Source organism: Stenotrophomonas sp. AC248 (genome assembly GCF_979258185.1).
The window spans coordinates 2,663,760-3,118,278 of record NZ_OZ409840.1; the positions used below are offsets into that span (position 1 = coordinate 2,663,760).

The 454,519-nt window shown below is 67.3% G+C and carries 394 protein-coding genes, 9 tRNA genes and 8 pseudogenes (2 of these 411 only partly in view); 171 read left to right on the forward strand and 240 right to left on the reverse strand.

What is annotated here, in order from left to right; genetic code table 11:
• Positions 1-403: the start of a multicopper oxidase family protein gene (locus ACZ0AE_RS12165; protein ID WP_463601252.1), read on the reverse strand. The gene continues 1,187 nt to the left of window position 1, outside the view; the window shows 403 of its 1,590 coding nt (coding positions 1-403); its start codon is at positions 401-403; its stop codon lies off the left edge, out of view.
• Between the two features lie 45 nt (positions 404-448).
• The gene (locus ACZ0AE_RS12170; RefSeq protein ID WP_463601253.1) at positions 449-817 is read right to left on the reverse strand and encodes a hypothetical protein; all 369 of its coding nucleotides are present in this window, start codon (positions 815-817) and stop codon (positions 449-451) included.
• 212 nt (positions 818-1,029) lie between these two features.
• Between ACZ0AE_RS12170 and ACZ0AE_RS12175 the strand changes: the two genes are divergently transcribed.
• The 3 genes from ACZ0AE_RS12175 to ACZ0AE_RS12185 all read left to right on the forward strand — a co-directional run bounded on the left by ACZ0AE_RS12175 (position 1,030) and on the right by ACZ0AE_RS12185 (position 3,820).
• Positions 1,030-1,707: a MarC family protein gene (locus ACZ0AE_RS12175; protein WP_463601254.1), complete on the forward strand. Its 678-nt coding sequence runs from the start codon at positions 1,030-1,032 to the stop codon at positions 1,705-1,707.
• A 33-nt stretch (positions 1,708-1,740) separates the two neighbouring features.
• Positions 1,741-2,922 carry an FAD-dependent monooxygenase gene (locus ACZ0AE_RS12180; protein WP_463601255.1) on the forward strand — a complete coding sequence of 394 codons (1,182 nt, stop codon included), beginning with the start codon at positions 1,741-1,743 and terminating at the stop codon, positions 2,920-2,922.
• An 82-nt stretch (positions 2,923-3,004) separates the two neighbouring features.
• Entirely contained in the window at positions 3,005-3,820 is an 816-nt protein-coding gene (locus ACZ0AE_RS12185) for an alpha/beta fold hydrolase (protein ID WP_463601256.1), read from the forward strand.
• Here the strand turns inward: ACZ0AE_RS12185 and ACZ0AE_RS12190 are convergent.
• Positions 3,771-4,409 carry a TetR/AcrR family transcriptional regulator gene (locus tag ACZ0AE_RS12190; protein WP_463601257.1) on the reverse strand — a complete coding sequence of 213 codons (639 nt, stop codon included), beginning with the start codon at positions 4,407-4,409 and terminating at the stop codon, positions 3,771-3,773. The two genes, ACZ0AE_RS12185 and ACZ0AE_RS12190, sit on opposite strands and share 50 nt — an antisense overlap.
• Before the next feature lie 70 nt (positions 4,410-4,479).
• Between ACZ0AE_RS12190 and ACZ0AE_RS12195 the strand changes: the two genes are divergently transcribed.
• Positions 4,480-5,022: a thioesterase family protein gene (locus ACZ0AE_RS12195; RefSeq protein WP_137189815.1), complete on the forward strand. Its 543-nt coding sequence runs from the start codon at positions 4,480-4,482 to the stop codon at positions 5,020-5,022.
• Between the two features lie 9 nt (positions 5,023-5,031).
• Here the strand turns inward: ACZ0AE_RS12195 and ACZ0AE_RS12200 are convergent, their stop codons facing one another.
• The 7 genes from ACZ0AE_RS12200 to ACZ0AE_RS12230 all read right to left on the reverse strand — a co-directional run bounded on the left by ACZ0AE_RS12200 (position 5,032) and on the right by ACZ0AE_RS12230 (position 12,418).
• Positions 5,032-5,811: an SGNH/GDSL hydrolase family protein gene (locus tag ACZ0AE_RS12200; protein ID WP_463601258.1), complete on the reverse strand. Its 780-nt coding sequence runs from the start codon at positions 5,809-5,811 to the stop codon at positions 5,032-5,034.
• 90 nt (positions 5,812-5,901) lie between these two features.
• Positions 5,902-6,579 carry an HAD family hydrolase gene (locus tag ACZ0AE_RS12205; protein WP_463601259.1) on the reverse strand — a complete coding sequence of 226 codons (678 nt, stop codon included), beginning with the start codon at positions 6,577-6,579 and terminating at the stop codon, positions 5,902-5,904.
• A gap of 71 nt (positions 6,580-6,650) precedes the next feature.
• On the reverse strand, positions 6,651-8,108 hold the full coding sequence (locus tag ACZ0AE_RS12210) for a BamA/TamA family outer membrane protein (RefSeq protein WP_463601260.1): 1,458 nt from the start codon (positions 8,106-8,108) through the stop codon (positions 6,651-6,653).
• Positions 8,036-8,932, reverse strand: a complete 897-nt coding sequence (locus tag ACZ0AE_RS12215; RefSeq protein ID WP_463601261.1) for a patatin-like phospholipase family protein — start codon at positions 8,930-8,932, stop codon at positions 8,036-8,038. Before ACZ0AE_RS12215 ends, ACZ0AE_RS12210 begins: the two co-directional genes overlap by 73 nt.
• Before the next feature lie 110 nt (positions 8,933-9,042).
• Positions 9,043-9,366, reverse strand: coding sequence for a hypothetical protein (locus ACZ0AE_RS12220; RefSeq protein ID WP_463601262.1), 324 nt, complete (start codon positions 9,364-9,366; stop codon positions 9,043-9,045).
• Between the two features lie 86 nt (positions 9,367-9,452).
• On the reverse strand, positions 9,453-11,915 hold the full coding sequence (locus tag ACZ0AE_RS12225; RefSeq protein WP_463601263.1) for a S9 family peptidase: 2,463 nt from the start codon (positions 11,913-11,915) through the stop codon (positions 9,453-9,455).
• Between the two features lie 134 nt (positions 11,916-12,049).
• The gene (locus tag ACZ0AE_RS12230) at positions 12,050-12,418 is read right to left on the reverse strand and encodes a hypothetical protein (protein WP_185753481.1); all 369 of its coding nucleotides are present in this window, start codon (positions 12,416-12,418) and stop codon (positions 12,050-12,052) included.
• Between the two features lie 91 nt (positions 12,419-12,509).
• Between ACZ0AE_RS12230 and ACZ0AE_RS12235 the strand changes: the two genes are divergently transcribed.
• Together ACZ0AE_RS12235 and ACZ0AE_RS12240 are read left to right on the forward strand one after the other, a co-directional pair.
• Positions 12,510-13,286, forward strand: coding sequence for a HipA family kinase (locus ACZ0AE_RS12235; protein WP_038687686.1), 777 nt, complete (start codon positions 12,510-12,512; stop codon positions 13,284-13,286).
• On the forward strand, positions 13,264-13,653 hold the full coding sequence (locus ACZ0AE_RS12240; protein WP_463601264.1) for a DUF3037 domain-containing protein: 390 nt from the start codon (positions 13,264-13,266) through the stop codon (positions 13,651-13,653). Before ACZ0AE_RS12235 ends, ACZ0AE_RS12240 begins: the two co-directional genes overlap by 23 nt.
• A 189-nt stretch (positions 13,654-13,842) precedes the next feature.
• Here ACZ0AE_RS12240 and ACZ0AE_RS12245 read toward each other — a convergent pair whose 3' ends face one another.
• The 11 genes and pseudogenes from ACZ0AE_RS12245 to ligA all read right to left on the reverse strand — a co-directional run bounded on the left by ACZ0AE_RS12245 (position 13,843) and on the right by ligA (position 28,244).
• Positions 13,843-14,112, reverse strand: a complete 270-nt coding sequence (locus ACZ0AE_RS12245; RefSeq protein WP_038687682.1) for a hypothetical protein — start codon at positions 14,110-14,112, stop codon at positions 13,843-13,845.
• A gap of 729 nt (positions 14,113-14,841) precedes the next feature.
• Positions 14,842-15,294 carry an REP-associated tyrosine transposase gene (locus ACZ0AE_RS12250; protein ID WP_463601265.1) on the reverse strand — a complete coding sequence of 151 codons (453 nt, stop codon included), beginning with the start codon at positions 15,292-15,294 and terminating at the stop codon, positions 14,842-14,844.
• A 217-nt stretch (positions 15,295-15,511) separates the two neighbouring features.
• Complete coding sequence (locus tag ACZ0AE_RS12255) at positions 15,512-16,018, reverse strand: DUF4952 domain-containing protein (protein WP_463601266.1); 507 nt, start codon at positions 16,016-16,018, stop codon at positions 15,512-15,514.
• Between the two features lie 20 nt (positions 16,019-16,038).
• Positions 16,039-16,422 (reverse strand): energy transducer TonB, encoded by a 384-nt coding sequence (locus ACZ0AE_RS12260; RefSeq protein ID WP_463601267.1) that lies wholly within the window; start codon positions 16,420-16,422, stop codon positions 16,039-16,041.
• A 99-nt stretch (positions 16,423-16,521) separates the two neighbouring features.
• A pseudogene (locus ACZ0AE_RS12265) lies at positions 16,522-19,042 on the reverse strand (membrane-bound PQQ-dependent dehydrogenase, glucose/quinate/shikimate family).
• 225 nt (positions 19,043-19,267) lie between these two features.
• Positions 19,268-21,982 carry a DNA gyrase subunit A gene (gene gyrA / locus ACZ0AE_RS12270; RefSeq protein ID WP_463601268.1) on the reverse strand — a complete coding sequence of 905 codons (2,715 nt, stop codon included), beginning with the start codon at positions 21,980-21,982 and terminating at the stop codon, positions 19,268-19,270.
• 346 nt (positions 21,983-22,328) lie between these two features.
• On the reverse strand, positions 22,329-23,390 hold the full coding sequence (gene mtnA, locus ACZ0AE_RS12275; protein ID WP_038687670.1) for an S-methyl-5-thioribose-1-phosphate isomerase: 1,062 nt from the start codon (positions 23,388-23,390) through the stop codon (positions 22,329-22,331).
• A gap of 43 nt (positions 23,391-23,433) precedes the next feature.
• Positions 23,434-24,084, reverse strand: a complete 651-nt coding sequence (locus ACZ0AE_RS12280; RefSeq protein WP_463602093.1) for a DUF3011 domain-containing protein — start codon at positions 24,082-24,084, stop codon at positions 23,434-23,436.
• Between the two features lie 219 nt (positions 24,085-24,303).
• A complete protein-coding gene (epmA, locus tag ACZ0AE_RS12285) occupies positions 24,304-25,248 on the reverse strand; it encodes an EF-P lysine aminoacylase EpmA (protein ID WP_463601269.1) in 945 nt (314 codons plus the stop codon).
• The gene (locus tag ACZ0AE_RS12290; RefSeq protein ID WP_463601270.1) at positions 25,245-25,730 is read right to left on the reverse strand and encodes a GNAT family N-acetyltransferase; all 486 of its coding nucleotides are present in this window, start codon (positions 25,728-25,730) and stop codon (positions 25,245-25,247) included. Before ACZ0AE_RS12290 ends, epmA begins: the two co-directional genes overlap by 4 nt.
• Before the next feature lie 51 nt (positions 25,731-25,781).
• Positions 25,782-28,244, reverse strand: coding sequence for an NAD-dependent DNA ligase LigA (gene ligA / locus ACZ0AE_RS12295; RefSeq protein ID WP_463601271.1), 2,463 nt, complete (start codon positions 28,242-28,244; stop codon positions 25,782-25,784).
• A gap of 137 nt (positions 28,245-28,381) precedes the next feature.
• On the opposite strand from ligA, the gene ACZ0AE_RS12300 reads away from it, so the two are divergent.
• Positions 28,382-29,488, forward strand: coding sequence for a pyridoxal phosphate-dependent aminotransferase (locus tag ACZ0AE_RS12300; protein ID WP_463601272.1), 1,107 nt, complete (start codon positions 28,382-28,384; stop codon positions 29,486-29,488).
• A gap of 298 nt (positions 29,489-29,786) precedes the next feature.
• Here ACZ0AE_RS12300 and zipA read toward each other — a convergent pair whose 3' ends face one another.
• The 6 genes from zipA to ACZ0AE_RS12330 form a co-directional block, all read right to left on the reverse strand.
• Complete coding sequence (zipA, locus tag ACZ0AE_RS12305; protein ID WP_038687661.1) at positions 29,787-30,518, reverse strand: cell division protein ZipA; 732 nt, start codon at positions 30,516-30,518, stop codon at positions 29,787-29,789.
• Between the two features lie 48 nt (positions 30,519-30,566).
• Complete coding sequence (gene smc / locus ACZ0AE_RS12310; RefSeq protein ID WP_463601273.1) at positions 30,567-34,070, reverse strand: chromosome segregation protein SMC; 3,504 nt, start codon at positions 34,068-34,070, stop codon at positions 30,567-30,569.
• Positions 34,071-35,048: 978 nt separating this feature from the next.
• A complete protein-coding gene (rplI, locus tag ACZ0AE_RS12315) occupies positions 35,049-35,501 on the reverse strand; it encodes a 50S ribosomal protein L9 (RefSeq protein WP_038687658.1) in 453 nt (150 codons plus the stop codon).
• Positions 35,502-35,652: 151 nt separating this feature from the next.
• Positions 35,653-35,883, reverse strand: a complete 231-nt coding sequence (rpsR, locus tag ACZ0AE_RS12320; protein ID WP_002804494.1) for a 30S ribosomal protein S18 — start codon at positions 35,881-35,883, stop codon at positions 35,653-35,655.
• Positions 35,884-35,894: 11 nt separating this feature from the next.
• Complete coding sequence (gene rpsF / locus ACZ0AE_RS12325) at positions 35,895-36,332, reverse strand: 30S ribosomal protein S6 (protein ID WP_038687655.1); 438 nt, start codon at positions 36,330-36,332, stop codon at positions 35,895-35,897.
• Between the two features lie 166 nt (positions 36,333-36,498).
• Positions 36,499-36,837, reverse strand: a complete 339-nt coding sequence (locus ACZ0AE_RS12330; protein ID WP_038687654.1) for a HesB/IscA family protein — start codon at positions 36,835-36,837, stop codon at positions 36,499-36,501.
• A gap of 129 nt (positions 36,838-36,966) precedes the next feature.
• On the opposite strand from ACZ0AE_RS12330, the gene asnS reads away from it, so the two are divergent.
• From asnS to ACZ0AE_RS12390, 12 genes are all read left to right on the forward strand, one after another.
• Entirely contained in the window at positions 36,967-38,361 is a 1,395-nt protein-coding gene (gene asnS, locus ACZ0AE_RS12335; protein ID WP_038687652.1) for an asparagine--tRNA ligase, read from the forward strand.
• A gap of 23 nt (positions 38,362-38,384) precedes the next feature.
• Entirely contained in the window at positions 38,385-38,690 is a 306-nt protein-coding gene (locus tag ACZ0AE_RS12340) for a hypothetical protein (RefSeq protein ID WP_463601274.1), read from the forward strand.
• Entirely contained in the window at positions 38,687-39,001 is a 315-nt protein-coding gene (locus ACZ0AE_RS12345) for a hypothetical protein (RefSeq protein ID WP_038687649.1), read from the forward strand. Before ACZ0AE_RS12340 ends, ACZ0AE_RS12345 begins: the two co-directional genes overlap by 4 nt.
• Before the next feature lie 6 nt (positions 39,002-39,007).
• A complete protein-coding gene (locus tag ACZ0AE_RS12350) occupies positions 39,008-39,643 on the forward strand; it encodes an FMN-binding negative transcriptional regulator (protein ID WP_038687647.1) in 636 nt (211 codons plus the stop codon).
• Between the two features lie 76 nt (positions 39,644-39,719).
• The gene (gene can, locus ACZ0AE_RS12355; protein ID WP_038687645.1) at positions 39,720-40,382 is read left to right on the forward strand and encodes a carbonate dehydratase; all 663 of its coding nucleotides are present in this window, start codon (positions 39,720-39,722) and stop codon (positions 40,380-40,382) included.
• Positions 40,383-40,408: 26 nt separating this feature from the next.
• On the forward strand, positions 40,409-40,936 hold the full coding sequence (locus tag ACZ0AE_RS12360) for a 3-hydroxyanthranilate 3,4-dioxygenase (protein ID WP_137189839.1): 528 nt from the start codon (positions 40,409-40,411) through the stop codon (positions 40,934-40,936).
• Positions 40,937-41,766: 830 nt separating this feature from the next.
• Complete coding sequence (gene kynU, locus ACZ0AE_RS12365; RefSeq protein ID WP_141056876.1) at positions 41,767-43,044, forward strand: kynureninase; 1,278 nt, start codon at positions 41,767-41,769, stop codon at positions 43,042-43,044.
• A gap of 38 nt (positions 43,045-43,082) precedes the next feature.
• Positions 43,083-44,447 carry an FAD-dependent oxidoreductase gene (locus tag ACZ0AE_RS12370; protein ID WP_185753533.1) on the forward strand — a complete coding sequence of 455 codons (1,365 nt, stop codon included), beginning with the start codon at positions 43,083-43,085 and terminating at the stop codon, positions 44,445-44,447.
• Entirely contained in the window at positions 44,447-45,886 is a 1,440-nt protein-coding gene (sbcB, locus tag ACZ0AE_RS12375) for an exodeoxyribonuclease I (RefSeq protein ID WP_463601275.1), read from the forward strand. Before ACZ0AE_RS12370 ends, sbcB begins: the two co-directional genes overlap by 1 nt.
• Positions 45,883-46,569, forward strand: coding sequence for a DUF2461 domain-containing protein (locus tag ACZ0AE_RS12380; protein ID WP_463601276.1), 687 nt, complete (start codon positions 45,883-45,885; stop codon positions 46,567-46,569). Before sbcB ends, ACZ0AE_RS12380 begins: the two co-directional genes overlap by 4 nt.
• Positions 46,570-46,574: 5 nt before the next feature.
• Positions 46,575-47,561, forward strand: a complete 987-nt coding sequence (locus ACZ0AE_RS12385) for an aldo/keto reductase (RefSeq protein WP_463601277.1) — start codon at positions 46,575-46,577, stop codon at positions 47,559-47,561.
• 63 nt (positions 47,562-47,624) lie between these two features.
• Positions 47,625-48,197: a DUF2939 domain-containing protein gene (locus ACZ0AE_RS12390; protein ID WP_038687633.1), complete on the forward strand. Its 573-nt coding sequence runs from the start codon at positions 47,625-47,627 to the stop codon at positions 48,195-48,197.
• A gap of 39 nt (positions 48,198-48,236) precedes the next feature.
• Here the strand turns inward: ACZ0AE_RS12390 and ACZ0AE_RS12395 are convergent, their stop codons facing one another.
• The 3 genes and pseudogenes from ACZ0AE_RS12395 to ACZ0AE_RS12405 all read right to left on the reverse strand — a co-directional run.
• Positions 48,237-49,184, reverse strand: a complete 948-nt coding sequence (locus tag ACZ0AE_RS12395) for a 5'-nucleotidase (RefSeq protein WP_038687632.1) — start codon at positions 49,182-49,184, stop codon at positions 48,237-48,239.
• A gap of 79 nt (positions 49,185-49,263) precedes the next feature.
• A complete protein-coding gene (locus ACZ0AE_RS12400) occupies positions 49,264-50,070 on the reverse strand; it encodes an NAD kinase (RefSeq protein WP_463601278.1) in 807 nt (268 codons plus the stop codon).
• A 398-nt stretch (positions 50,071-50,468) separates the two neighbouring features.
• A pseudogene (locus ACZ0AE_RS12405) lies at positions 50,469-55,364 on the reverse strand (NAD-glutamate dehydrogenase); the annotation flags it as partial.
• A gap of 344 nt (positions 55,365-55,708) precedes the next feature.
• On the opposite strand from ACZ0AE_RS12405, the gene ACZ0AE_RS12410 reads away from it, so the two are divergent.
• Genes ACZ0AE_RS12410 through ACZ0AE_RS12420 form a run of 3 tightly spaced genes read left to right on the forward strand, consistent with a single transcriptional unit; the run spans position 55,709 to position 60,831 of the window.
• Positions 55,709-56,368, forward strand: a complete 660-nt coding sequence (locus tag ACZ0AE_RS12410; protein ID WP_038687626.1) for a TetR/AcrR family transcriptional regulator — start codon at positions 55,709-55,711, stop codon at positions 56,366-56,368.
• On the forward strand, positions 56,368-57,642 hold the full coding sequence (locus ACZ0AE_RS12415; RefSeq protein ID WP_137189848.1) for an efflux RND transporter periplasmic adaptor subunit: 1,275 nt from the start codon (positions 56,368-56,370) through the stop codon (positions 57,640-57,642). The genes ACZ0AE_RS12410 and ACZ0AE_RS12415 overlap by 1 nt, the downstream gene beginning before the upstream one ends.
• 15 nt (positions 57,643-57,657) lie before the next feature.
• Complete coding sequence (locus ACZ0AE_RS12420; protein ID WP_463601279.1) at positions 57,658-60,831, forward strand: multidrug efflux RND transporter permease subunit; 3,174 nt, start codon at positions 57,658-57,660, stop codon at positions 60,829-60,831.
• Positions 60,832-61,321: 490 nt separating this feature from the next.
• Here ACZ0AE_RS12420 and ACZ0AE_RS12425 read toward each other — a convergent pair whose 3' ends face one another.
• Both ACZ0AE_RS12425 and ACZ0AE_RS12430 read right to left on the reverse strand, forming a co-directional pair.
• Positions 61,322-61,615 carry a hypothetical protein gene (locus tag ACZ0AE_RS12425; RefSeq protein WP_038687620.1) on the reverse strand — a complete coding sequence of 98 codons (294 nt, stop codon included), beginning with the start codon at positions 61,613-61,615 and terminating at the stop codon, positions 61,322-61,324.
• A 106-nt stretch (positions 61,616-61,721) separates the two neighbouring features.
• Positions 61,722-62,870, reverse strand: a complete 1,149-nt coding sequence (locus ACZ0AE_RS12430) for an acyl-CoA dehydrogenase family protein (RefSeq protein ID WP_038687618.1) — start codon at positions 62,868-62,870, stop codon at positions 61,722-61,724.
• Positions 62,871-63,018: 148 nt separating this feature from the next.
• Here ACZ0AE_RS12430 and ACZ0AE_RS12435 point away from each other — a divergent pair, with 148 nt between their 5' ends.
• The 6 genes and pseudogenes from ACZ0AE_RS12435 to ACZ0AE_RS12460 all read left to right on the forward strand — a co-directional run.
• Positions 63,019-63,948, forward strand: coding sequence for an ArsR/SmtB family transcription factor (locus ACZ0AE_RS12435; protein WP_038687616.1), 930 nt, complete (start codon positions 63,019-63,021; stop codon positions 63,946-63,948).
• Positions 63,949-63,956: 8 nt separating this feature from the next.
• The gene (locus ACZ0AE_RS12440; RefSeq protein WP_463601280.1) at positions 63,957-65,066 is read left to right on the forward strand and encodes a homocysteine S-methyltransferase family protein; all 1,110 of its coding nucleotides are present in this window, start codon (positions 63,957-63,959) and stop codon (positions 65,064-65,066) included.
• A gap of 57 nt (positions 65,067-65,123) precedes the next feature.
• On the forward strand, positions 65,124-67,808 hold the full coding sequence (metH, locus tag ACZ0AE_RS12445) for a methionine synthase (RefSeq protein ID WP_463601281.1): 2,685 nt from the start codon (positions 65,124-65,126) through the stop codon (positions 67,806-67,808).
• A 142-nt stretch (positions 67,809-67,950) separates the two neighbouring features.
• Complete coding sequence (locus tag ACZ0AE_RS12450; RefSeq protein WP_448133999.1) at positions 67,951-69,150, forward strand: MFS transporter; 1,200 nt, start codon at positions 67,951-67,953, stop codon at positions 69,148-69,150.
• Between the two features lie 94 nt (positions 69,151-69,244).
• Positions 69,245-70,579: an amidohydrolase family protein gene (locus tag ACZ0AE_RS12455; protein ID WP_463601282.1), complete on the forward strand. Its 1,335-nt coding sequence runs from the start codon at positions 69,245-69,247 to the stop codon at positions 70,577-70,579.
• Positions 70,580-71,106: 527 nt separating this feature from the next.
• Positions 71,107-71,283: pseudogene (locus ACZ0AE_RS12460) on the forward strand (IS110 family transposase); the annotation flags it as partial.
• 173 nt (positions 71,284-71,456) lie between these two features.
• On the opposite strand, the gene ACZ0AE_RS12465 reads toward ACZ0AE_RS12460, so the two are convergent.
• From ACZ0AE_RS12465 to ACZ0AE_RS12490, 6 genes are all read right to left on the reverse strand, one after another.
• Positions 71,457-72,691 (reverse strand): IS3 family transposase gene (locus ACZ0AE_RS12465; RefSeq protein ID WP_463601283.1). Its coding sequence is split into 2 segments (ribosomal slippage): positions 71,457-72,340 and positions 72,340-72,691, totalling 1,236 coding nucleotides; the frame shifts between segments, so codons are not numbered across the junction.
• Between the two features lie 107 nt (positions 72,692-72,798).
• Complete coding sequence (locus ACZ0AE_RS12470) at positions 72,799-73,512, reverse strand: DUF2058 domain-containing protein (protein ID WP_038687609.1); 714 nt, start codon at positions 73,510-73,512, stop codon at positions 72,799-72,801.
• Positions 73,513-73,525: 13 nt separating this feature from the next.
• Positions 73,526-73,765, reverse strand: a complete 240-nt coding sequence (locus tag ACZ0AE_RS12475; RefSeq protein WP_038687608.1) for a SlyX family protein — start codon at positions 73,763-73,765, stop codon at positions 73,526-73,528.
• The gene (locus tag ACZ0AE_RS12480; RefSeq protein ID WP_463601284.1) at positions 73,758-75,107 is read right to left on the reverse strand and encodes a UDP-glucose dehydrogenase family protein; all 1,350 of its coding nucleotides are present in this window, start codon (positions 75,105-75,107) and stop codon (positions 73,758-73,760) included. The genes ACZ0AE_RS12475 and ACZ0AE_RS12480 overlap by 8 nt, the downstream gene beginning before the upstream one ends.
• A gap of 23 nt (positions 75,108-75,130) precedes the next feature.
• Positions 75,131-76,111, reverse strand: a complete 981-nt coding sequence (locus tag ACZ0AE_RS12485) for an FKBP-type peptidyl-prolyl cis-trans isomerase (protein WP_038687603.1) — start codon at positions 76,109-76,111, stop codon at positions 75,131-75,133.
• 84 nt (positions 76,112-76,195) lie between these two features.
• Positions 76,196-76,804, reverse strand: a complete 609-nt coding sequence (locus tag ACZ0AE_RS12490; protein WP_463601285.1) for a glutathione peroxidase — start codon at positions 76,802-76,804, stop codon at positions 76,196-76,198.
• A 411-nt stretch (positions 76,805-77,215) separates the two neighbouring features.
• Between ACZ0AE_RS12490 and ACZ0AE_RS12495 the strand changes: the two genes are divergently transcribed.
• The 7 genes from ACZ0AE_RS12495 to ACZ0AE_RS12525 all read left to right on the forward strand — a co-directional run bounded on the left by ACZ0AE_RS12495 (position 77,216) and on the right by ACZ0AE_RS12525 (position 81,785).
• On the forward strand, positions 77,216-77,470 hold the full coding sequence (locus tag ACZ0AE_RS12495; protein WP_038687600.1) for a hypothetical protein: 255 nt from the start codon (positions 77,216-77,218) through the stop codon (positions 77,468-77,470).
• A 2-nt stretch (positions 77,471-77,472) separates the two neighbouring features.
• Positions 77,473-77,835 carry a GntR family transcriptional regulator gene (locus ACZ0AE_RS12500; RefSeq protein ID WP_019185943.1) on the forward strand — a complete coding sequence of 121 codons (363 nt, stop codon included), beginning with the start codon at positions 77,473-77,475 and terminating at the stop codon, positions 77,833-77,835.
• Positions 77,832-78,707 (forward strand): ABC transporter ATP-binding protein, encoded by an 876-nt coding sequence (locus tag ACZ0AE_RS12505; RefSeq protein WP_038687597.1) that lies wholly within the window; start codon positions 77,832-77,834, stop codon positions 78,705-78,707. Before ACZ0AE_RS12500 ends, ACZ0AE_RS12505 begins: the two co-directional genes overlap by 4 nt.
• Positions 78,704-79,735 carry an ABC-2 transporter permease gene (locus ACZ0AE_RS12510; protein ID WP_463601286.1) on the forward strand — a complete coding sequence of 344 codons (1,032 nt, stop codon included), beginning with the start codon at positions 78,704-78,706 and terminating at the stop codon, positions 79,733-79,735. Before ACZ0AE_RS12505 ends, ACZ0AE_RS12510 begins: the two co-directional genes overlap by 4 nt.
• Positions 79,736-79,758: 23 nt before the next feature.
• Positions 79,759-80,646 carry a DUF4097 family beta strand repeat-containing protein gene (locus tag ACZ0AE_RS12515; RefSeq protein ID WP_447594615.1) on the forward strand — a complete coding sequence of 296 codons (888 nt, stop codon included), beginning with the start codon at positions 79,759-79,761 and terminating at the stop codon, positions 80,644-80,646.
• A gap of 25 nt (positions 80,647-80,671) precedes the next feature.
• Complete coding sequence (locus ACZ0AE_RS12520; RefSeq protein ID WP_463601287.1) at positions 80,672-81,268, forward strand: DUF2884 family protein; 597 nt, start codon at positions 80,672-80,674, stop codon at positions 81,266-81,268.
• 91 nt (positions 81,269-81,359) lie between these two features.
• Complete coding sequence (locus tag ACZ0AE_RS12525; protein WP_137190089.1) at positions 81,360-81,785, forward strand: hypothetical protein; 426 nt, start codon at positions 81,360-81,362, stop codon at positions 81,783-81,785.
• 229 nt (positions 81,786-82,014) lie between these two features.
• Here the strand turns inward: ACZ0AE_RS12525 and ACZ0AE_RS12530 are convergent, their stop codons facing one another.
• Entirely contained in the window at positions 82,015-83,427 is a 1,413-nt protein-coding gene (locus ACZ0AE_RS12530; protein WP_428712742.1) for a class II fumarate hydratase, read from the reverse strand.
• Positions 83,428-83,712: 285 nt separating this feature from the next.
• Here ACZ0AE_RS12530 and ACZ0AE_RS12535 point away from each other — a divergent pair, with 285 nt between their 5' ends.
• The 7 genes from ACZ0AE_RS12535 (at position 83,713) to lpdA (ending at position 95,761) form a co-directional block, all read left to right on the forward strand.
• Positions 83,713-85,035: a hemolysin family protein gene (locus ACZ0AE_RS12535; RefSeq protein ID WP_463601288.1), complete on the forward strand. Its 1,323-nt coding sequence runs from the start codon at positions 83,713-83,715 to the stop codon at positions 85,033-85,035.
• 36 nt (positions 85,036-85,071) lie between these two features.
• Positions 85,072-86,439: an adenylosuccinate lyase gene (purB, locus tag ACZ0AE_RS12540; protein WP_038687585.1), complete on the forward strand. Its 1,368-nt coding sequence runs from the start codon at positions 85,072-85,074 to the stop codon at positions 86,437-86,439.
• Between the two features lie 1,159 nt (positions 86,440-87,598).
• Positions 87,599-89,020 (forward strand): ribosomal protein uL16 3-hydroxylase, encoded by a 1,422-nt coding sequence (locus tag ACZ0AE_RS12545; protein ID WP_463601289.1) that lies wholly within the window; start codon positions 87,599-87,601, stop codon positions 89,018-89,020.
• 2 nt (positions 89,021-89,022) lie between these two features.
• Entirely contained in the window at positions 89,023-89,928 is a 906-nt protein-coding gene (locus tag ACZ0AE_RS12550; RefSeq protein ID WP_463601290.1) for a GNAT family N-acetyltransferase, read from the forward strand.
• Positions 89,929-90,113: 185 nt separating this feature from the next.
• Positions 90,114-92,945: a 2-oxoglutarate dehydrogenase E1 component gene (locus tag ACZ0AE_RS12555; RefSeq protein WP_463601291.1), complete on the forward strand. Its 2,832-nt coding sequence runs from the start codon at positions 90,114-90,116 to the stop codon at positions 92,943-92,945.
• Between the two features lie 44 nt (positions 92,946-92,989).
• Positions 92,990-94,189 carry a dihydrolipoyllysine-residue succinyltransferase gene (gene sucB, locus ACZ0AE_RS12560; protein ID WP_463601292.1) on the forward strand — a complete coding sequence of 400 codons (1,200 nt, stop codon included), beginning with the start codon at positions 92,990-92,992 and terminating at the stop codon, positions 94,187-94,189.
• Positions 94,190-94,324: 135 nt separating this feature from the next.
• Positions 94,325-95,761 carry a dihydrolipoyl dehydrogenase gene (gene lpdA / locus ACZ0AE_RS12565; protein WP_128097262.1) on the forward strand — a complete coding sequence of 479 codons (1,437 nt, stop codon included), beginning with the start codon at positions 94,325-94,327 and terminating at the stop codon, positions 95,759-95,761.
• Positions 95,762-96,023: 262 nt separating this feature from the next.
• Here lpdA and ACZ0AE_RS12570 read toward each other — a convergent pair whose 3' ends face one another.
• From ACZ0AE_RS12570 to ACZ0AE_RS12605, 8 genes are all read right to left on the reverse strand, one after another.
• Positions 96,024-96,899: a YwqG family protein gene (locus ACZ0AE_RS12570; RefSeq protein ID WP_463601293.1), complete on the reverse strand. Its 876-nt coding sequence runs from the start codon at positions 96,897-96,899 to the stop codon at positions 96,024-96,026.
• 202 nt (positions 96,900-97,101) lie between these two features.
• Positions 97,102-97,320, reverse strand: a complete 219-nt coding sequence (locus ACZ0AE_RS12575) for a hypothetical protein (RefSeq protein ID WP_038687576.1) — start codon at positions 97,318-97,320, stop codon at positions 97,102-97,104.
• Positions 97,321-97,849: 529 nt separating this feature from the next.
• Positions 97,850-99,274 carry a replicative DNA helicase gene (locus tag ACZ0AE_RS12580; RefSeq protein WP_038687575.1) on the reverse strand — a complete coding sequence of 475 codons (1,425 nt, stop codon included), beginning with the start codon at positions 99,272-99,274 and terminating at the stop codon, positions 97,850-97,852.
• 194 nt (positions 99,275-99,468) lie between these two features.
• Positions 99,469-100,029 carry an NADPH-dependent FMN reductase gene (locus ACZ0AE_RS12585; protein WP_137189874.1) on the reverse strand — a complete coding sequence of 187 codons (561 nt, stop codon included), beginning with the start codon at positions 100,027-100,029 and terminating at the stop codon, positions 99,469-99,471.
• 192 nt (positions 100,030-100,221) lie between these two features.
• Entirely contained in the window at positions 100,222-102,165 is a 1,944-nt protein-coding gene (gene asnB, locus ACZ0AE_RS12590; RefSeq protein ID WP_463601294.1) for an asparagine synthase (glutamine-hydrolyzing), read from the reverse strand.
• 3 nt (positions 102,166-102,168) lie between these two features.
• Complete coding sequence (locus tag ACZ0AE_RS12595) at positions 102,169-104,448, reverse strand: thiamine pyrophosphate-dependent enzyme (protein WP_463601295.1); 2,280 nt, start codon at positions 104,446-104,448, stop codon at positions 102,169-102,171.
• A gap of 93 nt (positions 104,449-104,541) precedes the next feature.
• Entirely contained in the window at positions 104,542-105,087 is a 546-nt protein-coding gene (locus tag ACZ0AE_RS12600; protein WP_038687566.1) for a GNAT family N-acetyltransferase, read from the reverse strand.
• A 128-nt stretch (positions 105,088-105,215) separates the two neighbouring features.
• A complete protein-coding gene (locus tag ACZ0AE_RS12605; protein WP_038687564.1) occupies positions 105,216-106,046 on the reverse strand; it encodes a glycine zipper 2TM domain-containing protein in 831 nt (276 codons plus the stop codon).
• A 161-nt stretch (positions 106,047-106,207) separates the two neighbouring features.
• Here ACZ0AE_RS12605 and ACZ0AE_RS12610 point away from each other — a divergent pair, with 161 nt between their 5' ends.
• Both ACZ0AE_RS12610 and ACZ0AE_RS12615 read left to right on the forward strand, forming a co-directional pair.
• Entirely contained in the window at positions 106,208-106,432 is a 225-nt protein-coding gene (locus ACZ0AE_RS12610) for a DUF6116 family protein (RefSeq protein WP_463601296.1), read from the forward strand.
• Entirely contained in the window at positions 106,429-107,193 is a 765-nt protein-coding gene (locus ACZ0AE_RS12615; RefSeq protein WP_463601297.1) for a TatD family hydrolase, read from the forward strand. The genes ACZ0AE_RS12610 and ACZ0AE_RS12615 overlap by 4 nt, the downstream gene beginning before the upstream one ends.
• A gap of 288 nt (positions 107,194-107,481) precedes the next feature.
• Here the strand turns inward: ACZ0AE_RS12615 and ACZ0AE_RS12620 are convergent, their stop codons facing one another.
• On the reverse strand, positions 107,482-108,288 hold the full coding sequence (locus ACZ0AE_RS12620; RefSeq protein WP_463601298.1) for a tRNA threonylcarbamoyladenosine dehydratase: 807 nt from the start codon (positions 108,286-108,288) through the stop codon (positions 107,482-107,484).
• A gap of 94 nt (positions 108,289-108,382) precedes the next feature.
• Here ACZ0AE_RS12620 and ACZ0AE_RS12625 point away from each other — a divergent pair, with 94 nt between their 5' ends.
• Both ACZ0AE_RS12625 and ACZ0AE_RS12630 read left to right on the forward strand, forming a co-directional pair.
• Complete coding sequence (locus ACZ0AE_RS12625) at positions 108,383-108,820, forward strand: cytochrome c (RefSeq protein WP_137189880.1); 438 nt, start codon at positions 108,383-108,385, stop codon at positions 108,818-108,820.
• A 118-nt stretch (positions 108,821-108,938) separates the two neighbouring features.
• Complete coding sequence (locus tag ACZ0AE_RS12630) at positions 108,939-109,430, forward strand: glycine zipper 2TM domain-containing protein (protein ID WP_038687556.1); 492 nt, start codon at positions 108,939-108,941, stop codon at positions 109,428-109,430.
• 86 nt (positions 109,431-109,516) lie between these two features.
• On the opposite strand, the gene ACZ0AE_RS12635 is transcribed toward ACZ0AE_RS12630, so the two are convergent.
• On the reverse strand, positions 109,517-109,720 hold the full coding sequence (locus ACZ0AE_RS12635; protein ID WP_019185917.1) for a cold-shock protein: 204 nt from the start codon (positions 109,718-109,720) through the stop codon (positions 109,517-109,519).
• 235 nt (positions 109,721-109,955) lie between these two features.
• Here ACZ0AE_RS12635 and ACZ0AE_RS12640 point away from each other — a divergent pair, with 235 nt between their 5' ends.
• From ACZ0AE_RS12640 to arsC, 3 genes are all read left to right on the forward strand, one after another.
• On the forward strand, positions 109,956-110,441 hold the full coding sequence (locus ACZ0AE_RS12640; RefSeq protein ID WP_038687553.1) for a DUF456 domain-containing protein: 486 nt from the start codon (positions 109,956-109,958) through the stop codon (positions 110,439-110,441).
• 142 nt (positions 110,442-110,583) lie between these two features.
• Positions 110,584-111,750, forward strand: a complete 1,167-nt coding sequence (locus ACZ0AE_RS12645) for a phospholipase A (protein WP_463601299.1) — start codon at positions 110,584-110,586, stop codon at positions 111,748-111,750.
• A complete protein-coding gene (gene arsC, locus ACZ0AE_RS12650) occupies positions 111,750-112,103 on the forward strand; it encodes an arsenate reductase (glutaredoxin) (RefSeq protein ID WP_463601300.1) in 354 nt (117 codons plus the stop codon). The genes ACZ0AE_RS12645 and arsC overlap by 1 nt, the downstream gene beginning before the upstream one ends.
• Positions 112,104-112,120: 17 nt before the next feature.
• On the opposite strand, the gene ACZ0AE_RS12655 is transcribed toward arsC, so the two are convergent.
• Both ACZ0AE_RS12655 and ACZ0AE_RS12660 read right to left on the reverse strand, forming a co-directional pair.
• A complete protein-coding gene (locus ACZ0AE_RS12655; RefSeq protein ID WP_463601301.1) occupies positions 112,121-112,468 on the reverse strand; it encodes a hypothetical protein in 348 nt (115 codons plus the stop codon).
• A 69-nt stretch (positions 112,469-112,537) separates the two neighbouring features.
• The gene (locus tag ACZ0AE_RS12660) at positions 112,538-113,173 is read right to left on the reverse strand and encodes a glutathione S-transferase family protein (RefSeq protein ID WP_038687548.1); all 636 of its coding nucleotides are present in this window, start codon (positions 113,171-113,173) and stop codon (positions 112,538-112,540) included.
• A gap of 151 nt (positions 113,174-113,324) precedes the next feature.
• On the opposite strand from ACZ0AE_RS12660, the gene ACZ0AE_RS12665 reads away from it, so the two are divergent.
• On the forward strand, positions 113,325-113,960 hold the full coding sequence (locus ACZ0AE_RS12665) for a LysE family translocator (protein ID WP_038687546.1): 636 nt from the start codon (positions 113,325-113,327) through the stop codon (positions 113,958-113,960).
• Positions 113,961-114,073: 113 nt separating this feature from the next.
• On the opposite strand, the gene ACZ0AE_RS12670 is transcribed toward ACZ0AE_RS12665, so the two are convergent.
• Complete coding sequence (locus tag ACZ0AE_RS12670; protein ID WP_038687545.1) at positions 114,074-115,591, reverse strand: fumarate hydratase; 1,518 nt, start codon at positions 115,589-115,591, stop codon at positions 114,074-114,076.
• Between the two features lie 171 nt (positions 115,592-115,762).
• Here ACZ0AE_RS12670 and sigJ point away from each other — a divergent pair, with 171 nt between their 5' ends.
• The 5 genes from sigJ to ACZ0AE_RS12695 all read left to right on the forward strand — a co-directional run bounded on the left by sigJ (position 115,763) and on the right by ACZ0AE_RS12695 (position 121,023).
• Positions 115,763-116,659, forward strand: a complete 897-nt coding sequence (sigJ, locus tag ACZ0AE_RS12675; RefSeq protein WP_463601302.1) for an RNA polymerase sigma factor SigJ — start codon at positions 115,763-115,765, stop codon at positions 116,657-116,659.
• 35 nt (positions 116,660-116,694) lie between these two features.
• Positions 116,695-117,138: a carboxymuconolactone decarboxylase family protein gene (locus tag ACZ0AE_RS12680; RefSeq protein ID WP_137189891.1), complete on the forward strand. Its 444-nt coding sequence runs from the start codon at positions 116,695-116,697 to the stop codon at positions 117,136-117,138.
• Positions 117,139-117,437: 299 nt separating this feature from the next.
• On the forward strand, positions 117,438-119,309 hold the full coding sequence (locus ACZ0AE_RS12685) for an ABC transporter ATP-binding protein (protein ID WP_463601303.1): 1,872 nt from the start codon (positions 117,438-117,440) through the stop codon (positions 119,307-119,309).
• A gap of 94 nt (positions 119,310-119,403) precedes the next feature.
• On the forward strand, positions 119,404-120,183 hold the full coding sequence (locus tag ACZ0AE_RS12690) for a ferredoxin--NADP reductase (protein WP_137189893.1): 780 nt from the start codon (positions 119,404-119,406) through the stop codon (positions 120,181-120,183).
• Between the two features lie 294 nt (positions 120,184-120,477).
• The gene (locus ACZ0AE_RS12695; RefSeq protein WP_463601304.1) at positions 120,478-121,023 is read left to right on the forward strand and encodes a TlpA disulfide reductase family protein; all 546 of its coding nucleotides are present in this window, start codon (positions 120,478-120,480) and stop codon (positions 121,021-121,023) included.
• A gap of 201 nt (positions 121,024-121,224) precedes the next feature.
• On the opposite strand, the gene ACZ0AE_RS12700 is transcribed toward ACZ0AE_RS12695, so the two are convergent.
• A complete protein-coding gene (locus ACZ0AE_RS12700) occupies positions 121,225-121,707 on the reverse strand; it encodes a glutathione peroxidase (protein ID WP_038687537.1) in 483 nt (160 codons plus the stop codon).
• 280 nt (positions 121,708-121,987) lie between these two features.
• Here ACZ0AE_RS12700 and ACZ0AE_RS12705 point away from each other — a divergent pair, with 280 nt between their 5' ends.
• Complete coding sequence (locus ACZ0AE_RS12705; protein ID WP_038687534.1) at positions 121,988-124,159, forward strand: M3 family metallopeptidase; 2,172 nt, start codon at positions 121,988-121,990, stop codon at positions 124,157-124,159.
• Positions 124,160-124,282: 123 nt separating this feature from the next.
• On the opposite strand, the gene ACZ0AE_RS12710 is transcribed toward ACZ0AE_RS12705, so the two are convergent.
• The 5 genes from ACZ0AE_RS12710 to ACZ0AE_RS12730 form a co-directional block, all read right to left on the reverse strand.
• The gene (locus tag ACZ0AE_RS12710) at positions 124,283-124,678 is read right to left on the reverse strand and encodes a UDP-N-acetylglucosamine-peptide N-acetylglucosaminyltransferase (RefSeq protein ID WP_448134019.1); all 396 of its coding nucleotides are present in this window, start codon (positions 124,676-124,678) and stop codon (positions 124,283-124,285) included.
• Positions 124,679-124,771: 93 nt separating this feature from the next.
• Entirely contained in the window at positions 124,772-125,239 is a 468-nt protein-coding gene (locus ACZ0AE_RS12715) for a hypothetical protein (protein ID WP_448134020.1), read from the reverse strand.
• Between the two features lie 295 nt (positions 125,240-125,534).
• On the reverse strand, positions 125,535-126,653 hold the full coding sequence (gene cfa, locus ACZ0AE_RS12720) for a cyclopropane fatty acyl phospholipid synthase (protein WP_463601305.1): 1,119 nt from the start codon (positions 126,651-126,653) through the stop codon (positions 125,535-125,537).
• A 14-nt stretch (positions 126,654-126,667) separates the two neighbouring features.
• Positions 126,668-127,558, reverse strand: a complete 891-nt coding sequence (locus ACZ0AE_RS12725; RefSeq protein WP_394343846.1) for a DUF3298 and DUF4163 domain-containing protein — start codon at positions 127,556-127,558, stop codon at positions 126,668-126,670.
• 36 nt (positions 127,559-127,594) lie between these two features.
• Positions 127,595-127,909 carry a GNAT family N-acetyltransferase gene (locus ACZ0AE_RS12730; protein ID WP_038687526.1) on the reverse strand — a complete coding sequence of 105 codons (315 nt, stop codon included), beginning with the start codon at positions 127,907-127,909 and terminating at the stop codon, positions 127,595-127,597.
• A 213-nt stretch (positions 127,910-128,122) separates the two neighbouring features.
• On the opposite strand from ACZ0AE_RS12730, the gene ACZ0AE_RS12735 reads away from it, so the two are divergent.
• On the forward strand, positions 128,123-128,299 hold the full coding sequence (locus ACZ0AE_RS12735; RefSeq protein WP_181394068.1) for a hypothetical protein: 177 nt from the start codon (positions 128,123-128,125) through the stop codon (positions 128,297-128,299).
• A gap of 263 nt (positions 128,300-128,562) precedes the next feature.
• On the opposite strand, the gene ACZ0AE_RS12740 is transcribed toward ACZ0AE_RS12735, so the two are convergent.
• Both ACZ0AE_RS12740 and ACZ0AE_RS12745 read right to left on the reverse strand, forming a co-directional pair.
• Positions 128,563-129,177: a rhomboid family intramembrane serine protease gene (locus ACZ0AE_RS12740; protein ID WP_463601306.1), complete on the reverse strand. Its 615-nt coding sequence runs from the start codon at positions 129,175-129,177 to the stop codon at positions 128,563-128,565.
• Positions 129,178-129,185: 8 nt separating this feature from the next.
• Positions 129,186-130,748, reverse strand: a complete 1,563-nt coding sequence (locus tag ACZ0AE_RS12745) for a POT-type proton-dependent oligopeptide transporter (RefSeq protein WP_038687523.1) — start codon at positions 130,746-130,748, stop codon at positions 129,186-129,188.
• 173 nt (positions 130,749-130,921) lie between these two features.
• Between ACZ0AE_RS12745 and ACZ0AE_RS12750 the strand changes: the two genes are divergently transcribed.
• Positions 130,922-131,773, forward strand: coding sequence for an endonuclease/exonuclease/phosphatase family protein (locus tag ACZ0AE_RS12750; protein ID WP_425598305.1), 852 nt, complete (start codon positions 130,922-130,924; stop codon positions 131,771-131,773).
• Between the two features lie 79 nt (positions 131,774-131,852).
• Here the strand turns inward: ACZ0AE_RS12750 and ACZ0AE_RS12755 are convergent, their stop codons facing one another.
• A complete protein-coding gene (locus tag ACZ0AE_RS12755) occupies positions 131,853-132,464 on the reverse strand; it encodes a superoxide dismutase (protein ID WP_038692027.1) in 612 nt (203 codons plus the stop codon).
• 247 nt (positions 132,465-132,711) lie between these two features.
• On the opposite strand from ACZ0AE_RS12755, the gene ACZ0AE_RS12760 reads away from it, so the two are divergent.
• Positions 132,712-133,170: a guanyl-specific ribonuclease gene (locus ACZ0AE_RS12760; RefSeq protein WP_447594678.1), complete on the forward strand. Its 459-nt coding sequence runs from the start codon at positions 132,712-132,714 to the stop codon at positions 133,168-133,170.
• The gene (locus ACZ0AE_RS12765; RefSeq protein ID WP_038687516.1) at positions 133,167-133,613 is read left to right on the forward strand and encodes a barstar family protein; all 447 of its coding nucleotides are present in this window, start codon (positions 133,167-133,169) and stop codon (positions 133,611-133,613) included. The genes ACZ0AE_RS12760 and ACZ0AE_RS12765 overlap by 4 nt, the downstream gene beginning before the upstream one ends.
• A 199-nt stretch (positions 133,614-133,812) precedes the next feature.
• On the opposite strand, the gene ACZ0AE_RS12770 is transcribed toward ACZ0AE_RS12765, so the two are convergent.
• Together ACZ0AE_RS12770 and ACZ0AE_RS12775 are read right to left on the reverse strand one after the other, a co-directional pair.
• On the reverse strand, positions 133,813-135,564 hold the full coding sequence (locus tag ACZ0AE_RS12770) for a hypothetical protein (RefSeq protein WP_463601307.1): 1,752 nt from the start codon (positions 135,562-135,564) through the stop codon (positions 133,813-133,815).
• 9 nt (positions 135,565-135,573) lie between these two features.
• The gene (locus tag ACZ0AE_RS12775) at positions 135,574-136,173 is read right to left on the reverse strand and encodes an NfuA family Fe-S biogenesis protein (protein ID WP_038687513.1); all 600 of its coding nucleotides are present in this window, start codon (positions 136,171-136,173) and stop codon (positions 135,574-135,576) included.
• Positions 136,174-136,275: 102 nt separating this feature from the next.
• On the opposite strand from ACZ0AE_RS12775, the gene ACZ0AE_RS12780 reads away from it, so the two are divergent.
• From ACZ0AE_RS12780 to zupT, 3 genes are all read left to right on the forward strand, one after another.
• Complete coding sequence (locus ACZ0AE_RS12780) at positions 136,276-136,617, forward strand: 4a-hydroxytetrahydrobiopterin dehydratase (protein WP_463601308.1); 342 nt, start codon at positions 136,276-136,278, stop codon at positions 136,615-136,617.
• Positions 136,618-136,621: 4 nt separating this feature from the next.
• Positions 136,622-137,038, forward strand: a complete 417-nt coding sequence (locus ACZ0AE_RS12785; protein WP_038687508.1) for an energy transducer TonB — start codon at positions 136,622-136,624, stop codon at positions 137,036-137,038.
• 100 nt (positions 137,039-137,138) lie between these two features.
• The gene (gene zupT, locus ACZ0AE_RS12790; protein WP_038687506.1) at positions 137,139-137,948 is read left to right on the forward strand and encodes a zinc transporter ZupT; all 810 of its coding nucleotides are present in this window, start codon (positions 137,139-137,141) and stop codon (positions 137,946-137,948) included.
• Between the two features lie 240 nt (positions 137,949-138,188).
• On the opposite strand, the gene ACZ0AE_RS12795 is transcribed toward zupT, so the two are convergent.
• Complete coding sequence (locus tag ACZ0AE_RS12795) at positions 138,189-139,166, reverse strand: RluA family pseudouridine synthase (protein ID WP_038687505.1); 978 nt, start codon at positions 139,164-139,166, stop codon at positions 138,189-138,191.
• Positions 139,167-139,571: 405 nt separating this feature from the next.
• On the opposite strand from ACZ0AE_RS12795, the gene ACZ0AE_RS12800 reads away from it, so the two are divergent.
• Positions 139,572-143,150 carry an Rne/Rng family ribonuclease gene (locus ACZ0AE_RS12800; protein ID WP_463601309.1) on the forward strand — a complete coding sequence of 1,193 codons (3,579 nt, stop codon included), beginning with the start codon at positions 139,572-139,574 and terminating at the stop codon, positions 143,148-143,150.
• A 91-nt stretch (positions 143,151-143,241) separates the two neighbouring features.
• Complete coding sequence (locus ACZ0AE_RS12805; protein ID WP_463601310.1) at positions 143,242-143,667, forward strand: hypothetical protein; 426 nt, start codon at positions 143,242-143,244, stop codon at positions 143,665-143,667.
• Between the two features lie 81 nt (positions 143,668-143,748).
• Here ACZ0AE_RS12805 and ACZ0AE_RS12810 read toward each other — a convergent pair whose 3' ends face one another.
• The 10 genes from ACZ0AE_RS12810 to ACZ0AE_RS12855 all read right to left on the reverse strand — a co-directional run bounded on the left by ACZ0AE_RS12810 (position 143,749) and on the right by ACZ0AE_RS12855 (position 157,693).
• Positions 143,749-144,663: an endonuclease/exonuclease/phosphatase family protein gene (locus ACZ0AE_RS12810; protein WP_463602094.1), complete on the reverse strand. Its 915-nt coding sequence runs from the start codon at positions 144,661-144,663 to the stop codon at positions 143,749-143,751.
• 5 nt (positions 144,664-144,668) lie between these two features.
• A complete protein-coding gene (locus ACZ0AE_RS12815; RefSeq protein WP_463602095.1) occupies positions 144,669-147,803 on the reverse strand; it encodes a discoidin domain-containing protein in 3,135 nt (1,044 codons plus the stop codon).
• Positions 147,804-147,850: 47 nt separating this feature from the next.
• On the reverse strand, positions 147,851-148,687 hold the full coding sequence (locus ACZ0AE_RS12820) for a carbohydrate ABC transporter permease (protein WP_038687499.1): 837 nt from the start codon (positions 148,685-148,687) through the stop codon (positions 147,851-147,853).
• Complete coding sequence (locus ACZ0AE_RS12825) at positions 148,684-149,565, reverse strand: carbohydrate ABC transporter permease (protein WP_038687498.1); 882 nt, start codon at positions 149,563-149,565, stop codon at positions 148,684-148,686. Before ACZ0AE_RS12825 ends, ACZ0AE_RS12820 begins: the two co-directional genes overlap by 4 nt.
• Complete coding sequence (locus tag ACZ0AE_RS12830; RefSeq protein ID WP_241658956.1) at positions 149,562-150,875, reverse strand: sugar ABC transporter substrate-binding protein; 1,314 nt, start codon at positions 150,873-150,875, stop codon at positions 149,562-149,564. Before ACZ0AE_RS12830 ends, ACZ0AE_RS12825 begins: the two co-directional genes overlap by 4 nt.
• A 34-nt stretch (positions 150,876-150,909) precedes the next feature.
• A complete protein-coding gene (locus tag ACZ0AE_RS12835) occupies positions 150,910-152,523 on the reverse strand; it encodes a glucoamylase family protein (RefSeq protein ID WP_051598772.1) in 1,614 nt (537 codons plus the stop codon).
• A 252-nt stretch (positions 152,524-152,775) separates the two neighbouring features.
• The gene (locus ACZ0AE_RS12840; RefSeq protein WP_038687494.1) at positions 152,776-155,835 is read right to left on the reverse strand and encodes a TonB-dependent receptor domain-containing protein; all 3,060 of its coding nucleotides are present in this window, start codon (positions 155,833-155,835) and stop codon (positions 152,776-152,778) included.
• Positions 155,836-155,925: 90 nt separating this feature from the next.
• Entirely contained in the window at positions 155,926-156,978 is a 1,053-nt protein-coding gene (locus ACZ0AE_RS12845; RefSeq protein ID WP_038687492.1) for a LacI family DNA-binding transcriptional regulator, read from the reverse strand.
• Positions 156,979-157,127: 149 nt separating this feature from the next.
• Positions 157,128-157,397: a BolA family protein gene (locus ACZ0AE_RS12850; protein ID WP_038687490.1), complete on the reverse strand. Its 270-nt coding sequence runs from the start codon at positions 157,395-157,397 to the stop codon at positions 157,128-157,130.
• The gene (locus tag ACZ0AE_RS12855; RefSeq protein ID WP_038687488.1) at positions 157,394-157,693 is read right to left on the reverse strand and encodes a YciI family protein; all 300 of its coding nucleotides are present in this window, start codon (positions 157,691-157,693) and stop codon (positions 157,394-157,396) included. The genes ACZ0AE_RS12850 and ACZ0AE_RS12855 overlap by 4 nt, the downstream gene beginning before the upstream one ends.
• A 345-nt stretch (positions 157,694-158,038) precedes the next feature.
• Between ACZ0AE_RS12855 and ACZ0AE_RS12860 the strand changes: the two genes are divergently transcribed.
• The 4 genes from ACZ0AE_RS12860 (at position 158,039) to ACZ0AE_RS12875 (ending at position 162,354) form a co-directional block, all read left to right on the forward strand.
• On the forward strand, positions 158,039-158,944 hold the full coding sequence (locus tag ACZ0AE_RS12860) for a segregation and condensation protein A (protein WP_038687485.1): 906 nt from the start codon (positions 158,039-158,041) through the stop codon (positions 158,942-158,944).
• A 15-nt stretch (positions 158,945-158,959) separates the two neighbouring features.
• Positions 158,960-159,895: an SMC-Scp complex subunit ScpB gene (gene scpB, locus ACZ0AE_RS12865; protein WP_463601311.1), complete on the forward strand. Its 936-nt coding sequence runs from the start codon at positions 158,960-158,962 to the stop codon at positions 159,893-159,895.
• Positions 159,888-161,717: a pseudouridine synthase gene (locus ACZ0AE_RS12870; protein WP_447594697.1), complete on the forward strand. Its 1,830-nt coding sequence runs from the start codon at positions 159,888-159,890 to the stop codon at positions 161,715-161,717. Before scpB ends, ACZ0AE_RS12870 begins: the two co-directional genes overlap by 8 nt.
• Before the next feature lie 298 nt (positions 161,718-162,015).
• Complete coding sequence (locus ACZ0AE_RS12875; RefSeq protein ID WP_463601312.1) at positions 162,016-162,354, forward strand: hypothetical protein; 339 nt, start codon at positions 162,016-162,018, stop codon at positions 162,352-162,354.
• Between the two features lie 101 nt (positions 162,355-162,455).
• Here ACZ0AE_RS12875 and ACZ0AE_RS12880 read toward each other — a convergent pair whose 3' ends face one another.
• From ACZ0AE_RS12880 to ACZ0AE_RS12890, 3 genes are all read right to left on the reverse strand, one after another.
• Positions 162,456-162,890, reverse strand: coding sequence for a hypothetical protein (locus ACZ0AE_RS12880; RefSeq protein ID WP_038687479.1), 435 nt, complete (start codon positions 162,888-162,890; stop codon positions 162,456-162,458).
• Positions 162,891-162,982: 92 nt separating this feature from the next.
• Positions 162,983-163,816, reverse strand: coding sequence for an amidohydrolase (locus tag ACZ0AE_RS12885; RefSeq protein WP_463601313.1), 834 nt, complete (start codon positions 163,814-163,816; stop codon positions 162,983-162,985).
• The gene (locus ACZ0AE_RS12890; protein WP_463601314.1) at positions 163,816-164,964 is read right to left on the reverse strand and encodes a pyridoxal phosphate-dependent aminotransferase; all 1,149 of its coding nucleotides are present in this window, start codon (positions 164,962-164,964) and stop codon (positions 163,816-163,818) included. The genes ACZ0AE_RS12885 and ACZ0AE_RS12890 overlap by 1 nt, the downstream gene beginning before the upstream one ends.
• A gap of 86 nt (positions 164,965-165,050) precedes the next feature.
• On the opposite strand from ACZ0AE_RS12890, the gene ccmA reads away from it, so the two are divergent.
• The 11 genes from ccmA to ACZ0AE_RS12945 all read left to right on the forward strand — a co-directional run bounded on the left by ccmA (position 165,051) and on the right by ACZ0AE_RS12945 (position 173,739).
• Entirely contained in the window at positions 165,051-165,731 is a 681-nt protein-coding gene (ccmA, locus tag ACZ0AE_RS12895; RefSeq protein WP_463601315.1) for a heme ABC exporter ATP-binding protein CcmA, read from the forward strand.
• Complete coding sequence (gene ccmB / locus ACZ0AE_RS12900) at positions 165,728-166,423, forward strand: heme exporter protein CcmB (RefSeq protein WP_038687473.1); 696 nt, start codon at positions 165,728-165,730, stop codon at positions 166,421-166,423. The genes ccmA and ccmB overlap by 4 nt, the downstream gene beginning before the upstream one ends.
• Before the next feature lie 96 nt (positions 166,424-166,519).
• Complete coding sequence (gene ccmC / locus ACZ0AE_RS12905) at positions 166,520-167,296, forward strand: heme ABC transporter permease CcmC (protein ID WP_038687471.1); 777 nt, start codon at positions 166,520-166,522, stop codon at positions 167,294-167,296.
• A complete protein-coding gene (locus tag ACZ0AE_RS12910) occupies positions 167,293-167,478 on the forward strand; it encodes a heme exporter protein CcmD (RefSeq protein ID WP_447594708.1) in 186 nt (61 codons plus the stop codon). Before ccmC ends, ACZ0AE_RS12910 begins: the two co-directional genes overlap by 4 nt.
• Complete coding sequence (ccmE, locus tag ACZ0AE_RS12915; protein WP_038687467.1) at positions 167,475-167,936, forward strand: cytochrome c maturation protein CcmE; 462 nt, start codon at positions 167,475-167,477, stop codon at positions 167,934-167,936. The genes ACZ0AE_RS12910 and ccmE overlap by 4 nt, the downstream gene beginning before the upstream one ends.
• Positions 167,937-169,850, forward strand: coding sequence for a heme lyase CcmF/NrfE family subunit (locus tag ACZ0AE_RS12920; protein ID WP_314403132.1), 1,914 nt, complete (start codon positions 167,937-167,939; stop codon positions 169,848-169,850).
• A gap of 55 nt (positions 169,851-169,905) precedes the next feature.
• Positions 169,906-170,478: a DsbE family thiol:disulfide interchange protein gene (locus tag ACZ0AE_RS12925; RefSeq protein WP_463602096.1), complete on the forward strand. Its 573-nt coding sequence runs from the start codon at positions 169,906-169,908 to the stop codon at positions 170,476-170,478.
• Positions 170,447-170,926: a cytochrome c-type biogenesis protein gene (locus ACZ0AE_RS12930; RefSeq protein WP_463602097.1), complete on the forward strand. Its 480-nt coding sequence runs from the start codon at positions 170,447-170,449 to the stop codon at positions 170,924-170,926. The genes ACZ0AE_RS12925 and ACZ0AE_RS12930 overlap by 32 nt, the downstream gene beginning before the upstream one ends.
• Before the next feature lie 29 nt (positions 170,927-170,955).
• Complete coding sequence (locus ACZ0AE_RS12935) at positions 170,956-171,945, forward strand: tetratricopeptide repeat protein (protein ID WP_463601316.1); 990 nt, start codon at positions 170,956-170,958, stop codon at positions 171,943-171,945.
• A 70-nt stretch (positions 171,946-172,015) separates the two neighbouring features.
• Positions 172,016-173,128: a homoserine O-acetyltransferase MetX gene (gene metX / locus ACZ0AE_RS12940; protein ID WP_463601317.1), complete on the forward strand. Its 1,113-nt coding sequence runs from the start codon at positions 172,016-172,018 to the stop codon at positions 173,126-173,128.
• An 8-nt stretch (positions 173,129-173,136) separates the two neighbouring features.
• Positions 173,137-173,739 carry a DUF1294 domain-containing protein gene (locus ACZ0AE_RS12945; protein WP_463601318.1) on the forward strand — a complete coding sequence of 201 codons (603 nt, stop codon included), beginning with the start codon at positions 173,137-173,139 and terminating at the stop codon, positions 173,737-173,739.
• 82 nt (positions 173,740-173,821) lie between these two features.
• On the opposite strand, the gene ACZ0AE_RS12950 is transcribed toward ACZ0AE_RS12945, so the two are convergent.
• From ACZ0AE_RS12950 to ACZ0AE_RS12970, 5 genes are all read right to left on the reverse strand, one after another.
• On the reverse strand, positions 173,822-174,046 hold the full coding sequence (locus ACZ0AE_RS12950) for a hypothetical protein (RefSeq protein WP_448134038.1): 225 nt from the start codon (positions 174,044-174,046) through the stop codon (positions 173,822-173,824).
• A complete protein-coding gene (locus tag ACZ0AE_RS12955; RefSeq protein ID WP_463601319.1) occupies positions 174,043-174,303 on the reverse strand; it encodes a SymE family type I addiction module toxin in 261 nt (86 codons plus the stop codon). The genes ACZ0AE_RS12950 and ACZ0AE_RS12955 overlap by 4 nt, the downstream gene beginning before the upstream one ends.
• Before the next feature lie 464 nt (positions 174,304-174,767).
• Complete coding sequence (locus ACZ0AE_RS12960; RefSeq protein ID WP_448134039.1) at positions 174,768-175,400, reverse strand: hypothetical protein; 633 nt, start codon at positions 175,398-175,400, stop codon at positions 174,768-174,770.
• Between the two features lie 210 nt (positions 175,401-175,610).
• Positions 175,611-176,045 (reverse strand): hypothetical protein, encoded by a 435-nt coding sequence (locus ACZ0AE_RS12965; RefSeq protein WP_448134040.1) that lies wholly within the window; start codon positions 176,043-176,045, stop codon positions 175,611-175,613.
• Between the two features lie 1,006 nt (positions 176,046-177,051).
• Positions 177,052-177,963, reverse strand: coding sequence for a CPBP family intramembrane glutamic endopeptidase (locus ACZ0AE_RS12970; protein ID WP_448134041.1), 912 nt, complete (start codon positions 177,961-177,963; stop codon positions 177,052-177,054).
• A 133-nt stretch (positions 177,964-178,096) separates the two neighbouring features.
• Here ACZ0AE_RS12970 and ACZ0AE_RS12975 point away from each other — a divergent pair.
• Positions 178,097-178,234 (forward strand): annotated as a pseudogene (locus ACZ0AE_RS12975) (IS30 family transposase); the annotation flags it as partial.
• 130 nt (positions 178,235-178,364) lie between these two features.
• Here ACZ0AE_RS12975 and ACZ0AE_RS12980 read toward each other — a convergent pair.
• The gene (locus tag ACZ0AE_RS12980; RefSeq protein WP_128097762.1) at positions 178,365-179,357 is read right to left on the reverse strand and encodes an aldo/keto reductase; all 993 of its coding nucleotides are present in this window, start codon (positions 179,355-179,357) and stop codon (positions 178,365-178,367) included.
• Between the two features lie 10 nt (positions 179,358-179,367).
• A complete protein-coding gene (locus ACZ0AE_RS12985) occupies positions 179,368-179,964 on the reverse strand; it encodes a flavodoxin (protein ID WP_448134042.1) in 597 nt (198 codons plus the stop codon).
• A gap of 74 nt (positions 179,965-180,038) precedes the next feature.
• On the opposite strand from ACZ0AE_RS12985, the gene ACZ0AE_RS12990 reads away from it, so the two are divergent.
• A complete protein-coding gene (locus ACZ0AE_RS12990) occupies positions 180,039-180,932 on the forward strand; it encodes a LysR family transcriptional regulator (protein ID WP_463601320.1) in 894 nt (297 codons plus the stop codon).
• A 3-nt stretch (positions 180,933-180,935) separates the two neighbouring features.
• Here the strand turns inward: ACZ0AE_RS12990 and ACZ0AE_RS12995 are convergent, their stop codons facing one another.
• The 9 genes and pseudogenes from ACZ0AE_RS12995 to cydD form a co-directional block, all read right to left on the reverse strand.
• Complete coding sequence (locus ACZ0AE_RS12995; protein ID WP_463602098.1) at positions 180,936-181,946, reverse strand: aldo/keto reductase; 1,011 nt, start codon at positions 181,944-181,946, stop codon at positions 180,936-180,938.
• Positions 181,947-182,101: 155 nt separating this feature from the next.
• The gene (locus ACZ0AE_RS13000) at positions 182,102-182,800 is read right to left on the reverse strand and encodes a carboxymuconolactone decarboxylase family protein (protein ID WP_448134859.1); all 699 of its coding nucleotides are present in this window, start codon (positions 182,798-182,800) and stop codon (positions 182,102-182,104) included.
• Positions 182,774-183,256: pseudogene (locus tag ACZ0AE_RS13005) on the reverse strand ((R)-mandelonitrile lyase); the annotation flags it as partial. The pseudogene ACZ0AE_RS13005 and the gene ACZ0AE_RS13000, both read right to left, overlap by 27 nt.
• A complete protein-coding gene (locus ACZ0AE_RS13010; protein WP_463601321.1) occupies positions 183,253-184,311 on the reverse strand; it encodes an alpha/beta hydrolase in 1,059 nt (352 codons plus the stop codon). The gene ACZ0AE_RS13010 and the pseudogene ACZ0AE_RS13005, both read right to left, overlap by 4 nt.
• A gap of 218 nt (positions 184,312-184,529) precedes the next feature.
• Positions 184,530-185,624 (reverse strand): alpha/beta hydrolase, encoded by a 1,095-nt coding sequence (locus tag ACZ0AE_RS13015; protein WP_463601322.1) that lies wholly within the window; start codon positions 185,622-185,624, stop codon positions 184,530-184,532.
• 104 nt (positions 185,625-185,728) lie between these two features.
• Entirely contained in the window at positions 185,729-186,064 is a 336-nt protein-coding gene (locus ACZ0AE_RS13020) for a hypothetical protein (RefSeq protein ID WP_463601323.1), read from the reverse strand.
• Positions 186,065-186,197: 133 nt separating this feature from the next.
• Entirely contained in the window at positions 186,198-186,842 is a 645-nt protein-coding gene (locus ACZ0AE_RS13025; protein WP_463601324.1) for a hypothetical protein, read from the reverse strand.
• Between the two features lie 607 nt (positions 186,843-187,449).
• Positions 187,450-189,120 (reverse strand): thiol reductant ABC exporter subunit CydC, encoded by a 1,671-nt coding sequence (gene cydC / locus ACZ0AE_RS13030; RefSeq protein ID WP_463601325.1) that lies wholly within the window; start codon positions 189,118-189,120, stop codon positions 187,450-187,452.
• Positions 189,117-190,847 (reverse strand): thiol reductant ABC exporter subunit CydD, encoded by a 1,731-nt coding sequence (gene cydD, locus ACZ0AE_RS13035; RefSeq protein ID WP_463601326.1) that lies wholly within the window; start codon positions 190,845-190,847, stop codon positions 189,117-189,119. Before cydD ends, cydC begins: the two co-directional genes overlap by 4 nt.
• Before the next feature lie 229 nt (positions 190,848-191,076).
• On the opposite strand from cydD, the gene ACZ0AE_RS13040 reads away from it, so the two are divergent.
• The 10 genes and pseudogenes from ACZ0AE_RS13040 to pgaD all read left to right on the forward strand — a co-directional run bounded on the left by ACZ0AE_RS13040 (position 191,077) and on the right by pgaD (position 202,193).
• Positions 191,077-192,660, forward strand: coding sequence for a cytochrome ubiquinol oxidase subunit I (locus ACZ0AE_RS13040; RefSeq protein ID WP_038687452.1), 1,584 nt, complete (start codon positions 191,077-191,079; stop codon positions 192,658-192,660).
• Between the two features lie 15 nt (positions 192,661-192,675).
• Positions 192,676-193,830, forward strand: a complete 1,155-nt coding sequence (cydB, locus tag ACZ0AE_RS13045; protein ID WP_463601327.1) for a cytochrome d ubiquinol oxidase subunit II — start codon at positions 192,676-192,678, stop codon at positions 193,828-193,830.
• Positions 193,831-193,888: 58 nt separating this feature from the next.
• The gene (gene cydX, locus ACZ0AE_RS13050; RefSeq protein ID WP_038687448.1) at positions 193,889-194,002 is read left to right on the forward strand and encodes a cytochrome bd-I oxidase subunit CydX; all 114 of its coding nucleotides are present in this window, start codon (positions 193,889-193,891) and stop codon (positions 194,000-194,002) included.
• A gap of 56 nt (positions 194,003-194,058) precedes the next feature.
• Positions 194,059-194,135, forward strand: a tRNA-Pro gene (locus ACZ0AE_RS13055).
• A 138-nt stretch (positions 194,136-194,273) separates the two neighbouring features.
• Positions 194,274-194,350, forward strand: a tRNA-Pro gene (locus ACZ0AE_RS13060).
• A 632-nt stretch (positions 194,351-194,982) separates the two neighbouring features.
• Positions 194,983-196,194 (forward strand): CynX/NimT family MFS transporter, encoded by a 1,212-nt coding sequence (locus tag ACZ0AE_RS13065; RefSeq protein ID WP_463601328.1) that lies wholly within the window; start codon positions 194,983-194,985, stop codon positions 196,192-196,194.
• Positions 196,195-196,527: 333 nt separating this feature from the next.
• A pseudogene (gene pgaA, locus ACZ0AE_RS13070) lies at positions 196,528-198,562 on the forward strand (poly-beta-1,6 N-acetyl-D-glucosamine export porin PgaA).
• Positions 198,563-198,572: 10 nt separating this feature from the next.
• Complete coding sequence (pgaB, locus tag ACZ0AE_RS13075) at positions 198,573-200,471, forward strand: poly-beta-1,6-N-acetyl-D-glucosamine N-deacetylase PgaB (protein WP_463602099.1); 1,899 nt, start codon at positions 198,573-198,575, stop codon at positions 200,469-200,471.
• 7 nt (positions 200,472-200,478) lie between these two features.
• The gene (gene pgaC, locus ACZ0AE_RS13080; RefSeq protein ID WP_463601329.1) at positions 200,479-201,726 is read left to right on the forward strand and encodes a poly-beta-1,6-N-acetyl-D-glucosamine synthase; all 1,248 of its coding nucleotides are present in this window, start codon (positions 200,479-200,481) and stop codon (positions 201,724-201,726) included.
• Complete coding sequence (gene pgaD, locus ACZ0AE_RS13085; protein ID WP_448134050.1) at positions 201,723-202,193, forward strand: poly-beta-1,6-N-acetyl-D-glucosamine biosynthesis protein PgaD; 471 nt, start codon at positions 201,723-201,725, stop codon at positions 202,191-202,193. Before pgaC ends, pgaD begins: the two co-directional genes overlap by 4 nt.
• Positions 202,194-202,751: 558 nt before the next feature.
• Here pgaD and ACZ0AE_RS13090 read toward each other — a convergent pair.
• The 11 genes from ACZ0AE_RS13090 to ACZ0AE_RS13140 form a co-directional block, all read right to left on the reverse strand.
• On the reverse strand, positions 202,752-204,050 hold the full coding sequence (locus ACZ0AE_RS13090) for a glutamate-5-semialdehyde dehydrogenase (RefSeq protein ID WP_463601330.1): 1,299 nt from the start codon (positions 204,048-204,050) through the stop codon (positions 202,752-202,754).
• A 78-nt stretch (positions 204,051-204,128) separates the two neighbouring features.
• Positions 204,129-205,277, reverse strand: a complete 1,149-nt coding sequence (gene proB, locus ACZ0AE_RS13095) for a glutamate 5-kinase (RefSeq protein ID WP_463601331.1) — start codon at positions 205,275-205,277, stop codon at positions 204,129-204,131.
• A 14-nt stretch (positions 205,278-205,291) separates the two neighbouring features.
• On the reverse strand, positions 205,292-205,552 hold the full coding sequence (locus ACZ0AE_RS13100; RefSeq protein ID WP_038687434.1) for a YciI family protein: 261 nt from the start codon (positions 205,550-205,552) through the stop codon (positions 205,292-205,294).
• 77 nt (positions 205,553-205,629) lie between these two features.
• On the reverse strand, positions 205,630-206,925 hold the full coding sequence (gene argH, locus ACZ0AE_RS13105; RefSeq protein ID WP_463601332.1) for an argininosuccinate lyase: 1,296 nt from the start codon (positions 206,923-206,925) through the stop codon (positions 205,630-205,632).
• Between the two features lie 70 nt (positions 206,926-206,995).
• Positions 206,996-207,958, reverse strand: a complete 963-nt coding sequence (argC, locus tag ACZ0AE_RS13110) for an N-acetyl-gamma-glutamyl-phosphate reductase (RefSeq protein WP_463601333.1) — start codon at positions 207,956-207,958, stop codon at positions 206,996-206,998.
• The gene (locus tag ACZ0AE_RS13115) at positions 207,955-208,554 is read right to left on the reverse strand and encodes a GNAT family N-acetyltransferase (RefSeq protein ID WP_038687428.1); all 600 of its coding nucleotides are present in this window, start codon (positions 208,552-208,554) and stop codon (positions 207,955-207,957) included. The genes argC and ACZ0AE_RS13115 overlap by 4 nt, the downstream gene beginning before the upstream one ends.
• 5 nt (positions 208,555-208,559) lie before the next feature.
• Positions 208,560-209,885, reverse strand: coding sequence for an acetylglutamate kinase (locus ACZ0AE_RS13120; RefSeq protein WP_038687426.1), 1,326 nt, complete (start codon positions 209,883-209,885; stop codon positions 208,560-208,562).
• Between the two features lie 73 nt (positions 209,886-209,958).
• Entirely contained in the window at positions 209,959-211,047 is a 1,089-nt protein-coding gene (locus tag ACZ0AE_RS13125; RefSeq protein WP_137189949.1) for an acetylornithine deacetylase, read from the reverse strand.
• Between the two features lie 155 nt (positions 211,048-211,202).
• On the reverse strand, positions 211,203-212,396 hold the full coding sequence (locus tag ACZ0AE_RS13130) for an argininosuccinate synthase (RefSeq protein WP_038687422.1): 1,194 nt from the start codon (positions 212,394-212,396) through the stop codon (positions 211,203-211,205).
• A 176-nt stretch (positions 212,397-212,572) separates the two neighbouring features.
• Positions 212,573-213,583: an N-acetylornithine carbamoyltransferase gene (locus ACZ0AE_RS13135; RefSeq protein WP_038687420.1), complete on the reverse strand. Its 1,011-nt coding sequence runs from the start codon at positions 213,581-213,583 to the stop codon at positions 212,573-212,575.
• A gap of 394 nt (positions 213,584-213,977) precedes the next feature.
• Positions 213,978-214,541: a hypothetical protein gene (locus ACZ0AE_RS13140; protein WP_038687418.1), complete on the reverse strand. Its 564-nt coding sequence runs from the start codon at positions 214,539-214,541 to the stop codon at positions 213,978-213,980.
• 190 nt (positions 214,542-214,731) lie between these two features.
• On the opposite strand from ACZ0AE_RS13140, the gene cysS reads away from it, so the two are divergent.
• The 3 genes from cysS (at position 214,732) to ACZ0AE_RS13155 (ending at position 217,920) form a co-directional block, all read left to right on the forward strand.
• Positions 214,732-216,102: a cysteine--tRNA ligase gene (gene cysS / locus ACZ0AE_RS13145; protein ID WP_463601334.1), complete on the forward strand. Its 1,371-nt coding sequence runs from the start codon at positions 214,732-214,734 to the stop codon at positions 216,100-216,102.
• A gap of 121 nt (positions 216,103-216,223) precedes the next feature.
• A complete protein-coding gene (locus ACZ0AE_RS13150; RefSeq protein WP_448134054.1) occupies positions 216,224-216,670 on the forward strand; it encodes a SufE family protein in 447 nt (148 codons plus the stop codon).
• The gene (locus tag ACZ0AE_RS13155; RefSeq protein WP_038687413.1) at positions 216,667-217,920 is read left to right on the forward strand and encodes an MFS transporter; all 1,254 of its coding nucleotides are present in this window, start codon (positions 216,667-216,669) and stop codon (positions 217,918-217,920) included. Before ACZ0AE_RS13150 ends, ACZ0AE_RS13155 begins: the two co-directional genes overlap by 4 nt.
• Before the next feature lie 326 nt (positions 217,921-218,246).
• Here ACZ0AE_RS13155 and dksA read toward each other — a convergent pair whose 3' ends face one another.
• The gene (gene dksA / locus ACZ0AE_RS13160) at positions 218,247-219,485 is read right to left on the reverse strand and encodes an RNA polymerase-binding protein DksA (RefSeq protein ID WP_463601335.1); all 1,239 of its coding nucleotides are present in this window, start codon (positions 219,483-219,485) and stop codon (positions 218,247-218,249) included.
• A 271-nt stretch (positions 219,486-219,756) separates the two neighbouring features.
• Here dksA and yidD point away from each other — a divergent pair, with 271 nt between their 5' ends.
• Genes yidD through ACZ0AE_RS13175 form a run of 3 tightly spaced genes read left to right on the forward strand, consistent with a single transcriptional unit; the run spans position 219,757 to position 222,207 of the window.
• Positions 219,757-220,014, forward strand: a complete 258-nt coding sequence (gene yidD, locus ACZ0AE_RS13165) for a membrane protein insertion efficiency factor YidD (RefSeq protein ID WP_463601336.1) — start codon at positions 219,757-219,759, stop codon at positions 220,012-220,014.
• Between the two features lies 1 nt (position 220,015).
• Positions 220,016-221,362, forward strand: coding sequence for a dihydroorotase (locus ACZ0AE_RS13170; RefSeq protein WP_137189955.1), 1,347 nt, complete (start codon positions 220,016-220,018; stop codon positions 221,360-221,362).
• Positions 221,362-222,207 (forward strand): M23 family metallopeptidase, encoded by an 846-nt coding sequence (locus tag ACZ0AE_RS13175; RefSeq protein ID WP_448134055.1) that lies wholly within the window; start codon positions 221,362-221,364, stop codon positions 222,205-222,207. The genes ACZ0AE_RS13170 and ACZ0AE_RS13175 overlap by 1 nt, the downstream gene beginning before the upstream one ends.
• A 336-nt stretch (positions 222,208-222,543) precedes the next feature.
• Here ACZ0AE_RS13175 and ACZ0AE_RS13180 read toward each other — a convergent pair whose 3' ends face one another.
• The 5 genes from ACZ0AE_RS13180 to efp form a co-directional block, all read right to left on the reverse strand.
• A complete protein-coding gene (locus tag ACZ0AE_RS13180; protein ID WP_038687406.1) occupies positions 222,544-223,251 on the reverse strand; it encodes a squalene/phytoene synthase family protein in 708 nt (235 codons plus the stop codon).
• A 136-nt stretch (positions 223,252-223,387) separates the two neighbouring features.
• Positions 223,388-224,077 (reverse strand): phosphoglycolate phosphatase, encoded by a 690-nt coding sequence (locus tag ACZ0AE_RS13185; RefSeq protein ID WP_447594764.1) that lies wholly within the window; start codon positions 224,075-224,077, stop codon positions 223,388-223,390.
• Positions 224,061-224,792 (reverse strand): bifunctional 2-polyprenyl-6-hydroxyphenol methylase/3-demethylubiquinol 3-O-methyltransferase UbiG, encoded by a 732-nt coding sequence (gene ubiG / locus ACZ0AE_RS13190; RefSeq protein ID WP_038687402.1) that lies wholly within the window; start codon positions 224,790-224,792, stop codon positions 224,061-224,063. The genes ACZ0AE_RS13185 and ubiG overlap by 17 nt, the downstream gene beginning before the upstream one ends.
• Before the next feature lie 16 nt (positions 224,793-224,808).
• Positions 224,809-226,152, reverse strand: coding sequence for a TRZ/ATZ family hydrolase (locus ACZ0AE_RS13195; protein WP_038687400.1), 1,344 nt, complete (start codon positions 226,150-226,152; stop codon positions 224,809-224,811).
• Positions 226,153-226,357: 205 nt separating this feature from the next.
• Positions 226,358-226,927, reverse strand: coding sequence for an elongation factor P (gene efp, locus ACZ0AE_RS13200; RefSeq protein WP_038687396.1), 570 nt, complete (start codon positions 226,925-226,927; stop codon positions 226,358-226,360).
• Between the two features lie 100 nt (positions 226,928-227,027).
• Between efp and epmB the strand changes: the two genes are divergently transcribed.
• Positions 227,028-228,056, forward strand: a complete 1,029-nt coding sequence (epmB, locus tag ACZ0AE_RS13205) for an EF-P beta-lysylation protein EpmB (RefSeq protein ID WP_463601337.1) — start codon at positions 227,028-227,030, stop codon at positions 228,054-228,056.
• Between the two features lie 203 nt (positions 228,057-228,259).
• Here epmB and ACZ0AE_RS13210 read toward each other — a convergent pair whose 3' ends face one another.
• The 3 genes from ACZ0AE_RS13210 to ACZ0AE_RS13220 all read right to left on the reverse strand — a co-directional run bounded on the left by ACZ0AE_RS13210 (position 228,260) and on the right by ACZ0AE_RS13220 (position 232,135).
• Positions 228,260-230,386, reverse strand: coding sequence for a putative bifunctional diguanylate cyclase/phosphodiesterase (locus tag ACZ0AE_RS13210; RefSeq protein ID WP_448134059.1), 2,127 nt, complete (start codon positions 230,384-230,386; stop codon positions 228,260-228,262).
• A complete protein-coding gene (locus ACZ0AE_RS13215; RefSeq protein ID WP_463601338.1) occupies positions 230,383-231,306 on the reverse strand; it encodes a phosphate/phosphite/phosphonate ABC transporter substrate-binding protein in 924 nt (307 codons plus the stop codon). Before ACZ0AE_RS13215 ends, ACZ0AE_RS13210 begins: the two co-directional genes overlap by 4 nt.
• A gap of 61 nt (positions 231,307-231,367) precedes the next feature.
• Positions 231,368-232,135 carry an RNA methyltransferase gene (locus tag ACZ0AE_RS13220; protein ID WP_038691999.1) on the reverse strand — a complete coding sequence of 256 codons (768 nt, stop codon included), beginning with the start codon at positions 232,133-232,135 and terminating at the stop codon, positions 231,368-231,370.
• A 122-nt stretch (positions 232,136-232,257) separates the two neighbouring features.
• Here ACZ0AE_RS13220 and ACZ0AE_RS13225 point away from each other — a divergent pair, with 122 nt between their 5' ends.
• Positions 232,258-233,085: an inositol monophosphatase family protein gene (locus ACZ0AE_RS13225; RefSeq protein WP_038687391.1), complete on the forward strand. Its 828-nt coding sequence runs from the start codon at positions 232,258-232,260 to the stop codon at positions 233,083-233,085.
• A 163-nt stretch (positions 233,086-233,248) separates the two neighbouring features.
• Positions 233,249-233,635 (forward strand): hypothetical protein, encoded by a 387-nt coding sequence (locus ACZ0AE_RS13230; protein WP_447594776.1) that lies wholly within the window; start codon positions 233,249-233,251, stop codon positions 233,633-233,635.
• 557 nt (positions 233,636-234,192) lie between these two features.
• On the opposite strand, the gene htpX is transcribed toward ACZ0AE_RS13230, so the two are convergent.
• Positions 234,193-235,059, reverse strand: a complete 867-nt coding sequence (gene htpX, locus ACZ0AE_RS13235; RefSeq protein WP_463601339.1) for a protease HtpX — start codon at positions 235,057-235,059, stop codon at positions 234,193-234,195.
• 93 nt (positions 235,060-235,152) lie between these two features.
• Here htpX and gluQRS point away from each other — a divergent pair, with 93 nt between their 5' ends.
• From gluQRS to phaR, 3 genes are all read left to right on the forward strand, one after another.
• Positions 235,153-236,037, forward strand: coding sequence for a tRNA glutamyl-Q(34) synthetase GluQRS (gluQRS, locus tag ACZ0AE_RS13240; protein ID WP_463601340.1), 885 nt, complete (start codon positions 235,153-235,155; stop codon positions 236,035-236,037).
• A gap of 73 nt (positions 236,038-236,110) precedes the next feature.
• On the forward strand, positions 236,111-236,851 hold the full coding sequence (gene phbB / locus ACZ0AE_RS13245; protein ID WP_447594782.1) for an acetoacetyl-CoA reductase: 741 nt from the start codon (positions 236,111-236,113) through the stop codon (positions 236,849-236,851).
• A 420-nt stretch (positions 236,852-237,271) separates the two neighbouring features.
• Positions 237,272-237,796, forward strand: a complete 525-nt coding sequence (gene phaR, locus ACZ0AE_RS13250) for a polyhydroxyalkanoate synthesis repressor PhaR (RefSeq protein ID WP_038691997.1) — start codon at positions 237,272-237,274, stop codon at positions 237,794-237,796.
• A 76-nt stretch (positions 237,797-237,872) separates the two neighbouring features.
• Here the strand turns inward: phaR and ACZ0AE_RS13255 are convergent, their stop codons facing one another.
• The 6 genes from ACZ0AE_RS13255 to ACZ0AE_RS13280 form a co-directional block, all read right to left on the reverse strand.
• Positions 237,873-238,784: a TraB/GumN family protein gene (locus tag ACZ0AE_RS13255; RefSeq protein WP_447596266.1), complete on the reverse strand. Its 912-nt coding sequence runs from the start codon at positions 238,782-238,784 to the stop codon at positions 237,873-237,875.
• A 39-nt stretch (positions 238,785-238,823) separates the two neighbouring features.
• A complete protein-coding gene (locus tag ACZ0AE_RS13260; RefSeq protein ID WP_463601341.1) occupies positions 238,824-239,762 on the reverse strand; it encodes a DUF1684 domain-containing protein in 939 nt (312 codons plus the stop codon).
• Between the two features lie 11 nt (positions 239,763-239,773).
• The gene (mutL, locus tag ACZ0AE_RS13265; protein WP_463601342.1) at positions 239,774-241,642 is read right to left on the reverse strand and encodes a DNA mismatch repair endonuclease MutL; all 1,869 of its coding nucleotides are present in this window, start codon (positions 241,640-241,642) and stop codon (positions 239,774-239,776) included.
• Between the two features lie 409 nt (positions 241,643-242,051).
• Positions 242,052-243,620, reverse strand: coding sequence for an N-acetylmuramoyl-L-alanine amidase (locus ACZ0AE_RS13270; RefSeq protein ID WP_448134066.1), 1,569 nt, complete (start codon positions 243,618-243,620; stop codon positions 242,052-242,054).
• Between the two features lie 88 nt (positions 243,621-243,708).
• Positions 243,709-244,191: a tRNA (adenosine(37)-N6)-threonylcarbamoyltransferase complex ATPase subunit type 1 TsaE gene (gene tsaE / locus ACZ0AE_RS13275; protein WP_128096676.1), complete on the reverse strand. Its 483-nt coding sequence runs from the start codon at positions 244,189-244,191 to the stop codon at positions 243,709-243,711.
• Positions 244,188-245,675, reverse strand: coding sequence for an NAD(P)H-hydrate dehydratase (locus tag ACZ0AE_RS13280; RefSeq protein WP_463601343.1), 1,488 nt, complete (start codon positions 245,673-245,675; stop codon positions 244,188-244,190). The genes tsaE and ACZ0AE_RS13280 overlap by 4 nt, the downstream gene beginning before the upstream one ends.
• A gap of 22 nt (positions 245,676-245,697) precedes the next feature.
• Between ACZ0AE_RS13280 and queG the strand changes: the two genes are divergently transcribed.
• The gene (gene queG / locus ACZ0AE_RS13285) at positions 245,698-246,786 is read left to right on the forward strand and encodes a tRNA epoxyqueuosine(34) reductase QueG (protein ID WP_137189971.1); all 1,089 of its coding nucleotides are present in this window, start codon (positions 245,698-245,700) and stop codon (positions 246,784-246,786) included.
• Between the two features lie 45 nt (positions 246,787-246,831).
• Entirely contained in the window at positions 246,832-248,160 is a 1,329-nt protein-coding gene (xseA, locus tag ACZ0AE_RS13290; protein WP_141059279.1) for an exodeoxyribonuclease VII large subunit, read from the forward strand.
• A 131-nt stretch (positions 248,161-248,291) separates the two neighbouring features.
• On the opposite strand, the gene ACZ0AE_RS13295 is transcribed toward xseA, so the two are convergent.
• The gene (locus ACZ0AE_RS13295; RefSeq protein WP_038687367.1) at positions 248,292-249,194 is read right to left on the reverse strand and encodes a M48 family metallopeptidase; all 903 of its coding nucleotides are present in this window, start codon (positions 249,192-249,194) and stop codon (positions 248,292-248,294) included.
• Positions 249,195-249,297: 103 nt separating this feature from the next.
• Entirely contained in the window at positions 249,298-251,169 is a 1,872-nt protein-coding gene (locus tag ACZ0AE_RS13300; protein WP_448134070.1) for a formylglycine-generating enzyme family protein, read from the reverse strand.
• A gap of 163 nt (positions 251,170-251,332) precedes the next feature.
• On the opposite strand from ACZ0AE_RS13300, the gene rnd reads away from it, so the two are divergent.
• The 3 genes from rnd to ACZ0AE_RS13315 all read left to right on the forward strand — a co-directional run bounded on the left by rnd (position 251,333) and on the right by ACZ0AE_RS13315 (position 256,102).
• A complete protein-coding gene (gene rnd, locus ACZ0AE_RS13305; protein ID WP_463601344.1) occupies positions 251,333-252,412 on the forward strand; it encodes a ribonuclease D in 1,080 nt (359 codons plus the stop codon).
• 316 nt (positions 252,413-252,728) lie between these two features.
• The gene (locus tag ACZ0AE_RS13310; protein WP_463601345.1) at positions 252,729-253,904 is read left to right on the forward strand and encodes a serine hydrolase domain-containing protein; all 1,176 of its coding nucleotides are present in this window, start codon (positions 252,729-252,731) and stop codon (positions 253,902-253,904) included.
• A 131-nt stretch (positions 253,905-254,035) separates the two neighbouring features.
• Positions 254,036-256,102 (forward strand): DUF4034 domain-containing protein, encoded by a 2,067-nt coding sequence (locus ACZ0AE_RS13315; RefSeq protein WP_463601346.1) that lies wholly within the window; start codon positions 254,036-254,038, stop codon positions 256,100-256,102.
• Between the two features lie 45 nt (positions 256,103-256,147).
• Here the strand turns inward: ACZ0AE_RS13315 and ACZ0AE_RS13320 are convergent, their stop codons facing one another.
• From ACZ0AE_RS13320 to ACZ0AE_RS13330, 3 genes are all read right to left on the reverse strand, one after another.
• On the reverse strand, positions 256,148-257,281 hold the full coding sequence (locus ACZ0AE_RS13320) for a hypothetical protein (RefSeq protein ID WP_463601347.1): 1,134 nt from the start codon (positions 257,279-257,281) through the stop codon (positions 256,148-256,150).
• Positions 257,282-257,443: 162 nt separating this feature from the next.
• Complete coding sequence (locus ACZ0AE_RS13325; RefSeq protein ID WP_447594807.1) at positions 257,444-259,771, reverse strand: TonB-dependent receptor; 2,328 nt, start codon at positions 259,769-259,771, stop codon at positions 257,444-257,446.
• A 287-nt stretch (positions 259,772-260,058) separates the two neighbouring features.
• A complete protein-coding gene (locus ACZ0AE_RS13330; protein ID WP_463601348.1) occupies positions 260,059-262,608 on the reverse strand; it encodes a Cache 3/Cache 2 fusion domain-containing protein in 2,550 nt (849 codons plus the stop codon).
• Positions 262,609-262,978: 370 nt separating this feature from the next.
• Here ACZ0AE_RS13330 and ACZ0AE_RS13335 point away from each other — a divergent pair.
• A tRNA-Ala gene (locus ACZ0AE_RS13335) sits at positions 262,979-263,054 on the forward strand.
• Here ACZ0AE_RS13335 and ACZ0AE_RS13340 read toward each other — a convergent pair.
• A complete protein-coding gene (locus tag ACZ0AE_RS13340) occupies positions 263,025-263,825 on the reverse strand; it encodes a hypothetical protein (RefSeq protein ID WP_448134076.1) in 801 nt (266 codons plus the stop codon). The genes ACZ0AE_RS13335 and ACZ0AE_RS13340 overlap by 30 nt on opposite strands.
• On the opposite strand from ACZ0AE_RS13340, the gene ACZ0AE_RS13345 reads away from it, so the two are divergent.
• The 3 genes from ACZ0AE_RS13345 (at position 263,824) to ACZ0AE_RS13355 (ending at position 265,047) form a co-directional block, all read left to right on the forward strand.
• On the forward strand, positions 263,824-264,045 hold the full coding sequence (locus ACZ0AE_RS13345; RefSeq protein ID WP_081797169.1) for an N-acetylmuramoyl-L-alanine amidase: 222 nt from the start codon (positions 263,824-263,826) through the stop codon (positions 264,043-264,045). The two genes, ACZ0AE_RS13340 and ACZ0AE_RS13345, sit on opposite strands and share 2 nt — an antisense overlap.
• Entirely contained in the window at positions 264,014-264,286 is a 273-nt protein-coding gene (locus ACZ0AE_RS13350; RefSeq protein WP_185753473.1) for an N-acetylmuramoyl-L-alanine amidase, read from the forward strand. Before ACZ0AE_RS13345 ends, ACZ0AE_RS13350 begins: the two co-directional genes overlap by 32 nt.
• Before the next feature lie 140 nt (positions 264,287-264,426).
• On the forward strand, positions 264,427-265,047 hold the full coding sequence (locus ACZ0AE_RS13355) for a hypothetical protein (protein ID WP_463601349.1): 621 nt from the start codon (positions 264,427-264,429) through the stop codon (positions 265,045-265,047).
• Between the two features lie 48 nt (positions 265,048-265,095).
• On the opposite strand, the gene ACZ0AE_RS13360 is transcribed toward ACZ0AE_RS13355, so the two are convergent.
• Both ACZ0AE_RS13360 and ACZ0AE_RS13365 read right to left on the reverse strand, forming a co-directional pair.
• The gene (locus ACZ0AE_RS13360; RefSeq protein ID WP_463601350.1) at positions 265,096-265,260 is read right to left on the reverse strand and encodes a hypothetical protein; all 165 of its coding nucleotides are present in this window, start codon (positions 265,258-265,260) and stop codon (positions 265,096-265,098) included.
• 136 nt (positions 265,261-265,396) lie between these two features.
• Positions 265,397-266,419, reverse strand: coding sequence for an NADP-dependent oxidoreductase (locus ACZ0AE_RS13365; RefSeq protein ID WP_463601351.1), 1,023 nt, complete (start codon positions 266,417-266,419; stop codon positions 265,397-265,399).
• A gap of 217 nt (positions 266,420-266,636) precedes the next feature.
• On the opposite strand from ACZ0AE_RS13365, the gene ACZ0AE_RS13370 reads away from it, so the two are divergent.
• A complete protein-coding gene (locus ACZ0AE_RS13370; protein WP_463601352.1) occupies positions 266,637-267,032 on the forward strand; it encodes a hypothetical protein in 396 nt (131 codons plus the stop codon).
• A gap of 25 nt (positions 267,033-267,057) precedes the next feature.
• On the opposite strand, the gene ACZ0AE_RS13375 is transcribed toward ACZ0AE_RS13370, so the two are convergent.
• Complete coding sequence (locus ACZ0AE_RS13375; protein ID WP_463601353.1) at positions 267,058-267,789, reverse strand: hypothetical protein; 732 nt, start codon at positions 267,787-267,789, stop codon at positions 267,058-267,060.
• A 46-nt stretch (positions 267,790-267,835) separates the two neighbouring features.
• On the reverse strand, positions 267,836-268,648 hold the full coding sequence (locus tag ACZ0AE_RS13380; RefSeq protein WP_463601354.1) for an AraC family transcriptional regulator: 813 nt from the start codon (positions 268,646-268,648) through the stop codon (positions 267,836-267,838).
• A gap of 73 nt (positions 268,649-268,721) precedes the next feature.
• Between ACZ0AE_RS13380 and ACZ0AE_RS13385 the strand changes: the two genes are divergently transcribed.
• From ACZ0AE_RS13385 to ACZ0AE_RS13400, 4 genes are all read left to right on the forward strand, one after another.
• Complete coding sequence (locus ACZ0AE_RS13385) at positions 268,722-269,897, forward strand: YbfB/YjiJ family MFS transporter (protein ID WP_463601355.1); 1,176 nt, start codon at positions 268,722-268,724, stop codon at positions 269,895-269,897.
• A gap of 195 nt (positions 269,898-270,092) precedes the next feature.
• A tRNA-Phe gene (locus ACZ0AE_RS13390) sits at positions 270,093-270,168 on the forward strand.
• 90 nt (positions 270,169-270,258) lie between these two features.
• Positions 270,259-270,558, forward strand: a complete 300-nt coding sequence (locus ACZ0AE_RS13395) for a hypothetical protein (RefSeq protein WP_463601356.1) — start codon at positions 270,259-270,261, stop codon at positions 270,556-270,558.
• A gap of 204 nt (positions 270,559-270,762) precedes the next feature.
• A complete protein-coding gene (locus ACZ0AE_RS13400; protein WP_463601357.1) occupies positions 270,763-271,302 on the forward strand; it encodes a lipocalin family protein in 540 nt (179 codons plus the stop codon).
• Here ACZ0AE_RS13400 and ACZ0AE_RS13405 read toward each other — a convergent pair.
• From ACZ0AE_RS13405 to ACZ0AE_RS13425, 5 genes are all read right to left on the reverse strand, one after another.
• Positions 271,253-272,791, reverse strand: coding sequence for an amidohydrolase (locus ACZ0AE_RS13405; protein ID WP_463601358.1), 1,539 nt, complete (start codon positions 272,789-272,791; stop codon positions 271,253-271,255). The two genes, ACZ0AE_RS13400 and ACZ0AE_RS13405, sit on opposite strands and share 50 nt — an antisense overlap.
• Entirely contained in the window at positions 272,775-274,583 is a 1,809-nt protein-coding gene (locus ACZ0AE_RS13410) for an amidohydrolase family protein (RefSeq protein WP_463601359.1), read from the reverse strand. Before ACZ0AE_RS13410 ends, ACZ0AE_RS13405 begins: the two co-directional genes overlap by 17 nt.
• Positions 274,584-274,597: 14 nt before the next feature.
• Positions 274,598-275,599 carry a FecR family protein gene (locus tag ACZ0AE_RS13415; protein WP_447594837.1) on the reverse strand — a complete coding sequence of 334 codons (1,002 nt, stop codon included), beginning with the start codon at positions 275,597-275,599 and terminating at the stop codon, positions 274,598-274,600.
• Entirely contained in the window at positions 275,583-276,167 is a 585-nt protein-coding gene (locus tag ACZ0AE_RS13420) for an RNA polymerase sigma factor (RefSeq protein ID WP_137189991.1), read from the reverse strand. The genes ACZ0AE_RS13415 and ACZ0AE_RS13420 overlap by 17 nt, the downstream gene beginning before the upstream one ends.
• 61 nt (positions 276,168-276,228) lie before the next feature.
• Positions 276,229-279,582, reverse strand: coding sequence for a TonB-dependent receptor (locus ACZ0AE_RS13425; RefSeq protein WP_463601360.1), 3,354 nt, complete (start codon positions 279,580-279,582; stop codon positions 276,229-276,231).
• An 893-nt stretch (positions 279,583-280,475) separates the two neighbouring features.
• Here ACZ0AE_RS13425 and ACZ0AE_RS13430 point away from each other — a divergent pair.
• The 4 genes from ACZ0AE_RS13430 (at position 280,476) to dxs (ending at position 285,835) form a co-directional block, all read left to right on the forward strand.
• Positions 280,476-280,964 carry an LEA/WHy family protein gene (locus ACZ0AE_RS13430; RefSeq protein ID WP_038687337.1) on the forward strand — a complete coding sequence of 163 codons (489 nt, stop codon included), beginning with the start codon at positions 280,476-280,478 and terminating at the stop codon, positions 280,962-280,964.
• Between the two features lie 45 nt (positions 280,965-281,009).
• Positions 281,010-282,803: an acyl-CoA dehydrogenase C-terminal domain-containing protein gene (locus ACZ0AE_RS13435; protein ID WP_463601361.1), complete on the forward strand. Its 1,794-nt coding sequence runs from the start codon at positions 281,010-281,012 to the stop codon at positions 282,801-282,803.
• A 350-nt stretch (positions 282,804-283,153) separates the two neighbouring features.
• Positions 283,154-283,813 (forward strand): HNH endonuclease, encoded by a 660-nt coding sequence (locus ACZ0AE_RS13440; protein WP_038687333.1) that lies wholly within the window; start codon positions 283,154-283,156, stop codon positions 283,811-283,813.
• A gap of 111 nt (positions 283,814-283,924) precedes the next feature.
• Positions 283,925-285,835 carry a 1-deoxy-D-xylulose-5-phosphate synthase gene (gene dxs, locus ACZ0AE_RS13445; RefSeq protein ID WP_038687331.1) on the forward strand — a complete coding sequence of 637 codons (1,911 nt, stop codon included), beginning with the start codon at positions 283,925-283,927 and terminating at the stop codon, positions 285,833-285,835.
• 228 nt (positions 285,836-286,063) lie between these two features.
• On the opposite strand, the gene ACZ0AE_RS13450 is transcribed toward dxs, so the two are convergent.
• From ACZ0AE_RS13450 to ACZ0AE_RS13460, 3 genes are all read right to left on the reverse strand, one after another.
• A complete protein-coding gene (locus tag ACZ0AE_RS13450) occupies positions 286,064-286,267 on the reverse strand; it encodes a hypothetical protein (protein WP_038687329.1) in 204 nt (67 codons plus the stop codon).
• A gap of 168 nt (positions 286,268-286,435) precedes the next feature.
• Positions 286,436-286,981: a DUF3011 domain-containing protein gene (locus ACZ0AE_RS13455; RefSeq protein WP_463601362.1), complete on the reverse strand. Its 546-nt coding sequence runs from the start codon at positions 286,979-286,981 to the stop codon at positions 286,436-286,438.
• A 151-nt stretch (positions 286,982-287,132) separates the two neighbouring features.
• Positions 287,133-288,248 carry an FAD-dependent oxidoreductase gene (locus tag ACZ0AE_RS13460; RefSeq protein ID WP_463601363.1) on the reverse strand — a complete coding sequence of 372 codons (1,116 nt, stop codon included), beginning with the start codon at positions 288,246-288,248 and terminating at the stop codon, positions 287,133-287,135.
• A gap of 55 nt (positions 288,249-288,303) precedes the next feature.
• On the opposite strand from ACZ0AE_RS13460, the gene ACZ0AE_RS13465 reads away from it, so the two are divergent.
• Complete coding sequence (locus ACZ0AE_RS13465) at positions 288,304-288,747, forward strand: MarR family winged helix-turn-helix transcriptional regulator (protein ID WP_463601364.1); 444 nt, start codon at positions 288,304-288,306, stop codon at positions 288,745-288,747.
• A gap of 23 nt (positions 288,748-288,770) precedes the next feature.
• On the opposite strand, the gene ACZ0AE_RS13470 is transcribed toward ACZ0AE_RS13465, so the two are convergent.
• From ACZ0AE_RS13470 to ACZ0AE_RS13485, 4 genes are all read right to left on the reverse strand, one after another.
• A complete protein-coding gene (locus ACZ0AE_RS13470; RefSeq protein ID WP_038687322.1) occupies positions 288,771-288,974 on the reverse strand; it encodes a hypothetical protein in 204 nt (67 codons plus the stop codon).
• A 200-nt stretch (positions 288,975-289,174) separates the two neighbouring features.
• Positions 289,175-290,227, reverse strand: a complete 1,053-nt coding sequence (locus ACZ0AE_RS13475) for a linear amide C-N hydrolase (RefSeq protein ID WP_463601365.1) — start codon at positions 290,225-290,227, stop codon at positions 289,175-289,177.
• Between the two features lie 113 nt (positions 290,228-290,340).
• Positions 290,341-291,696: a sensor histidine kinase gene (locus ACZ0AE_RS13480; protein WP_463601366.1), complete on the reverse strand. Its 1,356-nt coding sequence runs from the start codon at positions 291,694-291,696 to the stop codon at positions 290,341-290,343.
• Positions 291,693-292,367: a response regulator transcription factor gene (locus ACZ0AE_RS13485; protein ID WP_141059524.1), complete on the reverse strand. Its 675-nt coding sequence runs from the start codon at positions 292,365-292,367 to the stop codon at positions 291,693-291,695. The genes ACZ0AE_RS13480 and ACZ0AE_RS13485 overlap by 4 nt, the downstream gene beginning before the upstream one ends.
• A 113-nt stretch (positions 292,368-292,480) precedes the next feature.
• Here ACZ0AE_RS13485 and ACZ0AE_RS13490 point away from each other — a divergent pair, with 113 nt between their 5' ends.
• The 4 genes from ACZ0AE_RS13490 to ACZ0AE_RS13505 all read left to right on the forward strand — a co-directional run bounded on the left by ACZ0AE_RS13490 (position 292,481) and on the right by ACZ0AE_RS13505 (position 294,875).
• Positions 292,481-293,323: a MipA/OmpV family protein gene (locus ACZ0AE_RS13490; RefSeq protein ID WP_102100611.1), complete on the forward strand. Its 843-nt coding sequence runs from the start codon at positions 292,481-292,483 to the stop codon at positions 293,321-293,323.
• A gap of 2 nt (positions 293,324-293,325) precedes the next feature.
• Positions 293,326-293,559 (forward strand): antitoxin Xre/MbcA/ParS toxin-binding domain-containing protein, encoded by a 234-nt coding sequence (locus ACZ0AE_RS13495; RefSeq protein WP_038687314.1) that lies wholly within the window; start codon positions 293,326-293,328, stop codon positions 293,557-293,559.
• 43 nt (positions 293,560-293,602) lie between these two features.
• Complete coding sequence (locus ACZ0AE_RS13500; protein ID WP_137191688.1) at positions 293,603-294,028, forward strand: hypothetical protein; 426 nt, start codon at positions 293,603-293,605, stop codon at positions 294,026-294,028.
• Positions 294,029-294,107: 79 nt separating this feature from the next.
• Complete coding sequence (locus ACZ0AE_RS13505; RefSeq protein ID WP_463601367.1) at positions 294,108-294,875, forward strand: transporter; 768 nt, start codon at positions 294,108-294,110, stop codon at positions 294,873-294,875.
• A gap of 249 nt (positions 294,876-295,124) precedes the next feature.
• Here ACZ0AE_RS13505 and ACZ0AE_RS13510 read toward each other — a convergent pair whose 3' ends face one another.
• Both ACZ0AE_RS13510 and ACZ0AE_RS13515 read right to left on the reverse strand, forming a co-directional pair.
• Entirely contained in the window at positions 295,125-295,298 is a 174-nt protein-coding gene (locus tag ACZ0AE_RS13510; protein WP_038687308.1) for a DUF1328 domain-containing protein, read from the reverse strand.
• Between the two features lie 112 nt (positions 295,299-295,410).
• Positions 295,411-295,884 (reverse strand): GNAT family N-acetyltransferase, encoded by a 474-nt coding sequence (locus ACZ0AE_RS13515; protein ID WP_463601368.1) that lies wholly within the window; start codon positions 295,882-295,884, stop codon positions 295,411-295,413.
• 124 nt (positions 295,885-296,008) lie between these two features.
• Here ACZ0AE_RS13515 and ACZ0AE_RS13520 point away from each other — a divergent pair, with 124 nt between their 5' ends.
• Positions 296,009-296,479 carry a hypothetical protein gene (locus tag ACZ0AE_RS13520; RefSeq protein ID WP_463601369.1) on the forward strand — a complete coding sequence of 157 codons (471 nt, stop codon included), beginning with the start codon at positions 296,009-296,011 and terminating at the stop codon, positions 296,477-296,479.
• A 368-nt stretch (positions 296,480-296,847) separates the two neighbouring features.
• On the opposite strand, the gene panB is transcribed toward ACZ0AE_RS13520, so the two are convergent.
• The gene (panB, locus tag ACZ0AE_RS13525) at positions 296,848-297,699 is read right to left on the reverse strand and encodes a 3-methyl-2-oxobutanoate hydroxymethyltransferase (RefSeq protein WP_038687304.1); all 852 of its coding nucleotides are present in this window, start codon (positions 297,697-297,699) and stop codon (positions 296,848-296,850) included.
• A 26-nt stretch (positions 297,700-297,725) separates the two neighbouring features.
• Positions 297,726-298,343 (reverse strand): LysE family translocator, encoded by a 618-nt coding sequence (locus ACZ0AE_RS13530; RefSeq protein WP_463601370.1) that lies wholly within the window; start codon positions 298,341-298,343, stop codon positions 297,726-297,728.
• Between the two features lie 116 nt (positions 298,344-298,459).
• Here ACZ0AE_RS13530 and ACZ0AE_RS13535 point away from each other — a divergent pair, with 116 nt between their 5' ends.
• Positions 298,460-298,921, forward strand: coding sequence for an Lrp/AsnC family transcriptional regulator (locus ACZ0AE_RS13535; protein ID WP_463601371.1), 462 nt, complete (start codon positions 298,460-298,462; stop codon positions 298,919-298,921).
• Positions 298,922-298,948: 27 nt separating this feature from the next.
• Here ACZ0AE_RS13535 and ACZ0AE_RS13540 read toward each other — a convergent pair whose 3' ends face one another.
• Entirely contained in the window at positions 298,949-299,260 is a 312-nt protein-coding gene (locus tag ACZ0AE_RS13540; protein WP_038687297.1) for a hypothetical protein, read from the reverse strand.
• Positions 299,261-299,424: 164 nt separating this feature from the next.
• On the opposite strand from ACZ0AE_RS13540, the gene ACZ0AE_RS13545 reads away from it, so the two are divergent.
• Entirely contained in the window at positions 299,425-299,769 is a 345-nt protein-coding gene (locus ACZ0AE_RS13545; RefSeq protein ID WP_038687295.1) for a DMT family transporter, read from the forward strand.
• Positions 299,769-300,353 carry a TetR/AcrR family transcriptional regulator gene (locus ACZ0AE_RS13550; RefSeq protein ID WP_463601372.1) on the forward strand — a complete coding sequence of 195 codons (585 nt, stop codon included), beginning with the start codon at positions 299,769-299,771 and terminating at the stop codon, positions 300,351-300,353. The genes ACZ0AE_RS13545 and ACZ0AE_RS13550 overlap by 1 nt, the downstream gene beginning before the upstream one ends.
• Before the next feature lie 18 nt (positions 300,354-300,371).
• Here ACZ0AE_RS13550 and ACZ0AE_RS13555 read toward each other — a convergent pair whose 3' ends face one another.
• A complete protein-coding gene (locus ACZ0AE_RS13555; RefSeq protein ID WP_038687291.1) occupies positions 300,372-300,713 on the reverse strand; it encodes a low molecular weight protein tyrosine phosphatase family protein in 342 nt (113 codons plus the stop codon).
• Positions 300,710-300,910 (reverse strand): hypothetical protein, encoded by a 201-nt coding sequence (locus tag ACZ0AE_RS13560; RefSeq protein ID WP_038687289.1) that lies wholly within the window; start codon positions 300,908-300,910, stop codon positions 300,710-300,712. Before ACZ0AE_RS13560 ends, ACZ0AE_RS13555 begins: the two co-directional genes overlap by 4 nt.
• A gap of 499 nt (positions 300,911-301,409) precedes the next feature.
• Here ACZ0AE_RS13560 and ACZ0AE_RS13565 point away from each other — a divergent pair, with 499 nt between their 5' ends.
• On the forward strand, positions 301,410-302,306 hold the full coding sequence (locus ACZ0AE_RS13565) for a hypothetical protein (RefSeq protein WP_038687285.1): 897 nt from the start codon (positions 301,410-301,412) through the stop codon (positions 302,304-302,306).
• 173 nt (positions 302,307-302,479) lie between these two features.
• Here the strand turns inward: ACZ0AE_RS13565 and ACZ0AE_RS13570 are convergent.
• The 9 genes from ACZ0AE_RS13570 to thrS form a co-directional block, all read right to left on the reverse strand.
• Positions 302,480-302,556: transfer RNA gene (locus tag ACZ0AE_RS13570), tRNA-Pro, on the reverse strand.
• Positions 302,557-302,623: 67 nt separating this feature from the next.
• A complete protein-coding gene (locus tag ACZ0AE_RS13575; protein ID WP_038687283.1) occupies positions 302,624-302,980 on the reverse strand; it encodes a MerR family transcriptional regulator in 357 nt (118 codons plus the stop codon).
• Positions 302,961-303,260 (reverse strand): integration host factor subunit alpha, encoded by a 300-nt coding sequence (locus ACZ0AE_RS13580; protein WP_005410432.1) that lies wholly within the window; start codon positions 303,258-303,260, stop codon positions 302,961-302,963. Before ACZ0AE_RS13580 ends, ACZ0AE_RS13575 begins: the two co-directional genes overlap by 20 nt.
• Before the next feature lie 25 nt (positions 303,261-303,285).
• A complete protein-coding gene (gene pheT / locus ACZ0AE_RS13585; protein ID WP_463601373.1) occupies positions 303,286-305,667 on the reverse strand; it encodes a phenylalanine--tRNA ligase subunit beta in 2,382 nt (793 codons plus the stop codon).
• 107 nt (positions 305,668-305,774) lie between these two features.
• The gene (gene pheS, locus ACZ0AE_RS13590; protein ID WP_038687280.1) at positions 305,775-306,770 is read right to left on the reverse strand and encodes a phenylalanine--tRNA ligase subunit alpha; all 996 of its coding nucleotides are present in this window, start codon (positions 306,768-306,770) and stop codon (positions 305,775-305,777) included.
• 195 nt (positions 306,771-306,965) lie between these two features.
• Complete coding sequence (gene rplT, locus ACZ0AE_RS13595; RefSeq protein WP_017355264.1) at positions 306,966-307,325, reverse strand: 50S ribosomal protein L20; 360 nt, start codon at positions 307,323-307,325, stop codon at positions 306,966-306,968.
• A gap of 10 nt (positions 307,326-307,335) precedes the next feature.
• Positions 307,336-307,533: a 50S ribosomal protein L35 gene (gene rpmI / locus ACZ0AE_RS13600; protein WP_017355265.1), complete on the reverse strand. Its 198-nt coding sequence runs from the start codon at positions 307,531-307,533 to the stop codon at positions 307,336-307,338.
• 466 nt (positions 307,534-307,999) lie between these two features.
• Positions 308,000-308,539, reverse strand: coding sequence for a translation initiation factor IF-3 (gene infC / locus ACZ0AE_RS13605; RefSeq protein ID WP_172407481.1), 540 nt, complete (start codon positions 308,537-308,539; stop codon positions 308,000-308,002).
• Positions 308,540-308,587: 48 nt separating this feature from the next.
• A complete protein-coding gene (thrS, locus tag ACZ0AE_RS13610) occupies positions 308,588-310,492 on the reverse strand; it encodes a threonine--tRNA ligase (protein WP_038687276.1) in 1,905 nt (634 codons plus the stop codon).
• 386 nt (positions 310,493-310,878) lie between these two features.
• Between thrS and ACZ0AE_RS13615 the strand changes: the two genes are divergently transcribed.
• The 4 genes from ACZ0AE_RS13615 (at position 310,879) to ACZ0AE_RS13630 (ending at position 314,265) form a co-directional block, all read left to right on the forward strand.
• Complete coding sequence (locus ACZ0AE_RS13615) at positions 310,879-311,187, forward strand: hypothetical protein (protein WP_463601374.1); 309 nt, start codon at positions 310,879-310,881, stop codon at positions 311,185-311,187.
• Positions 311,187-311,450, forward strand: a complete 264-nt coding sequence (locus ACZ0AE_RS13620) for a hypothetical protein (RefSeq protein ID WP_137191699.1) — start codon at positions 311,187-311,189, stop codon at positions 311,448-311,450. The genes ACZ0AE_RS13615 and ACZ0AE_RS13620 overlap by 1 nt, the downstream gene beginning before the upstream one ends.
• Positions 311,451-311,460: 10 nt before the next feature.
• Complete coding sequence (locus ACZ0AE_RS13625) at positions 311,461-313,047, forward strand: PepSY-associated TM helix domain-containing protein (protein ID WP_463601375.1); 1,587 nt, start codon at positions 311,461-311,463, stop codon at positions 313,045-313,047.
• Positions 313,048-313,188: 141 nt separating this feature from the next.
• Entirely contained in the window at positions 313,189-314,265 is a 1,077-nt protein-coding gene (locus ACZ0AE_RS13630) for a serine hydrolase domain-containing protein (protein ID WP_463601376.1), read from the forward strand.
• On the opposite strand, the gene ACZ0AE_RS13635 is transcribed toward ACZ0AE_RS13630, so the two are convergent.
• Positions 314,234-315,817, reverse strand: coding sequence for a tetratricopeptide repeat protein (locus ACZ0AE_RS13635; RefSeq protein WP_463601377.1), 1,584 nt, complete (start codon positions 315,815-315,817; stop codon positions 314,234-314,236). The genes ACZ0AE_RS13630 and ACZ0AE_RS13635 overlap by 32 nt on opposite strands.
• Positions 315,818-315,959: 142 nt before the next feature.
• Between ACZ0AE_RS13635 and ACZ0AE_RS13640 the strand changes: the two genes are divergently transcribed.
• Positions 315,960-316,343 (forward strand): VOC family protein, encoded by a 384-nt coding sequence (locus ACZ0AE_RS13640; protein WP_463602100.1) that lies wholly within the window; start codon positions 315,960-315,962, stop codon positions 316,341-316,343.
• Here the strand turns inward: ACZ0AE_RS13640 and ACZ0AE_RS13645 are convergent.
• Positions 316,340-317,515 carry a glycoside hydrolase family 18 protein gene (locus ACZ0AE_RS13645; RefSeq protein WP_463601378.1) on the reverse strand — a complete coding sequence of 392 codons (1,176 nt, stop codon included), beginning with the start codon at positions 317,513-317,515 and terminating at the stop codon, positions 316,340-316,342. The genes ACZ0AE_RS13640 and ACZ0AE_RS13645 overlap by 4 nt on opposite strands.
• Positions 317,516-317,769: 254 nt before the next feature.
• Here ACZ0AE_RS13645 and ACZ0AE_RS13650 point away from each other — a divergent pair, with 254 nt between their 5' ends.
• A complete protein-coding gene (locus ACZ0AE_RS13650; RefSeq protein ID WP_463601379.1) occupies positions 317,770-318,771 on the forward strand; it encodes a tetratricopeptide repeat protein in 1,002 nt (333 codons plus the stop codon).
• A 147-nt stretch (positions 318,772-318,918) separates the two neighbouring features.
• Here the strand turns inward: ACZ0AE_RS13650 and pnp are convergent, their stop codons facing one another.
• The 27 genes from pnp to ACZ0AE_RS13785 all read right to left on the reverse strand — a co-directional run bounded on the left by pnp (position 318,919) and on the right by ACZ0AE_RS13785 (position 347,874).
• On the reverse strand, positions 318,919-321,027 hold the full coding sequence (pnp, locus tag ACZ0AE_RS13655; RefSeq protein ID WP_038687262.1) for a polyribonucleotide nucleotidyltransferase: 2,109 nt from the start codon (positions 321,025-321,027) through the stop codon (positions 318,919-318,921).
• 150 nt (positions 321,028-321,177) lie between these two features.
• Complete coding sequence (gene rpsO, locus ACZ0AE_RS13660; RefSeq protein ID WP_038687260.1) at positions 321,178-321,438, reverse strand: 30S ribosomal protein S15; 261 nt, start codon at positions 321,436-321,438, stop codon at positions 321,178-321,180.
• Between the two features lie 162 nt (positions 321,439-321,600).
• Positions 321,601-322,524, reverse strand: a complete 924-nt coding sequence (truB, locus tag ACZ0AE_RS13665; protein WP_447594895.1) for a tRNA pseudouridine(55) synthase TruB — start codon at positions 322,522-322,524, stop codon at positions 321,601-321,603.
• A 118-nt stretch (positions 322,525-322,642) separates the two neighbouring features.
• Positions 322,643-323,068, reverse strand: a complete 426-nt coding sequence (rbfA, locus tag ACZ0AE_RS13670; protein ID WP_038687256.1) for a 30S ribosome-binding factor RbfA — start codon at positions 323,066-323,068, stop codon at positions 322,643-322,645.
• 75 nt (positions 323,069-323,143) lie between these two features.
• Positions 323,144-325,792: a translation initiation factor IF-2 gene (infB, locus tag ACZ0AE_RS13675; protein WP_463601380.1), complete on the reverse strand. Its 2,649-nt coding sequence runs from the start codon at positions 325,790-325,792 to the stop codon at positions 323,144-323,146.
• A gap of 95 nt (positions 325,793-325,887) precedes the next feature.
• Positions 325,888-327,399: a transcription termination factor NusA gene (gene nusA, locus ACZ0AE_RS13680; RefSeq protein WP_038687252.1), complete on the reverse strand. Its 1,512-nt coding sequence runs from the start codon at positions 327,397-327,399 to the stop codon at positions 325,888-325,890.
• A 4-nt stretch (positions 327,400-327,403) separates the two neighbouring features.
• Complete coding sequence (gene rimP, locus ACZ0AE_RS13685; RefSeq protein WP_038687250.1) at positions 327,404-327,994, reverse strand: ribosome maturation factor RimP; 591 nt, start codon at positions 327,992-327,994, stop codon at positions 327,404-327,406.
• 1,006 nt (positions 327,995-329,000) lie between these two features.
• A tRNA-Met gene (locus ACZ0AE_RS13690) sits at positions 329,001-329,077 on the reverse strand.
• Positions 329,078-329,535: 458 nt separating this feature from the next.
• Positions 329,536-329,612: transfer RNA gene (locus ACZ0AE_RS13695), tRNA-Met, on the reverse strand.
• 125 nt (positions 329,613-329,737) lie between these two features.
• Positions 329,738-331,198 (reverse strand): NADH-quinone oxidoreductase subunit NuoN, encoded by a 1,461-nt coding sequence (nuoN, locus tag ACZ0AE_RS13700; RefSeq protein ID WP_463601381.1) that lies wholly within the window; start codon positions 331,196-331,198, stop codon positions 329,738-329,740.
• Between the two features lie 36 nt (positions 331,199-331,234).
• Entirely contained in the window at positions 331,235-332,743 is a 1,509-nt protein-coding gene (locus ACZ0AE_RS13705) for an NADH-quinone oxidoreductase subunit M (protein ID WP_038687248.1), read from the reverse strand.
• Between the two features lie 23 nt (positions 332,744-332,766).
• Positions 332,767-334,971: an NADH-quinone oxidoreductase subunit L gene (gene nuoL, locus ACZ0AE_RS13710; RefSeq protein WP_463601382.1), complete on the reverse strand. Its 2,205-nt coding sequence runs from the start codon at positions 334,969-334,971 to the stop codon at positions 332,767-332,769.
• A gap of 7 nt (positions 334,972-334,978) precedes the next feature.
• The gene (nuoK, locus tag ACZ0AE_RS13715) at positions 334,979-335,284 is read right to left on the reverse strand and encodes an NADH-quinone oxidoreductase subunit NuoK (protein ID WP_017355932.1); all 306 of its coding nucleotides are present in this window, start codon (positions 335,282-335,284) and stop codon (positions 334,979-334,981) included.
• A complete protein-coding gene (locus ACZ0AE_RS13720; RefSeq protein ID WP_181406245.1) occupies positions 335,281-335,940 on the reverse strand; it encodes an NADH-quinone oxidoreductase subunit J in 660 nt (219 codons plus the stop codon). The genes nuoK and ACZ0AE_RS13720 overlap by 4 nt, the downstream gene beginning before the upstream one ends.
• A gap of 6 nt (positions 335,941-335,946) precedes the next feature.
• The gene (gene nuoI, locus ACZ0AE_RS13725; protein ID WP_038687244.1) at positions 335,947-336,435 is read right to left on the reverse strand and encodes an NADH-quinone oxidoreductase subunit NuoI; all 489 of its coding nucleotides are present in this window, start codon (positions 336,433-336,435) and stop codon (positions 335,947-335,949) included.
• A gap of 3 nt (positions 336,436-336,438) precedes the next feature.
• Positions 336,439-337,530, reverse strand: a complete 1,092-nt coding sequence (gene nuoH / locus ACZ0AE_RS13730; RefSeq protein ID WP_038687242.1) for an NADH-quinone oxidoreductase subunit NuoH — start codon at positions 337,528-337,530, stop codon at positions 336,439-336,441.
• Positions 337,527-339,779, reverse strand: coding sequence for an NADH-quinone oxidoreductase subunit NuoG (gene nuoG / locus ACZ0AE_RS13735; protein WP_463601383.1), 2,253 nt, complete (start codon positions 339,777-339,779; stop codon positions 337,527-337,529). Before nuoG ends, nuoH begins: the two co-directional genes overlap by 4 nt.
• Positions 339,776-341,116: an NADH-quinone oxidoreductase subunit NuoF gene (gene nuoF, locus ACZ0AE_RS13740; RefSeq protein WP_038687238.1), complete on the reverse strand. Its 1,341-nt coding sequence runs from the start codon at positions 341,114-341,116 to the stop codon at positions 339,776-339,778. The genes nuoG and nuoF overlap by 4 nt, the downstream gene beginning before the upstream one ends.
• 3 nt (positions 341,117-341,119) lie before the next feature.
• Positions 341,120-341,647 carry an NADH-quinone oxidoreductase subunit NuoE gene (gene nuoE / locus ACZ0AE_RS13745; protein WP_038687236.1) on the reverse strand — a complete coding sequence of 176 codons (528 nt, stop codon included), beginning with the start codon at positions 341,645-341,647 and terminating at the stop codon, positions 341,120-341,122.
• A 94-nt stretch (positions 341,648-341,741) separates the two neighbouring features.
• Positions 341,742-342,971, reverse strand: a complete 1,230-nt coding sequence (locus ACZ0AE_RS13750; RefSeq protein ID WP_244880231.1) for an NADH-quinone oxidoreductase subunit D — start codon at positions 342,969-342,971, stop codon at positions 341,742-341,744.
• 89 nt (positions 342,972-343,060) lie between these two features.
• Complete coding sequence (locus ACZ0AE_RS13755; RefSeq protein WP_038687235.1) at positions 343,061-343,813, reverse strand: NADH-quinone oxidoreductase subunit C; 753 nt, start codon at positions 343,811-343,813, stop codon at positions 343,061-343,063.
• Positions 343,814-343,845: 32 nt separating this feature from the next.
• Positions 343,846-344,400, reverse strand: coding sequence for a NuoB/complex I 20 kDa subunit family protein (locus tag ACZ0AE_RS13760; RefSeq protein WP_038687233.1), 555 nt, complete (start codon positions 344,398-344,400; stop codon positions 343,846-343,848).
• A complete protein-coding gene (locus tag ACZ0AE_RS13765) occupies positions 344,391-344,747 on the reverse strand; it encodes an NADH-quinone oxidoreductase subunit A (protein WP_038691968.1) in 357 nt (118 codons plus the stop codon). The genes ACZ0AE_RS13760 and ACZ0AE_RS13765 overlap by 10 nt, the downstream gene beginning before the upstream one ends.
• A 113-nt stretch (positions 344,748-344,860) precedes the next feature.
• Positions 344,861-344,945 (reverse strand) — tRNA-Leu (locus tag ACZ0AE_RS13770).
• 64 nt (positions 344,946-345,009) lie between these two features.
• Positions 345,010-345,450 carry a preprotein translocase subunit SecG gene (gene secG, locus ACZ0AE_RS13775; RefSeq protein WP_038691966.1) on the reverse strand — a complete coding sequence of 147 codons (441 nt, stop codon included), beginning with the start codon at positions 345,448-345,450 and terminating at the stop codon, positions 345,010-345,012.
• Between the two features lie 55 nt (positions 345,451-345,505).
• Positions 345,506-346,261: a triose-phosphate isomerase gene (gene tpiA / locus ACZ0AE_RS13780; protein ID WP_038687231.1), complete on the reverse strand. Its 756-nt coding sequence runs from the start codon at positions 346,259-346,261 to the stop codon at positions 345,506-345,508.
• 677 nt (positions 346,262-346,938) lie between these two features.
• The gene (locus tag ACZ0AE_RS13785; RefSeq protein WP_038687229.1) at positions 346,939-347,874 is read right to left on the reverse strand and encodes an isopenicillin N synthase family dioxygenase; all 936 of its coding nucleotides are present in this window, start codon (positions 347,872-347,874) and stop codon (positions 346,939-346,941) included.
• A 198-nt stretch (positions 347,875-348,072) separates the two neighbouring features.
• On the opposite strand from ACZ0AE_RS13785, the gene ACZ0AE_RS13790 reads away from it, so the two are divergent.
• The 3 genes from ACZ0AE_RS13790 to ACZ0AE_RS13800 are packed head-to-tail and all read left to right on the forward strand — an operon-like array spanning position 348,073 to position 351,975.
• Positions 348,073-349,938 (forward strand): sulfatase-like hydrolase/transferase, encoded by a 1,866-nt coding sequence (locus ACZ0AE_RS13790; protein ID WP_463601384.1) that lies wholly within the window; start codon positions 348,073-348,075, stop codon positions 349,936-349,938.
• Positions 349,939-349,967: 29 nt separating this feature from the next.
• Positions 349,968-351,134, forward strand: a complete 1,167-nt coding sequence (locus ACZ0AE_RS13795) for a glycosyltransferase family 4 protein (RefSeq protein WP_448134116.1) — start codon at positions 349,968-349,970, stop codon at positions 351,132-351,134.
• Positions 351,121-351,975 (forward strand): polysaccharide deacetylase family protein, encoded by an 855-nt coding sequence (locus ACZ0AE_RS13800; RefSeq protein ID WP_463601385.1) that lies wholly within the window; start codon positions 351,121-351,123, stop codon positions 351,973-351,975. The genes ACZ0AE_RS13795 and ACZ0AE_RS13800 overlap by 14 nt, the downstream gene beginning before the upstream one ends.
• A gap of 218 nt (positions 351,976-352,193) precedes the next feature.
• On the opposite strand, the gene glmM is transcribed toward ACZ0AE_RS13800, so the two are convergent.
• The 5 genes from glmM to trpB all read right to left on the reverse strand — a co-directional run bounded on the left by glmM (position 352,194) and on the right by trpB (position 357,523).
• Positions 352,194-353,558, reverse strand: coding sequence for a phosphoglucosamine mutase (gene glmM / locus ACZ0AE_RS13805; protein WP_038687224.1), 1,365 nt, complete (start codon positions 353,556-353,558; stop codon positions 352,194-352,196).
• Positions 353,558-354,442 carry an acetyl-CoA carboxylase, carboxyltransferase subunit beta gene (accD, locus tag ACZ0AE_RS13810; protein ID WP_038687222.1) on the reverse strand — a complete coding sequence of 295 codons (885 nt, stop codon included), beginning with the start codon at positions 354,440-354,442 and terminating at the stop codon, positions 353,558-353,560. The genes glmM and accD overlap by 1 nt, the downstream gene beginning before the upstream one ends.
• Before the next feature lie 363 nt (positions 354,443-354,805).
• On the reverse strand, positions 354,806-355,612 hold the full coding sequence (gene trpA, locus ACZ0AE_RS13815; RefSeq protein WP_463602101.1) for a tryptophan synthase subunit alpha: 807 nt from the start codon (positions 355,610-355,612) through the stop codon (positions 354,806-354,808).
• 7 nt (positions 355,613-355,619) lie between these two features.
• The gene (locus ACZ0AE_RS13820) at positions 355,620-356,309 is read right to left on the reverse strand and encodes a hypothetical protein (RefSeq protein ID WP_038687220.1); all 690 of its coding nucleotides are present in this window, start codon (positions 356,307-356,309) and stop codon (positions 355,620-355,622) included.
• Positions 356,306-357,523 carry a tryptophan synthase subunit beta gene (gene trpB / locus ACZ0AE_RS13825; protein WP_038687218.1) on the reverse strand — a complete coding sequence of 406 codons (1,218 nt, stop codon included), beginning with the start codon at positions 357,521-357,523 and terminating at the stop codon, positions 356,306-356,308. Before trpB ends, ACZ0AE_RS13820 begins: the two co-directional genes overlap by 4 nt.
• Before the next feature lie 95 nt (positions 357,524-357,618).
• On the opposite strand from trpB, the gene ACZ0AE_RS13830 reads away from it, so the two are divergent.
• Positions 357,619-358,512 carry a LysR family transcriptional regulator gene (locus ACZ0AE_RS13830; RefSeq protein WP_463601386.1) on the forward strand — a complete coding sequence of 298 codons (894 nt, stop codon included), beginning with the start codon at positions 357,619-357,621 and terminating at the stop codon, positions 358,510-358,512.
• A 41-nt stretch (positions 358,513-358,553) separates the two neighbouring features.
• Here the strand turns inward: ACZ0AE_RS13830 and ACZ0AE_RS13835 are convergent, their stop codons facing one another.
• The 13 genes from ACZ0AE_RS13835 to prmB form a co-directional block, all read right to left on the reverse strand.
• Positions 358,554-359,660, reverse strand: coding sequence for a toxic anion resistance protein (locus ACZ0AE_RS13835; RefSeq protein WP_448134118.1), 1,107 nt, complete (start codon positions 359,658-359,660; stop codon positions 358,554-358,556).
• A gap of 53 nt (positions 359,661-359,713) precedes the next feature.
• Positions 359,714-360,436, reverse strand: a complete 723-nt coding sequence (locus ACZ0AE_RS13840; RefSeq protein WP_463601387.1) for a hypothetical protein — start codon at positions 360,434-360,436, stop codon at positions 359,714-359,716.
• Complete coding sequence (locus ACZ0AE_RS13845) at positions 360,433-365,796, reverse strand: DNA repair ATPase (protein WP_463601388.1); 5,364 nt, start codon at positions 365,794-365,796, stop codon at positions 360,433-360,435. The genes ACZ0AE_RS13840 and ACZ0AE_RS13845 overlap by 4 nt, the downstream gene beginning before the upstream one ends.
• Before the next feature lie 125 nt (positions 365,797-365,921).
• Positions 365,922-367,940: a flotillin family protein gene (locus ACZ0AE_RS13850; protein ID WP_038687208.1), complete on the reverse strand. Its 2,019-nt coding sequence runs from the start codon at positions 367,938-367,940 to the stop codon at positions 365,922-365,924.
• Positions 367,937-368,617: a hypothetical protein gene (locus ACZ0AE_RS13855; protein ID WP_038687206.1), complete on the reverse strand. Its 681-nt coding sequence runs from the start codon at positions 368,615-368,617 to the stop codon at positions 367,937-367,939. The genes ACZ0AE_RS13850 and ACZ0AE_RS13855 overlap by 4 nt, the downstream gene beginning before the upstream one ends.
• A gap of 282 nt (positions 368,618-368,899) precedes the next feature.
• Entirely contained in the window at positions 368,900-369,556 is a 657-nt protein-coding gene (locus ACZ0AE_RS13860) for a phosphoribosylanthranilate isomerase (protein WP_038687203.1), read from the reverse strand.
• The gene (truA, locus tag ACZ0AE_RS13865) at positions 369,553-370,326 is read right to left on the reverse strand and encodes a tRNA pseudouridine(38-40) synthase TruA (RefSeq protein ID WP_038687201.1); all 774 of its coding nucleotides are present in this window, start codon (positions 370,324-370,326) and stop codon (positions 369,553-369,555) included. The genes ACZ0AE_RS13860 and truA overlap by 4 nt, the downstream gene beginning before the upstream one ends.
• 48 nt (positions 370,327-370,374) lie before the next feature.
• Entirely contained in the window at positions 370,375-370,755 is a 381-nt protein-coding gene (locus ACZ0AE_RS13870; protein ID WP_463601389.1) for a VOC family protein, read from the reverse strand.
• A complete protein-coding gene (locus ACZ0AE_RS13875; RefSeq protein ID WP_463601390.1) occupies positions 370,752-372,770 on the reverse strand; it encodes a motility hub landmark protein FimV in 2,019 nt (672 codons plus the stop codon). The genes ACZ0AE_RS13870 and ACZ0AE_RS13875 overlap by 4 nt, the downstream gene beginning before the upstream one ends.
• An 87-nt stretch (positions 372,771-372,857) precedes the next feature.
• Positions 372,858-373,883, reverse strand: coding sequence for an aspartate-semialdehyde dehydrogenase (locus ACZ0AE_RS13880; RefSeq protein WP_038687198.1), 1,026 nt, complete (start codon positions 373,881-373,883; stop codon positions 372,858-372,860).
• A gap of 166 nt (positions 373,884-374,049) precedes the next feature.
• Entirely contained in the window at positions 374,050-375,105 is a 1,056-nt protein-coding gene (locus ACZ0AE_RS13885) for a 2-hydroxyacid dehydrogenase (protein ID WP_463601391.1), read from the reverse strand.
• Positions 375,098-376,201 (reverse strand): chorismate synthase, encoded by a 1,104-nt coding sequence (aroC, locus tag ACZ0AE_RS13890; RefSeq protein WP_428712027.1) that lies wholly within the window; start codon positions 376,199-376,201, stop codon positions 375,098-375,100. The genes ACZ0AE_RS13885 and aroC overlap by 8 nt, the downstream gene beginning before the upstream one ends.
• Positions 376,198-377,127 carry a 50S ribosomal protein L3 N(5)-glutamine methyltransferase gene (gene prmB / locus ACZ0AE_RS13895; protein ID WP_038687192.1) on the reverse strand — a complete coding sequence of 310 codons (930 nt, stop codon included), beginning with the start codon at positions 377,125-377,127 and terminating at the stop codon, positions 376,198-376,200. The genes aroC and prmB overlap by 4 nt, the downstream gene beginning before the upstream one ends.
• A gap of 89 nt (positions 377,128-377,216) precedes the next feature.
• On the opposite strand from prmB, the gene ACZ0AE_RS13900 reads away from it, so the two are divergent.
• From ACZ0AE_RS13900 to asd, 3 genes are all read left to right on the forward strand, one after another.
• Positions 377,217-377,369 carry a hypothetical protein gene (locus tag ACZ0AE_RS13900; RefSeq protein ID WP_463601392.1) on the forward strand — a complete coding sequence of 51 codons (153 nt, stop codon included), beginning with the start codon at positions 377,217-377,219 and terminating at the stop codon, positions 377,367-377,369.
• 626 nt (positions 377,370-377,995) lie between these two features.
• Positions 377,996-378,646 (forward strand): SCO family protein, encoded by a 651-nt coding sequence (locus ACZ0AE_RS13905; protein ID WP_137191730.1) that lies wholly within the window; start codon positions 377,996-377,998, stop codon positions 378,644-378,646.
• A complete protein-coding gene (gene asd, locus ACZ0AE_RS13910; RefSeq protein ID WP_463601393.1) occupies positions 378,643-379,485 on the forward strand; it encodes an archaetidylserine decarboxylase in 843 nt (280 codons plus the stop codon). The genes ACZ0AE_RS13905 and asd overlap by 4 nt, the downstream gene beginning before the upstream one ends.
• 173 nt (positions 379,486-379,658) lie before the next feature.
• Here asd and ACZ0AE_RS13915 read toward each other — a convergent pair whose 3' ends face one another.
• Both ACZ0AE_RS13915 and ACZ0AE_RS13920 read right to left on the reverse strand, forming a co-directional pair.
• Entirely contained in the window at positions 379,659-380,000 is a 342-nt protein-coding gene (locus ACZ0AE_RS13915; protein WP_141058945.1) for a ribonuclease E inhibitor RraB, read from the reverse strand.
• Positions 380,001-380,085: 85 nt separating this feature from the next.
• A complete protein-coding gene (locus ACZ0AE_RS13920; RefSeq protein WP_038687186.1) occupies positions 380,086-381,690 on the reverse strand; it encodes a transglycosylase SLT domain-containing protein in 1,605 nt (534 codons plus the stop codon).
• A gap of 134 nt (positions 381,691-381,824) precedes the next feature.
• Here ACZ0AE_RS13920 and ACZ0AE_RS13925 point away from each other — a divergent pair, with 134 nt between their 5' ends.
• Together ACZ0AE_RS13925 and greB are read left to right on the forward strand one after the other, a co-directional pair.
• On the forward strand, positions 381,825-383,330 hold the full coding sequence (locus ACZ0AE_RS13925; RefSeq protein ID WP_463601394.1) for a helicase HerA-like domain-containing protein: 1,506 nt from the start codon (positions 381,825-381,827) through the stop codon (positions 383,328-383,330).
• A 9-nt stretch (positions 383,331-383,339) separates the two neighbouring features.
• Positions 383,340-383,846: a transcription elongation factor GreB gene (gene greB, locus ACZ0AE_RS13930; protein WP_038687182.1), complete on the forward strand. Its 507-nt coding sequence runs from the start codon at positions 383,340-383,342 to the stop codon at positions 383,844-383,846.
• Between the two features lie 325 nt (positions 383,847-384,171).
• On the opposite strand, the gene ACZ0AE_RS13935 is transcribed toward greB, so the two are convergent.
• Both ACZ0AE_RS13935 and rimO read right to left on the reverse strand, forming a co-directional pair.
• Positions 384,172-385,002, reverse strand: coding sequence for a DUF3025 domain-containing protein (locus tag ACZ0AE_RS13935; protein WP_463601395.1), 831 nt, complete (start codon positions 385,000-385,002; stop codon positions 384,172-384,174).
• The gene (rimO, locus tag ACZ0AE_RS13940; RefSeq protein WP_038687178.1) at positions 384,999-386,363 is read right to left on the reverse strand and encodes a 30S ribosomal protein S12 methylthiotransferase RimO; all 1,365 of its coding nucleotides are present in this window, start codon (positions 386,361-386,363) and stop codon (positions 384,999-385,001) included. The genes ACZ0AE_RS13935 and rimO overlap by 4 nt, the downstream gene beginning before the upstream one ends.
• 204 nt (positions 386,364-386,567) lie before the next feature.
• On the opposite strand from rimO, the gene ACZ0AE_RS13945 reads away from it, so the two are divergent.
• From ACZ0AE_RS13945 to ACZ0AE_RS13955, 3 genes are read left to right on the forward strand one after another with little or no spacing between them, the layout of a single operon-like run.
• The gene (locus ACZ0AE_RS13945) at positions 386,568-387,239 is read left to right on the forward strand and encodes a dienelactone hydrolase family protein (protein ID WP_463601396.1); all 672 of its coding nucleotides are present in this window, start codon (positions 386,568-386,570) and stop codon (positions 387,237-387,239) included.
• Positions 387,236-387,658 carry an HIT domain-containing protein gene (locus tag ACZ0AE_RS13950; RefSeq protein ID WP_038687173.1) on the forward strand — a complete coding sequence of 141 codons (423 nt, stop codon included), beginning with the start codon at positions 387,236-387,238 and terminating at the stop codon, positions 387,656-387,658. Before ACZ0AE_RS13945 ends, ACZ0AE_RS13950 begins: the two co-directional genes overlap by 4 nt.
• Positions 387,659-387,673: 15 nt before the next feature.
• The gene (locus tag ACZ0AE_RS13955) at positions 387,674-387,841 is read left to right on the forward strand and encodes a LiaI-LiaF-like domain-containing protein (protein WP_019182647.1); all 168 of its coding nucleotides are present in this window, start codon (positions 387,674-387,676) and stop codon (positions 387,839-387,841) included.
• 247 nt (positions 387,842-388,088) lie between these two features.
• Here ACZ0AE_RS13955 and dcd read toward each other — a convergent pair whose 3' ends face one another.
• Complete coding sequence (gene dcd / locus ACZ0AE_RS13960) at positions 388,089-388,661, reverse strand: dCTP deaminase (protein ID WP_463601397.1); 573 nt, start codon at positions 388,659-388,661, stop codon at positions 388,089-388,091.
• 171 nt (positions 388,662-388,832) lie between these two features.
• Positions 388,833-389,690, reverse strand: a complete 858-nt coding sequence (apbC, locus tag ACZ0AE_RS13965) for an iron-sulfur cluster carrier protein ApbC (protein ID WP_038687168.1) — start codon at positions 389,688-389,690, stop codon at positions 388,833-388,835.
• Positions 389,691-390,095: 405 nt separating this feature from the next.
• On the opposite strand from apbC, the gene ACZ0AE_RS13970 reads away from it, so the two are divergent.
• The 4 genes from ACZ0AE_RS13970 (at position 390,096) to ACZ0AE_RS13985 (ending at position 399,799) form a co-directional block, all read left to right on the forward strand.
• Complete coding sequence (locus ACZ0AE_RS13970) at positions 390,096-392,900, forward strand: TonB-dependent receptor domain-containing protein (RefSeq protein WP_038687166.1); 2,805 nt, start codon at positions 390,096-390,098, stop codon at positions 392,898-392,900.
• 917 nt (positions 392,901-393,817) lie between these two features.
• The gene (locus ACZ0AE_RS13975) at positions 393,818-396,718 is read left to right on the forward strand and encodes a TonB-dependent receptor domain-containing protein (protein WP_463601398.1); all 2,901 of its coding nucleotides are present in this window, start codon (positions 393,818-393,820) and stop codon (positions 396,716-396,718) included.
• Positions 396,719-396,829: 111 nt separating this feature from the next.
• Positions 396,830-398,830, forward strand: coding sequence for an alpha/beta hydrolase family protein (locus tag ACZ0AE_RS13980; protein ID WP_448134128.1), 2,001 nt, complete (start codon positions 396,830-396,832; stop codon positions 398,828-398,830).
• Between the two features lie 138 nt (positions 398,831-398,968).
• Positions 398,969-399,799, forward strand: coding sequence for an SEL1-like repeat protein (locus ACZ0AE_RS13985; RefSeq protein WP_463601399.1), 831 nt, complete (start codon positions 398,969-398,971; stop codon positions 399,797-399,799).
• Positions 399,800-399,814: 15 nt separating this feature from the next.
• On the opposite strand, the gene ACZ0AE_RS13990 is transcribed toward ACZ0AE_RS13985, so the two are convergent.
• Entirely contained in the window at positions 399,815-401,413 is a 1,599-nt protein-coding gene (locus tag ACZ0AE_RS13990) for a phytoene desaturase family protein (protein ID WP_463601400.1), read from the reverse strand.
• Between the two features lie 231 nt (positions 401,414-401,644).
• Between ACZ0AE_RS13990 and ACZ0AE_RS13995 the strand changes: the two genes are divergently transcribed.
• Both ACZ0AE_RS13995 and ACZ0AE_RS14000 read left to right on the forward strand, forming a co-directional pair.
• Positions 401,645-403,759, forward strand: a complete 2,115-nt coding sequence (locus ACZ0AE_RS13995) for a M13 family metallopeptidase (protein ID WP_185753530.1) — start codon at positions 401,645-401,647, stop codon at positions 403,757-403,759.
• 541 nt (positions 403,760-404,300) lie between these two features.
• Positions 404,301-406,310, forward strand: a complete 2,010-nt coding sequence (locus ACZ0AE_RS14000) for a M13 family metallopeptidase (RefSeq protein WP_463601401.1) — start codon at positions 404,301-404,303, stop codon at positions 406,308-406,310.
• Between the two features lie 120 nt (positions 406,311-406,430).
• Here ACZ0AE_RS14000 and ACZ0AE_RS14005 read toward each other — a convergent pair whose 3' ends face one another.
• The 7 genes and pseudogenes from ACZ0AE_RS14005 to ACZ0AE_RS14035 all read right to left on the reverse strand — a co-directional run bounded on the left by ACZ0AE_RS14005 (position 406,431) and on the right by ACZ0AE_RS14035 (position 413,641).
• Complete coding sequence (locus tag ACZ0AE_RS14005; RefSeq protein WP_463601402.1) at positions 406,431-408,092, reverse strand: DUF4166 domain-containing protein; 1,662 nt, start codon at positions 408,090-408,092, stop codon at positions 406,431-406,433.
• 97 nt (positions 408,093-408,189) lie between these two features.
• Positions 408,190-408,861, reverse strand: a complete 672-nt coding sequence (locus tag ACZ0AE_RS14010) for a rhomboid family intramembrane serine protease (protein WP_038687159.1) — start codon at positions 408,859-408,861, stop codon at positions 408,190-408,192.
• Between the two features lie 99 nt (positions 408,862-408,960).
• Positions 408,961-409,419 (reverse strand): MGMT family protein, encoded by a 459-nt coding sequence (locus ACZ0AE_RS14015; protein WP_448134132.1) that lies wholly within the window; start codon positions 409,417-409,419, stop codon positions 408,961-408,963.
• Complete coding sequence (locus ACZ0AE_RS14020) at positions 409,326-410,246, reverse strand: DMT family transporter (protein ID WP_463601403.1); 921 nt, start codon at positions 410,244-410,246, stop codon at positions 409,326-409,328. The genes ACZ0AE_RS14015 and ACZ0AE_RS14020 overlap by 94 nt, the downstream gene beginning before the upstream one ends.
• Before the next feature lie 88 nt (positions 410,247-410,334).
• Positions 410,335-411,690, reverse strand: a complete 1,356-nt coding sequence (gorA, locus tag ACZ0AE_RS14025; RefSeq protein ID WP_038687154.1) for a glutathione-disulfide reductase — start codon at positions 411,688-411,690, stop codon at positions 410,335-410,337.
• Positions 411,691-411,804: 114 nt separating this feature from the next.
• A pseudogene (locus ACZ0AE_RS14030) lies at positions 411,805-413,063 on the reverse strand (DUF418 domain-containing protein).
• Positions 413,064-413,161: 98 nt separating this feature from the next.
• Complete coding sequence (locus ACZ0AE_RS14035) at positions 413,162-413,641, reverse strand: FKBP-type peptidyl-prolyl cis-trans isomerase (protein WP_038691951.1); 480 nt, start codon at positions 413,639-413,641, stop codon at positions 413,162-413,164.
• A gap of 110 nt (positions 413,642-413,751) precedes the next feature.
• Here ACZ0AE_RS14035 and ACZ0AE_RS14040 point away from each other — a divergent pair, with 110 nt between their 5' ends.
• The 3 genes from ACZ0AE_RS14040 (at position 413,752) to ACZ0AE_RS14050 (ending at position 417,207) form a co-directional block, all read left to right on the forward strand.
• Entirely contained in the window at positions 413,752-414,279 is a 528-nt protein-coding gene (locus tag ACZ0AE_RS14040; protein WP_425598310.1) for a C40 family peptidase, read from the forward strand.
• 131 nt (positions 414,280-414,410) lie between these two features.
• The gene (locus ACZ0AE_RS14045; protein ID WP_038687151.1) at positions 414,411-415,187 is read left to right on the forward strand and encodes a C40 family peptidase; all 777 of its coding nucleotides are present in this window, start codon (positions 414,411-414,413) and stop codon (positions 415,185-415,187) included.
• A gap of 682 nt (positions 415,188-415,869) precedes the next feature.
• A complete protein-coding gene (locus ACZ0AE_RS14050) occupies positions 415,870-417,207 on the forward strand; it encodes a sigma-54 interaction domain-containing protein (protein ID WP_463601404.1) in 1,338 nt (445 codons plus the stop codon).
• 235 nt (positions 417,208-417,442) lie between these two features.
• On the opposite strand, the gene ACZ0AE_RS14055 is transcribed toward ACZ0AE_RS14050, so the two are convergent.
• The 7 genes from ACZ0AE_RS14055 to ACZ0AE_RS14085 all read right to left on the reverse strand — a co-directional run bounded on the left by ACZ0AE_RS14055 (position 417,443) and on the right by ACZ0AE_RS14085 (position 425,050).
• Positions 417,443-418,747 carry a hypothetical protein gene (locus ACZ0AE_RS14055; protein WP_038687148.1) on the reverse strand — a complete coding sequence of 435 codons (1,305 nt, stop codon included), beginning with the start codon at positions 418,745-418,747 and terminating at the stop codon, positions 417,443-417,445.
• A gap of 48 nt (positions 418,748-418,795) precedes the next feature.
• The gene (locus tag ACZ0AE_RS14060; RefSeq protein ID WP_038687146.1) at positions 418,796-419,554 is read right to left on the reverse strand and encodes a hypothetical protein; all 759 of its coding nucleotides are present in this window, start codon (positions 419,552-419,554) and stop codon (positions 418,796-418,798) included.
• 8 nt (positions 419,555-419,562) lie between these two features.
• Positions 419,563-420,261: a C39 family peptidase gene (locus ACZ0AE_RS14065; protein WP_038687144.1), complete on the reverse strand. Its 699-nt coding sequence runs from the start codon at positions 420,259-420,261 to the stop codon at positions 419,563-419,565.
• A 135-nt stretch (positions 420,262-420,396) separates the two neighbouring features.
• A complete protein-coding gene (locus ACZ0AE_RS14070; RefSeq protein WP_038687142.1) occupies positions 420,397-421,806 on the reverse strand; it encodes a hypothetical protein in 1,410 nt (469 codons plus the stop codon).
• Between the two features lie 44 nt (positions 421,807-421,850).
• On the reverse strand, positions 421,851-422,489 hold the full coding sequence (locus ACZ0AE_RS14075) for a hypothetical protein (protein WP_038687140.1): 639 nt from the start codon (positions 422,487-422,489) through the stop codon (positions 421,851-421,853).
• A complete protein-coding gene (locus tag ACZ0AE_RS14080; RefSeq protein WP_447594974.1) occupies positions 422,486-423,019 on the reverse strand; it encodes a hypothetical protein in 534 nt (177 codons plus the stop codon). The genes ACZ0AE_RS14075 and ACZ0AE_RS14080 overlap by 4 nt, the downstream gene beginning before the upstream one ends.
• Before the next feature lie 702 nt (positions 423,020-423,721).
• Positions 423,722-425,050 (reverse strand): dicarboxylate/amino acid:cation symporter, encoded by a 1,329-nt coding sequence (locus ACZ0AE_RS14085; protein ID WP_038687136.1) that lies wholly within the window; start codon positions 425,048-425,050, stop codon positions 423,722-423,724.
• A 149-nt stretch (positions 425,051-425,199) separates the two neighbouring features.
• Between ACZ0AE_RS14085 and ACZ0AE_RS14090 the strand changes: the two genes are divergently transcribed.
• The 5 genes from ACZ0AE_RS14090 to ACZ0AE_RS14110 all read left to right on the forward strand — a co-directional run bounded on the left by ACZ0AE_RS14090 (position 425,200) and on the right by ACZ0AE_RS14110 (position 429,988).
• Positions 425,200-426,909: an alkaline phosphatase gene (locus ACZ0AE_RS14090; RefSeq protein WP_447594978.1), complete on the forward strand. Its 1,710-nt coding sequence runs from the start codon at positions 425,200-425,202 to the stop codon at positions 426,907-426,909.
• The gene (locus ACZ0AE_RS14095; protein WP_463601405.1) at positions 426,909-427,469 is read left to right on the forward strand and encodes a WG repeat-containing protein; all 561 of its coding nucleotides are present in this window, start codon (positions 426,909-426,911) and stop codon (positions 427,467-427,469) included. Before ACZ0AE_RS14090 ends, ACZ0AE_RS14095 begins: the two co-directional genes overlap by 1 nt.
• A 67-nt stretch (positions 427,470-427,536) precedes the next feature.
• Positions 427,537-428,823 carry a tRNA lysidine(34) synthetase TilS gene (gene tilS, locus ACZ0AE_RS14100; protein WP_038687130.1) on the forward strand — a complete coding sequence of 429 codons (1,287 nt, stop codon included), beginning with the start codon at positions 427,537-427,539 and terminating at the stop codon, positions 428,821-428,823.
• A gap of 36 nt (positions 428,824-428,859) precedes the next feature.
• The gene (locus tag ACZ0AE_RS14105) at positions 428,860-429,120 is read left to right on the forward strand and encodes an exodeoxyribonuclease VII small subunit (RefSeq protein ID WP_038687128.1); all 261 of its coding nucleotides are present in this window, start codon (positions 428,860-428,862) and stop codon (positions 429,118-429,120) included.
• Positions 429,110-429,988 (forward strand): polyprenyl synthetase family protein, encoded by an 879-nt coding sequence (locus ACZ0AE_RS14110; protein ID WP_463601406.1) that lies wholly within the window; start codon positions 429,110-429,112, stop codon positions 429,986-429,988. Before ACZ0AE_RS14105 ends, ACZ0AE_RS14110 begins: the two co-directional genes overlap by 11 nt.
• Before the next feature lie 450 nt (positions 429,989-430,438).
• Here the strand turns inward: ACZ0AE_RS14110 and ACZ0AE_RS14115 are convergent, their stop codons facing one another.
• Together ACZ0AE_RS14115 and pmbA are read right to left on the reverse strand one after the other, a co-directional pair.
• Positions 430,439-430,816, reverse strand: a complete 378-nt coding sequence (locus ACZ0AE_RS14115) for a DUF4870 domain-containing protein (RefSeq protein WP_038687123.1) — start codon at positions 430,814-430,816, stop codon at positions 430,439-430,441.
• 78 nt (positions 430,817-430,894) lie between these two features.
• Positions 430,895-432,263, reverse strand: a pseudogene (pmbA, locus tag ACZ0AE_RS14120) (metalloprotease PmbA).
• Between the two features lie 69 nt (positions 432,264-432,332).
• Here pmbA and yjgA point away from each other — a divergent pair.
• Entirely contained in the window at positions 432,333-432,950 is a 618-nt protein-coding gene (gene yjgA, locus ACZ0AE_RS14125; RefSeq protein ID WP_038687119.1) for a ribosome biogenesis factor YjgA, read from the forward strand.
• Positions 432,951-433,033: 83 nt separating this feature from the next.
• Here the strand turns inward: yjgA and tldD are convergent, their stop codons facing one another.
• Genes tldD through ACZ0AE_RS14145 form a run of 4 tightly spaced genes read right to left on the reverse strand, consistent with a single transcriptional unit; the run spans position 433,034 to position 440,546 of the window.
• Positions 433,034-434,479, reverse strand: a complete 1,446-nt coding sequence (gene tldD, locus ACZ0AE_RS14130; protein WP_038687117.1) for a metalloprotease TldD — start codon at positions 434,477-434,479, stop codon at positions 433,034-433,036.
• Between the two features lie 54 nt (positions 434,480-434,533).
• Entirely contained in the window at positions 434,534-438,412 is a 3,879-nt protein-coding gene (locus ACZ0AE_RS14135) for a YhdP family protein (RefSeq protein ID WP_463601407.1), read from the reverse strand.
• A gap of 45 nt (positions 438,413-438,457) precedes the next feature.
• Positions 438,458-439,945: a ribonuclease G gene (gene rng / locus ACZ0AE_RS14140; protein WP_038687114.1), complete on the reverse strand. Its 1,488-nt coding sequence runs from the start codon at positions 439,943-439,945 to the stop codon at positions 438,458-438,460.
• Positions 439,938-440,546, reverse strand: a complete 609-nt coding sequence (locus ACZ0AE_RS14145; protein ID WP_038687112.1) for a Maf-like protein — start codon at positions 440,544-440,546, stop codon at positions 439,938-439,940. The genes rng and ACZ0AE_RS14145 overlap by 8 nt, the downstream gene beginning before the upstream one ends.
• A 131-nt stretch (positions 440,547-440,677) precedes the next feature.
• On the opposite strand from ACZ0AE_RS14145, the gene ACZ0AE_RS14150 reads away from it, so the two are divergent.
• The 3 genes from ACZ0AE_RS14150 to ACZ0AE_RS14160 all read left to right on the forward strand — a co-directional run bounded on the left by ACZ0AE_RS14150 (position 440,678) and on the right by ACZ0AE_RS14160 (position 445,285).
• Complete coding sequence (locus ACZ0AE_RS14150; protein ID WP_038691947.1) at positions 440,678-441,412, forward strand: SIMPL domain-containing protein; 735 nt, start codon at positions 440,678-440,680, stop codon at positions 441,410-441,412.
• A 220-nt stretch (positions 441,413-441,632) separates the two neighbouring features.
• Positions 441,633-442,292 (forward strand): energy transducer TonB, encoded by a 660-nt coding sequence (locus tag ACZ0AE_RS14155; protein WP_463601408.1) that lies wholly within the window; start codon positions 441,633-441,635, stop codon positions 442,290-442,292.
• 194 nt (positions 442,293-442,486) lie between these two features.
• Positions 442,487-445,285, forward strand: a complete 2,799-nt coding sequence (locus ACZ0AE_RS14160) for a TonB-dependent receptor (protein ID WP_038687108.1) — start codon at positions 442,487-442,489, stop codon at positions 445,283-445,285.
• A 156-nt stretch (positions 445,286-445,441) separates the two neighbouring features.
• On the opposite strand, the gene ACZ0AE_RS14165 is transcribed toward ACZ0AE_RS14160, so the two are convergent.
• From ACZ0AE_RS14165 to leuS, 7 genes are all read right to left on the reverse strand, one after another.
• A tRNA-Asn gene (locus ACZ0AE_RS14165) sits at positions 445,442-445,518 on the reverse strand.
• Between the two features lie 69 nt (positions 445,519-445,587).
• Positions 445,588-446,058, reverse strand: a complete 471-nt coding sequence (gene rlmH, locus ACZ0AE_RS14170) for a 23S rRNA (pseudouridine(1915)-N(3))-methyltransferase RlmH (RefSeq protein WP_038687106.1) — start codon at positions 446,056-446,058, stop codon at positions 445,588-445,590.
• Positions 446,059-446,142: 84 nt separating this feature from the next.
• Entirely contained in the window at positions 446,143-446,547 is a 405-nt protein-coding gene (gene rsfS, locus ACZ0AE_RS14175; RefSeq protein WP_051598970.1) for a ribosome silencing factor, read from the reverse strand.
• A 97-nt stretch (positions 446,548-446,644) separates the two neighbouring features.
• Positions 446,645-447,310: a nicotinate-nucleotide adenylyltransferase gene (gene nadD / locus ACZ0AE_RS14180; RefSeq protein ID WP_038687102.1), complete on the reverse strand. Its 666-nt coding sequence runs from the start codon at positions 447,308-447,310 to the stop codon at positions 446,645-446,647.
• 5 nt (positions 447,311-447,315) lie between these two features.
• Complete coding sequence (gene holA / locus ACZ0AE_RS14185) at positions 447,316-448,353, reverse strand: DNA polymerase III subunit delta (protein WP_463601409.1); 1,038 nt, start codon at positions 448,351-448,353, stop codon at positions 447,316-447,318.
• A gap of 25 nt (positions 448,354-448,378) precedes the next feature.
• Positions 448,379-448,978 (reverse strand): LPS-assembly lipoprotein LptE, encoded by a 600-nt coding sequence (locus ACZ0AE_RS14190; protein WP_447595001.1) that lies wholly within the window; start codon positions 448,976-448,978, stop codon positions 448,379-448,381.
• 186 nt (positions 448,979-449,164) lie between these two features.
• Positions 449,165-451,804, reverse strand: coding sequence for a leucine--tRNA ligase (leuS, locus tag ACZ0AE_RS14195; RefSeq protein WP_463601410.1), 2,640 nt, complete (start codon positions 451,802-451,804; stop codon positions 449,165-449,167).
• Positions 451,805-452,134: 330 nt separating this feature from the next.
• On the opposite strand from leuS, the gene ACZ0AE_RS14200 reads away from it, so the two are divergent.
• Entirely contained in the window at positions 452,135-452,359 is a 225-nt protein-coding gene (locus tag ACZ0AE_RS14200; RefSeq protein WP_463601411.1) for a hypothetical protein, read from the forward strand.
• A gap of 13 nt (positions 452,360-452,372) precedes the next feature.
• Here the strand turns inward: ACZ0AE_RS14200 and ACZ0AE_RS14205 are convergent, their stop codons facing one another.
• Positions 452,373-452,990, reverse strand: coding sequence for a DUF998 domain-containing protein (locus ACZ0AE_RS14205; RefSeq protein ID WP_463601412.1), 618 nt, complete (start codon positions 452,988-452,990; stop codon positions 452,373-452,375).
• 130 nt (positions 452,991-453,120) lie between these two features.
• Between ACZ0AE_RS14205 and trxA the strand changes: the two genes are divergently transcribed.
• Positions 453,121-453,978, forward strand: coding sequence for a thioredoxin (gene trxA, locus ACZ0AE_RS14210; protein ID WP_313426412.1), 858 nt, complete (start codon positions 453,121-453,123; stop codon positions 453,976-453,978).
• A 205-nt stretch (positions 453,979-454,183) separates the two neighbouring features.
• Positions 454,184-454,519 carry the 5' end (the start) of a FecR domain-containing protein gene (locus ACZ0AE_RS14215; protein WP_463601413.1) on the forward strand. 1,329 nt of this gene lie beyond the right edge of the window, so only the first 336 of its 1,665 coding nucleotides appear in the window; it begins with the start codon at positions 454,184-454,186; its stop codon lies off the right edge, out of view.

A 454,519-nucleotide genomic window follows, 5' to 3' on the forward strand; every position in this document is an offset into this window, starting at 1 on the left:
TGTCGCCCGAATCCAACGGGGTAACGGTCATGCCGTGGAAATGCAGGTTGGTCTTCTCGTCCATCTGGTTGTCCAGCGTGATCGCCACGGTTCCACCGGGGCGGGTGCGGATCAGCGGCGCGTCGTAGTCGCCGTTGAACACCAGCGCGCGGTACGGCTGCCCACCCACCGACACGGCCGACATCGCCGGGCGCAGGGTGCCCTTGCTGATGCCGTCGGCGCCGTAGCGGATCTCCACTGGCGACTGCAGCGGCGCGCCCGGCGCGCTGTTGTCGGCCGGGGCCTGCGCCACGCTGGCGCCCGTCCAGGCCAGCACGCCGACCAGCGCTGCTGCGTAGAGGTCATGCAGCCTGCGGCGTCGGTGGGTGCCGGCGATGATCGGGGCGGTGCAGTGACGATCCATGGGAACTCCGGGTGCACAGAGGGGCTGGGGAGCCGGCGCTTGGGGTCAGGTGCCGGCAATCGCCCAGGTGATGAAGCCGGTGGCGATGGCGCTGATCACCAGGCCGATCAGGAACAGCCAGTCGGCCAGCCCTTCCAGGAACTGGTTGCGCTTGCGCCGGCGCGTGCGCAGCGCCCAGTAGGCGCTCAGGCAGGACGCCAGGTAGACCACCGAATTGATGCTGAGCAGGTCGTCGCCCAACGTGTCCACGTTGCGCAGCACGGTCACCACGTGCAGCACGCCCACCACGGTCATGCACACGCCCAGCATCGCCGCCGACGTGGTGAAGATATGGACGCAGATGTCCTCGTCCAGATGGGTGGCACGCGCAGGCGGCTTGTCGGCCGCGGGCGCGCTGGAAGCGGTGGAGCGCATGGCGGTCTCGCGGCTGACGGTGCGGACCGGAAGCGGCCGCAGCGCACGCCAACGGTAGCCATGGCAACGGGGCCCACACATGACCTAGGTCAAGTGAACGCGCATGCCGCGGGCGAGCGTGCCCCGGCTTGACCGGGATCAAGCGCCCTTCACGGCGCCGGCCGCATCGTGGGCCTCCCTGCCCCCGCACCCGGGCGCCCCTGCGGCCTGCCATGTGGAATGACTTCAGCCATGCGTTCCTGGTGATCTTCACCAGCCTGCTGCCGGTGATCAATCCACCGGGCGCGGCGCTGATGGTGCTGGGCATCCTGCCCGACGCCAGCCCCGCCCAGCGCAGCCGGGTGGCGCGCGCGGTGGCGCTCAACAGCCTGGTGCTGCTGGCGGCCTCGATCGGGATCGGCGCCTACGTGCTGTCCTTCTTCGGCATCTCCATCCCGGTGCTGCGGCTGGCCGGCGGGCTGGTCATCGCCGCCACCGGGTGGCGCCTGCTGCAGGCACCGGCGCAGAGCGAGCACGGCTCACTGGCCGGCGCGGCGCAGGAAGAGGCCCGCGACGACGTGGACGCCTCGGTGACGTCGCAGTTGTTCTATCCGTTCACTCTGCCGCTCACGGTGGGGCCGGGGTCGATCGCGGTGGCCATCGCGGTGGGCACCACGTCGCCGGTCGAGGGGCCGGCCGCCGTGCACCTGGCCGCCGCTGCCAGCGCGCTGCTGGCCCTGTGCGTGCTCATCTACCTGTGCATGCGCTACGCGTGCCGCCTGCAGTCGCTGCTGGGGCGCACCGGCACCCAGGTGGTGGTACGCCTGCTGGCGTTCGTGATCCTGTGCATCGGCGTGCAGATCGGCTGGCTGGGCTTGTCCGACCTGCTGGCGACGCTGCCGGCGCGTTGATCGGTCGCGCGCTTGACCCAGGTCAAGACGGGCATGCGATCCGCGCCCGACCATGTGTGCACCGCTCCCACGCCCAGCCTGCCGATGCAGCCGCAACCCACCGCCCTTGTTTCCGGCGCCGGTGTCGCCGGCCTCGCCACCGCCTGGTGGCTGCGCTATTTCGGCTTCGACGTCACGGTGGTCGAAACGGCCCCGGCGCTGCGCGGCGGCGGCCATGCCGTGGACATCCGGGGTGCGGCGCTGGAGGTCGTCAAGGCGATGGGGCTGCACGCAGCACTGCAGGCCCAGCGCACGCGCCTGCGCGGGATGACCCTGCTCGACCGCGATGGCCATGCGGTGGGCCACGACGATACCCGCACCTTCAGCGCAGGCCGCCTGGACAGCCCGGATATCGAGATCTTCCGTGACACGCTGTGCCGGATCGTGTCCGACGCCGCGGGCACCCCAGCCAGCACGCTGTTCGACGAACGCATCACCGGCATCGACGACACTCCCAGCGGGGTGATGGTCGCGCTTGCCGGCCGGCCATCGCGCCGTGTCGACCTGGTGGTGGGGGCCGACGGGGTCTACTCCGCGCTGCGCCAGCAGGCCTTCGCCGCGGCGCCGACCTGCCTGCATCCGTTGGGAGGTGCGCTGGCGTTCTACAGCGCCCCCAACCACCTGGCGCTTACCGACCGCGAATGGATGTACCGCGACGCCGACCTGGGCGTGGTGGTCTACCCCGATGCCAGCGGACGCGAACTGCGCATCGGGGCCGGGTTCGGCGCCGAGGTGGACCACGCCCTGCGCCACGACATCACCGCGCAGAAGGCACTGGCACGCAGCAAGCTGGCGGGACTGGGCGGACGCTGGCGACCGCTGGTCGAGGCGATCCCGCACGCCGACGCGTTCTACTTCGGGGAACTGGTCCAGGTGAAACTTCCCGTGTGGCACACCGGGCGCGTGGTGCTGGTGGGCGATGCCGCGCACTGTGCTTCGCCCTTCTCCGGCCAGGGCACCAGCCTGGCCCTGGTAGGCGCCTACGTGCTGGCGCGCGAACTGTCGCGCAGCCCGCACGCGCCCGGGCAGGCGTTCGCCCGCTACCAGACCCGCATGCAGCCCTACGTGGACCTCAACCAGAGGCTGGTCGACCTGACCCGGCAAGGCCCGGTGCCCGAGCCGCAGATGCGCGCGGCGGCCAACGGCATCGCCCTGGACGATCTGCAACAGCCATGAGCCCGTGCCGTTGGACGCGGGCGGCAAATCCCATGACCCTCAGGCATGCTGGGCGCCTGCTTACCCCTGCCAACCCCGTCCCATGCCTCTACTGAACACCACGCGCGGCGCCCTGCACTGGATCGACACCGGCCACGACCGCGCCGGACCCCCGGTACTGCTGATCCACGGCCTTGGCGGCGACGCCGGGTTCTGGAGCGCCGAACAAGCGGCGCTTGCCGCGCGCCATCGGGTGCTGGCGGTGGACCTGCGCGGCTCCGGCCTGACCCCGGGCACGCACAGCCCGTTCTCCGCTGACGCGCTGGCCCAGGACCTGCTGGCCATGCTTGACCACGCCGGTATCGACCGCGTGCACGTGGTCGGCTTCTCGATGGGCGGCGTGGTCGCCCAGGCGCTGGTCAGCGCCGCGCCGACGCGCGTGCACAGCCTGGTGCTGGCGGCCACCTTCGCCACCCCCAATACCCAATCACGCCTGTTCCTGCAGGCCGTGGGCGCGGTCTACCGCGCGGGCGCCACCCCCAAAGAGATCTTCGATCTGGTCCTGCCCTGGCTGTTCTCGGTGGGCTTCCTGTCCGATCCGCGCGCCGCGCCGTGGCTGGACTATCCCGACGACGCGCCCGACGAACAGACCGCCGAAGACTGGCAGCGCCTGCTCGACGCCATGATCGGGTTCGATGGCCGCCCCCGGCTGCCGCACATCCACGTACCCACGCTGGTGATCGGCGGCGATGAGGATCGGCTGGCCACGCCGGAAGATGCGCAGGTGTTGCTGGACGGTATCCCGAGCGCCCGCCTGAGCATGCTGCGCGGCGGCCACCTGATGAACGTGGAATCGCCCGACGCGTTCCTCAGCGAGCTGGAGCGTTTTTTCCTCGCGCACGCACCGGCCGGGGGCTGAGCTTCGCCCCACGCGCCGGCAACGCCACCAGCGCCTGCAGCTGCGCGGCTACCCGGTCGAACGGTGCGATGTCCTGCATCGCCCGGCACATCGCCACGGCACCTTCCACGCTGGCGATGATCAACGTGGCCTGCGCGGCGGCTTGTGCCGGCGCATGGCCGGCGGCAACCAGCGCAGCGCCCAGCCGGTGTTCCCACTGCGCAAACACCGCCGCCGCGGCACCGCGTGCCTGGCTGGCCACCGCATCCACCGGTTCTTCCACAGCAGCCGCCAGCACCGGGCAGCCGGCAGCAAACTGCGTGCGCAGCAGGCGTGCGCGCCACATCTGCAGAAACTGCTGCAGACCCGGCTCCGCGCCGTCCTGCAAAAGTTCGGCGAGCAGAGCATCCACCTTTTCACCGGCCTGGGTGGTGGCGCGCGCCAGCAGTTCCTGCTTGCCGCCCGGGAAATGGTGATACGTGGAGCCCAACGGCGCATCGGCGGCCTTGGTCACCTCGCGGATGCTGGTGGCATTGAGGCCCACCCGCGCCAACATGTCCGCCGCTGCCGCGATGACGCGCTGGGGTGCATCGGTAGGACGAGGCGACATGGCGCGATTCCTTGCTAAGACAGTCGTCATACATTAGCGTATCCGGACTATAACAGTCGTCATATTCCTAATGAATCTCTGGTTCCGCCTGCTGTACCTGCTGCTGTGCAGCTTCTTCCGGCCTCGGCTGGCCGCCCCGTTCGGGGTGTCACGGCTGCCGTTCCGGGTGCTGCCCAATGACCTGGACAGCAACCTGCACATGACCAACGGGCGCTACTGGAACATCTTCGATCTGGGCCGCCTGGACCTGATCCTGCGGATGGGCCTGGGCCGGGTGGCCCTGCGTGAGAAATGGGCGCCGATCGTTGGCGCCGGCACCATCCAGTTCCGTCGCGAACTGAAACCCTTCCAGCGCTTCACGCTGGAAACGCGGCTGGTGGGCTGGGTCGGCACACGGGTGATCATGGAGCAGCGCGTGCTGCTGGGCGAGGAGAAGATCGCCACCCGCGCCCTGCTGGTGACCGGCATCTACGACCGCCGCCAGCGCCGCTTCGTGGACATGCCGCGGATGATGCAGTCCATCGGTGCCGACGACGTGCCCTCCCCGCCCCTCAGTGCCGCCGCCGACGCCTTGTTGGCGGCAGACGCGGCGCTCAAGCAGGACGACGCCTGAGCGCGCCGTTCAGCGCGGCTGCGACAGCGCCTGGGTGATCGCCGCCTCGGCCAGCGGCGCCATCCGCGCATAGCCCGCTGGCGTGGGGTGCACGCCGTCGGCAGCCAGCGCCTTGTCCAAGCCACCGTCGCGGTTGGCCAAGGGCGTGTGGTAATCCAGATACACCACGTTGTGCGCGCTGGCGTACCGCTTCAACGCTGCATTCAACGCGCGCACCTTCGGCGCCGGCTGCACGCCGCGCTGCCACGGGTAGTCGCTGACCGGCAGCACCGAACTGAGCACCACCGCGATGCCGTGCGCCTGGGCCAGTTCCACCATCGACTGCAGGTTGTCTTCGATCATCGCCTGGGTGGCCGCCCCGGTATTGCCGGCAATGTCGTTGGTGCCGGCCAGGATCACCACCACCGCCGGCTGCAACGCGATCACATCCTGGCGGAAGCGCACCAGCATCTGCGCGGTGGTCTGCCCGCTGATGCCGCGGTTGAGGTAGCCCTTGCCGGGGAAGAAGGTGTCGCTGCCGGTGCGACCCCAGCCTTCAGTAATGGAATCGCCGAACAACACCACGCGCGCCGTGCCTGGAGCCGGGGCCGCCAACGCGGCGTTCTCATCCCGGTAACGCTGCAATTGGGGCCAGTCGCGCAGGCGCTGCTGCAACTCGGCGACCTGGCGCTCCTGAAGCGTGCCGGCGGGCTGCAGCAGCAGCGGATTGACCGCGGGCGTATCGGTAGCGGCATGTGCGGCGGGTACGGAACACACCGCCAGTAACATCAGGGCCAGGAACGGTCGCATATCAGGCACTCCTTGGGTGCAGGTTGAACGCCACGCGGGCCTCAGACTACGTGGCTGCCCGCATCGGTGCCAGCGTGCGTACGCGCTGCATCAGCCCCGCCACGCCAGTACCTGGGCCCGCGTTGCCAGCGCGGTTTCAATGCGCTGCAGGCAATCGGGCGTGGGGCTGACCAGGTACCACTGCGCGCTCCGGCGCAGCAGCGGCAGGTCGGCATGATGGTCGGTATAGGCCATCGCCCACGGCGGTGCGAAGCCACGCGCGGCCAGCATCGGAATCTTGTTCTCGCCCAGGCAGTGCTGTTCGCTGACCCAGCCGCCCCATAGCGGGCGCAGCGTGGAGGCCACCAGCGGTACCTCGCCCAGCCCGCCATGGACCAGCAGCACGCGTGCCAGTGGTTCCCAGCAGCCGGTAGCGATGACCACCCGGTCCCCCTGCGCCAGGTGCTCGCGCAGGCGTGCAACGGCCGGTGCGATGAACAGCGCTTCGTCCCCCGCGAACACGGTATCGGCATGCGCCTGTGCCAGCGCCTGCATCGCCTCACGGCTGCGCCCGAAGGTGGCCAGCCATACCGCACACCGCATGGGCAGGCGGCGCGTGCGGGGGACCAGCAGCAACGGCGCCAGCAGCGGCAGCGCCACGATCAGCACGGCCAGGCGCCACGGCTGGCGGCACAGCAGGCCCTTGAAGAAGCGACCCGCGGTTTCCCAGCGGGTCAAGGTCAGGTCGAAATCGAACACAACCACGTTGGCGTCGTTTGCGGTGAACATCCGCGCAGTCCCTTATGCGGTGGAGTGCCGATCATAGCGGCACTGCATGCCATCGCCGCCGGCGGTGCCACTCAGAATCCGTCGAGCGTGCGCAGCAACGAGCCGAAGGTGAGGTAGAACGAATCGTGGCCGCCCTCGGCGCGTCCATAGCCCAGGAACACCGGGCCAAGGAAAGTGTCCGCGCCGATGAAGAGGCTGCCGGCGGTCTGCATGCCGTCGATGTTCACCGCGTCGCGGGTCTGCCAGAAACCACCCCATTCCACGCTGCCGCCGACATACAGCGGAATGGTCAGCAGCGAATCGGCGTGTGCGACGCGGCGGTAGTACACCACCCGCGCCAACGCGGTCTGTGGCGCGAAGATCGCCTCTTCCGGATACCCGGACAGGTTGCCCAACCCGCCCAGGAAGCCATAGGTGGCCAGGACGTCATCGCCACCATGCGCCGACGACGCCCGCACGCCACCCAGCCAGCGGTTGCGGCCGTGCGACCACGCACCATCCCACTGCAGGCGCGTGACTGCGGCCGAATCGGCGGTGCCTAGCGTGTCGAGGTAGTGCTGGCGGGTCAGCGACAGGCGCTGGCCGCGGCTGGGGAAGGCCGAGCTGTCGATCGAATCGTGGCGCAGCTGCCAGCCCACGCTGCCCATGTCGGCGCGGTAGTTGCCCAGTTCGCTCGGGTTGCCCACGTCCAGTCGCAGCCGCTCGCGGCCACGCTCCAGGAAGCCGGCCAGCTCCCAATCCGGATGCGGCGAATACGCCCAGCGCACACCGCCCAGCCATTGGCTGTAACGGAACTCCGCCAGCGCGCCGCCGCGCATCAGGGCCAGGTCCAGGTCGGTCGCGCGATACTTCGCATAGGTCGATAGCGCATGCCGTCCGCTGCGGCCAAACGGGCGGTAGTACTCGGCAAACGCCTCCTCCACCTCGCCAAGGCCCACGCGCAGTTTCAGCTCGGCGCCCTGGTCGCTCAACCCGGTACGGGTCAGCTCGCTGATCAGCTGGTAGTTGCTGCTGCCGTCGAAATCATCGGACAAGCGCAGCGCGAAGTGCAGGAAATCCGGCCCCCAGCGCTTATCCTGCGGCGCCAGCACCAGTCCCTGGCGGCCATCACGGTCTTCCAGCCGCCACTGCACCTGCTGGTAGCGCCCTTCGCCGTAGGCGGTGGCCACCTGCTGCTCCACCTCGTCCGGCGCCAACGGACTGCCCACCTGCGATTGCAGGCGTTGTTCGATGTAGCGCCCGGTGCGGGTGCCGTCGCGCAGCACATCGACGAAGGCGACGATCGGCGCCGCATAGGCGGGCGGTCGATGCTGGCGCTCGAACGCGGCGTAGCGTGCCGGGTCCACCTGGTAGCGGCGGATCCCGTCGACCTCGGCCTGCGCGGCCTGCTCGCCCACGCCCACGGCCTGCGGTGAGCGGTTGAAATCCTGGCTGCCCATGTCACCCAGCGCCGGGGTCACCAACAGGTCCTGCGCGCCCAGCGTGGCCAGCTGCGCCTGGATCTCGCGCTGCATGAGCACGCTGGCCATCTGGTGACTGATCGCCAGGGGGAGTCCAGCTGCGCTTCGGTCATCAACGGCGTGCCCACCCGCGACACGATCAGGCGCTGCGCACCCAGCCGCCGTGCTTCATCAACGGGCAGGTTGTCCACCACGCCACCATCGACCAGCAGCCGGTCCTCGTAGCGAACCGGCGCAAACACGCCGGGCACCGACATGCTGGCGCGAATTGCCAGGGCCAGGTCGCCCTGGCCAAACACCACTTTCTCGCCACTCACGATATCGGTGGCAATGGCACGGAAGGGAATTGGCAGCTGATCGAAATCGCGCACCTGCCAGGTGGGCAGCAACAGGCGACGCAGCAGCATTTCCAGCTTCTGCCCCTGGATCAGGCCCTGCGGAAAGGCAATCTTGCCGTTGCTCAGGCCGACCTCCACGCCGCCCAGCAGGCGCAGGTCGTCCTCCTTGCGGCGCATGCTGCGCTCGTTGCGCGGCGGCTTGTCGCGCAGCACCTCGGCCCAGTCGATGCGATCCAGCACCGCCTCGATCTCGTCGGCGGTGTAGCCGGAGGCATACAGCCCGCCCACCACCGCGCCCATCGAGGTGCCGACGATGCAGTCGATCGGCACGCGCTCGCGTTCCAGCACCTTGAGCACGCCGATGTGGGCTGCGCCGCGCGCGCCGCCGCCGCCGAGGACCAGGCAGGTGCGGGGGCGCTCAGGGGCGTCGAGAAGAGTGGCGTCCGCAGTCGCAGGCGCCTGCGCGCCCGCCAGGGCAGGCAGGATCGCCAGCATGCACACCGCCAGCACCCCGCGCACGCGTTCACCGCGCCGTGCCGCGCGTCCGATCTGCATCAGGCTTCTCCCCGGGTGCGGCCATGCACCGCGTCACCCGCGCACTCTGCCTGCCGGTGACGGTCGCGTCCAGACGTGCCGCACCTACACCGCGGGCCCGTGGCGGCCCTTCACTCACTCCCCAGCAGCAGCAAGTGACCGTCGTCCGTGGGATCCATGGCCAGGTACACAACCTTGTCGCTCCGGCGGAAGCCCGCCGAGCACACTGCCTGCCAGCCCTGGCCGCAGTCGACCTCGGGGAACGCGGCGAACGGCGGCGCCCCTTCGTAGTCGTGTGGTTCAACGGTCCAGCCATCGCGCAGCAGCGCGCTGCGTACCGGCACGTAGTCCATGCCGCGGTGGAGGCCGAGCTGCTCCAATGTGGTGGTGGATTCGGTGGCGGCGTCGGTCGCTGGCGCGACGGCCAGCAGCAGGGAAATCAGCAATGTGTTCATTGTGGCGCAGGATAACGAAGATCGGCCGCCCGTTGCAGGGCGGCCGATCAGGTGGGGCATCACGCGCTGTCGAGCAATGGTCGACGTTACCGCGCGTTCTTCACGTAGGTGTCGAACCAATTGAGCATTTCGTACACCAGCTGCTCGTTGGACTCCAACGCGGTGTACCAGTGCGGCTCGTTGGGCAGCATCACCAGACGCGTGGTGCCGCCGTTGCCGCGGATCGCCTGGTAGAGCTTGCGCGACTGGAACGGTTCGGTGCCCGGGTTGGCATCGTCCTCACCGTGGACCAGCAGCAACGGCAGCTTGATCTTGTCGGCATAGAAGAACGGCGAGGCCTTCAGGTACACGTCCTGCGCCTGCCACACCGAGCGCCGCTCGTTCTGGAAACCGAACGGGGTGAAGGTTTTGTTGTACGACCCGCTGGTGGCCACGCCGGCCTTGAACAGGGTGGTGTGCGCGATCAGGTTGGCGGTCATCAGGCCACCATGGCTGTGCCCGGTCACGCCGATCCGGTTGCGGTCGACCACGCCCAGGTCCACGGCCTTGTCCACCGCGGCCTTGGCATCGGCTTCCAGCTGCTCCAGGTAGGTGTCGTAGGCGTTCTTCGGGTCGCCCACGATCGGGAACGACGCGTTGTCGATGATCGCGTAGCCGGCCAGCAGCATCAGCCGGTACGGCGCCAGCCGGGTGAAGGTCTGCTGCGAACCGGACACCTGCCCGGCCTGCGCGGCGCTGGCGAAGTCGGCCGGGTAGGCATACAGGATGGCCGGCACGCGCTGGCCTTCCTTGTAGCCGGGCGGCGTGTACAGGGTGAACGACAGGTCCACGCCATCGGCGCGCTTGTAGGTCACCAGCCGCTTTTGGATCTGGCGCACTTCCGGGGTCGGGTCGGTGAGTCGGGTCAGCGCGGTGGCGGTGGAGGCGTACTGCGCTTCCCCTTCCTTCGCCGCGGCGTTGCGCTCGCCCTGCTGGCGCACGAACGCGTTCGGCGGGTCCATCACCGACTGGTGCCAGGTGAGGTAGCGGCCGGGCGTGGCGGTCAGGCCGAGGATCTGCTCGTACGCGTCGGCGCCGCTGCGGAACAGGCGCTCGGTTTTCAGCGAGCCCAGGTCCAGGCGATCCAGGAACGGGCGGTCGCCCTGCGGCGAAGCCCCCTGCCCGCGCAGGAACACGAATGCACCGTCCTGGCGCACCACCGACGCGCCGTTGGGCAGGCGCGTAAACACCAGGTTGCCCGGGTCGGCGTACTGCTCGTCGCTGGACAGATCCCACAGCAGGCGGCCTTCCTTCGTCGGCTGGTCCACATCGACGATGCGGGTCTGCCGCCAGTGGCGGTTCTCGTCGTTCTCGAACAGGAACGACACGGCCGGATCGGCGCTCCACGCGATGCCTTCGAAGCGCTGCGCGGTGCGGGCGATTTCCTGCGGTTTGCCGTTGAACGGTGCCTTCAGCGCAAGCACCCGGTCGCGGTGTGGCACCGTCACCTTCCAGTCGCCCTTGTCCAATGCCTCGGCATAGACCAGCGTGGCCGGGTCGGTAGCGCGCCAATCAAAATCACGCGGACCTTCAGGCACGCCGTGCACCGGCACGCGGTCGGCCAGCGGCAGGCTGGCGATCGGGGCAGCGCGGCCCGTGGCCAGGTCGAGCACGGCCACGTCGTTGGCGAAGCGCTGGTAGGTCACGGCGTGGGAGAACGGCGCCTTCAAGGTCTCGGTCAGCACGTGCACGCCGTCCGGTGCCGCGTTGACCTCGTTGTACAGCGCCGGCGTGCCGACATTGCGCACCTGGCCGGCGGCAACATCGACCACCGCCAGCTGCGACGCACCGTAGTAGGCAAACAGCTTTTCATCGTGCGCGCTGGTCAGCGTATCGCGCGCTTCATAGGTGCTGCTTTCGCCGCTGCTGCCGAGCGATTCCTGTACGTCCGGGCCACCGGGCCCGTTGCCGCTGGTCGGTGCCGGGCCCTGGTTGGCCGGCACCCGCTTGACCAGCAGCTGCTGCCCGCCGCCCAGCCACTGCAGGGTGTAGCCGAAGATCGGATTGAGCTGCACGTCCGGCACCTGCTTCACCTGGCCGGTCACCGCATCGCCCACCCACAGCTGCACCGAGGTATCCACGGCGTTCTGGAACGCAAACCGCTGGCCGTCGGCAGACCACTGCGCCGCACCCGCGCAGCCCTGCGGCAAGGCCACCTTGGTGTGCTTGGCGGTCCCCACGTCGACCAGGGTGAAATCGGCCACGCAGGCCGGGATGCCATAGCCGCCCTGGGTGTCATGGCGGCTGCGGTTCTTCGGCTCCAGGCGCACGCCAGCCAGCTTGAGGTACGGCTGGGCCACGCGCTCGATCGAGGGATAGGTCTGCGCGGTGGTCAGCAGCAGGCGCTGCCCGCTCGGGTCCAGGCTGGGCGCCGGCGGCGGCGGGGCCTTGAGCACCTTGAGCAGGTGCTCGGGCGGCTTGGCGTAGTCGGCAAAGGCCGGCGCGGTGGCGAACAGACTGACGGTGGCAACAGCAACGGCCGCGGCCAGGGTGGTACGACGAATCGGCATGTGGGTCCCCTTGCGATGGTGGGTACCCGGCGGCAGGGACGTCGCCGGGCAAACGTCGAATCTAGCACCGGCCGTCCGGGTCGGAATGGGCCGAAAGCACTGGCGTGCCGCCGCAGGCGCGAGCCGGCGCGCCGTTACTCCAGCGAGCGCGGGGTGCTGGTGAAGGTGTGCAGGCGGTCGCCGTAGAACATGAAGAACAGCTGCAGGGTCATCGGGTGGGTGGCGGTGCCGCCCCTGGCCTGCGGATCGTCGGCCAGGCACTCGGTGATGTCCGAGCCGGCGGGAACCGCGTCGCACTGCAGGGTCAGCTGATGGCGCGCGGCAAACCGCTCGACCGCTGCGCGGGAGCCGCCGTCCAGCGCGGCAGCCTGCACCTGTTCGCGCCAGAAGGTCTCGCGTGCCTGCAGGTTGCTGCCCGCACGGAATTCATCCAGCAGGCCGCTGTACCACAGCAGCAGCGCGCCCAGGACGACCAGCACCAGATATGCCATTCCCTTGCCCATGTTTCCTCCCGGTGCCGCAGCCTGCATCCGGTTCCGTACCGGGCTGCCGGCCACGGTAAGATGACGCTGCAGCCTCGTCAATGGACGCTCCGTGCGCACACTCCACGCCCTTCGTTACATCACGCCCCTTCGTGAGGGCGGCTCCCTGCCCGCTGTTGTCGAAACCGATGACGACGGCATGGTGGTGCTCAAGTTTCGCGGCGCCGGGCAAGGCCCCAAGGCGCTGATCGCCGAGCTGATCGCCGGTGAAATGGCGCGCAGCGTCGGCCTGCCGATCCCGGAAATCATGTTCGTCGAACTCGACCGCGAGTTCGCCCGCACCGAGCCCGACCCGGAGATCCAGGACCTGATCCGCGCCAGCGAGGGCGTCAACCTCGGCAGCGATTATCTGCCCGGCGCCATCAACTACGACCCGGCGGCCATGCCGGTGGATGCTGATCTGGCCTCGCGGATCGTGTGGTTCGACGCGCTTACCAGCAACGTCGACCGCACCGCGCGCAATCCGAACCTGATGGTGTGGCACCGCAAGCTGTATCTGATCGACCACGGTGCGGCGATGTACTTCCACCACGACTGGGCCAACGCCGGCGAGGCCTGCGAAAAGCCGTTCGTGCTGATCCGCGACCATGTGCTGCTGCCGTTCGCCACGCAGATCGCCGAGGTGGACGCGGCGTTGGCCGCGTTGCTGCCCGATGCCGAAATCGAGCGCATCGTCGGCCTGGTGCCGGACAGCTGGCTGGTCGACGAACCCACCTTCGACAGCCCGGCGCAGTATCGCCAGGCGTATATCGACTATCTCAAGCGCCGCCTGCAGGTGCGTGCCGTCTTCGTCCAGGAGGCCGTCCGTGCCCACGCTGCATACGTATGACTACGCGGTGATCCGCGTGGTGCCGCGGGTTGAACGCGAAGAGTTCATCAACGTCGGGGTGATCGTGTCGTGCCCGGGGGCCAAGCACCTGGAAGCGGCGATCGAGATCGACCCGGCGCGGATGCACGCATTCGCCCCGTCCCTGGACATGGACGCCCTGCAGCCGTGGCTGGATGCCATCGTGGCCATCTGCCGCGGCGACGCGAACGCCGGCCCGATCGCACAGCTCCCGGCCCGGGCGCGCTTCCACTTTCTCACCGCCAAGCGCAGCTCGGTGGTGCAGATGTCGAGCACGCACGTAGGCCGCACCGCCGACCCGGCCGGCGTGGTGGCGCACCTGCTGACCAAAATGGTGCGGGTACCGTAAGGCCGGATTCCAGAGGTTGATGCACGCGGGCGTTGATCCTCGCGTAGAGCCGGGCTCTGCCCGGCTGCCTCTGGGACGCGTAGAGCCGGGTTCTACCCGGCTGCCTCTGGGACACGTAGAGCCGGGTGCTACCCGGCCAGGACAATCGATGCGACTCACAGATCCCAGGTTGCACACGCGCGCAGGTGATCAGGCGTCATCGTATCCAGGACCCACGCACCGCGCCTGACCGCGTTGCACACGCCCCCGCCCGCCCAGCAGCGCACATGCAGCAGCCGCTGCCAGCATCAATGCCGCTGCAGCGGAATGCCCCGCCGCGTACCCGTACTGGAATGCGCTGCCGCCGCCATCGGTGCCCAGCGACTGTGCCGTCGTCAGCACCGCCTGCATGCCGCGCCACAGAAGCACTCCCCCGGCAGACAGGAAAACGAACGGCACCACACTGCGAAACAGGGTCATGGCGGATCCATCGCATTGATCAGGGCCTCCATCGTAGTGGATCTTTCCGTCGGTTCGGCTGTCACTTCGGCAGCGCGTATGCCACCACCCGGGTGGCAGTTACCCCGCTGGCGCAGGGGCTACTTCGGGGCGGGCCCAGCCCAGCGGCTGGTGACCAGGCTGCGGATACGCATGCGAAGCGTGTTGCTTCTGGTGGGTCCGAGATGTCGAGCACGCACGTAGGTCGCACATCTGACCCAGCGCGCGGGGGGCGCACCTGCTAACGAGGTCGGTGCGGGAACCGTAACGCCGGAATGCAGGCGCTGATGCACCCGTAGAGCCAGGTTCTACCTGGCTGCCCTTGCAGCTGCGAATAAGAGCAACAGCGGCCGGGCAGAGCCCGGCGCTACGGGGGTGCGCGTAGAGCCGGGTTCTACCCGGCTGCTCTTGGCGGTGCAGCGAAGAGCAACAGCGGCCGGGCAGAGCCCGGCGCCACGGGGGTGCGCGTAGAGACGGGTTCTACCCGGCTGCTCTTGGCGGTGCAGCGAAGAGCAACAGCGGCCGGGCAGAGCCCGGCGCCACGGGGGTGCGCGTAGAGACGGGTTCTACCCGGCTGCTCTTGGCGGTGCAGCGAAGAGCAACAGCGGCCGGGCAGAGCCCGGCGCTACGGGGGTGCGCGTAGAGCCGGGTTTTACCCGGCTGCTCTTGATGCTGCAGCGAAGAACAACAGCGGCCGGGCAGAGCCCGGCGCTACCCGGTTGGCCAGCGGCACCAGGCGAAGGGGTACTCGCCGACCGCCGTCGCCAATCCGGCGCGCACCGGGTTGGCAAGAATGTAATTCGCCTCGGCCAGCCACTGGCGTTCGTCGCGTTGAAGTTGATCGTAGTAGCCTGGCTGCCAGATCGCGCCTTGCGTGCCGTTGCGCTGATTGATCGCCTTGGCGGCCCGCGATTTGGTGGTGCGCACGATGGTGGCCAACGTACTGCTGCGCAAGGTAAACATCCAGTGCACGTGGTCCGGCATGACCACCCAGGCCATGGATCGCGTGCGGCCTTCATGATCCGACGCTTGCATCCAGCGGATCATTTCATCCGCGTTGGCAGCAACGGCGAAGAGACGTTGGCGACGTGCGGTGACCGTGGTGACGACGTAGCAGTGCCCTTGGCAGGAGAATCTTCCACGTTGCAATGCGGGGCTGGCCATGGCGGCATCGTGCGACAGTCCAGCGCCATGTTGCAGCGGCCAATACCGTGCCCGCATGTAGGATAAATGCGCCGCGCCCGTAGAGCCGGGTTCTACCCGGCTGCCTTTGCCGCCGCAGCGAAGTGCAACAGCGGCCGGGCAGAGCCCGGCGCTACGGGATCACAGGCGTTGATCCCCGCGTAGAGCCGGGTTCTACCCGGCTGTCCTTGCCTCAATCTCAGGGGCTTTGCCGCGTCACGCCCACGGTGATGTCGAACGCGGGAATCCGCGCCCACTTCTCCCGGGGGTAATGCAACGACTCCACGCCCATGCCGATTTCGTAGCTGACGCTGTCCATGCCTGCGCGCCAGACGTACGGCGCACCGCTGCTCCAGCCGCAGCATGCATAGCGGAGCAGAGGCAGGCCGAACGTGTCGTGCAGGTAGGTCTCCACCTGCGCCGCGGACGCGCCACTGACCCGATACCGGGCCGTCATCGGCTTGATGTAGGACGCGTCATCCTGCTCACAGCCCAGATACTCGAGGGTGTCCGGCTTGCGCCCCAGGGCCTGCAGGAAATCCTGGCAGTGCGTGTCCGGTGCGGCCAGGCCCGCACGGCGGCCGTGCGCGTCCCAATCGGCCACTGCCTCGTCCCCTGTCTGCGTGCCCGCCATCGCCGGAGCGGAAACCGCCAACAGGCACCACAGGGATACCGGCAGCAACCGCCCGGCGCAGGTCATGCTCATCGTCGGTCAGTGCACAGGGGCTATTTCGGGGCGGGCCCAGCCCAGCGGCTGGTGAGCTGGCTGCGGATCGGCGTGCGCAGGGTGTTGCTTTGGGTGGGATCGAAGCGCATGGCCTTGATCGCATCGACCGCCCAGCCGGCATGTGCGCCCGCCGGTTTGGCGTCGATGACCTGCACGTCGGCGGTACCGCCATCGGGGGTGATCGTGTAGGCCACGGTGACCTCTTCGGCGTAGGCCACCCGCTTGGGGTCGACGGTCAGGGGCGGGGTGAACGTGCCGGGCGCCGGGGTCCAGTATTTGAGACCTTCGGCAGGCGTGAGCTCCAGCGGGGCCCGGTCTGCGGCCAGCGCCGCGGGGGGCAGCGCCAACGCAAGCGCGAGTACGGTGGTACGCAACAGCGTCACGTGCATGATCGTCCTTGTCTACCCTGGGTGGGGAATCCCCATCCTACCCGCTTGGGCGGGGTGGCCGCATCGTTGCCGATGCGCCCACCCCGCCCTCGATTACTTCGGCAGCGCGTAGGCAATCACGTAATCGCCTGCCGGGGTTTCCATGAAGTGATGGCCGCCGGCCATGATCACCACATACTGGCGCCCACCGAAGGCATAGATCATCGGGTTGGCCTGGCCAGCCTGCCGGCAGCTTGGCGTGCCAGAGTTCCTTGCCGGTCTTCAGGTCGATGGCGCGCAGCAGGTCGTCGGTGGCCGCGGCGATGAAGATCAGGCCGCTGGCGGTGACCACCGAGCCGCCGTTGTTGGGCGTGCCGATCTCAATCGGCAGACCCGAGCGGATGCCGAACGGGCCGTTGCCGCGGGCACTGCCGAACGGACGGTCCCACAGGGTCTTGCCGGTGCGCATGTCCACCGCGCGGATGCCACCGTAGGGCGGCTGCTTGCACAGCAGCTTGGTGAACGGAAGGCGCCAGCCGGCGTTGACGTCGATCGCGTACGGCGTACCGGTCTGCGGGTCCCCTGCCCCTTCGGCGCCGCCCTTGTCGGCCCGCACGTCTTCGCGCGGCACCCAGCCCAGCTTGTCGGCGGTGGCACGCGGCACCAGCAGGTTGTAGTTGGGCATGTCGTTGTAGTTGGCCACGATCACGCCACGACGCGGATCCACGGCCACGCTGCCCCAGTCCGAGCCGCCGTTGTAGCCGGGGTACTCGATGGAATGCCGGTCGGCGGTGGGCGGCGTGTAGAAGCCCTCATAGCTCGCCTTGCGGAACTGGATGCGGCACACCAGCTGGTCGATCGGGGTGATGCCCCACATGTCGCGCTCGGTGAGGTCCGGCTTGCGCAGCGTGTGGTACAGCGAGAACAGCTGCGTGGGCGAACGCTGCTCGGGCTCCACGCCGCCGGTGGGTACCTTGCGTTCTTCGGCCGGGGTGAGCAGCTGGCCGGTGCGGCGGTCGAGCACGTACATGTCGCCCTGCTTGGTCGGCAGCAGGATCGCCGGCACCTTGCCAGCGGCGGTCGGGTAATCGACCAGCGTGGCCTGCGAGCCCATGTCGTAGTCCCACACATCCTTGCGCACCGCCTGGAAATGCCAGACCGGCTTGCCGGTGTTGACGTCGATGGCAACCAGCGAGGTGGCGTACTTGTTCTGGTTCTCGGTACGCGACCCGCTCCAGTAGTCGCCCGCCGAATTGCCCATCGGCAGGTACACCAGGCCCAGCTGGTCATCGCCGGTGGCGGTGGTCCACATGTTGGGGGTACCGCGCGTGTAGGTCTTGCCCTGCGCCGGCAGGCCGGTCAGTTCGGGCTGGTCCATGTCCCAGGCCCAGCGCAGCTTGCCGGTGATGGCGTCGTAGGCCTGGATCACGCCGGACGGTGCGTCGCGACGCTGGCCGTCCAGCACCTGGTGGCCGGTCACGATCACGCCCTGCACGATCGCCGGCGGCGAGGTGATCGACACATACCCGGCCGGGCTGTCGCCCATGCCCAGGGTGATGTCGACCTGGCCGTTGTTGCCGAAGCCCGCGCACGGCTTGCCGGTGGCCGCGTCCACGGCGATCAGGCGGCCATCCAGGGTGCCTTCGATGATGCGCGCCGAACAGGCGCTGCGCGGCAGCTGGGTCAGCACCGGCACCTGCGACTGCCCCGAGGCGAGGTCGGCGGCCACATCGGCATCGGCGGCCTGCTGCGCGGTTGCCGGTACTTCGTAGTACGACACGCCACGGCAGGCCGCGGTGTAGGGAATCGATTTGTCCTTGATCTTGGGGTCGAAGCGCCAGCGCTCGGTGCCGTCGGCGGCGTTGAGCGCCACCAGCTGGTTGCGCGCGGTGCACAGGTACAGCGTGTCCCCCACCTTCAGCGGCGTGGTTTCAGCGCCCCATCGCTTCTGCGGCAGATCGCCGGTACGGAACAGCCATGCCTGTTCGAGCTTGGCCACGTTGTCCGGGGTGATCTGCTGCAGTGGCGAGAAGCGCGTGGCCGCGTTGTTGCGACCGTACGCGGCCCAGTCGTCGTCGCCCGGTTTGTCGGCGGGCTGCAGCGGTGCGTCGGCGGTAGGTGCCAGGCCGGTGCTGGTCATCGCCTCGGGGAAGCTGCCGCTGGCCGCGGTGACCCCATGCGGCACGAACGCCAGCGCGAAGGCGGCCACGAACACCAGCGCCAGCACGCCGGCAATGCTGCGCGAGAGCCGCCGCGAGAACGGTCGGTCCAGCGTCGGCAGCAGCAGCGACAGCACCAGGCCGATGCCAACGATCAGGCCCAGCCGCGGCACCCAGCGCCAGTAGTCGCTGCCCGACTCCCACCACGTCCACAGCAAGGTGCCCACGAACACCGCACCGAACCACAGCGCACCGGCGCGCCGGTTGCCCCACAGCAGCACGCCGGCCACCAGCAGGCCGACACCGGCCAGCACGTAGTACCAGGAGCCGCCGAGGCTGGCCAGCCATGCACCCAGCCCGCCCAGCACCAGGCCGAGCACTATCAGCACGAGGGACAACACGGTCACCAGCGCATGGCGCGGGCGCCGGGCGGTGGACGAAGGATCGGGGCGTGCGGCGCGGGGGGCGGCGGACATCGTGGTCTCCATGCGGCGTGGCGCGAACGGGGTCCGGCCACTGGTGGACTGCCATCGCGGACGCGAATGTCCGCTGGTTCGGGAGCCGTTATCCCACCGTCGCCGTGAAGTACATGCGTTCTTTCAGCGGGCCGCCACGATAGGCAAGGTGCCGCCCCGGACAGGTGCAGAAACGACGACGCCGGCACAAGGCCGGCGTCGTCGTGGTACTGCCTGTCAGCGCGATCAGCCCTGCGGGGTCTGCTCGTCGGTGGCGGCAGGCGCTGCCGCAGCAGCCTCCCCGGCAACCGGCACCACGTCCACCAGTTCGTCGTCACCGATCGACGCATCCATGCGTTCAACCGCCTGCAGCTTCTCGTCCTTGGACAGACGGATCAGCGTGACGCCCTGGGTGTTGCGGCCGACGCGGCTGATTTCCGAACCACGGGTACGCACCAGGGTGCCGCCATCGGAGATCAGCAGCACTTCATCGGCTGCGCCCATCAGCACCGCGCTGACCAGCTTGCCGTTGCGCTCGGTGGTCTGGATGCCGATGACACCCTGGGTGCCGCGGCCCTTGCGCGGGTAATCCGGCAGCGGGGTGCGCTTGCCGTAGCCGTTCTCGGTGGCGGTCAGGATGTACATGCCGTCGTCGTCGCCGACCTCGATCACGGCATCGCCGTTCTCGATCACGGTTTCTTCGACGGTGGCGTCGTCCTCGTTCTCGTCCTCGTTGCCGCCGGCACTCTCGGCCACGATCAGGCTCACGACCTCTTCGCCCTTGGGCATCTTGATGCCGCGCACGCCGGTGGCGGTACGGCCCATCGAGCGGACCTTGTCCTCACCGAAGCGCACGGTCTTGCCGTTGGACGCGAACAGCAGGATGTCGCGCTCACCGTCGGTCAGGCCAACGCCCACCAGCGCATCGCCTTCATCGAGGTTGATCGCGATCTTGCCGCGCGCCAGACGGAAGGCGAACTCGCTGAGCGGGGTCTTCTTGACCGTACCGTTGCGGGTGGCGAAGAACACGAACTGGCGTTCGGCGTACTCGCGCACCGGCAGCACGGCCTGCACCCGCTCACCGGGTTCCAGCGGAATCCAGTTGATGATCGGGCGGCCACGCGCGTTGGAACCGGCTTCGGGCAACTGGTGCACCGGCAGCCAGAACACCTTGCCCGCGCTGGTGAAGGTCAACAGCGTGTCGTGCGTGTTGACCAGCCACAGCTGCTCGATGAAATCCTCTTCCTTGGTCGACGCCGCGCTGCGGCCACGGCCGCCACGACGCTGGGCGCGGTAGGCGCTGACCGGCTGGCGCTTGACGTAACCGGCATGCGACAGGGTGACCACCACGTCTTCCGGGGCGATCAGGTCGAGGATGTCCAGGTCTTCTTCGCTGTGGCGGATCTCGGTGCGGCGTTCGTCGCCGAACTCGGTACGCACGTTGATCAGCTCTTCGCGGATGACCTGCAGCAGGCGGTCCGGATCTTCCAGGATGTGGATCAGCCCGGCGATGGTTTCCAGCAGCAGCTTGTACTCTTCGGTCAGGCGGTCCTGCTCCAGCCCGGTCAGGCGGTGCAGGCGCATTTCCAGGATCTGGGTGGCCTGGATCTCGGTCAGCTGGTAGCCGCCGGTGATCAGGCCCACGCCCTTGGGCAGGTCTTCCGGACGCGAGGTTTCCGCACCGGCAGCGCCCAGCATCGACCCGACCAGGCCCGGCTCCCACAAGCGCGCCAGCATGCGCTCGCGTGCTTCACCGGGGTTGGGCGAGGTCTTGATCAGTTCGATCATCTCGTCGATGTTGGCCAGCGCAACGGTCAGGCCTTCCAGCACATGGGCACGGGCGCGCGCCTTGCGCAGCTCGTACACGGTGCGGCGGGTGACCACTTCGCGGCGATGGCGCACGAACGCCTCGAGCATCTGCTTGAGGTTCATCAACTGCGGGCGGCCATCGACCAGCGCCACCATGTTGATGCCGAACACCGACTCCATCTGGGTCTGCTGGTAGAGGTTGTTCAACACAACTTCCGCCGACTCGCCACGCTTGATCTCGATGAAGATGCGCATGCCGTCCTTGTCGGACTCATCGCGCAGTTCGCTGATGCCTTCGAGCTTCTTTTCCTTGACCAGCTCGGCGATCTTTTCGATCAACCGGGCCTTGTTCACCTGGTACGGGATCTCGGTGACGATGATCGATTCGCGGCCGTTGTCGGCCACTTCGATGTCCGCCTTGGCGCGGATGCGCACCCGGCCACGCCCGGTCCGGTAACCGGCGACGATGCCGGCGGTACCGTTGATGATGCCCGCAGTCGGGAAGTCCGGACCCGGGATGTACTCCATCAGGCCGTCGACGTCGATCTCGGGGTTGTCGATCAGCGCGATGCAGGCGTTGATGGACTCGGTGAGGTTGTGCGGCGGAATGTTGGTCGCCATGCCCACCGCGATACCGGCCGAACCGTTGACCAGCAGGTTCGGGAACCGGGTCGGCATGACCGTCGGCTCCAGTTCCTTTTCGTCGTAGTTGGGCTGGAAATCGACGGTTTCCTTGTCCAGGTCAGCCATCAGCTCATGGGTGAGCTTGGACATGCGGGCTTCGGTGTAACGCATGGCGGCGGCGGAGTCGCCGTCGACCGAACCGAAGTTACCCTGGCCATCAACCAGCATGTAGCGCAGCGAGAACGGCTGTGCCAGACGCACCAGCGTGTCGTACACCGACTGATCGCCATGCGGGTGGTACTTACCGATGACGTCACCGACGATACGGGCCGACTTGAAGTAAGGCTTGTTGCTGTGCGCGTTCAACTCGCTCATCGCGAACAGCACGCGGCGATGCACCGGCTTGAGGCCATCGCGCGCATCCGGGAGGGCGCGGCCCACGATCACGCTCATCGCGTAATCGAGGTAACTCTTGCGCATCTCGTCTTCCAGGTTGACCTGGATGATTTCCTTGGCGGTTTCTGCCATTCGGGTTCCGTTGTCTGGGAGCGGTCCAGTCCGTCGCGCCCGCCCTTTCGGGGCGGTCGCGTCGGAATCTCGATTAACCGTTGAAGTCTAGCACAACGGGCCGTTTTCCGCCTGCTTTTACGGGCGTTTTACCGGCAAGAATCAGGAACTTACGGGGGCGTTGCGGGTGCGGGCGGGGTTCGACCGGGAAAGCCGTACCGACCAACGGTCGGTACCTACCCGGGAGGGGCCAGGCCACCCCACCCCGAACCGGCACGCCACCCACCCCGATCCGGTAGGCCACGACCGTTGGTCGTGGCATGGGGCCACCGTTCGTGGCGCGCGCGACCGCACGCCACACCGGTAATCAGCCGAACGCGGCCTGCATGTTGGTCACGGTCGGATTCAGGATCACCCCGCGCTCGGTCACGATGGCATCGATCAGGCTGCCCGGGGTGACATCGAACACCGGGTTCCAGGCGGCGATGCCTTCGGCCACGGTGCGCGTGCCCCCTACCCCGTACAGTTCGCCCGGATCGCGCTGCTCGATCTCGATCTGCTCGCCGTCGGCGGTGTCCATGTCCACCGTGGAGGACGGCGCCACCACCATGAACTTGACCCCGTGGTGGCGGGCGGCGATGGCCAGCTGGTAGGTGCCGATCTTGTTGGCGGTGTCACCGTTGGCGCAGATGCGGTCGGCGCCGACGATCACCCACTGCACCGCACCGGTCTTCATCAGGTGCGAGGCGGCCGAATCGGCGATCAGGGTGGCGTCGATGCCGTCCTGCTGCAGCTCCCACACAGTCAGGCGCGCGCCCTGCAGCCACGGCCGGGTTTCGCCGGCGAAGACCTTGGCGATGCGGTGCTGGGCCATGCCGGCGCGGATCACGCCCAGCGCGGTACCGAACCCGGCGGTGGCCAGCGAACCGGTATTGCAGTGGGTGAGCACGCCACTGCCGGCCTCGATCAGGCCCGCGCCGAGCGCGCCCATGTGGCGGTTGGCAGCCAGGTCTTCATCGGCGATGGCCTGGGCCTCGGTGGCCAGTACCTGCTGCCAGTCGGCACCGGCCGGGGCCAGCGCGCGGCGCATGCGGGCCAGCGCCCAGGCCAGGTTCACTGCGGTCGGGCGGGACGCGTTGAGCCGCTGCAGGGCCGGTTCCAGCTTGGCCAGCGCCTGCGCGCCATCGTCGGCCTGCACCCCGGCGGCGGCCAGCACCACGCCCCAGGCGGCGGCAATGCCGATCGCCGGCGCGCCACGCACGGTGAGCGCATGGATGGCCTCGGCCACGGCGTCACTGTCGCGGCATTCCACATGCTCCACCACGAACGGCAGCTTGCGCTGGTCGAGCAGTTGCAGGGTATCGCCGGTCCACAGGATCGGGCGGATATGGTCGTAACGGGCGTAGTCGATGTCGGTGGATGCGTTCATCGCATCATTGTAGCGGCGCAGGGCGAAGCCGCCAAAGCGCGGCTCAGTTGACCTGGAATTCGGCCCGGCAGCCGTTGTCCACCCACACCCCGCGCGCATCCCAGCCCCACCCGCGGCCTTCCTCGCAGGGGCTGCCGGACAACTGCTTGGACAGGCGCGCGCCCTTGCCGATGGTGGCCCCGCAGAAACGACGCTGGCGCGACTTGGATTCGCACACCAGCGTGCGCGGCGCATCCAGGAAACCGGAGCCGTCGGCGGCCCCTACTTCGAAGTCGCCCTGGCAGCCGCGGGTCACCCACACTTCGTTGCGCCGCACGCCCCAACTGTGGTTCTCGCGGCACGGCATCGCCGACAGCTGGCGCAGCAGGCGGACCGGTGCGCCCTGCAGTGCCACCGGACAACTCTGCGGACGGCCATTGGATTCGCAGCGCAGCACGCGGCGCACCTGGCGCGCGGGGCCGGTAGAGGCGCCGCCTGCCGGTCGGCTACGGAATTCGGCACGGCAGCCCAGCGTGACCCACACGCCGGAACGATCGGTGCCCCATTCGGTGCCGCGGATGCAGCTGCTGTCGGACAACTGGCGTATCAGGTCCACGCCATTGGCCACGGGCATGTCGCAATGCACCCATTCCATGTCACGCGATTGGCAGCGCACCACCTGCGCTTCGTACCCGGTCTGGTCGGCCATTGCCATGGCCGGCAGCACGCTGCTGCACAGCACCAGCGTCCACCACGTCCACGTCCAGCGCGGCGCGCTCCATGATGGCAGTTCGGCAACTTCCCACAGCTTCATCAACCCTTTCCCCGCCGCAACTGAACGATCACGCGCCTACCTTCGGGCATGCGCTGTGATCAGAGCATCATCGTGCAGGTCGCGCAAGACGTACACGCGACAATCACGCACATTGTGCGTTCAGGCGTGGGCGAAATCGATCGCCAGTACATCGGCAATCCGCGTGGTGCGGTTCATCGCCATCAACAGGCGGTCCACCCCGACCGCAACGCCGGCGCAATCGGGCAGGTCCGGCAAGGCCTGCAGCAAGGGCTCGTCCAGCGGCGGCAGCACAGCGCCACGCGCCGCACGCACGGCGTGGTCGCGGGTGAAGCGCGCGCGTTGTTCAGCGGCGTCGTTCAGCTCGTGATAGCCGTTGGCCAGTTCCACCGCGCCCAGGTACAGCTCGAAGCGCTCGGCCAGCGGCGGCGTGCCCGGGCGGATACGCGCCAGCGCGGCCTGGCTGGCCGGCCAGTCGTGTACGACGGTCATGCTGTCGTCATCGAACGTGGGCTGGATGCAATGGGTCATCAGCAGGTCCAGCCAGTCGTCGCGGGTGAGGCCCTCGGCATCGATGCGGACCGACGCGAGCGGCGCCTGCAACTGCTCCAGCGGCGCGTCGAACGGGTCAACGCCGAGGTGCTGCTGGTACAGGCTGCGGTAGTCGACCACGCGCAGATCGGCGGTGCGCTGCACCAGGCCGAGTGCGGCGCGGACCAGCGCAACGGTTTCCTCGATCAGCCGGTGGTGGTCCCAGCCCACCCGGTACCACTCCAGCATGGTGAACTCGGGGTTGTGGCGGCCACCGGCTTCGCCATTGCGGAACACCCGCCCGAGTTCGTAGCAGTCGCCCACGCCGGCGGCGAGCAGGCGCTTGAGCGGGTACTCCGGCGAGGTGCGCAACCAGCGCTGCGGGCTGCCGGCGTCAACGTGGCCACTGAAGCGGGTGTGGAAGCTGTCGATGTTCGGCTCGGTGTTGCCGGCCGCCGACAGGATCGGCGTTTCCACTTCCAGCACATCGCGGGCGGCGAAGAACGCACGGATCAACGCGTTCAGCGCGGCACGCTGGCGCAGCGCGGCGATCATGCGCGCGCGTCCTTCAGCCGCTGCGCGAGTGGCAGGGTGAGCAGGTCGCGGGTGTCGTCGACGTAGCCGGTGGCCAGGTACAGCCGCCGCGCCAGTTCGTTGTGGTGGTTCACTTCCAGCCGCATGCGCGCCACCCCGCGCGCATTGGCGCGCTGTTCCAGGATGGCCAGCGCCTGCTTGCCGCGCCCACGCCCGCGCGCGGCATGGCGCAGGTACAGCTCGTCGAGCAGCGCGAAATGACCGCCCTGCTCCAGGCTGAAGCCCATCGCCAGCGCCGCATAGCCGACCACGCTGCCCGCCTCGTCAAACCACAGCAGCACTTCGCCGTTGCGGGGGTCTTCCAGCAGCGCGGCCAGCGCGACGCGGACCCGCGCATCGTCGAAGTCCAGCTGGTCTTCGGCGTAGAACTCGCGCATCAGCCCGATCAGCAGGTCGGTGTCGGCCACGGTGGCCAGGCGGAAGTCGAGGACGGCAGTGTGCATGGGGTTCTCCGGTGATGCGGGACGGCGGGGCACAGCGGCCCCGCCGTGGGTTCAGTGCTGCGCCAGGAACGCAACCAGGCGGTCTTCGTCCCACACCTCGATGCCCAGTTCCCCGGCCTTGGCCAGCTTGGACCCGGCTTCGGTGCCGGCCACCACGAAGGCGGTCTTCTTGGACACGCTGCCCGACACCTTGGCGCCCAGCGCTTCCAGCCGCGCCTTGGCCTCGTCACGGGTCATCTGCGACAGCGTGCCGGTCAGCACCACGGTCTGACCGTCCAGCGGGCCGGCCACCTGCTCGGTCTGTTCCGGCGCGCGGGTCAGCAGCGTGTGGCGATACGCATCGGCCTTGAGCAGCATCTGCGCATGGCCGTCGCGGTCGAGCCAGTCGGCCAGGCCAAGCGCCACTTCGTTGGGCAGGCCGGCCGCCACGAAACGCACCGGCTCGGCGTCCACCAGCGCGGCCGCATCGGGCAGCGCGGCGGTGAGCTTTTCGGCGCGCAGGCGGGTGATGCCGGGAATTTCCGCCTCTACCAGCACCTGGGCGAAATCCAGGCCGTCGCGCAGCTTCGCCGACGGCGCGTGGGTATCGCCGATCCGCACCTGGCCCACCTGCAGCAGCGCGTCGATGGCGTCCTGGTTGCCGGACTGCTCGAAGAAGTGGCCGAGCGAGCGCGCCACTTCCCCGCCGATGTCCGGCACGCGCTTGAACAACGGCCACGGCAGGTGGCGGATCAGCTCCAGGTCGCCGAACCAGGTGGACAGCCCCTTGGAGGTGTTCTCCCCGACGTTTTCGATCCCCAGCGCGAACAGCAGGCGTTCCAGCGTGGTGTCGCGGCTGGCGTCGATCGCCGCGATCAGGTTGTCGGCCCAGCGGGTGGCGATCTTCTTGGTGTTCCAGGCAAAAGCGGCCGGCATCGCCAGCGCCTTGGCACGCCAGCCGGCGTCGTTGCCATCGAGCTGCAGGATGGCGCGCAGGTAGTCGCCGCTGCCCTCCGGCGGCAGGTGCAGGCCGATCTGCGCCGCAAGGGCCTCGGGCGTTTCAGCGTCCAGCACCAGCTTCAGGTGCAGCAGCTGGTCGCGGGTGAGCCGGTACAGGTCGGCCACGCCGCGCACGATGCCGGCGTCGACCAGGGTTTCGATGTACTTGCCGCCCAGGCCGTCGATGTCCATGGCGCGGCGCGAGGCGAAGTGCGCGATGGCTTCCTTGCGCTGCGCCGGGCAGCTCAGTTCGCCCGAGCAACGCCACACGGCTTCGCCCTCTTCGCGCACGATCTCCGACCCGCACACCGGGCACTGCGCCGGCATCTGCCAGGGCGTTGTGCCGGCCGGACGGCGTTCGGCGATGACGCTGACCACTTCGGGAATCACATCGCCGGCGCGGCGCACGATCACCGTGTCGCCCACGCGCACGTCAAGGCGCTGGATCTGGTCGGCGTTGTGCAGGGTGGCATTGGAGACGATCACCCCCGCCACGGCCACCGGATTCAGGCGCGCCACCGGGGTGGCGGCGCCGGTGCGGCCGATCTGGATCTCGATCGCCTCCACCGTGGTGGTCTGTTCCTGCGCGGGGAATTTGTGCGCGATCGCCCAGCGTGGCGCGCGCGACACGAACCCCATGGTTTCCTGCCCGGCGCGGTCGTCCAGCTTGTAGACCACGCCGTCGATGTCGAAGGCCAGCCCGTCGCGGCGCTCGCCGATGTCACGGTAATAGGCCAACAGGCCTGCGCTGCCCTCCACCACCTGGCACAGGTCGCTGACCGGGAAGCCCCACGCGCGCAGTTGCGCCAGCGTGGCCGAATGGGTGGGGGGCAGTTCACCGCCCTCTACCTGCCCGGTGCCGTAGGCGTAGAAGCTGAGCTTGCGCCGGGCGCTCATCTTCGGGTCCAGCTGGCGCAGCGAACCGGCCGCGGCGTTGCGCGGGTTGGCCAGCACCTTGCCGTCGTGCAGGCGCGCCTGCGCGTTGTAGGCCTCGAAATCGGCGCGCGCCATGTACACCTCGCCGCGCACTTCCAGCACGTCCGGCCAGCCGGCGCCCTGCAGCACCTGCGGAATCACCGCGATCTGGCGCAGGTTGGCGCTGACGTCCTCACCGGTGCTGCCATCGCCACGGGTGGCGCCCTGCACGAAGCGCCCGTCTTCGTAGCGCAGGCTGATGGCCAGGCCATCGAGCTTGGGTTCGGCGGAGAAGTACAGCGCATCGCGGCGCAGGCGCTCGCTGATGCGGCGCACGAAATCCTGCACTTCCTCGTCGCTGAAGGCATTGCCCAGCGACAGCATCGGCACGGCATGGCGCACTTCGGCAAACCGCGACGAGGCCTTGCCGCCCACGCGCTGGGTGGGGGAATCGGCAACGGCCAGTTCCGGGTGAGCCAGCTCCAGTGCTTCCAGCTCGCGCACCAGGCGGTCGTACTCCGCATCCGGAATCAGCTGCTCGTCGCGCTCGTGGTAGGCCGTGCCGGCATCGTCGATCTGGCGGCGCAGTGCCTCGGCACGTTCAGCGGGGCTGGGGCTCATCCGGGAGGGATCCTGAAAGGGCTGTTGATTTTATGGCCTGCCGTGCCCGGCAGCCACCCCGCAGCGGTGCCGCGTGGCTATTGCCGGCAACCCGGCACAGGGTTAGCGTGCGCCAAGTCCCTATCTGCAGGTGTTCCGTGACCGTTGCCGCCCCTTCCCGCCGTTCGTTCCTGCAGTTGGCCGGCACCGGCCTGGCCTTGTCCGGGCTGGGCGTGTCGACCGTGTCGGCCGCCTCGCCGCGTGCCAGCGCTGTCGGCGGCCCGGTGCTGCTGAACTTCAACGAATGCCCGTATGGCCCGGCGCCGGTGGCGCAGGCGGCCGCGCGCGAGATCGTGGCCGGCAGCGGGCGCTATCTGTTCGCGCTGGCCGGTGAGCTGCGCGACCTGTTCGCCAGCCAGGAAGGCATCGGCAAGGACCACGTGCGGCTGTACCCGGGCTCCAGCGAGCCGCTCAACCGCGCCGCGATCCTGTGGACGTCGGCAAGCGCCGGGCTGGTGGTGGCCGACCCCACCTTCGAAGCGCTGGGCGACCTGGCCGCCGCGCGCGGCGCCACCGTCGCCAAGGTTCCGCTGCGCGAGGACGGCGCGCATGACGTACGCGCGATGGCGGCTGCAGCCGCGCGGATCAACGCCGGCCTGCTGTACCTGTGCAATCCGAACAATCCCACCGGGTCGATCACCCCGGCCGCCGACATCGCCTGGCTGCTGGCCAACAAGCCCCGGCAGACGCGGGTGCTGGTTGACGAGGCCTACCTGCAGTACAGCGAGCAGCGCTCGGTGATCGGCCAGGTGATGCAGCGCGACGATGTGATCGTGCTGCGGACGTTTTCCAAGCTGTACGGCATGGCCGGCTTGCGCCTGGGCGTTGCCGCCGCACACCCGGACCGGCTGCGCGAGCTGGCCAGCCTGGGCGACAACCCACTGCCGGTCACCGCGCTTGCGGCAGGCCTGGCCAGCCTGCGGGCGCCGGGCCTGGTGGCGCAGCGCAAAGCGGAGAACACGCAGGTGCGGCAGGCCACCGTGGCCTGGCTGGCCGCGCGCGGATTTTCCTGTGTGCCGACCGAAGCGAACTGCTTCGTGGTGGACGTCAAGCGCGATGGCAGCGCGTTCGCGGCGGCCATGGCCGAGCACGGCGTGGTGATCGGCCGCAGCTGGCCGATCTGGCCGCAGCGGGTGCGGGTAACGGTGGGCACGGCGGCAGAGATGGCGCGGTTCCGCGACGCGTTCGCGGCGATAACCGGGTAGAGCCGACCGTGGGTCGGCTGCTCTTGTTTCGGCCGACCGTGGGTCGGCTGCTCTTCGTTCCGGGTATGCGTGGTTGCCGGCCAGCGGCCGGCACTACCGCAAAGGGCATCGACCAACGGTCGATACCCACCGCCCATCGTGCGTCGCGCCGCAAAGGGCATCGACCAACGGTCGATACCTACCACCCCATCGCGCGTCGCGCCGCAAAGGGCATCGACCAACGGTCGATACCTACCGCCCCATCGCGCGTCGCGCCGCAATCTGCATCGACCAACGGTCGATGCCTGCCGGGTGGGCGTTACCAGCGCGGGGCTTTCGTGAGCGGCGGGGCCTGGTGCTGGCGGTCGTAGGCGCGCAGTTCGTCGCGGATGTGCGCGATGCGCTGGCGGCCCAGGGCGTTGCGGCTGTCGTCCAGCACCACGCCGTCGAGCAGTTCGCCCATGCGCTGCACGGTCGGCAGCATCTTCTCCCACGCGTCCAGCGCGGTCAGCGGCGCCGGCAGGGTGAGGAAGAAGGCGATCGCCGGGGTTTCCATCTCGCGGATGTTGGCCATGTCGAAGCTGCCCGGCTTCATGATGCTGGCCATCGAGAAGATTGGGCCGCGCTCGGGGTGACCCTCGACCAGGCGGTGGAACACGTTCATGTGGCCAAACACCAGGCCGGTCTTTTCAGCGGCCACCACGATGTCTTCGCCCCGCAGCTGTTCACCGGCGCGGGCGGCCACAAACAACGACACGATCTTGTCGAAATCCTGGCTGGCGCGCTTGCCCAGGTCGCTGGCGGCAGCGTCGACGTCGGGCAGGCCCAGTTCGGGTTGGGTCACGCCGTCGTCGCCGGTACCGCCGGCGACGGCATCGCTGCCCTCGCCTTCGCCCAGGCTGGGCTCACGGCGCGCGCCCGTGCCGCTCTCGGCGGTGTCGACGCGGCGACCCTGCGATTTTTTCTTCGGACGGCCAAACAGGAAGATCGCGGCGATCAACAGCAGGCCGGCGGCCAGGATGCCGATGCGGAGCAGTGCCATGTCGGACATTCGGTGGGGGTCTCCGGCTAAATACGTTCAGGTACTAAGGATGGCACGTCAGGCGGCGCCCGCCAATCGTGCAGCCTCTTCCAGGTCCACGCTGACCAGGCGGCTGACGCCCGGTTCGCGCATGGTCACGCCCGACAACTGGTGCGCCGCTTCCATGGTGGCCTTGTTGTGGCTGACGAACAGGAACTGCACCTTTTCACTCATTTCCTTGACCATGTTGGCCAGGCGGCCGACGTTGGCTTCGTCCAGCGGCGCGTCCACCTCGTCCAGCAGGCAGAACGGCGCCGGGTTCAGCTGGAAGATCGCAAACACCAGCGCCACCGCGGTCATCGCCTTCTCGCCACCGGACAGCAGCGAGATGCTCGACACGCGCTTGCCCGGCGGCCGCGCCATGATGGCCACACCGGTGTCGAGAAGGTCTTCACCGGTCAGCTCCAGGTAGGCATGGCCACCGCCGAACAGACGCGGGTACAGCTGCTGCACGCCGGCGTTGACGCGGTCGAAGGTGTCCTTGAAGCGGCCACGGGTTTCGCGGTCGATCTTGCGGATGGCGTCTTCCAGGGTTTCCAGCGCAGTGGTCAGGTCGGTGTTCTGCGCGTCCAGGTATTCCGAACGCTGCGACGCTTCGCCGTACTCCTGGATGGCGGCCAGGTTGACCGGCTCAAGGCGGCGCATGCGCCCGTCGATCTGGTGCACCGACTGTTCCCAGTCGGTCACGCGGGCATCTTCAGGCAGGCTGTTGATCACGTCCTGCAGGACGAAGCCGGCCTTCTCCACCGAGGCCGACAGCTGGTCGGCACTCAGCACCAGCGCCTGCTGGTCCAGCTTGCGCTGGGAGATGCGCTCGCGCTGGGCCAGCGCCTGCTCGTCGCGCTTGTGGCGGGTCTGTTCGAAGTTGCGCAGCTCGGCGTCGATGCCATCGAGCAGGGTGCGCGCTTCGCCCAGCACGCGGTCGGCGCGCACGCGTTCGCTGAGGGCATTCTGGTGTTCGGCCTGCAGGGTCTGCACGGGCGTATCGCCCTGGTCCAGCTGGGAATGCAGTTCGCCCAGGCGGGCGTCGAGCTGGCCACGCTGGGTGCTCATGCGCTCCAGCGCCTGGCTCAGCGAGGCAATCTGGGTGCGCTGCGATTCCAGCGTCAGCGCCAGCGAATGCGCGCTCTCGCGCACGTTGCGGGCGTGGTCGCGGGCCTGGTCGCGGGCGTCGGTGAGCTGGCGACGTTCGCCTTCCAGCGACGCCCGCACCGATTCCAGGTCACCCATGCTGGTGACCGCATCGTCGAGCCGCGCACGCGCCTCGCGCACCTGCTCGCGGCCGGTATCCAAGGTTTCCTGCAGCTGCAGCAGTTCGCCTTCGATGCGGTCGATGCGGGTCCGCGCCGCCTCTACCTTGCCCTGTTGGCTCTGCAGCTGGCCACCCAGTTCGGAGACGCTGCGATGGGCCTGGTACAGCTGCCGCTGCGCGTCTTCGCGGTGTTGTTCGCCGGCCAGCAGCTGCTCGCGGAACGCGGACAACTGCTGTTCCAGTTCGGCTTCGCGCTCCTGCAGCGTGTCGATCTGACCGCGCAGGGTGACGATCTCGCGTTCGCGCAGCAGCGCGCCCTGCTTGGCCGCACCGGAGCGCGAGACGCGCACCCAGCCGTCGCCCAGGCGCTCGCCGCCACGGGTGATGACCGAATCGCCCTCGGCCAGCGTGGACTGCAGCGTGCGTGCCGCGTCCAGGTCTTCGGCGGCATGCAGCCGGGCCAGCAGCCTGCGGATCGCGGTGGGACCCTGCACTTTGGCGGCCAGCGAGGTCGGCGCCACGCTGAGCGGCGCCTGGCTGTCGGACACCAGCGCAATGCGGCCCTCACCGAGTTCGGCCAGTTCGGCCACCAGCTGTTCGGGAGCGTCCACCAGCACGCCTTCGATCAACTGGCCCAGTGCGCTTTCCACGGCGTTTTCCCAGCCGCTTTCCACGGTCAGGCGCTCGCCGACGCGCGCACCCGAATCCAGCCCGCGCGCCTTCAGCCACGCCACCGCCGCGCCCTGCTCCTGGCCCAACGCGGCCTGCTGCAGGGTTTCCAGCGACGACAGGCGGCCGCGCGCGGCCTGGGCCTGCTTGCGGATCTCGGCCAGTTCGGTCTGCCCGGTGCGCTGGCGGTCCTGCAGGCCGGCCACGGCCTGCTTGCGTTCTTCAACCTGCTCGTTGAGGCCGTCCAGCGCCTCTTTCTGGGTCTGGTGCTGCAGGTGCAGTTCTTCGAACACCTCGGCCAGCGCGTCCAGGTCCAGGCTGGCGCGTTCGGCGCTCAGCGCTTCGCGGCGGCGGTCGGCTTCCAGTACCTGGCGGTCAAGGTAGTCGACGCGGGTGCGTTCGACTTCACCGGCGCGCGAGGCTTCGGAGGTGCTGCGGGTGTGGGCTTCCCAGCGCTGCTGCCAGTCGGCCAGGCGGGCCTCGGCGTCACGCAGGGCTTCCTGCTTGATTTCGTTTTCTTCCTGCAGCTGTTCCAGACGCGGCTCGGCATCGTCCACAGCTTCGCGCAGGACCATCAGTTTGGCTTCGTCGCCGCTGATGTGCTGGCCCAGTTCGGCCAGGGCCTGCTGGGCTTCATCGCGCGCCTTGTTGAGGCGCTGCGACATTTCGCGCTGGTGCTGGATCTGCTGTTCGAGGCGGGCCAACGTGCTGCCCACCTGGTACACCTCGGCCTGGGCGGTGCTGAGCGCATCGGCGGCTTCTTCGCGGCGCACGCGGCTGGTTTCGATGCGGGCTTCGGCGTCACGCTGTTCGGCGATGAACTGCTGCAGGCGGGTTTCTTCCTGCGAGAGCGCTTCGCGCAGGCCGCCGAGGCGGCCGTCGAGGCCACGGTATTCCAGCGCCTTCCACTCGGCATCCTTGACCCGACGTTCTTCCTGCAGGGCCTGGTACTGCTCGGCCTGGCGCGCCTGGCGCTTGAGGTGTTCAAGCTGCTTGCCGATTTCCTCGCGCAGGTCGCCGAGGCGGTCGAGGTTTTCGCGGGTGTGGCGGATGCGGGTTTCGGTTTCCTTGCGGCGCTCCTTGTACTTGGAGATGCCGGCGGCTTCTTCGAGGTACACGCGCAGGTCTTCGGGACGGGCTTCGATGATCTGGCTGATCATGCCCTGTTCGATGATGGAGTAGCTGCGCGGGCCGAGGCCGGTGCCGAGGAACAGGTCGGTGATGTCGCGGCGGCGGCACTTGGTACCGTTGAGGTAGTAGTTGCTGCTGCCGTCGCGGCTGACCTGGCGCTTGACGGAGATTTCGTTGAACGAGGCGTACTCGCCGGTGATGGTGTGGTCGGTGTTGTCGAAGATCAGTTCGACGGTGGCCTGGGAGACGGGCTTGCGTGCCGAGGAGCCGGAGAAGATGACGTCGGTGAGGGAGTCACCGCGGAGGCGGCTGGCCGAGCTTTCGCCCATGACCCAGCGGACGGCGTCGATGATGTTGGACTTGCCACAGCCATTGGGCCCCACAACGCCGGTCATGTTGGTCGGCAGGTGCAGGGTGGTCGGGTCGACGAAGGATTTGAAACCGGACAGCTTGATCGTGGACAGACGCATGGCGGGATTGGTTTCCGGGGCAAGGGCCTGAAGCGACCCCCGCCAGGGTGGATGTCGGAGCGATTCCCACCCTCAAGCCATTGATGTTGCTGGGTTTCAATGGCCCCAAGGGCGACGCGATAGCCTGAGTATAACGGGGCGGGTGTTCCACGGGCGGCGGGGGGTTGGTTTTGGTTAGAGGCGTAGAGCTAAGGTCCAGAGCCAGGTCCAGGTCCAATGCCAGAGCTGGAGCAAAGGCCTGGTGCGCTGGCCTCGTCGTGGCGGTCGGGGTGGGTGGGGTCGCGGGACACGCCGTGAATCCATCCCTGGAGGCTCGTGGGCGCCATCCATGGCGCCCAACAGTCCCGCGACCTCACCCACCCCGACCGTCGACAGTTGGTCGGTGCGCAGGGGACATGCCGAAGCCGGCTTTGTGGCGTTGCGGTGCGCTGCGATTTGTTCCGGAGCGTCCAGGTAAGGAGCGTCAGGGTTAAGGGAGGGTTGAGGGGTAGAGCCACGCCATGCGTGGCTATAGAGGTGCAGGAACGAAGAGCAGCCACGCATGGCGTGGCTGTACCGCCTACCCACGCATCACATAACCCTACTTCATTGCCCCGGCCACGCATGGCGTGGCTCTACCCGCCCGCATCGCAGATCCTGGCAGAGGGTGTCGGGTGGCCTTGGCCGGGACCGTTGGGCGCCATGGGTCCGGCGCATGCGCCGGACGGGTTGGGCAGGACGCCCAACCCCGGTCTTGCCGTTTGTGCAGGACTGCACAAACGAGCAAGGCGCCTACGAGCCTCCAGGGATGGATTTACGGCGTGTCCCGGCCAAGGCCACCCGGCACCCTCCCACCGGAAGAACCAAAGCGCCGGCACCCGCCGTTGATCTGGCTTCAGGCTTCAAGCTTCTAAGCTTTTAAAAAAACAAAACCCCCACATACAAAAACGGGCACCCTTGCGGGCACCCGTTTCAGCGATTCCAGCCTTTCGGCAGGGATCAGGCCTTTTCGGCTTCCACAACCACCTTGACGGTGGTTTCGACGTCGGCGTGCAGGTGAACAGTCACCTCGTACTCGCCCACGTTGCGGAAGGCGCCTTCGCCCAGGATCACTTCGCTCTTTTCCAGCGGCAGGCCGGCCTTGGTGAAGGCTTCGGCGATGTCGCGCGGGCCAACCGAACCGTACAGCTTGCCTTCCGTCGACGCGTTGGCGGCGATGGTGACGCTCTTGCCTTCCAGCTGAGCCTTGCGGGCTTCGGCGTCAGCGTGGATCGACTGGGCCTTGGCTTCGTAATCGGCGCGCTTGGCTTCGAACTCGGCAACGTTGGTGGTGGTGGCCGGAACGGCCTTGCCGGTCGGGACGAGGAAGTTGCGGCCGTAGCCCGGCTTCACGTCGACCAGATCGCCCAGACCGCCGAGGTTGGTGACCTTCTGGAGAAGAATCAGCTTCATGGTGTAGCTCCAAATATGTATTCGTTAGCGAGGCGTGGCCCCGCAGCGATGGCTGTCCGAATATCCGAACGGTAGACCGTGAAACCGCCCGACGCTTTGCAGCGCGGGCTGCCAGGTCCACGAAAGCGGCGACCGAAGCCGCCGGCTTTCATCAGACGTCGTGGTTGTCGGTGTACGGAATCAGGGCCAGGAAACGGGCGCGCTTGACGGCCGTTGCCAGCTGGCGCTGGTACTTCGACTTGGTACCGGTGACGCGGCTCGGCACGATCTTGCCGTTCTCGGTCAGGTACTGGCGCAGGGTGTTGAGATCCTTGTAATCGATCTCCTTGACACCTTCGGCCGTGAACTTGCAGAACTTGCGGCGACGGAAGAACTTGGACATGTCAGTGCTCCTTAAGCGGCCGAAGCGGCGTCTTCGCCGGCATCGGTGTCAGCGGCGGGGGTGGTTTCACCTTCTTCGTCATCACGACGACGACGCTCGCCACGCTCGGGCTTGTCACCCTTCTCGTCCTTGCTCTTCATGATCAGCGACTGCTCGGTGTCAGCTTCGTCACGCTTGATGACGAGGTTGCGCAGCACGGCATCGTTGAAGCGGAAGCTTTCCACCAGCTCGCTCAGCACGGCCTGGTCGCACTCGATGTTGAGCATGACGTAGTGGGCCTTCACCAGGTTCTGGATCGGGTAGGCCAGCTGACGACGGCCCCAGTCTTCCAGACGGTGGATGGTGCCGTTGCCGTTCTCGACCAGCGCCTTGTAGCGCTCGATCATGGCCGGGACCTGTTCGCTCTGGTCCGGATGGACCAGGAACACGACTTCGTAATGACGACTCATGTGTTTTTACCTTTCGGATGTGGCCCGTGGGGGCCGGACAGCCCCCCGCAGATGAACGCGGTGGGGCAAGGGTCCTGCCCGGAATCAGGCAGGAAGCCGCAAAGTATGGCAGCACAAGCGCCCGCAGGCAAGCAGCCGCGGGGCTGGGCGCTTCTGCCGGCCCGGATCAGGCCTTGTCGGCTTCGGTGGTGAAGCTCTCGCCGCAGCCGCATTCGGCGGTGGCGTTCGGGTTCCTGAACGTGAACGTCTCGCTCAGCCCGTGCTTGCCGAAGTCGATCTCGGTGCCGTCGACCAGGCCCAGGCTGTCGGCATCCACGTAGATGCGCACCCCGTCCTGCTCGAACACGGTGTCGCCCTGGCGCTCGTCGCGGGCCAGGTCGGTGATGTGGCCCCAGCCCGAGCAACCGGTACGGGTGACGCCGAAACGCAGGCCCAGAGCGCCCGGGGTCTGGGCGACGAACTTCTGCACACGGGCAAAGGCAACAGGGGTAAGGCTTACAGCCATGACAGGCAACTCCAGCGGATCGGGGTCATTATAGGAGCCCACGGCGGCTAAAAATGCCTCGCAAGCAGAACGCTGCACCCGTTAAACTCCTCGTTCAGAGATCGAGTCGATCAATAGAGGATTCAAGTCATGACGGTGGTCAGCGTTGAACATGCGCTTGCCGGGAAGATCCCGGAAGGCGGCGAGGCAACCGTACGCGGTTGGGTGCGTACGGTGCGTGGGTCGGCAGCACTGGCCTTCGTCAATGTCACCGATGGCTCCTGCTTTGCCCCCATCCAGGTGGTGGCCAATGACACTCTGGGCAACTTCGACGAGATCAAGGCGCTCACCCCCGGCTGCTCGGTGATCGCCCGCGGCACCCTGGTCAAGTCGCAGGGCAAGGGCCAGTCGTTCGAGATCCAGGCCAGCCACATCGAGATCGTCGGCCTGGTCGAAGACCCGCTGACCTACCCGATCCAGCCCAAGCCGATGAGCGCCGAGTTCCTGCGTGAAGTGGCGCACCTGCGCCCGCGCACCAACCTGTTCGGCGCGGTCACCCGCATCCGCAACTGCCTGTCCCAGGCCGTGCACCGGTTCTTCCACGAGAACGGGTTCAACTGGATCAGCACCCCGATCATCACCACCTCCGATGCCGAAGGCGCCGGCCAGATGTTCCGGGTGTCCACCCTGGACATGGCCAACCTGCCCCGCAACGACAAGGGCGAGGTCGATTTCAGCCGCGATTTCTTCGGCAAGGAAACCTTCCTGACCGTGTCCGGCCAGCTCAACGTCGAGGCGTACTGCCTGGCCCTGAGCAAGGTGTACACGTTCGGCCCGACCTTCCGCGCCGAGAACTCCAACACCACCCGCCACCTGGCGGAGTTCTGGATGATCGAGCCGGAAATCGCCTTCGCCGACCTGGCCGAAGACGCACGCCTGGCCGAGCAGTTCCTGAAGTACCTGTTCCGCGCGGTGCTCGACGAGCGCGGCGACGACCTGGCGTTCCTGGCCGAGCGCGTGGACAAGAACGCGATCACCAAGCTGGAAGCCTTCATCAACGCCCCGTTCGAGCAGATCGACTACACCGAGGCGGTGAAGCTGCTGCAGAACTCGGGCAAGAAGTTCGACTTCCCGGTCGAGTGGGGCCTGGACCTGCAGACCGAGCACGAGCGCTGGCTGACCGAGGAACACATCGGCCGCCCGGTGGTGGTGACCAACTACCCCGAGCACATCAAGGCGTTCTACATGCGCCTGAACGACGACGGCAAGACCGTAGCGGCGATGGACGTGCTGGCCCCGGGCATCGGCGAGATCATCGGCGGCAGCCAGCGCGAAGAGCGCCTGGACGTGCTGGACGCGCGCATGGCGCAATTCGGCCTGGACCGCGAACACTACGGCTGGTACCGCGATTTCCGCCGCTACGGTTCGGTGCCGCACGCCGGCTTCGGGCTGGGCTTCGAGCGCCTGGTGGTCTACGTCTGCGGGCTGGGCAACATCCGCGATGCGATCGCCTACCCGCGCGCACCGGGCACCGCCGAGTTCTGATCCACCTACGGAGGCACTGACCCATGACCTTGTTCTTCGCGCTGTGCTTCGTCGGCGTGGCGATCGCCGGGTTCAGTGCCTTCGTGATCTTCTGGCCGCTCACCCTGGTCCACATCCGCGACCGCCACCCGGCGCTGGCGGATCGCTTCGGTACGGGCGCATTCCTGCGCCCGGATGCGCTGCGCTGGCTGCTCGGCCGCGACTATCGCCAGAGCAGTGACCGCTCGCTGACCGGCCTGGCCACGCCGGCCTGGCTCTCGCTGCTTACTCTTCTTGCCGGGCTGGGCATGGCTGCCCTGCTCTGGCTGCTTTCGATGGTACTGATATGAACGACACGACCCCTGACCGCGACGAGTGGTTCCTGGCCAGCCTGGGCAACACGCTGATCTGGGCCCGCCTGCGGATCCGCCCGGCGGGCACCGCCGAAGTGCTCGACAGCGACGGCAACACGCTCAGCTACGACAGCGAAGACACCGCGCGCTCGCAGCTGTTCGACGCCGAATTCGTCTCCTATGACGGGCTGGACGAGGAAGACGCGCTGATCCGCGGCTTCTCGCTGCATGAAGTGCAGCCGCCGCAGGGCGCCAGCGATGCCGACCTGCATGGCCGCATGGTGCAGAGCCTGGGCGCCCGCGCGTAACCGACGATGTTCATTCCGTCCGCCTTCGCCGAGACCGACCTGATCTGGCTGGACCGGCTGCTGGCTCGCGATGCGTTCGTCACCCTGGTGACCAACGGCGCCGACGGCTACCCGCAGGCCACGCGCCTGCCGGTGGTGTACACGCGGGATGCCGACGGCATCCTGATCGAGGGCCACTGGGCCAAACCAAATCCGCAGGCCGGCCACGCCGGCCCGGCCACGCTGCTGGTGAACGGCCCGCACGCGTACGTGTCGCCGGGCTGGTATCCGGACAAAGATGCGCAGGCGCGCGTCCCCACCTGGAACTATGCCGCAGCCGAACTGCGCGGCGTACTGGAGCCGGTCACCGACCCGGATGCACTGGTGGCGATGCTGGATGCACTGAGCACGCATTACGAAGGCACGGTGGGCGGCGACTGGGACCTGCTGCCGATCGAGCCGCGCCAGCAGCGCATGCTGGCCGGCATCGTGGGCTTCCGATTCCGCCCGGCCCAGGTACAGATCAAGCTCAAACTGAGCCAGAACCACCCGGAGGCGAACCAGCGCAGCGTGATCGACGCGCTGTCGGCGCTGGACGCCCCGGCTTCCCGCGAGCTGGCGCAGTGGATGCGCTGGCGCCGCGACGGCGACACCGCCGGCTGACCCTCCCCGTTTCCCGCGACGCCGCGGCCAGGCTGGCCGCGCCTTGCCCCCACCTTACGTCAGGGACACCTGCCCCATGAAAGACATCCACAAGCTGCTGCAGAACAACCGCGAATGGGCGGACCGGATCGAGAAAGAAGATCCGGACTTCTTCCACCAGCTGGCCAAGCAGCAGCATCCGGAATACCTGTGGATCGGTTGCTCGGATTCGCGCGTGCCGGCCAACCAGATCATCGGCATGGCACCGGGCGAGGTGTTCGTGCACCGCAACGTGGCCAACGTGGTGGTGCACACCGACCTCAACTGCCTGAGCGTGATCCAGTACGCGGTGGACCAGTTGAAGGTGAAGCACATCCTGATCGTGGGCCACTATGGCTGCGGCGGCGTGCACGCCAGCCTGCACAACACGCGGGTGGGCCTGGCCGACAACTGGCTGCGGCACGTGGGCGATGTGGCGCAGAAGCACGCGTCGATCATGGATGCGATTGAAGACCCGGATCTGAAGCATGCACGGCTGTGCGAACTGAACGTGATCGAGCAGGTGGTCAACGCCTGCCGCTCGACGATCGTGCAGGACGCCTGGGCGCGCGGCCAGAAGCTCATGGTGCACGGCTGGGTCTACAGCCTGAAGGACGGCCGGGTGCGCGAGATGGGCATCGACGTGGGCGCGCCGGAAGACCTGCAGCCGGCCTACGAGCGGGCGCTGGCGCACGTGCCGCGTCGCGGCAAGCGCGACTGACCCTTCCCCACTACGGACATCGCACCATGCTTCCCATGCCGATCAACCTGCTGGGCTGGATCGAAGAAAACCGGCACCTGCTGAAGCCGCCGGTGGGCAACAAGATGATCGAGAACGGGGACTTCATCGTGATGGTGGTGGGCGGGCCGAACAGCCGCACGGACTACCATTACGACGAAGGCCCGGAGTGGTTCTACCAGCTCGAAGGCGAGATGGTGCTGAAGGTGCAGGAAGACGGCGCAGTGCGCGACATCCCGATCCGCGCGGGCGAAATCTTCCTGCTGCCGGGCAAGGTGCCCCATTCACCCCGCCGCCCGCCCGGCGGCGTGGGCCTGGTGGTGGAGCGCAAGCGGCTGGCGCACGAACGCGACGGACTGCTGTGGTTCTGCGAGCGCTGCAACCACAAGCTGTACGAAGAGTACTTCGCCCTGGAAAACATCGAAACCGACCTGCCGAAGGTGTTTGCGCGGTACCAGGCATCGGTGGAGATGCGCACGTGCGAGGCATGCGGGCATGTAGACCCGTTGCCAGGTGTTGTTGCGGTTGAAGGCTGAGGCTTGAGAAGCGCCGAGCTGCACGCGCGCGTTTGAGCGAAAAGCAGCCGACCAACGGTCGGCTCTACCCCGGGTGACGCCGCGTAGCCCCGCATGGCCCTGCACGGCCCTGCGTCACCCCGACCACAGCGTTGCGCTGCGCTGCGTTGCATTGCATTGCGTTGCATTGCATTGCGTTGCGTTGCATTGCGTTGCATTGCGCTGCGTTGCATTGCGCTGCGTTGCATTGCATTGCGTTGCGGCGCGACCGCGACCACGACCACGACCACAACGTGACCTGCGTGACCACGGCCCTGGTAGGGTCGATCCTCGATCGACTGCCGACACCCCTTCGTCGTTCGATGGCAGCATGACCTCTGAGCGAAGAGCAGCCGACCAACGGTCGGCTCTACCAGCGTGGCCCCACGTCACCCCACGTCAGCCCGCGTCAGCCCACGTCACCCCCCACCACCCCGCGTGGCCCCCCACCACCCCCATCACCCCGCATCACCACAATCCCCGCACTACCCGCATTTCCCCTGCGCACCGGCCCTGTGTCAAGGCGTGGTGCGGGTGGGTCGCCGGGACCCTCCACCGCATGGATGCGGTGGCGGAGCCTCCAGGGACGGATTTACGGCGTGTCCCGGCCACCCACCCGCACCGCGCCAGCCCACCCACCGCACAGACACCACGCTTCTGCCGTGGCCGTGGCCGTTGCCGTTGCCGTTGCCGTGGCCGTTGCACTTGCCTCACGCCTCGAAAAAAAACACACACCCCCCACCCACACCGGATTCAGCCCACACCCCCACCACCCGGATAAACTGTCCGTCACTGTCACCGCTGGTTGCACCATGTCCGAACTCCTCAGCCGCACCCATGCAGTTGCCCTGGACGCTGCCGACCCCCTGCGCACCCTCCGCAGCGAATTCGTCTTCCCCCAGCACAACCACCGCGACCAGACCTACTTCGTCGGCAACTCGCTGGGCCTGCAGCCGCGCGGCGCCCGTGCCGCCGTCCAGGACGTCATGGACAAATGGGCCAGCCTGGCCGTCGAAGGCCACTTCACCGGCGACACCCAGTGGCTGCGCTACCACCGCCTCGTCAGCGAACAGCTCGCCCGCGTCGTCGGCGCGCTGCCCAGCGAAGTGGTCGCCATGAACACCCTCAGCGTCAACCTGCACCTGATGATGGTCAGCTTCTACCGGCCCAGCCGCGAGCGCCCCGCCATCCTCATCGAAGCCGGCGCGTTCCCCACCGACCGCCACGCCGTCGAATCGCAGATCCGCTTCCACGGCTTCGACCCGGCCACCGACCTCATCGAAGTCCAGCCCGACGAGCCCAACGGCACCATCTCGCTGCAGGCCATCGAACGCGCCATCACCGAACACGGCCCGCGCCTGGCGCTGGTACTGTGGCCCGGCGTGCAGTACCGCAGCGGCCAGGTCTTCGACCTCGACGCCATCACTCGCATGGCCCGCCTGCAGGGCGCCCGCGTCGGCTTCGACCTGGCCCACTCGGTCGGCAACATCCCCCTGCAGCTGCACGACATCGCCCCCGACTTTGCCGTCTGGTGCCACTACAAGTACCTCAACGCCGGCCCCGGCGCCGTGGCCGGGTGCTTCGTGCACGAACGCCACCACCGCGACACCAGCCTGCCGCGCTTCGCCGGTTGGTGGGGCCACGAAGAAGCCACCCGCTTCAAAATGGCCCCGCAGTTCGTGCCCGCCGTCGGCGCCGAAGGCTGGCAGCTCAGCAACCCGCCCGTGCTCGGCCTGGCACCGCTGCGCGCCGCCCTCGACGTCGTCGACAAGGCCGGTGGCATCGCCGCCCTGCGCGAAAAGTCGCTGCGCCTGACCGGCCTGCTCGACGCGTTGGTCCGCGCCCGCCTGACCGGCGTCCTCGAGGTGCTCACACCCAGCGAACCGGACCGCCGCGGCTGCCAGCTCTCGCTGCGCGTGGTCGGTGGTCGCGAACGGGGCCGCAGCCTGTTCGAGTACCTGCAGACCGTCGGCGTGCTCGGTGACTGGCGCGAACCGGACGTCATCCGCATTTCGCCGACCCCGCTCTACAACCGTTACCAGGACCTGCACCACTTCGTCGACGAAGTGGACGCCTGGGCAGGGCTGTAATCCGCCCCGCCCTCCCCGCCCCCACGGACATCGATGTGATCGCACCCCCTTCCCGCTCGCTGAGCATCATCGGCGCTGGCCTGGCCGGCTCGCTGCTCGCCATCCTGCTGTCCCGCCAAGGCTGGCGGATCACCCTGTACGAACGTCGCGGCGACCCGCGCATCAGCGACTACGAGTCAGGCCGCTCGATCAACCTGGCCCTGGCCGAACGCGGCCGCAATGCGCTGCGCCAGGCCGGGGTCGAAGACGCGGTCATGGCCAAGGCAGTGATGATGCGCGGGCGCATGGTGCACCCGCGCCAAGGCGAGCCGCAGCTGCAACGCTACGGCCGCGACGACAGCGAAGTGATCTGGTCGATCCATCGCAAGGACCTCAACACCACGCTGTTGCAGCTGGCCGAAGATGCCGGTGCGCAGGTGCATTTCCACCGCCGCCTGCACACGGTCGATTTCGATGCCGGCTATGCCCGCTTCATCGACGACCGCGACGACCAGCCGCACGACATCCGGTTCGACACCCTGATCGGCGCCGATGGTGCCGGCTCGGCGCTGCGCGCGGCGATGAACCGCAAGCAGCCGCTGGATGAGCGCACCGAGTTCCTCGACCACTCCTACAAGGAACTGGAGATCCCGCCCACCGCCGACGGCGGCTTCCGCATCGAAGCCAACGCGCTGCACATCTGGCCGCGCGGGCACTACATGTGCATTGCGCTGCCCAATGACGAAGGCACCTTCACCGTCACCCTGTTCCTGCCCAACGAAGGCGACCCGAGCTTTGCCACCACCACCACCGGTGCCGAGGCCGAAGCGCTGTTCGCGCGCGATTTCCCCGATGCGCTGGCGCTGATTCCCAACCTGCGCCGCGACTGGGAAGAACACCCACCCGGCCTGCTGGGCACGCTGCATCTCAACCACTGGCACCTGCAGGGCCGCGCCGTGCTGCTGGGCGACGCCGCGCATGCGATGGTGCCGTTCCACGGCCAGGGCATGAACTGCGCGTTTGAGGACTGCGTGGCGCTGGCCGGCCACCTGCTGGAACAGGACACGCTGGCCGCGGCCTTCGCCGCTTTCGAGGCCGACCGCAAGCCGAACGCCGAAGCGATCCAGCAGATGGCGCTGGAAAACTACCTCGAAATGCGCGACCGCGTTGCCGACCCGGCCTTCCTGCTGCAGCGCGAACTGGAACAGGCCCTGCAGGCGCGCTGGCCCACCCGCTTCGTCCCGCACTACACCATGGTGACCTTCCTGCACACGCCGTATGCGGTGGCGCACGCGCGCACCGAACTGCAGCGTCGCATCCTCGAAGACGCCACCGCCGGGCACGACAGCCTGGACCACATCGACTGGGCCGCGCTGGAGCACATCGTGCATGCGCAGCTGCCCGTGCTGGAGGGCGCGCACTGATGGCTGACAGCTTCCTGTTCTACGACCTGGAAACCTTCGGCCAGGACCCGCGCCGCACCCGCATCGCACAGTTCGCCGCGATCCGCACCGATGCCGACCTGAACATCATCGATGAACCCGTCAGCTTCTACGTCAAGCCCGCCGATGACCTGCTGCCCTCGCCAGTGGCCACCCTGATCACCGGCATCACCCCGCAGCATGCGCTGGCCGCCGGGGTCAGCGAAGCCGAGGCGTTCGCGCGCATCAACGACCTGATGGCGCGCCCGGGCACCTGCTCGCTGGGCTACAACACGCTGCGCTTCGACGATGAGTTCGTGCGCCACGGGCTGTTCCGCAACTTCCATGACCCGTATGAGCGCGAGTGGCGCAACGGCAATTCGCGCTGGGACCTGCTGGACATGATGCGGCTGCTGCATGCGCTGCGCCCGGAGGGCGTGGTGTGGCCGCAGCGCGAAGATGGCGCCACCTCGTTCAAGCTCGAACACCTGGCCACCGCCAACAACGTGCGCCAGGGCGATGCCCACGAAGCGCTGTCGGACGTGCATGCCACCATCGGCCTGGCGCGCCTGTTCAAGCAGGCCCAACCGCGCCTGTGGGACTACGCGCTGAAGCTGCGCGACAAGCGCTTCGTAGCCAGCCTGCTCGACGTGGACGCCCTGCAGCCGGTGCTGCACATTTCCATGCGCTACCCGGCCCAGCGCATGTGCGCCGCCCCGGTGCTGCCGCTGGCGCGCCACCCGTACATCAACAACCGCATCATCGCGCTCGACCTGGACGGCGACATCGACGCGCTGCTGGCGCTGCCGGCCGAGACCCTCGCCGCACGCCTGTACACCCGCGCGGCCGATCTGGCCGAAGGCGAGCAGCGCGTGCCACTCAAGGAAGTGCACCTCAACAAGGTGCCGGCGCTGGTGGCCTGGAATCACCTGCGCCCGGCCGACCACGCCCGCCTGGGCATCGACCCGGTGGAGATCGAGGCCAAGGCCGCACGCCTGCGTGCGCTGGGGCCGACCCTGGCCGAGAAGGTGCGCCAGGTGTTCGGCGGTGAGCGCGTGCTGCCCCCCAGCGACGTGGACGCCTCGCTGTACGACGGCTTCCTGGCCGACGGCGACAAAGCGCTGATGACCCGCATCCGTACCAGCCCGCCGGCCGAACTGGCCAGCTACGCCGAACGCCTGCGCGATCCGCGCATGCCCGAGCTGCTGTTCCGCTACCGCGCGCGCAACCACCCGCAGACCCTGGACGCGACCGAGCGCTCACGCTGGAACGACTATCGTCGCCAGCGCCTGCTTGGCGACACCGCGCTGGGCGAGCAGACCCTGCCGCAGTTCCGCGCGCAGCTGGACGCACTGGCCACCGAGCATGCCGACGATCCGGCCAGGCTCGCCCTGCTGCAGCAGCTGCGCGACTGGGGCACCCACCTGGAGCAGAGCCTGTGAGCACGTATTTCAGCCCGAAGAGCTTCACCTTCCTGCGCGGCCTGGCCCGCAACAACGACAAGGCCTGGTTCAACGACCACAAGCCGCAGTACGAAGAGCACGTGCGCCAGCCGTTCCTGCGCCTGATCGCCGACCTGCAACCGGACCTGGCCGCGGTCAGCGAGCACTTCCGCGCCGACCCGCGCGGCGTTGGCGGCTCGCTGTTCCGCATCTACCGCGACGCGCGCTTCTCCAACGACAAGTCGCCGTACAAGAGCTGGCAGGGCGCGCGGTTGTTCCATGAGCGGCGCAAGCAGATGCCGGCCCCGTCGTTCTACATTCACCTGCAACCCGGCGAGAGCTTCGTCGGTGCCGGCCTGTGGCATCCCGAACCGGCCACCCAGCGCAAGGTGCGGCACTTCATTGTGGACAACCCCGGCAGCTGGAAGGCGGCCGCGCATTCGCCGGTACTGCGCAAGAAGTTCGACTTCGAGGAAAGCGAGAAGCTGGTGCGCCCGCCGCGCGGGTTCGAGCCGGATTTCGAGTTCATCGACGACCTCAAGCACCGCAACTGGGTGTTCTGGCGCTCGCTGGACGATGCGGTGATGACCGGCCCGCGCCTGCGCCAGACCATCGCCGCCGACCTGGTCACGCTGGGCCCGTTCGTGGACTACCTGTGCGCGGCGCTGGACCTGGAATTCTGAGCACCATGCCCGCGCATACGGCCGTTCCAACGCGCCCGCTGGGGCGCAGCGGCCTGCAGGTATCGCAGGTGGCGCTGGGCTGCTCCGGGTTCTGGGGCAACCACCGGTTCGCCGAAGGCGAGGCCGAACGCATCGTGCGCCGCGCGTTGGAGCGCGGCGTGAACCTGTTCGACACCGGCCACAACTATTCGGCGTTCAACGCCGAGCCACGGCTGGGCCGCATCCTGCAGCGCGCCTATGCCAGCCACCCGCGCGACGGGCTGGTGATCTCCAGCAAGGCCGGCACGCTGACCGGCCAGGCCGGCATCAGCGGCGCCGAGCACCGCGACTTTTCGCCGGCGAACATCGAGCGCAGCTGCGCCGCGTCGCTGCGCAACCTGCACTGCGACCACCTGGACATCTTCCAGCTGCACGGCATCGGCCTGCACGAACTGAGCGATGAACTGCTCACCGCGCTGGAGCGCATGCGCCGCAACGGGATGTTCCGCCTACTGGGCATCAACACCCACACCGGCGCGATCATGCAGCACATCGCCGACCACCCCACCCTGTTCGACGTGGCGTTGATCGATTACAACGTGCTGCAGCAGGACCGCGAACCGCTGATTGCCGCCATGCACGCGGCAGGCATCGGCGTACTGGCCGGCACCGTGCTGGCCCAGGGCCACCTGCTGCCGGCGCGCGTGCGGCTGCCGCGGCTGGCCGACGCCTGGTACCTGGCGCGCGCGTGGTTGAAGCCCTCCAGCCGCCAGCTGATGCGCAGCGCGCGCACCCTGCAGAAGGCGGTGGCGGGCGTGCATTCGCAGCTGCCGGGGCAGACCGCGTTTGCCTACGTGCTGCAGAACCCGGGCATCGCCAGTGGCGTGCTGGGCACGACCCGGGTGGGCAACCTCGACCAGATCCTGGACACCCGCGTGGACGCGCTGCAGCCCGACGAACGGGCGCGGCTGGTGGCCGCGTTCCAGCGCGGCGGCAGTTCGCCCAGCCAGTAGCGTTCACACTTCTCCACCGGCGCTGCGGCAAGCTCGAGGCAGTCTCCTGCAGGTACCGGATCGATGAAGAAACTTCCGTGGTTGCTGCTGGCCCTGCTGCTGGTGTTGGCAGGCCTCTTTTTCAGCGGGCCCTATCTGACCGTGCGCGGGCTGGCCCAGGCCATCGAAACCCGCGACACCGCCAAGCTGGACCGCTACGTCGACTTCCCGCTGCTGCGCGCCAACCTGCGCGCCCAGCTCAACGACTACGTGGTGCGCCAGGCCGGCCCGGAGGTGCAGTCCAACCTATTGGGGGCGCTGCTGCTGTCGGCCAGTGAGAAGCTCACCGGGACCGCCGTGGACGCGATGGCCACGCCCACCGGCATTGGCGCGCTGCTGGAAGGCCACACGTTGTGGAAGCGCGCCAGCAACGACCTGGAAAGCAACGACGCCTACGCGGCGCCGCGCAAGCCCCGCCCGCTGAAGGGCGCCGAGCACCACTTCGAATCGCTGTCGCGCTTCACCGCCACCACGCACACCGCCAGCGGCGCGCCGATCGTGTTCGTCCTGCAACGGTTCGGCCTGCGCTGGAAGCTGGTGGACATCCGCCTGCCGCTCGCCGACGACACCGCGCCCACCGGCCTCCCGATCCGGTAGGTACGCCGATCTATCCGCGCCATGACCAACGGTCATGGCCTACCCGTCGTTGGCGACGCCGTGGGGGACGTGCCCGGCGGCCACGCTCTGGTGCTGGCGGGCGCTGTCGATGTTGTGCTGCGAATCGTCGAAGAAGATGTCCGCGCCGAACGCTTCCAGGAACGGGCCTTTGTGGCGTCCGCCCAGGAACAGCGCCTCATCCAGGCGCACGCCCCACTCGCGAAGCGTGCGGATGACCCGCTCGTGTGCCGGTGCCGAACGCGCGGTGACCAGCGCGGTACGGATCGGCGCGTCTTCGCCCGACGGGAACACCGCCTGCAGGGTGTGCAGGGCGGAAAGGAAGTTGCGGAACGGGCCACCGCTGAGCGGCTCGCGCGCATTCTCGCGCTCATGCCGGCCAAACGCTTCCACGCCCTGCTCGCGCGAGATGCGCTCGCTTTCGTCCCCGAAGATCACCGCGTCACCATCGAAGGCGATGCGCAGCTGGCCAAGCGGTCGGCCCAGGTCGACCTGTTCGGCGGCGGCGATGGTCTCGCCCGGCGGCTTGGGCAGGATGGTGGCCGCGGCAATGCCGTGCGACAGCGCGCGGCGCACCGAGTCGGGGTTGGCCGACAGGAACAGGTCGGTGCCGAACGGCTTCACGTACGGCCAGGTGGGCTCGCCAGCCGTGAAGGTGGCGCGGATGATGCCCAGGCCGTAATGCTGGATCGAATTGAAGATGCGCAGCCCCGTATCGGCCGAGTTGCGCGACAGCAGGATCACTTCCACCCGCGGCGACTCCGGCGACTGGCCCTGGTTGAGCGCCAGCAGCTTGCGTACCACCGGGAATGCCACGCCGGGGCGCAGCACGTCGTCCTCATGCTTGCGCTGGTACTCGGCGTAGGCGTCCACGCCCTCGGCCTCGAACAGCGCATGGCCTTCTTCGAGGTCGAACAGCGCGCGCGAGGTTACCGCGACGGTCAGCAGACGGGGGGTGTTGTCGCCCATGGCACTCAGCAATCCAATGCGGCCGCAGCGGCCGGCCAGTCATTGTCCCACAGTGCATGGCTGCTACGGCCCGGCCCGTTCAGAACATGAACTGTTCGCTGAGGATGCGGTCTTCGAGGTTGTGCTCCGGGTCGAACAGCAGGGTGACCCGGCGCTCGCGCGATTCGCGGATGGTCACTTCGACCACGTCGCGGGTTTCGTGCGAGTCGGCGGTCACACTCACCGGCCGCTTATACGGGTCGAGCACGCGGAAGCGCACCTCGGTGTCGGCCTTGAGGATCGCCCCGCGCCAACGACGCGGCCGGTACGGGGCCAACGGGGTCAGCGCGATGGTATGCGAGCCCAGCGGCAGGATCGGGCCATGCGCGGAATAGTTGTAGGCGGTGCTGCCGGCCGGGGTGGCCACCAGCACGCCGTCACCGATCAGTTCGGCCACGCGTTCCTGGCCGTTGAGATCCACGCCGATATGCGCGGCCTGGCGGGTCTGGCGCAGCAGCGAGACGTCGTTGTAGGCGAGCGAGCCGGTGGTGGTACCCGATTCGGTCAGCGCCAGCATCTCCAGCGGTCGCAGGTGGGCGGGCTCGGCGGCCGCGAGGCGGGCCGGCAGGTCGTCGTCACGGAACTGGTTCATCAGGAACCCGACCGTGCCCAGCTTCATGCCGAACACCGGCTTGCCGAGCGCGGCATGGCGATGCAGGGTCTGCAGCATGAAGCCATCGCCCCCCAGCGGGCACAGCACATCGGCCTGCTCGGGCGTGCAATCGCCATAGCGGGCCAGCATCTGCGCCAGCGCCTGCTGCGCAGCCTCGGTGTTGCTGGCCAGAAAGGCGATACGGGGGAAGCGCTCATCGGTGGATCCGGTGCGGCAGTTTGTTGCACAGAGCATACCTGCCGCACCACGGCAAAGCAGCCGTCGCTCTCTGTTCCTGTGCTGGGCCGGGGGGTGTGGGTTCACGGGACCCTCCACCGCATGGATGCGGTGGCGGAGCCTACAAGGACGTACTTGCGGCGTGTCCCGTGAACCCACACAGCCCCGCCCAGCCCAGGAGCAAACGGCACGCGCTGCCTTTCGCCTTTGCCGCACCAAGCCAAACAACCAAACAAAAACGGCCCCGCGTGAGCGGGGCCGTTGGTTACTCATGCAGCTGCAGATCCAGAGACACGCGGCTGGAGCAGAGCCCCCCTGAGTCAGGGGGCGCGCCGAAGGCGCAGGGGTCTGGAAGCACGGTCCGCATGGGGCCCACGGTTTGCAACGCAAACCGTGGGGCGTCAGCGCGAATGCGCTTACGCACCATGCGCGGCGAGCTGACCCAGGCGCTGCACCGCGACCGAGACGGTCGGGTAGTCCAGGGTCTTCTGCTCGGCCAGTTCGGCCAGCATCGACAGCGTGAAGCGCAGGCTGCTGTCGTCACGGCCGATCCAGGCCGCCACCTTGGCTTCGGCGCTGCTGCCCTTCATCGACAGCACCTGGGCAGCCAGGTTGCGATGGTGGGCGGCCAGCTCGTCGCGCAGCACGCCACGCGCCACGGCATGCCAACGGCCGTTGACCTCCAGCGCGTCGATCTGCTCGAACAGCCACGGCAGCTGCAGGGCGTCGCCCAGGCGGAAGTGGATCTTGGACACGTCCACCGGCTTCAGCTTGCGGGTCCGGGCCAGTTCGATGATGTCGAACGCAGGCTCCAGGAACTGCAGCTCGGACAGCTGCTGTGCCAGTGCCGGCGGCAGGCCCTTTTCCTTCCACTCGGCCACGCTCGCCTCGTAGGCCGGGCGCTGCGAATCGGGCAGCACGCCCGACGCCACGCGGATATCGTTGAACGCGGCCTGGTAGCGGTTCACCGCCTCGGTGATGCCCGGCATCGTGCCCGGGCGCGACAGCAGCCAGCGCACGAACGAACGCTGCAGCTTCCAGATCACTTCCAGCGCATCGATCTGCACCGATTCCGGCAGCGTGCCGTCGAGCGCATCGATCTGCGCCCACAGCGCACGCGCGTCCAGCGTTTCACGGCTGATCGTGTAGGCCTTGGCGACCTCGGCCACGCTGCGGCCGGTGTCTTCCTGCATGCGCATCAGGAACGTGGCGCCCATCCGGTTGATGGTCTGGTTGGTCACGGCCGTGGCGATGATTTCGCGCTTCAGGCGGTGACGCTCCATCGCATCGGCATACTTCTTCTGCAGCGGCGTCGGGAAGTAACGCTGCAGCTCCTTGGACAGGTACGGGTCTTCCGGGATGTCCGAATCCAGCAGCTGGGCAAACGCCACCAGCTTGGAATAGGACAGCAGCACCGACAGTTCCGGACGGGTCAGGCCCTGGCCGCGCGCCTTGCGGGCCGACAGCTCCGCATCGGAGGGCAGGTACTCGATCTGGCGATCCAGCAGACCCTGCTGCTCCAGCGTGCGGATGAAGTGCTGCTTGGAGCCCAGGCGCTTGACCGCCATCCGCTCCATCAGGCTCAGGGCCTGGTTCTGGCGGTAGTTGTCGTTGAGCACCAGCGCGGCCACTTCGTCGGTCATCGACGCCAGCAGCTTGTTGCGCTGTTCAACGGTCAGCTTCTTGGCCCGCACCACATCGTTGAGCAGGATCTTGATGTTGACTTCGTGGTCGGAGGTGTCCACACCGGCCGAGTTGTCGATGAAGTCGGTGTTGAGCAGCACGCCGGCCTGGGCAGCCTCGATGCGGCCCAGCTGGGTCATGCCCAGGTTGCCGCCCTCGCCCACCACCTTGCAGCGCAGCTCGCCACCATTGACGCGCAGCGCGTTGTTGGCGCGGTCGCCCACGTCGCTGTGCTGCTCGGTGGCGGCCTTGACGTAGGTGCCGATGCCGCCGTTCCACAGCAGGTCCACCGGCGCCTTGAGGATGGCGCTCATCAGGTCGTTCGGCGACATCGCCTTGACGTTCTCGTCCAGGCCCAGCACCTCACGCACCTGCGGGGTGATCTCGATGGACTTCAGCGAACGCGGGAAGATGCCACCGCCCTTGCTGATCAGCTTGGCGTCGTAGTCGGCCCAGCTGGAACGCGGCACGGTGAACAGGCGCTCACGTTCGACGAACGTGGTGGCCGCATCCGGGTTCGGGTCCAGGAAGATGTGGCGGTGATCGAACGCGGCCACCAGGCGGATGTGGCGCGACAGCAGCATGCCGTTGCCGAACACGTCGCCGGACATGTCGCCGACGCCCACCGTGGTGAAGTCCTGGCTCTGGCTGTCACGGCCCAGGGCACGGAAGTGGCGCTTGACCGACTCCCACGCACCGCGCGCGGTGATGCCCATGCCCTTGTGGTCGTAGCCCACCGAACCACCGGAGGCGAACGCGTCGCCCATCCAGAAGCCGTGCGCGACGGCCAAGCCGTTGGCGATGTCGGAGAAGGTCGCGGTGCCCTTGTCGGCCGCCACCACCAGGTACGGGTCGTCCATGTCGTGGCGGACCACGTCCACCGGCGGCACGATCTTGTTGTTGACGATGTTGTCGGTGATGTCCAGCAGGCCCTGGATGAACAGCTTGTAGCAGGCCACGCCGTTGGCGAACACCGCATCACGGTCGCCACTGGCCGGCGGCACCTTGGCGAAGAAGCCGCCCTTCGCGCCGACCGGCACGATGACCGTGTTCTTGACCATCTGCGCCTTGACCAGGCCCAGCACTTCGGTACGGAAGTCTTCGCGACGGTCCGACCAGCGCAGGCCACCACGGGCCACCGCGCCGAAGCGCAGGTGGGTGCCTTCCACGCGCGGGCCGTACACGAAGATTTCGCGGTACGGACGCGGCTTGGGCAGGTCCGGCACCAGCGCCGAATCGAACTTGAAGCTGATGACATGGCCGTGCTGGCCGTTGGCATCGGTCTGGTAGTAGCTGGTCCGCAGGGTGGCGTCGATCACGCCCATGAAGCTGCGCAGGATGCGGTCTTCATCCAGGCTGGAGACGCGGTCCATCAGCTTCAGCAGCGCGTCGCGCGCGGCATCCATCTGTGCCTTGCGGTCGCCCTTGCGGGCATCGACCACGGTCTTGAGCACCTTCAGGGTGGCCTCGTCGCCGCCGGCCAGCACGGTCAGGTGCTCGCGCAGCTGGGCCTGGCCCTCGGCGATGGCGTCCTTGCTCTCGTGGCCGGTTGCCGGGTCGAAGCGGGCTTCGAACAGTTCCACCAGCAGGCGGGCCAGCAGCGGGTAGCGGGTGAAGGTGCCTTCCACATAGGCCTGCGAGAACGGCACGCCGGTCTGCAGCAGGTACTTGCAGTAGCCACGCAGCATCGCCACCTGGCGCCAATGCAGGCCAGCGGCCAGCACCAGGCGGTTGAAGCCGTCGTTCTCGGCATCGCCGTGCCACACGCGGGCGAAGGTTTCACCGAAGGCGGCATCCACGCTCGGGGCGTCGATCGCACCGGCCACCGATTCCACTTCGAAGTCCTGCACGTACACCGGCGCGTTGTCCACCGTGAGGCGGTACGGACGCTCGGCGATCACGCGCAGGCCCATGTTTTCCATCATCGGCAGCGCGTCCGACAGCGGAATGTCGTCCAGCTGGCGGTACAGCTTCAGGCGCAGGCCATCGCCGCCTTCGCGCTGCACGGCCTGCAGGCTCAGGCGCAGGTCGTCCGGACCGGTCAGCGCGTCGAGCTGGCTGACGTCGTTGGCCGCGATCTCGGTGCTGGAGTCTTCGATGTAGCCGGCCGGCAGTGCCTTGCCGATGCGGGCGGCAATGCGCAGGCCTTCGCTTTCACCGTGGCGGGCCACCAGCGCTTCGCGCAGGTCGTCCTGCCAGTTGCGCAGCACCTGGGCCAGCTTCTGTTCCAGCGCGCTGGTGTCCACTTCCAGGGTCTGGCCAGCCTTCGGGCGCACGATCAGGTGCACCTGGGCCAGCGGCGACTCGCCCAGTACCACCGAGCTGTCCACGTACTCGCCCTGCAGGGCGTCCTTGAGCATCGCTTCGATGCGCAGGCGCACATCGGTATTGAAGCGCTCGCGCGGCAGGTAGACCAGCGCGGAGATGAAACGGCTGTACTTGTCGCGGCGCAGGAACAGGCGGCTGCGCACGCGCTCCTGCAGGCCCAGCACGCCCATGGCGGTGCGGAACAGTTCGTCCTCGCTGGACTGGAACAGTTCTTCGCGCGGCAGGGTTTCCAGGATGTGGCGCAGGGCCTTGCCGCTGTGGCTGCTCGGCGCCAGGCCGGACTGGGTCATCACATATTCGTGGCGCTGACGCACCAGCGGAATTTCCCACGGGCGGCGGTTGTAGGCGCTGGAGGTGAACAGGCCCAGGAAGCGCTGCTCACCGATGATCTTGCCCTTGGCGTCGAATTCCAGCACGCCGATGTAGTCCATGTAGCCGGCGCGGTGAACGCGCGAACGGGCATTGGTCTTGGTCAGGATCAGCGCGTCCTTCAACCCGGTGGTGGCGTTGAGGCCCTGCGCGGCCAGGGTCTTGACCGGACGGGCGGCGGACTTGTCCTTGCCGCGCATCAGGCCCAGGCCGGTCTCGTTGAGCGGGGCCAGCACGTCTTCCTTGCCCTGCTTCTCCACGCGGTATTCGCGGTAGCCGAAGAAGGTGAAGTGGTTGTCGGCGGCCCAGCGCAGGAATTCCTGCGCTTCGGCGCGCGAGGCCGCATCGATCGGCAGCTGGCGGGTGCCGAGGTCGTCAGCCAGGCTCTTGGCCTTGCTGCGCATCGCATCCCAGTCGCCGACGATGGCACGCACCTCGTCCAGCGCCTTGACGATCGCCTGCTCGACGTCGGCCATGGCCTCGGCCGGCTGGCGGTCGATTTCCAGCAGCATCACCGATTCGGCGTTGCCGTCGCTGACACCGCTCAGCTTGCCGGCCTTGTCGCGTGCGAAGCGGATCACCGGGTGGCCCAGCACGTGCACGCCGATGCCGTGCTCGGCCAGCGACATGGTCACCGTGTCGACCAGGAACGGCATGTCGTCATTGACGATCTGCAGCACCGTATGCGGCGATTCCCACCCGTTGCCCTTCAGGGTCGGGTTGAACACACGCACATTGGCCTTGCCGGACTTGCGCACACGCGCGAATTCCAGCGTGTCGGCCGCCAGGGCGGCCCACTCCTCGGCGGTGTGGTGCGGGAACTCGTCCGCCTCCATGCGCTTGTAGAAGTCGGCGGCAAATGCCACGGCCTCGGCCTGCCCGGCCGCCGGGTAGCGCTTGCGCAAGGCCGTGTACACCGGCTCCAGCGAGAAGCCCACTGGCGAAACAGTCTGCGTATCGGCTGGTTTGGATTTGTTTTTCACGGTCTTGGCTGCTGGTTTCTGCGATTTCATGACGGAGCGGTGCGTGTTGCTCAGTTGGGAAAATGAAATTGTAGGCCTACCGCACAAAAATACCTTGCTGCAGGACGGAATAAGGTGATTCGGGTTGGGTGGCGTTTACGTCGCGATGGTCAATCCGCACGAGTACGGACGCTCGCGTAGGAGATCCACGCAGCCAAGCATCGGCCACTTCCGTGGCAACTTGACGATGGGTATCAAATCCCGCGCAAACACAAGGCTTCTCCAATTCTGAACTGGACGGTATAGTCCACCGCGTGAATCCCCCCCACCCCGCCGCCAGCACCCTGGATGCGCGCGACCAGCGCGTGTTCGATGCCGTGCGCGACCTGTTCGCCACCCAGGGCATGCAGATCAGCATGGATGCGGTGGCCCAGCAGGCCGGGTGTTCCAAGCAGACCCTCTACAGCCGCTACGGCAGCAAGCAGGAACTGCTGCGCCGGGTGATGCAGCGCCACGTCAGCCGCGCCACCGCCGGCTTGCACAGCCTGGACCAGGGCGACCTGCGCGGCAGCCTGCTGCGCTTTGCCACCGACTACCTGGAGCACTGCAACCAGCCCCACGTGATGCAGGCGCGCAGGCTGATCGCGACCGATACCGCCCAGTTCCCCCAGGAGGCGCGTGCGCTCTACCGGGACGGCGCCGGCGCGCTGGTTCTTCACGTGGCTGAATGGCTTGCCGTGCGCAGTGCGCAGGGCCAGCTCAGGCATGACGACCCGCACTTCATGGCCGAACTGCTATTGAGCATGATCGCCGGCGTGGATTTCGAGAAACAACGCTTCCATACCCCCCATCGCGCCGACGCCACCGAGCGCCGCCGCTGGGCCGAATTCTCCGTTGACAGCTTCCTGCGCGCGTTTGCCACGCCGGAAACCGCCGCGGCATTGCATTCAAACCAACACCGGAGTTTTTCCTGATGATCGCCCCACTCCGCAGCCTTGCCCTGACCTGCGCAGTTGCTGTTGCACTGACCGCTTGCAAGAAGCCAGAGCAGCAGACGCCCCCGCCGCCGGAAGTGGGCGTGATCGATGCCAAGCCGCAGACCCTGCCGTTGCAGCGTGAGCTGGTCGGCCGCCTGTCGCCGTACCGCAGCGCCGATGTGCGCGCCCGCGTGCCCGGCGTGCTGCTCAAGCGTGTCTACCAGGAAGGCGCCGACGTCAAGCAGGGCCAGGTCCTGTTCCTGATCGACCCGGCCCCGCTGCGCGCGTCCTTGAACGCCTCGCAGGCCGAACTGGCCTCGGCCCAGGCGACCTACGCCAACGCCAAGGCCGCGGCCAACCGCGCCCGTTCGCTGGCCCCGCAGAAGTATGTGTCCAAGTCCGACCTGGACGCGGCCGAAGCCACCGAGCGTACCGCCGCTGCCGCCGTGCAGCAGGCCCAGGCCGCCCTGACCAGCGCGAAGATCAACCTGGGCTATGCCGAGGTGACCGCGCCGATCAGTGGCCGCGCTGGCAAGCAGCAGGTGACCGAAGGTGCACTGGTGGGCCAGGGTGACGTCACCCTGCTGACCACCGTGGACCAGCTGGACCCGCTGTATGTGAACTTCTCGATGAGCGTGGACGAGCTGACCCAGATGCGCGCCGCGCAGGCCAAGGGCCAGCTGGCGCTGAGCGGGGACGGCAAGTCCACCGTGCAGGTGAAGCTGTCCGACGGCACGGTCTACGACCAGCCGGGCACGCTGGACTTCTCCTCGACCACCGTGGACCCCACCACCGGTGCGGTGTCGCTGCGCGCAGTGCTGCCCAACCCGCAGCAGATCCTGCTGCCGGGTGCCTTCGTGAGCTTCCAGGCCACCCTGGGTGAGCGCAACAACGCCTACCTGGTGCCGTTGCAGGCGCTGCAGCGCGATACCACCGGCGGCTACGTGCTGGTGGTCGGCAAGGACGGCAAGGTGGCGCGCAAGAACGTCAAGAGCGAAGGCCAGCAGGGCACCAACTGGCTGGTCAGCGGCGGTCTCGAAGCTGGCGACCAGGTGATCGTGGCCGGCGTGCAGAAGGTCAAGGAAGGCGCCCCGGCCAAGGCCACCCCGTGGAACCCGGACGCTGCTGCTGCCAATGGCAAGGCGCCTGCGGGTGCTGCGCCGGCCGGCGCCGCACCGGCCGCCGCCGCCAAGCCCGATGCCGCTGCCCCGGCCGACGCCGCCGCCAAAACGTCCGACGCCGCTCCGGCTGCCGAACCGAACAAGCAATAACGGGAACCCTCCGTCATGCCTAAATTTTTCATTGAACACCCGGTATTCGCCTGGGTGGTCGCGATCCTGATCTCGCTTTCAGGCGTGATCTCGATCCTGGGTCTGGGCGTGGAGTCCTACCCGAGCATCGCGCCTCCCCAGGTGACGGTGAGCGCCACCTACCCCGGCGCCAGCGCCGACACCACCGAAAAGTCGGTCACCCAGGTGATCGAGCAGCAGCTGACCGGTATCGATCACCTGCTGTATTTCAGTTCGTCGTCGGCCTCCAACGGCCGCGCCTCGATCACCCTGACCTTCGAGACCGGTACCGATCCGGACATCGCCCAGGTCCAGGTGCAGAACAAGGTGTCGCTGGCCACCCCGCGCCTGCCCACCGAAGTGACCCAGCAGGGCGTGGTGGTGGCCAAGGCCAACGCCGGCTTCCTGATGGTGGTGGCGCTGCAGTCCGACACCGCCTCGATCGACCGTGACGCGCTCAACGACATCGTCGGTTCGCGCGTGCTCGACCAGATCTCGCGCATCCCCGGCGTCGGCAGCACCCAGCAGTTCGGTTCCGAGTACGCCATGAACATCTGGCTCAACCCGGAAAAGATGCAGGGCTACGGCCTGTCGGCCAGCCAGGTGCTGGCGGCGATCAAGGCCCAGAACGTGCAGTTCGCCGCCGGTTCGCTGGGCTCGGATCCGTCCCCGCAGGGCCACTACTTCACCGCCACGGTCTCGGCCGAAGGCCGCTTCAGCTCGCCCGAGCAGTTCGAGCAGATCATCCTGCGCGCCAATGCCGATGGCTCGCGCGTGATGCTCAAGGACATCGCCCGGATTGCCTTCGGTGCCAACAACTACGGCTTTGACACCCAGTACAACGGCAAGCCGACCGGTGCCTTCGCGATCCAGCTGCTGCCGGGCGCCAACGCCCTGAACGTGGCCAACGCGGTCACCGCCAAGATGGACGAACTGTCGCCGAGCTTCCCGGCCGGTGTCAGCTGGTTCTCGCCGTACGACAGCACCACCTTCGTCAAGATCTCGATCGAAGAAGTGGTCAAGACGCTGATCGAAGCGGTCGTGCTGGTGTTCCTGGTGATGCTGATCTTCCTGCAGAACTTCCGCGCCACCCTGATCCCCACCCTGGTCATCCCGGTGGCCCTGCTCGGCACCTTCCTGGGCATGAGCGTCATCGGCTTCACCATCAACCAGCTGACCCTGTTTGCGATGGTGCTGGCGATCGGCATCGTGGTCGATGACGCGATCGTGGTGATCGAGAACGTCGAACGCATCATGACCGAGGAGAAGCTGCCGCCCAAGGCCGCCACCCAGAAGGCCATGACCCAGATCACCGGCGCGGTGGTGGCCATCACCGTGGTGCTGGCGGCAGTGTTCATTCCGTCGGCCCTGCAGGGCGGTGCGGCCGGTGAGATCTACAAGCAGTTCGCGCTGACCATCGCCATCGCGATGGGCTTCTCCGCGTTCCTGGCGCTGGGCTTCACCCCGGCCCTGTGCGCGACCTTCCTCAAGCCGACCCACTCCGACAAGCCCAACGTCGTCTACCGCACCTTCAACAAGTACTACGACAAGATCAGTGGCACCTACGTGGGCCACATCACCTCGGCGGTGCGCCATGCGCCGCGCTGGATGATCCTGTTCGTGGTGCTCACCGTGCTGTGCGGCTTCCTGTTCACCCGCATGCCGGGCAGCTTCCTGCCCGAGGAAGACCAGGGCTATGCGCTGGCGATCGTGCAGCTGCCCCCGGGCTCGACCAAGTCGCAGACCAACCAGGCCTTCGCGCAGATGCGTGGCGTGCTCAAGGACCAGGAAGGCTTCGAAGGCATGCTGCAGGTGGCCGGTTTCAGCTTCGTCGGCTCCGGTGAAAACGTCGGTATGGGCTTCATTCGGCTCAAGCCGTGGGCCGACCGCAAGGTGACCGTGCCCGAGTTCATCCAGAACATGAACGGTGCTTTCTACGGCATCAAGGAAGCGCAGATCTTCGTGGTCAACCTGCCCACCGTGCAGGGTCTGGGTCAGTTCGGCGGCTTCGATATGTGGCTGCAGGACCGTGGCGGCGCCGGCTATGAACAGCTGACGCAGGCGCGCAACGTGCTGCTGGGCAAGGCCGCCGAGGAGAGCGACCTGCTCACCGGCGTGCGTCCCAACGGCCTGGAAAACGCGCCGCAGCTGCAGTTGCATGTGGACCGCGTGCAGGCCCAGACGATGGGGCTGTCGGTGTCGGACGTGTACAGCACCATCCAGCTGATGCTGGCCCCGGTGTACGTCAACGACTTCTTCTACGAAGGCCGCATCAAGCGCGTGACCATGCAGGCCGACGGCCCGTACCGTACCGGCGCCGAGTCGCTCAACAGCTTCTACACGCCCAGCAGCCTGCAGACCAACGTAGACGGCACCCCGGCGATGATTCCGCTGAGCACCGTGGTGAAGTCCGAGTGGGTGTCCGCACCGCCGTCGCTGAGCCGCTACAACGGCTACTCGGCGGTCAACATCGTCGGTTCGCAGGCACCGGGGCGCAGCTCGGGTGAGGCGATGCAGGCGATGGAGCGGATCGTCAGCGACGACCTGCCGGCCGGCTTCGGCTACGACTGGTCGGGCATGAGCTACCAGGAAATCCTGGCCGGCAACGCCGCCACGCTGCTGCTGGTGCTGTCCATCGTGGTGGTGTTCCTCTGCCTGGCCGCGCTGTATGAAAGCTGGTCGATCCCGGTGGCGGTGCTGCTGGTGGTGCCGTTGGGCGTGCTCGGCGCGCTGGCGTTCTCGCTGGCCCGCGGCCTGCCCAACGATCTGTACTTCAAGATCGGCCTGATCACCGTGATCGGCCTGGCGGCCAAGAACGCCATCCTGATCGTGGAGTTCGCGGTGGAGCAGCGTGCAGCCGGCAAGACCCTGCGCGAGGCCACCATCGAGGCCTCCCGCCTGCGTTTCCGTCCGATCCTGATGACCTCCTTCGCCTTCATCCTCGGCGTGGTGCCGATGGCCATTTCCACCGGTGCGGGCGCCAATGCCCGCCACGCCATCGGTACGGGCGTGATCGGCGGCATGGTGTTCGCCACCTTCCTGGGCCTGCTGATGATCCCGGTGTTCTTCATCGTGGTCCGCCGCATGCTGGGCGACAAGCTGGACGAGCCGTCCAAGGAGTTTGTCGAGCGCCAGAGCGAAGCCAACGCGACGCACCGCCCGGATCGTTGATCCGGCGGTGACGCCCTGAAACGGAAAAGCCCCGGCGCGAGCCGGGGCTTTTTTGTGGGCGGTGCATTGCCAGGTGGTACAGCCTTTCATCGGCGGGCGCATGTTCAGATGCATGCCTCGATCCGGTAGTGCCGGCCGCTGGCCGGCTCCTCCAGATACGTGCCATGCACGGACCGCCTGGTTGCCGGCCAGCGGCCGGCACTACGCTGTTCTACATGGTCCGCCTGGTTGCCGGCCAGCGGCCGGCACTACCCTGTTCTACATGCACCGCCTGGTTGCCGGCCAGCGGCCGGCACTACGCTGTTCTACATGCACCGCCTGGTTGCCGGCCAGCGGCCGGCACTACGCTGTTCTGCATGCACCGCCTGGTTGCCGGCCAGCGGCCGGCACTACCCTGTTCTGCATGCACCGCTTGGTTGCCGGCCAGCGGCCGGCACTACCCTGTTCTGCATGCACCGCCTGGTTGCCGGCCAGCGGCCGGCACTACCGCTCAGCGCAGCAGCGCCACCACCGCGCAGGCAACCACGATCACCAGCGACGGCCACTGCATCGGCACGAAAAAGAAATGATGGCGGGCACGCTCACCCGGCGCACGTGGGCCGCGGTTGAGCACCAGACCCAGCAGCACATTGATCGCTGCACCACTCCCGAATCCGACCAGCAACTGCGTCAGCGACGTATTGCCCTTGGCAACGGCAGGGTCGGGCCACAGCCACATCAGCAACAGCAAGGTGGCGAGGGGGGTGAGCAGGGTCAGAAAACCTGCGCCTCGGTAAATCAGCATGGGATATCCGGCAAAAAAACGAGGGCACATTCTGCCTCACCCGCGTGCCGACCAACGGTCGGCACCTGTCCGGTGGGCCACGACCGATGGTCGTGGCCCCGCACCCTCAGCGCAACCCGGTCTCGTTGCGCGCGATCACCAGCCGCTGGATCTCCGAGGTGCCCTCGTAGATTTCGGTGATCTTGGCATCACGGAAGTACCGCTCCAGCGGCATTTCCTTGGAGTAGCCCATGCCGCCGTGGATCTGCACGGCCTGGTGGGTGATCCACATCGCCGCTTCGGATGCGGTCAGCTTGGCGATGGCCGCTTCATTGCTGAAACGCTTGCCCTGGCCCTTCACCCATGCCGCGCGCAGGGTCAGCAGCAGCGCTGCGTCCAGCTTGCACTTCATGTCGGCGATCTTGGCCTGGGTCATCTGGAAGGTACCGATGGCCGCACCGAAGGCCTTGCGGTCCTTCACGTACTCCAGGGTCGCTTCATAGGCCGCGCGGGCAATACCGATGGCCTGCGAGGCGATGCCGATGCGGCCGGCGTCGAGCACGCCCATGGCGATCTTGAAGCCCTCGCCTTCCTTGCCCAGCACGTCGTCGGCGCTGGCCACGTAATCCTGGAACTCGATCTCGCAGGTGGCCGAGGCACGGATGCCCAGCTTCGGCTCGGTCTTGCCGCGGTGGAAACCGGCGTTGTCGGTGTCGATCATGAAGGCGGTGATGCCGCGCGCGCCCTGGTCCGGGTCGGTCATCGCAAACAGCACGATGTACTTGGCGACCGGGCCGGAGGTGATCCAGCTCTTCTTGCCGTTGATCACGAAGGTACCGTCGGCCTGCTTGACCGCGCGGCAGCGCATGGCCGTGGCGTCCGAACCAGACTGCGGCTCGGTCAGCGCGAACGCGCCGATGGCCTCACCCTCGGCGATGGCGCGCACGTACTTCTGCTTCTGCGCTTCGCTGCCGTGGGTCAGGATGCCGTTGCAGAACAGCGAGTTGTTGACCGACATGATGGTCGAATGCGCAGCGTCACCGGCGGCGACCTCCACCATCGCCAGCACGTAGGCAATCGGGTCCATGCCTGCGCCGCCGTATTCGGCCGGCACTTCGATGCCCATCAGGCCGTTTTCACCCAGCAGGCGGATGTTGTCCAGCGGGAATTCGCCGGTACGGTCGTGATGTTCGGCGCTCGGGGCGATCTTTTCCTGCGCGATCCGGCGCGCAACGTCCTGCAGCATCAGCTGCTCTTCGGTAAAACTGAAATCCACAACACCCTCCCGGGAACATGGTTGTTTTATGGCCGCGCAACGCGCGTCCAGGTGCGGCGATTGTACCGGGGGGCAGGCAATACCGGCTGACTTGACCCCACCCGGTCCAGGGACGAAAATATCTCTATATCGCGATAGGTAGATATTTATGGATCTTGAGGACTGGTCGATCCGGCTGAAAGTGTTCGCCGACGCCACCCGCGTACGCCTGCTGGCACTGCTGGAGCAGGAAGAACTGACCGTGGCCGAGCTCTCGGCCATCACCACGCTGGCCCAGCCACGCGTGTCCACCCACCTGGCCCGGCTCAAGGAAGCCGGCCTGGTGCGCGACCGCCGGGCCGGCGTGTCGGCTTACTACCGCTTCGACGACGCCGCGCTGGACCCCGCGCAGCGTGCATTGTGGCATGCGCTCAGCACCGGCAGCGACGACCCGCTGCTGCGCCAGGACGCTGAACGGGTGGCCTCGGTGCTGGCCAGCCGCGCTGCCGACCAGAACTGGGCCGACAGCGTCGCCGGCGACATGGAGCGCCATTACTCGCCCGGCCGCACCTGGGAGGCGCTGGCGCGCACCGCGCTACCGCTGCTGGAAACCGGCGACGTGCTCGACATCGCCTCCGGCGACGGCGTGCTGGCCGAGCTGGTCGCCCCGCACGCCAAGCGCTACGTGTGCATCGACACCAGCGCGCGCGTGGTGGCCGCCGCCAGCGAGCGCCTGCGCCGCCTGGCCAACGTGGAGGTGCGCGAAGGCGACATGCATGCCCTGCCGTTCAAGGACCGCAGCTTCGACCTGGTGGTGCTGATGCATGCCCTCACCTATGCCGCCAAGCCGGCCCAGGCCGTGGCCGAAGGCGCGCGCGTGCTGCGCTCGGGCGGGCGCCTGCTGCTGTGCAGCCTGGCCCGCCACGAGCACAAGGCCGCCGTGGATGCGTACGGCCACGTCAACCTGGGCTTCTCGGACAAGGAACTGCGCAAGTTCGCCGAGAAGGCCGGGCTGGTGGTCTCCAACCTGGAAACGGTGACCCGCGAGAAGCGCCCGCCGCATTTCGAAGTCATCTCGCTGATCGCCACCAAACCCTGAGGCCCGCCATGTCGTCCCTGCCCTGGTTGCACCCCGATCGCGTCCACGCCCTGCAGGAAGCGCTTGCCCGGCGCATCCTGATCATCGACGGCGCGATGGGCACGATGATCCAGCGCCACGGGCTGCAGGAAGACGACTACCGGGGCGCGCGCTTCGTCGACGGCTACGACAGCGCCCACGTGGCGCATATCCATGGCGCCGGCTGCGACCACGCCGCACCCGAAGGCCACGACCTGAAGGGCAACAACGACCTGCTGCTGCTCAGCAAGCCGGAGGTGATCGCCGGCATCCACACCGCCTACCTGGAAGCGGGCGCAGACCTGGTGGAGACCAACACCTTCAATGCCACCTCGGTCAGCCAGGCCGACTACCACCTGGAGCACCTGGTCTACGAGCTCAACAGGGCCGGCGCCGCCGTCGCCCGTGCGTGCTGCGATGCGGTCGCGGCGACCACCCCGGACAAGCCGCGCTTCGTGATCGGCGTGCTGGGTCCCACCAGCCGCACCGCTTCGATCAGCCCGGACGTGAATGATCCCGGGTTCCGCAACACCAGCTTCGACGCGCTGCGCGAGACCTACCGCGAAGCCATCGACGGGCTGATCGACGGCGGCGCCGACACGCTGATGGTGGAAACCATCTTCGACACGCTCAATGCCAAGGCCGCCCTGTACGCCATCGAAGAAGCGTTCGACGACCGGGGCGCGCGCCTGCCGATCATGATCTCCGGCACCATCACCGATGCATCCGGGCGCACCCTGTCCGGGCAGACCGCCGAGGCGTTCTATGCCTCGGTCGCGCACAGCCGACCGCTGTCGGTCGGGCTGAACTGCGCGCTGGGTGCCGACGACATGCGCCCGCACGTGGAAACCCTGTCGATCGTGGCCGACTGCCTGGTCAGCGCGCACCCCAATGCCGGCCTGCCCAACGCGTTCGGCGAGTACGACGAGACCCCCGAGGAAATGGCCGGCACCCTGCGCGAGTTCGCCAGCGCCGGCCTGCTCAACCTGGTGGGGGGCTGCTGCGGCACCACCCCCGCGCACATCCGGGCCATCGCCGAGGCGGTGGCCGACCTGCCGCCGCGCGCCCTGCCCGGCCCCGCCCTGGAGGATGCCGCGTGAGCGCATCCGTCTCCCGTTGTCGTTGACCCTCCCCCGCCAGCACGTGCCCGCCTGCCCATGACGACTCCCCGCCCCACCCGCCTGTCCGGCCTCGAGCCGCTGGTGATCACGCCGGACCTGCTGTTCGTCAACATCGGCGAACGCACCAACGTCACCGGCAGCGCGCAGTTCCGCAAGCTGGTCAAGGAGGAGCGCTACGAAGAGGCGGTGGACGTGGCGCGCCAGCAGGTGGCCAACGGCGCGCAGATCCTCGATGTGAACATGGACGAGGGCCTCATCGATTCCGAAAAGGCGATGACGCGCTACCTCAACCTGATCATGTCCGAGCCGGACATCGCCCGGATCCCGGTGATGGTCGATTCCTCCAAGTGGAGCGTGATCGAGGCCGGGCTGAAGTGCCTGCAGGGCAAGAGCGTGGTCAATTCGATCTCGCTCAAGGAAGGCGAGGCGCAGTTCGTCGAGCACGCGCGCAAGGTGCTGCGCTATGGCGCCGCCGCGGTGGTGATGGCCTTCGACGAGGACGGCCAGGCCGACACCTGCGCGCGCAAGGTGGAGATCTGCACCCGCGCCTACCGCATCCTGGTGGACGAGGTGGGCTTCCCGCCGCAGGACATCATCTTCGATCCGAACATCTTCGCCGTCGCCACCGGCATCGAGGAACACGACAACTACGCGGTCGACTTCATCGAAGCCACCCGCATCATCAAGCGCACCCTGCCGCACTGCCATGTCTCCGGCGGCGTCTCCAACGTGTCGTTCTCCTTCCGCGGCAACGAAAGCGTGCGCCAGGCGATCCATGCGGTGTTCCTTTACCACGCCATCGCCGCCGGCATGGACATGGGCATCGTCAACGCCGGCGCCATGCCGATCTACGACGAGCTGGACCCGGAGCTGCGCGAGCGCGTGGAGGACGTGATCCTCAACCGCCGCCGCGACGGCACCGAGCGCCTGCTGGAGATCGCCGAGCGCTACAAGGGCAAGAAAGGCGAGGTCAAGGGCGAGGACCTGGCCTGGCGCGAGAAGCCGATCGACGCGCGCCTGGCGCATGCGCTGGTGCACGGTCTGGACGCCTGGGTGGAAGCCGATACGGAAGAAGCCCGCGCCCGTTCCAGCCGCCCGCTGGACGTGATCGAAGGGCCGTTGATGGACGGCATGAACATCGTGGGCGACCTGTTCGGCGCCGGCAAGATGTTCCTGCCGCAGGTGGTCAAATCCGCACGCGTGATGAAGAAGGCGGTGGCCTACCTGCTGCCGTACATCGAAGCGGAGAAGGCACGCAGCGGCGACACCGCCAAGAGCAACGGCAAGGTCATCATGGCCACGGTCAAGGGCGACGTGCACGACATCGGCAAGAACATCGTCGGCGTGGTCCTGGCCTGCAACAACTTCGAGGTGGTCGACCTGGGCGTGATGGTGCCGGCGCAGAAGATCCTCGATGCCGCGCGCGCCGAGAATGCCGACATCATCGGCCTGTCCGGGCTGATCACGCCGTCGCTGGAGGAGATGAGCCACGTCGCCCGCGAAATGGAGCGGCAGGGCTTCACGATGCCGCTGATGATCGGCGGCGCGACTACCTCGCGCGCACACACCGCGCTGAAGATCGACCCCCACTACAAGGCGCCCACGGTCTGGGTGAAGGATGCCTCGCGTGCGGTCGGCGTAGCCCAGTCGCTGATTTCCAGCGAGCTGCGCGAGGCCTTCGTGGCCGCCAACGAGGCCGACTACGCCGACATCCGCCAGCGCCACCGCAACCGCGGCGACGCCAAGCGTTTGGTGACGCTGGCCAAGGCGCGTGCGCAGCGCTTCAGCGGCGACTGGGCCGCCTACAGCCCGCCCACGCCGCGCAAGCCGGGCCTGCACGTGCTGCACGACTACCCCCTGGCCGACCTGGTCGGGGTGATCGACTGGACGCCGTTCTTCCAGGCCTGGGAACTGGCCGGCAAGTACCCGGCCATCCTCACCGATGAGATCGTGGGCACGCAGGCCACCGAGCTGTACCGCGACGCGCGCGCGATGCTCGACCGCATCGTCAGCGAAAAATGGCTGACCGCCAAGGCGGTGTTCGGGCTGTGGCCGGCCAACAGCGTCGGCGACGACGTGCACCTGCGCACCGACGACGGCCCGGCGGTGCTGCACTTCCTGCGCCAGCAGGTCGACAAGCCGGTGGAGCGGCCGGATTTCTGCCTGGCCGATTTCATCGCCCCGGCCGACAGCGGCAAGCAGGACTGGATCGGCGCGTTCGCGGTGACCGCCGGGATCGGCATCGACGCGCACGTGGCCCGTTTCGAGGCCGACCACGACGACTACAACGCCATCCTGCTCAAGGCGCTGGCCGACCGCTTCGCCGAAGCGCTGGCTGAGCGCCTGCACCAGCACGTGCGCACCGACTACTGGGGCTACCAGCCCGACGAACAGCTGGACAACGAAGCGTTGATCGCCGAGAAGTACAGCGGCATCCGCCCGGCCCCGGGCTACCCGGCCTGCCCCGAGCACAGCGAAAAGGCCACGCTGTTCCGGCTGCTGGACGCCGAGCGCAACGCCGACATGCAGCTCACCGAGAGCTTTGCGATGCTGCCGACGGCGGCCGTATCCGGCTATTACTTCAGCCATCCGCAGAGCCAGTATTTCGTGGTGGGGCGGGTGTCGCGCGAGCAGGTGAGCGACTACGCCAAGCGCAAGGGCGTGGACCGCGTGCAGGCCGAGCGCTGGCTGGCCTCGAACCTGGATTACGATCCGGAGTGAGGGTGTCACCCGACCAACGGTCGGGTGCTACCGCGTCGTGGCGGATCGGTGGGTCGTTCACCCGACCAACGGTCGGGTGACACCGGCATAATGCACCGGTTGGTACCCACCGTTGATGGGTGCGCGCCCATCGAGATCCCGCATGACCGCCCCCACCCGCGACGCCGTACCGGTCGTCCGCCTCTCTTCGTTCTACCTGGTCTACTACGCCGCGCTCGGCGCGTTCACCCCGTACTGGTCGTTGTTCCTGACCTCCCGCGGGATGAGCGTCACCGCGATCAGCGTGATGATGGGCATCTGGTACGCCACCCGCATCGTCGCGCCCACCACGTGGACCTCGCTTGCCGCCGCCTCGCCGCGCCCGATTTTCTGGCTGCGCTTGGGCTGCGTGCTGACGCTGCTCACGTTCTGCGCGTTCCTGCTGCCGCTGCCGCAACCGTGGCTGTACCCGGCGATGGTCGCGTTCTGCTTCTTCTACAACGCGGTGATGCCGCAGTTCGAATCGATCACGTTGACCCACCTGGGCAGCGACAGCCATCGCTACGGGTTGATCCGCGTTTGGGGCTCGCTGGGTTTCATCGCGGTGGTGATGCTGTTTGGCTGGATCATCGAAGGCCACGGCGGCGCCGGCAACGCGCACCTGCTGCCGTGGCTGATGCTGCCGCTGTTCGGCCTGCTGACCGCCTCGGGGTTTGCCAACCACTACGCGCGCAACCTGCAGCGCAGCGACGGCGACGCGACCGGCTTCTGGCAGATCGTGCGCAAGCCGCAGGTGCTGGCCTTCTTCCTGGCCGCGTTCATGGAACAGCTGTCGTTTGGTCCGTACTACACGTTCTTCTCGGTCTACATGGACCACCACGGCTATGCCACCTCCACGCTGGGGCTGCTGTGGACCGTCGGGGTGGTATTCGAAGTGGGCGTGTTCTTCACCATCGGCCGCTTCTTCCGCCGCTATGACGCCAGCTGGATGCTGCTGATTGCCCTGCTCAGTTCCACCGTGCGCTGGGCGATCACCGCGCTGTTCCCGGAGAACCTGCCGGTGATGCTGATGGCACAGACCGCGCACGCCCTGGGGTTTGCCGCGTTCTTCGCAGCCGCGATGCAGATGCTGGCCACCTATTTCCCCGGCCGCCTCAACGGCCACGGCCAGGGCCTGCTGTATGGCTTCTCCTCCGGCGTGGGCGGCGTGCTGGGCGCCCTGATCGCCGGCCAGCTGTGGGGCATCGACCAGGGCCGCACCGCCTTCCTGGCGGGCAGCGGCTTCGCGCTCGCCGGCGCCCTGCTGTGCTTCTTCGCCATCAGCCTGCCCCTGCTCCGCGCCCGCCCGCGCCCCCGCAGATGACGGTAGTGCCGGCCGCTGGCCGGCAACCCCCGCGCCCCCAACCCGACCACGCCGATAAGGTAGGCTCACCCCTCCCCCAAGACTGGAGCCGCCGATGCGACCGACCCGCCTGTGGGCACTGCTGCTCGCCGCCGTCGCCCTGCCTGCCGCCGCCGAGCCGATCCTGTTCGAGAACGCGCGCGTCTTCGATGGCCAGCGCGACCGCGGCATCACCCCCGTGCTGATCGACGGCGCCCGCATCGTGCACATCGGCACGCCCCTGCCCGCTGCCGCCACCGGTGCGCGCCGGGTCGATTACACCGGCAAGACGCTGCTGCCTGCACTGGTCAGCAACCACGCGCATGTGGGCAACACGCAGGGGTTGGAGCACGGCGACCGCTTCTACACGCGCGACAACGTGGTGCGCGACCTGCGCCAGTTCCAGCGCTATGGCATCACTACGGTCACCGCGCTGGGCATGAATGGCGCCGACTTCTTCGCCCTCCGCACCGAGGTGAACGCCGATCCCCGCCTGGGCGCGCAGCTGTACGGCGCCGGCGGCGGGATCGGCGCGCCCGATGGCGCACCGCCGGCTGACAGCATGGGTCTGCGCCACGATCCGGTGGCACGCCCGCGCACCGCTGAACAGGCGCGCGCGGCGGTCGCCACCCAGCATGCTGACGGTGTGGACCTGATCAAGTTGTGGGTGGACGACCTCGGCGGCAAGCGCCCGATGATGAACCCGGAGGTGTACCGCGCCGCCATCGCCGAAGCGCACGCACGCGGGCTCACCGTGGCCGCACACATCCACGACCTTGACCAGGCCCGCGACCTGGTCGATGCCCGGGTCGACATCCTCGCCCACGGCATCCGTGACCGTGCAGTCGATCCGATGCTGGCCAGGAAAATGCGCGACCAGGGCACGTGGTACATCCCGACGGTGGCCATCGACGAGGCCAACTACTGGTATGCCGAACACCCGCAGGCGCTGCAGCAGCCGTTCCTGCGCCAGGCCCTGCACCGCGACGTGCTGGCGCGCTGGTCGCAGCCGGAATGGCAGCGCGCGCAACTGGCCGGCAGCGGCATTCCGGCCGCGCGCGAAGCGGTGGCGACCAACCTGGACAACGTGCGCCGCCTGCATGCGGCCGGGGTCAAGCTGGGTTTCGGCACCGACGCCGGTGCGATGCCGCATCGGGTGATCGGCGTTGCCGAACACCGCGAGCTGCAGTTGCTGGTGCAGGCCGGGCTGAGCCCGGCACAGGCACTGCAGGTGGCCACGTCACAGGCGGCAGACCTGCTGGGCCTGGCCGACCGTGGCCGGATCGCCGCCGGCAAGCGCGCCGACCTGCTGGTGCTGGACGCCGACCCGCTCACCGACATCGCCAACACCCAGCGCATCGGCGCGGTCTGGCAGGCCGGGCAGGAAGTGGCCGGGCCGATCACGGAGTAACCCCCCGGGTTCTTCGCCCCTACGCGAGGTAAGCAGAAACATGCCTTGACGCATTTCAGACGCAGCCGTCGGTGGGTCGAGCGCTGGGCCCCCATGCCCTTTCCGGCGAATGTCCTCCGGCGTCGGCCTGCGGCCGCCCCCTCCCCCTTTATTTCGCCTCCAAGGGCATGGGGGCCCAGCGCCCGACCCACCGACAGCGCCCGAAAAGCCAGGCTTCTCCGCTGCTTACCGCAAGCCGAGCCCCGTAGCAGCCGGTAGGCTCCTGGGCAAAATAAAGGAGGAGGCCGCCCCGCGGCCGGGGGACATTTGCACCAGGGGCCTTATCTGTTCGGAATCTGGCAGCGTAGGCGTCGAGAGCCGGCGTGGGCCGCCGTAGGGGCCTGGATCTCGACGATCGACCTGTAGCTGGGCGCCCACGCCGGAATCTCCCTTGATCCGCCCGAACAGTTGCTCGAGGCAGCACTCGAAGTGATAAGACTGGGCAAGCGGGGGAGCTCTCGACCTTTCCAGCCTAGCGGAGATTTCCCATGAGCGGAATCGGGATCGATGTGTGCAAAAAACACCTGGATGTTGCGGTCTTTCAAGGCCCGGCCCGGCAGTTCAACAACACCGCAGCCGGTCACTGCAAGTTGGTGAGATGGCTGAATACGCTACCGGTGAAGCAGGTGGTGCTGGAGGCCACCGGCGGCTACGAGCTACCGGCTGCTGCGGGGCCCTCACGCTCGCGACCGGCCGGATCGGAGACGCCAGCCGATCCAAACGGCGCCTGCACACACGGCAACCCGCGTCGCGTCGTGCTCACTCTGCGACGGCTCGGGAAAAGAACCTGACCCGTCCTGCCATAGGTTGACACCTGTGGCGGATGAATCGGCCGCCGTCAGGCGGCCAAGGACGCCCGATGCACTGCATCGGGCGTCTGCATTTTAAGGGACAGGTGCGGCCGCTCGGCGTTATAGATCGCCACCGACTCGGCCACCATCTGCCGTGCCTGCGCCAGGTCCCGAGGGCGATGCAGCAGGAATTCGCCTTTCAAGATCCCATTTACCCGTTCTGCCAACGCATTCTGGTAGCAGTCGTAGCCGTCGGTCATCGAGCAGGTTACGCCGTGCGCGGCGTGGATCTTCTGGTAGTAATCCGAGCAGTATTGGATGCCTCGGTCGGAGTGGTGGACCAACCGTTGGCGCGTTTTTCGCCCCTTCAACGCCATTTGCAGGGCTTGGGCGACCTGCTCTGTCTGCAACGTGTCATGCACGCTCCAGCCTACGATCTTGCGTGACCACGCATCGGTAATCAGGCTCAGATAGACGAATTTCCCCTGCGTCGGCAAGTAGGTGATGTCGGCGACCCACACCTGCTCGCAGCCGGTGGGTACCACGCGCCGCTCGCCAGCTTTGAGCAGGTTGGGGTGCCGTCGGAAGCGGTGATGGCTGTCGGTTGTCTTGTGATATGCCCGCCGCATGGGAACCAGGAGCCGGGCATCACGAAGGACTCCAAACAGGCGGTCCCGCCCCATCGCTATCCCCGATTCCTGCAGTGCCGGCCTGATCAGACCGTGGAGCTTGCGGGTGCCGATGCGTGGCTGACGGGCCCGATAGCCACCCACCAAGGCGATCGCCCGCGCGCCCTCGACCAGCTGCTGTTGTTGGCGATGGCCGGCTTTGTAGTACGCCTGCCGACTAATGCCGAAATGTCGGCAAGCCCTTGCCACGCTTAGGCCTTGGAGGCGCCCTTGCGTGAGGACTTGCCGGAAGGCTTTTTTACGATCCGCACCCCGTAGTCCTCTTTGAGAACATCGACGATGGCTTCGAAAAGCTGCGCTTTCTCGTTGGCTTCCCGCAGTTGCACCTGCAAGGCCTTGATCTGTTGTTCCGGCGTCAGCGGCTTGGCCGCCCCGCTTTTGGGTGAAGTGGTCATGGGGGCAGATGATGCACCACCCGACCAGTCCTGCCGACCATGTCGGCGAAGCCACTTCAGCACGGTACTGCTGCCTTGGATGCCGTATCGATCCTGGGCCTGACGATAGGTCAGCTCCCCACGCTCGATCTGGTCGACCACCGCCAATTTGAAGGCCAGCGAGTAATCCCGCTGGCTGCGCCTGAGTGTTGAATTCATTGAACATTCCTCTTCCTGTGGGAAAAGGTGTCAACCCAATTCAGGACGGGTCAACCACAAAAAAAAGGGCGCCTTTCGGCGCCCTTCTTCGTCGTGCGATCGACCGCTTACCAGACCAGGTCGTCGGGCACCTGATAGGCCGGGTCGGCGTACGGGTCAGCCTCGGCGGTGGCGTTGGGATCCACGCGCAGCGCAACCGACGGGGCGAAGATCGCTTCGGCCTCGTCGAGCACGGCCGCCGTCACCAGCAGGTAGCGGCCGTTCTGCTGCAGCACGCCCAACTCGCCGGCGTTGAGCGCCTTGAGCTGGTCGGCGGTGACGTACACGCGCTTGATTTTGCCACCGTAGTTGAAGTGGCGGGCAATCTCGGCGCCGGCGTCATTCAACGACTTGCCTTCCAGCAGCACGTCCAGCTTGGCCTTGGCTTCGCGGCGCAGGCGTGCCTCTTCCTGCTTCAGGCGCTCGGCTTCGATGCGGTCGTCTTTTTCCTTCTGCGCACGGATCGCGTAGGCCTTGGCCAGGTCGATGTCCTCGCGCGAACGGGGCTTGCCCTGGCCGGCGTTCTGGCCCTGGCCGGGACGATTGCCGCCACCCGGGCGGCCCTTGCCGTGCGGCGCGCGGCGCGCGGCATCGCCCTCGCGCGGCGGACGCCCCGGGGCACCCTCACGCGGCGGGCGCGCTTCGCCGGGCTTGCCCGGGGGACGCGCACCGTGGGGTTTGTTGCCCGGCCGGCCGTCACGGCGGGCGTCGGGTTTGCGTTCTGGCTTGGGCGCGGATTTGAAACCAAGGCCCAGCAGCTGGTCGCGGAGTGTATCGCTCATGACGTGGAATCGATCAGTAGTGCGGGGGCGGCGGTTCTTCGCCCGAATCGGAATACAGCGCGTTGCGGACCTTGCCCAGGTCCTCCAGCAGCAGGCGGGTCAGGTCGGCGTTGCGGCTGCCTTCGATGCGTGCATCGGCCAGTGCTTCACTGAGCTCGGCCAAGGCCTGTTCCTGGAAGGACACGCGCATTTCCAGCTCGATCAGGCGCGCTTCCAGCGCCTGCTCACGCGGTGTGGGGGTTGAATCATGCATGCAGCGAACGTCCCCGGCCAATGCCGTAGTAGGCCAGGCCCGCGGCTTCGATCTCCTGCGGGTCGTACAGGTTGCGGCCGTCGAACACGACCGCATCGTTGAGCATCTCGCGCAGGCGGACGAAATCCGGGCTGCGGAACTGCTTCCATTCGGTCACCACGACCAGCGCATCGGCGCCGTCCAGCGCGTCGTAGGCGTTGTCGCAGAACACCAGGTCATCGCGCTGCCCGAAAATGCGGCGCGCTTCGTCGGTGGCTTCGGGATCGTAGGCGCGCACGGTGGCGCCGCCTTCCCACAACTGGGCCAGCAGGCGCCGGCTGGACGCTTCGCGCATGTCGTCGGTGTTGGGCTTGAAGGCCAACCCCCACACCGCGAACGTCTTGCCACGCACGCCTTCGTCCTCGCCACGGTCGTAGTGGCGCTGGATCAGCTGGTAAAGATGCCCCTTCTGCGCTTCGTTGACCGCCTCCACCGCGTTCAACAGCTTCGGCTCATGGCCATGCTGCTGCGCGGTGCGGGCCAACGCCTGCACGTCCTTGGGGAAACACGAGCCGCCGTAACCGGCGCCCGGGTAGATGAAGTGCCAGCCGATGCGCGGATCCGAGCCGATGCCCTGGCGGACCTGCTCGATATCGGCACCGACCTTCTCGGCGATGTTGGCAATTTCGTTCATGAACGAAATCTTGGTCGCCAGCATCGCGTTGGCGGCGTACTTGGTCAGCTCCGCCGAGCGCACGTCCATTTCCACCACACGGTCGTGGTTGCGGTTGAACGGTGCGTACAGGCGGCGCATCAGCGCCACCGAATCGGGGTTGGAGGCGCCCACCACGATGCGGTCCGGCCGCATGCAGTCGGCAACCGCGTCGCCCTCCTTCAGGAATTCCGGGTTGGAGACCACGTCGAACGCGATCTCAACCCCACGCGCCGCCAGTACCTCGGCAATGGCGGCACGTACCTTGTCGGCCGTGCCTACCGGCACGGTCGACTTGTTCACCACCACGGTCGGCACGGCCATGTGCGTGCCGATCGTGCGGGCCACCGCCAGCACGTACTGCAGGTCGGCGCTGCCGTCCTCGTCCGGTGGCGTGCCCACGGCGATGAAAATCACCTGGCCATGCGTGATCGCGCTGGCAGCATCGGTGGTGAAGGCCAGCCGCGATGCGGCGTGATTGGCCTTGACCATCGGCTCCAGGCCCGGTTCGTAGATCGGGATGACGCCACGGTTCAGGCCATCGACCTTGGCCTGGTCGATATCGACGCAGACCACCTGGTGGCCGACATCGGCCAGGCAGGTACCCGTGACCAGACCGACGTAACCGGTACCGAAAATCGCTACACGCATGTCCGTGGGGACTCCAGTTTCGCTTACGGCAGGACGTTGAGCAGTTCGACGTCGAAGGTCAGCGTCGCGTTCGGACCGATCGGACCGCCCGGCGTGCCCTGTTCGCCGTAGGCCAGCTCGCCCGGGATCCAGAAGCGGTACTTGGACCCGGTCGGCATCAGCGAGACGCCTTCGGACCAGCCCTTGATCACCTGGTCCAGGCCGAATTCGATCGGCTGGCCACGCTCGTAGCTGCTGTCGAACACGGTGCCGTCCAGCAGCTTGCCTTCATAGTTGACGCGGACCTTGCTGGTCGGCATCGGGCGCTCGCCCGAACCCGGACGCAGCACCTGGTACTGCAGGCCCGAGGCGGTGGTGACAACGCCCGGCACCGTCTTGTTCTTGGCCAGGAACGCGTTGCCTTCGGCACGGTTGGTACCGCCCTTGGCAGCCGCTTGGGCCTGCATTTCAGCCTGCTTGCCGGCCATGAAGCCTTCCAGCGTGGCCTTGGCCTGCTCCGGGGTCATCTTGGCGGTGCCACCGTTGAAGGTGGTGGTGACGGCATCGAACAGCGCGTCCAGGTCCAGGTCCGCCTTCAGCGGTGCCAGCGACGGACCCACGGCGTAGGTGCCCAGCATCAGGCCCACCTTCTCGCGGTCCACCTTCGGCGGCGCGGTACCCGGGGCCACGCCCGGCACCGGCTGGCCACTCTTGGCCATCATCGCCTGGCGCAGGGCGGCGTCGGTCTTCTGCGCCTCGTCCTGCGAAATCAGCGGCGGCTTGCCTTCAAAGGCATTGGTCACGCCGCGGCGCAGGGCAGCCAGATCGATCTCGCTGGAGATCGGGGCAAACGAGTTGGCCACATCGATACCGATGGCGTAGCCGAGCTTTTCCCGTTGGGAGTTCAAAGCGGAAGTCTCCTTGACGGCCGCACGCGCGGCCGGTTGTTGCGACATCACGGTACCGGTGGCACCCATCGCCAGAATCAGAACCGACGCCGCGGCGCCGCGCATTCCCATCTTCATTCGCTGCTTTCCTGGAAGTGACTGGACGCCGACGACGGCGCGAAAGCGATCATTGTCGCACGCACATGCGAGATGTCGAGGTGGTCAGTGCTTTGCCGGTGTGACAGACAGCTCACGTTCGATCGCGGCCACCAGCGCCTTGTCGTCCGGCGTGACCTTGCTGGGGAACTGCGCCACCACCCGGCCGTCCCGGCCGATCAGGTACTTGTGGAAGTTCCAGCCCGGCGCCACCCCGGTGGCGGCGGTCAGCCGCTGGTACAGCGGCGTGGCCTGCGGCCCGGTGACCTGCACCTTCTGGAACATCGGGAACTTGACCCCGTAGGTCAGCGTGCAGAATTCCTGGATCTGGGTCTCATCGCCCGGCTCCTGCCCCTTGAAGTCGTTGGACGGGAAGCCCAGCACCGAGAACCCGCGCGCGGCGTACTTCTGCTGCAGCGCCTCCAGGCCTTCGTACTGCGGGGTGAAGCCGCACTTGCTGGCGGTGTTGACCACCAGCAGCACCTTGCCGCCGTACTGCTTCTGCAGGTTGACTTCGGCCTTGCCGGCCAGCGGGCGATAGGCCACGTCCAGCAGCCCGGCCGCGTGGGCCCCGCCGGCGGCCAGCAACCCGCCCAGCAGCAGCGTCACGCCCCAGCGGCGCACCCGCACGGTGGCCGCACGGCGCGGGGACGACTCAAGGGGGGTCAGGGGCATCGCAACACTCCACGAAAGGGATGAAAAGGGCTGTTTCGGACTATATCACCGGCACTTTTGCCGCTGCATGGCAGGGCCGGCAGCGCCCTGCCGGGGCGCCGACCGACGGACCTGGCGCCCCCGGCACCCACCGCGGCCCAGGGCCGGGTCAGCCCCGGCTTGCCGAATCTGGCGGTCTGGCGCCGCACCTGAATAGAGGCGCCCGCTCACCTACCATTGACCAGACTGAATGGACGATAGCCCACCCGGCCGTGAGGGATCCAAAACATCCTTTTACAAATCAACCACTTGAAATCACGGCGGGGTCGCTGTCATACCCCTGCCATCAGTTGGGGCTGGCAACCTGTTGCACTCCGGCGTGCCGGTGTTATAGTTGCATACAACACCAGTCACCTGATGCAGGGGAAGCCCATGAACCGCATGCGCCGCCGCCAGTCCGCCAAAGCTGTCACCGCCGCCTCCGCGCTGTTGCTGCTCGGCTGGCTTGGCACCCCCGCCGGTGACATCGGCAGCACCGCCGCCACCGGTGCGTTTGAAAGCCCGCAGGACGCAGGCGTACTCCAGGCAGGGAACGCCAACGGCGCCCCCACGCCCCCCCGCCGGCTGCACAGCTCCCTGTCCATGCCTTACTTCTCATTCGCACAGTCGCTGAACCCACGGAGCTGACCATGAGCGATATCCAATGGAGCGATGGTGCTCCGATCTACCGTCAGCTGAAAGAGCGCGTGATTGCCATGATGCTTGACGGCATCATCAAGCCTGGCGACGCCCTGCCTTCGGTCCGACAGGTCGCCGCCGAGTACCAGCTCAACCCCATCACCGTTTCACGCGCCTACCAGGAACTGGCTGACGAAGGCCTGGTCGAGAAGCGCCGCGGGCTGGGCATGTTCATGACCGAGGAAGCGGCCACGCAGCTGCGCAGCAGCGAGCGCGACCGGTTCCTCAATGAAGAATGGCCACTGGTGTTGGAACGCATCCAGCGCCTGGGCCTGAATCTCGACGAATTGCTGCCCCAGGGGAAATCCTCATGAATGCCGTTGCAAGTGATGTCGTCATTTCCGCCCGCGGCCTGCGCAAGGCCTACAAACAGACCGTGGCGCTGGACAACACCAGCTTCACCATCGCCCCGGGCCGGATCACCGGCCTGATCGGCCCCAACGGCGCCGGCAAGACCACCCTGCTCAAGGCGCTGCTGGGCCTGACCACGGTGGAAGGCGAGCTGCAGGTGCTGGGGCTGGACCCGGCCGTGCAGCGCAACGCGCTGATGAACGATGTGTGCTTCATCGCCGACGTGGCCGTGCTGCCGCGCTGGATGAAGGTGCGCGAAGCGATCGACTTCGTCGCCGGCACCCACCCGCGCTTCGACCGCGCCCGCTGCGAGCGTTTCCTGGCCTCGACCAAGCTGCAGCCCAAGCAGCGTGTGCGCGAGCTGTCCAAGGGCATGATCGTGCAGCTGCACCTGGCGCTGGTGATGGCCATCGATGCCAAGGTGCTGGTGCTGGACGAGCCGACCCTGGGCCTGGACATCCTGTACCGCAAAGAGTTCTACCAGCGCCTGCTGGAGGATTACTTCGACGAGCAGAAGACCATCATCGTCACCACCCACCAGGTGGAAGAGATCGAGCACATCCTCACCGACGTGATGTTCATCCGCGATGGCCGCATCGTGCTCACCACCGACATGGAAGACATCGGCGACCGCTACAGCGAAGTGCTGGTGTCGGCCGAATCGCTGGATGCCGCCCGCGCCCTGCAGCCCATCGATGAGCGTGCGCTGCCGTTCGGCAAGACGGTGCTGTTGTTCGACGGGGTGCCACGCGCCCAGCTCACGCCCCTGGGCGAGATCCGCAGCCCGGGGCTGGCGGACCTGTTCGTGGCCATCATGAAGGGAACCTACGCATGAACACCGTCCACTACCACCCCATCAGCAAGGCCAGCACCTTCAAGTGGATGCTCAAGCGCGAATACTGGGAGAACCGCGGCGGTTTCCTGTATGCGCCGCTGATCGCCGGCGCGATTTCGCTGGTGATGAGCCTGATCGGCATACTGTTCGGGCTGCTGGCCATGAACCGCGCGGCCAAGAGCGGCGGCCTGGTGATCGACAATGAAAGCGTCAACGTCAACGGGCTGGACCTGGCCCTGCTGACGAAGAAGCTGGACGCCGAGGCGCTGCACAACCTGGCCAACGGCCTGGACCTGACCCTGCTGCTGAGTTCGCTGTGGCCGTTCATCGTGCTGGCCTTCGTGGTGTTCTTCTACTGCCTGGGGGCGCTGTACGACGATCGCCGCGACCGCAGCATCCTGTTCTGGAAGTCGCTGCCGCTGTCGGACACCCAGACCGTGCTGTCCAAGGCGCTGAGCGCCCTGCTGGTGGCACCGGTGATCGCGGTGATCGCCTCGATCCTGACCATGTTCGGCTTCCTGCTGATCATCAGCGTGGTGGTGCTCAGCCACGGCGGCGACCCGATGACCCTGATCTGGGGCCCGGCCAGCCCGTTGGCCATCATGGCCGGCCACCTGTCCTGGCTGCCGGTGTACCTGCTCTGGGCACTGCCGAGCGTGGGCTGGCTGCTGATGTGCTCGGCCTGGGCCAAGACCAAGCCGTTCCTGTGGGCGGTGATGCTGCCGCTGTTTGCCGGCATCATCGTCAGCAGCACGCACCTGATGAACGCCTTCGACAGCACCAGCGGCTGGTTCTGGAAGCACATCGTCGGCCGCCTGTTGCTGGGCACCCTGCCGGGCAGCGACGTGTTCTACCGCACCGACCAGCTGCGCGCGGTGATCGGCGACCGTGACAACCTGGTGGCCGCACTGGCCCCGACCAACCAGCTGGCCGCGTTGAGCCTGCCCGATATCTGGATCGGTGCCGCAGTGGGCGTGGTGTTCATCATCGTCGCCATCCGCCTGCGCCGCCGCGCCGGCGAGATCTGATCGATTCATTCAAGGAGCCGCACATGATCCGCACGCTCGCTGTTGCTTCCCTGCTGTTGCTGCCGCTGTCGGCCCTGGCCGAACAGCCGCAGTGCACGTTCAATGAACCGCGCGACCTCAAGCTCGACCTGGCCGGTGCCAAGGCAGTGGTGTTCGAGGTCAACCAGCACGATCTGGTGCTCACCGCCGGTGGCGGTGCAGCCCAGCTCTCTGGGCGCGCCTGTGCCTCCAACGCCGACTGGCTGCGCCAGCTCACCGTGACCCAGCAGAAGGTGGGCGACAAGCTGGTGGTGCGCCTGCAACGCGAGAAGCAGAACCTCAGCATCAACATCGGGGGCAGCAACTACGCCTACCTGGACCTGCGCGGCAGCGTGCCGGACACCCTGCTGGTGCAGCTGAAGGTCGGCTCGGGCGACGTCAGCGTCACCGGCGCGCACTCGCTCAGTGCCGACGTCGGTTCGGGCGACATCACGTTGCGCGACATCAAGGGCCCGGTCACCGCGGCGATCGGCTCCGGCGATGTGACCCTGGACGGTGCCGGCGCGCTCAATCTGCTGTCGGTCGGCTCGGGCGACTTCAAGGCACGCAACCTGCGCGGCAACGCGAAGGTCGGCACGGTAGGGTCGGGCGATCTCGAACTGGACGGCGTGCAGGGCAACGTGACGCTGGAAACGCTGGGCTCCGGTGATGCCGACGTGCGCCAGGTCAAGGGCAACGTCAGCGTCGGCAACGTGGGCTCGGGCGATGTCGAGCTGCGCGGCGTGGGCGGCAACGTCAGCGTCGAACGGCATGGTTCCGGTGACATCACCGCGCGCGATGTCAGCGGCGACCTGACCGTGGCTCACAGCGGCAGTGGCGATGTGCGCCACAGCGGTATCGGCGGTCGCGTGCAGCTGCCGCGCGGCAAGTAATCCCCCCCTTTCCAGGAACATGCGCATGACCACCCGACTGCTGCTGCCCACCCTGCTGCTGTGCCTGCCGCTGGCAGCCTGCGGCAACCACGATGCCGGCAAGACCGATCCGGCCACCGGCAAGGCCGCGTCACCGGCCGCTGAAGCGAGCACCGTTGGCAAGACCGTGCAGGACGCCACCGACAAGGCGCGCAGGGAACTTGCCCAAGGCAACATCAACATTTCCAACGACCAGTCCGACAAGGCCGAGATCACCCCGCAGGGCGAGCTGCTGATCAACGGCAAGACGGTCACCACCACCGCCAGCCAGCGCGCGCTGCTGCTGGATTACCGCAAGCAGGTCGAGGCGATTGCCGGCGCCGGCATGGACATCGGCGTGGCCGGTGCCAACCTGGGCGTGAAGGCGGCCGGCGAGGCGCTCAAGGGTATTTTCTCCGGGGATACCAACGGGATCGAGGAACGCGTGAACGCCGAGGCCAGCAAGATCGAAGCCCAGGCCAAGCAGCTGTGCACCCTGCTGCCGGGCATGATGGCCAAGCAGCAGGCGCTGGCCGCTGCGGTGCCCGAGTTCAAGCCGTACGCCACCATGGACCAGAGCGACATCGACGACTGCGGCAAGTAACCGCCCTGCCTGCGACGTTCGGTCGCAGCCGGGCCCGTATGCACGGGGGAGGACTAGAATGGTCCTCCCCCTTTTCATGCCTGCGCCCACCATGAAGAAGCTGTGCCTGCTGCTGTTCGCCCTGTTCTGCCTGGCCGCCACCGGCTGCGACCAGGAATACCGCAACCATCGTGCCGAGCGCGGCAAGCCGAAGATCACCGTCAGCGACGGCATGCTTACCGTGCGCCGCGCACCCGCGCCGAACATCATCGTGCTGCCCAACGGCCACATGAAGATCGACGAGATCGAAATTCCGCTCGACCCGAGCCAGCAGGCGCTGCTGCAGGGCATGTTCGGCCAGCTGCAGGTGCTGCGCCAGAACACCCTCACCGATGCCCCACCTGACCCGGCCAAGCGTTCGGTCAAGATCCAGGTGCCCGATGGCATGCAGCCGATTCCGCCGGACCTGGTGCAGCGCATTCCGGAGTTCAAGGATTACACCGAGACGTTCGACAATCTGCAGGCGGATCGGCACTGACGCTTCGGTAGCGCGGGGGTCGGTGGGTCGGGCTCTGGGCGCCCGACCCACCGACGGCCACGGAGCCAGCCCCCTGTAGAGCCGGGCTCTGCCCGGCTGCCCCTGAATTTCCGGTCACCGAACGGCTTGCTCTCGGCGGGAACGAAGCGCCGGCCAGCGGCCGGCACTACCGGCGGAACAAAAAACGGGCCTTTCGGCCCGTTTTTCTTGTTTGCTCCGGGCGTGCCGATCAACCGCCGCCGCTACTGCCAGCATGGATACCACCGGCCGTCAGCGCCGCCGGATCCAGCAGCTTGCGCAGCTCGGCCTCGGACAGCCCGCTATCTTCCAGCGCCACATCCAGCACCGGGCGCTGCTCCTTGTAGGCGCGCTTGGCGATTCCCGCGGCCTTTTCATAGCCGATGATCGGGTTCAGCGCCGTCACCAGGATCGGGTTGCGATCCAGCGCCTCGCGCACCCGGTCTTCGCGCACCGTCAGGCCGGCAATCGCGGTATCGGCCAGCAGGCGCGAGATGTTGGCCAGCAGGCCGATCCCATCGAGCAGGTTGGCCGCGATCAGCGGCAGCGTCACGTTCAACTGGAAGTTGCCGGTCTGCCCGGCCACGGTGATTGCGGTGTGGTGGCCGATCACCTGCGCACACACCATCACCGTCGCTTCGGGAATCACCGGGTTGACCTTGCCCGGCATGATCGAGCTGCCCGGCTGCAGTGCCGGAAGCTCGATCTCGCCCAGGCCGGCCAGCGGACCGGCGTTCATCCAGCGCAGGTCGTTGGCGATCTTGATCAGGGCCACCGCCAGCGCGTTGAGCTGGCCGGACAGTTCCACCGCGTCGTCCTGCGCAGCCAGGCCTTCGAACTTGTTCTCGGCGCTGTCGAACTTGACCCCGGTCTGCTGCTTGAGCAGTTTGGCCACGCGTTCGCCAAAGCGCGGATCGGCGTTGATGCCGGTGCCGATCGCGGTGCCACCCAGCGGCAGCCGACGCAGGCGCTTGAGGCTGTCTTCGATACGCTCCTGCGCCGACGACAACTGCGCCGACCACGCGCCGAACTCCTGCTCGAAGGTGAGCGGCATGGCATCCATGAGGTGGGTGCGCCCGGTCTTGACCACCTTGCGCAGGCTGCGGCCCTTCTTGTCGATGGTCTTGCGCAGGTGCACCAGCGCCGGCAGCAGCTGTTCGTGCACGCCCAGCAGCGCCGACACGCGCAGCGCCGTAGGAATCACATCGTTGGAGCTCTGCCCCTGGTTGACGTGGTCGTTGGGATGCACCGCCAGCTTGCCCGCCTTGCCCGCGCGGTTGGCCAGGGTGGCAATCACCTCGTTGGCATTCATGTTCGACGACGTGCCCGAACCGGTCTGGTACACATCGATCGGGAAGTGCGCATCGTGCTGGCCGTCGGCCACTTCGGCCGCGGCTGCCTCGACCGCCTTGCCGATGTTCTTCGGCAGATGACCGAGCTCGACGTTCACCGCCGCCGCCGCGCCCTTGACCAGGCCCAGCGCGCGGATGAAGCCGCGTGGCATACGCTGCCCGGAGACCGGGAAGTTGTTCACCGCCCGCTGCGTCTGCGCGCCCCACAACGCATCACTGGGCACCTGCAGTTCGCCCATGCTGTCGTGTTCGATCCTGAAACCCTTGCTCATTGCATTACTCCGCGATTCTTTCGGTAGGGAAAGGGAATCTGCGGCTGGCAATGGGCCTGATTCCCTGGCTGGCGGCTCTGCGCACAATACTCCCACCGTGCGCTGAAACCCAACAGCGCGGGTGATCGGCTAGACTCGGGATTCGTGTCCATTCAGAAAGATCTCCGCCCCCATGGGTGACGACCCTCACTGTAGTTCCTGGCGCGCCGCTGCGCGCGCAGCCCTGCACGCTCCCTGCGTCCATGCGGTTGCCTCCCTGCCTGCGGCCACGCCGCGAGGCGCGCGATGATCGGCAACCTGCTCCTGCTGCTGTTGGCCTTCGGCCTGGTGCTACTCAACGGCTTCTTCGTGGCCGCCGAGTTCGCCCTGGTCAAACTGCGCCATACCCAGGCCGTCGGCCTGGCCGAACGGCACGGCTGGCGCGGCCGCCTGCTGCTCAACGTGCACTCCCATCTGGATGCCTATCTGTCGGCGTGCCAGCTCGGCATCACCCTGTCGTCGCTGGGCCTGGGCTGGGTCGGCGAGCCGGCCTTCGCGCACCTGCTGCAACCGCTGTTCGATGCCTTCGGCATGAGCGCCGACGCCTCGCGCCTGACCGCTTTCATCATCGCCTTCAGCGTGATTTCGTTCCTGCACATCGTGCTGGGCGAACTGGCCCCCAAGTCGATGGCGATCCGCCGCCCGGACCGCATGTCGCTGTGGACCGCCGCGCCCCTGTACCTGTTCTACTGGGCCATGTACCCGGCCATCTGGCTGCTCAACAACAGCGCCAACGCGCTGCTGCGGCTGGCCGGCTGGGGCGATGTTGAACACACCTCGCACCGCTATTCGCGCGAGGAACTCAAGCTCATCGTCGGCCGCCAGCAGCCCACCGACAGTGCGCCCGACCACGGCCTGACCCTGATGAGCCACGCCCTGGAACTGCCGGAGCTGGTCGCCGGCGACCTGATGCGCCCGCGCGACCACCTGCGCTCGTTCCGCGATGGCATGGATCTGGCCGAGGTGATGGCCGAATTTGCCGAAAGCCGCTACAGCCGCTACCCGTGGTTCGACCGCGACGGTGAGGACGTGCTCGGCATCCTGCACATGAAGGACCTGCTGGTGGAAATCGCCCGCGGCCAGCCCACCGACGACCTGCGCGCGCTGCTGCGCCCGGCCAACCTGATCGCGCTGGAGACCCCGGTTCCCAGCGTGCTGGAACGCTTCCGCACCGGCACCACGCACCTGGCGCTGTGCGTGGAGGAACATGGCCGCATCTTGGGCTACTTCACCCTGGAAGACCTGCTGGAAGTGGTGGTGGGTGACATCGAGGACGAGCACCCGCATATCGTCAAGGACGCCCCCACCCGCGGCGCCGATGGCAGCCTGCTGGTGGCCGGCTCGACCTCGATCTTCCGGCTGGAGCGCCTGCTCGGGCATGACCTGGAGGCCCCGGACCACCTCAATTCGGTCGGCGGGCTGATCGTCCACCAGTTGCAGCGGCTGCCTGAAGAGGGCGAGCAGCTGGTGATCGACGGCCACCAGTTCACCATCAAGCGCATGGCCGGCCACCGCATCCAGGCCGTCACCGTACGCATGGCACAGGCCGAGGCCCCCGGGGCAGCGTAGAATGACGGCCCCCGCCGTCATTGCCCTGCGCCCGCCATGTCCGAATTCGCCCTGCTCGCCCTGTCCCCGCTCGATGGCCGCTACGCCGGCAAGGTCGACGCACTGCGTCCGATCTTCTCCGAATACGGCCTGATCAAGGCCCGCGTGAAGGTCGAAGTGGAGTGGCTGCTGGCCCTGGCCAACGAGCCGGGCATCGTCGAACTGGCGCCGTTCTCGGCCGCCGCCAGCGCCCGCCTGCGCGCCCTGGCCGAGGACTTCGCCCCCGCCCACGCCGCGCGGGTGAAGGAAATCGAGCGCACCACCAACCACGACGTCAAGGCGGTGGAGTACTTCATCAAGGAACAGCTCAAGGCCGACGCCGAGCTGGGCCCGGCGCTGGAGTTCGTGCATTTCGCCTGCACCAGCGAAGACATCAACAACCTCAGCTACGGCCTGATCCTGGAACAGGCCCGCCGCGAGGTGCTGCTGCCCAGCCTGGACGGCGTGACCGCCAGCCTGCGCGCCCTCGCCCATGCCCAGGCCGAACAGCCCATGCTCTCGCGCACCCATGGCCAGACCGCCTCGCCCACCACCCTGGGCAAGGAAGTGGCCAACGTGGTGGCGCGCCTGGAGCGCCAGCGCAGGCAGATCGCCGCGGTGGAACTGACCGGCAAGATCAACGGCGCGGTCGGCAACTACAACGCCCACGTCATCGCCTACCCGGCGGTCGACTGGCCGGCCTTCGCCAAGCGCTTCGTGGAAAGCCTGGGCCTGGTGTTCAACCCGTACACCACCCAGATCGAGCCGCACGACAACGTCGCCGAAATCGGCGATGCCGCGCGCCGCGCCAACATCATCCTGATCGACCTGGCGCGCGACATCTGGGGCTACATCTCGCTGGGCTACTTCAAGCAGAAGCTCAAGGAAGGCGAAGTGGGCTCCTCGACCATGCCGCACAAGGTCAACCCGATCGACTTCGAAAACGCCGAAGGCAATTTCGGCATCGCCAACGCCCTGTTCGAGCATTTCAGCGCCAAGCTGCCGATCAGCCGCTGGCAGCGCGACCTCACCGACTCCACCGTGCTGCGCGCGGTCGGCACCGCCTTCGGCCACACCCAGGTCGGCCTGGACTCGCTGGCCAAGGGCCTGGGCAAGCTGACCGTGAACCCCGAGCGCCTGGACGCCGACCTCAACGCCGCGTGGGAAGTGCTGGCCGAAGCCGTGCAGACGGTCATGCGCCGCTACGGCCTGCCCAACCCCTACGAACAGCTCAAGGCCCTCACCCGCGGCCAGGGCATCACCGCCGAATCGATGCAGGCCTTCGTCGAATCGCTGGACCTGCCCGAAGACGCCAAGCAGAACCTGCGCGACCTGACCCCGGGCGGCTACATCGGCCTGGCGGCGGACCTGGCCAAGGCGATCTGAGGATCGCGCCACCCGCAGGACCCCAGAAGGGACGCCGGCACTGCCCGCGTCCCTTCTTCGTTGTGGGCTGGGGGGCAGCCGGGCAGAGCCCGGCTCTACGGCGTTTCGTTGCAATGTGCTACCGGGTCTGGACGAAGGCCGCGGCCATCCCCGCCGCCGACCCACCCGGTAGGGTCGGATCCCGATCGACCGCCGACCCTGCTGATCAACGCGACGAACGCATGACCCTGGCCGGAGAAGGACGGGCGCTGGCATCGTCTCTTTATCGCCGCGGGCCATAGAGCAGCCGGGCAGAGCCCGGCTCTACCTGTGTTTCGTTGCAATGCGTTACCGGGTCCGGACCCCGTATCGGCAGTCGGTTGGGACCCGACCCTACCGGGCCATGCATCGTCCGGCCTTGGTCGCCGCGAAGCCACGGACGGAACGGGCCGCGGGACATCGCCCGAGCCGACGTCGCCCGGTGCGGTACCCGCGCACATTCCCGCAAGACAAAGGCCGCGGACATGCCCGTCGCCAACCCACCCGGTAGGGTCGGATCCCGATCGACCGCCGACCCTGCTGATCAACGCGACGAACGCATGATCCTGGCCGGAGAAGGACGGGCGCTGGCATCGTCTCTTTATCGCCGCGGGCCATAGAGCAGCCGGGCAGAGCCCGGCTCTACGGGGGTTTCATTGCAATGCGTTACCGGATCCGGACACGGTATCGGCAGTCGGTCGGGACCCGACCCTACCAGAGCCACACATCACCTCTGTCGTACTTCGTTACCGCACACGTCACGTAACAACGCACGCCACTGACCCGCCTTACCTGCCGCCCAGACCGGATACCGTCCAGAGGTGGCCGGGCGGCCTTGCCCAGGACCGTGTGTTGCCATGGATGGCAACACCGAGCCCCCATGGACGGGTTTACGGCGTGTCCTGGGCAAGGCTGCCCGGCCGCCTCCCGCCGCAGTCAGCCAAGGCGCTGCTTTGGACGTGGCTTTGGACGCTTCGGACGTGGCTTTGGACGTGGCCTTACGCTTTGAAACTCCACCCCCACCACCCCGCGACACCCCACCGCAGGTGCACATCGGCCCCAACCAGCGGACAATGGCCCCGCTCGCGCCGGCCACCTGCCGCGCCCCCGCTTTCCGTCTACACGCTCCAAGGATTCCCCCATGGCTGCCCGCACCACCAAGACCCCCGTCATCGAAATCCAGGCCCGCCCCGGCCTGCCGCTCGGCATGCCCGCCGCCGTCTTCCTGCGCGACTACTGGCAGAAGCGCCCGCTGCTCATCCGCGGCGCCTTCCCCGATTTCGAAACCCCCGTCCAGCCCGAAGACCTCGCCGGCCTGGCCTGCGAAGAAACCGCCCTGTCGCGCCTCATCACCCATGACCGCGCCACCGACGGCTGGAGCGTGCGTACCGGCCCGTTCCAGGAAGACGAATTCCCCGGCATGCCCGACCACGACTGGACCCTGCTCGTCCAGGACGTCGACAAGTGGGACGCCGACGTCCGCGCCCTCGTCAACCACTTCGACTTCCTGCCGCGCTGGCGCATGGACGATGTGATGATCAGCTTCGCCGCCACCGGCGGCTCGGTCGGCGCCCACGTCGACCAGTACGACGTCTTCCTGCTGCAGGCCTACGGCCACCGCCGCTGGCAGATCGACGCCAGTGAATCCACCAAGGGCAAGCGCCCCCCGCTGGACTTCCGCGACGACGTCGAACTCAAGCTCCTGCGCCGCTTCAAGCCCACCCACGACTGGGTGCTGGAACCGGGCGACATGCTCTACCTGCCGCCCAACGTCCCGCACAACGGCGTCGCCGAAGACCCCTGCCTGACCTTCTCCTTCGGCATGCGCGCACCGGCCTCGGCCGAACTGATCAGCGACTACCTGGACACCCTCATCGAAGGCGCCGACGAGTCGATCCGCTACCAGGATCCGGATCTCAAGCTGCCCGAAGACCCCAACGAAATCGACGTACTGGCCATGAACCGCGTGGTCGAGGCGCTCAATGCCATCCGCATGAACGACCCCGACAAGCTCGGCGACTGGTTCGGCCGCTTCATCACCACCTACCGCGCCGCCGGCGACGTGGTGGCCGGTGCCGACCCGCTGCCGCGCGAAGAAATCGAGGACGCGCTGGCCGCCGGCCTGGACCTGCAGCGCCACCCGTGGGCACGCATGGCCTGGCGCCGCGCCAAGCGCGGGGCCAGCCTGTACTGCAGCGGCCTGGAGTTTGCCCTGCCGGTCAAGGATGCGCAGGTCCTGGCGGCCACCGAACAGCTCGGCGGTCCGCTCTACCTCAAGCTCTCGGCCAAGGGCCGCGACGCCGTGCAGGCCCTCGTGGCCGGTGGCTACTACCAGCTGTTCGACCCGAACGCCATCGAGGAGGATGTCGATGACGAAGAGGACGACGTCGAAGACGGCCACTTCGCCGAGGACGCCGTCGTTGACGGCACCGACAGCATCGAGGTCATGCACGACGCCACCGTCGAGGCCGACGTGCATGAAGTGACCATCCACGAAGATGGCATCGAAGTCATCGTCGATTTCGACGACAGCGACGACCAGGACGACGGCAAGCCGGTCTGAGCATGGCGACCCGCTTCCAGGTCGACGTCGTGGACTACCCGACGCAGCGCGAGGCGCTGCATCGGGTCCGCCAGCGCGTGTTCGTCGAGGAGCAGCAGGTGCCGGCCGCGCTGGAAATCGACGCACTGGACCCGCTCAGCGCCCACGTACTGGCCCGTGGCAGCGACGGCGAACCGATCGGTGCCGGGCGGCTCACCCCGGACGGCCGGATCGGCCGCATGGCGGTGCTGGCCGACTGGCGGGGCCGCGGCGTCGGGGAGGCCCTGCTGCTGGCCCTGATCGACGCCGCGCGCAGCCGCCACTGGCGGGAAGTGAGCCTGCACGCCCAGCTGCCGGCCCGGGTGTTCTATACCCGCCAGGGCTTCCTGCCCGAGGGCGAGGTCTTCACCGAGGCCGGCATCGCCCACCAGCACATGCGTCTGGTGCTGGACGGGGCGGTGGCCATCGATAGTGCCGACCAGGCCGTGGCGATCACCACCGCCCTGGTCCACCGTGCCCGCCGCCAGCTGTGGCTGCACAGCCGCCAGCTCGACCCCGGGGTGCTGGATGCCCCGCCGGTGCTGGAGGCGCTGCGCCGGTTCGCCACCGCCCGCCACGACAAGCAGGCCCTGTTGATCGTGCACGACGCCGCCGCCATCGCCGAGGCCGGCTCACCGCTGCTGGGACTGCTGCAACGCCTGCCCAGCGTGTTCCGGATCCGCCAGGTCAGCGACCCGATCGACCGCGCGTCGGCCTCGGCCTGCCTGCTCAACGATGCCGGCGACTACTACTTTCGTCTGAGCGGGCACCGTTTCGACGGCGAAGCCGGGCTCGCGCTGCGAGCACGTTCGCGGCCGTTGCAGGACGGTTTGCAGCGCGTATGGGAACGTTCGCGTGAATGCAGCGAACTGCGGGCGATCGGCCTGTAGCTCACGCCACGGGCTCGAACCTGTCTGGGAATGACACCGCAGGTCCTGCCAAGGTCCCTGCGGTGCCCCTTCCTGTCCCGATGGGGGTACAATTTGGGGAGTTAGATACCGCCCGCGCAGGGCTATTCACTTTTCCCTGCCGGATCATCGAAGCCTTACCCCACAAGCGAATCCGACCCTCCATCGTGGACAATCTACTGAAGCAGTTTGCGCAGTCTTCGCAGCTCGCCGGCGGCAACGCCTCCTATATCGAGGATCTGTACGAGCAGTACCTCGTTTCTCCGGACAGTGTCGATCCCAAATGGAAGACCTACTTCGACGGCTTCAAGGGCCGCGAAGCCGGTGACATTCCGCACTCGGCCGTCATCGCCCACATCACCGACGCTGCCAAAAACGCTGCCAACAGCGGTACGGCCACCGGTGCCGGCGACGAGCGCGAGCGCAATGTCGGCCGTCTGATCACCGCCTACCGTTCGCGTGGCCACCTCGGTGCGAGCCTGGACCCGCTGGGCCTGACCCCGCCGACCAACCCGCCGGACCTGGGGCTGCCGTTCCACAGCCTGTCCGAGAGCGACCTGGGCAGCGAGTTCAGCACCGGCGGCATCGCCGGCCAGCCGCGCATGAAGCTGCGCGACCTGCTGGAGCGCCTGAAGAAGACCTACACCGGCTCGATCGGTGCGGAATTCATGCACATCTCCGAGGTCGAGCAGCGCCAGTGGCTGTACCAGCGCCTGGAAACGGCCGGTGGCAACTACAACCTGGATGCCGACACCCAGCGCCGCACCCTGGAACGCCTCACGGCGGCCGAGGGCCTGGAGCGCTACCTGCATACCAAGTACGTGGGCCAGAAGCGCTTCTCGCTGGAAGGCGGCGATGCGCTGATCCCGATGATGGACACCATCATCCGTGACGCCGGCAAGGATGGCGTCAAGGACGTGGTGATCGGCATGGCCCACCGCGGCCGCCTGAACGTGCTGGTCAACACGCTGGGCAAGAGCCCGCGCAAGCTGTTCGACGAGTTCGAAGGCAAGTTCGAGCACGACGAGCATGCCTCGGCCGGCGACGTGAAGTACCACATGGGCTTCTCGGCTGACGTGTCCACCCCGGGCGGCGCCGTCCACCTGGCGCTGGCCTTCAACCCGTCGCACCTGGAAATCGCCGACCCGGTCGTGGCCGGTTCGGTGCGTTCGCGCCAGGAGCGCCGCGGCGACACCGCGCGCAAGCAGGTGATGCCGATCCTGATCCACGGCGACGCGGCCTTCTCCGGCCAGGGCGTGGTCATGGAACTGTTCCAGATGTCCCAGGCCCGCGGCTTCGCCGTCGGTGGCACGGTGCACATCGTGGTCAACAACCAGGTCGGCTTCACCACCTCCAACCCGCTGGATACGCGCTCCACGCGCTATGCCACCGACGTGGCGAAGATGATCGCCGCCCCGGTGCTGCACGTGAATGGCGATGATCCCGAAGCGGTGGTGTTCGCTGCCCAGCTGGCCTTCGAGTTCCGCCAGAAGTTCGCCAAGGACGTGGTCATCGATCTGATGTGCTATCGCCGTTGGGGCCACAACGAGGCCGACGAACCGGCGATCACCCAGCCGCTGATGTACCAGGTGATCCGCAAGCACCAGACCACCCGCGAGCTGTACGCGGCCAAGCTGGAAGCGGCCGGCGTGATTCCGGCCGACGCCGGCAAGGCGCTGGTCGATGCTTACCGCAACAAGCTCGATGCCGGTGAAGTCACCACCGAGCTGGCAGCGGTCGAGAAGACCCCGGCCACGAGCAAGATGTACGTCGATTGGCCCGCGCTGCTGAACGGCAAGCTGTCCGATCCCATCTCCACCGCGGTGGGCATGGAGAAGGTCAAGCAGCTGGCGAAGCTGATCAACACCGTGCCCGAAGGCGTGGAGCTGCACTCGCGTGTGGCCAAGGTGTATGACGACCGTCGCAAGATGGCCGCCGGCGAGATCCCGGGCGACTGGGGCTTTGCCGAGAACCTGGCTTACGCCACCGTGCTGGACGAAGGCAACAGCCTGCGCCTGGTCGGCCAGGACGTCGGCCGCGGCACCTTCACCCACCGCCACGCGATCCTGCACGACCAGAAGACCGACAACTACTACCTGCCGCTGCGCCAGCTGGTCGAGTCGCCGGAACAGGCCACCATCATCGATTCGCTGCTCAGCGAAGAAGCGGTGATGGCCTATGAGTACGGCTTCTCCACCACCGATCCGAACACCCTGTGCATCTGGGAAGGCCAGTTCGGCGATTTCGCCAACGGCGCCCAGGTCGTGATCGATCAGTTCATCGCTGCCGGCGAAGCCAAGTGGGGCCGTATCACCGGCCTGACCCTGCTGCTGCCGCACGGTTACGAAGGCCAGGGTCCGGAGCACAGCTCCGCGCGCCTGGAGCGTTTCCTGCAGCTGTGCGCGCTGGAGAACATGCTGGTGTGCGTGCCGTCGACCCCGGCGCAGGCGTACCACATGCTGCGTCGCCAGATGCGCATGACCACGCGCAAGCCGCTGGTGGTGATGTCGCCCAAGTCGCTGCTGCGCCACAAGCTGGCCGTGTCGAGCCTGGAAGAGCTGGCCAATGGCGAGTTCCAGCACCTGATCGGCGATGCCAACGCAGACGCCAAGAAGGTCAAGCGCGTGGTGCTGTGTTCGGGCAAGGTCTATTACGACCTGCTGGAAGACCAGACCAAGCGTGGCCAGGACGATGTGGCCATCATCCGCGTCGAACAGCTGTATCCGTTCCCGCGCGCGCTGCTGGCTGCCGAACTGAAGAAGTACGGCAAGGCTGCCGATGTGGTGTGGACGCAGGAAGAGCCGCAGAACCAGGGGGCGTGGTACCAGATCCGCCACCACCTGCAGTTCTGCCTGGCCGATGGCCAGAGCCTGCACTACGCCGGTCGCGCCCGTTCGGCATCGCCGGCCGCTGGACACATGGCTGACCACATCATCGAACAGCAGAAGCTGATCGCCGATGCCCTGGTCAACCCGTTCAACGACTCGGTTGCTGAATAACCTCTCCCCCTCATTCTAGAAAAGACAAACCAGGAAGCTCCCGCATGGCCACCGAAGTCAAAGCCCCGGTACTGCCCGAATCCGTCGCCGACGGCACCATCGCCACCTGGCACAAGAAAGTCGGCGATGCCGTCAAGCGCGATGAAAACCTGCTTGATCTGGAAACCGACAAGGTCGTCCTGGAAGTGCCGTCGCCGGTCGATGGCGTGCTGAAGGAGATCAAGTTCGAGGTGGGCGCCACCGTGACCTCCAGCCAGATCGTGGCCATCATCGAAGAAGGCGCCGTGGCCGCTGCCCCGGCTCCGGCTGCGGAAGAGAAGAAGGCTGACGCCGCACCGGCCGCTGCTGCGCCGGCCGCGGCTGCTGCCCCGGCACCGGCCGCCAAGTCGGCTGCCGACGGCCTGCCCCCGGGCGCCCGTTTCTCGGCGATCACCGAAGGCGTGAACCCGGCCGACGTATCCGGCACCGGCCGTCATGGCGCGGTGACCAAGGAAGACATCGTCAACTTCGCCCGCAGTGGCGGCGCTGGCAAGGCCGCCGGTGCGCGTCCGGAAGAACGCGTGCCGATGACCCGCATCCGCAAGCGCATCGCCGAGCGCCTGATGCAGTCCAAGAACAGCACCGCCATGCTGACCACCTTCAACGAGGTCGACCTGTCCAAGGTCTCGGCCGCGCGCAAGGATCTGCAGGACGAGTTCGTCAAGGCCCACGGCATCAAGCTGGGCTTCATGAGCTTCTTCGTGAAGGCCGCCGCCAACGCGCTGCAGCGCTTCCCGCTGGTCAATGCCTCGATCGACGGCGACGACGTCATCTATCACGGCTACTCGGACATCTCCATCGCCGTGTCGACCGAAAAGGGCCTGGTGACGCCGGTGCTGCGCAACGTCGAGCGCATGTCGTTTGCCGACATCGAAAAGACCATCGCCGACTACGCCAAGAAGGCCCGTGACGGCAAGCTGAGCCTGGAAGAACTGCAGGGCGGCACCTTCACCGTGACCAACGGCGGCACCTTCGGCTCGCTGCTGTCCACGCCGATCATCAACCCGCCGCAGAGCGCCATCCTGGGCATGCATGCCATCAAGGAGCGTCCGATCGCCCAGAACGGCCAGGTCGTGATCGCCCCGATGATGTACCTGGCGCTGTCCTACGACCATCGCATCATCGATGGCAAGGATTCGGTGCAGTTCCTGGTGGACATCAAGAACCAGCTGGAAAACCCGGGCCGCATGCTGTTCGGCCTGTAAGACCTGCCACCCCTCCGCGCCTGCGCGGAGGGGTGTTGGTTTTACGGCACTGCACCGCACTGCCCTGCTCTCTCCCCGGCGCCTGCGCGCCACCGGCTTCGACCGAAGCTCGGGAATGCAACAAGGACTATTTCAATGGCTGAACAATTCGACGTCGTCGTCATCGGTGCCGGTCCGGCCGGCTACCACGCCGCCATCCGTGCCGCGCAGCTGGGTCTGAAGACCGCCTGCATCGACGCGGCCCTGGGCAAGGACGGCAAGCCGGCCCTCGGTGGCACCTGCCTGCGCGTGGGCTGCATCCCGTCCAAGGCGCTGCTGGATTCCTCGCGCCAGTTCTGGAACATGGGCCACATCTTTGGCGACCACGGCATCAGCTTCAAGGACGCCAAGATGGACGTCGAAGCGATGGTTGGCCGCAAGGACAAGATCGTCAAGCAGTTCACCGGCGGCATCGGCATGCTGTTCAAGGCCAACAAGGTCGCCGCCTACTACGGCTTCGGCGAACTGCAGCCGGGCAACGTGGTCAAGGTCACCCAGCATGACGGTTCCATTGTCGAGCTGAAGGGCACCAACGTCATCATCGCCGCCGGTTCGGACTCGATCGAACTGCCGTTCGCCAAGTTCGACGGCGACACCATCGTCGACAACGTCGGCGGCCTGGACTTCACCGAAGTGCCGGCCCGCCTGGCCGTGATCGGCGCCGGCGTGATCGGTCTGGAACTGGGCAGCGTGTGGAAGCGCCTGGGTTCGGAAGTAACCATCCTGGAAGCGCTGCCGGAGTTCCTGGCCGCGGCGGATACCGAAGTGGCCAAGGCGGCCGCCAAGGAATTCAAGAAGCAGGGCCTGGACATCCGCCTGGGCGCCAAGGTCTCCAAGGCCGAAGTGACCAGCAAGGGCAAGAAGAAGGAAGTCGCCCTGACCTACGCCGACGCGGAAGGCGAAAAGAGCCTGATCGTGGACAAGCTGCTGGTGGCCGTTGGCCGTCGCGCCGCGACCAAGGGCCTGCTGGCCGAAGGCACCGGCGTCAAGGTCAACGAGCGTGGCCAGATCGAAGTGGACGACCATTGCCACACCGGCGTCGACGGCGTGTGGGCGGTCGGTGACTGCGTGCGCGGCCCGATGCTGGCGCACAAGGGCTTCGAGGAAGGCATCGCGGTTGCCGAGCTGATCGCCGGCCTGCCGGGCCACGTCAACTTCGACACCATTCCGTGGGTCATCTACACCGAGCCGGAGCTGGCCTGGGTTGGCAAGACCGAGCAGCAGCTGAAGGCCGAAGGCATTCCGTACAAGGCCGGCAGCTTCCCGTTCGCCGCCAACGGCCGTGCCGTGGCCATGATCGAGCCGGCCGGCTTCGTCAAGGTGCTGGCCCACGCTGAAACCGACCGCGTGCTCGGCATGCACCTGGTGGGTGCCAACGTGTCGGAACTGGTGCACGAAGGCGTTCTGACCATGGAGTTCAACGGCTCGTCCGACGACCTGGCGCGCATCTGCCACGCCCACCCGTCGCTGTCCGAAGCGGTGCATGACGCGGCCATGGCCGTGACCAAGCGCGCGATCCACAAGGCGAACTGATCGCCCTGCGGTACGCGTAACGAAAAACCCCGCCAGGGCGGGGTTTTTTTTGCCTGCTCATCCGGTGGTGCGGCTCGCTGGCACTCGCCTCGACCATCGCTCCGGTGGGGTGGCTCGCTGGCACTCGCCTCGACCATCGCGCCGGTGGGTGGCTCTCTGGCACTCGCCTCGACCATCGCTCCGGTAGTGCCGGCCGCTGGCCGGCTCCTCGATCAGCCCTACGTGGAGCCGGCCAGCGGCCGGCACTACCGGCGAGATTCCGTCAGCAACACTGCAGCCCCACCCAAGTCTGCGACAGGTCCCGCGCGGCCAGGTCCTGCCGGCGCACCCAGGTGTACAGCATTCCCGAATCGCCCCACATCGCCTCGTCGTCCGAATCCAGCTGCAGCAGCAGCGTCCAGTCGCCCACGCCGGCCTCCAGCGCAGCCGCGCGGGGATCGCCATACCCGCTCGGGTCGCCGCAATACAGCCCATGGCTGACCAGCTGCGCTTCCAGTGCCATGTCACCCTGCACGTTGTGCGACCAGCCACCCAGGCCGTGCCGTTCGCCCGGCGTCGGCGACCCCAGGTCGGCAACCTCCTCCACCAGCGCGTAGTAGCCCTCCTCCGCGGCGTCGTCCCAGCTCAACCCCGCGTCACGCAGCGCCTGCGCCACCTGCTCGCCCTCGGACGAAAACGGATGCGGCAGGCTCCAGGCCGGGTGGAGCGCCAACGCGGACGGCGCCAGCGCGGCCTCCGCATCCGGCGCAGGCAGCCGCTGCAATTCGCCCGGGTCGAACAGGTAGATGCCATGCCCACTGCGATCGGCCGGGTCGAAGCCCCACGGTTGTGTCTGGGTGTCGTAGAAGAACGACAGCACGCCCCGCGCAGGCAGGTCCAGCCCGCACTGCAGACCCTGCAGGTCGGCCAGGTTGATCTGCAGCAGGAAGTCCAGCGTCCTGCCCTTGTGGGTAGGCCACGCGAACCCTGCGGGCACATCCGGCCCGCCGCCGATCCGTGAGGCGCCGATCGGTGCATCCGTCTCCGCCCGACGGCTGAAACCCACGCGCGGCCGCAACCACGGCAGCAGCGCACTGGCATGCGGACCAAGCCCATGCGATGCGCAGAGCGCGATGAAATCCTGTTCCGGCAACGTCATGACCACATCCCTGTCTGAAGGCAGCCAGCAGTCTAGGCGCAGCACCGACAAAACCGGTAGAGCCGACCGTTGGTCGGCTGCGCTTTCTGCCGGGCACACGAGGAGCCGGCCAGCGGCCGGCACTACCGATTTTCCAGGAGCCGGCCAGCGGCCGGCACTACCGATTTTCGAGGCGCCGGCCAGCAAGCCGGCATCATCCGGGTCAGGCCGCCAGCGGGCGGCCGCCGCCGCCCAGCAGGCGCGCCGGCAGCATGAACAGCGCGCGCAGGAACGCGAACAGCGCCGAGAAGGTGATGCCCACCAGGCGGAACGGCAGGCTCAACAGCCACACCAAGGGCCAGGCGACCAGCGCCAGGATCGCCAGCGGCCAGCACAGCACGAACAACAGGCACCACACCCCCAGCGCAAGCAGTGTCTTCATCGTCGGTCTCCACCGGCATCGGGCGACAATGCCCGCAGCCTCACGTTGCCGCTGCGCCGTCCGCGCGGCAAGCGGGATGCGACGAACGCCGACCCCGGCCGACGAAAGCAGGAATACGCCGATGAGCGGGTAGAGCCGAGCGTTGCTCGGCTGAACCGCCAGCATCGCCGCTTCGGTAGAGCCGAGCGTTGCTCGGCTGAACCGCCAGCATCGCCGCTTCGGTAGAGCCGAGCGTTGCTCGGCTGAACCGCCAGCATCGCCGCTTCGGTAGAGCCGAGCGTTGCTCGGCTGAACGGCCAGGATCGCCGGCCGCGAGAGCAGCCGACCAACGGTCGGCTCTACCCCGTTCCGGGGCCCAGGCGTACCGCCCCATCGCCAAGGCGTACCGCCCCATCGCCAAGGCGTACCGACCCATCGCCCAGGCGTACCGACCCATCGCCGGGCGTACCGACCAACGGCCGGTACCCAATCCGTTACAGGACCCGGGCCAACCACCGGTAGCACACGACCGTTGGTCGTGTGCCGCAGGTCATTCGAACGAACCCACCGAATCGTGCGACAGGTTGTCGAAACGGGTGTACTCACCGAAGAACTTGAGCTTGCACGAGCCGGTCGGGCCGCCGCGGTGCTTGCCGATGATGATCTCGGCCAGGCCCTTGTCGGGCGAGTTTTCCTTGTTGTAATAGTCGTCGCGGTAGATGAACACGATCATGTCCGCGTCCTGCTCGATAGCGCCGGATTCGCGAAGGTCGGCCATCACCGGGCGCTTGTCGGTACGCGTTTCCAGCGAGCGGTTGAGCTGGGACAGCGCGATCACCGGCACGTTGAGTTCCTTGGCCAGGCCCTTCAACGAACGCGAGATTTCCGAGATTTCGGTCGCGCGGTTTTCGCTGTTGCCCGGCACGCTCATCAGCTGCAGGTAGTCGATCACGATCAGGCCCAGGTCGTGCTCGCGCTTGAGGCGGCGGCACTTGGAGCGCAGGATCTCCGGCGACACGCCCGGCGTGTCGTCGATGAAGATCTTGGTTTCCTTCAGCATCCGGATCGCACCGGTCACCCGGCTCCAGTCTTCGTCTTCCAGCTGGCCGGTACGCAGGCGCTGGGCGTTGATGCGGCCGTTGGAGGAAATCAGACGCATGGCCAGCTGCGAGGCCGACATTTCCATCGAGAAGACCGCCACGCCCTTCTTGGACTTGATCGCCGCGTACTCGGCGATGTTCAGCGCGAAGGTGGTCTTGCCCATGGCCGGGCGCGCGGCCAGGATGATCAGGTCGGTCGGCTGCAGGCCTGAGGTCATCGCGTCGAAATCGGCGTAGCCGGTCGGCAGACCGGTGATGTTGCCGCCGTTCTCGAAGCGGTTGCGCAGTTCTTCGAACGCATCTTTCAACGCGCCGGGCATCGCCACGAAATCGGTGCGGCCACGCGCGCCCTGCTCGGCAATGGCGAACACCGACTTTTCCGCCGCCGACAGCAGTTCGCTGCTCTCGCGGCCTTCGGGCTGGAATCCGTCGTTGACGATGTCGGTGCCCACCTGGATCAGCTGGCGCAGCACCGCCTTGTCACGCACGATCTCGGCGTAGGCGGCGATGTTGGCCGCCGACGGCGTGGTGCTGGCCAGTTCGATCAGGTAGGCGCCGTCAGCCACCAGTTCCATGCGGCCCTGCGACTCGAACCACTCGCCCAGGGTGACCGCATCGAACGGGCGGTCGCGCTCGGACAGCTCGCGGATCGCCCGGTAGATCATCTGGTGGTCGCGACGGTAGAAGTCGGTCTCGGTCAGCTGGTCGTTGATGCGGTCGTAGCTTTCCGGCGCCAGCATCAACCCGCCCAGCACCGCCTGTTCGGCCTCGATCGAATGCGGCGGCACGCGCAGCTGGTCGATCCGCGATTCATCGCGGTCGAAGCGGTCACCGCGGTCTTTGCGGTCGGAACGGAAGCCAGAGCGGGCGGACATGTGAAGGCGTACTTCCTGCGGTGCGGGGCGTGGGGCATGGTAGGCACGGCGCGCGCGCCGCAACCACGCACAACCCTGTGGATAAGCAGTGGATGAGCTGGGTATAACGGCGCTTGCCGGCCGGTTGCGGCGGCAGCGCGTGGCGCACGACGCCGGGCCGTGCGCCGAACCGCATTATCGCAGAAGCACCCGGCTCAATGCTGACCGCCGTGGGTGGCGATCCAGGCGAGGAACTTGTCCACGAAACCCTGCAGGAACGTGCGGGTGCCTTCACTGGTGATGGTGCCCGCCTCGTCGATCAGGCCCTCCTTGAAATGCAGGAACACCTCCGGCTGGCCCAGCACCGGCATGTCCAGGTAGGCCAGCACGTTGCGCAGGTGCTGCTGGGCCAGCGCGGTGCCGATCACGCCGATAGAGGCCCCGACCACCGCCGCCGGCTTGCCGGCGAAGGCGCTGTCGCCGTAGGGCCGCGAGCCCAGGTCGATGGCGTTCTTGAGCACGCCGGGAATGGAACGGTTGTACTCGGGAGTAACGAACAGCACCGCGTCGGCGTCACGGATCTGCTGCTTCAGGCGGACGCCCTGGGCCGGGTAGTCCTTGTCGAAATCCTGGTTGTAGAGCGGCAGGTCGCCGATCTCCACATGCTCGAAGCGTGCCTTGCCGCCGGCCAGCTTCTCCAGCGCGTGGGCGAGCGCCTTGTTGTGCGAGCCCTTGCGCAGGCTGCCAACCAGTACCGCAATCTTCACGTCGGCCATGGGATGTCTCCGTTGGGGGAAAACCCCAGCCTAGGCGGGCGGCCCTTCGGTCATGGTGAAGGGGGTAGAGCCACCCCATGGGTGGCTACCTTTGAACCCCGCATCATCGGCGCGTCAGCCACCCATGGGGTGGCTCTACCAGGGCGCCATGCGCACGTGGATGGCGCGCGCGTGCCGACCAACGGTCGGCAGCTACGCGCGCGGGACGGTGGCGCGCACGTCGCGCCAATGCGCCTGCCAGGCCTGGAACATCAACACGTTCCACAGGTGCGTGTGCCACTTGCGCTCGCCCTGCTGGAACTGCTGCCACAGCGGCACCACCGCCTCGACGTTGAACACGCCCTCGGCAGCCAGCCGCGCCGGGTCCAGCAGTGCGTCGGCCCAGCCGCGCAGGTCGCCCTTGAGCCAGGCGCTGACCGGCGCGCCGAAACCGCGCTTGGGCCGGTGCACCATGTCCTGCGGCACGTACCGGCCCAGCACCCGCTTCAGCAGGTACTTGCTCACCCCGTCGCGCTGCTTCATGCCCAGCGGCAGCGACCAGGCGAACTCGGCCACGCGCCAGTCCAGCAGCGGGGCGCGCGCCTCCAGGCTCACCGCCATGCTGGTGCGGTCCACCTTGCACAGCAGGTCGTCGGGCAGATAGGTGTTGAAGTCGGCCAGCATCATCGCGTCGGCCGGCGAGCCGGCGCCGTGCAGCGGGTCGGCCAGGTCGTAGAAGCTGCCGGCCCCGGTGGCCCCCTTCACCGCCGCGACCGGGTCGCGCCAGCGCGAGATGCGGTTGCGGTACACATCGCCGATGCCGCGCGCGCCAGTCTCGGCCAGCAGCGCGGCCAGCCCGCCGGTGCGCGAGGCCTCGCCCTGGGTCTGCGAACGGGCCGCCATCCAGCGCCGCAGCGGTGCCGGCACCTTGCCCAGCATCGCCCAGTTGCGCAGTGCGCGCTGGTACCGGCTGTAGCCGAAGAACAGTTCATCGCCGCCGTCGCCGGACAGCGCCACGGTGACCGAACCGCGCGCCAGCTTGGCCACCAGCGCGGTGGGCACCTGCGAGGCATCGGCAAACGGCTCGTCGAACATCGCCGGCAACTGCGGCACCACCGCCAAGGCATCCGCACCGCTGACATACAGCTCGGTGTGGTCGGTGCCCAGGTGTTGCGCCAGCGCCTTGGCCAGCGGCGCTTCGTCGTGGTCCGAGCCCTGGAAACCGATGCTGAAACTGTGGATCGGCGATGCCGACTGCGCCTGCATCAGCGCGGCCACCACCGACGAATCGGTGCCGCCGGACAGGAACACCCCCACCGGCACGTCGGCCACCATGCGCAGCGCCACCGCGTCGCGCAGCACCGCGTCCAGCTGCGCTTCGGCCTCGTCATCGCTGCCCCGGAACGGCTGCGCCAGCGCCTGCTGCATGCGCTCGCGCGCATTCCAGAACGGCACCTGCTGCTGGTCCGGGCGGTGCGCCGCGGCACCGGCCGCTACAGCCGCCGCATCCAGCCGCAGCGCGCGGCCGGGCATCAGCTTGAAGCAGCGTTCGTGGATGCAGTGCGGGGCGGGAATGTAATCCAGCCGCAGCAGCAGGGTCAGCGCGTCGCGGTCGATGTCGTTGTCGAAGTGCGGGTGCTGCCACAGCGCCTTCAGCTCCGAGCCGAACACCAGCGCATCGCCGGCCCAGCCGTAGTACAGCGGCTTCTTGCCGACCCGGTCGCGGGCCAGCCACAGGCACTGCTCGGCGTGGTCCCACAGCGCGATGGCGAACATGCCGTTGGCGCGCTGCAGGGTTTCGTCCAGCCCCCAGGCCACGAACGCGGCCAGCAACACTTCGGTATCCGAATGGCCGCGGAAGCGGTGGCCCAGCGCTTCCAGCTCGGCACGCAGGGCGGCGAAGTTGTATACCTCGCCGTTGTAGGCCAGCACGTAACGGCCGTCGTTGGACGCCATCGGCTGGTGCCCCAGCGGCGACAGGTCCAGGATGCTCAGCCGCCGGTGCGCCAGCGCGATGCCACGGCCGGCATCGGCCCACACCCCGCTGTCATCCGGGCCACGATGGACCAGCGCATCGCCCATGCGGCGCGCCAAGCCTTCCAGTGCTGCCTGTTCCGTTACCGGACCCGGCAACAGCATTCCTGCCAATCCACACATGCGTCAGAGATCCTGCGCCAGTACCCGGGCGGCGCTTACCAGCGCATTGTCGCTTGGAAGCACGCACATTGCTGCCCCCGCCAGCGGGGTGTAGGTATCGGCGCCGCAGACCCGCTGCAACGGCAGGTGGCCCAGCCCGGCCTCGACCAGCGCGGTGATGACGCCCTCGCCCACCCCGGCGCTGTGCCGGCCTTCGTCGACCACCAGCACCCGCTGGGCGTCGGCGGCCTGTTCGGCGATGAAGCCGGCATTGAGCGGCACCAGCCAGCGCAGGTCCACCACCCGCACCTGCCAGCCCAGCTCGGCCTGGATGGTGCGCGCCGCGCGCAGGCTCATCGGCACGCCGTTGCCGTAGCTGAAGATCACCAGGTCGTTGGCCTCCGGCGCGTACACCCGGCCCTCGCCCGGGCGCATGGTCTGGGTGGGCGGTGGGTACGGGAACAGCCACTGGCCGTCGCCGGGCGCGTACAGGTCCTTGGTCATGTACAGCGCGATCGGCTCCAGGAACACCGATACCCGGCCGTCCACCTGGGCCAGCGCGGCCAACGTGCGCAGCATCATCGCCGCATCATCGCCCCGCGACGGGCACCCCACCACCAGCCCGGGGATGTCGCGCAGCGAAGCGATCGAGTTGTCGTTGTGGAAGTGACCGCCAAAGCCCTTCTGGTAGCCCAGCCCGGCAATGCGTACCAGCATCGGGTTGCGGTACTGGTCGTTGGAGAAGAACTGCAGCGAACAGGCCTCGCCGCGCAGCTGGTCGGCGGCGTTGTGCAGGTAGGCCAGGTATTGGATCTCCGGGATCGGCAGCATGCCCAGGTTGGCCAGGCCCTGGGCCATGCCCAGGATCATGGTTTCATCCAGCAGCGTGTTGAACACCCGGCGCGGCCCGAACGCCTTGAGCAGGCCCTTGCTGACCGTATACACCCCGCCCTTCTGCGCCACGTCCTCGCCAAACAGCAGCGTGGACGGGTACTTGGCCATCAGTTCGTGCAGGCCCTGGTTGATCTGGATGGCCAGGTGCCGCGGCGGCAGCTGCTCGGGCAGCTGCGCCTCGCTGCCGAAGGCGGCCACGCGCGCCTGCGGATCGGCCACGCGTGCGGCTTCGGCCTGCACCGCCGCCGGCGAGTAGGGGGCCAGCGGTGCCATGATCTGCGCCAGCCCGTCCAGCTTGGGCCGGCGGTCGGCTTCTTCGGCGGCGGCGAAACACCGTACACGCATCGCTTCGTAGCGCTGCAGCAGCTGCTCGGCCGTCATCCAGCCCGATTCAAGTGCGATCTGCGCCGAGCGCAGCAGCGGGTCGGCCGCCTCGGCCGCACACAGTTCCGGCAAGGGGCGCCACTCGATTTCGAAGTCGGTACCGGCGTGGCCCATCAGCCGCGTGGTGCGCAGGTGCAGGAAGGTGGGCCGCCGGGTGCGCCGGCAGTGCGCCAGCGCGCGTTGCACCGGGCCGTGGCCGGTGGCCAGGTCCAGGCCGTCGGCGAAGAAATAGTCCAGCCCCGGGCGCTGGCTGAAGGCCTGTGCGATCCAGCCGTCGGGCGTCTTCACCGAAATGCCGATGCCGTTGTCTTCGCACACGAACAGCACCGGCGCCGGCAGCCGCTGGTAGGCCGCCCAGGCCGCCGTGTTGAACGCGGTCTGCGCGGTGGCGTGGTTGGACGAGGCATCGCCGAAGGAGCAGATCACCACGCTGTCGTCGGGAATCGGCAGCGCGTGGCCGATGCGGCGCGCGCTTTCGATGGCCATCGCCGTGCCCAGTGCCTTGGGCAGGTGCGAGGCGATGGTGGAGGTCTGCGGCAGCACCCACAGCGGCTTGCTGCCCCACACCTTGTGCCGGCCGCCGCTCGCCGGGTCGTCACAGCTGGCGGCGAACGACAGCGCCGCGTCGAGCACCGGGTCCATGCCTGGCAACTGGCGGAAGCGTTCGGCCATGAACGCCCCGGAGCGGTAGTGCAGGAACGCCGGATCGGTGTGCCGGGCCAGCCGCGCCACCAGCGCGTTGCCCTCGTGGCCGGACGAGCCGATGGTGTAGAAGACCTTGTTCTGGACGCGCAGCACGCGCGCCATCAGGTCAAGGTGGCGGCTGACCAGCTGCGACTCCAGCAGGGCGTCGAAGCCGGCGGCGTCGAGGGTGCTGCCGGGCAGGATCGGCGCGTCGGCGGCCGGACGCGGTGCGGGATCGCCCCGCCACTGCTGCACGAATTCAGTGAAGTTGGTATCGCAGATCTCAGCCCGGTTGAGGGCCTTCATGCGTGCGGGAATCGGATCGGGAACCACGGCAAACATCCATCAGCCTCCGTGACGCGCGGCCCAGGTGGCCACGCCGCGAGCATGGCCGCAACCTGCGCAGGTTGCCAAGCGCGGGTGCAGCATGCGCGGTCACGTGCGGCGGCGGTGCTGCCATTGGTCGCGCGACTGACCCCAGATCTCGATCGGCTTGCCGTCATGCGGCGGCGGCAGTTCGCCCATGCGCAACAGCGTGCTGCCGAGCTTGCGCGCCACGACCTTGGAGTTCTCGTTGGCCGCGTCGATGGTGTGGATCACCTCCTCCCAGCCCAGCGCGTTGAAGGCCCAGTCGATGCTGGCCACCGCCGCTTCCGGGGCATAGCCCTTGCCCCAGCTTTCACGGCGGATGCTCCAGCCCACTTCGGTGCCGGGCCAGTCCAGCGGCTGCCACGGGCCCATGCGGCCGACCCAGTCGCCGCTGCTTTTCTCGATCACCGAGAACATCGAAAAGCCGTACAGGTGCCAGCTGCCGGCCAGGCAGCTGAAGCTGCGCCACGCCTGCGACGGGGCCTGCACACCGCCGAGGTGCTGCATGACCTCCGGATCGGAGCAGAAGCGCAGGAAGGCATCGAAATCCTCGGCGCGGGGTGGGCGCAGGATCAGGCGGTCGGTTTCCAGCTGCAGGTCGAAGATGCTCATCGCGATGGCCGTCGGAACACAGGCAGAAATCATCGCAGAAGGTCGGGCTGCGCGCTGTGGCGGCCCCCGCAAAACGCAACAGGCCGGACGACGCCGGCCTGTTGCTCGCACGATCCATCCGCGCGGAGTTACTGCTTGTTCGAATCCAGCGCGGCGGTCTGTGTGACCAGCTGGCCGTCGATGACCGGCAGGCGGTCGCTGCTCGGCTTGTTGTCCATCTTCACGGTCTTTTCCACGCCATCGTAGCGGTAGGTCACGTTGTAGCCGGTGACCGCGTTGTTGGTGCCCATCGGAATGCGGTTGCCCGGCTTGCTGGCCATGCGCATGGTGCCGGTGGTGCCATCTTCATTGCGGTAAGTGACGTTGTAGCCGGTGACCTTGGTCGACTCGGAGGTCGCCGTTTCGGTGTGGCACTGGCGCTCGGTGCGGTTGACCACGCGGCCACCCACGTGGCGCTTGTCGACCTGGTTGCCGATCAGGCCGCCGGCCACGGCACCGGCCGCAGTGGCGGCCTTCTTGCCGTTGCCGCCGCCCACCTGGTTGCCCAGCAGGCCGCCGATGACCGCACCGGCGACGGTGCCGCCGACGTTGCCATCGCGCTCGGGCAGGCGCTCCTGCACCACCACGTCCTGGCAGACTTCATGCGGGGTCTGGGTGGTGGAGGTCTGGCGCACCGGCTCGGTGCCGATCACGGTGGCGTAGGCCTTCTCTTTCTTGGTCAGCGGATCAACCTTGACGATGTCGGCGTATTCCAGCTTGCCGGCCTTGTCGTCCACGGCGAGCGCGTCGGTGCGTGCACCGTCATCGGCCAGCGGGGTGGTGTCCAGGGTCGGCCGGGTCTGCGTCGCGGCTACCGGATCGGCGGCGGACGAGCCACTCTTCATGAAAGCAGCGGTGGCGATGCCGCCGACAAGCAGCGCGCCAGCGGCGACCAAAGCAGTGGTAGTAGTACTTTTCATAACCGGCTCCCTGCGGACGATCCGCAACGTTCTTGAGCGGGATTCCAGCATGCGGTGCCTGAACGGAATCTCCACACGGCGTGCACGCCCCCCTTACCCATTCAGGTTCTGTGTCATTGCAGGCCGTGATAGCGTTTACAGCTTCTGTCGAGGAGCGCGTCATGGCCAATCCACTGTTGTTGCCGGTGCTGGAATGGGCACGCCGGCTGCGCTACCCCACCCTGTTCAAGCTCACCGCCGGCCTGTTCGCGCTGACGCTGTTCATTCCCGATCCGGTGCCGGCCGTGGACGAGATCCTGCTGGGCCTGGGCACGCTGCTGCTGGCCAACTGGAAGAACCGAAGCGCCGCGCTGCCGCCGGTGCTGCCGGGCAAACGCCGCGCGTGACGCTGGTCGACAGCCACTGCCACCTGGACGCGTCCGAGTTCGATGCCGATCGTTCCGAGGTGATCGCTCGCGCCCGCGCGGCGGGCGTGCACACCCAGGTGGTGCCGGCGGTGACCGCGGCGAGCTGGCCCACGCTGCGTGACACCTGCCGGCTCGCCGATGGCCTGTATCCGGCCTATGGCCTGCACCCGATGTTCCTGGACACGCACCGGCCCGAGCACCTGGACGACCTGCGCGGTTGGATCGAACGCGAGCGCCCCTGCGCGGTGGGCGAATGCGGGCTGGATTTCTTCGTCGAAGGGCTGGATGCGGACCTGCAGCAGCAGTACTTCGTGGGACAGCTGCGGCTTGCCCGTGAGTTCGACCTGCCGGTGATCGTGCATGCCCGCCGTGCGGTGGATGCGGTGATTGCCGCGATCAAGCAGGTGGGCGGTCTGCGCGGGGTGGTGCACAGTTTCCCGGGCAGCCCCGAGCAGGCGGCGCAGCTGCACAAGCTCGGGTTCCTGCTCGGCCTGGGCGGCCCGTTGACCTACGACCGCGCCCAGCGCCTGCAGCGGCTGGTCGCGCAGATGCCGCTGGAGCAGCTGCTGCTGGAGACCGACGCGCCCGACCAGCCCGACGCCGGCATCCGCGGCGAGCGCAACGAACCGGCCCGGCTGCCGGTGATCCTGGAGACTGTCGCGCGGCTGCGCGGCCAGCCGGCCGAGGACATCGCGGCGCAGACCACGGCGAATGCGAAGCGGTTGTTCGGGCTACCGTAACGGCACGCACCGCACATGCGTGCCGGCGGTAGAGCCGGCCGTTGGTCGGCTGCTCTTGACCGTACCGACCGATCGACCCAACGCTGGGCCGCACTGCGCCGGGACGGATCGGTTGGTGGTGCCGGGTTTCCGGGCAGCTGACCAACGGTCAGCTCTACCGGCGGTAGAGCCGACCGTTGGTCGGCTGCTCTTGACCGTACCAACCGATCGAGCCAACGCGGGCCGCACTGCGCTGGGACGGATCGGTTGGCGGTGTCGGGTTTCCGGGCAGCTGACCAACGGTCGGCTCTACGCGGGGGAGGCGCTCTTTTTGGGCTTCATGAGCATTTCCAGCGCTTTGCCCACGGCGGCGAAGGCGAAGGCGCCGGTGATGTGGGTGGCCGCGCCCAGGCCGGCGCCGCAGTCCAGCTTCAGTGCCGCGTCCGCGCCCAGGTTCGGGCGGATGCCGCACACGGTGCCGTCGGCCTGCGGGTACTTCACGTTCTCCAGCGAATACACCGCCGGCACGCCGAAGTAACGCGACGCGTTCTTCGGGAAATTGAAATCGCTGCGCAGCTTCTTGCGGATCAACGCCATCATCGCGTCGTGCTCGGTGCGCGATACATCGCGGATCCGCACCAGCGTCGGATCGGTGCGCCCGCCCGCCGCGCCCACGGTCAGGATCGGCAGCTTGCGCCGCCGGCACCACGCAATCGTCTCCACCTTGACCCGGAAACTGTCGCAGGCATCAATCACCAGATCGAAATCGCGGTCCAGCAGCTCCACCATGTTCGACACGGTCAGGAACGAGGCGATGGCATCGACCTGGATGTCCGGATTGATCGCCCGGCAGCGCTCGGCCATCGCCTCGGCCTTGTTGCGGCCGTACTGACCGGCCAGGGCCGGCAGCTGACGGTTGGTGTTGGACACGCAGATGTCGTCGGCATCGATCAGGGTCAGGTGGCCCACCGCCGTGCGTGCCAGCGCTTCCACCACCCACGAGCCCACCCCGCCCATGCCGACCACCGCCACCCGGCGGGTCGACAGCAGGTCCACGGTGCCCACCCCATACAACCGGTCGATGCCGGCAAATCGCTCGCGCAGTACGTCGTTCATCGGCACATTTTACCGGCGCGCGAGCCCGCGGGAACGCCACATGGACAGGACGCACCGTAAGATCGACCGCAGCCACCCCAAAGGACGCCACTGCATGAGCCAGCCCGCCACGCCCCACCGCCCCTCCGCCGCCTACCGCTATCTATTCGTCGGCGTGCTCGGCCTGGTGGTCGGACTCATCGCCACCGTCATGGTCTCGCGTGCCATCCAGGCCCGCCAGGACCCGTTCCCCGATGCCCTCATGCACGTCATGAACCGCCAGGTGCAGCTGCTGCAGGACGCCCAGGCACAGAACCGCTGCACTCTGGCCGACAGCGTGCCGCGCCTGCAGACCCTGCGCTCGCTGTCCAATGACGTGGACCTGGCCTTCCCCGGCCTCAAGGACAGCCAGGGCTTCCAGCAGCACGCCAGCGCGCTGCGCGCCACGCTCAACCAGGCGCTGGCCGCCCCGCCCACCGACTGCGTCGGCATGGGCCAGCTGGTCGAAAAGATCCAGAACGACTGCAAGGCCTGCCACCAGGATTTCCGCTGATTCATCTGGCAGCCACCCTTGGGGGGCGGGATTGGCGCGCTGTTCACGTATGACAGGACAGGATCTGCGGCATGCGCCCCAGACGCATTCGACCACCCCTCTGGCCAGGAGAACCACCATGAAGATCCAACTCATTGCTGCAGCCGCCGTCGCCACCGTCGCACTGGCCGGCTGTGCGACCACCTCGCCCGGCTATGGCAGCGGCGGTTACAACAACGGTTACGGCAACAACGGCGGCTACAACAACAACACCAACAACCGCTGCGCCGACTGCGGCATCGTGACCCGCATCAACCAGGTCGCCTCCGGGCGTACCGCGCCTTCGGCCACCGGCGCGATCCTGGGCGGCCTTGTCGGCGCGGTCGCTGGCCATGAGATCTCCGACCACACCGGCGGCAGCAAGGGCAACAAGAACATCGCCGCCGCCGCTGGCGCCGTGGGCGGCGCGCTGGCCGGCAACCAGATCCAGAAGAACGTCACCAGCGACACCTTCGACATCAGCGTGCGCATGGACGACGGGCGCACCGTGGTGGTCAACCAGCGCGACCTCGGCGGCATCCGCGAGAACACCTATGTCCGCGTCGTCAACGGCAAGGTGATCCTGCGCTGATTACGCCGGGCCCCGCCGCGACGTAAAAAAAGGGCCCGCGCAAGCGGGCCCTTTTCGTGTTTCATCCAGCTGACATCGGTGTGCGCTTAGAGCGGCTTCACCTTGTCGGCCTGCAAGCCCTTCTGGCCGGTCACTACTTCGAACTCGACCGCCTGGCCTTCCTTGAGGCTCTTGAAGCCCTGGGACTCGATCGCGCGGAAATGCACGAACACGTCCTCGCCGCTTTCACGGCTGATGAAACCAAAACCCTTAGCGTCGTTGAACCACTTGACGGTGCCCTTCTCAGCCATCTCAGCTACTCCCTAACTGTCTGTCTTGTTGTTGGATACGCCCTGACAGGCGGCTGACAGCAAGGGGGAAGCGAGGTGCAACGATGCAGCGGATCAGAAGATCTACCATCATCAGGCCACGATCCACGGTGACCTTGCCAAGCTCAGCGAGTGCAACTTAACCCGAGCAAAACGAAAAATCAACTGTGAAAAGCTTTCACATGTCAACCCTATTTCCCAGACCATACCGGACAGCATGGACTATTCATTCATCTTCTACCTGGTAGCCGCCCTGCTGGTGCTGACCGGCATCGCAGGCATCATCCTGCCGGCCCTGCCCGGCATCCCGCTGGTATTCGCCGGCCTGCTGGTGGCCGCCTGGGCCGACGGCTTCGCCCATGTGGGCTGGGTGCCGCTGACCCTGCTCGGCATCCTGACCTTGCTCTCGTTCGCCGTGGACATCCTGGCCACCGTGGTCGGCGCGCAGCGGGTCGGGGCCAGCCGCAAGGCGCTGTGGGGCACCGTGCTGGGCAGCATCGCCGGGCTGTTCTTCATGCCGATCGGGCTGCTGGCCGGCCCGCTGCTGGGCGCCCTGGCGGGCGAGTACTGGCATACCCGCGAACTGGGCCGCTCGACCAAGGTGGGCTTTGCCACCTGGCTGGGCATCCTGCTCGGGGTGGCACTGAAAATGGCGCTGGTGGTGGCGATGCTGGGCCTGTTCGCCTTTGCCTGGTTCTTCTGACAGCCGCGCTTTTCACGCCCCGCGCACGGGTCTGCCCGGCATAAACCCTGCTGCGGGACCACGGTCGGCGCTGGCAGGATCGGCGGGCAACGGCCACACTGTCCCGGAAACCCCATTCATCTTTGCCACCTGGCCTGCTTTCATGACCTCTTCGCGCCCACGCTCCGCCCTGTTCACCGCCCTGGCCCTGGCCTCTGCCAGCCTGCCGCTGGCCGCACAGGAAGCGGCCCCCACCCCGGCCTCGCCGGAGGCGTGTGCGCTGGTGGATACCGACGCCGCGCGGCTGACCTGCTACGACAAACTGTTCGGCCACACCCGCGGGGTGACCGAGGCCGCCGATGCCGCCGCCGTTGCCGCGCAGCAGGCCCGTCGCGACGAACGCCAGGCCGCGCGCACGGCCGAGGCCGATGCACCGGCAACGCAGCGCGCCAAACAGCGTATCGGCGAGCTGTTCAAAAGCGACGGCCATGAAGATGCACTGGCCAACGCGGGCAAGGGCTCGCTGCTGGACAGCCGTTGGGAGCTGGCGCAGGACTCCAAGCTGGGCGCATTCCAGCTGCGTGCCTATAAGCCGGTGTACCTGCTGCCGGCGTTCTGGACCAGCGACAAGAACCAGACCCCGCAGTCGCCCAACCCGGCCAACACGGTCACCACGCCGCAGCTGCTGGACAGCAACGAGCTGAAGTTCCAGCTCAGCTTCAAGACCAAGGTGGTGGAGAACCTGTTCGGCGACAACGGCGACATCTGGGCCGGCTATACCCAGAGCTCGCGCTGGCAGGCGTACAACGCCGAGAACTCGCGCCCGTTCCGCGAAACCAACTACGAACCCGAAATGATGCTGCTGTTCCGCAACGGCTATTCGATCGGCGGCTGGCGCGGGCGCATGAGCGGGCTCAGCATCAACCACATGTCCAACGGCCGCCCCGACCCCTTGTCGCGCAGCTGGAACCGGGTGATCGCCACGATCGGCCTGGACCGCGAAAACTGGGCACTGGTGCTGCGCCCGTGGTACCGCCTGCCGGAAGATCGCAAGGACGACAACAACCCGGATATCGAGGATTACATGGGCCGCGGCGACGCCACCCTGACCTGGAACCGGAATGGCCACGAAGTCTCGCTGATGGCGCGCCATTCGCTGCGCGGCGGCGACCGTTCGCACGGGGCGGTGCAGCTGGACTACGGCTTCCCGATCAGCAACCTGCTGCGCGGCCACGTGCAGGTGTTCGACGGCTATGGCGAGAGCATGATCGACTACAACCACAAGGCCACCTACATCGGCCTGGGCGTGTCGCTGCTGGAGTGGTACTGATGGCGGTGACGATCTGGCACAACCCGCGCTGCAGCAACTCGCGCGGGGCGTTGCAGATCCTGCATGAGCACGGCATCGAACCCACCGTCATCGCCTACCTGGACACCCCGCCGGACGTGGCCACGCTGCAGTCGTTGGTCGCGGCGATGGGCACCGGCGCACGCGCCCTGCTGCGCACCAAGGAAGACGCGTATGCCGCGCTTGGCCTGGCCGATCCAACGCTGGACGACACGGCCCTGATCGCGGCGATGCACGCGCACCCGTCGCTGATCAACCGGCCGATCGTGCGCACCCCGCGCGGCGCTCGACTGTGCCGGCCGCCGGAAACGGTGCTGGAGATCCTCCCGGCCTGACGCCGGCCCGCGGTGGCTCAACCGCCGCAGCGGCTCACGCAGCGGTCGCGCTCTTCACCGCAGCGCAGCGCCGGCGAACGATTACGGCAGAAGTCGGCACTGGCCTGGCACGAGCGGCGCAGTTCCGGATTGTCGATCTTGTCGCAGCGACCGTCGCGCTGGGTGGCCACCCCGGTGCCGCAGGTGTCGCTGCTGCCACTGCCCAGTGGGCTGGCCGAACAACTGTCGTACCGGCTCTGGCAGACCGCCATGCACTGGTTGGCGGCGGTCACCTCGCGCAGGCTGGGTGAGGCGTAGTTGTCGCCGCCGCTGCTGCACGCGGTCATCAACAGGGCCAGCAGCCCGCCGAACAGCATCCTTTGCATGGTATTGCTCCTTGGTGGCATCACCAAGAAGCGTATCAATTCTTCGCGCCGGTTGCCGGCATCGCCGGGTCACCGCCAGTCGGTGATGCCTTCGCGCCGGTACACCTCGATGAAGGCCGGGCGCGCCTTGAGCCGATCGGCGTAGGCCTTGAGCACCGGCCAGGTGTCGCTTGGCACGGGCATGTTGCGCGACCAGCGCAGCAACATCACCAGCATCAGGTCGACCACGCTGAGCTGCGCGCCGAGCATGTACGGGCCACCGGCCTGCAGGTGGTCGGACAGCCGCTGCCACGCGGCCTGCAGCCTTTCGCGGGCCATCTCGCGGGTAGCGCCGGCGCTGTCCGGCCCGGCCATCTCATGGGCGTAGAACCAGGCGCGGTACGCCGGTTGCACGGTGTTGGCGCACCAGAACATCCAGCGGTACGCCTCGCCGCGCTCGGCAGTGCCCGGCGCCGGCAACAGACCCGCCTGCGGATGCAGGTCGGCCAGGTGCAGGGCAATCGCCGCCGCTTCGGTCAGGACCTGCCCATCCATCACCAGCGTGGGTACCACGCCTGCCGGATTGAGCGCCAGGTAGTCGTCGGACTTGTGCTGACGGGTCTCGAAATCGAGCAGGACCAGTTCGTGCTCGACACCCAGTTCGATCAGCAGCCAGTGCACCACCAGCGAGGCGGTGCTGGGGGAACCATACAAGGTGGTGGGCATGCGCGGCGCCTGTCAGGAGAAGCCTCCGATTATGCGCCGCCCGGCGGCCTGCGATGGATACAGATGCACGCCTGCGCATGGTGGCGCTGTGGCTGTTGCGCCGCGCCAGGCAGGCCTAGCATGCGCAGCACCTTTCCCCCGGAGTGCGGCGATGCCCGAGCTGTCCCACCTGCTGGCATTCGGCCTGATCTCGCTGGGCATGGTGCTCACCCCCGGGCCGAACATGATCTACCTGGTGTCGCGCTCGATCTGCCAGGGGCGCGCGGCCGGGCTGGTGTCGCTGGGCGGCATCGCGCTGGGGTTCCTGGTCTACCTGCTGTGCGCGGCGCTGGGCATCACCGCGTTGTTGATGGCCGTGCCGCATGCCTACGACGCCCTGCGTATCGCCGGAGCGCTGTACCTGCTGTACCTGGCGTGGCAGGCGCTGCGCCCAGGTGGGCCGTCGCCGTTCCAGCTGCGTGAACTGCCGCGCGACAGTCCGCGCCGGTTGTTTGCGATGGGTCTGTTTACCGCGCTGCTCAACCCGAAGATCGCGGTGATGTACCTGTCGCTGCTGCCGCAGTTCATCCAGCCCAGCGGCCACGGCAGCGTGATGGCGCAATCGGTGGTGCTGGGGCTGGTGCAGATTGCCACCAGCCTGGGCGTCAATGCGTTGATCGTGCTGGCCGCCGGCAGCATTGCGGCCTTCCTGGCGCGGCGGCCGCGCTGGCAGGCAATGCAGCGCGCGCTGATGGGCACGGTGCTGGGTGCGCTGGCGGTGCGGATGCTGGTGGACGTGCGGCGGTGAGGGGGCGCGCCGACCAACGGTCGGCGCCTACCGGGTTTGCCGCAATGAAAAACGGCGCCCTCGGGCGCCGTTTTTTCTGTCTGCGTGCCGACCAGGGCCGGCAGCCGCAGAGGTCAGGCCACCACCACCGGAATCTTGCCGATGCGGGCCTGCCATTCGCGCGGGCCGGTGATGTGCACCGATTCGCCGGTGGAATCCACCGCCACGGTCACCGGCATGTCCTGCACGGTGAACTCGTAGATCGCTTCCATGCCCAGGTCGGCGAAACCGACCACCTTGGCCGCCTTGATGGCCTTGGACACCAGGTAGGCCGAACCGCCGACCGCCATCAGGTAGGCCGACTTGTTGTCGCGGATCGCTTCGATCGCCGCCGGGCCGCGCTCGGCCTTGCCGACCATGCCCAGCAGGCCGGTCTGTTCCAGCACCTGGCGGGTGAACTTGTCCATGCGGGTAGCGGTGGTCGGACCGGCCGGACCCACTACTTCGTCGCGCACCGGATCGACCGGGCCCACGTAGTAGATGAAACGGCCCTTGAGGTCGACCGGCAGCGGCTCGCCCTTGTCCAGCATTTCCACGATGCGCTTGTGCGCGGCATCGCGGCCGGTGAGCAGCTTGCCGTTGAGCAGCAGGGTCTGGCCCGGCGTCCAGCTGGCCACGTCTTCGGGGGTGATCGTGTCGAGGTCGACACGGGTGCCCTTGGAGGCGTCGTAGGTGATCTGCGGCCAGTCTTCCAGCGACGGCGGATCCAGCATCACCGGGCCGCTGCCGTCCAGGGTGAAGTGCGCATGGCGGGTGGCCGCGCAGTTGGGGATCATCGCCACCGGCAGGTTGGCCGCGTGGGTCGGGAAGTCCTTGACCTTGATGTCCAGCACCGTGGTCAGGCCGCCCAGGCCCTGCGCACCGATACCCAGCGCATTGACCTTGTCGAACAGTTCCAGGCGCAGTTCTTCGGCGCGGTTGGAGGCGCCACGGGCCTTGAGCTCGTTGATGTCGATCGGCTCCATCAACGATTCCTTGGCCAGCAGCATCGCCTTCTCGGCGGTGCCGCCGATGCCGATGCCGAGCATGCCCGGCGGGCACCAGCCAGCGCCCATGGTCGGCACGGTCTTGAGCACCCAGTCCACGATCGAGTCGGACGGGTTGAGCATGGCGAACTTGCTCTTGGCTTCCGACCCACCGCCCTTGGCGGCGACGATCACCTCGACATGGTCACCCGGCACCACCTTGACGTTGACCACGCCGGGGGTATTGTCCTTGGTGTTGGTGCGCTTGCCGGCCGGGTCGGCCAGCACCGAGGCGCGCAGCTTGTTGTCCGGGTGGTTGTAGGCGCGGCGCACGCCTTCATTGGCCATGTCTTCCACGCCCATGGTGGCATCGTCCCAGCGGACGTTCATGCCGATTTCCAGGAACACGGTGACGATGCCGGTGTCCTGGCAGATCGGGCGGTGGCCTTCGGCGCACATCCGTGAATTGATCAGGATCTGGGCCATCGCTTCCTTCGCGGCCGGCGATTCCTCGCGCTCGTAGGCGGCGGCGAGGCTCTTGATGTAATCGACCGGGTGGTAGTACGAAATGTACTGCAGCGCGTCGGCGATGGACTGGATGAGGTCTTCCTGCTTGATCGATGTCACGACTTGCTCGCTTGCTGGAGGCTGGCGGGGATTCAGCCCATCATTTTACCCCCCTGGCGCCGCCAAGGGGCATTGGCCGTGGTGCGACACCGGGCATCGCGCCGGCACGGCGTCTGCGGCACAGTGGCCCTACCCCTGTCACAACCACGCCCCTGGCGGCGTCCTCCCGGCATGACCCCGACCGATACCTTCCAGACCCACCGCCCCCGCCTGCTTGCCCTGGCCTACCGCCTGCTGGGCAGCCGCAGCGACGCCGAGGACGTGGTCCAGGACGCCTGGCTGCGCTGGCAGGGGGCCGACATCGCCAGCGTCCGCGACCCCGAAGGCTGGCTGGTGACCGCCACCACGCGCCTGGGCCTGGACCGCCTGCGGGCGCGGCGCAACGCCCGCATCGACTACGTGGGGCCGTGGCTGCCCGAGCCGCTGGAGATCGCCCTGGACCCGGATCCGCTGCACGACCCGGCCCAGCGCCATGCGCGGGCCGACGAGGTGTCGATGGCCTTCCTGGCCCTGCTGGAGCAGCTGGGGCCGGACGAGCGCGCCGCCTTCCTGCTCAAGGACGTGTTCGACTATGACTACCCCGACATCGCTCCCCTGCTCGACCACAGCCCGGCCAACTGCCGCCAGCTGGTCCATCGCGCCCGCCAACGCCTGCAGGCCGGCAAACCGCGCTTCGAGGTCAGCGCCGGGCAGCACCGCGACCTGCTGACCCGCTTCATGGACGCCTCCCAGCGTGGCGACCAGGCCGCGATCCTGTCGTTGCTGCATGCCAATGCGGAGATGGTGTCCGACGGCGGCGGCCGGGTCACCGCAGCCATTCGCCCGTTGCTCGGCGCCGAACGCATCGCCCAGTTGTACTGGGCGATCGCGCGGCGCAACGGGGCGCACCCGGCCCGGATCGGCTACGTGAACGGCGAGCCGGCCATCCTGCGTTTCCAAGGCGACCAGCTGCACTCGGTCACCCTGGTCAGCATCGACGGCGACCGCATCGCGCGGGTGCTGAGCGTGCTCAATCCAGAAAAACTCACCGCACTTGTCACAGCGCGCAACCCGGGCGCGTCCTCCTGATGAAGACGGCCAACCGGGCCGTCATGGAGTCCACCATGTCCGCTTCTCCCCGCGTTCCCTATTTCCGCCTGGCCAACGAGGCCATCAAGGGCCTGCTGGCCACCAGCAAGGCCGTGCATGAGAGTTCGATCGACCCCACGTTGATGGAGCTGGTGTTCCTGCGCGTGTCGCAGATCAATGGCTGCGGCTACTGCATGGACATGCACGGCACGGCCCTGCGCAAGGGCGGCATCGAACCGCGCAAGCTGGACACGTTGCCGGCCTGGCACGAAAGCCGTTTCTTCGACGCCCGCGAACGCGCCGCGCTGGGTTGGGCCGAAGCACTGACCCGGCTGCCCGACGGCGCGCCCTCCGACGCGGCATTCGATGCACTGGCGCCGCACTTCGATGAAAAGGGCATCAGCGACCTGAGCGTCGGCGTGGCCGTGATCAACGCCTGGAACCGCCTGGGCGCGGGGCTGCTGCCGCCGCTGCCGTAACCCGGTAGTGCCGGCCGCTGGCCGGCTCCACGTACATCCATCCCGCCCGGTAGTGCCGGCCGCTGGCCGGCTCCACGGACATCCAACCCCCGCGCGGTAGTGCCGGCCGCTGGCCGGCGCCACGGACATCCAACCCCCGCGCGGAGCCGGCCAGCGGCCGGCACTACCGTGTGATTGCCGTGCTGCGGTGTGCCGACCAACGGTCGGCACCTACCGGTTGGGATGGGTGCGCGCTTTGGTGTCGTGGCGTGCAACGCATTCATCCCTCCGCCACGGCGCGGGCGCGCACAATAGCGGCCATGCCTGCTTCCCCCGCTGCCGGTGCGCCCGGCCAGAAGAATCCCAGCCTGCGCGAACGCTTCCAGGCGATGCGCAACCTGCCCCCGTTCCTGCGCCAGGTGTGGCAGACCAGCCCGGCCCTGGCCAGCGCCAGCCTGGGCCTGCGCCTGATCCGTGCATTGCTGCCGGTGGCAATGTTGTACGTGGGCAAATTGATCATCGACGCGGCGCTGCACCTGAGCCAGCACGAGGCCGGGTTCCCGCCGTTCGGCGAGGCGCTGTCCAGCGGCCTGCTCAATCCACTGCTGGGCCTGCTGGCGTTGGAGTTCGGCCTGGCGATCGTGTCCGACCTGCTGGGCCGCGCGGTGAACTACGCCGACAGCCTGCTCTCGGAACTGTTCACCAACGTCACCAGCGTGCGGCTGATGGAGCACGCCGCCGAGCTGGACCTGGAAGACTTCGAAGACCCCGACCTGCAGGACAAGCTGGACCGCGCGCGGCGCCAGACCATGGGCCGGATGAACCTGATGAGCCAGCTGTTCGGCCAGGTGCAGGACGCCATCACCGTGGCCAGTCTGGCGGTGGGCCTGCTGGTGTACGCGCCGTGGCTGATCCTGCTGCTGGCAGTCGCGCTGGTGCCGGCTTTCATCGGCGAATCGCACTTCAACGCGGCCGGCTACTCGCTCAATTTCCAGTGGACGCCCGAGCGCCGCCAGCTGGACTACCTGCGCCAGATCGGGGCCAGCGTGGAAACCGCCAAGGAGGTGAAGATCTTCAACCTCCACCGGTTCCTGATCGAGCGCTACAAGTACCTGGCCGACAAGTTCTTCCACGCCAACCGCGCACTGGCCCGCAAGCGTGCGTTCTGGGGCACGCTGCTGGCCGCGCTCGGCACGCTGGGGTACTACACCGCCTATGCCTACATCGCGTGGCGCACCGTGCGCGGCGACTTCTCCATCGGCGACCTTACCTTCCTGGCCGGCAGCTTCCTGCGCCTGCGCCAGCTGCTGGAGGGCCTGCTGATCGGGTTCTCGCAGGTGGCCGGCCAGGCGCTGTACCTGGACGACCTGTTCTCGTTCTTCCAGATCCAGCCGGAAATCCACTCACGGACCGATGCCGTGGCGATCCCGCAACCGATCACCCAAGGCTTCGTGTTCGAGAACGTGGGCTTCCGCTACCCCGACGCCGAGTCGTGGGCGGTGCGCCACCTGGACTTCGAACTGCGTGCCGGCGAAGTGCTGGCCCTGGTGGGCGAGAACGGGGCCGGCAAGACCACGTTGGTGAAGCTGCTGGCGCGCCTGTACGACCCCGACGAGGGCCGCATCCTGCTCGACGGGCGTGACCTGCGCGACTACGACCTGGACGACCTGCGCGCCAACATGGGCGTGATCTTCCAGGACTTCGTGCGCTACAACCTGAGCGCCGGCGAGAACATCGGCGTGGGCCTGGTCGAGGCGATGACCGACGATGCGCGGATCCGCGACGCGGCCCGCCGCGGCATGGCCGACGAGGTCATCAACGCCCTGCCCAACGGCTACGACCAGCTGATCGGCCGCCGCTTCAAACAGGGCGTGGACCTGTCCGGCGGGCAGTGGCAGAAGATCGCCATCGCGCGGGCCTACATGCGCGACGCCCAGGTGATGATCCTTGACGAACCCACCGCCGCGCTGGATGCGCGCAGCGAGTTCGAGGTGTTCCAGCGCTTCAAGGAACTGTCCGACAACCGCACCGCCGTGCTGATCTCGCACCGCTTCTCCTCGGTGCGCATGGCCGACCGCATCCTGGTGCTGGCCGGCGGCCGGATCGAGGCAAGCGGCACCCACGCCGAGCTGATGACCCAGGGCGGCCGCTATGCAGAATTGTTCGAACTGCAGGCGGCGGGATACCGCTGACAGCCCCGTTCCACAGGCCTTCCCGGCCAGTCAATGAGAATTTATCTCATTTGAGATAAACTGGCCGGGACAAAACAGATCAGACCCCACCCCCATGTCTTCCGCTTTCGGCGCCGAAACGGTGCTTGAGGTCCGTCACTGGACCGACGCCTACTTCAGCTTCACCACGACCCGCGACAGCGGTTTCCGCTTCGAGAACGGTCAGTTCGTGATGATCGGCCTGGAAACCGAGACGCGGCCGCTGCTGCGTGCCTACTCGATCGCCAGCGCCAACTGGGAAGAGAACCTGGAGTTCTTCAGCATCAAGGTGCAGGACGGCCCGCTGACCTCACGCCTGCAGCACATCCAGCCCGGCGACAAGGTACTGGTTGGCAAGAAGCCCACCGGCACCCTGCTGATCAGCGACCTGCACCCGGGCAAGCACCTGTACCTGCTGGGCACCGGCACCGGCCTGGCGCCGTGGCTGTCGGTGATCAAGGACCCGGAAACCTACGAACGCTTCGACAAGGTGATCCTCACCCACGGCGTGCGTTACGAAAAGGACCTGGCCTACCGCGACCTGTTCGAGAAGGAACTGCGCGAGCACGAATTCCTCGGCGAGATGATCGGCGACAAGCTGCTGTACTACCCGGCCGTCACCCGTGAGGCGTTCCCCAACCAGGGCCGCCTGACCTCGCTGATGGAAAGCGGCGAGATGCAGAAGACCCTCGGCCTGCCGCCGCTGGACCCGGAAAACGACCGCGCCATGATCTGCGGCAGCCCGCAGATGCTGGCCGACCTGCGCACCGTACTGGACAGCCGTGGCTTCCAGACCTCCCCGCGCATCGGCACCCCGGGCCACTACGTCTTCGAGCGCGCGTTCGTCGAGAAGTAGTCGCGGTGCCGGCCTCCGCCCGGCTCACCAACCTGCGCCACCCCGTAGAGCCGGGCTCTGCCCGGCTGATCGACCGACATGCACGCCAGCCGGGCAGAGCCCGGCTCTACGGGGCTGATCGACCAATCTGCGCGCCAGCCGGGCAGAGCCCGGCGCTACGGGGCTGATTCGCCGACCGCGGCCCTGCCGGGTAGAGCCGACCGTTGGTCGGCTACCGCGCCAACGATCGCATGCACGTTGGGCTATATTCCGCGTCAGCCCGGCAACGGTCGGGCCGGACCTGGAGCCGTGCCGATGATCAGGAAGATCCGCCCCGCCCTCGCCTGCCTGCTGCTCGGCATGAGCCTGGCCGCCAGCGCCGCCGCGCCTGCACCACCCTCACCGAACGCCGGCGATATCCCGCCGCAGATCCTCGGCAAAGACCGCCAGGGCAACGTGGTCGACCTGGCCAGCCAGCGCGGCAAGGTCGTCATCGTCACGTTCTGGGCGTCGTGGTGCGGCCCATGCCGCAAGGAACTGCCGATCCTGGGCCAGCTGCAGAAGGTCATCGGACATGACGCGCTGCAGGTCTACGCGGTGAACCTGAAGGAACCCCGCGCCGATTTCGCCGCCATCGCCCGCAGCCGCAACGCCCCGCCGCTGGACTACATCCATGACGCGAAGGGCGTGGTCAGCGACCAGTACGGCATCCAGGCCATCCCGCACATGTTCATCATCGGCCACGACGGCAGCATCGCCCGCGTGCATCGCGGCTACTCCGAGCAGAGCCTGCCGAAAATCGTCGACGACATCCTCGCCCTGCTGCCCGAAGACGTGCGCAACCGCAAAGCTGGTGGCTGATTCCACCGCCGCGGCGTAGAGCCACGCCATGCGTGGCTGGAACGTGGGGCCATCCGGTAATGCGAGCCGGTAGAGCCACGCCATGCGTGGCTGGAACGCTGGGCGAACCGGTAATGCGAGGAGCCGGCCAGCGGCCGGCACTACCGGGATCACGGAGCCGGGCAGAGCCCGGCGCTACGCCGGTGCCGCCTCGCTCCGGTGTTACGCCAGCGCCGCTTCGATATCGTCGCGCAGCGACTCGGGCTTGTCGGTCGGCGCATAGCGCTGCAGCACCTGCCCATCGCGGCCGACCAGGAACTTGCTGAAATTCCACTTGATCCCGCGCGTTCCCAACACCCCGGACTTCTCCGCCTTCAGCCACTGCCACAGCGGGTGCGCACCCTCGCCGTTGACCTCGACCTTGTCCGACAACGGGAAATCCACCGCGTAGGTCAGCGAACAGAAACTGCGGATCTCCTCGGCGTTGCCCGGCTCCTGGTGCCCGAACTGGTCGCACGGGAACCCGATCACCACCAGCCCGCGCGCCGCGTACTCCCGCCAGAGCGCCTCCAAGCCTTCGTACTGCGGGGTGAACCCGCACTTGCTGGCCACGTTCACCAACAGCAGCACCTTGCCCCGGTACTGCTCCAGCGCCTGCGGCTGCCCGGTGAGGTCCACGAACGAGAAATCAAAGGCGGTGGTCATGACCGAGCTCCTGCGCAAAAAAGCATCTTAGCGCCGTGGTGGGGATGAACGGGGCAACGGGCCGTGGGGTGGCGCTGACGCGGTGGGGTTCATGGGGAGCCGGCCAGCGGCCGGCACTACCGTCTGATTTGCCACTCAGCGATGCGCCGGCCAAGTGTCCAGCGCGCGGCAGACCCACCGCCGCGCCTTGCGCCCCGCGCTTTCAACATGCCTTTCGACACAAGCCCCACCCCGCCACCCCGGGTTACCCTCGGGCACTTGTCTGACCGGAGAATTCCCCTTGACCACCCGTCTTGCCCTTGCCGTCGCCGTAACCCTCGGCCTGGCCCTGCCTGCCTATTCCGCCGTCGCCGCTGCCCCCGCCGCCGCGAACGCCCAGCAGGCCAACCCGTTCTTCGCCGACAGCCCGCTGCCGCTGCATTACCCGCAGTTCGACAAGATCAAGGACAGCGACTTCGCCCCCGCCTTCGACGCCGGCATGGCCCAGCAGCTCAAGGAAGTGGAGGCCATCGCCAACAACAAGGCCAAGCCTACCTTCGACAACACCCTCATCGCCCTGGAAAAGAGCGGTGACACCCTGGATCGCGCCACGACCGTCTTCTTCAGCCTGGTCGGCGCCGACACCAACGACACCCGCAAGAAGCTCCAGGCCGACTACTCGGCCAAGTTTGCCGCCCACAGCGATGCCATCGCCCTCAACGGCAAGCTGTTCGCCCGCATCCAGACCCTGTACGACACCCGCGCCCAGCTCGGCCTCGACGCCGAAGGCGTGCGCCTGGTCGAGAAGTATTACGAAAGCTACGTCCGCGCCGGCGCCAAGCTCAACGATGCCGACAAGACCAAGCTCAAGGCCATGAACGCCGAACTGGCCAACCTGGGCACCACGTTCAGCCAGAACGTGCAGAACGAAGTGAACGCCTCGGCGGTCGTCGTCGACGACGTCAAGCAGCTCGACGGCCTGTCGCCTGAGCAGATCGCCGCCGCCGCCGAAGCCGCCAAGGCCCGGAAGCTGGACGGCAAGTACGTCATCGCCCTGCTCAACACCACCGGCCAGCCGCCGCTGACCAACCTGCGCAACCGCGACCTGCGCCAGAAGATCTACGAAGCGTCCATCACCCGCGGCAGCCGCGGCGGCCAGTACGACAACACCGCCCTGGTCTCGCGCATCATGCAGCTGCGCGCCGACAAGGCCAAGCTGATGGGCTTTGCCAACTTCGCCGCCTACAACCTCACCAACCAGACCGCCAAGACGCCCGAAGCAGTCAACGCCATGCTCGGCCAGCTCGCCCCGGCCGCGGTCGCCAACGCCAAGCGCGAAGCGGCCGACCTGCAGGCCATGATCGACCAGGAACAGAAGGCTGCCGGCAAGCCCACCTTCAAGCTGGAAGCCTGGGATTGGGCGTTCTACAGCGAGAAGGTCCGCCAGGCCAAGTACAACTTCGACGAATCCCAGCTCAAGCCGTACTTCGAGCTGAAGAACGTGCTGGAAAACGGCGTGTTCTTCGCCGCCAACCAGGAATACGGCCTGACCTTCAAGCAGCGTACCGACCTGCCGGTCTACCACGACGACGTCACCGTCTATGACGTGTTCGATGCCGACGGCAGCCAGCTGGCGATCTTCATCTTCGACCCGTACGCACGCGCCTCCAAGCGCGGTGGCGCCTGGATGAACTCGTACGTGTCCCAGTCCGCGCTGACCGGCTTCAAGCCGGTGGTGGCCAACCACCTCAACATCCCCAAGCCGCCGGCCGGCCAGCAGACCCTGCTGACCTGGGATGAAGTGACCACCACCTTCCACGAGTTCGGCCACGCCCTGCACGGCATGTTCTCCAACGTGAAGTACCCCTACTTCTCCGGCACCGCCGTGCCGCGCGACTTCGTCGAGTTCCCCTCGCAGGTCAACGAAATGTGGTCGGACAACCCGGCCATCCTGAAGAACTACGCCAAGCACTACCAGAACGGCTCGGCCATGCCGCAGGCGCTGCTGGACAAGGTGATTGCCGCGGCCAAGTTCAACCAGGGCTTTGCCACCACCGAATACCTGGGCGCGGCCATGCTTGACCAGCGCTGGCACCAGATCGGCCCGGACCAGGTGCCGGCCGCCAAGGACGTGATGGCCTTCGAGCGCGCCGCGCTGGAGAAGGACGGCATCTACTACGCGCCGGTTCCGCCGCGCTACAAGACCCCGTACTTCAGCCACATCATGGGCGGCTACTCGGCCGGCTACTACGCCTACATCTGGTCCGAAGTGCTCGACGCCAACACCCAGAAGTGGTTCCGCGAGAACGGCGGCCTGAGCCGCAAGAATGGCGACCACTTCCGCAAGGCACTGCTGTCCAAGGGCGGCAGCGTGGACGCGATGCAGCTGTTCCAGGACTTCGCCGGGCACGCCCCGCAGATCGAGCCGCTGCTCGAAAAGCGTGGCCTGACCTCGGGTGACAGCAAGAAGTAAGCGTCCGCTCCATCGACGTGCACCAAGAAGAACGCCCGGTCATGCCGGGCGTTCTTTTTTGGTTTTTCTGCCCATGGCGATACGGACGTGGCGGTAGGTACCAACCGTGGGTTGGTACGGCCCTCAATGCGCCTGCGGGTCGAACCAGGCTTCCCAGGTAAACGGTGCGGCGGCCATCGTGCGCGCCTGTTCGAACGCCGCCCTCGCCTGCGCCATGCGCCCGGTATTGAGCAACGCCACGCCGAGGTTGAAGGCCGCATGCCGATCGTCGCTGCCCAACGCCAATGCCCGCTGCAACACCTCACGCGCGTGGGCGTACTGCGCGCGGTCACAGGCGACGGCGCCGAGCGCGGTCAGCAGCAGCGCATCCTCACCGTGGGCGGACAGCGCGGCCTCCAGCGTGGCCGCGGCCGTTGCAAGTGCAGTGTCCGCATCGCGCGTGCCGGCGAACGCGGCCTCCACCTCGCTGCGGGCGCTCAGCAACGCGTGGACCACGGCGGGAGAAACGGCGTCATGCATGTAGTGCAATGCTAACGGGAAACACACCCGCCCGGCGATGCCCGGGCGGGATCAACGCGGCCGCCAGCGCTATGCCGGCGGCCGCAATCGCACTCAGTTCGAGGCGGTGGTATAGGCGTAACCGAGCGGCGACCCTGCCTGGTCAACCTTCGCCTTCACCTTGAAGTGGAACGCCGGCAGGTTGGAGCCGCTCATCCGGCAGTTCTCGGTTTCGGTCACCTTGCAGGTGTACGCCTGCTCGGTCGGCTCGAAGCCCATGCCGATGTACATCTCCAGGTCCGGGTTGGTACGCAGCATGGTGGTGGTGTAACGGTTCGCCTTCGGCTTGATTACACCGGAAATGGTCTCACCTTCCATCAGCGTCACATTCATGCCCGCCGTGCGCGAGCCGCCCGGGGCGGTCTGCAGGTTCCAGGACAGGCACACCATGTCGGACGGGTCGGTGCAGGCCACTTCTTCCACGTCGTAGGCCTTGCGCGCGGCCGACGCCTGGCTGGCCAGGGTGCAGGCGAGCAGCACCGCGATGGCGCTGGCGAAATGGGTTTTCTTGTTGCTCGTCATCTGTTGATCAACTTCACATTGGGGGATGGATGCCATCGCGAACCACCACCGAACGGGCATGACGCGCAACGGCGGCGCCCAGTGGGCCATGCGGTGGCGACGAGAATCTGCGAATCGAATCACGTATTTCCCGGTCCCACAGCGCAGCGTGTCGGCAAGACGTTGAACGCCCCGACCGCGTCATATCGTGATTCTTTCGGCCTATCGCAACTGAACGAATGCAGTCCGACATTGACGCATCGCTGGGCCATACGCGACATCCATGGCGATCCCGTCAGTGCAGGAGCCGTCTACGTCAGCGCGGCGCCACATACCCACCCGGCACCCCATGCGGCGACAGCACCAGCTGCCACAGCTGCGCATGCCGGCAGCGGAAGCTGGCCATCGAGGCGGCCAGGTAGAAACGCCACATGCGCTTGAAGCGTTCGTCATAGCGCTGCGGGTCCAGCTGCGGCCACGCGGTCTCCACGTTCAACCGCCAGGCCTGCAGCGTGTGGTCGTAGTCGGTACCGAAGTTGTGCCAGTCCTCCAGCACGAACAGGCCTTCGAACGCGGCGGTGAGCTGGGCGGCCGAGGGCAGCATCGAATTGGGGAAGATGTAGCGCGCAATCCAGGGATCGGTGCGGTGGCGCGACAGGTTGCCGCCGATGGTGTGCAGCAGGAACAACCCGTGCGGATGCAGGCAGCGCCGCGCCATCTCGACATACCCGCGGTAGTTCTTGTCGCCCACGTGCTCGAACATGCCCACCGAGAAGATCGCGTCGAAGGTCTCCTCGACGTCGTGGTAGTCCTGCAGGCGGATCTCGATCGGCAGCCCGGCGCACAGCTGGTGCGCGTACTCGGCCTGCTCCTGCGAAATGGTGATGCCCACGCCGGACACGCCGTAGCGTTCGGCGGCGAACTTCAACGCTTCGCCCCAACCGCAGCCGATATCCAGAACGTGCTGGCCCGGGCGCAATCCGAGTTTGCGGCAGATCAGGTCGAGCTTGGCTTCCTGCGCCCCGTCCAGGTCCTGCGCGTCGCGCCAGTAGCCGCAACTGTAGACCAGGCGCTGGCCGAGCATGGCCTCGTACAGGTCGTTGCCGAGGTCATAGTGACGCTTGCCGACTTCGAAGCTGCCACTGCCCGCCTGCAGGTTGAACAAGCGCGCCTTGAGTCCATCGGCCACTTCGCGCCAGCTGTGCACGCGCTCGTCCAGGTGGGCCTGCATCAGGTGATACAGGAAGCCGTCCAGCGAGGCGGCGTCCCACTGGCCGTCCATGTAACTCTCGCCCAGACCGAGCGAGCCCTGGGCCATGACCCGCGTATGGAACTGCGGGTCATGCACGTGGATGTCGTGCGGCTGGTCACCGCCAACGGTAACCCCCGCCTCGTGCAGCAACAGCGTCACTCGTCGTTGCAGTCCCGCGTCCACATTGCCTCCGTCGGTCAGCCTCGGGCAAACAGCCCCGCGTAGGCGGTGCCGACGTGCGGCGCCAGCACGCTGGCCGGAACATCCACGGTCTGCGTGCCATCCGAGTACGGCCCCACCTGGTACGGCGGGAACACAAAGCGTACCGCGCTGATCTTGCCATCGGTACCGGTGAGCGGCTGGAACTGACTGAAGTTCTCCGCGCTCGGCTCGGTGCCGTCGGCGATCATCCGGCTGGCGCTGCGCAGCGATTCCTGCAGCTGGCCCGGGTCCATGTCTTCGCTGCTCAGGCGGGTGGCCACGCGCTCGCGCAGCTGGTCGCCGATGTAATCACTGACCGCCTTCCAGCCCTTGGCGTCGGCCACCAGCTTGTCGGCGGTGAGCATCTGCTGCTGCTCGGGCAACCACACAAAGCGCGCCACCAGCGGCTCGCCATGGGCACCGCCGGTGTAGCGGCTGCCATCGGCGCTGACCACCACAAGCTGCGGGGTTTCCAGCACTTTCTCGAAGCTCAGCGACAGCTCGTAGGGCATCGTCGGTTTGTCATTGCCGAGGCCATCCACGGCCTGCTGCAGCTCGCCGCGCGCCGCGCCGGCATAGTCGGACAGTGCCTTGGCCAGGCCCGGGTACCGCGCGATGTCGGTCGGGTAGCTGATACCCACCACGGCCTGCGGCGTGTTTTCGATCACGTCGCGCAGTTCCACCGGGGCCGCTGCGTCGGCAGGCGTCTCGATGTTGGCCGGCTGCGCTGCCGTGCTGCCATCGGCCGGTGGTGCGGCGGTATCGGCGGCGTCGCGCTTGCAGCCGGCCACCAGCACCAGGCCCACGGCCAGGGCCAACGCGCTGGCGCGCAGCGCGCGACGGTTTACTACGATGTTCATTGCAATCCCCTTGTTGAAACCCAGCATGTTGATCGGTCGTCCCTGAGACACTCCCTGCTGCCGTCAGCCGGCCAGCAGGTCGTCGTATTCCTCATGGCGTTGCATGAAGGCTTCGGCGTAGGCACACGCCGGCACCACCTTGTATTTGTGTTCGCGCGCATAGCGGAGCGCCACCTTGGTCAACTCCCCTGCGATGCCACGCCCCTCGATGGGTTCGGGCACCTCGGTGTGGGTGATGACCATGCGCTTCTGTCGTTTCAGCGACTTGATCTGGTAATCCAGCAGTGCCAGATGCCCTTGAACCCGGGCCTGGAACCGGTGGTTGGCCAGATCGTGCTCCACCTCGTATGCCAATCCGGGCGGGGTGACCGAAGCCATGGGCGGTGTCTCCTGCGGCAACTGACGCGATAGTGCGCAGCGTAGCGCCATGATCGCGTGAAGTCTGAACAGGGGCAAGCAACGACGTAGCGCGTCACATACCGCCCTAAAGGTCCGGCCATTCAAGCCGATATCGGTAACGGACAGGGCGTGAAAGCTGGCACGAGTTTTGCGACACCTGCCTACCCGATCGTGCTCCACAAGGAGGTCCACATGGACAACGCACCTACCTCCCCCGCCCCTGGCGATGCCGACAGCTCGCTGCTGGAAGGTCTGTTCCAGCTGGCCGTGAATGGCCAGACCCAGAGCTGGGAATTCGACCAGATCGACAACGAGGTGTATGCCCGCCTGCTCAGCGCCTATGGTGCGGAAGGCAAGAAGGCCGCGTAAGCGGCCTGGGTCACGACCAACGGTCGTGACCTTCCGCGCGGTGGCGGCGAGGCGGCCCGATACATGCGTCACGACCAACGGTCGTGACCTACCCCGAACCGTACCCCGAATGCGTCGCGACCCACGGTCGTGACATGCCCGGTGGCGGCATACCGCCCCGGTACGCGCGTCTCGATCAACGGCCGTGACCTGCCGTCGGCTGCCGGTGACCCCGGTCCCGGCAGGTACCGACCGTTGGTCGGTACCCCAGGCGCAGGCTCAGCCTAGCGGAAGCTGGGGTTGCTCAGCACGTGCAGGAACTGCCCGAAGATCGCCGGGTGCATCGCCAGCAGGAAGATCACCCCGAACGCGGCACCGGCCAGGTGCGCGCTGTGGTTGATGCGGTCGCCGCCGCGCTTGTCCATCCAGATGCTGTAGCCCACGTAGAACACCGCGTAGACGATCGCCGGCGCCGGGATGAAGAACACGTAGATCAAGCTCCACGGGCTGACCAGGACGAAGGCGAACAGCACCGCCGACACCGCGCCCGACGCGCCCAGGCTGAGGTAGTTCGGGTTCTTCTGGTTCTTCAGGTAGCTGGGCAGGATCGACACCACCAGCGCCGCCAGATAGAACGCCGGATAGGTCAGGTAGCTGCCGGTCAGGTTGATCATCAACGACTCGATCTGGCCGCCGAAGAAGAACAGCGTGATCATGTTGAACGCCAGATGCGCCAGGTCCGCATGGATGAACCCGTAGGTCACCAGGCGGTCGTACTGGCGATGGCGGTCCACCGCCGGCGGCCACAGGATCAGGCGGTCGCCGAGTTTGCGGTTCTTGAAGGCCATCCACGACACGATGACGGTGATGGCGATCAACAGCAGATTGACGGGGGTCATGTCAGGGCTCAGGCCGTACGGTAGTTGTCGACCATACGATAGCGCCTGGCATACCAACCGAAGGCCAACGCCGCCACGAACGCGAAGCCGGCGAAGAAGAACATCAGGAACGCCGCCTGGCTCAGTCCGGTACTCGCGATCTGGTGGGTGACCGTGTCATTGCGCACCGCGGCGTTGGACAGCAGCACCCACAGGTTGCCGATGGTGGTGGTGAGGTTCCAGAAGCTCATCACCACGCCCTTCATCGCCTGCGGTGCCTGGCTGTAGGCAAACTCCAGGCCGGTGGCCGAGACCAGCACTTCGCCGAAGGTCAGCAGGGCGTAGGGCAGAATCTGCCAGAAGATGGACATGGCGTTGCCACCGTCCATCATCACCTGGATACCACCGATCGCTACCCAGGCAAGGCCACTGAAGGCGATACCAGCGGTCATCCGGCGCAGCGCGGTCGGCTCGAAGCCGAACCGGCGCAGGGTCGGGTACAGCACCAGATTGTTGAACGGGATGAGCAGCATCACCAGCGCAGGGTTCAACGCCTGCATCTGCGAGGCCGTGAACCAGCTCGGCATGACCATGTCCTTGCCCTGCAGGACCCAGGTCGAGGCCTTCTGGTCGAACAGCGAGAAGAACGGCGTGGTCAGCGCGAAGATCACCAGCACGCGCAGCACCGAGCGCACGCCCTCCACGGCCTCGGCCGGGTGCACCGCGCGGGCGCGGTCCAGCTGGAGCCAGGTACCGCCACCGATACCGGCCAGCAGCAGGACCAGCGCGATGCACAGGCAGATCACGATGCCCAGGCTGCCCACCAGACCCATCGAAGCCACGGCCAGCACCGCACCGAGAATGGCCAGGGTACGACCCGGACGGCCCTTGCCCGGCACCTGCGCGGTCAGCGCGGTACGCACCACGTTGCCGAACGAATGCGGATCCTTCGGCGGCAGGGGCACCAGCACATACCGCTTGCGGCCCATCCAGAACACGAGGGTGGCCACGAACATCAGGATGCCCGGGATGCCGAACGCCCAGGACGGACCGAGGTTCTTCAGCGCCAACGGGATCAGCAGCGAGGCGAACAGCGAGCCGAAGTTGATGATCCAGTAGAACGCTTCGAACACCACCTTGGCCAGATGCTTGTTGCTCTGGTCGAACTGGTCGCCCATGAACGACGCCACCAGCGGCTTGATGCCGCCGGCACCCAGCGCGATCAGGCCCAGACCGACGAAGAAGCCCTGGCGACTGTCCTCAAAGAAGGCCAGGCAGGCGTGACCGGCACAGTAGATCAGGCTGAACCACAGGATGGTGTGGTACTTGCCGAAGAACTTGTCGGCCAGCCAGCCACCGAGCAGCGGGAAGAAGTACACGCCGATCATGAAGCTGTGCATGATGTCCTTGGCCTCGGCCTCTCTCGCCGGGTCGAGCACTTCCTGCAGCAGCAGCGAAGTGATCAGGAACTGCACCAGGATGTTGCGCATCCCGTAGAAACTGAACCGTTCGCAGGCCTCGTTGCCAATGATGTACGGAATCTGGCGCGGCATTCTTCCCTTGCCTGCGCTGGCGGCTGCGATCGTGCTCATCCTATGGGGCTGTCCTGCGAATACGAAAGGGCGCGAGCTTACCGGAACCCCTACGCCCACGCACGCTGCGCTCCTACATGACAGCGCGCCACGGACATGGCAGGCAAACGCGTCAAATCGCGGCGGAAGTCACGAAGCGTCGACGGACAAAGCGTAAACTTATCGTTATGCGCATGATCTCCACTGCTGTCACGGGACGTTGGCCGGGCTGGTTGCTGCTCATGCTCTGGGCCGCCTCGGCGGCGCAGGTGCAGGCGCGCCAGGCCGACCCCGGTCCGCGCCTGCTCAAGGTGGCCACGCTGGAGCTGCCCACCCTGGACGAAGGGCAATGGGAGCAACGCCGCGACCAGGTGCTGCAGATGCTCGAGACACTGCAGCCGGACGTCATCGCGGTCCAGCGCGTCATGCAGGCGCAGGGCCGCAACCCGGCCTGCTGGCTGGCCACCCGGCTGCGCTACAGCTGCGATTTCGTCACCGCCGACCCGCCCAGCCAGGCGCTTCGCCATGGCAGCGCCATGCTGACCCGGCTGCCGGTCAGCGAAGACGGCGTCACCCTGCTGCACCCGCCGGGGCAGTTCAGCGCGGCCGGGATGTTGCGGGTGAAGCTGCAGGAAGAGCTGATCAACATCTATGTGGCACGGCTACGCCCGGACCCGGACGAACCGGAGGTACGCCGCCACCAGAGCAGCGACCTGATGACCTGGATCGGCGCTACGGCCGAAGGGCTGCCCTCGCTGATCGCCGGCGACTTCTCAGCCGATACCGCCGAACTGGTGCGCAGCGCCCCCGGCTTCCAGCCCGCGCGGCGCAACCCCGGCGAGCGGGTCGATCCACCCTCGGTGGCCGGCAGCGCGCGCGGCCATGGGCTGGACGTGCTGTTCCAAGTCAAGCATTTCGAGGGCATCGGGCAACAGGCCCTGAAGCTGCCCGCCGCCGACGGCACGGTGCCCGACAAGGGCGCGCTGCGGCTGGGGGTGATGGCTACGTTGCGGCTGCAGTCGCCGGTACCCGCCAGCGCGCCCTGATCCACCTGGCGCGGCGCCCCAAACGAAAACGGCCAGGCATTGCTGCCTGGCCGTTTTGTCATGCTAGCGACGGTATCGCTCAGGCGATCGCGGCCTGGTAACGACGCTCGACTTCGTTCCAGTCGACCACGTTGAAGAACGCGCCGATGTATTCCGGGCGACGGTTCTGGTACTTCAGGTAGTAGGCGTGTTCCCAGACGTCCAGCGCCAGGATCGGCGTGTTGCCGTCCATCAGCGGGCTGTCCTGGTTGGCGCTGCTTTCCACCACCACCTTCTTGTCGGGGGTGACGCTCAGCCATGCCCAGCCACTGCCGAAGCGGGTCAGTGCGGCCTTGGTGAAGGCTTCCTTGAACTTCTCGAAGCCACCCAGCTGCGACTCGATGGCCTTGCCCACGTCGCCCACCGGTGCGCCGCCGCCGTTGGGCGACATCACGGTCCAGAACAGGCTGTGGTTGGCGTGGCCGCCACCGTTGTTGCGCACCGGACCCTGCAGGTTCTCCGGCAGCGACTTGGTCTTCTTCACCAGTTCTTCGATCGGCAGGTCGGCGAACTCGGTGCCTTCCAGCGCGGCGTTGACGTTGTTGATGTAGGTCTGGTGGTGCTTGGTGTGATGGATTTCCATCGTGGCCGCGTCGATATTCGGCTCAAGTGCGTCGTAGGCGTAGGACAGCTTGGGGAGGGTATAGGCCATGTGGTTCTCCTGGTAGCTCACTCACCCGGCGAAGACCGGGCGTTGCGCTGACGATGATGGGGATGGCCGACAAGCTTACCAAGGCCCATGTAAAGGAAACTTGGTCCTGCGCATGCCGGTTCTACACACGGTGTTACGCACCGGTGACGGCAACGCGCGGCGGGGCGGCGCTGTTCGGCTGCGCCTCATCGCCGGATACGCGCTTGGCGGTACAGTAGCGGCTGTCTTCCCTGGCCCGCCCTGCCCCATGCGCAAGCCCCTTCTGTTGCTGCTCGCCATTGTGCTGCTGATCGGCGGCCTGGCTGCGGTCAAGCTGATGCAGCGTCCGCCACCGCCGCAGTTCGCCCCTTCGTTGTCGCAACCGATCGAGGCCGCACCGGCGGCGGCAGCGGCGCGCACGCCCGCACACGACCCGCTGCCCCCGTTCCTGCCGGCCGAGGCGCGCGCCACCATCGCGCTGATCCAGCGCGGCGGTCCGTTCCCGCACCGCCAGGACGGCAGCGTGTTCGGCAACCGCGAGCAGCGCCTGCCGCCGCGTCCACGCGGCTACTACCACGAGTACACCGTCGACACCCCCGGTGCCGGCAATCGCGGTGCGCGTCGCATCGTCACCGGCGGCACCCCGCCCACCGGCTGGTTCTACACCGACGACCACTACGAAACATTCCGCAGTTTTGATGTACCACCGGCCGGGAGCTGGCAATGAACCACGACGCATTCGAATTGGGCCTGCACGACATCAACAACGCCGGCGTGTACGCCATCGGCAACGGCGACGTGGGCCCGCTGTCGGCGGCGATGCGCGATGCCGGCCTGCGCGTGGTCCAGATCGACCTGGACGGCTGCCAGGACAAGCGCACGCTGCTCATGCGGCTGGCTGCGCGCCTGGATTTCCCGACCGGCTTCGGCGGCAACTGGGATGCACTGACGGACAACCTGCGCGACCTGGCCTGGCTGCCGGCCAACGGCTATGCGCTGCTCTTCAATGATGCCGATGCACTGCGCGCGCAGGCTGGCGCCGACTTCGACACGCTGCTGGAGGTGCTCGACGAAGCCAGCCGCTTCTGGAGCGAAAGCAACGTGCCGTTCTGGGCGTTCGTGGCGCTGCAGGATGCAGACGTGGAACTGGACGCGGACCCCGCGCCGTAACCCGCACCCGGGTAGAGCCACGCCATGCGTGGCTGCCAGGCGCCATCACCTCATCCGGTAGAGCCACGCCATGCGTGGCTGTGACCCACCATCGCCCCATCCGGTAGAGCCACGCCATGCGTGGCTGTGATGCGCCGTGACGCCTGACCCGGGCGGCAGCCACCCATGGGGTGGCTCTACCCGCCGCTGAGGCTGCGCCTCAGCGGCTGCCGTTGTCGTCCTGCAGCTCTCTCTTGAACGGAATATCCGGCGGCGGGCGCGCCACGGCCGGCTGGTCCTGCATGTTCGGATCGCTCAGGCCACAGCCGCCGCCGAACTGGAGGATGGACACCACGCACGAGATCGACGAGCTGGTGCCCGGGATCGGGATCTCCACCGACTTGATGCCCTTGCGCACCCACTCGGCCAGCAACGATTCGTTGGGCGCCCAGTATTTCTCGAACGAGGTCGGGGTGTAGTCGTACGGCGGCCGCTTGAGCCACGTGCCGGACTGGGCGATGCGCTCCTTGGTCCAGCCGTCCTTGTCGCCACCGGGCGCGCCGCGCTCGGCCGCGCCCTTTCCGTCCTGGCCGGCCACGCGCACGCTGCCGTCGGCATTGAACAGGCTGCCACCACTGGCGCCGGTCGCGCTCACCGCGCGGCCGTTGAGGTCACGGTCCTGCGGGTGGTTGGCGGCCGCCCAGTCGTCACCGCGACGCGACGCGGCCCAGTTGCCCGGATCCGCAGCCGGCTTGGCCGGCGACGGACTCGGCGTGGCCGGTGCCGTGCTCGTGGCGCTGTTGGTGCTGGGCGCAGGGGTGGAACGCGGCGCGGTCGCCGTGGATGCGCTGGCCGGGGCGGTGGTGGGGGTCGGCGGCGCCGGGCGCGGGGTGGCATTGGGCACCGCCCGTTCGCGCACGGCCACCTGGGCCGGCGATGGCGCCGGGACGCTCAGGTCGCGCTGCGGCATGCGCGCCACTGCCACCGGGGGCGTCAGCAACGGCTGCACCTGGCGCTCGCGCACCTGCACCTCACGCTGCGGCAGCGGCACATCCACGCGCGGGCCGGGCACCACCACAGGCGGGGCCGGCGCCTCGACCACGCTGACCTCGCGCTCGCGCACCGTCAGCTCGGGCGTGCGCAGCTGCGGCTCGGTGGGGCGCGGCGTCGCCACGTTGGCACGCGGCGACGGGGCCTCCACGGTGGCAACCGTGCGCTCACGCACCGCGATGTCCTGCGGATCGCGCGGTACCACGCGCACCTCGGTGCGCACCGCGCTGGGCGGTGGCACCACGAAATCGGTGGTGGCCTGCGCCACGTCGGTGGCCTGCAGCGGCTGTTCCGGGGTGGGCGTGGCGGGGCTGGGCGGCGCCGGCTGCGGCTCGCTGGCCGGCGGCGGGTTGGCACGCGGCTGCGGCGTGGACGCCGTGGCCGCCGCCGTCGGTTCGGCCTGCGGCGTCGGAGGCTGTGGCTGCGCGGTGTCCGGCGTCGCCTCGACCGGTGTCGGCGCGGGGGCCTGGCCACCGTCGTCCTGCTGTGGCGTGCCACGCCCCACCAGCGACACCTGCACGCGGCCACTTTCGCCGCCCTGCGCCGGCACCACCGGCGGCCGAATCAGCGCCACCCACAGCAGCAGCGCGGCAAACAGCACGTGCAGCAGCAGGCTGATCGTGGCCGAGCTCCAGCGCATCCAGCGCTGGTCGCGCGGGGCCGGTTCCCAGCCTTGCCACAGCAGGCGCCGCAGCGATTGCACGAACCCCAGCTGCGGCAGCCGCCCGGTGGACACCGGCAACGGGCGCCCGATCAGTGCGGCAATGACCTCGCTGGAACGAAACGGGCGCGGCAGCGGACTGAGCGCGCGCAGCCACAGGCCCCACCCGTAGGGAAGGCCCGTGGTTTTCTCAAGGATGCGGTTGTCCGGCTGGCGTGCCAGCAGCCAATCGAGGATGTCGTCGGCCCGGCGCAGTGGCACGCAGCGCGATCAGGCGGCCGTGCCGCGCGGGATATACGGCGCGTCGCCACTGTCGTGGTCGGTCGCGTCGCGTACCGCGGTGATCCCGGGCACCCGGCCCATCAGGGTTTTTTCGATGCCCTGCTTGAGGGTCACATCGGCCATGCCGCAGCCCTGGCAGCCGCCACCGAAGCGCAGCAGCACCACACCATCGGCGGACACTTCCTGCACCGCCACCTTGCCGCCGTGGGAGGCCAGCTGCGGGTTCACTTCGTTCTCCACCACCCAGCGCACGCGTTCGACCAGCGAATTGGCCTCGCCCGGGGCTTCGCCCTTGATCTTCGGCGCCTTGATGGTCAGCTGCTGGCTGCCGGTGGCGTTGCTGACGATGTCGATCTCGGCACCGTCGAGCCAGCCCACGCTGGGCGCATCCACGAACAGGGTGAAGCCATCGCAGTCCACCGCCCATTCGTCGCCGAGCAGTTGGGCAGGCTCGGCAAACTCCAGCCGGGCATCGGCGCGGGGGGTGCCCGCATCGACGGCGCTCAGGCGCACGCCCATGCCGGGCACGGCCTCACGCTCGATCAGCTTGCGGAAATAGGTTTGGGCGGTGTCGGATATCTGGATCATCGGGCTATTCTAGCGGCTTACATGTTATGCGCTCATTCGGTTTATACATTGGCCGGCGCATCGTTCAGTCATCTTGCTAGAACACTGGGAGTGGAGGATTTCATGGCCGACCTGATTCCGCTGGCGCGGGCGCGCTGCGTGCCGCGCAAGGGCAGCGACCACAAGCTGGGCGAGGCCCGGGTGGCCGAACTGCTGGCCCAGGTGCCCGGCTGGGAGCTGGCCGAACACGGCCTGGCGCTCACCCGCACCTTCCGCTTCGACAACTACCACGGAACCATGGCGTTCGTGAACGCCCTGGCCTGGGTAGCCCACCGCGAAGACCACCACCCCGACCTGGGCGTGCATTACGACCGGGCCGTGGTGCGCTTTTCCACCCACGACGTGGGTGGCCTGAGCGAAAACGACTTCATCTGCGCAGCGAAGGCTTCGGCCCTGACGGAGTGACCCCATGAAACTGCAGTCCCTCGTGTTGTCCAGCATCGCCCTTGCCGCCCTCGCCGGCTGCAACAAGCCGGCCGAGCCCGCCACCCCGGTGGCCGCGCCGACCGAAGTGGCCGCCGTGAAGACCCCGCCGCCGCAGTACCCGATCGAACTGGCCTGCCAGGGCATCGGCGGCACCAGCACCTTCAAGGTGGTGATCGCCGCCAACGGCAAGCCCGGTGAAGTGGCGCTGGTGAGCGGCAGCGGCAACGCCCAGCTCGACGCCCAGGCCAAGACGGCGGTGGAAGGCTGGGAGTTCAAGGCGGCCACCCGCGCCGGCCAGACGGTGTCCACCACCATCCAGGTACCGGTGAGCTTCAACCCGCCGCAGCCCAAGCCGGACGAGTGCTTCGCGGTGGAAGAGCGGCTTCGCCGCGGCGGTTGAGTCCGCCCTGATCCGAGGTCAGCCAGCGCCAGCCTCCCCTTACCGCGCCCCGGTGAACCCCACCGGGGCGCGTTGCACTTCTCCAAGGACGCTGTAGCGCATGCTCGAAATTTCCGCTGAAAATGTCTGGGTCGCGCTTGGCGTGACGCTGGCCGCCGGCCTGGCCACGGGCCTGGGCAGCCTGATGGTGCTGTTCTCGCGACGGCCCAACCCCCGGCTGCTGGCCTTCGGGCTGGCCTTTGCCGGCGGTGCGATGGTGTTCGTGTCGCTTACCGAGATCCTGAACAAGGCGATCGATTCGTTCACCCAGGCCTACGATGCCCGGCTGGGCTTCGCCTACGGCACGGCCGCGTTCCTGGCCGGGGTGCTGCTGATCGTGGTGATCGACCACCTGATCCCGAACCCGCACGAAAGCCTGGACAAGCAGGACCCGGTCTTCCGCGACAACAACAAGGCCTACATCAAGCGGGTGGGCCTGCTGACCGCGATCGCGATCACCGCGCACAACTTTCCCGAGGGCCTGGCCACGTTCTTTGCCACGCTGGAAAGCCCGTCGGTGGGCATGCCGCTGGCGTTCGCCATCGCCATCCACAACATTCCCGAAGGCATTGCCATCGCGGTGCCGGTGTATTTCGCCACCCAGAACAAGTGGTATGCCTTCGGCGCCAGCCTGCTGTCGGGCCTGGCCGAGCCGGTCGGCGCGGCCATCGGCTACTTCGCGCTGTCGGGCATGCTCAACCACGCCACGTTCGGCTGGGTGTTCGGCCTGATCTCGGGGGTGATGGTGTTCCTGGCCCTGGACGAACTGCTGCCGGCGGCCAAGCGCTACGCCAAGGGCCACGAAACCGTGTACGGCCTGGTGGCCGGCATGGGCAGCCTGGCGATCAGCCTGGTGCTGTTCAAGTGGTGAGGCCGGGGCTATAACCCGATAACGCGGGCCCGGTAGTGCCGGCCGCTGGCCGGCTCCTCCATATGTCGATCGAGACGGTGCAGAGCCGGCCAGCGGCCGGCACTACCGATACGTGTCGATCGAGACGGTGCAGAGCCGGCCAGCGGCCGGCACTACCGACACATGTCGATCGAGACGGTGCAGAGCCGGCCAGCGGCCGGCACTACCGATGCGGGCGGGGGTAGCCGGGCAGATCCGGCTTTACTTCAACCGGTTCAGCACCTCGGTCAGCTCGTCGGCCAGCGGCGCGTTGAGCAGGTACGGGGTCTTGCCGGCGTCCAGGGCGAACTCCAGCGAGGCGGCGTGCAGGAACAGGCGCTTGAGCCCGATTTGGTCACGAAGCCGCTTGTTGACGTCCGGATCGCCGTACTTGTCGTCACCGGCCACCGGATGGCCCAGATGCTGGGCATGCACGCGGATCTGGTGGGTGCGGCCGGTTTCGATGCGGACCTCGCAGTACGAATGCCCGCCCTTGCGCTCCAGCACCTTGAAGTGGCTGATCGACTCCTTGCCGATCGGGTTGACCTGCACGTGGCGCTCCCCGCCCTGGCGCAGCCCCACATGCAACGGCGCATCCACCGTCATGGTGCCATCGGGCATGCGCCCGACCAGCAGGGTCAGGTAGTGCTTGCGGATGCCCGAACCGTGGTCTTCGCGCAGCAGCGCCTGCAGCTCGCTCAGCGCCGAACGCTTCTTGGCCACGATCAGCAGGCCCGACGTGTCGCGGTCCAACCGGTGTACCAGTTCCAAGGTCTTGCCGGGGCGCAGCGCACGCAGCGTCTCGATCGCACCGAAGCTGATCCCGCTGCCGCCGTGGCTGGCCACGCCGGACGGCTTGTTCAGCGCCAGCAGCCGATCGTCTTCGAACACGATGGCATCTTCCAGCCGTTTCATGAACGCGGCGGGCGGACCGGCCTTGTCGCCTTCCTCGGTGAGACGAACCGGCGGTACCCGGACCTCGTCGCCCGGCTCCAGCTTGCGCTCGGCCTTGGCACGGCCGCCGTTGACCCGGACCTGGCCACTGCGCACCAGCTTGTAGATCAGGCTGCGTGGCGCACCCTTGAGCTGGCCGAGCAGGAAGTTGTCCAGGCGCTGCCCGGCGCGGTCGGCCGGGACGGTGATGATACGTACGCTGGTCATGGCTTCAGCGGCTTTGGGGGTGGGCTCGGTAACGGTCATTGGCCTTTTATTCTGTTACACTCGGCATGCGAGATAAGGGATTGATTTCGTTGGAAGTTGCTCTGGGCCAGAAGCCCGACTTCCCGCGATTCCGGCACAGTGCGCAGCCACCGCCCCCGGGGCGGCCATGTTAGCGGCTCACCGGCGGTCCCGGCCATCGCCGGATGCCTGACAAGCGTCTGTGCTGAAAAACATGTCCCTGTGGCGCTCCAGCCTGGCTGACAGCTGCCTCCGGCCCGTAACACCCAAACCAAAACAAATGAAGCGCTCCCGCGGGCTGCCGTGGTGTTGTAGCGCTGGAAACCCAAGCCGCCCTCCCCGCGCCTGCGCGATGGGCGTCGAAGCGTGACCAGAAGCGAAACCCCATGGTGTTCCGCGCGGTAGCAGCGCGCGAGGAACCCAACAATGAAGCGAATGCTGATCAATGCCACGCAGGCTGAAGAGCTGCGGGTAGCCATCGTGGATGGCCAGACGCTGTACGACATCGACATCGAACAGCCGTCCAAGGAACAGAAGAAGTCGAACATCTACAAGGGTCGCATCACGCGCCTTGAACCGTCGCTGGAAGCGGCCTTCGTCGAATACGGCGGCGAACGCCACGGCTTCCTGCCGCTGAAGGAAATCTCGCGCGATTACTTCGCTGCGGGCGTGGACCACAACAAGGCCGGCATCCGCGAACTGCTGCGTGAAGGCCAGGAAGTGGTTGTCCAGGTCGACAAGGAAGAGCGTGGCAACAAGGGCGCGGCCCTGACCACGTTCATCTCCCTGGCCGGCCGCTACATGGTCCTGATGCCGAACTCGCCCACCGCCGGCGGCGTGTCGCGTCGCATCGAGGGTGAAGACCGCGCCGCGCTGAAGGAAGCGCTGGACAAGCTGGACATCCCCGACGACATGGGCGTGATCATCCGCACCGCCGGCGTCGGCCGCGATGCCGAAGAGCTGCAGTGGGATCTGGATTACCTGCTGCAGGTGTGGAAGTCGATCGCCGAAGCGGCGCTGACCAAGCCGGCCTCCTTCCTGATCTACCAGGAATCGCGCCTGATCGTGCGCGCCCTGCGTGACTACCTGCGCGCCGACGTCGGCGAGATCCTGGTGGACACCCAGGAACTGTACGAGACCGCCCGCGAGTTCATGCAGCAGGTGATGCCGCAGACCCTGCGCAAGCTCAAGCACTACACCGACGACATCCCGCTGTTCAACCGCTTCCAGATCGAATCGCAGATCGAAGGCGCGTATGAGCGCAACGTGCGCCTGCCGTCCGGCGGCTCGATCGTGGTCGACCAGACCGAGGCGCTGACCGCCATCGACGTCAACTCCTCGCGCGCCACCAAGGGCAGCGACATCGAGGACACCGCGTTCCAGACCAACCTGGAAGCGGCCGAAGAAGTGGCCCGCCAGCTGCGCCTGCGCGACCTGGGCGGCCTGGTGGTCATCGATTTCATCGACATGGCCTCCAACAAGCACCAGCGCGAAGTTGAAAACCGCCTGCAGAACGCGCTCAAGTACGACCGTGCGCGCGTGCAGCTGGGCCGCATTTCGCGCTTTGGCCTGATGGAAATGAGCCGCCAGCGCCTGCGCCCGAGCCTGGGCGAATCCAGCCAGATCGTGTGCCCGCGTTGCGACGGCCATGGCCGCATGCGCAGCGTCGAGTCGCTGTCGCTGTCGATCATCCGCGTGGCTGAAGAGCATGCGATGAAGGAGAACACCGGGCAGGTGCTGGTCCAGGCCCCGGTCGAGATCGCCAACTACCTGCTCAATGAAAAGCGCAGCGCCCTGCGCGAGATCGAACAGCGCCATGACGCGCCGATCGTGATCGTCGCCGACGAACAGCTGCACACCCCGCATTACGAAGTGACCCGCCTGCGCGACAACGAGCTGGGCGAAGAAAGCGGCAAGCCGAGCTACCAGCGCGGCACCCCGCGCAAGCTGCCGGTGCACGCCCTGACCAAGGCCCAGCTGAACATCCCGGTGGCCCCGGTGGTGACCCAGGTCAAGCACAGCCAGCCGGCGCCGATCCGCGAAGCCCCGGAACCGGAAGCCGCGCCCGCACCGGTCGCTGCCCCGGCCCCGGTGGCCGCACCGGCCGCCACCGGCGTGGTGGGCTGGCTCAAGCGCATCTTCGGTGGCGAACCGGCCCCGGCCGCTGCCCCGCCGGCGAACGCACGCCAGGCCCAGGACGGCAACCGCAACAACCGCAACAAGGATCGCAACAAGGACCGCACTGGCGGCCGCCGCGATGAACGTGGTGGCGAGCGCAACGGCAATGGCGGCGCACAGGCGCAGGGCCAGGGTCGTGGCAAGGACCGCGGTGAACGTGGCGAGCGTGGCGAACGCGGTGGCAAGAACGAGCGTCGCGACGAGCGCCGCCAGGACGTGGCCGCACCGGTGGCCGGCAATGCCGCGCAGGTGCAGGCACCGGGCCAGGCCAAGCCGCGCAACGAACAGCAGCCCAAGCAGCCGCGCAATGAGCAGCAGCCGAAGCTGAAGCAGAAGCAGAACCCGCAGCAGCCCAGGCAGCAGGGCGATGCCGACAAGGCCGTGGCCAGCGACAAGCCGGCACGCCAGCCGCAGGCCGATGCGCCGAAGCCGGGCAACACGACCGCGCCGGTTGCCGATGCGGCACTGGTGACCGCCGCTGCCGTGGGCGTGGCCGAGGCCGCCGCTCCGTACGCCGCCGCGCAGGACAGCGCGCAGACCGCGGCCGCCGTGGACGAGGCACAGGTCGCCACCGGCGAGAACGGTGAACAGACCGACGCCCCGGGCACCGGCGATGACGCCAATGGCGAAGGCGGCTCGCGCCGTCGTCGCGGCCGTCGCGGTGGCCGTCGTCGTCGTCGTGGCAATGGCGAGCAGGCTGCCGGCAGCGATGGTCTGAACGATGACGCCGGTCTGGATGATGACGGCGACAGCGACGACCAGGATGGCGACCAGGACGGTGGCGACACCGCCCAGGCCCCGCGTCCGGCGGCCGGCAATGGCCAGCCGCAGCCGGAGTTCGAGTTCGACGACGAAACCGCTGCTGCGCCCGCCGCCGCACCGGTCCAGGCGCCGCGCCCGGCACCCGTTGCTGCTCCGGTGGCCGCAGTTGCCGCCGCCGCACCGGTGGCCGTGGTCAGCAGCCCGGTCGTGACCGCCGGTCACAGCGAAGCCGCCCCGGAGGCCCCGCAGGCGCCGGCCGAGAAGCCCGCCCCGTCCTACACCGACCGCGTGCCGTTCGTGGAATCGCCGATGCCGGCACCGCCGATGGTCGACGCCGCCAAGCCGGTGCAGGCTGCGCCGGTGGTCGACGCGCCGAAGGTTGCTGACGCTGCCCCGGCTGTTGAAGCGCCGAAGGCGGTTGAGGCCGCTCCGGTGGTGGAAGCGCCGAAGGTTGCTGAGGCTGCCCCGGTTGCCGCCGCACCGAAGCCGGTTGAAGCCGCCCCGGTGGTTGATGCGCCGAAGGCTGCTGAAGCCGCTCCGGTTGCTGCCGCGCCGAAGGCTGTCGAAGCCGCCCCGGTTGTTGAAGCACCCAAGGCTGTTGAAGCCGCCCCGGTCGTTGAAGCACCGAAGGCGGTTGAGGCTGCCCCGGTGGCCGCAGCACCGAAGGCTGTTGAAGCTGCACCGGTCGTCGAAGCACCGAAGGCCGTTGAAGCCGCCCCGGTTGTCGACGCGCCGAAGCCGGTGGAAACCGCCCCCGTCGCCGTGACCGCCGATGCGGGCCAGGCCGGTCGCCCCGTGCAGTCGAGCATGCTCGATGCCGTCGACCCGACCCAGCCGGCACCGGAGAAGGCCGCACCGGCACCGGCCGCCCGCACCGAGGCCGCCCCGGCTGCCCCGGTCGTGCATAACGGCCAGCTGTTCGGCAATGCAGGCAGCGACACCCCCGCCAGCACCGACGCTGCCGCACAGGCTGCCCAGGCCGAAGCCCGCGATGACATCCCCACCGATGTCGCGCAGGCCGAAGAAGCTGGCAAGCCGGATCAGGACAAGCACGACAAGGCCTGATCCCGCGCCAGTGGGAACGTAGCAAACAGACAGCGGCCTTCGGGCCGCTGTCTGCGTTTGGGCCGCCCGTGTGCTGTGGCATGCTCGGCGCATGAATCGACGCCTTCGCCTTCGCCTCACGCCCTGCGCCGCGATGCTGGTGCTGCCGTCGGCCTGCCAACCCGACCCTGTGCCACTCAGTGACGCGGCCATCGCGGTACGCGATGCCGCGCCGGAAGACCTGTTCGTAGGCCGGCTGCAGAACGTGGACGTCGAACTGCTGGTGAAGGACTGCAAGATCTTCCGGGTGGCGCGCGGACCCGAACAGGCGGTCGCCCTCACCGAAGTGCTGGCACCGCCGCCCTACCCGTTTTTCACCGACTGCCAGCGGCAATCATTGCGCCACGAAGACGGCCCGGTGGTTGCGGTGCTGGGGCGCATGGCGTTCGGCGCCGGCGGGTGCTGCGCCACCTGCGGCACCTGGCGCACGCGCGACGGCCAGACGTGGGAGAAGATCAGCGAGCACACCCTCCCGTAGCGCAGGCATAGGTACCCACCGTTGGTGGGTACACACGTGCAGCGAAGGGGCAGCCACGCACGGCGTGGCTCTACCTCGCACTCAGGGCGTGGTGGCGGCCGGGCTGCCCGGACTGGGCGCGAACTGCAGGCGCGTCCATACACCGTAGTGGTCCGACGCCCAGCGCCCTTCGGCGTAAGGCTGGTCGAACAGGATCCGCGCCTCGCGCGCGAGCAGGCGGTCCTGCTGGAAGAAAATGTGGTCGATGCGCGACGGGGCTTCGTAGTAGTGCCGGTTGAGCGTGCTCACCTGGGCCAGCTCGTTGTTGACGTGCACGCTGCCGAAGCTGTCGCCGTAGTGGTTGCGCAGCGCGCTCAGATCGCCCGCATCCACCAGCGCGTTGAAGTCACCGGCGATCACCACCGGCGCCGTGCCCGAGGTGGTCGCAATGAATTTCAACAGGTCGGCCACCTGCTCGCCGCGGATGCGGCTGCCGCTGTCATCGGAACGCTCGTTCAGATGCGTGGCATAGACGTTGACCGGCTGGCCGTCGACATCGATGCGCAGGTGCGCCACCGTGCGGTAGTCGCCCAGCGGTGCCAGCAGGTGGTCATTGCGCGCCAGCACCGGGCGCCGGGTCAGCAGCGCATTGCCATAGCGTTTGAAGCGGCCGGGCGGATCGGTGGAGACGAACTGGTAGTCGTAGCCGAGCTTGCGCGCCAACCACGCGGCCTGGTTGCGCACGTGCGGCTTCTGGATCACTTCCTGCAGGGCAATCGCATCGGGGCGCAGCGCCTGCAGTTCGCGCAGGATCACCTTGCGCCGCGCAGGCCAGTCTTCGCGGTCGTGGTGCAGGTTGAAGGTGACCATGCTCATGCCCGGCGCAGCGCTCGTCGACGCCGCGGGTGCCGGGGTGACGGCGACGGGTTCGGCAGCCAGGGCGACGCCGGCCAGCAAGGCCGCCGATGCCAGCAGCCCGGCCATGCCACGGCGAAGCCACGCGCGATAAAGATGCATGTCCATCACTGTGCCTTCCGCTCGGCGCGGCGCACCGACGACGGCACGTCGATCTCGACCCGCGCCGGCACCTGGGTGATGCGCAGCTCGCCGTTCACCCACTGCGCCGGTTCGCCGTTGACGGTGGTGTTACCGGGTTCGCCACTGTAGGGCCACGGCAGGACCACCCCGCCCTGCGGCGGCACGAGCCCGGCCGACAGGTCCAGCACCAACTGCTTGTCGCTGCGGCTGAGCGCGTAGCTCAGCTGGCCGTTCGGGGTGCGCAGGCCCTTGATCGCCACGCCCTTCCCTTCCAGCCATCGCGTCGGCACGCCGGCGGCCAGCACCAGGCTGTCGTCGACGTCGCGGCTGTAGGCAAACATGTCCAGCGCCGATCGCACGAAGTCCGAGGCAACCCAGGCATGCGGCAGGTCACCGACGAAGAACGGCTTGCGCGGCGTGTGCGAGACCACTTCGGCCCATTGGTTCCAGGCCTGCGGGGCACGGTCCTTGAAGAAGAACTCGGTGGCCTGCCAGGCGCGGTCGCGCCAGCCCAGGCGCACGAACGCGGCCACGTTGCGCCACTCGTACGGGGTGTAATCCTTCCACTCGCGCTTGCCGTCGCGGCGTTCCTCGAACTGCTTCCAGTAACGCTCGAAGGTGTTGTCCAGGTACGGCTGCGGCAGACGGCCCTGCTCGCCGCCCGGGGCCAGCGCGATGGTGGTGGAGGTGGCGTCGAAGTCGCCCAGCTCGGCCGCGCCGGGCAGGTAGTCGATCTTGTGCAGGGCCACGGCGGCCAGCAGCGAGGCCTGCAGGTCGTCACGGAACTGGTCGCGCGACGCGCTGATCTGCATGGCGTCCATCTTGCCCAGCGTGCTGGCGATGGTGGCCGCGTCCTTGTAGCCGCGCAGCGCCCAGAAGTTGTCCCAGTACGAATGCATCGGCTTGGCCGAATAGCCTTCGTGGCTGATCGACACCGGCATCATCCCGTAGAACGCCGGGTTGCGCGCGCGGTTCTCTTCGGTGCGCTCGCTCAGGCGCAGCTGCTCCATGTAGGTGTAGGCGCCCTGCACGTGCGGCCACATCACCTCCAGGAAGGTGCTGTCGCCGGTGTAGCGCCAGTACTCGGCGATGTTGAAGATCAACTCGCCGTGGCTGTCGTTTTCCGGCACCGGGTCGCTGCCGCGCGGATCGACGCAGCACGGCACCTTGCCGTTGTCGAACTGGTGCGGGGCATACCAGGTGACGTACTCGCGCACCGCATCGCTGCGGCCCATGCGCAGCAGGCCTTCGGAAATCATCGCGCCGTCGCGGATCCAGCTGCGCGAGTACGAGCGCGTGCCCGGCTGGATGCTCGGGCCGATCCGCGAGATCAGCATGTGTGCCAGCGCGGTGCGCAGGGTGTCGGCCAGCGGCTTGCCGGCGGCGGGCACCTGCAGGGTCACCTGGTCCAGCTTGGTCCGCCACATCGAGGCCACGGCCTGCTGGGCCTTGGCCGCATCGAAGTCCTTGGGCATGGTCCAGCTGCCGGTCTGCGGCAGCACGATGGCCACCTCGCGGCTCTGGCCCGGCTCCAGCCGCCAGCGGTACAGCAGCGCACCGCTTGCCAGCCCGGTCGGGTCGCGCACTTCGGTGGTGCCCGGCAGCTTGCCGCTGGCCAGGTGGACCACGTCCAGCTTGCCGTCGAAGGTGGTGGCAAACGTGCTGTCCGGGGCCTGCGCCGGGTACAGGCGCGGGCTGCCGTTGACCTCCACGTCGGTGGCTTCCACCGACAGGTTGTCGATCCGGCTGACGCCGCCGACGGTGTTGAGGAACTGCGTGGGCGGGTTCACCTGCCACGGCCGCACGGCCAGCGCCAGGGTGTAGTCGTGGGCCACTTTGTCGGGGTTGCGCAGCGTGTAGCGCCCCACCAGCTGCGCCTTGTCCGGGGTGCCCTGCACGAACCCGGTGACCTTCAACGCGGCCTTGTCGTGGCGCCAGTCGACGCTGGCGATGGGCAGGTAATCGTCCTGCAGCGACTGGCTGCTGGCCACGTCGGCCCAGCTCAGCAGCTGCTTGCCGTCCACCTGCACGAACGGCTCCACGCTGAAGCTGGCCTTGGCCACTTCCAGCGCGCCATCCTCGCCGATCAACGCCTGTTCGCGGCCGCCGTCCAGGCCCAGCAGGGTCCAGTACGGCTGCTCGCCACTGAACCCGCGCGGCACCGAACCCCGCGGCAGGTCGGCGCCTACCGAACGCACGAAGTCGTTGGGGGTGGCCGCAAAATCGAGCGGCTTCAGGCTGATGTCACGGATGCCGTAGCGCCAGCTCGGACCGCCCTTGAGGTCGAAGCGCAGGTAGCGCGCTTCGGTATCGGGCAGTGCCAGCCAGTCGCGGTCGCCGCCGCCGCCCACCACTTCGCGCACTTCCTTCCAGCTGCGTCCGTCCTGCGAGGTACGCACCACGTAGCGCGTGGCCTCCAGGCCGGGCAGCCACTGGATCACCGCACCGCCGAACTCGCGCACCTTGTGCAGGTCCAGGCTGATGGTCTGGTCGGCCACGCCGCCGCTGATCCACACCGTGTCCGGCTTGCCATCGGCAATGCGGCTCTGCAGTGCGGTGGCGGTATCGGCAATCACCGACGGCGTCAGTGCCGAGGTATCCATCGGCGGCAGGCCCTGCAGGGTGAGGCGGTCAAAACAGACCGTGCCTTTGCCGCCGACCTTGCTGTAAATGGTGAACTCGACCGCGGCGCTGCGCGCCAGCGTGGGGTCCTTGCCCGGGCCCCAGGCCTTGTCGATCTGGCGCGCGCGGTACTGCACCGTGCTCCACGCCTTGGGGAAGGTGTAGCCGGGCCGGTTGACCCACCACACGTTGTCGCCGCTGGCGTCGATCAGCTTGAACTGCAGGTCGTTGGCCGGCGAGTCGCCGCGCAGCTGCAGGCCGAACTGGTAGTTGGCCGGGTACTCGATGCCCAGCTCGCGGCGGATGCCCACGTAACCGGACACATCGTGGAAGTCGTAGTCCACGCACAGCGCGCGCCCGCCGCCACTGCCGACCACGCTGCGCAGCGAGCCGCTGACCTGGTCGGACACGACCAGCTTCCAGGGCGTCATGTCGTCGAAGCTGTCCAGCGCTTTCGGTGCCGGCAACGGGGCCGGCGCGGCGGCCGGGGCCGCCAGCGACCACAACAGCCCAAGACCCAGACCCACCGCGACGACGGCATGTTTCACCCTTTGACACTCCCCAGCAGCAGACCTTGGATGTAGTAACGCTGCAATGCCAGGAACAGCAGCAGCACCGGAACCACCGTGACCACCGCGCCGGCCATCATCATTTCCACGTCCATGATGTGTTCGCGCGACAGGGTGGCCAGGGCGACCGGCAAAGTGTAGTGCTCCTGGTCGGTCAACACGATCAACGGCCACATGAAATCGTTCCAGGCGCCCATGAAGGTGAAGATCGACAGGGTCACCAGCACCGGCTTGAGCATCGGCAACACGATCTGGAAGAAGATCCGCATCTCCCCTGCCCCGTCGATGCGCGCCGCTTCCAGCAGCTCATCGGGAATCGAGCGCGCGTACTGGCGCACCAGGAAGATGCCGAACACGCTGGCCAGCGCCGGCACGATCACCCCGCCGAAGCTGTTGACCAGGCCCAGCTGCTTCATCAGCAGGAACAGCGGCAGCATGGCCACCTGCGCCGGGATCACCAGCGCGGCCAGCAGCACCTGGAAGATGCGCTCGCGGCCGGCAAAACGCAGCTTGGCGAACGCATAGCCGGCCATGGTGTTGAGCAGCAGCGACCCCAGCGTAATCGCCAGCGACACGCCCAGGCTGTTGACGAAGTTGTTGCCCATGCCGGTGCGCGCGAACAGCTCGTGGTAGTTCGCGGTGGTCACCGAGGACGGCAGCAGCGGCGGCGGGAAATGCGCCGCCTCGCCGGTGGGCATGAACGACACCGACAACATCCACAGCAGCGGCGCCAGGCTGACCAGCGCCAGTACCGTCAAGCCACCGTTGACCCACCATGCATGCCAGCGCGACTGGCCGATTTCACGACTCATACCAACTGCCTCTTGCGGCCGAAACGCAGCATGACGCTGGTTACCGCCAGGATGATCAGGAACAGCAGGAACGCCACCGCGGAGGCGCGGCCCAGGTTCCACCACTTGAAGCCTTCTTCGAACATGAAGTACAGCACGCTGACGGTGCTCTGCAGTGGGTCGCCGCGGGTCATCACGTAGGGTTCGGCGAACAGCTGGAAGTAGCCGGACACGGTAATCACGCCCACCACCAGCAGCACCGGGCCGAGCATGGGCAGGGTGATGTGCAGGAACTGCTTCCAGCGCGAGGCGCCGTCGATGCGCGCGGCCTCGTACAGGTCATGCGGGATCGCCTGCAGGCCGGCCAGGAAGATCACCATGTTGTAGCCGAAGTTCTTCCACACCGCGAACAGCATGATGGTCGGCATGGCCCAGTTGGGATCACCCAGCCAGTCGATCGGATTGATCCCGATGTGGCCCAGCCCGTAGTTCACCAGGCCGTAGCTGGTGTGGAACAGGTAGCGCCAGATCACCGCCACCGCCACCAGGGTGGTCACCACCGGGGCGAACAATGCGGTACGGAACAGCGCCTTGAAACGCGCCGCCGGGGCGTTCAGCAGGATCGCCGCACCCAGCGATACCCCGATCGACATCGGCACGCCGACGATCACGAAGTAGGTGGTGTTCCACAGCGACTTCCAGAACATCGGGGTCTGCAGCAGGTCGATGTAGTTGCCCAGCCCGACAAAGCGCAGGTTGCCGCCGTCGGCCAGGGCGTACAGGTCGAAATCGGTGATGCTCAGCGCCAGCGCCGAGAACACCGGCAGGCCGAAGAACACACCGATCACCAGGATGGCCGGGCCGGCGAACAGCCAGCCGGCAAGCGAACGTTGCTTCATTGCGCCGCTCCCGTGGCCACCGCGCTGGAATGCACGCCCGAACCGGCGGCCTTCTCCTGCGCATCGCGCTCATGCATCCAACGGCGCTTGGCGAGGACCTTGTCCACGCGCTTGTCCAGTTCCTTCACTGCTACATCCTGATCAAGGCCACCACGCACCACCTGTTCGGTGATGATCCGCATTTCCTGCACGATACGTTCCCACTCCAGCACCTTGGGCGTGGGCTTGACGCGTTCCAGCTGGTCGCGGAACGGCTGCGCCAGCGGGTCGTTGGCCAGCGAGGGATATTCCCAGGTGCTGCGCCGCGGCGGCAGGTCGCCGATGATGGAATGGAAGCGCTCCTGGATCGCCGGGCGCGACAGGAACTCGATCAGCTTCCACGACGCTTCCTTCTGCTGCGAGGAACGGAAGATCACCAGGCTGGTGCCGCCGGCGATACCGGCGCCCGGACCATCCGGGCCCGGCAGTGCGGCGGTGCCCCACTTGCCTTCCAGTTCCTTGGGCTGCAGCTTCTTGAACTCACGGATGTTCCACGGGCCGGACAGGTAGAACACGTTGAAGCCGCGGAAGAACTCATCCCACACGTTGGAGATCTGGGTTTCGGACATGCGCGGCGCCCAGCCCTGGGCGAACATGTTTTCGTAGAAGCCCAAGGTCTTGCGGAAGCCGGGGCTGCTGAAGTTGCCGCGGGTATCAGCATCGCGCAGCAGCGGGTCGGGCTGCTGCAACGCGAACGACAGCTGCTGCTCGAATTCGTTGATCGGCATCAGCACCGCGTAGCGCTTGGGGCCCTGCATCTTCTTGATGGCGGCCATCATCTCGTTCCACTCCGCCCAGGTACGCGGCGGGTGGTCGTAGCCGGCCTGGGCCAGCAGGTCCTTGCGGTAGTACAGCAGGCGCGTGTCCACGTACCACGGCACGCCGACCAGCTCGTCATGCACCACGTTGGTGTCCCAGATGCCCTGGAAGTAGTCGGCCGGGTCCACCACCTTGGACTGCGCCACATACGGCTGCAGCGGCACCAGGGTGTTGAGTTCGGCGAATTCGGGGATCCAGGTGTTGCCCAGCTGGCACACGTCGGGCAGGCCGTCGGCGGCGAATGCGGTGAGCAGCTTTTCGTGCGCGGCCGTCCACGGGATGTTCTGCACATCGACGTGGATGCCCGGGTTTTCCGCCTCGAACTCCTTGATCAGGCCGGTGACCACTTCGGCCTCGCGGCCCATCGCCCAGAATCGTACCGTCACCCCTTCCGGCTCTTTCCGGCAGGCACTCAACAACAGGCTGCCAACCAGCAGCAACACCAGGCTCAACCCCCGCTTCGGGCGCGACATCGATTGCACTGCTCTACTTCCCCTGCTGCTGGTTGCGGTTGGTGGTGGCATTGTTCTTCTGTTCCTGGGCGGCTGCCGCGCGCGATTCGGCAATGCCGACCGAGCGCGCCGACGCGGCTTTCTCGTCTTTCTGCAGCTCCATCGGCTGCTGCTCCCCTTCCGGGGTGAGCCAGCCGCCACTGAAACCGGCGCGCTCCAGACCCTTGCGGATGTGCACGTTCTTCTTCATCACGTCCCAGACGAAATCGTTCCGGTAGTTGGCGATCATCGTCAGGATCGGGCCCTGGTCGATGCCGATGTAATCGCTGGCCACCCAGCCGCGGTCGGGCACCAGCCGACCGGTCTTGATCGGGATGTCGTAGTTGAAGCTGGGGTTGAACGAATCCAGGAACCCGTAGCTGGAATAGATGTAGTCGCCGTAGCGCTTGTGCATCTCTTCGGTGGCCGGGATCACTTCTTCCGGGGCGAACACCACCGAGGCGATCGCTGCGGTCGGGGCGATGGTGCCGTCATCGAAGTTCTCGCGCAGGCCGGCGCCGCGCGAGGAGTAATGGCGGAACTGGCGCTGTTCGCCGCGGTATTCCTGGGTGGTGTTCTGCGGGCCATCGCTGGCGGTCAGGCCCCACACGTTCTCGCCGTAGTCCTTCCAGTTCATCGGGTTGGCGATGGCGTACTCGCGCTGGGCCAGCGCGGCCGAGCGGCTGTTGAGGAAGTAGGTGCTGCCACGCTCACGCATGTAGGCATCCTGGATGTCGCGGAAGTCCACCCACACATGCGTGTACTGGTGCCCGAACAGCGGGCCGAAGGACAGGTATTCCTGGCCCTGGTACACGCCCCAGTCGTTGTCGTAGGTGCGCGTCCAGACCGTCCACGCGTCCGGGCTGACCGGGTGGGTCGGCGAGCCGAGCGCGAGGATGTAGACCATCATCGCCTCGTTGTAGCCCATCCAGTCGTGGTCGATGAAGCCACTTTCGGGGAACCAGCCCATCGAGATCAGCGGCGCACGCTGCTGCAGCCACGGCCAGTCCACGCGCTTGTAGAGCGTGTCGGCAATCTCGCGGATCTCTTTTTCGCGGGCGTCGTCACCGCTGTAGTACGACTGGGCAAACAGCACGCCCATCATCAGCAGCGCGGTATCCACGCTGGACAGTTCCACCCAGCTGTCGTAACGACGGCCCTGCTGCATGTCCAGGAAGTGGTAGTAGAAGCCCTTGTAGCCGCCCTTGCCGGTGCGCTGCGGGCCCATCGGCAGGTCGCGGAAGAACTTCAGCGTGAGCAGGGTGCGGTCCACGGCCTGGGTACGGCTCACCCAGCCGTTCTCCACGCCGATCGGATAGGCGGTGAGCGCGTAGCCCACCGAGGCGATGCTGGCAAACGGGCGCGACGGGTAGCGGTCGGGGCTGAGGCCGTTGACCTCGTTGGTGGTATCCCAGAAGAACTGGAAGGTGCGGCGTTCGATATCGTCGAACAGCGGCGGCAGCTCCGGCTTCATCGGGCGCGGCGGCACGTCGGCTTCAACCAGGATCACCGGCGGCTTCGGCTTTGCCGGTTTGTCCGGCGCCTGCTGCTGGCAACCGGCCATGGCCACGGACAGCAACGCCAGCGACACCACCCGAGATGCATTCATCGACCACCACCTTTTGCGCATGTTCGTGCTGGAGAGCATAGCCTCAACCAAGCTGAAATCGTTTACAGATCACGATCCAAAAAAATCCGCCGGGGCGGACCGTCTGCGTACCGACCAACGGTCGGTACCTACCGCACACGCGCTTGCCCATCCGTGGACGGCAAGCGCCTGTACAGTCCCGCCGGCGGACCCAAGCCGACCGGCGGTACTGCCCCGACACCGCCCAGAAGGCGGTGCCGGGTAACGCTGGCATCAGAAGCGGAAGCCGACTTCCGCCTTGACCTGGCGCGGCGTACCGATGATGTCACCGGTCTCGTTGTAGCTGGCCTGCAGCTTGCCGTTGGTCTTGACGTAGTTGTAGTTGGAGAAGTTGTCGAAGTTGAACACGTTGATGATGTCGATGCGCGCGTACAGCTCGGTCTCGCCCGGCATCTTGAACGTCTTCGTCGCCTGCAGATCGACCGAACGGTAGCCGAAGATCTTGCCACCGAGCAGGAACTTGCCATTGGCGTTGGGCACCGCGGCCTGCGGGGTCGGCAGGTCGTAGCCACTGGCCTGCGGCACGCCGTACCAGTCATTGACGGCAGTCGGGGTGGCCAGGGTGACCTTGCCGCCGAAGGTGATGCCCCAGAAGCCCGCGTACGAACCGGTGACCACCAGGCGGTGGCGCGGCGCGCCATTGGAACGGATGGTCGGGTAGTCGCCGATCAGGCCGCGGTCGAACGCGTACTTCTCATTGATGTCGCGGTTGTGGCGCGCGGTGGTCCAGGTGTAGGCGATCGAGGAACCCCAGCCGCTTTCCTGGGTGAACGGCTTCTGCGCCGACAGCAGGACCTGGGTAGCGCGGGTCTTGATGCCCTGCTGACCGATGATCAGGCTGCCGAAGCCCGGCACGTTGCAGCTCCAGGCCTGGCTCAGGCCCGGGTCGGTGCCACCGCACAGGCGCGGGTCATCGAAGAACTGGCCGGTCGGGTAACGGTTGCCCAGGGTGAAGGCAAAGCCGTCGTAGCTCAGCGTGCGGGCGATGGTGGCGTCGGTCAGCCAGTCACCGACCTGGTTGCTCATGCCCAGGCTGAACTGGTCGGAGTACGGCACCTTCAGGTTGTTGTTCAGCAGATCCACTTCCAGGCCGGCATTGCTGGTCGAACCGACCAGGGACTGCAGGTTGCCGATACCGTTGAGCAGGTTCGGATTCCAGTCATAGCAGGCAGCCTGGCCGTTGAGGCAGCTGCCGGTGGCCGGGTTGCGGAAGTAGATGGTCGGCTGCGGCAGGGCCAGCTTGGTGGTTTCCAGCTGCAGGTTGTCGAACAGGTCGCGGTCATACGAACGACCGGCACCACCGTGGATCACGTGCTGCTCGTCGGCGTTGATGTCATACGAGAAGCCCAGGCGCGGCTGCCAGGCATCCTTGAACGCCTTGCGGTTGTGGCCGTTGCTGATGTAGTTGCTGATGTCCAGCCCGCCCAGCGCCAGCGTATCGGCGAAGGTCTGGCCAGCGGCAGCGCGCGGGTCCTGCGAGTAGATCGCATCGACCACGGCCTGCGGGGTCACGAAGTCCAGGTAGGCCGGGGTCTTTTCGTAGTCCCAGCGCAGGCCGATGTTCAGCTGCAGGTGGTCGTTGACCTGCCAGTCGTCCTGGATGAACAGGCCGATCTGCTTGGACTTCGAACGCACTTCGCCGGACACGCCCGTTACGCCGTTCACCGGCTTGACGAACTGCGCCTTGTACGGGATGTCGGACGGGAAGTCCGCATCGCCCAGCGAGTAGGTGAACTGCGGATTGATCTGCGCCGCATCGGAGGCGTACAGGTCGATCTGCTTGTACTTGGCGCCCATCTTGATGGTGTGGTCGCCCATCCACTGGATGCCATCCAGGGTCAGGTTGTCTTCAATCGCCCAGCCCTTCTGGCCCTTCACCTGCGAATCCAGTGCCGAGGCGCCACCGATCTTCACCAGGGTGCGGTCTTCGGTGCCGTCCGGCGCGGTGTAGGTGAAGCCGTTGCCCAGGGTCAGCGGGGTCGGGTTGTTGAACGAATCTTCGTGGGTGAGCATCAGCTCGTTGTAGTAACGCTCACCGCTGTGGTTCCAGCGCAGCGCGTAACGACGGTCGGTGTTGACCACTTCACGGCCGGCTTCCGGCGCGGTCTGGCCACTGAACTGCTGCTGGGTCTCGTCGCGGTCCTGGAAGCTCAGTTCGATGCGATCGTTGTCGGTCGGTTCGAAGTCGATCTTGGCGAAGATCAGGTCCTGCTCGAACGGCTGGCTGGCCGGGCCGAGGCCGGCGGCGGCGTCTGCCGGCAGCAGGCCGACGCGGTTGGTGACCGAGCCTTCCGGCGCGATGGTGACCGGCAGGTCGAAGCGCTTGGCTTCGTAGGTCACGAAGAAGTGGGCCTTGTCCTGGATGATCGGGCCACCCAATGCAAACCCGTATTCCTTCTCGGCCGATGCTTCCTTGGTCTGGCCGTACTGACGCTCCGCCGGGGTCTTGGCGCGCATGTCTTCGTTGGTGTAACGGTAGAAGGTTTCACCCTTGAACTCGTTGGTACCGGACTTGGTGGCCGCGGTCACGGCCGCGCTCGACACCTGGCCGTACTCGGCCTTGTAGTTGCCGCTGATGACCTTGTATTCGCCGATGGCCAGCTGCGGGAACGGGTTGCCGGCGCTGCCGGACTGGCCGGCCACGCCGCCGCCCTTGACGTAGCTCTTCTGGCCCACGCCGTCGATATAGACGTTGGTGCCGTCGGCATTGGTGGCACCGCCGCGCAGCGAGGTGTTGCCCTTGGCATCGCGGGTGAAGATCATGCCCGGCACCGCGTCGGCGAACTCCAGGAAGTTGCGCGACACCTGCGGGGTGGTCTGGATCTGCTGCAGGCTGACGGTCTTGCCCACTTCGGAGGTACGCACTTCCTGCAGCAGGGTCGGTGCAATGACGTTGACCGTGTCCAGGTTGGTGGCGTTGGCAGTGCCGCCGTTGGCCGGCGCGCCGCTGAAGTTCAGCGTCGCGGTCGAAGCCACGGTCACCGTCACCTTCTGCGTCTGGCCATTGGCCACCACGTCATAGGTGCCCGGGTCCAGGCCCATCAGCGAGTAGCTGCCGTCGGCACGGGTGGTGGCACGGCGAACGGTGCCGCTGGCCAGGTTGGTGGCGGTCACTTCGGTGCCGGCCTCGGCCTGGGCAACCTGGCCGCGCAGCGACGAGGTGGCCGACTGCGCCATCAGGGACGGCGCGGCGCCCAGCATCAGGCAGGTAACCAGTGCACTGGTCAGCAGACTGCGCGCCGGTGCTCGGTTGCGGTGATTGGAATACGTCATGTAAATCTCCGGGTGGTGGTGGCCGTCTTTGCGGCCCCTGTCGTTTTTTTTACAGCGTGGTTTGAATGCATCACGACCAACGGTCGTGATTTACAGCAAAGGCGTCACGACCAACGGTCGCGACCTACACGAATCACGCACGATCAGGCGCGGCACAAGCGTCTGCTTGTCGCCGGCCACTTCCGTGTTGTTGCCGTCCATCAACTGCAACAGACGCGTCATCGCCTTATCGCCGAGGTCGGCGATACTCACCTGCATCGTCGTCAACGAAGGGTGAACGAAACGCGCCAGCGGAATGTCATCGAAGCCCGCCAGGGCGATATCGGCTGGAACCCGCACGCCTGCCTGCGCGAACGCATACAGGCACCCCAGCGCCATCATGTCGTTGGCGGCGAACACCGCATCGGGCAGCGCGCCGGCTGCCAGCAACTCCTGTCCAGCGCGATGGCCGGAGGCTTCGTCAAAGTCACCGGGCAACTCGATGCCCACCGCATCGGTACCGAACGCGGCCAGCGCGTCGCGGAAACCGCGCAGGCGCTCACGCGCATCGAAGTTGAGGTCCGGGCCGGAAATGAACGCGATGCGGCGGTGGCCGACATCGAGCAGATGGCGGGTCATGGCCATCGCGCCGGCATGGTCATCGATGCTGAGCACCGGATGATCCTGCTCGGGCAGGTAGGTATTGATCAGGACCGTGGGCAGCGCCTGCGGCAGGTTGTCGGTGAGGAAGCCGGGGCTTTCCGCATACGGCGACAACACCAGCAGACCGTCCACGCGACCGCGCATGGCGCGCAGGGCCGCGCCCTGCTGCTCCTGGTCACCGTGGTAGCTGGACACCAGCAGGTGCTGGCGGCGCTCACGGGCGACCCCGTCGATGCCGCGCATCAACTCGGAGAAGAATTCACCGTACAGGTCCGGCAGCACCACACCGATGGTGTTGGTGCGCCGGCTGCTCAGGCTCCGCGCGGCGGCATGCGGGGTGTAGCGCAGACGCGCAGCAACCTCCAGCACCAGCTTGCGGACCGGTTCGGCGACATTTTCATGTCCATTGAGCGCACGCGACACCGTGGCCACGGAGACCCGGGCTTCGCGGGCTACATCTTTGATTGTGATGGCTGCCTTGTTCACTTCGCCGCCCTCCACGGCTTAGAGATCTGGGGCTTGGCGCGGAATGTAAGCGTTTTCAATCCTGAATGTAAACACTACGTTAGGCAAATGTCGTCCGCCGGTAACATCAAAGTGTCTTCAGGGGCCCTGTCCTGGACTGACCAGGACAAGGCAGGACAAGGCTTTCAGCCGTTTTTGGCCGGTGCTTCGGCGCGGATGGACAGCGCGTGGATATCGGTGTCCATCAGGGTGCCCAAGGCGGCATAGACGGCCCGGTGGCGCGCAAGGGGCAGCTTGCCTTCGAAGGCGGCGCTGACAATGTGCACATTGAAATGGCCGCGCCCATCGCGCGCGCCCTCGTGGCCGGCGTGGCGGTGGCTGTCGTCCTCCACCTCCAGCAGCTGCGGGTCCAGCGCCTGCTGCAGGGCCGCCCGGATCTGCTCGACCCGGGTCACGGCAGGACCTTGCGGAACGGGCGCACCTGGACGCGGGTATAGACGCCGGCCGCCACGTAGGGGTCGGCGTCGGCCCAGGCCTGGGCCTGCTCCAGTGCGTCGAACTGGGCGATCACCACGCTGCCACTGAACCCGGCCGGGCCCGGGTCTTCGCTGTCGATCGCCGGGCACGGCCCGGCCAGCAGCAGCCGGCCCTCATCGCGCAGGGCGGTCAAACGGGCCAGGTGCGCGCCGCGCACCGCCATCCGGGCCGCCAGTACATCGGCACCGTCATAGCCTTCAATCACATACCACACAGGCAACTCCCAAGGCTCAGCTAAACGAACGGGACGATTCTAGCCCGGCTCGCTGGACACTGCCGGGCTGAACCCGTACTCTTGGCTCCATTGCACGTGGCTGGACGCAGCAGCCCCGCCGGTAGACGGCTTCACCGCCGCCCGACGATCGACCCGCTGCCCCACACCAGTACACGTAGACGACCTCCCCGTAGTTCTGTCGCTGCCCGTCGCGGCGCGCCTTGCTGTTTGAAGTGTGGAACCGCGCCGACCCAGGCGTGTCATGGCTTGCCATCCTGCCGCCGGGCGTTCCGGAACGGCTGAGGGTGCGGCGACCGGTCCGTTGCAATACTGACATCACTCTTGATGACCTCCGAACTCGCGCTCGACGCGAACCCGCAAATCCGGCCGACCGCCCCACAGCAGCAGGAAATGCCGCTGGCCGTGGTGCATGGTCAACCGGTCCTGCAGATTCCGCAGGATCTGTACATTCCGCCGGACGCGCTGGAAGTCATCCTGGATGCCTTCGAAGGCCCGCTGGACCTGCTGCTGTACCTGATCCGTCGGCAGAACCTGGACATCCTGGACATCCCGGTGGCCGAGATCACCCGGCAGTACGTCGAGTACATCAACGTCATGCAGGAGCTGCGCTTCGAACTGGCGGCCGAGTACCTGGTGATGGCGGCGATCCTGGCCGAAGTGAAGTCGCGGATGCTGCTGCCGCGGCCGCCCAGCATCGAGGGCGAGGAAGCCGACCCGCGCGCCGAGCTGGTGCGCCGGCTGCAGGAGTACGAACGTTTCAAGCAGGCTGCCGAAGATATCGACGCCCTGCCCCGGCAGGACCGCGACACCACCCCGGTACATGCCTTCGTGCCCGACCGCGCCGCAGTGAAGCTGCCGCCGCCGGTGGACCTGAAGGAAATGCTGATGGCGCTGCACGACGTGCTCAAGCGCGCCGAGCTGTTCACCGGCCACGCGATCAAGCGCGAGGCCCTGAGCGTGCGCCAGCGCATGGGCGACGTGCTGGGGCGGCTGGAAGACGGCCGGTTCTACCGGTTTGAATCGCTGTTCACCGCCGAAGAAGGCAAGCTGGGCGTACTGGTGACGTTCCTGGCCCTGCTGGAACTGGCCAAGGAACAGCTGCTGGACATTGTCCAGGAAGCACCGCTGGCGCCGATCTATGTCAAATCCCTGGCTGCCGGCAACACCAACGAACCGCTGCAGTTCAACAGCGAATTCGACGACGCCGACGCCGCCAACGCATCCGACTGAGCACCCGACCCACGCATGGATCAATCGCTGATCAACCGTATTGTCGAAGGGGCGCTGCTGGCCTCCAGCCAGCCGCTGACCCTGGCGCAGCTGCAGGGCCTGTTCCCGGAAGAGGAACCGGCGCCGCCGGGCAGCATCGAGCGCGCACTGGAACTGCTGCGCGACGGCTGCGCCCAGCGCGGCGTGGAGCTGGTGGAGGTGGCCTCCGGCTTCCGCTTCCAGGTCACCAATGAAGTGCACGGCTACATCACCCGGCTGTGGACCGAACGCAAGACCCGCTACACCCGCGCCACCCTGGAAACCCTGGCGTTGATCGCCTACCGCCAGCCGATCACCCGCGGCGAAATTGAGCAGGTGCGCGGCGTGGCGGTCAGCAGCAACATCATCCAGGCGCTGGAAGAACGCGAGTGGATCCGCGTGATCGGCCACCGCGACGTACCCGGCAAGCCGGCCCTGTTCGGCACCACCAAGGGCTTCCTGGACTACTTCGGGCTCAAGCGCCTGGACGAACTGCCGCCGCTGTCCGAGCTGCGCGACCTGGGCGAACTGGAACCGCAGCTGCCGCTTGACCGCGATGGCCAGCCGGCCGGTCGCCTGGCCGCCGGTGCCGCTGCCCCCGATGCCGAGCTGGACGGGGACGCGGCAAACGACGACACCCCGCCACTGGCAGGTGACGACGAATCGCAGGACAATTCACCCGATGGCGGGCACGCGCCCACCACCGATACCGTTGCAGACACCGAATCCAAAGCGCCGTTGCCGCCCCGCGACGACGACGCTGGAATGACCGCCCCTGATGGCGAACCCGATACCGCGCCGGGCGAGCGCGCGGCGCCCCAGAACGAAACCGAAAACAACGCCGTCGCGAAGACGACCGTGGCTGTTGACGAAGCCGATCCCGAACCAGAGGCCGACGCACCCGTTGCCGGCCGGAGCCAAGTAAATGAGTGACACCCCCCGCAAGCCGTCTTTGAACAAGCTTTCGCTCAAGCGCGAAACCGCCACCGACCAGCCCAAGCTGGAAGAACGCCTGCACAAGGTGCTGGCCCAGGCCGGCCTCGGTTCGCGCCGCGCGCTGGAACAGCGCATCGCCGATGGCCTGGTCAAGGTCAACGGTGAAGTCGCGCAGACCGGCCAGTCGATCAAGAGCGGCGACAAGGTCGAGCTGGACGGCCGCGGCTTCGTGGCCACGGCGCTGACCGAAACCTCGCGCGTGCTGGCCTACAACAAGCCGGAAGGCGAAGTAACCACCCGCGAAGACCCCGAAGGTCGCCCGACCGTGTTCGAAGCGCTGCCTGCCCTCAAGGGCGCGCGCTGGATCGCGATCGGCCGCCTGGACATCAACACCACCGGCCTGCTGCTGGCAACCACCGACGGTGAGCTGGCCAACGCGATGATGCACCCCTCCTACGAGGTCGAGCGCGAGTACGTGGTGCGCGTGCGCGCCCCGGAAGGCGAAGAGAAGGTGCCCGACAACATCGTCGACCGCCTCGCCCGCGGCGTGGCGCTGGAAGACGGCCCGGCCAAGTTCGACGAGATCGAACGCATCGGCGGCACCGATTCGCACGACTGGTTCCGCGTGGTCGTCAAGGAAGGCCGCAACCGCGAAGTGCGCCGCCTGTGGGAATCGCAGGGCTGCCAGGTCAGCCGCCTGAAGCGTACCCGCTACGGCAAGGTCAGCCTGCCGCGCGAACTGCTGCGTGGCCAGTCGGTGGAACTGCCGGCCAAGCAGGTTGAAGCGCTGCGCGCCGAACTGAAGCTGGAAGAAGGCGCGCCGTCGGCGCTGACCCTGCAGCCGGTGATCGGCCAGCGTCGCGCCGCCAAGACCACCGTGCGCGTGTCGCGCGAGGGTGGCCGTGGCAATGCCTACGTCAACGGCCACAACTCGGCCGACGAAGGCCGCGAACTGCGTCGTTTCGACAACGTGCGCGAAGAGCGCGGCCGTGGTCGCGGCGGCAAGGGCGGCGGCTTCAAGGGTGGCCTGACGGTGAGCGGTGAAGCGGCGGCCAAGCAGTCGCAGCGTCCGTTCAAGGCGCGCCCGGACAAGGGCAACCGTGCGCTGCCCGAAGGCAACCCGGCCGCGTTCCGCAGCTGGTACGTGCCGGACGGTGTCAGCACCGGCCCGAGCAACCACCGCAATGCCGGTCCGGGCGCAGCCCGTGGCCCGGGTGCGCGTGGTCCGGGTGCCGGCGCAGGCGCCGGTGGCCAAGGCCGTCCGTACGGCAAGCCGAAGGGTCCGGGCGGCGCAGGCGGCCCGGGTCGCGGCAGCTACGGCGGCGGCGCTGAAGGTCGTGGCGGCTACGGCGGCGGTGGTGGTGGTTACGGCGGCGAGAACCGCGGTGGCGAAAGCCGTGGCGGCTACGGCGGCCAGGGCCGTCCGGCCGGCGCCGGTGCCGGTGGCAACCGCGGTGGCCAGAGCGGCCAGGGTCCGTCGCGCCATCCGTACGGCCATCCGGGCAATGCCCCGAGCTTCCCGTCCGACCACGCCAATCCGGGCAGCAGCCCGTACGGCAGCGCGCGTCCGGCGGGTAACCGCGGTCCGGGTGGTCCGGGTGGCAATCGTGGTCCGGGCGGTCCCGGTGCGCGTGGTCCGGGCGCCAATGCGCGCGGCCCCGGTGGTCCGGGCGGCAATCGCGGTCCGGGTGGCCCGGGTGGCAACCGTGGCCCGGGCGGTCCCGGTGGCCGTGGTCCCGGCGGCCCGGGCGGTCGGCCCGGCGGCAGCCGCGGTCCGGGTGGCGGCGGTCACCGTGGTGGCGGCCCGCGCGGCGGCTGATCACTGATACCCTGAGATCAAAAAACCCCGGCTTCGGCCGGGGTTTTTTTATGGGGGCTGACCGCGCGTTGTGCCGGCTGGGGCAGCCACCCATGGGGTGGCTCTACCCTGCTCTACGTGTGCACCCTTGCGCCATCAACCTCCGGCCAAATCCGGTGGGCCACCCCATGGGTGGCTGCACGTAACGCCGGACAAATCCGGTGGAGCCACTCCACTGGTGGCTGCGCGTCATGCCGGACGACCTAGGAATGGTTGCAACCGCCGTCGGCTGTGCCGGCGCGCACAGAAGTTCACGGTGGTGAGCATCTATCGTTTCCGCCGTCCTACTTACCGGCACAACACCATGTCCTTTACCTTCAGCCCCGAACAAGCCCGCGCCAACGCCGACGCGGCGCAGTACACCCTCGCGCAGTACTACGCCGACCTGAACTACGCGATCGAAGTCAATTCGCAGCTTGGTCTACGCGAGATCACCTTCGGTTTCAAACGTATGTTCGTCAGCGAAACCCAGGTAGACCAAGTCATCAGCGCGGCCCGTGCCGCGCGCTTCGAAGCCGAGCGTCTGACCACCAGCGAGAGTGATTATTTCATCCGCATTGGCTGGCAGAACGCGCATCCCGTGGCGATCAGCGCGTAGGTCGCGCCGCCAACATCAGGAGGCATCCGGTAGAGCCACCCCATGGGTGGCTGCGCGTCATGCCGGACGGTGGGGCAGCCACCCATGGGGTGGCTCTACCGTCAACGGCGCTCGATCGTGAACTTGCCCAGCCCCACGCCCAGGTCCCAGCCCTTGCCGGTACCGGCCAGCGCCAGCGACACATCGCCCTTGGTCATGACCTGCGCGTTGCTGGATTTGTCGGCGCCCGCATGGGCTTCCACCGAGGCATAGGAGCCAATCAGGTCGTTGACCGAATAGGCGCCGGAGAACTTGCCCTTGCCATCGACGATCTTGGATTTGCCTACGGTCAGTCCGCCCCCCTTGACGGTGATCTTCACCGGGATGCGCGCGCCGTTGTCGCAGCTGATGGTGCCGGTGCCCGATGCGGTCTTGTACAGCACCGACCAGCCAGCCAGGTTGTAGTGCAGCTCGCAGTCGATGTTGCCGGCTGCCTGGGCAGCCGAGGCCGTCGAGAGGCCGGCCAGCGCGATCAAAACCAGGGAAAACTTCTTCATGCGATCCGCTCGTACTCAGTGGGTGACGAGGCGAATCTAGCAGCGGCGGCGTGTGACCCGGATGAGGCCACCCGCCGCCGTCAGGCCATCGTTCAGCCAGCGTCGACCGGGCCGTCCAGGGTGAACGCATCGGCATCGAGCATCGCCGGGAACCGTGCGCGGTGCGCGGCCAGTGCCGCCGCCGAAATGGTGGTGGTGATCACCTGCTCGACCTCGCGCACCTCCACCTGCGGCTGGCCGAGGAAATCGATCACCGCGCTGTCGCCGGCATAGTGCAGGTCGTTGCCATCCACGCCTACCCGGTTGACCGCGGCCACGAAGCACAGGTTTTCGATCGCACGTGCACGCAGCAAGGTGCGCCACGGATACGCACGTGCCGACGGCCAGTTGGCCACGAAGATCTGCAGGTCGAAGTCCAGCTCGCCCGGGCGCTCCACATCGAAGCGGTTGCGGCAGAACACCGGGAAACGCAGGTCGTAGCAGACCTGCGGATTGATCCGCCAGCCCTTCCATTCCACGCTCAGGCGCTCGTTGCCGGCCGCGTAGCGCAGGTGCTCGTTGCCGTAACGGAACAGGTGGCGCTTGTCGTAATGCTGCAGCTCGCCGTCGGGCGTGGCCCACAGCAAACGGTTGTACACGCCCTGTCCCACCCGCAGCTGCACGCTGCCGGTGACCGCCGCACCCAGCCGCACGGCCTGCTCGCGGATCCAGGCCACGGTCGGGCCGTCCATGCCTTCGGCCTTGTCGATGGCCTCGTTGGAGAAGCCACTGGTGAAGGTTTCCGGCAGGATCACCAGGTCGGTCTGCCCGGCCAGCGGGGCCAGCAGCGCGCCGTAATACGCGCGGTTGCCCGCAGGGTCGTGCCAGCGGGTATCGCCCTGGACCAGGGAGACGCGCAGGTCACCACGTTCGACGGGGGCGCCCATCACAGCACCTGCAGGCGTTCGATCGCCGCATCCAGCGTGGCGTCGTTCTTGGCAAAGCACAGCCGCACCAGGCGCTGCCCGGCCGGTGCGGTTTCGTAGAACGGCGACAGCGGGATCGCGGCCACGCCCTTTTCGATCGTCAGCCACTTCACGAATTCGTGGTCGGGCAGATCGCTGATGGCCGAGTAGTCCACCAGCTGGAAGTAACCGCCCGGCACCGGCAGCGGGGTCAGGCGGGTGGTCAGCAGCTGGTCGCGGAAGCGGTCGCGCTTGGCCTGGTAGAACGCGCCCAGTTCCAGGTGATGTTCGGGCTCGTCACGGATCATCGCGGCAAAGCCGTACTGGGCCGGGCCGAAGCTGGTGAAGGTGTTGTACTGGTGGACCTTGCGGAACTCGGCGCTCATCGCCGGCGGTGCGATCGCATAGCCGATCTTCCAGCCGGTGCAGTGGTAGGTCTTGCCGAAGCTGGAGATCACGAACGCGCGTTCGCGCAGTTCCGGGTAGCGCAGCGCCGATTCGTGGCGGCGGCCGTCGTAGATGATGTGTTCGTACACCTCATCGGAAATCAGGTAAATGCCGGTGCCGCGCAGCACGTCGGCCAGCGCCTGCATGTCGTCGGCACTCAGCATCGCGCCGGACGGATTGTGCGGGGTGTTGACCATCAGCAGGCGGGTGCGCGGGGTGATCGCCGCACGCACGCGGTCCCAATCCACCGCGAAGGTCTGCGGGTCCAGCGGCACGTGCACCGCGCGCGCGCCGGCCAGGTCGATGGCCGGCTCGTAGCAGTCGTAGGCGGGGTCCAGCACGATCACTTCCTCGCCCGGGCGCACCACGGCGTGGATGGCGTTGAAGATGGCCTCGGTGGCGCCGCTGGTCACGGTGATTTCCGTGTCCGGGTCCACCTGCGCGCCGTACAGATCCAGCGACTTCTGCGCGATGGCCTGGCGCAGCGGCGCCACCCCGGTCATCGGCGGGTACTGGTTCAAGCCGCCCTGCATGGCCTTGATGGTTTCATCCACCAGCCGCTGCGGCGCGGAGAAATCCGGAAACCCCTGCCCCAGGTTCACGGCGCCATGCTCGGCAGCCAGCTGGGACATCACGGTGAAAATGGTGGTGCCCACCTTGGGCAGCTTGGTTTGCGGTTGCATCGGCCGGAAAGAAGAAAAGGGGGAAAGGCCAGTGTACGCAAAACCCCCGATACAATGACCGCCCCTTCCGCCGCAAAGACCGCCCCTTGAACGCTCCTCCGTTGCTGGCCGCCCAAGGCCTTGCCTTCAGTCGCAACGATGAGCCGGTGTTCGGCCCGCTCGATTTCCACATCGATGCCGGTGAAGCGCTGCTGGTGCAGGGCGACAACGGGTCCGGCAAGACCACCCTGCTGCGGGTGCTGGCCGGCCTGCTGCGCGCCGATGCCGGGCAGGTGCAGATCGACGGTCGCGCCGCCGGGCACAAGGAGCGCGCGCGGTTCGTGGCCTACCTGAGCCACCTACCGGCGCTGAAGGCCGATCTGGACACGCTGGAGAACCTGCATTTCCTGTGCGGCCTGCACGGGCGGCGCACGCGCCAGATGCCGGGCAACGCGCTGGCCATCGTCGGCCTGGCCGGCTATGAAGACACCCTGGTGCGCCAGCTCTCGGCCGGGCAGAAGCGGCGCCTCGCGCTGGCCCGGATCTGGCTGTCGCCTGCCCCGCTATGGTTGCTCGACGAACCCTACGCCAACCTCGACCTGGACGGCATCAACCTGGTGAACCGGATGATTTCCGCGCACCTGCGCAGCGGCGGTGCCGCCCTGGTGACCACCCACGGCGCCTACGCCGCGCCGCCGGTACAGACGCGGCTGCTGCGGCTGTCGCCTGCGGGGGAGATTTCAGCGCCCGCCGGGCAGAGCCCGGCACCACAAGGGGGTGCCGCATGATCGCGCCGGGTACCGAACCGGGCCTGTGGCAGACCGCGCGGGCGCTGGCCCGGCGCGACCTGCGCCTGCTGTGGCGGCGCCGCGGCGATGCCCTGCAGCCACTGATGTTCGCCGTGCTGGTGGTGGTGTTGTTTGCCCTGGCGCTGGGCCGCGAGCCGCAGCTGATGGCGCAGGTGGGCGCGGCGGTGCTGTGGCTGGCGGTGCTGCTGGCCGGCCAGCTGGCGCTGGATTCCATGTTCCGCAGCGACGCCGAGGACGGCTCGCTGGAGCAGTGGCTGCTGGCCCCGGTGCCGCTGGCCTGGCTGGTGCTGGTGCGGGTGCTGCTGCATTGGGCCACCACCGCCCTGCCGCTGATCGTGGTCAGCCCGTTGCTGGCGGAAATGCTGCATCTGCCGCATGACCAACTGCCCATCCTGCTGGCATCGTTGCTGCTGGGAACACCGTTGCTCAGCCTGATCGGCGGCGTGGTGGCCGCGCTGACCGTGGGCATCCGGCGCTCTGGTATTCTCGTGGCGTTGCTGGCCTTGCCGCTGTACGTACCGGTGCTGGTGTTCGGTGCAGGCAGTGTCGGGGCCGCCGCACGCGGTCAGGATCCGGTGGGGGCGCTGCTGTTGCTGGGCGCCGGGCTGGTGGTGGCGCTGGTGCTTGCACCGCTGGCCACCGCCGCGGCCATCCGGATATCGTTGAATTGAGCAGTCGTCCACCGCCACACCGTTTACAGCGTCACCGTTCAACACGCCGCTCCACGTCCGTTGAATCGTCGCCCTAGGTTGGATAGCTACCGCTGCATGCACACTCTCGTCCGCTGGTTCCACCACGTCGCATCGCCGCCCATCTTCGACCGCTTCGCCGCGCGCTGGTCGCGCGTGTTCTACGTGGCCGCCCTGCCGGTGCTGCTGATCGGGCTGTGGCAGGGCCTGTTCGTCGTGCCGCCGGAGCAGAGCCAGGGCGACGCCTTCCGTATCATCTACATCCACGTGCCCAGCGCGTGGATGAGCCTGTTCGTATTCGCCTTGATGGCACTGTATTCGGCCATCGCGCTGGTCTGGCGGATCAAGGTCTGCGAGATCCTGGCCATGGCCTGCGCGCCGATGGGCGCCGGCTTCACCCTGATCACCCTGCTCACCGGCAGCATCTGGGGCAAGTCCACCTGGGGCACCTGGTGGGACTGGGACCCGCGCATGACCAGCGAACTGATCCTGCTGTTCCTGTACCTGGGCGTGATCGGGCTCTACTACGCCATCGAAGACCGCCGCAGCGCCGCGCGCGCGGCCGGGCTGCTGGCCATCGTCGGGGTGGCACTGCTACCGGTGATCCGCTATTCGGTGGACTGGTGGGGCGGCCTGCACCAGCGCCAGTCGATCAACGTGTTCGGTGACAACGCCGTCCGCGCCGAGCTGATCGCGCCGCTGTGGTGGATGGTGGTGGGCACCAAGCTGTGGTTCGCCGGCTCGCTGCTGGCCAAGGCGCGTGCCGACAACCTGCTGCGCGAGGCCGGCAAGGCCTGGGTGGCCGAACGCATCGGCGGCGGTGCCGCCACCGCTGCCGGGGAGATGCCGCGATGACCCACCTGCCCTTCATCATTGCCGCCTTTGCGGTGTTCGCGCTGGTGCTGTGCTGCGATGCGTTCGGGTCCTGGCTGCGCCTGCGCCTGGCGCGCTGGCAGGCCCGGCACCGCCAGCAGCGGCTGCAGGCCCGCGCCAAACCGCAGGCCGGCACCCCGCTGGCCACGGAGCTCATCCGATGACCCCGGTGCAGCGCCGCCGCATGGTGTGGGTGTTGCTGCTGTTGCTGGCCTCCGGCCTGGCCACCACGCTGGTAGCCTTCGCCCTGCAGCGCAATATCGCCTACCTGTACACGCCGGCCGAAGTGCTGCGCGGTGACGTGGATCCGCAGTCGCGGTTCCGCCTGGGCGGGATGGTGGTGAAAGGTTCGTTCCAGCGCGCCAGCGGTTCGCTGGAAGCACACTTCGTGGTCACCGACGGCGATGCCACGCTGCCGGTGAGCACCTCGCGGATCCTGCCGGACATGTTCCGCGAAGGCACCGCAGTGGTGGCCAGCGGCCGCCTGCAGGACGGCCGCTTCATCGCCGATGAAGTGCTGGCCAAGCACGACGAAAACTACATTCCCAAGGAAGTGGCCGACAAGATGGGCCAGGCGCATACCAAGCACGATGTACCGGTGACCGCACCGGAGGTGCGCTGAGTGCTGCCCGAACTGGGGCAGATCCTGCTGGTGACTGCGCTGCTGGTAGCGGTGCTGCAGGCGGTGCTGCCGCTGTGGGGCGCCCAGCGTGGCTACGCGGCGTGGATGGCCGTGGCCCGCCCGGCCGCGTACGCGCAGCTGGTGCTGCTGCTGGGCGCGTTCGGCGTGCTCACCGCGGCCTTCGTCACCCAGGATTTCTCGGTGCGCTATGTGGCCGAAAATTCCAACTCACTGCTGCCGCTGGCCTACCGTTACTCCGCGGTGTGGGGCGCCCATGAGGGCTCGCTGCTGCTGTGGGCACTGGTGCTGGCACTGTGGAATGCCGCCGTAGCGCGGTGGTCGCGGCAATTGCCGATGCAGGTGCTGGCCCGCGTGCTGGGTGTGCTGGGCATCATCAGCATCGGCTTCCTGGCCTTCCTGATCTTCACTTCCAACCCGTTCGCGCGGCTGCTGCCGGCGCCCCTGGAAGGACACGACCTCAACCCGCTGCTGCAGGACCCGGGGCTGATCATCCATCCGCCGATGCTGTACCTGGGTTACGTCGGTTTCGCGGTGCCCTTCGCCTTCGCCATCGCCGCGCTGCTGGAAGGGCGCGTGGATGCGCGCTGGCTGCGCTGGACCCGGCCCTGGACCAACGTGGCGTGGGGCTTCCTCACCCTGGGTATCGCGCTGGGCAGCTGGTGGGCGTACTACGAACTGGGCTGGGGCGGCTGGTGGTTCTGGGACCCGGTGGAGAACGCCAGCTTCCTGCCGTGGCTGGCTGGCGCGGCCTTGATCCACTCGCAGGCGGTCACGGAAAAGCGCGGCAGCTTTGCCAGCTGGACGCTGCTGCTGGCCATTGCCGCCTTCGCGCTGTCGTTGCTGGGCACCTTCCTGGTCCGCTCGGGCGTGCTCACCAGCGTGCATTCGTTTGCCGCCGACCCCTCGCGCGGCACCTTCATCCTGATTTTCCTGGCGCTGGTGATCGGCGGCGCACTGCTGCTGTACGCGCTGCGCGCCGGTGCGCTGGGCAACGACGACCCGCGCCGCGGCTTCATGGCCACCTCGCGCGAAACCCTGCTGCTGGCCAACAACCTGCTGCTGGCCGCGGCGTGCGCGATGGTGCTGCTGGGCACGCTGTACCCGCTGCTGGCCGATGCGCTGGGGCTGGGCAAGGTGTCGGTCGGCCCGCCCTACTTCGGCACCCTGTTCCTGCTGTTGATGGCGCCGCTGGTGGCGCTGCTGCCGTTCGGCCCGCTGGTGAACTGGCAACGCGACCAGGCCTCGCGCGCGCTGGCCATGCTGGCACCGTGGGCGGTGCTGGCGCTGCTGCTGGGCGCCATTGCCTACTTCATGGCGCCGCAGGGCGCGCTGAAGACCGCGGCCGGTGTGACCGCCGCTGCCTGGGTCGCCTTCGGTACCGCGCGCTTTGTGTGGAGCCGGCTGCGTGGCAATGGCCGCTTCACCGCCGAAATGGTCGGCATGCTGCTGGCCCATGGCGGCGTGGCGGTGTTCCTGGCCGGGGCCCTGCTGGTGGAAGCGCTGAACGTACAGCGCGAGGTGGCGCTGTCGCCGGGCCAATCGCTGCAGGTGTCCGGGTACGAAGTGCGCTTCGAGGGCGTTGACCACCAGCAGGGCCCCAACTACACCGCCGACCGCGGCCACATGCGCATTCTGCGCAACGACCGCGAACTGGCCCTGCTGCACCCGGAAAAACGCGCCTACGCCAGTGGCGGCCAGATGATGACGGAGGCCGGCATCCATGCACGCATCGGCGGCGATGTGTACGTGGCGCTGGGCGAGCCGCTGGGCAACAATGCCTGGGCGGTGCGCGTGCACATCAAACCGTTCGTCCGCTGGATCTGGCTGGGCGCACTGCTGATGGCCCTGGGCGGTTTCGTCACCGCCGCCGACCGCCGTTTCCGCCGTCCCTGAGTCCTGGAGTTACCCCGTGTCCGATCCGCGTCCCGTTTCCCGCCCGCTGCCGCCCGTGGCCATCGTCATCGGCGTGCTGTTCTTCTTCGGGCTGCTGGGGCTGATGATCTACGGGGTGATGAAATCCGGCGCGCCCGACCGCGACGTGCTGCCGTCGGCATTGATCGGCAAGCCCGCCCCGGCCTTCACCCTGCCGGTGCTGCACGACCCCACCATCAAGGTCAGCAGCAACGAACTGCGCGGCGCGCCGTACGTACTGAATGTGTGGGGCAGCTGGTGCGCGGCCTGCCGCGAAGAACACCCGGTGCTGACCCGCTTCGCCGAAACCAAGCGCGTGCGCGTGATCGGCTACAACTGGAAGGACGAACCGGTCGACGCCCTGCGCTGGCTGGAACAGCTGGGCAACCCGTTCGTGCTGGTGCTGGCCGACATCGAAGGCCGCACCGCGATCGACTGGGGTGTCACCGCCGCGCCGGAAACCTTCCTGGTGGACGCCAGTGGCGTGGTGCGCTGGAAGTACAGCGGCGCGCTCACCCAGCGGGTGGTGGACACCCAGCTGATTCCCGAACTGGACAAGGTGGAGCGCAGCCATGCCAATGCCCAGACCACGCTGCCCGCAGCGCCGTAAGCTGCCCGCGCTGCTGCTCGGCGGCCTGCTGGCCGCTGCGGCACTGCTGTCGGCAACGGCCAGCGCGCAGGCGGTGTCCGACCCGACGCCGCTGCACTACCGCGACGCCGCCGAAGAGGCACGCTTCCATGCGCTGGCAGCCGAACTGCGCTGCGTGCAGTGCCAGAACCAGTCGCTGGCCGATTCCAACGCGCAGATCGCACACGACCTGCGCCGTGAAGTGCTCACCCTGATGCAGCAGGGCCACGACGACGCGCAGATCAAACAGTTCCTGGTCGACCGATACGGCGCGTTCGTGCTGTACCGCCCACCGATGGACGCCCGCAACAGCCTGCTGTGGTTCGGCCCGGCCGTGCTGCTGCTGGGCGGCGCGGGCGTGCTGGTGTGGGTGGTGCGCCGACGCAGCCGCCAGTTGCAGCCGATGGACAAGAGCGAGGAGCGCTGGTGAGCGGATCGTGGTTACCAACACTTGCCGCCATGGCCGCCACTGCCGTCGGCCTGGTCGTGCTGTGGCCGCTGCGCGCCACAGGCCGGCGCGCCCCCTTCCTCGTGATGGTGGTCGCCGTGGGCGTGGCAGGTTCGGCGCTGTATTACCTGGTCGGAACGCCAGAGGCCGCCACGCCGACCGCGCGCACGGGCGAACCGGCCACCCTGCGCGATGGCGTGGTGGAACTGCAGCGCGCGCTCGAACGCGACCCGCAGCGCGCCGACGGCTGGGCCCTGCTCGGCCGCTCGCAACAAGCCCTGGGCAACCTGCCCGAGGCCAACCGCGCCTTCGCCCGTGCCGTGCAGCTGGCCCCGGATGAGCCCGAGCTGCTGGTGGAGGCCGCACAGACCCGCGCACAGGCCGACCCGGCCAAGCAGTTCGACGATACCGGGCTGCAGTGGCTGCGCCATGCCCAGCGGCTGGCGCCGGGCAGTGAACGCGCCGGCTGGCTGATCGGCATCGCGCTGCGCCAGCGCGGCCAGGATGCCGAGGCGGCGGCCACCTGGGAGGCCCTGTTGCCCCGGCTGGATCCGGGCGCAGCCACCGCGCTGCGCGAACAGATCGCCATCGCCCGCGAGAAGGCTGGGCTGCCCGCCGCAGCGGCGCCGTCTGCGCCGGCCACACCCGCACCCGCACCCGCACTCACCGTTACGGTCGCGCTGGATCCTGCGTTCGCCGCCCGCGCGCGCCTGCGTGACGATGCCAGTATCTTCGTGATTGCCCGCGTCCCCGGCGGCCCGCCCATGCCGGTGGCCGTGGAAAAACACCGGCTGGCCGACCTGCCGCTGCGGGTCACGCTGGACGATGCCGACAGCCCGATGCCCACCCAGCCGTTGTCGGCGCTCAAGGAGGTGGAGGTCTTCGCGCGGTTGTCCGCCTCCGGCCAGGCCAACCGACAGGAGGGCGACATCGATTCGCCCCCGGTACGCGTGCCGCTGCCGCATGCCGAGCCAGTGCCGCTGCTGATCGGCGGACCATGAGCCGGGCCGGCGCGATGCTGCGTGCCGCCCATGGCACGGCACGTTGACCTGACCCGGCTAAAATGCGCGCATGACTGAATTCATCCCGCCCGGTACGCGTTACCACGCCCTGCCCTCGCCCTTTCCGTTCAAGCGCGGTGGCCAGCTGCTGGACGCGCACGTGGCCTATGAAACCTGGGGCACCCTCGACCCGCAGGCCAGCAACGCGGTGCTCATCGTCACCGGCCTGTCGCCCGATGCGCACGCTGCCGCCAACGCCAACAACCCGGCCGCCGGCTGGTGGGAAGGCATGCTCGGCCCGGGCAAGGCGATCGACACCGACCGCTGGTTCGTGATCTGCGTGAACTCGCTGGGCAGCTGCAAGGGCTCCACCGGCCCGGCCACGATCAACCCGGCCACCGGCGCACTGTACCGGCTGCAGTTCCCGGAGCTGTCGATCGAAGACGGTGCCCGCGCGGCAGTCGAGGTGGTGCGTGCGCTGGGCGTGGCGCAGCTGGCCTGCGTGATCGGCAACTCGATGGGCGGCATGACCGCACTGGCGCTGCTGTTGCTGCACCCGGGCATCGCGCGCAGCCACATCAATATTTCCGGCAGCGCGCAGGCGTTGCCGTTCTCCATCGCGATCCGCTCGCTGCAGCGCGAAGCGATCCGCCTGGATCCGAAGTGGGACGCCGGCCAATACACCGAAGACAGCTATCCCGAATCGGGCATGCGCATGGCGCGCAAGCTGGGCGTGATCACCTACCGCTCGGCGCTGGAATGGGACGGCCGGTTCGGCCGCGTGCGGCTGGATTCGGACCAGGCCGACGACGACCCGTTCGGCCTGGAGTTCCAGGTAGAAAGCTACCTGGAAGGCCACGCGCGCCGCTTCGTGCGCTTCTTCGACCCCAACTGCTACCTGTACCTGAGCCGCTCGATGGACTGGTTCGACCTGGCCGAATACGCCGACGGCGACGTGCTGGCCGGGCTGGCGAAGATCCAGGTGGACAAGGCGCTGGCGATCGGCGCCAACACCGACATCCTGTTCCCGGTGCAGCAGCAACAGCAGATCGCCGACGGCCTGCGGGCCGGTGGTGCCGACGCGCGCTTCATCGGGCTGGATTCGCCGCAGGGGCATGATGCGTTCCTGGTGGATTTCGCGCGGTTCGGGCCAGCCGTGGGCGAGTTCCTTTCCGCACTCTAAGGACAGACATGCGACTGCAGGGAAAGCTCAGCGAATGGGACGACGCGCGCGGCTTCGGCTTCGTGCAGCCCAATGGTGGGGGTGAGCGGTGCTTCGTGCATATCCGTGCGTTTGCAGCGCGCGACCGGCGGCCGGCACTTGGCGACGTTGTCACGTATGAGATGCAGCGGGACGCAAAGGGACGCCCGAATGCGACCGCAGTGCGATTTGCGTTGCAGCGCGGCGGTACGCGCATGGGTCCCAGCACCAGCAAGAAAGGTGGAGATTGGATACCGCGCCGAACGATCGCGGTCGCGTTTGTTGTTGGTCTTACCGCGCTGTGCGTGTGGCGGAACTGGCCGATGTGGCTACCTGCCGTATACGTATTCATGAGCGCACTGACCTTTCTCCGCTACTGGAATGACAAGGCCGCCGCTCAACGCGATGCCCGCCGCACGCCTGAAAAGACACTGCAAATGCTGGCCTTGCTCGGCGGGTGGCCTGGTGCACTCTGGGCACAACACAGTGCTCGCCACAAAAACCGAAAGGCGTCCTTCCAGCGGGAGTTCTGGGTCATGGTGGTGATCAATCTGGGCGCGCTCGCCTGGCTGCTGCACCAGATCCCCCGGTAGAGCCACGCCATGCGTGGCTGACCCACCCATCGGGCGCCCCATCACCCAGGCGCCCGACCCAGACACACCGCCAGCGCGACCTTCAATCCCCGCCAAACGGACTGCACCGCCATCCGTGCTGGTGCTGCACCCACTCCTCCAGGTTCCTGTCGTCGACAGCCACCGGACCGCACTCACCCGCCACGTACTCCCGCATCAGCCGGCCCAGCACCTGGTCAGCGGCACGATGCTCGCGCGCTGCCGCCTCCTGAAAACGAGCGCGCAACCCGGCGTCCACCTCGACCTGCATCAGCACGCACCGGTTCATGCCTGCTCTCCATCAGTGGACGCCGACGCACGGGCCGCTTCCCGTGCAAGCCGCTGCAACTTCCTGGGAATCTTCACCGGCACCGGCACCGGTCGCTCGATCACCGTGAGCGTGATACGGCCATGCTCCGCTTCGATCTTGAGGCGTGAGCCCACGTCGAAGTCCAGCTTGTCCAGCCAGCGGCCGCGCAGACGTACGTATGGAATCACCTCTACGCTGCCGCGCTCCTCGCGGATGGGGTACAGCTGTGCACCCACTTTGCAGCTTGGGGCTGGGCGGGCGTAGGGTTTGCGCTTGGGCGGCTCGAAGAAGGGTGTGTCAGCCCATGGTGTTCGCATGATGCACCTCCTGATAGGAATCGCCCTCGCCGCGATGGCGAGGGTGTCGGGAGGCTAGAACCGTACGAATGCAATGCCGGTGGGCGTGTTTCCACGAGGGTGTTGTATTCCGCCCCCTCCCGACTCAGGAAGTACTCATTTTTGCATTCGTGGAGGTTCTAGACTCCGGAACACACCATGCGGGATGGTGCAGAACATGGGAAATCGCTTGTTTCTGTTGATCTGCGGCGGTTGGTTCACTGCGTCTAACCAACTGTCGCAACGGACTCATCGGCCATCTGCGGGGCGACGCAGGACTACCGCACAGCGCCTGACTGAATTCACGTGCAAACACGGGTTGGATAGCTGAGCGCCCCAAAAGGGGCTGCTTCTGGCCCACGTGCTCAGCCGGCGTAAGGCGTGTGGATATAGAACACCTTCCGGACTGCAGGGCTGATGATCAACGTGCCAGCCCTGCCGACTGCGTAGAAGCTTCCAGAGCGGTTGACCGCTGCCTCGATCTGGCGCGCCACGTCTTCATGGTGCCGCACCATGCGCCAGTCTCTCTGTGTGAAATAGTCCGGCACCAGGAAAGTGCCGGCTTCCGCATTCAACTGCCAGTGCCGGCCCGGTGCCATGGGCGTCCGCCTCCAGCCACCGTGCTGGGAGTAGTCGCCCCGCCAGCCCTCCAGCCACTTGCTCCTGTTTCGGGGAAGCGAGTTCAGGTAAACCTCGCCACCCGCAGTGATATTGGCAATGGCGTCAGGTGGCAACGCGTAAACACGTACGCCAGCGTCCGCCAGGGACCACGTAATTCTTCCGTCATGGAGGATGCTGTCCACCCCTAGTGCACGAGGCACATCCTGAAACATTGAGGCATTCGTAACAGCGACGTACCCCGCCAGAGGGCCGCCCACCAGGAGAAGGATCGCCGCCACAAACAGTGGTTTTGAACTACGGTAGACGGTTAGCAGCCCGGTTATCGCGAGCCCAAGGGCCAGCGCACTCATGAGCAGCACGCCATATACGACCATCATCGGTTGTCCTCCACACGACACGTGGCCCAGCCTGCCTGCGGCGCATGAAGTGGCTATGAGTTGCCTGTGAAGTGGGCACGAACTGGATGGCGGTACTGCTTGGGATGGTCGCTTGCGGCCAAAAGCAGACCTTGGGTAACGCCTTGGTTAAGCCGCGCCGCTAGGCGGCATCGGCTTGAATGAATTGCTAGGCCCACGCTGGAGGCCCACCTACTCCGACACCAGAACCTTGAGTACAACCCTAGAGTGCGTGTCAGGCTCGCCGGTTGCACCTGGCGTGGGATTTTTGAGGGGATCGAACATCATTGCGAACTCGATGCGCTTCCCAATTTGATACGCAGAGAGGTCCTTTCTCCGATTTGCTACGCAGCTGTACTTGTAGAGGGTTCCGTCATCAAGGGTCATCTCAAAACCCTGACCCTCATTGTGCATCCCCTCGAGATAGATTCGAGTAATTCTCCCCGCGAGGGTTTGAACCGGCGAGACTCCTCGCTCAATGTTGGCCCACCACTCCGGGGAGCCAAAGAGTCCGTAGGTGCCTTTGAGGCCAAATGGACGGCTCTTGTCCAAAGTGAGCGCCTGCGTATCAGCCACCTGCTGCGGATCTGCATTCAGCTCTTCTTGAAGTGAGTAAATTAGTCTCATCCGGGCCTAGTGTCCGAGATAGGAACATTGGCGACGCCAGTTCATCTTGATTGAGGTGTTGGGAGTGAGCAATCGCTTCGGCCACAGCTTTAGCCAAGGATTGACACTGCCGCGAGTACAGCACCAATGGAGTTCCACCTGGATTGAGCGGCCAAGGTCTCCGGAACCTCCCATACCGGGTGGCGCGACACCTGTGCGTCATCACTCGGAACTACGGAATTAAGCCGACGCGCGCAGAGATTTCGGTTTGGATGAAGTGCTAAACGCGCTCAATGGGAGGGCGCCACATAAATTGTATGGCCTCAATTGATCTGTCCCGAGGGACGAGTATGCGAACGTAGGAACTCTCAATGTGCGGCTTGTTATCCGACGGCTTGTAGATCTGCAGCTCATAAAAATGGCGCTCTGTCGGGACGACGCCGATGAGCCTTTCCCAGCCCGGGCCGGGGGTGCCTCCAGTAAGCAGTCCATGTGCCACAAGCTCATCGAGTTCGGCAGGGGTCAGGTGATCGGCGGCCGACGTACGGAAAGCCAATCGTGCCAGCTCCATGGCCTCTTCGTATGTTCTCCGAGCGTAGAGATGTGTCATGTGCGCCCAATTACCTGATAGACGGATCCGTGCGTCCAGTTATACGACCTAGCCACAAAGCGCCGTATGACGCCCCCCCTGATGCAGCTCGATCTTAGGATGGCTGAGTCCGGCTATCAAGCGAGCGTATAACCGGGCCCAGGTGGGCTCAGTGACCACCGCAAGTTCGCTCCAGTAGAAGTGCAGATGTCTGCTCTGGATCGAAAGCCGAATTTGTCACGGACCCAACGACTCCTTCCCTGCGGAGTGTCCGCTTCCGGCCAGAAGCAGTCGTCGCGAAGGCGGTCTCGGTTCCAGCCGGTAGTGGCACTCGCATCCCCAACCTAAGCTGCCTCTAGTTGGCTGAATATCTGGAGCGGAATCCGCACCAGTAGCAAATTGCAAAGCGAGCACCCGCTGCTTCCGGATGAGCTTGCGTTAACTGCTGGTCGGCGAGAAGTTCTGTGCTCCGCGCATCTTTCGCCACTGGATCCACGCGATCGCGGCGACGAGGAAGACGCTGCACAGGTAACTGCCTTCCGGTCCTTCCGCGCCACCGGTCAGGGCGTCGGGACCATACGGCCGCAGCGCCACCAGTAGCGCCGGCAAGTGCGAATCCATGCCGGTGACGGGTAATTCGAAGCCGGTCGCGAGCAACCAGTTCCACCCCGCGTGCCAGCCCATCACGCCCCAGATGTTGCCGGTCCGCAGCACCCAGGCGCAGGCGAACAGCGAGAACAGGAACGAACCAAGAGTAACCAAGGGCGGCTGGTGCGGACTGAAATGCAGGAAGCAGAAAACGAGCGACACCAGCAGCACTGCCACCGTGACATTAGTCTTGCGCGCCACCACCGACAGCATCCAGCCGCGGAAGATGGCTTCCTCCACGCTCGCCTGGAAAATGAAACCCAATAGCAGCAGACCGATGTGCAGCAGACTGACGGGCGACCGCCAGGCCGGCCCCAAGTCCGCCGCCTGCATGCCGCCAGCCATCCAGATCGCGGCTACGACCAGCGCGATCGTGCAGAATCCAACGGCCAGTCCGTGCAGGAAGGTTTTCAGTGGCGACGGACCGGTCAGCCCGATACTCGCCAGCGAGCGCCCTTCGACGAAGCGTACCCAGACGAGCACGGCCGCCAGCGTCGGCGCGAAGCCAATCCACAGCAGCGCATTCAAGCCAGCGAGGCCGATCGGATCGCCGCGCGGCGTCGACCAATGCTGCGACTGCATCCATCCGTCCAGCACGATCACCGGTACCGCGTTGAACAGGATCATCAGGATCGGCGTCAGCCAGGCCCAAGGCAGCCAGCCGCGGGCCGGATCGGGCGAATACAGGGCAACGGGGGTCATGCGGGGCTCCAGGTCGACGTGATCGCCGCTGCAAGTTGCCACCCGCGCGGGGGCGCGGCAACCCGTTTGCGACCAAGCCACAGAAGCCGCCGATGAATCACCCGGATTGCCGACGAGTTGGCGCTGAGTCGAGATCCGCACCGCGCGCCGACTGCCCAGCGAGCTCCACAAATCTCTGACTTGGGACCGGGCAAAGGAGATGGCCGACCATCGCCGCTTCACTCTCGCCACGGACATCCGGGTCTACTTCTGCGACCCGCAGCATCCTTGGTAGCGCGGCTAGAACGAAGACACGAACGTTCTGCTGCGTCAGGACATCACCAGCGGTCGGCGCCTCCGCCCTCCTCGAACGTCCGCTTCCGGCCAGAAGCAGACGTCCCCCGATCCTGCCCACCCATCGCTCACTTGCCGGTCATCTTCAAGGCAGCTTCCGGCAGGCGCGCACCGCTGATACTGATCCGGGCCACATCCGCATCGATACGCGCCAGGTCGGCCGCATCCAGTACCAGATCCACCGCACCCAGATTCTCATCCAGCCGATGAAGCTTGGTCGTGCCGGGGATAGGCGCGATCCACGACCGCTGGGCCAGCAGCCAGGCCAGAGCCACCTGGGCAGGCGTGGCACCCTTCTCTGCCGCCATCGCCTTCACCACTTCGACCAAGGCCATGTTCGCCCGGCGTGCTTCAGCGGAGAAGCGCGGCACCGCATTACGAAAATCCGTTGCATCGAACTGCGTGTTCTGGTCGATCTTTCCGGTCAGGAACCCTGCGCCCAGCGGGCTGAACGGTACGAAGCCAATGCTCAGCTCTTCAAGCAACGGAAGAAGCGCCTGCTCCGGTTCACGCCAGAACAGCGAGTACTCACTCTGCACAGCCGTCAGCGGCTGCACCGCATGCGCCTTCCGGATTGTCGGCACACCCGCCTCGGACAGACCAAAATGCGCAACCTTGCCCTCTGCAATGAGGTCCTTCACCGCGTCGGCAACCTCCTCGATGGGCACCGCCGGGTCAACGCGATGCTGGTAAAGCAGGTCGATACGCTCGGTGCGAAGTCGCTTCAGGCTGGCTTCGACGGCGGCCCGGATGTGGGCGGGCTGGCTGTTGGTACCTGTGCCGCGGGCACCGGTTACGGGGTCGATATCAAACCCGAACTTGGTGGCGATCACCACCCGGTCGCGAACAGGCGCCAATGCCTCGCCCACCAGTTCTTCGTTGGCAAAAGGGCCGTAGGCTTCAGCGGTGTCGAAGTGGGTGATGCCGCGCTCCACCGCCGCGCGGATCAACGCAATCATGTCCTGCTTGTCTGCGGCCGGGCCATACGCCGCGCTCATGCCCATGCAGCCCAGGCCGAGGGCGGAAACTTCAAGGCCTTGTCCAAGGGTACGGGTCTTCATGGTCGAATCCTCATCGGGCGGTGTGCGGAGTGGCCAACCAGGCGTTGACGCTCTCCATGGTTTTGCGTTCCTGGTCGGCCTGCATTACGAAGGCATCCAGGATGCGTGCGTTGGGTGCGTGGCTGGCGACGACGCGCAGGCTGTTGCCCACGCCGAAGCCACCGTGCGTGATGAACGGCACGATCGTCTTGCCCCTCATGTCGTGCTGCGACAACAGCGACCGAATGATCGGCGGCGCGGTCTCGCCCCAGATGGGGAAACCCAGGTAGACGGTGTCATAGCGATCAATGCCGGCAATGCGGGTGCGCAGCTGCGGTTCCACCCCGTCGTCGCGCTCCTGCCGCGCCTTTGCCACCGTGTCCAGGTAGTCCGCCGGGTAGTCCACGGCAGGCTGTATCTCGAACAGGTCGCTGGGCATGCTGCGATGAATGAGGCCGGCAACGACCCGGGTGTTGCCCGAGCGCGAAAACCAGGCAATCAGTGTCCGTGCGTTTGATCGACCCGCGGCCGCGCCCTCCTGCGGCGCCGCGGCGGAGCATCCCAGCGGCAGCGAGGCCAAGGCGGCAACGACTGCCCGGCGACCGTGATTGGCGGTTGGCTTTGTCATGGCGCCAATCTACGCCCCCCAAACACATTCTTGCAGAGGCATAATCGGATATCGCTTATATCCGGTGCGCATCAATGAGCGTAGAGAATTACGACCAGCTGGCCATGTTCGTCCTGGTGGCGCGGGAGCGCAGTTTTACCCGTGCTGCCGCCCAGTTGGGCATGTCCCAGCCTGCCCTGAGCCGATCGATGCGTCAGCTCGAAGAGCGCCTGGGTGTACGCCTGCTTGCCCGGACCACGCGCAGTGTTTCGCCCACCGAGGCCGGAGAGCAGCTGCTGCGGGTGATTTCACCACGCTTCGAGGAAATCGACACGGAGTTGGCCCAGCTCAACGCTTACCGCGACAAGCCCGCCGGTCGCCTCCGCATCACCGCGGGTGAGCATGCCGCGCTCACCGTGATGCAGCCGGTACTGGGCAAGCTGCTGCCGGCCAACCCCGACCTGAACATCGAGGTGATCGTCGACTACGGACTGACCGACATCGTGGCCGAGGGCTTCGATGCCGGTATCCGCATGGGTGAGCAGGTGGCCAAGGATATGATCGCCGTGCGCGTTGGACCGGACCTGCGCATGGCAGTGGTCGGATCGCCTGCCTATTTCCAGCGCCACCCGAAACCGAAATCGCCGCACGACCTCACCCGGCACAACTGCATCACCATCCGCCTGCCGACCCACGGTGGCATTTTCGCGTGGGAGTTCGAAAAGAAGGGCCAGGAGCTGAAGGTGCGGGTGGAAGGCCAGCTGGTGTTCAACAACATCGCCCTGCGCCTGGGCGCCGCGCTGGAGGGACTGGGGCTTGCCTACATGCCCGAGGATCTGGTGCGCGCCCACGTGCAGGCGGGCACCCTGGTCCACGTCCTGCAGGACTGGTGCCCCTCCTTCCCCGGCTACCACCTGTACTACCCCAGTCGCAGACAGTCATCGCCGGCGTTCACCGTGCTGCGTGATGCGTTGCGCTATCGGGATTGAGCGCTAACGCAGAGGCGCCTCCACGCCGCTGTAGGCCTGCACCGCTGGCGGAAGACGCTCGCCCTGCACTGCCACCGCGGCAACTGCAGCGTTGAGCTCCCGCAGCTCCCCTGCGCTGAAGACCCCCTCGCCTGCGCCAACGTTGTCCAGCAGATGGGCCATCTGCGTGGTACCGGGAATCGGCACGATCCAAGGCTGCTGCGCCATCAGCCAGGCCAATGCGATCCGCGCAGGCGTGGCCTGCTTTCGCGCGGCCCAGTCCCTGAGCAGGCGCACCAAGGCCAGGTTATGTTCGATGTTCTGCGGGGTGAAGCGCGTTTCGATGCCGCGAATGTCGCCCTCGGCAAACCGTGTCCTGGCGTCGATCGCACCGGTCAGGAAGCCTACGCCCAGTGGGCTCCATGGCACGAATCCGATGCCAAGCTCGGCGCACGTAGCAAGCACCTCCTGTTCCGGCCCACGCCAGAGCATCGAGTACTCGCTCTGCACAGCCGTCACCGGCAGCGCAGCGTGCGCGCGGCGAAGCGTCTTCAGGCCCATCTCGCACAGGCCCCAATGCAGCACCTTGCCCTCGGTCATCAGGTCCTGGATCGCACCGGCCACGTCTTCGATCGGCACCAGCGGGTCCACGCGGTGCTGGTACAGCAGGTCGATGCGGTCGGTACGTAGCCGCGTGAGCATGCCCTCGACCGCCCGCTTGATATGTGCGGGCCTGCTGATCAGGCCCGGGCCACGCGCACCGGTTTCCAGGTCGATGTTCCAGCCGAACTTGGTGGCGATCACCACCTCGTTGCGGAAGGAGGCGACGCCTTCCCCCAGGATTCGTTCCACTTCATGCGGGCCATAGGCCTCGGCCGCATCGTAGAACGTCATCCCGCGATCGAACGCGGCACGGATGATGCGGTGCATCTCGGTGCGCGAGGGGATGGTGGTCTGGTAGGTGCGGCTCATGTTCTGCACGCCCAGCCCGATGCTGGAAACCTGCAGCTTTCCGAGCATGCGGCGGCCGTCCATCCGCGGCGCGGCAGCTGCGGGGGAGGCGTTGGCCGTGGACGTGGCCAGCGCGCCGGTCAGCGGCAGCGCCGCCAGCGCAGCTGCGCCCTTCAGGATCGAGCGGCGTTGCGGATTGTTGGGCAGGTTGCTCATTGCGGTCTCCATGAACGGCATGGTCAGGGCGAAGGCGGTGGGGTCTGTTCCAGTGCCTGCACTGCGCGAGCGGATGCGGCTCCGTAGCCACTGTGGGCCAGCAGTTGGGCCAGGTGGTGCAGCTGTGCGCGGCTGAGGCCCACGCGCTGGCTGGCCGCCATATGCGAGCGCAACTGCGCCTCCACGCCGGGCATCATTGCCAGCGCGCCCACCGTGGCCAGTTCACGGCTCTGCCAGTCCAGGTTGTCGCGCTCGAAGATGTCGCCGAACAGGTGCGTCTGCAGGTACTGGTTGATGATGGGGGCGAAGTCCATGACCGGCCCGGTCACCGGGGCACCGGAGATCCGGGTCTGGTTGGCGGTGCCCCGAGCGCGCAGCGCAGCGCCCACGGGCACCTTTCCGGTGGGCGGTTGCCCGGGTGCGGTGGCGATACCCCTCGCCTCACGTGCGCGCACCACGTTCATCAACTCGCCCAGGGCATTGAGACTCTTTGGGAACCCCGCATAGGCATACAGCTGCACGAGTACTTCCTTTGTCTCACCCAACGTCAGGCCAGCATCCAGTCCCCGGCTCAACGCGGCAGTGAGCTGGGGCATGTCACTGCTGGCCGCTGCGGCCGCAATCAGCGGGATAGCCTGCTGCCTCGGCGAAAGCGGCCCGGCAACGGGAGCGTCGATACCCGACGATGCGTCGCGATACTGGTCATCACTGACCTGCTCCAGCCACGCCACCGATTTGCCGTCTACCACCCCGGTCACTGCAAGGTGGGTCATTGCGCTGTGGGGCGCGGCGCCGTGCCAATGCTTGACCCCGGCAGGACACACCACCACATCCCCGACGTGTATCTGCTGCACCGGCTTACCCCATTCCTGGGTCAGCCCAACGCCGGAGGTAACCACCAGTCGCTGACCGGCGGGGTGGGTGTGCCAGGCCGAGCGCGCACCCGGCTCGAAGCTGACGTATGCCGAAGAAGCCTGCACCTCCTCGTCCGCCGGGAACAGCGGATCTACCCGCACCTTGCCGACGAAGGTCGCTGCCGGACCGGCCACGGACGACTGCGTTCCCGCTCGGGTGATTTGCTGCGTGGGGGGTTCGACCGCGCCGGCGAATGGTGCCGCCACGCTCAATGCCGCACCCAGCAGCGCACTCTGCGCGGTTGATCTGCGAGGCGCGCTCATCGCGCAAGCGTCCGGCTGTAGAACGTGGTCAGCGAGGCGACGGCGGCATCCACGTACTTCGGCACCCAGTAGGTTTCGATATGCGTAGCGCCGTCCAGCAGCACCAGTTGTTTGTCGGAGGTACCGGTCGCCTTGGCGAAAGCGTCCTGGGTCATGTACAGGCTGTCAGCCTTGCTGCCGGCAATCATCAGCAGCGGCTGGTTGATGAGCTCGATCTGGTCGGTGGCGTCCCAACGCATCAGCTCCAGCAGGCTGCTGGTGGTGTAGCGGAAGGTGGCGTTGGGATGGGCGTGCGTCTTCCAGTAGTACGCATAGCCCTGCCGATACAGATCGAAGGGAAGCTTGGCGATCTGTGCGTCGGTGAGATTGGCGTCGCCGGAGTACAGCACTTCGCCGCCGGCAGCTTCCTGTGCCCGCGCATTCGAAGCCTGCTGCAGGCGCTGCTGGATGGTGTCCAGCTGCGAGTCGGCGTAGCCGTTGCGGCGTACACGGCCAGAGTTGAACATGCTGATCGTGGCCACAGCCATGAACCGTTTGTCGGTCTGCGCGGCCGCCAGCGAGTAACCGCCGCCGCCACAGATGCCCAGCAAACCCAGGCGCGTGGTGTCGACCCAGGGAAATCGACTGATGAAGTCCGCCATGCCGTGGATGTCTTCGATGCGGTGGGACGGCGTGTCCACGCTGCGGGGCTGGCCGCCGCTCGCCCCCTGATAGGCCGCATCGGCGGTAATGGCGATGTAGCCCTGCTCGGCCAAACGCTGCGCGTACAGGCCGGCCACCTGCTCCTTTACCCCACCGTTGGGGTGGGCAACCACGATGGTCGGGTATCTCCGCGCGGCATCGAAGTTGGCCGGCGTGTAGAAGTTTGCCGCGATCTCGATTCCATTCAGCGGATAGGACACCGAGTGGACGTTGACCTCGCTGGGCACATTCCGCGTGATCGCACCTTCGTAGGCCAATTTGAAGGGGTTGAGCGTGTAGTCGGCGGCGGACGCGTTGCCTGCCGCCAGGCCAAGGGACATCGCCAACAGCGTGGCGTGCACGATGTGCTTCATTCAACTGCTCCCAGTTTGGACGTTACCCCGGCCGGTGCATGTGGCGCGCCCACGTTGGCGGGGATCAGGCGTAACGCTAACCGCCGTGCACTCATAAAAAAGAGCATCAGCCGGATATCACTCATGCATGAATGATATGAATTATAGATCGGCGAGCGATACAGCACCGGCGCGCCACAGTCTTTTCATGGCGCGATCAATGCATGAGGCAATCCGGCTCAATGATCCAGATTCTTCTTCGCCAGAAACTCGCTCACCAGATCGGCGATCTGGACGTTGTTGAGGTCCGAGAACAAGAAGTGGCTGTTGCCACGGATTCCCAGGTCCGGCAAATGGATCAGGGTGACGTCCCCGCCCTGCCGATTGACCGCGTCGCGCCAGGCGCGGGCCATTTCCAACCGCGCCCGCCAGCTGTCCTGCGCGGGCAGGTCAACGGGCTTGTCAGGGATGTTGTCGCCATACAGCACCAGAATGGGAATCCGCGTCAGCGCCTTGAACGCTTCGGGCGACACCACCGCCGGTGCGACCGTATCGAATGCACTGGGAATCGGCGCCGGCGCATCGTGCTTGGCAAATACGAAGCTGCTGCCAGGCTCGAAGGCGACGATGGCGCGCACATTGGGGCTCTTTATCGCCGTCATCCAGCCAGGGCCTCCCGCCTGCGAATGGGTAAACAAGATCGCGGGCCCTGTTTTCTGCAGCACGGCAGCTACTCCGTCAGAGACCACCCCGAGGTCGAACGGCCCCGTGTTCGGCGTGACCGAACGGAAAAACTGGTCCAGCGTGGCCTCCCCTTTCGGGAACTGACTGCCGCCGAAGTACGTCGGCCAGAGGCCAATTCGGAACTGGTTGAACCACATCTGATCGTCTGCCACGGGCTTCAGCGTGGACTCGACCATGCTTCGGCCGGCTTTGCCTCGCCGTGGCTGATCGATCAGGTAGGTAGTGAAGCGACGGCGCAGGAACAGGTTCTGGAAGCCCTCGCGCCCATCGGCCGTCGTTTCCCAACTCTTGGACGACTGGCCCGCACCGTGCCACATCACGATCGGCAGCGGACGCGCATTCACCGGCTTCTGGTAGAAGGCATAGACGTGATCACCGTGGTAGCTCTGGCCCTCCGGATTGGAGGGTTTCAACGGATCGAACGTGCCAGGCTCCGTCTTTTCCATGCCACCCGCGAGGAAACTCCCCTGCGCCTCGATCTGCAGTGGCTCGTTGGCCATGGCGGTCGTGGAACAGAGGGAAAGCGCCATCCAGATCAGTGTGGATGCGAAGCCAGGCACCAGAGTGCGGCGGCGGGTGCGTGTCTGCATGGGTCACTCCGTGACAGATTGTCAGGGAAATCTACCCTCGGGGCCACGCTGGAAGAAGCGCGCACGCGCATATCACTCATGCATGGAGGATATATATGCCATGTCTACGACACGGCAATGGCTAGCAGGCGCAGATCTTCAAGCGAAATCTTCAACTCTGCGCCTCTCACGCCAGGCTGCGGCCAGAAGACCAACCGAATGGCCAGGCTGGCCAGACATGCCAACGCCAGAAGAGTGAGCCACTTTGCTACACGAACCGAGAATGAAACAGCGAGAAATGCGGCTACAAGAAGCAAGAGCGCTGCGCCACTGAGCGCCAGACCCGCCTTGCCTTGGATGACATTGCCGGACGCAACAATCGCCAGCAGCAATACGCCTATTGCTACGCCGACGCCGCCGACAAGGATGGCCAAAAGATTCATCAGTCGCTGATTGCGCATCCTTGCCACCTGATTGGGCATGCCCTGAACAAATACGTCGGTAGTGCATGTGCTGCACGGGAGCCAACGAGGCAACGACGGCAGCAGCTCATTCAATCACTCAGCACCGAAGGACTCAAAATAATTCTTCCACTTAATAATTCCCGGCAATCAGCTCTTCGCGGGACTTGGTATCCTCCAGGAAAATTCCCATCCATGCATTCATGACTTCAAAAATATCAATGCCAAATTCCGTGGACGCAGAATCTTCATGCCACCATATCAAGCCCACCGCACCAGTATGCTTGTCCGCCTCCACTGCGACATAGTCTCCGCCGCCATTCGAGAATACCGTGATCCAATTTTCAGCATGGCAGCCTCCGTCCTCGTCAACCAAGTCGGAAATACGTGACTGGTCGCAAAGGCACTGCGGGCCCATCGAGCGAGCGGGAAAGAAGGTGTATCCGTCGTGCACTTTACGATAAAAATCCTGAAGCCTGCCGGGAAGTCGTTCGAGTTGAAAACCCTCGACTGCGCGCCCTTCGACAGGCGCCCCACCAACATAATAGTAGAAACTTTTTCCGTCATGAAATACATACGCCATTTCAACCGCGTCACCCAGCAACAGCACGGTACCCAGCAGACACTCACTGAATAGCGAAATTACCGTTGAAAATTCATTTGAAAATGAATTCCAGCCGTCGGGATATACTGGTCCGACCTCAAGACCAAGACCGAACTTTTCCCAACCCCTGGGCAATACGACATCTTGGGGGACATCCTTGACGTCAAGACACACCTTGCGATGAGGAAATGTATCAAGAATACCTTGGAAAATATCATCAAGCGTAATAATATCCTTTCTCCTACAAGAAGCCGCGGATCATTTCTCACAACATAATATCCGATTTTCTTCCTACTCTCTCACACCACCTCTAAAGCCTGGATCGACATCAATCCCACCCGCCTATAGCGCGCCTATTTCCAATAGCTTTAGCACCATGCAATGCGTCAGGAATACCCTGCATAACCAGCTTGGAGCTCTAATTATTCGGATCAGGCCCGATCCGCGAGCAACAGGCGCCCAGGATTTATAATGCCCTCCTATTTGGAGGGGTGCCTGCCCTCGGCGTCGCCGAACGGCAGCTGCATGGATAGCTCCTCAACATATGCCGCCGATGTCTCGCAGGTTGTTAGCCAGCGCCGACACTACCGGCGTATTTGTTCAGAGCATCCCTGGCTGGTACTAGCAGACGGACCCGAAGGACTGTTTGTGCAATTCGCGCACAGAGCATCAGCGGATGGCTCTGCCCTTGTTACTGGACGGCCCCTACATGTTGCGCTCTTTAGACACTGCGATCTCGCACAGAATCGGTGCCGCGCCACAGCCCCTTCCTACGGCACTTCTACTCCAACTGCCCATCCCGCAACCGATAACTCCGATGCACGATGCCCTCCGGCAACACATCATGCGTAATCATCACCAGACTCCGGCTGCCCAACGCAGCCACCATGTCATGCAACAACGCATGCGCGGTATCCACGTCCAGCCCTTCGGTAGGCTCATCCAGCAACAGAATCGGTGAACCACGCAGCAGCGCCCGCGCCAGCGCCAGGCGCCGCGCCTGCCCGGCCGACATGGTGGCGCCGTTCTCGCCCACCCACGCCTGCAACCCGCCGATCTGTTCGGCCCAGCCCTGCAGGCGCACATCGGCCAGCACCTGCCACAGCTGCGCATCGGTAGCCTGCGGATCACCCAAGTGCAGATTGTCGGCCACGCTGCCCGCAAACACCGGCGCGTTCTGCGGCAACCACGCCACCTGCCGGTGCCAATCAGCCTGGGCGAACTGGCGGATGTCGACGCCGCCGTAGCGCACGTAACCGGCATCGGGGTCCCACAGGCGCAGCAGCAGCGACGACAACGTGGTTTTGCCACAGCCGCTGTCGCCCTGGATGGCGATGCGATCACCCGGGCGCAGCTGCAACTGCAGCCCGTCCAGCAATGCCCGCTCCTGCCCCGGCCAGCGGAACGCCACGTGTTCAACACTGAGCGTGGCCGGCTCGGCGGGCACCGGCACCGGGTTTTCCGGCTCGGCGACACCGGCGGGTTGATCGACGATCTGCTCCAGCCGCACCGCCGCCACCCGTCCGGACAACCACGACTGCCACGCCAGCCCGATGGCCGCCCACAGTTCCAGCAGCGCCACGGTGAGGAACACCAGGCCCGCGGCCAAGGCGGCATCGATGGCGCCGCGCTCGAAACCGCGCAGTGCCACCCACACCATGGCCACCAGCCCTGCGGCCGCACACACACCGTGCAGCGCATTGCCACCGATCAACCGCACCCGGCGCCGGCGGTCGCGTGACTTCAGCTGTTTGGCCGCCACCAGCACGCGCAGGTTCCAGTGCTCGCGCGCCTGCAGGGCGGTCAGGTCCGCCGCGCCTTCCAGGCCCTCGAAGGACTGCGCGCGCAGCTGTGCGCGATGCAGCGCGCGGTCGCGCTCCTGGTCGCCGGCACCGCGCACGGTCAGCCACGGCACGCCCGCGCCGATCACCAGTGCCAGCACGCCCAGCAGCAACGCCGCGGGGGGGTAGATGATGCCGGCGGCGATCACGCCCACCAGCGAGATGCCGCCCAGCGCCAGCAACGGGCCGAGGGCGCGCACCAGCAGGCCATCCACTTCGCCGATGTCCGACATTAGACGCGCCAGCAGCTCGCCAGTGCGCACGCCGGCCAGGCGCGCCGGGGCCAGCGGCAGCGCGCGGCGGAAGAACCACACGCGCAGGTCGCGGGCGATGCGCAGGGTGACGTCGTGGCCCACCAGCTTTTCGAAATAGCGCGAGGCGATCCGCGCCATGGTCAACCCGCGGATGCCCGCCGAGGGCGAGAAGAAGTTGAAGCCGCTGCCCAGCCCGGCCGCACCGGCCAGTGCGGCCGCTGTCAGGAAGCCACCGGACAGCCCAAGCAATGCGGTGCCGGCCAGCATGGTGGTCCACAGCAGCAGTACGGTCAGTACCAAGCGACCGCGATGGCGGGTAAATACTTGCTTCAACGAATCGATGTGCGGCGCACTCATGCCGGCACCTCCCGCGTGTTGCGGGTGCCGCTGGCGGTCAAGGTCAGGCGCGTATCGGCCCAGGCCATGGCGACCTCGCTGTGGGTGGCGATGATGACGCTGCGGCCGCGCGCGAACGCGGCGAGCGTGCGCAGCAGGTCGGCCTCAGTGTCCGGGTCAAGGAAGGCGGTGGGTTCATCGAGCAGCAGCAGCTGCGGGTCGCGCAGCAGCAACCGCGCCAGGCCGATGCGGCGTGCTTCGCCGCCGGACAGACCAAAGCCACGCTCGCCGATCACCGTATCCAGGCCGTTCGGCAGGGCGGACGCGAAGCGCATCACCTGCGCCGCCTCGGCAACGGCGCGCAGGTGCGCATCGGTGGCGCCCGGGTCGGCCAGGCGCAGGTTGTCGGCAATACTGCCGTGGAACAGGTAGGGGCGCTGCCCGGCATAGCCGATCTCCAGCCCGGGGCGCAGCACGATGCTGCCCGACTGCGGCGGCAGCCAGCCGGCCAGCGCTTCCAGCAGGGTGCTCTTGCCACTGCCGCTGGGGCCCACCAGTGCCAGCCGCTGCCCGGGCTCGATCTGGAAGGACAGCCCTTGGATGACATCGTGCTGCGCCCCCAGCGGACGCAACACCAGGTCGCGCACCTGCACCGGTGGTGCATGTTGTTCCAGCAGTTCCGGGGCACGTGCAACGGCGGCCTGCACATCGCCGCCCTCTTCCGCATCAGGCAGCTCGCCGAGCAGGCGCTCCACCTCGGCGGCGGCGGCCAGCGCGTTGGCGCGGTCGTGGTAGTGCGCGGCCAGGCGCCGCAGCGGCGCGTAGAACTCCGGCGCCAGCAGCAGGCAGAACATGCCCACGCCCAGTGTGGGCACCTGCGCGTGCAACGACATCAGGCCCAGGTAGCTCAGCCCGAAATACAGCGCGACCATGGCCACGCTGACCGAGGCGAAAAATTCCAGCACGGTGGACGACAGGAAGGCAATGCGCAGCACCTTCATGGTGCGCTCGCGCACGCCTTCGGCGGCAGCGGCCACGCCCTCCAGTTCGGCCTCGCCCCGCCCGTACAGGCGCAGCAGGCCCAGGCCCTTGATGCGGTCGGCGAAATGGCCGCTCATGCGCGCCAGCTCGCCCAGCTGCGCGCGCCCGGCCGCTTCTGCGCCCCAGCCCACCAGCATCATGAAGAACGGCACCAGCGGCGCGGTGAACACCAGGATCAGCGCCACCACCCAATCGGTCCAGACCACCGCCAGCGCGATCAGCAGCGGCACCACCACCACTTCGATGCGGACCGGCTGATAACCGGCGTAATAGTTCTCGATTGCATCTGCATGGGCCAGCATCAGCTCGCCCAGCTCACCGGTACGCTGCTGGCGCAGCCACAACGGCCCGCGCCCCAGTAGGCGCCGGTAGACCCGTTCACGCAGGGCCAGCCGTGCGGCATCGGCCACATCGCCGGCTGCGGCCTGGGTGGCGCTGCCCAGCAGCGCGCGTGCGACCAGCACCGCCAGCAGGCCCAGCAGCACCGGGGTGGCGTCGGCCAGCGGCCGGTGCTGCACCAGCACGGTCTGGATCAACCAGGCAATGGCCGCGGCCTGGCCGATCAACAGCGCCCCGGACACGCAGATGCACAGCGCAGCCATGCGCTGGCGCCCCCGCGCGGCCATGCCCAGCCCGCCCAGCCAGTGCAGGCGGCGACGGCGCAGGGCCGCGTTTTCAACAACAGTGGCGTCGGGGGGTATGCTCAAGGCAGATCACGCAGGGACACAGGGAGGTTTCCGTCGATTGTAGTGGGTGCCGGCATGGCCCCCGTGCGGCAAGCGGTCGCAGGCTGCCAGGAACGCATACGATTCCTTGCACAGACCGCTCGTACATTGATCTGAATCAAGGCTATTTGAAGTTGCAGGTCACAGAATTCATCCCGTAGACCCCCCTTCCCGCCACCTGAAACGCTAAACCCAACGAGGTAGCCAGGCCATGATTGATCAGACAGTCGTAGAACTGTCGCGGCTGCAATTCGCTCTGACCGCGATGTACCACTTCCTATTTGTCCCCCTCACGCTCGGGCTGTCCTTCATGGTGGCCATCATGGAGAGCGTGTACGTCATGACCCGCAAGCAGGTCTGGCGGCAGATGACCCTGTTCTGGGGCACCCTGTTCGGCATCAACTTCGCCATCGGCGTGGCCACCGGCCTGGTGATGGAATTCCAGTTCGGCATGAACTGGTCGTACTACAGCCACTACGTGGGCGACATCTTCGGCGCACCGCTGGCCATCGAAGGGTTGATGGCGTTCTTCCTGGAAGCCACCTTCATCGGCCTGTTCTTCTTTGGCTGGAAGCGGCTGAGCGCGGTCAAGCACCTCACCGTGACCTGGCTGATGGCGCTGGGCACCAACCTGTCGGCGGTGTGGATCCTGATCGCCAACGGCTGGATGCAGAACCCGACCGGTGCGGTGTTCAACCCCGAAACGATGCGCATGGAAGTGGTGGACTTCGCCGCGGTGCTGTTCAATCCGGTGGCGCAGGCCAAGTTCGTGCACACCGTCAGTGCCGGCTACGTGACCGGCGCGATCTTCGTGATGTCCATCAGCGCGCTGTACCTGCTGCGGGGCAAGTACAAGGACATGGCCCGCCGCTCGTTCGCGGTGGCTGCGGCCTTCGGCCTGCTGTCGTCGCTGTCGGTGGTGGTGCTGGGTGACGAAAGCGGGTACGCCGCCAGCGAACACCAGAAGATGAAGCTGGCCGCGATTGAAGCGATGTGGGAAACCGAGCGTGCCCCGGCCGACTTCACCGCCTTCGGCATTCCCAACCAGACCACCCACACCAACGACTACGCGATCAAGATTCCGTACCTGATGGGCCTGATCGCCACCCGTTCGCTGGACCAGCCGATCCCGGGCATCCTGGAACTGGTGGGCCGCGCCGAGAACCGCATCCGTGGCGGCCAGATTGCTTACGGTGCGCTGGAGCGCGTGCGCAAGGACAAGAACGACGTCGAAGCGCGCGAGATGTTCGACCGCCATTGGCAGGATCTGGGCCACGGCCTGCTGCTGAAGCGTTACCGCGAGGACATCCTCAACGCCACCCCGGAAGAAATCTCCAAGGCGGCGATGGACACGGTACCGCGCGTGGCACCGCTGTTCTGGACCTTCCGCATCATGGCCGGCCTGGGCTTCTACCTGATCGCCTTCTTCGCCCTGGCGTTCTACTTCTCGTGCCGCAACAGCTTCCAGGACAAGCGCTGGTTCCTGCGCCTGGCCGTGTGGTCGCTGCCGGCCCCGTGGATCGCGATCGAGTGCGGTTGGTTCGTGGCCGAGTACGGTCGCCAGCCGTGGGCGGTGGATGGCGTGCTGCCCACTTTCTATGCCGCATCGGGCCTGGCCCTGCATGAAATCCTGACCACGCTGGCAGTGTTCACCGGGTTGTACACGGTGCTGCTGGTGATCGAGGTCAAGTTGATGCTGAAGGCGATCCGCAAGGGTCCGGAAGAAATCCTGCCCACGCTGCAGGCTGATATCCGCCCCGTTTCCCCCGTTGCCGCCGCCCCCGGCCAAGCCTGAGGCAGGAGAATCCAGATGGAATTCATTGCACTTGATTACACCACGCTCCGCGTGATCTGGTGGCTGCTGCTCGGCATCCTGCTGGTCGGCTGGGCCGTCATGGACGGGTTCGACCTCGGCGTTGGCACCCTGCTGCCGTTCGTGGCCCGCACCGATGACGAACGCCGGCTGGTGATCAACACCGTCGGCCCGGTCTGGGAAGGCAACCAGGTCTGGTTGGTACTGGGTGGCGGCGCGATCTTCGCGGCGTGGCCCCCGCTGTACGCGGTCAGCTTCTCCGGCTTCTACCTCGCTGTGTTCCTGATGCTGTTCGGGCTGATCCTGCGCCCGGTCGCCTTCAAGTACCGCAGCAAGATGCCCGGCAAGCGCTGGCGCCAGAACTGGGACCGGGCGCTGTTTGTCGGCGGCCTGTTGCCGGCCCTGATCGCCGGCGTGGCGGTGGGCAACGTGCTGGTGGGCGTGCCGTTCCACTTCGATGACAGCATGCGCATCTTCTACACCGGCACCCTGATCGGCCTGCTCAACCCGTTCGCCCTGGTGGCCGGCCTGGTCAGCGTGGCGATGGTGGTGTCGCACGGTGCGGCGATGCTGGTGCTCAAGACCGATGGTCCGGTGGCCGAACGTTCGGCGCGCTATGGCAGCGTGGCTGCACTGGCGAGCTTCGTGTTGTTTGCCGCCGCCGGCGCCTGGGTGGCCTTCGGCCTGCCGGGCTACCAGATCACCTCGCAGGTGGTCACCGATGGCCCGACCAACCCGCTGTTGAAGACCGTTGAACTGGGCAGCGCCGCCGGTGGCTGGCTGCGCAACTACAGCAGCATGCCCGCCACCGTGGTGTTCCCGCTGATCGGCCTGCTGGGTGCCCTGGCAAGCGCAGTGCTGCTGCGTGCCCGCCGTGGCGGCCTGGCCTTCCTCGCCTCGGGCGCGTCCATCGCCGGCATCATCCTCACCGTCGGCTTTGCGATCTTCCCGTTCCTGCTGCCGTCCTCCAGCCAGCCCATCTCCAGCCTGACCGTCTGGGACAGTTCGTCCAGCCATCTCACGCTGTGGATCATGCTGCTGGCCACGGCCATTTTCCTGCCGATCATCATCGCGTACACCAGCTGGGTATACCGCGTCATGAAGGGCAAGACGACCGCCGAGGAAATGGGCGACAACCCGAACGCGTATTGAGTGTTCTCACGGGTGCCGACCCACGGTCGGCACCACCCCCGAATGAAGGAGAGTGAACATGTGGTATTTCGCCTGGATCCTCGGCGCCGGCCTTGCCTCGGTCGTGGCCATCCTCAACGGCATGTGGTTCGAAGCCCGCGAAACCAGCCGACTGGACAACGAGCAACGCTGAAAGTGTAAAAAAGAGTTGCCGATACGGCCTTCACACCGTATTCTTGGCGGCTCCTTCGGGGTGTAGCTCAGTCTGGTAGAGCGCTACGTTCGGGACGTAGAGGTCGCAGGTTCGAATCCTGTCTCCCCGACCACTCAGGTGGTCGCATTGAAGCCTGGAAACACGATTTCCAGGCTTTTGTGTCTAAGCCGTGGCAACACGGCACCGAAGGAAAGCAACACGGTCCCCCTTGCCGCCGAAGGGCGGGATCGATACAATAGGCGGCTCCTTACGGGGTGTAGCTCAGTCTGGTAGAGCGCTACGTTCGGGACGTAGAGGTCGCAGGTTCGAATCCTGTCTCCCCGACCATTTGATGGTCACATTGAAGCCTGGAAGACATATGTCCTCCGGGCTTTTTTGTGTCTGTTGTTCAGGGCACGCATCCACGGCGTGTGGCCATGCCGGACACGCCGGTAGAGCCGACCGTTGGTCGGCTGCACGTCCATGCGGTGGAGGGATCCGCACACCCACACGCCCCGGCCCGGCCCGGCCTGACCACATCGGCATCCGGGGGATTTGGCGCTGGCGTCAAAGCGCAGCCGACCAACGGTCGGCTCTACCGGGGTGTTTCGCATACCCACATGCCCCGGTCCGGTGGTTTGCACATCCACACGCCCCGGCCCGGTGTTTTGCACACCCGCATGCCCCGTTCGGTGTTTGCATACCCACATGCCCCCGGTCCGGTGCTTTCGCATGGGTACACGCCCCGGCCCCGTGGTTGGCATAGCCACACGCCCGGCGCGGTGTTTTGTATGGCCACACGCCCCGGGCCGTCGGCACGACCCATTCATTTGGCGCAGGTACAATGCCCCGCTTCGGGACGCGCGCGGCGCGCGCCATTCCTCTTCTACCCCACGCAGCCTCCGGCCATGTGCCAGCGGCGGCGTTTCCGCACATCCGGCCCCCACCGTGATCGCGCCACCTGCATGAGATCCACGTCCATGACCCACACCGACCCACACGCCTCGTCCCTGCTGCGCGGACGCGTGCTCGCCTTTGCCGCCATCCTGCTGGCCGCGCTCAACCTGCGCACCGCCGTCACCTCGGTCACCCCGCTGCTGGACCTGCTCGGCCAGACCTTCGGCTTCGGCACCACCATGACCGGCGTGCTCGGCATGCTGCCCACCGCCTCGTTCGCCCTGTTCGGCGTCAGCACCCCCATGGTGGCCCGCCGTATCGGCCTGGAGCGCACCGCCCTGCTCGCCATGGGCCTGGCCACCGTCGGCCTGCTCCTGCGCTCCATGGCCGGCGGTATCGGCAGCCTCCTGTTCGGCTCCATCGTCGCCCTCGCCGGCATGGGCATCGGCAACGTCGTCGTTCCGCCGCTGGTCAAGCGCTACTTCGCCAACCGCGTCGGCACCGTCAGCACCCTCTACATCACCGTGCTGCAGATCGGCACCATGATGCCCGCCCTGCTCGCCGTGCCCCTGGCACAGAGCGCAGGCTGGCGCGTCTCGCTCGGCATCTGGGCCATCCTCGCCCTGGCCGCTGCCCTGCCCTGGATGATGCTGGCCCGCCGCCGCCCGCACCCGGACCCGCTCGACACCGCCGCCGACCCGTCCGCCCAGCCGCACGGCAAGGTCTGGCGCACCCCGCTTGGCTGGGGCATGACGCTCATGTTCGGCATGACCTCGCTCATGACCTACTCCATGTTCACCTGGCTGCCGCGCATCGTCGTCGAAGCCGGTGCCACCCCGGCCTTCGGTGGCATCATGGTGGCCATCTTCGCCGCCTGCGGCCTGCTGCCCTCGCTCACCATGCCCGCCCTGGCGGTGCGCCTGCGCAACCCGTTCCCGCTGGTCCTGATCGGCTTCTCGGCCTTCCTCATCGCCTTCGCCGGCCTGCTCTTCGCCCCGATGAAGGCGCCGTGGCTGTGGGCCATCCTGCTGGGCATCGGCCCGTCCACCTTTCCGCTCGCGCTGACCCTGATCAACCTGCGCACCCGCACCCCCGCGGGCTCGGCCGCGCTGTCCGGCTTCATGCAGGGCGTCGGCTACGCCTTCAGCTGCCTGGGCCCGTTCCTGTTCGGCTGGCTGCATGAAATGAGCGGCGGCTGGCACCTGCCGTTCGGCTTCCTGGTGGTCTGCGCGGTGGTCCTGCTCACCGCCTCGTGGGTGGCCTGCAAGCCGCAGAAGCTGGAAGACCAGTGGTAAGCGTCGCTTCTACACACCGCTTGCGCACCTGCTGACGTAGCGTGTCAGTCACTGACCTGCCGGCAACGGCAGGCGGTCGGGGCCTGGAGCATTCCAGCGCGTTTCACTGAACGGCTTCAGTACGCAACGACCCCCGGGACATCGCCGTGGCGGCGGCCTGCCGGTCTTTGCGATCAGTAAGTTACATCCTGTTTCTCTTCCCGCTCCACAGCGGGATGCGGACGCGCGTGCTTTAACGATTTGTAAACAACTGCGCAGTCAGGCACGATTGGCATGTGATGTGCGTCACATTTTTGCACACCATATTCTCTGAAGGGATGCACTGGGGGTTCCATGTACAACCATCGGCCGCTGGCGCTTTGCGTCGGCCTGGCATGCGCCACACTCTGTCTGACCAGCACCGGCGCACACGCCGCCGCGACTGCGGATCAGCTCGGGCAGATCAGCCACTTCCGCGACCATGCCCAATGGCTGGATGCGCTGGCCGCCATCGAGCGGGCCCAGCTGCAGTCGCCCGACGACGCCCTGCTGTACAAGCTGCAGGTGCTGACGCTGTCCGACATCGGCAATGCACACCGCGCCTGGCAGCTGTATCAGGCCCGCCCGCAGCTGTTCGATGATGGCCAGAAGCAGCGCTTCGAGGCCAACTACCTGGCCAAGCTGGTGGGCTGGAGCCTGGCCTACGGGGCCAGCGAAGACACCCGCCTGGACGAAGCCGAAGGCGCGCTGGCGCAGATGCAGCAGTACCTCGACCGCGGCGGCAGCAGTGTGCAGGCCGCGCCGCTGCGCATCCGCTACGACCGCCTGATCCTGCTCAACCGGCTGGGCCGGCACACGCAGGTTCGCGACGAGTACCGCAGCCTGTTGGCCGACGGCCATCCGGTGCCGAACTACCTGATGGCCCCGATCGGCGATTCGCTGATGGCCACCCAGCACCCGCAGGAAGCCATTCCCGTGCTCGAAGCGGCCATGAAGGCCGACCCCTCGCAGCCGCAGGTGCGCTCCGAGCTGGCCTACGCCTACCTGGAAAGCGAACAGGCCAACACCGCCATCGCGCTGCTCACCAAGTGGCAGGCCGACGAGCCCGCATGGCGCTGGACCAACGGCGCCAAGGCCCCGCACGCCAACTGGCCGCGTTACGAAGCCGACCTCAACCTGGCCATGGTGCGCGCCTACAGCGGCGACCTGCCCACCGCCCAGCGCGATCTGGAGAAGATGGTCGACATCGGCCCGGGCAACACCGGCACGCAATCCTCGCTGGGCAACGTCTACCTGATGCGCGGTTGCGCCACGCCGGGCGCTGGAGCGCTACAGCATGGCCAACACGCTGGACCCGCGCGACGTACCGGCCCGCCTGGGCCAGTACGACGCCTACGTGGAGCTGCAGCGCGACGACCTCGCCCGCCCGATCCGCGACACCCTGCTGGAGCGCTACCCCGGCCAGCCGTCGGTGCAGCGCCTGGACCGCAGCTGGCGCGCGCACCGCGGCTGGCAGCTGCATGCGTACGCTGAGGGCGGGCGCAGTTCCGGCGGCGGCGGTGCGTCGCCGTTGGGCAACGATGACGGCCGTTACGGGGTGGAAGTGCAGTCCCCGATCCTCGACGACCGCTGGCGCGTGGTGGCCTTTGCCGACCGCCGGAACGTCGACTTCCAGGACCAGACCATCAACCCGCTGCGGGTGGGCCTGGGCACGCGCTACCGCTATGGCCGCGCCGACGCCGAAGCCTTCGTCAACCGCGCCAACGACCACATCGGCGATACCGGCCTGAGCGCCGGCCTCGGTTGGCAGTTCAGCGACCAGTGGCACGTGGGCGTCACCGCCGCGCGCAACGATGCCGATGCGTCGATGCAGGCGCGCGTGGCCGGCATCACCGCCGACAGCGTGGCCGTGGCCGCGGACTACCGCCGCAACGAACGCACCCACTGGAGCATCGGCGCCAGCCAGTTCCGCTACGACGACGGCAACCGCCGCGATACTGTCACCACCGCCATCGAGCAGCGCCTGCTGACCCGCCCCACGCTGATCCTGGACGGCCTGGGCAGCCTCTACGCCAGCCAGGGCAGCCGCGACGACGTGCCCTACTTCAACCCGTCCGAGGACCACTCGGTGGAACTGGGCCTGCGCGTGGACCAGCAGCTGTGGCGCCACTACGAGCGCCACTTCCGGCACCGCCTGACAGTGTCGGTGGGCCAGTACTGGCAGCAGGGCTTTGGCAGCGCGCTCGTGCCGTCGGCCGAGTACCGCCACGAATGGCAGATCGGCGAAGGCCGGATTTTCGAGTACGGCGTGAGCTGGTCGCGACCGGTCTACGACGGACAACGCGAACGACACGTGGGCCTGGATGTCGGCCTGCGCTGGGGAGAATGAGATGGACCATATGGATCTGAAACGCTGGACCCTGGGCCTGCTGCTGGCGTTGCTGGCCGTGGTCGTTCCCGCGCACGCGCAGCCGCCGTCGGCGGCCGTGCTGGACGCGGCCGACAACGGCCTGCTGGTGCTCAGCTACCACGACATCCGCGATGACGTGGCCACCACCAGCGACCTGGACGCCTATGCGGTCAGCACCCAGAACTTCGCCGCGCACCTGGACTGGCTGTCCGCGCACGGCTACCACCCGGTGTCGCTGTCGCAGCTGATCACCGCCTCGAAGGGCGGCACCCCGCTGCCACCCAAGCCGGTCCTGCTGACCTTCGATGACGGCCTGCGCAGTGTGTACAGCAAGGTGTTCCCGCTGCTGCGCGCCTACAACTACCCGGCACTGGTGGCGGTGATCACCGACTACGTGGACATGCCCGCCGGCCGCCAGATCGACTACGGCTACCGCCCCTTCACCCGCGACGATTTCCTGACCTGGGAACAACTGCGCGAGATGCAGAAGAGCGGGCTGATCGAACTGGCCAGCCACACCGACAACCTGCACCACGGCGTGCAGTCCAATCCGCAGGGCAACTCCACTCCGGCGGTGATCACCCGCATCTACGACCCGACCGCCAAGCGCTACGAAACCGCGGCCCAGTACGAAGCCCGCCTGCGCGCGGACCTGCAGCTGAGCGTGGACCGCATCCAGAAGAACGTGGGCGTGTCGCCCAAGGCGGTCGTGTGGCCGTATGCCGCCTACAACGCACTGAGCAACGACATCGCCGAGCAGCTCGGCATGCCGGTGTCCTTCGACCTGGAAGGCCGCAGCACGCCGGTGACACGTGACCTGCACGGCCTGGCCCGCTTGCTGGTGACCAACAACCCGACCGTGATCCAGCTGGCCTACGAACTGCGCCGCGACGTCGAACGCGACGGCATGCGTGCCCTGCAGATCGACCTGGACGCGGTGTACGACGCCGACCCGGCGCAGCTGGCCAAGAACCTGGATGCGCTGATCGAGCGGGTCAAGAAGATCGGCCCCACCCACGTGTTCCTGCAGGCCTTCGCCGACCCGGACGGCAACGGCTCGGCCGACGCGCTTTACTTCCCCAACCGGCACCTGCCGATGCGCGCGGACCTGTTCAACCGCGTGGCGTGGCAGCTCAAGACGCGTGCCGGGGTGAAGGTGTTCGCGTGGCTGCCGGTGCTGGGTTACGAGCTCAAGGACCCGGCCATCCGCACCGCGCTGGCGATCGAGAGCCCCGAGCGCGATGGCATCTTCCGGCTGGACTTCACCAACCCGAAGGTGCGCCGGATCATCGATGACATCTACGAAGACCTGGCGATCAACTCCTACTTCGAGGGGCTGCTGTTCCACGACGATGCCTACCTGCGCGATACCGAGCTGAGCCAGCTGCCGCCCGAAGGCGACGACGGCGCGCGGACCCAGGCACTGATCGACTTCACCCTGGAGCTGCGCACCGCCGCGCAGCGCTGGCGGCCCAAGCTGGCCACCGTGCGCAACCTGTACGCGCAGCCGGTGCTGCAGCCGCAGAGCGCCAGCTGGTTCGCCCAGCGCCTGGACCTGTTCAACAAGGCCTACGACCACACCGCGTTGATGGCGATGCCGTGGATGGAAGGCAGCCGCAACCCGGAAAAATGGCTGGACAAGCTGGTGGTGGCGGTGCGTGCACACGACCCGCAGCTGTCCCAGACCATGTTCGAACTGCAGACGGTGGACTGGCGTACCCAGAAGCCGATTCCCGGTGAGCGCCTGCGTGCGCAGATCCGTCGCCTGCAGGCGCAGGGCGTGCGTCATTTCGCCTGGTACCCCGACGACTTCATCGCCGGCCGTCCGTCCACTTACGATGCGCGCGCGGCGATGTCCTCGCGCAGCTTCCCGTACGAGGAAAAGTGAGGCTGCCATGCATCCCTTCCTGTTCGCGCTGTTCCAGTTCGCCTTCTTCTATCCGATGGTGATGGCGTTCTTCTGGATGTCCGGCGGCCTGTACTACTTCTTCCGACGTGAGCGAAAGGCGCGCGATCGCAACGATCCGCCGCCGATGGACAGCTACCCGTTCGCGTCGATCCTGATCCCGTGCCACAACGAAGCGGACAACCTGACCGACACGCTCGGCTCGGCGCTGCGCCAGAACTACCCGGACTTCGAAGTGATTGCCATCAACGATGGCAGCAGCGACGACACCGGCGCCCGCCTGGACGCGATGGCCGCGCTGCATCCGCGGCTGCGCGTGGTGCATCTGGACCGCAACCTGGGCAAGGCCAATGCGCTGCGCATGGGCGCCCTGGCGGCACGCTCGGAGTACCTGGTGTGCATCGATGGCGATGCGATGCTGGAGGAGTACGCCACCCACTGGATGGTCTGGCACCTGACCAGTGGCCCGCGCGTGGGCGCGGTGACCGGCAACCCGCGCATCCGCAACCGGTCCACCCTGCTGGGCCGCCTGCAGGTGGCCGAGTTCTCTTCGATCATCGGCATGATCAAGCGCGCCCAGCGTGTGTACGGGCGCATCTTCACCATCTCCGGGGTGATCGCCGCGTTCCGCCGCACCGCGCTGCACCGTATCGGCTACTGGGCCGATGACATGGTCACCGAAGACATCGACATCAGCTGGCGCCTGCAGCTGGACCACTGGGACATCCGCTACGAACCCAACGCGCTGTGCTTCATCCTGATGCCGGAAACACTGAAGGGCCTGTGGCGGCAGCGCCTGCGCTGGGCCCAGGGCGGCGTGGAAGTGATGCTGCGGCATGGCAGCTCGCTGTTCCACTGGCGCAAGCGCCGCATGTGGGGCGTACTGCTGGAATACCTGCTGAGCGTGCTGTGGGCCTACACCATGCTGGCCATCATCGTGCTCTGGGCATTGGGCAAGTTCATGCCCCTGCCGCAGGACCTGTACATCGCCACGCTGCTGCCGCAATGGCACGGGGTGATCCTGGCGCTGGTGTGCCTGCTGCAGTTCGCCAGCAGCCTGATCATCGACCGCCGTTACGAAACCCACATTGGACGCAACTACTTCTGGGTGATCTGGTACCCGATGGCGTACTGGCTCATCAGCCTGTTCACGACCCTGGTGGCCCTGCCGAAGACGCTGCTCAAGCGCCGTGGCAAGCGGGCGGTCTGGGTCAGTCCCGACCGGGGTATCCGATGAACACTGTCAAATCCACCCGCCGTTTCGACTCGCGCCTGATCCAGAAGCCGCGCCAGCAGCCGCGTCTGCAGCGCACCGCCTGGGGGTTTGTGACCCTGGCCTTCTGGGGCTTCTACTTCTACCTGTGGGCGCCGCTGGTGACGTTGATTTCCTGGCTGCTCGGCGGCCGCATGGCCTGGCTGCAACTGTACGAGTACAAGCAGGCCATCGATCCGTTCATCATCATTGCGCTGCCGGTGATGCTGGTCTGTACGGCGGTGCTGCTGATCGCCTGGGCCGAGTACAACCGCATGCGGTTTGCCGGCAAGGAGCGCCGTACTCCGCATGAGGACACCACCCGCGAGGAAATCGCCCGCGACCTGGGCGCCAGCCCGGAACTGGCCGCGCAACTGGCCAGCGGGAAGGCGGTTACGTTGCATATGGACGATCACGCGAGGCCGGTGGGCGTGACCCACCAGCTGCTGTAGGAGGGGTCGGCAGGGCTGCGCCCTGCACCTGCCGACGCCGGAGCCGGAGCCGAAGCCAGAGCAACGTCAACGGCTGAAGCGGCTCTGGATTTCTGCTGGTTGGGCGGGGCGGTGTGGGTGGGCAGGACACGCCGTAAACCCGTCCATGGGGGCTCGGCGGCGCCATCCATGGCGCCAACGGTCCTTCCCACCCACACCGCCCCACCCCCGACAGTTTCCTGGTGACGGTTGGTGGAGCCATGGCATGCGGGGATCAAATCCGATCGATATCGATATCGAAATCGAACAGTTCAAATCGAATAGTTCAAATTGAAATCGAAAATCGTCCACGCACGCCGTGGCTCTACTGTCAGCCACGGGAATCTGTCGAAGGCGGGGTGGGTCCGGTTGCGGGGGTGTCCGCGGCATGGATGCCGCGGCCAAGCCCCCAAGGATGGGTTTACGGCGTCCCCCGCAACCGGACCCACCCCGCCATCCCACGGATAGCGCGCTTTTGACGTTGCCGTTGCCGTTGCTTATAGCGGGTGCAGGGCAGCAGCCCTGCAAACAAACAAACACCTACCGCGTCTGCCCTTCCCCGCGCACCACGAACCGCTCCACCGTCAGCGCTTCCAGCCCCATCGGGCCGTACGCATGCAGGCGCGTGGTCGAAATGCCGATCTCCGCGCCCAGGCCCAGTTCGCCGCCGTCGGAGAACCGCGACGACGCGTTCACCATCACCACCGCCGAACGCAAGGCGTGCACGAACTGCTCGGCCGCCTGCGCATCCTCGGTGGCAATCACCTCGGTGTGGTCCGAGCTGTACTGCTGGATATGCGCCAGCGCCTGGTCAAGGTCATCGACCACGCGCACCGCAATGATCAGGTCCAGGTACTCGGCCGCGTAATCGGCGTCGGTGGCCGGCTGCGCATCGTCCAGCCACTGCCGCGCGCGGTCATCGGCCCGCACCGCCACGCCACGTTCGCGCAGCGCCTGCCCCGCCAACGGCAGGAAGGTCGCGGCCACATCGGCATGCACCAGCAGCGTTTCCAGCGAATTGCACGCCGACGGCCGGCTGCACTTGCCGTCAACCAGCAACGCCAGCGCCCGCTCAAGGTGGGCGGCGCGGTCCACGTACAGGTGGCACACGCCCTTGTAATGCTTGATCACCGGCACCCGCGCATGTTCGGCCACGAACCGGATCAAACCTTCGCCCCCGCGCGGGATCGCCAGGTCGACCAGGTCGTTGAGCTGCAGCAGTTCCAGCATGGTCTCGCGGCGCAGGTCCTCGACCAACGTCAATGCCGCCTCGGCCACGCCCGCCTCGCGCAGCGCACGCTTGAGCGCGGCGGCAATGGCGGTGTTGGAGTGGATGGCCTCCGACCCACCGCGCAGGATCACCCCGTTGCCGGCCTTGATGCACAGCGCAGCGGCATCGGCGGTCACGTTCGGGCGGGCTTCGTAGATCATCACGATCACGCCCAGCGGCACGCGCACCTTCTGCACGCGGATGCCGTTGGGGCGCACGTCGTCACGGGTGACCACGCCCACCGGATCGGGCAACGCGGCCACGTCGCGCAGGGCCGCGGCGATGCCGGCCAGGCGCGTGGCGTCCAGCGCCAGGCGGTCGAGCATGGCGCTGCCGGTGCCTTTGTCGCGCGCGGCGGCCAGGTCGCGCGCGTTGGCGTCCAGGATGAGCGCGGCATCGTCTTCCAGCGCGGCCGCCATGGCGTCCAGCAGCGCAGTCTTGGCGCCGGATGACAACTGCGCCACCTGCTGCGCCGCGGCGCGGCAGGCCAGCGCCTGGGCGCGGATGTCGGAGGGGGAGCTGGCAACCATCTCAATATCCTCTGAAGATGCAGGGTAGCGCCACGCCATGCGTGGCTGCGGGATGTCGAACGGGCCCAGGCTGCGCGGCCACGTAGGGCGTGGCGCTACCGTGGATGTTCTTACGCTTTACAGCACCACCAGGTCGTCGCGGTGGATGACGTTGCCGCCGTAGTTGTAGCCGAGCACGCTCTCGATGTCGCGCGAGTGGCGGCCGGCGATGCGGCGGATGTCGCTGGCCGAGTACTGGCTGACGCCGCGGGCCAGGCACATCTCGCCCTGCTCACCGCGCAGGCGCACTTCGATCATGTCGCCGCGGCGGAAATCGCCGTCGGCCCCGCGCACGCCACCGGGCAGCAGCGAGGCGCCCTTGTCGCGCAGCGCGGCGGCCGCACCGTCGTCGATGAGAATCGCGCCGGGTTCCAGCGGGGCATGCCGCAGCCAGTACTTGCGGGCGGCCACGCGGGTCTGCCCGGCGTGGATGCGGGTGCCGAACAACCGGCCCTGGGCCAGCGCACGCACCACGTCGCTGTCGCGACCGTTGAACAGGCAGGTGTCGATGCCGACCCGCCCGGCCTTGGCCGCCGCTTCCAGCTTGGTATGCATGCCGCCGGTGCCGGCCCCGCTGCCGGTGCCGCCGGCCATGGCCAGCACCTCGCCGGTGAGCTCGGGCACGTCGTGGATCGGCCGGGCCTGCGGGTCACGGCGCGGGTCGGCGCTGTACAGGCCATCGATGTCGGTGGCGATGAACAGCACGTCGGCATCGATCAGTGCCGCGACCGTGGCGGCCAGGTTGTCGTTGTCGCCCAGTTTGAGCTCATCCACCGACACGGTGTCGTTCTCATTCACCACCGGCAACGCGCCCAGGCGCAGCAGCTCGTTGAGGGTGGCGCGCGCGTTGAGGTAGCGGCGGCGGTTGCGCAGGTCGTCGTGGGTAAGCAGCACCTGCGCCACGGGGCGCTCGAAGAAGCGCTGCCACAGGCCGATCAGCTGCGCCTGGCCCAGCGCGGCCAGCGCCTGGCGCGCGGCCATCGCCGCGCCGGCTTCCAGCGCACGCGGCACGATCGCGCGGCCCGCGGCCACCGCCCCGGACGACACGATCACCACCTCGCGCCCGGCCAGCACGTTGGCCGAGACGAACTGGGCCAGGCCCAGCGCATGGCGCGGTGACAGCCCACCGCCATCGGCGGCGAGCAGGCTGCTGCCGACCTTGAGCACGGCGCGCTTCCACGGCGGCAGGGTCTGTTCGGGAAACGGCGATTGCACGGTCGGGCTCATCGGGGGTGCTTGCCTCAGCGGGTGGCCCATTCGTGGATGCGGGCGGTGGCACTGCCGTGCACCAGCAGCGGATCGGTGTCCACCAGCGCCTGCGCGGCGGCCAGGTCGGCCACGTCCTGCAGCACGTAGGCGCCCCCGCTCTTGTCGGTGAAGCCGCCGGTCAGCAGCAGCTGGCCGCGGGCGCGCACCTCATCGAGGAAGCGTACGTGTTCGGCGCCCACCTCGTCGCGGAAGTCCGGGGTGCGGGTGACCAGTACCAGGTAGCAGATGTTCATGGGGTGTCCATTCGGGGGGTCGGGCAGCGCCGTTGGTGTGGTTTGCCGGGCAGAGCCCGGCACTACCGTCGTTGTGGTCACACCAGCGCGGCCCAGCGGGCGCGCAGTTCGTCCAGCCGCAGGTCGGCGGCCGCGCCGGGCGACACGCGCGCGGCCAGGCTGCCTTCGGGCGTACGCCCCTGCCCGGCACTCTCGGCCCCGGCCGCGGCGGCCTTGTAGGCCTCGCGGAACGGAACGCCGGCCACCGCCGCTTCCACCGCGACGTCAGTGGCATACATGCCCGAGTCGATCGCCGCGCGCAGCTTGTCGTCGCGCCATTCCAGGTTGGCCAGCAACGCCGGCAGCAGTTCCAGCGCGGCCAGGCCACGGCCGAAGCCGTGGAAGATGGCGCCCTTGCTGCTCTGCAGGTCGCGGTGATAGCCGGACGGCAGCGACAGCAGTTGCTCGATCTCGGTACGTGCGGCGGCCACGCTGGCGTGGGTGGCGCGCATCAGTTCGATCACGTCCGGGTTGCGCTTGTTGGGCATGATCGAGCTGCCGGTGGTGTACTGCGCCGGCAGCGCCACGAAGCCGAACTCGCCGCTGGTGAACAGCGACAGGTCCCAGGCGATGCGGCGCAGGTCCAGGGTGGCACCGCCCAGCGCTTCCAGCGCGGCCAGTTCGAACTTGCCGCGCGACAACTGCGCGTAGATCGGCGACACCTGCATCCGCGCAAAGCCGAGCGCGGCAGTGGTGTGGGCGCGGTCCAACGGCAGGTTCACGCCGTACCCGGCAGCGGTGCCGAGCGGGTTGGCGTCGATCAGCGCGAAGGTGTCATGGGCGCGGATCGCGTTGTCGATGAAGGCCTCGGCCCAGCCGGCCCACCACATGCCCGCCGAGGACACCACGGCGCGCTGGATGTGGGTGTAGCCCGGCACCGGCAGGTCCTTCTCGGCCTCGGCGCGGTCCAGCGCCACCTTGGCGATCTCGCGGCTCAGGCCGGCCACGTGCAGCAGCTTGTCCTTCAACCACAGGCGGGTGGCCACCAGGATCTGGTCATTGCGGCTGCGCCCGGTGTGGATCTTGCGACCGGCATCGCCCAGGCGCTCGGTCAGGCGGGCTTCGATCGCCGAATGGCAATCCTCGAAGCGCTCATCCAGCACGAACGCACCGCTGCGGAAATCGGCACCCAGCACGTCCAGCTCGCGCAGCAGGCCATCCAGCTCGTCGCTGGACAGGATGCCGATGTGCTGCAGGCCCTGCGCGTGCGCCTTGCTGGCGGCAACGTCATACAGGAAGAACTCGCGATCCAGGATCACGTCATCGCCGGCCAGGAAGGTCTGGATCTTGGCGTCGACGGCGACGCCCGGCTTCTGCCACAGAAGGTCTGCCATGTCTTGCTCCGTTGGCGGAATCGCTCCGCCGGGTTGTGCGCGCACCCTTGCCGGTGCGCGCCGGTAGGGTTCAGTGCGGGATCGCGGCCAGTTCGTCCAGGCCCAGCGCCAGGTTGAGGTTCTGGATGGCCTGGGTAGCCGCGCCCTTGAGCAGGTTGTCCAGGGTCGCCACCACCACCACCCGCTTGCCACCCGGGGCCACGTCGAAGCCACCGATCTGCACGCCATGGCGGCCGGCGATCTGGCTGACCCACGGGGCCTCGTCGATCACTTCCACCAGCGCTTCATTGGCGTAGTACTTCTGGTACAGCGCCATCACGTCCTCGCGCTTGACCACGGTGTTCAACCACAGGTTCACGGTCATGGTGATGCCGCGGAAATTCGGTGCCACGTGCGGCATGAACTCCACCGGCACGCGCAGGTGCGCGGTGACTTCGCGCTCGTGCATGTGGTTGGTGAGCGCGTACGGCATCAGGTTGTCGCGCAGCAGCTCCGGGTTGTTCTTGTCCGACGGGGTGGTGCCGGCGCCGGAATACCCGGACACGCCGAAGCACTGCGGCGGGCCGGCCAGCTGGGTCAGCAACGGGCTGATCGCCAGCTGCATCGCGGTGGCATAGCAGCCCGGGTTGCTGATGTGCTTCTGGCCCAGGTAGTCGCCCCGGGTCAGTTCGGGCAGGCCGTAGTACCAGCTCGGCTCGAAGCGGTGGTCAGCCGACAGGTCCACGATCACCGTGTCCGGCCGGGCCGCGTCCAGCGCGGTGACGAACGGCGCGGCCAGCCCGTTGGGCAGCGCCAGGATCACCGCGTCCATGCCCTTGGCAGCGACCGCGTCGGCGTCGAGGTTTTCGAACAGCAGGGCAGAGCCCTGCTCCACGTCGGGGTGATGGTCGGCCACACGCTGCCCGGCCAGTTCGCGCGAGGACACAAAGCCCAGCTGCAGGTTCGGGTGCGCGGCAATCAGCTTGATCAGCTCGGCGCCGGTGTGGCCACGGGCGCCGACGATGCCGACGGTGTACTGCGGGGAGCTGCTCATGCGTGTGCGTCCAGGCGGTGCTGCAGGTGGCGCTTCACGCCCTGCCATTCCGCATCGATGATGGAGAAGATGACGGTGTCGCGCGGGGTGCCGTCGGGGTGGCGCTTGTGGTTGCGCAGCACGCCGTCCTGCTTGGCACCCAACCGCGCGATCGCGGTACGCGAGGCGAAGTTGAACCAGCTGGTTTCGAACACCACGCTCAGGCACTCCAGCCGCTCGAACGCATGGGTGAGCAGCATCAGCTTGGTTTCGGTGTTGATGCCGGTACGCTGCGCGTCCTGCCCGTACCAGGTGTAGCCGATGCTCAGGCGCGGCACCTCTTCTTCCATCGCGTAGTAGCGGGTGGTGCCCACGACTTCATCGGCCGCGTTGAGCACCACGAAGGGCAACACCTTGCCGTCGGCCTGGGCCTGCAGCGCGGCCTGCACGTAGCCGGTCATGGTCTTGGCGCTGGGCACCTGGGTGTACCAGAGGCTGGACAGCGTGCCGTCGCCCAGCGCGCCGCGCAGACCGTCGATGTGCGCCATCTGCAGCGGCTCCAGCCGGGCATGGGTGCCGGCCAGCGTGGGCACTTTGGTCCAATCGGCGTGATTCATCGGGTTCAGCCCTCCAGGCTCGGGGTGCGCAGGGCGCAGTGTTCAACGTAGGTGCGGATCCGCTCGAAGCCGTCGGCGCCAAACCAGAACACCTTCCAGGTGCCCTGCTTGTAGCAGCCGTCGGACTCGGCGTAGTAGAAGTGGTTGATCGGGTTGCCGTTGCGCGAGCGCCAGAACAGCTGCGGGGTTTCCTCCAGCATCACGTTCCACACCGCGCGGCCCAGGCCTTCACCCTGCGCGTCGTCGAGCACCGCGAACTTGTCCAGGTACACGCCTTCGGCCTCGTCGGTGAGGATCACCGCAGCGCGGTAGTTCTCGCTGACGTAGGCGCGCAGCAGCTTGGTCTTCTCGAAGTAGTCCGGCACCAGGGTGCGACCGAAGCTGGATTCGATCAGGCCCTTCAGGCGCGGCAGGTCCAGTTCGTCCCAGGCGGTGGCGCGCAGTACTTTTTCGCCCTTGCGCACCAGCGTGCCCGAGCCCTTGTGGGTGAACAGCTCCTTGGCCAGGTCCGCCGGCCGGGTGATCGACACCGACGACTCCAGCGGCAGCCGATCCAGCAGGTCCTTGATCTGTTCGATCTTCACCCGCATGCCGCCGTGGATCCACGGCTGCTGCATCAGCTGGTCGTACTCGGTGGACAGGTTGATCGAGTCGATCACCTTGCCCTCTTCGTCGAGCAGGCCGCCGGTGCCGGTCAGGAAGATGATCTTGTACGGCTGCAGTTCCTGCACCAGTTCATTGGCGGCAAAATCGGCGTTGACGTTGAGGATCTGCCCGCAGCGGGTTTCGCCCAGGCTGGTGATCACCGGGATCGAGCCGGCGCGCAGGCTGGCTTCGATCGGGGCCAGGTTGACCTTCTTCACCTCGCCCACCAGGCCATAGGTGGCCTGGTCCATGTACTCGGCTTCGAACACGCCGCCGGTGATCGAGGTGGCGCGGGCGCCGTTCTGCTGCAGCGCCTCCACCAGCTGCAGGTTGGACGCCTGGAACACCCGGCGCACGATCGCCAGGCCTTCCGGCGAGGTCACGCGCAGGCCGTTGACGGTTTCCTTGACGATGCCGGCCGCCGACAGTTCGGCGTCCAGCTGCGGGCCGGCGCCGTGCAGCACGATCGGGGTCAGCCCGACTTCCTGCAGGAACGACAGCGAGGAGGTCAGCGCATCCAGGTCATCGCGCAGCACCGCGCCGCCGACCTTGACCACGGCGAAGCGCTTGGCGTCCAGCTGCGAGAAACGCTTGAGGTACTGGCTGATCTCCTTCGCGCTGGCCATGCTCGAAAGCAGGCGCACGATGGTCTGGCGGGTCTGGCGGTGGGGCTGGGAAGAAGGCATTTCGGTATCGTCACAGGCGGCCGAAGCCGCGATGGGAGTTCCGTCAGTGGGGGACCACGACGGCGTCATTCGATCAGGCACCGTGCGCGATGATGCGGTGCACGGATGCGGTGTAACGCTGCAGCTGCTCCAGCGTCACGAACTCATCGGCGGTGTGGGCCTGGGCGATGTCGCCCGGACCGTACACCAGCGTGGTGTAGCCGCCGGCCGAGAACAGTGACGCCTCGGTCCAGAAGTCCACCGCGTTGCCGATCGGAATATCCAGGGCATCGGCCACGTCACGCGCGGCCAGGCGGCGGTTTTCCGCTTCGGCGATGTCGCCGGCCGGGAAACTGGGGCCACGGAAGGTTTCGGTGAACTGCGCGGCTGCCGGTTCGGCAAACCCGGCGAAGGTCGCCAGCAACGCATCGATGTCCATCGACGGCAGCGGGCGGAAGCCGAACCGCACTTCGGCAGCGGGGGCGATCATGTTGGCCTTGATACCGCCTTCCACCCGACCGATGTTGAAGCGCAGGCCGGTGAGCCCGCCGAAGCGTGCATGGGCCAGCGATTCCACGTGGTCCAGCGCGCGGTTGCCCCAGCGCATGGCCTGGTGCAGCGCGCTGGCCGCCGCATCCTGCTTGCCCGAGGCATGCCCGGCGCGGCCGGTGAACTGCATCAGCACCGAACTGATGCCACGGTGCGCAAGCACCGCTTCGCTCATGGTCGGCTCGGCCACCAGCACCGCTTCATACGGAATGCCACGGGCCAGGAAGGCGGCGATGCAACGCGGATCGTTGGCTTCCTCGTCGCTGGAGAACAGGAACGCGGCATCGCCATCGCTGGCGTTGGCAGCGGCCACCAGTGCCGCCGCAGCGCCCTTGATGTCACACACGCCCAGCCCGATCACGCGGTCCTCGGCACGCCGCATCACGTGCGGGTCGGCCGTCCAATGCGGCGAGTCCGGCACGGTATCCAGGTGCACGTTGAACAGGTACTTCGGGGTGCCACGCACCGCATACAGGCTGACCGCACCGTCGCCATGGTCGATCACCTCCACGGTGAACCCGGGCAGGTTCGCACGCAGGTAATCGAAGATGCCGCCGGTGGTGATCGCCCGCGGCGGATTGCGCGTGTCGAAGGACACGAGCTGCTGCAGGTGATCGAGTGTCTGTTCCAACATGTGTCTGGATATCCGTAGGGTTCAAAATCGGTAGTGCCGGCCGCTGGCCGGCTCTGCAATGATCCGGCCGTTCCAGGAGCCGGCCAGCGGCCGGCACTACCCCTCCATCGGCTTTGCGAGGCGCCGGCCAGCGGCCGGCACCCCGGTGAATCGCCTTAGCGGTTTACCTGCGCGTACAGCGTGGAGCTCATACCAAACAGCTTGATGAAGCCTTCGGCCTCTTCCACGCCCCAGTCGGCCGACTGTGCATACGTAGCGCCCTTGGTGTTGAGCAGGTGCGGCGACTTCACCGCCACGGCATCCACACGGCCACCGCGGGTTTCCAGCACCACTTCACCGTTGACCTTGGCCTGCGAGGACTTCAGGAAGGCTTCGATGTCGGTCTTCAGCGGGTCGTGGTAGAAGCCCTCGTACACCAGCTCCACCCACTTGCGCGCCACGTCCGGCTTGAAGCGGTTCTGCTGCTTGGTCAGCACGGCATCTTCCAGCGCGCGGTGCGCGGCCAGCAGCGAGACCAGGCCCGGCGCTTCGAACACGATGCGGCCCTTCAGGCCGATCACGGTGTCACCGGTGTAGACGCCACGGCCCACGCCGTACGGGGCAAACAGCTTGTTGAGCTTGGCCAGGATCTGCTCACCCGGCAGCGCCGTGCCGTCCAGCTCGACGGCTTCGCCTTCGACGAACTTCAGGGTGACCGTCAGTGCCTGTTCCGGCCATTCGCTGCGCGGTGCGCACCAGCCGCGGGCACCTTCGCCCGGGGCTTCCCAACGGTCGATCTCACCGCCGGACATGGTCAGGCCCAGCAGGTTCTCGTTGATGGTGTAGGCCTGCTGCTTGGCACGCACGCCGAAGCCGCGCTCTTCCAGGTACTTCTGCTCGTAGGCGCGGGTCTGGGTGTGTTCCTTCTGGATTTCGCGGATCGGCGCGACGATCTGGTAGTCGCCCAGTGCCTTCACGGCCAGGTCGAAGCGGACCTGGTCATTGCCCATGCCGGTGCAGCCGTGGGCGATGATGTTGGTGCCCAGCTCGGCGGCGCGCTTGAGCGCGGCATCCACGATCAGGTAACGGTCGGACACCAGCAGCGGGTACTGGCCCTGATAGCCCTCGCCGGCCCACACGAACGGCTTGACGAAGCCGCTCCAGATCGCCGGGCCACCGTCGACGGTGACGTGGCTGGTGACGCCCAGTTCGGCGGCACGCTTCTCGATGAAATCGCGCTCTTCGTCATCCACGCCGCCGGTGTCGGCGAACACGGTATGCACGTTGTAGCCGCGCTCCTGCAGGTACGGCACGCAGAAGCTGGTGTCGAGTCCACCGGAGAAAGCCAGGACGATGTCTTTGTTGCTCATGGGGGTCAGGTCCAATTGGGAGATAAAGATTCGGTGTAGAGCCGACCGTTGGTCGGCTGAATCGTGCGGTACGCCGGTCGGCTGAAATCCTGCGCCGGTCGGCTGAAATCTTCGGTGCGCTGGCTGGGTAGAGCCGACCGTTGGTCGGCTGCAATGTTCGATACCCGTTGATGGCGTTACCGGCCGATCAACGCCGACATGATCGCCTTCTGCACATGCAGGCGGTTTTCAGCCTCGTTGATCGCGATGCACTGCGCCGAGTCCATCACGCCGTCGGTGGCCTTCACGTTGCGGCGCAGCGGCAGGCAGTGGCTGAACACGCCGTTGTTGGTCAGCGCCATCTTGGCTTCGTCCACGATGAAGTGCTGGTACTGGTCGCGGATCGGCTTTTCCGGTTCCCAGTTGCCGAAGAACGGCAGCGCGCCCCAGCTCTTGGCGTACACCACGTCGGCGCCGGCGTAGGCGCTGGCGATGTCGTGGCTGACCTGCAGCGACCCACCGCTCTCGGCCACGTTCTGCTCGGCCCAGCCCATGTAGCGCTCGTCCAGAATGTAATCCGGGGTCGGACACAGCAGGGTCACGTCCATGCCCATGCGGGTAGCGATGGTCAGCGCCGAGTTGGCCACCGCGGTGTTCAGCGGCTTGGGGTGGTAGGTCCAGGTCAGCACGTACTTCTTGCCGCGCAGGTCCTGGGTACCGAAATGCTCCTGCAGCGCCATCACGTGGGCCAGTTCCTGGCACGGGTGGGTGATGGTTTCCATGTTGATCACCGGCACCGGCGAGTACTTGGCGAAGCTCTTGAGCACGATGTCTTCGCGGTCCTTGGCCCAGTCGATGAACTTCGGGAAGGCACGCACCGCGATCAGGTCGCAGTAGCGGCCCAGCACCTTGGCCACTTCGGCGATGTGCTCCTCGGTGTCCCCGTCCATCACCGTGCCCAGGTTGAACTCGATCGGCCATGCGTCCTTGCCCGGCTGCAGCACGATGGCGTGCCCACCCAGCTGGAAGGCACCCAGCTCGAAGCTGGTGCGGGTGCGCATGGAGGGATTGAAGAACACCAGGGCAATCGACTTGCCCTTGAGCTCGTCGCCCAGCTTGTTGCGCTTGAACAGCGCGGCCTGGGTCAGCAGGGCATCCAGGTCGGTGCGGCTCCAATCCTGGGTGTTCAGGAAGTGCTTCAGGGACATCGATCGATCCTTTGCGGCTGGTTTTCCACCGTTTCCGGCGGAGGTTGGGGGCGCCGGGGCGCGTTCAGGGCTCAACAAAACGTATACAGATGAAACTTTTCAGATCGTAGAAACGAAAAAACCCAGCGCGGGGGCTGGGTTTTCCGAACAGACAGCACGAAGCTCCGGTTACCCAGCGAAAATGTGGGGTTCCGGTCGGCGGGCACGCGACGTCATGCCCGTAGCCATACGGGCGGCGCTGGTGTCGTGCTGGAAGTCGGTGAGTTTCATGGCCGCCCATCTTTGCATGCACCCCGGGTGGGTGCAAGGCCTGAATGTCAATTGTGCGCCACCGGCCGTGGCCGGGTACGCCCCTCACGGGGTGGGACACCCTTCACAGGGCCGGTAAATGGCCTCAGGGGTTGGCCGCGCTGCCCTGTTCGGCGCCGATCCACGGGGTGATCGAGACGCGGATCTTGAGCCGGTTGCCCGGATCTTCGGGCAAGCGCGAGCGGTACTTGGTGCCCTTGTAGACGTAATCCACGTCGTAGGCGATCGGCCTGCGGAACTCGCGGCCGACCGGGATGATCCGGCATTCCCGGGTCAACAGCGGGCCGTTGTTGGCCGCCGGTGCGGGCGCTTCGGCCACCGGCATCTCTTCCTCGGTGCCGTCTTCGCGGCGGAAGATCGAGCGCACCGAGTCCATGAAACGGCCGAACCGGCCCTTGTCTTCCTGCGGCTCTTCCCCGGTGACGTTGACCGGAGCCAGCGTGCGCGTGGAGACCGGCTCGCAATGTTCTTCGGTGCGGGTCGCGCGCAGCGTCTGGAACACCGGTTCGACGTTGAGCACCTGGGCGTAGTCGAACTTCACGTTCTCCACGATCACCACCCGGTTCCGGACCTCGCCGTCCTGGGCGCAGGCCACGGAGGCAGCGCCGCCAAGCAGGCAGGTCAGGGTCAACAACGAAGCGGATTTCATTGGCAACAGGGAAGTGGACAAGGTGGATAGTTTAGGCAGTGCCAGGCACAAGGGGCTGAACATTACCCTTCCGCGATGATTCTGCCCATAGCCCCCCTGCCCCGGGCCGGTTGCCGCGCGGCCCCGGCGCTGGGCGCCGATGTGATCTAAAATCGCGGGCTTGCCCCCTTTTGCCCCCACCACCGCCCCCATGACCCTGCGCCTGCACAACAACCTGACACGCCAGCTCGAACCGTTCACCCCGCTCGATCCGACCTGTCCGACCCTGTATGTGTGCGGCCCCACGGTCTACAACTATGTCCACATCGGCAACGCCCGCGGCCCGGTGGTCTTCGGGGTGCTGGCCGACCTGCTGCGGCGCCGCTTCGGTGGCCTGCGCTACGCCCGCAACATCACCGACGTGGACGACAAGATCAACACCGCCGCGCGTGAACAGGGCGTGCCGATCTCGACGATCACCGACCGCTTTGCCGCGGCCTACCGGGAGGACATGGCCGCGCTGGGCGTGGTGCCGCCGGACATCGAGCCGGAAGCCACTGCGCACATTCCGCAGATCGTCACCATGATCGAGCAGCTGATCACGGCCGGCCACGCCTACGCCGCCGAAGGCCACGTGCTGTTTTCGGTCGGTTCCTATGCCGGGTATGGCAAGTTGTCGCGCCGCGACCCGGACGAAATGCTGGCCGGTGCACGCGTGGACGTGGCCCCGTACAAGCGCGACCCGGGCGATTTCGTCCTGTGGAAGCCCTCCAGCGACGACCTGCCCGGCTGGGAATCGCCGTGGGGCCGGGGTCGTCCGGGCTGGCACATCGAATGCTCGGCGATGGCGGCCGCGCACCTGGGCCCGACCATCGATATCCATGCCGGTGGCGTGGACCTGCAGTTCCCGCACCACGAGAACGAGATCGCGCAGAGCGAGTGCGCCCACGGCGGCCAGACCTTCGCCCGGTTCTGGCTGCACAACGGCATGCTCAACTTTGGCGGTGCCAAGATGAGCAAGTCGATCGGCAACATCGAGCGCGTGCACGACCTGGTGCGCAAGCATGCGCCCGAGGCGCTGCGCTATGCGCTGCTGTCGGCGCACTACCGGCAGCCGCTGGACTGGTCCGACGCGCTGATCGAACAGTCCGCGCGCACGCTGGACCGGCTGTACGGCACCCTGCGCGACCTGGCCGCCGTCGAGGCCACTGCGGTCATCCCCGCGGAGATGGACGCGGCCCTGGACGACGACCTCAACACGCCGCAGGCCTTGGCCGAACTGGCCCGCATCGCTGGCGAAGCCCGCAAGGCCGTGCCGGCCGACCAGGCCCGCTGGAAGACCGCGCTGCTCGGGGCCGGCCTGGCACTGGGCCTGCTGCAGCAGGATCCGGCCACCTGGTTTGGCAACGCACCGGGCGACACCGATGACGATGCGCGCATCCAGGGCTTGATCGATGCCCGCACCGCCGCCAAGCAGGGCCGCGACTTCGCCCGCGCCGACGCCATCCGCGACCAGCTGGCCGCCGAAGGCATCGCGCTGGAAGACACCGCCCAGGGCGTGCGCTGGGTACGCAAGCGTTGATGCCCCGCCCGGCCGACCGCCGGGCGCTACCGCGACACAGATCCGGCCACGGACGGCCGGGTGTTCCCCCCGAACCACCACGGCCTGACCACGGAAGGCAGCTACCGGCCCGGAGTCCCCCATGACCGCTTCCCCGTTCCCGCTTGAACCCACCGCTGCCGAGGCACAGGCGGCCATCGCCGATGAATTCGCCTTCTTCAGCGACTGGTCCGAGCGCTACCAGTACCTGATCGATCTTGGCCGCAAGCTGCCCACCTTCCCCGACGCGTGGAAGACCGAAGAGCACCGCCTGCTCGGCTGCCAGTCGATGGTATGGATCGTGCCCGAGGGCAACGCGCAGCAGCTGCGCTTCCACGCCATCAGCGACTCGGCGATCGTCTCCGGGCTGATCTACCTCGCCCTGCGGGTGTATTCGGGCCGTTCGGCCGCCGAGATCCTGGCCACCGAACCGACCTACATCCAGGACATCGGCCTGTCCCGCCATCTGTCGCCCACCCGCAGCAACGGCGTTGCGGCAATGCTGGCCTTCATCCGCGAGACCGCGCAGTCGCAGCACGCCCAGTCGTGAGTACCGACGCCCCTGCCGAGCCCGCCGAAAGCGCGCTGACCCTGCTGGCCCGTCCCGGCTTCTCGCTGCTGCTGGCCTACCGCATCTGCGCGATGCTGTCCTACCAGATCGTGGCGGTCACGGTGGGCTGGCACATCTACGAAGTAACCCGCAATCCGTTCTCGCTGGGCCTGGTGGGGCTGGCCGAGGTGCTGCCGTTCTTCTGCGTGGCCCCGTTCGCCGGCTATCTGGTCGACCACCTGCCCCGCCGCCGGCTGGGCATGGTTGCCGCCAGCGGCCTGGTGCTGACCGCCGTGGTGCTCACCGCCGTAGCCCAGGGCTGGCTGCCGTTCCACGGGGTGTGGCCGATCTATGCGGCCATCGCCATGACCGGCATGGTCCGTGCGTTCCTGTCGCCGATCTACAACGCCCTGTTCGCCCGCGTGCTCGAGCGCCAGCAGTACGCGCGTGGTGCGGGCCTGGGCGCGGTGGTGTTCCAGGCCGGCATGGTGGCCGGCCCGGCGCTGGGCGGCCTGCTGGTGGCCTGGGGCGGCAAGGGGGTGGCCTATGGCGTGGCGGTGGCGGTGGCGTTGATCGCGGTCGGCTGCCTGGCCGTGCTGCGCGTCTCCGAACCGGTGCACACCGGCCCGGCCGCGCCGATCTTCAAGAGCATCGCCGAGGGCGGTCGCTTCGTGCTCGGCAACCGGATCATGGTCGGGGCGATGGCACTGGACATGTTTTCGGTGCTGCTCGGCGGTGTGGTGGCGATGCTGCCGGCGTTCCTGCATGAAATCCTGCACCACGGCCCGGAAGGCCTGGGCATCCTGCGCGCGGCCCCCGCGCTCGGGTCGGTCTGCGTGGGCCTGTGGCTGGCCCGCCGGCCGCTGCAGCGCAATGCCGGCCGCGTACTGCTGTTCGCGGTGGCCGGCTTCGGCCTGTGCGTGATCGGCTTCGGGCTGTCGCACAGCTTCTGGCTGTCGGCGCTGATCCTGTTGTTCTACGGGGCGTTCGACGGCGTGTCGGTGGTGGTCCGCTCGACCATCCTGCAGCTGGCCACGCCGGAGGAGATGCGCGGCCGCGTGTCGTCCATCAACGGCATCTTCATCAGTTCGTCCAACGAACTGGGCGCGTTCTATGCGGGCACCATGGCCAAGCTGTTGGGTCTGGCCCCGGCCGTGGTCTTGGGCGGTTTCGCCGTGCTCAGCGTGGCCGGCATCACCGCCTGGAAGAACCCGACGCTGCGCCGGTTGAACCTGCGGGATCTGCAGTAGGTACCGACCGTTGGTCGGTACGGCGTTGTCGCACCCCCGTGGCGACGGCAGCCGACCAACGGTCGGCTCTACCCCGGTGCGACCCGTGATGGGTTCCGACCCGCACATGCGACGCACCGTCAAGGCGCTGGCGGGTCACCCTCGGCAGGACCGTTGGCGCCATGGATGGCGCCAGACGAGCACCATGGAGGGGATCTGGCGTGTCCTGCCGAGGGTGACCCGCCAGCGCCCGCGAGATGGCAATCAGGCGCCGCGCGCCTCGCCACCGAACCACAAAAAAGCCCGGCCGAAGCCGGGCTTTTCACTATCCATCAACCACCAGAAAATCAGTCGCCCTGCTGCTTCTGCAGGTGCTCCCAACGTTCCTGGGCGTCGATCGTGCGCTCAGCGGTGAGACGCGCTTCCAGACGATCCAGGCCGATCTCTTCGCCGGTGTCCACGCAGTAGCCGTAGTCACCATCTTCCAGACGCTTCAGCGTGCTGTTGATCTTGCCGATCAGCTTGCGGTAACGATCGCGGGTACGCAGTTCCAGCGAGTTCTCGGTCTCGCGGGTGGCGCGTTCGGCTTCATCGCCGATGTCACGCACTTCTTCCTGCAGGTTGGCGATGGTCTGCTTGGATTCCTCCACCAGATCATTGCGCCAGTGCTGCAGACGCTGGCGGAAATACTCCAGCTGCAGCGGGCTCATGTATTCCTCTTCCGCACTCGGCTTGTAGCCGTCGGGCAGGATCGGACGACCGGTGGCTTCGTCAGTCTTGTATTCCACCACCTTGACCTTGGTGCGCGGTGCCGGGGCGGACGAGCGCGCTGCCACGGCAACGGCGACCTTGCCGACCGGACGCGACACGGGCTTGGGGGCGGACTCGGACTTGGCGGGGGTTTTTGCAGGCGATTTCGAAACGGGCACGGGATTCTTGTTTTGCGGGGCCTTGGAGGCGGGGGCGGCTGCTGCCGGCGCCGGCGCGGACGCCGGAGGGGTAGCAGGTTTGGCCGCGCTCTTGGCCGGGACAGACTTGGCCGGCGCCGGCGATGCCGGCTTCGGTGCGGACTTCACTACGGGTGCTGCAACCGGCTTGGCGGCCGGCTTGGTTGCCACGGGCTTGCTGGCGGTTTTACTTGCCTTCACCGGCTTGGCTGGCGGCTGTTTGACCGCCGCCTTCTTCACCGGTGCTGGCGTGGAGGCCGGCTTGACAGCTGCCGGCTTCACGGATTTTTTCGCGGCGGTCTTGGCCGGTGCGGCTTTCTTCACCGGCGCCTTGGCGACCGGCTTGACTGCCGCGGCCTTCTTGGCCACGACCTTCTTGGCCGGCGCGGCCTTCTTCACCGGCGCCTTGCTCACCACCGGCTTCTTGGCGACGGTTTTCTTCACCGCCTTGGCCGGGGTCTTGGCGACAGCTTTCTTTACGGGTGCCGTCCTGGCCGCCGGTTGTTTGGATGCGGGCTTGCCAGCCGGCTTGGCAGCCGGTTTCTTGGCAACGGACTTGGCCGCCAACTTCTTAACAACAGGCTTGGCGGTTTTCTTGGCGGCCTTGACGGCCTTCTTTGCAGTTTTTTTAGCAGCCACGAAACGCTCTTCCTTGGATTCCCCGGGGCCCGGGAAAGCGGGCCTTTATAGCCTACCCGACCAGCAGCAGCAACCACACCGCCTACTCCGTTCAGCCCCGGAGTCGCAAGGCGTGCGGCCGTTCCGCCCGGTGGGCGGACCGACCTGCGCCGATCGGTACCTGGCCCGGCCAACGGCCGGGGCGGCCCGCCACGCGCGTGGGCGCGGAGGGGACCAACGCCCCATCCTGCGACAAATGCGCCCTTCATGCCAACTGCCTTAAGATTGGCAGGTGATCTCACGCCTGCTCATTGCCCTGCTGCGCTTCTACAAGCACTTCATCAGCCCGCTGTTGGGGCCGCGCTGCCGCTTCATGCCCAGCTGTTCTGAATACGCCATGCAAGCCATCGCCACGCATGGGCCCGCGCGCGGCAGCTGGCTCGCCGCGCGCCGCCTGGGCCGCTGCCATCCCTTCCATCCCGGTGGCATCGACGAGGTGCCCCCGCGCGCCGCGCACGACGCTGCCTGCCGCTGCACAGGAAAACACTGAAATGTCCTCCACGCTCATCGTCAACGCCCGCCTGGTCAACGAAGGCACCATCCACCAGGGCGACCTGCGCATCGAAAACGGCCGCATCGCGCAGATCGGTGCCGGCCTGGAGGCCCGCCCGGGTGAGACCGTAGTCGATGCCGCCGGCCGCTGGCTGCTGCCGGGCATGATCGACGACCAGGTCCATTTCCGCGAACCGGGCCTGACCCACAAGGGCGACATCGCCACCGAGTCGGCCGCGGCCGTGGCCGGCGGGCTGACCAGCTTCATGGACATGCCCAACACCAACCCGCCCACGCTCAACGCCGAGATCCTGCAGGCCAAATACGACGCCGCCGCCGGTCGCGCGCGCGCCAACTACGGCTTCTACATGGGCGCCAGCAACGACAACCTGGCCCACATCCAGTCGCTGGACCCCAAGACCGCGCCGGGCATCAAGGTGTTCATGGGCGCCTCCACCGGCAACATGCTGGTGGACAACCCGGAAACCCTCGACGCCATCTTCCGCGACGCGCCGACGCCGATCATCACGCATTGCGAAGACACCCCGATGATCGACGCCAAGGCCAAGGAGTACGCCGAGAAGTACGGCGATGCGCTGAGCGCCGAGCAGCACCCGGACATCCGCTCGCGCGAGGCCTGCCTGAAGTCCTCCGAGCTGGCCGTGTCGCTGGCCAAAAAGCATGGCACCCGCCTGCACGTGCTGCACATCTCCACCGCCGACGAGCTCAAGCTGTTCGAACGCGGCCCGCTGATCCGCGCCGATGGCAGCCGCAAGCAGATCACCGCCGAAACCTGCATCCATTTCCTGCGCTTTGACCGCAGCGATTACGCGCGGCTGGGCAACCTGATCAAGTGCAACCCGGCGATCAAGGAAGCCAGCGACCGCGAAGCGCTGACCCGCGCCGTGGCCGAGGACGTGATCGACGTGCTGGCCACCGACCACGCCCCGCACACCTGGGAAGAAAAGCAGAAGCCCTACCCGCAGGCGCCGTCGGGCCTGCCACTGGTGCAGTACGCACTGGTGGCCGCGCTGGAGCTGGTGCACGAAGGCAAGCTGGAGATCACCCAGGTGGTGCAGAAGTTCGCCCATGCGCCGGCGCAGCTGTTCGACGTGAGCCAGCGCGGCTACCTGCGCGAAGGCTATTTCGCCGACCTGGTGCTGGTGGAGGACGTGCCGTTCACGGTGAAGCGTGAGGACGTGCTGTCCAAGTGCGGCTGGTCGCCGTTCGAGGGCATGACCTTCCGTTCGCGCATCGCCTCGACCTGGGTCAACGGCGAGCTGGCGTGGGACGGCGAGAAGCTGGTGGGCGCGCCGAACGGCCAGCGCATGAGCTTCGACCGCTGATGCGGGCATCGATGCTGGGCCTGGCCCTGCTGGCGGCGGGTGGCGCGGGCGTGGCCGCCCTGCTGCCTGCGCCGGCCCAGGCACAGGCCGACACGCGCGTGGTGTTTCCGGCCAGCGCGTCGCAGGGCGCCATGGTGATCGGCAAGGTGCCGGCGGGCAGCGTGGTGCAGTACGCCGGCCGCACGTTGCGGGTGAGCGGCTATGGCAGCGTGGTGTTCGGCATCGGCCGCGATGAGAAGGGACCGCTGCAGCTCCAGGTGCAGCGCCCCGACGGCGGCAGTGACACGGTGAGCATCGCGGTGACCCCGCGCGACTGGCCGACCGAACGCGTCAACGGCGTGCCGCCCAAGACAGTCAACCCGCCCCCGGCGATTGCCGAACGGATCAAGCGCGAGCAGGCCCAGGTGACGGCGGCGCGTGCGCGCGACGACGACCGTGCCGACTTCGCCAAGCCCTTCATCTGGCCGGTGCAGGGGCGCATCAGCGGACGCTTTGGCAATGCCCGGGTGTACAACGGCCAGCCCGGCGCAGGCCATTCGGGCATGGACATCGCCGTGCCCACCGGCACACCGGTCAAGGCCCCCGCGGCCGGCGTGGTGACCTTCGCCGGCCCGGACCTGTACCTCACCGGCGGCACCTTGCTGCTGGACCACGGCTTCGGCATCAGCTCGAACTTCCTGCACCTGTCGCGCATCGACGTGAAGGTGGGCGATCGCGTCGAGCAGGGCCAGGTGATTGCCGCGGTTGGGGCCACCGGCCGTGCCACCGGCCCGCACCTGCACTGGGGCATGAACTGGTTCGACACCCGCATCGACCCACTGCTGGTGCTCGACCGCAGCAAATAACCGGTAGGCATCGACCGTTGGTCGATGCATGGTAGTGCCGGCCGCTGGCCGGCTCCCCGCCATCCATCCATCGCGCGAAGAGCAGCCGGGCAGAGCCCGGCGCTACGGGTGCTGCGATCCGCCGTGCCGACCAACGGTCGGCACCTACCCGGCGTGATCGGTCCGCCCCGCACGCCGCAACGATGGCCCGTAACCGGTAGGCATCGACCGTTGGTCGATGCACGCCCGCAACCGGTAGTGCCGGCCGCTGGCCGGCTCCCCCACCATCCATGCATCGCGCGAAGAGCAGCCGGGCAGAGCCCGGCGCTACGGGTGTTGCAGCGGCGTGGCGCCCGATCAGCCCCGGCCGGCCCACCACGTGCGCAGCAGCGTGCGCATCGGCGTGACCTTCAGTTCGCGACCCTGGGCACTGGCCTGCAGCCGCGTGCGCGCCAGCGAGGCGTACATGCGCCGTGCGCGCGGGCCCGACACGCGGGCCGGCCACCGTGCCAGCAGCTGCTGTGCCCAGCGCTGCGCGGCATCGCCTTCGCCGGCGGCCAGCAGCGAACGCGGCACGGCCGCCACACCGGCTGCATTCAGCCGCTGGGCCAGGGTCTGCACCAACACCGGGGTGGCCACATCACCGCGCGCGGGCGTATCGAACATCACCGCTTCCACCGCGGCCACCGCGGCCGCATACGGCTGCAACGCCTTGAATGCCTGCGCCGGCTCCAGTGCGGCCGCACGGGCTTCGATCAGGTCCGGCAGCGCATCGGCCAATGCGGTCCACGGCGCACGCACCGGCTCCAGCAGGCGGCCCAGCGGGTGGCGCGAGCGCTGCCCGGCCCAGCTGCGCAGCTCCTCGCCCCACCACGCCAGCTTGGCATCGGCCGGCATCGGGTCGCCACTGGTATTGAGAATGTCGTCGAACTCCTGCAGCAGCGTGAACCACGCCACCACCAGGGTGCGCTGCGCCTCGGGGACGAACGGTTCGGCCACCGACCATTCCGGCCAGCGGGTGCGCCACTTGTCCAGGAAACTGTCGAGGGCGCTGGAAGTTGTCACGGGGGAAATCCTTGCAAAGGGGCGGTGCCCACCAACGGTGGATACCTACCGGGGGTGCGCAGCGGCTCAACGCCGGTGCGTGCCTGGGTTGTGGTGTGTACCCACCAACGGTGGGTACCTACCAGATCGCTACGGGTCAGCCGCGTGCGGGCGGCCAGGCGTCGGCGCGCTGCAGCTGCGCGGGGTGCTCGATCATGCGTTCGGCACCCCAGGCCAGCGGGTCGTCGGCGTCCAGCCGGTAGCCCCAGAGGGCAGCGACCGAGGCCATGCCCGCCGCGTTGGCGGCCACGATGTCGCGTTCGTCATCGCCCACGTAGATGCAGGTACCCGGCGCGATGTTCATGCGCTCGGCCGCGACCAGCAGCGGCAGCGGGTGCGGCTTGCGCTGGGCCAGGGTGTCGCCACCGATCAGTACCTTGCAGCGCGCGTCCCAGCCCAGCTGCGGCACGATCAGACGCGCCAGGTACTCGGGCTTGTTGGTGACGATGCCCCAGGCGCAGCCCGCGGCATCCAGTGCATCGAGCATGCCGGCCACGCCGTCGAACAGCACCGCGTGCTGGCCGATCAGCGCTTCATAACGCTGCAGGAACTCGGGCACCAGCGCGTCGCGCTCGACCTGGCCAAGCTCGGGAAACGCCACCGACACCATCGCGCGCGACCCTTTGGACACCACCGGACGCAAGGCGTCCAGGCGGATCGGGGCGCGGTCGCGTGCGGCCAGCATCGCGTTGGCGGTGGCCAGCATGTCCGGCGCGCTGTCCAGCAGCGTGCCGTCCAGGTCGAACAGAACCGCGTGCGGAAAACCGGACTCAGACACCGGCGGCATCGTCCGGCTTGACCGCATGGGCCAGATAGTTGATGTCGGTGCGGGTGCTCAGCCGCGCGCGGTTGCGCCACGGCTCGTAGGCCATGCCGCTGACGTCGCGCAGGCTCAGGTCGGCCTCGCGCAGCCACTTGCCCAGCTCGGCCGGCTTGATGAAGTCCTGGTAGTGGTGCGTGCCCTTGGGCAGTAGCCGCGCCACGTACTCGGCACCGACGATGGCCACCGCGAAGGCGGCCGGGGTACGGTTGACCGTGGACAGGAACAGCTGGCCGCCCGGCTTGAGCAGGCGGTGGCAGGCGGCAATGATCGCGCCCGGGTCCGGCACGTGCTCCAGCATTTCCATGCAGGTGACCACGTCGAAGCTGCCCGGCTGTTCGGCGGCCAGGTCCTCGGCGGCCTGCACGCGGTAGTCCACCGTCACGCCCGACTCCAGGCTGTGCAGGCGCGCCACCTTGACCAGTTCCGGGGCCAGGTCGATCGCGGTGACGTCAGCGCCCTCCTTGGCCAGTGCTTCGCTGAGCAGGCCACCACCGCAGCCGATATCCAGCACGCGGGCGCCGCGCAGCGGCACGCGCTGGGCGACGTACTGCAGGCGGACCGGGTTCAGTGCATGCAGCGGCTTCTGCGGGCCGTCGACGTCCCACCAGCGGTTGGCGAGGGCGGCGAACTTGTCCAGTTCGGCCTGGTCGAAATTGGTGGAAGCGTGGGGGGTGTTCATGGGGATCCTTGGTGCATCAAGCACGGATGTGTCGGATGCGCTCGCGCCACTGGCGCGCGTTGGCGACGATCGCCGCGGTGTCCATGCCGACCAGTTCGCGCTGCACCAGCTTGGGCTGGCCGGCGATCCAGACATCGCTGACCTGGTGGCGGCCGGCGGCGTAGACAAGCTGCGAGAGCACATGGTGCAGCGGCTGGGTTTCAAGCGCGGACAGGTCCACGCAGACCAGGTCGGCCTGCTTGCCCACTTCGATCGAGCCGATGCGGTCGCCAAAGCCCAGCGCGCGCGCGCCGCCCAGGGTGGCCGCGCGCAGCGTGGTGGCCGCGTCCAGCGCGGTGGCATCGTTGGCCACGGCCTTGGCCAGGATCGCCGCGGTGCGGTTCTCGCTGAACATGTCCAGGTCGTTGTTGCTGGCGCAGCCGTCGGTACCGATGGCCAGGTTCACGCCAGCACGCTGCAGCGCGCACGCCGGGCAGAAACCGGAGGCCAGCTTGAGGTTGGATTCGGGGCAATGCACCACGCTCACGCCGCGCTCGGCGCACAGGTGGATTTCCGCTTCGGTCAGCTGGGTCATGTGCACCGCGATCAGGCGGTCGTTGACCAGACCCAGGCGGTCCAGCCGCGCCAGCGGGCGCTGGCCGTGCAGCTTGATCGAATCGGTGATTTCCTGCGCGGTTTCATGCGTGTGCAGGTGCACCTGCATGTCCAGCTGGTCGGACAGCATGCGCACGCGTTCGAAATTGGCGTCGTTGACGGTGTACGGCGCGTGCGGCGCGAACGAGGTGCCGATCAGCGGGTCGTTGCGCCACTGGTCGTGCAGCTCGCCCGCCTTGGCGAAGTATTCGTCGTCGGTCTTGGCCCAGGCGGTCGGGAAATCGATGATCACCGCGCCAACCAGGGCACGGAAGCCGTGCTGCTTGTAGACGGCGGCCTGGACGTCGGAGAAGAAGTAGTTTTCGTTGGCGCAGGTGGTACCGCCGCGCAGCATCTCGGCGATCGCCAGGGTGGTGCCGTCGGCCACGAATTCCGGGCCGATCACCGCCGCTTCCACCGGCCAGATGTGCTGCTGCAGCCAGACCATCAGCGGCAGGTCGTCGGCGACGCCCCGCAGCAGGGTCATCGGGTTATGGGTGTGTGCGTTGACCAGGCCCGGCATCAGGGCCGCGTCGGGGCGGGATACGGTCTGCTTGGGGGCAAAGCGCTCTCGCGCTTCGGCGCGCGGCAGGATCGCGATGATCTCGCTGCCGCGTACAGCCACGGCATGGTCTTCCAGCACCACCGCATGCGGTTCGATCGGGACCACGTAGCCGGCTTCGATCAGCAGGTCACAGGTTTCGGGAATGCGTGCGGTGTCGGTCATGCGGGCTCACTTGTCTGGGCGGACGACCCGAGGGTGTGGGCGACCGGGACGCTCTGGAACGGGACGCTTTTGACGTAGAGCCGACCGTTGGTCGGCTGCGCGTGACATCGGCAGCCGACCAACGGTCGGCTCTACCGTCATCCGGCCTTGGCCGACAACAGCAGCCGACCAACGGTCGGCTCTACGGTAATCCGGCTTCGCCGGATTACTTGCCTGCGCGTGCGGAGTATTCGCCCGAGCGGGTGTCGACCTTGATGATTTCATCCTGGTTGACGAACAGCGGCACGCGGACCACGGCGCCGGTTTCCAGGGTGGCCGGCTTGCCGCCGCCGCCGGAGGTGTCGCCACGGACGCCCGGGTCGGTTTCGGTGATCTTCAGCTCGACGAAGTTCGGCGGCTGGACGAAGATCGGCTCGCCGTTCCACAGGGTGACGATGCAGGACTCTTCGCCCTTCAGCCACTTCTCGGCGCCGCCCATGCCGGACTTGACGGCCTGGACCTGCTCGAAGGATTCCGGGTCCATGAAGTGCCAGTACTCGCCGTCGCTGTACATGAAGTCCATGTTGGTGTCGACGACGTCGGCCTTTTCCACGTCATCGGTGGCCTTCATGGTCATTTCGACCACGCGACCGGACTTGATGAAGCGGTACTTCATGCGGGTGAAGGCCTGGCCCTTGCCCGGCTTGACGTATTCGGTCTCGGTGATGACCGCCGGTTCATTGTTGACCAGGATCTTCATCCCGTTCTTGACATCGTTCATGCCCACAGTGGCCATGCTGAAACTCCTGAATGGGCAAACGCCGCGCAGGCGCGGCGAGCCGGATAGAATGGAAAACCCACCGGCACCGGTGGGGTGACTCGTTTTTCTGACCGACATGATAACCGCAGGCCCCCATTCCATGCAGCTTTCCGCCACGCCCCTGCCCACCCCCGTGCGCTGGCAACAGCTGTGGCGCCAGGCGGTACGCGACCCGCGGGTGCTGCTGCAGCAGCTGGGCCTGGACCCGGATGCCCTGCCCGTCTCGGCCGAGGCCGCCCGCCAGTTCGCGGTGCGCGTGCCGCAGGGCTTCATCGCCCGCATGCGCCACGGCGACCGCCACGACCCGTTGCTGCGCCAGGTGCTGCCGATCACTGATGAAATGCAGGTGGTGCCCGGCTTCAGCCTGGATGCGGTCGGCGATGGGCTGGCCAAGAAGGCCACCGGGGTCATCCAGAAGTACCGCGGCCGCGCCCTGCTGGTCACCACCGGCAGCTGCGCGATCAACTGCCGCTACTGCTTCCGCCGCCACTTCGACTACGGTACCGAGAACGCGGCCAAGGAAGGCTGGCGCGAGGCGGTGGACGCCATCGCCCAGGACCCGGACATCGACGAGGTGATCCTGTCCGGCGGCGACCCACTGTCCCTGGCCACCCACAAGCTGGTCGAGCTGACCGATGCGCTCCGCCAGATCCCGCATCTGCGCCGCCTGCGCATCCACAGCCGCCTGCCCGTGGTGCTGCCCGAGCGCGTGGACGAGGACCTGGTGCAATGGATGGCCAGCCTGCCCTGGCCGTTGGCGTTCGTGATCCATGCCAACCATGCCAACGAATTCGATGCCACCGTGGATGCGGCGATGGCCCGCCTGCGCGGCGCCGGCGCCACCCTGCTCAACCAGGCGGTACTGCTGCGCGGGGTCAACGACTCGCTGCAGGCCCTGCAGGACCTGAGCGAGCGCAGCTTCGCCGCCGGCGTGCTGCCTTATTACCTGTACCAGGTGGACCGGGTGGAAGGCGTGGCCCACTTCGAGGTCAGTGACGAGACGGCCAAGGCATTGCACGCGCAGCTGACGACGCGGCTGTCGGGCTACCTGGTGCCCAAGCTGGTCCGCGAGATTTCCGGCGACGGCAGCAAGCGCCCGGTGTGAGGCTAGCGACCACCAAGGGTGGTCGCCTACCGGCGGGGATGCGCTGCGACCACCAACGGTGGCCACCTACCGGCGTCGGCGACAGCGCGTAGCGCCGGGCTCTGCCCGGCTGAACCGCCAACGCACGTAGAGCCGGGCTCTGCCCGGCTGATCCGCCAATGTAAATCCAGCCGGGCAGAGCCCGGCGCTACGGGGCTTGCGCCCTACACCCCGGACTCGATCAATTCCACCACGTCGGTGGCGCTGACCGGGTGGCTCAGCCAGTAGCCCTGGCCCAGGTCGCAGCCGCGCTGGCAGAGCAGGTCGAACTGCACTTCCTGCTCGATACCTTCGGCCACCACGGTGATCCCCAAGGCATGGGCCATGGCGATGATCGCCGTAGTCAGGGCCAGATCGTCCGGGTCGCGCTGCATGTCGGCCACGAAGCTCTTGTCAATCTTGACCCCGTCCACCGGCACCTGGCGCAGGTGGCTCAGGCCGGAGAAGCCCGTGCCGAAGTCATCCAGCCACACCTTCACCCCGGTCCGGTGCAGCTTGTCCAGCAGGGCAGCGGCCAGCATTTCATCGCCGATCACCGCCGTTTCGGTCAGCTCCAGGTGCAGGCGCGAGGCCGGCAGGCCGGTGTCGCGCAGGCAGTCGGCCACCAGGTTGGGCAGCTCGCCGCCACGCAGCTGGCGCGGCGATACGTTGACCGAGACGAACAGGCCGTCCCCGTCCACGCCGTGCGGCCACTGCACCGCTTCCATGCAGGCCGCGCGCAGCACCTTCGGGCCGATCACCTCGATCAGGCCACTCTGCTCGGCCACTTCGATGAACACCGACGGCGGGATCGTGCCCAGCGTGGGGTGTTGCCAGCGCAGCAGCACTTCCACCCCGACCATGCGCCGGTCGCGGGTGCGGAAGATCGGTTGGTAGACCAGGCGCAGTTCGCCGCGCTCCCAGGCACCGCGCAGCTCCTGCTCCATATGCACGCGGCGCTCCACTGCGTGGTCCATGGCCCGGCTGTAATAGCGGTAGCAGTTCTTGCCGGCCACCTTGGCCTGGTACATCGCGATGTCGCCATTCTTCAACAGCGTGGTCGCATCGGCCGCATCATCGGGGAAAAGGGTCACGCCGATGGAGGTGCCCAGGAACAGTTCCCGGCCCTGCACGAACAGCGGCTTGCCCAGCTCGCGGACCAGGATCTCGGCCAGTTGGCGGGCATGCGCGGCCACATCGCCGTCACCGAGCAGGATCACGAATTCATCGCCGCCAAAGCGGGCCAGCAGGGCCTCGTCGCCCCCGGCCTGCGCCACGGCGGTGCTGATGCGCTGGGCGAACTGCAGCAGCGCTTCATCGCCGGCCTCATGGCCCAGGGTGTCGTTGACGCGCTTGAAGTCATCCATGTCGGCAAACAGCAGCGCCAGCCGATGGTTGGAGGCACGCGCGGCCATCAGCCGGTGGTCCAGCGCCTCACGGAAGGCCAGGCGGTTGGTCAGCCCGGTCAGCGCATCGGTGTAGGCCATGTGCCGCACTTCGCGGTCGTGGCGGGCGATCGATTCGCTCATCCGGCCGAACGCACGCACCAGTTCGCCCACCTCGTCCTTGCGCGGGCTTTCATGCAGCGTCAGCTGGTAGTCGCCCGCCTCGATCTGGCGCGCGGCCCCGGCCAGCCAGCGGATCGGGGCCACCAGGGTGCGCTGCACGTAGATGATCATGCCCGCGCCGATGCCGACCAGCAGCCCGAGCATCAGCAACAGCCAGCCGAGGTGGCGCTTGCCCACCTGCTGCAGGCGCTCGCCCAGGGTCTGGTTGGCGCGCTGCTCCATCGCCTGCACGTCATCCAGCGCCATGCCCACCCGGACCCCGCCGATGCGCTGGTTGCCGATCATGATCGGCATCGCGTTGTCGAGCACCTTGGGCGACTGCTGCACCACCAGCGCCCGCGCGGCGACGGCACCGGAGGCCAGCGGGTCGCTCATCGGCCGGCCGAAGTCGATCACCTCGGCCGAGCCGTCGTGGATCAGCTTGCCGTCCTCGTCGAACACCAGCACGTAGCGCACCACCTGCTGCCGCGAGGTGTTGCGCACCAGCGCGCCCACCTGCTCCAGGTCGTTGTAGTACAGCGGGTTGGCCAACGCGTCGGACAGCTCGCGCGCCAGCGCTTCACCGCGGCTGCGCACGCTGCGGTCGAACAGGTCATGGATGACGTTGCCACTGAGGTGCTGCACCTCATCCTGCATCGTCGCCTGGCGCCCAAGCACCACCGCGACGATGGCGATCACCACCAGCATCGCACCGCTCATCGCGAGCACGAACCGTGCCTGCATTCCGGAACCCAACAGCCTCATTCCACTTCCATCCGCACGCGAGCCAAGCCTTGTTTCAATTCATCCAACCGGTGCTGCATCTGCGCATCCACCCGGTGGAACCCGGAGGTACCAAAAAACGTGTGCAGCGCATCCTGCGCCTTGGGATCCGATGCCGCCTCCAGCAGCACCGCCTGCAACCGGTCGCGCACCCGTTCATCCAGCCCGGCGCGCACCATTTCCACCGCGCGCGGGTACGGCTCGGTACGATGGATGACACGGAAATCACGCAGGAAAGTGGCCGGAATGCGATGTCCGTCGGTCCAGTCCACACTGCTGACCGCCCCGGCGTCCACCACACCCTTGTGCACCAGGGTGGCGATATTGCCCTCCGAGCGTGCAAACACATAGCCCACCGTATCGGGGGCGGCCGCATCGCGCGCCGACAGCAGGATCTCCGGGGTCAGGCCCTGCTGCAACAGGGTCATCACCGGCACCAGGTAGGCACTGGTGGAGGCGACGTTCTGCAACGCCAGGGTGTGCCCCTTGAGGTCGGCCAGCGTCGCAATGGTGCTGTCCCGGCGCACGAAGAACACGGTGTGGTACTCACGCACGCCGCTGCGCTCGGTCAGCAGCAGGGGCTGGGCGCCACTGCGCAGGCCCAGCGCCACCGCGGTGCCGGAGGTTTCAGTGACCCAGTCCACCCGGCCACGGCGCAGGTAGCTGGCCATCTGCTGGGCGTCGGGTGCCATCAGGATGCGGCCTTCGGTAATGCCGACGTCGCGCATGCGCGGAACCACGTAATCGAGCAGGGGTTGCAGTTGCGCATAGTGTGACTTGGGGTTGTCGCTGATCCGGCCCAGCACCAGCACGTTGTCCGGTGCCGCTGACGCAGGTCCGGCCATCAGCACGATAGCCAGACACAGCAGACCTCCCTGCAGCAGCCATCGCAGACCCGGCACTCCCATCACTCCCCCCAAGGAATCCGAACAGCCTACCCGAAAAAGTGAGAACTGCGTCAGCTCATTCGGGCTTGGCGTTGGCCAACCGTGCCATCCGCTGGGCGTCGGACAGGATGCCGCGCAACAGGCGCACTTCCTGTTCGCTCAGTCCGGTGCGCAGGAACAGGCGGCGCAGTTTGCGCATGGCCGATTCCGGGGCGCGGCCCTTGTGGAAGTCGATGTCGTCCAGGGCCTGGCCGAGCTGGGTGAACATGCCTTCCACCTGCGCATGGCTGGCCGGCTGCTCGCGGAACTCGGGGTCGGCCGGGGCGGCGCCGTCGATGCCGCCGAGCACGGCCATGCGCGTTTCATAGGCCAGCACCTGCACGGCGGCGGCCAGGTTCAACGAACTGAAGTCGGGGTTGGACGGGATATGCACGGCCAGGTGGCACAGCTGCAGTTCCTCGTTGGTCAGGCCGGTGCGCTCGCGGCCAAACACGAAGGCCACTTCAGCCGGTTCGGCGGCCTTGGCCAGGGCGCGCTGGGCAGCGACGGCCGGCAGCAGTTCCTCCAGCTGGACCCGGCGGGCGCGTGCGGTGCAGCCCAGGACCAGGGTGCAGTCGGCCACGGCCTCGGCCAGGGTGGCCACGACCGGTGCATCGCCCAGCACGTCCTCGGCGCCGGCCGAGCGCCGGAACGCTTCATCGTCCAGCGGCTTTTCCGGTGCCACCAGGACCAGCCGGGACAGGCCCATGGTCTTCATGGCGCGCGCCGCAGCGCCCATGTTGCCGGGGTGCTGGGTGCCGACCAGGACGAATCGGATACGGGTAGGAGCGGTTTCAACGGACATGAACAGGCCAAACGCGAGCAGGACAGCCACAGATGGTAAACTGTGCGACCGGCCTCTGCGCCGGGACCGCTCTTTTCCCCCGCCAGTACCCCCCCACTCTGCCTTTCCGGGAGCTTTTCGCCATGCAGAAACCCGCCGTCACCGTCATGGTCAAGGCCGCCCGCCTCGCCGGCAACGTCCTGTTGCGCAACATCAACAAGCTGGAGGCGTTGAACGTCGTGCAGAAGGGGCGCATGGACTATGCCAGTGAAGTCGATGCAGATGCGGAAAAGGTCATCGTCAAGGAACTCAAGCGCGCCTATCCCGAGTACGGGATCATGGGCGAAGAAGGTGGTGTGCAGGGTGTGAACCGGTACATGTGGGTGATCGACCCGCTGGACGGCACCAGCAACTACCTGCGCGGCTTCCCGCACTACTGTGTGTCCATCGCGCTGGTCGAGAATGGCGAGCCGATCGATGCGGTGATCTTCGATCCGCTCCGCAATGAGCTGTTCACTGCCAGCCGCGGCGCTGGTGCGGTGCTGAACGACCGTCGCATCCGCGTGGCCGACCGCAAGGACATGGGCGGCGCGATGATCCATACCGGTTTCGCCCCGCGTGAGCGCCAGCGCGCCAGTTCGCAGCTGAAGGCCGTGGATGCGCTGCTGGTGCACGCCGAAGACGTGCGCCGCACCGGTTCGGCCGCGCTGGATCTGGCCTACGTGGCCTGCGGCCGCGCCGACGCCTACTTCGAGGCCGGCCTGAAGGCCTGGGACATCGCCGCCGGCGTGCTGCTGGTGCGCGAGGCCGGTGGCCGGGTCTGTGACTACAAGGGCGCCACCCCGGCCCGCATGGACAGCCGCGGCCCGGAGACCCAGCAGATCGTGGCTGGCAACGTGAAGAACACCGATGTGCTGCAGAAGGTGCTGGTCAACACCGGCTACGCAGCCGAGTTCGACGCCAAGTTCTGATCGGCCACCGCGCTGAAACCGAAGAACGGCGCCCTTGGGCGCCGTTTTTTGTGCCGGTGCGTCCGGCTTTCCACCGCGGCCCGGGTAGACGGGAGGCCGCAACGCAACGCCACGCGCGCTACACTTTTTGATTGCGCCGCGGCGCACCCTTCAAGGAAGACCCATGTACAAGCGCGCGATTCTTTCCCTGGCCTTTCTGCTGGGGGGATATGACGCGACCGCGTCGGTGGTGATGGACCCGTCGTCCACGGAAGGGCCGGTGGTCCTGCCCGAGGAGGTCGCGGCGACCTGCGCCGACCTGGTCGCGAGCCTGCAGGCATCGGCCGCGCTGAGCCTGAAGAAGGCCGGCAAGGACGGCGGCGATGTCACCACGAGCCCGACCTGGGCGTACACCCCGTTCTCCCACCGCGTGCTGATGGCGTCCTGCGTGGCGTATGTCCTGACCGGCAGCACCGACGCCCCCGCCCGCCCCTTGCGCTTCATCGATGAAGACAGCGGCACGCAGGTGGCGGTGCTGGACAAGACCGGCTACCGCGACATCACCCCCTGAGCCGGCGCACCGCCGTATTTGACGTCGGCCTATGAGCCACCGTCCCGTATTATTCCGATTATTCCGACAACGGCGCCCTTGGGCGCCGCTGTTGTTTGCGGGAACCTGGCTTCTCCGATAATGCCGCCGCGAGCACAACAGCAGAGCGCCATGCGCATCGCGTCCTCGGGCTGGGCAGGACGGTGGGTCGGTGGCCACACGAAGCAAATGCCTGGAATCCCACAGCACGGCCTTGCAGCTGCTACAGGGGAAGTCCGCTTTGCGCCGCGCTGTTGCCCAGACCACCGACCCTCTGTCAGGGGCTGGCGCGGGTGGGGGTGCGGGACCCTGAGCCGCATGGATGCGGCGACGGAGCTTACATGGACGTACTTGCAGCGTGTCCCGCACCCCCACCCGCGCCAGCCAGCCCGCAGCAGACGATGCCCATGGCGCTCTTGCTGCTTCGCTCACCAGGGGCGGTCATGCCCAGCGGTTTTACGCACATAAACTGTGCCCGTCGACCCAACAAAAAACGCCCGGCCGAAGCCGGGCGTTCTGAGGTTTCAGCGCACCGCGCATCAGGCTGCGGTGCTGGCCTTCAGGGCGGCGATGCGCTCTTCCAGCGGCGGGTGGCTCATGAACAGCTTGCGGGCCGTCGAACCGGCGATGCCGAAGGCCGCGATCTGCGTCGGCAGCGTGCTCTGGCCGTGGTTGAGCTTCAGCCGCTCCAGCGCCGCGATCATCTTCTGGCGGCCTGCCAGGTGCGCACCACCGGCATCGGCGCGGAACTCGCGGTGGCGCGAGAACCACATCGAAATCATCGTCGCGAACACACCGAACACCATCTCCAGCACGAACACGATGATGTAGTACGCAAAGGCGCGACCGCCGCCTTCGCGGTTGCCCGACAGCGCGCTGTCGATGAAACCGCCCACGATGCGCGCCAGCACGATCACGAACGTATTCAACACGCCCTGCAGCAGCGCCATAGTGATCATGTCACCGTTGGCCACGTGCGCGATCTCGTGGCCCAGCACCGCCTCGGCCTCGTCCTCGCTCATGTTGTGCAACAGCCCCGTGGACACCGCCACCAGCGCCTTGTTGCGGTTGGCACCGGTTGCGAACGCGTTGATTTCCGGGCCGTCGTACACCGCCACTTCCGGCATCCCGATGCCGGCCTCGCGGGCCTGCCGCTCGACGGTGGCCAGCAGCCAGCGCTCGGTTGGATTGCGCGGCTCGGTGATCACCACCGCGCCCGTGGAACGCTTGGCCATCCACTTGGACAGCAACAGTGAAATGAAGGAACCACCGAAGCCAAAGATGGCCGCCATCACCAGCAGGCCGCTCATCTGGTTGGGGTTCACGCCCAACACCGACATCACGATGCCCGCCAGGACCAGCACGGCAAGGTTGGTCAGAAGGAAGAGAGCAATGCGACTGAACATGGGGAAATGACGCTCATGGGAGGTGGATGACTGCAAATCTGCGGGGACTTCAGGTTGAATTCAAGTCGCAAACTGACCGACGATTCATAGTTCATGCCAATGACCCCCTACCTCGGCCGCTTCGCACCCTCGCCCACCGGCCCCCTGCACCCCGGCTCGCTGCTGGCCGCACTGGGCAGCTGGCTGCTCGCCCGCCACGCCGGCGGGCAGTGGTGGGTGCGCGTGGAAGACGTCGACCCCCCGCGCACCGTACCCGGTGCCATCGACCAGCAACTGGCCTGCCTGACCGCGCTTGGCCTGGCCAGCGACGGCCCGATCGTGCGCCAGAGTCAGCGCGACGCCCTCTACCAGCGCGCCCTGGAGCGCCTGCTCGACGAAGGCACCGCGTTTGCCTGCCACTGCAGCCGCAGCGAACTGGCCGACCAGCACGGCATCCACCATCACTGCGTGGCACGCGGCCTGCGCGCGCAACCGGCCATCCGCCTGCGGGTACCGCCCGGCACCCGGATTGCCTTCCACGACGGCCTGCGCGGCCCGGTGGAACAGGACGTCCACGCCGACGTCGGCGATTTCGTGCTGCGGCGCGCCGATGGCTACTGGGCCTACCAGCTGGCCGTGGTCGTGGACGATGGGCAGCAGGGCATCACCGACGTGGTGCGCGGCGCCGACCTGCTCGACTCCACCCCGCGCCAGATCCTGCTCCAGCGCGCGCTTGGCCTGCCGACCCCGGCCTACCTGCACCTGCCCCTGCTGCTGGACGCGCACGGCCGCAAGCTGTCCAAGTCCGACGCTGCCCGCCCGCTCGACCCGGCCGAACCGCTGCCGGCCCTGCGCCAGGCCTGGGCGGCCTTGGGCCAGGACCCGGCCGTGGTGCGCGACGCTGCCGGCGTGACGCCGTTGCTGGACAACGCCCGTGCCGGCTTCGATCCGGCCCGCCTGCCCGCCCATGACATCGCCCCACCCGCCACGCCCGGCTGACGCCCCATTTGCCGCGGCGATGTTGCAGAATCCCCTTCCCCCTTGTTGGCACAGCCTTTCGGAGTAGCAGCCCATGACATCTCGCGTCGCACTGGTCACCGGCGGAACCGGCGGTATCGGTACTGCCATCTGCCAACGCCTGGCCGACCAGGGCCATCGGGTCGCCACCAACTACCGTGACCAGGCCAAAGCCCTGGCCTGGCGCGAGATGATGCTGGCGCGCGGCTGCGACGTGGCGATCTTCCCCGGCGACGTCGCCGACCCGGGCACCGCAGAGGCCATGGTCCACGCGGTGGAAGCAGCACTCGGCCCGATCGAAATCCTGGTCAACAACGCCGGCATCACCCGCGACACCACCTTCCACCGCATGCGCGCCGACCAGTGGCACGACGTCATCAACACCAACCTCAACTCGGTGTTCAACGTCACCCGCCCGGTCATCGAAGGCATGCGCCGCCGCGGCTGGGGCCGGGTGATCCAGATCAGCTCGATCAACGGCCTGAAGGGCCAGTACGGCCAGGCCAACTACGCCGCGGCCAAGGCCGGCATGCACGGCTTCACCATCTCCCTGGCCCGCGAGAACGCCGGCTTCGGCATCACCGTCAACACCATTTCCCCCGGCTACGTGGCCACCGACATGGTGATGGCCGTGCCCGACGAAGTGCGCGCCAAGATCATCGCCGACATCCCCACCGGCCGCCTCGGCAAGCCCGAGGAAATCGCCTACGCGGTCGCCTTCCTGGTGAACGAAGAAGCCTCGTGGATCACCGGGTCGAACCTGGACATCAACGGCGGCCACCACATGGGCTGGTAGAGCCGACCGTTGGTCGGCTGCACGCAATCCTGGTAGAGCCGACCGTTGGTCGGCTGCACGCAATCCTGGTAGAGCCGACCGTTGGTCGGCTGCACGCAATCCTGGTAGAGCCGACCGTTGGTCGGCTGCACGCAATCCCGGTAGAGCCGACCGTTGGTCGGCTCTACGCAATCCATCCAGAAAGGTAGGCGATCAAAGGCAGCCGACCAACGGTCGGCTCTACCGGGGATTTTCAAGAAAACGTTTGCAGGACTTTTTACGGCTGCACATATTCCCCCCTTTGCAAATGCTGCACCCCGCGCAAATCCATGCTGCGCAACATAAAACCGGTCCTGTACCCCGCCGCATGGGCCTTCCGGCGGTTGCATGTGCTGCTGCACTGCGCCATGCTGCGCGCCTACTGTGATGAGTGACCGTTTCATGGCTGCGAACCGCATTATCAAGAAATACCCGAACCGCCGGCTCTACGACACCGAGATTTCCAGTTACATCACCATCGAAGATGTGCGCCAGCTCATCCTCGACGGCGAAGATTTCGAAGTGCGCGACGCCAAGAGCGGCGACGACCTGACCCGCTCGGTGTTGCTGCAGATCATCGCCGACCAGGAACAGGACGGCGAGCCGATGCTGTCCACCCAGCTGCTCAGCCAGCTGATCCGCTTCTACGGCGACTCGCTGCAGGGCTTCATGGGCAACTACCTGGAGCGCAGCATGCAGGTCTTCCTGGACCAGCAGCAGCAGTTCCGCCAGCAGATGGGCAATCTGCTCGGCCAGACCCCGTGGGCGATGATGAACCAGCTGACCGAGCGCAACCTGGAGCTCTGGCAGGACTTCCAGCGCAACATGGGCCCTGGCTTCGGCCCGCGCCCCGGTGGCACCTCCACCGGCACCGGTACCGGCAAACCGGAAACCCCGGCCCCCGGCGCAGGCAAGACCCGCCGCTGAGGCAACGCCCGGCACGCGGCAAAGAAAAAGGCGCAGCCCCACGGCCGCGCCTTTTTCGTATCCGCCGCGTGCGCGATCAGCGCTTCGGCTTGGCGCACCCGGTGCACACGCGCTCGACCGTGAAGCCCTTGGCCTTGAGCTTGTCCACCACGCCGTCGTCGCCCAGCAGGTGCAGCGTGCCGACCACCACCAGCGTGCCGCCCTGCCCGGCCTGCAGGTACTGCTGCAGCTTGGGCACCCAGGCATCATTGCGATCGGTATTGATGCGCTTGTACAACTGCGGGTACTGACCGCGCATCTGCGCGGCCATCGAGGTCCACAGCAGCTTGTCGTCACCGCGGCGCCACGCGTCGTGCAGCTTGCGGCCTTCCGCGTCGGCCTTGTCGGCCTGGTCCAGCGCCTCGGCCACCATCTGCTGCTGCTCGGCCGCCGACATCCCCGACAGCACGCCGACCTGGGTGTCGATGTCCTCCAGCCCGGAGGTCGGCTTGCCGGCCGTCGCGGCGCGCTGCATGAAGTGCCGATCCAGGCCCAGGTTCGGGTCCAGGCCCATCTTGGTGAACTGCCCCAGCGTGATGGTCAGCCCCACGAACCACGGCTTCATGCCCTGCAGCTGCGCCAGGGGCAGATTGTTCGCGGTGGCGTAGGCCTGCAGCTTGGTCCACGTCGCCGGGTCCAGGTCACGCTTGAGCTCGGTGCCGTCGGTGCGCACCGCCGCCTGCAGCATCTTCTGGGTCAGCTGCGGCGACTGCATGTCCTGCGGCGACAGCTCGAACACCACCCGCTTGGACGCTGCGAACGCCTGGTCCACATCGGCCGCAAGCGGATAATCCTGCGCACGCAGCAGGTGGAACGAACCCAACAGATACACCCGGCTGTCGCCCGGGCCGGTCACCTTCCACAACAGCGGCACCGGGGGCGTGGCCTTGGCCGCCGGGGCGTCGCCGCGCGCCTGCACCACGCCACTGCCCAACAGCAGGCCGACCATCAACACCGGGGACAGCATTCGCGACAACATCGACATGGTTCAGGCCTCTCCTTCAGGGGCATGGTAGGCCTGCTCGCCCGCGTCAATACGCAGGTCCAGGCGGTTTTCCGGCGGCGCCAACGGGCACGTTGCAAACGGCGTGAATGCGCACGGGGGATTGTAGGCGTGGTTGAAATCCACCTGCACCTGCCCGTCCGCATCCGGTGCGGCCACGTCCAGGTAGCGCCCGGCCGGGTAGCTGCCGTGCCCGCTGGTGCGGTCGGCGAAGATCACGAACAGCTCGCGCCCGGGTTCGCCCAGCGCTTCCAGCCGCCAGGTGCGGCCGTCGCGTTCGAATTCCAGTGCGCCGGCATTGGGCATCTGCGTGGTCAGCCCGGTGATGTCCACGATGGGCAGGGTCTTGCCCGGCGCGTGCGGCACGAAGCGCGCGTTCACCCGCCACGACGGGCCGCCCGGCCAGTACTGCAGCCCGGTGAAATTGGCCCGGCTGGCCGCGTCGGCATGCTTCACCCGCAGTGCATAGCGCTCGCCGCGATGGATCAGGCTCAACTGGCCCTTGCCGTCGTCGAAGGAAATCAACGTCGGGGCGGGGTCGCGGTCACTGGCGAACCGGATGCGGCCGGTGAGTGGTTTGTCGCCCACCTGCAGGGCGGCGCCACGTTCGGGCGTGAACCATACCGTGTCGCCGTCGCGCGCCACCATGCCCAGCTTGGCCGGTCCGACCGCCAGGCGGATGCCACTGCCCGGCCCGCTGCCGATGTAATGCGCCTTGTACTCCAGCCAATGCAGGCCCACCAGGCTGGTCCAGCCGTCGGCGGCATGCAGTTCTTCATAGCGCTTCTGGCGCCACTGCTGCTGTTCGGCGGCGAACGCCGGATCCACCGCAGCGGCCACCGTGGGTGCCGCTTCTTTGTCGCCGCACGCGGCCAGCCCCACCGCCAGCATGATCGCGCCCAGCGCCCTTCCCCAAGTTCGCATGATTGTCCCCTTCAACGTCCGCGCAGGAACCAGCGGTCGATTTCCGCCAGTGAAAAACGCGCCCAGGTCGGTCGGCCGTGATTGCACTGACCCGAGCGTTCGGTGATTTCCATGTCGCGCAGCAGCGCGTTCATTTCCGGCACGGTCAGGCGCCGGTTGGCGCGCACTGCGCCGTGGCAGGCCATCGTGGACAGCAGCTCGTCGCGGGCGCTGGCGATGCGCCGGCTTTGGCCGTGCTCGCGCAGGTCGGTGAGCACGTCACGCAGCAGGCCTTCCGGTTCGGCGTTGGCCAGCAGCGCGGGAATGCTGCGCACGTGCAGCGACCCTGGACCGGAACGGGTGATCTCAAAGCCCAGCGCCACCAGCGTGTCGGCTTCGCGCTCGGCGGTGTCGGCATCACGCTCGCCCACTGCCAGGGTGATCGGCACCAGCAGTGGCTGCGCGTGCAGGCCCATGCCATCGTGCGCGGTCTTCAGCCGCTCGTAGCCGATGCGCTCGTGCGCGGCGTGCATGTCGACCACGATCAGGCCTTCGGCGTTCTCGGCCAGGATGTAGATGCCGTGCAACTGCGCCACGGCGTAGCCCAGCGGCGGCACGCCACTGTCGGCCGCGGTAGCGGGCAGCCCGTTGTAGCTGGGCATCGGCGGCAGCGCAGCGGACACGCCACCGGCAGGCGTGGCGTACAGCGCGGCGTAGGCCGACGGTGCATCGGCCACCTGCAGGCCCAGCGGTGACTGCTGCGGGCGCCACTGGCCGGCCATGCTGCCACCCCCGCCGCCAGCGCCCAGCGCGTAGCCGCCGCCGGGCGTGCCATAACCGGCCGCACTGCCCGGCGCAGTGCCGGGCAACGCGTTCGCATCGGCGGCACCTGCGGTGGCGGTCATGCCGGCGCGCGTTTCGGCCAGCGCTTCCTTCAGCGTGCGGTAGACGAAATCATGGATCAGGCGCGAATCGCGGAAGCGCACCTCGTGCTTGGCCGGGTGCACGTTGACGTCGACCCGGGTCGGGTCCAGTTCCAGGAACAGCACGTAGGCCGGCTGGCGGCCGTGGAACAGCACATCGCCATAGGCCATCTTCACTGCGTGGGCCACGCTGCGGTCACGCACCGAACGGCCATTGACGTAGAGATATTGCTGGTCGGTGCTGGCGCGCGAATAGTGCGGCTGCGCGATCCAGCCATGCAGCCGCAGACCGGCCCCGCTGTGGTCCACGCGCAGCGCCTGCGCGGCAAAATCCTCGCCCAGGGTTTCGCCCAGGCGCGTATCGGAATACAGATCGCCGGGCTTGTAGCGGCGCGAGGGCTTGCCGTTATGCGACACCCGCAGTTCCACGTCCGGGCGGGCCAGCGCCAGCGACCGCAGCCACTCTTCGATATGGCCCAGCTCGGTGCGTTCGGCGCGCAGGAACTTGCGCCGCGCCGGCACGTTGTAGAACAGCTCGCGCACTTCCACCGTGGTGCCCGGCGCGTGCGCGCGCGGGGTGACCTCGCCGAGCTTGCCGCCTTCGATCTGCAGGGCCGAACCGTGCGCATCGCCGGGACGGCGCGAGGCCAGGGTGAAGCGGCTGACCGAGGCGATCGAGGGCAGCGCTTCGCCACGGAAGCCGAGCGTGGCTACCGCTTCGAGGTCGTCCAGGCTGGCGATCTTGCTGGTGGCGTGGCGGGACACCGCCAGCGGCAGTTCCTCCGGCGCGATGCCGCCGCCATCGTCACGGATCCGGATCAGGCGGACGCCGCCTTCTTCCAGGTCGATGTCCACGCGGGTGGCACCGGCATCCAGTGCGTTTTCGACCAGTTCCTTGACCACCGACGCCGGGCGCTCCACCACCTCGCCGGCGGCGATCTGGTTGATCAGGATCTCGGGCAGTTGGCGGATGCTCATGCGTCGCTCCCGCAGAAGGGACAGGCGACGGCGGAAGCGAGGGGGAATCGGGGGCTGTACGTCATCGACAGATGATAGCGTAGGCCGCCAGCCGACCCACGGTCGGCTCTAGGAGCCGGTAGAGCCGACCGTTGGTCGGCTGCTCTGCGACGCGGCAACGCGGGCGCGGAACCGGACGCGGGCGCGCTTCGCGCGATAGCCGACCAACGGTCGGCTCTACCCGGTTCATCCGGATGGGTTACGTGTGGGACCCAGCCGACCAACGGTCGGCTCTACCCGATTCATCCGGATGGGTCACGTGTGGGGCCCAGCCGACCAACGGTCGGCTCTACGCGGTTCATCCGGATGGGTTACGTGTGGGGCCCAGCCGACCAACGGTCGGCTCTACGCAAATGATCTGCGTTGGGGATTATTTGCTGCCGCCGGCTACCGTGCTGGCGGCCTGGATCTCGGCTTCGGCGCGGGCAGCGTAGAGCGTGCCCGGCGGCGGTTGGCGGCTGAAGAAGGTGTGCACGCCGTCGAGCACCGCACCGGCGATCTGGCGCTGGTACGCCGGGTCGATCAGGCGACGCTCTTCATCGGGATTGGAGATGAAGGCGGTTTCGACCAGCATCGCCGGCATGTCCGAGGTGCGCAGCACCGCGAAGTTGGCGCGTTCGATGTTGGGCTTGTGGTTCTTGCCGATGCGCTTGAGCCCGCCCAGCACGTGGCCGGCCGCATCTTCAGACGCCTTCATGTACCCACTCTGCGCCAGGTCCAGCAGCACGTTGGCCAAGGTGCCTTCGGTCTGCTGCAGGCGCACGCCACCGACCAGATCGGCGGCGTTTTCCTTGTCGGCCAGCCAGCGCGCACGCTGCGACGAGGCGCCCTTTGTCGACAGCACGTACACCGACGAACCGGTGGCGGCACGGTTTTCAGCCGCGTCGGCGTGGATCGAAATGAAGATGTCGGCCTTCGCCGAACGTGCCTTCTGCGCGCGCATCGGCAGCGGAATGAACACGTCGGTGTCGCGGGTCAGGAAGGCTTTCAGACCGGGCGTGGCATTGACCTGGCGCGCCAGTTCCCGCGCCACTGCCAGGGTGATGTCTTTTTCCCGCTTGCCGGTGGGTCCGACCGCACCGGGATCCTGGCCACCATGGCCGGGATCGATCGCGACGACCAGCGGGCGCATGCCCGGGCGCATCTTGATCCGCGAGATTTCGCTGGGCATCACCGGGCGCGGCGGCTCGGCAGGCACCACCACCGGCGTCGGTGCGGGCACCACTGCGGCAGTGGCCTGGCCGGCCAGGATCGCCGCCGGGGTGGCCGAGTTGCTGGCGGCATTGGCGTTGCCGGCGGCCGCCACGTTCACGGCGGCAGCGGCCGGTGGCGTGGGGGTCGGCACCGGCGTGGCGGCCGTGGCGCTGGCCTGCTGGCGCACCGAGGCGGTCAGCAGTGCGGTGGCACGCGCCGCATCGCTGCGCGCCTGCGCTGCGTTGGCGGCGGTCTGAGCCGGCGGTGCGGCGCCCGCAGCCGTACCTGCCGGGGCGGGTGCGGGCGGCGCGGTTTGTGCGGGTGCGGGTGCAGGCGTGCTGGCAACGCTGGTCGGCGCATCGCCCGGCCATTCGATGACCAGCCGCGATTCGTCGCCCTGCTTGACCATCTGCGGCCGGAACGGCGCGACCGATTCGGCCAGGTCGAACACCACCCGGAACGTGCCGGGCACCGGCTGACCGGTGCGCACGGCCGTGACCACGCCCTTGGGCGCAGGCAGCTTGAGGTTGCGTACCGCGCTGGAGTCCGGGAAATCCACCACCAGACGGTTCGGGCCGGCCAGGCTCAGGGTCTTGTAGCCACCACTGCCGGACAGCGCGATCTCCGCGCGGGTGCCGGTGGCACCGGTCTCCAGGCCCACCTGGCGCACTTCACCGGCCCACGCCAAGGCGCTCGCCAGACAGAGTCCGACGGCGGCACAGATGGCGGTGAGTGGTTTCCCCATTGGCATGGGTCAAGATTCAATCACCGCCCTGAATGAAATGCAACTCCTTTTCCCTTAATAATCCGTAACCTGCCGGTGTTTCCTAGTGTCAGCCGACAGAAAGGGCCTGCAAGTCGCCCCCTTGTGGCAACCGGGCAAGCCATTCACGACCCGCGTCGCTCGTCGCATTGAGACGCACGCGGCGTCCCTGCCCCTCGATTTCCAGCGCCACGATCAGGTCGGTGGGCGGCAGCGCGCCCGCGCCGCGCTCGGGCCATTCGATCAGCCACAGCGAGGCACTGCCCTCGTCCAGCCCCAGGAAATCCAGCTCATCGGCCTGGCCGATGCGATACAGGTCCAGGTGCCAGGCTTCGTGCCCGTCGGCCAGCGGATACCGCTCCACCAGTGTGTAGGTGGGGCTGCGGATGGCGCCCTGCACGCCCAGCGCGCGCAGCAGCGCACGCGCCAGCGTCGACTTGCCCGCGCCGAGGTCGCCCTGCAGCTGCATCACCGCCTGCGGCGGACGGGTCGCGGCCAGCCACTGCCCAAGCAGGTCGGTGTCGTCGGTCTGGGCCAGGAAAAACGTGATCATGCGGGTCGAGGTTCCGGATTCACCAGCCGGCGCAGCGGCACCAGCAGGTCGGTGGGGAGCAGGCCACGCTGGCCGTCGCTGGCGGCGGCATCGCCGGCCAGCCCATGCAGCAGTGCACCACTGCTGGCCGCATCGAAGGCATCCAGCCCCTGTGCGCGCAATGCAGCGATGATGCCGGTCAACAGGTCGCCCATGCCGCCCACGGCCATGCCCGGGTTGCCCGCCGCGATCACCCGCGGCAGCTCACCGGGGGCGGCGATGATGCTGCCGGCGCCCTTGAGCACCACCACCGCGCCGAAGCGCTCGGCCAGGGCCTTTGCGGCGGCGAAACGGTCGGCCTGGATCGTGGCCGTGTCCACCCCGAGCAGGCGCGCCGCCTCGCCCGGATGCGGGGTCAGGATGGCGTCGTGCAGCGGCTGCGGCGCGGCGGCCAGCAGGTTCAGCGCGTCGGCATCGACCACCAGCGGCGTGCCGCTGCCCAGCACCTGCCGCCACAGCTCGCGCGCCCAGTCGTCCTGGCCCAGACCCGGCCCGATCGCGATCACGCCGGCCCGCGCCAGCGGGGCCTGCAGGTCCTGCGCGTCTTCCACCGCGTGCGCCATGGCCTCGGGCAGTCGCGCCAGCAGCGGGGCCACGTGCAGCGCCTGGGTGGCCACGCTGACCAGCCCGGCGCCGGCACGCAACGCGGCCTCGCTGGTCAGCATCACCGCGCCCCCGCTGCCGCGGTTGCCGCCCACGCACAGCACGTGGCCGGATTCGCCCTTGTGGGTATTGGCGCGCCGCGCCGGCAGCAGCCCGGCCAGCCGGGGCGCCTGCCATGGCACCGCACTGGGCGACACCTGCGCGTCCGCGCCGTCCGGCAGCTGCAGCGGTGCCAACCGCCGCGCCCCCACGTGTTCCAACGCGGCGCCGGTATACAGGCCCTGGTGGCAGACAATGAACTGCAGGGTCACGCTGGCGCGGACCGCGCTGCCCGGCACGGCGCCGGTGTTGGCGTCCACGCCGCTGGGCACGTCCAACGCCAGGACCGGCACGCCCGCCTGGTTGATGGCTTCGATCAGCGCCGCCGCCTCGCCGGTGGGCGCGCGGTTCAGGCCCAGCCCGTACAGCGCATCCACCACCACATCGGCCGGGGGCAGTGCACCGGCAAACACGACCACCTCCCCGCCCTCGTCCTGCCAGGCCTGCAGGGCCGCCCGGGCCAGCGCGGTGGCTGCAGCATCGGTGGCCAGGCGCAGCACGTGCACCGCGCGCCCGGCCTGCCGGGCCAACCGGGCCAGCACATAGCCGTCGCCGCCGTTGTTGCCGGGCCCCACCACCACGCACAGGCGCTGCGCCTGCGGCCATTGCTCCAGCAGGCACTGCCAGGCGGCCTGCCCGGCCTGGTCCATCAGCGCGGCACCGCCATCGCCGAGCAGGGCGCTGGCACGCGCATCGATCTGGCGCGCAGCAGGTATATCGAACAGTTCAGCAAGCTTGGGCATGCCGGGATTCTATACTTCCCCCATGTCTGCTGTGCCCCTCCCCGCCCCCGTCAACCTGGCCCGCGCCACCGAGCGCGTGCGCGAGATCGCGCGCGCGCATGGCTTCCAGCGCTGCGGCGTGTCCGGCATCGAGCTGGGCGAGGACGAAGCGCACCTGGCCGACTGGCTGGGCAAGGGCCTGTACGGCACCATGGACTGGATGGCCCGGCACGGCACGATGCGCGCGCGCCCGGCCGAGCTGCTGCCCGGCACCGTGCGGGTGATCTCGGTGGGCATGGACTACGGCCACAAGGACGACGCGCAGGCGTGGGACACCCTGCACGACGGCGACCGCGCCTACGTGGCCCGGTACGCGCTGGGCCGCGATTACCACAAGCTCATGCGCAACCGCCTGCAGAAGTTCGCCGATGCGATCGCCGCCGAGATCGGCGCGTTCGGCTACCGGGTGTTCGTCGATTCGGCGCCGGTGCTGGAGCGCGCCCTGGCGCGCAATGCCGGGCTGGGCTGGATCGGCAAGCACACCTGCCTGATCGACAAGCAAGGCGGCTCCTGGTTCTTCCTGGGCGAGATCTACATCGACCTGCCCCTGCCGGTGGACACGCCGGCCACCGCGCACTGCGGCACCTGCACGCGCTGCATCGATGTGTGCCCCACCCAGGCCATCATCGGCCCGCAGCGGCTGGATGCGCGGCGGTGCATTTCCTACCTGACCATCGAACACGACGGCGCCATTCCCGAAGACATGCGGCCATTGATGGGCAACCGCATCTACGGCTGTGACGACTGCCAGCTGGTGTGCCCCTGGAACAAATTCGCGCGGCGCACCGACGAGCCGGACTTCCGCGCCCGCAACGACCTGGATACCGCCTCGCTGGCGCAGCTGTTCGCCTGGGAGGAAGACGAATTCCTGCGCCGCACCGAAGGCAGCCCGATCCGGCGCAGCGGCCACGAGCGCTGGTTGCGCAACATCGCCGTGGCGCTGGGCAATGCGCCCACCAGTGCGCAGACGCTGGCGGCGCTGGACGCGCGCCGTGCACATGCCTCGCCGATCGTGCGCGAACACGTGGCTTGGGCCCTGCAGCAGCACGCTGCGCGGAACCCCGGCGCATGACGCTTGTGCGACCATGGGCGCCCGTTCGTACCGTTTGACCTGTCCATGGACCGCAGCGCGCAGATCCTCACGCCCAGCCAGCTCAACATCCTGGCCCGCGACCTGCTGGAAGGCGCCTTCCCGCTGATATGGGTGGAAGCCGAGCTGGGCAGCGTGACCCGCCCGGCATCGGGGCACATGTACTTCACCCTGAAGGACGCACGTGCGCAGATCCGCGCGGCGTTGTTCAAGCCCAAGAGCCAGTGGCTGAAGTTCGTCCCGCGCGATGGCATGCGCGTGCTCGCCCGTGGTCGGTTGACGCTGTACGAAGCGCGTGGCGAGTACCAGCTGGTGCTGGACCACATGGAAGAAGCCGGCGAAGGCGCGCTGCGCCGCGCCTATGAGCAGCTCAAGGCACGGCTGGAGGCCGAGGGCCTGTTCGCCGCCGAGCGCAAGCGGCCGATGCCGGCGCATGTCCGCCGGCTGGCGGTGATCACCTCGCCCACCGGCGCGGCGGTACGCGACGTGCTCAGCGTGCTTGAACGCCGCTACCCGCTGCTGGAAGTGGACCTGCTGCCCAGCCTGGTGCAGGGCGACAGTGCCGCCGCGCAGATCACCGCGCTGCTGCGCGCGGCCGATGCCAGCGGCCGCTACGACGTGATCCTGCTGACCCGCGGCGGTGGCTCGCTGGAAGACCTGTGGGCCTTCAACGATGAGCACCTGGCCCGCGCGATTGCGGCCAGCAGCACCCCGGTGGTGTCTGCGGTGGGCCACGAAACCGACTTCAGCCTGGCCGACTTCGCCGCCGACCTGCGCGCGCCCACGCCATCGGTGGCCGCCGAACTGCTGGTGCCCGACCAGCGCGACCTGCAGTTGCAGGTGCGCCGGCTGGCCGCGCGCATGGTGCAGCTGCAGCGCCACGGCCTGGGCCAGGCCATGCAGCGCGCCGACCGCGCCCTGCTGCGCTTGAATGCCCAAGGTCCGCAGGCTCGCCTGCAATTGCTTCAGCGGCGCCAGCAGGATCTGGGCCGGCGCCTGGACGCGGTATGGCGGCAGCAGCAGGAACGCCGGCAGGCGCAGCTGCGTCACGCCGCCGTGGTGCTGCGCAACGGCCACCCGCAGCGCCGCCTGGATGCGCTGCGCGAGCGGCTGCACCGGTTGATGCCGCGCGCCGACGCGGCCATCGGGCGCCAGCTGCAACGCGACCAGCTGCACCTGCGCGGCCTGGCACGTTCGATGGAAGCAGTGAGCCCGCTGGCCACGGTGGCACGCGGCTACAGCATCCTCACCCGCGACGAAGACGGCAGCCTGGTGCGTTCACCGCTGCAGGTACGCCCTGGCGACACCCTCACGGCACGCGTGCAGGATGGCGCAATCGCAGTCGTAGTGAAATAACCCGCGCCCGTAGAGCCGGGCTCTGCCCGGCTGCACCACAACAACGATCACGACCATCGGACAGATGCCGGGCAGAGCCCGGCGCTACGTTACCGGTCGCGTGATCATCCGGTCCGCCGGTTACCGCGCCCTCACCCGCCCGCGCTTTCGCAGAACTTCTGCCGGTATTCCATCGCCTTGGGCATCAACGCCTGCAGGTTCTGGATGCGGGTGCCCGGGTTGGGGTGCGTCGAGGAAAACTCCGGCGGCGCCTGGCCGCCACTGGCCTGGCCCATGCGTTCCCACAGCGGCACCGCCTCGCGCGGATCAAAGCACGCCGCGGCGGCGAGCATCAGGCCCACTTCATCGGCCTGGGTTTCGTGGCTGCGCGCATACGGCAGCAGGTAGCCGTAGCCCATCGCCGACATCATCATCTGTTGCTGCTGCGGGTCCATGCCGCTGGCGGCGCCGGCCATCTGCCCGATCTGGGTCAGCTTCTGCTGGGCCATGCGCTGGGCACCATGGCGCAGCAGGGCGTGGGCGATCTCGTGGCCCATCACCACGGCCATCGCATCCACCGTGCGTGCCACCGGAATCAGCCCGGTGTACACGGCCATCTTGCCGCCGGGCAGGCAGAACGCATTGGCCTGCTCGGACTGGATCACGTTGACTTCCCACTCGAAGTCGCGCGAGAAATGCGCCGGCTTCAGCCCGTGCTCTTCAGCCAACGCGGTTTCCACCACGTCCACCTTGGCAATCAGGCGCTGGGCGATGGCGCGCACGTCGCGCGATACCTGCGCATTGGGATCCACCGGCCGTTCCTGCGCCAGGATCTCCTGGTAGGCCTGCAGCCCGAGGGCCTTCTCCTGGTTGGCGTCCAGCGCACTGTCGATGAGCACGCTTTCACCGGTGTAAGGGTCCACCGCACGGTTGGAAAACCAGTAGAAAGCGGCATAACCGGCGAAGGCCAGCAGCACCCACCAGCGGATATTGCCGAACAGGCCGGGACGCCGGGCGCGGCCCTGTTGCTGGCCGCCGAATGGATCGTTGCGCATGGTGCAGGTTCCTCGCTGGACCGACGCCACCCTGGCCGGCACGGCGACATCTTAGTGGCTGCGGCGGGATTTGACGTGAGTGCCGGGTCGATGCCGTCGCCGGTCAGATACCGCGCACCAGGCGGAACCCGATCCGGGCGCTGGTGGTGTCCGAGTCCTGCGACTGCCGCCAGGCCGCGCGGGTCTGTTCGGGGGCGTTGGCCCAGTTGCCGCCGCGGATCACCCGCTGCCGGCACCCCGGGTTGAACCACGCCGCGCCATCGGCTGGTGCGCGCCGGTAGCTGGCATGCCAGCAATCGGCCACCCACTCGCTGAGGTTGCCGGCCACATCGTGCACGCCCCAGGCATTGGGTTCGAAGCTGGCCACCGGCGCCGGGCCCCACCAGCCGTCGCCATAGCCGACGAACGCGTTGTACCAGCGCCGACCCGACGGCGAGACGTCCTCGGCACCGGTGAAGTTGCCCGAGCGCGCGGGCGGCGTGCCCGCATCGCCCCACGGGTAGCGGCCACTGCTGCCGGCGCGCAGCACGTATTCGAACTCGGCCTCGCTGGGCAGCCGGTACGAGCGCCCGGTCTGTTCGGACAACCAGATCGCGTAGTGCTCGGCGTCGCGCACGCTGACGTGCATCACCGGCGAATTGGCCAGCGCCGGGGCGCCGTTGTAATCCGATTGCCAGTCCACGCCACTGTGCCGCACGAAGTTGCCGCTGCGTTCGTCGTACACGATCGAGTGGCCACGCCGCGTCGCGCGCGGACGGGCGTTGCTGGCCTGCACGTAGCGGCGGAAATCGGCGACGGTGACCTCGGTGATCGACAGCGCGAACCCGCGCTCGAAACGCACGTAATGCGAGGGTTTCTCCGCGTCGCTGGCCCCCAGCTCGGTGTCCCCGGCGCCCATCTGGAAGCCGCCATGCGGCACCACGATCATCTGCGGGCCACGGCCTCCATCGCGCAATGCGTCGCTGAACACCTGGCGCGGCCGGAAACTACCGTAGTGGGTGACCAGCTCGATGCGTTCACGCAGCTGCCCCACCACGGGGTCGCCGGGCAAGGCCATGCGCAGCGCGTCTTCAAGCTTCTCGCGCGCCGCCTTCAGCCCCTGTGGCGTAGCCAGGTCGCGCAGGCCTTCGTCACGCAGGCGGGTCAGGGTATCGGCACGGATGCGCTCGATGCGCTCGAACGCATCGGCGATGGTGATCGACGAATCGCGCACCTTGGCCGCCTCGGCCAGCCAGGTTCCCGCCGTGGCGAAATCGCTGGCGCGCGCGGCGGTTTCCGCACGGCCGATCAAACCGCTCTCGGCGGCGGCCAGCCCTTGGCGGGCGCGGGCGTCGTCGGGATTGAGCGCCAGCGCCTCACGGAAGTTGGGGATGGCGCCGTCGCCGTCTTCCCCGATCCGGCCGGCACGCAGGTCCTCTTCGCCGGCACGGTTGTAGGCGATCACCCGCTGCGCCATTTCCACCCGCGACTGCAGTTGGCGAACGCGCGGGTCGTCGGGGGCGATGGTCAGCAGCACCAGGGCCATGTCGCTGGCCTGCGCCACGGCCTCGCGCTGTTTCAACGGCCGGACCAGCAACGCGTCGGCATCCTCCAGCAGCTGCTGGCGTGCGCGTTTCAGCCCGGCCACGGCCTGGCGGTCCTTGGGATCGCGCTGCAGCAGCGCCAGCCAGAGCGGAACCGCCGCCTGCGCATCCTCGTACAGCCGGCCCTGCTCGAAGGCCTGCGCGGCCTGGCGCCGCGCCGCCGCAACGCCGTCGTCGGCAATCTCCACCACGGGCGGCTGCCAGCGCTGCACGGTCTCGGCCGCGTCCTCGCCCCCGATCGTCACCCGCGCAGCCGGCACCGCAGCGGCCGGCTGGGCACGCGCAGCCGGCTTGGCCACCGCCGCGGGCGGCGACGGTGCATCGGCCGAGCATGCGGCCAGGGCGACCAGCACACCGGCCAACAGCGACGCGGGAAGGACAGAAGTGCGCACAATCAGGTTCCTTGCAGCCAGGCACGAGCATTGCTGAATCCGACCGGGTGAGGCAAGCCACGCCTGCCGCCACGCGGTGACAGGTTCATGATACCGGCGCGCAGGCCGACCACGGCGCGTTATCCTGCTCCCCCTGTGCACCCCTGCAGTAGACGGAACCCACGTGGCTTATTGGATCAAAACCCCGGCGGAACTGGACGAGCGCTACCGCCAGCGCCCCACCCGCATCGGGCTGGACACCGAATTCATCCGCGAACGCACCTACTGGCCGCAGCTGGCCCTGGTGCAGATGGCCGTTGGCGAGGAGATCCTGCTGATCGACCCGCTGATTCCCGGCATGAACGAGGCCCTGGCCACGTGGCTGGCCGACACCAGCATCCTGAAGATCATGCACAGCGCCAGCGAAGACCTGGTGACCTTCAAGGTTGCCTGCGGTGTGCTGCCGCGACCGTTGTTCGATACCCAGATCGGCGCGGCGCTGGCCGGGATCGGCGGCGGCATGGGCTACCAGAAGCTGGTCAATGCGATCACCGGGGTGACCCTGGCCAAGGGCGAGACGCGCTCGGACTGGATGCGCCGACCGCTGTCGGAGGCGCAGCTGGAGTACGCCGCCGATGACGTGGAGTACCTGTTCGCGATCCACGATGCGATCGACGCCAAACTCGGCGAGCTGGACCGCCGACAGTGGCTGCAGGACGACGCCGAACGCCTGCTGGCCAGCGTCGAGCACGACGAAGAACGCTGGCCGCACGTGGCGATGCGCTCGGCGCAGTTCATGGACGCCGCGGCACAGATGCGCCTGCTGCGCCTGCTGCGCTGGCGCGATGTGCAGGCGCGCATCAGCGACAAGCCGCGCAGCTGGATCCTGGACAACGAACTGGCCGCCCTGCTCGCGCGCACCCCGCCGGCCGACGTCGCCGCGCTGGACAAGCTGATGGAAGGCTTCCCGAAAGCCCCGCGCAAGCTGCTCACCCCGGTCTGGGAGGCGTTGACCACCCCGCTCGACGACGAAGCCGACGCACCGCTCGCCTTGCCCGGCACCGACAGCAACAAGCAGGCCCTGAAGCGGCTGCAGGATGCGGTCAGCGCACGCACCGCCGAACTGGGCTTGCCCGACGGCGTGCTGGCCTCGCGCAAGCATCTGGAAAGCTACCTGGAAAGCCGGCAGTGGCCGAACGCACTGGCCGGCTGGCGGCGCCAGCAGCTGGAGCCGGTGCTGGCACCGCTGTTGCCGACGGTCTGAACCCGCACGCCGCGCGCAATGCGCGGCGATGGAAGACGCGATGCAGCAGGCTGCATCGCGTGGCACCTCGCGCCAAGGCTGCGCAACGCGCTGCACGCCCCCCGCGATAGACCTGTCGCGATCCTGTACGTACGCCAACACGATCGCGAAGCGGTGCCTGCCGCCATGACCGCAGGCACATACAGCGGCCTGAACAGCATGCAAGAGTGAATTGCACGCCGCCTGCCACGCCTGTGCAGGGTGCCGGTGGACGTCGCATCCCGCGGACCGCGCCAGTGGCGCAGGTTCTGCCCACGCTGCTGCGTAAAGGACTTCCATGCATACAATCACCGCCCGACGGACCGCAGCTTCCTCCCACCGCACCGTGCGCGGCCTGCGCCGGTGGCTGGGCCTGTCATTGCTGTGCGTTGCCGCCAGCGCCAGCGCCGCCGACGACCTGCAGACACGCATCGCGCAGGCGATGCAGGGCACCGCTACCCCGGCCATGGGCGTGCTGGTAATCCGCGACGGCAAGGTCGCCGAACAGGCGGTCAGCGGCGTGCGTCGCAACGACGCCAAGACCGCCGCAACCAACAACGATGCCTGGATGATCGGCTCCACCGGCAAGCCGATCACCGTGGCGATGATCGCGCGGCTGGTCGAACAGGGCGTGCTGAAGTGGGATGCACCGTTGGCGGCGATGCTGCCCGACCTGGCCGCGCAGATGCAGCCGGCCTACCGCGATGTCACGCTGGTGCAACTGCTATCGCACCGCGCCGGCCTGCCGGAGAACCTCACCGACGGCGCCGCGCTGGATGCGTTCTTCACCGACACCCGCGCCCTGCCGGTGCAACGCGAGGCCTACATCAAGGCCGCCCTGTCCGAAGCACCGGTGCATCCGCCGGGCACCGAATTCGCCTACAGCAACAGCGGCTTCCTGGTCGCGGCGGTGATCGCCGAACGGGCGGCCGGCGCGCCGGTGGAAACGCTGATCCAGCGCGAAGTGTTCCAACCCCTGGGCATGACCGGGGCCGGCTTCGGCACACCGCCGGCCGGGCAGCTGCTGGGCCACCGCGCCGGCGCGCCGGTGATCCGCGCACCGACCAAGGCCGACGATGGCGTACCGCCGATCTACACCGCGGCAGGCAACCTGCACATGCGCCTGCAGGACCTGGCGCTGTTTGCCATCGACCAGCTGGCCGGTAGCCGCGGCCAGGGCAAGCTGCTGACCCCGGCGTCGTATGCGCTGATGCAGACTGCGCAGCCGGGCAGTCCGTCCGGACTGGATTGGGGCGTACAGCCGTCCATCGCCGGCCGCCAGGGCCCGGTGCTGGTGCACGGCGGTTCGGATGGCAACTGGCTGGCCTGGGTGGTGCTGTTCCCCGGGCAGAACAACGGCGTGATCGCCATTGCCAACGCCGCCGAGGACATGGGCGCCGACAAGGCCAGCATGGGCCTGCTTGGCGGCCTGTTCGCCGAACTGGCGCCTGCCGCCACCCCGGCCGCGAAGTAGTCCACGCACGACGCCCTGTACGCGCAGGGCGTCGTTGCCCGTATCACGGAAGGCAGTCACTGCAGACAGTCACGGCAGGCAGAAGATTGCCTAGAATGCGCGTCCGATTCTCTGCAAGGACGCTGTTCCCCATGGCGCATTCCCCCCACCACGCGCTGGCCCTTCGCCGCAACGCGCGCGATGCCCTGCACCAGCACCGCTTCGATGACGTCGACCGGCTGCTGGGGGAGATGGAACAGCAGTGGCTCGACGGCAGCACCTCGCGCTTCGGATACGGTTGGCTGCTGGCCACCCTGCTTGATCCTGCGCAGGACCTGCCCACGCGGCTTGAGCAGGCGCGGCAGTGGTGTGCGCAACAGCCGCACAGCCCGCATCCCTGGGCCGTGCTGGGTGCACTGTGGGATCGCGTCTGCGGGCGCATCCGTTCCAGCGAAACCATCGAAACCATCCGCCAGGTGCAATGGGATGCGGCGGGCCTGGCCCGCGACCACGCACTGGCTGCGTGGCTGCACACCATTGCACGGCACCCGCGCCCGGCCTTCGTGCTGGGCCGGATGCTGCGCATGTCGTGCTACCTGGGCGAACCGCGCTGGCTGCAGCAGCTGCAGCGCGGTGGCCGTGCCGATCTGTACAACGCGCAGCAGCACCAGGATCCGGATGGATTTGCGGCCGCCGTGGCGTTGTTGGCGCCGTATGGCCGCCCGCTGGAGGCCCTGCCCGCCCTGCCGCCGCGGCTGGCCGGGCGCAGCGAAGAAGCGTTCGAGTACGCCGCCGATTACTGGCTGCAACAGGCACTGGCGATCCGTGCCAACGACACCGACGCGCTGGAAACCTACCTGTACTACCTGTACCCGCGCTGGGGCGGCAGTCATGCGCTGATGCAGCACTTCATCGACGGCGCCGACGCCTCGCGGTTGATGCTGCCGCAGCGCAACCGCCTGCGCGTGTTGAAGGAACGCGACTGGCTCGGGTTCCAGCCGGACGCCGACAATGCAGACGACGTGGCCCAGTACGACCAGGCCTACGCCGCGCTGCTCGACCTGCACCTGGATGCATCGACGCGGGCCCTGGTGCTGTGCTGGTGGGCGATGCTGGACTACCACCTGGGCCGCGACGAACCGCAGGAAAATGACGTGCACTGGGACCCGGTGCGGATGGCGCATGCGCATGACTGCCTGACCGAAGCCTTCGCGCTGGACCCGGCCTGCGTGATCGAAGAAGGCTTGACCGTGCTGGAAGCCTGCGCGCTGTTTGCGCACGTCGATGGCGCCGACACGCTGTTCGCACAGGTGCTGGCCAGCGTCGAAGACTGGACCGACAGCGCGCATGCGCTGGCGTGGCTCGCCGCGGGCCGCCAATCCGGCCTGTTCGGCTTCAGTGTCGACGCCGCGCTGGCCACCCGGCATCTGCGCGGGGCGCTGGCGATGGCCCGCGAAGAAGACGTCGACCTGTCCACGGTAGCGGCCAACCTGTTCTGCGCGGTGTCCGCCCCGGCGGGCCTGCAGATGCTGCTGGACCTGGGCGCGGCCGGGGATCCCCGGTCGATGGCGACGCTGGTGGACCTGTACCGGGGGCGTGTGGGCGGCCAGGACTTCCCCGCCTTCATCGATACGGCGCAGGAAAGTGCGTGGACCGAGCGTGCGATCGCCGCCGGCGACCTGGTGGTGATCTACAACCGCGCGTGGCAGTTGGGCCAGGCCTTCGAGCAGAATCCCGAGCTGGCCCTCCAGCAGCAGTCGCGCGCGCTCTACCGCCGCTGCGTGGATGAAGCCGCGCCCCACGACCGGGTATGGCGGCCGGCGCACAAGAATCTGGCGGTGCTGCTGTACCAGGGCGAGGATGACGCCGACAAGCAGGAAGCGGTGTTCGATCTGCTCGGGCCGCTGTGGTGGCGCGGCGACAGCGCGACCCAGGCGTGGGCGGCCGGCTTCCTGGCCGATGTCTTCCACTTCGGCAACGGCGTGGCTGCCAACGCCTTCCTGGCCAAGGTATGGCTTGAGCGCGCCGCGGAAGCCGAGCCGGACAACGCCGAGGTGCTGCGCATGCGCCCGTTGATCGACGGCCAGGGCAAGCTGTTTGGCGCCAGCCGGGCCACGCGCCAACAGGCCCGCGACCGCGAGAAGGTGGACCTGCGCAGCTGGCAGCTCACCTTCGGCCAGCATGCCGTTCCGGACCGGCACGACATCCAGCCGGTCTGAAACGGGGAAGCCGACCAACGGTCGGCTCTACTTGGACGCGAGGAATCAGACGCAGCCGCGCGCTTTCAGCACGGCCCAGCGTTCCGGGCCGATCGCCTTGCGCAGGCCCGGCAACGGATCGATGTTGCCGCTGTTGTCGGCCACCGCCACCACGAAGTCGTCGGTGGTGGTGAGCAGGGCGCGGCGTTCGGGGGCATCCAGCCACGCCGCCACGTTCTTGAGCACGCGCGTGGCCGACGCAGTGCTTTGGCGCAGCTCCATGTACTGGCTGTGGCGTTGGCAGGCCTCGGTCAGTGCCGGCTCGGTAAACCAATGCTCCTCGGTTTCGCCCTGCACGTCACGGATCTCGTCGGGCGCCCACAGGTAATACCGCGCTTCGTCATCGCCACGGTCCAGCACCGCCTGGCGATACGGCTGCCGGCCCCACACCAGGAACGGCGGCCAGGCCGCGGTGGTGTCCTCGGCGGTGAAACACAGCAGCAGGCAGTACAGCGGTTCGCCGGCGGGAATGCGTGGCAGCTGCGCGCTGATCGCCTCGATCAGCAACCGCTCCACCTCGGCGGTCACCGTGGCCAGGGTTTCGCCCGGACGCGGGCGCTGGTACTCCAACCGGCTTTTGCCGTTGCGGCGCCCCTTGGCATCCAGATACTCCAGCACGATCCTGTCGAGCTGACCGGCGTCGTTGTAGGTGTAGACGTTCTGGCACCACCAGGTACCCTCGCGCTTGGACCAGTTCTCGATCACCACGCGCTGCAGCTGGTCGCCCTCCCAATGGTAGGTCTCGTTGAAACCGCGATCGTCGGTGATCAGGTCCAGCCCCTGCAGCTTGCCGTCGTGCTCGCGCCATTCCCATCCCGATGCGATGTCACCGTCGTCAAACGACAGACTATGGCGCACGCCGGGTGCATGCAGCCACGCCGTGATCGTGCCGCGCGTTCCGCATTCAATCACTACCCGCCCCTGCGCATCGAAGCCATGGCATACGTGCCTGGCGGGGTCCGCCTTGTCATCGATGACCCACCGCGCCTTGGGCCCGCCCTGCTTCTCCTGCAGGAACGGCGTGGCGAAGGCCATCGACTCGGTCGCCCAGCGCCACTGCACCACTGCGGCCTTGCAGGTGGCCACCAGCGTCCTGGCCGCGGCGGGATCGGCGTAGGTCGTGTAAAGCTGCCGGAGCATCGTCAAGGTCCTTTCAACGTGGGGCATCGGGGCAACCGCGCGTCCGATGCGGGCCGGGGACCATAGCACGCAACGCACAACGCCCTGCATGGGCAGGGCGTTGTGGGATTACCTCAGCGGCAGCGTCGGCAGCGCGCGTACGCGCCGCCGATACAGCCGACCTTACCAGTTCATGTTGAGCGAAACGCCCACGGTGCGCGGTTCGTTGTACACCGCCGCCATGTAGTTCTCGATCACACCCTTGAGGTTCTTCTCATTGGTGATGTTGCGCGCGAACAGGGCCACTTCCCACGCGCCGTAGTTGCCCGAATAGCCCAGCTTCAGGCCACCTTCGAAGCTGCCCTTGGAGTTGAACTCGGCCGAGTCGTACAGCACGAAGCTGGTGTAGCCCTGCTTGTTCCAGTCGGTGGACACGAAGAACACATCGCTGTCGTTGACCGGCACGTCGTAGCGCGCGGCCAGGTTGATGTTGTACTTCGGCGCGTTCGGCAGCGGGTTGCCGTTGATCTGGGCGAACGTGTTGGCGCCAACCTTGATGGTCGGGTCGTTCACGGTGCACACCACCGCGCCGTTCAGGGCGCAGACCTGGGCATACACGCGGTCGTCCTGGATCTCGCTGTGCAGCAGGCTCACGCCGGCGCTCAGGCTCAGGTTCGGAATCGGGCGCAGCTGCATGTCCGCTTCCAGGCCGTAAGCCTTGGCCTTGTCAGCGTTGAACAGCACGCCGTTGCCGTCCGAATCGTTGCCGTTGAGCTGGATGTCGTTGACCACGTAGGTGAACGCGGCCGCGTTCACGCGCAGGCGGTTGTCCCACAGGCTGCTCTTGATGCCCGCTTCCCAGGACAGGATGGTTTCCGAATCGGCGGTGGTGAAGTCGGCGTTGAACACCGCCGAACGGCCCTGGATGGTCGGGCCACGGAAGCCACGGGCCACGCGCGCATACACGCTGAACTGCGGGTTGAACGCGTACATCGCGCTCACGTCCCAGCTCGGGGTGGTGTCGGCCATTTCCACGTCGGTGCGACCCTTGTAGGTCACCACGCCGGCGGCGGTGTCGGCGGTCTTGAGCAGGCGGGTGTGCTTCTCGTCGCGGGTCTGGCGCACGCCGGCGGTCAGGGTGAACTTGTCGGTCACGTCATAGCTGACCTGGCCGAAGCCGGCCCAGGAGGTGTTGACGTTGCGCAGGCGCACCCAGTTGTTCGGGTTGCGTGCGTTGCCCTGCAGGAACCAGGCGCGCTGGTAAAAATCGGTGGTGTCGCGGCCATCGAAGTAGAACGCGCCCACCTGCCACTTCAGGCGGTTGTCATCGCCATTGGCCAGGCGCACTTCCTGGGTCCACTGGTCCAGGTCGCGGATCTGACCCATCGACTGGCCATAGCCGTTCGGCAGGCCGTTGACCGGGTAGTTCACCGCCGCGCCACCGTCGGTGTCGCCGCGGCTGTAGCCGGAGGTGGTTTCGTAGGCGGTGATCGAGGTCAGCGACAGGTCGCCGAAATCGTAGACGGCCTTCACCGAACCGCCGTAGGTCTTGTAGGACTGCGGGTTGTTGTCGGCTTCGTCGTAGGCCACGCGGTCACGCGCCACGTCGGTCTTGTTGGAGCCCTTGGTGATCGCGCCACGCAGGAACAGGGTCGAGGTGCCGTCGTAGTCGCGCGCGTGGGCCGAGGCCAGCAGCGAGAAGTTGTCGGTCGGCTGCAGCAGCAGCTGGGCGCGCACGTTGCGGTCGTCGAAGCCGCCCATCGCATTCTTGCGCGGGGCCACGGTGCCATCGGCGCTGGGGCCGGTGTAGGTGTTGTCGACGTAGTCATCGCGGTGCTGGTACAGCGCCGAGACGCGGAACGAGGCGATGTCGTTGATCGCACCGCCCACGCCGCCGTCGATGGCCACGCTGCCGAAGCTGCCGTAGCTGGCCTGCACGCGACCGCTGGACTCCTGGCTGGGCTTGATGGTGTCGAACTTGACGATGCCGGCGGTGGTGTTGCGGCCGAACAGCGTGCCCTGCGGGCCGCGCAGCACTTCGATCTGGTCCACGTCATAGACCGGGTTGGACTTCAGCACCACGTGCTCCAGCACCACGTCGTCCTGGATGATCGACACCGGCTGCGAGGCACCCAGGTAGAAGTCGATGTTGCCCAGGCCACGGATGTAGAAGCGCGGGAAGATGCGCCCGGTGGTGGTCTCGGCGTAGAAGCTGGGCACCTTGCCCGACAGCGCCAGCAGGGTGTCATCGCCGCCGGCGGTGTAGTCGCGGATCTGCTCGCCCTGCACCACGCCCACCGACACCGGCACTTCCTGCAGGTTGCGCTCGCGGTGGTCGGCGTTGACGGTGATGGTGTCCAGCGAGGTCGGCGACGCGTCCTGTGCCATCGCGGTGCCGGCCAGGCCGAACAGCGAGGCGGTGGCGCAGGCCAGCGCCAGTGCATGGCGGCGCGGCAGCGCGGTGGAATGACGGGACGGCAGCGACGCGGAGGTGGTGCGGAAGGCAGGCATGCAGGGGTCTCGGGGAGTACAGATCGGGTGGCGTGGGGTACACGCGGATGAACAACATCGGCACCGCTGTCTTCACAGCGATGGGGCACGGTATTGCGTGGATGTTGCAGGCTGGTTGCAGGGCGATGCGGGGGACGGCCGTCCATCCCCTACCCTGGTCTGCTGGCTGAGCCGCCGGGAATTCTGGCGCGGATTATGCCCGCTCGGCGCAGTGGCCGGTAGGCTTGACGCTGTGCCGGATCTGGTCAGCGGCGCGCGGCCGGGGCTGCGCGCGCCGCCAGGCAGGCTCAGGCCGCGGCCGGACGGCGCACGGCGGCCGCCGGGGCGGCCAGTCGGAAGCGGCCCACCGTGTGCTGCAGGTCGGCCGATTGCGCGTTCAACGCCCGGGCCGCTGCCGACGCTTCTTCCACCAGCGCCGCGTTCTGCTGGGTGACCCCGTCCATCTGCACGATGCCCTGGTTGACCTGCTCGATGCCGGCGGCCTGTTCCTGGCTGGCGCTGGCGATTTCCTCGATCAGCCCGCCCAGTTCACCCACCGACGCCACCACCCGCTGCAGCGTCTGCCCGGCCTGGTGGGCCAGCTGGCTGCCCTCGGCCACCTGGGTGCTGGAGGCCTCGATCAGCCCCTTGATCTCGCGTGCGGCCTGGGCCGAACGCTGCGCCAGCGCGCGCACTTCGGAGGCGACCACGGCAAACCCGCGCCCTTCTTCGCCCGCCCGCGCCGCTTCCACCGCCGCGTTCAACGCCAGGATGTTGGTCTGGAAGGCGATTCCGTCGATGACCGCGGTGATGTCGGCGATGCGCACCGACGCCCCCTCGATGCCGGCCATGGTCTGCACCACCTGCGCCACGGCGGCACCGCCCTGCGCCGCCACCTCGGCGGCCTCGGCCGCCAGCCGGTCGGCACGGCGGGCATGGTCGGCGTTCTGCTTCACCGCCGCGGTCAGCTCTTCCAGCGAGGCGGCCGACTCTTCCAGGCTGGCTGCCTGCTGTTCGGTGCGGCGCGACAGGTCTTCGTTGCCGGCGGCGATCTCCGCCGAGGCCGTGGACACCGACACCGCGGCCTGCTGGATGTCACCGACGATGGCGGTCAGCTGCGCCACGGTCGCATTGGCGTCATCGCGCATGGTGGCGAACACGCCCTGGAACTCGCCCTCGATGCGCCCGCGCAGATCACCGTCGGCCAGCGCGCGCAGCAGCCCGGACAGCGCCGCCAGGTTGTGGTCGGCGGTGACCATCAGGGTATTGAGGCCCTCGACCATCACGCGGAAGTCGTGCTGGTAGGCATCGGCGTCGCCGCGCACGCTGAAATCGCCGTCTGCCGCCGCCGCGACCAGCCGCTTGATCTCGCCGTTGATCGCCTGCAGGCGACCGCGCACCCCGTTGACCGCCTCGGTGATGCGCGCCTTCTCGCCGGGCAGCGCTTCCATCGCCTCGGACAGGTCGCCGTCGGCGTAGGCCCGGACCAGCGCGACCATGCGCATCTTGGTGCTGATGTGGGCATCGACCAGGGCATTGGTGCCGCTCACCATCGTGCCGAACTCGCCCTCGAAGCGGCCGGCATCGATGCGGTGGCTGATCGCGCCGTCGGCATGGCGCTGGCTCATGTCGTTCTGCGCATCGATGATCTCGCGCAGCTTGCCCTGCATCTGCGCCAGCGCGCCCATCAGCTGCCCCACCTCGTCCTGGCCCTGGACCACGATGGTCCGGTCCAGGCGACCGGCAGCGACATCACGCGCCACCTGCCCGGCCTGCGCAAGCGGCACGCTCAGCATGCGCCGCACCACCACCAGCAGCGCCACGATCACCGCCAGCAGGCCGAACCCGGCGACCAGCGCGATGTGCAGCATCAGCCGGTGCAGCACACTCTGCAGCACCGACACCGGCTCCAGCCCCAGCACCGCCCACTTCCAGGGGCCATACGCCTGGGCCGACACGAAATAGGCCTGCGCCGGGCCATCGGCCGCGGTGCGCAGGTGCAGCGTGGCCTGCTCGGCCTGGCCCGCCAGCAGCGCCTCCAGCGCGGGCAGGTCCGCCGCGTCCACCTGCGTGGCCAACAGCTCGCCCTCGGCCGACGGTGCGGCGATCAGGCTGCCGAAGCGCTCGCCGGGCCGGGTATCCACGGCCAGGAAGTGGCCCTGCTTGCCCAGCTGCGCGGTGCGCAGGCGCGCCTTCAATGCGGCCAGGCCGTCGGAGTAGTTCTGCCCCACGAACGCGATCCCCACCACCTCGCCGGCCGCGTTGGTGATTGGCGTGTAGTGGGTCATGTAGTCCACTCCGAACAACCGCGCCGGGCCGGTATAACGCCCGCCTTTCAACAGCGAGGCGTAGGCCGGGTTGGCGTGGTCCAGCGCGGTGCCCAGCGCGCGGGCGCCCTCGGCGTTGCGCAGCGAGGTGGACACGCGCACGAAGTCGTCGCCTTCGCGCACGAACACGGTGGCCACGCCCCCGGTGGCGGCAGCGAAGCGGTCCACCGCCGATTCCTGCAGGTTGATCGCCTGCGTGCCCAGGCGCAGCGTCGGCACCTGGCGCTCGCCCACGGTGACCGGCGCGGCGGCATCCAGGCTGGCGTCGCCATCAGGCAACAGCGCGCGGAAGGTGCCGGCCATGCGTTCGGTGCTGTCGCTGAGGCTGCGGTCGTACAACTCGACCGAATCACGCATCAATGCAGTGGACGACTGCAGGCCGGCCTGCACGCGCTGTTCGTAGCTGTGCGCAACCTGGCGGTAGATCAGCGCCGCCAGCAGGACGAAGGCAACGGCAGTGATCAGGCCCATCAGCAGCGCGAGGCGCGCGCCGATGGAGGAGGAGAAAACGGTGGCGGCACGGGTCGTCATCGTTGGTACTCGGAAGGGAAAAGTGTGGGATGTTCGTCACACTTCTTATCGGCACCCTTTTTGGTCCTCTTTACCTTTTCCGGGCTAGTCCTTTCGTACTAGGGCAAAACGCCAAGTCCTTGTTTTTGCTTGTATTGGATCGTGACAAGTCTTCACAAACCCCGAGCTGCGTTCAGAAACGGGAGCGGCGGCCGAGAACGGAGCGCCGCGCGCGGACTGAAGGCGCCGTAGGCCAAGACCGCCTCGCCTCCGCCCTCGGCCCGCGTTGCGCTGTGCACCTGCCGGCGCCGCCGCCCCTTGGCAGCGGCCCATTCACGGCGCTAGACTAGGTGCATCGCGAGGCAACGCCCACGCGGTCTGCACCATCCGTGGGGCCATAGCTCAGCTGGGAGAGCGCGTCGTTCGCATCGACGAGGTCAGGAGTTCGATCCTCCTTGGCTCCACCACTTATTCAGCCCGACAGGGCATTGGAAAGGCCGGAATACCTGCAAAGACAGGGCTTCCGGCCTTTTTCGTTGGACCAGCCCCTCACCGGCAGACTCCAGTTCACCCCCGAGTGAGACCCGCAGCCCCATCCCGTCCGGTGCCGTCCAGAACCTGCCGATACCGGTGCGCTTGTCGAGAAACATGACGTCGAAGGAGCCGGTCACGCGATCATCCATCGCGCTTTGGCACTCGAAGAAGCGGCGCAGAAGGTCAAGATGGTGCGTATCGAACGCGCGGGTGTCGCTGAAGAACAGCGCCGGTCTCAAGCGGCCGTTGAACGCGTTGCATGCGGTCCGGTCCGGTGATCGCTGTTCCTGCATCGAGAAGCACGTACTGATCGGGTCGACGGTTTCCAACCGGATCCTGTGCTCGCCGATGTACACGCCATGCATCTGGAACCCATCAGATGCGGGCAATGTAAAGAAGATGTTCCCTACACACTCACCAGGCGGACTACCTGCGCGAATACGCGCCGCCTTTGCCTCGCTGGCAATCTGCAGCACATCCACACGCGCATTCTGGCGCTCATGGAGCAGAAACAGACGCAGGAAAACCACCATCAACACGACGTCGCCGGAGCCCGCAATAGCCCCGTACTTCCAGCAATAGATTTTCTGATAATTGCGAATAATCACGTGTTCTGTCGCATTTGACCCCCGTGACAGCACGGCGCAATGATCCCCGGCAAGGATCAGATGGTCTTGCACATCGGCCGCAATAATCAGCGTCATGGCAGACGATGAAAACAAAGCCGGAACAGACCGCGCGAATGTAGGCCGCGATAACGGCGCCGACATACTACTCAGCATCCACTTCAACGGAGCCAATGGGATCGCCAGAGGCACGGAGACATTGGTCCGCCCGCGCAGAGACAATGTCAACTTCGCCGAAGACACGGCACTCGCGGAAAGAGTCAACGATGCGACTTTACGGCGCCATCCTCGCCCATGATGCTGGCGCCAGAAATCGCGGTGTAAAGTCCGAAAGGCAGCTTGCGGTCTTGAGTGACCCTCAACTTGGAAACACTGCTTTGTACCACCCGCTTCGCGCTGCGCTGCTGGAGGTCGAATTCATCGATCACGAGGATGTAGACAAGCTCCTGAGCATCACCGATGGATACGAGCAGGTCCGACAGGATATATGCGACGCCATCGCAGCTGCATTACTCGAAGATCTGAGGCGCAACCAATGAAGGAAATCTGACGCATGCATCTCCATTTGCCGTCCCCACTCCGTCAGGCACTACGGTATCCCAGCCTGATCTATGCAGTTCTTATAGCCTGCACCTTGCCGTCGCTTGCGGTTGCAGCCGCCGTAGAAGAGTCGACCGACATGGCACTGTCTTCCGAAGCGCGCTCGAAACAGCTTGCTGTCCCCTACACGCTGCAGCCTGAGAAGCTCCGTGAGACCTCGCGACCCGTCCAGAAGTCGAAACTGTTCAGACTCCTCGCGATCGGATCTGCACAAGCACGAATCGTCAACATGGAGGGTGAGGTAGTCAGGTCATCAGCGCCCAGAGCGAGCATCCAGACCTTGGAGATCAGTCCTGACGAACGCTGGTTTCTTGTAAAGGTGGGTAACGCCGGATATTCGATTGTTTCTGCAAGATCCCTGATGGATATGGCGAAGCCTCCGATGCATCCGGAGGGCCCAGAGGACGCCACCAACTTCAGCTGGAAGATTTTCGACAACAACCATCTCATCGGGCAGGCCGACCTCCCTTCGCTGGACACCGAAGGCCTGACGGCTGCCGAGGTGGAGTCGCTTCCTCCCCGGGACACACTGATCTACCTGTACACCATCTCCAGCAACACCATGACCCCCATCCAAGTCGACGACACACTCTCTCGTCCATTCCATATCACAGGCGTCACCGACGGCCAGGTCGAGCTGCTGCACTACGTCACTTCGGAGATATTTGGCGCGAGGATTGTCCCGGTTCCCGCCCAGTGACCTCAGCAGCCGCGGGTCACTGGGCGTTGCAGCCCGTCTTCAAACCCGTCAATCGTCTCCCTGGTCCTTGCGCTCCGGGCGCCGGGTTTCCGCGTCATGGATGGCCTGGTCGGTCTGGCCCGGGCGCTGTTTGGCCACTTCGTCCTGCTTGCGGTCCTGCTGGGCTTCCTTGGTGCCTTGCTGCTGGCCCTGCTGCTTGTCGTTGCTGGTCATGCTGGGTACTCGCTGTGGCTGTGTCACGGGGATAGCTGCCAGCCTAGCCAGCGCGGGGTGATGCGCCGGTCACGGACCCGTGTGGGCCATGGCAACGCCGCTGCGCTCGAACGCACCTGCCCGCGCACCGCACCGCTCAGTCCAGCTTGACCACCAGCTTGCCGAAGTTGCGCCCCTTGAGCAGGCCGAAGAATGCCTCCGGCGCCTGCGCCAGGCCCTCGACGATGTCTTCGCGATACTGCACCTTGCCCTCCTGCAGCCACCGCGCCATGTCCGTCAGGAACGCCGGGAACAGCGCGTGGAAGTCGGACTGGATGAAGCCGCGCACGGTGAGCCGCTGGCGCAGCACCTGGCTCATGAAGCCCGGCAGCCGGTCCGGTCCCGGCAGTACCGCGCCACGTGCGTTGTAGGTGGCGATCGTGCCGCACACCGGAATGCGCGCGAAGTCGTTCAGCAGCGGCACCACGGCCTCGAAGACGTGGCCGCCCACATTCTCGAAGTACACATCGATGCCGTTGGGTACCGCCGCGCGCAACTGGGTTGCGAAGTCGTCGGCGCGATGGTCCAGGGCGACGTCGAATCCCAGCGTTTCAAGGTAGCGGCGCTTCTGCTGGCCGCCGGCAATGCCCACCGTGCGCGCGCCCTGCAGCTTGGCGATCTGCCCTACCGTGGCCCCGACCGGGCCGCTGGCGGCCGCCACCACCAGTGTCTCGCCGGGCTGCAGCCGGCCGATCTCCTGCAGCCCGGCATACGCGGTGAAGCCGGGCATGCCATACACGCCCAGCGCGGTACTGACCGGCAAGCCGGTGTCGTCCAGCGTGCGGGTGATGCTGTCACCGTCCACCACCGCGTGGGTCTGCCAGTTGCCCGTGGCCACGACCTGCGCGCCGACCGCAATGCCAGGATGGTTGGACGCAATCACCTCCGACACCGTGCGCCCTTCCATCACGGCATCAACGGCCACCGGCGCGGCATACGAGGGGCCCTCCTCCATGCGACCGCGCATGTACGGATCCAGCGACAGCCAGCGGTTGCGCAGCAGCACCTGGCCCGGACCCGGCGTCGGCACGGCGACCTGCTCCAGGCGGAAGTTGGCGGCAACCGGTTCGCCCTGCGGCCGCGAGGCCAGGACGACGCGGGTGTTGGTGAGGTCGTTCATCGATGCGCAACTCCATGACAGTGTGTGCTCACGGTAGTCGCTGGCGGGGTGCCTGGGGTGGGGGTAAAACAGCGTTCCATCCGTGCGCTGGCCGCGCGACGCCGCCAGCCCCTGCCCCGCCTGCATCGGTAGTACCGATGCGACAACAGCATTCCACTGGCCACCGCGTGCAAGCCTGCCATGGTCACCGGGAGGCCGCGTAGCGCATCATGGCGCGATGATCGCCCTTGCCCGCCACGTTCGCGCCAACGCCGCGCGCTATCTGCTGCTGTTGATGTCGGCCACCACCGCGCTTGGCCTGGGGCTGTGGGCCGTGCTGGCCACCGAGCCGGGCTGCCTGGCCGCGCAGGGCCATTGGTCGGGCAGTGGCCTGTGCCATACGCGGCTGTGCCTGCTGCAGGGTGACTGCGGGCAGATGGCCACGCCGGTGATCGGTTGCGCACACGTCCGGCCCGGCGACTCCCGCGGCAAGGTGTACTTCCACCTGGGCAACCCGCTGCCCGGCGCACCGGCACTGGCGCACTGGCAGGCGTTCAAGGAAGGCGACGGCATCATCGAAGCGCGCTTCAAGGGTGATCGGCTGGTCAGCCTGGCCTGTCCGCTGGCGAAGTAGCCGACGCGCGCACCTGAAACCGCGCTCAGCCGTTCAACCGCACCGCCTCACGCAGTTCGAACGGTGCCTCGCAGTGTGTACAGCGTGAGCTGCCGAACAGCAACCGTAGCGTGTCGATGAATCCGTCGCGGTGCGCGCGTGCCATCTCCAGCAGCCAGCGCTCCGACTCGGAGGCTGGATTACCGACCGCCGCTTCGATCACCGCCGTACGCACCGCCCCACCCCCTATCCATTCCTCGTGCGTGACGAAGGCCTGCGGCGAGTCGATGACGATGTACAGATCGGTTTGGCATGCCGGGCACACGCCCGACAGTTCGCCTTCCAGCACGCCGGCCAACGCGCGCGACCAGACCCGTTCCCCACCGAACGCCAGGTGGGCCTGCAGCAGGTGCAGGAACGACGCGTCGGGCAGGTCGTCCTGGGCAACCTCGCGCAGGGTCTGTGCGGCGCAGTCCTGCAGCAGCGGCAGCAGCTGCGGATGGCCCGGCACCTGCACCGGCGCGCTGTCGGCATGGCTGACGATGGCGCCCGCCAGCAACAACGGCTCGATCCGCTGCGCCGGCACCGCGTTCAGCGCGGCACGCAGCAGATACGGAAGCGCCTGCAGGCTGGCCGAGTACACCGTGGACTGGTGGCACAGGTGTGACCACAGCACATCCCAGTCCACTTCGCCGGTTCCGGCATCCAGTTCCTCGAGCATCGCGCCCACGGTGGCGGCGCTGCCGTAGGCATCGTCCAGTGCGTTCCAATCGGGCATTGCCGTGCTCCAGCGTGTGCAGGGGTAGCCCGACAGTGTGCGACGGTCAGCGTGTTCGCCGCCACTGCAACGGGCTGATCCCCATTTCCACCCGGAACATGTAGTTGAACGCGGACGCCGATGCATAGCCCAGTTCGTGCGCGATCACGGTGGGCGAACGCCCCTGCGCCAGCCATTCGATCGCACGCAGCAGGCGCAACCGCGTACGCCACGCGCGCAGGGTCATGCCGGTCTCACGCTCGAAGTGCCGCGCCAGCGTGCGCGTCGATGCACCCAGCCGGTTGGCCCAGTACGCCATGTCGCGCTCGTCGCCGGGGTGGTCGTGCAGGGTCTGGCACCAGCGCTGCAGGCGTGCATCCTGTGGCCACGGCAGGTGCAGCAGGTGGCGCGGCTGGCGGCGCAGCTGGGTGGTGATCAGGCGGCACAGCGTGAGGTAGTAGTCCGGGTCGTGGTCGGCCGTGGTGCGGTCCAGTTCCACGATCAGTTCCCGCAGCAATGCCGACACCTCCAGCACCACGCAATGGTCGGGCATGCCCAGCGCCGCGTCGTCGGCCACATAGAGGTTGCGGAAGGCCGCCGCGCCCAGGGCGCCGGTGTGGTGCAGCATGCCGGTGGGCACCCACAGCGCCTGCTGCGGGGTGATCACATGGCGCGCGTGCGCGGCACTGACCTGCAGCACACCGTCGGTGGCGAACACCAGCTGGTTCCAGGGATGCGCGTGTGGTGGAAAACGCTCGCCGGCGGCCAGCTGCTGGCTGCGCGCCACCACCGGCCACGGCAGCTGCCGCAGCGCCGGTACCGGGACTTCGCGCCAGGGCTGCACCTGCGTGGACGGCCGGGATTGTCGCTTGGTCGACATGATGGGTCATTCTATCGAAAGACAGTCAGGCCCCGTGCGCTGAGGATGGGCCAACCCCCTGCTGCCTGTCGCCATGCCCGTCCTCCCCTCTGCTGCGCCCGCACGCCGCCCCTGGCAGGTCATCGGCGCCGGCATCTGCGCGCTGGTGCTTACCGTAGGTCTGGCCCGCTTCGCCTACACCCCGTTGCTGCCGCTGATGCGGGTGGACGCCGGGCTCAGCGCTGCCCAAGGCGGCTGGCTGGCCACCTTCAACTACCTGGGCTACCTGCTGGGCACGCTGCTGGTGGCGCGGGTGGGCGACATGCGGCAGAAGTTCCACTTCTACCGGGTGGGCCTGGTGCTGGCCGTGCTGGCCACCGGGCTGATGGGGCTCACCACTACGCCCTGGCTATGGAGCCTGCTGCGCTTCATGGCGGGCCTGTCCAGCACGGCCGGGCTGCTGCTGGCCTCGGGACTGGTGCTGAACTGGCTGCTGGCACAGGGCCTGCGCCCGCGGTTGGGCCTGCATTTTGCCGGGCTGGGGCTGGGCATCGCGGTGTCCGGTATGGCCACCGCTGCGCTGGCCGGGCATGCCAGCTCCAGCGGCCAATGGATCTGGCTGGCCGCCCTGGGGGTGCTGTTCCTGGTGCCGGCCTGGTTTTGGATGCCTGCGCCGGGCACGGGATCGGCCCAGGCCACGGGCACCGCGCCCACCCCGCCCGGCCGGCGCTGGCGCTACCTGCTGGTCGCCGCCTACTTCTGCGCCGGCTTCGGCTTCGTGGTCAGCGCCACCTTCATCGTGGCCATCCTGGAACAGACCGCCGTGTTTGACGGCCATGGCAGCGCGGTTTGGGTGCTGGTCGGGCTGGCCGCCGTGCCCTCCACCTTCGGCTGGGACCGGCTGGCGGCGCGGCTGGGCCTGATCCGTGCGCTGATGCTGGCTTTCGCGCTGCAGGCTGTCTCCTTCGTATTGCCGCTGCTGGATGACGGACTGCTGGCCGGGCTGGGCAGCGCCGTGCTGTTCGGCCTCACCTTCGCCGGCATCGTCAGCCTCACCCTCACCGTGGTCGGCCGCCATTACCCACGCAACCCCGCCAAGGCGATGGCCAACCTGACGTTGAGTTACGGCGTGGCGCAGATCCTGGCCCCGGCACTGGCCGGCACCCTCGCCCGCGACAGTGGCTCCTACCAGGCATCGTTGCTGCTGGCCGCGGTGATCATGGCCATCGGCATCGTGCTGCTGTGGTGCATGCCCGACGACACGCACTGAGCGCAGCGCGCGAGGTGCGGACTGAACCGATGTTCATGCGCACGGCACCGCGCACGGGCACGCCGGATCAAGCACTTGCAGGCCTTCGCGCGAGGCCTGGCAACAAATGTGAAATTTTTTTCGCGAAACGCTTGCCGAACCCTGCATACCTCCGTATTATTCGCGTCCTCGCCAGCGGCAACGCAGCGATGAAGTGGCCGAGTAGCTCAGTTGGTAGAGCAGGGGATTGAAAATCCCCGTGTCGGCGGTTCGATTCCGTCCTCGGCCACCATGATTCAAGAAGAGCTCGCAGAAATGCGGGCTCTTTTTCTTTGTGCGGTTGTACGGAATCTGCACGGATCCCTTTCCTGCGAGGACGCAGATGCACGCGCGCGACTGGATGATCGAACTGAGGACGCAGCTGCACAATGCGGGCTGGACCGTAAGCAACACGGCCGAGCTGTTCGAGATCGTCCGCAAGGAGATCGAGTGGGACCTGGTGCATGAGTGGTCGGCGAAAACGGACACGCTGGTGTTCTGGCTGCCTTCGCACCCGGGCGAAATGAACACAGTGGCAGATCTTCACTACGTCACCCGCGCGAGCGACGGCGCGCGCCTGGACTTCAGATCGGATGAGGTGCGCTGGCAGGCAGCCATGAAGGCCTTCGTCCGCAGCCTTTAGACCGAACTGCGCGGGACTCAAACGCAACGTGTCGGAAGCGATGCCCGCATTGCGCGTATCGCCGCCAGCCCAATGGGGCCGAAATGTCCACCTGGCTGTCGCGCCTCTCAAGGTGCCGTTCGGGCGCGCCCGCAAATGACAGAAACTTCACACCTCGCCCCTGCCCTGCCCCTAAGCTCGGGCGACCGTTCCGGAGTGCCGTCGATGCGCATGTTCAGCCCGTGGCTTGCCCTGCTTCTCCTGTCTGCAGCCACATCGCTGTGGGCGGCCGAACCCGTGCGCTCGGTGCCCGCCCTGGACATGGGCCGTTACGCGGGCCAGTGGCATGAGATCGCGCACCTGCCGGTGTCGTTCCAGAAGAAGTGCGTGGGCGACATCACCGCCACCTATGCGCTGCGTGGTGACGGCCGCATCAGCGTGCACAACGCGTGCCGCACCGCCGATGGCGAGCGCATCGCCGCCGAAGGCGTGGCGCGCCCGGTAGAGGGCGCGCCGGGCCAGCTGCAGGTGCGCTTCGTCCCCGACTGGCTGGCGTGGGTGCCGCTGGTGTGGGCCGACTACTGGGTGATCGCGCTGGATCCGGAGTACCAGTGGGCACTGGTGGGTGACCCCGACCGCAAGTACCTGTGGATCCTGTCGCGCTCGCCGCGCATGGACGCCACGCAGTTCGACAGCATCAAGGCCAAGGCCGAAGTCATGGGCTACGACCTGGCGCCGTTGAAAGTGATGGCGCCGCTGGATTGAGCGGCGCCGTGCTTGCCTGGTCCTTCGCGCGCACGCGGTAGTCCAGCGGCGGTGTGGTGCGATCCAGCAGCGGCACGTAACGGAACTGCGCGCCCCGCCGCTGTGCGAATTCGTTCTTCGCCGCCGTCACGGTCTGTGGCGACTGCAACAACGCCACCGTGGTCAGCGCCAGCACCTTCGCCGCGGTAAGCGCCCCCTTGGTCCCGATCGGCGCCCCCGAGGCCGCCACCGCCTGCCAGCTGTGCGCCGGCGTGCCGGGCACCCAGGTGGCGGTACTGAGCCCAACGGTGGGCACGTTCCAGCTCACATCGCCCACATCGGTGGATGCGCCCCCGGCCTGATCGTCGCGATACGGCTCCAGCGCGGCCGCAGCGGCCAAAGCAGGACGTTGCTGCAGGGTCTGCTGCAGCTGGGTGGCGAACGCGGTGTCGGCCGCGTCATAGATCACACCACCCACCTGCTGCAGCGAGGCCTGCATGACGCGTCCCAGCGCATCGTTGGGCAGCAGCGAGTACACCCCGCCGGTAGGTTCGAACACCGCCTCGGTGCCGGTGCCCATCGCCGCACCGCGCGCGGCCAGCTGCAGGCGGTCGATCACATCGCGCACCACGGCCGGGTCGACGTGGCGCACGTAGTAGTACGCCTCGGCGGCATCGGGCACCACGTTCGGCGCGGCGCCGCCGTTGCTGATCACGTAATGGATGCGGGTGCCGTCGGGCACGTGCTCGCGCATCATGTTGGCCATGTGGTTGAGCGCTTCCACGCCATCCAGCGCCGAGCGCCCGCGATCCGGGGCCAGCGCCGCGTGCGCGGCGATGCCTTTGAAGCGGAACTTGCCACTGATGTTGGCCAGGCTGGTGCCCTGTGCGGCGGAGTTGGCCGCCGCCGGGTGCCAATGCAGCGCCACGTCCACGTCGTTGAACAGGCCGGCGCGGGTCATGTAGACCTTGCCGCTGCCGCCCTCCTCGGCCGGCGTGCCATACACGCGCACTTCGCCGTCGTGGCCACTGGCCGCGAGCCACTGCGCCACGGCCTGCGCAGCGCCCACCACCGCGGCGCCGAACAGGTTGTGACCACAGGCCTGGCCCGCGTCCTGGCCGGCAATGGGGCTGCGCGTGGGCAACGCCGCCTGCGACATGCCGGGCAAGGCATCCATCTCGGCCAGCAGCGCGATCACCGGTCCGTTGCCGCGCTTGCCGTAGCGGGCCACGAACGCGGTAGGCATGCCTGCCACACCGGCGTCGATGCGAAAACCGGCCTTGCGCAGCTCGTCCTGCAGCAGTGCCGATGACCGGGTTTCCAGGTAGCCCAGTTCCGGCTGTGCCCACAGCTGCTGGCCGACTTCGGCCTGCCGCGTGGCGTAGGCATCCACCGCCGCCAGCACGTCGTGGGAGGCATCGGCGGCCCCTGCGGGCAGGCCCACGGAGCAGGCAAGGACCGCCAGCGCAACCCGTGCACGGCGCAGCACCACGTCAGTAGAACCGGACATTGTCGATCTCGAACCAGATCTTCACGCCCGCGTCGCCGGTGCCGGTGAACACCAGCTGCTGCACGTCATCGCCGCGCCAGGCGGGCAACGGCCCCTTGGCGCGGTACGGCGGCTGGCCCTGCAGCGCATGGAACGGGATCTCCACGGTCTGCCAGCTGCCATTGGTCGTTACCGGCGCGGCCCAGCGGCGGCCCTGCAGGCCGCGCGCTTCCAGGCGCAACGTGGCATCGCCGCGCACCTCCACGCGCACGCCTTTCCAGCCGCGCAGGTCGGCCGGGGCTACCGAACCGCGCGTCAGCGGCAGAATCACGCCTGCATAGGCGTCGTCCTTGCTCGACAGCCGGGCCTGCATCGACAGCGCCTTGCCGCCGCCATCGCGATCGATCACGTCGGTGACCTGCACGGTACGGTCGTTGCCACCGTCGGCATCGTCATTGCGCAGGGTGTCCAGCACGGTGCGCTGGTCGGCACGCTCGAAATCATCCACCAACGCGCCAATGCGTAGCGGCGGCAGCGACGCGGCGTGGTTGCCCGCCGGCAGCTGCACGCCCTTGCCCACCACCTGGCGCCCGGCCACATAGACCTGCTGGGTGTTGCGGATGTCGCCAATGCGCTCCCACGGCTTGCCCGTGACCAGCAGCAGGTCGGCGCGCTTGCCGACCTCGATGCTGCCGCGGTCGTCCAGGGCCAGCGCTTCGGCACTGGCGCGGGTGCCGGCCAGCAGGGCCTCGGTCGGGGTAAGCCCGGCCTGCACGAACAGTTCCAGCTCGCGCAGGGTGGACGCGCCGTGCGGGGTGCCGGTCATGCCGGCATCGGTGCCCAGCACGATCGGAATGCCGGCGTCGTGCAGCGTCTTGACGTTGCGCAGTGCATTGGCGAAGTTCGCCTCGCGCTGGCGGTAGGCCTCGGTGCCGGCGCGGGCCTTGCCGCTGCCATCCACGCGCTCGGGCAGGTACACCGCCAGCGACGGCGAGTAACGGGTGCCGTGCTGTTTCATCAGGGCAATCAGCTCGGCGTCGGCCGGGCCGTCCTGCACGCTGTGCGCCAGTGCATCCACCCCGGCACGCGCGGCGGTCTTGCCGCGCTTGACCATTACCGTGTGGGTGAACACGCGCAGCTGCTGGCGGTGCGCCTCCTCCACGAGGGCGGCCAGGGTTTCTTCGTCCATGCTGCTGTTGTCGGCCGCGTTGGAGTAACGCCAGCCGTCGGTGAACGCCTTGATGAAGTCCGGCTTGTAGGCCGCCACCTGTTTGACCGCTGCGGTGGCCGCTTCGGGCGAGTTGACCCAACGGGTAGTGTTCTCATCCCCCCAGTCGGCGCCGTGACCCAGCGGCGTGCTCATGCGCGCGGCGAACTTCACATCCGGCGCGGCGATGCTCTGCAGCCATGCGCGCCGCGGCGCATAGGCCTCCGGTGGCTGGTGGAAATCGCTCACGGTGGTGACACCTGCGGCCAGGTAGCGGTTGGCGATCTGCGGCAACGTGGCCGGCTCGGCGTTCGGGGTCCAGTGGGTGTGCAGGTCGAACAGGCCCGGCAGCAGCGCCTGGCCCCGCGCATCCACCTGGCGGGTATGCGCCGGCGCCTTGAGATCGGTGCCGATCGCGGCGATGCGCCCATCCTGCACCAGGACACTGGCCGCATAGGGCGCACGCCCGGTGGCGTCGAAAACCATCGCGTTGCGGATCAGCACGTCGTTGTCGGCGGCACTGGCCACCACGCAGGCCTGGCCACTGGCCAGCAACAGGGCGGTCAGCAGCGCCAGCGGGCGCGCACGCGAAACAGTGGCAGTCATTCGGGCATCCCGGTTCATTGCAGTGAGCGCGGCGCGCTGTGGAAGGCGTTGTGCGGCGTGCGCAGCCAGACATCGTTACCCTGCTGGTCCACCTCCAGGCCCAGGCTGAGCGCGACGCTGCGCGCAAAGCCAAGCGGATCGTTGGCCGAGTACAGCCCGACGATGCGACGGCTGCCGACCAGCGGGTCGTCGATCATGATGCGCACGTCGCTGTAGCGCAGGAACTGCGCAGCGGCCACCGACAGCGTGTCGCCGTTGAAGGACAGCATGCCCTCGCGCCACGCCAGCTGCTGGTCCAGGTCATCATGGGCAACGCTCTCGATGCGGATGCCATGGGTGCGGTTGGCCAGTGCACGGTAGTTGGCCTGCAGCCGGGTCGGGGCCACCGCGCCGGTAGCCGTGGCGACATCGACGATGCCCTCGCGCACCAGCACTTCCACCCCGTGCGTGCGTTGTTCGTTGAGGCTCACCGAAAAGCTGGTGCCGACCGCGGTCACCGCGGTATCGCGCGCGGTCACCACGAACGGGCGGGCCCGGTTTTTGGCCACGTCGAACAGGGCTTCGCCGCGCAGCAGGGTGATCTCGCGCCGCGTCCCGGTGTAGTGCACGCGCACCGCCGCGCCCGAATCCAGGGTCACCGCCGAGCCATCGGCCAACGGCACCCGCAGAATCTCGCCCTTGCGGGTGACGTGGTAGTCCCCGGCATCGCTGTGCTCGTGCACGCCCAGCGCCAGCAGGCACAGCGTTGCCGCCAGTCCCATGGCCCATTGCAGCCGCGGCCGTGGGCCGTGCACGCGGGTGTGTGGCACGCGGTCGGCACTGCCCAACGCGCGCGCGCGTCCGGTTCGCGCGTAAACCGCGTGGGCGCGTGCGTAGGCGCCGAAATGGCGGCGGTCGGCGGCCAGCCAGAGGTCACGCTCGGCCACCTCGTCCGGGGCCAGCGCACCGCGATCCTCGCGCGCCACCCACTGCGCGGCCTGGTCATCGATCGGGTTGGTGTCAACGGCGCCGTGCATGAACTGCCTCCGTACTGTCCGGTTTCCCTGTGGACCCTGCATCACCCGCATCCTGTTTCATCGATTCCATCAACAACCGAATACCCTTGCACACGTGCTTTTCCACCGTGTTCTCGCTGATCTGCATGCGCTCGGCGATCTCGCGTTGCGAGAATCCCTCGACCCGTCGCAGGATGAAGGCCTGGCGGCATTTGTCCGGCAACTGCGCGATCAGCGCGGTGACTTTGTTGAGTTCCTGGCGCGAAGACGCCAGCCGTTCCGGTGAGGCGTCCTCACCGGTGATCGGCAGCCGGTCGAACTCGGCCACCATTTCAATCGATACCACCTGGGCGCGTCGCACCTGCTGCAGCACCACCGATTGCGCCACCTGGTAAACGTAGGCGCGCGGTTGCCGCACGTGCGATACGTCGGCCATCGCCGCCAGGATCGCGTAGGTTTCCTGCACCACATCGTCCACGTCCTGCGCCTGCGCCATGCGCCGCCGCAGCCAGTCGCGCAGGCCCCGCTCGCACGGCAGGACATGCTCGGCCAACCACAACGCACGCTCTGCTGCCAATGTTGCGCCCATTTGAACTCCTGCTGCGCTGCCCGGCAGTGACCGGGCAGCGATGTAAGGAACTACCTGCGGATCAGAACGCCTTGGTCACGCTGGCATACCAGTAGCGCGGGTACGCCTGATATACGGCCGAGGAGTAACCATAACTGTCATCGGAGACCGGCGGCCGCTTGTCGGCGATATTGTTGGCCCCCAGCTTGACCGATACCCCGTTGAACAGGCCCTCGCGGTTGAAGTCGTACTTGACGTAGGCGTTGGCCAGCGTCTGCGACTTCACCGTCCACGGCGTGCCATCGGCCAGGGTCAGGCTGGTTTCGTGGTAGCTGCTGGCATAGCGCGCGCTCGCCCCGATGCTGAGGTTCTGGTAGCGCCAGGTGAGCGTGCCGCTCCACTTCCACTGCGGGTTGCCGCCGTCACCGATCAGGTCGCCGCCGCCGGTGATGGCGATGGACGGATCGACCAGGCCGGTGGCCTTGGCGTCTTCCAATGCCTGCAGCGCCGGCGAGCGGTCGCGGTAGAACTCGATCAGGCGGGTGCCGTTGATGCCCACGTCGAACCTGCCGATGCGGGTGTCCGGCGAGCTCCAGGCAACGCTGTAGTCCACGCCGCGCACGGTCTGCGGCTGCATGTTGACGTACTGGTCGGTGACATACAGCACCTTGCCGGCGGCATCCAGGCCGGTACCGGCGAAGCGCGCGATGTCATCGGCGGTGGGGGCGGCGCGGACCACGTTCGGATTGCTGCTGCCCTGCTGGCGCAGCAGATAGTCCAGGATCAGCCCGTTGCCCTCGCCGAACAGGCCGATGATGCCTTCCTGCTCGTACTTGTAGTAGTCCACCGCGAAGGTGAAACGACCGATGTCCTCGGGGATGAACTGCGGCTGGAACACGATGCCGGCGCTGGTATTGGTCGAGGTTTCCGGCTTGAGGTCCGGGTTGCCCGAGCGCCGCGCGGTGGTGGAGGACCGGTAGGTGCTGCCGCAGGCATTGATCGAGGCCAGCGCACCGGAACGCACGTCGGCTTCGCACTGGACGTAGTCGGTGCGCGTGTTGGACCGGCTGACCACGGTGGCGTTGACCTGCTCCAGGTTCGGCGCACGGAAGCCCTTGGCCCACGACGCGCGCACGGTAAGCCCGTCGATCACGGTCCAGCCCAGGGCCAGCTTGGGCTTGGTGACGCTGCCGAAATCGCTGTAGTGCTCGGCACGCCCGGCCACCTGCAGGTCCAGTGCACGCACCAGCGGAATGGACATCTCACGCGACACCAGCGGCACCGAGAACTCGGCGAACAGGCCGGCCACGGTGCGCGACCCTTCGGTATCCGGGGTCGGGCTCACCCCGTACATGTCGCTGGGGTAGCCGATGCCGGTGATGCTGTCGGTATAGGTGATGCTGCCGTCCACGCGCGCATCGCGGTCGTCGCGCTGGGTTTCGCGGCGCACTTCCAGGCCGGTGGCCATGCCCACGTCACCGGCCCAGGTGCGGAACAGGTCCGGGCGCGAGGCCTTCAGGTCCCACAGGTACAGCTCGGTCTCGCTGGTGCGGGTGGCCTTGTAGAAGAACCGGTCCAGCTTGCCGTAGTCGTTGCACCCGCCGCAGAACGGGTTGTAGGCGGCCGAGGTGGCATCGGTCAGCGCCTGCTGGAACAGGGTCATGCTGACCGCGTCCTGGGTATCGACCACCTTGGCCTTGGAATACAGCGCCGCGGTTTCCCAGTCGAAGCCGAAGTGGACGCCGCGCAGGCCGCCCAGCGCACGCACCTGGGTGTTCTTGACGTCGATCTGGGTGGGCCGCTCGAAGCGGTAGCTGCTGATGCTCACCGGAATACCGCCGGCGGCCACGTTGAGGTTGGCCAGCCGGTTGGGGTTGGCGCTGCCGTCGGGCAGCGTGGTGGCGCCAAACGGGTTCCAGTAGTTGCTGGCGGCCACGGTCATCGGCAGTGCGGCAATGGTGTTCACGCCGGACTGCAGGCTGCGGGCCTTGGACTGATACCAGCCGGCTTCGCCGAAGGCGGTGATGCCGTTCTCGAAGTCATGCTTGCCGGTCAGGAACAGGTTGACGCGGTGCACGTCGGGGGTGATCGACAGCGGGAACTGGGCCTGCTGGTTGTCCAGCAGGTTGCGGTCGGCACCGGCGGTGGCCTTGCTGCCGGACTGCACGCACAGGCCATCGGCCACGGTGGCGTTGCAGCCCTCGTTGGTGAGCGGCTGCACGTGGAACGCACCCGCGGCGGTGGTGAGGAAGGTGCTGCCCTGGCGCACGCGCGGGCCGATCGCGGTGAAGTTGCCCCACGGGCTGTTGCTGTTGCGGTTGTCGGTGCCACTCAGCCCTTCGAACGCGGTACCGACGAAGTCCGGCGCGCGGTCCGCGCTGCGGGTCCAGTCCTGGTCGAGCGAGTTCAACCCGGTGGTGGCGTAGTAGTTGAAGGCCAGGGTGACGTTGCTGCGCAGGTCCTGCGAGTTCTTGCCGACCAGGCCGTTGATGCCGATGTCACGCAGGTTGGTGCCTTCGCCGATGCCGCGCTGGACGCTGATGGTGCCGCCGTCCACGTCGTCGCGCAGGACGTTGTTGACCACGCCGGCAACGGCGTCGGTGCCGTAGATGGCGGCCGCGCCGTCAAGCAGCACTTCGACGCGGCGCAGGTTGGCGACCGGGACGGTGTTGGCGTTGTAGGTGAGCACGGGGACGAGGTTGCCGTCGGCCTGGCTGGTGGGATGCACGACGGTGCGGCGGCCGTTGATGAGCAGCAGGGTGTTGCCGACGCCGAGCCCACGCAGGTTGACCGAGGCGATGTCGCCGCGCGCATAGTTGGAACTGTTGCCGCCGTTGGTGCCGCTGAAGGAGACGTCGCCCATCTGCGGGATGGCGCGGTAGAGCTCGTCGCCGGAGACCGCGCCGGTGGCTTCGATCTGTTCGGCCTGCAGGGTGGCCACGGGCAACAGGGCGGCGCTTTTGGCGCCCTTGATCTGGGTGCCGACGACGGTGACCGAGTCGAGCGTGACCGGGGCGCTACGTGCGGCGTCGAGCGGCGCGGGCTCGGGGGCGACGGTGGTGGCCGAGGATTGGGCGGCGAGCAGTGCGGTGCCGCCCAGCGAGGCGAGCAGCGGGCGATCGGCGCGCAGTGTAATGGTACGGCCATCATCGGAGGCGACACTGAGCCCGGTGCCGGCGAGCAGTTGTGCCAGGGCGTGCCGGGCGTCCATCTGGCCCTTGAGGGCGGAGACGGCGATGCCGCCTTCGCCGGCGGCGGGGCTGATGATCTGGATGCCGGCCTGGCGCGCAAACTCGGGCAATGCTTCTTCGATACGCCCCCCGGCGATATCAAAACTGGCCTGCTGGGCCAGGACGGGCGTGACCATGCCCAGCACCGACACCATCAGGCCTCCGCGGATGGCGCGGGCCAACGGCTGCAACTTGTACGAACGCATGGATACTTCCCCGTGAAAGTGAACATGAGCGGCGATGTTTCGTACCCCCCTGAACAATCCAGATGCACCGGCGTGCGTGTTCCGCCACTGCGCCCGGTGATTGGCCGCGCTTTTGTTCCGGTCTGACTTTACGGGGTTGGGGGTGGGTTTGTTTTTTTGAAGCTTTTAAGAGCTCTTTAGAGCCAGGGCCAGAGCCGGAGCCGGAGCCGGAGCCGGAGCCGGAGCCGGAGCGAGAGCCGGAGCTTTGGTGTGCGTGTTGCGCTGGCTGGGCCGGGGCGTGTGGGTGTGCGGGACACGCTGCAAGTACGTCCATGTAAGCTCCTCCACCGCATCCATGCGGTGGAGGGTCCCGCACACCCACACGCCCCGACCCCCGACAGTGAACGGGGGCGCAGGGGAAAAGCGCTGGCCTTTTTGAGGCTGTGTGCTGACGGTGGGAGGGGCCGAGGGAGGGGCCGAGGTGGAAGGTGGAAGGTGGAAGGCGGGATCTGGGATCTGGGTTGGAGTCTGGGTTGGGGTTGGGGTTGGCGTAGGTGCCGAGCAACGCTCGGCACTACCCCTCCCCCTCCTCACCCCGACCCACTGCTCTTGCTCTCACCTACGCGCCGACCATGGCTGGAAGGGTGGGCGTGGGTGGGTTGGCGGGACCGTAGAGCGCCATGGATGGCGCGAACGAGCCTACAGGGACGTACTTGCGGCGTGTCCCGCCAACCCACCCACGCCCGCCCTCCTCACCAAGCCGACGCACCAGCTCTGGCTCTGGCCTTGGCTTTAGGCTTCAGCTTCGAAACAAAAACCCCCTACCCTGCACCCACCAAAACCCAAAGCCAGCACAACCACCATACGCCGTAGTATGCTTTGGCCCACGCGGCACCTGCTCGAGGATTGCGCCCATGTACCACCGCTTCCGTACCGCCCTGCTTGTCGCCCTAGTCGCCGGCAGCACCCTGGCCCTTGCCGCCTGCAACAGTGGCGTGGTCAAGCGCGTCTCGCCTCCCGGTGCCAGCGTCCAGCAGCTCACCGTGCGCGCCGACGGCGGGTGGGATGTTGCCCTGCGCCTGCAGAATTTCAGCTCCATGCCCATGGTCTTCAACGACCTCAGCCTGGCGCTCAAGGTCGGCGATGAAGACGCTGGCACCCTCACTGCCAAACCGGCCGTGTCCATCGGCGGCGTCTCCGCCGAAGTCATCACCCTCCAGCTCCAGCCTGCCTCCGGCGCCCGCCTGGTCGTCGCTGACGCCCTTGCCGGCAACCGCACCCTCGCCTATTCGCTCAAGGGCACGGTCAGCGCCACCCCGCAGGAAAAGAAACTGCGCAGCTTCGATGTCGACAGCCGCAGCACCCTCAACCAGGCCCCCGGCCTGCCCGGCGTGCTGCGCTGACCCGCGCACCGCCCGCCCCCCTTTGCACCTGATCGAGACCTGACGATGAGCAGCTACACCGCACCGCTTTCCGATATCCGTTTCGCCCTGCATGACGTGCTCAAGGTCGAACCCCTGTTCGCCCGCCTCGGCTTCACCGACGCCACCACCGACGTGGTGGACGCCGTGCTCGAGGAAGCCGGCCGCTTCAGCACCACCGTGCTGGCGCCGCTCAACAGCGTGGGTGACGAAATCGGCTGCGTGCTCGACCAGGCCACCGGCGAGGTCACCACCCCGCCCGGCTTCAAGCAGGCCTACGCGCAGTTCGTCGACGGCGGCTGGACCGGCCTCACCGCCGCACCGGAACTGGGTGGCCAGGGCCTGCCGCACACCCTCGGCGTGCCGCTCAACGAAATGATCAACGCCGCCAACCTGGCCTGGGGCAACTTCCCGCTGCTCTCGCACGGGGCCATCGAAGCGCTCAAGCAGCACGGCGAAGCCTGGCAGCAGGAGGCCTTCCTGAAGCCGCTGATCGAAGGCCGCTGGACCGGCACCATGTGCCTGACCGAACCGCATTGCGGCACCGACCTGGGCCTGCTCAAGACCAAGGCCGAACCCAATGCCGATGGCAGCTACGCCATCACCGGCACCAAGATTTTCATCACCGCCGGCGAGCACGACCTCACCGACAACATCGTGCACCTGGTGCTGGCCAAGCTGCCCGACGCCCCGGCCGGTGCCAAGGGCATCTCGCTGTTTGTCACCCCCAAGTTCAAGGTGGACCGTGAGGGCAAGGTCGGCGAGCGCAACGCGCTGCGCTGCGGCTCGATCGAACACAAGATGGGCATCAAGGGCTCGGTCACCTGCGTGATGAACTTCGACGGCGCCGAAGGTTATCTGGTCGGCCAGCCGCACAAGGGCCTGCAGGCAATGTTCACCATGATGAACACCGCGCGCCTGGGCGTTGGCCTGCAGGGCATTGGTCTGTCCGAGCGTGCCTACCAGAACGCACTGAAGTACGCCCGCGAGCGCCTGCAGTCGCGCTCGTTGAGCGGCCCCAAGAATCCCGAGAAGCCGGCTGACCCGATCCTGGTCCACCCGGACGTGCGCCGCATGCTGCTGACCATCAAGTCGCTGGTCGAAGGCAGCCGCCTGCTGGCCCTGCACGCAGCCACCCTGGTCGACGTGGCCCACCATGCCGACGATGCCGGCGAGCGCGAGCGCGCCGACACCCTGGTGAGCTTCCTGACCCCGATTTCGAAGGCCTGCCAGACCGAGTGGGGCATCGAGAACACCTACAACGCCCTGCAGTGCTTCGGTGGCCACGGCTACATCCGCGAGCACGGCATGGAACAGCTGGCCCGCGATGCGCGCATCACCACGCTGTATGAAGGCACCACCGGCATCCAGGCGCTGGACCTGATCGGGCGCAAGACCGCCTCCAGCCAGGGTGCCGGGCTGAAGCTGATGCTGGCCGAGATCGAGGTGTTCGCCAAGGCCAATGAAGGCAACGAAGCGCTCGCCGAGTTCATTGGCCCGCTGCGCGAAAAGGCCGCCGAATGGGGCAAGCTCACGATGGCCACCCTGCAGCGCGCGGCCGGCAACCCCGAGGAACTGGGCGCGGCCAGCTTCGACTACCTGTTCTACTCGGGCTACGTGGTGCTGGCCTACTGGTGGGCGCGTAGCGTCGCCGCCGCCGAAACCTCCGCGCAGAGCGAGGCGTTCAAGCAGGCCAAGCGCGAAACCGCCCGCTTCTACTTCGCCCGCGTGCTGCCGCGCACCCTCAGCCATGCCGCCGCCATCCAGAGCGGCGCGGCGCCGCTGATGACGATGGCGGATGCGCATTTCGGGGAAGGTTGATCGTTGACCGGCCCACCGACCAACGGTCGGTGGCGACCGGGGATGTGGATCAATCGAGTGTGGACGGTGCCCGGGGGATCGGCATGCACTGGCCGCAGATGAAAGGCCTGCCCGGGTAGGTGCCGACCGTTGGTCGGCACATCGGCGGCCACGGCGACGCCACGCCCGGAAGCCAACCGACCAACGGTCGGTTGCTACCCGGAACGAACCTGAGGCCAACCGACCAGCGGTCGGTTGCTACCCGGAACGAACCAGGGCCAACCGACCAGCGGTCGGTTGCTACCCGGAACGAACCTTTGGTTCGTTCCTATACACAAAACGTCAACATTCCGGTATAAGCTGTTTTCCCGATGGAGACAGACACTACACGCCTAGGTCTGATCGATACCGGAGCCTCGTCCGCCCCGGTCGACGAAGTGTCGCCCATCGCCACCCTGCACCGGCCCGGCAGCGTCCGCCTGCTCTCGCTGGATGCGCACGGGCGGGTCCTGGACTGGATCAACTGGCAGGATGCGGCCTGCCTGTATGCGCGTGATGCCGTCGCCTGGACCCTCGGCGACCCCTGCCTGCACATCCATGGCGGCACCAGTCGGTTGACCGGCATCCAGAGCGGCATGGACCTGCACCCGATCATCGCCGCACGCGGCCACGCCCGTTCGCGCGCGCTGGACCCCACCCCGAACCTGTCCAACCAGGCGCTGTTCGCCCGCGACGCGCACCTGTGCCTGTACTGCGGCCAGCAGTTCAACCGTCCCCAACTGACCCGCGACCACGTCATGCCGATCTCCAAGGGCGGCTTGGACGTGTGGGAGAACGTGGTCAGCGCCTGTTTCCACTGCAACTCGCGCAAGAGCGACCGCACCCCGCAGCAGGCCGGCATGCCGCTGCTGGCCGTGCCGTACCGGCCCAGCTGGATCGAACACATGATCCTGTCCAACCGCAACATCCTGGCCGACCAGATGGCCTTCCTGAAGGCGCAGCTGCCCAAACGCTCCAAACTGGCGGCCTGACCTGCGACCAACTGACGCAGGCCCCGTCACCGTTTGGTCACTCCGAAGGCGGTTTGCTTGCCCCACCCCGGTTTGGGGGGAAAATAGGCGCTCAGAAGAAGCGCGATAAACATGATCGATTCCGCCCGCTATCCCCGCCTGTCGCGCATCCAGTCACCGGATGACCTGCGCAGGTTCGATGAATCCGAACTGCCCGCCATCGCCGACGAACTGCGTGCCTACCTGATCGAATCGGTCGGCAAGAGCGGCGGCCACTTCGGCGCCGGGCTGGGCGTGATCGAATTGACCGTGGCCCTGCACTACCTGTACCAGACCCCGGTGGACCAGCTGGTCTGGGACGTGGGGCATCAGACCTACCCGCACAAGATCCTCACCGGTCGCCGCGACGCGATCCACACCGTCAAGCAGAAGGACGGCGTGGCGCCGTTCCCCAAGCGCGAAGAGAGCGAGTTCGACACCTTCGGCGTGGGCCACTCCTCGACCTCGATCTCGGCCGCACTCGGCATGGCCATCGCGCGCCAGCTGGAAGGCGACGATCGCAAGGTGGTCGCGGTGATCGGCGACGGCGCGATGACCGCCGGCATGGCCTACGAGGCGCTCAACCATGCCGGCGGCATGGACAGCGAACCGAACCTGCTGGTGATCCTCAACGACAACAACATGTCGATCTCCGAGGCCGTTGGCGGGCTGACCAAGATGCTCGGCCGTGCCACCGGCAGCCGCACGCTCAACGCGCTGCGCGAAGGCGGCAAGAAGATCCTGGGCGACAAGAAGAACAACCCCACCGCGCGCTTCGTCAAGCGTTGGGAAGAACATTGGAAGGGCATGTTCGTGCCGTCCACGTTCTTCGAGGAAATGGGCTTCCACTACACCGGCCCCATCGATGGCCACGACCTGCCGGCACTGGTAGCCACGTTGAAGACGCTCAAGGGCCTCAAGGGCCTGAAGCTGCTCCACGTGATGACCACCAAGGGCAAGGGCTACGAGCGTGCCGAGGGCGACCAGATCGGCTATCACGCCGTCGGGCCGTTCGATCCGGACAAGGGCCTGGTGTCCAAGGGCGCCGCCAAGAAGCCAACCTACACCGATGTGTTCAGCGACTGGCTGTGCGACGCCGCCGCGGCCGACCCCAAGCTGGTGGGCATCACCCCGGCCATGCGCGAAGGCTCGGGCCTGGTCCGTTTCAGCAAGGAATACCCGGAGCGCTACTTCGACGTGGCCATCGCCGAACAGCACGCGGTGACGCTGGCCGCGGGCATGGCCACGCAGGGCGCCAAGCCGGTGGTGGCGATCTACTCCACCTTCCTGCAGCGCGCGTACGACCAGCTGGTGCACGACGTGGCCGTGCAGGAGCTGGACGTGCTGTTTGCGATCGACCGTGCCGGCGTCGTGGGCCCCGATGGCGCCACCCATGCCGGCAACCTGGACCTGAGCTTCCTGCGCTGCGTGCCGCACATGGTGGTGATGGCGCCTGCCGACGAAGCCGAATGCCGGCAGATGCTGAGCACCGGCCTGGCGTTCGACGGCCCGGCTGCGGTGCGCTACCCGCGCGGCAGTGGCACCGGCGTGGACGCTGGCACCGATCTGTCCACGCTGGAGATCGGCAAGGCCGACCTGCGCGTACAGGGCAGCCGCGTGGCCCTGCTGGCGTTCGGCAGCACCGTGCCGGCCGCCGAAGCGGTGGGCCGTGCGCTGGGCTTGAGCGTGGTCAACATGCGCTTCATCAAGCCCCTCGACCGCGCCCTGCTGCTGGAGCTGGCACGTACCCACGACGGCTTCGTCACCATTGAAGACAACGTGGTGGCCGGTGGCGCCGGCTCGGGCGTGGCCGAACTGTTCAATGCCGAAGACGTGCTCAAGTCGATCCTGCACCTGGGCCTGCCGGACAGCTTCCAGCATCACGCCAGCCGCGAGGACCTGCTGGCCGAAGCCGGCATCGATGCCGCCGGCATCCGGGCGGCGGTGCTCAAGCGCTGGCCGCAGCTGGCCAGCGATGGGCATCCGCTCAGCGCCGCGGGTTGAGGTTGCGGCCTCGTAGAGCCGGGCTCTGCCCGGCTGGGTGGTGACTGACGTCACGGGATGGTTTTACGCGCAAAGCAGCCGACCAACGGTCGGCTCTACCGGTCATGTCACGGGATGGTTTTACGCGCAAGGCAGCCGACCAACGGTCGGCTCTACCGGTCATGTCACGGGATGGTTTTACGCGCAAAGCAGCCGACCAACGGTCGGCTCTACCGTGCCCCGCCGGCGTCAGCCGTAGCGCACGGCCTCCACGTATGCCCCGCTGGCTTCCACCCGTACCGAACTGCGTCGGCCGGTCTCGGCGTGATGCAGGCGCGCCAGCGCATCGGCGAAATCAAACGCCTTGGCGCTGTCGTGGAAACGGAACGATTCCAGCTTGTCCGGGTGCAGCACGCGCCACAGGCGGTGCTCCAGTTGCAGGCGGATCAACATGCGGTGCTCTCTCCATGAGTCGGCATATCGGGCAGGACGCGCCGCACGACCGTGCGGCGGAACCTGGGGTCGGATGAAGCCGGGGCTTCCCGCCCCGGACAGTAACTAATCGGAACTGTGATCTGTATCAGATTTTTCTGATTCACAAGCCCAATGATTGCTGCGACCTCAATTCACCTGGAATTCGCCACGGCAACCGCCGTTGACCCACACCCCGTTGCGGTCCCAGCCCCAGGTGCGGCCTTCCACGCACGCCGTGCGCGAGGTCTGGCGGACCAGCCGCGCATCGCGCCGGATGCTGACGTTGCAGCGCTGCAGCCGGTGGTCGTTGGAGTCGCAGGTGACCACCTGGCCACGCCCGCCCCAGCCGCCGCCGTGGTTACCGCCTTGGCTGCCGCCCCAGCCACCGCCGTGGCCACGCCCGCCCTCGGCGATGAATTCGGCGCGGCAGCCCTGGGTCACCCACACGCCATTGCGGGCCTGGCCCCAGGTCTCGCCTTCCACGCAGGGCGAACCGGAAATCTGGCGGACCAGGCGTGCACGCCCCTGCAATGGGCACTGCTGGGTGCGGCCCTTGATCGATTCGCAGCGCACCGGACCGCTGTTGTAGCCATCGTCGCGATAGCGATCGTAGTTCTGTGCCTGGGCGGTGGCGCCCAGCGCCAGCATCGCGGGCAGCAGCGCCCACAACCACGCCTGCTTTCCGTGCTTCATCCCATTGCTCCTCATGCCTGCCTCGAAACTGTGTGTGGTGGTGGCGCACAGGATGTGGCAAACCCAACACGCGCGACATAGGCCGGAAGTCCCTGATTTCATGCCCTATTTAGGTACCCGACGGCTGGCTGACCAGACCGCGCCAACGCGGTCACATTGCGTCGAACATCTGCAGCACGCGTTCGGCCGAGTCCATCGCCAGCATCTGGTGTGCGTCGGCAGCGGACACCGCCGCGCGCGCGAACATCACCTGCTCATGTGCGTTTACCGCGGCCGGCCAGTCGGCGGCACAGAGCGCGTCGGCCAGATCGGCGGCATCGCGCAGGGCCAGGTTGGCGCCCTCGCCGGCCGGCGGCATCAGGTGCGCCGCGTCGCCGATCAGGGTGACAGCGTCACAGTGCGCCCAGCGATGCTCCACCGGCAATGTATGAATCGGCCACGGCCGCACGGTGTCCTGCGCGTCGGCGATCAACCGGCGCAGATCCGGGTGCCAGCCCTGGAAATGCTGCAGCAGGCTGGCGCGGGTGTGCAGGGGCGCCGCTTCGCCGTCGTCAAGCTGCTGCGGCAGCGACGCGTACACGCGCACGTGGGCATGCGCATTGCGCTGGGCGAACACGGTGCCGCCGCTGCCCTTGGCAATCAGCGTGCCGCGCCCGACCAGTGCTGCCAGCGCCGGGTGCGCGTTGTCCACGTCCGGCAGTGACAGCTCGTACAGGGTGATGCCGGCGTGCTGCGGGCGCACGTCGGTCAACAGCGGGCGCACCTTCGACCACGCGCCATCGGCGCCCACCACCAGGTCGGCGCGCGCCACCGCGCCGTTGGCGAACTGCAGCTCGACACTGCCTGCATTCCGCCTGGCCTGCGTCAGCACATGCCCCCAGCGCACGCAGCCCTCGGCCAGAGGCGCCAGCAACAGCGTGCGCAGCTGGCCGCGATCGATCTCCGGGCGGTCGCCGCCCACGCCGTCGTCGGCCAGCAGCAGCCGGCCCTGTGCATCGAACAGGCGCATGCCCTGGTCCTCGTAGCGTGCCAGCTGCTGGAAGGACGCGAACAACCCGGCGCTCCGCAGCGCGGCCTGCCCGGTCGCCGCGTGCAGGTCGAGCATGCCGCCCTGGGCGCGGGCGTCGGGCGAGGCGTCGGCTTCATACACCTGCACGGCACGGCCGGCCTGTTGCAGCCGGCACGCCAGCAGCAACCCGGCGGGGCCGCCACCGACGATGGCAATACGGGGGAACGGGACATGCGGCGCCTCCAGCGGCTTTAACATAGGACCCTATGATTAGTATCATAGGCGCCTATGTCAATGCCACACAGGTGACCGCATGTCCCGTCCCGCACATGATCCCAGCAACGTCCCATCGTTCCTGATCAAGCAGGTGGCACGCGAACTCAGCCGCCTGGCCGAAACCCAGCTGCGTCCGCTGGGGCTGGGCATGGCCAGCCTGCCGGTGCTCGAGGCCGTGCGCCAGGACAAGGCGACCACCCAGGCCGAACTGGCCCGCCTGCTGCGTGTGGAGCAGCCCTCGATGGCGCAGACGCTGGCGCGGCTGGAGCGCGACCAGTTGATCCGACGGTCGCCGGATCCCCAGCATCCGCGCGCCCAGCGCATCGAACTCACGGCGCTGGCGCTGCAGCGGTTGCCGCAGGCCCGCGAGATCCTCAACGAGGGCAATACACGCATGCTGGCCGACTTCAGCGTGGATGAAACCATGCGACTGACCAGCTTCCTGCAGCGGCTCAGCGCCAACCTCGACCGCACCGGCTGAACGCCTGCGGCACACGCGCGGCTTCAGCCGTAGCGCACCGCGTCGACGAAGGCATCCATTGCCACCACCCGTACCGCGCAGGCCTGCCCGGTCTCGGCGTGGCGTGCGCGCGCCAGGGTGTCGGCGAAGTCGAAGGCCACCGCACCGTCATCGAAGCTGACCGGGTCCGGGCGGGTCGGGTGAATCACGTGCCAGCGGTGGTCCTGGCATTGCACCTTGATCATCATGCTGATCGCTCCTGCGGGGGCATCCATGCGGAGTGGCGATACGGTGCGCCGCATGGGGGCGCTGGCCGCGTGGGGACAGTCAAGCGAGGCATCCCTCCCTCGAGCAGCACGATACGGCCCCAGGCCCGTGCCGGGATATCGGATTAGTCTGATTTTGGGCAGTCACCGACCGTACGCTGCGCACTCCCCTGATGGCAGGATCAGTCGCCGGTGCCCAGGAACGCGAACGGCGCCGACGGCTGGAACTGCCCCAGCGCATCGCCGGCAAATACGTTGCGCTGGTCGCGGCCGAGGTCAAGCTTGAGCACCTGCGCACCCGGGGCGAAATCGACCTTGTTGAGGTCCACCCAGAACGTGTTGGGGGTCAGGGCCGACTCGAAGAAATACAACCGGCGCTTGTGGTCGGCCACGGTGCGCCACCGCGTGGACGAAATATTGGGCTGGTCCGGAGTGGTGATGCCATAGGGCACCGACACGTTGCGGATCACGCTGAACACACTGGCCAGCGCCACCACCGGATCTTCGCTCTTGGGAATGGCGTTGATGTAGAACGACGCCCGCGCGAAACGGTCGGCCGAGCGGTTGGTACCGGGCAGCATCACGGTGCCGCCGATCTGCTGCCAATAGGTGTTGAGCGCCAGCTGCTGGTCGAACACCGGCGAATTGGTCATGACCTGGTAGGCGCGGTCATGGTGGATCACCTGCTTGCCGCCGATGTATTCCACGATCGCACTGTCGCCGCTGGCATCGGACAGCGCCAGGTGCAGCGTGGCCTGCCGCGATTCGCCCGGCAGGTTGTCGGTGACCAGCGCATAGGGCTCGCGCTCCAGCGCGGCCACCGCTTCGGCCACCGTGGCGAAGTTGTCGAGCATGTACTGCGCCCACAGCGAGATCGCCAGGCCGGGCTTGCGCCCGCGCTGTGCCGGGTACTCCGATTCCACCAGCCACAGCAGGTTGGCCGACAGCCCCGCTTCGTTGAGCCCATCGGTGGTGGAAATGTCGAACCCACTGGCTACCACGCTGCCATATTTGGCTTTCCAGTGGATCGAATCGCTGCCGGCCTGGCCGTTGCGCGCGATGCCACGCGGCAACACCCACAGGTTGGTGGCGATGTCGCTCTGCCAATCCATCGAACGGGCGGTGATCACGTCCTGGTTCTTGCCCAGATAGACCACCCGGGTGCAGGCGCTGGCCGGGGCCACCGCACCGCCGACCGCCGTCGCAAGCAACACGGCGCACGCAAACGCCTTCATGGCATCTCTCCCTGCAGAATGTTGGGCAACCACGCCGACTGCACGCCAACGCAGAATGGCCCGATCACACCGGACCCCGGGTGATGGAGGGGTGAATCGTCCGGCCGCGCCCGTCAGCCCGGCACGATGCCCGTCCGATCCACCGCCAGTGCCACCACGAACCGCGCCCCGCCACCGGCGGCACTTTCCGCGGCGATGCTGCCGCCATGGCGCAGCATGATTTCGCGCGCCAGGTACAAGCCAAGCCCGCTGCCACTGCCGCTGGGGCGCAGCCGGTGGAAGGGCTCGAAGATCGCCTGGCGCTCCTGCTCCGGCACGCCGGAGCCTTCATCGCTTACCGCCAGCACGCCATCGGGCTGCAACGCCACGGCAATCAGGCCGTGGTCGCCGCCGTGGGCGATCGCGTTCTGCAACAGGCTGGCCACCACCCGGTGCAGCGCATCCGGATCGCCACGCACCCAGACCGGCGCATCGGGCGCATCCACGGCGAAGGTGTAACCGGCATCAAGCACCAGCGGCGCCACGTCGCCGGCCACCTCGCGGGTCAGCGCGGCCAGGTCCACGCGCTGCGACTGGCTGCGGTGATGGTCCAGCCGCTGCAGGTCGAGCAGCTGCTCGGCGATATTGCTCAGCCGGCCCAGGTCACGCTGCAGGCGCGAACGCGCCGGGCCGGACGGCAGGTCGGCGATGCGCGTGGCCAGAATCGCGATCGGCATGCGCAGTTCGTGTGCCGCGCCCACGAGGAAGCGGTCCTGCGCATCGTAGCTTTCGCCGATGCGGCGCACCGCCGCATTGAACGCATCCACCAGCGGGAAGATCTCGGCGGGCACCGCGTGCGTGTCCAGGCCACCGCCGCGTTCGTTGATCTGGATCGCGGCGGCCTGCGCGGCCACCCGGTTCACCCCGCGCAGCGAGCGGTGGATTGCCCACGGTGCCACCACCAGGGTGATCACGATCAACGGCACGGTGATCCAGCCACCGAGGTAGCCGATCACCACCAGCATCTGCCGCCACAGCCCGCGGTGCGGCATGCCGCCGATCATCACGTGCACGCGTCCCTCCGGCGTGTCGTTCACCCAGATGCGCATGGCCAGTTCGGCCGCACGCGTGCGTGTGCGTACGTCGGTCGGCTCCAGGTAGCGCAGCTGGGCCACCAGCGGGCGGTACATCTCTGGCACCGTGCCGTGGGTGACCTGGCGGCCGTCTTCATCGGTGGCCGCGAACCAGAACGTGGACGGGCGATCCTGCGCGGCCTGGTCCAGCGCGCGCCAGTCCACGTGCAGTGCATCGTCCCGCACATGGATCGACTTGGCGATCGACTCGCTCGTCTTCCAGTCGATGTAACCGGCGCCGCTGTCGCCATACATCAGCACCATGCCAATCAGGCCCATCGCCACCATGGTCACCTGGATCAGGATGATCTTCCAGGCCAGGCTGAAAGACAGCGAGCCGGGTTTGAGGAATTTCATGCGACGTCCTTCAACAGATAGCCGATGCCGCGCATCACGTGGATCTCCACCCGCGCATCGGCCTCGGCCAATGCCTTGCGCAGCTTGGACACGTGCGCGTCCAGGGCGTTGGACTGGATCGCATCGTCGAAGCCGTATACCGCCTCCAGCAACGCCGCGCGCGCCACGGTACGGCCCTGGCGCACCGCCAAGGCTTCCAGCACCAGCAACTGCCGGCGCGGCAGCGCCAGCAGTACACCGTCGACGCTGGCTTCGCGCGCGACGAAATCAAACTGCAGCCGCCCCAGCAGCAGCACCGGCAAGGCGATCTGCGAGGGCCGCCGCGAGATCGCGCGGATGCGTGCCAGCAGTTCTTCCACCGCGAACGGCTTGGTCAGGTAATCGTCGGCGCCGACGTCCAGGCCGAGCACCCGGTCGGCCACCGAATCGCGCGCGGTGAGCATGATCACCGGCAGGTTGGGCACCAGGCTGCGCGCCACCCGCACGAAATTAGCCCCGTCGCCGTCGGGCAACTGCCGATCCAGCAGCAGGATCTGGTGCACGCCGGCTTTGAGCGCCTCGCCGGCCTGGGCCATGCTGACCACCACGTCCACCACCATGCCATGCCGGCCCAGGCTGGCCTGGATGGCATTGGCCAGTTCCGGATCATCTTCGAGCAGCAGGATGCGCATGGGTGGGGACACAGGGGACGACGGCTGCCGATGGTACCGCGCGGCCCGGCGCAACGTTCCGACAATGTAGGCACGGCACCATGGCCGCTTGGCATTCCCAGTGTGGCAGGTACATGCGCGAGCGTTGCAAGGCAGATTCCCCCCCGGCAGGCACCTGCGGCCTGGTTGGCAATGAACGTACCCGGCAGTCGCTGTGCCCGGGCATCGCCGCCGTCGTGCTGGCGACCGCGGCATGGCTGGTGGCCGGCAGCGCATTCGCGCAGGCACCGGGCGCCAAGCCGCGCAGCAGTCTCGGCGTGGCGGTGGTGGCCCTGAAGTCGCCCTATACCGGCTACAAGACCGACACCGTGGGCGCGCCGATCATCAGCTACGAAGGCAGGAAGTTCCACTTCCGAGGCGGCAGCTTCGGCTACAAGCTGCTGGACAGCGACAGCACCGAAGTGTCTCTGATGGCCTCGCCGTACATGATGCGTTTCAAGCGCAAGGACAGCCACGACCCGCAGCTGCGCCAGCTGTCCAACCGCGGCTTCTCGGCGATGGCCGGGGTGGCGGTGCGGCATACCGCGCCGTGGGGCCTGCTGCAGGGCAACGTGCAGGCCGAAGTGAGCGGCCACGGTGGCGGCGTCGCCGCCGATGCCAAGTACGCCTACCCGCTGCCCATGGGCCGGGTGACGCTGGTGCCCGGCGTGGGCCTGAACTACGCCGGCAAGGGGCTCAACGATTACTACTTCGGGGTCAGCGAGGACGAAGCGCGCCGCAGTGGCCTGGCGCGCTACCGCGCCGGCAGCGGGGTGTCGCCCTACGCCGACCTGACCGCGGTGATGCCGCTTGGCCCGCACTGGACCGCCACCGCATCGCTGCGCCGTACGCGGCTGTCCGATGCGGTCAAGGACAGCCCGATGACCACCGGCGACCACATGGACTCGGCCGCACTTTCGCTCAGCTACGGATTCTGATCATGCGCCAGGGAATCGTCCGTCGTGTTGCCGATGTGGCCCTGCGTATCGAACCGGACCGCGGCGCGGTGCTGGAGTGGATCCTGCATACGCCGCTGCCCTCGCTCGGCGGGCAGACCCCCTTCGAACTGGCCTGCGATGGCCAGGGCGAACGGGTGATCGCGCTGTTGAACGCCCTGCTGCTGCAACCCGGCGCGGCCGCACCGCGCCTGCCGCAGGCACGGGCACCGCACTGAGCCGGGCCCTCCCCGCCTTTCCGACCCCGCTCCCGGAGCCCGCATGAGCCGTCCCTTTCCGATGATGAGCGCCCACGACGGCGGGCAAGACCCGCTGCTGGCCCAGGCGCTGGTCGATTTCGACCGTGCCGTGCAGGGCCTGATCGCCGACGACCCGGTCGCACATGGGCGCTTCTCGCGCGCGTATGTCACCGCGATCTTCCGTGCCTGCCTGGCCCCCAGCGACCCAGGTCCCGGCGCACCGCGCGGCCGCCCCGACCCGGAAATCGCGCAGGCGCTCAAGCGCTGGATACAGGACCAGCTGCAACAACATCCCGGCGAAGGCAGCGACCACCGGCTGACCGCCGCACGGCGTGCAGCGCACGGTTTCTGGCTGCAGTCGCTGGCCAACCCGATCGATGCAGACGGCCGCCCCCGCGCCGACCGCCTGCTGGAAGGTCTACTGGCACTGACCCGCACCGACGGCTGATCGCTACTCAGGGGCTGCCTCCTCACAGGCGCTTGCGGCACACTTTGCCGATGCTGCGCCGCAGCCCGGAGATTGCACGATGCGCCTGCCTGTTGCCCTTGTCCTGTTGTTGATCGCCTCCCCTGCCCTGGCCCAGGACGACGACGAAACGCCGGCGTTCGATCGCCCCGGTATCGGCTTCTCGCCGAGCACCCTGCCGCGCGGCAGCGTCGCACTGGAATGGGGCCTGCCCAGCCTGGAACGCGATCGCGATGACGACGGTACCCGGTCCACCCAGTACAGCAGCGACCTCAACCTGCGCATCGGCCTGGCCGAGCATGTGGAACTGCAGGCCTTCAGCACGCCGTTCAACCACCTGCAGCTGAAGCCGCGCGATGGGTCCGCGAGCAGCAGCAACGGCGGCGGCGACAGCGGCCTTGCCATCAAGATCGCCCTGCCCACCGGCTCGGACAAGCATGCCTGGGCGCTGCTGGCCAGCACCACCTTCGCCACCGGTGCGCGCGATTTCAGCGAAGGCGGCACCCAGTACGCGCTGGGTGCCAGCTACGAATACAGCTTCGACGATCGCTGGAGCGGCGCGCTGTATGCCAACGCCACCCGCGGCGCTGGCGCGGATGCATTCACCTGGTCACCGAGCGTCAGCGTGGCGCTGACCGACACCGTGAGCAGCTACCTGGAAGCCGGCTTCACCCACACCCAGGGCGAAGCGTCCACCGCCATCGCCGGGGCCGGCGTCACCTGGATGGTAGCCCGCACCGTACAGCTGGATGCCTCGTTCGACGTCGGCCTGGACAACAACAGCCCGGACCTGCAGGCCGGCCTGGGCGTGTCGTTCTTCTTCCGGTAACACGTAGAGCCCGCGCCAATGCCACCTGCTCGCTCACTCCACAGTGGGGGGTAGAGCCACCCCACGGGTGGCTGCGCGCGATCCGTGCCTACGCACACAGACACGCACCGCGTTTGGCCACCCATGCAACCGAACGCACCCTCGTGAAGCCCGGACGTTCCATCGAATGCCGGCGGTGCACCGCCCAAACAAAAACGCCTGCGCATCACTGCGCAGGCGTTGGTATTTGAAGCCGATGCTGTCCTGCGGTCAGGTGACCTTCTTGGCGATCGTCATGCCCAGCACGAACAACACCACGGCGATGATGATGCCGGCCCAGAACAGGAATTTCGCCACGCCGATCGCGGCGCCGCCGATGCCGGCGAAGCCAAGTGCACCGGCAATGAGGCCGATGACGGCGAAGATGATGGCCCACTTGATCATGATGATCCTTACCCGCAAACCGGGATGACTGACAGGCCTCCAACCTAGCGATGCCGCTGTCCGCCCTTCGTGAACGACACGCGCGAACGGCGTGAAGTCTGCGCCGTGCCGATCAGTGCGCCGCGAGCGTGGCGTCCACTGCGTGGGGCACGCTGCGCGTCATCGGCTGATAGATCAGCCCGGCCGACTCACCCACCTCGCCACTGCACGCAAAACCATGGCGCTGGTAGAACGCCACCGACGACAGCGACGCATTCACCGTGACCACCTCGCTGCACGCCTGTGCAATCACTGCGGCCAGCAATGCCTCACCCACGCCTTGCCGCTGGCATGCCGGATCAACGAACAGCAATGCCACATGGCGGCGCTCTTTCAGTTCGGCCACGCCCTTGATCACGCCGCCAGCGTCGTAGACCACCTGCAGGCTGTCCGGCCCCGAGCGCTGCGCGAAACCGTCTGCTGCCGCGATCGTCCCGAACGTTTCCACGCCGGTCGATGACAGCGAAGGCGCCACTGCCGTGAGAAACGCGCGCATGCACACTGCGCTGGCCTCGTCCCGATCGGTCTCCAGCAGTGTCCTGATCATCCTGTCTCCTTCGTGTTTTGTGCGAACGCTTCACTCTACGTGACGCTTGCAGGCAAGTCGCAGCCGATAGCGACAAACCCGGCGGAATCTGCTGAGATTGCCCACCTCGTCGTGCAGTACCGTCATGTCGCTCTCCCCTGCCGCAGCCGCATCCGATCCCCCACGTACCCTGCTGCATGCATGCCTCGATCTCGGGGTGCTGCTGGCCGCCTCCATCACCTTTGCGTGCGTGCTCACCGCCCAGCTCCAGACGGAGCACTTGGGATGGGCCTGGCCGTCGATTCCTTACGACTACACGCGGGGCGACGTGTGGATCCACGCGCTGCTGGCCAGTCTGGTGGTGATCCCGGTGCTGGTACTCTGCAGGCACGCAGGCGCGCGACCGCCGTCGCGCTGGCAGGACCTGGCCTTCGCCGTGGCCACGCTCGTGGTCATCCGGCTGGGGCCGCCCGATGCACAGGTGTTCGGCACCACCTGGACCGCATGGGAGATCACGGCCGGGTTGTTCCTGCTGCAATGGCCGATCGTGCTGCCGCTGACCGTGGCATCGGTGACGCTCCGCCGTCTGCTGGGCAGGTGGGTGGACCGGCACTGAGCGTTTTTGGACCCGCCGCGGGGCGTTTGGCAGCCTGGCGGCGCCGCGATCACGGCACTTTCCAGAGCTGCGAATTCATGACAAATATCCGAATAATCAACAGGTTGGAAGTCTATTGAGGATGCGCCGTCAGCTTCCCTCATCTAGCTAAGCGGATTTAATTTGTGATGATTGCCACAAATTCACACCTCCGTCACAATCAGGGCGTCCAACCAGCCTCGTCACGCCCATGCGCGCGCTAATCACCAAGCAACATCCGGCCCTGCTGAAGTTCTACTTCGTGGCCTGTTATGTGGTTCTGATCGAAGAAGTGCTGCGCGCCATCGGCTAGGACGGCCACCCGACGCGCACCACCCTGCCCTGGCCGGTTACGACTGGAACGCGTGTTCCGGCCCCGGGAAGACCCCTGCTTCCACATCCGCGGCGAACTCGCTGGCCGCCTTGTGCAGCAGGCCATGCATGTCGGCGTACTGCTTGACGAAGCGCGGCAGCTGCCCGGTGCGCAGCCCGGCCATGTCCTGCCAGACCAGCACCTGCGCATCGCAGTCGCTGCCCGCGCCGATACCCACCGTCGGCACCGAAACCGCCGCGGTGATCTGCGCGGCCACATCGGCCGGCACCATCTCGATCAACACCGCGAATGCACCGGCCGCTTCCAGCGCGCGCGCCGCTTCCACCAGCACCGGGCCATTGTCGCCACGGCCCTGGACGCGGAACCCGCCCAGCTGATGCTCCGACTGCGGCGTGAAGCCAATATGCGCCATCACCGGAATGCCCGAGCTGACCAGCTTGCGCACCTGCGGCACCATCTCGATGCCGCCTTCCAGCTTGACCGCGTGCGCGCCGCCTTCCTTCATGAAGCGCACCGCCGTGTGGAAGCACTGTTCCGGTGACGCCTGGTACGAGCCGAACGGCAGGTCGGCGATCACCAGGGGGCGCCGCGTGCAGCGGCTCACCGCGCGCACCAGCGGCATCAGTTCGTCCACGGTGATCGGCAACAGGCTGTCATTGCCGAGCACGTTGTTGGACGCCGAATCGCCGATCAGCAGCACCGGGATGCCGGCGTCTTCGAAGATCGCCGCGGTGTACATGTCGTAGGCGGTGAGCATGGCCCACTTCTCGCCGCGTGCCTTCATCTCCTGCAGGTGCGGAATGCGCACGCGCTTTGCCTGGGTCAGCGGGCTGGGCGAGTTCGCGTACGGATGAAGCTGTTCGGTCATGGCATGTCCTTGTTTCATGAGGGGGATCAGATCGTAGTGGTTCGGCACAACAACAGCACGGCGATGATCACCATCGCCGCACCGGAAATGCGGCCGACCACGCGCGCCGCACGCGGTCGGGTGCGCAGCAGCGCGCCGGCACCGAAGCCGATGGCCAGGTACACCACCGCGCAACTTGCGATATGCACCAGGCCCAGTGCCAGGATCTGCGCCGGCATCGCCCACCCGGCACCGACCGAAATGAACTGCGGCAGCAGGGCCAGGAACAACAGCATCACCTTGGGATTCAGGCCGCTTATGCAGGCGCCGCGCACGGCCCAGTGCCGCCAGCCCGATGCCGCATGCGCGTCGCCCGTTGTTGGCGCAGGTGGGTTGCGCAGCAGTGCCACGCCGAGCCACAGCAGGTACAGCGCGCCGGCCACGGTGAGCGCCTGCAGCGCCACCGGGAAGCGGGCCAGCAGCGCGCCCACGCCGGCTGCTACCAGGGCGATCATCAGCAGGTGACCGGACAGCAGCCCGGCCACCGCCGGCACCACCACCCGCCCGCGCAGCCCCGCTGCGATCACGTGCGCCCAGTCCGCGCCCGGGGTGAGCACCAGCAGGATCGACACCGCCCAGAAGGCGGCCACGGTAGTGGGTTGCATGGGGTCCACGCGGTCTTGCCGCTATCTGCTGGCCAGACAGAAGAATATTCCCGCATCACTGGAATGTGCTTCCAATTACTTGCCACGCAACACGCTGCAGGAGGAAACTCTTGCGCATGGACGACACCGACCGCCGTATTCTTGCCGAGCTGCAGAAAGATGGGCGGCTTACCGTCACCGAGCTGGCCGAACGGATCGGCCTGAGCATCTCGCCGTGCCACCGCCGCGTGCGGGCGCTGGAGCAGTCCGGGGCGATCCGGGGCTACCGTGCCGAGCTCGATCCGGCCGCGCTGGGGCTGAAGTTCTCGACCCTGGTGTTCATCACCCTGCGCGACGGCGACCGCCGCGCGGTGGAAGCGTTTGAGGAGGCCGTGGCCGAGGTGCCGCAGGTACTGCAGGCGCAGCGCCTGTTCGGCGACCCGGACTACCTGCTGCACGTGGTCACCCGCGACCTGCCCGCCTTCCGCCTGCTCTATGACGAGCACCTGTCCGCGCTGCCCGGCGTGCAGCGGCTGACCTCGACATTGGTGATGAAAGAGGTGGTGGTGGACCGACCGCTGCCGCTGCTGGCGCGCTGATGCTGTTACCGGCCCGTACCGCCGGTGTCACGGCGGGCTGGACAGTTCCTGGGCGATGTCCTTGATCAGCCCGGCAATCTCATTGGCCAGGCGTCGGCTGTCGGCAACGGAACCGAAGAAGCGGATGCTGCGGCCGTCCATCTGGACGCGCGCCAGCCCCAGCTCCCCCTTCAAGGCATCGACGCGGCGATGGAAGACCTGCAGCCAGCGGGCCGAGGGTTCCACATCGAGCAAGGCAACGATCGCCTCGTCTTCGGCGGGGTCAACCGTGGCCTGAAGACCGGGTACGTCAAAACCGAGCAGCCGGGGGGCGCTCGCGTTATCGGGGGTGGGGTTCATGCGCCATGGTAGCGGCAAACACGCCCTGTACCGCGCGGCGAAGGCGGTGCCCGGATGGGTGCCTGGGTCGGACCGACAACGCCATGGAGGCAGTTCAGTCAGATACCATTCACCGCACCAACAAGTAACATACCGCCCGGTCGGTATCTAACTGGAAGAAACCCATGTCACCCTTGGTCACCGCGTATCTGTTCCTGTCGGGCGCGATCGTCGCCGAAGTCACCGGCACAATGCTGCTGCAGAAGACCGCACAGTTCACCAAACTTGGCCCCACCCTGAGCATGGCGCTGTGCTACGTGGTGTCCTTCTACCTGCTCAGCCATGCGCTGAAGGCGCTGCCGCTGGGCATCGCCTATGCGATCTGGGGCGGCGTGGGCATCGTGCTCACCCTGATCATCAGCGTCACGGTGTTCAAGCAGAGCTTGGATTGGCAGGCCATCACCGGGGTGGCGATGATCGTCGGCGGGGTGGTCATGATCAACGCGTTCTCCAAGGCGGCGGCACACTGATGGACACACCCCGACGACGTCGGCAGCCGGCCCTGGTGCGCGCGGCCCTGCTCGATGCAGCGGTGCAGGAAGCGATGCTGCACGGCCTGGGCAATGTCACGGTGCTCTCGGTTGCCGAACGCGCCGGGGTCAGCAAGGGCGCGCTGTTCCACCACTTCGCCAACCGCCAGGAGTTGCTGGAAGCGGCGTATGGCGAGTGCCTGGCGCGCTTCGGGGATGCGCTGGATGTGCTTGTCGCCGCCGACCCGGTGCCGCACGGCCGCTTCACCCGCGCCTACGTCCGGGCCACCTTCGAGGCCATGCACGCCGAAGACGCCAACTGGGCACGTTTCTCGTTGAGTGCGCTGGTGGAACCGACGTTTGCCGCGCTGTGGCGCCACTGGCTGGATGAGCGCCTGGCCCAGGTGCCGGCCGAACATAGTGCCCCCCGGTTGCGGGTGGCGCGGCTGGCCGCCGACGGGTACTGGCTGCAGGCGCTGGGCGGTGGTTTGGTTGCGAGCGGCATGTGGGAGATCGATGCCCTACGCGAGTGCGTGGTCGGGTTTACCTACGACGACCCGATGCCGGGTGCCGCCAACCACTGATCGCGCGCTATCGCCGGCTCAGCGTGTCGCGCTGTCGCCGGCCAGATACCGCGCCACCCGGTCGTCGAGCAACGCCACCAAGGCCGGGTCCATGTAGCGGTAGTCATCGGGAATATCGAGGCAGTGCAGCCGCTTGTAAGCCAGCAGGCGCGCATACGCCGCCTGCAGCCGGTGCTGGTGCTTTGGCTCCATCACGAAGATGACATCGGCCCAGCGGATATCCGCTGGGCCGATGGGTCTGCGTGCATGCGGGCTGGTGCCCGCCGAACGTGCAGTGAATCCCGCACGCGGCTGCCAGACCGCTTCACCGGTAGGGCTGCGCAACTGGTTGCGGCTGCAGACGAACAGCAGGTGGGTCATTGCTGGTCCAGCAACTGGCGCGTGCTGCGGATCGGATAGCTGATGCCCAGCTGGCGGGCACGCATCAGCTTGCACGGGCGGGTATACAGCAGCTTCCAGTTCTTTTCGGGCTTGAACTTCATGACATGCGCAATGCGGTCGCCGCCGCACTTGCGGGCCTGCGAACGGCGCCAGGCGCGGTTTCTTTCCATTTCCATGGTCGTGTTCTCGTGAGTACCGGGTTCAGCAGCCGCGGTAGTACGAGTGGGCCTATGGTAAATGCTGAAACGTGCGATGGCCAATCCTCCCACGCAGCAAGTCGCGACACCGCATCGGCCCCATCGAACCGGTGTCTTTCGCAACCCATTAATGCGAATGAGTCGTGTTACGATTGACGCGCTGTGGAGGTTGCTACCTCCACGGCCATGGATGGCCCAGCCACTTCTGCAGCAACGTGCCCAGACGATGACCAATCGAACCTATATCGAGCTCGTACTTTCGCTATTCGCCTTCATCAGTTTCTGCCTGGCGATGATGGCAACTGGCCCGCAAGTGATCGTATTTGCGGCTGTAACCCTTCTGCTGATGGGGTGGATGCCCTTTCGACCTGGGCCAATGAATCGCGTTACCCGGGCCGTATCGATTGCGCTCAGCATTGCTGCCCTAGCCAGAGTCGTCATTCATTTCCTACCCAACGTGTCCATATAGGAATGAATCGTGTCCCGAACACTCATCAACGTAATCACCGGCGCGTGCCTTTTGCTTGCCGCCACAACTGTCCACGCCCAGGCGGAAATCGCCAGTTTCCCCTGCGAGGGATGTTCGCTGGTGGAAATGCAGGAGGAAGCGAGGCGAGCGATCGATTTCGGCGGCGTCGCAATCTTCAGCGTCTCTACGGGCGAGATCCACAAATTCGTCATTACACCCAATACGAAGATGTACGAAATGCCGGTCGACCAGGCGCTTGAAGACTACTTCGTCGCGTTGGTCGGTTTTTGGCACGCCAATGGCCGCTCACTCGACATGCAGTACTACGTCGACTCGGGGTCGTGGAGCTTTGAGCGCCAGGGCGGCCTGGCCATGCAGGCGCGTCAGGCAGCGCCCGCGCAAGACCCCGGAAAACCCTTGCCTGCAAATGCGTACGAAGGGATTCAAAGCCCCGGCAAGATGAACAATGTCATGGAAAGGCTTGATGCGTCGTTGGCAGCGAAAACCTATGTTGCCTGGATATCGTTCGTCAATGCGGTCAAGACACCCATCCTGACCATGGACGGCGGCCGACCGGTCACCGTGATCAATTTCCCGGACGGCTCGAAGATCCGCGCAACCTACAGCAATGACCTGAAAACGTGGGTGGCCATTCCTGAAAGCGCCCAAGACATGCACGGCAATCCCATTCCATTGAAAAAGGAGGACTTCGCCAAGGACGGACAGCCCACCGTCTACGAGTTCCCCGGCGGCATCGGAAGCGCTGCCTACATGGACTTCAGTCGCTATGCGTTCGACCTGGGCATTCGAACCAGCTTCACCCAAGGCGATATCGAGTTGGTGTGTTCCAACACGTACTTCGCCGAGCATATGCGCTGGGAACTGCTCTGCTCGGGCCGTAGATGATGCAGGCGGCGTATTGACCGCTTTTCCCGGTCATACACAAGGGGCGCGAACGAGATTTCGCGCCCCGTCTTCGTTCATGCCACCGCCCGCGAGCGACCCGGTACCGGCATGCGCACGCACAACGAAAAAGGGCCCGCACATCGCTGTGCAAGCCCTTGATCTGTTACCAACAATGGTCGGGACGGCCGGATTTGAACCGACGACCCTCTGCCCCCCAGGCAGATGCGCTACCAGGCTGCGCTACGCCCCGATGATGCTGGTACTGTCCCCGCCTCTCAGCGGGCCGACGAGTATAACGGTTTTATCAGCGGATTTGTTCAGCGACGAAGCAATTGCAGCACTTCTTCCAGCTCCATCCGCGTCTGCTTGATGATCTGGTTGCTCAGCGTCGATTCGTCGCGGGCGCCGGCACCTTCCAGGCGCAGGCGTGCGCCGCCGATGGTGTAGCCCTGCTCGTAGAGCAGGCCGCGGATCTGGCGCACCATCAGCACGTCGTGGCGCTGGTAGTAGCGACGGTTGCCGCGGCGCTTGGCCGGCTCCAGGCTGGGAAACTCGGTTTCCCAGTAGCGCAGCACGTGCGGTTTGACATCGCAAAGCTCGCTGACTTCACCAATGGTGAAGTAGCGCTTTGCCGGTATCGGCGGAAGTTCGCGGTTACTGCCCGGATCCAGCATATGCCTCTACCCTTTCCTTGAGCTTCTGGCCCGGACGGAAGGTGACCACCGTACGGGCGGAAATCGGAATTTCCTCACCGGTTTTCGGGTTGCGACCCGGGCGCTGGTTCTTGCGCCGCAGGTCGAAGTTACCGAAGCCGGACAGCTTCACCTGACGTCCCTGTTCCAATGCCTCACGCAACACATCGAAGAACGCGTCGACAAATTCCTTGGCTTCGCGCTTGTTCAGACCCACTTCGTCGAACAGCTTTTCGGCCATCTCAGCCTTGGTCAATGCCATTCCTGCTACCCCCCATGCTGCCCGCTCAACCGCGGATCCGGGCGTGGTGTTCACGCTCCATGGCAGAGACAGCCTCAGCCACTACCGACTCCACGTCGCGGTCCGTCAGAGTGCGCGACTTGTCCTGCAAAATCAAGCCCATAGCGAGACTCTTGAAGCCCGGCTCGACCCCCTGGCCGACGTAACGGTCGAACAGGGTCACCTGCCGCAGCAGCGGCCCGACGGCCCGGCGCAGGGTGGCTTCCAGGTCGGCCCAGGCGGCAGCTTCAGGCACCAGGAAGGCCAGGTCGCGGCGCACCGACGGGAAGCGCGACAGCTCGGTGGCACGCGGCAGCTGGCGGGCGGCCAGCGGGGCCAGATCCAGCTCGAAGGCGAACACGTCCACGTCGATGTCCATGGCCTTGGCCAGGCGCGGGTGGATCTGGCCGATCCAGCCCAGGCTGACGCCATCGCGCAGCACCTCGGCCGAGCGCGCCGGGTGGCCGTACGGGCGCTGCGAGGGCTGGAAGGTCAGCACCGCGCCGGAGGCGGCCGCCAGCGATTCCAGGTCACCCTTGAGGTCGTGGAAATCGACCTTGCGGGTGGCCAGGCCCCACTGCTGCGGGTCGGCGTCGCCACACACGGCGGCGGCCACGCGCTGGGTTTCCAGCGGTGCCGGGGTGCCCTCGCCTGCCTGCGGGTGGAAGCTGCGGCCCAGCTCGAACAGGCGCACCCGGCCCAGCTGGCGCGCGGCGTTGCGGCCCAGCGTGGCCACCAGGCCCGGCAGCAGCGACGGGCGCATCACCGCCAGCTCGGCTGACAGCGGGTTGGCCAGCGCCACCACGTCGGCGTGCAGCTGCCACTGGCCCAGCAGGCCGGCATCGACGAAGGCGTAGTTGATGGTTTCCTGCAGGTCGCGCGCCACCAGCTGGCGGCGCACGCTCAGGTCGTCCAGGCGGGTCTCGCTGGGCATGGCGATGCGCGAGGCACCGCCGGGCAGCGTGGTTGGAATCTGCTCGTAGCCGTGGATACGGGCCAGCTCTTCGATCAGGTCTTCTTCGATCGCGATGTCGAAGCGGCGGCTCGGCGCGGTCACCTGCCAGCCGTCGGCGTGGGCGGCCACGTCCATGCCCAGCGCGCGCAGGGTGCGCTCGACGTCGGCATCGGCGATCTGGATGCCGAGCACGCGGGCGATGCGCGCGCGGCGCAGGCCGATGCTGGCGGTCGCCGGCAAGTCGGCCTCACGTACCGCTTCGGTCACCGGCGCGGGGGTGCCGCCGGCCAGGTCCAGCACCAGGCGGGTGGCGTACTCGATCGCGGTGCGCGGCAGGGCCGGGTCCACGCCGCGCTCGAAGCGGTGGCCGGCGTCGGTGTGCAGGCCCAGCTTGCGGCCACGGCCCATGATCGCGGCGGGCGCGAAATGCGCGGCCTCCAGGAACACGGCGGTGGTGTCGTCGGTGACGCGGGTGTCAAAGCCGCCCATCAGGCCGGCCAGCGCGATTGGGCGATCGGCGTCAGTGATGAGCAGGAAGCTGTCGTCCAGCGCGGCATCGCGGCCATCGAGCAGCTTCAGCGCTTCGCCGGCGCGCGAGCGACGCACGCCGATGCTGCCCTGCAGGGTGCCCAGGTCGAAGGCGTGCATCGGCTGGCCCAATTCCAGCATCACGTACTGGGTGATGTCCACCAGCAGCGACACCGGCCGCACGCCGCTGCGGCGCAGGCGCTCGGCCATCCACAGCGGGGTGGCAGCACGTGCGTTGATGCCTTCGATGACACGGCCCACGTAGCGCGGCGCTTCGGCACCGGCCGCCAGGTCGATCGTCAATTCGCGGGTACCCACCGCCGCAACCGGGGCTGCGTCGAACGGCACCACTTCGCTGGCGCATGCAGCGGCCACGTCGAAGGCGATGCCGCGGATGCTGAAGCAGTCGGCGCGGTTGGGGGTCAGCTTGATCTCGATGCTGGCATCGGGCAGCCCCAGGTACTCCACCAGGGTCTGGCCGACCGGCGCGTCATCGGGCAGCTCGAACAGACCGGACGCGTCGCTGTCCAGGCCCAGCTCCTTGGCCGAACACAGCATGCCGTTGGAGTCCACGCCGCGCAGCTTGGCCGGCTTGATCTTCAGCTCGCCGATCTGCGCACCGATCATCGCCAGCGGCGCAACCAGGCCCGGGCGCGCGTTCGGCGCGCCGCACACGATCTGCAGGTGCTCGCCCTGCCCGGCATCGACCTGGCAGATCTGCAGGCGGTCGGCTTCGGGATGGCGCTCGGCCGACACGATGCGCGCCACCACCACGTGGTCCAGGCCCACGCCGAGCGCGGTGACCTCTTCCACTTCCAGGCCGATGGCGGTCAGCACCGCGCCGAGTTCGTCGCGCGAGACCGAGGTGGGAACGTGGCTGCGCAGCCAGTTTTCAGAGAATTTCATGGTGTCACCCTGGTGGGCCCGGCGCATGCGCCTGGGCCGTGATGAATGGTGGTGCGTTGGGCGTTGTTGGATAGCCGGGCAGAGCCCGGCTCTACGCTGTACCGGCGTTACGCGAACTGCTTCAGGAACCGCACGTCGTTTTCAAAGAACGCGCGCAGGTCGTTGACGCCGTAGCGCAGCATCGCAAAGCGCTCCACGCCCATACCGAAGGCAAAGCCGGTGTAGCGTTCCGGATCGATGCCCACGTTGCGCAGCACGTTCGGGTGGACCATGCCGCAGCCGAGCACTTCCAGCCAGCGGGTGCTGCCGTCGGGCTGCTGCCAGGCGATGTCCACTTCCGCGCCGGGTTCGACGAAGGGGAAGTAGCTGGGACGGAAGCGCATCTCGAAATCGCGCTCGAAGAACGCGCGCACGAACTCGGACAAGGTGCCCTTGAGGTCGGCGAAGGTCGAATGCTCGTCCACCAGCAGGCCTTCAACCTGGTGGAACATCGGCGAATGGGTCTGGTCGCTGTCGCTGCGGTAGACCTTGCCGGCCGCGATCATGCGCAGCGGCGGCGCGTGGTCGCCCATGTAGCGCACCTGCACCCCGGAGGTATGCGTGCGCAGCAGGCGGCCGTCGCCGAAATAGAAGGTGTCGTGCATTGCACGCGCCGGGTGGTGCGGCGGGAAGTTCAGCGCTTCGAAGTTGTGCCAGTCGTCTTCGATTTCCGGGCCTTCGGACACTTCATACCCGAGCCGGCCGAAGATCTCGGTGATGCGCTCCAGGGTACGGGTGACCGGATGCAGGCCGGCGCGATCGGCGCGACGTCCCGGCAGGGTGATGTCGATGGATTCGGCGGCCAGGCGCGCGTCCAGCGCAGCGTCTTCCAGCACGGCCTTGCGTTCGGCCAGCGCGCTGGTGAGCGCGTCGCGGGAACGATTGATGGCTTCACCGGCGGCCTTGCGCTCGTCGGCCGGCAATGCGCCAAGCTGCTTGAGCTGGGCGGTAATACTGCCGTTCTTGCCGAGCAGTGCCACGCGCAGGGCTTCCAGCGCATCGGGGCTGCTGGCAGCGGCCACGTCGGCCAGGGCCTGGGTGGTCAGGGATTGGATGTCACTCATGGATAGCCGGAGCCTCGCGTCGGTATGCCATCGCGATACGCGCCGGGCCGACCCCCGTCGCCACCGCTGTCGATCGGGGGCACCGGGAGGGCCACCGCCAACACAAAAAAGAATGGGGAAGGACTTGCGCCCTTCCCCATGCATTTGCCTTACCCACCACCGCTGCGCGACTGCGGCAACGGCGGGGGAATGGACTTATGCCGCCAGCGCGCCCTTGGCCTTTTCGGCCAGTGCAGCAAAACCGGCTGCGTCGTGCACGGCGATGTCAGCCAGAACCTTACGGTCCAGGGTGATGCCGGACTTGAGCAGGCCATTCATGAAACGGCTGTAGCTCAGGCCGTTGATGCGGGCAGCCGCGTTGATGCGGGTGATCCACAGCGAACGGAAATTACGCTTCTTCTGCTTACGACCGATGTAGGCGTACTGCTGTGCCTTGATCACGGCCTGCTTGGCAACGCGGAAGACCTTGCGGCGAGCGTTGTAGTAACCCTTCGCAAGGGTCAGAATTTTCTTGTGGCGGCGACGCGCCTGTACGCCACGCTTTACTCGTGCCATGGGTCAGTCCTCAGAGGTAGGGAAGCATACGGTTCAAACGGCCTGCGTCTTCTGCACGAACATGGTTCGTCTGACGCAGATTGCGCTTCCGCTTGGTCGACTTCTTCGTGAGGATGTGGCTACGGTTGGCATGGCCAGCCTTGAACTTGCCGGAGGCGGTCTTGCGGAAACGCTTGGCCGCCGCCCGGTTGGTTTTGATCTTGGGCATTGCAATGTCCTTGATGATGTTTTGTCACTGACCAGGGCGGTGGCTTGCGCCACACTTTCCGTCCATGCCCTTGCCTGCTTGTAAGCCCGGGATCCCCGATGGGAACCAGGCCGGTCCTGTTGCCGTTGAAACAGCATGCCCGTTGCCGGGCCTGAAACCGTTCAAAACAGCGCCCCGCAAAACGGGGCCGCCCATTATGCCCGTGAACACGGGAGGTTGCAAACTGTTGATTGGGCGAATGTTTACCGCGGGGCGGCCGAACCTGAACGGAACGGCCGCGAGGGCCGGCGTCATGCCAGGCCGCACACGCGGGAAACGGCAGAAGGCGCCGGTGGGCGCCCGCTGTGTGGTGCGCGAAGCAGGGAAGCCGAGCAACGCTCGGTGCAGCCGACCAACGGTCGGCTCTGCCCCTCGCCACGGTGGGGTGTGCAGCCGACCAACGGTCGGCTCTACCCCCGGTGGGCGGTTACTTCTTCTTCGGCGCGATCATCATCACCATCTGCCGGCCTTCAAGGCGCGGACGGGACTCGATCACGATGTCCTCACCCAGATCACCCTCGATCCGGTTGGCCATTTCGCGACCCAGTTCCTGATGGCTCATTTCACGGCCACGGAAGCGGATGTTGACCTTGATCTTGTCGCCCTCTTCCAGGAAACCGCGCATCTTGCGCAGCTTGATCTGGTAGTCGCCTTCATCGGTGACCGGACGGAACTTCACTTCCTTGATCTCGACCTGCTTGGTCTTCTTCTTGGCCTCGTTGGCCTTCTTCTGCGCTTCGAACTTGAACTTGCCGAAGTCCATGATCTTGCACACCGGCGGATCAGCCTGCGGCTGAATCTCGACCAGGTCCAGACCTTCGTCTTCGGCCATCGACAGCGCTTCGTCACGCGTCAACACGCCAATCATTTCTCCGTCGCTGCCGATCACGCGTACGCGCGGCACCCGGATTTCCTGATTCTTGCGGTTCTGTTTGTTGTCAGGGGTACTGATATTGCAATCTCCCAGAGGAATCAAACCGGCCCCTGGCGGATCATCCGCAGGGCCGGGACTTTCTTACACGGACTGTTCTGCCTGCAACCGCTCGATGAAGGCCTGGACGGACATGCTGCCCAGATCTTCGCCAGAGCGCGTACGCACGGCCACGGCGCCATTTTCCTTCTCACGGTCGCCAACCACCAGCAGGTACGGGACCCGCTGCAGCGTATGCTCGCGAATCTTATAACCGATCTTCTCGTTGCGCAAATCGGCGTTTACCCGGAAGCCTTGATCTGCAAGGGTTTTCCGGACTTCGCTCACGTATTCAGCCTGGGCATCGGTGATATTGGCCACCACCACCTGGGTCGGGGCCAGCCAGGACGGGAAGGACCCGGCGTGGTGCTCGATCAGGATGCCGATGAAACGCTCCATCGAGCCGACGATGGCCCGGTGCAGCATGACCGGGTGCTTCTTCTGGCTGTTTTCGTCCACGTACTCGGCGCCAAGGCGGCCGGGCATCATGAAATCGACCTGCATGGTGCCCAGCTGCCAGGTCCGGCCGATGGCGTCCTTGAGGTGGTATTCGATCTTCGGGCCGTAGAAGGCGCCCTCGCCCGGCAGCTCCTGCCATTCCACGCCACAGTTGCCCAGCGCCGAGCGCAGTGCGGCTTCGGCCTTGTCCCAGGTGGCATCGTCGCCCAGGCGCTTTTCCGGGCGCAGCGCGATCTTGATCTGGATGTCCTCGAAACCGAAGGTCGTGTACACCGCCAGCGCCTGCTGGTGGAAGGCGGTCACTTCGGCCTCGATCTGCGATTCGGTGCAGAACACGTGGCCATCGTCCTGGGTGAAACCGCGCACGCGCAGGATGCCGTGCAGCGCGCCGGACGGCTCGTTGCGGTGGCACGAACCGAACTCACCGTAGCGGATCGGCAGGTCGCGGTAGCTGTGCAGGCCCTGGTTGAACACCTGGATGTGGCCCGGGCAGTTCATCGGCTTGACCGCGTAGGTGCGCTTCTCCGACTCGGTGAAGAACATGTTCTCCTGGTAGTTGTCCCAGTGGCCCGACTTCTGCCACAGCGACACGTCCAGGATCTGCGGGCAACGCACTTCGCCGTAGCCGCTGTCGCGGTACACGCGGCGCATGTGCTGCTCCACCACCTGCCACAGCGCCCAGCCCTTGGGGTGCCAGAACACCAGGCCCGGGGCCTCTTCCTGCAGGTGGAACAGCTCCTGCTGCTTGCCGATGCGGCGGTGGTCGCGCATTTCGGCTTCTTCGATGCGCTTGATGTAGGCCTCAAGCTGCTTCTTGTCGGCCCAGGCGGTGCCGTAGATGCGCTGCAGCTGCTCGTTCTTGGCATCGCCGCGCCAGTAGGCACCGGAAATACGGGTCAGCTTGAAGGCCTTCAGGAAGCGCGTATTGGGCACGTGCGGGCCGCGGCACATGTCCACGTATTCCTGGTGGTAATACATGCCCATGGCCTGGATCTCCGGGGACATGTCCTCGATCAGGCGCAGCTTGTAGTCCTCGCCACGCGCCTTGAAGATCTCGATGACCTCCGCACGCGGGGTGACCTTCTTGACCACATCGTAGTCCTGGGCAATCAGCTCGCCCATGCGCTTTTCGATGGCGGCCATGTCGTCCGGGGTGAACGGACGCTCGGAGTAGATGTCGTAATAGAAGCCTTCGGCGATGACCGGGCCGATCACCATCTTGACGTCCGGGTACAGCTGCTTGACCGCATGGCCGACCAGATGCGCGGCGGAGTGGCGGATGATCTCTACGCCCTCCTCGTCCTTGGCGGTGATGATGCGCAGGGTCGCGTCGCGATCGATCACGTCGCTGGCATCGACCAGCACACCGTCGACCGAACCGGCGATGGTGGCCTTGGCCAAGCCGGCGCCGATCGACTGGGCGACGTCCATGACACTGACGGGGTTTTCGAACTCACGGCGGCTGCCGTCGGGAAGCGTGATCGCGATCATGACTGGGCTTTTTCTGGTGGGCCCGCAACGCAGGCCGGGGAATCGGAGGTGGAACAGAGGCAACGGCGACACGCCGCTCGGCCATAAAAAAAGCGCCACGAAGGCGCCTGCAAGGGGCCGTCGGGAGCATTCAGCGGTGGGCGATGGTAGTGCTCATGTCGCACGCTGGACCGGCGCTGGGCGCGGGCCACCTTGTTGCCTGGATGGATACCCTGCCGATCTTAAACCAAAGCGCGGATTTTTGCGCCCGCACGGCCCGGGCATGCGCCTGAACGCGCGGCTGTGGCAGACCAAAAGAGCAATGATTACCATGCGCAGCGGGCCGTGCGACAAGCGGCCCTGCCTTTCCCCCAAGGATCCACCATGGCCTCCGCTGCCCGTCCAACGTGCGTCCCGTGCTGAGCGGCACCACGCTTGCCCTGCTGTACTGCAGCGTCGCTGGCGCAGCGTCTGCGTTCTCGGCGCTGGCCTTCTATGCCGCCTCCCCGCACTGCCGCTGGCCGCGGCTGCGCCGTGCCGGGCGGTTGGGTCGGCAGATCGGGCTGGTGGCCGCCGCCACCTCGCTGTGGCTGTGGATGGGCCAGCTGGGTCTGGCCACCGGCCTGTGCGTGACCCTGGCCGGGTGGATGCTGACCGCCCTGATCCTGCCCTACCTGGCCGCCTGGACGCGTCCCGAGCGTGAGGCGCGGCCCTGATGTGGGCGCGTGCGCTGGCCGGGCTGGTCGCCGGGTTCTTCGTGGCCGCCGCGTGCGCCGGGCTGGTGGCGTGGCTGCCGCCAGGCCCGTGGCAGAGCGCCATCGTGCCTAGCCTGATCACCTTCATCCCGTTCTGGATGCTGGCCGCGCTGTGGGCCTTCGCGTTCCGCAGCGGCGTGCGTGCCTGGGCCGGGTTGGGCATCAGTGCAGTAGCCGGCTTTGCGCTGTTGTGGCTGCTGCGCGCCGCCGATCTGGTGCAGTAAAGGAACCTCGATGAAATTCAGTTCGCTCACCCTGCGCACCTTCACCACACTGCATACCTGGGTTGGCCTGGTGGCCGGCTTTGCGCTGTTTGTGGCGTTCTATGCCGGCGCGATCACCGTGTTCCACCATGACCTGCCGCTGTGGCAATCGCCGCAGGCGATGACCCAGCCCGCGCAGACCCTGGACGACGCGCAGCGCCTGCTGGACGGCGTGCTGGCCCGGCACCCCGAAGCCCGCCAGCACCTGGGCATGACCTTCCCCGGTGCCGAGACGCCGCAATCGGTGGCCTATTGGCAGGACGCGAAGGGCACCTGGCTGTTCGCCTGGGCCGATCAATACGATGGCAGCCCTACCCCGCCCCAGGCCGGGCTGGCCGAGCTGGTCAACGAACTGCACTACACCCTGGGCCTTCCAGTGGCCGGCATCTACCTGATGGGCGTGGTCAGCCTGCTGTATGGGCTGGCGCTGCTGTCCGGGCTGGTGATCCACCTGCCCAAGCTGGCCGGCGACCTGTTCGCGCTGCGCCCGGGCCGCAACCTCAAGCAGATGTGGCAGGACGCGCACAACGTGATCGGCGTTCTCAGCCTGCCCTTCCACCTGCTGTTTGCGGTGACCGGCGCGCTGCTGTGCCTGGTGTTCCTGCAGATGGCCGCGCTCAACCCGCTGATCTACGACGGCAAGCTGCTGGCCGCGCTGCCAGCGGCGATGGATACCGCGCCGATCCGCGCCGCCAGCGGCGAGCCGGTCCGGGCCGGCAGCCTGGCCATGCTGCATGCCCGTGCGATCGCCGTGGCCAACGACCAGGGCCAGGCGCGTTTCGAACCGGCGTACCTGAAGCTGGCCAACGCCGGCGATGCCAACGCAGTGATCGAGATCACCGGCGACGGCGGGGTGTCGTTGGGTCCGTTGGGCGCCGTGGCGCTGGACGCCAATACCGGCGACATTCTGCACACCCAGTTGCCGGGCCGGCGCGACGCCAACCACGCCACGCTGGCGACCGCGTATGCCCTGCATTTCGGCGAGTTCGGCAACGGTCTGGTGCCTTGGCTGTATTTCGCGCTGGGCCTGGGCGGTGCCTTCCTGTTCTATTCGGGCAACCTGCTGTGGATCGAGTCGCGGCGCAAGCGCCGGCAGCAGGCCCAGGGCCGTGCCCAGATCAACATGGCGCGCGCCACGGTCGGGGTGTGCATCGGCCTGTGCGTGGCCATCTCGGCCGCCTTCGTCGGTGTGCAGCTGCTGGAACACCTGGCCCCCGCACATGCCGACGCCGGCATGCGCTGGATCTGTTTCCTGGTCTGGGGCGGCTGCGCCCTGTGGGCGGCGCTGCGCGCGCCGTGGCAGGCCGCACGCGAGCTGCTGTGGGCCGCGGCAATCGTCACCGCGCTGATCCCGCTGGTGCATGGGGCGATGAGCGGGCTGTGGCTGTGGACCAGCGCGCAGCGCGGCTACTGGCCGCTGTTCTGGGTGGATGGGGTTGCGCTGGCCATGGCCATCGGGTTCGCCGCGATGGCGCGCGCCAGCAGCCGTCGCGCGATCCACGGCGAGCCGAACAGCGTGTGGGCGCGACCGCAGCGCCTGGCCACGCCCGCGCCGTGACTGCCGACGCGGCGCTCCGCGCGCCGTGCCCTCGCCCACCGGCGCCCTTGTGCGGGCGGGCTTTCAGAAACCTTCAGGCGTTCTTCCAGCACTTCAGTCGCGTCCATGGCGTAGTCAGGCTCCCCTTCGAGGAGCCTGACCATGCACACCCGTTCACCCCGTTTCACCGCCCTGATCCTGTTCTGGCTCGCCTGCCTGCCACTGGCGGCCCGGGCGGCGCCACCGACACCGGATCCGGCCAAGCTGGCCGCCCTGGAAGCGGCCATCGCCGCCGAAGACATCAAGCAGGTCACCAGCGTGCTGCTGATGGTGGACGGACAGATTGTCTACGAGCACTACTTCAACGGGGCCAGCGCCGACACGCTGCATGATGTGCGCTCGGCCAGCAAAAGCGTCACCGCGATGCTGGTCGGCGCGGCCATCGGCGATGGCCACCTGCCGGGAGTGAAGGCGCGGGTCTACGACTACTTCCCCGAATTCACCGCCACCCATCCGGTCGATCCGCGCCTGCGTGCGACCACGATCGAAGACCTGCTGACCATGAGCAGCCTGTGGGAGTGCGACGACGAGAACGCGTTCTCGGCCGGCAACGAAGAACGCATGTACGTCACCGAGCGCTGGCTGGACTTCGCCCTGACGTTGCCGGTGAAGGGCTTCGCCCCGTGGATGACGCGCCCGCAGGACAGCCCGCATGGGCGTTCCCACGCCTACTGCACGGCCAATTCGTTCGTGCTGGGCGCCGTGCTGGAACGCGCCACGAAGATGCCGCTGGCCGACTATGCCGCCCAGGCGCTGGAGCGTCCGCTGGGGATCACCGCCAGCCGGTGGAACCGTTCGCCGGAAGGCATCGGCATGGGCGGCGGCGGCACCCGCTACCGCAGCCGGGACCTGGCGCGCCTGGGCGCGCTGGTGCTGGCCGGTGGGCGCTGGCAGGGCAAGGCGCTGATCCCGGCTGACTACGTGGCGGCGATGGTCAGCGCACAGGCCAGCACCGGCGATGGCAGCGACTACGGGTACCAGTGGTGGGGCCTGAAACTGCCCGTGCAGGGGCGCGAAACGACGTTGTGGGCGATGTCCGGCAACGGCGGCAACTACGTGTTCGTGATCCCGGACAGGAAGCTGGTGGCGGTGATCACCAGCAATGCCTACAACCGCAGCTACGCCCACCCGCAGTCGCGCCGCATCCTCACCGGGTTCCTGCTGCCCGCGCTGGACTGAGCCCATCCAGCTCGCCTGGCCGCCACGCGGCGGCCAGGACCTGCGCGCGCTGCGCAGCGACATCCGCGTCGATCCGGGCCAACAGCCGCGACCACCCGGGCGCCGCGCGCAGCGGGGCGAACAGCGGCGTTGCACGCAGCCAGGCGGCATCGCGGAAGCCAGCGTCCACCGCACGTTGCAGGTCAGCCACGGCGGCTGCCGTATCGCCCTGGGCCTGATGCAGCAGGGCGCGCTCAATGGCCATGTCCGACCAGCCATCCCCGGTCTCGCCCGCCTGCGCCTGCAGCTGCGCGGCGATCCACGCCGACGTGGGCGGCGCGGTGCCGTGCAGGCCGACCAGGGTCTGCCCCATCGACTGCTGCGGACGCAGCGCCCGGCCGCGCTCGAAGGCCTGCGCCGCGCCGGTGGCGTCGCTCTGCAGGAGCAGCATCTCGCCCTGCAGGCGGAACAACTGTGGATGCGGCGTACCGCGCGCAAGCGCCTCCTGCAGCGCCGTCCGTGCCCGGCCCGCATCACCCCTGAGCAGCAGGCTGCGCGGCCAGGCGATGTTGGCGAACACGTTGTCGGGGAACAGCTGGAAGTTGCGTTCGTGGCGACGTGCAGCGGCATCGGTGAAGCCGAGCAGTTCCAGCTCGCGCGCCACCTGCACCTCGCGGAAACGGACCCGTTCGGGCGCGCGCAGCGACAGGTTGGCCTGCAGTGCCTGCGCAAGGTGGCCCTGTTCCTGCTGCAGGTACGCCAGCGAGGCGCGCGTGCGCTCATCGTCCGGGTCGCGCTGCAACGCCCGCTGGTAATCGGCGATTGCGCGCGGCATCGACCCTAGGCAGTCATGCGCGTACCCGCGTGCAGCGAACGCGGCGGCATCGTCCGGTGCGGCGCGCAGCACCCGGTCCGCTTCGAGCACGGCCTGCTGCGCACGCTCGGCGGGACCATTGAACAGGCAGGTATCGGCTGCCAGCGCACGTGCCAGCCCGCGTCGTGCGGCAGGCAGGTCCGGATCGACCTGCAGCGCCTGCCGGTACAGCGCGATGGCGCGCGCGTTGTTGCTGGCCTGGCCGATGCCGGCGTAGTGGTCGGCACGCTGCAGCAGCGGGTCGGCCGGGGAGCGCGGCGCGGCGGCGGGCCAGGCCACGACGGCCACGGCCGCGGCGACCACCACCGCACTGGCGGCAACGGCGGATGCGCGCCATCCCCAGCGCCGCGTCAGGGGCGGTGCCTGGTCTGCGGGTGCGGCCTGCGCGACTGGCTGCACTGGCGCGCAGAGCTGGTAGCCACGGCCGCGGACCGAGCGCACATAGCGCGGGCTGCGGCTGTCATCGCCCAAGGCCTGCCGCAGCAGCTTCACCCGCTGGCTGATCGCATCTTCGCCGACCACCGCCGGGGCCCACACCTGCGCGGCCAGGGTATCGAAGCTCACCACGTTGGTACCGTGCGCCAGCAGGCAATCGAGCAGCCGCCAACTCAGTCCGCTGACCGGCAGAACGGCATCGCCGCGCCGCACCTGTTGCATGGCGCGATCGATGTCCAGGTCCAGCAGGCGCACGGTCTCCATGCAGCCAAGCATAGGGCACGGCGCAACTGCCCCGCAGGTGCCGTTGGTCTCCCGCCCTGCAGCCCGCCCTCGCTCACCGTGCATTGCCGGCAGCAGGGGTAACGTGCCGGTTTCCCCGCCGTGCCGCACTGCCATGACCGACCTGCATATCGACCGCCTCGACCACCTCGTACTCACCGTGGCCGACATCGACACCGCCTGCGATTTCTACCGGCGCGTGCTGGGCATGCAGGTAGAGACCTTCGGCGCCGGGCGCACCGCGCTGCGCTTCGGGCTGCAGAAGATCAACCTGCATGCTGCGGGACGCGAGTTCGAGCCCAAGGCGCTGCGCCCCACGCCCGGCTCGGCGGACCTGTGCCTGATCACCTATGCCGGCATGGACGAGATCCTGGCCCACCTGCAAGCGCAGCAGGTGGACGTGGAAGACGGCCCGGTGCAGCGCACGGGCGCCACCGGGCCGATCCTGTCGGTGTACTTCCGCGATCCGGATGGCAACCTGATCGAGGTGTCGCACTACCTGGACTAAGGCAGGAACGGCGCAGCCATCGCCTGCAGCAGGCTGCCCTGTGCGTCGTCGCCGGTCAGCTCCCAGGTGAACACCCCGCGCAGCGCGGCGGATTTGGCGAACGCGGCGCGCAACCCGATCGAGGTCGGGTCTTCATAGCTGATGAAGATCCGTTCGGTCGGGTTGTACAGCCACGGGCTCTGCGCCACCGGATGCCAGTGCCGCTGCCAGCCGGGCGCGTCCAGGAATTCGCTGCGGATGCGTCGCCAGTCACCGGCATCGAACGGGCCGCTGTAAGGCTGGTACAAGCCATCGTTGCCGCCCGCGGTGACGCGGAAACCGCGCCCGTAGAACGGCACGCCCAGCACCAGTTTGCTGGCCGGTACGCCGTGCTGCTGGTAGTAGGCCACGGCGCCTTCCACGTTGTTCCACCGGCGCTGCGCCGGGTCCAACGGATCGTCGGCTACCTCACGCAGCGGCGCGTTGAAGGTGGACACGGCCGAGAAGCCGGTGCCCATGTCGTAGCTCATCAGGTTGATGAAATCGAGCGTCTGGCCCAGTTCCTTCAGCGCATAGCTGCGCGCCGGATCGTAGGGGCCGTCGGTCTGCACGCGCCCGGCCGGCAGCGCGGCGGTAAGCAGCAGGTGGCGCTTGTCGGCCGTGCCGGCCGCGTCCAGCTGGCGGCGGAATTCGCGCACCAGCAGTGTCATGTTGCGCCGATCCTGCGGGCGGTCGGTGATCTCCAGCGGTCCGCCGTACACCGGGAATTCCCAGTCGATGTCCACGCCGTCGAAACTGCCGCGGTGCGTGTCGAAGAACAGCGCAACGCAGGACGCAACAAACCGCGCGCGGCTGTCGGCCGTCAACGCCGCGTCGGAGAAGCCGCCCGCGTTCCAGCCGCCGATCGATATCAGCGTATGCAGCGTCGGATGCGCACGCTTGAGCGCGGCCAGCGCCTTGAAATGCGCGTCCGCCTGCGGCCCGACCACGCACCGGCCCGCGTCGATGGTGGCGAATGCGTAGAACAGATGGGTGAGCGTGTCGGCGGGGATGTCCGCGACCGGATAGCGTTCGGCCGAGCCACCCGGGTAATACGCCCCGATCACCTTGGACGGTGGTTCGGCGGCGGAAGCGGCGAGCGATAGCGCCGCGGCGGCACAGGCGGCAAGGACGGCAAGGCGCTGGCGGAACATGCAGACTCCATGGGGTCGGTGGCCGGGCCACGTTAGCAAATGCACATGCGGGCGACGACGGTAATACAGGCGTTTTTGCGCTATGTCCGGCACATTCGTCCAGCGGACAACACCGCCCCGCCGGCATGCGCCAACGCCGTGTCGCGCACGGTCGATCGCGGCAACGGGCAAGGTCCGCGGATGTCCTGTCGCGCCACTGCGGCCTGCCCGTGCGACAGGCGACGGTGCGCCTGGATTCGGCCTATCCTGCGCACATGACCAACACTTCCGATCCACGCGACACCGCACCGGACACCGCCGCATGGGACGCGCTGGAAGCGCGCGCCTACGATGCCTTCGACCACGGCCAGCTGAAGCAGGCCAGTGCGTTGTTCGGCGAACTGGCCACGCTGGCCCCCGAGGTGCCGTACCTGCATTACATGCGCGGCCTTGCCCACAAGTACCTGCGCGACTGGCCCGCCTCGCTGCAGCATTCCCTGCGCGCGCAGGCGCTGCAGGCGTCGGCCGACGACGCCAGTGCCTGGAATGCCGGCATCGCCGCGACCGCCCTGGGCGACTGGGCAGAAGCACGTCGGCAGTGGACGCGGTGCGGCATCGGCATTCCCGAGGGCGACGGTCCGATCGAACACGATTTCGGCCTGGTCAGCATCCGCCTCAATCCCTGGGGCAATGGTGAAACCGTGTTTGCACGCCGCATCGATGTGGTACGCGCGCGGTTGTTGAATGTGCCCCTGCCGGAAACCGGCCACCGTCTGTTCGATATCGTGCTGCACGACGGTGCCAAGACCGGCGAGCGCGCCCTGGATGACGGCACGGTGCCTGTGTTCAACGCCCTGCAGATCCTGCAGCGCTCGGATCACCGCACCTTCGTGGCGTTCATCCGCTGCCCGTCGGCCGACGACCTGGACGAGCTGCAGCAGGCCGAACTGCCCGGCATCGGCTACGTGGAAGACTGGACCGCGTCGATTGTGACGCTGTGCCTGCGGTGCAGCTATGGCGTCGGCCACCGCCGCGGCGATGCGGCCGACACCGATCACGATGAAGGCGGCGCCAGCAACGATGACTGGCAGGTCGAACGCAACCTGGGCATCGGTGCGCAGGGCAAGGCGGCCGTGGAGCGGCTGCTGGCCAATTGGGTGGCCGCGGGGCCGGGGCGCAGCGTCGACGCGATTGAAAGCCCGCCGTGCGTGGAAAGCGCACCGGAAGAAGGCGCGGTGTGGTGGCGGGGCGCTGGCGACGATGAGGACGAGGCGTAAGCGCGTGGCTGGATAGCGTTGTCGGCCGGGTTACGGAACGACAGACACAAAAAAGCGGGCCGAAGCCCGCTTTTTTGTTGTTCGAACGCGTGAGGCGCAGGGGTGAGGACCAACGGTCCCCACCTGCCGCGCCACCGGCCCGGCCGATTACTCGGCGACGGCGCCTTCGCCTTCTTCGACGGCCTTCATCGACAGGCGGATACGGCCCTGCTTGTCGACTTCCAGCACCTTGACCTTGACCACATCGCCTTCCTTCAGCACGTCGCCGACCTTCTCGACGCGGTCGCTGGAGATCTGCGACACGTGCACCAGGCCGTCCTTGCCCGGCAGGATGGTGACGAACGCACCGAAGTCCATGATCTTGGCGACCTTGCCTTCGTAGATGCGGCCCGGCTCGACGTCCGAGGTGATCTGCTCGATGCGGGCCTTGGCAGCCTGCGCAGCGATGGCATTGACCGATGCGATGACGATGGTGCCGTCATCCTGGATGTCGATCTGGGTGCCGGTTTCCTTGGTGATGGCCTGGATGGTCGAACCACCCTTGCCGATCACTTCGCGGATCTTGTCCGGGTGGATCTTGATGGTCAGCAGGCGCGGCGCGTAGTCCGACAGCTCCTGGCGCGGGGCGGTCAGGCCGTGGGCCATTTCACCCAGGATGTGCAGACGGCCAGCCTTGGCCTGCTGCAGTGCCTGCTTCATGATCTCTTCGGTGATGCCTTCGATCTTGATGTCCATCTGCAGGGCGGAGATGCCCTCAGCGGTACCGGCCACCTTGAAGTCCATGTCGCCCAGGTGATCTTCGTCACCCAGGATGTCGGACAGGACGACGAAGCGCTCGCCTTCCTTGACCAGACCCATGGCGATACCGGCCACCGGCGACTTGACCGGCACGCCGGCGTCCATCAGGGCCAGCGAGGAACCGCAGACCGAGGCCATCGACGAGGAGCCGTTCGACTCGGTGATTTCCGACACGACGCGGATCGTGTACGGGAAGGATTCCAGCGACGGCATCACTGCCAGCACGCCGCGCTTGGCGAGGCGGCCGTGGCCGATTTCGCGACGCTTCGGGCCCATCATGCGGCCGGTCTCACCCACCGAGTAGGGGGGGAAGTTGTAATGGAACAGGAAGTTGTCCTTGTACTCACCGGACACGGCGTCGATCACCTGACCGTCGCGGGCGGTGCCCAGCGTGATGGTCACGATGGCCTGCGTTTCACCGCGGGTGAACAGCGACGAACCATGGGTACGCGGCAGGATGCCGGTCTTCACGGCGATCGGGCGGACGGTGTCCAGCGCACGGCCGTCGATGCGGACCTTGGTGTCCAGCACCGAGTTGCGCATGGTGCTGTATTCCAGCTCGCCGAATTCCTTCGACAGCTCGGCCGGGTTCCAGCCTTCAGCGGCCACACGGCCAGCCAGCGACTCGACCACGTCCTTCTTGATCGCCGAGATGGCGTCGCGACGCTGCAGCTTGTCGCGCACCTGGAAGGCTTCGCCCAGACGCGGGCCGATGGCTTCCTGCAGGGCGCTGATCAGCACCTCGTTCTTGGCCGGGGCCACCCAGGTCGACGGCTTGGTGCCGGCTTCCACGGTCAGCTCGTTGATCGCGTTGATGACCTTCTGCATTTCGCGGTGACCGAAGGTCACGGCGCCCAGCATCACGTCTTCGGACAGCAGCGCGGCTTCGGATTCCACCATCAGCACGGCGTTGGCGGTACCGGCGACAACCAGTTCCAGCTCCGAATCCTTCAGTTCGGTCACGGTCGGGTTGAGGATGTACTCACCGTTCTTGTAACCCACCTTGGCAGCGGCGATCGGACCCTTGAACGGGGTGCCGGCCAGCGACAGTGCAGCCGAGGCGCCGATCAGCGCGGCGATGTCGCCGTCGATGTCCGGGTTCAGCGACATCACCGTAGCGATGATCTGAACTTCGTTCTTGTAGTCTTCCGGGAACAGCGGGCGGATCGGGCGATCGATCAGGCGCGAAATCAGCGTCTCTTTTTCGGTCGCGCGGCCTTCGCGCTTGAAGAAGCCACCCGGGATACGGCCACCGGCGTAGAACTTCTCCTGGTAGTCACAGGTCAGGGGGAAGAAGTCCTGGCCCTCACGCGCGCTCTTGGCAGCTACGGCGGAGACCAGCAGCACGGTGTCGTCGAACTTGACGATGACGGCGCCACCGGCCTGGCGGGCGATTTCGCCGGTCTCAAGCGTGACGGTGTGCTTGCCGTACTGGAAGGTTTTGGTGATTTTTGCCACGGGGGATGTCCTTGGGATGATGCTTTCTTCGAATGGACCGCGGGCGACCCTTGCCGCCGACGGGTGACCGGTTGTCCGGCCCAGGCGTTTGATGCGGTACTACCAAAACAAAACCGCGGCGCATTCCTGCGCCGCGGTTGGGATTCCTGCTTAGCGACGCAGGCCGAGCTTTTCGATCAGGGCCTTGTAACGCGGAGCGTCTTTCTTCTTCAGGTAGTCGAGCAGGCTGCGGCGGCGGTTGACCATCTGCAGCAGACCGCGGCGGCTGTGGTGATCCTTCTTGTGGGTCTTGAAGTGGCCGGTCAGCAGTTCGATGCGGGCGGTCAGCAGGGCGACCTGGACTTCCGGGGAGCCGGTGTCGGCGGCGCTGCGCTTGTTGTCTTCAATGACTTTCTGGGTGTCGATCGACATATCTGTTTTCTCTTGGATGCGTGGCCCGCAGAAACGTCCCATTGACGTACCGCGCGACTCGCCGTTAACGAAAGGATGAACCCGCAGAACGCGGGAAGCCTGAAAAGGCCGCGAAATTGTAACGGGCGCAGCCCTCCGGGACAAGGACCGGCTGCGCCGGGGTCAGCCCTGCCCGGCCAGGTTGAAGCGCCGCTGCGGTGCCAGCCGCCCGTTCTCGTCGACCTGGCCAAGGCCCTGGATGGCCTCGTCCGGGCCGTATACCACCACCGTGCCCTGCGCCCAGGCCGGGTCGCGCAGGCGCTGGCCCACGCAGAACCGCGGGGTCTGTTCAGCATCCAGGGTGACCCGCGGATAGTGCGCCAGGCCGGCGTCCAGCGGCAGCAGCAGCGCATCGATGGCCGCTTCGTCCCCCTGCTCCACCAGGGTCCGCAGCGTGTCCAGGGACACCATCGGCGCGTCGCGGAAGGGGTCCACCCACAGCCGGCGCAGGCCGGCGATGTGTGCCCCACAGCCCAGGGTTTCCCCGAGGTCGCGGGCCAGGCTGCGGATATAGGTGCCTGAACCGCAGGTCACGCGCAGCCGCAGCCGGGTCGGTTGCTGCTCCAGCACCTCGATGGCGTGTACCTCCACCTGGCGCTCCGGCGCCTCGATGACCTCGCCGCGGCGCGCTTTCAGGTACAGCGGTTCGCCGCCCTGCTTGAGCGCCGAGTAGATCGGCGCACGCTGCAGGATGCGCCCCTTCAACGGGGCCAGCGCGGCCGCCAGCGCGTCGGCGCTGATCGGCGGCACCGGCCGTTCGCGCAGCACCGCGCCATCGGCGTCGTCGGTGTCGGTGGTCTGGCCCAGCACCACCTCGGCGTCGTAGGCCTTGGCCGAGCCCAGCAGCAGGCCGGCAATCTTGGTGGCCTCGCCGAAGCACAGCGGCAGCAGGCCGGTGGCCAGCGGATCCAGGCTGCCGGTATGGCCGCCCTTCTCGGCGCGGTACAGGCGCCGCGCGATCTGCAGCGCAGCGTTGGAGCTCATGCCGCCCGGCTTGTCGAGCAGCAGGATGCCGTCCAGGCGACGGAATGTGATTCGGGATGCCATGTCGTGGTTTCAATCGGCGCCATGTGGCGCTGCCGGCAGTCCCGGCGGTCGGCGGCGCGGTCGTTGTCGACCCGGGCACCGCCCCATAAGACAACAGCCCTTGCGGGCTGTTGGTCCATCAATCAGATTTCTTGTCGCTTTCGTCCGCGTCGCCATCCCCGGCGTCGTCCTCGGGCTGTCGGCTCTTCTCAGCCGCCAGCGTATCGGGGAGGTCACGCAGGATGTTGTCGATGCGCTCGCCGCGATCCACCGAATCATCGTAGTGGAAGTGCAGCTCGGGCACGTGACGCAGCTTCATGGCACGCGCGAGCTCCATCCGCAGCTCCCAGGCCAGTTCCTTCAGGCCCTTCATGGCTTCTACCGAACGTTCGGGCATCAGCGCGGTGACGAAGATCTTGGCATGGGCCATGTCACGGGTGATTTCCACGTCGGAGACGCTCACCGAAGGCAGGCCGTGTACACGCACGGCGTTGTGCACGAGCGTCCCCAGTTCGCGGCGGATCTGGGCGGAAACACGGTCGGTTCGATGGAAGGTCTTTGGCACGGTAGGCGGACTCGTCTTGAAGGGTGATGCGTAAGCGAAAAAGCCGGACCGCGCGAAGCGGTCCGGCCTGGAACATTACAGGGTGCGCGGCACTTCGATACGCTCGAAGCACTCGATCTGGTCACCCGGCTTGACGTCGTTGTAAGCCTTCACGCCGATACCGCATTCGGTGCCGTTGCGAACTTCGTCGACGTTTTCCTTGAAGCGACGCAGCGATTCCAGCTCGCCTTCGAACACGACAACGCTGTCGCGCAGGACGCGGATCGGCTTGCTGCGCTTGACCGTGCCTTCGATGATCATGCAGCCAGCGACTGCACCGAACTTCGAGCTGCGGAACACATCGCGGACCTGGGCGATACCGATGATCTCTTCGCGGATTTCCACGCCGAGCAGACCGGACGCCACCTGCTTCACCTGATCGATCACGTCATAGATGATCGAGAAGTAACGCAGGTCAACGCCGTTGGATTCAATGATGCGACGGGCCGAAGCATCCGCACGCACGTTGAAGCCGATCACGGTGGCCTTGGAGGCAACCGCCGAATTGGCGTCCGACTCGGTGATGCCGCCCACGCCGGAGTGGATCACGTTGATGCGGATGTCGTCGTTGGACAGCGCGACCAGTGCCTGGCTCAGTGCCTGCACCGAACCCTGCACGTCGGCCTTGATCACCAGGTTCAGCACCTGCTGGCCATCGCCCTTGCCCAGGGTTGCCATGATGTCTTCCATGCGGCTGCCGGCCGACTGCACCAGGCGCGATTCACGGCGCTTGGTTTCGCGCTGCTGCGCGACGTCCTTGGCCAGACGCTCGTCTTCGACCACGACGAAATCATCGCCGGCATCCGGCACGCCGGACAGACCCAGCACCTGCACCGGAATCGACGGGCCCGCCTGGTCAGGCTGCTTGCCGGTTTCGTCAAACAGGGCGCGCACACGGCCGTACTGGATACCGCAGACCAGGTAGTCGCCCTTCTTCAGCGAACCCTGCTGCACCAGCACGGTCGCGATCGGACCGCGGCCCTTGTCCAGCGAGGACTCGATGACCACACCGCTGGCGCGGCCATCGGGCACGGCCTTCAGTTCGAGCAGTTCGGCCTGGACCGAAATCGCGTCGAGCAGGTCGTCGATGCCCAGGCCAGCCTTGGCCGAGATTTCGACCATCTGGATGTCGCCACCGAAGTCTTCGGACACGACCTGCTCGGTGAGCAGCTCGTTCTTGACGCGCATCGGGTCGGCACCGGCCTTGTCGATCTTGTTGATCGCCACGATCAGCGGCACACCGGCAGAACGCGCATGCTGGATGGCTTCCTTGGTCTGCGGCATCACGCCGTCGTCGGCCGCCACCACCAGCACCACGATGTCGGTCAGCTTGGCACCGCGGGCACGCATGGACGTAAACGCCGCGTGGCCCGGGGTATCCAGGAAGCTGATCACGCCCTTCGGCGTTTCAACGTGGTACGCACCGATGTGCTGGGTGATGCCACCGGCTTCGCCCGTGGCGACCTTGGTGCGGCGGATGTAATCCAGCAGCGAGGTCTTGCCGTGGTCGACGTGGCCCATGATGGTGACCACCGGCGGACGTGCCGCCGGCTCGCCCTGGTTGCCACCGGCCAGCGCCAGCAGCGCGTCTTCGGCGTCGTTGGTGTTGGCACGGATCACGTTGTGGCCGAGTTCTTCGGTCACCAGCGCAGCGGTGTCGTGGTCGATGGTCTGGGTGATGGTCGCCATGACGCCCATCTTGAACAGCGCCTTCACCACGTCGCCGCCCTTCAGGGCCAGCTTCTGGGCCAGATCGGCCACGGTGACGGTGTCGCCGATGGTGACGTCACGCACGATCGGAGCGACCGGACGTTCGAAACCATGGGCACCGCCGCCGCTGCGCGACTGGTTGCTGTCACGACGGCCGCCGTGCTGGGTACGCCCGGTCGGGCGACCACGCGAGTTGCTGTTGTTGCCGCGACGGGCACGATCGGCAGCCGACAGGTGCAGCTGACCGGCGAAGCGGTTGCCACCCTCGTCGTCACGCTTGGCGCCCGGACGGTTGTTGTTGTTGTTGTTCGAGTTGCGGTCATCCGAACGCGGAGCCGGACGCGCAGCCGACGGCGACGACGGGCGCGCGGCGCGGGCCGGTGCATCGGCAGCAGCGGCCGGCTTGGCAGCCGCCGGCGCCGGTGCAGGCGGTGCGTTCTTGGCCGCTTCAGCAGCGGCTTCGGCGGCCTTGCGCTCGGCTTCGGCGCGCTCCTTGGCGTCGATTTCTTCCTGACGCTTGCGGGCGATTTCCTCGTCGCGTGCACGGTCCTTTTCGGCCAGTGCGCGCTGCTCGTCCAGATTGCGCTGGCGGGATTCCTCCAGCTTGCGCAGGATGTCGGCGCGCTCTTCATCCGCCGTCATCGGCTTGCCGCTGGCGTCCTTCATGTAGGTGCGCTTCTGGCGCACTTCCACGTTGACAGTGGTCTTGCTGCGGCCGGCGCTGACGGTCACTTCCTGCAACTTGCGACGGTTGAGGGTGATCTTCTTGGCGGCGTCGTCGGTGCTCTCGACGGGCTGCTCGGTCTTGCCGTGCGAACGACGAAGGAAGCCCAGGAGCTTCACCTTCTCGGTGCTGGTCACGACCTGGTCGGGACCGCTGAACTTCATGCCGGCTTCGGCAAGTTGTACAAGCAGTTTATCGACCGGGGTGTTGACCAGTTCGGCAAGCTTGCGGATGGTGGTTTGCTGCGACATTCGGATCCTATGATCTGGTTGGCGCTCCCTCGAAACGTGCGAAGGCAGCGCGGAGTCTAAGCCCTGAGCGGGTCAGGGCACTGTTCATCGCTGGCTCATTCGCCGCGCTCCAGGCGGGCGATCTCCTCGGCTCGGGCGGCCAGGATCAGGGCGGCGGCGCGCTCCTGGTCCAGGTCCTCGATACCGAACTCGAGGATCTCGTCGGCGGCCAGGTCCGACAGGTCCTCACTGGTACGCACGCCGTGACCGGCAAGGGCGTAGGCAGTTGCCTCGTCCATGCCTTCCAGGGCGAGCAGGTCGTCCGACGGCGAACCGTCTTCCAGACCTTCTTCCACCGCCAGCGCCTCGTTGAGCAGCGCATCGCGGGCACGGGCACGCAGTTCTTCGACGATGTCTTCGTCGAAGCCTTCCACGGCCAGCAGTTCGCCGACCGGGACGTAGGCGATTTCTTCCACGGTGTTGAAGCCTTCGGTCACCAGGATGGCAGCGATTTCTTCATCCACTTCCAGCTTGTCCATGAACAGCTGACGGGCAACGCCCTGCTCTGCCTCGGACTTGGCGGTCACCTGGTCCTGGGTCATCACATTGAGCTGCCACCCGGTCAGGCGGCTGGCAAGACGGACGTTCTGGCCGCCCTTGCCGATCGCCTGGGCCAGGCGCTCTTCAGCGACGGCCAGGTCCATGGAATGCTTTTCTTCGTCGACGATGATCGACTGCACTTCGGCCGGCGCCATCGCGTTGATGACGAAGTTGGCCGGGTTCTCGTTCCACAGCACGATGTCCACGCGCTCACCGTTGAGCTCGTTGGACACGGCCTGGACGCGCGAACCGCGCATGCCGATGCAGGCACCGATCGGATCGGTACGCGAATCGTGGGCCAGCACGGCGATCTTGGCGCGGTCGCCCGGGTCACGTGCACAGGCCTTGATCTCGACCAGGCCCTGGCCGACTTCCGGCACTTCGAGCTTGAACAGTTCGATCATGAATTCCGGGGCGGCGCGGCTGATGAACAGCTGCGGGCCACGCGGTTCCGAACGGACTTCGGCCAGGTAACCGCGGACGCGGTCGCCGGCGCGCAGGACGTCGCGCGGGATGCCCTTGTCCTTCGGGATGAAGGCTTCGGCGTTGCCACCGAGGTCCACATAGATGTTGCCGCGCTCGGCGCGCTTGACCACACCGGTGACCAGTTCGCCAACGCGGTCCTTCCATGCATCCACGACCTGCTGGCGCTCGGCTTCGCGCACGCGCTGGACGATGACCTGCTTGGCGGCCTGGGCAGCAATACGGCCGAAGTCGGGGTTTTCGATCTGTTCTTCGATGTAATCGCCAACTTCGACGCCTTCGGCTTCGTCGATGGCATCCATCAGGCGGATCTGGCGGTCCGGGGACTCCATGACCACGTCATCGGCCACCACTTCCCAGCGGCGGAAGGTTTCGTAGTTGCCGTCCTTGTGGTCGATCGACACACGGGCCAGCACTTCTTCGTCGGGGTAGCGCTTCTTCGCAGCCGACGCCAGTGCTGCCTCGATGGCATCGAAGATCACTTCACGCGGAACGCCCTTTTCATTGGCGACCGCATCCACTACCAGCAAAAGTTCCTTGCTCATTGGCTCACTCCGCGCGCGGCTTTTTAGCCGCCGGCTCGTTGGATGGTTTCTTGTTCGCCTTGCCACCCTGCTTGGGTGCCGGGCCAGTCGGTTTGGTCGGAGCGAGGCCGAGGGCGGCCCAGTCCGGCATGATGCGTGCCTTGTCGATATTCTCGACGTCGGCGGTGAACGGGGCGTTGTCGACCTTGAAGGTGACGGTACCCTGCTCATTGTCTACAGCGAGAATCTCGCCCTGCAGGCGACGACGGCCGTCCTGCGGAAGCTTGAGCGTGACCTTGGCGGATTCGCCGATGGCACGCTCGAATTGTTCTGCGGTGAACAGCGGGCGATCCACACCGGGAGACGAAACTTCCAGGGTGTAATTGGCGCTGATCGGGTCTTCGACGTCCAGCTGCGCGGACACTTCGCGGCTGACGCGTTCGCAGTCGTCGATGTTGACGATACGCTCGGGCTGTTCGGCCAGCGGCACGTCGATGTAGAGGCGCAGCGTCGCACCACCCGGGGCAGTGAGATATTCCACGCCCAGCAGCTCCAGACCCAGCGACTGAACGGTGGGGGCGAGCAGATTCGCGATTTCGGTTGCCTTGTCGCTCACAGTCGGCCTTGATTCGTTGAAAGAGATACGGTTTGGCCAGTCACGCTGGCCGGGCTCTACTGAACATGTTCCGGAAACAACAAAGGGCCCGCTGGGCCCCTTGTCCGGTACAACTCCGGTCATGCTGGATTCCGGTAGCGGGAACACACGCGGTGTGTGTTCCTGCGAGCCCAGCCTTCCGGGGGGTCACGGCGGCCTGGGTACAGGGTGCCGTTCCTGGAAGCCGGTCGCGGGCCGCATTCACATCCGTTGAAAGGATATGCATGGACAGTCCGCTAAGCCGCTGATGATAGCCGTTGCACCGCGCTGGTGCAATGGCTGGGGGTTTTTGCCGGGTGGCTATTGCGAAAGCTGAACAGGGCGTGGTTGGCTTCTGGCGCGTAGATCGAAGGCTGGGCTGGTCGCCTGCGTCGCGGGCACCGGCGCGGGTGGGTTGGCGGGACACGCCGTGAATCCATCCTTGGAGGCTCGTGAGCGCCATCCATGGCGCCCAACGGTCCCGCCAACCCACCCGCACCGGCACCTGGATGCAAATGGGCCAGTCGTTGAGATCAAAAAAGGCAGCGCTACGCGCCAACAGCCAAGCCAGATCCCCGCCCTACCCCGCACCACCACCGACTCAACAAACCCGAACAACACACCCGACCAAACTCAGCACCGCAACACGGCGAAAAAGACTAAAGCAGAGCCGGCCGTTGATCTTCGTTGCGCACCGACACTCCATGGAGGCGCTGGCATGGGTGGGTTTGCGGGGCCCTCCAGCGCATGGATGCGCTGGCGGAGCTTACAAGGACGTACTTGCAGCGTGCCCCGCGGGCCCACCCATGCCAGCGCCCTCCCAGATGCCCGCGCACCGAATTTGCTCTGGCTCTGGCTTCAGCGGTTGCTTCTGCTTGTGCTTTCGCCTTTGCATCGAAAAAAACAAACCAAACCTCCACAACGAAAAAAGCGACCCCGTTTCCGGAATCGCTTCTTCGTCTACTGCATCTGCACTGCAGATTTTCTGTGGTAGCGGGGGCAGGATTTGAACCTGCGACCTTCGGGTTATGAGCCCGACGAGCTGCCAGACTGCTCCACCCCGCAGCAGAAGCGGAATTGTATGGGAGTTTTCATTCCCGTGCAACCCCTTGGTGAAACATACCGTCCGGCGTCCAGGAAAGGCAGCCGACCAACGGTCGGCTCTACCGGGCAACCCCAACGTCCGGAGCAGCCGTCCGGTCGGCCCTACCGCAACATGTGAAGCAGCCGACCAACGGTCGGCTCTACCCGCAACGTGCGAAGCAGCCGACTGACCGTCGGCTCTACCGAAACGTCCGAAACGTCCGGAGCAGCCGGAGCAGCCGGAGCAGCCGGAGCAGCCGGAGCAGCCGGAGCAGCCGGAGCAGCCGGAGCAGCCGGAGCAGCCGGAGCAGCCGGAGCGGCCGGAGCGGCCGGAGCGGCCGGAGCGGCCGGCCAACGCCTTGGGCATACAACGAATCAAGCGACCCCGTTTCCGGAGTCGCTTGATTCGTCCACTGTCTCCGGCTTGCACCGGAGCTATATGGTAGCGGGGGCAGGATTTGAACCTGCGACCTTCGGGTTATGAGCCCGACGAGCTGCCAGACTGCTCCACCCCGCATCAAAAGCGGATGAGCCGGGGTACCAACCAACGGTGGGTACCTTGCAACGATCTTCTGGCGAAACCGCTGCAGCAACAACTCAGGAAACGAATATTACACGATTTGCGCAGTTTTGTATCGTTTTTTACGCAAGATGTGCAAATGCCTGCTGGCACCACACCATGATCGGGTTCCACGACAGGCCCAGGGCCAGCAGCGCCAAGGCATTCACGCCCAGCACCACGCCCAGCACGCGGTCGTTGTTGGCCGGCAGCGGCTCGCCCACCGGCTCGTCGAAGTACATGACCTTGATGACACGCAGGTAGTAGAAGCAACCCACCACCGCGCACAGCACGCCCAGGATCGCCAACCACAGCATGCCGCCGTTGATCGCCGCGCCCAGCACCGCCAGCTTGGTCCAGAAGCCCAGGAACGGCGGAATACCGGCCATCGACGCCATGATGCACAGCACCAGGGCGGCCATCCACGGGTTGCGGGCATTCAGACCCTTGAAGTCGTCGATGTTCTCGGCTTCAAAGCCGCTGCGCGACAGCGCGATGATCGCGCCGAAGCCGGCGGTCGACATGATCGCGTAGCTCAGGGCATAGAACAGCGCCGCCGCGTAACCCTGCTCGCCACCACCGGCAATGCCCAGCAGCAGGAAGCCGATGTGCGACACCGTCGAGTACGCCAGCATGCGCTTCAGGTTGGTCTGTGCGATCGCCATCAGGTTGCCGATCACCAGCGACAGCGCCGCCAGACCGCCGATCAGGTACTTCCACTCGTCCGACAGCGGACCCACGCCCACTTCCAGCAGGCGGTAGGCCATGCCGAACGCGGCCAGCTTCGGTGCCGAGCTGATGAACAGCGCGATCGGGGCCGGCGCGCCCTGGTACACGTCGGGCAGCCACATGTGGAACGGCGCCGCGCCCAGCTTGAAGGCCACGCCGGCAATCATGAACACCGCGCCGGTCAGCAGCAGCACGCGCTCTTCCGAATGCGGAATGGCGGCGTGGATGACGTCCAGGTGCAGCGAACCGGTGGCACCGTAGATCAGCGACATGCCGTACAGCAGCAGGCCCGAGGCCAGCGAACCCAGCACGATGTACTTCATCGCCGCTTCGGAGGCCAAGCCGTTCTCACGGTTGCTGGCCACAAGAGCGTACGAACACAGGGCCAGCAGCTCCAGGCCCAGGTACACCATCAGCAGGCTGCCGGCCGAGACCAGGATCATCATGCCGGCGGTGCCGAACAGGATCAGCACCGGAATCTCGCCCTGGTACAGCTTGCGCTCGCGCAGGTAGCTCCAGCCGTAGACCAGGGTCAGGCCACTGCACAGCACGATCACGGTCTTCATCACGTCCGCCGCGGTATCGCGGACGAACATGCCGTGGAAGACCTCGCCCTGCCCGCCCACTCCGGTGGCGAGCATGAACAGCACCGCGGCCAGCGCGGCGACCGACAGCAGGTGGGTCCAGATCTTGTTCTTCTCACTGATGAACAGATCCAGGATCAACAGGGCGAACGCACTACCAATCAGCACCAGCTCGGGAGCGAGCGGCGGCAGGTCGGCGGCGGTCAACGGCAACAGCGGCGAGGTGGTCATCATCAAATCCTGGAATCAATACTCTCGACGGCCCGATTACAGCAGCTTGCTGGATGCGATCTGCATCGCCAGCTTCGCGATCGAGGGCTCCATCAGGTCGGTCAGCGGCTTGGGGTACAGGCCCAGGGCAAGCGTGCCCACGGCAAATACACCCAACACCAGCCATTCGCGACCGTTGATGTCCTTCAGTTCGGCGACATGGGCATTGGCCACTTCACCGAAGAACACGCGCTTGTACAACCACAACGTATAGGCCGCCGTGATCACCAGGGTGCTTGCCGCACCCAGGGCCAGCCACGGATTGCGCTGGAAGCTGGCCATGATGATCATGAACTCACCGACGAAACCGCTGGTACCCGGCAGGCCGGCATTGGCCATGAAGAACAGCATGGCGAAGGTGGCAAACCACGGCATCACATTGACCACGCCGCCGTAATCGGCGATGCGGCGGCTGTGCATGCGGTCGTACAGCACGCCGACGCAGGAGAACATCGCACCGGACACGAAGCCGTGCGAAATCATCTGCACCATGGCGCCCTGCAGGCCCAGGCGGGCCGCGTCCGGGTTGCCGGCATCACGTACCAGCCACAGCGCAATGAAGGTGCCCAGGGTGACAAAGCCCATGTGCGCGATCGACGAATAGGCGATCAGCTTCTTCATGTCGTCCTGGACCAGTGCGACCAGGCCGACGTAGATCACCGCGATCAGCGACAGCGTGATCACCAGCCAGGCCCATTCCTGCGATGCGTCCGGGACGATCGGCAGGTTGAAGCGCAGGAAGCCGTAGCCACCGATCTTCAGGGCGATGGCGGCCAGGATCACCGAACCGGCGGTGGGCGCTTCCACGTGGGCGTCCGGCAGCCAGGTGTGCACCGGGAACATCGGCACCTTGACCGCGAAGGCGATCAGGAAGGCGAAGAAGATCCAGGTCTGTTCCTTGCCCGACAGCTGCAGCTGGTACAGGTCGGCCAGCTGGAAGCTGCCGCCCTTCAGGTACAGGTAGATCAGGGCCACCAGCATCAGCACCGAGCCGAGGAAGGTGTACAGGAAGAACTTCAGCGCGGCGTAGATGCGGCGCGGACCACCCCAGACACCGATGATCAGGAACATCGGGATCAGCATGGCTTCGAAGAACACGTAGAACAGCATCGCGTCGGTTGCCGCGAAGATGCCCACCGTGACGCCTTCCAGGATCAGGAAGGCGGCCACGTACTGGTTGACGCGCTTGTCGATGGCGCTCCAGGCGCCGATCAGGGCCAGCACCGACACCAGCGTGGTCAGCAGGATCAGCGCGATCGCGATGCCGTCCACGCCCAGGTTGTAGCCGATCTTGTAGGCGGGGATCCAGGCGCGGGTTTCGACGAACTGCAGCGCGTCGTTCCCCACGTCGTAGCCGCTGAGCAGCGACAGGCTGGCCACGAAGGTCAGCACCGCTACGCCCAGCGACGCCCAGCGGGCGGTTTGGGCGTCACGGATGGCAAGGATCAAGGCACCGCCGAGGATCGGCAGCCAGATGAGAACACTGAGTAGGGGCCAGTTCGACACGTCTTCTTATTCCGTACAGGTCATCAACGCAGGTAATGCATCAGGACGCCCAGAAGGGCAATCAGGCCGATGATCATCGCGAAGGCGTAGTGATAGAGGAAACCGGATTGGGTGCGACGCAGCAGGTTGGCCGCCAGATCGATCAGGCGAGCCGAACCGTTGACCACCACACCATCGACGATGTTCGTGTCGATCGCGCGCGAAACCTTACCCAGCTTGATGCCGCCACCGGCGAAGCCGCCGATCCACAGCTTGTCGAAGCCGTACTTGTTCTCCAGCACCGATACCAGCGGCGCGAAGGTCGTGCGGGCCTTGCCCGCCAGCTCCGGCTTCCACAGGTAGAACAGCACCGCCAGCAGGAAGCCGGCCACGGTCAGGAAGAAGGCCGGGGCCATCATGCCGTGCAGCGCGAACGCAACCGGGCCGTGGAACTCTTCGGCCAGGGCGCCAATGGTGTCGCGCGACGGGACGTAGAAATCAACGATGCCGGTGAAGAACGAATGGACCTGGCCCGGGATCGCGTGCTCGGCATGCGCGCCCTTCCAGTCCGTGCCGTACAGCATCGGACCGATGCCGAAGAAGCCGATCACGATCGAGGGGATCGCCAGCAGGATCAGCGGCAGCGTCACCACCCACGGGGTTTCGTGCGGCTCATGCGGACCGTGGCCATGGCCGTGGTCGTCATGGTGCGCGTCACCGTGGTGGGCATCGGCAGCATGGGCATCGACCGCATGCGCGTCGGCATGGTGATCGTCATGGCCATGGGCGTGATCGTCATGCGCGTCGCGGAAGCGTTCCTTGCCATGGAAGGTCAGGAACAGCAGGCGGAAGCTGTAGAAGCTGGTCACGATGACGCCGCCCAGCACCGCCCAGTAGCCGTAGGTGGCCACCCAGCTATGCGACACGTGCGCGTGGTGCTGCGCCGCCTCGATGATGGTGTCCTTGGAGTAGAAGCCGGAGAAGAACGGCGTACCCACCAGGGCCAGCGTACCGATCCACATGGTCACGAAGGTGATCGGCATGTACTTGCGCAGGCCGCCCATCTTGCGCATGTCCTGCTCGTGGTGCATCGCGATGATGACCGAGCCGGCACCCAGGAACAGCAGCGCCTTGAAGAAGGCGTGGGTCATCAGGTGGAACACGGCCGCCGAATAGGCCGACACACCCAGCGCCACGGTCATGTAGCCCAGCTGGGACAGCGTGGAGTACGCGACGACGCGCTTGATGTCGTTCTGCACGATGCCGATCAGGCCGGTGAAGAACGCGGTGGTGGCACCGATGAACAGCACGAAGTTCAGCGCGGTCTGCGACAGCTCGAACAGCGGCGACATGCGGGTGACCATGAAGATACCCGCGGTCACCATCGTCGCGGCGTGGATCAGGGCCGAGATCGGGGTCGGGCCTTCCATCGAGTCCGGCAGCCACACGTGCAGCGGCACCTGGGCGGACTTGCCCATTGCACCGATGAACAGGCAGATGCAGATGATGGTGGCGATGGACCAGATCACCGGGGCGTCCAGCACCTGGAACGAGGTGCCGAACAGGGTGATCGCGCCGGACCAGATCTGAATCTGTGCCTGCGGGCTGCCCAGGATCGGCGCATTGGCGAACACGGTGGCGTAGTCCAGCGAACCGAACACCCACAACACGCCGGCAATGCCCAGGATGAAGCCGAAGTCACCCACGCGGTTGACCAGGAACGCCTTCATGTTGGCGAAGATCGCGGTCGGGCGCTTGAACCAGAAACCGATCAGCAGGTACGACACCAGGCCCACTGCTTCCCAGCCGAAGAACAGCTGCAGGAAGTTGTTGCTCATCACCAGGGTGAGCATGGAGAAGGTGAACAGCGAGATGTAGCTGAAGAACCGCTGGTAGCCCGGGTCATCCTGCATGTAGCCGATGGTGTACACGTGCACCAGGAACGACACGAAGGTCACCACGACCATCATCATGGCGGTCAGCTTGTCGATCATGAAACCGACATGCGCCGAGTACTGGCCGACTTCGAAGAACGTATAGATGTTCTCGTTGTACGGCTGTGCGCCGCCCCACAGCAGCATGTACAGCACGTAGCTGGACATGATGCAGCTGGCGCCGACACCCAGGATGGTGACCGTCTGCGCGCCGATGCGACCGACCTGCCGGCCGAACAGGCCAGCGATGATGCTGCCGATCAGCGGTGCAAGCACCACTGCGATCAACAGACTCTTGGAGAGAGTGATTTCCATCTACGGATCAGCCCTTCAGCGAGTCGACTTCGCCGACATTGATGGTGCGGCGATTACGGAACAGGGTTACCAGGATCGCGAGACCGATCGCGGCCTCGGCCGCGGCAACGGTGAGGATGAAGAACACGAACAGCTGGCCGGCCGTGTCACCCAGTTCCCGCGAGAACCCGACGAAATTGATGTTGACCGACAGCAGCATCAGCTCGACCGACATCAGCAGCACGATGATGTTCTTGCGGTTGAGGAAGATGCCGGCGAGGCTGATGCAGAACAGCAGCGCGCCCAGTGCCAGGATATGGCCGAGGGTGATCATGGCGTTGCCTCCTCGTCGCTGGACGGCTTGGTGTTGGTGTGGACCACCGGCTTTTCGACAGCCATCTTGACCACGCGCAGACGGTCGCTGCCCTTGACCATGGTCTGCTCGCTCGGGTTCTGGGTCTTCAGGCCGGTGCGGCGACGCAGGGTCAGCATCACGGCGGCAACCACGGCCACGGTCAGGATGACGGCGGCGAACTCGAACGGCAGCAGGTATTCGGTGAACAGGCTGCGGGCCAGCCAGGTGATGTTGGAGCTGTCGGCCGCCAGTGCGGCGGCGTTGTCGGCCGGGAACGGGTTGACCGCCCTGCCCTTCACCCCGATCAGCACCAGCATCTGCACCAGCATGGTGACCGCGACCACCAGGCCGATCGGCAGGTAACGTACCCAGCCTTCGCGCAGGTTGGTGGCATCGATGTCGAGCATCATCACCACGAACAGGAACAACACCATGACCGCGCCCACGTACACAAGCACCAGGGCCACGCCGAGGAACTCAGCGCCGACCAGGATCCAGATGCAGGCCACGGAGAAGAAGGTCAGGATCAGGTTCAATACGGCGTAGACCGGATTGCGCACGCTGATCACCGCCGCGGCGGAAATGCCCGCCACGATGGAGAAGACCCAGAAACTGATATTTACCCAATCCATCATTCGACCTCAGCGGAAAGCGGCATCGGCGGCGCGACGCTCGGCGATTTCGGCTTCAAGCCGATCCCCAATGGCCAGCAGCTGCGGCTTGGTAACGATGTTCTCGCCACGATTCTCGAAGTGGTACTCGAGGATGTGGGTCTCGACGATCGAGTCCACCGGGCAGCTTTCTTCGCAGAAGCCGCAGAAGATGCACTTGAACAGATCGATGTCGTAACGGGTGGTACGGCGGCTGCCGTCCTCACGCTTGGCCGAATCGATGGTGATGGCCAGTGCCGGGCACACCGCTTCACACAGCTTGCAGGCGATGCAGCGCTCTTCCCCGTTGGGGTAGCGACGCAGCGCATGCAGGCCACGGAAACGCGGCGACTGCGGGAACTTCTCCATCGGGTACATCAGCGTGTACTTGGGCTTGAAGGCGTACTTCAGGGTCAACCACAGACCGCCGAGCAGCTCGAGCAGCAGCAGGCTTTTGAAGTAATGGGTAATTCGATTCATCACTTAGACGCCCTTCTGGATCACGCCGTAGAACACCATCACCGCCGTCACTGCAATCCAGAGGATGGTGAGGGGGATGAAGACCTTCCAGCCCAGACGCATGATCTGGTCATAACGGAAGCGCGGGAAGCTGGCACGGAACCAGATGTAGGCGCTGGCGAAGAAGAACACCTTCAGCAGCAGCCACGGCCAACCGCCCTTCCACAGCCAGTCGATCCACGGCGAGATGTCCGCGTTGACCCAGCCCTGGATGGGGCTCAGCCAGCCACCGAGGAAGAAGATCGAGATCAGGAAGCTGATCAGGATCATGTTGGCGTATTCGGCCAGGAAGAACAGCGCGAACGCACCACCGGAGTACTCGACCATGTGGCCGGCCACGATTTCCGATTCGCCTTCCACCACGTCGAACGGCGCGCGGTTGGTTTCGGCAACGCCGGACACCCAGTACACGATGAACAGCGGGAACAGCGGCAGCAGGAACCAGTCGAAGAAGCCGGAGCTGCCGGCCTGGGCCATCACGATGCTGCTCAGGTTCAAGCTGCCCGAGGCGATCATCACGCCGACCAGGGCAAAGCCCATCGCGATTTCGTAGCTGATCATCTGGGCCGAGGCGCGCATCGCACCCAGGAAGGCGTACTTGGAGTTGGAGGCCCAGCCCGCGAGGATGATGCCGTACACGCCCAGCGAGGTCATCGCCAGCAGGTACAGCAGGCCGGCGTTGGCATTGGACAGCACGATCTTGGCGTCGAAGGGAATCACCGACCAGGCCGCGAAGGCCGGGCCGAGCGTGATCAGCGGCGCAAGGATGAACATCGCCTTGTGCGAGCTGGCCGGCTGGATGATTTCCTTGAACAGCAGTTTGAAGACGTCGGCGAAGGCCTGGAAGATGCCCATGCCGACATACATCGGACCATGGCGGACATGCATCCAGCCGATCAGCTTGCGTTCCCAGACCACGAAGAACGCCACCGAGATGATCACCGGCATGGCGATCACGAGGATCTTCAGGATGATCCAGAGCAGCGCGCCGATGTCGCCCAGTGACAGCAGCCACTGGTGCAGCGGGTCGACCGCGTTCAACAGCAATTCGTTCATGCAGCCACCACCGTTACGCGAGCGGCACCCAGCGGTGCGGTTGCACCGTGGCCCGATTCAATCCAGACCGAACCCGCGGCGACGCGGGCGTCGACCACCACCGGCAGGGTGGCGCGACCGGCATCGGTGCCGACCTTGGCCATCTGCCCTTCGGCCAACTGCAGGCGGGCGGCATCGGCGGTGTTGAGCACGATGCGCGGCGCGGTGTTGAGCGGATGCGACTGCAGCGCCTGGGCGCGACGGACCACCGCATCGGTGCGGTAGATCGCGGCGGTCGAGGTCACTTCCAGACCCTCGCCTGCCAGCGGCGTTGCGGCCGAGGCGGCGACGGTGACGCTGACCGGGGCCAGGCTGGCACGCAGGCCGGCCAGGTCGATGAACTCGAAACCGGCCAGGGCCAGCTCGCCGCCCAGTGCACGCAGCACACGCCAGCCTTCACGCGCCTCGCCCGGCAGCCTGCCGCCGGCACGGGCCGACTGCTCGCGACCATCGAGGTTGGTCAGGGTGGCATCCACTTCCGGCAGCGCGCCGATCGGCAGGATCACGTCGGCGACGTCGCGGGTGGAGGCACAGGCGAACTGGCTGAAGGCCACCACCTGCGCACCGGCCAGTGCCTTGCGGGCAGCGGCGGCGTCGGCGAAGTCCAGGCCCGGCTCGATGCCGTAGATGGCATAGGCCTTGCGCGGCTGGGCCAGCATGGCGTTGACGTCCTTGCCGGCCGGCAGCACGCCGGCGCGGGACAGGCCCACGGCATTGGCACCCTGCGGGATACGGCACAGCTTGGCACCGGTGGCGGCGGCGAAATCACGCGCCGCGGCGCGGATCGCAGCAGCCTGCGGGTGGTTTTCGGCGATGCCACCGACGATCAGCACGGCGTTGCCGGCCGAGGCGCTGACGGCATCACGCAGCGCGGCAGAGCCCAGCGCCTCGATGAAGGCCGACGGGGCGACGATCTGCTTGCTGGCCAGCTTGAACGCGAAGTCGAAGTCCACCGGGTTGACGGCGTGGATCTTGGCGTTGCGCGTGGTCTGCGCCTTGCGCAGGCGGGCATGCAGCAGCGGCAGTTCGTGGCGGATGTTGCTGCCCAGAACGACGATGCTGTCAGCGGCTTCGATCTCGGCCAGCGGCAGGCCGAACACTTCGGCGGTGGCGGCGTCGGAGAAGTCGCGGTTGTTGATGCGGTGGTCGATGTTGGTGGTGCCCAGGCCGGCGGCGAGACGGGCCAGCAGTGCGCCCTCCTCGTTCGAGGCCGACGGGTGCACCAGCACGCCGAGGTCATCGCCCTGGTTGGCGGCGAAGATTTCCTTGGCAGCGGCCAGGCCTTCAGCCCAGCTCACTTCCTTCCACTCGCCATTGACCTTGCGCAGCGGCTTGACCGCACGGTCTTCGCTGTACAGGCCCTGGTGCGAATAGCGGTCGCGGTCGGACAGCCAGCATTCGTTGACCGACTCGTTGTCACGCGGCACAGCGCGCAGCACTTCGCCGCGACGCACGTGCAGGAACAGGTTCGAGCCCATCGCGTCGTGGTAGCCCAGCGACTCGCGCGCGGTCAGTTCCCACGGACGGGCGCGGAACTGGAACACCTTGTTGGTCAGCGCGCCGACCGGGCACACGTCCACGACGTTGCCGGACAGCTCGGTGGTCAGCGGCTTGCCGTCGTAGGTGCCGATCTGCAGATTTTCACCGCGGTACATGCCACCCAGTTCGTAGGTACCGGCAACGTCGGCGGTGAAGCGGACGCAGCGGGTGCACTGGATGCAGCGGGTCATTTCGGTGGCGACCAGCGGACCGATGTCCTCGTCGGGCACCACGCGCTTGCGCTCGTTGAAGCGGCTGACCGAACGGCCATAGCCCAGCGACACATCCTGCAGCTCGCACTCGCCGCCCTGATCGCAGATCGGGCAATCCAGCGGGTGGTTGATCAGCAGGAATTCCATCACCGAGCGCTGGAACTTCAGCGCCTTTTCACTGCGGGTGGCGACCTTCATGCCATCCATGACCGGCGTGGCGCAGGCCGGTGCCGGCTTGGGCGACTTTTCAACGTCGACCAGGCACATGCGGCAGTTGGCCGCGATCGGCAGCTTCTCGTGGTAACAGAAGCGCGGGATCGGGATGCCAGCCTTGTCGGCGGCCTGGATGATCATCGAGCCCTTGGGCACGACCAGGGACTGACCGTCGATTTCGACGGTGACATGTCCCTCGGGCACCACGGCCGGCGTCACGCCCGGATTGTTGGGTTGCGCGCTCATGCGGCGGCTGCCTCCACCTTCTTGCCGTCAACCATCGAATGACCGTTGACGATGTAGTACTCGAATTCGTCCCAGAACTGGCGCAGGAAGCCCTGGATGGGCCATGCCGCCGCTTCACCGAACGCGCAGATGGTGTGACCTTCGATCTGGCCGGCCACCGTCTTCAACTGATGCAGGTCTTCCATGGTGGCCTTGCCGGCGACGATGCGCTCGAGCACACGATGCATCCAGCCGGTGCCTTCGCGGCACGGGGTGCACTGGCCACAGGATTCCTTGTGGAAGAACTGGCTGATGCGGCAGGCGAACTTGACGCAGCAGACGCTGTCATCCAGCACCACGATGGCGCCCGACCCCAGCCCGGTGCCCAGGGCACGCAGGGTGTCGTAGTCCATCTGCAGGCCCTTGAGCTCTTCGGCCTTCAGCACCGGCATCGAGACGCCGCCCGGGACCGCGCCCTTGAGCGTACGGCCCGGCTTCAGACCACCGGCCATTTCCAGCAGGTCGTCGAAGGTGGTGCCCAGCGGCACTTCGAAGTTGCCGCCCTTCTGCACGCAGCCGGAGACCGAGAAGATCTTCGGGCCGCCGTTCTTGGTCAGGCTCAGGCCCTGGAACCACTCCGGGCCGTTGCGGATGATCGCCGGCACCGAGGCATAGGTCTCGGTGTTGTTGATCGTCGACGGCTTGCCGTACAGGCCGAAGTTGGCCGGGAACGGCGGCTTGTAGCGCGGCTGGCCCTTCTTGCCTTCCAGCGATTCCATCAGCGCGGTTTCTTCGCCGCAGATGTAGGCGCCAGCGCCCAGCGCGCCGTAGATGTCGATGTCCACGCCGCTGCCAAGGATGTCCTTGCCCAGCCAGCCGTTCGCGTACGCGTCGGCCAGGGCCTGCTCGAAGTTCTCGAACGGCTCGTGGTGGAACTCGCCACGCAGGTAGTTGTAGCCCACGGTCGAGCCGGTGGCGTAGCAGGCGATCGCCATGCCTTCCACGACCGAATGCGGGTTGTAACGCAGGATGTCGCGGTCCTTGCAGGTACCCGGCTCGGATTCATCCGAGTTGCACAGGATGTACTTCTGCATGGTGCCCTTGGGCATGAAGGACCACTTCAGACCGGTCGGGAAGCCGGCGCCACCGCGGCCGCGCAGATTGGACTGCTTGACCATCTCGATGACCTGCTCCGGCGAGATCTTCTCTTCGAGGATCTTGCGCAGGGCGGCGTAGCCACCGGTCTTGAGGTAGCTTTCATACGACCACGGGGTGTCGTAATGCAGGGTGGTGTAGACCACCTGGTGCGGCAACGGTGCGGGACCGACCGGACCACTGGGTGCGTGATGATGTGCCATGTCTTACTCCAACCCGTCCAGCAGCTCGTCGACTTTCTCGACGGTCAGGCGCTCGTGGTAATGGCCATTGATGACCATCATCGGCGCACCGGCGCAACCGGCCAGGCATTCTTCTTCACGCTTGAGGTAGACGCGGCCGTCGGCGGTGGACTGGCCGGTCTTGCAGCCGAGCTTCTTCTCGGCGTGCGCGACCAGGTCCTCGGCGCCGTTCAGCCAGCAGCTGATGTTGGTGCAGAAGGCAACGTTGTGGCGGCCGACCTTCTCCAGCTCGAACATCGAGTAGAAGCTGGCCACTTCGTAGGCCCACACCGGCGGCAGGTCCAGGTACTTGGCCACGCCGGCGATCAGCTCGTCGGTCAGCCAGCCTGCATTCTGTTCCTGTGCGGCGTGCAGGCCCTGCAGGACAGCCGAGCGCTTGCGATCCGGCGGGAACTTGGCCAGCCAGTGATCGATGTGCGCACGGGTCTTGTCATTCAAGACCACCATCGGGTCGACGTCGCGCGCCGCCTCGAAATTACCTGTCGCCTTCATCGGCCGACCTCAGCGAATACGAAATCGTTAAAAACCAGAACCTGCAGCGCCGGCAGCAGCCGGCGGGTGTCAGGCATCGTGCAAGCGGATGCGATCACCGGTCCACCTCGCCGAACACCAGATCGTAGGTACCGATCATGGCGACCACGTCGGCGAGCATGTGCCCGCGCACGATCGAGTCGATCGAGGACAGATGGGCGAAGCCCGGCGCGCGCAGGTGCACGCGGAACGGCTTGTTGGCGCCATCGGACATCAGGTAGCAGCCGAACTCGCCCTTGGGCGCTTCGACGGCGGCGTAGGTTTCGCCGGCCGGGACGCAGTAGCCTTCACTGAACAGCTTGAAGTGATGGATCAGCGCTTCCATGTCGTCCTTCATGTCTTCCCGGCTGGGCGGGGCGACCTTGAAGTTCTTCACCATCACCGGGCCCGGGTTGGCCTTCAGCCACGCCACGCACTGCTTGATGATGCGGTTGGATTCGCGCATTTCGGCCACGCGGCACAGGTAGCGATCGTAGCAATCGCCTTCCTTGCCCAGCGGGATGTCGAACTCGACGGCGTCGTACTTGGCATACGGCTGCTTCTTGCGCAGATCCCAGGCAATGCCCGAGCCGCGCAGCATCACGCCGGTCATGCCCCAGGCATGCGCCAGTTCAGGGGTGACCACGCCGATGCCGACGGTACGCTGCTTCCAGATGCGGTTGTCGGTGAGCAGGGTTTCGTACTCGTCGACACGCTTCGGGAATTCAACGGTGAAGTTCTCGAGGAAATCGAGCAGCGAACCTTCGCGCGCGGCGTTGAGGTTCTTCAGGGCCTTGCCCTTGTGCCAGCGCGATTCGGTGTACTTGGGCATGCGGTCCGGCAGGTCGCGGTAGACGCCGCCCGGACGGTAGTACGCCGCGTGCATGCGTGCGCCGGAGACCGCTTCGTAGCAGTCCATCAGCTCTTCGCGTTCGCGGAAGGCGTACAGCATGACCGCCATCGCGCCCAGATCGAGCGCGTTGGACCCCAGCCACATCAGGTGGTTCAGGATGCGGGTGATTTCGTCGAACAGGGTGCGGATGTACTGCGCACGCTCCGGCGCCTCGATCCCCATCAGGGTTTCGATCGCGCGCACGTAGGCGTGCTCGTTGCACATCATCGACACGTAATCCAGGCGATCCATGTAGCCGATCGACTGGTTGAACGGCTTGGACTCGGCCAGCTTTTCGGTACCACGGTGCAGCAGGCCCACGTGGGGGTCGGCACGCATGATGGTTTCGCCGTCCATTTCCAGGATCAGGCGCAGCACACCGTGCGCGGCCGGATGCTGGGGACCGAAGTTCATCGTGTAGTTGCGGATTTCCTGGCGCAGTTCCGCCGGGTTGCTCGCAAAGGCCTGGTGGGCCTGGGGTTCACGCTTGCTCAGATCAGCACTCACTTTACTGCCTCCGTCTGCGCGCTTTCGCCGGCAGCGGTCTGGAAACGGGCATCGTCACGGATCACGCGCGGCACGCCGACGCGCGGCTCCACCGAGGTCACCGGTTCGTAGATCACGCGCTTCTTTTCTTCGTCGTAGCGCACTTCGACGTTGCCGATCAGCGGGAAATCCTTGCGGAACGGATGGCCGACGAAGCCGTAGTCGGTCAGGATCCGGCGCAGGTCCGGGTGGCCTTCGAAGATCACGCCGAACAGGTCGAACGCCTCGCGCTCGAACCAGTTCAGGCCCGGCCATACATCGGTCAGCGAGGCCACCACCGGCAGTTCCTCATTCGGCGCAAAGCAACGGATGCGCATGGTGAGGTTGTGCTGGTAGGAACGCAGCTGGGCGACCACGGCGAAACGCTGCAGCGGGATCGGCTGCGGCTGGGCGCCATCGCTGGTTTCGCGGGTGGGGAATTCACCCCAGGCGAAACGGCCGACGGACTTGCCCTCGACGCCACGGCTGAAGCCCTGGGACGACACATCGGCCGTATCCCATTCGTCGCTGCCGTAGCCGAGGTAGTCCAGGCCGCACAGATCGACGGCCTGCTCGAAACCGAATACGTCGCGCAGCGCCACAGCCGTGGCATGCCAGTCAGCGGCGGGCACTTCCAGCGTCACTTCGCCGCGGGGTTCGACCACGAAGACCTGCGCACCAGCAAAATGTGCGGAGAGTCGGTCGATGAAGGAAGGTGCTTGCTCTGCCATGGGGGCTTGGCGTGCTCTAGTCAGGAGGGAGGTCAGCGGGCGATGGTCTGCGTACGCCAGATCTTCTTCTGCAACTGCAGGATCCCGTACACCAGCGCTTCGGCGGTTGGCGGGCAACCGGGGACATAGATGTCCACCGGCACCACGCGGTCACAGCCACGAACCACTGCATAGGAGTAGTGGTAGTAGCCGCCACCGTTGGCGCAGCTGCCCATGGAGATGACCCACTTGGGGTCCGGCATCTGGTCGTAGACCTTGCGCAGGGCCGGGGCCATCTTGTTGACCAGGGTACCGGCCACGATCATCACGTCGGACTGACGCGGCGACGGGCGGAACACCACACCGTAACGGTCAAGGTCCAGACGCGCGGCGCCGGCATGCATCATTTCGACCGCGCAGCAGGCCAGACCAAAGGTCATCGGCCACATCGAACCGGTACGTGCCCAGTTCAACAGCGCGTCGACGCTGGTGGTCAGGTAACCCTTTTCCAGCAGCGGGTTGTCGCCCTCGGGGCGCAGGATGTCGTCGACCCGCCCTTCCGGGACCGGGTTGTTCATCAGGCCGTCGAGCGTCTGAATCACTCCCATTCCAGCGCTCCCTTCTTCCAGACGTAAATGAAACCGAGGAAAAGCATGCCTACGAAGAGGCCCATCGTGACCAGCGAGCGTGCGCCCAGTTCCATGAAGACCTGGGTCCACGGCACGATGAAGATGATTTCCAAGTCAAATACGATGAACTGGATCGCGATCAGGTAGTAGCGCACATCGAACTTCATGCGCGCGTCCTCGAAAGCCTCGAAGCCGCATTCGTACGGCGAGAGCTTTTTCAGATCAGGACGTCGTGGACCGAGGAATCGGCCAACCAGCATCAGCGAAACGCCGATACCGGTGGCAACGATCAGAAACAGCAGAGACGGCAAATATTCGGCCAGCACAGCGATTCTCTCTTGCCTCTGCCGCGACGCCTGCAGGCGTGTTGGCATGGGGGAGTGGACGGATACCGCTACCTGGCGCTTTGCGCGCCAGACGAACCCGCTTACAAACAAAATGGTGCCCAAGAGGGGACTCGAACCCCTACGACCTAAGTCGCTACCACCTCAAGGTAGTGCGTCTACCAATTCCGCCACCTGGGCTTACGTTCGCAAGGAGGGGTTTCCCTATCGGATTCCCTCAGTGCGCCGCATATTGTAACCGTCTTCAGCGAGTCTGGGTGCCTTCCGAAGGCTTTTCTTCACCAGATTTCGGCGTTTCCGCCTGAGCCGGCACAGTAGCCTGCGGAACCGACTGCTGCACAGCGGTTTCCGGGGCCTTGGGCACGGCCGGCAGCTCGCCTGCCGGGGCGGCCGGGGTCGTTGCGACCGGGGCCGACATCAAACCAAGATCCTGCTGGGTGGCCGGGCGCGAGCCATGGCTGGCGTACCAGGCCATGAACAGGCTGATGCCGAAGAACACCACGGCCAGCCACTTGGTCGACTTGGACAGGAAGTTGGACGCGCCACGCGCGCCAAACACCGTGCCCGAGGCGCCGGCGCCGAAACCCGAGCCTGCGGCAGCACCGGAACCACGCTGCATCAGGATGAGCGCGATCATGGCGACGGCCACCAGCACGTAGACCACATTGAGGATCAACATCAGCATTTCGAATCCGTCCTCGGACATGTTCGTGCCGGCGGTTGGCCGGCAACATTACTAATTAGCGCCCGGCCGCCGCAGTGGCGATGGCCAGGAAGTCCGCGGCGACCAACGAGGCGCCGCCCACCAGCCCACCATCGACATCGGGCTGCGCGAACAGTTCCCCAGCGTTGTCGGGCTTCACGCTGCCGCCGTACAGGATCGGCAACGAATCGGCGATTCTAGCATCCAGCTTGGCCACTTCGCCACGGATGAACGCATGGACCTGCTGGGCCTGCTCCTTGGAGGCGGTGCGGCCGGTGCCGATGGCCCAGACCGGCTCATAGGCGACAACGGCGTGCTGGAAGCCGGCCGGGCCCACCAGGGCAAGCACCGGGGCGAGCTGGGCGGCGATGACCTGCTCGGTCTGGCCGGCCTCGCGCTGCTCCAGGGTTTCGCCCACGCACAGCACGGGCGCCAGGCCGGCATGCAGGGCGGCGGCGAACTTGCGGGCAACCAGTTCGCTGGTCTCATTGTGGTACTGGCGGCGCTCGGAGTGGCCGACCAGGCCGAACCGGGCCCCGACTTCGGCCAGCATGGCGGCGGAGACCTCACCGGTGTAGGCGCCCTTTTCGTTGGAGCTGACATCCTGCGAGCCGAAGGCGATGGCCCGGCCCTCAAAGGCTTCGACCAGCTCGCCCAGGTACGGCAGCGGGGGCAGGATCACCACCTCGACGCCATCGACCGGCAGGCTGGCGACCAGGTCGCTGACCAGGTCGGTGGCGAATTGGCGACTGCCATGCAGCTTCCAGTTACCGGCGACGATCTTGCGGCGCATGCGGTGCTCCTTTGGGTATCAGCCGGCAATGATACCGGATGAAACGAAACGGCGCGGTTGCGAAAACGCTTACATTTCAAATGGATATTGGTTTGGGGATGCGAACGGCGTGGATTCCTTTGCTATCGGGTTGGGCTGGCGCGGGTGGGCTGGCGGGACACGCCGTAAATCCATCCCTGGAGGCTCGTGGGCGCCATCCATGGCGCCCAACGGTCCCGCCAACCCACCCACACCAGCCCCCGACAGTTGGCCGGTTCGCATGGGAGAGCGGTGGAGCGTGCCGACCAACGGTCGGCACCTACCCATCCCCACACCCCATCACCCATCCCCAATCCCCAGTCACCCGTAGCCCGTAGCCTCAACCATCCGCAGACCCAAAGCACCAGCAGCAAGCCCGCCCTGCCCTCGGTTCCGGTCACAGCAATCTGTGAGGTCGGGCGCTGCCATGCCTCGCCGGGACCTTAGGCAACATGGATGTTGCCTAAGAGCCCCCATGGATGGGTTCACGGCGTGTCCCGGCGGGGCATGGCAGCGCCCGACCAACCGACAGCAACCGACCAGCCGGCCGTTGCCGTTGAAGTTGCCGTTGAAGTTGCCGTTGAAGTTGCCGTTGATTTTGACGTTGAATTTGACGTTAAAAAGAAGAAGGCCGCCTTCCGGCGGCCCCCCTCCCAACATCATTTCAGCTTGATCTCGCGCAAACGCTCTTCCAGGAAACCATGCGCCGTAATCGGCTCCGGATAGCGGCTCGGGTTCTCCGGCGTGATGCAGGTCGGCAGCACATCGATCAGGAAGTCCGGATTCGGATGCAGGAAGAACGGCACCGAATAGCGCGGCTGGCGCGCCTGCTCGCCCGGGGGATTGACCACCCGGTGGATCGTCGACGGATACACATGGTTGGTCAAACGCTGCAGCATGTCGCCGATGTTCACCACGATCGTGTCCGCGTCCGAAGTGAACGGCACCCACTTGCCCTCGTGCGACTGCACCTCCAGCCCCGCCGCGCTCGCGCCCACCAGCAACGTGATGAAGTTGATGTCGCCGTGTGCACCGGCGCGCACGTTCGGAATGTTCTCGGCGGTGATCGGCGGGTAGTGGATCGGGCGCAGGATCGAATTGCCGTTGTTGGTCTTGTCCGCGAAGAAATCTTCCGGCAGCCCGATGTGCAGCGCCAGCGCCGACAGCACCCGCGACCCCAACTGGTCCAGCGCCTGATACAGCGCATAGCCACGCTCGCGGAAGTTCGGCACCTCGGACGGCCACAGGTTCGGCGCCATCACGTCACGGTACTTCGAGTCGTCCGGAATCTCGCGGCCGATGTGCCAGAACTCCTTCAGGTCGAAGTGCTGCGAGCCCTTGGCCGTCTCCACGCCGAAGGCCGTGTAGCCGCGCGCCCCGCCGCTGCCTGGCACGTGGTACTGGCGCTTGGTCTCTTCCGGCAGTGCGAAGAAGGCCTTGAACACCTCGTAGGCGGCGTCGATGTCGGCCTGCGGGATGCCGTGGTTGCGGATACCTGCGAATCCCCATTCGCGGTAGGCCGCGCCCAGCTCGGCAACGAAGGCGTCGCGGTCACTGTCGAAACGGGTGATGTCGAGGGTCGGGATCTGGCTCACAGCGGTTCCTGGCTTGTTCGGATGGGTCACAGGCCATCTCACTGGCCCGGCTGAACATTGTGCCAGATCCGCCACCCGGCACTGCCGACACAAAGATACAAACCGATACAATGCGCCCGCCCTGTTGCCACAAGCAGGGTGCCGACGCAGCCGCCGCCACGTCCCCCGTCCCCTTTCACTGCGCCGCCGACCCGCTCCATGCCCCTTTCCCTGCCCGCTGATGCCCTCTCCCCGTCCACGCGCTGGCAGCGCCTGGCCTGGCTGAGCCTGTTCACCGCCCTCAATGCCGGCGCCGCGATTCTCATCGCACTGGGCAACACCCCGCTGGGCGACAACCCCGGTGGCGGGCTCGGGCTGGCCTACCTGAGCGTTGCCCTGCCCGGCCACTTCCTGGCGCTGGGCGCGGGGGTATCGCTGCTGCCGCTGCTGCTTGGGCTGGGCCTGCGCGCACCGCGCGGCCTGCTGGTGAGCGCGGTGGTGCTGCAGACCCTGTGGCTGTGCCTGCTGCTGGTGGATGCCAAGGTGTTCGCCCTGTATCGCTTCCACCTCAATGCCATGGTGCTCAACATGGTGTTCGGCGGCGCACTGCAGGACCAGGTTGCACTGTCCTGGCAGACCTGGCTGCAGGCCGGGGCCGTACTGGCCGCCGTGGTGCTGGCCGAAGTGCTGCTGGCCTGGGCCTGCTGGCGGCTCATCCCCGGCGCGGCGCGGCGCCGCACGCTGCTGCTGGCCTGGGCCGCCGGCTTGGTGCTGATGACCTGCGGCCAGGTGGCCACCGCCTATTACGATGCCCGCGGCGAACGTGCGGTGACCAGTCAGTGGGCGTACCTGCCCTGGGCGCAGCCGATCACCGCCAAGCGCCACATGTACCGGCTCGGCGTGCACAGCCTGCCCCAGGCCAGCCTGCCCGACCCGCGCCACAGCCAGCTGCAGTACCCGCTGCACCCGTTGCGCTGCCAGAGCAACGTGCAGCCCAATGTGCTGGTGGTGGTGATGGAATCGCTGCGCCATGACGCGCTGGACGCCACCACTATGCCCAACACCTGGGCACTGGCCGCGCAGTCCGAGCAGTTCACCGCCCACTACAGCAGCGGCAATGCCACCCGCTACGGCCTGTTCGGCCTGCTGTACGGGCTGCCCGGCGGCTACTGGGACAGCATGCTCAGCGAGCAGCGCGGCTCGCAGCTGTTCGACGTGCTCCAGCAGCAGGGTTACGACCTGCACCTGTATGGCAGCGCGCCGCTGCACAGCCCGGAATTCGACCGCACCGTGTTTGCCCAGGTGCGCAACCAGCTGCACACCGCGCCGTCGGCACTGCCGGTGGCCGCGCGCGACCGGCACATCATCGATGCACTGCGCGCCGACATCGCCCGGCCCGGCAAGGGTCACTGGTTCGGGTTCGCGTTTCTGGACAGCACCCACGCGCCCTACCACCTGCCCAAGGACTACCCGCCGCTGGCCACCCCGATGGCGAGCCATATCGACTTCCTCGCGTTGGACGAGGATCACGTGCCGGTGCCCGAGCGCAACCGCTACCGCACCGCCGTGCACTACGCCGATGGCTTGCTGGGCGAGCTGATGCAGACCCTGCGCGACAGCGGCCAGGCCGACAACACCATCGTGCTGGTCACCGGCGACCACGCCGAGGAATTCAACGACCTCGGCCTGAACTACTGGGGCCACAACGGCAACTTCTCCGATTACCAGATGCGCGTGCCGTTCGTGCTGCATTGGCCCGGCCGTGCGGCCGCCCGGCACACCGGCAACACCAGCCACGAAGACTGGGTGCCCACCCTGATGCGCCATGGCCTGGGGTGCGAGAACGCGCTGGCCGATTTCAGTACCGGCCGCGACCTGTTCGACCCCGTGCCGGCCGACCGTGCCCTGCTGGTGGAAAGCTGGTCGCAGCGCGGCATCCGCCATGGCGAGCGCACCTACGTGTTCGACAAGTTCGGCAACGCCACCACCCTGGACCGCCAGTACCTGCCGGTGGCCGACCAGCAACCCGATGCCGCTGCGGTACGCGCGGCATGGGAAGCGCTCACCCATTTCCGCCGGCCATGACGGCCGCGCCCCGCCTGGAACGTTCATCGATGAACATGCCTTCCACTACCCCGCCCCTGAAGATCCTGCACACGGAAGCCGCCAAAGGATTCGGCGGGCAGGAGATCTACATCTACCGCCACATGCTGGCCATGCGCGAGCGTGGCCATGACGTGTCGCTGCTGTGCCAGCCCGGTGCACGCCTGGGCACCATCGCGCGCGAGGCCGGCTTCACCGTCCATGACCTGAAAATGGGCGGCCTGCTGCGTCTGGTGCGCGGGATCTGGTCGGTGCGGCGGCTGGTGCGCCGCCATGGCTTCGACGTGGTCAATACCACCAGCCGCCGCGACAGCCTGATCGCCGCCGCCGGCGCGCGGCTGGGGCGCACGCCGCTGGTGGTGCGCTCACGCCACCTGATGAGCCCGGTCAACTCGCTGCTGACCTATACCGGCCTGCCGCACCGGGTGATGACGGTCAGCAGCTTCGTCAAGCAGCTGCTGGTGGCGCGCGGGGTGGACGACCGCCACGTGGGCATCGTGCCGCCGATCGCGGTGCCGCCGGAGTGGTCGAAGATCGACTGCGAAGATCCGTGGCAATGCGTCCAGGACACCCGTGCCGAGGTGCGCCGCGAGCTGGGCTTTGCCGACGACCAGATCGTGGTGGGCTGCGTGGCGGTGCTGCGCGAACCCAAGGGCCACGTGGACCTGCTGCGCGCGATTGCGCCACTGTGCCGCCAGCATCCCAACCTGCACCTGGTGATTGTCGGTGACGGCCAACCGGTGATGGGCCGGCTGGAGGCGCTGCGCAGCGAACTGGGCGTGGCCGCGCAGGTGCACCTGCTCGGCTACCGACACGGTGCGTGCCGCCTGATGGCCGGTTTCGATATCTTCGCGCTGGCCACGCATAAGGAAGCGGCCGGTACGGTGTTCCTGGAGGCGGCCCACGTGGGCGTGCCGGTAGTGGCCACGCGCGTGGGCGGGGTGCCGGAAATGGTGCTGGAAGGCAGCAATGCTATTCTCGCCCCACTAGGCGACCAGGCGGCCCTGACCCAGGCGTTGCAGACCCTGGTTGACGACCCCGCGCAGCGTCGGCGCATGGGGCGCGCCGGTTGGGAATGGATGCGCAGCGCGCAGCGCTTCACCCCGTCGGGGCATACCGAAGCGACCGAACACTATTACCACCAGTGGTTGAAGGAACTGGGCCATGGCCAACGCTAGATCCGTGCCGGTATTGATGCACCACCACGTATCGCCGTCGCCGGGGATGATCACGGTGTCGCCGGAGAATTTCGAAAGCCAGATCGCGTGGTTGGCCCACAACGGCTGGACCTCGCTGACGCTGGCGCAGTACGCCGACTTCCTGGCCGGCAAGCCGGTGCCGCGCAAGTCGATCGTGATCACCTTCGACGACGGCTACCTGGACAACTGGGTGTACGCGCACCCGATCCTGCTCAAGTACGGCATGCACGCGGTGGTGTTCGTGGTGACCGGCTGGATGGGCGAAGGCCCGGTGCGCCCGCATGCGGGGCAACCGGGGGTGACGCTGCCGCCCACGCCTGACCATCGCGGGTGCGAAGCGGCCATCCTGCGTGACGACCGTACCGACGAGGTGATGATGCGCTGGAGCGAGGCGCGCGCGATGATCGCGGCCGGCACCTTCGAAGTGCATTGCCACACCCACTCGCATACGCGCTGGTTGAAGCAGGACATCACCCGCGAGCAGAAGTGCGAGGGCATCACCCGCGACCTCTCGATGGCGCGGCTGGTGCTGCAGCAGCAGTTGGGCGAGGTGTCGGACACGCTGTGCTGGCCCTACGGCGATTTCGATGCGGACTACCTGCCGATCGCGCGTGCACAGGGCTTCAAGTACCTGCACACCACGCACCCGTTCGGGCGCAACGTGGTGGGCGGCAATCCGGAGCACATCTACCGGTTCGCGATCCGCAACCGCCCGGCCAGCTGGCTGCGCAAGCGCATCGCGTGGAGTTACAACCCGTTGATCGCGCCGGTGTTCAACCGCTTCAAGGCGAAGCAGAAGAAGATGGTGCCGGGGCCGTAAGGCCCGGGTACCGCCGGGCTCTGGCGCGGCCCGCATCCGGTATGCGCTGGCTCTTGCGCAGCCGCGTAGCGCCGGGCTCTGCCCGGCTTGCATCCTGCATGCGCTGGCGTTGGAGGCGCTTCAGCCGGGCAGAGCCCGGCTCTACGTGACTGCTCAACGCAGCCCACCGACGGTGGAGAAGCCGACCAACGGTCGGCTCTACCGCGCGGTGGCCGTTCTCAGGCGGCCGCCGCCTTCACCGCGCCGGACAGGTTGTCCAGCGTGGACTGCATCAGCTCGGCGGTATCGGCCTCGACGGTGACACGCACCACCGGCTCGGTACCGGACGGACGCAGGAACGCGCGGCCGCGGCCCTTCACCGCCTGCTGCGCGGCGACCAGCGCGGCCTGCACGGTATCGGCCTGCACGATGGCCTTGGCCGAGACGTCGCCCAGCCGCACGTTCACGGTCTTCTGCGGCACCCGGCTCAGGTCCTGCAGCGAGGCGCGCAGGGTGCGGCCTTCGCGACGCAGCACTTCCAGCACCTGCAGCGCGCTGACGATGGCATCGCCGGTGGTGGCACGGTCCAGGCACAGCAGGTGGCCGGAGGCTTCGCCACCGAGCACGCCGCCGCCTTCCACCAGCGCCTGGTGCACGTAGCGATCGCCCACGTTGCTGCGCACGAACGGCAGGCCGAGACGCTCCAGCGCCTGCTCCAGACCGAAGTTGGTCATCAGCGTGCCGACCACCGGCCCGCGCAGGCGACCATTGCCCTGCCAGGACGCCGCCAGCACGTACAGCAGGTCGTCACCGTCGACCGGGTTGCCCTGGTCGTCGGCCATCAGCACGCGGTCGCCATCGCCGTCGAAGGCGATGCCCAGATCGGCACCGACCTCACGCACCTTGTTGGCGAGGTTGTCGATGTGCATCGAGCCGACGCCATCGTTGATGTTCACCCCGTTGGGCTCGGCACCGATGGTGACCACCTCCGCGCCCAGCTCGCGGAACAGCAGCGGGGCGATGTGGTAGGTGGCGCCGTGCGCACAGTCGAGCACGATCTTCAGCCCGCGCAGGTCGAAGCTGCGCGGCACGCTGGCCTTGCAGAATTCGATGTAGCGGCCCACCGCGTCGCGCGCGCGCATGGCCTTGCCGAGGCGGTCGGATTCAGCGGTGGTGAAATCGCCGTCCAGCGCTGCTTCCAGGGCCAGTTCGGTGGCGTCGTCGAGCTTCTCGCCATCGGCGGAGAAGAACTTGATGCCGTTGTCGTAATGCGGGTTGTGCGAGGCACTGATGACGATGCCGGCGTCGGCACCGAGGGTGCGGGTGAGGAACGCGACGGCCGGGGTCGGCATCGGGCCGAGCAGCTGCACGTCCACACCGCCGGCCACCAGGCCCGCCTCCAGCGCGGCTTCGAACATGTAGCCGGAAATGCGCGTGTCCTTGCCGATCACCACCACCGGGCGGTGCCCGGGGCGGTGGCCATTGCGTTCAGTCAATACGCGGCCGAGCGCATTGCCCAGGCGCAGCACGAAATCGGCGGAGATCACGCCTTGGCCGACGCGGCCACGGATGCCGTCGGTCCCGAAATACCGGCGCGCACCCATCAGGCGACCTCGTCGGCAACCGGCGCCGGCTGGCGGCCGAGCATGGCCAGCAGGTCGGACAGTCGTTCCCGCATTTCGCGGCGGTCGCAGATCTGGTCGATGGCACCGTGTTCGAGCAGGAACTCCGAGCGCTGGAAGCCTTCCGGCAGTTTTTCGCGCACGGTCTGTTCGATCACGCGCGGGCCAGCGAAGCCGATCAGCGCCTGCGGTTCGGCGATGTTGATGTCGCCCAGCATCGCAAACGAGGCCGAGACGCCGCCGGTGGTCGGGTGGGTCAGGACCGAGATGTATGGCAGGCCGGCCGCACGCAGCTTGCCCAGTGCGGCCGAGGTCTTGGCCATCTGCATGAGCGAGAACAGGCCTTCCTGCATGCGCGCGCCGCCGCTGGCGGAGAAGCAGACGTACGGGGCGCCGATTTCGACGGCCTTTTCAGCGGCCAGCGAGAAGCGTTCGCCGACGACCGAGCCCATCGAGCCGCCCATGAAGGCGAAGTCGAAGGCGGAGGCGACCAGCGGGCGGCCCTTCATCAGGCCCTGCATGGCGATCAGGGCGTCGTACTCGCCGGTGTTCTTCTGCGAGGCCTTGATGCGCTCGATGTACTTTTTCTGGTCCTTGAACTTGAGCAGGTCGGTCGGGCCCAGCCGCGCACCGATTTCGGTGGTGCTGTCGGCGTCGAACAGGGCGGCCAGGCGCGCGCGCGCGCGGATCGCCATGTGGTGGCCGCACTTGGGGCAGACTTCCAGGTTCTCTTCCAGCTCAGGTCCGTACAGTGCGCTGCCGCAGTTGCTGCACTTTTCCCACAGGCCCTCGGGGACGCTGCGCTTTTTGCTGGGGACGTTGTCGGTGCGGATGCCAGACGGCATCAACTTGCTGAGCCAACTCATGCGGGATGCTACTTCCGTTCAGGGCGGCCCGAAGGCCGCAAAGGCGGACAGTCTAGCTCAGGCCCTCCCCACCCGTGCACCCCCTGCGGGGTGCGGCGGCGGACGGTAAAACCGTGCTGTGACGTATGTTTAGGAGCGGGCGACGACGGTCTCCGGCCGGGATTCCGATGCTCTCACGGCAACACCAGCGCCTTGGTCGTGTCGCGGGAGGCAGGCGGGCAGCCGCACCTGGGACACGCACGTAAACCCATCCCTGGGGGCTCGTGGGCGCCATCCATGGCGCCCAACGGTCCCGGGCGCGGCTGCCCGCCTGCCTCTGCACAGTTTCACGTATGCGGATCGGAGAGCGAGGGCGCCGCTTGATCAGGCTTGGTCGAGCGCAGCACGCAGCGGCGCGAGGAAGGACGTTGCGGTCTGTGCGGCAGTGGCTGCATCGGCCGCTTCACCCAGTGCGGCGACCAGGGCGCTGCCTACTACGACGCCGTCGGCTTCGACGGCCATGGCAGCGGCGCTGGCGGCGTCCTTGATGCCGAAGCCGGCTACGACCGGGACGGTCGAGCGGCGGCGCAGGTCGCGCAGGCGGGCGCTGGCGGCGCTGCTGTCCAGGCGCTCGGAGGCACCGGTGACGCCGGCGAAGCTGACGTAGTAGAGGTAGCCCTGGGCCATGGCCGACAGGGTATCCAGGCGGGTGTCGGCGGTGGTTGGGGAGGCCAGCAGGATCAGGGCCAGGCCGGCGGCGGTGAAGATGGCGCGGGTTTCGGCGGCCTCTTCCGGCGGCAGGTCGACCAGCAGCACGCCGTCCACGCCGGCGGCGATGGCCGCGTCGGCGAAGCGGGCGGTGCCATGGATCTCGACCGGGTTCAGATAGCCCATCAGCACCACCGGGGTGGTGGCGTCGTCACGGCGGAAGGCGGCCACGGTTTCGAGCACGTAGCGCAGCCCTGCCCCACGCGCCAGCGCGCGCTCGGAGCTGCGCTGGATGGTCGGGCCATCGGCCATCGGGTCGGAGAACGGCACGCCCAGTTCGATCACGTCCGCGCCGGCGGCGGCCAGCGCGTGCATCACCGGCACGGTGGCGTCCAGGCCCGGATCACCGGCGGTGATGAAGGGAATCAGGGCCTTGCGGCCATCGGCGCGCAGGCGGGCAAAACAGGCATCGATACGGTCCACGGACATTTCAGGCACATCCTTCAATCAATTCAACGGCGCCGCTGGCGCCCCAGTACAGCGTCGAAATCACCCCGTCGAAGATCTCCAGCCGGATCGCCAGATCCGAGCCGGGGTCCTGCCAGGTCAGGTATTCGCCCGTTTCCGGGTCGTAGGCGTGCGGCTGCGCGAGGCTGCCCTTGGGCAGGCGCTTGAGCGCGGCGTCACGCGACATGCCCAGGCGCAACCCGAACGGGCCGGCCTGGGTGATGGTTTCATCGCTTCCGTCCAGCGGCGCCAGTTCGAAACGCTGCACATGGTCATCGTCGACCATCATCGAGATGCCCTCGGGCAGGCTGCCGCGCTCGTAGTATTCGCAGCTGCCGGCCTGCCCGCCTTCGCTCAGACCGGCCGAATGCCAGGTGGCATCGGCATCGGCGGCCGTGAAGCGCTGGCCGATGACGATGTCGCCGGCATGGTCCAGCGCCACCGAGACCACCGCTGGCGCGGGCGCCGCATCGGGGGCCGGGGCCGCCGGTTCCGGGTCGTCCTCGATCGGGCGGTTGGCGATGTCGTCATCGTTGCTCGCCGGCACCTGCGCCGGTGCGATGGCCGCCGGGGCCGACGGCGCGGCGGGCAGCAGCGGCGGATCCGGCGGGGTGCAGGCGGTCAGGCCGACCACGATCAGCAGCGCACTTCCCTGGCGCAGCAGTGGATTCACAGCATCAAGCCCTCGCGTGCGGCGATGGTATGCACGTCCTTGTCACCGCGACCGGACAGGTTGCACAGCACCAGTTTGTCGCGGGGCAGTTCACGCGCGATCTTGATGGCCTGGGCCACCGCGTGGCTGGATTCCAGCGCGGCCAGGATGCCTTCGCTATGGGCCAGCTGGTGGAACGCGGCCAGCGCTTCCTCATCGGTGATGCCGACATACTCGGCGCGCCCGGCATCGGCCAGGAACGCATGCTCCGGGCCGACGCCCGGGTAGTCCAGGCCGGCCGACACCGAGTGGGTCTCGGTGATCTGGCCGTCGTCGTCGCAGATCACGTAGGTGCGGTTGCCGTGCAGCACGCCCGGGCGGCCGGCGGCGATGGAGGCGGCATGGCGGCCGGTCTCGATGCCGTCGCCGGCGGCTTCGGCGCCGACGATGCGCACGTCGCGGTCGTTGAGGAAGGCATGGAACAGGCCGATGGCGTTGCTGCCGCCGCCGACGCAGGCGGTGATCGCATCGGGCAGGCGACCGTAGTCGGTGAGCATCTGCGCGCGCGCTTCGCGGCCGACGATGGCGTTGAAGTCACGCACCATGCGCGGGTACGGGTCCGGACCGGCGACGGTGCCGATGATGTAGAAGGTGTCGCGCACATTGGTGACCCAGTCGCGCATGGCTTCGTTGAGCGCGTCCTTGAGCGTGGCCGAGCCGGAGGTGACCGGCACCACCGTGGCCCCGAGCAGCTTCATGCGGTAGACGTTGATCTTCTGCCGCTCGATGTCGGTGGCGCCCATGTACACCACGCACTCCAGGCCCAGGCGCGCGGCGACGGTGGCACTGGCCACGCCGTGCTGGCCGGCGCCGGTCTCGGCGATGATCCGGGTCTTGCCCATCCGCGCAGCCAACAGGGCCTGGCCGATGGTGTTGTTGATCTTGTGCGCGCCGGTGTGGTTCAGGTCTTCGCGCTTGAGCAGGATCTGCGCCCCGCCCACCTGCTGGCTGAGCCGTTCGGCGTGGTAGATCGGGCTGGGCCGGCCCACGTAATGGGTGAGGTCTTTGTCGTAGGCGGCGATGAACGCCGGATCGCGGCGCGCCTCATCGTAGGCCGCCGCCAGTTCCTGCAGCGGCCCGATCAGCGTTTCAGCAACGAAACTGCCGCCATAGCGGCCGAAATGGCCCTGGGCGTCGGGATAAGCGTGGAAATCGGTGATGGGGGATGCGGACATGGCGCGACAACCGGTGGAGACAGGGTGCCAATTTAACGCACATGTCATGACAGGAATATCGATAATATCTGCGACAACCCGTCAGGAAAACTCACATGAGCGACCTTCCCCTGCCGCCGCTCAACGCCCTGCGCAGTTTCGAGGCCGCCGCCCGCCTGGGCGGGGTGGGCCGGGCGGCGGAGGCTCTGCATGTCACCCATGGCGCGATCAGCCGCCAGTTGCGGGTGCTGGAGGACCATCTGGGCGTGGCCCTGTTCGAACGCGACGGGCGCGGGCTGCGCCTGACCCGGGCCGGCGCCGAGCTGCAGAGCGCCTGTGAGGGTGCGTTCGGGCAGATCCGCGAAGCGGTGGGCGCACTCAAACGCCAGCAGCGGCCGGATGCGCTGGTATTGGGTTGCAGCGGCAGCATCCTGGCGCGCTGGATGATTCCGCACCTGCCCGCGCTGCAGCGCGACCTGCCGCAGCTGGCGTTGCATTGGTCGGCCCAGGACGGCAGCTTCACCGACGCCCAGCGCGGCCTGGATGCGGTGCTGCTGCTGGCGCAGCCGCCGTGGCCACGCGGCTGGCAGGTGCGCGAACTGGCGCCGGAACGGGTGGGCATGGTGGTGAGCCCGCAGCACCCGGCGGCGGCGCGGTTGCGCCAACAGCCGCCGACTGCCCTGCTCGGCGAAGCCTTGCTGCATACCGCCTCCCGCCCGCAGGCGTGGCCGGCGTGGGCGCTGGCGCATGGGCTGGACCCGGCGCAGCTGCAGCTGGGCAGCGGGTTTGAGCACCTGTACTACCTGCTGGAGGCGGCGGTGGCCGGGCTGGGCGTGGCGATCGCGCCCGAGCCGCTGGTCGCCGACGAGCTGGCCGCCGGCCGCCTGTTGGCGCCGTGGGGATTTGGCGCCACCGGCGGGTTCTGGGTACTGGCCACGCCCGACGGGGCGGTGGATGCACGGGTGGAGGTGCTGGCCGGGTGGTTGCAGCAGCAGTTGGCGGGGGTGTAGGTCCCCACCGTTGGTGGGAACGCTGCCGGGGGGCGCGTCGGTCAGACGGCGGTTGGCGCCGCGAGGCGCTGCTGCACGTCGTCGCGCAGGCGCGCCAGTTCCACTTCGGCCTGCTGGCGCTGCTGCATGCCTTCGCGGTGGATGGTGCGCACTTCTTCCACCGTGGCGATCAGCTGCTCGTGCACGTGGCGCAGCGTGGCCACATCGATCACCGCGCGCTGGTTGGCCTTGGCCGTCTCCACGGTGGTCTGGCGCAGCAGGTCGGCGTTGCGTCGCATCATCTCGTTGGTGGCATCGTCGATCGCGTTGGACAGCTCCACCGCGTTCTTCTGCTCGTTGAGCGACAACTGGATCGCGAACTGGCGCTTCCACGACGGAATGGTGATGTCGCGGACCGTGTTGAACTTCTCGATCAACAGGATCGCGTTGGCCTGGATCAGCCGGATCATCGGCAATGACTGGTCGGCCGCGTGCTGCATCACCACCAGATCGCCCACGCGCTTGTCGAGCAGCCGGATCGCGTTGTCCAGCTCGCCCTGGCGGATGCGCTGCTGCGGATCGTCCTGGCCCTGCCCGGCCAGTTGTTCGCTGCGCAGCGAGGCGATCCGGCGCTTGCCGGCGGCGATGTGCAGGCCCAGGCCGTGGCGTTCCTCGCGGACGATGTCGTGCATGCGGTCGAACTCGACCACGCGCTGGCCCATCAGCGCCTGCTGGCTGCCCACGTCGCCCATCAGCTGCTCGATCTGACGGTTGGTGTCGCTGAATTTCTGCACCAGCTCGCCCTTGGAGGCGCGCAGCTTGTCGATCAACCCACCGATGACCGGCACCTTCGAGCGTTCGGCCAGCCCGTCGAGTTTCAGCGAGCGCGCAATGCGCACCACCTCGCCCAGCTTGTCGCCACTGGCGTCGAGGTCGCGGTTGCGTACCTGGTCGAGGAGCTGGCTGGAAAACGCCGCCGTCTTGGCCGCCGCGTCGCGCCCGAACACCTGCAGGTTGCCCGGCCGGATGTCGTCCAGGCCGCGCCCGATCTCGGCGATCTTCGGCAGGTCGTCCCGCCCCAGGCCCAGCGCCTGCAATGCGCTGTCATCGATGACATCCACGCTGACCTCCACCGGGAGGGGCGCGTTCGGCTGGGAATCCTGGGTCATCGGTGCATCTCCATTCTGAAGGGCGGCCGGAGCGCCGGCACGGGTCAGTGTACTCAGGGAAGTCTAGCCTGCGCCGCGGCGACCTCGGCGCGGATCTGGCCCAGCAGTTGCGCCGCCTGGTCATTCTGCCGCGCATGCGATTGGGTGCTGCTGGCGCGCACAGCCTGCTGCCACGCTGGCATCAGTACCGCGGCGATGCGCTGGACGTGGTCCAGCAGGGCGGTGTCCTGTGCATGCAGCAGCTGCGTCTGGCCGGCCTGCACGCGCTTGAGCGAGGCCAGCGTCCGCAGATGCGTCACGCGCTGCTGCAACACGCCCTGCGCATCGGTGGGCAACCCGGCACCCAGCGCCGTTCCTGCGTCGGCCCACTGTTCCAGCGCCTGCGCGCCGTGCAGATCCACCGCGGCCGCGTGCGTGCTGGCCTTGACCACGGCGCCCAGCAGGCGGGCGTGCGCCTGCGCCTTGAGCAGCAGGACCCCGCACTGTGCCTGCAGCGCGTCGGCATCGGCCTGGCGCTCCACGTCACGCCCCAGCAGCCGCCCCCACCAGCTGGTCTGGCGGCGCAACGTGGCCGGATTGTCCGCCTGCAGCGCCAGCGCAAGCCGCGACAGCGCCTCGACCAGACCACTGCGCGGGTCGTCGTCGTATGCAACGGCCCCCGGCTGGTGCGACATCAACGCCTGCAGCAGTACCTCGCCATAGCGCGACAGCACCGCAGCGTCCGCGCCGATGGTGGCCGGCGGCGCAGGCAGCGCAGGCAGCGACGGCGCGGTCATGCAGGCGCATCACCGCCGTCGCGTTCCCACCGCGGCGGCAGGCTCGATTCGCCGTAGAAGTGGCGCATCAACGCCTCATCCAGGGCGCGTTCCTCGGGCGTGGAGGCGCGCTTCGGCCGGGCACCGACGCGCGGGGCGGGACCGCTCTCCATCTGCTGGCGCACCCAGCCGGCCAACAAGGCCAACGTTTCCCCCGTGCGTACCTGTTGCTGATGCGAATCGCCCAGCAGTTGCAGCAGCGGGGCCAGCCCGGCCTGCAAGCCACTGGCCAGCGGTTCGGCCAACGGCAGCGCCTCCGGCGCGGCGGGGGTGGCGGCAACCGGTACCGGCTCGGCGCGTGCGGCCGACAGCCGCTCCAGCGCCGACAGCAATGCCGGCCACGGCGCGGGTTCGACCTCGGCCACCGCAGCAGGCGGCGGCAGCTGCAACGCGCTGGCGATGTCGGCCAGCTGCGCCACCACGCGGCCGCCTACATCGGCGTCATCGGCGCCCATGGCCTTGTTGCGCAGGAAGTCGCGCTTGATCTGCTGCCAGCGCTCCAGTTCGGCACCCTGCAGCAGGCCACGCAGTTCGGCCAGCTTGAGCAGGTTTTCCTCGGCCCCGGTGGTAAGCAGCTGCGCCTCGCCCAGGTAATGGTCGGACACCAGCTGCTGCAGCTCGGCGTCGTTCATCACCGGCGAGATCTTCTCCGACAGCTTGTTCATGTTGCGGTAGCTGCCCTGCAGCCGGAACGCCGGTTCGGTGCGGTAGCGGTCGTCCTGCGCGGCACTGGCGATGTACTGCTGGTTGACCCGGTAGACCACGTCACGCACGCGCAACATGCGCTGCAGCGTGGCGACGATCTCGTTGACCTCCGCGCCGCTGTAGGCATGGCTGAGCGCGTTGGTGGATACCTCCTTGCCCATCGCCCGCTCCACCAGCAGGTACAGGTCGGCCATGTCGCGCGTGGCCAGCGGCGCCAGCACCGGATTGGAGGTCAGGCTGTTTTCGATGTAGCTCAAGGTGAAGGCATCTTCCATGCCGCCCAGCACGTCACCCAGGTTGTAGATGTCGGCGCGGTTGGCCAGCATGTCCGGAATCTTGAACACCTCGCCGGATTCGGTATACGGGTTGCCGGCCATCACCACGCAGAACTTCTTGCCGCGCATGTCATAGGTGCGGGTGCGCCCGCGCCACACGCCTTCGATGCGCCGCGTGCCGTCGCACAGGGAGATGAACTTCTGCAGGAATTCCGGGTGGGTGTGCTGGATGTCGTCGACATACAGCATGGTGTTGTTGCCCATCTCCAGCGCCAGGTTGAGCTTTTCCAGCTCCTGCCGCGAGGTGGCGTCCGGCGCCTGGGCCGGGTCCAGCGAGCGCACCTCGTGGCCCAGCGCCGGGCCGTTGATCTTCATGAAGACCAGGCCAAGGCGGTGCGCCACGTATTCCATCAGCGTGGTTTTGCCGTAGCCGGGCGGCGAAATCATCATCAGCAGGCCCATCAGGTCGCTGCGCTTGTTCTCGCCCACCGTGCCCATCTGCTTGGCCAGGTTGTCGCCGATCACGCCGAGGTAGACGTCGTTGATCAGCTTGTTGCGCACGAACGAAGACAGCGGCCGCGCCTTGAACTCGGACAGGCGCAGGGTGTCGCGTTCGCGCGTGACGATGCGCTGGCGCACCGCCTGGTAGGCATGGAACGCAGGCACGAACACGCCGGTGTGGTGCTGCAGGCGCGCCAGGAAATCATCCAGCGACAGGGTCATGTGGCCCTGCACGATGCGTGGGTGTTCGCCCAGCAGGCCATCCACGCTGACCAGCAGCGCGACGTCGCTGGCACGGGTGCGCAGCGCGCGCTGCACCAGCAGCAGTGCGGCCGCCTCGTCGGCATAGCCGGCGTGGTCGGTGAACGCAGGGGTGCGGCACAGGGCGCGCAGCCACTGCCCGGCCAGCGCCCAGCGCGTGGCCAGGCCGTCCTGCTCGCGCTGCAGGGCGCGTTCCAGGGCCTCGCGCTGGCCGGCCGCCTGCAGCTGCTGGCCCAGTGCCTCCAGCAAGGCCAGCGCATAGCGGCTGCTGGTGAACACCGGCTCGCCCGCCGACAGCTCGTCGGCGAGATAGGCCGCAGCGGCCAGGTGATCGGCCGCCGTGAACGGCAGCGCGTGTTCGTCATTGAACGCGGCCACGGCCAGCGCCATCTCCGTGCGCAGGGCCTGGCGGCCTTCATCGGACCCGAACAGGCGCGCGATCGCATCGGCGCCGGCCTGGCGTGCCGGCCACTGCGCCACGTCTTCGCGTCGCTGCCGCGCGGCCCAGAACAGCATGGCCAGCGCGCGCACGCGCGGCGCGTGCAGCAGGGTGCCGGCCGCCTGCTGCAGCGGCAGCAGCGCGCGCAGGATCAAGGTGGCGTCGTGGTCATGGATACCGCGCTCGTAGCCTTCGCGGTAACGCGGCGCGGCGAAATCACGCACGCTGCGGTCCAGTGCGTCCGGTTCGGCCGCGTTGTGCTGCAACCCGGCCAGGTCGAGCCCCTCGCGGTTGTCCATGGCCGCGCGCAGCACGCTGCCGGCCAGGTATTCGCCGCGGTACAGCGTGTCCGATTCCGAATCGAGGCTGAGCTGCCAGTACGGCTTGAGCTCGGCCAGTTCGGGATCGTGCAGCGGCTCCAGGAAATCGGTGCCGGTGAGGTGGATGGCCAACGCGTCGCCGCGCGGCAGGATGGTCAGGTCCAGCGCCTGTGTGTTCACGCTGAAGCGGTGCCGCGGGCCCAGGCGCACGATGTTGCCACCGGCCTCGAACAGGTCGCTGCGGTCGCGCAATGCGCGCACGGCCTGGTCGCGCACGCCTTTCAGGCGCGATTCGATGTCGTCGGCCTTGACGCTGTCGCGCAGGCCGCGCAGGCGCTCGGCCAGTTCGCGCAGCTTGAGGATCAGCGGGTCGCCGGCGAAGAAGGCGTTGAGCTCGTCGGCGGTGGCGAAGCGCTCGGTGCGCTTGGCCAGGCCGTCGAGGATGCGGGTGGCCGCGTCCAGCACCGAGCGCGCCTTGCGCTGGCGCTCATCCAGCAGCGCCTGCTTGTGGGCTTCGAAGGCATCGATCAGCTCTTCGCGCTTGGCCAGGATGTCGCCCAGGAACTGCTCGTGTTCGCCGAACTGGCTTTCCAGTTCCTCCAGCTGCACCAGCAGCCGCGACATCTGTTCGTCGGCGCGTTCGGGATCGGTGGCCATCGCCAGCGCACTGGTGATGGCCTGCGAGAACAGCGCGAACTGCGCGGCGAACTGCGCCACCGCTTCGGCCGAGCCGAGGTTGCGGCGGCGCTGTTCGGCGCGTGCGCGGGTCTGGTTGAGGCGCGCGTAGATGGCCGAGATCGCTTCGACCACGCGGGTGCGCGCGGTGGCGTCGTCGACCTTCAGCCCGGCCATCAGCTCGGACAGCATGTCCAGGTCGGCCGACATCGCGCGCAGGCCCGCCAGCTGTTCGTCCAGCACGCGCGCGCTTTCGGCCTGCTGGGCCGCCTCGTCCAGCGCCTGCAGGCGCTCGCCGAGCGGGGCCAGCGCGGCATCGCCGGCCAGGAACGCGCCAGTGGCCGCGCCGATGGCCTCATGCGCCTGCTGCAGCGCGGCGGTCATCGCATCGATCAGGTCGGTGTCGATGTAGCGGTAATCGCGGATGGTGAGCAGGTGCCCACGCTGCGCCGAGATCGCATTGAGCGCCTCGACGAAGGACTGCACCTCTTTCCAGTTCTCCGGCTGCAGGCGGGCCAGCAGGGCTTTCTGCGTGCTCTGCGCCTGGGCCATGGCCTGCGCGGACTGCGCGCGGATCGACTGCACCTTCTCGTATTCGTCCAGCACCGACTCGCCGGTGCTGCTGACCTCGCGCAGCAGGCTGACCGCGCCGCCGCATTGGTCGTCGTCCAGCCAATGGTGGGCGTCGAACAGGCGCCGGGTGTCCTGCACCAGGCGCTGGTAGCGCTGCACCGACACGTCATCGCCTTCGATGGTGCGGGCCAGGTCGAACAGGTTGGAGATGCCGCGCACCAGTTCGGCATTACCGATGCGGCCCATGAAGGTGTTGCCGGGCGGACGGCTGGCGGCGAATTCGTCACTGCTGAACGGCGTTTGCCACACCTGCATGGCATGGATGCGGGTGGGCTCGCTGCCTTCGGCATGGAACAGCACCATGCGCCCGTCGTGCATGAAGGCGTAGCCGTGGCCGAACACCGGGTTCTGCAGCACGCGCTGGATGGTGTTGTAGACAAACAGCGCCGAACGCCCGCCTTCGCGCTCGTAGAAGATGTAGAGCACATCTTCGCCATTGGGCGAGCGGATGGCGCGCTTGAACTGCATGCCGTCCATCGCCGCGTCGAACGCCTTGTGCTCGCCGCTCTGCAGGTAATAGCCGCCCGGGAAGATGATGCCGTGGTCTTCGGGCAGCTGCACGCAAGCCTGCACGATCGCATCGTTGCGGGTGATGTTGCCGGTGAGCGTGTTGTAGATCAGGCCGCGCCACACCGTTTCGCGGTATGGCAGCACCTTGAGCAGGATCAGCGAGCCCACCCGGGCAAAGTCGAACTGCGCGTCGTCCAGCGACTGCGTGCTGTCTTCGACCGGTTCGCTGTAGACGCCCTGCCCGCTCTCGGTGTTGTTCTCGACCTTGATGGTCAGATCGCCACCGGTGGTTTCCACGAACAGGCTGTCGAGGATGTTCAGGTGCGCATGGCGGCCGGTGACGGCCATGTCGCGCGTGGCGCGGGTCCACTCGAAATCGAACGGCGGCGGCAGTGCGATGTCGCGCTCGCCACGGGCGTCCAGGTAGGTCAGTGCGCCGTCGCGGGCCAGCGCCCAGCGGAACACGCGCACGTCGCTGCTGCGCTCGCCGATCTGGAAGGAGGCCAGCAGCTTGTCACCGACCACGATCAGCTGCAGCAGGCGCGCATGCTTGTAATAGGCGTAGAGCTCGCCGAAGTCGTGCACGAACGCCGGCTGGGCCAGGAAGCTGCCCTTGGCGTCCACCGGCACCACGTCGTAGCCGTCGTTGGCCTGCACCAGCCGGTACAACCCGAACACGTCTTCGACGCGGGTCTGGGTCTTGAGCCCGATGTACACGTTGTAGCCGAACAGCAGCAGGTCCGGCCCGACCTGGACGATGTCACGGCCGACGCAGTTGTTCTCGCTGCGGATGCGGAAGCGGCCGGTGACCTCCAGCCGGCTGTCGCCGAACTCGGCCAGGCGCTGCCGGTTGAGGGCATCGGCGACGCTGCGCAGGCGGCTGCCCTGCTCGGCCAGGCGGCGGCGCAGCACTTCATAGGCGCCGCCCTGGGCAACGGCCTGGTCGACGCTGGCGGTGGCTTCCGGCGCGGACGGCTCGGGACGGTTGGCGGTATCGGACATCGGCTTCCTTCCGGCTCACGGACAACCGGCCGGGCGAGCCGGCCGGGAACGGCGTGGCGGTGGCGTCACGGCCACCGCCGGGGTGCCCGACACGCCACCCCAAGGTGGCGCGCCGGCAGTGGGGCTCAGCGGGTTTCGACCACGGTGGCGGTCACGCTGGGCACCGCCTCAACTGCGTCTTCGCTGATCTGGCGCGGCGCGGATTCGCGCGGGCCCACGCCCAGGTAGCGCTGCATCAGCTCCTGCACGATCGGGCTCTTGTCGGCCAGGCCTTCGATGGACTTGCCCAGCGACACGGCCTTGATCAGGTTCTCGAACATGCCGCCGTCGCCGCCCACCAGGTCGATATCGGCGTTGCGCAGCGCGCTGGCGATGACGCCGGCGTTCTCGCGCGAGACTTCCTTGCCGGCATCGATCGAGGCCAGCGCCTGCTTGAGGCTGTTGTCGAGCATCATGCGGAACTCTTCGTGGCCGCGCGCGGTGTCGCTGAGCGAGCCGATCGCCTCGAACTTGCGCACCAGGCCTTCGGCCTCGGCCAGCAGCTTCTTCTGCACCACGCCGGCTTCGGCGCCGCCGATGGACTCGGTCGCGGTGGCGCGGGCACGGCCCATCTGTTCTTCACCGTGGGCCTGGGCCTGCAGGTTCTCGGCCAGCACGCGGGCTTCGTTGGTGCCCTGCTTGAGGTTGGCTTCGGCCTTGGCTTCGATCACGCGGGCCTCGGCGATGCCGACCTTCTCGATGGCCAGCGCCGAGGCTTCGCGCACCTGCGCCTCGGCCAGGCCGGGGGCGGCCTGTTCGGCACGGGCACCGTCGGCCAGCAGGCGCTTGGCGTCGGCCTGCTTGCCGGCCGCCTCGTGCTGAGCCTGGGCCAGGGTGGTGATTTCCACGGCGCGGTGCTTGGCCGAGGTTTCGGCCGCCTGTGCCTCCTTGACCTGGCGCACCAGCAGTTCCTGCGCCTTGCCTTCGGCTTCCAGGATCAGCACCTGCTTCTGGCGATCGGCTTCGGACACCTCACGCACTTCCTTGATGCGCTCTTCTTCCTGGGCCACGGTCTTGTCGATGGCGATGCGCTCGCGGGTGATGTTGGCCACGTCCATCTTGCCGGACTCGACCACCTTGTCGCGCTCCACGCCCTGCAGCTGCACTTCGCGCTGGGTGGTGACCTGCTCCAGCTGGCGCGCGCGCTCGACGCGCTCGGATTCGATGGCCACCGCACGCTGGCGGTTCTGCTCGGCCACTTCCACTTCGCGCATGCGGTTCTGTTCGCGGATGTCGATGACTTCCTGCGCTTCGATGCGCGCCTGCTCGGACAGCTGGCGCTGCTCTTCCTGGACCTTGGCGGTCTCGGCTTCCTCACGCGCGCGGATGGTTTCAATCTCGCGCTTCTGGCGGGCTTCGGCTTCGGCCTGCTGGCGTTCCAGCGCCAGCAGCGCTTCACGCGCTTCGACGTTCTTCTTGGTGATGGCCAGCTTTTCGTTCTGTTCCAGTTCGTTGGTGACCACGTTGTGGGTGGCGGTCAGCTCGGTGATCTTGCGGATGCCCTGGGCATCGAGGATGTTGTTCTGGTCCAGCAGCAGCTTGGGGGTCTGCTCCAGGTAGTCGATGGCGACGTCTTCCAGCGCATAGCCGTTCAGGTCGTTGCCGATCACGGCAATGATCTCGTCGCGGAACTCCTGGCGCTTTTCGAACAGTTCGGTGAACTCGAACTTCTTGCCCACCGTCTTCAGCGCTTCGGAGAACTTGGCGTTGAACAGTTCATCCACGGCGTGCTTGTCCGAGGCGCGGTCGGCACCGATCGCCTTGGCCACGCGCAGCACGTCGGCTTGGGTTTCGTTGACGCGCAGGTAGAAGGCCACGGCGATGTCGGCGCGCATGTTGTCGCGGCAGATCAGGCCTTCCTTGCCGCGGCGGTCGATCTGCAGGGTGATCAGGCTGATCCGCATCAGCTCGGCGCGGTACAGCACCGGGATGATCAGCGCACCGGTGAAGTGCACCTTGGGCTGGGCGCTCATGTCATTGACGATCAGGGCCACGCCCTGGTCCACCTTGCGGTAGAACGCTTTGAACAGGCCGGCCAAACCAAGCAGCAGGACCAGCAGGATGCCCACCCCGATCACGAACGGGGCCAAGGTCGCAAAACTCATCGATGGATCTCCTTATCGCCCGCAATCAGGCTGTCTTGGATGGAAAGCGCGGGGTGGGCGTTTTCACGCACCACCAGGTAATGGTTGTGGTCGGCCAGGTAGTCGAGCAGGACCACGCGGTCGCCGCGTGCGAGCACGCTGCCGTCGTGCGAGCGCACCTGCAGGATCAGCCCGGCGCCGCCGTCGTCGACGTTGGCATGGCCCACCGTGGCGGTGACCTGCGGCGAGGCGACCACGCCGATGCGGCCCAGCAGTGACGCCTGGGGCACCGGGCGCAGGCGCAGCAGCAGGCGCCGGATCGGGCGCAATACCACCACGCTGAGCGGCACGGCGGGAATCAGGGCAAGCACGGCGGTGACGCTGCCGGCGACCCAGCGCACCGGGGTGGGCAGGGACTGCAGCAGGAACAGGTGGACGAAATAGGTGACGGTCCAGCCGAAGAAGGCCAGCAGCGCGATCACCAGCATCACCGGGGCGCCGCCCAGGCCCAGGCGCGCGAAGATGCCGGAAATGCCGTGCAGGCCGTCATCGCCGAGGTGCAGGTCCATGCCGTCATGGGCAATGCCGTCGTCGACCACGCCGAAGGCGGCCAGCAGCCAATACAACACGGCGAACGCCAGCACGATGCTGTACGGCAGCGTGGGGAAACTCAACGCGACAGTGAGGAATTCGTTCATTCCATGCCTTCCCTGTGAAGGCGGCCAGCCGCTTCCCCGGCCGCCGCTTTGAGGGAAGCGCTCCGGCTTCCCGCGACTACGCGCCGTGCCGGCCGCGCCATGTCCTGTCGATGCTACGTGAAATTCGCCGCTGCGCCCATAGCACCATCGCCGCGCCTTGCCTGGCAACGGGTGGGGGGTGTCGGCAATGGCCGGGGCCGGATCGCCAGGGGTGTCCCGATCAGCGGGCGGGGCCTACCGGGGTGTACAGGTCCCGACCGACGTCGGGACCCACCACCGGGCTCAGTCGGCCTCGTGACAGTCGGCGCGGCGGACTTCTTCGACGAACTTGCGCATCTTGTAGCCGTCCTTGATGCCCGGCTCGGATTCGATCCCGCTGGACACATCCACGCCCCATGGCAGCGTGGCCACGATCGCGTCGAACACATTGTCCGGGGTGATCCCGCCGGCGAGCAGGAACGGCCGGTGCAGGCCGGTGGGCAGGCGGGTCCAGTCGAAGGCCACGCCGGTGCCGCCGCCGCCGCCGGGGGCGTGGCTGTCGAACAGGAACCCGGCGGCGCTGGGGTAACGCAGCTGCAGCTGGCGCGCGTTGACGTCCTCGCGGCCCCCCATCGCCACGGCCTTGAGGTACGGCATGTTGAAGCTGCGGCAGAACGACTCGTCTTCCTCGCCATGGAACTGCAGCAGGGTGGGCCGCACCGTGCGCAGCACTTCGCGCACCTCTTCCTTGCTGTTGTCACGGAACAGGGCCACCACGTCCACCATCGGCGCGATCGCCTGGCGCATCGCACGGGCTTCGGCCGGCGCCACGCGGCGCTTGCTCTCCCGGGCGAAGATGAAGCCGACGGCATCCACGCCCAGCTCCCCGGCCAGGCGCACGTCGCCGGCGCGGGTCATGCCGCAGAACTTGATACGGGTGCGATAGAAAGAGCGGCTCATAGAGTCACCTCGGCGGGCAGTTGCCAGTTGTCGGGGTACAGGGGTCCAACGAACACCAAACCCTGCGGCGGTGCGGTCGGCCCGGCCACGGTGCGGTCCTTTCCGGCCAGCAGCTCGCCCAGCCACGACACCGGCTTGTCCCCGCACCCGACCAGGATCAATGAACCGACGATATTGCGCACCATGTGATGAAGGAATGCATTGGCCTGAACACAGACCTCCAGCACCTCGCCATCGCGGGTCACACTGATCGCCTGCAGCTCGCGGCGGGCATGCAGGGCCTCGCAATTGACGCTGCGGAAGGCACTGAAGTCATTTTCGCCCAGCAATGCCTGCGCCGCCGCGTGCATCAGCGCGGCATCCAGCGGCCGCCGTTCCCAGCTCAGGCTCTGCCGGTTCAGCGCCGGGCGCACCTGGCGGTTGAGCAGGCGGTAGCGATAGCGCCGGGCGCGGGCGGAGAAGCGCGCATGGAAATCATCGGCCACCGGCTGGCACCAGCGCACCGCGATGGCGGGCGGCAGGCGGGTGGTCGTGCCCAGGGTCCAGCCGCGCAGGTTGCGGACGACATCGGTGTCGAAATGCACCACCTGGCAGTGCCCGTGCACGCCGGCATCGGTGCGCCCAGCACACATGACCTTGATGGGCGCATCGGCCACCGAGGACAGCGCCTGCTGCAGACTGGCCTGCACGCTGGGACGACCGCTCTCGCCCAGCTGCTGCCAGCCCTTGAATTCACTGCCATCGTATTCCACGCCCATTGCGTAGCGCATGGTCAACCTCTGTAAGTCGGTAAGAACCGGCCAGGGCCGGTCGGGGCATCAGGCCGGATCGCGCTCGGACCACACGGCAAGTTCGTTGCCGCCGGGTTCGACGAACTGGAAGCGGCTGCCCCCGGGAAAGGAAAACACGGGCTTGACCACCTGCCCACCGTGGGCGGCCACCGCCTCGGCCACCGGGGCCAGGTCGTCGGCGTAGATCACCAGCAAAGCGGCGCCCGCGGCGGTGGTGGCCGGACTGCTGCGGAAGAAGCCGCCCTGCAGGCGACCATCATCGAAGGCGGTGTAGTCCGGGCCGTAATCCACGAACGCCCAGCCGAACACCGCCGAGAAGAAGCGGCGGCTGGCGGCCGGGTCGGTGGAGGCGAACTCCACGTAATCCAGCCGGCGCTCGCGCGGCGAAGGCGAGACGGGGCTGGTCATCCCAGCCGCGCCAGCAGTTCGCGGGCCTGCGCCTGGCTGTGCGGGTCTGCCGCAACGGCGACTTCCTGCAGCAGCGTGCGCGCGGTTTCGGCGTCGCCGAGGTCCAGGTAGGCGATGGCCAGTTCCAGCCGGTCGCGGCCAGGGGTGGCCAGGACATGACCACTGTTGTCGGTGGCCTCGAACGGCGCCTCGATGCCTGCCTCGGGGGACGCATCGGCATCGGCGTCAGCCGCCTCCTCCGCGCCGACGGCAACCGCGTCACCATCGGCGGGAAACTCGAAGACGCCGCGGAACGACGGCTGTGCCGCGGCTTCCAGCGCATGCGCCGGCGGGGTGTACACGTCGACCGTGCCCGTGTCCGTGTCCGCGTCCGCATCCATGGCAGCGGTCGCTGGGGGCACCTGCTCCACGTCCGGCGCGGTGTCGTCGCCTTCGGGCTGCACTGCATCGCTGCCGGCCTCGGTGTGCCCCGGGCGCGGCTCCAGCGTGAACACAGGCTCGCGGCGCAGGCCATCGGCGTAGTGTTCGGCGGGTTCGTCGCGTATTTCATTGGCCTGGTCGCGTGCTTCATCCAGGCGGGCATCCAGCGCATCGTCCTGCTGGGCGGCCAGCTCGTCGATGTAATCGGCGGCAGGCACGGCGGCGGCCAGCGCGGTGGCATCCAGGCCGTCGCGGCGCAGCGGCGGCAACGGCGACGGTTTGCGACGGCGGGCCACGGCCCACCCGCCCACTACCAGCAACAGCACCACCAGGCCCAGCCAGTACCAGCCGCTACCGCCGGCCTCACGCGTGGCCGGGGCCTGGCCCAGGCGCTGCTGCGCGGCGGCCAAGTCGCTGTCCTTCATCGCGATCAGCGACTGCTGTTGCTTCTGCAGCTTTTCCAGGTCGGCCACGCGGCTGCGCAGCTCCTGGATCTCGGCATCGCGCGTGGCGACATCTTCCTTGGCCTGACGCAGTTGTTCGTTGCCCAGCATGTCGCCCTCACTGCCGGCGGCGGTGCCGGTGGTTGTGCCTGCATTGTTGTCGGTGGCGGCGACCGCCGGTGCGATCTCCAGGCGCGCGCCACTGGCCACTGCCGCCGCCGCTGCTGCCGGCTTGGCGGCCGGGCCCGGGCTGGCGGCAACGCCGCTGCTGGCCGGCTGCGGGATGGCCGCGCGGGATTGCCGCCATTGTGCGGCGTGCTCGCGCACGATCGCGGCCGCTTCACTGGCGTCGATCGGCGTGGTCGTGTCGGTGGGGCTGCGCAGCACCGCGCCCTGCTTGAGCAGGTTGACGTTGCCGCGGATGAAGGCCTCCGGGTTGGCGCGCAGCAGCGCGACCATCGCCTGGTTGCGGTTGATGCCCTGTTCGCGGGCCACCGCGGCGGCGATCTGGGACAGGGTCTGGCCACGTTGCACGGTGACGCCGCCGGCGGCGCTTGCCGGTGCCGGCGCTGCGCTGCGCGATGGAGCGGTGCGTGGCGGCTGCGCGGCCGTGCGGGCCGGTCTGGCCTCTGCCGTGGGCGCAGGCGCGGTCGCCGGTGCCGGCTCACGCACGATGGCGTTGGACATCGCGCCGGCCGGCGCGACGATCTCCGGTTCGGCCACGGCCAGCGCACTGTTGGGTGCATCGACCAGTGCCGAGTATTCGCGGACCAGGCGTCCCTGGCCCCAGTCGGCTTCGATCAGGAAATTCAGCGACGGGGTGGTGACGGGGGTCTGGGTGCTGACCCGCACCACCGCCCTGCCCTGCGCATTGCGGGTCAGTTCGAACTGCAGTTCACTGACCAGGCCCGCCGGTGCATCCAGCCCGACCCGGGCAAACGTGCCCGGTGAGGCCAGCGCCACCCGCAGGTTTTCCAGCTCGGCCGGGTCGGCCGAGATCACCGGTATTTCGGCCAGCAGCGGCTGGCCAGGCTTGGACAGCACCCGGATATCGCCCAGGCCCAGGGCCATGGCGGAGCTGCTGGCCAGGGCCAGCAGCAGTGTGGACACATACTTGAGCGGGCGCAGGGCGCCCCGGGTCCGGTTGTTCATGGCGGCCAATATAGCGGCTCCCCCCGTGATCGGCGATGGTTGAATTGCAACCGCCGATGGCATCCCCATGCCATCGGCGTTGCACGATCAGCCTTCGGCGGCGACCAGTTCGGCCAACTGCACCGCATTGAGCGCGGCGCCCTTGCGGATGTTGTCCGACACGATCCACAGGTTCAGCCCGTTCGGATGCGAGAGATCTTCGCGGATACGGCCGACATACACCGCATCGTTGCCCGACGCATGCGTCACCGGGGTCGGATAGCCACCGGCTTCATGCTTGTCCACCACTTCCACGCCCGGCGAACGCGACAGCAGTTCGCGCGCGGCCGCCACGGTGACCTTGTCGCGGGTTTCGATGGTGACCGCTTCGGAGTGACCGTAGAACACCGGCACGCGCACCGCGGTGGGGTTCACCAGGATGCTGTCGTCGCCCAGGATCTTCTTGGTTTCCCAGACCAGCTTCATTTCTTCCTTGGTGAAGCCGTTTTCCAGGAAGTCGTCGATGTGCGGGATCAGGTTGAAGGCGATCTGCACCGGGAAGCGCTGCGGGTCGATCTGCTGGAAGCTGAGCAGCTGGCCGGTCTGCTTGCCCAGTTCCTCCAGCGCGGAACGACCGCCACCGGACACGGACTGGTAGGTGGCCACGTTGATGCGCGTGATGCCGTACTGGCGGTGCAGCGGCGCCAGCGCCACCAGCATCTGCATGGTGGAGCAGTTCGGGTTGGCGATGATGCCGCGCGGGCGGTTCTTCAGCGCGTCCGGGTTCACTTCGGACACGACCAGCGGCACGTCGTCGTCGTAGCGGAAGGCCGACGAGTTGTCGATCACCACCGCACCGGCAGCGGCGAACTTCGGGCCGTACTCCTTGGACACGCTGCCACCGGCGGAGAACAGCGCGATGTCCACGCCCTTGGGGTCGAAGTCGGCCAGGTCCTGGACCTTGATCTTCTCGCCGCGGTAGTCGATCTCACCGCCGGCCGAGCGCGAGGACGCGAGCAGGCTCAGCGAAGCGATCGGGAAGTCGCGCTCGGCGAGGATGGACAACATGGTTTCGCCAACGGCGCCGGTGGCACCGACGACAGCGACGTGGAAACGACGATCTGGATTGTTCATGGGGGAACCTCGTGTTGGGTGTACCGACCAACGGTCGGTACCTACCGTGTTTTTGGAGGGGTGTACCGATCAACGATCGGTACCTACCGGGATAGTGAATGTGCGTGCCGACCAACGATCGGTGCCTGCCGGTTCGGGAACCTCGCCTGTTGGCTGGGGAGGTTCCCTATCGTTTTGCGTCGCCGACTTTTTTGCCGCCCACGGTCGCGCCGCCGGCTTTCGCGGCGGCCACAGCGTCGGCGTTGATCGCGCTCGGCGGGTGGCCGGCGTTCGGGCCCAGCCCCAGCGCGGCGGTGAGGTTGTCCACGGCCAGCTGCACCATCGCCCGGCGCGTGGCCTGGCTGGCGCTGCCGATATGCGGGGTCAGCACGATGTTGTGCAGGGCCAGCAGTTCCGGGCGCACCGTGGGCTCGCCTTCGAACACGTCCAGTCCGGCCGCGGCGAGGCGGCCGTTGGCCAGCGCGTCGGCCAGCGCCACTTCGTCGACGATGCCGCCGCGGGCGATGTTCACCAGGGTGGCGGTCGGCTTCATCTTCGCCAATGCGCCGGCGTCGATGATGTGGTGGGAGGACGCGCTGTAGGGCAGCACCAGTACCAGGTGATCGGCCTGGGCCAGCAGCGTGTCGAGGTCGACGTACTGCGCGCCCACTTTGGCTTCGGTGGCGTCGGGCAGCCGCGAGCGGTTGTGGTACAGCACGCGCATGCCGAACCCGAGCGCGCCGCGGCGGGCGATGCCCTGGCCGATGCGCCCCATGCCGAGGATGCCCAGCGTGCTGCCGTGGATGTCCGCGCCGAGCAGGGTCTGGAACGACCACTGGCCCCACTGCCCATCACGCAGCCAGCGCTCGGCCTCGGTGATGCGACGGGCGGTGGCCATCAGCAACGCGAAGCCGAGGTCGGCGGTGGTTTCGGTGAGTACGTCCGGGGTGTTGCTGGCCAGGATGCCGGCGGCGCTGAGCGCCTCCACATCGAGGTTGTTGTAGCCCACGCCGACGTTGGCGATTGCGCGCAGTTGCGGGGCGTTGGCGATCTCGGCCGCGCCGATGCGCTCGTTGAGGGTGATCAGCGCGCCGTCGACCTCGGCCAGCCGCTCCGCCAACTGCTGTGGCGTATAGCGGGTGACCTCGCCGGTCATGTCCAGGTCGACATGCTGCCCGAGCTGTTCGACCACATCGTCGAACAGCGGCTGGCTGACCCAGACCCGGGGGCGGCGATCAGCCATCGATCGATCCGGGGATGCGCGGGGTGATGGTACCCACGTCGCCGCACTGCGCGCGGTGGCGCAGGGCCTGGTCCATCAGCACCAGCGCCATCATCGCCTCGGCGATGGGGGTGGCGCGGATGCCCACGCACGGGTCGTGGCGACCGGTGGTGATCACATCGACCGCGTTGCCGTCGGCATCCACCGTGGCGCCGGGCAGGCGCAGGCTGGAGGTGGGCTTGAGCACGATCGAGGCGGTGACCTGCTGGCCGGTGGAGATGCCACCGAGGATGCCGCCGGCATGGTTGCTGGCAAAGCCCTGCGGGGTGATCAGGTCGCGGTGCTCGGTGCCCAGTTGGGCGGCGCTGGCGAAGCCGTCGCCGATCTCCACGCCCTTGACCGCGTTGATGCTCATCAGCGCCGCGGCCAGTTCACCGTCGAGCTTGCCGTAGATCGGCTCGCCCCACCCCGGCGGCACGCCGTCGGCGACCACGTTGACGCGCGCGCCGACCGAGTCGCCGGACTTGCGCAGCGCGTCCATGTAGCTTTCCAGCGCGGGCACCTGTTCGGCCACTGGCCAGAAGAACGGGTTGTCTTCCACCGCCGACCAGTCGTGCCCGGTGGGGGTGATCGCGCCCAGCTGGGACAGGTAGCCCCGCACGGTCACGCCATAACGCTGCTGCAGCCACTTCTTGGCGATGACGCCGGCGGCCACACGCATGGTGGTTTCGCGCGCGGACGAGCGGCCGCCACCGCGCGGGTCGCGGATGCCGTACTTCTGCCAGTAGCTGTAGTCGGCATGGCCCGGGCGGAACTGCTGGGCGATGGCGGTGTAATCCTTGCTGCGCTGGTCGGTGTTGCGGATCAGCAGCGCGATGGGGGTGCCGGTGGTGCGGCCTTCGTAGACGCCGGACAGGATCTCGACGTCGTCGGCTTCGCGACGGGCCGAGGTATGCCGGCTCTTGCCGGTGGCGCGACGCTGCAGGTCGTGGTCGAACTCACCGGCGCTGATTTCCAGCCCCGGCGGGCAGCCATCGATCACGCAGCCGATCGCCGGACCATGCGATTCGCCGAAGGTGGTGACGGTCAGCAGTGTGCCGAAGCTGTTGGAACTCACGGCCGCTGCGCTGCCAGTTCGGTGATGCGCGCGCTGTGGGCGATGAGCTCACGGCATTCAACGGCGAAGATGCCCATCTGGCCGACCTTGAATTCGATCCAGGCAAAGTCGACTTCGGGCAGGAGCTTGATCAGATGCTGTTCGGACTCGCCTACTTCGCAGATCAGCAGGCCATCTTCGCTGAGGTGCAGCGGGGCGTCGCGCAGGATCTTGAGGACGAGGTCGAGGCCGTCGGGGCCGGCCCGCAGGCCCATGTCCGGCTCGTAGGAATACTCCTGCGGCAGGGCATCGGTTTCGTCGTTGGTGACGTAGGGCGGGTTGGTGACGATCAGGTCGTAGTGGCGGCCGGTGAGGCCGTTGAACAGGTCGGACTTGATCAGGGTGACGTTGTGCGCCTGGAGGCGTTCTTTGTTCTCATGCGCCAGGGCCAGGGCATCGTCGCTGAGGTCGACGCCGTCCACTTCCCAGTTGGGGTAGTAGTGGCCGATGGCGATGGCGATGCAGCCCGAGCCGGTGCAGAGGTCGAGGGCGCGATGGACGTCGCGGCCGGCCAGCCAGGGTTCGAAGCCGGTTTCGATGAGTTCGGCGATGGGCGAGCGCGGGACGAGGGCGCGGCTGTCACTCTTGAAGCTGAGGCCGGCAAACCAGGCTTCGCCGGTGAGGTAGGCGGCGGGGAGGCGTTCGTTGATGCGACGTTCGAACAGGGCCAGCACCTCGGCCTTTTCAGGCGTGGTGACGCGGGCGGCGCCGTAGGCGGGGCCGAGGTCATGCGGCAGGTGCAGGCTGTGCAGGACGAGTTGGGTGGCTTCGTCCAGGGCGTTGTCGTAGCTGTGCCCGAAGGTGAGGCCTGCGGCATTGAAACGGCTGGTGCCGTAGCGGATCAGGTCGATGATCGTGTGAAGTTCGGCGGCCGTTTCGGCAGTCATGGCAAGGCAACAGACAGTGTGGCCCCCGATTATAGGCGACCCCATGCCCCCCGGCATCCGTTGCAGTCGAAAGTGGTTGGGTTGGGGGTTTGGAGGCCTGGAGCGAGGTCAAGGTCAAGGTCAAGGTCAAGGTCAAGGTCAAGGTCAAGGTCAACTTCAACGTCAAAGGCGGCGCTGCGTTGGTGGCGGGCTGGGTCGGGGTGGGTGGGCCGGCGGGACACGCCGCAAGTACGTCCTTGTAGGCTCCGCCACCGCATCCATGCGGTGGAGGGTCCCGCCAACCCACCCACCCCGCCCCCCGACACGCTGCCTTTGCCGCATTGAGAGCAGATCAAGGGCAAGTGCCAGAGCAGCCTCCTGCGCCCGCACGGGGTGGGAGAGGTAGTGCCGAGCCTTGCTCGGCACCTCCCTACCCTCCCCACAACCGGCCCCCTCCCCTTGCCCCAACCCCAATCGCTCTGCCAGTGAAATGCACTGGCCCGACCCACCTTGCCCTTGCCCTTGCCTCGAGCCTTGCCTTGGCCCTTGCCCTTACCCAAGGGGCACCAGCCAACTGTCGAGCGTCGGCACGGGTGGGGTTGCGGGGCCCTGAGGCGCATGGATGCGCCGACGGAGCTTACATGGACGTACTTGCAGCGTGCCCCGCAACCCCACCCGTGCCGGCGCCGCCTCCGATCGCTGCACACAAAGGCTTCGGCTCCGGCTCCGGCTTCGGCTCCGGCTTCGGCTCCGGCTTCGGCTTTAGCTCCGGCTTTTGCCTTCGCTTCAGACCTACGCTCTTCAAAGAATCACCCCAACAAACCCCAAAAGACCCAACAGCGCCGCCGCCGCCCCTATCATGGTGGCCCCTTCCGGGAACGGGCTTTCCATGTTCAATCGCAACGTCGGCATCATCCTGCTCATCGCCCTGGCCGCCGGCCTGGGCCTGGTCGCCGCGCAGAAAGTGTTCGCGCCCAAGCCGGCCAGCGATCGCCCCGCTACCGAATCGATCACCTTCTATCCCCAGCCGCGGCCCCTGCCTGACTTCAACCTCAGCCAGTCCGACGGCACCCGCCTCATTCCCGGCGAGCTCAAAGGCCACTGGACCCTCGTGTTCCTCGGCTTCACCTTCTGCCCCGACGTCTGCCCCACCACCCTGGCCGACCTCGCCCAGGCCCAGAAACAGTGGGAAGCCCAGCCTGACACCCTGCGCCCGCGCCTGGTGTTCATCTCCGTGGATCCCGAGCGTGACACCCCGGCCCGCCTCGGCGAGTACGTGCACGCCTTCCACAAGGACACCCTGGCCGCCACTGCCGACGTCCCCTCGCTCGAACGCTTTGCCACCTCGCTCGGCTTCGTGTTCCAGAAAGTGCCCGGCAAACAGTTTGATGAGAATCCCGAGGATTACACCCTCGAACACTCGGCCAGCCTGGCCGTGCTGGACCCGGACGGCAAACTTGCCGGCCTGATCCGCCCCCCTTTCAATGCGCAGGCCATTGCCCGCGATCTGCAGACGCTGACCGAGAAAACCGCACCATGAGCCTGACCACCACGCTGAGCTACGTCCTGCCCCACCGCCTGCTGTCCTCGATGGCACGGCGCCTGGCGTATTCCAGCAACCCGCGGATCTCGCGCTGGCTGATCGACACCGTGACCGAGAAGTTTGGCGTCAACCTGGCCGAGGCCGCCAATCCCGACCCGCGCAGCTATGCCACCTTCAACCAGTTCTTCACCCGCGCGCTCAAGCCCGGCGCCCGCGTGGCCGCGCCCGACCCGCGCACCCTGGTGATGCCCGCCGATGGCCGCATCAGCCAGCTCGGCGCCATCGAGGACGGCCGCATCTTCCAGGCCAAGGGGCAGTCGTTCACCGCCGCCGAACTGCTCGGCGACGCCAAGGATGCCGAGGTCTTCCACCACGGCCTGTTCGCCACCCTGTACCTGTCGCCCAAGGACTACCACCGCGTGCACATGCCGTGGACCGGCACCCTGCGCGAAACCGTGCATGTGCCCGGCCGTCTGTTCAGCGTGGGCCCGGCCGCGGTCAACAACGTCCCCGGCCTGTTCGCCCGCAACGAGCGCCTGGTCTGCCATTTCGATACCGACTTCGGCCCGATGGTGTCGGTGATGGTGGGCGCGCTGCTGGTGTCCGGCGTGGAAACGGTGTGGGGTGGTGAAGAGATTCCGGCGTACGGCGACTCGATTACCCGCAAGGACTATCGCGGCAAGGGCATCACGCTGGAGCGGTTCGCGGAGATGGCGCGCTTCAACTACGGCTCCACCGTGATCATCCTGCTGCCGCCGGGCGTGGCCGAGTTCGCCCCGCACCTGGATGCCGAGCATGCCGTGCAGCTGGGTCAGGCGCTGGCCACCTTGAAGTAACGGCGGTGCCGGCCGCTGGCCGGCATTGCAGGCATTACGGTAGTGCCGGCCGCTGGCCGGCATCGCGGGCACTACGGGGAGCCGGCCAGCGGCCGGCACTACCTTGGGCTCACGTCCACAAAAAAACGCCCCGGGAGACCGGGGCGTTTTTCGTGGGACGCGGTCCGCTGCGGTCAGATCTCGACCGGGCCGACGTCCATGCCGTCGTAGTCTTCCACGCCATTGGCTTCGGCCAGCGCCTGCAGCTCGTGGTTGCGGGCGTCCAGCGAGGCTTCGCTGTGCACTTCGGCGCGCTCCACGTGCAGCACGTGGTACGGCGCCTCGCCCTCTTCCAGGTCCGGCTCGAAGATCTCGACCAGGCTGTAGCCCATGCCGACCAGCTTCTCGCCCAGGCCGCTCAACGGCTCCGGGGTGGTGTTGACGAAGAAATAGCCCCACAGCATCGGGCCATTGAGGTCCCAATCGGTGTTTTCGCGGATGTTGGCGAACATCTCGTTGATTGCGGTGATATCCATCGTCTTGTCCTGTATGCGTGACCCGGTGGCCGAAAGGGAGTGGCCGCGGGCGTGATGCCGGCAGCCTACTCCATTGGGCGTGTGCTTACTTGCCGCAGCCCTGCAGCTTGAGCACCTGGCCCTGCCGGAGCGCGTAGGCCGGGGCCTTCAGACCGTTGGCACGGGCCAGTTCACGCACGTCGCACTGGAACTTGTCGGCGATCGCGCCCAGGGTCTGGCCCTTGCCTACCTTGTGGCTGCGCGCCGGCTTGGCCTTGGGCTTTGCCGCAGGCGTGGCCACCGGGGCGACCGGCGTGGACGCCACCGCACTGGCCTGCACCTGCGCCACCGGGACCACGCTGCCCACCGCCACGTTGCCGGTGTAACTGGCCGCGGCGGGGCGCACGATCGCGGCGTTGAGGTCGGCGGTGATCAGGGTGCGTGCCAGGTCCGCGCGCGGGCCGCTGACGCAGTACCGGTTGTACAGCCCGGCGATGCGGGTGGTGGCGTTGATCGTGGTACCGGCCGGAATCCAGCCGTCGGCCTCATAGCGCGGGTTGAGGTTGCGCAGCGCGCGCATGTAACCGTCGCGGGTGCCGGCACTGCCCAGGCAGATGGTCAGCTCGTAGATGGTGGTGGACTTGGCCAGCCGGATCGTCGCCGGCTGCGCGCTGATCTTCGGGAACTCCACGCCGTACTGCTGCGGGTGCAGGAAGATCCAGGCCGCGGCGATCACCATCGGCACGTAGTCCTTGGTTTCACCGGGGAACTGGTTGTACACGCTGTCCACCCAGAAGCCCTGGCCGCCACTCTGCTTGAACACGCGCACGGCCCGGCCTTCGCCGCCGTTGTAGCCGGCCAGCGACAGCTCGACGCTGCCGTTGAGCTCGCGCATGCGCTCGTTGAGGTAGGTGGCGCTGGCCTCGGCGGCGCTGCGCGCGTCGAAGCGGGTATCGAAGCCGGTGCCATCCGGGCCCAGCCCGAAGCGGCGGCCGGTAGCCGGCATGAACTGCATCAGGCCGGCCGCACCGGCGCGCGAGGAGGCGTGCACGCGGCCATTGGATTCCTTGGCCATGATCCCGAACAGCAGCGCCTCGGGCAGGCCGCGCTTCTCCCACTCGGGCCACATCACCTGGCGCAGGTTCTGATAGTTCTCGTAGGTGGTCATCAAGGCCGGGCGCATGTCGGTAAGCCAGCGGCGGATGCCGGCCTGCACTGCCGGGTTGTACTCGACCATGTTGTCGAAGGCGTGGCGCTTGTCGTTGAGCAGCGCGGCCGCACGCGCCGCTTCCGGCACGTCGGCCGACAGCGGGCCGATGTGGTCCGGGTCGGCTTCCAGCAGGCCGCCGTCGCTGGCCAGCTCGTCGCCCTCGCCATCACGGGTGTCGGCGTTGTCCTTCAGCAGGCGCTTGTAGGCCGGCAGCATGTTGCTGACCTGGCAGCCCTTCTGGGCGACACAGGCGCTGATCACATCCTCCATGTCCTCCAGGGCGGCATCGCCTTCGTTCTTGCCCTTGGGATCGGCATTGGCCACCAGCACCAGCGCATCGCGGTAGCGCTTCTCGGCAGCGGCCATGCGCTGGTCCAGCGCATCGATCTTCACCCGGTCACGGGCCGAAACCCGCTGCGCATGGGCCTCCGGCACGAACGAGAGCATTGCAGCGAGCGCCAACAGCGGCCAACCACGGACAAGCAAGACAGGAACGGGCATTTTTGGCACTGTGTGCGAAAGATGGGGCAGAGTAGCCGCGCCACTTGCATCGGGGCAACCCGGTCGGCCCGGCAACCTGCGTCGACGTTTAGAATCCCGCCCATTCACACAGCACCAGCACAAGCGAGTTGACCATGGATCCGATCCTGCTCGGCAAAGGCATCACCGACGATATCGCCGTGACCCTGCAACCCCGTCTGGGCAATCGCCATGGTCTGGTGGCCGGGGCCACGGGCACCGGCAAGACCGTCACCCTGATGACCCTGGCAGAAGGCTTTTCACGGATCGGCGTGCCGGTGTTCCTGGCCGATGTGAAGGGCGACGTGTCCGGCCTGGCCGTGGCCGGTGCGGGTACCGAGGCCTTGGTGCAGCGGGCACGGGAGATTGGCGTGGCCGACTACGCCCCCGCCGCCAGCCCGGCGATCTTCTGGGATCTGTACGGCAAGCTGGGGCACCCGGTGCGCACCACCGTGAGCGAGATGGGCCCCACGCTGCTGGGCCGCATCCTGGAACTCAACGACACCCAGTCCGGCGTGCTCGACATCGTGTTCAAGCTGGCCGACGACCGCGGCCTGCTGTTGCTGGACCTGGATGACCTGCGCGCCCTGCTCGGCCTGGTGGCTGACGAACGCAAGGACATCTCCACCGAATATGGCCTGGTCAGCGCGCAGACGGTGGCGGCAATCCAGCGCTCGCTGCTGCGCCTGTCGCAGGACGGCGGCGAAGCCTTCTTCGGCGAGCCGGCGCTGGAACTGGCCGACATCATGCGGGTCAACCATGACGGCCGTGGCGTGATCGGCATCCTGGCCGCCGACCAGCTGGTCCTCAAGCCCAAGCTGTACTCGACGTTCCTGCTGTGGCTGCTGTCGGAGCTGTTCGAAACCCTGCCCGAAGTGGGCGACCTGGACAAACCGAAGCTGGTCTTCATCTTCGATGAGGCCCACCTGCTGTTCGACGATGCGCCGCCGGCGCTGGTGCAGCGCATCGAGCAGGTGGTGCGGCTGATCCGCTCCAAGGGCGTGGGCGTGTACTTCTGCTCGCAGTTCCCCGACGACGTGCCGGCCAACATCCTGGGGCAGCTCGGCAACCGCGTGCAGCATGCGCTGCGCGCCTTCACCCCGCGCGACCAGAAGGCGGTGAAGACCGCCGCCGAAACGTTCGTGCCCAATCCCAAGCTCGACGTGGCGGCCGTGCTGGCCAAGCTCGGCACCGGTGAGGCACTGGTGTCCACGCTGCAGGACAAGGGCATCCCCTCGCCCGTGCAGCAGACCCAGATCGCCCCGCCCCGCTGCCGGATGGGTGCCATCACCGAGGCCGAACGCGCCCAGGTGCGCGCTGGCAGCCCGGTGGGCAGCCGCTACGACACCGCGATCAACCGCGAGTCGGCGGCCGAACTGCTGGCCCAGCGCGCGCAGAAGGTGGTCGCGCAGGCCGATACGCCCAAGGCCCGCACGCGCGAGCAGGACGAACAGCAGGAAGGCGGCTTCGGCCAGTCGATCAAGGACGCCATCTTCGGCACCAAGCGCCGCCAGGGCATGATCGAAACCATGGCCAAGCAGACCACCCGGACCGTGGGCAGCAAACTGGGCAACCAGATCGTGCGCGGCATCCTGGGCGGGCTGTTCGGCGGCAAGCGCTGAGCGATACCGATGTCGCGTTGGCGTCCCCCGGCGGAAAAGAGTACGGCCCTGATCACCGCACAGGGCCATCAGCGGTTGAAGACTGAACTGGACGACCTGTGGCGGGTGCGCCGGCCGGAGGTGGTCAAGGCGCTGGCTGCGGCGGCTGCCGAGGGGGATCGCTCGGAGAATGCCGAGTACACCTACCGCAAGAAGCAGCTGGGCGAGATCGACCGGCGCGTGCGCTACCTGACCAAGCGGCTGGAATCGCTGCGCGTGGTCGACACCACCCCGACCGATCCGCAGGCGGTGTTCTTCGGCGCCTGGGTGGAGCTGGAGAATGTGGACAGCGGCGATACCAGCCGCTACCGCATCGTGGGCCCGGACGAGACCGACGCCGCCACCGGCTGGATCAGCATCGATTCGCCGCTGGCGCGGGCGTTGTTGAAGAAGCGCGTGGACGACGAGTTTGAAGTGGAGCTGCCCAGCGGCCGCCACGGCTTTGCGATCCTGGCGGTGGAGTACGGCGCGGGCTGAGGCTTTTGCGCCGTTCAACGCACGGCGTTACCGGGTGGTGCGCCGCTATCGGCGGTTGTTTGGGAACCAACCCTACCGTGTGGGGCGTCCTGGCGCGCCGGCGGAACGGGAATGTCCATCGGCGATGGCCGCAGCGCCATCCGGGCGTTGAGGGCTGCCCGCTGTTGGTAGGGTCGCATCCCGATCGACTGCCATGGGATTCGCCGCGTTCGGTATTGGCATGAGCATCGGCGACAAAGGCCTTTGCGTCGCTCAGCGCACGGCGTTACCGGGTGTGGCGCCGCTACCGGCGGTTGTTTGGGAACCAACCCTACCGTGCGCGGCCTTACGCGTCCTGCGGCGCGGGATAGCCCCTGCCGTCGCGCAGCGGCCGGAAATAATCGGCCTGCCGGTAAAACGCCGCATCCTGCTGCGGATGCCAGCCGGGAATGCCCGCCAGCGGCAACGGCCGCAGCTCCAGCGGATCGTTGAGCACGCGTCCGCTCTGGATCATCCGCGCGACCTGTGCCACGGCGCGCGCATCCTCGTCGGCGCACACCACCACGCACTTGCCCACCAGCAGACGCCCCGGCAACAAGGCCTGTTCCATCAACGCGTGGCCGATCACCGCCGCCACGGCGATCTCGCCGCTGCGCCACTGCCCTGCCCCATCCACGAACACCGCCGCCCAGTCATGCCGGTCCCAGGCCTGCACCATCGCCGGATCGCGCACCCGCACGATCACGCCGGTTTCGTCGAACTGGGTCAGCGCCGCCTGCGCACGGTTGCGCTGCTGCGGACCATGGCAGCCGATGTGCAGGCATTGGCGTGCATTGAGCGCATGCTTGATCGCCGCATGGCATGCCCACACCAGCGCGTTGAACAGGTCGTGCCAGTTCGCCGCGCGGGTGGCAATGCGGCCCTGCGCAATGCGTTGTTCGTAGTGCAGGCCATCGGCCAGCAGCGCGTCGTCCTGCTCGACCAGGTGCCGGCCCGGCAATGCCAGGCGGGCATCGAGCGCCGCGACGGTCGGCCAGTCGGCCGCCGTCAGCAGATCGGCGTAGCGGGAGAACCCGGCAAACAGCGGCTGGGCGAAGACGTCCGCCGCCACGGCGCCACGTAGCGGTGCGATGAAACGGCGGCGCGTGCCACCGGCATCGACCGCCGCCGCGGTCACAGCACCTGCAGGTCGAACGGCTTGCGGGCCGCCGCGTCGATCAACGCGTCGCCGTACAGGTCGTGGTCGTCGCTCTCGGTGATCTCCACGTCGACGAACTGGCCCACGCGCAGGCGGGCTTCCTCGGCATTCTGGATGTGCACCAGACCATCGATTTCCGGCGCGTCGGCCTTGGACCGGGCCACCGCGATGCCATCTTCGATCGCATCGACCAGGCACTGCTGCACGGTGCCGATCTTGGCCTCCAGGCGCGCGGCGGAGATCTCTGCCTGGCGTTCCATGAAGCGCGCCAGGCGCTCCTGCTTCACTTCCTCGGGCACCGCATCAGGCAGGTCGTTGGCCGTGGCACCGGTCACCGGCGAGTAGGCGAATGCGCCCACGCGGTCCAGCTGCGCCTCGTCCAGGAAGCCCAGCAGTTCCTCGAACTCGGCGTCGGTCTCGCCGGGGAAGCCGACGATGAAGGTCGAGCGCACGGTGATGTCCGGGCACAGCTGGCGCCAGCGCTGCACGCGCTCGAGGGTCTTGTCGACCGCACCCGGGCGCTTCATCAGCTTCAGGATGCGCGGGCTGGCGTGCTGGAACGGAATGTCCAGGTACGGCAGGATCCGGTTTTCGGCCATCAGCGGCACGATCTCGTCCACGTGCGGGTACGGATACACGTAGTGCATGCGGGTCCAGGCATCCAGTTCGGACAGGCCTTCGCACAGCGCCTTGAGCCGGGTCTGGTAGGCCTTGTCGCGCCACATGCGCTCGGCGTACTTCACATCCACGCCGTAGGCCGAAGTGTCCTGGGACACCACCAGCAGTTCCTTCACCCCACCGCGCACCAGCCGCTCGGCCTCGCGCAGCACCTCATCGACCGGGCGCGAGACCAGCTTGCCGCGCATCGACGGAATGATGCAGAAGCTGCACTTGTGGTTGCAGCCTTCGGAGATCTTGAGGTACGCGTAATGGCGCGGGGTCAGTTTGATGCCGTAGTCGGGCACCAGGTCCACGAACGGATCGTGCTTGGGCGGCAGCGCGGCGTGCACGGCCTCCATGACGCTGATGTAGTCCTGCGGGCCGGACACCGCCAGCACGTTCGGGTACGCCTCGCGGATCTGCTCGGGGCGCTTGCCCAGGCAGCCGGTGACGATGACCTTGCCGTTGGCGTTCATCGCCTCGCCGATCGCATCCAGCGACTCGGTCACGGCCGAATCGATGAAGCCGCAGGTGTTGACCACCACGACGTCGGCCGCATCGTAGGAGGGCACGATGTCGTAGCCCTCCGAGCGCAGCTGGGTGAGGATGCGTTCGGAATCGACGAGCGCCTTCGGGCAGCCAAGGCTGACGAAGCCGACTTTGGGGTTCAGCTGGGACATGGAATCGCGGGACTCTGGGGGCCTGGGCCCATGCCGGAATGGCGTGGGGACCTGGGGCCGGAAACGGCGGCAAGTATACCGACGTTGGGCCCCGGGCCCTGAATCGCATCGGGGCGATCCCGCCAGACCCGGCACGGTCGCTGACACGGCCCTAACCGGCGCGCGGCCGATAATGAACGCCTGAACCAACAGGAGTCACGCATCATGGGTGAGTGGGTCACGCTCGATACGCACCACGGTCCGGTCCGGGCCTGGCAGGCCACGCCGGCGGGCAAGCCCCGGGGCGGGCTGGTGGTCATCCAGGAGATCTTCGGGGTCAACGCGCACGTGCGCGAGGTGGCCGAGGGCTTTGCCGCGCAGGGCTACGCGGTGCTGGCGCCGTCGTTCTTCGACCTCATCGACGGGGTGGACGCCGCCCCCGATGCCCTGCCCTACGACCCGGACGGGGTGAAGCAGGGGCTGGAACGGGTGAACGCGCTGGGCGTGGAGAAGGCATTGGAAATCGTCCGCGCCGCGGCTTCGCGGCTGGCCCCGGCCGGCAAGGTGGGCACGGTGGGCTACTGCTGGGGCGGCAGCATCGCGCTGTTGTCGGCGCTGCGGCTGGGCCTGCCGTCGGTCAGCTATTACGGGGCGCGCAACGTGCAGTTCCTGGACGAACCACCCAAGGCGCCGGTGATGTTCCACTTCGGCGCCCAGGACAAGAGCATCCCGCCCGAGGCGATCGCCGCCCACCGCGAGAAGCTGCCGCAGATGGCCACCTTCGTGTACCCGGCCGACCACGCCTTCAACCGCAGCGTCGGACATGCGTATGATCCAGACAGCGCCACCCTGGCGCTGGAACGCACCCTGGACTTCTTTGCGGAGCATCTTGGATGAGCGAGTTCGAACTGGATCCACGCCTGGCCACCGATAGCGTACTGGTAGCAGAAGGGCCATTGTCGCAAGTGCGATTGATGAACGACGAGCGTTACCCCTGGTTGATCCTGGTGCCCCGGCTGGCCGGCATCACCGAGTGGATCGACCTGGACGGCGATCAGCAGGACAAACTGCGCACCGAGTTGAACCGTGCCTGCAAGGCGCTCAAGGGCACCGACGGGGTGGAGAAGATCAACATCGGCGCACTGGGCAACATCGTGCGCCAGTTGCATTTCCACGTGATCGGCCGCCACGTTGGCGATCCGGCGTGGCCGGGCCCGGTATGGGGCCAGGGCCAGGCACACCGTTTCGATCCGGCGGTGCTGGCCGAACGTGTCGCGCACTGGAAGGAACGGCTAGGATATTCGCCCCAGCCCTAGCGGACCCTGCCCCTGATGCGTTCCAACCTTGTCGCTGCCATCGTCCTGATCCTCGTCGGCCTGTTCCTGCTGGCCAGCAATCTGGGCTGGACCAACATGAACATGGGGAAGCTGATCCTCACCTGGTGGCCGGTGGTACTGGTGGCGGTGGGCATCGGACTGCTGTTCGGCCGCGGCAAGTAGAGCGGACCGTTGGTCCGCTGCTTTTTGGTCCGCTGCTTTTTGGTTACCACGCTGCACTCCGGACCAAGCCACAAAAAAGCGCGGATTACTCCGCGCTTTTTTTGTGGTCGCCCCCCTTGATGGGTAACGGCAACCGCAGAGGCAGCCGACCAACGGTCGGCTCTACAGGCGCGGACGCGGCAGCACGCCCGGCGATCGATCAGGTGCGCCGCGCCACCCGCGTGGTCATCGCCACACGCGCGGGTGATCAGGTCCGCGGCAGGGTCACGCCGGTCTGGCCTTGGTACTTGCCACCGCGGTCCTTGTAGGACGTCTCGCAGATATCGTCCTTGTCGGCCTGGAAGAACAGCATCTGGGCCACGCCTTCGTTGGCATAGATGCGCGCCGGCAGCGGCGTGGTGTTGCTGAATTCCAGGGTCACATGGCCTTCCCACTCCGGTTCCAGCGGGGTCACGTTGACGATGATGCCGCAGCGCGCGTACGTGCTCTTGCCCAGGCACACCACCAGGGTGTCACGCGGGATGCGGAAGTACTCCACCGTGCGCGCCAGCGCGAAGCTGTTGGGCGGGATGATGCACTCGTCGCCCACGATGTCCACGAAGCTGCCCGGGTCGAAGTGCTTGGGATCGACGATGGTGGAGTTGATGTTGGTGAACACCTTGAACTCGGGCGAGCAGCGCACGTCGTAGCCGTAGCTGGAGGTGCCGTAGCTGACGATGCGCTGGCCGTTGGCCTGCTTGACCTGGCCAGCTTCGAACGGCTCGATCATCGCCTGCTGTTCGGCCATCTGACGGATCCAGCGGTCACTCTTGATGCTCATGGGGGGTCCTGGGTGCGGAAAGGAACAACGGCACCGCCAACGGGCGCCCGGGCCACGATTCTAAACAGCCACCCGGGTTGCGGCCAGCTGCGATGCAGGGGGCGCAGGCAACAAGGCCCGGCAATGCCGGGCCTTGTGCGGTTCAGACGTGCCAGGCCCAGGGCCGGGCGGTCAGATCAGGGAGGACAGGATCGGGATGCTGGCGCGCGGGCGCTTGGCCACTTCCTCGATCAGGCGCTCGGCCGCGCGCAGGTAGGCCTGGGCGGCTGCCGAGTCCGGCAATGCGGCGGTGATCGGCGTGCCGGCATCGCCCTGCTCGCGGATGCCGATTTCCAGCGGCAGCGACCCCAGCAGCGGCACGCCGTACTGCGCGGCCATGCGCTCGCCGCCGCCATCGCCGAACAGGTGCTCGCGGTGGCCGCAGTTGCTGCAGGTGTGCACGGCCATGTTCTCCAGGATGCCCAGGACCGGCACTTCCACCTTCTCGAACATCTTCAATGCCTTCCTGGCGTCCAGCGTGGCGATGTCCTGCGGCGTGGTGACGATCACCGCGCCGGCCAGCGGAATCTTCTGGGTCAGGGTCAGCTGGATGTCGCCGGTGCCCGGCGGCAGGTCGATCAGCAGATAGTCCAGGTCATCCCAGAGGGTGTCATTGAAGAACTGGGTCATCGCCGAGGTGGCCATCGGGCCGCGCCAGATCATCGGCGTCTCGTCTTCGATCAGGTAGCCGATCGACATGGTCTCCACGCCGAAGGCGCGCATCGGTTCGATCGACTTGTTGTCCGGGCTTTCCGGGCGGCCGCTGAGGCCGAGCATGGCCGGCACGCTCGGACCGTAGATGTCGGCATCAAGCAGGCCCACGCGCGCGCCCAGTTTGGCCAGCGCCACGGCCAGGTTCACCGCCGTGGTGGACTTGCCCACGCCGCCCTTGCCCGATCCCACGGCAATCACGTTGCGGATGCGCGGATGCGGGCTGAGCCCTTTCTGCACCTGGCTGGCGTGGGGACGACGCGACTGACTGCTGCTCACTGCATGGCTCCGGGAAGACCGCGATGGGAACCGGCAACTATACAACCCCGGCCGGGCCGCGCCCCGCTGTGATGGGCAGCAGTGCACGCCGCACCGTGTTTTCCCACCGGTCGCATCACGCAGCGCAGCTGCAACGGCTGCCGCTGATGGAAACTTGTCCAAGTATCTCGGTTGTTAACTTGTATGGATATTCATCATTTATTCATTGTTATTATGAAACGACACCAAGGTAATCCGTAACCGTATGTTTTTCATGAATAATTTTCGGAATAAACGAATAATGTTTCCAAGACATTTATTTCAAGTTAAGCCTGTGTTACGGTCGAAAAACGCTGAAACCCAGCTGAACGATCCGGGTATTGCCAGGAAAGGGAATACCGCGCCATTACCAGTACGGAGATCCACATGTTCCGCAAAGGCCTCAAGTACCCGCGTCACCCGCTTACCGCCGCCGTCCTGTCCGGCCTGCTGCTCGCCAGCGCAAGCGCGTTCGCCCAGGATGCGGCGACGACCGAACTGAGCCGCGTCACCGTCACCGGCTCGCTGATCCCGCAGACCGAGATCGAAAACCACACGCCGGTGCTGACCGTCACCGCCGAGGACATCCAGACCCGCGGCTTCTCCAGCGTGGCCGAAGTGCTGCAGCAGAACTCGCTCACCACCGGCGGCCTGCAGGGGGGCCAGAGCTCGGCATCGTTCACCCAGGGTGCCGAGGCGTCGGGGATGTTCGGGCTCAACCCGGGCTACACCAAGTACCTGATCAATGGGCGGCCGATGCTGTCCTACCCTGCCCTCTACAACGGCAGCGACACCTTCAACAACCTCAGCGGCATTCCGATCGACATCGTCGAGCGCATCGAGATTCTGCCCGGCGGGCAGTCCTCGCTGTATGGCTCGGACGCGATCGCCGGCGTGGTCAACATCATCCTCAAGGACCGCATGGACGGCGGCGTGCTCAACGTGCGCGGCGGCGCTTATACCGAGGGCGGTGGCAACAGCTTCCGGCTCAGCGGTGCGCATGGCTTCAATGCGTTCGACGACCGCTTCCACGCGCTGGTCAACGTGCAGTATGAGAAGAGCAGCCCGATCTGGGGCTACCAGCGCGACCTGACCAAGGTGAACAATCCGGTCGGTTATTCGGCGCAGGTCCCCACCAACGACTTCCTGGTGTACCTGCCCGACCAGCAGAACGCCTATGTGATGATGGATCCCACCCGGTGCGCAGGCGTTGCGGGGCAATTCGGTGGCACCACCGTGCTCGGCACGCGCGCGACCGGCGAATCCTGCGGCTCGGCTTACAGCCCCGGCTACAAGACACTCAAGAACGGCAAGGAAAGCAGCCAGTTCTACACCTCGATGAGCTTCGATGTGAACGACAATTTCCAGTTGTTCGGCGATGCGCTCTACAGCCTGGAAGAAGTCGATTACACCTCCGGCTCGGGCTATGCGTTCTGGGGCAGCGATGTGGGCTTTGGCCAGTTCTATGACCAGTCCAGCCAGCAGTACATGAACCTGCAGCGCGCCTTCGCACCGGAAGACATCAGCGGCGCCGGCTACCGCGACATCCTCAGCACCGACCGCAACAAGTCCTACCAGGTCACCCTGGGCGGCCGCGGCAGCGCCGGCAACTGGGATTACAGCGCCAGCTTCAGCCGTGGCGAATATCGCCTGACCGAGCGCAGCTTCGCGCGCTGGGCCGACGAGATCGACGGCTACTTCGAAGACCATGTGCTCGGCCCGGTGCTGGGTACCACCGATGACGGCTACAACATCTACAACCCCAACTGGGGTGCGTTCTACTCGCGCCTGCCCGCGGGCGACTTCCAGACCTTCACCGGCTTCACCTACAACGAAAGCAAGACCTGGCAGAACCTGGGCCGCGTGCAGATCACCAACGGCTCGCTGTTCACCCTGCCCGGCGGCGATGCGGGCTTTGCGGTGGTCGCCGAGGGCGGCAGCGAAGGCTGGTCCTACCGTCCCGACCAGCGCCTGCTTGATGGCGAGGTGTGGGGCACCACGGCCGTGTCCGGCGCCGGTCACCGCAGCAACTACGCGCTGACCACCGAGCTGCGCATGCCCTTGCTGGAGTCGCTCACCGTGACCGGCTCCGGGCGCTACGACGCGTTCAAGATCGCCAACAACACCGTGGACAAGGCGACCTACAGCATCGGCGTGGAATTCCGCCCGATCGAGAGCCTGCTGTTCCGCGGCAAATACGGCACCGCGTTCCGGGCGCCCAGCCTGTCCGACGCCTTCCAGGGCCGCAGCGGTTACTACGCCAACGCCTCCACCGACTACTACCGGTGTGGCCAGCTCGGCTATGACCCGGCCGATACCCTCGGCTGCGCCTACGACAACGAATCGGTGTTCGGCGAGCAGTCGGGCAACCCCGACCTGCAGCCCATCACCGCCGATGTCTGGAACGCCGGCATCGTGTGGGCACCGATGAACAATCTGTCGGTGTCGGTGGACTACTACAACTGGAAGATCAAGAACGAGGTCAACACCCTGTCCTCTGACCAGTTGCTGTTGGCCGAGTACTACTGCCGCAACGGCCTGACCAACAACACCTCGGCCAGCTGCCAGAACGTCGACGACTGGATCACCCGCGATGCGGCCGGCAACCTGGAGCAGATCTACACGCCCAAGTTGAATGTCGCCGCGCAGAACCTGCAGGCGGTCACGGCCAGCTTCAAGTACGTGCAGGAGATCGGCCGCTTCGGGGCACTGCAGTTCGGCGCCAACTACACCAACATGATCAAGCGCGAACTGCAGCCGCAGCCGGGCGATGCGTTCCTGGACCTGCTGCGCGACCCGTACGCGATGTGGAACTACGACCAGTACGCCAAGGTGCGCACCGACGGTTCGGTCGGCTGGGCCAAGGACAAGTGGACCACCACGCTGTACTTCAACTACATCGGCAAGACCCCCAACCGCATGGCCTACCTGGGCAACGGCTATGACTACGTGCATTCGTCCGGTTACAAGGCCGGCAAGTGGGGCTCCTACACCACCTACAACCTGAGCGTGAACTACCAGGCGCTGGAAGACCTGACCCTGTCGGTGATGGTCAACAACGTGTTCAACAAGATGCCCGACGGGCAGGCGCACAGCTACGCCGGCAACGTGGGCGCGCCGTACAACAGCAACATCTACAACCCCTACGGCCGCGCGGTGTACGTGCAGGCCAAGTACGACTTCGGCAGGTAAGCGCCGGCGTCAGCGTTCAGAAGGGCCCCGCTTCGGCGGGGCTTTTTTTTGGTTCTTCGCCCATCTGCGGGGCAAGCAAAAACGTGCCTTGACGCTTTTCAGGCGCGGCCGTCGGCGAGTCGGGCGCTGGGCCCCCATGCCCTTTCCGGCGAATGTCCTCCGGCGTCGGCCTGCGGCCGCCGCCTCCCCCTTTACTTCGCCTCCAAAGGCATGGGGGCCGAGCGCCCGACCCACCGACAGCGCCAGAAAAGCTGGCTTCCCCCTGCTTACCGCAAGCCGAGCCCCGTAGCGGCCGGTAGGCCTCTGGGCAAAATAAAGGAGGAGGCCGCCACGCGGCCGGGGGACATTTGCACCAGGGGCCTACCGGCCGTTACGGGGCCCTCACGCTCGCGACCGGCCTGATCGGGGACGCCAGCCGATCCGAACGGCGCCTGCACGCCCGGCCACCCGCGCACCGTCGTGCTCACCCTGCGACGGCCCTTGCAACAAGACGCCCTCCTCAGATGGGAGAAGAACCGTTTTTTGCCCTGACGAGTACTTATTCCAATATGTCATCAGCCATGAAAATGAACGATCCATGTACGTCCCGCCATGTCGCCCGGACAGCGCGGGACAGCCCGGAAATCTTCACACGGTCGTTTCAACCGCAACTAATTTTCGTGTAATCAATAACTTGGGCGAATCGCCCGCCATCATTGGCTTCAGCGCACCTATGTGCCGATCCTGCCTTTATGACGCGGTGATGAACAGTTGACAGTGCAAGTTAAGCTCGTGTTAACTTCTGGTCATCGGCTTGTGAAGCTGATTACAGGGGGCAGCGGTTGGGGCCCGTCGGGAGCACAAGGGTGTCGGATCCGGCCAAGAAGGCCTACATACCGCCACCTGGCGCACAGAACTGATTTCAAGGGGAACTATTCATGGCAAATCGCAACCTGCTCAGCCGCAACCCGCTGAGCTTTGCGCTGGCATCGGCGCTGCTCGTTTCGGCCGTCGCACCGGCCTTCGCACAGGAAGCCGGCAACGAGGTCGGCGGCAAGAACGCCACCAACCTGGACCGTGTTTCGGTGGTGGGCTCGCGCATCAAGCGGTCCGAAGTTGAAGGCCCGGCGCCGGTCACCGTGATTACCCGCGGCGACATCGACCGTGAAGGCTTCCAGACCGTCGGCGACATGCTGCAGACGCTGACCCAGAACACCACCGCCTCGTTCACCGGCGATCTGGCCGTGTCCGGCTTCACCCCCAACGCCCAGGTGGTCAACCTGCGCAACCTGGGTCCCGGCTACACCCTGACCCTGGTCAACGGCCGCCGCCCCGCCCAGTACCCGCAGCCCTACAACCGCGACAACAACGTCGCCAACATCAACTCCATTCCCAGCAGCATCGTCGAGCGCGTTGAAGTGCTGACCGGTGGTGCTTCGGCCATTTACGGTTCCGACGCCGTCGCCGGCGTGGTCAACATCGTGTTGCGCGAGCACTTCGACGGCAACCTGGTGCGCCTGACCACCGGCACCACCGCTGAAGGCGGCGGTGACACGGTGAATCTGGAGCTGACCGGTGGCCGTACCGGCGACCGCTGGAGCGCGGTGTGGGCATTGCAGTACAGCGACCGCGAACCGGTCTTCGCCAGCCAGCGCAAGTGGCTCTCGGACGTCCGCGAAGGGCCGCTGGGCAGCACCGCCACCCCCGGCCTGTCGCTGATCGCGATCCGCGGCCTGGCCTCGGCCAACGGCCCGGTCAACCACAATGCGTACTATCCCGGCCAAGCCAATTGCGATGCACTGGGCTTCACCACCGTAACCACCGCCGCCCGCGGTACCTACTGCGGCTCGTATGACAGCAGCGCTTCGCGCTCGATCTCCAACAAGCGCCAGTTCTACTCCGCCTACGGTTACGGCACCTTCGATTTCACCGACACCACCCAGGGCTGGGCCAGCGCGAACTACTACACCACCAACGGCAAGGCCAGCTCCGGCACGGAGTTCTGGGCCACCAACGGTGACAAGTTCAACATCCTGTCCAACGGCAGCACCAGCGCCTTCTACTACGATGCCGGCCTGCGCGACATCGTGCAGCTGCAGCGTGTGTTCACCGCCGATGAGCTGGGCGGCAACGAAGCGGCCAGCACCACCTACGACGAATACACCTACGACTTCGCCGCCGGCGTGCGTGGCACCATCGCCGATCGTTTCGACTGGGAAGCCAGCGGCGGTTACGGCTACTACAACTACAAGATGGACCGCCCGCGCCTGCTGGCAAAGTCGGTGCATGACTACTTCCTGGGCCCGCAGCTCGGCTGGAGCAACGCGACCGGCACCGGTACCGGTGTCTATCCGATCCATGCACTGAACCTGCAGCGCTGGGGCTCGCCGATCACCCCGGAGATCTACCAGTCGTTCGCCACCCGCGTGATCAACCGCTCTGAAACCAGCGTCGCCAACGCCAGCTTCAACATCAGCGGCGACCTGTTCGAACTGCCGGCCGGTGCCGTCGGCTTCGCCAGCGTGCTGGAGTGGAACCGTCAGAAGATGGACATGGTGAGCGATCCGCGCACCGACCAGCTGCGCCCGATCGATGGCCAGACCATCTACAACCTGACCAGCTCCGGCGAAACCCACGGTACCCGCGACCGTTACGCCGTTGGCGCCGAGTTCCGCGTGCCGATCTTCAGCAGCCTGAGTGCGAACGCGGCGGCCCGCTACGACAAGTACGACGATATCTCGTCGGTCGATGCGGCCAGCACCTACAACCTGGGCCTGGAATGGCGCCCGTTCAGCAACCTCATGCTGCGTGGCAGCTACGCCACCAGCTTCCGTGCGCCGGACATGCAGCTGATCTACGCCGGCGGTGCCGCGTCCTACACCACCGAGCTGGATGAGTACGCCTGCCGTTCCGGTACCGGTGCGGGTGCTGCCCAGGGTCCGCGTACGCGCACCCAGTGCAACGCGCCGACCAGCGATCCGACCAAGTACTCGGTGCAGACCCAGGTTGCCGGCAACCCGAACCTGACCGAAGAAAAGGGCAAGTCGTGGGGCGGTGGTTTCGTGTGGGACATCACCGACGGCATGTCGCTGACGGTCGACTACTACCGCATCCAGCTGGAAGACGCCGCCGCCCAGCTCAGCAACGACTACCTGCTGCGTGCCGAAGCGGCCTGCCGCCTGGGCAGCGCCAGCGACGGTCGTGCCGTGCCGAGCCCGTCGGTGTGCGCCAACGTTCAGAGCCTGATCACCCGTGTCAACCTGCCCGGCTCGCCGGATGACGGTCGCATCCAGCTCATCAACAACGCCTACATCAATACCGCTCTGCAGGACACCAGCGGCATCGATGCCAGCTACAAGTACGCGCTGGACACCGACCGTTGGGGCCGTTTCAACGTCGACCTCGGCTACTCGCTGACGCTGACCAACAAGTACAAGCAGACGGCCGACGACGAGCTGATCGACTACCGCGATCTGCCGCCGGAGTTCTTCTACTCCGAACGCAGCCGCGCCCGCGGCAGCCTGACCTGGACCAAGGGTGACTGGGCATCGACCGTCTTCGGTACCCGCTACGGTTCGGCCTTCAGCCAGGCCGAGGCGGACGGCGTCAATGCCGCAGGTGCCTTCTACCCGCGTCGCCTGGCTCCGTACTTCCTGTGGAACCTGAGCGTGGGCAAGAAGTTCGGTGAGAACGTGCTGGCAACCTTCCAGGTGGTCAACGTGTTCGACAACCAGTACCGCAAGGACAACAGCCGCACTGCCTACCCGTTCTTCGACCCGTACATCGGTGCCGATCCGCTGGGCCGCCGCTTCTACGTGAGCCTGCAGTACAAGTTCTGATCACCTCCGGGTGATGTAAGGATGCGTGGGAAAGCCCGGTCCTTGACCGGGCTTTCCTTTTTGACTGCCGCTGCCGGCGACGCAGCGGCCCTGGACAGGAAACAGGCACACATGCAGATGAAGTCGATGCTGTACGCACCCCTGGCACTGGCGATGGCACTTGCCGCATCGCTGCCGGTGGCACAGGCGGCCTCCCCGGCCAACACGCCTTACTCGATTGAAGATTTCGCCAAGCACGCCAGCTTCAGTTCGGCCAAGATCTCGCCCAACGGTGACTACCTGGCCATCAGCGTCGACCTGGGCGACCAGGACGTGCTGACCATCCTGCGCACCAGCGATCTCAAGGTGCTGAAGGTCAACCAGCTGCCGGACAAGAAAAGCGTCGGCAGCTTCCATTGGATCTCGCCCCAACGGCTGATGTTCAATGCAGTGAAAAAGCAGGGTGGCTATGCCCAGCCCTTCCCCACCGGGGAATGGTTCGCGGTGAACGCCGACGGCAGCCTGGCCCGCCCGGTGATCTTCTACGGCACCCGCGATGCCACCCAGCGCGGCAAGAGCGTCGGCAACGAGTCCTACTCGCTGCTGGACACCCTGCGCGGCGATGACCAGAACGTGATCATGCAGGTCCGCTACCCGCGCTCGTCCGAAGGCGCAGGCACCCAGGTGGTCAGCCTGGACACCATCAGTGGCCGGCGCACCCCGCTGGCCCGCGCGCCCAAGGAAAACTGCGACATCGCGCTGGACGCCGCCAAGGAGCCGCGGTTCGCAGTGTGCAGCTCCAGCCGCGATGAAAGCGGTGAGTACGACGAGCGCAGCGAGCTGTATCGCCGCGACGGCACCACCTGGACGCTGATCAATGCCTCCAAGGCGGACGGCAAGCACCTGCGTGTGCTGCGCACCACCGCCGATGGCACCGTCTACGCCGAGCAGGACGACGGCAAGCTGCCGGCGGCACTGGGTACGCTGGATACGGCCAGCGGCCAGTTCAACAGCCTGTTCCAGGACCCGGTCACCGATGTCTCGCAGATGATGTGGAGCACCGATGACAAGCGCTTGCTGGGCGTGATCAACCAGTCCGGCGCGCCCAAGGTCACGCTGATCGACGAAGACCACGCCGATGCGAAGTTGTACCAGTCGCTGGCCGCGGCCTTCCCCGACCAGATGGTGCAGTTCTCCAGCTATACCGAGGACGGCCAGAAGATCCTGGTGTCGGTCTACAGCGATACCAATCCCGGCGAGCTCTACCTGTTTGATCGCGGTACCGGCCAGGCCCGTTTCCTGCTCCAGGGGCGCGACTGGCTGGACCCCAAGCGCATGGCCAGCGTCACCTCGTTCACGCTCAAGGCTCGCGACGGCCGCCAGCTGTACGGCTACCTGACCGTGCCCAAGGGCGCAGAGGGCAAGCGGCTGCCGATGATCGTCAACCCGCATGGCGGCCCGATCGGTCCGCGCGACAACTGGGGCTTCAACCCGGAAGCGCAGCTGCTGGCCAGCCGCGGCTACGCGGTGCTGCAGGTCAACTTCCGCGGGTCCGGTGGCTATGGCAAGGCATTTGAAGAGGCCGGGCATCGGCAGTGGGCCGACGGCATCCAGAACGACATTCTGGATGCGACCCATTGGGCCATCGCCCAGGGCGTGGCCGACAAGGACCGCCTGTGCATCTACGGGGGCAGTTTCGGGGGCTATTCGGCGCTGATGGCACCGATCCGCGAACCGGGCCTGTTCAAGTGTGCGTTCGGCTATGTGGGCGTGTATGACGTGGACATGCTGTTCACCAAGGGCGACATCCCGCAGCGTGAGTCCGGCCAGCGCTACCTGCGCCGCACCCACGGCGTGGATCCGGCCGAACGCGCCAAGGCGTCGCCGGCCAAGCGTGCTGCCGAAGTCCGCATTCCCGTGTTCCTGGCCGCCGGCGCGCGCGATGCCCGTGCGGTGCCTGAGCAAACCGAACTGATGGCCAAGGCGTTGACCGAGGCCGGCAATGCGCCGGAAGAGGTGATCATCCAGTCCGGGGAAATGCATGGCTTCTACGGCGTCCCCGCACGCGTGAACCTGTACACGAAAATGCTGGCCTTCTTCGACCGCCATATCGGTACCGGCAGCAAGCGCTGACCGCAACAGGGGCGCGCGGCCGTCAGGTCGCGCGCCCTGTCTTTTGGCATAGTGACGTACGCCGCATGCGCCCGACCCGATCACCGCCGGACCATGCCCCCGTCGGCATCCGCCCCGGGCTGATCAAGGAATGATGCTATGAATACCCCGCGTTATCTGCTTTACCCCCTCTTCGCAGCGCTGCTGCTGCCGGCGGTTGCAACCGCCGCGCCACCGGCCGCCAAGGCCAAAACCGGCACCGCGTTGCCCAGTGATCCGGTCGACGATCCGTTGATGATCAGCGCCGGGTTCCTCAACGGCCACCCGGACCTGCGCTTCCGCATGCTGGGTATGGAAAAAATGCGCGGCAACGACCCGACCGCCGCGTTCGCGTTCTTCCAGCGCGCCGGGTTCTATTCGGACAAGGTGTCCCAGGCGATGGTGGCCGAGATGCTGTGGAATGGCACCGGCACGCCGGTCAACCGCGCGTTGGCCTATGCCTGGATGGACCTTGCCGCCGAGCGTGGCTACAAGGGCTTTGTCGAGCTGCGCGAGCGCTACTGGGCCAACTTGAGCGCCGCCGAACAGGCGCAGGCCGTCACCGAGGGCGAGGCGATCTATGCCCGCTTCGGTGATGAGGCGGCGGCGCCGCGACTGAACCAGGCGATGCGCCGCGAGCAGCACCGCTTGACCGGCAGCCGCACGGGCTTTGCCGGCAACGTGAAGATCCTGGTGCCGGGTCCGAACGGCGTGGTCGAGCAGATCGACGGCTCCAAGTTCTATGACCAGCGCTACTGGGACCCGGACAAGTACCGGCAGTACCAGGACAGCATCTGGATGACGCCGCGGGTGGGCCGGGTCGATGTGGGCACGGTGAGCACGGTGCCGGTCACCGGCGACCGCAGTACGCGCATCCCCGAGGTCAAGCCGCAGGTAGATGCCAGCGAGCCGCAGACCGAAGAGTTGCAGCCGGATCTTGACGGAAAGTAGCCGCGTCGCTGCGGCTCAGCCGCGCAGGATCACCTGCGCGGCGTTATGCCCCGGTGCACCGGTGACACCGCCGCCGGGATGCGTGCCGGACCCGCACAGATACAACCCCGGCAACGCGCCGCGGTAGTCGGCCTGGCCCAGCATCGGGCGTGCACTGAACAGCTGGTTGAGGCTCAGCGCGCCGTGGAAGATATCCCCGCCGATCAGGCCGAAGGTCCGCTCCAGGTCCAGCGGGCTCAGTACCTGCCGGCCCAGTACCGAGGCGGCAAATCCCGGCGCATGCTGTTCCACCGTGGCGATCATCAGGTCGGCCACTTCATCACGATGATCATCCCAGCTGCGCCCGTGCGGCAGCTGCGGTGCGACGTGCTGGCAGAACAGGCTGGCCACGTGCTGCCCGGGCGGCGCCAGCGAATCGTCCAGCGTGCTGGGAATGAGCATCTCCACGATCGGCTCGCGCGACCAGCCGTGCTGGCGCGCATCGGTGTAGGCGCGGTCCATGTAATCCAGCGACGGGGCGACGATGATGCCGGCGGTCAGGTGGTCGCCCGCACCGGGCAGGCAGCGGAAGTCGGGCAGCTGTGACAGCGCCACGTTCATGCGGAAGGTGCCCGAGCCGCAGCGCCAGTTGGCCATGCGTTCGCGCGTGGGCGCCGGTACCTCGTCGGCGGCCAGCAGTTGCTCGTAGAGCAGTTTCGGGTTGACGTTGGCCACCACCGCGCGGGCGTCGATGCGCTCGCCCTCCAGCGTTTCCACGCCCACCGCCCTGCCCGCCTCGACCCGCACGCGGCGCACGCCGGCATCGGTGCGGATCTGCGCGCCGGCCTGCATGGCCGCACGCGCCATCGCCTGGGTGATCGCGCCCATGCCGCCGATGGCGTGGCCCCAGGCGCCCTTGACCCCGTTGCTCTGGCCGAACGCGTGGTGCAGCAGCACGTAGGCGGTGCCCGGCGCATACGGGCTGGCGTAATTGCCCACCACGCCGTCGAAACCGAACAGCGCTTTGATCGGCGCACTCTCGAACCAGCGGTCGAGGTACTCGGCGGCGGAAATGGTGAACAGGTCCAGCAGCTCCTGGCGCAGCCCGGGCGACAGCGCGTGCAGCCGCCGCCCCAGCTGCCCCGCCCGCCACAGTTCGGGCAGGGCCTGCAGCCAATGTCCGCTGCCCACGTTGGGCGGCGCCTGCAGTGCAACGGCGCGCAGCACGTCGGCGAATACCTCCAGCCGTTGTTCGTAAACCGGCAACTGCTCCGCGTCGCGCACGGAGAAGCGGCGCACCTCGGCCTGGGTAAGACCGGTGCCGGCCAGCAGGTAGCCGCCGTCGGGCAGTGGCAGGAAATTGTTGATGCGGCGCGGCACCACCGTCAGCCCGTGCCCGGGCAGGTCCAGGTCGGCGATTACCTTGGGCTGCAGCAAGGACACCGTGTAGGACGCCACCGAATTGCGGAAGCCCGGATGGAATTCCTCGGTGACCGCCGCACCCCCGACCACCCCGCGGCGCTCCAGCACCAGCACGCGCTTGCCGGCGCGCGCCAGGTACGCCGCGCAGACCAGGCCATTGTGCCCGGCGCCGATGATGACCGCGTCCCACGCCTGCGCAGAAGGGTTTGCCATGGCCGTTGTATACACCGCCACGGCAGGGCGTGTCGCCCCACAGGCCACGACTTTGCCGCTGCGGTCGTCCGGCCGTGCCGAAGGCGGTGACCGGCCCCACGCAGGGGCGGCTTGCCATCGGCCATGACCTTCGACACCCTTGCAGGCCGGGCCAGCGGCGTATCGTCTGGCCCACGGCCCCGCAGGGGCCAGCCCACGCATGACCCATCGGCCTGGAGGCCATTCACAGTGATCGCTCGCACTCCCAAGATTGTTCTGCTGACCCTGGCCGTTTCGGCCGCGCTGGTCGGCTGCGGCAAGAACGAAACCCCGGCTACGGACAGCGCGGCCTCCACCGCCGCACCGGCCACCCCTGCCGCTGCTGCCACCGAGTACAAGCTCGACGACAGCAAACTGCCGGCCTACAACGCCTTCCACCCGTCCGACCTGGACACCAGCCTGGACGCCTGCAACGCGTTCGGCGACTACGTCAACAGCAAGTGGCTGGCCGCCAATGAGATTCCGGCCGACCGCACCAGCTGGGGCGCCTTCACCATCCTGGACGAGCGTTCGGTTGCCGTGCAGCACCAGCTCGCCGAGCAGGTCGCGGCGGTGAAGAACCCCAGCGGTATCGAGAAGATCGTCGGTGACTTCTGGGCCACCGGCATGGACGAAGCCAAGATCAACGCGCAGGGCATCGAGCCGATCAAGGCCGACCTGGCCGCCATCGACGGCCTGCAGAGCAAGGACGCCGTCGCCGACTTCCTGCGCAGCAGCGCGGCCAAGGGCGAGAACGTGCTGTTCGGCTTCGGTCCGGAAGCGGACTTCAAGAACTCCAGCATGAACATGGCGTACGCCAGCCAGGGCGGCCTGGGCCTGCCGGACACCACCTACTACACCGACGCCAAGAACGCCGACAAGCTCAAGGCCTACCAGGCGCACGTGGCTAAGGTGCTGGAACTGTCCGGCGTTGCCGCCGCCGATGCGGCCAAGCAGGCAGCTGACGTGGTGAAGTTCGAAACCCGTCTGGCCAAGGCCTCCAAGTCCAGCGTCGAGCTGTCGCGCGATGTGTCGCTGTACTACAACCCGGTCACCCTGGCCGATGCCGACAAGCTGACCCCGAACTTCAGCTGGACCAAGTTCTTCGAGGCCCAGGGCGTGGCCGCGCCGGAGAAGTTCTCGCTGGCCATTCCGTCCTTCCACCAGGAAGTGAGCAAGGCGCTGGGTGACACCGATCCGTCGGTGTGGCGCGCCTACCTGCGCTTCCACACCGTGGACGGCGCCTCGCCGTACCTGGCCGATGCGTTCGTGGATGAGAACTACGCGTTCTACGGCAAGACCCTGAACGGCCAGAAGGAACAGAAGCCGCGCTGGAAGCGCGTGCTGGGCACCATCGAGAACGACGCCGGCGATGCGTTCGGCCAGCTGTATGTGAAGGTCGCCTTCTCGCCGGAAGCCAAGGCCAAGATGGAAGAACTGGTCAAGAACCTGGCCGCCGCGCTGAAGGAGCGTATCCAGGGCCTGACCTGGATGAGCGACGAGACCAAGGCCAAGGCCATTGCCAAGTGGGAAACCTTCACCCCGAAGATCGGCTACCCGGACAAGTGGCGTGACTGGAACGGCCTGACCACCGGTCGCGACAGCTACCTGGGCAACGTGCGCGCGGCCAACGCCTTCAACTACAAGTGGAGCCTGTCCAAGATCGGCAAGCCGGTGGACAAGACCGAGTGGGGCATGACCCCGCAGACGGTCAACGCCTACTACAACCCGCTGCAGAACGAGATCGTGTTCCCGGCCGCCATCCTGCAGCCGCCGTTCTTCGACCCGAAGGCCGACGACGCGCTCAACTACGGCGGCATCGGTGCGGTGATCGGCCACGAAATGACCCACGGTTACGACGACCAGGGCAGCCGCTTCGGGCCGACCGGCAACTTCGAGAACTGGTGGAACGCGGCGGACACCAAGAACTTCAGCGGCCTGACCGGCAAGCTGGTCAAGCAGTTCGACGGGTACAAGGTGGACGGCCAGGCGGTCAACGGCAAGCTGACCCTGGGCGAGAACATCGCCGACCTGGGCGGCGTGGCAACCGCCTACGACGCGCTGCAGAAGGCCTCGGCCGGCAAGGAAGATCCGAAGATCGACGGCTTCACCCGCGATCAGCGCTTCTACTTCAACTGGGCCACCGTGTGGCGCACCAAGTACACCCCGGAAAACGCCAAGGTCCGCCTGGCCACCGATCCGCACGCCCCGGCGCAGTTCCGTGCCATGGGCGCGCCGTCGAACCTGCCGACCTTCGCCGCTGCGTTCCAGTGCAAGGCCGGCTCGCCGATGGTCCGCGCCGGCGACCAGCAGGTCGTGATCTGGTAACCCATCGCGCCACCGCGTGATCCGCTGCAATCAAAGGCCCGGGATTTCCCGGGCCTTTGTTTTTTCCTTTGCAGGTATCGCGATTGGTCAATTGAACACAGCAAGCAGAGCAAAAGCCGCCGGCGTGCGACTGGACTGCATTGGGCCGGTTGGGGTGGGTTTGCGGGACACGCTGCAAGTACGTCCATGTAAGCTCCGTCGCCGCATCCATGCGGCTCAGGGTCCCGCAAACCCACCCCCACCAGCCCTTGGACAACTCCCGGCACGCACGGAAAAGCAAACCTGCCCTGCGTGCTTTCGCTTTTCTTTGGATGCCGACCCACTGTCGAAGGCGGGGGTGTGGGGTTTCGCGGGACCGTTGGGCGCCATGGATGGCGCTCACGAGCCTCCAGGGATGGATTTACGGCGTGTCCCGCGAAATCCCACACCCCCGCCTCGTGGGATCTACGTGCCAAAGGCCTTTGCCTTTCTTCCCCATCACGCTCTTTTCGCTTTGCTTGGTACACTCGCGCGATCCCAATCCACACTGGATTCGCTTTACATGTCCAACCTCCGTCCGCTCGCCCTTGCCCTGGGCCTTGGCCTGGCCTCCCTGGTCATCGCACACGACGCGCACGCTGCGCCGAAGAAGAAGGCCGCGCGTGCGCCGGCGGTCAGCGCCCAGTGCAGCGACTTCTATGAAGCCAGCAATGGCGCGTGGCTGAAAGCCAATCCCGTGCCGCAGACCGGCGCCACCACCGCCCTTGGGCAGCTGGCCGAGCGTACCCGCCTGCAGCAGCGCGAGCTGCTGGATGCGTCCATGAAGACCCCGCAGGGCACCGTGCAGAAGCTGCTCGGCGACTTCTGGGCCAGCGGCCTGGACGAAGCCGCGGTTGAAGCCGACGGCTCCAACCCCATCGCCCCCCTGCTGACCCGCATCAACGCCATCAAGAAGGCCAAGGACGTCCCCGCCTCGATCGCCGCGCTGCACCAGGTCGGCATCCCGGTGGCCTTCAACTTTGCCCCCGACGTGGACCTCAAGGCGCTCGACCGCCACATCGGCTACTTCATGCAGGGTGGCATGGGCCTGCCCGACCCGGCCTTCTACACCCGCACCGACGCCGACACCGTCGCGCTGATGGCCCGCTACCGCGCCTACGTCAAGCAGATCCTGGCCCTCACCGGCACCCCGGCGGCCAAGCTCGACGCCGAAGCGCAGGCCGTCATCGCGCTGGAAACCGAACTGGCGCGCAACGCACAGTCGCTGGCGGGCATCAACAACCCGTTCAACAACTATGCCCCCATCTCCACCAAGGACCTCAACAGCCGCTACCGCAACCTGCAGCTGGATGCGTTCCTCAAGGTCCAGGGCGTCAACGACGACCTCGTCTCGCTGGCCGACCCCGCGCTGTTCAAGCAGCTGGACGGCATGGTCACCCGCATCAAGCCGGACCAGTGGAAGGCCTACCTGCGCTGGCGCGTGGGCGATGCCATGGCCCCGTACCTGTCCAAGGCCTACCGCGATGCCGAGTTCGAATTCCGCGGCCGCGTGATCCGTGGCGAAACCATCGCCCCGGCGCGTTGGGAACAGACCCTGGATGCGATCAACGTCGCCGCCGGCCCGATGCTCGGCCGCGAATATGCCAGCAAGTACCTGTCCGCCGATGATCGCCGCCAGGCAGCGGTGATCGTCGACAAGATCCGCGAAGTGCAGATCGATGCGGTCAAGCGCAGCACCTGGCTCAGCAACGATGCCAAGACCGAAGCGCAGGCCAAGCTGGCCGCGCTGAAGATCGAAATCGGCACCCCGCTGCGCGACCTCGACTACAGCGTGCAGCCGATGGGCCGTGGCAGCTTCGGCGGCAACATGCTGATCGCCTCCACCTGGCGCCACCGCGAAGAAATGAAGCGCATCGGCAAGGGCAACGCCGACCGCCGCTGGGACGTGCTGCCGCAGCAGCCCGCGCTGGCCTATGACATCGCGCAGAACCGCCTGATCGTCACCGCCGCCGTGCTGCAGGGCCCGGTGTTCAACGCCAAGGCCGATGCCGCCGACAAGTTCGGCAGCTTCGGTGCCCTGGTCGCCCACGAACTGACCCGCGCCATCGATGCGAAGGGCGCGCTGGTGGATGCCAAGGGCGAACTGCGCAGCTGGTGGACCCCGGCCGACAAGACCGCCTGGACCCTGCTGGGCAGCCGCGTGGCCACCCAGTACAGCGCGTACGATTTCCCGGGCATCAAGGGTGCCAAGGTCAACGGCGAACTGACCCGCGAGGAAAACCTGGCCGACGTGGCGGGCCTGGAACTGGCGTGGGAAGCCTACAAGGCAGTGGAACCGTCGGCCAAGCCGGCTGCCCAGCAGGGCTTCTTCCGCGCATGGGCCGCGCTGTGGGCACAGCAGCTGTCGCCGAACGAGGCCGCCCAGCGGCTCACCGCCGACGTGCTGGCCCCGGGCCGCTGGCGCACCAATGGCGCGCTGTCCAACCTGCCGGCGTTCGGTGCGACCTTCAGCTGCAAGCCGGGCCAGCCGATGCAGCGCGTGGACAACGACCAGATCAAGGTCTGGCGCTGAGTCCAGCCGCAGGCACGGTCAGGAAAAGGGCGCCTTCGGGCGCCCTTTTTCGTTGCGCGCCGACGTTCGCCGCGGCACCGGCATCCCACCCCGGGCGCTAGAGCCCCGCATGACGTGGCTTTACAGTGGGTCCGCCACCAAGCTGCCGCGGTAGCCCACGATCAAGCCGACCCACGGCGCGGCGATCTCCACATCGAACACAAAGCGCCCATCGCGCTCGGTCTCGAACGTGTTTCCGCCAGGTAGCAGCGCCTTCGGCAGCGGAATGCCCAGGCACGACCAGCGGCGCGCCACCAACCGCAGGCAGTCGGCATCGACCACCAGTGCCAGCGCCACATCGATGATGCCGAAGCGCTCCACCAGCAGGTGCGTGTTCCTGCCCTGCCCGCGGCGCTGCCAGGAAGAAAACCGGCGGCCGCCGAAATCGCGGATCCAGCGTTCGCCGCCACGCTCGGGAGTAAAGCCCACGCTGACCGGCACCGCGCTGGCCGCCGGTGGAAACCCGATCAGCGCTGCCACCATCCGTGCCAACAGCCCGCGCCCACGCCGCACCTCGGCGGTGCCGCGCCAGCGCCGCGCGCCCGCGTCGGCGTGCAACGCCTGCACCTGCGCCGGCAACTGCGCGAAGGCACTGCCCAGCACCTGCTGGTACAGCGGCGCCTGCGGGTCTTCGCTGCGGAAGCCGGTGAAGATTGCACGGCCCTCGAACAACCGGTCGTAGTCCGACAACGCCAACGCGTGCGTGGCGGGCCGCGCGCCCTCGGCCGGCGTCTCGCCCGCCAGCAGCTTGCGCACCACCGCCTCGATCGCCATCGACGGAATGTACGGGCCGTCCTCGCCCTCGGCGAGCAGGTGCCAGCTTTCCTCCACCGCCTGGCCGCCACGCGTGCCGGTGGCGTGCACGTACATGCCGCCGCGGTGCTCGCCGAACTTCATCCGGTTGAGCACCGTGTAGAACAGCTGTGACAGCGGCACCAGCGATGGCAGGCCGAACCGGGCACGCGCCCTGGCCAGCAGGTTGAGCACCCGATGCAGCACTTCCGGCACCGGCCCGGCGCCCATCCAGATATCGGTCAGGGTCGGATGCTCGGGCGGAATCACCTGCAGGTCGGGCACGTCCACCAGCGAAAAATGCAGGTTGCGCAGCGGTACCTTGCCCGGCACGGCGATGGTGAAGCGCCGGCTCTCGGCCAGCCCCAGCCCGTGCGAAGGTGCGCCGTTGCGCTGCAGCTTCACCGGTGCGCCCGCATACCCCACTACCGCGCGCATCACGTTGAGCCCGATCCCGGCATACGGCGACGGTGCGATGCCGCCTTCCACCGCCACGATATCCATGCGCCCGGCCATGTCGCGCAGCACCGCGGCGGTCAGCACCGGAAAGCTGCTGACCCCGGACAGCACGAAGATCCCGGCGGCTTTGGCCTGCGCGTCGAACTGCGCCACGCCGAACACGAAATCGGCCGCATCGGCGAAGTCCAGGTAGGGAATACGCGCGGCAATACAGGCCTCGATCACGCTGTACGGGTGCTCGCCGTAATCCTGGAACGGACCGGAGGCATCCACCAGCAGGTCGGGCCGTTCGGCGTTCAGCAGCGGCGCGATGTGCTGCCGGTCGGCCTGCAGCGGGCGCACCAGCGGCGTGCCCGTGTAGCTGTCGCAGAAGGCGGTCGCCGCGGCGAGGTTGCGGCCGCAGATCAGCAGTTCGAGGTCGGCCCGGTCGCCCAGCAGTCGCGCCAGGCGCCCGCCGAAGACGCCATACCCACCCAGGTTCAGTATTTTCATGCGCGAAACGTCCTTGCTTCTGTTCAACCCGTGGCCTGGATACGACGAAGGGCACCGTGGGTGCCCTTCGCGTGATGTGCCGCCTGCACGTTCGCCGCTAGCGGACGCTGCGGAGGTGGTTTTTGCGCGGACCGCCGCCCGGCGGGCGCTTGTTGAACGGCGGTTGGCCGCGCCAGTAACGGATCAGCAGCCAGCCAAACAGCATGCCGCCCAGGTGCGCGAAGTGGGCCACGCCGGGCTGCCAGCCGGTGGCGCCGAGCATCAGCTCCATCGCGCCGAACACGATCACGAAGGTGCGTGCCTTCATCGGAATCGGCGGGAACAGCAGCATCACCCGCTGGTTCGGGAACAGCATGCCGTAGGCCAGCAGCAGCCCGAACACGCCGCCGGAGGCACCGAGCACGGTAGCGGGGTCGGCCATCATCATGCCCACCAGCAGCTGGCACAGCCCGGCGCCGACGATGCAGACCAGGTAATAGGTCAGGAAGCGCTTTTCGCCCCAGGTCTGTTCCAGCGGCGCGCCGAACATGAAGAGCGCCAGCATGTTGAAGAACAGATGGCCGAAGCCCCCATGCAGGAAGCCGTAGGTGAGCAGCTGCCAGGGCTGGAAGTTGCCGCCCGGCGAGAACGGATCGAAGCCATCGCGCAGCGGCTGCAGCATGAACGGCTCGAAGGTGCCGTTGCCCAGCAGGAACGGTTGCTGCAGCAGGAACAGCACGATGTTGGCAATCAACAGTGCCTTGGTGACGGTGGGCAATCGCGGAAACATGAGGGCATCCTTTGGAACCGTGCCCATCATAGCCGCAGCGCCCCGCCCTGGCCGCCTCCTGCGTCGTCGCATTCAACCACCGCACACCCGTGCCGATGGTCAGCCCGGCCCCCACAGGGAGGCGTCGAGGTCGTCGCCGGTGGTGCGCGGCATCTGCGTGACCCGACCGCGCTCGATGGCCACGCCTTCGGCGCGCAGGCGCTGGCTCTGCTCACGCCACCCGTGCGACCCCTCGGGCATGGCGATGCGACCGTCCGAGCGCAGCACCCGATGCCACGGCAGGTCCGGGTCCTCGTTCATGCCCAGCACGCGCGCGGTGAGCCGCGCCCTGCCCGGCAGGCCGGCCTTGGCCGCCACCTGGCCGTAACCCATCACCTGCCCGCGCGGGATCGCGCGGATCACCGCCAGGATGCGCTCGCGCGCCTGCGCGGCCGCATCGGCAGCCGAAGCGACCTCGGCCGGTGTCACGCGCGTACGCGGCTGACCAGCAGCACCCCGAGCAGCACCAGGGCGGTTCCCAGGGTCTGCCAGGGCCCCATGGGTTCGTCGAGCAGCCATAGACTCATCACGATGGTGGATACCGGGCCGAGCATACCCACCTGGGCCGCCAACGACGAGCCGATCCGCTTCACCGCCAGCATGATGGCCAACACCGGCAGCACCGTGCACAGGGTGGCGTTGATCAGCGACAGCCAGTACACCGGGGTGGGTGCCTGCCCCAGCGCGGCCAGCGGATGCAGCACCGCGAAGTGCAGCACGCACAGCACGCAGGCCACGCAGCTGGCGTAGGCGGTAAGCCGGATCGCGCCGATCCGCGCCACCACCTGGCCGCTGCCGAACAGGTACAGCGCATAGCTCAGGGCACTGGCAAACACCAGCGCACTGCCGAGCAGGATGCGCCCTCCCTCCAGCTGCAGGTCATGGCCGAACGCCAGCAGCACGCCCAGATAGCTCAGCCCCAGCGCGACCAGCTGCCAGCGCCCGGGGCGCTTTTTCAGCAGCACCAGGCTGATCAACAGCACCAGGGTGGGATTCAGATACAGGATCAGCCGTTCCAGGGTCACGCTGATGTACTGCAGGCCCTGGAAATCGAGCAGGCTGGACAAGTAGTAGCCGGTGAAGCCCAGCCACACCACCCGGCCGCGATCGCCCCACGACAACGCCGTTGCCCGCCGCGCCGACCACACCGCCAGCAGCGCGAACAGCGGGAAGGCCATCAGCATGCGCAGCGCCAGCAGCGTGGTGGCATCCACGCCATGCCGGTAGGCCAGCTTGACGATCACCGCCTTGCCCGACGCGGCGATGGCACCCACCGCGGCCAGCGCGATGCCGCCGGCAGCGATGCGGGCGGAGGAGGTGGGCAGCGCGGAAACAGGTGGCGGCATCGGGACGGCAGACGGCCGCACGGGGCGGCCGGAGGATGGAATGAAGATCGAATTGTCGCACGGTGGGGGAGTGCGCGAATGCGCGCGCCTACCGCATCAAAACGATCTCTTCGGCCGACGTCGGGTGGATCGCCACGGTGTCATCGAACTGGGCCTTGGTCGCGCCCATCTTCACCGCCAGCGCGAAGCCCTGCAGGATCTCGTCGGCAGCGTCACCCAGCAGGTGCACGCCTACCACGCGTTCTTCTTCGCCCACGCAGACCAGCTTGAACAGGCTGCGTTGGGTGCCGTCAGACAGCGCTTCCAGCATCGGGCGGAAGTTGCTGCGGTACACGCGCACGTCGCCATGCTGCTCGCGCGCCTCTTCCTCGCTCAGCCCCACCGCGCCCAGCGCCGGGTGCGAAAACACCACGCTGGCGACGTTGGCATAGTCCATCTTTGCCTGCGGGTTGCCCCCGAACAGGCGGTCCATCAGCTTGCGCGCGGCCGCGATCGCCACCGGCGTCAGCCCGACCTTGCCGGCAATGTCGCCCACCGCGTGCACGCTGGGCACGGCGGTGGTCTGCCAGTCGTCGACCTCGACCTCGCCCTTGTCGCCCACCACGATCCCCAGCGCTTCCAGCCCCAGGCCGGCGCTGTTGCCGCGGCGGCCGGTGGCGAAGAACAACTGGTCGAACACCGCCTCGTGCGGGCCATCGTGGCCGTACGCCACCACCGCCTCGCCCTCACGACGCAGTTCGCGCAGGCGATAGTTGAAATGCACCTGCACGCCCTGGTGACGCAGGTTCTCGGCCAGCTGCGCAGTGAGTTCGGCGTCGAAGCGTTCCAGCAAGCGCTCGCCCCGCACCAGCAACGTAACCTTGCTGCCCAGCGCCTGCAGCAACCCGGCCAGTTCAACGGCGATATAGCCACCGCCGACGATGGCCACGCGCGCCGGCGCGCTGCACAGGTTGAAGAAGTCGTCCGATACCGCGCCCAGTTCCGCACCCGGAATGTCCGGCCGCTGCGGATGGGCGCCGGTGGCAATCAGGATGTGCGTGGCGCTGATGCGCACCCCATCGCTGCATTCCACCGTATGCGCATCGACCAGCCGGCCCTTGCGCGGCACCCGTACCACGTTGTTCTCGTTCAGGCGCTTGAGATAGCTGGCATGGATGTTGGCGATGTAAGCCTGGCGATGCACCACCAGTTCCTTCCAGTCCAACGCCGGCCGCACCGGCACGTCGAAGCCCATCGCCGCGGCCATGCCGATCTTGGCCGACAGGTCGGCCGCCAGCCACATCGCCTTCTTGGGCACGCAACCCACGTTGACGCAGGTGCCGCCCAGTTCGCCCGGCTCCAGCATCGCCACGCGCTGCCCATGTTGCGCAGCGCGGAACGCCGCCGCCAGGCCGCCGGAGCCGCCGCCCAGCACGATCAGGTCATAGTCGTAGTGATTGCTCATGGATAGTGCTCGACTCGGTAAGGTGCGCCACACGGTGCAACGCTGTTGTCGCCACCACGCATGCAGGCCATGAGCATGCCATGTCCGGCTGCGATCCAGCCGTGAGGACGGTGCTCAACGTGGGGTAGCCGCGCGTCGCAACGGCGGCCAATGCAGGTAGGTCATCGCCCGCCACACCCACTCCAGCGGGCCGAAGCGGAAATAGCGCAGCCACACCGTGCTGGCCACCACCTGCAGCGCGAACAGCGCCATCGCGAACGGCACCTGGCCGGCGCGTGGCATCTGTTCAAAGGCGCCCAGGCCGTAGCCGTAGAACACCCACGTGCACACCAGCGACTGCGCGATGTACTGGGTCAGCGCGGTCCGCCCGACCGGTGCCAGCCATGCAAGCCGCGCGCGTGCCTGCACGATCCAGGCCAGGTAGCCCAGACACATCAGCAGCGACGCCACCGAATTCAGCGCGAAGGCCGCACCACTGGCGGCGGTGAAGGTTCCCGGCGCCAGGTAGGGCTGCCAGAGCGCACTGGCCACCATCATGGCCAGCCCGATCGGCAGTGCGACCCAGCGCAGCCACCGGTACAGCCGCGCGAAATTGTCCGGCGTGGCCAGCGCACCGCTGCGGGCGAACCAGCTGCCGATCAGGAACATGCCCAGCACTTCCGGGCCCACCACGATGACGGCGCTGAGCTGGGCGAAGAAATCACGCAGGCGCTGCACCACCGCCTGCAGGTAAGTGCCATGGCCATACGCCTGGCGCTGCATGTCGATGGTGTGCCCGGCCTGGGCCACGGCATCACGCACCTGCGTGCCCGCCGGTTCCAGGTGCGTCGACAGGCCCATCAACAGGCCCAGCAGCAGCATCAGCGCTGCCGCGCACAGATAGGTCAGCACGCCCATCGCGGGCAACCAGCGCGTGGGGGCCTCGCGGCAGGCCAGCAGGGGCAGCGACACCAGCGCGTACACCACCAGGATGTCGCCGGACCAGACCAGCAGCGCGTGGCACAGGCCGATCAGCAGCAGGGCCGCACTGCGCCGCAGGTAGAACGGGGTGAACGCACGCCGGGCCGCGTCGGCACGCTGGGCCATGATCGCAAAGCCAGCGCCGAACAACAGCGAGAACAGGGTGAAAAACTTGCCTTGCACCAGCACGTAGATGGCCGCGTCAGCGGCGTAGTCCATGCCGTGCCAGTGCGGGTCGATGCCGGTGAAAGCCAGGTCCAGCGGACCGCTGAAGGCCTCCATGTTCATCAACAGGATGCCGAACAGGGCGAACCCGCGCAGGATGTCCAGCACCGCGATGCGGTCGCCGGCGGCAACCGGCTGCAGAAGGGGGAAGCAGCGTTCACAGGCACTCCGTCCGGCAAGGCGGTCATTATGCGGCGGCGCTGGCGCTCACGAACGCAGCGTGCGGGGCGCCCAACGGCAACGGCCCGCCGAAGCGGGCCGTTGGATCAGGCGGGTTGGCCAGCACTCAGTGCTGGTGGCCACCGTCGCCGTGCACGTGGCCGTGCTCGAGTTCTTCGGCCGCCGCTTCACGCACGTCGACGATCTCGACCGAGAAGTGCAGGTCCTTGCCGGCCATCGGGTGGTTCAGGTCGACGTCGACCACGCTCATGCCGACCTTCTCAACGGTGACCGCACGCGGGCCGAAGTTGGTCTGCAGCACGACCTGCTGGCCCGGAACCAGCTTGCTGGTGCCGAAATGCTTCTTCGGCACGCGCTGGGTCAGGCCCTCGCGGCGTTCGCCGTAGGCATCGGCCGCCTTGACGTCCACCTCGAAGGTGGCGCCGGCTTCCTTGTCCATCATGGCGCTTTCCAGGCCCGGGATGATGTTGCCGTGGCCGATCAGGATCGCCAGCGGATCACGGTCCTTGGAGCTCTCGATCGGCTCCTGGCCCTGCTCGGCAACGGTGTAGTGGAAACGGACGACGCGGTCTTTTTCGATCTTCATGCGCAACTCTGGCTGGTCGCTGCCGATGGCAGACGGGTGGGGCGGGTTGTTCCCCGCCGGATACGCCGCCATCATGACGGCCTTCTGAGGCCGCGCATTATCCGGACAACCTGCACATGACGCCAGTTCCGCGCACGACCCGACTGGCCCTGCTGGCCCTCACCGCCCTGTTGAGCGCCTGTGGCGGCGGCAAGACCACCCGTCCCGCCGCCCCGCCCGCCTCCACCCAGGTCTGGCCCAGCGTGGTTCCCAACGACCCGCAGGCGGCGAATGCGGTGCTGATGCGCGCCATCGGCCTGGTCGGCACGCCCTACCGGTACGGCGGCAACACCCCCGAGTCGGGCTTCGACTGCAGCGGCCTGGTGACCTACGTGTACCGCGAGATGCTCGACCTCAAGCTGCCCCGGACCTCGCGCGACCTGGCCGCCGTGCAGGGCCCGAAGATCGAACCCAAGCGCCTGGCGCCGGGTGACCTGGTGTTCTTTGGCAGCCGCGGCAACGTGTCACATGTGGGCATTTACGTCGGCGAAGGACGTTTCGTGCACGCTCCGAGCACCGGCGGCACGGTCCGGCTGGACTCGCTCGGGGGGGCCTACTGGAAGGACCACTACACCGGTGCAAAACGCGTTCTGCACTAAGCTGAACAGGGGTAAGGGTCAAATTTGTGATGCGCATCACGTGTTTGTAAACGAAAAATTAACGAAATTTGTACCTAATCACTGCGCTTACACGGCATCATCACCCATCGTTTTTATTAAGTGACCGCCGCGTGACGACAGCCGACCTGCCAAGCCAAGGCCAGACCGCCGCCCCCCAGCGCTGCACCCGCTCCGTTTTTCTCGCCCTCGCGCTCTGCCTGGCCAGCCTTCCGGCTTGGGCTCAGACCGCACCGGCCACCGCTGTCGATGCCGCTTCGGCCGGCGCCAGCACCCCCGAATCCCCCGCGGTGGCAAAGCCCAAGGCTGACGCCCCCGCCCGCAGCAAGGCCGACGCCGCTGCCAGTGCCACCCTCGCCGCCCTGCTTCCCCATCTGGCCGCGAACGACACCATTCCCCTGATGGACCGCTCGGCGATGTTCGCCGGCGACCTGAGCCGCCTGCTCGCCAACTACGACGCCAGCAGTGGTGCCAACGGGGCCGTTGTAGGCGGCGCGGCCGACAACGGCAAGGTGCAGTCGCTGCTGCGCCGCGCGATGACCCTGCTGGGCACGCCGTACCGCTGGGGCGGCACCTCGCCGGACAGCGGTTTCGACTGCAGCGGTCTGGTGGGCTACGTGTTCCGCACCGCCCTGGGCATCGAACTGCCGCGCGTGTCGCGCGAGATGGCCCATGACGGCGAAGCCGAGCTGATCAACGACCGCAACGCGCTGGCTGCCGGCGATCTGGTGTTCTTCGGCCGCAAGGGCCGGGTTGACCACGTGGGCATCTACGTCGGTGAAGGCCGCTTCCTGCACGCCCCCAGCACCGGCAAGGACGTCCGCGTGGACAGCCTGATGACCGGCTACTGGAGCGCCAAGTTCATGCAGGCCCGCCGCGTCGACCTCTGAGTCACCGCCGCCCGTCTGTCGAAAGAACCGCTGCCCTGCAGCGGTTTTTTTTTGGGTCTTCTCCCATTTGAGAGGAGCGTCTGTTGCAAGGGCCGTCGCAGAGTGAGCACGACGCGAGGAGGGTGACCGGGTGTGCAGGCGTCGTTTGGATCGGCTGGCGCCTCCGATCGGGCGGTCGCGAGCGTGAGGGCCCCGTAGCGGCCGGCAGGCCCCTGGCGCAAATGTCCCCCGGCCGCGGGGCGGCCTCCTCCTTTATTTTGCCCAGGGGCCTACCGGCCGCTACGGGGCTCGGCTTGCGGTAAGCAGGGGAAGCCAGGCTTTTCTGGCGCCGTAGGTGGGTCGGGCGCTGGGCCCCCATGCCCTTGGAGGCGAAATAAAGGGGGAGGGGGCGGCCGCAGGCCGACGCCGGAGGACATTCGTCGGAAAGGGCATGGGGGCCCAGCGCCCGATCCACCGACGGCTGCGCCTGGAAAGCATCAAGGCACGCTTCTGCGTACCCCGCCTATTGGCCGCTGCCGCCCCCAACCCGCGTTGTCCTTCTTGTCGAACACGCAACAGCCAGTAAACCAAGTGCCTGCCCGCCTCGTCGGTCCAGGCTGCGGACCCGGACGTGGGGCGGCACGTCCAAGGCCACCGGACCAGCATCAGATTCCGCCCGTGATCCTCGTCTACAAGGTGACGCATGGCGGCAGTCCCTGAATTTCCGGCCCGGTGTGTAATCTGGTTTGGGTCCCCGCAGACGGCCGAACGCACCGCCCTGGCGGCCGCAGGGTGGCAGGTCCGTGGCGTGGCCACTGACGACTGCGTGGCCATCGGCATGCGCGGCAGTGACCACGTGGTAGGCCTGCTCGACCTGCGCACCGCCTTGCCGGCCAACCTGGCCCGGCTGCAGGCCCTGCTCGACGAACACCGGCACATGACCCTGCTGGCCATCCTGCCCGCCGGCGCCCCGCCGCCCTCGCCCGCCCTGCAGGCACTGCTGGCCGTGTGCGTGGAAACCTTTGCCGCGCCGCTGGACCTGGCCCGCATCGTCCAGCGCCTCCAGCAACTGGCTGGCGACGCCAAGCAGCCGCCCACGCACGGACCACAGCAGCTCATCGGCGACAGCCCCGTCCTGCAGGTCGCGCGCAGCGCCATCCGCAAATTCGCCCCGGTCGACCTGCCGGTACTGATCACCGGCGAAACCGGCACCGGCAAGGAACTGGCCGCCCAAGCCCTGCACGCATTGTCGCCGCGCCATGCCCGGCCGTTCCTGGCCGTCAACTGTGGCGCCATCCCGGCCGCGTTGGTCCAGTCCGAACTGTTCGGCCACGAACGGGGCGCCTTCACCGGCGCCGCCAACCGCCGGCTGGGCCTGTTCGAGACCGCCAGCGGCGGCACCGTGTTCCTCGATGAAATCGGTGACCTGCCACTGGATGCGCAGACCAACCTGCTGCGCGTGCTGCAGGAAGGCACCATCGAACGGGTCGGCAGCAACAAGCCGCTGGCGGTGGACGTACGCGTGCTGGCCGCCACCCACGTCGACCTGGAACAGGCGGTGGAGCGCGGCCAGTTCCGCCGCGACCTGTTCTACCGCTTGAATGTCCTGCGCCTACCGCTACCGCCACTGCGCGACCGCGGCAGCGACATCCTGCTGCTGGCCCAGCACTTCCTGGCGAGCTTCCGCGACCGCCACGTCACCCGCGCGCGCGGCTTCAGCGCCGATGCCAGGCGCGCCCTGGAACGCTTCCACTGGCCAGGCAACGTACGTGAACTGCTCAACCGCATCCAGCGCGCGGCGATCGTCACCGACGGCGAACTGATCAGTGCCGCCGACCTGGAACTGGTCCCGGCGCAGCTGGAGATGCCGCAGCGGCTGCTGCATGACGCACGCAGATCGGCCGAACGCGACGCGCTGCTGCACGCGCTGCGCCAGAACGAATTCAACATCACCGCCTGCGCCCGCGACATGCAGGTCTCACGGGTAACGGTCTACCGACTCTGCCGCAAACACCAGCTGGCCCTCCCCGAGTTGCGCTGAGCGGATCTACCGACAACTGTCGCGCGCCGAAAGACACCGACCTTCGCAGCCGGCAGCAGAGCGCGCCGTTGCATCCCGCAAGCCGAGCCCCTTGGCGGCCGGCAGGTCCTTGGCAAAATAAAGGAGGAGGCCGACGCGCAGGCGTCGGCCGGGGGACATTTGCACAAGGGCCTGCCGGCCGCCGAGGGGCCCCGACGCTGCCGGCACGCGCAAACGGAGCCGCACACCCCGCCACTCACAGCATGTACGGCACTTTGAAGGCGAGGGTGAAATCGGGCGCGTCCGGGGTCAGGCCGATGCCCAGCAGACTCACCAGCGTGGTATTGCGGTTCAGCGCGTAAGTGATGCCCAGGTTCAGCGTGCCAGCGTTGGCGTCGCTGCCGATCACCTTGAACCATTGGCCATCGCGGTAGCGCGTGGAGGCCCGGCTGCTCAGCTTGTCGCTGAAGGAAATGCTCAGGCTGGTGCGCTCGTTGAAGGCGAACGCCACGCCCGCACCGAAGTAGTACGACCCGCCCAGCTTCACTTCGCCCGGGTTGACCGTATCCGGGTTGGCATCCAGGTCGTCGAAGCTGCGCGGGAAGGAATGGATGTAGCCGATATTGGCGAACAGGATCGCCGGGTCGGCGGTCTTCACTGCCGACAGGCCCACGTTGGCCTGCCACACCCCGTTGCCGGTGGGCTGCTGTTCGGGCACCGCGAAACGGATGAAGTCATCGTCGTCGCGCTCCAGCACCTTCCAGTCCAGGCCATACGGCGCGCGTCCGGTAGGTGCGGTCGCGCCTACGGTAAGCACCGTTTCCGGCCAGCGACCATGCTCGGCGAACAGCCGGTAGTTGGCGCTCAGGCCAACATCGCCGATGCCGTTGCCGGTGGTTTCTTCCTGGGCGATCGCTGCGGCCGAACCGCCGGCACCGCCCTTCTGGAACACGGTTTTGCGCGCCAGGTAGGGCACGTCCAGGTTCAGGGTAAGCCGGGGGCTCACGCCCCAGCGCGCGGCCAGGTTGTAGGTGAGCGTGTCCGACTCGACGTTCTCGATGGCGATGTTACCCAGGAAAATCGCATCCAGGGCCAGGAAGCCGTTGAGCGTCACCTGTTTGCGGTCATAGCGTGAGTAGGTGAGGCTGTTTTCCACGGTGAAGCGGCGACTGAACAACGCCGCCTGCTGCTGCTTCACGTCATCCACGCTGCGCCGCGAGGCCTGCTTGGCCTGCTGCGCCTCTTCGGCGCTGCTGGCGTAGCCGTCCGCGCTGGCGGGGGCGGCGGGCGTACCGGCGGGCAGCGGCGGGGGCGGCGGGGCTGCACCGGCCACCGGCGCGGTCTTGCCCGTGAGCCGGGCCTGCATCGCCTGCACCTGCATGTCCAGTTCGCGCAACCGGCGCACTTCCTGCGCGTAGTTGGCCTTGAGGGTTTCCAGCTGCGCGATCAGCGCCTTGACGTCGGCCTCATCGGCCGGCGCGGCCTGCGCATGCGCGCCGGCCGCGGCCATCAGTGCCAGCGCCGCCAGCGCCAGCGGTGTTACGCGTGTCGAGGTATGCATTGCCTTGGTCCACGTTGTGGTGTCACTCCCCCTGCCCGGCCACGGGGACTACTGGCCGGGACCCATGCCGACACCCCGCACCAGCGTCATCGCCTGGGCCACGTTCTGGCTGAGCGGGACGTTGCTGGCCAGCGATTGCCGGACAAGATCGATCTGCATGCGATTGCTTACGGCCTGGCCGTCGCTGCCCAGGGCGATGCTCTGCCCGACACTGCCGCTGCGGATCCACTGCTGTACCGCGCCGACGCCGTCGATCTGCAGCTGCACCTTGGCGTTGTTGCCGTCCAGCTGCGCCACCGCGCTGACCCCGCCCTGCTGCAGGCTGGCCAGGTGCTGGCCCTGCGCCGCCGGCGCGGGTGCATCGCCGTCGCGCACGTTGAGGTGGGTGGTATTGCTGGCCACGTTGCCGTCACCGGCAACCTGGATGCTCTGGGTCAACCCGGCCACGTTCTGCAGGCCGCTGGCATCGATGCTGCGCCCGGTGGAGACCGGCAGCGGCGCATCGGCGGCAGTGACCGTCACCGACGGGGTGAAGCTCACCTTCGGCGCACCGCCGGCACGGAAATCCATGCCCAGGGTGAGCGCGCTGGTGGCGGCCTGGTTGCCGCTGTTCCACTGGGTGATCATGGTCACCCCGAACCACGCCACGCTGCTGCCATTGACCGTGTAGCGCCCGCGCATCAGGCTCAGCTCGGGATCGGGGATTTCACTGAGGCCCTTGCCGGGCCGTCCTTCATCGGCGTGTGCCGGCAGGGCCCCCAGCAGGGTCAGCAGCAATACACCGTGCGTCCAGCGTGCGATATTCATGGTGCCTCCTAGAACAAGTCGGCATGGGTGAAGCCGAAATCCACCAACTCCGCGTCGGTGATCGGCCCCTGCCGGGCATACAGCGAGCGCGCACTGGGCCGTTCGCCGGGCTGCAGCAGCACCGTGTTGCGATCGAAGTCACTCCCGATCACGATGAACACGGCGCGCGACGGCCACGCCTGCAGAAATTCGCTGACGGGAATGCTGCGGTTGCCCAGGATCGGGTCGGCCACGTCCACCACATCGTTGCGGACCTGCTTGAGGACCACGAAATGGCGGAAGCCACGCACATCCATCAACACCAGACCGGGCACGCGCAGTGAGCGCAGGCGCTCTTCGTTGACGCGGTAGCCGCGTCCGCGCATGCCCATCGATTCAACGTACCGTTTGATGTCCAGCAGCGAGAACCCCCGCTGGTGGACCAGTTGCGGGTCCGAGACCCCCATCATGCCTTCGATCACCGTTCCTTCGTCCGCCTCCAGGTGGTAGGCGTATCGCAGGATCGTGGCCAGGGCCGCCGCGCCACAGCTGTAATCGGTGTGTTGCCGCACCACGTTGCGGAAGCGCCGTTCCTGCATGCTTTCCACACGCTGGGTCAGCACCGCGCCGTTGGGCAGCACGCCACTGAAGCCGACATCGCCGGCACGCGCGGCGCCGAACGGCAGCATCAGCAGCAACAACGACCCGTACAGCGCGTGCTTGAACATTGGCGTGGCTCCGGATAAGGAAGGAGCCCCTGCCCCAAAGGGGGAGAATGGGACAGGGGCCCCCGGGGGCCCGGCCATTGGCGGATGGCCGGGTTTGTTGCGCTCAACGCGTACTGCTTGCGAAAACGGACAAACTTACTCGCCGGTGCCGCCGCCACCGCCCCCGGTGGACGGCTGGGCAACTGCCAGGGCCAGACTGTTGGCCTGCAGGTTGCCGGTACCGGAGGCCACGTTCACCCCGATGTTGCCGGAGGCGCCGGAGAACGCACTGCCGGACAACGCCGCGGTGTTGGTCGCATCCACGTTCACCCAGCGGGTGGTGGACACGGTGCCGCTCAAGCTGGCATACAGATCGGCCACGCCGAGTTCGACGAACCGGCTGGTGCCGCTCTCATCGGTATCAAAGGCGATACCGCCCACGCCTTCCCGGTTCGGGTTGGCCGTTGCATTCTGGATCTCGTTGTCCATGTCGATGTGGCCGGTTGCATTGCCACTCGGATGGTCGAGTTCACCATTCCAGGTATCCAGGTAGTAGTTGTCCTTCTGGTACGCATTGCCGCTGCCGCTGTAGGTACCGGCGCCGACGGCGAGCGTGCCACCGGCCACGCGCCCACGCAGGCTGACGTTGACGGTGTCGGTCATGGAGCGCAGGTAGCCGGCGTTGGCAACGGTGTTGCCGGTGGATACCTGGTTGGAGCTGATGCTCGAGGTGGCATAGGCACTGGTGGCCACGGAGGCAGCGAGCGCATTCTTCTGCTCGTTGTTGTTGCCCGAGGCGACGTTGGCACCGATGTTGCCCGAGGCGCCGCTGAAGGCATTGCCGCCCAGGCCCGCAGCGTTGGTCACGCCGGAGTTGAGGGTGGTGTTGCCCGCGCCGTACTGGTTGACGAACACTTCGGCGTCGGCCATGCCGAAGCTGAAGGAGGCGTCTGCCGCGGACAGCGAGGCGGCGTTGTCCTGCGCGTTGTTGTCGCCGGCGGCCACGTTGAAGCCGAGGTTGCCGGAGGCATCGGCGCCGACGTCATCGGCGATCGAGGCGCTGTTGGTGACCAGGCTGTTGGCGGCGTTGTTGTTGGTGATCGACTGGCGGTTGTCGATGATGGCGATCGCGGCCGAATCGAGGTCGATCGAGCCGGTGATTTCCGGGTCGCCGGAGAAGTTCACATCCGAGCTCAGGCGCATGTCCTTTTCAAGGTTCACGTCGACGCCGTGGTTGTTCTTTTCCTTGCGCTCGTCAGCCTGGATGTTGCTGTTCTCGTTCACCGTAACGTTGCGGTTGCGGGTGACGTTGCTGTTGACGGTGGTATTGCTGGTGGAGTTGTTGTTGGTGGTGGTGTTGCGGGTCCGGTTCCAGGTACGCGAATCGGTATCCGTATCGGTGTTGGTATTGGTGTTGGTGCGCGTCTCGGTCACGTTGTGGACGTGGTTGATGTTCGCATTCTGGTTCTGGTTGTCGCGATCGTTGCCCCAGCCGTTGGCGCCGGCGGAAGCAGACGCGGCGGCAATGGCCAGCGCAAGTACGGTCCGTTTCATGTTGGTGTTCATGGTGCCCTCTCTCTCATCACAGACAATCGGGTGGATGTGACTACTCACGGGGTGGACTGCACCGAGATGCTCAGTTGATTGGCGGTGGCGTTGCCGGATCCCGCGATCTGATTGAGTTGCAGGACGCCGTCGAAGCCCTGCAGCGCGGTGGCTTCCACCGCCACGCTGCGGGTTCCGGCCGGCCGGCCGCGAGTGACGGCCGCCTGCCCCCCTGCTGACACGAGCGCCCCCGATGAGGCCAGGGCCTCGTCGTTCGACTCGCGTATGCCCTGTTGCGCCAGCGTGGCGGTGACGACGTTGAGCGTCGCGTTGCCGGCCCCGCTGGCCTGGTTGATCATGGCGACGCCGCGGGCGCCGCTCAGTGCCTGTCCGCCGATGGTGGCGCTGGCATCCATCGGGCCGTCGCCGAGCACCTGGTTGGCGCTGTGTTGCTGGCGGGCGTTGATGGCAATGTGTGCGTTGGTGCCGTTGGCGATGCCGAGCAGGTTGGCCTGCTGGTTGAGGTCGCCGGCGGTCATGTTGACGGTGATGGCACCGTCGGCGCCGGACAGCGCGCGGCCGTCGATGCGGCTGGTGTTGAGGTAGGTGAGCATGGTGGCGTAGTCATCGGGCTGCTGCGCGTGGAGCGGCAGTGGCGATGCGATGACGGTGGCCAGCAGGAGGGTGCGGTGCAGGCGGTTCATTTGCCGGGCCCGCCCGCAGGTTGGCCGAGCGGGAACTGCGCAAGCGCGCCGCGCACCTGGTCGCCGATGCCGCGGGTGGCGCCGGTGACCGCGCCCATGGGGCCGCCGATGGCGTTGCTGAGCTGGCCGCCGGAGAGCATGCCGCTGTCGGTGACTTTGCCCAGGGTGGAGGTGACGTTGGTGCCGGTGACGCGTTCGATGGTGGTCTGGGTGTGGGTTACGCCGGCGCCGGTGTTGGAGCCCAGGGATGCATAGTCATCGTCGCTGAGTTCGTCCATGCCGGTGGAGGTGCCCAGGGCCTGGCTGACTTCGCGCTTGGGCGAGGGGTCGGCGATGAGGGCCATGCCGGGAGGCGCGGGCCGGTAGGCCGGCCGGGCGGAGACGTCGCGCAGGAGGACGATTTCACCGGGCTGTGCTTTGACGCCCTGGCGTGCGCCGGAGGCCTGGGCGGCCATCGGCAGGGCCAGCGCGGTGGCGAGCAGCCAGAGTGCGGTGGTGGTGGTGGTGCGGTGTGCAACAACGCTGTCCATGGCGCCCTCCTCGAAACATGCGGAGGGGTAACGCAGCAATCGTGCCAACTCCACACGCGAGCAAACACGGGCCTTCGCCGCCGCTCAGGGTGTAACGCCGCAACAGCGTTGTTACAGATTCGTTGGAGATAACGTCTGCTGAACAAGCGCATCACACGACCACAAGCCCGCCGCTGCTCGGTTCTTCGTGGGTGTATCACCTGTGTTACACCGGCTGATACACCGTTTACAGCGCGTAGTCAGGTTGGTCGCACGCACTCCGGGGGCGAAGAGCGGCGGTTGCCTTGTGCTCCTAAGCTGGGCTGGGGTGGGTGGGCAGAGCAACAGGCAACAGCACGGCAATCCTCTGACTCCATTGCAACACCAGCGTTCGAGCTTCGGCCAACTGGGGAAACGGCAGTGCACATGCATGTGCCCGTGCAGTGGAACTCTTGCTCTCCTGTGCACACCGACTCAGTGTGAGGGGGCGGCATGGGTGGGTAGCCGGGACCCTGAGCGCCATGGATGGCGCGACGGAGCCTACAAGGATGTATTTACGGCGTGTCCCGGATACTCACCCATGCCGACCCACCCCAGCAACACTCGGACACCGGCTTTGAGCTGTCGAAGTTGAAGTTGAAGTTGAAGTTGCTTTCAGCTTCTAAAAAAACAGGCCCGCTTTCGCGGGCCCATCCTCATCCTCATCACCATCGAACGCGACACTCAGGACGCGCGTTTCTCCAACTCGTCCACGCCCAGATTGGTGGATGGATTGTCGTACACCGACTTGTCCAGCAACCCGGTCTCCTTGGCCACCAGCACCGGCACCAGCATCTGCCCGGTCACATTGGTCATCGTGCGCATCATGTCCAGGATCCGGTCGATCGCATACAGATACCCGATGGTCTCCAACGGCAGGTTCGCCGCGCTCAACACCACCGTCGCCATCACCACCGCCGTGCCCGGCACGCCCGCCGTACCGAAACTGCCCAGCACCGACGCGATCAACACCACGATGTACTGCTCCGGCGTCAACGGCACCCCCGTGTACTGCGCGATGAACACCGCACACAACGCGGGGTAGATCGCACCACAGCCGTCCATCTTGATGCTCGCGCCCAACGGCACCGCGAACGACGCGTAATCCTTGTTCACGCCCAGATTGTGCGTGATCGACCGCATCGCCGCCGGCATCGCCGCAAAGCTCGACGAACTCACGAAGGCTACCTGCATCCCCGGCGCCGCGCCGCGGAAGAACTTCAGCGGATTCAACCCGTGCGACAGCAGCAGCCCCCCGTACACCACCACGATATGGAACGCGCAGGCCACGTACAGCGCCAGCACGAAGTTGCCCAACGGCAGCAGCTTCTCGAACCCATAACTGCCCACCAGCCCGGCGATCAACCCGAAGGTTCCCAGCGGCGTCATCTCCAGCACGAAGCGCGTCACCTGGATCATGATGTCGCTCATCTGCCCGGTCAGCTTGCGCGCCTCGGCCACCTTGTCGCCCAGCTTCACCATCGCAAAGCCCAGCAGCCCGGCGAAGAAAATCACCGGCAGGATCGACCCGCGCCCCGCCGCCAGCACCGTCTCACCGGCCGCGTTCACCCGCGTGCCAATGCCGGTCAGCGCGTAGAACACGTTCGACGGCACCACGTCCATCAGCACCTTCACCACGCTGGGCACTTCGCGCGGCGTGTAGCCGTGGTCCATGCTCAGGCTCAGGTTGCCCGTGCCCGGCTGCAGGATCGTGCCCACCGCCAGCCCCACGCAGACCGCCAGTGCCGCGGTGATGATGAACCACAGGAACGTACGCCCGCCCAGGGCTGCCACCGACTTTTGCCCGTGCAGCGAAGAGATTGCGTTGATCACCGCGAAGAACACCAGCGGCACCGCGATCATCTTGATCAGCGTCACGTACAGGTCGCCCAACGGGCCGAACCAGACCTCGGCCGCCGGGCCCAGCAACCACCCGGCCAGCGCACCCAGCACGAAGCCGCCCAGCACGCGTTGCCAGAACGGAATCCGCAACCACGCAGAAACCAGCTTCATGAGCTTTCCAGAGAGAATTCGACAGCTAGGCACCTTAGCCCAACCGCGCCCGCGGAACGAGGCGCACACGGAAAATCAGCGTGTCATCGGCGTGCCTTGCGCCGTTCTGCATAATGAACGCCCGATTCACCTGTGAGATATGCCCGTCCATGTCCCGTTCCACGTCCCTGGTGGCGGCCATCGCCACCACCCTGCTGCTCGGCGCCTGCGCCACCGGTACCCCCGCCGCCACGGCCCCCGGCGCGGTTGCCGTCGATGTTCCCGCCGTGGCCCACCCGGCCGGTGAAACCCCCCAGTGGTGGTACCGCAGCGGGGCCGCCCGTGCCGCCGGCAGCGGCGCCATGGACGGTAAGGCAAAGAATGTCATCCTGTTCCTGGGTGACGGAATGAGCCTCACCACGGTCGCCGCCGCGCGCATTTTCGAAGGCCAGCGCAACGGCAACCCGGGTGAAGAGAACCTGCTGTCCTGGGAGCGCTTCCCGGCCACCGCGTTCAGCAAGACCTACAACACCGACTCGCAGACCCCCGATTCGGCCGGCACCATGACCGCCATCACCACCGGCGTGAAGACCCACATGGGCGCCATCGGCGTCAGCGCCGGCACCCGCAACGACTGCGCCGACAGCCTCAACAAGGGCCTGCTGACCTGGCTGCAGCTGGCCGACAGCGCGCACATGGCCACCGGCATCGTGTCCACTGCGCGCCTGACCCACGCCACCCCGGCCGCCACCTACGCGCACTCGCCCGAGCGCAACTGGGAAAACGACACGGACGTGCCCGACGCCGCCAAGGCCGCCGGCTGCACCGACATCGCCCAGCAGCTGCTGTCCACCGCGCGCTATGGCCGTGGTCCGCTGGTTGCCCTGGGCGGCGGCCGCGGTGAATTCACCACCGTGGAAGAGCGCGATCCCGAGTATGACGACAAGGTCGGCCAGCGCCTGGACGGCCGCAGCCTGGTCACCGAATGGCAGCAGGCCCACCCGCAGGGCGCCTATGTCTGGAACGCCAAGCAGCTGCAGGCCGCGCGCAATGCCCCGGCGCTGCTGGGCCTGTTCGAGCCGGACCACATGCGTTACGAGATCGAGCGCAAGGACGACCCGTCCGGCGAACCCAGCCTGGCCGAGCTGACCAAGGCTGCCATCAGCACCCTGTCCCGGCACAAGGAAGGCTACGTGCTGATGGTCGAGGGCGCGCGCATCGACCATGCCAACCACAGCGGCAACGCGTACCGCGCCCTCAGCGATACCGTGGCCCTGTCCGATGCCGTGCGCGCAGCCGTCGAGGCAACCTCCGACCAGGACACCCTGATCATCGTCACCGCCGACCATTCGCACACCCTGAACTTCGTCGGTTACCCGGCCCGCGGCAACCCGATCCTGGGCAAGGTCAAGGACAAGGGCGGCGAAGACGGCGTGGGCGGCCTGGACGTGGCCCGCGACGGCCTCGGCCTGCCCTACACCACGCTCAGCTACGCCAACGGCCCCGGCTACACCGGCGCCACCAACCAGCAGCCGGCCGGCCCGAAGGTGTATCCGCACAACCCGAGCAGCTTCGACCCGGCCGCCGGTCGCCCGGACCTGAGCCACGTGGACACCGAGCACCCCGATTACATGCAGGAAGCGCTGGTGCCGACCAAGAGTGAAACCCATGGCGGCGAAGACGTCGGCATCTGGGCACGCGGCCCGGGCAGCAAGGCCATCCGCGGCACCATGGAGCAGAACACGATCTACCACATGATCGTGCAGGCCACCCCGCGCCTGCGCCAGCGCCTGTGCGAGGCCGGCACATGCGACGCCAAGGGCGTGCCGGTGGACCTGCCCACGCCGAAGGCGTTCGAGCGCAAGGCCGACGCCAACTGATGCCGGCACGCACGCCGGCCGCACGCCGCAGGGGCCGCCACGCGCGGCCGCTGTTGCTGGCGGCCGGGCTGGCCTGGGCTGGCACCGCGCTGGCCCAGGCACCGGCCTGCCAGGTGCTCACCGAGGAACACGGCCTGTGGGCGTTGCCCGGCTGCGAGGTGGTCAATGGCGCGCCACGGATCGCCGCCAGCGTCCTGCCCGATCTCCCCTACGATGCCGATGGGCTGGCGGCGGTGTATGCCGCCGGCAGCTTCCACTACGTGACCCGTACCGGCCGCAGCCAGGCCGTGCTGACCTGGGACAGCGGGCCGGACTATGTTGAAGAGGGCCTGCTGCGCGGCCGTATCGGCCCTCGCGTTGGCTACTTCACCGCCGCGCTGGAGCAGGCGTTCCCGGCCACGTTCGATTTCGCCTGGCCCTTCGCCGACGGCATCGCCCAGGTCTGCAATGGCTGCCGCCCCGGCACACCCGACGGCGAGGGCCACACGCCGGTGGAAGGCGGCCACTGGTTCCATATCAATCGCCAGGGCATCCGCGTGCCCGAACCGCCCACTCCCTGATCGCTGTGCGTGGCGAGCCTGGCCCGCAGCGTCGATACTGCCTCCCTGCCTGAGCCTGCCCGAACCGATGTCCTCGCCCCTGCCCCATCTCTCCGCTGCCCCCCGCCCGGTCCTGGTGGGCTTCAGTGGTGGACTCGATTCCACCGTGCTGCTGCATTGGCTGGCGCAGTCGGCTGCGCAGCGCGATGCCGGCCTGCGTGCGGTGCACGTGCACCATGGCCTGCAACCGGCTGCCGACGCGTGGGCGCAGCATTGCCAGGCGATCTGCACGGCCTGGAACATCGACCTGCAGGTGATCGGCGTCGACGTGGCCCGCGACAGCGGCCACGGCCTGGAAGCGGCCGCTCGCCATGCCCGCCGCGATGCGTTCGCCAGCGCCCTGCGCCCGGGCGAACAGCTGGCCCTGGCCCATCACCGCGACGACCAGGCCGAAACCTTCCTGCTGCGCGCCCTGCGCGGGTCCGGGGTGGATGGGCTGGCCGCAATCCGCAGCGAGGCGCCGTTTGCCACCGGTACGGTGTGGCGCCCGCTGCTGCAGGTGCCGCGCGCCGCGCTGCTGGCCTATGCGCAGTCGCAGGCGCTGCACTGGGTTGACGACCCCAGCAATGCCAGCGACGAGGCCGACCGCAATTTCCTGCGCCTGCACGTGTTGCCGCTGCTGCAGCAACGCTGGCCGCAGGCCGATGCCGCCTTCGCACGCAGCGCCGCACTCTGCGCGCAGGCGCAGCAGTTGCTGGACGTGTCCGACCAGGACGCCCTGCGGCGCTGCAGCCTGGCCCCCGGCGTGCTGGATGGCACGCGCCTGCTGCGGCTGCCGCGCGAACGCCGTGCCCGCCTGCTGCGCCAATGGGTGCGCAACTGCGGGCTGCCGCCGCTGCCGGCCGCTGGCGTGGACGCGATCGAGCGCGACCTGCTGCCGGCCGCGCACGACGCCGACGCCCAGTTCGCCTGGCAGGGCGCGCGGATCCGCCGGTGGCGCAGCGAACTGCACCTGCTGTCGGCCACGCTGGCGTTGCCCCCGCACTGGAGCGTGCACTGGGATGGCCGTGCGCCCTTGGCCCTGCCCGACGGCGGCCAGCTGGAGCTGTTGGGCGCCAGCCAGCTGGCCACGCCCCTGCAGGTGAGCGCGCGCCGCGGCGGTGAGCGTATCCAGTTGCCCGGGCGCACCCACTCCCATGCGCTCAAGGACCTGCTGCAACAGCGGGGGCTGCCGCCGTGGCAGCGGCGCCAGCTGCCGCTGTTGTTCGACGGCGCGGTGCTGATGGCGGCCGGCGACCGGGTCATCGCCGCACCGCTGCAGCATTGGCTGGATGAACACCACGCACAGCTGCGCTGGACCCCGGGCGCGGCGTGAATTGACCCCGCTGGGTTGGCGCATCACACTTGTCCCATGCCCAAGAAGTCCCCCAACGAAACCTCCCCGGTCGTCCACTTCGAGCAGTCGCTGGAAGAGCTGGAACAGCTGGTGGAGAAGATGGAAGCCGGTGATCTGAGCCTGGAACAATCGCTCAGCGCCTACGAGCGCGGCGTCGGCCTGTACCGCCAGTGCCAGCAGGCGCTGGAACAGGCCGAACTGCGCGTGCGCCTGCTCAGCGACCCGGCCCGCCCCGACACCGCCGAACGCTTCGATCCACCCGGCCATGATGGTTGAGCCTACGTTCGCGCGTTGGCGCGACCGCATCGAAAGCCAGCTCGACGCCAGCCTGCCTTCTCCCGAACACGCACCGCAGCGCCTGCACCAGGCGATGCGCTACGCGGTGCTCGGCGGTGGCAAGCGCATGCGCCCGCTGCTGGTGTATGCCAGCGGCCAGGTGTTCGGTGCCGACGAGCACGCACTGGATGCACCGGCAATGGCGGTGGAACTGATCCACACCTATTCGCTGGTGCACGATGACCTGCCGGCGATGGACGACGACGCGCTGCGTCGCGGTCGCCCCACTACGCACATCGCCTTCGACGAAGCCACCGCGATCCTCGCCGGTGATGCGCTGCAGACGCGTGCGTTCGGCCTGCTGGCCGATGCCGCGCTGCCGGCGCTGTTGCGCGTGCACTGCCTGCAGGCGCTGACCCACGCTTCCGGCGCCGCCGGCATGTGCGGTGGCCAGGCGCTGGACATCGATGCCACCGGCCATGCGCAGCCGCTGGCTTCATTGCAGCGCATGCATGCACTGAAGACCGGTGCGCTGATCCGCGCGGCGGTGCGCATGGGCGCGTTGTGTGGCGATGCGCCGCAGACCGACCTGCTGCAGCTGGATGTTTTCGCCAGTGCACTGGGGCTGGCGTTCCAGGTGCGCGATGACATCCTGGACGTCGAAGCCAGTTCCGAACAGCTGGGCAAGACCGCCGGCAAGGACGAGGCGCAGGCCAAGTCGACCTTCCCCGCCCTGCTCGGCATGGAGGGCGCCAAGGCCGAACTGGCCGCACTCAGCCAACGCATGCACGACAGCCTGGCCGGCTACGACGAACGCGCCGATGCCTTGCGTGCGCTGGGGCGGCTGGCGGTCGAACGCGACCACTGAGCGGCAAACAGCACCACACAGAAAAGGTCCTTCGCCCCTATGCGGGGCGAGCAGAAGCGTGCTTTAGCCCTTTGCAGACGCAGCTGTCGGCGGGTCGGGCGCTGGGCCCCGATACCCTTTCCGGCGAATGTCCTCCGGCGTCGGCCTGCGGCCGCCCCCTCCCCCTTGATTTCGCCTCCAAGGGCATCGGGGCCCAGCACCCGACCCGCCGACCACCGTCCCAAAAGCGTCGCATCCACCTGCGCACCGCAAGCCGAGCCCCGTAGCCGCCGGTAGGCTCCTGGGCAAAATAAAGGAGGAGGCCGCGCCACGCGGCCGGGGGACATTTGCACCAGGGGCCTACCGGCGGGTGCGGGGCCCTCACGCGCGCGACCGGCCCGATCGGAGATGCCAGCCAAAAAAAACGCCCGGCAGTGCCGGGCGTTTTTTGTTTCCACACTGCGGGACTGATTACTTGATCAGGCGCAGGGTGAACGGGTAGCGGTACGCTTCGCCGTTGTTCGCCTTCACCGCGGCGATGATGCAGAAGACCAGGTTCAGGATGCCGACCAGCGGGGCCAGCAGGCCGCCGATGATCACGATCATCAGCACGAACGAAATCAGCATCGCGATGGTGATGGTGATCTGGAAGTTCAGCGCTTCCTTGGCCTGGTCGGTCACGAACGACTTGCTGCTGTCATCCTTGTTGATCATCCAGATGATCAGCGGGCCGATGAACCAGGTGAAGATGCCCAGGATGTGGGCCACCAGCGCCATGGTGCGCTGATCGGCCGGCGCGGTACCGGTCGGGGCCGGCGGCGGGGCGGTGACGTTGTCGAATTCGCTCACGGTGAAACTCCTTGTTCGGTGTGTGTAGGTATTGCGCGACAGGCTCCCCGCCTGCCAGAGCAGCCGGGATAGGATACGTCAATCGTTGCCTGCAACGGTCATCCGCCCGACCAGGATCGAACCGACCTGCACGTGCGAGCGACGGTCCACGTCACTGCCCACCGCCTCGATGCTCGCGAACATGTCCTTGAGGTTGCCGGCAATGGTGACGCCATCGACCGGATAGCTGATTTCGCCGTTCTCCACGCGGAAGCCACCGGCACCGCGCGAGTAGTCGCCGGTAACCCCGTTCACTCCCTGGCCCATCAGCTCGGTGACCAGCAGGCCCTCGCCCATCTGCCGGGCGATGGAGGCCAGGTCGCCGGCATTGGCCGCCACCTTCAGGTTGTGCACGCCGCCGGCATTGCCGGTGGTGGTCAGGCCCAGCTTGCGCGCCGAGTAACTGCCCAGGATGTAGCGCTGCAGCACGCCGTCGGTGATCAACGCCGCGTTGCGGGTGGCCAGCGCCATCACCGTCAAACGCCGACGAACGCAGCCCGCGGCGCAGCAACGGCAGCTCCTCCACCTGGAACCAGTCCGGGAACAGGCGGGTGCCGACGCTGTCGAGCAGGAAGCTGGCCCGCCGGTAGAGCGCGCCGCCGGATACCGCGCCAAGCAGGCTGCCGATCAATGACCGCGCCACCTCCGGCGAATACAGCACCGGCATCTGCGCGGTCGCCATCGAGCGCGGCTGCAGCCGGGCCACGGTGCGTTCGGCGGCACGGCGGCCGATCGCGGCGGCCGATTCCAGGTCTTCACGGGCCAGCGCGCTGCTGTACCAGCCATCGCGCTGCATGCCGTCGCCCTGCCCGGCGATCAGCGCGCAGCCCACCGAGTGGTGGCTGCTGCGCTCGCGGCCGATGAAACCATGTGAATTGGCGTACACGGACAGGCTCTGCGAGGTGGCGGCCGAGGCGCCATCGGAGTTGCTGATGCGGCCATCGGCCTCGCGCCCGGCCGCTTCACAGGCCAGGGCCAGGTCCAGCGCCTCGTCGGCGCCCAGGTCCCAGGGGTGCCAGCCGTCCAGGTCGGGGAACGCGCGCGCCATCAGGGCGGCCTCGGCCAGCCCGGCCGCGGCGTCGTCCTCGGTGTGCCGGGCAATGGCGCAGGCCTGGGCCACGGTCGATTCCAGGCTGGCGTCCTGCAGGTCGGCGGTGCTGGCGCTGCCCTTGCGCTGGCCGAAGTAGACGGTCACCGCAATGCCGCGGTCACGGGTGGATTCCACCGTTTCCACCTCGCCCAGGCGCACATTCACGTCCAGGCCGCGCTCGTCGCTGCAGCTGACCTCGGCCTGGCTGGCGCCCATGGCTTTGGCCCGTTCCAGCAGGCGTTGGGAGATGTCGGCCAGCTGCTCCAGGCGCTGCAGGCTGTCGTCGGCCGGGGAGACTTCAGGGGAGATCACGTTCAATGCTTTATCCTGTACGGGTGAGTGCCTGGCGCAACGCGGGGCACAGTTTACGGATGTGGAAATAAGACGATGCGCGGACGCGACGAAGATACCGGTGAATTCCTAGACATCAGCCGTAGCCAGAACCGCCGGGACGCCCTGGACGTGCTGGCGCTCGGCGAGAAGCTGGTCGCGCTGACCCCGGCCCAGCTGGCCCGGGTGCCGGTGCCCGAAGACCTGCTGCCGCACATCGCCGAGGCCAAGCGCATCACCGCGCACATCGCCCACAAGCGCCAGCTGGCGTTCCTGGCCAAGCACATGCGCCGCGAGGACGATGCCGCGCTGGATGCCATCCGCGATGCGCTGGATGCCAACAGCGAAACCTCGCGCCGTGAAGTGGCCACCATGCACCGCGTGGAAGACTGGCGCGAGCGCCTGTTGAAGGACGGCGACAAGGCGCTGGGCGCGCTGCTGGACGAATACCCGCATGCTGACCGCCAGCAGCTGCGCACGCTGGTGCGCAACGCCCAGGCCGAGAAAGCCAAGAACAAGCCGCCGCGCGCCTACCGCGAGATCTACCAGCTGCTGCGGACGCTGCTGCTGCCGGCCGCGCTGGGCCTGGATGCGGCCAACCTGACCTCGGCCGACGACCTGGATGACCAGGACGACCGGCACGACCAGGACGGCGACGACACCGCCGAAGACTGAGCCCGGCTGCCCACGCGGCGGCGCCAGCCCAGGGCTGGCCCCCGCGGGGCGCTCGAACCGGCAGCACGGGCGCATCGCCTGGCTCAGGCCTGGGTGCCGCCCACGGTGATGCCATCGATCAGCAGCGACGGCTGGCCCACGCCCACCGGCACGCTCTGGCCATCCTTGCCGCAGATCCCCACGCCCTCGTCCAGGGCCAGGTCGTTGCCGATCATGCGGACCTTCTGCATGGTTTCCGGCCCGTTGCCGATCAGCGTGGCGCCCTTCACCGGCGCGGTCACCTTGCCGTCCTCGATCAGATAGGCCTCGGTGGCCGAGAACACGTACTTGCCGCTGGTGATGTCGACCTGGCCGCCGCCGAAATTGACCGCGTACAGACCCTTCTTCACCGAGCGGATCATTTCTTCCGGATCGTGCTGGCCGGCGCGCATGTAGGTGTTGGTCATGCGCGGCATGGTCATGTGCGCGAACGATTCACGGCGGCCGTTGCCGGTCGGGGCCACGCCCATCAGGCGCGCGTTGAGCGAATCCTGCATGTAGCCGACCAGGATGCCGTCCTCGATCAGCGTGGTGCACTGGGTGGGATGGCCCTCGTCGTCGATGTTGAGCGAACCGCGGCGCCCGTCCAGGGTGCCGTCATCGACGATGGTCACGCCCGGGGCCGCCACGCGCTCGCCCACGCGGCCGGCATAGACGCTGGTGCCCTTGCGGTTGAAGTCGCCTTCCAGGCCGTGGCCCACCGCCTCGTGCAGCAGCACGCCGGGCCAGCCCGGGCCGAGCACCACGGTCATCACCCCGGCCGGGGCCGGGATCGCCTCCAGGTTCACCAGCGCCTGGCGCAGCGCTTCGCGGGCAAACCGCTCGGGGCGGTCGTCGGCAAACAGTTCGGCATAGCTGTAACGGCCACCGCCGCCGGAATAGCCGGACTCGCGGCGCCCGTGCTGCTCCACGATCACCTGCACGTTCAGCCGCACCAGCGGCCGGATGTCGGCCGCCAGCACGCCGTCGCTGCGCGCGATCAGCACCGTGTCCACGCCGCCGGACAGGCTCACCATCACCTGCTGCACGCGCGGGTCGGCGGCGCGCAGGTACCGGTCCAGGCGCTTGAGCACCTCGACCTTGGCTTCGTTGCCCATGCCGTCGATCGGGTCCAGCGCCGGGTACAGCGCGCGGCCGTTGCCACGCACCAGCGAGCGCGCCTGCTGCGCCCCGCCCTCGCGTGAGATCGCGCGGGCCGACTGCGCCGCCGCCAGCAGCGCGTCGCGGTGGATGTCGTCGGAGTAGGCAAAGCCGGTCTTTTCGCCGGCGATGGCGCGCACGCCGACGCCCTGCTCGATCGAATGGGCGCCGTCCTTGACGATGCCGTCCTCCACGCTCCAGCTTTCGCGCCGGGCGTGCTGGAAATACAGATCGCCAAAATCGATGCCCGGGCCCAGCAGGGTGCCGAAGGTACGTTCCAGTCCACCGGCATCGAGCCCGGCGGGCAGCAGCAGGCGGTCGTTTGCAAGGGTAAGTGCGTTATCGGTCATGTCATCTATCTGAGGGCGCGGGCCACGTTCGCAACCCGGGCGCGGGAAAGGAGGTCAGCGTACCGGGGGCGGCAACGCAGCGGGAGCCGCCCGTGGCGGCGGGGCATCGTCACGGTCGATCACCTCGACCTTGGGTTCGGCCCAGGGGCCGGTCACCCGGTAGGTCTTGGCCCCGATCGCCCCCAGCGGCTTGCCCAGCACCGCGTTGGCCGCCGCGCCCACGGCGGCGCCCACCGGGCCGCCGGCGACCGCGCCGACCACGGTGAGCAGGTTGCCGGCACGCGGGTTGACGTCGATGGTCTGGTCGAACTGCTGGCGGCGCAGGTCGGTCTGGCCGCGGATGCTGATGTTGGCCGCCGGGCCTTCGATCAGCACCTTGTCGGTGGTGGCCATGCCGTTGGCGAACTCGAGCGCGCCCTCGACCTGGTTGAAGGCAAAGCCCTTGGAGAAGAAGTCACGGAAATCGAACATCAACCGGCGCGGCAGCTGGGTCACGCTGAGCAGGCCCAGCACACGCCCGGCGCCGGGCTCCAGCTCCAGCAACTGGCCGTTGCGCGCGTGGACCTGCATCTGCCCCTGCAGCGCGCCAAGCTGGAAGTCCGACGGACCGCCCTGCCAACCGGCGTCCAGGCTGAGCTGGCCCTGGCCACCGCGCAGCTGGCCGCCGTAGTCGAGGTTCTGCATCAGGCCGCCCAGGTCCTCGCTTTTCACGTCCACATTGACCTGGGTGCGCGCAGCGGCGCCCATGCCCAGCCAGCGGCCCTGGATGTCGATGGCCTGCTTGGGCGCGCGGAACTGCAGCTGGTCCACGCTCAGGCCGTTGCCGAACGGGCGCGTGCGCAGCACCGCCTGGCCCAGCTTGGCCTTGCCGAACTGCAGGTCCTCGATGTCCAGCGCCAGCGGCGGAATCTTCGCCGGGTTGGTGTCGTTGGCACTGGCCTGGACCCGGGCCGGCAGGGTGGCATCGGGCGGCAGCAGGATCGGCGCGCCATCGGAAGGCACCTTGGCCGGGGTCGGCAGCGACTGCCAATGCACGCGGCTGAGCTTGCCGACGATGGTGCCGCCCTCGGCGTTGGGCACGCTCAGGGTGCCCGCCAGCGAGGGGCCGTCCAGGCGCACTTCCACCGTGGACGGCGTAGGCCGCAGCTGCAGGCGGGTCTGCGCGAACACGCCCCCGGCCAGCAGCAGCTGCCCGACCTGCACATCCACCTGGCGCAACGGCATGGCGTCCTCGCCGTCACCGCCATCGGGCGTGCGCGCCAGGCCGATCCATTCCAGGGCATCCAGCGACCCGCTGCGGCCATTGACCGCCAGCCCACTGGCCGGCGGGTCGCGGTCGACCCGGTCGCTGCCCAGCGTCACCTGCACGCCGGTCTGGTTGTTGTGGGTGCGGGCGGCCAGGGCCAGGCGCTGGCCAAAGGCCACGTCCACCCGGCCGCTGCCCATCGGCAGCTGGGCGTTGACCGTGGTTGCCAGCGGCACGCCCGGGTCCTTGTCCAGCGGCGCCGGCAGGTCCAGGCGGGTGCCGACCAGGTCCGACCGCAGGGTCAGCAGGGTCGGCGGCTCGGTCTTCGCGCCGGCGGCCACCTTGGGCAGGGTCACCCCGATCGTCCAGCGCGCGTTGCCGGCGATGTAGGGCTTGAGCCAGTTCAACTCGGGCGCGCGGTCCAGCAAGGCACCGGCATCCAGCGACGCGGTGAGTTCGGATTCGAAGGCCTGCTGCGGGTCGCGCACGAAGCCCCCGGCGCGCAGGCTGAGCAGCCCGTCCTGGCCCAGGTGGCGCACGTTGAGCCCTTCGGCGCCGAAGCCGTCGCGGCTGTAGCGGGCCTGGCCCCGCATGCCGTCGAAGGCCAGCGCGAAGCGTTTTTCGGTCAGCGCCACGCCCTGCAGGTCGACCGTGCCCAGCATGTGGCCCGGGCCCTGGTCGGGATGCAGCGGCTGCAGCAGGTCATAGCTGACCTTGGCCGGGCCCTTGGCGGTGAGATTGTCCAGGGTCTCGGCATAGGTGGCGTGCAGCGGGCTCTGCTTGAGCATCGCCAGCAGGGCCCCGGTCTCGGTCTGGGTGGTGGCCTTCACGTACAGCGGGGTTTCGCCGAAATCCACGATACCGGCATCGAAGTGGTTCACCGCCACGCCGGCCAGGTCGCCGCCGCCGTGCAGTTCAAAGCCGGGCCCGATGAAGGCGATGTCGGCGTCCACCTTGCCCATGGCCGGCCAGTCATGCTGGAAGCGGATGGTGCCGTTGCTGATATGCCCGGTGGCCTCGAAGCGACCGTTGTTGCGGTCGAACGGCCAGTCGTCGAGGTCGCCGCTGACCAGGCCCACGCCGTTGCGGACCTGCCCGGCCACCAGCGCGGCATCCAGCCAGTCGGTGGCACCCTTGCTCATCCTGGAGTGGATCCAGAAGCGCTTGGCCACGGTCATCGGCACGTCGTCGATGCGCGCGGCCAGTTGCAGCCACGGCCGGGTGCCGTCGCCCTGGAACCAGACACTGCCGCGCACGTCGGCGGCGTAGTCGGTGCCCTGCACGCGCAGCGCCGGGGTGCCGAACCGCCAACCGCCGGCTTCGTCGCGCCAGCCCACCAGCTGCCCGGCCAGGCGCACGTCGTGGCGCTGGCCGAAGCCGGTGGGCCAGTCGAAGTGCATCACCCGGTACGGTTGCAGGTCCAGTTGGAAACCGTCGGCGTCGGCGCTGAAGCGCCCGCCCACGCCACTCAGCCCGGGCGCATGCCCGGACGGTGCAAAGCCGACGTCGGCCAGTTCGCCCTGGATCGACACCGGGCCGCCGCGTTCGGCGGCGACCCGCACCTGGGTCATGCGCGCATGCGGCGCGGCGTGCTGCAGCCACTCACGCAGACCCGGTTCGATGCGATCGCTGAGCGCCAGCCCGCGCAGCAGCGCGGTGGCATCGATGTTGTCGCCGGCCAGGGCCATGTGCTGGCCACCGGCCAGCAGCAGGCCGTCCAGGCGCTGCACCTCGCTGCTGCCGGCCAGGCCGATGCGCAGCTGCGGCGCGTCGGCGCGCCAGCCGCCGGTCACCCAGCGCCAGCGCGCGCGCAGCTGCAGGGTATCCAGCGCCAGCTGCGGGCGTTTGCCATCGGCCAGCGGGGCGCCGCGCAGCCGCAGATCCTGCAGGTCGGCGTCGGCGGTGACCATCACCGGGCGGTGGTCGCGCAGGTCGACCCAGGCATTGAGCTCCCCGGTGCCTTGCTGCAGCGATACCCCGGCGAACTGGAGCAGGTGCGACCAGGCGCGGAAATCGGCCGGGTCGGCCGACAACCAGGCCTGGCCATCACCGTGGCGGCGATCGAAGTCCAGCACGGCCGTCAGCGGCTGGCCGTTGACGTCGGCCCACGCGCGCGCGCCCACGCGCAGGCGTTGGCCATTCACGCGCAGGCGCAGGTCGATGCGCGGCAGCTCGGCCTGCAGGTTCAACGAGGGCGCATCCACCCGCAGCCGACCGCCGATCACCTGCAGCTCGCCGAGGCGACGCAGCGCCTCGAGCGGGTCGCCGCTGCCCGCCTGCGGCAGCCCGCGCACCGACCAGCGGCCATCGTCGGCCCGCTGCAGCACCAGGGCCAGGCCGCGCAGGCGCAGTTCGGTCAGCGAGTGGCCCGGCAGCAGCCCGGCATACATCGACACCAGCACCTCGGCCTCGCCGATGGCGATGCCCTGCCCTTCGCCGATGCGCAGGCCCTTCAGTTCCAGCAGGGGCCCGCGGCGGGTCCAGGCGGTATCCAGATGATCGAAGCGCACCGGCTGCCCGGCACGCGCGCTCAACCAGGCCGCCACCTTGTCGGGGTGGCGCTCGGCGAACGGCAACACTTGACTGACGGTGCCCACCAGCACCGCCACGCACACCAACACGATCGCCAATGCATACACGGCATGGCGGCGAATCCTTCGCAGTCGCAGTCGGAGCGGCGTGCTCATCGCAACGCGAAGGCACCGGCGCGCACGCGCGCCAGTGGGCGGGAATCAGAGCAACACAACATCGAACTGCTCCTGCAGGTACTGCTCGTCGGCCTGGAAGCGGATCGACTTGCCAAGGAATTCCTCCAGCTCGGCCACGGCGGTGGATTCCTCATCGGTGATGCGCGCCACCACCTTGGACGAGGCGATCACCAGCAGGCGGGCCGCATCGAACTGGCGCACCGCGCGGGTGATTTCGCGGAAGATTTCATAGGTGACCGTTTCGGCGGTCTTGATCGACCCGCGCCCGCTGCACTCCGGGCACGGCTCGGACAGCTGCCGCTCCAGGCTTTCCACGGTGCGCTTGCGGGTCATTTCGACCAGGCCCAGCGGCGAGAAATCGTAGACGGTGGTCTTGGCGTGGTCGCGCGCCAGGGCTTTTTCCAGGGTGCGCAGCACCTGGCGGCGATGCTCGGCGTCATCCATGTCGATGAAGTCGATGATGATGATGCCGCCCAGGTTACGCAGCCGCAGCTGGCGGGCCACCGCCTGCGCCGCTTCAAGATTCGTGCGGAACACCGTCTCTTCCAGGTTGCGCTGGCCCAGGAACGACCCGGTGTTGACGTCGATGGTGGTCATCGCCTCGGTCTGGTCGATCACCAGGTAGCCACCGGACTTGAGCGGCACCTGCTTGTCCAGCGCGCGGCCGATCTCGTCCTCCACCCCGAACATGTCGAAAATGGGGCGGTCGCCGCTGTACAGCTCGATCTTCTCGGCCAGCACCGGCATGTACTTGGCCACGAACGCCTGCAGCTGGGTGAAGGTTTCCTTGGAGTCCACCTTCACCTTGTCCACGTCCTTGCGGATCAGGTCGCGCACCGAGCGCAGCGGCAGGCTGAGGTCTTCGTAGATCACGCTGAGCGGAGCGGCATCGCGGCCGCGCCGCTCCACCACGTTCCAGACCCGCGACAGGTAGGCCACGTCCTCGGCGATGGCTTCGGCCGGCTGGCCCTCGGCGTTGGTACGCACGATGTAGCCGTAGCCCCCGTGCTGGGCCGACAGTTCGGTGACCAGCGACTTCAGGCGTGCGCGCTCGGCCTCGTCCTCGATCCGCGCCGAGACCCCGACCACCTTGGACTGCGGCAGCAGCACCATGTAGCGCGAGGGAATGCTGATCTGGGTGGTCAGGCGCGCGCCCTTGGTCCCGATCGGGTCCTTGACCACCTGCACCACGATGTCCTGGCCGTCGCGCAGCAGCTCCACGATCGGCACCGACGACGGCGGCGGCAGCGTGGTGCCCTCGGTATCCGGGCTGGCCACCGGGGCCGGGCGGATCACATCGTTGGCGTGCAGGAACGCGGCGCGCTCCAGGCCCACTTCGACGAAGGCCGCCTGCATGCCCGGCATCACCCGCTGCACCTTGCCCTTGTAGATGTTGCCCACCACCCCGCGGCGCCAGCCACGTTCGATGTGCAGTTCCTGCAGCATGCCGTTCTCGATGACGGCCACGCGGGTTTCGCGCGGGGTGACATTGACCAGGATTTCTTCAGACATGGGCGACACCCTCCGTTGGCGTGGTGAAAGCAGCGGGCGAAACGCCAAACGCCTGCAGCAACTGCTCGGTCTGTTGCAGGGGCAATCCCATCACACCCGAATAGCTTCCCGCCAGATGGCGGATGTAACGTTCGGCGCCGCCCTGGATGGCGTACGCCCCGGCCTTGCCCATGGGCTCGCCGCTGGCCACGTAGGCCGCGATGGCGGCCTCGTCGATCTCGATGAAGCTCACCTCCGACACCACCAGCACACCATCCTGGCGGCCGTGGGCCACGACGGCCACCGCGGTCATCACCTGGTGGGTGCGCCCGGACAGGGCGCGCAGCATGGCGGCGGCGTCTTCGGCGTCGACCGGCTTGCCGAACACCCGCCCGTCCAGCACCACTTCGGTGTCCGAGCCGATCACCACCGCCTCGGCATCGGCGGCCACCAGGGCCAGCCCGGCCTGCGCCTTGTCGGCGGCCACGCGCTGCACATAGCCAAGCGCCGACTCATCGGCGGCACGGACTTCAGGCACCTCAAGGTCCAGCGCACGGAACGGTCGGTCCAGGCGCGTCAACAGTTGGGTACGTCGGGGGGAACGGGAGGCAAGATAAAGCATCGCGGAAGCATAACCTGCGGCCCGTGTCTGAATCGAAAGCAACCGCACCCAATCGCCCCTCAACCCCGGAAAAGCTCACGGAGCGTTCATCGCCCCGACACCAACCTCAACGCCTTCACAAGGAGATGTACATGCGCCGCCCATCCCTGTCCCCGCTGCTGCTCGCCCTGTCCCTTGCCCTGGGAACCTCGATGACCGCCCACGCCCAGACCTCGCCTGCCGTTGCCGTCGCCGCCGACAGCACCCTGCTCAACATCTCGGCCAACGCCGAAGCCAAGCGCGTGCCGGACGTGGCCACGCTGTCGGCCGGTGTGGTCACCCAGGCCGTCGATGGCAATACCGCGATGCGCCAGAACGCCGAGCAGATGGTCAAGGTGCTGGCCGCGATCAAGGCCGCCGGCATTGCCGAACGTGACGTGCAGACCAGCGGGGTCAACCTCAACCCGCAGTACCGCTATGTGGACAACGAGCCGCCGAAGATCACCGGCTACCAGGCCAGCAACACGGTCAGCCTGAAGGTGCGCGACATCGCCAAGCTGGGCAAGGTGCTGGACGCGCTGGCCGCCCAGGGCGCCAACCAGATCAATGGCCCGCAGTTCGAGATCGACCAGCCCGAACCGGTGTATGACGAAGCCCGCCTGGCCGCGCTGAAGAAGGCCCAGGCCCGCGCCGAGACCTACGCCAAGTCGCTGGGCCTGCGCGTGCGCCGCATCGTGAGCATCTCCGAGAACGGCGGCGGCAACTTCCGCCCGGTGATGATGCGCGCGGCCGCCGCGCCGATGGCCGCCGATGTGTCCACCCCGGTGTCGCCGGGCGAGTCGTCGGTATCGGTGAACCTGGACGTGGTGTTCGACCTGGGCCGGTAACGGCCAGCGCTCCATGACATGACGGCGCCTGCGGGCGCCGTCATGCGTTCCGGGCCCGGTTCCTGAGCGCCAGCCAAACACCGACATGCCCCCTGCCTTCCGGGCCGCGCCCCGCTCCGGTATTGCTGTCAATGCGCGGCCCCGCCTTCTGCGTCCTGCAACCCCACCGGCCGCGCCCGCACGTTTGATGTTCCCGCACATCTGGCAAGGAGAGTGGAGCATGGTCCGTACCCAACCCCGCGTAGTGCCGCTGCAGATCGACGTTTCCCGCGTGCTCGGCTGGAGCACCGCCCTGGCCCTGCATGTGCTGGCGCTGATGCTGCTGCTCATCCCGGCAGCGTATGTGGCCGCGCCCCTGCCACGTGAACGCATGCAGATACGGATGGTGGTACCGCCGGAGCCCACCCCGCCGGTCCCGGTGCCGATCAAGCCGGACGTCCCCACCCTGGTGCAGCCGCGCACCGTGCCCAAGCCGCAGGTGGCCCCGCTGCCGCCGCCAACCGCCAACGCCGACGATGCCTTGGCGGTGGCGCCGCTGCCGGCCAGTGAACCCCAGGCCCCGGTCCTGGCCCCCAGCGTGCCGGGGCCGGCTGCCGGTGGTGCCGGGGCGCAGCTGCAGTACCGCAGCGCACCGCCGCCGGCCTACCCGATCGCCGCCATCCGCAACCATGAGCAGGGCACGGTGCTGCTGCGGGTGCGGGTGGAGGCCGATGGCCGGGCCTCCAGCGTGGTGATCGAGCGCAGCAGTGGCTCGCGGGCGCTGGACAACGCCGCCCGCCAGCAGGTGCTGCGCCAGTGGCGGTTCGTGCCGGCCATGGTGGACGGCCAGCAGGTGCCGGCCGATGGCCTGGTGCCGGTCAGCTTCACCCTGCCGGACTGAGGCCGCAGTGACGTAATAGGCGCGGGGGACCGGCCACGGCCTCCCCGCGCCTTTGGTCGCCGACAGACGGCGACCCGAATTAAGCAATTTTTCACGACTTCGTCACCCTCCGGAAACCTAGATTGTCGCCGTCGTCACTCATTTTCAGTGCCGATCCATCGTCATTGTTGGTTTTCCCAGTCAGGAGAGAAGCTGTGAAACACCCGGTCCAACGGCTCAACAGCAGCCGCAATAGCCTCGCCCAATCCATTTCCACCGTACTCGCCAGCAGCACCCTGTTGCTGGTCGGAGCGCTGGCATCCTCTTCTGCGTTCGCGCAGGAACAGGCCACCAACCTTGACCGGATCACCGTCACCGGGTCCAACATCCCGCGTACGAACACCGAAACCCCCTCGCCCGTCCAGGTGATCACCCGCCAGGAGATCGACCGCACCGGCAAGACCACGGTCGCCGAATACCTGCAGACCCTGACCGCCGACGGCTCCGGCTCGATTCCCAAGACCTTCGGCAACGGCTTCGCTGGCGGCGGCGCCGGCATCTCGCTGCGCGGCCTCGGCGCCGGTTCGACGCTGGTGCTGTTGAACGGCCGCCGCATGGCGACCTATGGCCTGGCCGATGACGGCCAGAAGGTCTTCACCGACCTGAGCACCATTCCGCTGGATGCGGTTGAGCGTATCGACGTCCTCAAGGACGGCGCCTCGGCCATCTATGGTTCGGACGCGATCGCCGGCGTGGTCAACATCATCCTGCGCAGCGACTTCCAGGGCGCCATCCTGCGTGGCTCCTACGGCACCTCCGGCGATGGCGACGGCAATGCCAAGAAGGCTACGTTGACCGCCGGTACCGGCGACCTCAACAGCGATGGCTGGAATGCGTTCTTCAGCCTGGACGTGGGCAAGACCGACGCGATCAAGATCAGCGACCGCAAGAACCGCAAGTGGATCGGCACCGGCGACACCCGCCCGTGGGGCTACGCGGCTACCGACGCCCAGTTCCTCGGCGGCGCCTTCCTCAACGGCGGCACCGGCGGCGGCACGGGCCCGAACGGCTCGGTGTTCGACGCCACCGGCCACCTGGTCGCGTTGCCGGGCTGCGCCGGCCTGACCACCATCCCGGGCCAGACCGATGCCACCGCACAGGCGCAGGGCTGCCTGTGGGATCCGAACCAGCAGTACCGTGACCTGACCCCGGAAGAGAAGTACGTGAACGTGTTCGGCCGCGCCAGCTTCGCCTTCGGCGAAGGCGGTGAGGTGTACACCGAAATCGGCTACTCCAAGAAGGACACCACCTTCACCAACACCCCGTCGGGCGTGTCGGGCGGTTGGGGCTATCCCGGCGGTCCGGTCAACGCCAACAGCGGCGCTGGCGCCACCGTGCTGGGCCCGGGCCACCCGGACCTGCCGCCGGCACTGTCGGCCACCGGCGCACGCCTGCGCTACTCGGCGTGGGACGTGGGTCCGCGCGTGACCAACAACACCAACGAGTTCAATCGTTTCCTGGTCGGCGTGAAGGGCAACTGGGGCGAGTGGAGCTATGACACCGCGTACCTGCATTCGGGTACCGACCTGACCAACAAGCGCACCGGCTTCCTGCGTTACAGCGCCGTGCGTTGCGCGCTGGGCAATGCGGCCTGCCCGGGTGGCGTCTGGCGCATCGGTGACAATGCCGGTCTGAACTCGCAGGCGCTGTACGACTACATCTCGCCGGACATCAGTGCTCGCGCCAAGTCCAGCCTGGACATGTTCGACTTCACCGTGTCGCGCAGCCTGATGGACCTCAAGGGCGGCCCGCTGGGCCTGGCGTTGGGTACCGAGTGGCGCAAGACCAGCAACAGCCTGACCCCGCAGACCTACACCGACCAGGGTGACATCATCGGCCTGGGTTACTCGGCCTATGACGGCACGCAGAACGTGTACGCCGGCTACGCCGAATTGTCCGCACCGGTGCTGGAGCAGTTGGAACTGAGCGCCGCGCTGCGCTATGACAAGTACGAAAGCGGTGAAGGCAAAGCCACGCCGAAGCTGGGCGTGAAGTGGAGCCCGGTCGACTGGCTGGCGCTGCGTGCCAGCTACGCCGAAGGCTTCCGCGCCCCGAACCCGGCCGAAAACGGTGACGGTGGCCTGGCCGCCTTCTCCAACGCGGTCGATCCGGTCCGCTGCGGCATCACCGGCGCAACCGCCGATTGCCAGGCCCGCCAGGTGGCGATCATCACCCGTCCGAACCCGGACCTGAAGCCGGAAGAGTCCAAGAGCTACTCGGTCGGCATCGTGATGCAGCCCACCTCGACCACCTCGCTGACGGTGGATGCATGGGAGATCAAGCGCACCAACGAAATCGCCCCGGGCGACACCGACGATGCGATCGCCGCGGGCAATGTGCTGCGTGACAGCAACAACCTCAATGGCGTGCCCAACAGCGGCACGATCCTTGCGGTCAACACCGACTACGTCAACGCCACCTCGTCGCGGGTGCGCGGTATCGACACCGATATCCGCCAGACCTTCGATATCGGCCCGGGCCAGCTGGAGATGGATCTGCAGTGGAGCCATGTGCTCAAGTTCGAGCGCACCAGCGGCACCACCACCGATGACTACGCGGGCACGCACGGCAACTGCGACGTGACCAACTGCATCGGCACGCCGAAGGACCGTATCAACTTCGGCACCACCTGGAAGCAGGGCGTGTGGAGTGTGAGTGGCGTGGCCAACTACATCTCCAAGATGGACAACATCGACAAGCGCGGTGGTTCCTACCAGGCCTTCTACGCCGACGAGACGCCGGTGACGAAGATCTCCTCGTTCACCACCTTCGACCTGTCCGGCCGTTGGAACGTCACCGAAGCCTTCGAGCTGAACGCCTCGGTGCAGAACGTGTTCGATCGCATTGCGCCGCTGGATCCGACGACCTACGGCGCGGTCAACTACAACCCGCTGCACTTCAGCGGTGCCATCGGCCGTTACTTCACCGTGGGGGCCAAGTACACCTTCAACTGATGTAACGCATGTGGGGAACGAAAAGCCCGGGCAGTGCCCGGGCTTTTTGTTGGCGGCGGCGTGGGCGTTGGTTTCGATCATTGCCGCGTTGCGCGCGATGCCCCCCGGATGGCGGGCAAAAAAAAGCCTCGCATCGCTGCGAGGCTTTTCAAAACTTGGCGCCCGAAGTTGGACTCGAACCAACGACCCCCTGATTAACAGTCAAGTGCTCTAACCGGCTGAGCTATTCGGGCGGGGTGCGCATTGTAGCCCGTTTTTCACAGGATGTAACCCGTTTTCGCAGGTTTTCTTCCAGCCCGTTGTCAGGCGCGATGGTACGGGTGGTTGGCCAGCATCGCCGCCGCGCGATACAGCTGCTCGGCCACCACCAGCCGCACCAGCATGTGCGGCAACGTCAGCGGACCGATCGACCATTTTTCATCGGCCAGCGCGGACACTTCCGCCGAGTGGCCTTCGGGCCCACCGATCAGGAAGGCCATGTCCCTGCCCTGCCCGCGCCAATGTTCCAGGCGCTGCGCCAGCTGCTCCGAACTGAGCTGGCGGCCCGGCACATCCAGCGCCACCACGTAGGCATTCTTCGGCAGCGCGGCAATCACCCGCTTGCCTTCATCGTCGGTGGCACGGCGCGCGTCGCGGCCCTTGCCACGCAGGCCCGGCTCGATCTCCACCAGCTCGAAGGGCAACCAGTGCGACAGGCGCTTCTGGTACTCGGCAAAGCCCTGCGCCACCCAGGCGGGGGCGCGTTCGCCGGTGGCGATCAGCCTGGCTTTCATCTGCAGTCTCCCGGCATCTGCGGCGATGCCGTTGAAATGACAACGGCGCCATCGGCGCCGTCATCGTGTCCGCGACGCGCCGCTTCAGCGTGCGCCGTGGCCGTACTCGTCGCCTTCTTCGGCGTCGTCGTCCAGCAGGCTCGGCGGCTGGTCGCCGACCGTCCACAGGCGCTCCAGCGCGTAGAACTCGCGCACGCGCGGCAGCATCACGTGCACCACCACGTCGCCCAGGTCGACCAGCACCCACTCGGCTTCGCGCTCGCCTTCCACACCCAGCGGCATCACGCCCAGGGCCTTGGCGAACTTGACGACCTCATCGGCGATCGACTTCACGTGACGGCTGGAGGTACCCGAGGCGATCACCATGTAATCGGCGACGCTGGACTTGCCGATCACATCGATTTCGACGAGATCCTTGGCCTTCAGTTCTTCGGTGGCCTTGCGCACGCACTCCAGCAGCTGCGCGTTGGAGGGTGCCGGGTTCGGCATCTGGACCTTGATGGTCTGGGGCTGGGCTTGGTTGCTCAAAGCGGGTGAACTCGATAAATGTGGGGCCGATTATACGGGCCCGGGGGCCCGCGCGTATTCACACACGCCCGGCGCCGTACAGGCCACGGTCGGCGATGTAGTCGGCCACGGCGGGCGGCAGCAGGCTGCGCCAGTCCTCGCCGGCGGTGATCCGGGCGCGGACGGCACTGGCCGATTCCTCGCGCAGCGGGGTCTGCAGGCGCAGCACGCGCCCGGCCGGGGCGCCCAGCAGCGCGCGCTCGTGGTCGGCCCAGCGCCCGGCCAGGGCGGCCTCCAGCGCGGGCGGCAGGGCCTGCTCCAGCGGGCTGCCCGGGCGGTCGGCGACGATGAAGTGGGCCAGCCCGAACAGGGCCTCCCAGTCATGCCAGCCGGTCAGGCCCAGCAGGCTGTCGGCGCCCACCAGCCACGCCAGCGGCTGATGGGGGCCCAGTTCTGCGCGCAGCTCGCGCAGGGTGTCCACCGTATAGGACGGCACCCCGGGCTGGCGCGCGGACCGTTCCAGCTCACGCAGATCGAGCAGCAGGCCCGGCTCGTCGCCGATCGCCAGTGCCAGCATGTGCGCCCGCTGCCCGGCATCGGCGCCCGGCGCGGCCCGGTGCGGCGGGTCGGCCGCGGGCAGCAGGCGCACCGCCACCTGCAACTGGTCGCGCGCCGCGCGCGCGATCGCCAGGTGGCCCAGGTGCACAGGATCGAAGGTGCCGCCGTAATGAATGCGCAGGCCCATGCCGCTCAGGCGCGGGCCAGCAGGCGCACGGCGCGGGCCTCGGCCACGGCCAGCAGCAGGCGTTCCAGCCCGAGCCACGGGTCGCCGTCGGCACGGCCCTTGGCCATGCGGTCCACCAGCCCGGCCTCGGCCACGAAACGCTCCCAACGCTTGGGTTCGGGATGGCGCTGCAGGGCGCGCTTGAACGGCGCCTGCCGCGATTCCCAGATCCCGCGGCTCTTCATCTCGGCGGCCAGGTTGCCGCCCCGGGCCTGCACGCGGGCCAGCCCGGCGGTGGACAGCAGCTCGCGGATGACCATCGGGGTCAGCGCCGCCACCGCTTCGCCTTCGCCCCGCAGCCCGGCCAGCATGCGCAGTACCGCCACCGGCTGCCCCGAGAACGTGGCCTCCAGCAGGCGGAACACGTCATAGCGGGCGGCGTCGGCCACCAGCGATTCCATGGTGTCCACGTCCAGGGTCTGCCCCGCGGCCAGCAGGGCCAGCTTGTCGATCTCCTGCGCGGCGGCCAGCAGGTTGCCTTCCACCCGCTCGGCCAGGCGCTGCACAGCGGCCGGTTCGGCGCGAAGGCCCTTGCTGCGCAGGCGGCGTTCGATCCAGTCCGGCAACTCGTGCGGTTTGATCGCCCAGGCCACCGACAGCACGCCGACGCGATTGACCGCCTCGGCCCACTTGCCCTGGTGGGCCTTGCTCCATTCGTTGCAGGTGATCAGCAGGATCACGTCCGGCGCAGGATTCGCGCAGAACTGGCTGATCACTTCGGCGCCTTCCTTGCCCGGCTTGCCGCTGGGCAGGCGCAGTTCCATCAACCGCCGCGGGCTGAACAGGCTGGGCGCATTGAAGCTGGCCTCGACCTGGTGCCAGTCGAAATCGCGGCCGTCCGCATCGAAGACCTCGCGCTCGTCGATGCCGTCGGCGCGGGCGCGGGCGCGCACCACGTCGGCCGCTTCCAGCACGCGCAGGGTTTCCGGGCCGGCGATCAGATAGACCGGGGCCAATGCCTGGGCAGCCGGCTGGCTGGCGAATTGTTCGGGTCGCAGTTCCATCCTGGCGCCGGTCCGGAGGGACCGGTCAGTGCCCCGGGATGGGCGTAGCAGGGGCTGCCGGCGGCGGCACCGCCGGTTCAACCGGCAGGCTGTCCGGGGTGGCCGGCTTGACCGGGATGCGGCCTTCCATCTCGGCGCGCACCACGCTGTCGATGCGGCGCATGATCGAGGCCGACATCTCACGACGCAGTTCGTCGGCGAGGATCTCGCGCTCGGTGGTGGTACCGGTGGCGTCGGTGGGCGGGGACACGTAGTCGCGCGACAGCTCGATCACCTGCTGCGGCACCAGCTCGCTGCCATCCTCACGCAGGAACTTGAAGATCACCGCGTAGCGCAGGCTGTATTCCTGGGCACGGCCCTGGGCATCGATGGCAATGGGCAGATCACCCCAGCGCTCGGACAGCACCTGCAGCTGGGCCGCCTTGGCGGTGTCGTCCGACTCGGCGATCTGCGCCCCCGACGACTGCAGCCCCCGGCGCAGCAGCTTGGCCAGCTCGCTGTACGGCGCGGTGGACACCACCTTCACCGCGGCGGTATCGGCCGGCAGCATCAACTTGTTGCGCAGGTGGAAGCCGCAGCCGGCAAGGGACGCGGTCAGGACAAGGGCAAGCAGGAATCGGGTCATGGGCACAGTCTGGGGGAGCCGGGCGGGCGCGGCAACAGGCACTGAAGATGCCCGATGCCGCGTGAACGTAGAGCGGGGCTCTGCCCCGCTCCGGGGGGCGCCGGGTAGAACCCGGCTCTACGGGGGTGCTGCAGCCGGGTGGAACCCGGCTTTACGGTAGCCGGGTAGAACCCGGCTCTACGTGAATCAGGCAGCGACGATGTTCACGATTTTGCCGGGCACGATGATGATCTTGCGCACCGTCAGCCCGTCCAGGAACTTGGCCGCGTTCGGTTCGGCCAGGCCCAGTGCTTCGATCTGGTCGCGCGGCGCATCGGCGGCCACCTCGATGGTGCCCCGCAGCTTGCCGTTGACCTGCACCGCCAGGGTGACCGCATCGCGCACCAGCGCACTGCTGTCGACCTGCGGGAACGCCTGGTCTTCCAGCAGCGTTTCGCCGTGGCCCAGCACCTGCCACAGCGCATGGCTGGCATGCGGGGTGATCGGGTTGAGCAGCAGCACGGTGGCCTGCAACGCTTCCTGGCGGACCGCACGGCCCTGCCCGCTTGCATCGTCGAACTTGGCCAGCGCGTTCATCAGTTCCATCACCGCGGCAATGGCGGTGTTGAAGCTGTGGCGGCGGCCATAGTCGTCGCCGACCTTGCCGATGGTTTCGTGGGTCTTGCGGCGCAGCACCTTCTGCTCGGCGTTCAGCGCGGCCACGTCCAGCGCCGGGGCCAGGCCTTCGGCGGCGTGCTTCTGCACCTGCGTCCACAAGCGGCGCAGGAACCGCGCCATGCCATCCACGCCGGCCTCGTTCCACTCCAGCGACTGCTCCGGCGGCGCGGCGAACATCGAGAACAGGCGCACCGTGTCGGCGCCGTACTTGCTCACCATCACCTGCGGGTCCACGCCATTGTTCTTGGACTTGGACATCTTCTCGGTGCCGCCGATCACCACCGGCTGGCCGTCGGCGATCAGGGTGGCGCCGGTGATGCGGCCGCGCTCGTCGCGCTGCACGTCCACGTCGGCCGGGTTGATCCAGTCCTTGGAGCCGTCCGGGTTCGGGCGGAAGTAGGTCTCGGCGATCACCATGCCCTGGCACAGCAGGTTCTGCGCCGGCTCGTTGCTGTCCACCATGCGCGCATCACGCAGCAGCTTGTGGAAGAAACGGAAGTACATCAGGTGCAGGATCGCGTGCTCGATACCGCCGATGTACTGATCCACCGGCAGCCAGTAGTTGCCGCGCTTGTCCACCGCGTCGCGGGCACCGGGCGAGGTGTAGCGCGCGTAGTACCAGCTGGACTCCATGAAGGTGTCGAAGGTGTCGGTTTCGCGCTCGGCCGCGCCACCGCAGTCCGGGCAGGTGGTCTTGCGCCATTCCGGATCGGCCTTGATCGGCGAACCGGTGCCGACGAAGTTGACGTTCTCGGGCAGCACCACCGGCAGCTGCTCTTCCGGCACCGGCAACGCACCGCACTTGGGGCAGTAGATCACCGGGATCGGGCAGCCCCAATAGCGCTGGCGGCTCACGCCCCAGTCGCGCAGGCGGTAGTTCACGCGGCGCTGGCCCTGGGCCTTGCGCTCGAAGCGTTCGGCCAGCGCCTCGAAAGCGCCCTGGAAGTCCAGGCCGTCGAACTCGTCGGAGTTGACCAGTTCGGTGTCGCGGGTCTTGTCGCCGTACCAGTCCTGCCAACGGGTGGCGTCGTAGGCGCTTTCTTCCTTGCGCAACGCCTTCAGCGCGATGACCTGGCGGATCGGCAGGCCGTACTTGGTGGCGAACTCGAAGTCGCGCTGGTCGTGGCCCGGCACGGCCATCACCGCGCCGGTGCCGTAGCCCATCAGCACGAAGTTGGCCACCCACACCGGCACCTGGGCGCCGGTAACCGGATGGACGGCGCGCAGGCCGGTATCCATGCCGCGCTTTTCCTGGGTTTCCAGTTCGGCTTCGGACACGCCGCCCTGCTTCATCTCGGCCAGCAGCGCGGCCAGGGCCGGGTTGGACTTGGCCGCGTGCTGGGCCAGCGGGTGTTCGCCGGCGATCGACACGAAGGTCACGCCCATCACGGTGTCCGGACGGGTGGTGAACACGCGCAGCGAATCCAGCGCGCTGCCGTCGGCGTCGCGCACGTCGAACTGGATTTCCAGCCCTTCGGAGCGGCCGATCCAGTTGCGCTGCATGGTCTTGACCGAATCGGGCCAGCCCGGCAGTTCATCCAGGCCGTCCAGCAGTTCCTGGGCGTAATCGGTGATGCGCAGGAACCACTGCGGGATCTCGCGCTTTTCCACCAGCGCGCCGGAACGCCAGCCGCGGCCGTCGATGACCTGCTCGTTGGCCAGCACGGTCTGGTCGATCGGGTCCCAGTTCACCACCGCGTTGCGGCGGTAGGCCAGGCCCTTGCGCATCAGCCGGGTGAACATGCGCTGCTCGTGCACGTAGTACTCCGGCGTGCAGGTGGCGAACTCGCGCGACCAGTCCACCGCATAGCCCATGGCCTTGAACTGGCCCCGCATGTGCTCGATGTTGGCGTAGGTCCACTTGGCCGGCGCGGTCTTGTTCTTGATCGCCGCATTCTCGGCCGGCAGGCCGAAGGCATCCCAGCCCATCGGCTGCAGCACGTTGTGCCCGGTCATCCGCTTGTAGCGGCTGATCACGTCACCGATCGTGTAGTTGCGCACGTGGCCCATGTGCAGCGCCCCGGACGGGTACGGCAGCATCGAGAGGCAGTAGTACTTCGGTTTGTCCGAAGTCTCGCTCACCTCGAAGGCACGGGTGGCATCCCAGAACTTCTGGGCGGCGGATTCAACCTGCTGCGGATCGTAAACGTTGGGTTCGACGCTGGTCATGGAAACGCTAGTGCGGCGGTAAAGCAGGAAAGGATACCGCAGTGCGGCAAGGCGCTCCAATCGAGCGCCGGAACGCCCGGCCCGCCTCGCTCTCCCGCCGGCGCTGGCCCCGCGATGCGCCGGCCGCAGGGCCGCGGGACGCGGTTTCCAGGGGCGCCCGCGCGTCAAGAACCCCAGACGGGAACGCGGCTTTTCCCTCTACGGATACAGCCGACTCCCTATACCGGGCCGCCCCCCCTGCTGCAGCCTTGTGGCGCAGGGGTTGCCCGGCTCCCAGCCCCGCACGGCCAAGGCCGACCGTTCGGAGTCGATAAAGGAGTTAAGCGTTCCATGAAGCTTTTTTCGCGAGCAGTTCTTGTTATTGGCATGACCGTTGGGGTGGTCGCAACGGCACATGCGGCAAGTTTCAATTGTGCCTACACGCTTAATGACGGCCGCTCCGGCGTTTACACGATCGAGGCTGACGATGGCGTAGATGCCACCAACCAGGCCCTTGCACTGATCAACCGGGACTATCCGGGGTCCGGATTCAGCCTTCAGTGCCACGCCAGCTGAACCCTGCGGGGCGCTAAACCGCGCCCCGCATCGTGCGCAACGCCAATGGCAGCGCCGCGACCAGCCACACCGCCCAGACGGCAAAGGCCAGCCGCTGCGCCAGCGGCGCCGGCATCCAGGCCTGCAGCACGAACGCGGCCAGCACCATGCCCACCGCGCAACCCAGGTGCAGCAGCGCCTGTGGCCGCCAGCCCGGCACGCGCAGCGCGCCCAGCCCGTACAGCAGCGTGCCCGGCACGAACGCCAGCACCCACACCATCCATGCACTGGCATGGAACTGGCTGGCCGGGCTTTCAATATCGCTGGCGTCCAGCGGCAGCAGCCCCATCACGGCGAACCCGGCTCCCGCCAGTACCAGCAGCTGCACGCCCACGCGCAGCGTCCAGGGCGCCGTGCGCGGCACCCGCACCAGCAGGCGCAGCGCCACCGCGCAGGCCAGCACCCCTGGCAGCACCAGCCCCAGCCAACTGAACGCCTGTGCATGCGGCACCCCGGTGGCGCCCAGCAGCGCCACCGGATGCGACAGCGCGCGGTACCCCGGCAGCGCCGCACCGAAGCCGACAACCGCCACGACGAACACAAGCGCGGCAAGCGCGCCGATGCCGCGATCGATACGGGGCGAAATGTGCATGAAGGTCTGCCTGGGCCAAAGGGAACGCCGCGCATTGTCACCGGTTTGCGCCGATCCCGGGAGCCGGGGTTGCGTCCCGCAACCTGCGCACCCATACACTGCGTACATCTTTAATCGTTGATTGCCGACCATGAGCGAATTGCCGCACGTCTTCGACGCCACCACCGCCACCTTCGAAACCGAGGTCCTGCAGAAGTCTCTGCAGACGCCGGTGCTGGTCGATTTCTGGGCCAGCTGGTGCGAGCCCTGCAAAACCCTGGGGCCTATGCTGGAAAAGCTGGCCGCTGAGTACCACGGCGCCTTCGAGCTGGCCAAGGTCGACGTGGATGCCGAACAGCAGATCGCGGCGGCGTTCCAGATCCGCTCGGTGCCCACCGTGTTCCTGGTGAAGGGCGGCCAGCTGGTAGACGGTTTTCCCGGTGCGATCCCGGAAGGCCAGCTGCGCGAGTTCCTGGCCCAGCACGGCGTCACCCCGGCCGAACCGGCCGCCGACGCGGTGGCCGAGCCCGAACCGCTGGACCCGCAGGCCCAGGTCGACGTGCTGCGCGCGGCGATCGCCGCCGAGCCGGACAAGGACGAGCTGAAGCTGGACCTGGCGCTGGCCCTGCTGCAGACCGGCGGCACCGCCGAGGCCAGCACGTTGATCGATGCGCTGCCGGCCAACCTGGCCACCGACGACCGTGCGGTACGGGCCCGTGCGCGCCTGGATTTCGCCAACGCACTGCAGGACGCACCGGCGGCCGAAACGCTGGACGCACGCATCGCGGCCAATGGCGATGACCTGCAGGCGCGCCACCTGCGAGGCGTGCAGTTGCTGCTGGGCGGCGAGGATGAGGCCGCGCTGGAGCAGTTCCTGGCCATGCTGCGCAGCGACCGTACCTTCGCCGAAGGCCTGCCGCGCAAGCTGCTGATCGATGCCTTCAAGGTGATCGCCGACGAGGATCTGGTGGGCCGCTATCGCCGCCGGATGGCATCGCTGCTGTTCTGATCCGGCGCAGGAGGCGCCACGTGTTCAGTTACTACGGACGGATGCGCCTCGCCCACATGGAATGTGACGGAAGTCACGTTCAGAAACTCTGCACGGGTCCCGGGCAATAATGCGACCGCGGCGTCCACGACGCCGCGATCCATTCGGGGGGATGAGGTCTGGGCCATGGGGGCCGCACGGCTGAGCCCCGCCCAGCAGGGCCCAGATGACCGTGAGTTCGACCCGTTTGCTTCACCCCTGTTCGCTGCCCGCACGCCTGTTGATGGTGGCAGCCCTGCTGTTCTCCGCATTTCCCTTGCTGGCCCAGGATTGGACCTACCGGGTACGCCCCGGCGACACCCTGTGGGACCTGGGGTCGCGCTACCTGAAACCGTCGGTACCGTGGCAACACCTGCAATCCCACAACCGCGTGAGCGACCCCTACCGGTTGCCGCCGGGCAGCCAGCTGCGTTTCCCGGTGGCGTGGCTGGCGGTGCAGCCTGTCCCGGCCCGGGTACTGGCCCTGCGTGGGCCGGTGCAGGTTGGCGACGCGGCGCGCGGT

Bases quoted from the DNA above. Each gene is read 5' to 3' on its own strand.
- ACZ0AE_RS12170 (WP_463601253.1), bottom strand. From the start codon at position 817: ATGCGCTCCACCGCTTCCAGCGCGCCCGCGGCCGACAAGCCGCCTGCG.
- ACZ0AE_RS12175 (WP_463601254.1), top strand. From the start codon at position 1,030: ATGTGGAATGACTTCAGCCATGCGTTCCTGGTGATCTTCACCAGCCTG.
- ACZ0AE_RS12180 (WP_463601255.1), top strand. From the start codon at position 1,741: ATGCGATCCGCGCCCGACCATGTGTGCACCGCTCCCACGCCCAGCCTG.
- ACZ0AE_RS12185 (WP_463601256.1), top strand. From the start codon at position 3,005: ATGCCTCTACTGAACACCACGCGCGGCGCCCTGCACTGGATCGACACC.
- ACZ0AE_RS12190 (WP_463601257.1), bottom strand. From the start codon at position 4,409: ATGTCGCCTCGTCCTACCGATGCACCCCAGCGCGTCATCGCGGCAGCG.
- ACZ0AE_RS12195 (WP_137189815.1), top strand. From the start codon at position 4,480: ATGAATCTCTGGTTCCGCCTGCTGTACCTGCTGCTGTGCAGCTTCTTC.
- ACZ0AE_RS12200 (WP_463601258.1), bottom strand. From the start codon at position 5,811: ATGCGACCGTTCCTGGCCCTGATGTTACTGGCGGTGTGTTCCGTACCC.
- ACZ0AE_RS12205 (WP_463601259.1), bottom strand. From the start codon at position 6,579: ATGTTCACCGCAAACGACGCCAACGTGGTTGTGTTCGATTTCGACCTG.
- ACZ0AE_RS12210 (WP_463601260.1), bottom strand. From the start codon at position 8,108: ATGGCCAGCGTGCTCATGCAGCGCGAGATCCAGGCGCAGCTGGCCACG.
- ACZ0AE_RS12215 (WP_463601261.1), bottom strand. From the start codon at position 8,932: ATGCAGATCGGACGCGCGGCACGGCGCGGTGAACGCGTGCGCGGGGTG.
- ACZ0AE_RS12220 (WP_463601262.1), bottom strand. From the start codon at position 9,366: ATGAACACATTGCTGATTTCCCTGCTGCTGGCCGTCGCGCCAGCGACC.
- ACZ0AE_RS12225 (WP_463601263.1), bottom strand. From the start codon at position 11,915: ATGCCGATTCGTCGTACCACCCTGGCCGCGGCCGTTGCTGTTGCCACC.
- ACZ0AE_RS12230 (WP_185753481.1), bottom strand. From the start codon at position 12,418: ATGGGCAAGGGAATGGCATATCTGGTGCTGGTCGTCCTGGGCGCGCTG.
- ACZ0AE_RS12245 (WP_038687682.1), bottom strand. From the start codon at position 14,112: ATGACCCTGTTTCGCAGTGTGGTGCCGTTCGTTTTCCTGTCTGCCGGG.
- ACZ0AE_RS12250 (WP_463601265.1), bottom strand. From the start codon at position 15,294: ATGGCCAGCCCCGCATTGCAACGTGGAAGATTCTCCTGCCAAGGGCAC.
- ACZ0AE_RS12255 (WP_463601266.1), bottom strand. From the start codon at position 16,018: ATGAGCATGACCTGCGCCGGGCGGTTGCTGCCGGTATCCCTGTGGTGC.
- gyrA (WP_463601268.1), bottom strand. From the start codon at position 21,982: ATGGCAGAAACCGCCAAGGAAATCATCCAGGTCAACCTGGAAGACGAG.
- mtnA (WP_038687670.1), bottom strand. From the start codon at position 23,390: ATGAACGCATCCACCGACATCGACTACGCCCGTTACGACCATATCCGC.
- ACZ0AE_RS12280 (WP_463602093.1), bottom strand. From the start codon at position 24,084: ATGGCAATGGCCGACCAGACCGGGTACGAAGCGCAGGTGGTGCGCTGC.
- epmA (WP_463601269.1), bottom strand. From the start codon at position 25,248: ATGATCGCCGCGCTGCGCCAGCGTGCCGCGCTGAACGCGTTGATCCGT.
- ACZ0AE_RS12290 (WP_463601270.1), bottom strand. From the start codon at position 25,730: ATGCACACTGCCGTCCTCGACTTCCGCCTGGCCACCGTGGCCGACACC.
- ligA (WP_463601271.1), bottom strand. From the start codon at position 28,244: ATGAGCCCCAGCCCCGCTGAACGTGCCGAGGCACTGCGCCGCCAGATC.
- zipA (WP_038687661.1), bottom strand. From the start codon at position 30,518: ATGTCCGACATGGCACTGCTCCGCATCGGCATCCTGGCCGCCGGCCTG.
- smc (WP_463601273.1), bottom strand. From the start codon at position 34,070: ATGCGTCTGTCCACGATCAAGCTGTCCGGTTTCAAATCCTTCGTCGAC.
- rplI (WP_038687658.1), bottom strand. From the start codon at position 35,501: ATGAAGCTGATTCTTCTCCAGAAGGTCACCAACCTCGGCGGTCTGGGC.
- rpsR (WP_002804494.1), bottom strand. From the start codon at position 35,883: ATGTCCAAGTTCTTCCGTCGCCGCAAGTTCTGCAAGTTCACGGCCGAA.
- rpsF (WP_038687655.1), bottom strand. From the start codon at position 36,332: ATGAGTCGTCATTACGAAGTCGTGTTCCTGGTCCATCCGGACCAGAGC.
- ACZ0AE_RS12330 (WP_038687654.1), bottom strand. From the start codon at position 36,837: ATGGCTGTAAGCCTTACCCCTGTTGCCTTTGCCCGTGTGCAGAAGTTC.
- asnS (WP_038687652.1), top strand. From the start codon at position 36,967: ATGACGGTGGTCAGCGTTGAACATGCGCTTGCCGGGAAGATCCCGGAA.
- ACZ0AE_RS12340 (WP_463601274.1), top strand. From the start codon at position 38,385: ATGACCTTGTTCTTCGCGCTGTGCTTCGTCGGCGTGGCGATCGCCGGG.
- ACZ0AE_RS12345 (WP_038687649.1), top strand. From the start codon at position 38,687: ATGAACGACACGACCCCTGACCGCGACGAGTGGTTCCTGGCCAGCCTG.
- ACZ0AE_RS12350 (WP_038687647.1), top strand. From the start codon at position 39,008: ATGTTCATTCCGTCCGCCTTCGCCGAGACCGACCTGATCTGGCTGGAC.
- can (WP_038687645.1), top strand. From the start codon at position 39,720: ATGAAAGACATCCACAAGCTGCTGCAGAACAACCGCGAATGGGCGGAC.
- ACZ0AE_RS12360 (WP_137189839.1), top strand. From the start codon at position 40,409: ATGCTTCCCATGCCGATCAACCTGCTGGGCTGGATCGAAGAAAACCGG.
- kynU (WP_141056876.1), top strand. From the start codon at position 41,767: ATGTCCGAACTCCTCAGCCGCACCCATGCAGTTGCCCTGGACGCTGCC.
- sbcB (WP_463601275.1), top strand. From the start codon at position 44,447: ATGGCTGACAGCTTCCTGTTCTACGACCTGGAAACCTTCGGCCAGGAC.
- ACZ0AE_RS12385 (WP_463601277.1), top strand. From the start codon at position 46,575: ATGCCCGCGCATACGGCCGTTCCAACGCGCCCGCTGGGGCGCAGCGGC.
- ACZ0AE_RS12390 (WP_038687633.1), top strand. From the start codon at position 47,625: ATGAAGAAACTTCCGTGGTTGCTGCTGGCCCTGCTGCTGGTGTTGGCA.
- ACZ0AE_RS12395 (WP_038687632.1), bottom strand. From the start codon at position 49,184: ATGGGCGACAACACCCCCCGTCTGCTGACCGTCGCGGTAACCTCGCGC.
- ACZ0AE_RS12400 (WP_463601278.1), bottom strand. From the start codon at position 50,070: ATGCTCTGTGCAACAAACTGCCGCACCGGATCCACCGATGAGCGCTTC.
- ACZ0AE_RS12415 (WP_137189848.1), top strand. From the start codon at position 56,368: ATGATCGCCCCACTCCGCAGCCTTGCCCTGACCTGCGCAGTTGCTGTT.
- ACZ0AE_RS12420 (WP_463601279.1), top strand. From the start codon at position 57,658: ATGCCTAAATTTTTCATTGAACACCCGGTATTCGCCTGGGTGGTCGCG.
- ACZ0AE_RS12425 (WP_038687620.1), bottom strand. From the start codon at position 61,615: ATGCTGATTTACCGAGGCGCAGGTTTTCTGACCCTGCTCACCCCCCTC.
- ACZ0AE_RS12435 (WP_038687616.1), top strand. From the start codon at position 63,019: ATGGATCTTGAGGACTGGTCGATCCGGCTGAAAGTGTTCGCCGACGCC.
- ACZ0AE_RS12440 (WP_463601280.1), top strand. From the start codon at position 63,957: ATGTCGTCCCTGCCCTGGTTGCACCCCGATCGCGTCCACGCCCTGCAG.
- metH (WP_463601281.1), top strand. From the start codon at position 65,124: ATGACGACTCCCCGCCCCACCCGCCTGTCCGGCCTCGAGCCGCTGGTG.
- ACZ0AE_RS12450 (WP_448133999.1), top strand. From the start codon at position 67,951: ATGACCGCCCCCACCCGCGACGCCGTACCGGTCGTCCGCCTCTCTTCG.
- ACZ0AE_RS12455 (WP_463601282.1), top strand. From the start codon at position 69,245: ATGCGACCGACCCGCCTGTGGGCACTGCTGCTCGCCGCCGTCGCCCTG.
- ACZ0AE_RS12470 (WP_038687609.1), bottom strand. From the start codon at position 73,512: ATGAGCGATACACTCCGCGACCAGCTGCTGGGCCTTGGTTTCAAATCC.
- ACZ0AE_RS12475 (WP_038687608.1), bottom strand. From the start codon at position 73,765: ATGCATGATTCAACCCCCACACCGCGTGAGCAGGCGCTGGAAGCGCGC.
- ACZ0AE_RS12480 (WP_463601284.1), bottom strand. From the start codon at position 75,107: ATGCGTGTAGCGATTTTCGGTACCGGTTACGTCGGTCTGGTCACGGGT.
- ACZ0AE_RS12485 (WP_038687603.1), bottom strand. From the start codon at position 76,111: ATGAAGATGGGAATGCGCGGCGCCGCGGCGTCGGTTCTGATTCTGGCG.
- ACZ0AE_RS12490 (WP_463601285.1), bottom strand. From the start codon at position 76,804: ATGCCCCTGACCCCCCTTGAGTCGTCCCCGCGCCGTGCGGCCACCGTG.
- ACZ0AE_RS12495 (WP_038687600.1), top strand. From the start codon at position 77,216: ATGAACCGCATGCGCCGCCGCCAGTCCGCCAAAGCTGTCACCGCCGCC.
- ACZ0AE_RS12500 (WP_019185943.1), top strand. From the start codon at position 77,473: ATGAGCGATATCCAATGGAGCGATGGTGCTCCGATCTACCGTCAGCTG.
- ACZ0AE_RS12505 (WP_038687597.1), top strand. From the start codon at position 77,832: ATGAATGCCGTTGCAAGTGATGTCGTCATTTCCGCCCGCGGCCTGCGC.
- ACZ0AE_RS12510 (WP_463601286.1), top strand. From the start codon at position 78,704: ATGAACACCGTCCACTACCACCCCATCAGCAAGGCCAGCACCTTCAAG.
- ACZ0AE_RS12515 (WP_447594615.1), top strand. From the start codon at position 79,759: ATGATCCGCACGCTCGCTGTTGCTTCCCTGCTGTTGCTGCCGCTGTCG.
- ACZ0AE_RS12520 (WP_463601287.1), top strand. From the start codon at position 80,672: ATGACCACCCGACTGCTGCTGCCCACCCTGCTGCTGTGCCTGCCGCTG.
- ACZ0AE_RS12525 (WP_137190089.1), top strand. From the start codon at position 81,360: ATGAAGAAGCTGTGCCTGCTGCTGTTCGCCCTGTTCTGCCTGGCCGCC.
- ACZ0AE_RS12530 (WP_428712742.1), bottom strand. From the start codon at position 83,427: ATGAGCAAGGGTTTCAGGATCGAACACGACAGCATGGGCGAACTGCAG.
- ACZ0AE_RS12535 (WP_463601288.1), top strand. From the start codon at position 83,713: ATGATCGGCAACCTGCTCCTGCTGCTGTTGGCCTTCGGCCTGGTGCTA.
- purB (WP_038687585.1), top strand. From the start codon at position 85,072: ATGTCCGAATTCGCCCTGCTCGCCCTGTCCCCGCTCGATGGCCGCTAC.
- ACZ0AE_RS12545 (WP_463601289.1), top strand. From the start codon at position 87,599: ATGGCTGCCCGCACCACCAAGACCCCCGTCATCGAAATCCAGGCCCGC.
- ACZ0AE_RS12550 (WP_463601290.1), top strand. From the start codon at position 89,023: ATGGCGACCCGCTTCCAGGTCGACGTCGTGGACTACCCGACGCAGCGC.
- sucB (WP_463601292.1), top strand. From the start codon at position 92,990: ATGGCCACCGAAGTCAAAGCCCCGGTACTGCCCGAATCCGTCGCCGAC.
- lpdA (WP_128097262.1), top strand. From the start codon at position 94,325: ATGGCTGAACAATTCGACGTCGTCGTCATCGGTGCCGGTCCGGCCGGC.
- ACZ0AE_RS12570 (WP_463601293.1), bottom strand. From the start codon at position 96,899: ATGACGTTGCCGGAACAGGATTTCATCGCGCTCTGCGCATCGCATGGG.
- ACZ0AE_RS12575 (WP_038687576.1), bottom strand. From the start codon at position 97,320: ATGAAGACACTGCTTGCGCTGGGGGTGTGGTGCCTGTTGTTCGTGCTG.
- ACZ0AE_RS12580 (WP_038687575.1), bottom strand. From the start codon at position 99,274: ATGTCCGCCCGCTCTGGCTTCCGTTCCGACCGCAAAGACCGCGGTGAC.
- ACZ0AE_RS12585 (WP_137189874.1), bottom strand. From the start codon at position 100,029: ATGGCCGACGTGAAGATTGCGGTACTGGTTGGCAGCCTGCGCAAGGGC.
- asnB (WP_463601294.1), bottom strand. From the start codon at position 102,165: ATGTGTGGATTGGCAGGAATGCTGTTGCCGGGTCCGGTAACGGAACAG.
- ACZ0AE_RS12595 (WP_463601295.1), bottom strand. From the start codon at position 104,448: ATGTTTGCCGTGGTTCCCGATCCGATTCCCGCACGCATGAAGGCCCTC.
- ACZ0AE_RS12600 (WP_038687566.1), bottom strand. From the start codon at position 105,087: ATGAGCATCTTCGACCTGCAGCTGGAAACCGACCGCCTGATCCTGCGC.
- ACZ0AE_RS12605 (WP_038687564.1), bottom strand. From the start codon at position 106,046: ATGAAAAGTACTACTACCACTGCTTTGGTCGCCGCTGGCGCGCTGCTT.
- ACZ0AE_RS12610 (WP_463601296.1), top strand. From the start codon at position 106,208: ATGGCCAATCCACTGTTGTTGCCGGTGCTGGAATGGGCACGCCGGCTG.
- ACZ0AE_RS12620 (WP_463601298.1), bottom strand. From the start codon at position 108,288: ATGAACGACGTACTGCGCGAGCGATTTGCCGGCATCGACCGGTTGTAT.
- ACZ0AE_RS12625 (WP_137189880.1), top strand. From the start codon at position 108,383: ATGAGCCAGCCCGCCACGCCCCACCGCCCCTCCGCCGCCTACCGCTAT.
- ACZ0AE_RS12630 (WP_038687556.1), top strand. From the start codon at position 108,939: ATGAAGATCCAACTCATTGCTGCAGCCGCCGTCGCCACCGTCGCACTG.
- ACZ0AE_RS12635 (WP_019185917.1), bottom strand. From the start codon at position 109,720: ATGGCTGAGAAGGGCACCGTCAAGTGGTTCAACGACGCTAAGGGTTTT.
- ACZ0AE_RS12640 (WP_038687553.1), top strand. From the start codon at position 109,956: ATGGACTATTCATTCATCTTCTACCTGGTAGCCGCCCTGCTGGTGCTG.
- ACZ0AE_RS12645 (WP_463601299.1), top strand. From the start codon at position 110,584: ATGACCTCTTCGCGCCCACGCTCCGCCCTGTTCACCGCCCTGGCCCTG.
- arsC (WP_463601300.1), top strand. From the start codon at position 111,750: ATGGCGGTGACGATCTGGCACAACCCGCGCTGCAGCAACTCGCGCGGG.
- ACZ0AE_RS12655 (WP_463601301.1), bottom strand. From the start codon at position 112,468: ATGCAAAGGATGCTGTTCGGCGGGCTGCTGGCCCTGTTGATGACCGCG.
- ACZ0AE_RS12660 (WP_038687548.1), bottom strand. From the start codon at position 113,173: ATGCCCACCACCTTGTATGGTTCCCCCAGCACCGCCTCGCTGGTGGTG.
- ACZ0AE_RS12665 (WP_038687546.1), top strand. From the start codon at position 113,325: ATGCCCGAGCTGTCCCACCTGCTGGCATTCGGCCTGATCTCGCTGGGC.
- sigJ (WP_463601302.1), top strand. From the start codon at position 115,763: ATGACCCCGACCGATACCTTCCAGACCCACCGCCCCCGCCTGCTTGCC.
- ACZ0AE_RS12680 (WP_137189891.1), top strand. From the start codon at position 116,695: ATGTCCGCTTCTCCCCGCGTTCCCTATTTCCGCCTGGCCAACGAGGCC.
- ACZ0AE_RS12685 (WP_463601303.1), top strand. From the start codon at position 117,438: ATGCCTGCTTCCCCCGCTGCCGGTGCGCCCGGCCAGAAGAATCCCAGC.
- ACZ0AE_RS12690 (WP_137189893.1), top strand. From the start codon at position 119,404: ATGTCTTCCGCTTTCGGCGCCGAAACGGTGCTTGAGGTCCGTCACTGG.
- ACZ0AE_RS12695 (WP_463601304.1), top strand. From the start codon at position 120,478: ATGATCAGGAAGATCCGCCCCGCCCTCGCCTGCCTGCTGCTCGGCATG.
- ACZ0AE_RS12700 (WP_038687537.1), bottom strand. From the start codon at position 121,707: ATGACCACCGCCTTTGATTTCTCGTTCGTGGACCTCACCGGGCAGCCG.
- ACZ0AE_RS12710 (WP_448134019.1), bottom strand. From the start codon at position 124,678: ATGCATGACGCCGTTTCTCCCGCCGTGGTCCACGCGTTGCTGAGCGCC.
- ACZ0AE_RS12715 (WP_448134020.1), bottom strand. From the start codon at position 125,239: ATGACGAGCAACAAGAAAACCCATTTCGCCAGCGCCATCGCGGTGCTG.
- ACZ0AE_RS12725 (WP_394343846.1), bottom strand. From the start codon at position 127,558: ATGCTGGGTTTCAACAAGGGGATTGCAATGAACATCGTAGTAAACCGT.
- ACZ0AE_RS12730 (WP_038687526.1), bottom strand. From the start codon at position 127,909: ATGGCTTCGGTCACCCCGCCCGGATTGGCATACGAGGTGGAGCACGAT.
- ACZ0AE_RS12735 (WP_181394068.1), top strand. From the start codon at position 128,123: ATGGACAACGCACCTACCTCCCCCGCCCCTGGCGATGCCGACAGCTCG.
- ACZ0AE_RS12740 (WP_463601306.1), bottom strand. From the start codon at position 129,177: ATGACCCCCGTCAATCTGCTGTTGATCGCCATCACCGTCATCGTGTCG.
- ACZ0AE_RS12745 (WP_038687523.1), bottom strand. From the start codon at position 130,748: ATGAGCACGATCGCAGCCGCCAGCGCAGGCAAGGGAAGAATGCCGCGC.
- ACZ0AE_RS12750 (WP_425598305.1), top strand. From the start codon at position 130,922: ATGATCTCCACTGCTGTCACGGGACGTTGGCCGGGCTGGTTGCTGCTC.
- ACZ0AE_RS12755 (WP_038692027.1), bottom strand. From the start codon at position 132,464: ATGGCCTATACCCTCCCCAAGCTGTCCTACGCCTACGACGCACTTGAG.
- ACZ0AE_RS12760 (WP_447594678.1), top strand. From the start codon at position 132,712: ATGCGCAAGCCCCTTCTGTTGCTGCTCGCCATTGTGCTGCTGATCGGC.
- ACZ0AE_RS12765 (WP_038687516.1), top strand. From the start codon at position 133,167: ATGAACCACGACGCATTCGAATTGGGCCTGCACGACATCAACAACGCC.
- ACZ0AE_RS12775 (WP_038687513.1), bottom strand. From the start codon at position 136,173: ATGATCCAGATATCCGACACCGCCCAAACCTATTTCCGCAAGCTGATC.
- ACZ0AE_RS12780 (WP_463601308.1), top strand. From the start codon at position 136,276: ATGGCCGACCTGATTCCGCTGGCGCGGGCGCGCTGCGTGCCGCGCAAG.
- ACZ0AE_RS12785 (WP_038687508.1), top strand. From the start codon at position 136,622: ATGAAACTGCAGTCCCTCGTGTTGTCCAGCATCGCCCTTGCCGCCCTC.
- zupT (WP_038687506.1), top strand. From the start codon at position 137,139: ATGCTCGAAATTTCCGCTGAAAATGTCTGGGTCGCGCTTGGCGTGACG.
- ACZ0AE_RS12795 (WP_038687505.1), bottom strand. From the start codon at position 139,166: ATGACCGTTACCGAGCCCACCCCCAAAGCCGCTGAAGCCATGACCAGC.
- ACZ0AE_RS12800 (WP_463601309.1), top strand. From the start codon at position 139,572: ATGAAGCGAATGCTGATCAATGCCACGCAGGCTGAAGAGCTGCGGGTA.
- ACZ0AE_RS12805 (WP_463601310.1), top strand. From the start codon at position 143,242: ATGAATCGACGCCTTCGCCTTCGCCTCACGCCCTGCGCCGCGATGCTG.
- ACZ0AE_RS12810 (WP_463602094.1), bottom strand. From the start codon at position 144,663: ATGCATCTTTATCGCGCGTGGCTTCGCCGTGGCATGGCCGGGCTGCTG.
- ACZ0AE_RS12820 (WP_038687499.1), bottom strand. From the start codon at position 148,687: ATGAGTCGTGAAATCGGCCAGTCGCGCTGGCATGCATGGTGGGTCAAC.
- ACZ0AE_RS12825 (WP_038687498.1), bottom strand. From the start codon at position 149,565: ATGAAGCAACGTTCGCTTGCCGGCTGGCTGTTCGCCGGCCCGGCCATC.
- ACZ0AE_RS12835 (WP_051598772.1), bottom strand. From the start codon at position 152,523: ATGAATGCATCTCGGGTGGTGTCGCTGGCGTTGCTGTCCGTGGCCATG.
- ACZ0AE_RS12840 (WP_038687494.1), bottom strand. From the start codon at position 155,835: ATGACGTATTCCAATCACCGCAACCGAGCACCGGCGCGCAGTCTGCTG.
- ACZ0AE_RS12860 (WP_038687485.1), top strand. From the start codon at position 158,039: ATGACCTCCGAACTCGCGCTCGACGCGAACCCGCAAATCCGGCCGACC.
- scpB (WP_463601311.1), top strand. From the start codon at position 158,960: ATGGATCAATCGCTGATCAACCGTATTGTCGAAGGGGCGCTGCTGGCC.
- ACZ0AE_RS12870 (WP_447594697.1), top strand. From the start codon at position 159,888: ATGAGTGACACCCCCCGCAAGCCGTCTTTGAACAAGCTTTCGCTCAAG.
- ACZ0AE_RS12880 (WP_038687479.1), bottom strand. From the start codon at position 162,890: ATGAAGAAGTTTTCCCTGGTTTTGATCGCGCTGGCCGGCCTCTCGACG.
- ACZ0AE_RS12885 (WP_463601313.1), bottom strand. From the start codon at position 163,816: ATGGGCGCCCCCGTCGAACGTGGTGACCTGCGCGTCTCCCTGGTCCAG.
- ACZ0AE_RS12890 (WP_463601314.1), bottom strand. From the start codon at position 164,964: ATGCAACCGCAAACCAAGCTGCCCAAGGTGGGCACCACCATTTTCACC.
- ccmB (WP_038687473.1), top strand. From the start codon at position 165,728: ATGATCGCGCCGGGTACCGAACCGGGCCTGTGGCAGACCGCGCGGGCG.
- ccmC (WP_038687471.1), top strand. From the start codon at position 166,520: ATGCACACTCTCGTCCGCTGGTTCCACCACGTCGCATCGCCGCCCATC.
- ACZ0AE_RS12910 (WP_447594708.1), top strand. From the start codon at position 167,293: ATGACCCACCTGCCCTTCATCATTGCCGCCTTTGCGGTGTTCGCGCTG.
- ccmE (WP_038687467.1), top strand. From the start codon at position 167,475: ATGACCCCGGTGCAGCGCCGCCGCATGGTGTGGGTGTTGCTGCTGTTG.
- ACZ0AE_RS12930 (WP_463602097.1), top strand. From the start codon at position 170,447: ATGCCCAGACCACGCTGCCCGCAGCGCCGTAAGCTGCCCGCGCTGCTG.
- ACZ0AE_RS12935 (WP_463601316.1), top strand. From the start codon at position 170,956: ATGGCCGCCACTGCCGTCGGCCTGGTCGTGCTGTGGCCGCTGCGCGCC.
- metX (WP_463601317.1), top strand. From the start codon at position 172,016: ATGACTGAATTCATCCCGCCCGGTACGCGTTACCACGCCCTGCCCTCG.
- ACZ0AE_RS12945 (WP_463601318.1), top strand. From the start codon at position 173,137: ATGCGACTGCAGGGAAAGCTCAGCGAATGGGACGACGCGCGCGGCTTC.
- ACZ0AE_RS12950 (WP_448134038.1), bottom strand. From the start codon at position 174,046: ATGAACCGGTGCGTGCTGATGCAGGTCGAGGTGGACGCCGGGTTGCGC.
- ACZ0AE_RS12960 (WP_448134039.1), bottom strand. From the start codon at position 175,400: ATGATGGTCGTATATGGCGTGCTGCTCATGAGTGCGCTGGCCCTTGGG.
- ACZ0AE_RS12965 (WP_448134040.1), bottom strand. From the start codon at position 176,045: ATGAGACTAATTTACTCACTTCAAGAAGAGCTGAATGCAGATCCGCAG.
- ACZ0AE_RS12970 (WP_448134041.1), bottom strand. From the start codon at position 177,963: ATGACCCCCGTTGCCCTGTATTCGCCCGATCCGGCCCGCGGCTGGCTG.
- ACZ0AE_RS12980 (WP_128097762.1), bottom strand. From the start codon at position 179,357: ATGAAGACCCGTACCCTTGGACAAGGCCTTGAAGTTTCCGCCCTCGGC.
- ACZ0AE_RS12985 (WP_448134042.1), bottom strand. From the start codon at position 179,964: ATGACAAAGCCAACCGCCAATCACGGTCGCCGGGCAGTCGTTGCCGCC.
- ACZ0AE_RS12990 (WP_463601320.1), top strand. From the start codon at position 180,039: ATGAGCGTAGAGAATTACGACCAGCTGGCCATGTTCGTCCTGGTGGCG.
- ACZ0AE_RS12995 (WP_463602098.1), bottom strand. From the start codon at position 181,946: ATGGACGGCCGCCGCATGCTCGGAAAGCTGCAGGTTTCCAGCATCGGG.
- ACZ0AE_RS13010 (WP_463601321.1), bottom strand. From the start codon at position 184,311: ATGAAGCACATCGTGCACGCCACGCTGTTGGCGATGTCCCTTGGCCTG.
- ACZ0AE_RS13015 (WP_463601322.1), bottom strand. From the start codon at position 185,624: ATGCAGACACGCACCCGCCGCCGCACTCTGGTGCCTGGCTTCGCATCC.
- ACZ0AE_RS13020 (WP_463601323.1), bottom strand. From the start codon at position 186,064: ATGCGCAATCAGCGACTGATGAATCTTTTGGCCATCCTTGTCGGCGGC.
- cydC (WP_463601325.1), bottom strand. From the start codon at position 189,120: ATGAGTGCGCCGCACATCGATTCGTTGAAGCAAGTATTTACCCGCCAT.
- ACZ0AE_RS13040 (WP_038687452.1), top strand. From the start codon at position 191,077: ATGATTGATCAGACAGTCGTAGAACTGTCGCGGCTGCAATTCGCTCTG.
- cydB (WP_463601327.1), top strand. From the start codon at position 192,676: ATGGAATTCATTGCACTTGATTACACCACGCTCCGCGTGATCTGGTGG.
- cydX (WP_038687448.1), top strand. From the start codon at position 193,889: ATGTGGTATTTCGCCTGGATCCTCGGCGCCGGCCTTGCCTCGGTCGTG.
- ACZ0AE_RS13065 (WP_463601328.1), top strand. From the start codon at position 194,983: ATGACCCACACCGACCCACACGCCTCGTCCCTGCTGCGCGGACGCGTG.
- pgaB (WP_463602099.1), top strand. From the start codon at position 198,573: ATGGATCTGAAACGCTGGACCCTGGGCCTGCTGCTGGCGTTGCTGGCC.
- pgaC (WP_463601329.1), top strand. From the start codon at position 200,479: ATGCATCCCTTCCTGTTCGCGCTGTTCCAGTTCGCCTTCTTCTATCCG.
- pgaD (WP_448134050.1), top strand. From the start codon at position 201,723: ATGAACACTGTCAAATCCACCCGCCGTTTCGACTCGCGCCTGATCCAG.
- ACZ0AE_RS13090 (WP_463601330.1), bottom strand. From the start codon at position 204,050: ATGGCGTGGCGCTACCCTGCATCTTCAGAGGATATTGAGATGGTTGCC.
- proB (WP_463601331.1), bottom strand. From the start codon at position 205,277: ATGAGCCCGACCGTGCAATCGCCGTTTCCCGAACAGACCCTGCCGCCG.
- ACZ0AE_RS13100 (WP_038687434.1), bottom strand. From the start codon at position 205,552: ATGAACATCTGCTACCTGGTACTGGTCACCCGCACCCCGGACTTCCGC.
- argH (WP_463601332.1), bottom strand. From the start codon at position 206,925: ATGGCAGACCTTCTGTGGCAGAAGCCGGGCGTCGCCGTCGACGCCAAG.
- argC (WP_463601333.1), bottom strand. From the start codon at position 207,958: ATGAGCAGCTCCCCGCAGTACACCGTCGGCATCGTCGGCGCCCGTGGC.
- ACZ0AE_RS13115 (WP_038687428.1), bottom strand. From the start codon at position 208,554: ATGAATCACGCCGATTGGACCAAAGTGCCCACGCTGGCCGGCACCCAT.
- ACZ0AE_RS13120 (WP_038687426.1), bottom strand. From the start codon at position 209,885: ATGCCTTCTTCCCAGCCCCACCGCCAGACCCGCCAGACCATCGTGCGC.
- ACZ0AE_RS13125 (WP_137189949.1), bottom strand. From the start codon at position 211,047: ATGTTGGAACAGACACTCGATCACCTGCAGCAGCTCGTGTCCTTCGAC.
- ACZ0AE_RS13130 (WP_038687422.1), bottom strand. From the start codon at position 212,396: ATGAGCAACAAAGACATCGTCCTGGCTTTCTCCGGTGGACTCGACACC.
- ACZ0AE_RS13135 (WP_038687420.1), bottom strand. From the start codon at position 213,583: ATGTCCCTGAAGCACTTCCTGAACACCCAGGATTGGAGCCGCACCGAC.
- ACZ0AE_RS13140 (WP_038687418.1), bottom strand. From the start codon at position 214,541: ATGAAATCCGCTTCGTTGTTGACCCTGACCTGCCTGCTTGGCGGCGCT.
- cysS (WP_463601334.1), top strand. From the start codon at position 214,732: ATGACCCTGCGCCTGCACAACAACCTGACACGCCAGCTCGAACCGTTC.
- ACZ0AE_RS13150 (WP_448134054.1), top strand. From the start codon at position 216,224: ATGACCGCTTCCCCGTTCCCGCTTGAACCCACCGCTGCCGAGGCACAG.
- ACZ0AE_RS13170 (WP_137189955.1), top strand. From the start codon at position 220,016: ATGTCCTCCACGCTCATCGTCAACGCCCGCCTGGTCAACGAAGGCACC.
- ACZ0AE_RS13175 (WP_448134055.1), top strand. From the start codon at position 221,362: ATGCGGGCATCGATGCTGGGCCTGGCCCTGCTGGCGGCGGGTGGCGCG.
- ACZ0AE_RS13185 (WP_447594764.1), bottom strand. From the start codon at position 224,077: ATGCCGCCGGTGTCTGAGTCCGGTTTTCCGCACGCGGTTCTGTTCGAC.
- ubiG (WP_038687402.1), bottom strand. From the start codon at position 224,792: ATGAACACCCCCCACGCTTCCACCAATTTCGACCAGGCCGAACTGGAC.
- ACZ0AE_RS13195 (WP_038687400.1), bottom strand. From the start codon at position 226,152: ATGACCGACACCGCACGCATTCCCGAAACCTGTGACCTGCTGATCGAA.
- efp (WP_038687396.1), bottom strand. From the start codon at position 226,927: ATGGCCACTGTGGGCATGAACGATGTCAAGAACGGGATGAAGATCCTG.
- epmB (WP_463601337.1), top strand. From the start codon at position 227,028: ATGATAACCGCAGGCCCCCATTCCATGCAGCTTTCCGCCACGCCCCTG.
- ACZ0AE_RS13210 (WP_448134059.1), bottom strand. From the start codon at position 230,386: ATGAGGCTGTTGGGTTCCGGAATGCAGGCACGGTTCGTGCTCGCGATG.
- ACZ0AE_RS13220 (WP_038691999.1), bottom strand. From the start codon at position 232,135: ATGTCCGTTGAAACCGCTCCTACCCGTATCCGATTCGTCCTGGTCGGC.
- ACZ0AE_RS13225 (WP_038687391.1), top strand. From the start codon at position 232,258: ATGCAGAAACCCGCCGTCACCGTCATGGTCAAGGCCGCCCGCCTCGCC.
- ACZ0AE_RS13230 (WP_447594776.1), top strand. From the start codon at position 233,249: ATGTACAAGCGCGCGATTCTTTCCCTGGCCTTTCTGCTGGGGGGATAT.
- htpX (WP_463601339.1), bottom strand. From the start codon at position 235,059: ATGTTCAGTCGCATTGCTCTCTTCCTTCTGACCAACCTTGCCGTGCTG.
- gluQRS (WP_463601340.1), top strand. From the start codon at position 235,153: ATGCCAATGACCCCCTACCTCGGCCGCTTCGCACCCTCGCCCACCGGC.
- phbB (WP_447594782.1), top strand. From the start codon at position 236,111: ATGACATCTCGCGTCGCACTGGTCACCGGCGGAACCGGCGGTATCGGT.
- phaR (WP_038691997.1), top strand. From the start codon at position 237,272: ATGGCTGCGAACCGCATTATCAAGAAATACCCGAACCGCCGGCTCTAC.
- ACZ0AE_RS13255 (WP_447596266.1), bottom strand. From the start codon at position 238,784: ATGGTCGGCCTGCTGTTGGGCAGTGGCGTGGTGCAGGCGCGCGGCGAC.
- ACZ0AE_RS13260 (WP_463601341.1), bottom strand. From the start codon at position 239,762: ATGCGAACTTGGGGAAGGGCGCTGGGCGCGATCATGCTGGCGGTGGGG.
- mutL (WP_463601342.1), bottom strand. From the start codon at position 241,642: ATGAGCATCCGCCAACTGCCCGAGATCCTGATCAACCAGATCGCCGCC.
- ACZ0AE_RS13270 (WP_448134066.1), bottom strand. From the start codon at position 243,620: ATGGGGAAACCACTCACCGCCATCTGTGCCGCCGTCGGACTCTGTCTG.
- tsaE (WP_128096676.1), bottom strand. From the start codon at position 244,191: ATGATCACGTTTTTCCTGGCCCAGACCGACGACACCGACCTGCTTGGG.
- ACZ0AE_RS13280 (WP_463601343.1), bottom strand. From the start codon at position 245,675: ATGCCCAAGCTTGCTGAACTGTTCGATATACCTGCTGCGCGCCAGATC.
- queG (WP_137189971.1), top strand. From the start codon at position 245,698: ATGTCTGCTGTGCCCCTCCCCGCCCCCGTCAACCTGGCCCGCGCCACC.
- xseA (WP_141059279.1), top strand. From the start codon at position 246,832: ATGGACCGCAGCGCGCAGATCCTCACGCCCAGCCAGCTCAACATCCTG.
- ACZ0AE_RS13295 (WP_038687367.1), bottom strand. From the start codon at position 249,194: ATGCGCAACGATCCATTCGGCGGCCAGCAACAGGGCCGCGCCCGGCGT.
- ACZ0AE_RS13310 (WP_463601345.1), top strand. From the start codon at position 252,729: ATGCATACAATCACCGCCCGACGGACCGCAGCTTCCTCCCACCGCACC.
- ACZ0AE_RS13315 (WP_463601346.1), top strand. From the start codon at position 254,036: ATGGCGCATTCCCCCCACCACGCGCTGGCCCTTCGCCGCAACGCGCGC.
- ACZ0AE_RS13320 (WP_463601347.1), bottom strand. From the start codon at position 257,281: ATGCTCCGGCAGCTTTACACGACCTACGCCGATCCCGCCGCGGCCAGG.
- ACZ0AE_RS13325 (WP_447594807.1), bottom strand. From the start codon at position 259,771: ATGCCTGCCTTCCGCACCACCTCCGCGTCGCTGCCGTCCCGTCATTCC.
- ACZ0AE_RS13330 (WP_463601348.1), bottom strand. From the start codon at position 262,608: ATGACGACCCGTGCCGCCACCGTTTTCTCCTCCTCCATCGGCGCGCGC.
- ACZ0AE_RS13345 (WP_081797169.1), top strand. From the start codon at position 263,824: ATGGCAGACGATGAAAACAAAGCCGGAACAGACCGCGCGAATGTAGGC.
- ACZ0AE_RS13340 (WP_448134076.1), bottom strand. From the start codon at position 263,825: ATGACGCTGATTATTGCGGCCGATGTGCAAGACCATCTGATCCTTGCC.
- ACZ0AE_RS13350 (WP_185753473.1), top strand. From the start codon at position 264,014: ATGCGACTTTACGGCGCCATCCTCGCCCATGATGCTGGCGCCAGAAAT.
- ACZ0AE_RS13355 (WP_463601349.1), top strand. From the start codon at position 264,427: ATGGCACTGTCTTCCGAAGCGCGCTCGAAACAGCTTGCTGTCCCCTAC.
- ACZ0AE_RS13360 (WP_463601350.1), bottom strand. From the start codon at position 265,260: ATGACCAGCAACGACAAGCAGCAGGGCCAGCAGCAAGGCACCAAGGAA.
- ACZ0AE_RS13365 (WP_463601351.1), bottom strand. From the start codon at position 266,419: ATGAACGACCTCACCAACACCCGCGTCGTCCTGGCCTCGCGGCCGCAG.
- ACZ0AE_RS13370 (WP_463601352.1), top strand. From the start codon at position 266,637: ATGATCGCCCTTGCCCGCCACGTTCGCGCCAACGCCGCGCGCTATCTG.
- ACZ0AE_RS13375 (WP_463601353.1), bottom strand. From the start codon at position 267,789: ATGCCCGATTGGAACGCACTGGACGATGCCTACGGCAGCGCCGCCACC.
- ACZ0AE_RS13380 (WP_463601354.1), bottom strand. From the start codon at position 268,648: ATGTCGACCAAGCGACAATCCCGGCCGTCCACGCAGGTGCAGCCCTGG.
- ACZ0AE_RS13385 (WP_463601355.1), top strand. From the start codon at position 268,722: ATGCCCGTCCTCCCCTCTGCTGCGCCCGCACGCCGCCCCTGGCAGGTC.
- ACZ0AE_RS13395 (WP_463601356.1), top strand. From the start codon at position 270,259: ATGCACGCGCGCGACTGGATGATCGAACTGAGGACGCAGCTGCACAAT.
- ACZ0AE_RS13400 (WP_463601357.1), top strand. From the start codon at position 270,763: ATGCGCATGTTCAGCCCGTGGCTTGCCCTGCTTCTCCTGTCTGCAGCC.
- ACZ0AE_RS13405 (WP_463601358.1), bottom strand. From the start codon at position 272,791: ATGTCCGGTTCTACTGACGTGGTGCTGCGCCGTGCACGGGTTGCGCTG.
- ACZ0AE_RS13410 (WP_463601359.1), bottom strand. From the start codon at position 274,583: ATGACTGCCACTGTTTCGCGTGCGCGCCCGCTGGCGCTGCTGACCGCC.
- ACZ0AE_RS13415 (WP_447594837.1), bottom strand. From the start codon at position 275,599: ATGCACGGCGCCGTTGACACCAACCCGATCGATGACCAGGCCGCGCAG.
- ACZ0AE_RS13420 (WP_137189991.1), bottom strand. From the start codon at position 276,167: ATGGGCGCAACATTGGCAGCAGAGCGTGCGTTGTGGTTGGCCGAGCAT.
- ACZ0AE_RS13425 (WP_463601360.1), bottom strand. From the start codon at position 279,582: ATGCGTTCGTACAAGTTGCAGCCGTTGGCCCGCGCCATCCGCGGAGGC.
- ACZ0AE_RS13430 (WP_038687337.1), top strand. From the start codon at position 280,476: ATGTACCACCGCTTCCGTACCGCCCTGCTTGTCGCCCTAGTCGCCGGC.
- ACZ0AE_RS13435 (WP_463601361.1), top strand. From the start codon at position 281,010: ATGAGCAGCTACACCGCACCGCTTTCCGATATCCGTTTCGCCCTGCAT.
- ACZ0AE_RS13440 (WP_038687333.1), top strand. From the start codon at position 283,154: ATGGAGACAGACACTACACGCCTAGGTCTGATCGATACCGGAGCCTCG.
- dxs (WP_038687331.1), top strand. From the start codon at position 283,925: ATGATCGATTCCGCCCGCTATCCCCGCCTGTCGCGCATCCAGTCACCG.
- ACZ0AE_RS13450 (WP_038687329.1), bottom strand. From the start codon at position 286,267: ATGTTGATCCGCCTGCAACTGGAGCACCGCCTGTGGCGCGTGCTGCAC.
- ACZ0AE_RS13455 (WP_463601362.1), bottom strand. From the start codon at position 286,981: ATGAAGCACGGAAAGCAGGCGTGGTTGTGGGCGCTGCTGCCCGCGATG.
- ACZ0AE_RS13460 (WP_463601363.1), bottom strand. From the start codon at position 288,248: ATGTTAAAGCCGCTGGAGGCGCCGCATGTCCCGTTCCCCCGTATTGCC.
- ACZ0AE_RS13465 (WP_463601364.1), top strand. From the start codon at position 288,304: ATGTCCCGTCCCGCACATGATCCCAGCAACGTCCCATCGTTCCTGATC.
- ACZ0AE_RS13470 (WP_038687322.1), bottom strand. From the start codon at position 288,974: ATGATGATCAAGGTGCAATGCCAGGACCACCGCTGGCACGTGATTCAC.
- ACZ0AE_RS13475 (WP_463601365.1), bottom strand. From the start codon at position 290,227: ATGAAGGCGTTTGCGTGCGCCGTGTTGCTTGCGACGGCGGTCGGCGGT.
- ACZ0AE_RS13480 (WP_463601366.1), bottom strand. From the start codon at position 291,696: ATGAAATTCCTCAAACCCGGCTCGCTGTCTTTCAGCCTGGCCTGGAAG.
- ACZ0AE_RS13485 (WP_141059524.1), bottom strand. From the start codon at position 292,367: ATGCGCATCCTGCTGCTCGAAGATGATCCGGAACTGGCCAATGCCATC.
- ACZ0AE_RS13490 (WP_102100611.1), top strand. From the start codon at position 292,481: ATGCGCGAGCGTTGCAAGGCAGATTCCCCCCCGGCAGGCACCTGCGGC.
- ACZ0AE_RS13495 (WP_038687314.1), top strand. From the start codon at position 293,326: ATGCGCCAGGGAATCGTCCGTCGTGTTGCCGATGTGGCCCTGCGTATC.
- ACZ0AE_RS13500 (WP_137191688.1), top strand. From the start codon at position 293,603: ATGAGCCGTCCCTTTCCGATGATGAGCGCCCACGACGGCGGGCAAGAC.
- ACZ0AE_RS13505 (WP_463601367.1), top strand. From the start codon at position 294,108: ATGCGCCTGCCTGTTGCCCTTGTCCTGTTGTTGATCGCCTCCCCTGCC.
- ACZ0AE_RS13510 (WP_038687308.1), bottom strand. From the start codon at position 295,298: ATGATCAAGTGGGCCATCATCTTCGCCGTCATCGGCCTCATTGCCGGT.
- ACZ0AE_RS13515 (WP_463601368.1), bottom strand. From the start codon at position 295,884: ATGATCAGGACACTGCTGGAGACCGATCGGGACGAGGCCAGCGCAGTG.
- ACZ0AE_RS13520 (WP_463601369.1), top strand. From the start codon at position 296,009: ATGTCGCTCTCCCCTGCCGCAGCCGCATCCGATCCCCCACGTACCCTG.
- panB (WP_038687304.1), bottom strand. From the start codon at position 297,699: ATGACCGAACAGCTTCATCCGTACGCGAACTCGCCCAGCCCGCTGACC.
- ACZ0AE_RS13530 (WP_463601370.1), bottom strand. From the start codon at position 298,343: ATGCAACCCACTACCGTGGCCGCCTTCTGGGCGGTGTCGATCCTGCTG.
- ACZ0AE_RS13535 (WP_463601371.1), top strand. From the start codon at position 298,460: ATGGACGACACCGACCGCCGTATTCTTGCCGAGCTGCAGAAAGATGGG.
- ACZ0AE_RS13540 (WP_038687297.1), bottom strand. From the start codon at position 299,260: ATGAACCCCACCCCCGATAACGCGAGCGCCCCCCGGCTGCTCGGTTTT.
- ACZ0AE_RS13545 (WP_038687295.1), top strand. From the start codon at position 299,425: ATGTCACCCTTGGTCACCGCGTATCTGTTCCTGTCGGGCGCGATCGTC.
- ACZ0AE_RS13550 (WP_463601372.1), top strand. From the start codon at position 299,769: ATGGACACACCCCGACGACGTCGGCAGCCGGCCCTGGTGCGCGCGGCC.
- ACZ0AE_RS13555 (WP_038687291.1), bottom strand. From the start codon at position 300,713: ATGACCCACCTGCTGTTCGTCTGCAGCCGCAACCAGTTGCGCAGCCCT.
- ACZ0AE_RS13560 (WP_038687289.1), bottom strand. From the start codon at position 300,910: ATGGAAATGGAAAGAAACCGCGCCTGGCGCCGTTCGCAGGCCCGCAAG.
- ACZ0AE_RS13575 (WP_038687283.1), bottom strand. From the start codon at position 302,980: ATGCTGGATCCGGGCAGTAACCGCGAACTTCCGCCGATACCGGCAAAG.
- ACZ0AE_RS13580 (WP_005410432.1), bottom strand. From the start codon at position 303,260: ATGGCATTGACCAAGGCTGAGATGGCCGAAAAGCTGTTCGACGAAGTG.
- pheT (WP_463601373.1), bottom strand. From the start codon at position 305,667: ATGAAATTCTCTGAAAACTGGCTGCGCAGCCACGTTCCCACCTCGGTC.
- pheS (WP_038687280.1), bottom strand. From the start codon at position 306,770: ATGAGTGACATCCAATCCCTGACCACCCAGGCCCTGGCCGACGTGGCC.
- rplT (WP_017355264.1), bottom strand. From the start codon at position 307,325: ATGGCACGAGTAAAGCGTGGCGTACAGGCGCGTCGCCGCCACAAGAAA.
- rpmI (WP_017355265.1), bottom strand. From the start codon at position 307,533: ATGCCCAAGATCAAAACCAACCGGGCGGCGGCCAAGCGTTTCCGCAAG.
- thrS (WP_038687276.1), bottom strand. From the start codon at position 310,492: ATGATCGCGATCACGCTTCCCGACGGCAGCCGCCGTGAGTTCGAAAAC.
- ACZ0AE_RS13620 (WP_137191699.1), top strand. From the start codon at position 311,187: ATGTGGGCGCGTGCGCTGGCCGGGCTGGTCGCCGGGTTCTTCGTGGCC.
- ACZ0AE_RS13625 (WP_463601375.1), top strand. From the start codon at position 311,461: ATGAAATTCAGTTCGCTCACCCTGCGCACCTTCACCACACTGCATACC.
- ACZ0AE_RS13630 (WP_463601376.1), top strand. From the start codon at position 313,189: ATGCACACCCGTTCACCCCGTTTCACCGCCCTGATCCTGTTCTGGCTC.
- ACZ0AE_RS13635 (WP_463601377.1), bottom strand. From the start codon at position 315,817: ATGGAGACCGTGCGCCTGCTGGACCTGGACATCGATCGCGCCATGCAA.
- ACZ0AE_RS13645 (WP_463601378.1), bottom strand. From the start codon at position 317,515: ATGTTCCGCCAGCGCCTTGCCGTCCTTGCCGCCTGTGCCGCCGCGGCG.
- ACZ0AE_RS13650 (WP_463601379.1), top strand. From the start codon at position 317,770: ATGACCAACACTTCCGATCCACGCGACACCGCACCGGACACCGCCGCA.
- rpsO (WP_038687260.1), bottom strand. From the start codon at position 321,438: ATGTCGATCGACACCCAGAAAGTCATTGAAGACAACAAGCGCAGCGCC.
- truB (WP_447594895.1), bottom strand. From the start codon at position 322,524: ATGGCATCCCGAATCACATTCCGTCGCCTGGACGGCATCCTGCTGCTC.
- infB (WP_463601380.1), bottom strand. From the start codon at position 325,792: ATGTCGCAGCAAACCACCATCCGCAAGCTTGCCGAACTGGTCAACACC.
- nusA (WP_038687252.1), bottom strand. From the start codon at position 327,399: ATGAGCAAGGAACTTTTGCTGGTAGTGGATGCGGTCGCCAATGAAAAG.
- nuoN (WP_463601381.1), bottom strand. From the start codon at position 331,198: ATGACCACCTCGCCGCTGTTGCCGTTGACCGCCGCCGACCTGCCGCCG.
- nuoL (WP_463601382.1), bottom strand. From the start codon at position 334,971: ATGGAAATCACTCTCTCCAAGAGTCTGTTGATCGCAGTGGTGCTTGCA.
- nuoK (WP_017355932.1), bottom strand. From the start codon at position 335,284: ATGATCACCCTCGGCCATATCCTGGCACTGGGCGCGCTGCTGTTCTGC.
- ACZ0AE_RS13720 (WP_181406245.1), bottom strand. From the start codon at position 335,940: ATGATGGATTGGGTAAATATCAGTTTCTGGGTCTTCTCCATCGTGGCG.
- nuoI (WP_038687244.1), bottom strand. From the start codon at position 336,435: ATGAATCGAATTACCCATTACTTCAAAAGCCTGCTGCTGCTCGAGCTG.
- nuoH (WP_038687242.1), bottom strand. From the start codon at position 337,530: ATGAACGAATTGCTGTTGAACGCGGTCGACCCGCTGCACCAGTGGCTG.
- nuoG (WP_463601383.1), bottom strand. From the start codon at position 339,779: ATGAGCGCGCAACCCAACAATCCGGGCGTGACGCCGGCCGTGGTGCCC.
- nuoF (WP_038687238.1), bottom strand. From the start codon at position 341,116: ATGGCACATCATCACGCACCCAGTGGTCCGGTCGGTCCCGCACCGTTG.
- nuoE (WP_038687236.1), bottom strand. From the start codon at position 341,647: ATGAAGGCGACAGGTAATTTCGAGGCGGCGCGCGACGTCGACCCGATG.
- ACZ0AE_RS13750 (WP_244880231.1), bottom strand. From the start codon at position 342,971: ATGAACTTCGGTCCCCAGCATCCGGCCGCGCACGGTGTGCTGCGCCTG.
- ACZ0AE_RS13755 (WP_038687235.1), bottom strand. From the start codon at position 343,813: ATGGCAGAGCAAGCACCTTCCTTCATCGACCGACTCTCCGCACATTTT.
- ACZ0AE_RS13760 (WP_038687233.1), bottom strand. From the start codon at position 344,400: ATGGGAGTGATTCAGACGCTCGACGGCCTGATGAACAACCCGGTCCCG.
- secG (WP_038691966.1), bottom strand. From the start codon at position 345,450: ATGCTGATGTTGATCCTCAATGTGGTCTACGTGCTGGTGGCCGTCGCC.
- tpiA (WP_038687231.1), bottom strand. From the start codon at position 346,261: ATGCGCCGCAAGATCGTCGCCGGTAACTGGAAGCTGCATGGCAGTCGC.
- ACZ0AE_RS13790 (WP_463601384.1), top strand. From the start codon at position 348,073: ATGCCCCTTTCCCTGCCCGCTGATGCCCTCTCCCCGTCCACGCGCTGG.
- ACZ0AE_RS13795 (WP_448134116.1), top strand. From the start codon at position 349,968: ATGAACATGCCTTCCACTACCCCGCCCCTGAAGATCCTGCACACGGAA.
- ACZ0AE_RS13800 (WP_463601385.1), top strand. From the start codon at position 351,121: ATGGCCAACGCTAGATCCGTGCCGGTATTGATGCACCACCACGTATCG.
- glmM (WP_038687224.1), bottom strand. From the start codon at position 353,558: ATGGGTGCGCGCCGGTATTTCGGGACCGACGGCATCCGTGGCCGCGTC.
- accD (WP_038687222.1), bottom strand. From the start codon at position 354,442: ATGAGTTGGCTCAGCAAGTTGATGCCGTCTGGCATCCGCACCGACAAC.
- trpB (WP_038687218.1), bottom strand. From the start codon at position 357,523: ATGTCCGCATCCCCCATCACCGATTTCCACGCTTATCCCGACGCCCAG.
- ACZ0AE_RS13830 (WP_463601386.1), top strand. From the start codon at position 357,619: ATGAGCGACCTTCCCCTGCCGCCGCTCAACGCCCTGCGCAGTTTCGAG.
- ACZ0AE_RS13835 (WP_448134118.1), bottom strand. From the start codon at position 359,660: ATGACCCAGGATTCCCAGCCGAACGCGCCCCTCCCGGTGGAGGTCAGC.
- ACZ0AE_RS13840 (WP_463601387.1), bottom strand. From the start codon at position 360,436: ATGACCGCGCCGTCGCTGCCTGCGCTGCCTGCGCCGCCGGCCACCATC.
- ACZ0AE_RS13845 (WP_463601388.1), bottom strand. From the start codon at position 365,796: ATGTCCGATACCGCCAACCGTCCCGAGCCGTCCGCGCCGGAAGCCACC.
- ACZ0AE_RS13850 (WP_038687208.1), bottom strand. From the start codon at position 367,940: ATGAGTTTTGCGACCTTGGCCCCGTTCGTGATCGGGGTGGGCATCCTG.
- ACZ0AE_RS13855 (WP_038687206.1), bottom strand. From the start codon at position 368,617: ATGAACGAATTCCTCACTGTCGCGTTGAGTTTCCCCACGCTGCCGTAC.
- ACZ0AE_RS13860 (WP_038687203.1), bottom strand. From the start codon at position 369,556: ATGAGCCGCTCTTTCTATCGCACCCGTATCAAGTTCTGCGGCATGACC.
- truA (WP_038687201.1), bottom strand. From the start codon at position 370,326: ATGCGCTACGCAATGGGCGTGGAATACGATGGCAGTGAATTCAAGGGC.
- ACZ0AE_RS13870 (WP_463601389.1), bottom strand. From the start codon at position 370,755: ATGACCAGCCCCGTCTCGCCTTCGCCGCGCGAGCGCCGGCTGGATTAC.
- ACZ0AE_RS13875 (WP_463601390.1), bottom strand. From the start codon at position 372,770: ATGAACAACCGGACCCGGGGCGCCCTGCGCCCGCTCAAGTATGTGTCC.
- ACZ0AE_RS13880 (WP_038687198.1), bottom strand. From the start codon at position 373,883: ATGAACAATCCAGATCGTCGTTTCCACGTCGCTGTCGTCGGTGCCACC.
- ACZ0AE_RS13885 (WP_463601391.1), bottom strand. From the start codon at position 375,105: ATGGCTGATCGCCGCCCCCGGGTCTGGGTCAGCCAGCCGCTGTTCGAC.
- prmB (WP_038687192.1), bottom strand. From the start codon at position 377,127: ATGACTGCCGAAACGGCCGCCGAACTTCACACGATCATCGACCTGATC.
- ACZ0AE_RS13905 (WP_137191730.1), top strand. From the start codon at position 377,996: ATGTTCAATCGCAACGTCGGCATCATCCTGCTCATCGCCCTGGCCGCC.
- asd (WP_463601393.1), top strand. From the start codon at position 378,643: ATGAGCCTGACCACCACGCTGAGCTACGTCCTGCCCCACCGCCTGCTG.
- ACZ0AE_RS13915 (WP_141058945.1), bottom strand. From the start codon at position 380,000: ATGGATATCACCGCAATCAACGAGATGTTCGCCAACATCCGCGAAAAC.
- ACZ0AE_RS13920 (WP_038687186.1), bottom strand. From the start codon at position 381,690: ATGCCCGTTCCTGTCTTGCTTGTCCGTGGTTGGCCGCTGTTGGCGCTC.
- ACZ0AE_RS13925 (WP_463601394.1), top strand. From the start codon at position 381,825: ATGGATCCGATCCTGCTCGGCAAAGGCATCACCGACGATATCGCCGTG.
- greB (WP_038687182.1), top strand. From the start codon at position 383,340: ATGTCGCGTTGGCGTCCCCCGGCGGAAAAGAGTACGGCCCTGATCACC.
- rimO (WP_038687178.1), bottom strand. From the start codon at position 386,363: ATGTCCCAGCTGAACCCCAAAGTCGGCTTCGTCAGCCTTGGCTGCCCG.
- ACZ0AE_RS13945 (WP_463601396.1), top strand. From the start codon at position 386,568: ATGGGTGAGTGGGTCACGCTCGATACGCACCACGGTCCGGTCCGGGCC.
- ACZ0AE_RS13950 (WP_038687173.1), top strand. From the start codon at position 387,236: ATGAGCGAGTTCGAACTGGATCCACGCCTGGCCACCGATAGCGTACTG.
- ACZ0AE_RS13955 (WP_019182647.1), top strand. From the start codon at position 387,674: ATGCGTTCCAACCTTGTCGCTGCCATCGTCCTGATCCTCGTCGGCCTG.
- dcd (WP_463601397.1), bottom strand. From the start codon at position 388,661: ATGAGCATCAAGAGTGACCGCTGGATCCGTCAGATGGCCGAACAGCAG.
- ACZ0AE_RS13970 (WP_038687166.1), top strand. From the start codon at position 390,096: ATGTTCCGCAAAGGCCTCAAGTACCCGCGTCACCCGCTTACCGCCGCC.
- ACZ0AE_RS13975 (WP_463601398.1), top strand. From the start codon at position 393,818: ATGGCAAATCGCAACCTGCTCAGCCGCAACCCGCTGAGCTTTGCGCTG.
- ACZ0AE_RS13980 (WP_448134128.1), top strand. From the start codon at position 396,830: ATGCAGATGAAGTCGATGCTGTACGCACCCCTGGCACTGGCGATGGCA.
- ACZ0AE_RS13985 (WP_463601399.1), top strand. From the start codon at position 398,969: ATGAATACCCCGCGTTATCTGCTTTACCCCCTCTTCGCAGCGCTGCTG.
- ACZ0AE_RS13990 (WP_463601400.1), bottom strand. From the start codon at position 401,413: ATGGCAAACCCTTCTGCGCAGGCGTGGGACGCGGTCATCATCGGCGCC.
- ACZ0AE_RS14000 (WP_463601401.1), top strand. From the start codon at position 404,301: ATGTCCAACCTCCGTCCGCTCGCCCTTGCCCTGGGCCTTGGCCTGGCC.
- ACZ0AE_RS14005 (WP_463601402.1), bottom strand. From the start codon at position 408,092: ATGAAAATACTGAACCTGGGTGGGTATGGCGTCTTCGGCGGGCGCCTG.
- ACZ0AE_RS14010 (WP_038687159.1), bottom strand. From the start codon at position 408,861: ATGTTTCCGCGATTGCCCACCGTCACCAAGGCACTGTTGATTGCCAAC.
- ACZ0AE_RS14015 (WP_448134132.1), bottom strand. From the start codon at position 409,419: ATGGCTGCTCGACGAACCCATGGGGCCCTGGCAGACCCTGGGAACCGC.
- ACZ0AE_RS14020 (WP_463601403.1), bottom strand. From the start codon at position 410,246: ATGCCGCCACCTGTTTCCGCGCTGCCCACCTCCTCCGCCCGCATCGCT.
- gorA (WP_038687154.1), bottom strand. From the start codon at position 411,690: ATGAGCAATCACTACGACTATGACCTGATCGTGCTGGGCGGCGGCTCC.
- ACZ0AE_RS14035 (WP_038691951.1), bottom strand. From the start codon at position 413,641: ATGAAGATCGAAAAAGACCGCGTCGTCCGTTTCCACTACACCGTTGCC.
- ACZ0AE_RS14050 (WP_463601404.1), top strand. From the start codon at position 415,870: ATGGCGGCAGTCCCTGAATTTCCGGCCCGGTGTGTAATCTGGTTTGGG.
- ACZ0AE_RS14055 (WP_038687148.1), bottom strand. From the start codon at position 418,747: ATGCATACCTCGACACGCGTAACACCGCTGGCGCTGGCGGCGCTGGCA.
- ACZ0AE_RS14060 (WP_038687146.1), bottom strand. From the start codon at position 419,554: ATGAATATCGCACGCTGGACGCACGGTGTATTGCTGCTGACCCTGCTG.
- ACZ0AE_RS14065 (WP_038687144.1), bottom strand. From the start codon at position 420,261: ATGTTCAAGCACGCGCTGTACGGGTCGTTGTTGCTGCTGATGCTGCCG.
- ACZ0AE_RS14070 (WP_038687142.1), bottom strand. From the start codon at position 421,806: ATGAACACCAACATGAAACGGACCGTACTTGCGCTGGCCATTGCCGCC.
- ACZ0AE_RS14075 (WP_038687140.1), bottom strand. From the start codon at position 422,489: ATGAACCGCCTGCACCGCACCCTCCTGCTGGCCACCGTCATCGCATCG.
- ACZ0AE_RS14080 (WP_447594974.1), bottom strand. From the start codon at position 423,019: ATGGACAGCGTTGTTGCACACCGCACCACCACCACCACCGCACTCTGG.
- ACZ0AE_RS14085 (WP_038687136.1), bottom strand. From the start codon at position 425,050: ATGAAGCTGGTTTCTGCGTGGTTGCGGATTCCGTTCTGGCAACGCGTG.
- ACZ0AE_RS14090 (WP_447594978.1), top strand. From the start codon at position 425,200: ATGTCCCGTTCCACGTCCCTGGTGGCGGCCATCGCCACCACCCTGCTG.
- ACZ0AE_RS14095 (WP_463601405.1), top strand. From the start codon at position 426,909: ATGCCGGCACGCACGCCGGCCGCACGCCGCAGGGGCCGCCACGCGCGG.
- tilS (WP_038687130.1), top strand. From the start codon at position 427,537: ATGTCCTCGCCCCTGCCCCATCTCTCCGCTGCCCCCCGCCCGGTCCTG.
- ACZ0AE_RS14105 (WP_038687128.1), top strand. From the start codon at position 428,860: ATGCCCAAGAAGTCCCCCAACGAAACCTCCCCGGTCGTCCACTTCGAG.
- ACZ0AE_RS14110 (WP_463601406.1), top strand. From the start codon at position 429,110: ATGATGGTTGAGCCTACGTTCGCGCGTTGGCGCGACCGCATCGAAAGC.
- yjgA (WP_038687119.1), top strand. From the start codon at position 432,333: ATGCGCGGACGCGACGAAGATACCGGTGAATTCCTAGACATCAGCCGT.
- tldD (WP_038687117.1), bottom strand. From the start codon at position 434,479: ATGACCGATAACGCACTTACCCTTGCAAACGACCGCCTGCTGCTGCCC.
- ACZ0AE_RS14135 (WP_463601407.1), bottom strand. From the start codon at position 438,412: ATGAGCACGCCGCTCCGACTGCGACTGCGAAGGATTCGCCGCCATGCC.
- rng (WP_038687114.1), bottom strand. From the start codon at position 439,945: ATGTCTGAAGAAATCCTGGTCAATGTCACCCCGCGCGAAACCCGCGTG.
- ACZ0AE_RS14145 (WP_038687112.1), bottom strand. From the start codon at position 440,546: ATGCTTTATCTTGCCTCCCGTTCCCCCCGACGTACCCAACTGTTGACG.
- ACZ0AE_RS14150 (WP_038691947.1), top strand. From the start codon at position 440,678: ATGCGCCGCCCATCCCTGTCCCCGCTGCTGCTCGCCCTGTCCCTTGCC.
- ACZ0AE_RS14155 (WP_463601408.1), top strand. From the start codon at position 441,633: ATGGTCCGTACCCAACCCCGCGTAGTGCCGCTGCAGATCGACGTTTCC.
- rlmH (WP_038687106.1), bottom strand. From the start codon at position 446,058: ATGAAAGCCAGGCTGATCGCCACCGGCGAACGCGCCCCCGCCTGGGTG.
- rsfS (WP_051598970.1), bottom strand. From the start codon at position 446,547: ATGCCGAACCCGGCACCCTCCAACGCGCAGCTGCTGGAGTGCGTGCGC.
- nadD (WP_038687102.1), bottom strand. From the start codon at position 447,310: ATGGGCCTGCGCATTCATTACGGCGGCACCTTCGATCCTGTGCACCTG.
- holA (WP_463601409.1), bottom strand. From the start codon at position 448,353: ATGGAACTGCGACCCGAACAATTCGCCAGCCAGCCGGCTGCCCAGGCA.
- ACZ0AE_RS14190 (WP_447595001.1), bottom strand. From the start codon at position 448,978: ATGACCCGATTCCTGCTTGCCCTTGTCCTGACCGCGTCCCTTGCCGGC.
- leuS (WP_463601410.1), bottom strand. From the start codon at position 451,804: ATGACCAGCGTCGAACCCAACGTTTACGATCCGCAGCAGGTTGAATCC.
- ACZ0AE_RS14200 (WP_463601411.1), top strand. From the start codon at position 452,135: ATGAAGCTTTTTTCGCGAGCAGTTCTTGTTATTGGCATGACCGTTGGG.
- ACZ0AE_RS14205 (WP_463601412.1), bottom strand. From the start codon at position 452,990: ATGCACATTTCGCCCCGTATCGATCGCGGCATCGGCGCGCTTGCCGCG.
- trxA (WP_313426412.1), top strand. From the start codon at position 453,121: ATGAGCGAATTGCCGCACGTCTTCGACGCCACCACCGCCACCTTCGAA.